Consider the following 461,373-nt stretch of genomic DNA (forward strand, 5'->3'; position numbering starts at 1 on the left):
ATCCGCTGATTAGAATTAAAATTAAAGATACTCTCACATAAACTTTGTATTGTTCCACATAGCTCAGCTATCTTATCAAAATCATCTTTTACAACTTTTGAATCATCAAATAATTTATGAAAATCTGAATCCAAATGTGCATATCTTTTATTTCTAAAAATTTCTAACTTTTTTGTATAAACTTCGTATACTTCTCCTTTTTTATTTTGAAACAAAATAAATTTTATTGACGAATTTTCATTAAAAATATTATTCTTATCTGCTTCATCAAAAGTAGAGTTTAAAAATCGACATCCTGTTTCTTTACCCGAATTTTCTTCTCGATCAAATAATACTCCTAAGCCTATTGCCAAATTCTTAATACAACTTTCACAAATAAAGTACTGTGCATAATTTTTAATATCAAAACTACCTCCATTTATTATAATTCTTAAAAAATGTGAATAAACAAAAAGATTAGCAACTAAATAGAACATATCTATCAAAATACCTAAATCTTTATCATTACTATTAAATAAAATATTTTTGACTTCTGGACTTATTTTCAGAGACTCCAATTCTTTCATCTAAAATAAATACTCCTCTAACTCATATAGCAAAGCTTGTTGCTCTTCTGTTAGATCACGATTCATGCGTAAATCTTGCATTTCTTGATAGATATCTTCCAAAGTTTTGCGAGTTTTACCTTTATGATCAATCAAAAGCTCATCATTATCTAGGCTAACAATCTTATTTAAATACTCTTGAAACTCCATTTGGGCTTTATCAGGTAGTTTTGAAAAGTCTAATCTACCAATTATCCTGACAGCTCTGTCATAATAAGGTTTTGGTAATTGATTAAGCATTTGCGCTTTTTGATAAATTTGTGAAGTATGAAATTTATCACAACCCCTTTCATCAGCGGCACTCATAAAGTCACTTTGATAAATCGCTGCATCTATATCAACATTTTCAATCTCTGGATACTTATATTCCAATACATAATCAACAAAATTAGTAAATATTTCTAGATTGTTTCTTATAAATTCCTTATTTGCTTTTATCAAATCCAGTCTATCTTGAGGTAATCTCCCCACAAAACGGGTTTTAGCAGGTAATATTAGCGGAATATCACCCCATTTCTTATTTACAGTCAGTCGCCAATGTTCTGCTTCTAAACTGCCAAACTCTTCTATAAAATCTTTAAAATCATAACTATCTAAGCGAAGAAATATCTCTTGATTTTTATAGTGTCTATGCTGACCAATATCTAATATGGCTGACATAAAATTATTTTTAAAACCAAAAACTCCACTTACAGCAATTGCTTGTCTATACCCAATACCTCCAACTTCTACACCAATATCTAGTTGAGCTAGAGTATTTTCATCATTTTGCTTATTAAACTTTGCCAATAAAAACTGCCACATTTTAGGATTAGCTATTCTTAATTTTTTGGCTAACTCTACTGTGACAATTACATCTGTAATAGCATCATGAGCTCTACCACCACTATAGAGATTATTTTCTGTATTTAAATTTTCTAACTTCAAAGATATTTTCTGCTGTCCTTCTTCATCAAGAACTTTAGACCACTTAAGAACATCATTACAAAACAAATAATAGCAAGTAACTATTGGAAACAAATCAGCCCTTGAACAACCATTTTTAAATTGATGACTATATGGAGGTAGCATATTTTTATAAAAAGCAAATCTCAAAAACTCATCATCAAAACCAAGGGTATTATAACCTATACTAATGGTCCCTGGTGTATTTATGATTTTATGAATTTTCCTAATTGCCTGATACTCTGACACACCAGTATTTGCTTGAGCAATAGAAATATGATGCGTTATCGTTGCAATTGGAGATGGAGTTGTATCAGGATTTAGCTTCACAAAAAAATTAAACCTTTCAATTTCATTAAAGTCCAAATCTGTACGAATCGCAGCAAATTGTAATACTTGGTCAAAAGAATTATTAATACCAGTAGTTTCCAAGTCATAAAATAAAAAAGTTTGATTTTGAAACATTAAAGAATAAGCTCATATTTAATTAAATTATTAGCTTAGAATTTTAACATACCTTTATAATGATTAATAATTTTGAATATTACAAATAAGCTTGATTTAAAGACTTAATAGAAACTCTAAAGAATAATTTTTATGTTTATAAAGTAAGATTATGCAGGCTGTCTAGTTGCAGCAATTACAACTTCTCGTATATTTATATTTTGTGGTTGGCTAAACATAAACATAGCTGTACGAGCAATATCATCTGCTACTAAAACTCCACCCATAGACTCTTTCCAGTTTTCATAATCTGATTTAATTTGATCAGATGTAGTATGACTTAAAAGCTCAGTTTCTACAGCACCTGGACAAATTGTCATTATTCTAACATTATCATCAGCAACTTCTTCACGTATATTTTCACTCATTGAAGATACTGCAAATTTTGTACCAACATATGCAGCGTGATTAGGGAAAGATTTCTTGCCTGCAATTGAACTGATATTTATAATCGTTCCACTTTTTCTTGCCTTCATATCACCCAATACAGATTGAATACCATTTAATAATGCTAATACATTCACTTCGTACATTTTTTGCCATTCAATAGGATCTTGTGTATCGATTTGACCAAGCAACATTAAACCTGCATTATTAACCAACAACTCAACTGGACCGTATTCAGCTTCAGCTTCTTTTATAGCATTTTTTAGAGCTTGAGCATCTGTCACATCTACTTTACGAATCATTGTATTAGGTAAATTTAACTCTTGTATCTTTTCTATTCTTCTACCTATTAGCAAAAGCGAATGACCTGCTTCAGAAAATCTTTTTGCAATTGCCGCACCAATTCCAGAACTTGCTCCTGTGATTACAACTAATGATTTAGCCATGTTATTTCTCCTATATTTTTTGTTTTAATTTTCACATCGTTTTAATGATTGTAAATTGTATATAAACTCATTAAACTGATAAATACCAACAATCATAAAACATTGTTATTGAATAATGAACAATATTCATTGGCGAGGTATTCACTGTTTCATTCACGTCGCTGAACAGCAAAGCTTCACAAAGGCAGCAGATATATTAGGAATGGCCAAATCAAATCTAAGCCAAAATATTAAGGACTTAGAAAACCATCTTAAAGTTCAACTACTATATAGAAGCACCAGACACGTTCGTCTTACTGAAATAGGACAAGATTATTATAAGAAATGTAAGAAGGCTCTCCAAGACCTTGATATAGCAACACAATTAACTAGCCAAGAACATAATGAAATAAGTGGCAATATAAAAATCAATTGTGTTGGGGGAATTATTGGTGAAGATGTTATTGCTCCTTTAGTTTTGAAATTCCAGCTGCTACATCCTAAAGTTAGTATCCATTTAGATTTTTCTAGCAATAGAATTAGCCTAATAGATAGTGATTATGACTTAGTTATTCGTATGGGTAACCTACCCGACTCAAATTTAATAATCTCTCCACTTCGAACAGTTTTTACTAAATATGTAGCTAGTAAAGATTTTATTAAGAAATATACCAAGATATCTGATCCAAGACAGCTTGAAGATATACCTCTAATTTACGGTAGTATTAAGCAATGGAATTTCAACTCCATAAATGATAAATATACTCTCCATATTCATAACAATGGTTTTCATGCAACTAATGGCAGAGTTATGAAACAAGCTACCCTTTTAGGATTAGGAATTACCAGATTAGTTGATATTTATGTAGATGCTGATATCAAAAATGGTAAATTAGTCGAAATATTACCTGAATATAGAGAAGAAACAAAACTTTCCATTATTTCACTACCAGTAAAACATCAACTTAAAAGAATAAGCTCTTTGATAAATTATCTCAAAACTAATTTCAATAAAGAATACATGAATAAAAGTGAAATAAACTAAACTACTTTTGAGCTAACAATCTATCATATCTGATAGTTATTTTCTTAAAATTACTTTGAATTTGCTCTTTAGTAAAATGCACAAATTCCTTATATAAACTATCATCATGCTTTTTTTGCTGCATAAATAGAGTTCTATATGTCCTTAGATTAATTAATAACTCATCTATAAGTATTAATACTTTCTTATATTCATAATACTTTTTAGTATCAGAAAACTCATATTTAGCATTCGCAAGAGTCTCATTAAGCCTAATACTTTTTTCTATCAATGAAATAATCTTTCTATTTTCTACGCTACGATCAACTTTATTAACAAGATCTTTAAGTTCAGAATAGATTCTATACATATCCCTATCAAAAAGTACTCTATTTTTTCGTCCCCTTGTAAGGAAAGTTATCAAAACTATACTTAATGTTCCTATTGCTACACATGTGACCCTGACAAAAAATAATTCTTTATCCCAACCAATAAATAATCCAAAATACATTACCAGATATACATGTATAAAAAAAACACTAGTCGCATAATTTAAAAACATCGTATACACATATAGTGCTAAAGCAAAGCAACATAATCCTGCCACCAATGTAAAATTATGGGGTATATTTTTTTGAATTAGCAACAATACTACAGATCCTATTGAGGTACCCAATAATGAGAAAATAACAATCGCCTTAGCTCTTGTATAAACTACACTAGTACTTGTACTAGCTGCGACACTTACTACCGCAATGACTACCCAATATATTCTATCTCTAAAGCCATCGTCACCACTTAAACTAAATATTAAATAACAAACTATTAAACCTACTATAGATGCTACAAAAACCCTTATAGCTAATAATGTTGTATCAGAGAGTTTATCTATATACCTATCCTTAAATAAGATCATAGTATGCCTCTCTGATATTTTCCAAACCAATCAACATATCATCTAAAAACAATAAACTACTAAACAAAAGCTTCCTTTTTTGTTTATCATTTTGATATTTATAGATATAGTTCATTTCAAATTTATATTTCAGATGAGATATATCTTCTGACTTTTTTTCAAAAGTCTTAGCAGGCTTTTGTATGTATAACATCAAAATCATTGTATTTTTATAAATTTTCTCTAAGTCTTGTGATAGATTTTTTGCTTCTTCTTCTTCAAACCCTAAACGAACATAGTCAACTGTTAGTTTTTTATAGACTAATAAAAACTTAGATGTTAAACGATTAAAAACCACCAAGTTATGGCTTAAATATCGCCACTGTTCTTGACGGCTTTTTCTCAAGAACATCAAACCATGGTTTTTAAAAGAATTTATATTTTGGTATTTTAAATTACTTACTTCAACAATATTTGATTGAGTAAATCTCCTGTATTTTGCTTTTTCAAATGTATCAATATAGTTACGCACAAAATTTTTCAAAAACTCATTAAATACTTTACTAACATCATTAGCTTTCATTAGCTTGTAGTTTCTAATAATCACCAGATAAACAATCAAACCAATCAAAACAGCTGTAAGAGTAAAATGTAAATGATTATCTTTTTCCAACGGATAACGCACAAAACAGATACAAGTAATAACTACAATCATCATAGGAAATACAGTAAAAGCTTCGCCAAACCTTCTAAACCAAAATGCTATAAAAGCGACAAATACTATTAGCATAAAGTTAGTTTCAAAAAGAGGATGTACATATGGAGATATATTAACTATAACGATAGCTATAATCATATATAGGGCAAAGGCTAAACGTTTGGCTTGGATACTTCCTAATAGAATACTTCCAGCCAAATTAGCCATGAACAAGATAATTATAATAACAAGATTTTTGTCGATATCAAAAAATGCTGTAATAGCTAAAAATGAAAAAAGTATAATTGCAGATTTGATAGCTCCATCCTGAAATACCTTCATAGGATCTTGGTCAACATATTTATGATATATTTCACTGATGCTAAGCACTTATAAATCAACTTCAAGGACACTTAATATACTAAGAATTATATTGCAAAAGTTGCTTAATTAATATCATTAGAGTAGTTATTTTTGCTTCAAAATGTAGTAAAATTTAAGAGCATTTAAATAAAATACACATTTATATCTTTATGATTTATAACAACACTTATGATGTTATTGTTGTTGGTGGCGGTCATGCAGGCGTAGAAGCTGCTGCTGCTTCAGCACGTATAGGCGCAAAAACCTTATTACTCACTCACAATATTGACACAATTGGACAAATGTCTTGTAACCCTGCTATCGGTGGTATCGGTAAGGGTCATTTAGTTAAAGAGATAGATGCCATGGGTGGTATCATGGCAAAAGCCATCGATATGGCTGGTATACAGTTTAGAATTTTAAACTCTCGCAAAGGTCCAGCTGTAAGAGCGACAAGGGCTCAAGCTGATAGAGTTCTATATAAAAAGGCTATTAACTCTCTATTAAATGATCAAGAAAATTTAGATATTTTCCAAGATTCTGTAGATGATTTGGTCGTTGAGAATGATACGGTATGTGGCGCTATAACTAAAACAGGCATCACTTTCAAATCAAAAAAAGTTGTACTCACTGTAGGTACATTCTTAGGTGGTAAGATACATATTGGGCAAGTTTCAAAGGAAGGTGGTCGCGCAGGAGATCAACCATCAAATGCATTAGCTGCTCGCTTAAGAGCATTACCATTTAGAGTTGATAGACTTAAAACAGGTACTCCTCCACGTATAGACTGCCGAAGTGTCGATTTTAGCGTTATGGATGTACAACACGGTGATACTCCAACACCATATTTCTCATTTTTCTCGAAAGGAAAAATTGAGCATCCAAGACAAATACCTTGTCACATAACATACACCAACTCAAAGACTCATGAGATCATTACAAACAATCTTGACAAGTCAGCAATGTATAGTGGATTAATAGAAGGCATTGGTCCTCGTTACTGCCCATCTATTGAAGATAAAGTAGTTAGATTTGCTGAGAAAGATAGACATCAAATCTTTGTTGAACCCGAGGGCTTAAACAGTATTGAGCTATACCCTAATGGACTATCAACTAGCTTACCATTTGAAGTACAGTGTGAGTATATACGCTCAATTAAAGGCTTCGAAAATGCCTTTATTATGAGGCCTGGTTATGCAATCGAATATGACTTCTTTGATCCGAGAGATCTCAAACCTACTCTTGAGACCAAACATATCAAAAACTTATTTTTTGCAGGACAAATCAATGGTACTACAGGCTACGAGGAGGCAGGTGCTCAAGGCTTAGTAGCTGGAATAAATGCCGCCATCAGTATAGATAGTGATAAATCATGGTATCCAACGCGCTCAAATAGCTATATGGGTGTTTTGATAGATGATTTGATAACAAAAGGTACCAAAGAACCTTATCGTATGTTTACATCTCGTGCTGAATATAGACTTATATTGCGTGAAGATAATGCAGATTTAAGGCTATCAGACAAAGCATGCGAACTAGGGCTACTAAACAAGCAAGATCAAGAGTTTTTTATCAATAAAAAAACAGCTATAGATGAAAATATAGCTATAATGAAAAATACTTGGATAGGTCCTCAAACACAAAAAGCTCGTGATCTAGAAAAATTCCTAGACAAAAAAATGACTCGAGAAAGTACGCTTTTTGACTTACTAAAGCGTCCAGAACTAGACTATAAAAAATTACAACAAATTCCTGATACAAATTTAAAACTAGAAGATGAGTCTGTAATTGAACAGATAGAAATCTCTGCTAAATATTCAGGATATATCGAACGTCAAAGCAAAGATATAGCCAAAATATCAACGCTTGAATCAAAAACAATACCAGAAAGCTTTGACTATTCACAAGTGAAAGGACTTTCTAATGAAGTACTTCAAAAATTATCAGAACAAAAGCCAACTACCTTAGGTGAAGCATCTCGAATTCCTGGAGTAACTCCAGCAGCTGTGTCATTATTGACTATATACATGAAAAAAACTGGTTTTATAAAATAGGAAGTATTTATTATGATAAAAGACTTTTTTAAGATAGTGGTTTTAATAACATTAGCATCAGCACTTTTTTCATGTGCTACTAAGCAAAAATATATAGATCAGCAAAAGGCATGGATCGGTAAGAATATATACGCTTATACTCAAGAATTTGGTATGCCTAATAATGTGATTCAAGTCTCACCTGATCCTAATGTTGAGACTTATGTGTATGTGCGTAAGGCAGTTAATCCAAATACTCCTGCTTATGCTGGTAGCCCAATGAACAGCTTAATAATGGCAAATAGAAATCCTCATTTTGTTCAATTTGGAGCTTTAATGTGCACGACTTGGGTTTCATATAACAAAAATACTAAGCTGATTATAAATATAACATTCCGCGGTAACTACTGCGCGATTAACTAGCATCACACAGGAAAATTTAATGAATATTAAACAGACTTCAACACCCCTAGTTACAGGACTAGTATCTGCCTCAATATGCTTTAGTTTTGGTTTTTTTTCAAATGTTTTTAAATACAATGGATTAGAGTTTTTTTATGCCTATATAGCATTTTTAGTACTGCTATGCTATCCAATGAATCTAATTGCAATATATTTTCAAAAGGCCTATCCTGACTTAAATTCACACAATAAATTGGTCTATAAAATCACTGGCAGCTCCAAATTCAGGCCTATTAGCATATTATTAACTGGAACAATGATTATAATTGTTTCTCTTGTGATGTTTAATATGTCAACTTATGTTTTGGATTTTTTTGACAACATACCAGCCATAGATAGATTAAGTAACCAAAGCCTTCAGTTTAGCAATAACTTCCCAATATATACGTCTCTATTTGCTGTATTTATTATAATATTTTTGATGTTCATACTTGCTGATAAACAAAAATTAAACTTAAATGAAACACTAAAAACTACTGCTCACATATCCTTATATTTAGTCACTGTTCTGATGCTAATTGTAATATACACACCACAAGGAATAATTGGGCTAAAGGATTTTCTTTTCAACATAAATTATCAAAAAGTTGAGCAGCTGCGCTCGATGTTTGGACTAGCTCTAGTTTATGCAATACTAAGCAACTTTATCTCCATAGCATTTTATAAAAACATTATAAATATTGGTGACAATGATTTTGGTAAGTTAAAAACCAGTGCCTTTAAAAGTATATTCTACAATATAGTCTTTTCATTTATGATATGTATAACTATATATGCTATATTAGGTGACTATAGAAGTTATCTTCAACCTACAGAGAGTTTACAAATCACAACTATTTTCACAATAGTTAAAACAAACTATCCTATGTATTATCTACTACTTGAAGTAATATTTACAACTCTTAATCTTGTTGTTTTTGTTACATCACTCAAATATATTTTCCAAATTGGTAGCAAATTATATGCTAAATTACTAATCTTATTAGTTCCATTTATTATAACGACATTTTTTATAAAGTCCGGTATTGCTTATATTGATTTCTCAAATATGATTGCTCTACACATAGTAATTATTTTTATATTTCTTTTTGATGTATTTATTATAGGCTGGATTTATGATGCTCAAAAACTTAGTTATGAGATACTCAAAAACACAAATACCAAGCTATCGCCAATGTTCAATATAGGCCTAAGAATACTTATACCATTTATATGCATCATTATAGCTATTGGTTATATATTTCTCCCAATGTCTATCTTATGGCAATTCATAGCAGCTATTGCTTGTACTATAATATATATAGTAAAAGGAAGTATTTTTAGTAAAATATTTAACAAGAGAAAATTCTAAAATGTTTTTTAATAAAAAAAATAATCAAGATGAACTAAAGAAATTGGCTGCTATTGAAGCTGCTAAACACATAACTTCAGAAATAACTCTTGGAGTTGGTACTGGTAGTACTGTAGCATTTCTGATTAAAGAACTCGTAAATTATAAAGATAAAATAAAGTTTGTAGTTTCAAGCTCTGAAGATTCGACAAACAAACTTAAAGCATTAGGTTTTGATGTAGTAGATCTTAACTATGCTGGAGAAATTGATTTATATATTGATGGTGCTGATGAGTGTAATAACCATAAAGAGTTAATTAAAGGTGGTGGTGCTGCTCTTACACGTGAGAAAATATGTGTTGCAGCAGCAAAAAAATTCATTTGTATTATTGATGAATCTAAAAAAGTAAACACTCTAGGAGAGTTTCCTCTTCCTATAGAAGTTATCCCAATGGCTAGAAGCTATGTTGCTAGGGAGATAGTTAAGCTAGGTGGTCAACCTGTATATAGAGAACAAACAATTACTGATAATGGCAATATTATTCTAGATGTATATAACCTGAAAATAGACAACCCTCTAAAACTTGAAACCGAGTTAAATCAAATAACTGGTGTTGTGACTAATGGTATCTTTGCTCTTAAACCTGCTGACACGGTAATTATGGCTAAAAAAGATGGATGTATTGAGACCATATAACCTCATTTGCTATTCATAAAGGACCCAATTCAAATGATCTTCCTAGAAAAACAAAATGATAATGCAGAAACTTTAGCATATATTGGTCATGTTGATAATGTAATTCATGGTATTGTACCAGAAAAGCTAAAATACAGACGTTTTCTTGCTAGCGACTTTGATTATGGCTTTGAGCTAGGATCACCACAAAGCATTTATAATCTTGGTGAATGTATTTTGCTTAATAATATGATTTATTCATCAAGAACAGATGTTAGTAGATCAGAAAGAGACCCTCTAATGTGGGGGCCTGAATTTGTTACAACAGGTATATTTCTTATTCCCAAAAATACTCCTGTTAGCTATATAGCAAAATATTTCTCATTTGATACGGAAAGCACTCTTGCAGATATCTATAAACAAATTTATGCTCAACTTAAATCTCCTTTTGCAATTGTAGGATGTGTTCAATTTTCACAAGTAAATGCAGAAGCTATAACTAAAGCCCCCATAAATAGTGAAAATATCTTTGCTAATAGTCAAAATTATTATGATGAGAAAAAATATGAAGACACAGATGTAAACTTTGCTATTATGGGTGTAGTAAGCAATCCGGACGACAAGAAATTAGAGCAAATCAATCAAGAACTCTCATCTGTTTTATATCATAATCCTTTTGCAAATAAAAATAAGCTTTTAACTCACACACATGGACTGATGCTTAATAAATCAATAATTGATATTGAAAAAGTACATCCACGTAATGCCAAAGAAGTCTTACACATACAAGACCGATCATTAGTTCGTTATATCAAACTTAAAGTTTATAAAATAAAAGGACTTACTAAATACGCTTAGAATTATGAATAAATAAGCTAAGTACTTTTTTTTCGGTAGAAAATAAATTTAAAAATAAAAGGAAATAATGCTAAGATCAACAAGACTATAACTGCTATTATAAATTTGTAATCAAACAAATTATCCTGTCCCTGCTGATAACTCTTGAAATGAACTCCAAACCATACATATATAAATGTTATGGGAATAATGCCAATTAAAGTAGTCAAAAAGAAGATGCCATTTTTAACTTTTAAAATTCCTGCCAAAATATTTGGAACAAAGAAAGGAATTGGTAAAATTCTAGAAATCAACAATATAGACACAGGGTAATTTTCTACCAACAATTTAAATCTTGAAACGATCTTAAATCTTGGATTTGTCTTTACCTCTCCCCAATTATATTTAATAATCAAAAAAGCCAACATCGCTCCCAATGTGGCTGAGAATAAACAAATAAAAAACCCCAACATGAGCCCAAACAAGAGTCCAGCAAGTATTTTTAAAAATGGTTTAATTGGAACAGAAAAGAATACTGTTAAAATATATATACAAGCATAACTTAAAGACGCAAGTACTACATGACCATCTATATAAGAACTAGCATTATAGTATGCTAAATTTATCTTATCTATGTCAAGATATTTATAGCCATTAAAAATTAAAAACAAAAAAATCCCCAGACTTAAAAAAAAGACTAAAAAAAGCCTTTTAACAAGTAAGGGATTTATAAATTTCACAAGATTTTATAAAGAAAAAATTTGATTAGAATACTCAATTAAGCTAAAGCAGCTTTAGCTTTTACAACTACTGCAGCGAATGCATCTTTGTTATATACAGCAAGCTCAGCTAATGCTTTTCTATCTAACTCTACGCCAGCCTTGTTTAAACCGTTGATTAATTGGCTATAGCTAATATCGTGTTGTCTTGCAGCTGCATTGATACGAACAATCCAAAGCGATCTGAATGTTCTTTTCTTAACTTTGCGATCTCTGTAAGCATATTGACCTGCTTTAATTACAGCTTGTTTAGCTACTCTATATACTCTTGAACGAGCACCATAGTAACCTTTAGCTTGTTTTAACACCTTCTTGTGACGTGCGCGTGCTGTTACGCCTCTTTTTACTCTTGACATGTTTTAGTCTCCACTTTAAAAATTGATAAACAAACTTATGCGTAAGGCATTTGTTGAACTAAACTAGCAGTATCAACTTTAGCTACTTGATTCATACCTCTTAAATGACGCTTTCTCTTAGTTGTCATTTTAGTATTGATATGAGCACGATTTGCACAACGGTGCTTGAAACCACCTTTACCAGTCTTTTTAAAGCGCTTAGCAGCACCACTCTTAGTTTTTAACTTAGGCATTTTTAAATACTCCGCATTGTATTAATTGTTATTATTTTGATTTACTACTTTTTCTTTGGTCCTAAAACCATAATCATTTGACGACCTTCCATTTTAGGTTGGTGTTCCACCACACCGTACTCAGCCGCATCACTTGCCATACGCTGAAGCATTTGCATGCCTAGCTCATTATGTGACATTTCTCTGCCTCTGAATCTTAGTGTGACTTTTACTTTATCGCCTTTTTCAAGGAATTTTATCAGGTTGCGTAGTTTTACCTGGTAATCCCCTACATCAGTCACAGGTCTAAGTTTAATCTCTTTGATCTGTGTCTGCTTTTGGTTTTTTTTCGCTTGTGCTTTTTTCTTGCCTTGTTCAAACAAGAATTTACCGTAGTCCATCAGACGACAAACTGGCGGATTAGCATTTGCTACCATTTCAACCAAATCAACATTAGCCTCTTCAGCCAATGCTAAAGCTTCGCTGATAGATACAACACCTATTTGCTGACCATCAACACCAACTAGGCGCACCTCTTTAGCTTTAATTTGCTCATTTATAGGTGCTTTTTTATCCGTTGTTTTAATAACTTTTTTCCTCCACAGAAATTATTATTTTTTAGCTTCAATTTGTTCATTCAAGAAAGCACAAAAATCACCTATAGACATCTGTCCTAGATCTTCACCATTATGTTTTCTTACTGTAACAATCTCTTGCTCCTGCTCACTTTTACCAAGTATAACAAGGTAAGGCACACGCAAAAGAGTATGCTCACGTATTTTAAACCCTATTTTCTCATTTCTCAAGTCTAATTTTGCTCGAATACCATTTTTTTCTAGGGTTTCAAAGACTTTTTGGCAGTACTCATCTTGATGATTACTAATACCCATTACAGCAACTTGCACTGGAGTTAACCATAATGGCATATTTCCTGCATAATGCTCTATTAGCATACCAATAAATCTTTCTAAAGATCCTACAATAGCTCTGTGTAACATTACAGGGACCTGCTTATTACCATTCTTATCAATATACGTAGCTCCTAATCTATCAGGCATAGAAAAATCTAGCTGTATAGTGCCACATTGCCAACTTCTGCCTATAGCATCTTTTAGATGAAACTCAATCTTAGGTCCATAAAAAGCTCCTTCACCTGGTAGTAGCTCATACGCAACATTGTTAGCATCAAGAGCATTTTTAAGCATTTGCTCAGACTTATCCCAAGTCTCATCATTACCTATTCTATTCTCTGGTCTAAGTGCAATTTTGACAGTAAAATCATTAAAGCCAAAATCTTTGTATACCTCAAAACATTGTTTGACCATTAGGATTACTTCTTCTTCCACCTGTTCTGGAGCACAAAATATATGCCCATCATCTTGTGTAAAACTTCTAACCCTCATCAAACCATGTAAAGAACCAGAAGGTTCATTTCTATGCACTATACCAAACTCAGCCATTCTAATCGGTAGATCTCGGTAACTATGTAATTTAGTATTATAAACTTGTACACAAGTTGGACAATTCATCGGACGAATTGCAAAATCTCTATTTTCAGACTTTGTCGCAAACATATTTTCAGCATACTTTGAAGCATGTCCTGACTTTTCCCATAAACTAAAATCTGCTATCAATGGAGTACGAATTTCACCACAACCATATTTCTTGTTAGAAGCTCTCATATAATCTTCTACTTCACGCCAAATTCTCACACCATTATCATGCCAGAATGCAATTCCAGGCGAGTCTTCTTGAAAGTGAAATAGATCTAAAGCTTTGCCAATTTTTCTATGATCACGTTTCTCTGCTTCTTCTAACATATGCAAATATTGATCTAGATCTTCTTTAGTAGCCCAACAAGTACCATATATTCTTGTGAGCATTTCATTGTTAGAATCGCCTCTCCAGTACGCTCCGGCTAACTTCGTTAACTTAAATGCTTTAATAGCTGCTGTGCTTGGTACATGAGGACCACGACATAGATCACTAAAATCACCTTGAGTGTAAATCTTAATTTGTTGATCTGCTGGAATACTCTCAATTATATCAACCTTATAGTTTTCTCCTTGCGCTTTAAAGAATGCTATAGCCTCTTCTTTAGACACAACTTTATAACTTATAGAAATTCCCTTTTTAGCAATTTCTTTCATTCTCTTTTCTATGTTTGCTAAATCTGCTTCACCTATAGTCTCTTTAAATGAAAAATCATAGTAGAATCCATTGTCTATAACAGGCCCTATAGTTACTTCAGTATTTGGATATAGCTCTTTAACAGCGTTAGCTAAAAGATGAGCACATGAATGCCTTAAAATTTCTAGACCTTCTGTATCTTTTGTAGTTATAAGTCTTAACTCACAATCATGGTTTATAACATCTTTTGCATCAGATAATTTATTATCGATATAGGCACCGACTGTTATCTTAGCTAAGCTTGGAGAAATAGATTTTGCTATTTGTAAAGAATTAACACCACTTTCAAATTCTCGTATAGATCCATCAGGAAATTTAATATTTATCATACACACTAAGTCTTATTTATTTAATAAAGTTATCGAAATTTATACAGCGTATATTATATGTTATAGGCCATGTTATGTAAATTATTTATCATTTTAGGCACCATAATATTTAATCTCAAAATATATAAACACATTTTATATAAAAATATTATTAAAATAAAATATTCAATAAGATATAATTATCATCGAACATAAAATTTAATTACAAGTCAATAGATAATTTATAAAATCATAAAACATTAAAAAAATATTAAAACAAAGATGTATTTCCTCTCCATCATTATTAACAATACATAAAACAGCTGTATTTATTAAATTTTTGTAAACTAAAATTAATAATTTTACTATGTTTTGATTTTGTAGAAACAATTGATAGGATTGTAATTACAGGTATTAATTTTAACATCTGTTTTATTAAAAAATATAGATAAGGAGTCTTATCATGAAACTAAATAAAATCACTTTAGCTACTGGATTAATCTTATTAGCTAGTACCCAAGCATATTCACACGGTTATGTTGAAAGCCCTGCTTCTCGTGCCTTATTATGTAAAGAGGGAAAAAATAAAGATTGTGGCTCCAGAGCTCAATATGAACCGCAATCGATAGAACAAGTAGATGAACTATTTAACTTAGGTGCTTTAGATAATAATATTGGGAGTGCTGATGTTGCTGGTTTTGAAGCATTAGATGAACAACAACAAAGTCGTTGGGCAAAAACTGTTGTCCAGCCAGGACAGCCATTAAAAATTAAATGGCAATTTACTGCTAATCATAAAACTAAACATTTTAAATTCTATATAACCAAACCTAACTGGAACCCAGATAAATTACTTACTCGTGACAGTTTTGAAGAACAGCCGTTGAACTGTTATGATCCACAACCCACATGGATAGCACCTAACCAACCACCTCAAGATGGCTTAACGTTTACATGTACATTACCAAATAGATCAGGTTATCAAATCATAATGGCTGAATGGGATGTAGATGATACTAGAATGAGCTTTTATAATCTATTAGATTTAGATTTTATTAATGATAAACCTGCTGGTACTGTTATCCTACCAAATGGTGATATTACTGATCCTAATAATGGCTCAGAGGGATCCGGCATACCAGCATACGATGCTACTAAGTCATATCCAACTACGGGTACCAAAGTAGTATTTGAAAATAAGATATATCAAAATAAATGGTATGTAAATCCAGGTCAGCAACCAGGAGCTGAGCAATGGGGACCTTGGGAGTATATTAAAGATGCAGAACAGCAAGCTGCTCCTACAGATAAATTTCCAGTAGAAGCAACTAAATTTACTATAAACCCGTTGAATATCAAAGAAGGTGATAAGATCACGTTACAATTATTCAAAGATGGTACCATGTATGAATATCCTCTACTAACAGTTCCAAAAGCAATAAGTACAAACGACTTATTCATTGAACTAACTAATAAAATAAATACTCTTAGCTCCTCTGATTTAGATAATCAAATAATTGCTGGAGTTAAAAATAATAATAATGAGGTCGTTCCAAACGGTAACTCTCTTTATATTTATCAAAGCACTGATAAACCATATAGCCAAATTAGTTTTTACTATCAGCAAGCTAGTCAAAATATTAAAAACGAGCTACACCTAATGGACTTTAAAAGTGAACACTCTATCGACTCTGATGGTAAGCTGTATATTAATGCTAAAATAATGTCCCATAGCTCAGCTAATGCCAAAGTATCTGTTGTACTACAAGATGGAAATGGTAATCAAGTTTATAGGAAATCTGATATAGAAATAGCTCCTATGGATACATATGACTTGGCATTACAGCTTGAGAATATCAAAGCTGGAGACTATAAACTTATCATATCTAGTGAAATTACCGGAGCAGAAGCTTGGCAGAAAGATCTAAATATTAAAATATCTAACTCAACACAAGATCCTGATAATCCGCCGGTTGTTGATAAAGATATAAATGTAACAATTAATGCCAATACCCCTTTCTATCAAGTCAACTCAGATGATACTGTAACAGCAAGAGCTTGGTCTAGTAGCTTGGGTGATGTTAACCTAGCAAACAATCAAATAACTATCATACCGTGGAGTAAGACTACTACTGCTAAAGGAAATGATAGTTCAGCGTATGTAAAATGTCCTTTACCTACAAATAACCAGACAAGTGTTACATATTTAGTCAGTGGTGACCTAAATAGTATAAATTGTGTAATAAAATAATTTTCTTTTATAATTTCTTATTTATCTAACTACATTTATTAAATTAATCTAAGTATATTTTAGATTAACCGTATATCTCTTGTAACTATAATCTAATTTGGTAACTTGATTATATTAACCTGATTATCATAGTTCACTAGACCAAAATCAAAGTATCAATCTATTTAAGCTTAAAAAAGCTATTACAACATACTCGATAACTCTTTTAAGATAAATTTAGTTATTTGAATTATCTAAATCATCACGATATATTACATGCATTGTCGCTAACGCGTTATTTGTATTATAGAGTCCTTGATATGCATTCATCTTTGCATCACATTTATTATTGTATTTTTTATTACATATATCTAAATAATAAAGACAAAAATCTAATGATATCTTAGTATGAGTTTCATATTCTATACCTTTTTTGGGATTGTATATTTTACAGTAATTAAGGTATTTATCACTAGCATAACTAGATAATGAAAAGAGAAACAAAAATACGAATAAAAAGTTTTTATTCAACATGACCCCTATAATCTTCCGGTGTTAATAATTCTTTTATTTCTTCTTTTTGGCTTACTTTAATATCAAATAACCACCCTTTTGTATAACATGATTGATTGATCAGTTTTGGATTGTCTATTAGTTCTTTATTTACGCTTACAATTTTTCCAGATAATGGTGCGTAAATATCAGAAGCTGTTTTTACAGACTCAATCACACAAATCTCATCTTCTTTGACATATTCATGATCTAATTTGGGTAAATCAACATAAACGATTTCTCCAAATTCATTCTGAGAATAATCATCTATACCTACTCTTGCTATATCACCTTTAATTTCAACCCATAAATTAGAATCTGTATATAAGTAATTTTGATTTATTTCAGCCATAATTCCTCTTCGACAAAACATGTTTATTTTTAGCTAATAGATGATAATAACATAAAAATCCTTTAAAATTAATTTGTTAAATCAAAAGTTAATACGTAGATATTTATGAACTTAAAAGATAAAAATATAATTATTACTGCTGGTGGTACAGGTGGACATATCTACCCTGCACTTGCAGTTGCTGAAATGCTAAGAGAGAATAATGCTAATGTCACGTGGGTTGGTACTCCTAATAGCATGGAAGCCAACATTGTACCTGAATATTTTAATATGCAATATATTAAATCTTCTGGTGTTAGAGGCAAAGGGCTTAAGAGGAAAGTAGCATTCCCATTTACACTTATATCAAGTACACTAAAAGCGCGTAAGATACTCAAAAAACTAAAAATTGACTTAGTCATAGGCTTTGGTGGTTATGTATCTGGACCTATATGTCTTGCTGCTGTTCAAAAGGATATACCTATAATAATCCATGAGCAAAATGCCAAAATAGGCTTAACAAACAGAATATTAGCCAAACTGGCTACCAAAGTATGCCTAGCATTTGATGTAGAAGATATACAAAAGAGACTTAGTCCTAAGCAATTAGCTAAAACACAGGTTGTAGGAAATCCCATCAGAAAAGATATTATAGCTCTTAATGATAAAACAAAGAATATAACCGAGAATGGTGAATTAAAACTTCTTGTCTTAGGAGGTAGCCAAGGAGCTAAAAGTATAAACAATATTATCCCTGATCTTATTATCGAAGCTAATAAACAAGGGATAAATCTAAAAGTATGGCATCAAACAGGCAAGCTTTCTTTTGAAGAAACTAAAAATAAATATAATCAAGTACCCTCAACACATATCAAAGATATATCAGCGTATATTACTGATATGACAAATGCTTATGAATGGGCTGACATACTAATTTGTCGAGCAGGAGCTCTAACGGTATCAGAATCAGCCATAGCAGGAGTTCCTGCAATATTTATACCATTACCATCAGCTGTAGATGATCATCAATTTTTTAACGCACAAAATATGGTAAAAAATAATGCTGGATTTTGTATTAGACAAGATCAAATGACTTTGCAGAATTTAATAGATATAATTAAGCCTCTTTATGAAGATAGAGACAAACTTAAAGAAATATCACAAAAAGCAAAAAATACATTGATAAAAGACTCTAGTGAACAGATATTAAAAGCTGTAGAACAAATTTTGAACAAAAAATAAGGATTTAGAAATGAACTTTGATATGTCAAAGCTAATGCAACAAGCGCAAAAAATGCAAGAACAAATGAAAAAAGCTCAACAAGAGCGTGAAAATATGGAAGCAATAGGCGAGTCTGGAGCTGGACTTGTCAGCGTAACAATGACTGGCAAATATGATGTCAAAAAAGTTACTATAGATGATTCTCTAATGTCAGAAGATAAAGAAATGCTAGAAGATTTAATCGCTGCAGCTGTAAATAGCGCGGTTAAAAAAGTAGAAGATAGCTCATCCTCTACGGATATTAGTAAAATGGCGAAAGAGGCTGGCATTGACTTACCTAATGGATTTAACTTTCCTTTTAAATAATGAACAATCAAATTTTCTCTCCCAAAATTACTGCTGTAATAGAATCTTTGCGTAAATTACCAACTATTGGTAAAAAATCGTCTCAAAGACTTGCATTATATTTACTTGATAAATCTCCAGAAACTGCTATTACAATTGCTAACTCTCTGTTAGATGCAGCTGAGAATATCAAAAAATGTAAACATTGCCAATCTCTTACTGAAAAAGATGTTTGTGATATCTGTAGTAGCCAAAATAGAGATGAATCTAAATTATGCATAATTGAAAGTATGCTTGATTTGGTCGCTATTGAAGAAGCAGGTTTTTTCAAAGGAAAATACTTCGTACTTAATGGCAGAATATCTCCGCTTGACGGTATAGGACCCAATGAACTAAAACTTGATATTTTAGAGCAAATAATTATAAACAGAGAAATAAGTGAGATTATATTAGCTATCAGTCCTACCGTAGAAGGAGAAACCACCGCTCACTTTATTTCTCAAATGATTGGTAAGGATATAAAAATCTCTAGAATCGGCTTTGGAGTTCCTTTTGGTGGTGAATTAGAATATTTAGATCAACAAACATTAATTCACGCTTTTAATGCTAGAACTAATATCAAATAATTTATTTATTTAATATTCTTTCGATATCAACACAAACATCTATTTTTCTGACTAAGCGAATTAATAAGTATAGCTCTCTTCTATTTCTAACTACTACAACACAAGCAAGTTTTGCATGTTTATTATCTACAAACATCATATCAAAACTTCTGATATTAACCCCCTCTCTTGCAAAGGTAGCTGTTATCTTAGCAATTGCACCTGGAATGTTTTTGAGCATAATAGACAATCTAGCTCTAAAACTAGGATCATCATCAGCATTTGTAAACCAATCAGCATTGATCTGTTTAATTTTTCCATCTTTAATTTTAGAGTACAGCTCATTACAACTTTTTCTATGAACCTCAACGTTCCCTTCTTCATTAACGATGCCAATTATTTCATCATTCGGCAATGGCAAGCAACAGTCTGCTATACGTGAATCATCTCCATAACGGATTTGAATTTTAGCCATTGCCGATTTCTTATACGCACTACGCATATCATTAAAATGCTTAACAATAAAATCAATGAAGTTGTTAGGATCAATTAAACCAAGCCCAGTATCCAAATAGAAACGATTTATGGTATCTATACCTTCATAGTTAAATAAAGCTCCATCAACAATCTCATTCGGAACTTCTTTTAAATCCACACCAAGCAGCCTGAGTTCTCCCTCTACAATATCCTTACCTCTAATATAGTCAATATTTCTATATTGTTGCTTCAAGAAGTCTTTGATAGCGGATTTTGCCCTACTGGTCTCGGCAAACTCTAACCAAGCCGGATTAGGATCTGCAACTGCAGAGGTAATAATTTCGACATTATCACCTTGTTTTAGGCGATAATTAAGTGGTACTGGCTTTCTATTGACTTTAGCAGATATACACTTATTACCAATATCAGTGTGAATAAAATAAGCAAAATCTATACATGTCGAATTAACAGGTAGTTCGACAATATCACCTTGAGGGGTAAATACAAATACATCATTACTAAATATATCTGATTTAACATTTTCTAAAAACTCTACCGAACTAGCAGTATATACGTTTATATCTGATATTTTTTTGAGCCATCTTTGCAGCGCTTTGTCAGTTTTTTCACCAATTTTGTAACTCCAATGAGCCGCAATACCGTATTCTGCTTGGCAATCCATATGATCTGTTTTTATCTGTATTTCTAAAGGAATATTATATGGACCTAAAACTACTGTATGAATAGAGCGATAACCATTTGCCTTTGGTGTTGCAATATAATCTTTGAATCTTTGAGGAATAGGCTTATACAATTCATGAACTTTACCAAGAGCGATATAGCAATCAATACGATTTGGGACAATAACTTTATAAGCATACATATCCATAATCTCATCAAATGAGATGCCTTTCTTACGCATTTTATTATAAATACTATATAAAGTTTTCTTACGTGCTTTGACACCATCGTTAATAACAATACCACCTAACTTATCAGTCAAAGCATCTTTAACCTGCTGAAAGACTTTTTCTTTATTTTTCTCTACTTTCTTAACTTTTTCTTCAAGAATATGATATCGATAAGGATTCATTCCTTCAAACGCAAGAGTCTCTAATTGCTCTTTGAGAGTATTGATACCTAGCCTATGAGCTAAGGGAGCAAAGACATCTAAAGTTTCTTTAGATATCCTACGTTTTTTCTCTGGCTTTAGAGGAGCTAAGGTTCGCATATTATGCAATCTATCGGCTAGCTTAATGAAAATCACTCGTACATCTTTGGTCACAGAAAGTAGCATTTTTCGGAAGTTTTCTGCTTGCTGTTCTATTTTATTTTTATGTCTAATCTGTGTAAGCTTAGTCACACCTTCAACTAGTTCTGCTACCTTATCACCAAAAAGAGTAGCGATATCTTCTGCTGTATGATCAGTGTCCTCAACTACATCATGTAATAAAGCCGCTATAATGGTATCAACATCCATATGAAGCTCTGCTAATATACAAGCTACAGCAACAGGATGTGTGAAGTATGGCTCACCTGAGCTTCTAACTTGAGTCTCATGAGCATCCGCACCAAATATAAATGCTTTAGCTATCTTAAGTCTTTCCTCAGCAGGTAAGTACTTAGAAATCAACTGATTTAAACTATAAAAACAAAACATATTTAATTAATATTTTTTACTAATATTTAATTAAATAATAAATTGAATTAAAGACCAAAGCAATTTATAACTACTTTGATTTGAAAGAAATTAGATATTTTCTTGAAATAAATGCCATAAATACTATCAACGCAATATCTATGATAAGCAATGCTGCTGCTAGAGCTGTATTATACTTCTTCTGAGAGAAAACTGCACCTTGTCCAGGTGGTACAACTGTTATAGGATTATAAGTCATACCATATGTTTTGATAATACTAGAGTTTATATCTCTTACATTTACTACAGGAATATCTTCTTTCAAAAAGTTAACTGCAACAGAATTTACAGTACTATATTCTGGAGGCAGTTTAGAAGTAACACCTGTAGGAAAACTATGTATTTTCAGAACTTGATCATTAGAAGCTACATTAGTTGCTTTTTTATCAGTTTTTGACTTCTTGTCTGATTCTTCAAACTTAACTGTCGGTTGCTTCAAACCAATAGAAGCCATATTACCACCTACATTTATGTAAGCTTTTATACTATCATTACCAGCAGCCTCTTTGTACATCTCTAGACGTTTTGCTACAGAAGTATTTGTAGAATCTTTATATGGAATGTTGATTACTTTGAAGTTATTTCTTTTAATAGCATCGTTTAATTTAAGTATAGCTCCTGGAGTCATTCCATAACCATTATCATGAGATCCACCTAGAGTAATCCCTAAAACATCAAAATCAAATATTCCTTTCTCAACTAAGTTTCTGTATATATCAGGCCATGTAAATCCTGGTCTATTTGCACCAAATTGTGATGCGCCTGCTGAAAATATAATCAAAGGTTTAAGCTTCAGTGTTTTGATAGCTGATAGCATAGCTATATCTAATGCTGGGTAAGATCCAGTCTCTTGTACAGCAACAGTATCACCCTCTTGAAGATTAAGCTGACTTAACCATTGAACAAAAATAGCCGCCATATTTGGATTTACTGAAGATCTTTTTGCATATAAGTCACCAGAATCTGTAGTTATCTCAGTCATCGATAAACCTATTAATCCAGTACAAGATACATCACCCATTGATTTACATAAATAACCTTTTGACATAAAGTATCGTTGTGTTAGATCAAACGCTTTTTCTGTTAACTCTGCCGCTTGTAGCTTTTGAGTATAACCCTTAGTTTCGACAACTAGATTTTTCTCAACTATATATAAAGATATAATCATAAAAGCACTTAAGAACAATATGATATATCTAGATAAAAATTTACGGTGCCAATACATCGTTTTCATATTATATTCCTACTATTTGAGGTCCAATCAAAACTATTAGTAACAAACGTATAATAATAGAGGCGATTAATAAAGATCCTATTGTTTCTATAAGACCTTGTCTATCTATTGATAAAGTTATAAGTCCTGGAATAATATATCCAATGACCTGAATCTGGTTAGAGTAAAAGCTTGTAGTTAAGTATTGTGAAAACAACATGTTACAAACTGTACCTAGTATAAATGATAAAAGAACTGTAATAGCTATCCTTCTTCTACCATAGATAATCATAAATTTTGACATAAACCTAACTATACCAAATATTATGATCGAAATAATAATAGTTACTATAACTCTATCAGGAGCACCCATCTCTAGCGCAAAATAACCGGGCACAACCATACCACCAGTAGATAATCCTAACAGTGATACAAAAACCAAACCAACAATAAGACCAATACCTATCGAGAGCGTTAATGGATCCATACTTTCTCCTATTTATTTAAAAACTATAAACCATGTTTTTGTTTGTGACTCTGATCACAGTAATCAACTAAGCTCATACCAATATCTTTAATATTACCAACACCTACCAGCATATATGTATTAGCCGGTTGAGTGAGATTAATTTTTTCTAGAATCTCTAGTGGCTCCATATCTTCACACACTATTACTTGAGCTGGCTTAATACCCAAAGATTTAGAGTATTTTTTGTAAAAAGACACAAACACATCTGTGCCTGTACCAATAAGAGTTACCAAATCAGGCTTCTCCCAGTTTAATATAGCCTCTGCGATCTGCTTAGATCTATCTTCTCTATCATCTCTACAATTAACAACTAATACTTTTTTATCACAATACTGATATTTGCTGTATAGCTTATCCCATAGCATTTTCGTTGATACAGGATCATTTGCAGCAAAAGCATTAGCAAAATTCATCTCAGAGTTATTAATATCAAAATTATACTCTGTCATAGCACCTGGATCAGGAGTTGCCTCCCACATACCTTTAAGAGCGACATCTCTTGGGATTCCAAGATCATCAGTCACTTTTAGAGCTAGAGCAACATTGATCTTAAATTCAGAATATACAAATTTATTAATTTCATCATCAGAAACCAATTCAGCATCAGCTGCTGTAGCTACAATAAGCTCAGTTTCTCTATCTTTACAAGCATATTCAAAGAAATCAATATGTGTATCTTCTGCTGTGAAATACTTAGATTTTACAGGAACTGTACCTGCCAATGCCTTGGCAACATCTCGCTCTGTTGGTCCCATGACATCTAAATGATCTGGACGAGCATTAGTTAAGACACCATGAGTTGCTTTAATCAATTTTAATTCACATAATGATTGAAGCAGTGGTTGAAGTGCCATACATTCAATTATTATAGCATCTGCTTTCGCGCGTCTTGCTTTGAACATTATTTTAACCTGCTCAGCGATATTGCTAAAACCAATTCTGAAAACAGGTGTTTCTGTTCCATCTACGTCAATATATCTAGCTAATGTACCAGTGGTTTTTGCTACGGTCCTATAACCTCCAGCTCTAACACCAGCAGCAATTAATCTTGCGACACTTGATTTACCTCTAGTACCATTTACATGAATTCTAATAGGAATACTTTTGATACTAGTATTATGTACAATATTTTCTATTATCAAATATAAACACAAAATTATAAACACTATTATGATTAACCAAAAATCCAAAACAGCCACCTCGTGAATAACAAAAATCGCATATAATTATAACACCCATATTATTAAATATATACAGTGACTATATTAAACTTAGTTTTATTTAGACATCTACATATCTTGTCTCAGGCATAAAATATACTATAGGAATCATAATAATAGAAGCTACTACTAAGAGCCATGCTGGTGCTAGTAGACTACCTGTAGATACAACTAATGATGTAGCCACAAATGGTATAGTACCTCCAAAAAAAGAATTACCAATATTATAACTCAATCCATTTCCACTATAGCGATAACGTGTATTAAAAAGTTCTGGAGCAGCAGCACCATAAGCTCCCCATATAGCCATCAAAGGCACACATAGAACAACCATCGCAAGGATAAGTGACGCAATGCCCATTCCCATAATCATAAAACTAGGATATGAAAAAATCAGATAAATAATAATAGAGAACTTTATTAATGGTTTTCTACCTAGGCAATCACTTAAATATCCCCACAAAGGTGCAGAGAAAGAAAAAATCAAACTAAATATAGTCACTATTGCTAAAGAAAAAAACTCTGAATAATTAAGCTCAACAAAGTAACTACTCAAATATGAAAGTACTAAGTAATACATGATATTCGCATATGCCGATAAAGCGATCGCAAAAAACAAAGGTTTTTTTTGTATGCTAAACATTTCTCTTACTGGCTTTACCGATACATCTCCTTGAGCTTCAAGCTGTTCAAAAGAATAACTCTCAGGTATTAGCATCCTCATTACTAAAGCAAGTAAAGCAAGCATAAGACCAATTATATAGCCGATCCTCCACCCCCATAAGTCAAGAACCTCTTGACTAAAAATACCAAATAAGATCATTGCAACTAGTGATGCTAAAAAAACACCCGTACCTGAAGACATAGTAGCAAAACTTGCAATAAACCCTCTTCGATCTGGTTTTGTAGACTCAATCATAAAAACCATGACTCCACCATATGATCCTCCGATAGAGAATCCTTGAAGTAATCTCATCAAAACTAGTATAGCAGGAGCTAACATTCCAATAGTCTGATATGTCGGGAGAATAGCAATTACAAACATTGGCAATATCATCATGACTACAGAGATTATCAGTGCTTTCTTACGACCAAACCGATCACCAAAACTACCCATAATAACACTGCCAATTGGCCCCATGAAAAATCCTGCGGCAAAAACCCCAAAAGTCATTAATATAGCAGTATATTTACTAAAATCTGGAAAAAACACGCTAGCAATAACAGGTGTTAGATATGCGAAAAGCATAAAATCATACCATTCAACAATGGTACTTGCTGAAGCAAAAAAAACGTGCCTTTTTGAAAAACGATTCATTTATTATAAAAATTTATATAGCTGAGAATTATACTTTATATTTAAAAATAAGATATTTCAATCGCAAAGATTGAATTAAAAATAATGATTACACAATAAAAGAATAAATGAAAAATCTAGTGGTGCGGACGGGGAGACTCGAACTCCCACGGTTGCCCGCTGGAACCTAAATCCAGTGCGTCTACCAATTTCGCCACGTCCGCAATATTCTGGGGTGATTGATGGGACTTGAACCCACGACAACCGGAATCACAATCCGGGGCTCTACCAACTGAGCTACAACCACCATTACAAATTGCTATTTCAACAATGTAATGGCACGTCTGGCAGGATTCGAACCTGCTACCCTCGGCTTAGAAGGCCGATGCTCTATCCAGATGAGCTACAGACGCATCAAAAATGGTCGGAGCAGAGGGATTTGAACCCCCGACCCTCTGGTCCCAAACCAGATGCGCTACCAAACTGCGCTATGCTCCGACAATTTCTAAATTAATGGTGGCCTGAGGCGGAATCGAACCACCGACACGAGGATTTTCAATCCTCTGCTCTACCGACTGAGCTATCAGGCCAATGACAGGTATTATACATACACCTATATGCTTAAGTCAACACTTTTATAAGTATTTTATTACATTTTTTCATCATAAAAAGTTTTTATATTTTTACCATCTGCATAAGCATACAATGTCTGTGCTACAGAAGTAGATCCGGAACAAATATTGCCCTGCTTATCAATAGCTATAAGACCTACATAATCACCATGAACATCGCTCTCGGCAATAGATTTATCTACTGCTTGTGATAATGACATTCCATCTTTGACTCTAGTTGCTATTTTTGCTGCTACTGCTTGGTTGATGATATGCTCACCAATACCCGTGCATGATATACCCATAGATTCATTGGCAAAATTACCAGCGACAGTTGGACTATCACCTACCCTACCAGGATATTCAAAGCCTGCTCCTCCAGTTGAAGTAACTGCACAGATTTTACCCTTAGAATCTAGAGCAACAACCCCTATTGTTCCTGTATAGCCTTTTTTTAGTTGTAAGTACTCTTGATATCTTTTTTCAGTCATTGGGTTATATGTTGGTAGACCCATCACATCATGAGCAAATGTAGTAGCTTGATCTCCAGCCAAAACACTATGATGTTGTTGCATCAGTCTATTTGCAACAACTATAGGATTCTTTATATTCTGAATATTTATTACACCTGCAAACTTTTGTTTTTGGCTATCGATTATAGATGCTGACATTCTGATTTGTCCATCTTGTTGAACTCTTGAACCTGTACCAGCATTGAATATCTCATCATCCTCAAGAAGTTTTGCTGTGAAAACTGCTGCCTCGTTTGCATCATCAATATCTTTTAGATAGTTATAAGCTTTTTGAATAATTGGTAATAAATGTTGATGATAGTCGCCAAATGATGTGTTTTTATCCTCTCTAGCTCCACATCCGCCATGAATTATAATCTTTTGCATAACAGCTCCAATTTCAAATTAATATTGTATATATAAATATGATTATATCTAAGATACTCAAAATCTCATACAACAAATACAATTGAAACCGATTAAATAATTAAGATGTAAACAGATGAAATGAGGAAAAATATTAGAACTCTACTAGACAAGTATTAAGATCAAATTTTTGCCCTTCTAAAAGCATATGCATACGAATATCAACTAAACTAATTGGAGCATTATTACGAGCATTATGCAATGATGAATGCTTAAGGTGAGAGAAGTCTATAATAGTTACCATACCTGAACCAACAACCTCTATCACATTTTCAGAATTTAGTAATGCTGATGTATCCTCATCAATACCAACACCGACCATATAAGGGTTGTAGGATAACGCTGCTAAAAGTCTACCAAGTCTATCTCTTTGAGAAAAATGCTGATCTACTAGTAATTTGTTAGTTAAACCCAGCCCAGGAGCAAGATTAACCATATTACATCTAGGCATAAGACCTGCTTGACCACCAGCAATCATAAAGCCTGAGATAAAAGCAGCTCCTGCTGATGTACCTGCAACATTGACACCTTTTGCATTCAATCTACGAATAAGTTGCGCTATAGGAGTACCACCAAGAGTAGTAGAAAGTAAAAGCTGATTACCACCAGTCATAAAGATACCTGTACTTTGAGCAAGTAGATCCTGATAATCTTTGTTAGTAGTCGCATCTAAGCGAGTTTCTATCTTTAGATTATAGACATCTTTGACTCCCATTTTAGAGAAAATATCAACATAGATATCTCCTGTATCTGGTAACTTTGATGCTGTAGGAATAACAGCTATTTTTGCTTCACTTCCACCTGAAAGCTCAACAAATTTTTCTAATACCGTAGGGCTTGCAAATTTATCCTCTCCACCACCGATTGGCATAATATATCCGCGGTGATCTTTTTTCACTGGCTTAGACGGCATCTTGGAAATCTCCTTTATAAATTATATAAAAATTGTGCGTAATAATATTTTGTTAAAATAATACTAATTAATTAAACATATTTCTATAAAAAAGGTTTATTTTTAGCATATAAATTGATATGCAGTTAATATTATTTACCCTTATAGCAATTGATGATATGCTATGGCATAAATATTATTACTTAAATTAGCTATCTTAAGATGAAAAATATCAAAGCTCTGACAATTGGTGGCGCAACTCTTGACACTATCATAGAATATGAAGAAATGTTCACTATGAATATGCAAAAAAAAGATACTACCCAATCTTTTATGCTACTTGAAGAAGGTGCAAAAATTGAAGTAACTGAACAAAAATCATTTTCTGGTGGTGGTGCAACTAATGCTGCTGTTTCTTTCAAAAAACAGGACATTGACGTTAGTTTCTTTGGCAAAATTGGTAAAGATATCGCTGGTGAACAGATAAGCAATGAGCTTAAAGATCTTGGAATTGATATCTCTAATATTCGCTACTCTGATAGATATGGCACAGCAACATCTTACGTAGTACCAACACTAAGTGGGGATAGAACAATTTTTGCATACAGAGGCGCAAACAAAGATATCCTACAAGATGATTTGCCTTCTAAAGCAATTATAGCGAGTGACTTTATTTATATTACATCTTTGAGTAAATCTTCAGCTGCTAGACTACCTGAAATAGTAAAATTAGCGGCGGATAACAATACAAAAGTAGCCATCAATCCAGGTTCTAGCCAACTTAGTGTTGGAGAAAGTTTTATAAAAGATTCAATGTTTGGTATAGATATTCTTGTGTTAAATTTTCAAGAAGCTCAAAAGCTAATGTTATCGTTATTATCATCTAATGATAAAGATATTGTAGAATCTAAAGATAGACTTGAAACCCCTCTTGATGAAGGAAAAAGTGATTTCCTAAACGCTACTTTCAGATTGAAGGATTTCTTTAAAATTTGTTTAGATTTAGGTGTAAGAATAATCGTAGTGACAGATGGTGCTAATGGTGTATATGCAGCTTCTAAAGATAAAATATATCATAGTGAGTCTTTGAGAATTAACAATGTTGTCAATACTCTTGGTGCAGGTGATGCATTTAGCTCAACATTCTGTGCAAATATTTACAAAGGTAAACCTATAGAAGAAGCTATTAAATATGCTCTGATTAATTCTAGTCATGTGATACAGCATTCTGATGCAAAATCTGGTCTACAAACATCTGAAAGTCTTGAAAGAATAAAGTCAAAAATGAACTGTGGGTTGGATAAAAAAATTACTGTTACTTCTTGGTAACTTAATTTTGAAGCTATTGTCTTCACCTACTTCCATTTCACTACGTCATTCCCATGAAGATAGAAATCTCATAAATCATAACCACAAGCTTAAAGATATCCGCCTGCGCGGGGTATAACTATAAATTTTTGTAATTCTCTCGTATGAGCAAATCTCTAAACATACGTCCTATCTAGGAGATCCTGAATTAAATTCAGGATGACGGTATCATTTATTGTTATCTCCTAGCTAAATAATCACCCTCAAAAAATGACTCAACATCTTCAACATAATAATCAATCTCTTGATTATCATAAAAATTAGCCTCTGACTTATGATCATCTGCATGGACTAATACAGTTTGCATACCTAAATGCTTTGCTGGTACTAAATTATGTGAAGAATCTTCAAAGAAAATTGCATTGGTAAAATCAATATCAAACTTGTCTCTACCTACCTCAAAATATTTAGTCTTTGGTTTAGAAATTAAGCCAGTATCTTCTATGGTTAAGATACCATCAAAACTATCATCTAGACCTAACTGTTTTAAAACCCTATAAGTATGAAAATTAGAAGCATTAGTAAAAATATAAGTACGATTATTTTTTCTTAAATCATTAATATGTTTATTTAATTTCTCATTTGGCTTGAAGTGACTGATCTCAATATCATCAATATAATCAAGAAATTCTTTGGGTTCGATATTATGATAACGCATCATGCCAAGCATAGTTGAACCAAACTCATAATATAGCTCATCACGAATTGTATTAGCTTTGTCGGTATCTGAAATATTTAGTTTTAGTTTGATATAATCACTCATTCTCGCCATCTGTGCATCAAATAAGCCGTTATTATATGGATAAAGTGTGTTATCCAAGTCAAATATGTAGGTTTTCATTTCATTCCTTAAAATTTTCTATAATAAATTAAGCTTTTTAAGCTCATCTTGAACAATACTTGCTGTCTTATCCCAATTAAAATCTTTCGCTCTATCTAGAGATTTATTTACTTTCTCAGCATACATTTTTTTATCATCTACAATCTGGTGCATCTGCTTAATTAACTCATTAGCACAATAAGGATCAAAATATAAACCAGCATCTAATGCTATTTCCTGTAAAACTTCTATTTTAGAGGCTAGAACAGGAGTTCCACAAGCCATAGACTCGACTAAAGGTAAACCAAATCCTTCTTCAAAAGAAGGTAGTATGGTTGCTGTTGCTGATTGATAATATTTAGCTAAAACTTCATCAGCAGCATCTAATCCTATAGTTTGTATCTTCGAGAGGCAAATATTATACTTCTGAGCATAGTCTCGCAAGTTATGATCCATCTCTCCTGAGAATACTAAATTATACTCATCATAATAATTAAAATCTTTAAATGCCTTAAATATTATCTTAATATTCTTATGAGTACGTCTATTACCAATATATAAAAAATATTTTTGTTTAACTATAGTCGGGTTGTAATCAAAAGCCAATGAGATTCCATTATAAGCAACTGCAATTTTATTACTGTTGATACCTGACCATGCTAGTATTTGATTTTTTGAAAAGTTTGAAACTGTCATAATTTTGACATTTTCTCTCTTAATAATCGGCTTTAGTATTTTTTCAAAATAAAGTTTTTTTATAAAGCTGCTCTCATATTTAGATGTAACCGGTATAAGATCATGTATTGTTATAAGTAGTGGTTTATCTGTTTTCAAAAATATTGATAATGGAACATTCGCAGCAAAAGTATAATATCCCAAGACATCTTTTTTTCTAACCAAAAAACTTAAATAAAATAAATCTTTTAGTGAAAATGGTTTTATATACTTGGAAGTAGCGATAAAGTTCTGGGGTAAATATCTAATTATTTCAGTACCATATCTACCTATTCCATGCTTTCCCTTCCAACGAGTATCTATTAATAATTTTGGCATAGTTAATTTTTAGTAATTCTTTTTGCATTTAACGTTTTTCTTAGCTTTTTCATAAAAAGATATATTCTCGCGATGAGATTAGGAAAGTAAAAAAATAATACATACTTAATGCTAATTTTTATATTCTTTTTTCTCGCTGCTCTATAATAAATTTTATATAAATAAAGTAACTTGTCTATATTACTATTATCATGGCTATTAGTAGCATAATGACCTAATGCAGGCCTTAGAATTGCTTCAAATATTAGTTTTTCTAACTCAGGGTATTTCGCTAAAAGTCTTTTATGCCTAACTTGATATACTTTTTTGAAGCTTTTTAAATGATTACTATTGAATTCTTTATACATTGTTTCTGAATGACTATCACCTCTAGAAAAATAGAAATATTTCACTAATGAACTCTTAACAACCTTATTTGCTAGATCATAAATTTTAGAGAATATCTCTACATCTTCAAAGACTATATTTTCTTGGAACTTTAGGTTTGATAAAAATTTAGAAGATACTAAACTTGCGCATGCTATTAAAAAAATATTACCTTGTAAGTATCCCTTAACAATATTTATCCCTTGATAAATAGTTTCGACAGGCTCTACACTGTTTGTACTACCATAATAATAATTATTGTCACAACGTACAAAAGATACTAAAGAAATATCTGCATCATACTTTTTTATATTGGTATAAAGAGTTTCTATATAATCTAAAGATACCCAATCATCACTATCCACAAAAGCTACATATTCACCTCTAAAAATTTCTAAACCAATATTCCTAGCTGCTGATGAGCCATGGTTTGCTTTATCAACAACTACAATACGACTATCACTAGCAGCAAAGTTATTACATATTTTTAAAGAATTATCAGTAGAACCATCATTAACCAAGATTATCTCTAAATTTTTGTAAGTTTGGTTAACAATAGAAAACAAGCATCGATACAGATATTTTTCAGTGTTGTATACTGGGACAATTATAGAGATCAAAGACAACATCTAGTACCTTTTTTTAAAATACACTTTAAATACCTTATAAACTTTAGTACTTCCAAACATATTATAACTAAAAACTCTAAAAACCTTATAAAAATAAAAAATATTTGCACAAAAGATATTTTTACCATTTTTTATAGCAACATCTTTACTTTCTCTTAATGTTTTCATATCAGCTATGCTACTTATTCCCTCCACAGAGAAGTAACTAAAAGCTTTATCTATAAAAGCACCATTATTAGTTTGTATAAGGAGCTTATTCAAAAAGTCTAAATCTGCAGCAATTTTAAAACTGGTATCAAATTTAATATTTCTCACAAGATGGCTTTTTACAAATAAGCTCATATGAGACATTGGCATATATTGATACACTTTATCTGCAATTTCACTTTCTGCTGTAACAAGTTCTTTTTTATCATTTTTGAAAAAATAAGTATTTGAGTATATATAATCATTATTATTGCTTTTCAAAGACTTATTATACTCTTCAAAAATATTATTAGCATAATAATCATCTGAATTTAAAAAGCCTATATAGTCACCTTTCGCTAGTTGTATACCTTTATTCATTGCATCATAGATGCCATTATCAGGTTCTGAGATTAATATATCAACTATATCTTTATACTCATTAATGAATGTTAAAGTTTTATCAGTTGAACCACCATCAATAATAATATACTCAATATTTTTATAGGTTTGGTCTTTGATACTTTGTAGAGTTCTTTCTATAGTTTTTTCTGAGTTATAACAAACTGTTATTACTGTAAATTTTATATTTTGGCTATTATTTTCTTTCATAGTAAGTCATAGCTTTCTTTTGCTCATAAGATACTTTCATAAAGTTTTTTTGTCAAATATGCTGTTTTATTCCAATTAAATTTTTCCAATCTATTTTGTCCCTTAACAATCAACTCTTCTCTTACTTTTTTATTTGATAAAACATATTCAACTGTATTTTTTATAGATTCCATACTGTATGGATCAAAATATAAAGCAGCATCTCCAGCAACTTCTGGTAACGAGCTGGTATTACTACATAAAACTGGACAATCACAAGCAAAAGCCTCGAGTATAGGTATACCAAATCCTTCATAGAGAGATGGAAAAATAAACATTAAAGCATTGTTATATAAGTATGCTAGAGAGTTATCATCAATATTATATTGGATAATTTGATTTAAAATGCCAGCTTGAGAAAATTTTTCTAAATCTTTTTTATTGAACGCTAAGCCTCCAGCACAAACTACAAATAGATCCTTATTTTTAGTCAAAATTGGTGCTACTGACTCAATAAAAAAATCAAAATTCTTATAAATTCTCCTTTCACCTACAAATAAAATATATTTTTCAGGTATATACATATTAGAACCTTCAGATATATCTTTATTAAAAGCTAATGAATTGCCGTGATATATAACTTCTATTTTATTTTCGTTGACCCTTAGCAACTCAACTAAATCTCTCTTTGTATTCTCTGAAATTGCTATAATTTTCGTTGCTTTTTCAACAAGCAACTTTTTATTTTGTCTGATTTTATCATTTAGTGAAAACATATCACTAAACTTTTCGTGAATCATATCATGTACAGTTAATACAAATGGTTTGCTCCCAATATACTTAAGAAAATAAGAATCATAATAGGTTGGGTGAAAAACATCAAATTTGTTTTTCTTTAACAAGTTTATAGTTTTTATTTTATTAAAGGTATTATATATTTTCAATTTACCTTTAAACTTTGTATTTGGCAGAAAGTTTATATAATTAACATATTCCTTATCAGATATATAGTAATTATTAGACAGGAATAATGATACATCAAAATTTATATTATTTTGCTGATGAAACTCTCTGATTAATTCATAGAAGTATCTCGATATTCCTCCATATCTCTGTTCTGTAAATATTTGATGATCATATAATACTTTCATTTTTTTTACTCATTTTTAAATGATCTTCCCATATTTTGCTTTTAATACTTCTCTGTAAAATATTATGAAGACCAATTTTAGTTAATTTCAAAAGCTTAGCTGTATACTTTGGTATTTTTTTTTCTGTTAAAAGATGTAAACCACTTAAATTTATATAGTGTAGGTCATACTTTTTAGCGATATATTTAAATGTTTTTTCACTATAAAAAGATATGTGTTGCCCATGATCTAATCCGTAATACCACCATTCATTTGGTTTAGGTATAGTATTTGGTAGTAGCTCTGTAGAAAAAATAATATTTCTTGAAATTGATAACATCTTTTCAATCTCTTCTAATGGAGACATAAAATGCTCAAAGCTCTCAAATAATGTAATAGCTTCATACTCTATACTTTCTTGAAACTCAAATCCTCTTGCAAAAAAATTTTCAGTATATTTATCATCCCAATAAAAATCAAAACCAATATCTCTCATTAATCTAACAAAAACACCATAACCGCCCGCATAATCTAAAAACTTAGAATTTTTATCAAAGTGTAGTGATAATAAAACTGTTAGCTTTTGAGATAAAAGTAAATTCCTTTGCATATATCCTGTATCTGATACATTGATAGATTCACTATAAGCTTCATTTAACCAGTATGGCTCTTCAGTTTGTAAAAAACCGCAGTTTAAGCAATAAAAATAATTAATATTATATCTACTTAAAATATTACTCTTAAAAATCTTTTCACTTTTATGATTACAGATTTTACATATCATACTTAATAATCCTATATATAAAAGTTAAGTACTTTTATTGATAACCAATATTCATTAACTACCATTTTTACTAAAAAAGATTTTTAATAATCTTTTCTTCATTCTTTTATAGAATAATTCTCTCGAAAGTAAATAAAAGTTTTTCACTTGTAATGTGGCAAAAATTGACTCTTTGATTTCTATAGTAAATTCTATACTCTCTTTTTGATTTAAGTCATTATTTTGATAGCTATCTGAATCGCCACAATGTTCACCTGAAGAGTCATGCCCAATATTCTCAACAAATGTCTTTACTGGATTTAAACATAAGCCACTATTTTTAAAAATAGTAGCATACCAAAAAATTGCCCAAGTATTTATTTTGCCTTCTTTGTTTAAAACAACTTGTTCCCAAAAGTTTTCAGCTCCATCTAGATTGAATCTTTTTATATCTTCTTTAGTAAACTCGCCTATGGTTTTATCGACATTTTTTTCATAATGCTGCCATCTATTTGCCCAAGTAGCCCAACCCCAGCAATTCATTACTCTCCATAGAAAAGTATCATCTAAGCTTTCTGTATTAATTGGATAGTTCCAACCACTAATATGCCAAACTTTTTCTTCATTTCGATAAAACTCTAGAGCATCATTCATAAATTTCAAAAAGTATGGACTAGTAACCAAGTCATCTTCAAGAACTATTATCTTGCCATATTGATTAACTATTTTAGTGACTCCATCTATTATAGAGCCTGCAAGTCCCCAATTTTTTTCTCGCTCAATTATGGTAACTTTTTTAAACCCATCTATTGATTTGATATAATCTCTAACTTGTTGGACTTTCTCTATAGCATTTTCATTTTTAGGTGCATCAGAATATATAAATAATTCACTATCTATGGCAAGTTTATTTTTCTGCAAAGCTTCAATTGTTTGATGTGTATGCCATGGACGATTATAAACAAATAATACTATAGGTGCTAGTTTCTGCATTTTTAGACTAATCTTTTTTAAATAAATCTCTTGTGTAAACTTTATGCTCTACATCAAGTAAATTTTTATCATTTCTATTAGTGATAATTAAATCACAAAGACTTTTAAAAGTCTTTAAGCAATCAACTTTAATAAAGTTATTATCAACAGCTTTTAAAATTGGCTCATATACTATCACTTTAACATTAGATTTAACTAACTTATCAATAATATCAAAAACTGCAGACTTTCTAAAATTATCACTGCCTTCTTTCATTACTAACCTATATATACCAACAACATTTGGTTTTCTATCTAATATTTGCTGTGTAATAAAATCTTTACGTGTTTGATTAGACTGTACAATTGCACTAATCAAATTATTAGGAATGTTTAAATAGTTTGCTTTTAGCTGCTTAGTATCTTTAGGTAAACAATAGCCTCCGTAGCCAAAACTAGGATTATTATAATAATCCCCTATTCTAGGATCTAAGCAGACTCCTTTGATAATATCTTGAGTATTTAAGTTATGTGATTCAGCATAGGTATCAAGCTCATTAAAATATGCTACTCGCATAGCCAAATAAGTATTTGCAAAAAGCTTTACAGCCTCTGCCTCTGTTGATTCCATGCACAATATAGGAATATCTTCTTTTAGAGCTCCCTCTTTTAGTAAGTTAGCAAAAGTTTGGGCTTGTCTTGACTTCTCTCCCATTATAATTCTACTAGGATATAAATTATCGTATAAAGCTTTACCTTCCCTCAGAAACTCAGGTGAAAATATAATATTATCGACTTCTAATTCTTGCTTTAAAGTCCTTGTAAAACCTATTGGAATAGTTGATTTAATAACTATTGCTGAGCTTGGTGATATTGCTAAACAGTCTCTAATAACCGATTCTAAAATAGAAGTATCAAAAGTATCTGTAACCTCATTATAATCAGTTGGTACAGATACAACGATATAGTCGGCATTATTGTAAGCTAAAAGTTTATTTGTTGTAGCTATATAGTTTATTTTTTTATCAGCTAAGTATTGCTCTATATACTTATCTTTAATTGGTGATATTTTATTATTAAGTAAGTCAACTTTACTCTCATCAACATCTAAAAAACACACTTCGTTATTTTGTGCCAGTAAAATGCCATTACTTAAACCTACATAGCCTAAGCCAACTATTGTTATTTTCATTTCTTTCTCGCAATCACATAATAACCTTGAGACTCTGCCAACCAATTTTTATCTAAATCATCAAATAGCCAATTATTATATAGGCTTCTATTAGTATGTTTTACACTATTTTTCATAAAAATATCTTTTCACAATATTTATAATAAAATCGACATCTTCGAAGCTCAAATCGAAATACATTGGTAATCTAACTATTTTTTCGCTCTCGGATGTTGTAAATATATCATCCCCAAAAAAACTACCATATTTTCTACCCGCTATAGATGAATGTAATGGAATATAATGAAAAACTCCTAATATAGAATTTTCTTTTAAATATTTTAAAAATAAAGATCTTTCATTTAAATTACTTAACTTTATATAAAACATATGTCCATTATGTTTACAGCCTCTAGGAACAATTGGCAAATCTACGAATCCTTTATCTAGGAGAGGTTTTAATCCATTATAATATCCATCCCACAATGCAAGACGTTGATTATTAATCTTATCGGCTATTAGTAATTGGGTATATAGATAATAAGCTAAAATATCACTTGGTAAATATGATGACCCTATATCAACCCAAGTATATTTATCAACTTCACCTCTAAAAAATTGTGTTCTATTTGTACCTTTTTCTCTAATTATCTCTGCTCTTTCTATAAATTTTTCATTATTAATAATAATTGCTCCACCCTCACCCATGGAGTAATTCTTTGTTTCATGAAAACTATAGCAACCTATATCACCTATAGTGCCTAATGCCTTCCCTTTATAACTAGACATAACACCCTGAGCAGCATCTTCAACAACAAAGAGATTATGTTTTCTAGCAATTGTCATAATACTATCCATATCACATGCAATACCCGCATAATGGACTGGAACAATAACTTTAGTTTTTGATGTAATAGCAGCTTCTATTTTTCTTTCATCTATATTCATAGTATTTGGACGAATATCCACGAATACTATTTTTGCACCTCGTAAAACAAATGCATTTGCTGTCGATACAAAGGTATATGAAGGCATAATTATTTCATCGCCTTCTTTTATATCAAGCAAAATGGCAGCCATCTCTAAAGCATGGGTGCAAGATGTAGTCAATAGAGCTTTTTTGCACTTAAACTTATCTTCAAACCATTTGTGGCATAACTTTGTATATTTATTATCGCCACAAGTTTCTTTTTCTTTGAATGAGTTATCAAATTGATAGGGAATATTAAATCTAATCATGATAGTTTTTAGGTTTTTATATATTGCTTCTCAAGATTTAACAAATCTTTTTTTCTGTTTTTTAATTTTCTTGCTGGAGATCCTACGTATATTGTCCAAGCTTCGGTTGATTTGTTAATTAGGCTCATGGCTCCAACAGAAGTACCTTCATTTAAAATAACGCCTGGCATAATTATAGAGCCAGCTCCAATAATTGTATGTTTTTTTAATATTACCTTAGAAAATAATTCTTTTTTGTAAATTTTAGGAATAGTTGAGTTTGTCATGGTCTCCCCACTGTAATCATCTGATTGTGTGAAAATTTTAACTCCATAAGAAACTGTAGTAAAATCCTCGAAAATAATCCCTTCGACTCCACCGGCAATTAAGCATTGAGGTGTTATGTGAACATTTCTGCCGATTTGTAATTTTCCTGAGATAACACAAAAATCATCTATTCTTGAATTATCGCTGATTTCAATTTGATCATGATTATAGATACTTGCCTTATCACTAATTTTTACATTTTTACCAACATACTTAAAACCTAGCTTGCCTAACTGTTCCTCTGTATAGTATGCCATATTAATCCTTAAATAAATTCCGTAGTTGCTTTATGTAGTCTTTCTTAGAGAAATATGATTTTACTCTTATTTGATTCTCTTTTTTTATTTTATTATTTATAAGGCTAATATTTATTTCATCAACATTATATATTTCAATTCCTAAATCATTGAATAATTGCCATTGAGTCGTATTATTAGTTATATACACTTTTTTTCCCAAACCCAATAATGTAATAATATTTCCCATAGCTTGCTGACGATTATTTCCAAATATCCCTATATCTATTTTTGATAAAAAGCTTAAGTATTTATCAAAAGGCAAAAATTCTATAAGTGCTTCAAACTTTTCTCCAAAAAGCTCTTTTCCTCTGCTTATAACTCGTATAGCATATTGATCATCACCATATGATAATGGACAAAATATTTTTATATTCTCATTTTTATATTTATAAAGCTTTTCTAAAACATCTAAATGATTATTTGTTTCAGTCGCAGAATTCCCTAGTTGTATATTAACTGTGCTTAAGTCATCTTTTCTATCTTCAACATCATATTTTTTATAGAGATTACTAGGATAAACTAGACATTCGTTGTATTTACCTTTTACACCATACCATTTTTTCACAAGTAAATAATCACCATAAATATAAGTCATTAGATTACCAATTTTTCTTATAACCCTTCTTCTTAAAAAACTCTGTTTCTCTGGGAAATAAAAGTCTCCGCCCCACATTGCCCAATAGCATTTTTTATATAACCATGGCTGCATAAAAAGAAGTTGGTCAATCCTAGGAGAAAAAAGCCCATGTAAAATAATTTTATCTGCTTTATTCATTACAGTAATTAAAGATATAACTTGCCTTTTACTATTTAAAAAGACTACCTTTTCTTTATTTTCAAAGCCTTTATCATTACCAAACAAATAAAATTCATGATCTTCAATATTAAAATGCTCTTTTAAAAAAGAGTAAAAAGGAGGCAAAAACTTACCCTCATTGACCCCTATATGCAATATCATTTTTAGTGAATAACTCCATCATCCAAGCTATAAATCTTATCATACCCCTCGATAGTAGAAAGTCTATGAGCTATTGTTATTATTGTTATATCTTTTAACTCTTTTATCACATTTGTTACTTCTTTTTCTGTCTCATTATCAAGAGCTGATGTTGCTTCATCCATAACTAATATTTGTGGATTTTGATACAATGCTCTAGCTATACCTAGTCGTTGGCGTTGACCACCTGAGAGTCTAATACCATTTTCTCCAACAAAAGTATCCAAACTTTTATTTAAATTACTAACAAAATCATCAAGTTGTGCCATTTTTAAACACTCCCAAACTTTAGTTTCATCTATGCTTGCCTTTGGTTCACCAAAAGCAATATTCTCTTTGATAGATGTATCATAGAGTATAATTTGTTGTGGAATATATGCAAATAGTCTTTGTATTGCCCTAGTATTATTAATTTGTTTATCATCTATATAAATACTTCCACTTTGTGGGATATAAAATCCCATTAACAAATCAACTAAGGTACTTTTACCAGAGCCTGAAGGTCCTATAAAAGCGGTTTTTCTACCTTTTCCTATTGTCACAGAAATATTTTTCAAAGCTTGAGTACCATCAGGATAGCTATAGCTAATACTTTCTAGATGGATATTCTTTTCAAACTTTACATCTGAAACAAAACTATCTTCTATGCTATTTGTATAGTTTTGATATTTTTCTAACTCTTCATATATTACCCTCAGAGCTGGAGCAGAATATTTTATACTGGTAACCGCTTGCATAATCCTATTAAGTGCTGGTAACAACTGTGTTGCAGCAACCCCAAATACAGATAATAATATAAAAATTGAATTTGTCGACTCACCAAAGGCTATAAGAGTTAGCAAAGTAATTAATACAAATGTAATAGCTATAGCTTCTATAAAAAATCTTGGAAGGATTTGAAATGTTTGATTAAATTGTAATGACTTATTGAGCATCGCTGCTTTCTCATTGAATTCATTCATAAATATTTTTTCTTTATTATAAAGCTTTATTTCCTTTATTCCTGATAGACCATTCATAGTTGTCTGAGTCATGTTTTTCCAAGCTTCAGCTCTTTGTTTACCATATTTATTTAAAATTCCTTTTATTTTTAACATAAAAATAAACAACGAAACTCCCAAAATAAGCAAAGTAAAAAAACTAAACAAAAAATTTATATATAACAACAAAACTACAATAAATATGCATGAAAACAAATCAGTAACTAATATCCCCAAAGGATTAATTATTCCACCAGATAACTGACTTGTTTCAGCATTTATGTTACGGATAAGTGTTGGTGTACTTATAGTTAAATGAGATTCATAATCCATCGATATATATAGTTTAAATAGCTTCTTTTGAATACTAAGAACTATAGAGTTTAAAAATTTGGTTTGAAACCAAAATAGTGCCACACCAATTATATTCTTTATCCAAAAAGCTAAGATCAATAAAGCTATACTTATAAGCACTATTTGAAAATGGCTAAAACCACTCAGAAAATGTATATTATCAAACTGATTTGGATTAACTAACACACTCACAAAAGGAATAACAGCTCCAACACCTAGTATCGAAGATATCGAACCTAAAAATAATAGAACAAGGTATAAAAAAAATCTTTTTTTCTGAGTAGAGTCTAAAATACCAAAAAAATATTTAAAAAATTGTTTCACTTTACACCACTCTCTATAACTTTATCATAAACCAACTTATAACTGACTACCATTTTTTCTAGACTAAAGATATCATCAAATCTAGCTTTAGCATTAGCTCCATACTCTTGAGCTTTTTGTTCATCTTGCCAAAGCTGATTGAGCTTTTTAGCTAAATCTTGAATATAATCTGGCTTTACTACTAATCCTGTTAGCTTATCAATATTCACAAAGGTCGTGCCTGTACCAATCTCGCAAGTTATCATTGGTTTAGCAAACATGCTTGCCTCTAGTAAGACTAATCCAAAAGCTTCTGTCCTTATATTTGAAGGTAATACTAGAGCATAACTTAGCTTTAATAAAGATAGCTTATCTTTATCATCTAATGCACCTACAAATTTTATATTTTGTAGCTTATTTTGCTTAACTTTTTGCTCCAGCAGATCCCTTTGATTGCCATCACCAACTATAACAAGTGGATAATCTTGCCCTTGCATAGCATCAATCAAAACATCCAAACCCTTATAATACCTTAGACCTCCAATATAGATGAAGAATTTTTTAAAACCAATATTATTTTTCCAATATAAATAGTTTTCATCATCAATACTATAATCTGATTTATTCAAACTCATTGGAATAACTTTTTTAGGTACTTTTATTTCCCTAAGAATCTCACTAGTCTCAAGATAGTTTGGTGATGTTGGTAAAATATATTTTGCACCATTGAGAAACTTTCTCATTAAAGGCTTGTATAACATCATCAACTTTTTTTGCTTAATAATATCTGAGTGGTACGTGACTATATATGTCTTATTTGCTCTACAAATAGTCTGCAACAAGTCAGCATATGGATATGGAAAGTGATAGTGGATAATATCAACTTGTTTAGCTAACTCTTTGAATTTCTTAATTGCCGAGAGTGAAAAAGTTGTTGAAGCTATATTCAAATTTGTTTTAGCAAAATGCAAAGTATAAAAATCTTTGTGTATAGTTCGATTCTCTTTACCCATAGCTAGAATATGTATATCTAAATCATACTTTTTAGCCATAGCGACTGATAGCTCATGTATAAACTTCTCTATACCACCATAAGTATCTGGATAAAATGATTTAAATACATGCAAAATCCTCATTTTCTAAATATCATTCTCTTTGGCGTAATTCTGCCACCTAACAATATCAACACATATATCATCTATAGTTTTTTGTGTCTCAAAGCCTAGCTCTTGTTTTGCCTTTGTAGCATTTGCATACATCTCAGCAATATCTCCAGCTCTTCTATCAACTATTTGATATGGAATCTTTTTGCCCAAAGCTTTCTCATACGCTGTAACAATCTCTAGTACACTACAACCATTACCTGAGCCTAGATTATATGCTCGCCAAGCTGGTTTAACCTTTGAGATATGCTCAAGTGCTAATATATGCCCTATCGCCAAATCAACAACATGGATATAGTCTCTAATACAAGTGCCATCTTGGGTATCATAATCACCACCAAAGATACTAAGCTTAGACAATTTACCTGACCCAACTTGCCCAACAAAAGGCATTAGATTATTTGGGATACCTTGAGGATCTTCGCCAATCATCCCACTGCTATGAGCTCCTACAGGATTGAAATATCTAAGACATGTGATATTAAAGTTATTATCAGCTTTTTGTAGATCTACTAGAATACCTTCTATTATTAGCTTAGTCGCACCATAAGGGTTAGTTGTACTAAGAGGTAGATCCTCTGCAAATGGTGGTACATTAGACATACCATATACAGTCGCTGATGAACTAAATACAAAATCATAAACTTGGTACTCTTGCATTAACTCAAGTAAATTTAGTGTACTTAATAGATTATTATGATAATAAGCCAAAGGCTTCTGCACACTCTCGCCAACAGCTTTGAGACCTGCAAAGTGAATCACCGCATCTATATTATGCTCTTGAAAGATTTTCTCTAACTTATCTTTGTCTAAAAGATCTATCTCATAAAAATCAAAATTTTTGCCTGTGATTGTCTTAACTCTATCAACTACAGATAGTTTGCTATTTGAAAGATTGTCAACGCCAACAACTTGATATCCTCTATCAAGAAGCTCAACAACTGTGTGACTACCTATGTAGCCTGTACCGCCTGTTACTAATATTTTTTTATTCATAATTTTACTCAACTAATTTGCCAATATCTTTTTTATTGAACTATAAATATCTTCTAAAACTTGCTCTTTTTCATATACTAAATTTAAAATAGCTGTACTCTGCACAGGATCATCTTCATAGTTATGTGATAGCTCATTTCTTATGTTTCTAAGATCTTTCCAATCTTGAGCAATCAATATCTCTGCTTTTTCTAAACGATTTAAAATATCTATAAATGAGTATTTGTCTACATTTTCCTCATATTTTGCAAAAGCTATTTTTATTAGCTTCTCCCCAATAGTATCTTGAAGCTTAGAGAATCTATAAATGAATTGATCAATAGCCTGTATATCCTCTTGAGATAAATTTTGATAAGCCTCTAGGCTCAATGGAAACTTACTTTTAAGCTCCTTTTTAGCATAGTTTAGCCTTTGTAAATGCTTTTCACATTCATTAATAATCTTATCTTGTTTGAGTTTATTTATATCCAATTTTATACCTTCTTTTAATGCTTGTTTCTCTATATCTCTAGTTTTATCAATAGATAGAATTACATCAACTTTTTGTTCACCGATTATAGATTTAAGAATATTTATAAATTGTATTTTTTTGGTAACTAAATCTGAAGTATCTTGCGTATCTACATAAAGATCTATATCTCCACCTTTGGCAGTATCATCTATCCTACTACCAAATAAGTATATATCCCCCGAATCAAAACATTGTTTAAAACTTGTGATTATAGACTTTATCTCAAACTCTGTTAATCTCATACAACCGTTACCTATACGTATATTCTATGTAGTTATCATCCACCTGATTTAATACTTTACTATCTATGGTCTCTTTTTTTGATAGAAATATACTAAAAATCTTCATAAAAATAACTCTAACTGTCTCGATAATAATAAGTAAATCAAAAACAAAACTCCATCTTCTAATATATACAAGATCGAGCTTAAGCTTATTTTCCGGCAAAGTTGCATAGCTTGTCAAAACTTGAGCATATCCTGTAATTCCAGCTTTAACTTTGGTTCTATACAAGAACTCAGGAGTCTCTTTTGCAAACTCATCGATTAACTCTTGTCTTTCAGGTCTTGGCCCTACTATTGACATATCACCTTTTAATACATTAAAAAATTGTGGTAATTCATCTAACCATATAGGACGAATTATTCTTCCAATCTTTGTAATTCTATCATCACTATTACTTGCCCATATAGCTCCGGTTTGCGACTCTGCATCTATTCTCATACTACGAAATTTTATCAATTTAAACTTTTTACCATTTCTAGTAACTCTTTCTTGGATAAAAAAAGGAGAGTTTTTATCTTCGATATAAATTGCAAAAGCTGTTATAAACATTATTGGAGCCATTAACACTATAGCAATCGAGCTAAATATAATGTCAAAAATTCTTTTTATAACTTTAGCCTCATAAGATAGACCAAAGTTTTTGATACTCATTGCAAGACTATCACCAAGAGGTACTAGAGTAGCTCCCCATACAGATATTTCATATTTTCGAGGAATAATCACCATCTCAACATTACACTGACTCAAAAGAGATAAATCATTATCATCAAGTAACTTCAAAGCCTTGTCTGAAACAAAAACCTTAGTATAACTTTTGATAATATCAGCTAGCTTCAAGCCCACAACATCTATACTTAAATAGCCATGAATAATTTCATTAGGTAACTTAGAGGATACCGCTTTATTAAAAAGCCAATCCTGCTCATTATTTTGTCCTATCACTAGCACTTTGTTATAGATAGTTCTTCTCATAAGAGATCTAAAGTAAATCCGCAAACATGACAACACTATAATCTGTATAACAAAACCTAAAATAATTACACTACGAGGAAAAGCAAAACCTCTTAGAAAAAATGCTAAAGAAGTAATCACTACTGCTAGTGTAAATGAGCATAATAATACTTTTAGTATATTTCTCGATTTTGAAGTCTTCTCACCATTGGTATATTCTGCAACAAGAAAAATTAACAATGCTGTAATAGCTATAAACGAGGCTAAAAAATTAAAGCTACTAAAATTGGTGATATTATAATCAAAAATATGTAATGGTATAAAATAACTCAGTAAAACAACCATTACTGACAATATCAGCTCTATCGTTTTGAGCATAAATACTGATAAACTAGATTTTCTTGAGTTCATCTCTCATCTTATCAATAGTTTGTTTGTAGCTATCTGAGTTAAAAATAGCTGACCCAGCCACAAAGGCATCAACTCCACAAGCTGCAATCTCTGCAATATTATTAGGGTTAACGCCACCATCTATCTCTAGTAGAATATCTCTACCAGTTGATTTAATCCACTGAGAGACTTCTTTAGCTTTATCTAGCATTGCTGGTATAAATTTTTGTCCACCAAAGCCTGGATTTACAGACATGATAAGCACTCTGTCAATATGACTTTCAACATACTTTAGACAATCTATCCCTGTGGCTGGATTCAAAGCAAGACCAGCATCTATACCAAAAGATTTGATTAGCTGTAAGCTTCTATCGATATGCTCACTAGCTTCTGGATGAAATACTATACTACTAGCACCAGCTTTGGCAAAACTCTCAATCAATGCATCTACAGGCTTAACCATAAGATGAACATCCATACCAGCTGAAATACCATAATCTCTCAAAGCCTTGAGAACCATAGGACCAAATGTAAGATTAGGCACATAGTGATTATCCATCACATCAAAGTGAACGTTATCAGCTCCTGCTTCTAAAACTGCTTGAACATCATCACCTAATCTTGCTAAATCTGCAGATAATATTGATGGATTAATCTGGAATTTTCTCATTGCTATTTATCTAAATATATAAAAATTAAAAATAATTTTAACATAACAATAAAAAATATTTGAGCTAATAAATCTCAAAAACTATAATATCTAATGCTGTAAACGCTTTTTATAATAGATAAGGAAAGAGAATCAAATGGATCATATTCAAAATGCTAAACTAACATTTGAACTTGAAATACAAGCTTTAGAGAAATTAAAAAACTCTATAGGCGATGACTTTAAGAAAGCTTGCGATATTATTTTAAACAACAAACAAGGTAGAGTAATCATAACCGGTATGGGTAAGTCTGGTCAAATTGGTAAGAAAATTGCCGCAACTCTCGCTAGTACTGGAACTCCAGCTTTCTTTGTCCATCCTGGTGAAGCTGGTCATGGTGATTTTGGTATGATTACAGACAAAGATGTTGTAGTTGCTATATCTAACTCAGGTAATTCCAGTGAGATTATGGGAATCATGCCAATGATTAAACACCTTGGCATACCAGTAATCTCTATTACAAGTAACAAAAACTCATTAATGGCAAAAAATAGTGATGTAACACTCAATTTAGGTGTTGATAAAGAGGCTTGTCCTCTTAATCTTGCTCCAACATCTAGTACAACTGCTACACTAGTCTTAGGAGATGCTTTAGCCATCGCTTTACTTAAAGCCAAGAATTTCTCTGCTAGAGATTTTGCATTTTCTCATCCTAGTGGTGCTCTTGGTAGAAAGCTGATATTAAAAGTAGAAAATATTATGCGTAAAGGCAATGAAATACCTAAAGTCAAATCAACAGATAATCTACGCAAAGCAATTCTAGAAATAAGTGACAAAGGAATAGGTAGTACATTAGTTGTTGAAGATAACAAACTCCTAGGTATATTTACTGATGGTGACTTAAGAAGAATGTTTGAAGCCGAGAGCTTCAATTCTCAGAAAACAATCAGTGAAGTTATGAGCAAAAACCCTAAAACTGTATCAAGTGATGAAATGGCTATATCAGCTCTCGAGGAAATGGAAAGATTTGAAATTACCAGTTTAGCTGTGGTTGACGGTAAGAATAACGTTGAGGGTATAATAACCATGCACGACCTAGTTAAGTTAGGGCTTAGATAAACACTAGTTTCTTATAAAAATTTTCTTCAGCCAGTGGTCAGCACTTACATATCTTCCACCACCGTATAAGAATAATGTAAATAACATAATGAAGTATGTAACAGAAAATTCCATACCACCATTAAGCATTACAGGATCACCTAACGCAGTAACATAGTTATATCTATCTGGAAAGTTTTGTGATAACCATACAAATAGATCATTTAGTCTCTGTGTAGATTCTGCAGTTTTGTCTGCAATTGCAGGCCATCCATGAGCCCAGTGAACCGCGGCACCAGCAACACCCATTACAAACATCATTGGAATAGAAACAAGTCTAGTAAACAAACCTAATGCGATACCAACACAACCGATAACTTCTGCAGAAGTTGCTAAAAATGCCATAACTTCTGGCATAGGCATACCTAAACCACCTTGAGAAGCTGGAGCACCAAACCATGCCACAGTTGTACTAAAACCTTCTATTTTTGATCTAGCTCCTACAAACATAGTCGGTACTAAATAAAGTCTTATACCTAACAAAAGTAAAAAGTCGATAGACTGAAACTTTTGGATAATCTTGTAATATATATCATATATTCTATTTATCATAAATTGCTCCTTATGCTGATAAAATAATCATATTTTGGTTATGCCAAGAGACTAAACGATTAATTAAGTACTCTTGTTGCTCATTTTTTATTTGCTTAAAATCTTCTGATTCAAAAATATCTATTCCTTTTTCTAATGCTGAACTTAACACGGCGTACTCAAGTGTAGATATTCTTTGGTATGAAGTTCTATGATTTATATTGCGATAAAGCGCATACATAATATTTTGCTCTGTGCTTATTTCTTCATCCAAATTATTTATATCAAAAGGAAGTAGTATAAAAGTTAGTGTCGGATTTTCTTTCATATTTCGGATATCTTTAAAACTTATATTTCTAGTGATTTCTATATTTTCAACAACTTTAGATTCATCTATTTCTATAGAGAAAAGTAGCCACTCAAACTCTATTAACTTAGATAATTTTTCATTCATTTCTACAGATTTTGAAGATTTCAGTATCTCTGTAGCTATTTGATGAAATGCTGGCTCAGATGATATATTATCCTCAAAAAAAACTTTTAAAATCTTATCTTTTAACTCTTGAGAAGCATGTTTATTAAAGTAAGGAAAAGTATTTTCTAAGACACTTAAGACATTCCCGACGATAAATTCACGATACATCTGTATCTTTTCATTACTAGCATTACCATAACGAATAGCATGAGTAAAGTTTTGCATTTTAGTTTTTATAGATTCTGATATATTCATATTTTTCCCTCTATAACATTTGTTATGCTATTTAACTCATTCACTAGATTATCAAGCTTTGGTACAAAATGATCGCGTTCAAGTAACATTGGGTGCCAACCATGTTGCTCTACAGCAAACTTAGCTAGCTCTTTTACTTCCTGTATTACATCTTTGCCATGAGTATCTAAAATGAAATCATCTTTTTTATAATGTCCTGCTATATGGTAATAATTGACGCTACCTTTATTTATACCTTTTATAAATTCATAAGCATCATAGCTATGGTTATGTCCATTGACATAAACATTATTTATATCAAGAAGCATTTTTGCACCACTTCTCTGCAGAATCTCATTGATAAAATCTAGCTCATTCATATCATTATCATATTGGTAGTAATATGAGATATTTTCTAATGTAAGTGGTCTTTTTATAATCTCTTGAACCTGCTCTATACGATTGCAAATATAAGAAATATTTTCTTTCTCTCTAGGAACTGGTAAAAGATCATATAAGTACCCTTTTTCATCATCAGAAAAACATAAATGATCACTATATATCTCAATACTATAATCATCTAAGAATGCTCTAACTTCATTCAGAAATTTCTTATTAAGTGGCTGAAATCCACCTATTGATAAGCTCAAACCATGAGCTATGATAGGATAAATACTAGCAACCTTGTCAAGGTAGTTTTGCTTAAATCCGCCTAAGCCCATCCAATTTTCAGGAGAAAGCTCAAGAAAATCAATCCCATCAACTTTTTGTGCTGATAATATTGACTGATGTTCAGACCTTAGACCTATACCTTGACATCTACCGTTCATTGTCCACAAACTCCATTAGAGCATTTACCCAACTGTGCTATCTCTTTTTTATCTTGCTTGCCATAACTTTTACAAACCTTTGTACCACAATTACCATCTCTTGCTCTGACAAGTTTTCCATCTTGCTCATCAGCATCAACATCAACCACACCAAATTTTTTAAGTGAACCACATTTACCACTTGCACATTTGCCTTCGCCTTGAGCTATTGGACTACTCTCAGATGAATCTTGAACTTGTGTAACTGGAGCTTTAGCTTCTGCTGCTAAAGCAATACCAAACGACATAGAAGCTGTTAAAGCAATTGTTAAAGGTATTTTTTTCATATTAAATTCTCCTATTTAACTCCATTAACTGGGAAACATGCTAAATCTCGACCTTCATAAACAGGCCCTTTATAATACTTTTTAACTATTTTTGTTGACTCGTCTTTAAGTACCAAACCTTTACCTAAGAAATGACTTAAAACTAATGCTTTTGGATTAACTGCTGCAGCAACTTGTCCAATGACTGACGGCTTAGCATGTAAGAAACTACCTGCCGCATCAGCACTTTCGTCAATTGGCATCGGCATCATTAGAATATCTGCATTTTTTGCAAATTTAATAAACGCATCTCTAAATTTATCATGTTCATTACTACCACCAGCACCAGTTACAACGATAGTACCTTTCTTAGACACAATCTTATATGCCAAAGTTGGAACATCACCTTTAGGAATACCTAAAGCCCAAACAGTAAATTCATCATTTGAAAAAACCTTAGTTGGCTCTAATTTTGTATAATCAATATTTGTTACAGGATCAAGCTTAAAAGGGAAACCATCTGTACCCGTAAGTATTCCATGTAAATATGCAAAAGCACCATGATCTTTTCCAAATACTCTCTGAAGAAAATCCGTCGCACTTGGGAAAAGACCTGAATGTGTAGGACCTGAGAATGGAAGATTCTCTGTTCTTTTGGAGAAATATGCTCCTTTTAATATCGCTGGAATATCTGCTGAATGATCAGCATGGAAATGAGTCATATTGATTGAGTCTAAATCTTCTAATCTAGCTCCTGATTGACCAAATCTAAGATATGTACCACCACCAGCATCAATCAAAACTTTAGATTTACCATCAATCCATATCAACTCACCTGCAGATGCTCTAGCATCATCTGTAATTGGTCCACCAGAACCAAGAAGCTGTAAGGTGAAAGACTTATCTAAACACTGTGGATTTGTTTGTGCAACACCTTGTGATACCCCAAAAGCACATATTGAAGCAACCACAAAGTTAAAAGCTCTTTTTTTCATAAATAACCTTATAAATTTAACTTTGTAAGGTCATTATCAATGATTAAGACAAATAGTTGAAACTAATAATTTTTATAAAATATATCAATTTTTATTATATGAGATGTATGAAATTGAATTAGATAAAATTGGATTAGGCTAATTTAAAAGATTTAAAGAACATTACCCATTAAAACGCTATGATAACCAGCATCAACGTGAATGTTTTCGCCTGTAATACCAGAAGCCATATCAGAACATAAGAATGCAACTGTATTACCAACTTCCATAATATCAACGTTTTTCTTAAGTGGTGATACTGTAGCATTATAGTCCAACATCTTTTTGAAATTAGCAATACCTGACGCTGCCAAAGTTTTGATTGGACCAGCTGAAACACAGTTCACATTGATTCCATCTGGACCTAATGCAAGAGCTGTATATCTCATAGTAGCTTCTAAAGATGCCTTAGCAACACCCATAGTATTATAACTAGGCATAGCTTTTTCAGCACCAATATATGTAAGACCTACGATAGAAGCATTTCTTCCTTTCATCATCGCACGACCTTCTCTAGCTAAGGCAGCAAAAGAGTAAGCACTGATATCATGAGCAATAGCGAAACCTTCACGAGTAACTGTATCTATAAAATCGCCACCTAACTGATCACGAGGAGCAAAAGCGATAGAGTGAATAAGACCATCTAGACCATCCCAAACTTTACCTAGCTCAACAAACAAGTCTTTCATCTCTTGATCAGAAGTTACATCACAAGGTAAAATTGCAGCTGGATTGAACTCTTCACTTAGCTTCTCTACTCTTTCTTTGAATTGACCAACATAAGTAAACGCAAGTTCTGCACCTTCTCTATGAAGAGCTTTTGCAATACCGTAAGCGATTGATTTATTGCTTAACAGACCAGTAACTAGTATCTTCTTTCCTGCTAAAAAACCCATTTAATATCTCCTTTAGTAGATTAAATTAAAACTTTGCTTGAATAATTACAACCAACATAAGCTGTATAGCAATATCCCAAGCTAATAGATATAATTATAATTAATAGTAATATAAAACACTAGCTTAATTTTAAGGTGATTACCTATGCATTGGAAAGAAAAAAAAATAGTCTCTGCACCATCTAGCGAAATGGGTTTTGATAAAGCTAAAGCAAGTTGGGATATTATGAAAATATCATCCGAACTTGTCGAAGGATATGAAAGATTAGATAAGATATCTCCGGCTATTAGTATATTTGGTTCAGCAAGGATTTCCGAAGATGATAAGTACTACAAAGATACTGTTGAACTAGCTAAATCTTTGTCAAATCATGGCTTTGCTGTTATCACAGGTGGTGGCCCTGGTATTATGGAAGCGGGAAACAAAGGCGCTCAACAGGGATCTTGCTCAAGTATAGGCTTGAATATAACACTACCTCACGAGCAAAAACCTAATAGCTATCAAGATGTCTTTTTGATTTACAGATACTTCTTTACGCGTAAAGCAATGTTTATCAAACACTCTATGTCGTATATAGTCATGCCTGGTGGCTTTGGTACTCTAGATGAGCTTTTTGATATTACAACTCTGATACAAACAGGTAAAAAAGTCAAAATGCCAATTATCCTCTATGGTAAAGATTTTTGGGGCGGATTAATGGAATGGATAAAAACCACCTTAGTACAAAAAGGTGTAGTTAGTAAAGAAGAAGTTAATCTTCTAACTCTTGTTGATAGTATTGATGAGGTCTTAGAAGTAGTAGCCGAACATTATATGAATACCTATAGTTCAAAAGCACACTCAAAAATTGTATTTTAAAGGTTTTTTGTACATGGATATAAATACTATTTCAGTAACTTTGATTAATAATTCACTTCCTATTATTACAGCTTTTACAGTCCTAATTCACATTTTTTGTGGCTTAGGAATAGCAAAAGATATTCCTAAAGTCTTAGACAGAAGACTTACTACGATAATTTTACCAAAAAACATTTGGATACTTGTTGGATTAGTCTTTGGTATATGGGGATTGCTTATATACTGGTTATTTCATCATTCAACTATATCAAGAGGTTAAAATAAACCATGAGTAATAATAATTTATGGGAACCAAAATCATATAACTCAATAGGCAAGTTTGTCACAGAATATGGTAATGAAATTGTTGAGCTTCTAAGCCCTCAAAAAGATGAGAAAATTTTAGATATTGGGTGTGGTACGGGTGAACTTACCAATAAAATAAAACTACAAGGAGCTAGCATAGTTGGTATTGATGTATCAAATCAAATGTTAAATCAAGCCAAGAAAAACTATCCAAATATAGAGTTTATAGAAGCAGATGCTCAACAAGATTTGCCATTTAACTCAGAAAATTTTGATGCTGTTTTTTCAAATGCTGCATTACACTGGATGCTAAATCCAACAGCTGTCATAAAAAATGTAAATAAAATTTTGAAGAAAAATGGTAGATTTGTCTTAGAGATGGGCGGTAAAGGAAATATAAAAAATCTATTAGCAAGTTTAGATAAAGCATCTCAAAAATATGCTATCCAAGACTATAGTCTTGAGAATTTTTACCCAAGTATTTCGGAGTATACTTCTCTACTTGAAAATAATGGTTTTTTAGTCAAATATGCCATTCTTTTTGAAAGACCTACGCTATTAGAAGGCTCTAATGGCTTTAGAAACTGGGCTATGACTTTTAGAAAGAATTTATTAGATAAAGTAACTAATACTGCTGAATTCTTAGAATATGCTGAAAAAATTGCTAAACCATATTTGTATAAAAATAATAAGTGGTATGCAGATTATGTCCGATTAAGAGTTATTGCCTATAAGACACAATAGCTAACAGACTTCTTCTCCGCCAAAAACTTCTTTTCTTAGATTCTCAATATCTTTTCTAATAATATCTTCAACTACTTCTTTTGTAAGGGTATGATCTATTCCTTTGATTAGGTTGACACTTCCCCAAGTACTCTCAAAGAATTTATTATCAACAACGTTATCGTTCTCAGCTAAAGTAACCTTTATTGCTTCATGGAATTTCCCAAGCTTGCCATTAAACAATAGTAATAAATATGCTCCCAACATCTTTCTAATCTTGATCTTACCAAGAACTCTCATTGTTTTATGATGGATAAAAAATGGCGTAATCAAATGAAGTCTTTGATACAAGGCTTCATCAATTAAAGATGAAATACCCGCAGACATTGATATTGCATAGATAAGATCATAATTATTAGCACTAACTTTATACTTATTGATAATTCTTTTAAGCTTACGCTTTACAAATACTGGTCGACCTAGGGCCACTGTTGTTATCTTAGCTTTGATACCATCAATATCAATATGCTCAACACTATCACCTTTACTATAGTAGCCCCTAATTACTAGTATATTTAACTTGTCTTTATTCATTAATCGATAAGCTCTATTTGATAACCATCTGGATCTTTTATAAATGCTATAACTTGAGTACCACCTTTTACAGGACCAGCTTCACGAGTTACGATACCACCTTTGGCTTTGACATCCTCACATGCCTTATAGACATCATCTACCTGCATGCATAGGTGACCGAAAGCATTACCATGATCATACTCATGATCACCCCAGTTATATGTTAACTCCAATACAGTATGATCCGAAATATCACCATAACCAAGAAATGCTAAAGTATATTTATACTCTGGATTATCCATCTTCTTTTGAACAGTCATTCCCAATATATTTGTATAAAAGTCTATGGATCTATCCAAATCTTTAACTCGTAACATGACATGAGCAAAACGCATTTTAACTCCTTTAAAAAGTTTATTTGTTATCAAGAAATTATTTTGCTATATTATAGCAGATTTTTAATCCCCTGTTCGTAACTATCCAGGGTTAACAAAACTAAAGGAATATAAATGACAAATTTCAATCTTTTAATACTATTTACTTTTGTAGACTTCTTTGTCCTGTTTCTAGCTTATAAGCTTTTTGGCAAAAAAGGATTACATATATTTATAGTTATTAGTGTGATTGCCGCAAATATCCAAGTTAACAAAGGGGTTGCTTATGATATTGCTGGTTTTCATATTGTTGCAACACTCGGTAATGTAATGTTTGGGGGCATATTTACAGCAAATGACTTGCTTAACGAGAAATATGGTCGACAAGAAGCACGCAAAGCTGTCCTAAAATCGATCTTTTTTGGTCTATCATTCGTGCTTTTGATGTTTATCTCAACGCTATTCACAAGCTTAAATGATGATTTCTATAATGATGTAAATAACTCTTTGAATTTATTTTTCTCAATAAATGGTGGCGCTTTAAAAGCTGTAATTATTGGAAACCTAGTTTATCTTGTATCTCAACTATTTGATGTACTTATATACTCTAAGATAAAAAGCTTTAGCTCTGATATAAAATGGTTATGGCTAAGAAACACTGGCTCAACTTTAATATCTCAAATTCTTGATACTACACTTATAACTTATGGATTTGCATTTGCAGGAATTATACCTACGGAATATGTTTTTGAAGTTATAATTTCAACATTAGTTATTAAATACATAATCGCGCTTATAAATGCACCTCTTTTTTATATTTTAGCGTTTACAAAACCTAAAGCATAAATACTATAATATAAGACTATTGATTCAATCATCATGTCATTCTCGCAAAGGCTGGAATCTTCTTAATATTTAAGAGATCTCCATGCACGAGGATAACTACTGTTTTTTTTATGATACATACTCATTAAATGTCTTAAACAAAGGCTTTATTTAGACATTTTTTACCCTTATTTCACACATTAGTATTTTTATTTACAGAATACAAAAAATTTTCTGCGCCATTTTGCACATACTCTTTAGTATTAGGATCATAATTATTAAGGGTCTAGATAACTTTAGCACTAAATTTTCTTACTAAAGTACACATGATTTTATATAAATCATTATCTTTGTTATTCCACCTAAATTCACACTCTTTTAAATGTAAAACAAACTTATCATCACTTAATCCGTTAAATTTTGCAAGTCTTCTTTTAGAGAAAGACCAAAATGACTCTATACCATTAACATGGTTTTTACCACGAGCAAACTCATTGTGAGAGTGATAAATACGATAGTGATCATAACCGTTTAGAATAAGCCCATCATATGCTTTCCATCCATCAGTATAGATTGTGCTGCTTTCGAGTATTTTGCCTTGTATTATAGGCATTAAGGACTCTTTAGAGCAGTTTGGTACAATAGAAACGTAGACTTTATTATGTTCATCGCGTTTTAAAACACCGAATACTGGTGTTTTACCAACTGCACCACGACCACGTTTACCTCGTACTCGTTTAGCTCCAAAATAAGACTCATCTAGTTCAAACTCTCCAGTAGATGCTAAGAATTTTTCATCAGATAATAGAATTATTTTACGAAATCTATCAAAATAGCGGTTAATTGTTACTCTGCTAACATTAGTTATTTTACTCGTATTTGTCGCTGTTAAATCCAAGCAGAAACACTTCAAAATCTCTCTAATTTTAGCATCTGAAATATGCGAACGTTTTTTATACCTTCCAAACATAGATAAAATATAGCTCCATCAATGATTTTTGACAAGCTAAAGTTATCTAGACCCATTATTAAATATATTTTTAACTTGACCAATTCCTTTACAATAAATCTCAATCCCACTAAGCTCCATGTCTTCAGAAAATCCCTTATAAAAGTGCTGATTTGTTTTAAACTCTAACTGAACACAGTCTTTATAAGTATTGCCATTTATAGTAATGTATGGGATAAATTTTGTATACTCAGATACACCTTTAACACTGTATTCATTATTAGAAGTATCAATAATTTCTGGTTTATTTAACTCTATTTTTTGAGTAAATAAAGGTTTTTGTTGAATAGTCGAATCACTCTCGCACTCAAGAGAATGGAGGATACCATCATCACCAACAATCTTATCATCTACCTCATATACTGCACTATCTTTAACAAGATATGTATATTCTCTAATAAGCTGCTCCTTTCCTTTTGAATCATATGATCTTGACTGATATGTACACTGAGTTTTCTCTTTGTTACAGCTTTTAATAAAAATATTAAAGATTTTAACTATCTTATTAGTATTTTCCTTATCTTTCATTGCATAAACATAAGCTGTTCCAACATCTGTTGAAATTAGATCACTACCATTTAAAGATGTTTGATTTTGATCTGTAGCTAATGCTAGTAGAGGTAAAAAACTTAGAGTAAATATAACTTTCTTATTCATTTATCTTCCTTTGTCTGTTAATTTTAACCCCTACCACTAAACAAACTACAGAAGAATAAAGTCTAAATCAAGCCTAACTTTAATAAACCATAATATACACCATCATTATAGTTTGCTTTAGTTATTAGACTTGCTTTTTCTTTTAATTGAGGGGAAGCATTATCCATAGCAACAGCCACATCAACTCGATCAAACATTTCTAGATCATTATTACCATCACCAAATGCGTATGTCTCATATCCTTCAAGATCTAGATATTCTACAACCTTATTTATACCATCTGCTTTGGTATGTCCTGCTAAATAACAGTCAACATAACCATTTTCATTATGCGGAGCTATCACACACTCGTCTCCAAGCGTATGTTCTAAAGCTACAGTGTCAACATTCCTACCCAAAACTAAAGCATTATAAATTGTTACATTATATAAGTTATGTGTCGTAATGATCTTATCCTTACTTACTATAACGTTATCATAAAAATAATTAAGATCTTCTGATTCAAGGTTGTTCACATATGCAAATTCACCCTCGAAAAGCCAATCATGATTGTGTTTTTCACAAAACTCTAAAACATTATCAATCGCACTTTGTGGAAATAGCTTCTCATAAATAAGTTTATCACCAACACTGACTACAGAACCATTTGCCGTAACATAACCGTCCATAGGCAAATCAAGAACTGCTGAAGGAATGAAACTCGGTGATCTACCTGTAGCTATAAAAGTCTTATAACCTTGCTTTCTTAACTTTTTGATTGCTTGGATATTTTTATCTGAGACAAAAAGCTCTCCTTTATGTTCGTATACTAGAGTGCCATCAATATCAAAAAAAAATGCTTTCTTCATTATCTAACTAACTTAATTTTCATTAATATTGATAATAATAAATTACTAAAAGCTAAAAGGATATAGCTATCGCAAAGATTTTGAACCTAACAGTCATCAGATGATATAGTGATAAATGTGGGACCATTAAATTTGAAAGCTTGGTCCAAAGAATCTTTATAGTTGCTTCTATTAGTCGTAATAGTTTTCGCGCCAAAACCTTTAGCTATACTACTCAAATCTAATCGTGGATTTGTAATATCCATTCCTACATAGTCTTTCTCTGGTGTTTGTGGAACCTGCAAGTGCCATAATTGTTTTAAGATTTTATACTCATCATTGATAGTACAAATAAATATAACAGGAATATTATATCTAGCGGCGGTCCAAATACTATGAATAGAATACAAACTACCACCATCACCAACAAAACATATAGTATGTTTATTAGTATATAAAGAAATACCTACAGATAGTGGCATTGCCATACCTAAAGCACCACCACGAGGTTCATAATAAACCTTTGAAAACTTTAATATATATGTTAATTCTTCAAGATGTGTCTGGTTCGTAGAACCCTCTATGACAATAGCTGTATCACGATAACAATAGTCTAAAATATCAAATAAGATGCTATCTTTATTTGTATTAATTTTCTCCAATTCAAAACTCTTTTTATATTTAGTTTGTTTAGTATCGAAATGATCAGCAATGATCGAAAGGTTATTACCAATTTCCCCTCTAATAACATAATCGAAAGGATAATCATATCTAGTCCTTATATTACCATTACTAAACTGAATTAAAGTATTTTGTTGGGGTATTGTTTGCTTTTCATGATATAGAAAAGACTGGATTTTTTCTCCCAATAAAACAACCGTTTCATATTTAGATAATACATTATTAGCCTCTAACGAAACAGCTGGTAAAATGCCTTTATAATTATCAAAACTCACATCAATAGAAGTTTTGACAGCAAATGGTGCTAAATAGATATCGGCGTCTACTTTATTACTAAGCTGATGAAGATTTGATCTGGTTTTAGCACTCCAAATAACCTCTGCATCAACAACAAAAACAATACTTTTACACTCTTCTAAATGGTTAATAATCTCTGTTAAGTCTGTTGCTTGAGTGTCATTTAGTATTTTAGTCTTTTTAAAATATCCTGTACTACACTCATCCGTATAAATTTCCATAGGTATAGATAAAAAAGTAGGCATTTTAGATTCTAACGACTCCAAATAACATCTTTGTAATGCAATACTTAAATCTGATACGTGTTGAACTTCGTACTGTGTTTTTGTTGCTGTTTTTGCAAGTTCAGTTAAATTTCCTGATAATATAGGCTTATGAATAAGATGACTTCTATTTTGCTGTCCAGCTATTACAAACAGTGGAATCCCTGCAGCATAAGCATTAAACATATTACTCATAGCATTTGCCAAACCTGGATAAGTATGTATATTTAATACCGAAGGTTTCCCACTTTCCAAAGCATATCCAGCAGCAATACCCGTAGCGACAGACTCGTGTAACCCCAAGATATATTTACAATTATCACTTTGAGAAACCACATCTAAAAATGTAGTTTCTGTAGTTCCTGGATTGCCAAAAACATATTCTATAGCAAATACATCAAAAAAAATCTTTTAATATTTGTTTACCACTTCTTAACATGAGTCCTCTCCTTAGCGAATAAAGCTATACTTCTTAAAGAATAGCTATATTCTTAATCACCATCTACTATATTTCTTGAATCGTGACCTATGCTTCTTGTCACATCTCTTGCTGCATGTCCTATTGAGTCACCCATATCCTTGAAGTTTCCTTTTACAGATCCATTATTGCTTGAACTATCTCCACTATCAGAACATGCTCCTAATAGAGCAACTAACATAACACAATAAACCAACTTTAGATATTTCATTTTTAAGACTCCTCTATTATAGCTATCAATTACCATCAACTATATTTCTTGAATCGTGACCTATGCTTCTTGTCACATCTCTTGCTGCATGTCCTATTGAGTCACCCATATTTTCAAAATTTTCTTTAATAGATCCATCACCACTATCATCAACTATATTTTTCGAATCATGGCCTATACTTTTAGTTACATCTTTAGCAGAATCTCCAACAGAATCACCCATATCTTTAAAATTACTTTTAATTGATTCATTACTGCTAGCACTTGAAGTATCTTGCTCATTTGAACATGAACCTAATAAAACAATTGATATTACACACACTATTGTTTTTAAGTACTTCATTTGAAACACTCCTTGTTTTTTAAAAAATAAACATCGCATCACCATAACTAAAAAATCTATATTTTTCAGCTATAGCATGCTCATATGCTTTCATAATCTTTTCTTTATCTGCAAATGCACTAACTAGCATAATTAGAGTAGACTTAGGCAAGTGAAAATTAGTAATCATTGCATCAACGATATTAAACTTTTTACCTGGATATAAGAAAATATCAGTCTCACCTTGATAAGGCTGAATTTCTCCACTTTGACCTGCTGTTTCAAGTGAGCGTACAGAAGTTGTACCAATAGCTATTACTCTACCACCATTAGCTTTAGTTTGACGAATTTTCTCACAAACATCTTCAGATACAGATATAACTTCTGAATGCATCTTATGGTTATTGACATCATCAACTTGAACAGGTTTAAAAGTTCCTGATCCAACATGTAAAGTGATATAAGCTATATCAGTACCCTTAGCTTTTATTTGTTGCATTAGCTCTTCTGAAAAGTGCAAACCAGCTGTTGGAGCAGCAACAGAGCCTAAATCTTTTGCATAAACTGTCTGATATCGTTCAGCATCAAATTCTTCATCATCTCGCTTCATATACGGAGGTAAAGGAATATGCCCAAACTCTTCCATCAATTGATAGATATCTTTATTACCCTGCAGTTCAAGTAGATACATTCCGCCATCTTTTTCTAATACTTTTGCTAAAGTATCTTGGACATATATTTCACTACCAATAGTTGGTGAGCGATTTGCTTTAATATGTGTTTCAAAAATTTTAGGTGTTTTAACTCTTTCTATAAGATATTCAAGCTTTGCGCCTGTAGTTTTTTCACCATATAGTCTAGCTAGCATTACTTTACTATTATTAAAGATAAGCAGATCTTCAGGATTAATAAAATCAATAAAATCAGTAAATTTATGATCTACAATCTCGCCAGTTTGCTTATTTAACTTTAACAACCTACTAGCATCTCTGTTTTCTAAAGGATAGCTGGCAATTAACTCTTCTGGTAACTTATAATCGAAATCGTCCGTTCTCATTTAATAAATTTATTTTAAAAAAATCTTTTGAGCAAAATATTATCATATCTTAGATAATAGATATAACAATTTAGGCCATTATCATCCTAATATGCTATTATCCATATATAACAATTTAAATATACATATTTATGTTATTTTCAGACTTAAACTTAAGCCAAAACATCATAGAAATATTAGAAAATAAAAATATCAAAATACCTACAAACTCACAGATTTTAAGCTTTGAAAAAATCTCAAATGGAGAAAATATCTGGCTAAAATCACCAACTGGTAGCGGTAAAACACTTGCTTATATTTTGCCAATTATGAATAAATTATTAATAGATAAAAAACCTCTTACACAAGTTGTTTTTTTCACACCTACTCATGAGTTAGCCATTCAAATTAGTAATTTTATAAATGAGACATTCTCAAGTATAGGCATTAAATCACTAGCACTAATTGGTAAAGCATCGATAGACAGACAAAAAGAAAAATTAAAGAAAAAACCAAATATTGTAGTTGGCTCTGTTGGCAGGATTCTAGAACTTATCGATCAAAAAAAACTAAAGGCTGCTCATCTACAATACTGTATTATTGATGAGGCAGATCGTATGCTTGAAGATGACAGCTTAAAGCTTTTAAAACAAATTATCTCTAAAACCACAAATCTACAATATATATTAGGCTCTGCTACTATCAAAAACCACGCCTTTGATATTGCGAGTAGTTTTATCGAAAATTTAGAGCTTATTGATAACTCCAAAGAAAAAGAAACTATAGAACATAGCTATATCACAGCTGATGGTAATCGTAAAACCGATACATTACGAAAGTTACTAAACAAAATATCTCCTTCCAAATCTATAGTATTTCTACATAGAAATAATGACGTTGATTTCGTCACAAAAAAAATAGATAAACTAGAATGTGGGGTTGGCTCTATTCATGGTGAACAAAATAAAATTGATAGAGCTAATACCATCAAAAAATTCAAAAGTGGACAAATCAAAGTTTTAGTTGCATCTGATGTTGCAGCTAGAGGACTTGATATTAATGATGTTGATTTTGTAATAAATTATGATATCCCATCCAAAGCAGAAGATTACCAACATCGAGCAGGTAGAACAGGTCGTATGGGTAAGTCCGGCAATAGTATTCTAATTATTAAAGAAACTGAATTCTCTTATATCGAAAAACTACAAAAGAAGTTAGGAATTGATATTAAGAAGTTTTAATATTTGTAAATTCGCCTATTTAAAAATCTAATTTATAATCAAAATCATCTGTTTTTTTATATTTACAACAATATAAAGGTTACTATTAGAAGTGATAACCAAGGGATAAATTTATAAAGATTTACTCTTAACTAATATTTCCTATACATCTGAATATGTTAATATAATTTTCCAAAACTAATTTAATATCTAAAAACTAACTATGAAAAAATTTCTATCCATTACAATTATTATATTTGTAACATTATCAGCCTCTTTTGCTAGTAACTGGCCTAGTGGATATATACCCAAAAATCAAATCATAAATATAGATAGTATTATCGGAGCTCCTCCAAGTACAAATTCATTAGCATTTTCTAGTGACAAAGCGATATCAGAAGCAGTATTTAGCCAAAATAAAAATACTACTGATTATAAAATAGCAATTCATGACGCATCTAATGACCAAGATGTTCATATTGCTGATTTTAGCAAAGCTTTTGGCCAAGAAATCACTAAAGACAAAACTCCCGCAATATACAGTTTATTAAATAGATCAACAACTGATGTATCGAATATAAAGCAATCAGCTAAAGAAAAATACAAGAGAATAAGACCCTTCGTGTTTTTTGATAGAAAACCTTGCGATCCTGATGAGGATCCTAGTAGCTACTCATACCCTTCTGGACACTCCTCTAGAGCCTGGAATTACGCTATGATTCTAGCAGAGCTAAAACCACAAACAGCTAAGCAGCTTTTTGAGTTAGCGGATAGAAAATCCCAAAGTCGAGTTGTTTGCGGAGTACATTGGAAAAGTGATATCCAAGCTGCTAGAACTGTAGCTTTAGCAAATTTTGCAATTTTAAACGGAAACCAAGATTTTCTAAAAGATTTAGAAAAAGCTCGACAAGAAATTAATCAATAAGTTTACAAAGCCTGTTTTACTACTAAACTTTTAACAATACTATATTTATCAACAAACTCAAATCCAGCTCTACGAGCTTTTTTAATATAATCATTCTCACTACCAAACACCTCTTTAAAAGCTTTCATAAGAGCTATCATCTTAGTATTATCAAGCTTTCTTTCGCGTTGGTATTTATCTAACGTTGAGATATGACCAATTAATCTACCTTTGGCAAAAGCTTCACTTACAACTTTACTCAAAGCTATAACATCTTTAAAACCGATATTTACACCCTGACCAGCTAGTGGATGGATTGTATGTGCTGCATCACCAACTAAAACAACATTACTTTTAATGTAACTCTTAGCATGACGCTGAACTAGCTCAAAACTAAATCTTTTTGATAAAAGTTTTACACTCCCAAGAGTATTATTAATTGCTTTTGCTAACTCTAATTCAAACTTCTCATCAGCTAAACTCATTAAGAAATTAGCATAATCAGTTTTTACAGACCAAACGATCGAAGCTTTATTAGGATTTTCTAACGGTAAAAATGCTAAAACTCCTTTACCATAAAACCTTTGATATGCTGTTTGATTATGTTGTTTTTCAAGCTCAAGAGTTGCCACTATCGCAGTATGTTTATATGGTTTAACTTTAGTTTCAAAATTAAAATAATCTCTAACAAAAGAGTTAGCTCCATCTGCGCCGACGATCAAGCTAGTTTCGACAATTTTATCAGCTAAAACAACTAGTTCCGTGTTACCATTCTTTTGGATCTTTTCAATCCTCTGATTCGCATAAATTTCAATACCTGTATTACTAATTTTAGTAATGAGAGCTTGTGTTATAACATCATTTTCTACAATATTACCCAAACTATGCTCAGATATCTCTTCTGCTGAAATAGTAATACTTTCACTAGGAACATCATCCCAAACACACATTTGATAATATGGTGATATACGATTGCTTTTAATGGCATTCCAAACACCCAAATCTTCTAGCAATCTCTTTGAAGTGTGATTAATTGCACTTACTCTTGTTTCTACTCTATCTGAATTGAGATGCTTATAATTCATTTCTCTTGCTTCTATTACAGCGACTTGTAGACCATTTTGATGCAAAGATAGAGCCAAACTAAGCCCAACCATACCTCCACCAACAATCACCACATCTTTTTGGATATTTTTAATGTTCATCTTCAACCACCTTTCTCATTAGTGTTGAACCTCTTGTCAGCTTACCCATCATCACTCGAGATAGAACTTTTTTGGCTAATTTGCTTCTTTGTAACAAGTGTAATCCAACATTTCTACTTGCCACAAATTTAAAATCATTTGAAACAAACCATTTCACAAATCCATGTGTAATATTAATTGTTCTATCATGATCTGGTTTTCTAACTTTGGCAAACTCTTCTAAAACTACTGCTATAGAGCTTTGTGAAAAATCACTTTCAACAAGTAAATCATATAAAAAGCCGATATCTCGAATACTTAAATTCATGCCTTGACCAGATACAGGATGTAAAAAATGCAAAGCATTACCAAAAAATAGTACATTATCTTTATATACTTCATTTGATTGAACAAGATATAAAGGAAAAACATCAGGCTTAGTAGCAACTTCAATCTGACCTAATCTATAACCAAATCTATCTTGAACCAGTTCCTCAAACTCTTTTTTGCCTAGGTTTAACTTTGCTTTTGAGTCTTCTCGATCAACAGTCCAAACACAGCCCATTGTAGTTTTTGACTTAGGAAGCATTGCAAGCACACCATCAGTCATAAACCTCTCAAACGCTGTATTATCATTATCAAGATCTGTTTGGATATCAAAAACGACTGCATCTTGTTTATAATCAGTAGTTTGAGCTCCTACATTTAGCATTTTACGTATACTTGAGCTTGCACCATCACAAGCGATTATTAGTGAAGCCTGTATTATTTTATCTTGTTGTTCTTGCTCAACAACTAGCGAATAATCATCAGCATTCTTTTGCAAACTAACCACATTAGTCTTAAAAGCTTTTTCGATGTTTTCATTTTCAGCAACATTCTGCAATGCAACTGCTAATAGTTCACGCATTGGAGCGATAGCCCCAAGAAATGGCAGATTCTCATCCTTAGCAAAAATCTCAGCTCTACCATATCGTCCTTTATCAGAGACATGAACCTTTTTTATGGTTTGAGTTTTACTAGCAACTTTATCCCACAAACCAAGAGTATTCAGAAATGCTATCGATGAATAAGAGACAGCGATACTACGGTTATCATTTTTGACTTCTAGCTCATCTTTCTCAATATGAATAATTGAACATCCCGTTCTAGCAAGTGCTAAGGAAGTTAATAAGCCAACAATACCTCCACCAACAATCGCTACATCATATTTAGTATTCATATAAATACCTAAACTTTTTCACTATCAATTAATAATACTGCAACTTTTGTATATTCAAGCAATTCAATAAAATCTTGTTCACAGTCATCATTATCTTCAAGAGCTTCGTAGTCCATATAAGATATTTTCATTAAATCGCTTATTGCTTCTTTAGTCTCTCTATCTTTAGAATTCTCGTAGTCTAAACCAAATAAACCTACACCAGATAAAAAACCTCTGATCCAGTAAGTTAATGCTCCAGCTTTATAACTTAAAGGCTCATCATCTTCTGGTAAGAATAAATCAAAACTTAAGCCTTTTTCATCAAACTGCGACTGAGTGTAGTCATAAAGTTTTTTCATAGCTTGCAAAGCCGAAGCCGCTATCAAATCACCTTCTTCGATTGGTTTTGTCATCAAAGAATCTGACCATGCAGTGAATTTAACTTCTGCTCCAAAGCTAAATAATGCACAAAGTAGCCCATGTGCTTCTGAAGCCGTAGTTAAAGCCTGCATTACTTTTAGAGCTTCTGCGACATCTTCAAAATTAGGTTTTTCATTTTTCATAGATAGAATTTTATTTTATATATTATTAAATGATATTTTACTGTATATAGATAATTAGTTATAGGTATTTTTTTAAAGTATTACTCTAATAAGATAGTCACCTTCAACACACTAAAAATAGATAACTTAAATCAGCTAAAGTCAAGCAATATATCTATAAACTTTTTAGTGTAAATTATTCAAAGAGAAGATGTTGTTGTTTATAATACCCATGTATTCAAAAGTTTAGTTGTCTGGGTTATTGGTGATTTAGTTACAATCTTGTACCGATACTACTTAGAATAGGGAGCTTGGTGTTTGAACTAGAGAGCAAGCTTTGATGCCATGCATTCACAAAGAAGCCCAACGTTGGAACTATGGCACCCAAACTTGATACCATAGGGATCAAGAATATTGAACTAAAACGGTAATCTGGACAACTAATTATTTATAGTTTTAGTCATGAACAAAGAGCATATACGCCGAGAACTCTTAAATATTAGGAACAATCTAAATGATAAAGATGAACTATCATCTAAAATCAACTTTAAAGTCATAGATTATATCAAAAACAACTTCTCAGATCCCAAAATAGCTAGTTTTGTTTCTCTTAAAAATGAAGTTAATACATCCTTAATCAATAACCACTTCAGAAATATTTACTTACCTATAATTCACCCTTTTATAAAACATAGTTTATGGTTCGCAAAAGATTCAAAAGAGTATTATTTGAATAAATATAAGATTAAAGAGCCTAGATATTCAGCAACTGACATCATTTCTGCTTGGGAACTTGATATTATTATCGTGCCAATTGTTGGTTTCAATAAAGATAAATTCAGAATGGGCATGGGAGGAGGTTTCTATGACTATACATTAAGCTTCAAAAAAAACTGCAATTCCCCTTTAACTATAGGCATAGCCTTTGATGAACAGCAAAATGATGATATCATCATAGATATATATGATATTAAGCTTGATTTAATTATTACACCTACGAGGATATTATAAAATATGGATAGTACTACTCTAGCTAATGAAATTAAAAACAAAATACTATCTGAACTTGATCCTCAAGCAACAATTGAAATAATAGATGAAACACACAAGCACGCAAAACACAGAGGATTTATAGAAGGTAAATACCACTATTTAGTCAATGTTTCATCTAAAAAGTTAAGTGATATGGCAAAGATTAAAGCACATAAAGAAATATTCAGATGTACACAATCACTTATGCCACAAATCCATGCTTTATCAATAAAAATCAAACCGGAGTAGAGCAATGTTTGATTTTATTATCCATTTTAATGAGTATATAAATTACTTCATAGATATTTTAGGTGTTTGGTTTTATATACTACTGTTTTTTATCATTTTTTGTGAAACTGGAATTGTTCTTGGAATATTTTTTCCCGGTGACTCCTTACTATTTACAATTGGTGTAACTGCTGCTGCAACAAGTATCAACATTCATTTAGCGGTTCTATCAATTTGTTTAGGAGCTATTATCGGAGACTCCTGCAACTATATTACTGGTAAATTTATTGGTGAGAAATTATTTAGTACACATGCTAGAATCCTCAAAAAAGCATATTTAATTAAAACCAAAGAATTTTTGGATAAATACGGTACAAAAGCAATAATTTTTTCACGCTTTATAGCCTTTGTTAGAACGATTACTCCATTTGTTGCTGGAGTTAGCAACATGAACTATGCCAAATTCGTTACATTAGGAGCCATATCAGCTATTATTTGGTCTTTTTCAATTACATATACAGTATATTTCTTTAGTGACAACTATTTTGTTAAACAATATCTGAGCTTAATTATTGCCATTATTGTAGCTGTAGTTGTGATTCAAATGGTTATAAAAGGGATTATAAATAAAATAAAAGTAAAAAGAACTTAACCTTTAGATATTATTTTTTTATAATCTAACGACAAAACATTCAAAATGAATAATTTATGGATACGATTTCAGCATTATTTCATATTATCCTACATCTAGATCAATTTATTAGCACATATATTAATATACTTGGTGATTGGACTTATTTATTACTTTTTTTAGTGATTTTTTGTGAAACTGGGCTTGTGGTAACACCCTTTTTACCTGGCGACTCTTTACTTTTTGCACTAGGACTTACTGGAGCTGCGACTAGCTTAAATGTACATGTATTAGCTCCAATACTTGTAGCTGCAGCTGTATGTGGTGACTCATGCAACTATTTCCTTGGCAGAATGGTCGGTAAACGAATTTTTAAAGATGATGCAAAAATTCTCAAAACAGCTCACCTACTTAAAGCACAAGAATTCTTTAATAAATATGGTGCTGCTGCAATCATATTAGCAAGATTTACACCACTTGTAAGAACATTTATGCCTTTCACAGCCGGCATGGCACGCATGAGATATCCTAAATTTGTATTAATGGGAATTCTTGGTGCTTTTATATGGGTATACTCCATTGTCTACTTAGCATTCTTCTTTAGCAATAATGCTTTTGTTAAAAAATATTTCGGCCTATTCGTAATTTTAATTATTGTTGTATCTTTAATACCACCTACAATATCTTTCATCAAAGCATTTAAGAATAGGCTCTCTAACAAAATATAATTACAAAGACTATTTTTTACCCAAATTCAAATAATCTATTAAAAGTTTACGACTTCTTAGCTGCTTACCTGCTAAAGCATAATCAATATAGGCACGAGTAACTTTAGAAATGGCTTTTAGATCCTCATCAGTCCACAAGCTCACTGATTGATTGATTTTCAAGAGATTTTTCCCAGCAATACTATTTGGAATAGCTGATAGATTTTTTTTAAAACCCGTGGTAAGTATCGAGTAATTTAAACTCTCATCAATAGCCATGCCATCAATATCACAATCGACATAAACTCCCTGCCCAAGACTATCTAGCAACTCAAGCTCAAACATTCTCAACAAATATTTATAATTAATTTCATTTATATTTTTTAGAATAAAACCATATTTCTCAAATAAAAACTCTTCTTCATGAGAGTAACTCAGTAGCAGATATATCAACTCATTCATGTACTGCAATGATAATAGATTGATGTATGTGTTTTGATAAAATGACTCAACAAACTCTACGTTGTAAATTTTAGACAATCCATCTGATTTTTTAGCAAGACTAATTTGCCCTCTTAATTTAACCAAAGGCTGATATAGATTTATCGTTTTCTTATTAACTCTTATTAACCCCGAAATCTTACCAAACTCTCGAGTGAATATACTCACAAGTAGAGAATTTTCTTTATATTTGCACTGGTGCAATATATAAAAATCATACAACTGCTGCATTTATTTTCTCAATAAGTTCGATTATTTGCGAAGCATTTCTATATTTAAACTCAGGCAGTTCAAATTCTTTCACAAGCTCTTGTAGTGATGTTTTCTTGATATCAGCTTTATGTTGTAATTTTTTTTGCAACCATTTTATCATTGCTAGCATATAAGCATCACCATAAACTCTAAATGAGATTTTTTCTTCAGAAATATACACCTCTACAACCGAAAAATTATCAATCACACAATATTTGACTTGCTTCGGCAAGATAACAGGGTCTTCAAAATTAACCTCCGCAAGAAGTTTCTTTACCAAATCATTATACATTTTCTTCTCCTTGTGGAGATATAGCTCTCAAAAGCTTAACTTTTTCTATTAGTCTTTTAGCTGCTAATACAACCTGCTCTCTTGAAGTATGTAGACCAAATGAGATTCTTATCGTAGACTCTGCCTGATCAGCGCTCAAACCAATAGCAACCAATACATGAGATGGTTCAACAGCCTGAGAATTACACGCAGACCCCATAGACATACAAATACCACCAAGCATTGCTAACAAAGTTTCACCTTTTACACCTACAAAAGTAATGCTTAAAATACCAGGATAGCTATTATCAAGTTTTGTATTTATCTTTATATCATCAATTTCTTTAATAATATCCAAAAAAGTATCTCGCAAATCCTTTATGTACTGCAGATTATTCTGTCTATTAGCAAACATCTCTTTTACAGCCTCAGCTAATGCAAATATCTGATAATTCGCTAATGTTCCTGCTCTTATACTAAATTCCTGAGCTCCACCATGTATCTGTTTTTCTAGCTTAACTTTTGGCCTTTTAGATCTCACATATAAAAATCCCACACCTTTTGGAGCATAAATCTTATGTCCAGATACAGATAACAAATCGATATTCATATCATTTATATCAATATCAATCTTGCCATATCCTTGAGCTGCATCAACATGAAAAATTATACCACTCTGCTTAGTTAGCTTACCGATCTCACGAAGATTATTTAGAGTACCTAGCTCATTATTTACAGCCATTAGACTTATAAGAATAGTTTCTTGCTTAATGGCATTTTTGAGTTGTCCTAGATTAATCTGACCAAATCTATCAGCATCTAAATATGTAACTTCAAATCTCTTGGTTTCTAAGAAACTACAAACATCAAGTACTGCTTTATGTTCAACTTTTGATGTAATTATATGCTTACCTTTATTTTGATAAGCATAAGCTGCTCCTTTTATTGCAAGGTTATTTGACTCAGTAGCTCCTGATGTAAAAATAATCTCTCTAGGCAAAACAGACAAACTATCTGCTATAGATACCCTTGCTTGCTCAATTTTATCGCGAACTAATAAAGCCTGCTCATAAGTTGATGATCCAGAATTAAAAAAATCAGAGGCATCACTAATCGATTTTAGCATTGTTTTTTTGACATTTTGACTAAGTGGAGTAGTCGCTGCATAATCTAGATAAATAAGACCCATTAAAAATCAATAATTCTTTTAATTATTAGCTAATATTGATATTATATCAAATAATTGCGTACATAGTACTTTAACAAAATCGCGAACTAAATAGGCGCATGATTAAAGATGGTAAATTTGGTCAGTTTCATATATGAAATAGTCTATAAAAGCGATTTATTAAAAAGACCAAAATAGGTCTGAACTTAACGAGCTAGCTCATTAAACAGCTAGTTATGAACATTATATTATTGAAGGAATTAACTAAAAAATGAAAAAAATACTAATAAATAGTAAAAGTAGTGAAGAAACAAGAATCGCTACTCTAGATAACGGAAAACTTATTGATTTAGATATTGAAAATGTTGATAGAGAGCAGAAAAAAGCTAATATTTATAAGGGCTATATTTCTAGAATTGAACCGAGCTTAAATGCAATATTTGTCAACTATGGTGAAGATAAAAATGGTTTTTTACCATTCAAGGAAGTTTCTGAGTATTATCTAAAAGACGTACCAAATGGTGAAAATATTGCACATCTTCTTTCAGAAGGTCAAGAGTTAATAGTACAGATTGACAAAGAAGAACGTGGTGATAAAGGTGCAGCTTTAACTACATTTATCACACTTGCAGGCTCATACATGGTGTTGCTACCAAACAACCCAGATGGTGGCGGTATTTCACGTCGTGTAGAGGGTGAGGATAGAGAAAAACTTAAGAAATATCTAAAAGATTTAAACATCCCTAAAAATATGAGTGTAATTGCAAGAACTGCTTGTGTAGAGTGTTCTTTTGAAGAGTTAAAACATGACTTTGATACTCTAGTTGAATTATGGGACTCAATATTTAAGGCTTATCATAAAATCAAAAAGCCTGCTCTACTTCATAAAGAGAGTGACATAATCGTCAGAACAGTTAGAGATCATCTAAAAGAAGATGTTAAAGAAATTATTGTAGATTCTAAAGAATGCTATGAAGATGTTAAAAGACAACTTGGCTTACTTAGACAAAGTTTTGATATTAACAAAGTTAAGTTATACAACGAAGAGCTACCTATATTTGCACAGTTTGGTATCGATCAACAAATAGAAAATGCCTATAAGAGAGAAATTAGATTACCTTCTGGTGGTTCTATTGTAATTGACACAACAGAAGCCTTGGTTGCTATTGATGTTAACTCATCTCGTGCCAACAAAGCTGAAGATGTTGAAACTACTGCTTTCAAGACAAACTTAGAAGCTGCTGAAGAAGTTGCTCGTCAACTTAGAATCAGAGATCTTGGTGGTCTAGTTATCGTTGATTTTATTGACATGTCATTCTATCCAAATAGAAAACAAGTCGAAGAAAAATTAATGGAAGCACTGCAGCAAGATAAAGCACGCATTCAAATGTCACGCATATCTAAACTTGGACTTGTTGAAATATCTAGACAACGTTTAAGCTCATCAATCAATGAAAGTGTAATGCAAAAGTGCCCTCGTTGTGATGGACACGGTTTCATAAAAACAACTCAAGCTACTGCACTTACTATTTTACGTAAAATTAGAGCAGAGGCTATCAAAGAAGATACTAATGAGATACGTGTTCAGGTCCCTGTTGATATAGCTGCATATATACTAAATGAGAAAAGAGATAGCATTGTTGAAATTGAAAGAATCTCTGAAGTTAAAGTCATGTTAATTCCTAACTTCAACATGGAGTCTCCTAAGTTTCAAATGCAAAGAATTTGGGGTACTAGCTACAAATCAAACCGTACCAGTTCTGACTTAATAGAAGATGTATACAACGTTGAAATTCCTAAAGCGGGTAAAAAGAAAGTTGCTGCTGTTGAACTAAGTAAACCTATATCTGAAGATCAGAGCGTAAGCCCTAAGGAAGATAATAAACTTGAAAACAAGAATATTGAAACTACTGTTCAAAACAACACAAACAAAACTAGTGAAAAGCAAGAGCCAAAGAAAAAAGGTTTTTTCAGTAAACTACTAGATAAGCTTACAGGTAATACTGAAGTTATTACTGTTGAGAATAAAAAACCTCAAAATAAACAATACAACAACAAAGATAAGGCTCAAAAACCTCAAAAGTCTCAAGATAACAGACCACAAAAAGACATTAATCAGCGTGACGATCGCAAAGCTAATAATAATGATCGCAGTGATAATAAAAATAATAATAAAGGTCAAAAACATCAAGTCCAAAAATCTCAAGACAACAGACAAGAAAGAGACAATAACCAGCGTAACGATCGTAAAAACAATGACAATAGGAATGATCGTAACAAAAATAAATTAAGTAGTGATAAGTTTGATAAAAAATCAAACAATCGTGGTAGTAGCAGAAGCAACAACCTAAATCTTAATAATGCTGAAGAGGTTGTTGATATTACTCAGCTTAAGTATCAAAATCAAACTGCTGAAAAAACTGACAATATCAAGAAAGTAATATCTAAAAATCCTGAAGAGTTTGTCTCTGTTATGGTTAAAGATGTTTTAGAAAACTATAATAGCTTAAAAGATGATGGTGCTACAAAAGTAGCTACTGAAGAAAAAGCAAAGACTAGTAAATATCTAAAATTTGATACTGTTTTAGTCGATAAAGAAATAACTCTTCTTAAAGAAGCTGCTAGACAAGCTGAAAAGGCTAAACAAGCCGAGAAAATCCAAAACACTGAAGTAGAGGATAGCAACAATATTCATGCAGAAATAAAAGAAACTATTGAAATAGTTGATGAAGTAGTTGTAAAAGAAGAGCAATCTAAAAAAGCTAAACTAGAAAAAGATGATAAAACATCTGAGCAAAATAGCGTAAAAAAAGAAAAGCCTAAAACTACTAAAAATAATAAAAAAGAAAAAACAGTTGAAAAAGCTAACAAACAAAATCAACCTGAGCCAGAATACATAAATTATTCTCCAGCTCTTGATTTTGAATCACAATCAATAATCTAAATAGCAAGGCTATATCTAATGTTACACTATCCTCAAATTGATCCAGTTGCTTTACATCTAGGTCCTATAAAAGTCCACTGGTATGGTTTAATGTACTTATTCGGTATTTTTGCTGGCTGGTATTTATTGAGACACAGAGCAAAAGTTAAATCATGGGCACCTATCAAACCTGAACAAGCAGGCGATTTAACATTTTATATTGCTTTAGGTGTTATATTGGGTGGTAGAATTGGCTATATAATCTTTTACAATCTACCCTACTATTTTCATAACCCTCTCCAAATGTTTTTCCTCTGGGATGGCGGTATGTCATTCCATGGAGGGTTTATAGGTGTATTAATAGCATTTGCACTATATGCACGCAAACTTGGAGTTAACTTCTTTGACCTTGGCGAATTTGTAGCTCCAGTTGTACCTATAGGTCTAGGCGCTGGTAGAATTGGTAATTTCATAAACGGCGAGTTATGGGGGAAAGTTACAGATTCTCCAATAGGAATGATTTTTCCTACTGGTGGACCTTTACCTAGATACCCTTCTCAACTATTTGAGTTCTTTTTAGAGGGTGTTGTACTATTTACAGTATTATGGCTAGTTAGTATCAAAAAAAGACCACGTTATTTAATATTAGGATTATTTATGTTCCTATATGGTAGCGCTAGATTTATTTGTGAATTTTTCAGACAGCCAGATCCGCAATATGGTTATATATTCTTTAACTGGATGACTATGGGACAGATATTATCTATTCCTATGATAGTGTTAGGAGCAATAATTCTTATCATAGTTTTCATAAGAACAAGGAAGAATAAATGCGAGAATATCTAAACTTTCTAAAATATATAAAAGACAATGGAACTAATAAAGGCGATAGAACAGGTACTGGTACAACAAGTATTTTTGGATACCAAATGCGCTTTGATTTACAACAAGGTTTCCCATTAGTAACTACAAAAAAAATTCATATCCCAAGTGTTGTTCATGAACTGTTATGGTTTTTAAGTGGTAGCACAAATGTAAAATATCTAAATGATAATAAAGTTAGAATTTGGAACGAATGGGCAACTGAAGAAGGTGAACTTGGACCGATATATGGTAAACAATGGCGTGACTTCAATGGCGAAGGTATAGATCAAATTGCTGAAGTAATTGAAATGCTAAAAACCAATCCAAATTCACGTAGAATTCTTGTCTCAGCATGGAATCCTTGTGTTGTTCCTTCAGAAAAAATCTCTCCTCAAGAGAATGTCGCTAAAGGTAATTCTGCCCTACCACCTTGTCATGCAATGTTCCAGTTTTATGTTGCTGATAATAAGTTATCTTGTATGCTTACACAAAGAAGTGCTGATGCCTTTTTGGGAGTTCCATTTAATATTGCGAGCTACTCTTTACTAACACACATGATTGCTCAGCAATGTGACCTTGATGTTGGTGAATTTATTTGGTCTGGTGGCGATTGTCATATTTATAACAATCATATAGAGCAAGTAAATGAGCAACTTAGTAGAGAGCCTTTAGACTTACTAACGCTTAAAATTTTAAGAAAACCAAGTTCTATATTTGATTACAAATATGAAGACTTTGAATTTCAGAATTATAAACATCATCCAGCTATAAAAGCAAAAATTTCTGTATAAGGATATTATAAAAATGAATCAATTATCTCTTAACAAAAAGAAAATCCCCATTCTACTTTTAGAAGGTATTCATTTAAATGCTCTTGAATCATTTAAAGCTGCTGGATACGAAAATATTGAACTATTGAATACAGCACTAGAAGGTCAAGAGCTTGTAGATAAGCTTAAAGATTTTAAAATCGTTGGCTTACGCTCACGTACACAGCTTACTAAAGAAGTACTAGAACAGTCTTCTCATTTGACTGCCATAGGTTGTTTCTGTATTGGTACAAACCAAGTTGACCTTAAGACTGCTCAAAATCTAGGAATACCTGTATTTAATGCTCCGTTTTCAAATACTCGTAGTGTTGCTGAACTTGTATTAGCTGAAGCAATTTTGTTGATACGTAATGTAATTGATAAAAATGCTAAAACTCATCGTGGTGAATGGCATAAATCTGCTGATAATGCTAATGAAGTGAGAGGTAAAACTCTTGGAATCATTGGCTATGGCCATATTGGTATGCAGCTTGGTATTTTAGCAGAGAGTATAGGCTTAAATGTCATATTTTACGATATAGAAGAAAAGCTTCCATTAGGAAATGCTAGTGCTGTAGAAAGTTTAGAGACTCTACTTAAAAATTCTGATGTTGTTTCATTACATGTACCTCAACTGCCTACAACTGCAAATATGATTTCTACTAAAGAGCTTAGCTTCATGAAAGAAAACTCAGTACTAATTAATGCTTCTAGAGGAAATGTTGTTGATATTGATGCTTTAGTTGAAGTTTTGAAAAATGGTAAACTCAAAGGTGCAGCTATAGACGTTTTCCCTAAAGAGCCATCTGCTAAGGGTGAAATATTTGAAAGCCCACTAAGAGGCTTTGATAATGTTTTCTTAACGCCTCATATTGGTGGTAGCACTATCGAAGCGCAGGAAAATATTGCCAATGAAGTCGCTGCTAAGCTTATTAAATATTCTGATAATGGTTCGACTCTAAATGCCGTAAATTTCCCAGAATTATCACTACCTAGCCATACTGAAACTCATAGAATATTACATATACACCAAAATATACCGGGCACTATGAATGAGCTAAACAAGATATTAGCTGCAAAAAACATTAACGTTGAAGGGCAATATCTTAGAACTCTAGAGAATATTGGTTATGTTGTGATGGATATTAAATCAACTTCTGATGAAGCAAAAGATCTTGTTGATGAATTCAAAAAAATCAAAACTACAATAAAAGCTCGTTTTCTTGTATAGATGTCTCTAGATAAAACCCAAATTATCTCTCAAATTTTAAAATACTCTCCTTCTCACATAATTATCGGTTATAGTGGTGGTGTAGATTCTAGTGTTTTATTAGACATAACAAAAGATTTATACATTCCAACTATTGCTATTTATATTAACCACAACATCCATCCTGATGCACTAAAATGGCAATTACATTGCCAAACAATATGCAATAATGCAAATATTGATTTTATAGCTCACTCTCTAGATCAAGCTCCTAAAGGAGAAAGTTTTGAAGCTTGGGCAAGTAAGCAAAGGATGGATTTCTTTATTGAGATCATGAGTCAGTATTCTAGTCCGATTCTTCTACTAGGTCATCATCTAGATGATCAAGCTGAAACATTCCTAATTCAAGCGATAAGAGGATCAGGATTAGCTGGACTAGCTAGTATGCCATACTATAAACAATTAAATCATGGAGCTGTACTTCGCCCTCTTTTAGATTATACAAAGAAAGATATTCAAGACTATGCAAGCCAGAATAAGATTAATCACATCTATGATGATAGTAATGAGAATATAAAATATCGTCGGAATCTTATTCGTAATCAGATAATGCCAATATTAGAGCAAATTAATCCAAATATTAGCAGAACTCTTTCTCGAAGTGCTAAGATCTGTGCAGAAAGTAGTAACATATTACAAAAGTTACTTAATGAAAAATTACAGAAGATTTCTAAAGATAATGGTCTATTTATCTCTGAATTACTTACCTTAGATAATGATATACAAAAAAGTTTGATTCATCATTGGTTTAAAGAAACAACAAATCAAAGTCTAAAAAGTAAACAAATTGAAGAAATACAGAAAGCTCTTAGCAATATTCACACTGGTTGGCAATTTGATATCAATAAACAATATCAAATATCTGTAGAATATAATCAACTAATAATTAAAATTAATAACCAATTAAATTTAATCTTAAATAATAAAGACATAATTGAATGGCTCAAAGAGAAATTGAATAACAGCTTTAATGCTGAGGAAATTATAGTCCGAAAAAGACAAGCTTCTGATAAATGTAGATATCAAGGCAGAAACAAAGCAAATAAATTAAAAGTACTATTCCAAGAGCTGAAAATACCAGCATCAGAACGCTCTAAAGCAAGAGTTATATTACTAAATGATAAAATAATCGCAGTTTATCCTTTTTTCATATGTGATTAATCTAGCTTCTCTTCTTGGCCAAGAGAGTGTTATAAACCTTCTGAATTCCTTCAGCTTCATTTTGAATTTTATATTTTGATGACACCAAATCATAACCATTTTGAGCTATTTCATATCTTAATTTATCATCAGACATTAAGATATCTAACTTCTCAGCAATTTGTTGACTTGATTTTGGTTCAATTAAATAGGCATTTTGAGCATCAGAAATAATCTCAGGCCAAGCACCAGCTTTAGTAGCAATCACAGCACATTTAGATGCCATTGCCTCAAGAGCTGGCAAGCCAAAGCCTTCTTTATGACTAGCACAAACTACGATATCTAATGCTCTATACCAACTTGGAATCTCTTTGCTATTCTTGATAAACCCTGTAAATATTATCCGTTCTGACAAACCTGCTTGCTGAACCATTTGTTCTAGTTGTTTTTTGAACTCTAAATCTTTAGGTGTTGCTTCACCAATAACTACAGCTGTCCAATCAGGATATTTTATTAGCATAGCTACTACTGCTTCAATAAACTCATAAGTTCCTTTAGACTTTCTGATTCTGCCAAATATTCCTATACCATATTTGCCTGGTAGTTTTCTATTTTGCCACTCTTGAGCCTTATTGCCAGCTGGATAAAAAACTTCAGTATTAACTCCATGCGGTACTATATAGGGTGATCTCTCAAGATATTTTGCAGATATTTCAGATGGACATATAACTGCTTCCATTCTGTTTATATAAAATTTTGTCAGTTTTTTATGATGCCTTTGTGCTACAGAAGTAAAAACTAGTATTATCTTATATCTAAAAACATATTTTAAGATAATCCCCACAAGCATATCAATGTTTCTACGTGCATGCCAAATACGCCATTTATCACGCCAACACTTAAATAAAAAGTCTCTAAATCTAATCGTTTTAATACCGTTTGAATCAATATTAAAACCCATACCTACAATATTTACTAGCTTAGCCTGCTCTGGCATCACAGCTAACATACTAGCATTAATCCCAGAAAATCTACGACCTAATGACAAGGCAATAACTTCAATATCTTTTATATCTTTAGTTTCCACTGATTTAATTATAATAATAGGTTATATCAGACATACTAAAGCAATATATGATTATTTACAAGAGTCACAAAATCCAAGAAATGTAATTATTAATATTTACTGATATCTAATAATTGTAATGTAAGAATTACTGGCTTAAAGTGTTATAATGTTTTCATATATTAGCTAGTTGTTTGAAGTAATAGATGTTCTTTTTAAAAAAAATTTGTAATATTTTTTCTTACAAAAAACCCATCATAAAAGACAATACATTTTTGCTATGGGAACCTTGTACACATAGCCATGCTGAAATAGTTCCTGGATTTGCGAAGTATTTACTTGATTTAGGTTATCATGTTTCTATCCTAATTAATCCTAAAAGATACAAAGAAGGATTATTCTGTAGATTTGATAATGAAAATATCTCGTATAATAAAATGTCTAAAAGGCAAATTCGCAAGTTTTTCAAAAAAAATAGTTTAGCTAATGTACAAGGGGTACTAATCACAACACTTGGCAAATTATATGATGGTAAAGATATAAACCAAGCATATAACTCGTTTAATAAACAAATAGATAGAAATAAACTTTTCTTTGTTGAACATGAAATTGATAGCTACTTTGATAACAATCCTGAAACACGTAAAGATATTATCACACTTAGAACAATGGACTACAAAAATGCGACTACTATAGCTGTTAACCCCCACTATTTTGGACAATTCAAACTAAATAACAAAAACTCTCTAACAACTTTTGTTACTATTGGTGCAATTTCAGAAAAAAGAAAAAGCACTAAACTGCTTGTAAATGCTGTAGAAGAACTAGTAAATACGGGTATTACTAACTTCAAAGTTGTTGTTATTGGTAAAGGAAATATCAAAGATTTACCTACACACCTGCAAAAGTATTTTGATATCAAAGGACGTCTTGATTTCAAAGAAATGTATACTGAAATTGAAAAAGCTGACTTTATCCTATCAGCATATGAAGATAATCCTGACCATATCAAATATATTACTTGTAAGACTAGTGGTACATTTCAACTTGTCTATGGTTTTCTAAAGCCAATTATCATCAGAGAAAGTTTTGCTCCAATAAATGGTTTTAATAATGATAATGCCATACTCTACAAACAAGATAATAATTATCCAGAATCTATGACTAAAGCAATAGAGTTATCTCAGCACAATTATTTGCAAATGCGCGAAAACCTCAAAGAATACTCAGATCAACTATATTGCCAATCGCTGAAAAATTTACAATGCGAAATTAAAAATAGACATTAATTCTTGAATTGCTTTTCGTTCTTAATTATTTTTCTAATAAGAAATAAACTACGAGTTGGTTGTAATAGGATATATTTGATACCTGTCAATCTAGCCTTATTAAATTTGCCCTCAAGATATAGTGAATCAATAATATAGCGCCCTTTTCTCTTGTTAAAGAATTTTGACTTAATTCTATCAATTTTTCCAGAAGCAAAACATTTGCCAGTAAACCAGCATAACGAATAATTACCAGCAAAACTTTTCTTTAGATTTACATGAAGGTCTTTTTTATATGAACGATTATACTCGGGTTTTATAAACATAGAGTTTTGATGTGTATATATCGAGTCTTTAATATATGGAAAGAGTTCAAATCTAAAATTATTTATATTATTAACACCTGAGTATAATGGAGTCTTTTCTTGTTGATTAACTATTAGATTAATTGCTTTGCCCAACAAACCTGGACCTGTGATGCTTAAAGGATCATTACCATAAAAACCATTCTTTGAGTTCTCTACTATCATTTCAATAGCTTTTTTTAGGAATGGATGCTTTGGCTTCGAACAAATAAATGCCTGATAAATATAGCCATCAAACTCATAGTCTGATTTATATTTATCTTTAACTGAAGCAAACTCAATATCATAGCATAAAACATCATCAAGACTAACTAATAATTCTTGCTTAATATCGCTATACACGCCACCATGTATGTATAGCACACAATAGCGCCACAAATCACATTTATAAGCCCCAGGTATTATATTATCATAAGCTTCAAGAACATCTTTTTCAAAGTTCTCTTTGAGAAACTCGCGACACGCTTCATCATCAAAGAAATGAAACTCCCAATCAGGGTTTTTATCAATCCATGTATAAACTGCATTATACATCTCTTGACTTACCTCACTTGTTCTCCAAGTTTTAAAAATCTTTTTGGTAATGTACTGGTATTCTATAGAATTTGATAATTTAGCTCTTGAAGGAATAAAAGCCGGAATTTTTTTAATCGAAATTGACATAAATAAAAGTCCAAATAGGTTTAATGTTTATACGCTAAGTTATTCCAGTATAAAACTTTAACAAATACTATGAAAATATACTAACTCAAAATACGTTTTTTGCAAATATAGCAAAGAGATTTAAACTATTAAGAAGTTATAGTATTAGAATCTTTACTTTCTTCACACTTTCTTTGAGCTAAGAATATTGCCGTTAAGTTAGCAAATAAAATAACCATTATTTGTGTAGTAAAAAAATAATCAAACAAGCAGCCAATAAACATTGCTAATATTAAAACTCTAAAATAAACTCGGTTGCGATAGTCTAACCATCTTGCTTCAACAAAAAATGCCACAAAACATAATAAAAGAGAAACTCCAGCAACTATACCTGCTCTAAAAACATAATTAATAAACTCATCATGAGCCATAATACCGTCATTAACTACACGTGGATCATCTCTCAGTCTTTGATTCTTGTTTATTAAAATCTTAGTACATTGAATAACATCTGTTGTATTAGTAAGATAAGGACATCCCAGTATATAAAGTTTAGGATATTCTCTTAAAACTTTGAATGAAGAACTATAGTATAACAATCTAAGTCCAGTCGATGTCTCATACTGTTTCCTAGCATCTGTATTATCATAATCTTGATTAAAAAATACTTGCGATTCTTCCACAGATGTTTGTAATCTATAATGAAATATACCTGAGAATTTATAGACAATTCCAAAGATAATACTAATTACAACTACACAGCAAGTTAGAATTGTTACAAGTCGCTTTATACATAACTTATCGTTTTTAAAACTAAAATACTTTAAAGCTATAAATGAATAGTATACAAATACTACAAATTCAATGACATAACCAGCCTTACTACGATTTACAAAAAGATCTATAAAAATAACCAATAAACCAGCAGCAAACATTAGAATCTTTATCATAATATTTGGTATTCGGATAGCTTTACCAATAATTACTACAGCCGAAAAAGGAAAAGTTAATGCAACTATTGACTGAATAACACTACCGCCATGTATACCAAAATATATCTGACTAACTACGAAATCTATATGCAATATATATCTAAATAACGCATACAAAGAGAATATAACTACAATTGATAAGTAAAAGTTTAAAAGATAATTAGCATATTTAATATTTCTAGATAAAAAATAACTAGCAGAACATATATATATAAATATAAATATTGGGTTAGAAAATCCTAAAATTGACTTAATATCTATATTATGACTAGCTAAGGATGCATAAATCACGCCAATATTTACCATTATTGCCGACACTAACAGAAACTGTAGCGATCTATTTTGTTTAAGAGTTCTAAAAACCTCTTTATTAAAAAAAGCAAAAAGAATAATTAATATAAAACCTACAGAGATAAAAAATCTAGCAAAAAAGAATATACTTACAAACATTACCAACATAAGTACAAATACTATCTTGGTATATATTTCAGATTTCAAAACTTTTCTCCTAACATAAAATAAAATTCTTATACACTACACCTTATAGTATACCAGCTCTTGTTTTCATTAATAAAATGATTCGATCAATTAAACTAAACTTTTTAAAAGTTGGAATATTTCTTTAAATGACTTATTAGGCTTTTTTTTCTCGACCTCTTTATGATGATTTCTAATTAGCTGGCGCAATTTTTGCACATCCATATCAGGATGCTCTTGTATTAGTTTTTCCAATGTCTCATTAGCCTTTATAGGATCTAAGAGGTTACTTCTAAGATTCTCTAAGCGCTGAATCATAAGATTTGCATCTTTATCTTTATTAACCAGAACGTCATACGCCTTATGAATATCATCTAAATTATCGGTTTTTCGTAATAGCTTACCTATAAACTGTGCTTGTCTTTTTAGAGCTATCTTTTGCAAATTTTTAGCACTAAGAATATTATTTTTAAGATTTTCATCTATTGGTAGCTTACCTAGCTGCTCCTTACTTAGTTCAGTTAAGGATCTGCCAAAATCGGTTATCTCTAATGCATCTTTTTTTACAGTAGTCTTACTCTTTACAGCTTTATATTGCGAGTTTTCTTCTTCACGTTGCAAACGCTCTATTTCATCTAGGTCTATTACTTTGCTCATAGCTATTATTTTAATTTGCTTATATATATATATAATATAAGCTATAATTTTAAACGTTTAATTTATTTTATCCACCTAAAAAATATCAGGAGACTACCAAATATGTTTAGCTTTGAAAAAAATAGCCTAAAAAATACTGATAAAGAAATTTTTGATGCTATAGAACTTGAGGTTAAAAGACAACATGAACATGTTGAGCTTATTGCATCAGAGAACTATGCAAGCCCTGCTGTAATGGAAGCTCAGGGCTCTCAACTCACTAATAAATATGCTGAAGGGTATCATGGCAAAAGATATTATGGTGGCTGCGAATTTGTAGATATAGCAGAAAAACTAGCTATCGAAAGAGCTCAAAAACTATTTGGTGTTGATTATGCAAATGTTCAACCTCATTCAGGATCACAAGCAAATGCTGCTGTATATAATGCTGTACTTAAGCCAGGCGATACAGTGCTTGGCATGGATCTTGGTGCTGGTGGGCATTTAACCCATGGTAGTAAAGTAAATTTCTCGGGTAAAATTTATAATTCTATTCAATATGGTCTAAATGAAAGTGGTGACATTGACTACAAACAAGTAGCTGAACTGGCTAAAGAACATAAGCCAAAAATGATAATTGCTGGATTCTCAGCTTTTTCTGGGATTATTGATTGGAAAAAGTTCAGAGAAATTGCAGATTCAGTAGATGCTGTACTAATGGCCGATATTGCTCACGTTGCAGGACTTGTTGCGGCTGGCTTATACCCAAATCCATTTCCTTATGTTGATGTTGCAACTACAACCACCCACAAAACTCTAAGAGGTCCAAGAGGTGGGTTAATACTTTGTAATGATAATCCAGACCTAGCTAAAAAATTCCAGTCAGCTATTTTTCCAGGTATTCAAGGCGGACCTTTGATGCATGTAATTGCAGCTAAAGCAGTTGCCTTTAAAGAAGCATTAGAACCTAGCTTTATTGACTACCAAAAGCAGGTATTGAGAAATGCTAAGGCTATGGAAAAAGTCCTAAAAGAACGTAACATTAATATTATTTCAGGTGGTACAAATAACCACTTATTGTTACTAGATATAACAAATACAGGATTCTCAGGTAAAGAAGCTGAGGCTGCTCTAGGCAGAGCAAATATTACTGTTAACAAAAACTCTATACCAAATGATCCTCGCTCTCCATTTGTTACAAGTGGCTTAAGAATAGGAAGTCCTGCCATCACAACTAGAGGATTCAAAGAAGCTGAGTGTGAGCAAATCGCAAACTGGTTGGCGGATGTGGTATATAATTGTGGAAATGAGAAAGTTGAAAATGAAACTGCTACAAAAGTTTCAGAACTTTGTGATAGATTTCCTGTTTATAAATAGATATCTTAATTTTATTTTCAGCAATATCAAACTCTAAACTTCAAAACTAAATTTTAATGATTAATTTTAAATTTTACCAAAAGTCTTTTATTTTATTTATTTCTATGTCTTGAAAACGTGCATATTAAAGTATTTTATTAAGTAAAGGTGAATTATTTAAATATTATCTTAATTTTAATATTGACATAAAATTAATATTAAATATAATATCCCCGTATTCAAATACTTTCGTAACATTAATTTAATATTTTATTAATCATGGAGATTATAATGAAAAAAACTATCACTATCGCTCTTTTAGGTTCAATCGCAGCTACTTCTGTTTACGCAGATGATTTAAATGCTAATGTTGTAAACAATTCTATTGTTAACTATTCTAACAAAGTTGAAGCTGCTGCTGATACTGATCCTAACTCTGCAATCTATGCTGTCAAAAGCATGGCTGCTGATGCTGCTGATATACAAGCAAATGGTGAAAAAATAGCTAGAGGTTTAGTTCTAACTAATAATGGTAGAGTTAAAATACCTAACGCTGTTAAACCTAAAGATATGTATATGAAGGATCAAGCATCTGCTGCTCAAGGTCTTGAGAAATATAGAGCTGAAAGAGATGGTATTAATAAAAATATTGAAAAGCTGCAATCTGAAAAGAAATTGGGCTGGAAGATTAAGGTTGCTGCTGAACAGGCTAAACTTAAATCTATCAACACTAAGATAGATATCCTAAAAGGTATCGAAAATGGTGATAAGGCTTATGCTGAAGAGAAGATTGCTCAGTTTAATATTATCAAAGAAATTACTGTAAATGGTCCTACAGCATACTACAATAATATTGCTAAGCCTATTTCTGCTGAGTTAGAAGCTGCATGGAATTCAGCTACTGCTCTTGATTATGCTGGCTATAGAACTAATATGGACATGTTCTGGAATGCAAGAGTTGCTCTTTGGAATGGTCAATACAATATCAACAGTAAAGATGCTGATACTGCAGTAGCGTTTAACGATATTACTAACTATTTAACTATTCAAGCTATTGAGCTTATACAGGGTGGAAGTAATGAAAAAGCTATCGCTACATATGCTAATGTAAATACACTTGCATATACAGTAACTACATTAGGTGATTTAGAGAGTGGAATTCAGCAGAAGATTGCTTCTCCAAGAACAGCTCTATCAATATGTGAAGCTAACTTGCTTGATGTTAGAGCAAATAGTAATATTGCTACAGCTAGAAATGTTATAAAAGATTTGTCTGATGAAAAAGCTGTTGATGCTATCCTTACGCAATTCTTAGATATTATCAACCTTGGTGATATTAAGGTATATGACCTAGATAAGTTAGGTGAAAACTGGGCTGTTAAAGCTGCTGTTAATGCAATATCTAAAGCAATCGGTACAGAGGGTGTTGTTTATGTTAAAGATCATACTTTAATGTTAAGACCTGCTAGTGCTATAGCAGCTCCTGTAGCTAATGCTATTGCTGAAAATGGTATATATAAACAAGTAAGTGATGCTGATAGTATCCTATTTGGTGTAAATGCTTGTAATTTTGCTGCTGCTCAAAATAGTCAAAGTCCTGTTGCTAAAGCTATGGTTGCAGCTACTAAGCAAATTTCTAATCAGTTAGCTAAAGGTCAAACTATTGATGCTGCTTTCCAAGAACAAGTGTACGCAGCTCTTCAAGCTACTATGTTCGAAAACTTAAGCAAAGTTATTGCTAAGTAATCAATTTAATACCCCTCTAATTTATTCTAGTAATGTCTGGCTTTCTTGATAAAGTTTTTGTCTAAAGCCATCTTTATTATTTTCATATTCTTTTGGATTTGACTTTATAGATAAGTTTTATAGTGAACTACTTATCAATAGGTGTGTTCTAAATTAAGCTAATTTAATATTTTCTACACATCCCAGCTTCTTGCCAATATTCACTACCTACACAGTGATGACAATAGAACAAACCATTCGGATCGTATTTATTTTTAATTTTTAGAAGCTTATTATAGTTATCACCCCAAAACACTTGTTGCCAGTTTTTTTGGAAATAATCTGCCTCATTTGCATAAGTACCAGCATCGGGAGCTAATGCCATTATCATTCCCATAGCCTTATAAATATTATCTACTTTTTGTTGTATTTGTGGAGTCATTTTTGGTTTGCCAAGCTGAACTTTGTCTGTACTATAACTCATAATTGCCAAAGCCCCAGCATTATAAACACTAGGGTTCATGGATGTGCTTTTGGTTAGTCTCAGAGCTTGTTCAGAAGCTCCTGCTAAACCTTTGTTAATCTGAATAGATACTGGTGCAAGTTGAGAAATTTTATAAAAAGTTTCTGCTGTTTTATCAATATTTTCAGGATTAAATAATTTCTCAGGTAAATACCAAGATTGATATGTATACCAATATGCAGAAACTTCCCCTGTATTAGAAGCCCACCAAAACTCACCATCTCGAGCATCTAAACTAGTATTTTTGACAACCATATCAGGATAGTTTTTATGCCAATAGTCATAATTCCAAATCTGTGTTGGTGGAATATCTATATATTTAGCTTGATAATGAAGATCAGGTTGACTTTGTACCCACTTTTTAAATGGTTGCCAAATTTCTAAAGCCTTTTTCTGACTTAAACCTTGGGTAACCATTGCTATTGTCATTCTATTATTTGGACGGAACGCAAACTGCTCGCCCCAATTCTCATTATTCAGGTTTGAATAATAAAATGAAAAAAACTCTTTTATCAAAGCTTTATAAGCCTTACTGGAGCTAGCTGTTATCTCGCCACTAATTAGACCAAAGTGACTAGGCAGCTGATGTGTTCTTAACGTTAGATTTGTAACAACTCCATAAGTTCCGCCACCACCACCTTTGATTGCCCAAAATAAATCTTGATTTTGACACTCATTAGCAATAACTGTCTTACCATCAGCGGTAACAACCTCAGCCTGCACTATTCCTCCTGCACCTGTACCATACTCTTTAGACCAGCTACCAAATCCTCCTCCTTGAGGAAAACCACCAGCTGCCCCAACAGTTGTACAGCCTCCTCCTTGGACATATTCATGGTGTTTGTTAGTTACAACATCATAAGCCTCAAGCCATCTTGTACCAGCTCCAACTGTAACGGCTGAATATTCTTTATCCTTTGGACAACTCTGAGGGTTAAAATGCTTATCATATTTAATATCACGCATATTATGAGTCCATATTAACAGAGAATTAGGAGAGCTAGAACGCCCTAAATAGTCATGTCCAGCACCTTTGATAACAATACGAATATTATGTTTTCTAGCAAAATTAATAGCATTTACCACGTCTTGAGTATCCGCAGCTTCAACAGCATAGCTACTTGGCTGAATATGCCATGCTCCATACCACCCTTGAGATTCATTTCTACTAGAATCTGACTGCATATAAAAAGGATTTTTCATATTTTGTAAAACTGATTTACAACTATCATTTTCTAAATTTTTTTCACATGTAGAAAAAATAGAAGTTGGTTTTATAAGCTTGCCTTTGAGCGATTTTGCCAATGCATCCCATTGTTTGGAATCAGGCCAGCATACCTCTGAAGGTAAGCAACGACAACTAGACTTTGAAGTTTCATTTGAAATATTTGAAAGCGTTTGACTATACGTCAAACCAAATATCGAAGTTAAAATACAGCTTGTGATAATTTTTTTGTACATTTTACCAAGAAATTACTCTGTGATAATAAATATACTAAAGTATTAATATTTTAAAAAAAAGTCGTTATGTATTTCAAAAATGATATTTTAAATAGAAATTTCTACAACCATCCAAACCATCTATCAAACCAAGTAGGATTTTCCGTACCATCTGGACGTAAGTTATTTACAAACTTATTTTTAGGATAGTTTTTCTTAAGCACTCGTATATTGTCCTTAGCTTGATCATAAAGACCCAGCTTATTATATGCTCTAATTGTCAACACCAAAGCATCTTGAGTTACTGTACTCTGTGGGTAATTTCTTATGATTTGAGAAGCTCTATCCAAAGCTGCATTATATGCTCCACGTTTATAATAAAATTTTGCAATATCATAATAGTGCTCCGCAATAATATTATTTATATATATCATTCTACGTTTTGCATCAGGAACAAAGCTACCCTTAGGGTCAAGCTTAATAGCTTTTTCAAAGTTAACGTAAGCATCTTGATAGCCAGTTGGATCATGATAGTTCATATCATAAGGAGCATATGTTTGTAAAATACCCCTACCATCTTCAAACCCAACAACACCAATCATATAGTAGACATAGCCCTTATATGAACTATATGGATACATTTTAATAAACTGTTGACCTAATGCTAGAGCCATAGTTGATTCATCATCCATATAGTAAACATAAATCAAATCAACCATACCTTTCTCAGCTAAAGGAGTAAACGGATACTGCGCAACTAATGACTTATAAGACCTAATAGCATCAAAATACTTTTCATTTTGCATTTGCTCATGGGCTTTCGCATAAATAAAACTTGCCGTAAAACCAGTATAAACTTGCGGAAGCTCACTGTCTTTCTTAGGTCCACAAGATGCTAATAACATCAACATAAATGCAGCTGCTATTAAATATAAAAACCTTTTCATTTAATTAACTATCCTTAGAATTTTCTTATATAATTCTATGTAAAATTTATTTTATTTAGTAAAAAATACTTATATTAAGCACACACATGGCAAATAATACACTATCTAACAAGTTTCATCAAAAAATTATGATGCATCCTGATCATGCAGGCAAAAGAATTGACTCAACAATAAATGAATTATTTGAACAGTTTTCTCGTTCTCAAATACAAAAATGGATAAAAGATGGTTTAATTACAGTCAATGGTAAGACTACTAAATCAAAACATATTCTTCTAGGAGATGAGGAAGTTGAAATTAATATAGAGCTTCTGCCTACAAACGAATGGTTAGCTGAAGATATTGATTTAAATATCGTGTTTGAAGATAATGATATTATAGTTATTGACAAACCAATTGATATGGTTGTACACCCTGGTGCTGGGAATATGACAGGTACTATCTCAAATGCTTTACTCCACAAATACCCTAATCAAGACAAGTTACCAAGAGCTGGTATCGTTCATCGCCTAGATAAAGATACATCTGGTTTGATGGTTGCAGCCAAGAGTAGTATTGCCTATCATAATTTGGTACAACAACTCTCTGAAAGAAAGGTATCTCGAAAATATCTTGCAATAGTTGAGGGTGAGATTTATGAAGAAGGTACTATTAATCAACCGATAGGAAGAGATCTTAATAATCGCACAAAAATGACCATCAACCATAAAGGAAAAGAGGCTATTACACATTATAAGCCTGTAGAGGTATATGATGGTTTTACTCTAATTGAGTGTCAGCTAGAAACAGGAAGGACTCATCAAATAAGAGTTCATATGAAGAGTATCAAGCATCCTTTAGTTGGCGATCAAACTTATAACAAGTCATCAACTAAGTTAGATAAAATGGGAATAGAAAATATAAACAGACAGGCTCTGCACGCTTATAAGCTTTCTTTCATACATCCTACTTCTCTGAAGATTGTGCGATTTAAAAGCAAACTTCCTGAAGATATGTTAAATTTAAAACTAGAGCTACAACAAACTATCGAATTCTACGACGACTATGAAGAAGATTATTACGATTATGAATAAAGTTGATAAAAAGTTAAGCTTAAAGTATTTTGTTGGTATTTTTATTGTACTCATATCTGCGGCAATATTATCACCTATTGGTAACTCTAAACATGAAAAAATGATTTATTTCTTGGAATCCCGAGCTCCTTTTATAGTCAAAAAACCTAATTTCTCTGAAATTAAAGACTTTAAAGAAAGAAAAAAAATATTCATTGAATACATGCTTTCAGCTATCCAAAAAGCTAATAATGAAATATGCTTACAAAGAGAGCAAATACATAAATTGCAAAAAGATTTAGCTAAGAACAATGCTCTTAGTAGCAGACAGCTTAATAAACTAGATTTATATTTAAAATATTATAAAATTGATTCTTCACATGACATTACAGATGAAATAAATTATCTTGATGTCAAAGCTGAGAGAATTCCAACGAGCTTTGTGTTAGCTCAAGCCGCTCTTGAAAGTGGTTGGGGAACATCTAGATTCTCAAAAGATTATAACAATTACTTTGGACTACACTGTTTTTATGAAGGTTGTGGTGTAAAGGCTGAATCAGCAAATGTCTATCTTGAAACATTCAATAGTGCAGCTGAAAGCGTTCTTGGCTATTACTATAGACTAAATACAGGCTCAAAATTCAAAGACTTCAGAATAATTCGAGATAAAATAAATAATAATCAACTTCCTGAACAAGATTTACTAAACACCTTAGAAAATTACTCTGCTCTTGATGGAGATGATTATAAAAACAGACTTATTTCAGTTATTGAGCATAACAATTTAACTCAATATGACTCTATTAAATACTGTAAATAGTTAGCTTCTAGTTGGTATTAGTATCATTTTCTAGTATATTTGAATAACAAGATGACGCTATACAGAAAATAAATGGAAGTAATAATTAAACAAGATACTATTTATTTTGAAGGTATATTAACTCTAAAACAAATAGACTCTAAGCTTATTGATAAAAAAATAAGTCGTAGCAAAGACGATATAAAACAAATTGATTTAACTAAAGTCACATTATTAGACACTGCCGGTGCTTATATAATTATCAAAACAGCAAAGAATCTAAGCCTATCAAAAGAAAATATTATTTTTGCTAATGAGAAAGATAAAAATCTTGTAGATATAGTATTCAAAAATTTTCCAACTACGGCTGAGGAAGAGTTATCGAATAAATCAAACGTTGTTTTCAATAGTATCTATACTCTTGGTAAAAACACAAATAACTTATTATCAGAAGCTAAAACAAGTATAAGCTTTCTGGGAGCTATTTTTTTAGGTTACATAACGTTAATTCGTAGACCTTATAAAGCTTTTTTTTCAATTGTTCTAAATATTTGCTACGACTCTACAATCAGAGCATTGAGTATAGTAATACTATTGTCATTAATTATAGGCTTAGTATTGACATACCTTCCTCTTAATTTACTAATGCAGTATGGAACTCAAATATTTGTAGTTGATATGCTTGGAATCTCCTCATTTAGAGAATTTGCTCCGTTGTTCACTGCCATAATCATTGCTGGTAGAAGTGGTTCCGCATTTACCTCTGAAATAGGAATAATGAAAGTCAATGAAGAAATTGATGCTCTACAGACAATAGGTGAAGATCCTATGCAACGTCTTGTTTTACCAAGAATAACGGCACTAGTTATCAGCTTACCTGTACTCACGGTTATAGCTATGATTGCTAATATCGCTGGAGGTATTATTATTGCTGACCTAATCGCAGGAATCACACCATTACAGTTTATAGAAAGACTATTTTCCAATGTAAATGTAAATCACTTCTATATAGGTCTTCTAAAGACTCCTTTTTTTGCATTAGTAATTGCTGGAATAGGTTGTCATCAAGGATTATCTGTTAAAAGAGACTCCCAAAGTGTTGGTAAAGCAACTACTACAAGTGTTGTTTACTCAATATTTTTGATAATACTGGTTGATGCTATCTTCGCAGTAGGTCTAAATGGATCTTAGGAGAAAAAGATGAGTGAAAGCCTAATTCAAGTAAGAGATTTAAGTACAAAATTTGGTAAAGAATGGATTCATAAAGATCTAAACTTAGATATCCACTTCGAAAAAATCAGCTGTATTATCGGCGCTAGTGGTTGTGGTAAAACGACTTTAATGCGAGAAATTTTAATGTTGCAACCAATATACTCTGGCAAGATTTTTTTGTTAGGTCAAGAGATTTCAAAACTAGCAGACAATCCAATTAAGCGTAAAGAGATATCTAGCACAATGAGTATGATGTTTCAACATTGCGCCCTCTTTTCATCTTTAACAAACTTACAAAATGTAATATTTCCACTAAAACAACACACAAATCTTCCTTTAGATGTTTTGACTGATATAGCTATTATCAAACTAAAGATGGTAGGATTAAAAGAAGAAGCGTTTAACAAATATCCTTCAGAAATAAGTGGTGGTATGCTCAAAAGGGTTGCTCTAGCGAGAACTATTGTTCTAGATCCTAAAGTTGTATTTTTAGATGAACCAAATGCTGGATTAGACCCTTACTCTGCTAGAGCTATGGATGACCTTATTTTATATCTAAAAGAAGAGCTTAAAATGTCTGTAGTTATGATTACTCACGATTTAAGCACTATTTGGCATATTGTTGATGATATTATATACATGGATGAAAAAAAAATAATGCTACATGATACTGTCGAATTTGTATCACAACAAACTCAGTATGAAAGTATTAGAAACTTTTTTGATTCACATAATGATAGTAAGTATTAGGAGCTTATAATGAATGAAAATAGTATAAAAAACCTAATTGCAGGACTATTCGTAATTTTTATGGTATTTGTAATGGTATTTATAGGTTTTTTCCTATCAGGAGGATTCAAAAACCAAGACACCACTACATTCGTTACGAATTTTAAGAGCATTTCTGGTCTAAATGTAGGCTCTGATGTCTCATACAAAGGTTTTAATATTGGTAAAGTATCTGATATTTCAATAAATAAGGAAAATCCTAAACTTGTTAGTGTTTATATGAAAATAAATAGTCAAATTCCAATATATAAGCAGACAGTAGCAACTTTACAAAGCGTAGGTATTACAGGTCAATCTAAAGTTGAGCTCTCTTTAGATATTTCAGAAAAAAATACTAGCTTAGACTTAATAGATTTAAGAAAAGGCAAAATACCAGAAATAAAATCAAAACCTTCACAACTTGAAACTATTTTGAATAAAGTAAATGGGATTGCAGGTTCTCTCGAAGAAATTTCTGGTAAATTTAATAAAATGATGTCTCAAGAAAACATTCAAAGGTTTAATGAGTTTACTGATAGCCTAAATATTCTGTTGTACAATTTAAGTAATTCATCAATATACTTTAACAGAACTCTTATGAACTTTAATGATACTATGTTGGAAGGTCAGGAAACATTTAGTCGACTTAACAGGGTAATAAGTATACTTGATTATGATCCATCAACAATTGTTAGAGGCGTAACACATGAGGACGAGGACTAAAATAATGAAAAAATATATAATTTTATTTACTGTAATACTTCTACCTTATCAATTATTTGCTTTTTCTATATTTGGAGATCCTTTAGAGGTACCCACTAAAAAACAGTATGTAATATACAATCAACAGATAGAGGCTAATAAGCTTCCTGATACTAGAGATGCTGATATTAGTACAACTCTACTTATATACAATATCCAAACTCAAGCCTCTAAATCTACACAAATGTTTTATGTTAAAGGTAATCGTTTGTATACTTTCAAAAATAGTGAATGGGCTTTACCAGTATCAAAAATGCTAACTGTTGCTACATTTGAATATATTCTAGATAATAACATTGTTAATAATCTTGCATTCCAAGATATTAATATTAGACAAGAGTTTACATTGTCTGGTACTACTACTTATGGCCCTATACTTGACTTAGATAACAAACAATTCTTTTTTTATATCACTTTTTACTTAAAAAATGAAAAAACCGGATATACAAAAATAAAAACTATAAAGTATCATCACAAATTTGATACTGAAAATATAACCCCTGATGAATATGCTAAAATGACAAATAATGCTTTAGTCCATATATTTTCTCAATTAAAGCCGTGGCTATTAGAAAATCTCCAAAAAGAGAAGCATAAAAACAAACAAATAGAGAAAAGAGAAAAAACTATGCCAACGAGTAGTATTCAATCATTATTGGCTGCTAAGCAATAAAACTAGCAACTAATCCAATTAGTCCTCCAAAAACCCCTCCCCATACAACTAACCATCCTAAATGCTCACGAATTATTCGTTGTATTATTTCTTTTACCATCGTAGGCGTTAGTTCATCTAGTCTACTATCTATAAGACTTTCTATTTTTTCTGATGCTTTTTCAGAAATATTATTAGTATCTATATTTAGATTATCCAAAAGCTCAATAACTTTAGCATCAAGTTTACTAATAAATGGCTTACGTAGCCCTTCTAACCCCTCTTTACCACCCAAAAACATTTCAATCATTGAGCCATACTTACTACTCATTAGCATCTCAACAAAACTATCAAAAATTTTATTATAATCTATTTTTGTAGCTATATTATTTGCAATATATCTCTTTATATCATCATTACTGAGAAACTTATTAAGATTTTCTTGAGAGAAAAACTGCTCCATAATCATCTTTTTTATCGCTTTTTTAAAACTTTCAAATTTATTGGGAATTATTCCGGAGCCATAGAGAAAAGGAATTTTCTCAAAAAGCATATATATCGCTATCCAGTTTGTCAATGCCCCTGATAGCGCGTAAAACCCAATATTTTTAATATGCTGCTCAGCAAAATACCATCCTAATATCGCTAATATTGCAGCAACAAGATTAGTCAAAAAACTTTTATTAAAAATACTCATAAATATACCCTACTTTTTAAATGATTCTGAATTTATAATAAGAAACAGTATTTTATCAAATTTTAATTTTATGAGAACTATTCGAGGTTTTTTTGCAGATATTTCGACACAAACAACAAAGCTATCTATTACTGGTGAATATTATAACTACTTCAAAAATGTACTTAGACTTAAAAAGTCTGATTTTATAGAATTATTTAATAATAATGACGGCTTTCAATATAAAGCACAAATAATTGATATAAACAATAAAAGCATATTGTTAGAAGTAATAGAAAAAAAAGAAATACATAATGAAAATAAATATATTGTAAATATCTATCAAGCAATTATAAAAAATGAAAATTTTGAATTTATTATACAAAAAGCTACAGAACTTGGTGTAAATAATATTTATCCTATCATAACAGAATACACAAACCACAAATTTGACAAAAAAGGATTTGATAAAAAATTAGAACGCTGGAATAAAATAGCTATCGCTGCTGCAGAGCAATGTGGAAGAGTATTTATACCTAAAATTCATAATCCCATTGAAATCAATAGTATACATCTATCAGATAGCTATATGAATATAGCTCTTTGCCCATATTCAAATACACCTGAAAATTTTGAAAATCTTATCAAAACTCATGACAAATTTAATATTTTTATAGGTCCAGAAGGTGGTTTTAGTAATAAAGAAATGGAACTATTTAAAACCAAAGATTTCAATACTATAAATTTAGGCAAAAGAATACTCAAAGCAGAGACTGCTCCTATAAATATCCTTGCAATAATTAACTTTGTCAAATAGTAAATTTACTCAACATATAATTATTGCAAAACGCCTATTGTAATGCTTTAATTAAGTATCTTAATACTGTTAATTTTCAGGAAGAATATTCATGGACAAAAATTATCATACCCTATCTCGTCCTTTTTGGATAGTTTGGGCCATTGAATTCTGGGAAAGATTTGGATTTTATGGCTTCCAAGCAATTATTGCTTTGTATTTCACACAGCAATTACATCTTAGTGAACTAGAAACTATTTATCTAATGGGTTCTTTCTTTGCTTTTACCTATGGCTTTATATGGGTAGGTGGTATTATTGGCGATAAAGTTCTCGGAACCAAGCGTACAATATTAATTGGAGCAATAATTCTTTGTTTATCATATCTAAGTTTTATTTTTGCCAATGAAAAATCTATATATTACATATTTGCTGGTATCATTGTCGGTAATTCACTATTCAAAGCAAATCCTTCTTCTTTAATATCTAAGATGTTTGATAAAGGAGATGGCCGTCTAAATAGTGCAATGACTCTTTACTACCTAGCTATCAACATGGGTGGTCTTTTATGCATGGCTTTAACCCCTGTAATATCTCAAACTTATGGATACGTTGAAGCATTTGTGATTTGTGGCATCGGCTTACTTATTGGCATAGTTGGCTTTGTAATGTTTTACAGACAGCTTGAAAATTTAGGTTCAGAAGCAAGTAAAAAACCTTTAAGTATTACAAAATTATCATACGTAATAGTCGCAAGCATTATTTTAATATTACTTATAGCAAATATACTTCCTAATACTGGACTATGTATTTCAATTACTGCTATTGTAGTTGTATTAGCCACAATTTATTTTTTAGAAATAGCTCTAAAACTTAAGCCTTACGAAAGAAATAGAATGCTAGTCGCTTTGGTACTAATTATTGAAGCAATTTTCTTCTATGCATTGTATTTCCAAATGCCAACAACTCTAACATTTTTTGCACTGCATAATGTCGATTTATCTCTATTTGGATGGCATATTCCTGCAGCGCAATACCAACTTCTAAACCCTCTATGGTTGATGATACTATCTCCTATACTTGCGATTTTGTACAAAAAGAGCAAAATGACACATGCAACTAAATTTAGTATAGGCATTGCTCTTATGTTTGTGTCATATGCAATACTATATTGCACAAAATATTTTGCTACAGATGGGATTATCTCTGGATATTGGCTAATCCTAACTTATGCTAGCTCATCACTAGGGGAGTTATTAATATCTGGATTAGGATTGGCTATGGTTGCAGAATTATGTCCAGCTGCTATATCAGGTTTTGTGATGGGATTCTGGTTCCTTGCGACAATGGTTGCTTCTTATCTAGCATCATATATAGGTTCATTTATAGCACTACCTTTATTTGATGATACTATAACAAGTCAACAAAGTTTAGATACTTACACATCAGTATTTGGTTATGTTGCAATATCTATATTGATAGTCACTATCATAATGTTTATTTTGACACCTATTCTTAACAGATACATAAAAAGAATAGAAGTTATTGATGATCATAGAGCAGATGCCCCTAGTGTAGTAATCAAATCTAAATAACTCTAAATACTCTAAACCTATACTCCTTAATCAATTTAATATCTTAAAATTATTTCAATACGTTGTTTTTTTGCTAGAATAACTATTAGTCATGAGAAATTTTATTTACTATGAGTACATTTTCTAACAAAACTTGGATATCAAACTATCCAGAATATACTCCTGCTGATATTCAAGAAAATCAATATACAATTTTAGATCTCTACGAAAAATCAATTATACAATTTCCATATAGAGATGCAGTTTCGTGCCACGATGTAAATTTAACATTTTGTGAACTTGATGATTTAGCTACAAAAGTAGCGAGTTTCTTACAAAATGATTTGAATATTAAAAAAGGCGATAGAGTAGCCATTATCCTACCTAATTGCTTACAATTTACTGTTTGCTTATTCGCCTGCATTAAGATTGGTGCTATTTTTGTCAATACCAACCCTTTATATACTGCTGATGAACTTGAATCAATCTTTAATAACTGTGATATTAAAGCAGCAATTGTATTAGATATGTTTGCTCATCATATACAAAAAGCCAAAGTAAATATTAACTCGCTAGAAAATGTTATTGTTACAAATATTGCTGATTTATATCCATTTCCAAAGAAACAGATTATCGGCTTTGTAACCAAAAATTTAATAAAAGATAAACCTAAATACAATAAAAATATTTTTATATCCTTTAGCAAAGTTATTAAAGCTGATAAAAAACTATACAAAAAACCTGAAATAGATAAAGAAGATATATTATGTTTACAATACTCAAGTGGTACTACTGGCAAACCCAAAGGAGCTATATTAACGCACAATAATCTTGCCTCAAACATTCAACAAGTATGGGCATGGGTAAGGCATGATATGGACATGTCTGATCAGATCATAATAACAGCCTTACCTCTTTATCATATATTCTCTTTGAGTGCGAACTTATTATGTTTTTTCTTTGCTGGAGCAAAAAACGTTTTGATTCCTAATGCTAGAGACATAAAAGATCTAATAAAAACAATGTCAAAAAATGAATTTACTATTTTTAATGGTCTTAATACTCTTTATATGGCAATGCTAGAGCATCCTGATTTTGAAAAGATAAATAAAACCAGATATCAATACTCTTTAAGTGGTGGTATGCCTATTTCTCGTAAAATATATTTACACTGGTTAGATAGGACAGGTGTAGAACTTAAAGAAGGATACGGTATGACAGAAATGTCGCCTGCTATTGCTTTAAATAAATTTAATGAATCAGAAGATGACTATTTTGGCACTTGTGGCTATCCCATCCCTGGCACAGATCTTAGTATCCGAGATATTGAAACTCAACAGGAAATTAATGAATGTTATAAAGAGGGAGAAATTTGGCTTAAGGGTCCTCAAAGATGCCGTGGTTTCTGGAATGATAAACAAAATAATGAACTATACTTTACTGATGATGGTTGGTTAAAAACAGGTGATATAGGATACATAGATAAAAAAGGACGCCTAACTATATCTGATAGACTAAAAAATATGATTATTGTGTCAGGATTTAATGTTTACCCTCGTGAAGTTGAAATATGTATACTTAAACTAGACTATGTAAAAGAAGTAGCTGTTACAGGAGTTAACTCTAAAGCTTCTGGTGAAAGAGCTATTGCTTTTATTTCCTTAGAAAAAGGATCTAAAGCAACTGAAGATGATATTATTCAGTATTGTAAAGAAAAATTAGTTAGTTACAAAGTTCCAAAATCTTGTATTTTTGTTGAAACTTTACCTAAAAACAATACTGGTAAAATAGATATTAAAAAGTTAAAAAAAGATTTTTTATAAAACTCTCATTAATTCTCGCTAGAAAAATATTGTTTTGGTGTTTTACCAAAAGCTTTGCGAAACATCGCTATAAAATTACTTGGAGAAGCATACCCAAGCGAATCAGAGACTTCAGTAACAGATATATCTTTAGACAACATGTCAAGCCCGCGTGCTAACTGAGCTTGCTGACGCCAACGCGAAAAACTAAGACCTGTTTCAGACAAGAAAATTCTTCTTAGAGTTCTAGCCGACATCGCTCCAAATGAGGCCCATTGCTCGAGACTTGTTGTTATTGATGGATTATCAATAATTGCATTAGCAACTTTTATAACTCTATCAGTTTTTGGCATTGGTAAATGAAGAGCCTCTTCTGGAGCAGAGCTAATTTCATTACATATAATTTTCGCGATATTCTCTTGATCTGATGTTAGCTTTTGTTGTTTATCCCATTCTGTCGCTCTAAGAGCAAGTGCCCTAAGCACCTCGCTCATAGGAATTACTCTCGAACTTTTAGGCATTTCTTCACATAAACTTGGCAATATAAAAATAACCCAACCAGTTACTAATCCACTTATACGAATTTTATGGGATGTATTTGGGGGAATCCATCCAGCCCTGTTAGATGGAAGTACCCATGACCCATCAGGAGTACTCACATGTACAAGTCCCGACTCAATACAAAATATTTTACCTCGAGAATGATAATGCCAGTCAGTTTCTTGATTGCTTATCTTATTTTCGCTATCAGGGGTATTTCCACCTTTTACAGCAATTATTGATGGGCCATCAAGCCACTGACTATAATTTGATATTTCAACATCAACAACATTTTGGCCGTTTTTCAATATTTATTGTCCATATAATGCTACAATACATTGGTATAATTGTGCAATAATTCTACAATTAAATAAACTCTAGAATTAAATTTCTTAATACCATAGCTAAAAACTATAGTATATTAGCTGTGGTTTGATTATAAAATATATAAATTATGCAATCTAATAGTACAACAAAAATTGGCTTTTGGAGTCAAAAAAGAACAATAGTTGCATTAGCAATAAGTTTGCTAGCATTAGCTGAGATTGTTGATTTAACAATCGTAGCAGTTGCTATTCCTCAAATTATGGGTGCTATTGGTGCGAATGTTGAAACTATTGCCGATGTAACTACAGTATATATTGTCACAGCTGCAATTTTCATACTACTATCAGGATTGATTATAGAAAAGTATGGTATCAAAAGGGTTGCTTTAGTCTCATCAGTAATTTTTGGTATATCATCTGTAATGTGTGGTTTATCGACATCTCTAGCAGAAATGATTGTATTTAGAGCTTTTCAAGGTATGGGTGGAGCATTTTTACCATCCGTAGCTCAGACATACATCTCTACAAATTTTAGAAATGAAGAATACAATAAAATGATGACTGTATATAGTATGGTTATCGTCATGGGTCCGATTATTGGGCCTGTACTTGGTGGTGCTATTTGTGAGAATATGTCATGGGAATGGATTTTTTATGTGAATGTCCCTCTTTGTATAGTTGCTTTTGTGATCATTTTCTTTATGATGGACGCAACTAAAATTAAAAAAATCAAAATAGACTATATCAGTTTTGGCTTTATGGCTATTGGTGTTGGATGTCTAGAACTTTTTATTGATAATGGAAATACTAATGGTTGGTTCTCTTCTATAGAAATGATTATACTTTTGAGTATATCTATTGTTTCGCTAGGATTTTTTATCTGGAGAGGTTTAATATATTCTTCTGTAGTAAAGTTTAGAATATTTAAAAATTTCAATTTTATCCTAGCATGTTTTTTATGTTTTATGTTTGTATTATTGTTTTCTGCTGCTATGGCATACTTACCAACAATGCTACAACAAGTATATGGTTATCCTGTTGATTTAGCAGGTTATATTACTGCTCCTAGAGGAGTTGCCGCAATTTTTGGTGCTGTAATAACTCAAAACTTCTTAGTAAAAAAACTAGGTGTTAGAACTACTATCAGCTTAGGAATGCTTACATTTGGAGCTTCTTGTCTAATGCAAGCAAGCTTCTCACCAACAGCAAGTGAATTTGACATAGTCTTAACGACTGCTATTCAGGGACTTGGAATGATGATGTTTTTTGTTCCTTTTATGAGTGTACTTGTCGTTGGAGTAGCTGATGAAGATATGGGAGATATGTCTGGTTCTTTTAACTTTTTCAGGAATTTTGGTAGTTCTGTAGGTACTGCATTTGTGGCGACTTTTATCTCAAGAAATCAACAAACTACATATCAAGAATTATCACAAAATATTTCATATATGAATAATAGCTTTCAAGCTTGGACTAATACATTACCGATCGCAAATAATACAGAAGCCATAGCTATAGCAAAACAACAAGTACTGCATCAAAGCAGTTTATTAAGCTACATTAACTCTTTTTATGTTGTAGGTATTCTTAGCCTCTTATTAGCTATAGTACCATTTTTATTAAAAGAACCTCCTAAAGACGCTGCTGTTCCAGCAATGCATTAATTTTATTATAGGAATAATTTAAGATGTCAGAAGAAAAAACACTTAATACTCAGATACCGGAAGAAAAGCAAGAACAAAATGTGAAAAAAGAGTCTAAATTTTCAACTAAGAAAATAGCTATTGGACTAGGTATAATTACTTTAACAGCACTTAGTATCTATGGATACTATAAATATAATAAAGTTTTTCCGAATACCGATAATGCATATGTAAATGCTGACGTAATTAACATATCACCTAAAGTTGGTGGCTATATTGAAAAGGTTTATGTACAAAACAACCAGTACGTACATAAAGGTGATAAGCTAGTACAAATAGATCCTAAAGACTATCAATTACAAGTTGCAAATGCAAATGCGAAAATTATTCAAGCTAAAGGCCAATTAGCTGTAGCCCAAGAGCAAGTAAGTGTTGCAAAATCTAATCTTACTAAAGCTCAATCATCTCTTGATACAGCTACAAGCATGGCTGATAGATATATAAAACTATACAAAGAAGATGCTGGCTCTCTACAAGATGCTCAAAAATACATAAATCAGAAAATACAAGCAGAAAAAGCTAAAGATGAGGCATATTCATCTCTTAAACAAGCTCTTGTACAAGTTGAAATAGCAAAAGCTCAAGTTGGTGCTGCAAAAGTTGGATACGATAATGCTAGCCTAAATCTAAGTTATACAACTCTTATTGCTCCTGACGATGGTTATGTTTCAAACCTAAAAATATATAAAGGGCAACTAGTTTCTACTGGACAACCATTATTTGGTTTTATTGATAACAAAACGTGGTGGATAGATGCCAACTTTAAAGAAACTGATCTTGATAGAATCAAACCAGGACAATCAGTAAAAATTGAGCTAGATATGTATAGCCATACATATACAGGTACAGTAAATAGTATTAGCTATGCAACTGGTTCGGTATTTTCTCTGCTACCACCTGAAAATGCTACTGGTAACTGGGTTAAAGTTACACAACGCTTTCCAGTGAAAATAGTACTAAAAAATGACCCTAAGTATCCTTTAAGGGTTGGCGCCAGTGCAACAGTAAAAGTAGATACTTTATAGGGTGACTACTATGATTAAAAATAAAATTATTTCATCAGTATTGATTACAACGACATTCTTAATATCTAGTTGTAGCTTTTTCGATCCGAAATATGAAAGACCTGAAGTTAAAGCACCAGCTCTATGGAATAGCCAAGATAATAATGTCGAAATAACAAAAAATTGGAATCTTACAAAAATTGCATGGTGGAGAGAATTTCACGACCCTGTATTAAATAACCTTATAACCACAGCATTAAAAGATAACAATAAGTTACAAGTCTCTATAGGAAATATCCTCCAAGCTAATGCAGAGATAAATAAAGCTAACTATGGCTGGCTACCTACAGCAAGCGTTGGAGGTGGTGGATTTGTAGCTCAAGCTTTTGATATTAATTCAAATTCAAGCATCCCTCAACTTAACAATGTTGGCACCCAAACTGCAGGTGGTTCTTTAGTGGGTATCATTCCTAGTTATACAATAAATATTGCTAGACAATTTAAGCTAGGAGAAATTTCTAGATTAAGTAAAAAGATGCAGGTCAACCTTAAAAATACTACTAGACTATCAATCATAAGTCAGGTTAGTGCTGCATATTTCTCACTAATTACGGCTCAAGAACAATTAAAGTTGCAAACTCAAATGGTCAATCAACTCGAGTTACTTTTCTATTATGCTGAAAATCAGCATAAACTTGGGGCAACATCTCCAATGTTAGAAGAGGTCATAAGACAACAGCTTGAAGCTCAAAAAGGAAAAGTAGCTATGATCAAAAATGATATAGTTCATTTCCAAAATACTCTCAAAATACTCATGGGAAGAAATCCTGGCAAAATAGTAACATCAAGAACACTTAATGATATAAATGCAGATATTAAAGTGCCTGTTAATTTACCATCTCAAGTATTAGAAAATAGACCTGATGTCGGTATAGCAGAATATAAATTACAAACAGCCAATGCAAATATAGGTTTAGCTCGATCTCAATTCTTCCCAAGCATAGATCTAACAGGAACTTTTGGAAATGCAACTCTTGCTCTTGGAGAGCTTGCAACCATGAATGCTTGGGCATGGGCTGCTGAAGCTGTAGCAGCTGTCCCAATATTTAATTTGAGTATTCTTGCAGATAGTGATAAAGCTAAATCACAGTTCTACCAAGCATATTATGACTATATTAGTACTCTACAAAAGGCATTCCAAGATGTTGATGATACTCTATCTGAAAGATCTGCAAATGAAAAAAATTATACGAAACAAACAGTTTCTCTAAAATCAACAGAAAGACAAGAAAGTATATTTTCTAAAAAGTATAATTCCGGTGCTATTAGCAAAGCACAGTATACAGGCATTACTCTTAATGTACTTTATCAACAAATGCAGGTAAATCAAGCAAAGCTAAAATCTTTGATAAGTATTGTCAATCTATATCAAGCTCTAGGTGCTGGCTATAATGTAGATAACTACGTAGACCCTCATTATGATAACCCTGCTTTTGATAAGTAGTCATCTTTTAGTAGCCTAGACAGATTATCTTAGCAATAATTTGTTGTTATGATAAAATCTCTCAAAATTAAAATCTTAGTTAAAGGCAATCTAATATGAAAATAATAAAAAATTTTATTGCAGAAGAGTATTCTAAAAAATTAATAAAATGGTTAAAAAAAATTTGTATAAACTATCCTGCAGAAGGTTTTGTTATTGGTATTAGTGGTGGCATAGATTCAGCAGTAGCGGCATCTTTAGCGGTTAAAACTGGATTACCTACAACAGCACTAATACTACCATCAAAAAATAATCAAGATCAAGATATGAAAGATGGACTAGAGCTCATTAAAAATCTTGATATAGAACATCATATTGTTACAATACAACCTGCTTATGATACATTTATAGAGTCAACTCTTAACTTTACAAACTCACAAAATGACCGCCAACATGTCATCAAAGGTAATGCTCAAGCTCGTCTTAGGATGATGTATCTATATGCCTATGCTCAACAAAATAACAGAATTGTAATAGGCACAGATAATGCCTGCGAATGGTATATGGGTTATTTCACAAAATTTGGCGATGGTGCAGCAGATATACTACCCCTTGTTAATCTAAAGAAATCACAAGTCTTTGAAATGGGCAAGTATCTCAAAGTGCCGCAAAATATTATAGATAAAGCTCCATCTGCTGGTCTATGGCAAGGTCAAACTGATGAAGATGAAATGGGTGTCACATATCAAGAAATTGATAATTTTTTAGATGGTAAAGAAGTCTCAGCCAAAGCTCTTGAGAGAATAAACTTTTGGCATAATCGTAGTCATCACAAAAGATCTATGGCTTTTACTCCAAACTTTTAATAAAACTCTCAAAATTATATTTGACTATAATCAAAAATCTAATATATCATAACTAAAAAGAATCAATCTAAAATCATAATGAAAAAACTATTTATAATATCTCCTTTTTTAATATCGCTTGTTGCTTGTACCCACTTTAGTAGTAATGATAAAATGACAGAGCTCTATATTGACAAAAAAGCTCCAGATATCCAAGATATAAACTTCAATAAATCAGGCACCCTTCCAACGAATATAGAACATCAAAGTTATTACAATGTTATAATCTCAGGTTCTGCAATAGCTAACTGTAGTGTCATTGACTATGGTAGCAAAACAATCGATGAACCAGGAAAAAATCAAATATTTATAGGTGATGCACGCGATTGGGACATTGTTAGAATTGATTGTCGCAAAAATCATGGTAAAGGTAAAGCTGGCGAAAAATATAACCTAGAAATTAAAGTACTTGCAGATGGTACTACATACTATGCTTCAACAGAAATTGTACATGCTTAGTATTTTCAAATAATTTTCTCTAAAATCTTTTAATCAGTCGATTTTAGCTAATTACCTGTAGATGACTAAAACAAGTTAATTTTCATAGTTGGCTGCCACTATAGTAGAAATAGATTTGTTTAGCTAATAGAAATATTTACTCAAAAAATTTCTTGGCATAATCTTTGACATTATCAAACCAAGTTTTACTCTTAGGTGAATGTTTACTTTGATAATCTTCACCTAAACTATCTGCAAACTTTTCTAATAGTTCTTTCTGTTCAGAGTTTAGATTAATAGGAGTTTCAACGACTACTTTACAAAGGAGATCCCCTCTTCTTTGCCCTCTAAGAGACTTCATTCCTCTTTCTCTTAAGCGAAATACTTTACCAGTCTGAGTTTCTGGTACAACTTTGAGCACAACCTCGCCATCAAGAGTTGGAACTTTTATCTCTCCACCTAAGCAAGCCTTAGTAAAACTTATAGGCATTTCACAATATAGGTTCATATCTCTTCTTTCAAAGATTTTATGCTCTCTAACCAGAATTTGGATATATAAGTCACCATTCATAGCTCCATTAGAGCCCGAATCACCCTCGCCTTGTAGCCTAATTCTATCACCATTATCAACACCTTCTGGTATCTTAACTTTGATAGTTTTTTGTTTCTTAATTTTGCCACTACCATAGCAATCATCACAAGGATCAGCAATACTTGAACCTGTACCATTACATACAGGGCAAGTTTGTTCAAAAGCAAAGAAACCTTGCTGTCTTCTAATTGTTCCTTGTCCATGACAGGCATGACATGTAGTTTTAGTTTTTGACTTAGAGCCTGTACCATCACAACTATCACAAGATTCCATTCTTGGTATATTTATCTCTTTTTCAACGCCAAAAAAAGCCTCTTCTAAAGAAATCTCGATAGTATATTCTAGATCACTACCTCTAGATGCTCTAGATCTATTTGATCCACGTGAGGCCCCGCCGCCAAAGAATGTGTCAAAAATATCCTCAAAACCTCCAAAGCCGCCAGCACTCCCAGCGCCGCCTTGCTGATTAACTCCAGCATGACCAAACTGATCATATCTAGATCTTTTACCATCATCACTTAGTATTTCATAAGCTTCTGAGATCTCTTTGAATTTTATTTCTGCTTCTTTATCATCGGGATTGCGATCTGGATGGTATTTCATAGCAAGCTTTCTGTAAGCTCTTTTAATTTCAACACCCGAAGCTGTTTTAGATACATTTAAAATTTCATAATAGCATTTCTGTTGCATTTTACCTAACCTAAAAATTTTGGACAGACTATTATAACAAAAAGGAAAGTGTGGATAAACCACACTTTGTTGACTTATTTAGATTTTATTTATTTTTTATTGTCTTCAACATCTTCAAAATCAGCATCTACCACATCATCATCTTTCTTTGGCTCTTCAGCTTGTGCACCACCTTGAGCGCCAGCAGCTTGAGCTTGTTCAGCATATGCTTTTTGTGCGATTGGTGAGAAAACTTCTTCTAAAGCCTTAGTCTTAGCATCAATAGCATCTTTATCATCACCTTTTACTACTGACTCTAAATCTTTACAAGCTTCCTCTACTTTCTCTTTCTCTTCTGCAGATACTTTATCGCCTAACTCAGCTATAGCCTTTCTAGAACTATGGATTAGGTTATCTGCTGTATTTCTCGCAGATACTAATTCATGGAACTTTTTATCTGATTCAGCATTAGCTTCAGCATCTTGTACCATTTTTTCGATATCATCTTCAGATAACCCACTTGAAGACTTAATCACAATATTTTGCTCTTTACCAGTAGCTTTATCTTTAGCTGATACATTTAAGATACCATTTGCATCTATATCAAAAGTTACTTCAATCTGTGGCATACCACGTGGTGCTGGTGGAATATCTGCTAAGTCAAATCTACCTAAAGATTTGTTTGCAGAAGCCATTTCACGCTCACCTTGAAGTACATGTATAGTTACCGCAGGTTGGTTATCTTCAGCAGTAGAGAATACTTGCGACTTCTTAGTAGGAATAGTCGTATTTCTCTCAATAAGCTTAGTCATAACACCACCCATAGTCTCAATACCTAGAGAAAGTGGAGTTACATCAAGTAAAAGTACATCTTTTACATCGCCAGCTAGTACACCACCTTGAATAGCAGCACCAACTGCAACTGCCTCATCAGGGTTTACATCTTTACGTGGCTCTTTACCAAAGAACTCTTTTACTTTCTCTTGTACTAGAGGCATACGAGTTTGTCCACCAACCAGTAGTACTTCTGTTATATCAGATTTACTTAAACCAGCATCTTCAAGAGCTTTTTTACAAGGCTCTAAAGATCTCATTACAAGATCAGAAACTAAAGACTCGAACTTAGCTCTAGTTACTTTAATATTTAAGTGCTTAGGTCCAGTAGCATCTGCTGTAATGTAAGGTAAGTTAACATCAGTTTGTTGAGCTGAAGATAATTCTACCTTAGCTTTTTCAGCAGCTTCTCTTACTCTTTGTAAAGCAAGCTTATCATTGTGAAGATCTATACCTTGCTCTTTTTTAAACTCATCAATTAAGTAGTTCATTAAGGCAACGTCAAAGTCTTCACCACCCAAGAAAGTATCACCATTTGTTGATAATACTTCAATTTGGTTATCACCATCGACATCAGCAATCTCAATAATTGAAATATCGAATGTACCACCACCTAGGTCATATACCGCTACAGTTTGCTCACCTTTCTTAGAATCTACACCATACGCTAGCGCAGCAGCTGTAGGCTCGTTAATAATTCTTTTTACTTCAAGACCTGCTATTTTACCAGCATCTTTTGTAGCTTGTCTTTGACTATCGTTAAAGTATGCTGGCACTGTAATTACAGCTTCTGTAACTGGTTCACCTAGATAATCTTCTGCTGTTTTCTTCATTTTTCTTAGAACTTCTGCAGAAACTTGTGGTGGAGCCATCTTTTTGCCTTCTTTAGTAGCAACCCAAGCGTCACCATTATCAGCTTTAACTACCGCATAAGGTACTTTCTTCTTAATATCTTCTTGTACAGCCTTATCATCGTATTTACGACCAATCAATCTTTTGATAGCAAAGAATGTATTATCAGGGTTAGTTACAGCTTGTCTTTTAGCTGCCTGACCTACTAATATTTCACCATTATCAGTATATGCCACAACTGAAGGAGTTGTTCTATGTCCTTCAGCATTTTCAATAACTTTAGCAGTCTTACCATCCATAATAGCAAGACAAGAGTTAGTAGTTCCTAAATCTATTCCTATAATTTTTCCCATGAAAATTCTCCTGTATTATTTTAATTTTATTTTTTAAACTTTTTTTCAATCTCGACTTATAGATGGGTATATCTATTAGCTTTTCAAGTATTTTTTTTAATTTTTTACTATAACTACCTTAGCTGCTCTAACTACACGACCATTTAGCATATAACCTTTTTGAAACACATCAAAAATAGTATTATCTTCAAATTCAGGATTAGGTATCATAGCCATCGCCTCATGTAGATTAGGGTCAAACTTCTCACCCTTTGGATCTAGCTCTTCTAGACCATTTTTTTTGAGCGTATCAACAAGCATCTTAGATGTTAATTCTATACCCTCTTTCATAGCTATAGCCTCTTCAAGCTTAACTTCATGCTTTAATGCTTGCTCAATACTATCAATAACTGGCAAAAGCTCTTTAGCAAACTTCTCTATACCAAATTTGCGTGCATTAGAGACATCTCTTTCGGCTCTTTTACGAACATTTTCCATCTCAGCTCTAGCTCTTAGGGCTTCATCCTTAAAAGAGTCACATGTTTCTTCTAACTCTTTTATTGTATCTCTTGTTCTTTCTAATTGCTCTTCTATAGATAATTCTTCTACAGCTTTACTGGTAGACTCTTGATCCATCTCTTGCTCATTGTCTAAAGCCTTATCTTCTATATTATTTTTTTCTTCTTTACCCATAAAACAACCTTTTATTTTGATCCTGTTAGTACTACAATTTGTTAGATGTTTTATACATAGTGATTATTTTTGTATTTTCAAGAAATTATTGGCATTTTTTTATATGAATATTAGAAAAATAAAAAAGAATTTAAAAAAAATAAGCTTTATAGCACTTTTAATTCTTATAAGTAGCTGCACAAATGTAACTGCTCAACGTTATTTATCAAAGAAATATTCAGATAAAGTTGATTACAAAAAAGCTGATTTCAAAGATCTTAATAACTGGGATACGAGTGATCAACTTATATCTTTTGATACATTTAAAAAATCATGTGCAAAAATAGTTGATGAAAATAAACCTGAATATACAAATTGGATAAATATTTGCCATAAAGTGATGGCTGCTAAAATAGAAACAAAAGATCAAGCAAAGGCTTTTTTTGAGCAGAACTTTACTCCTTACCAAATACTATATAAGAATAAAGATACTGGAATATTCACGGGATACTACGAACCCACCATAAAGGGTAGTCTAGTCAAAACTCTACAATATACCGTACCTATTTATAGAACTCCTAATGACTTAATCAAACAACCAAGAGGTGATGATAATTTTTCTTTTGGAAGATACAATGATGGTAAATTTGTTCCTTACTATACGCGTGCAGAAATATCAAATGGTAACCTACTAACAAAAAAAGATGTATTAGTATGGGTTAAATCAAAAGTTGATAGAACATTCTTGCAAATACAAGGCTCAGGAAGGATCGAAACTGATAGTGGTGATATCTTAGTTGGTTATGATAGTCAAAATGGACATGAGTACAAACCTATAGGAAGATACCTACTTGATAATGGCTATATGACCAGAGATGAAATGTCAATGCAAGCAATTAAAGCTTGGTTAAACAAAAATAAAGACAAAATAGATGATGTTCTAAATTATGATCCCTCTTTTGTATTCTTTAGATATGTAGATCGCAAAAATGCAGTTGGCGCTCAAGATGTTGAGCTAACTCCTGGCTATTCTTTAGCAGTTGATGACAGATACTATCTGTATGGAGTTCCTCTTTGGCTAGAAACCGATTACTACGAAGATAATCATCATGACACTAAACCACTTGATAGATTAATGATAGCTCAAGATACAGGAGGAGCCATTCGAGGTCCTATACGAGGTGATGTATTCTGGGGGCATGGTCAACAGGCTGAATTTAACGCTGGCCACATGAATAATCAAGGTAAACTATGGATTTTGTTACCAAATGAATAATTTTAAACATTTTAATACTATAATTATTGGTGCTGGAATTTCTGGCATATCTCTAGCACAAAAGCTATCTCAAGCGAATATAGACCACTGTATATTTGAATCTAATAATATCGGAGGATGTATAGACTCCCAGAAATATAAAGATTTTTGGTTTGAAATGGGTGCTCATACGATATATAACTCTTACAATGAAACTATAGACTATATCCGCAACAACTCTCTCGAGCAAAACATCCAACCAAGAAGAAAAGCCCCATTCCTATTTGTACAACCTAATAACAAAATTCAAAGTATTTTTACTAATATAAATCCTTTTACAGCTGCTTTTAGTTTCTTAAAGAATAGAAATATCTCAAAAGAAGATAAAACTGTTAGCGAATATGCAATAAAGCTATTTGGCAAAAAAAATTACGACCGAACATTAAAGTTTTGTTTTGATGCTGTATTATCTCAAAATAGCCAAAACTTCCCAATGGAATACCTATTTAAAAAATATGATAGAGATACTTCTTTACCCCGAAGTTTTACATTCAAAAATGGCTTATCTGAATTATTTAATAATCAAAAACAAAAAATTATCAAAGAAAAAGTTATCAAGATTTCAAAACAAGATACATGGATAGTTGAAACAGACAGTGCTAATAGTTATCACTGTGATAACTTATGCATTGCAACACCATGGAACGTAACGGAGTCTTTGCTAGAAGATATACTACCAAATATAGCAAAACATCAATATAGACCTGTCATGTCAAACCTAACAAGTATAGGAATTGTTGCAAATAAAAAATCCTTGAAACATATTAAAAATATTGCTGGCTTAATTGGCAAAGAACAGTTCTTTTACTCAGCTGTGTCTCGTGATATTGTTGATAATCCAAGCTATAGAGCTATGGTATTTCATTGTAAAACTAACGATTCTCAAAAAGAGTTAACGCATAAGATCATAAAACTTCTGAATATCACTGACGAAGATATTCTTCACATATATACAAAACAAAACGCATTACCCTGCTATCATCGTAATCACAGCACTTTCCTACAGGATTTAGAAAAAGAGCTTTCTCAAGTATCTAACTTGCATATCACAGGTAATTTTTTTGATAGATTAGCTATAGAGAATTGTATTAGAAGATCAAATAAAGAGGCTAGTAAAATTATTCAAAATAATACCTCTAATAATTTGATTATTTAGAATGAAAATTGTATCATATAAGCTGCTTAAATTTTTAAAGTACGGCGAACTGTGTCAGTTTGCATGATTAAGAATTTTTTGCAAAAACTGAGTAATTGACAACAATAATTTAAAGGAAAAAAGATGAAAACGTTTACTGCAAAACCATCAGATATCAAAAGACAATGGCTTTTGATTGATGCTACAGATAAAACTTTAGGTCGTCTAGCTAGTGAAGTAGCAATGATCCTAAGAGGTAAAAACAAACCAGAATATACTCCTTCTATGGATACTGGTGATTATGTTGTTATCATCAATGCAGAAAAAGTAGCTGTAACTGGTAACAAAAGAAAAGGCAAAATTTACCACCACCACACTGGATATATTGGCGGTATCAAATCAATCTCTTTTGAGAAGCTAATTGCAACTCATCCAGAAAGAGCTATTGAAAAAGCTGTTAAAGGTATGCTTCCTAGATCTCCTCTAGGGCGTGCAATGTACAAAAAGTTAAAAGTTTATGCTGGTGAAAATCACCCACATACAGCTCAACAACCTCAAGCTCACAATATTTAATAAAGGATGGTAAAAATGTCAGAATATAATTATGGTACAGGTCGTCGTAAAAGCTCTGTAGCTCGTGTATTTATGAAAAAAGGTACTGGTCAATTTATTGTTAATGGTCTTCCATTAGAGCAGTATTTATGTCGTGAAACAGACTGCATGGTTGTTAAGCAGCCTTTAGAATTAACTAACAACACTGAAAACTTTGACTTCAAAGTAACAGTAAAAGGTGGTGGTACTACAGGTCAAGCAGGTGCTATCCGTCTAGGTGTTACTAGAGCTCTTATTGAGTTTGATGAAGATTTAAAACCAGCTCTTCGTGAAGCAGGTTTTGTAACTCGTGATTCACGTAAAGTTGAGCGTAAGAAGTTTGGTCTTAGAAAAGCTCGTAGAAGAAGACAGTTCTCTAAACGTTAATATACGTTATATACCTTTCTATTATTCTTTTTATTTTTTTATCACTAGGAGGATAAAATCTTGTTATTATATACAAAAAAGGATGATATCTATAGCGACATAGTTCGCATGATTCTTCTTATCAAAGGAGCTAATGCGAAGATTATAGATGTTTCTAAAGAGGAAAACTCAAAACACCTAGAAGAACTAAATATAATAACACCTAATGGCAATATCCCTACGCTTAGCACTGATGATTTTGCTGTATACAGACTAAGTGTTATTATAGAAGCTATAGAAGATTTGTATCCTTTTCCTCCAATGTTTCCTGTTTTTCCCAAGCAAAGAGCTAATGCAAGAATATTACTAGAATATGTTAATAAAACATTTCTACAAAATATCATAAAATTGCAAGACTCAAATTTGACAGAAGAAGAAGCATCTGAGATAAAAGTGAAAATGCAAAAAGATATTATTAGCACTTATAAAACAATCGTTAGTGAAAGAGAGATAAATGCTGAAAGCAATCCTGATGCACAAAACATTAATGTTTTAACTCTTATTATAACTTTTGTTTTTTATTACTTTATTAAGCTTAAGATTTCAATTCCTACAAAAGATAAAAATATTATCAAAGAAATCAAAGAGCTATTAAGTGAAGCTAATTTTATAAAAACGATTAAAGCACAAGGAGCTTGATATGGCTATGCTTAGAGCATATGTAGTTAAAGCTACATACAACTGGCTAGTTGATCACGGATTTACACCATATATTTTAGTTGATACGGAGTATGAAGGTGTAGTCGTACCTAACAACTATATTGATGAAGATAATAAAATACTACTAGACCTATCTCCTCAAGCTATACAAAACTTAGAGATTGATGATAACCATATTAGCTTCGATGCTACTTTTGATGGTGAACCAATATCCATTAATATTCCTATAGAATCAGTTTTAGAAGTCTTCTCTAAAGAAACTGAACAAGGAATGTATGCTCGTGAATTCGGCTATGGAATTAATATTAATGAAGGCGAAGATGATGAGGCTGTTAATCCTAAGAAATTAGGCGAAACAAATTCAGATAATGTTCTTTCACTAGATTAATTATCTAGAAATTCTTCCTATCTTATCAGAAACTTTATGTAGTCAATTTATCTAAAACAATATAGCCATCTTTAATTATTAGTTTTATGCTCTCATCAGGATTTACCAATAAACCTATATCCTCTAGAGGGTTTCCTTCAAATACAATGATGTCAGCAAAGGCACCTGATTTTATTATGCCTAGTTTATCTACCATATTTAATAACTCTGCATTTTTATAGGTAGCTGAGTATAGAGTTTGGAATGGTGTTTCAACTTGAGATCTAATCTTAAACTCAGTATTTTGATACCTCATTAGACCTCCCAATAGATCTGTACCAAAACCAACATTAATACTATAATCATGCGCAATTTTAATAGCCTCAAGACTATTTGATCGAACTCCACCTAACTTCTCTAAGACATGATCTGGGGTATTAAACTCTTTACCATGAAGATAAAATGCTTCATAAATTGCTAACGTAGGTACAATGAAAGCATTATTTGCAGCAATTATTTTTGCTGCCTTTTCATCAAGGAGATTCGCATGCTCTAAAGATCTTACACCTAATTTAACGCAGCGTATTAAAGCTTCTGGAGTATAAGCATGTGCCATGACATAAGTTCCATTACGTTTAGCTTCATCAACAATTGCTAGTATTTCATCATCAGAAAATTGTAAGTTAGTAATTTTATCTGCTGGGGATGCAATACCTCCAGCTGCCATAATTTTAATCTGGGTAGCACCCTCTCTTAGCTGCTCTCTTGTGGCTTTTAGTACCTCTGGCACACCATCACATATTGTAGAAATATTTGAACCACTGACTTGACAAGAACAAATTTTTGATTCAGTAGTTCCTCTAAAATCTCCATGACCACCTGTAGCACTTAGAGCCTTACCACTATAAAACAATCTTGGTGTTGTTGCTTTTCTTTTTTCAAAAGCCTGAGCTATTCCATAACCAGCTCCGCCAGCATCTCGTAATGTCGTAAATCCTCTCAGCAATGACTCTTCTGCTGCTTGTAGTGACTCTATAGCCATGAAATCACTTGATATATTATCATTTGCTAGATCCACTGATGCTGCTGAAGATAAATGCACATGAGCATCTATAAGCCCAGGCATCAAAAACCTATCTTTTAAATCTATAATTATCTTAGCACTAAAATTAGAAATTTCATTATCAGTTAATGATAAAATCTTACTACCTTCTACATAAACATAATTATAGTGATTAATTTGATTATCTTTACCATTAAAAACATTTGCATTTTTTAATATAATCTTAGCCATTTTATATTACCTTTTACTTGATTAATTAGATTCTTTGTTGGATTTGTCAACATTTGTTAAACTTTCTAGGTTATTAATCATCTCATTTAGTTGCTTAGTAAAGATATTTAAATCTTTATTATCGATATGTCCCAAAGACTTTTGCCAATTTATGTTTATAAAATCTTGAGTCTTAACTGAAAACTCTTTTCCTAGTTCTGTTAATTCAAAACGCACAACTCTTTTATCTTTTGTATCAACATATCGCTTCAGTAACTTTTTAGATAGCAGGCCATTAATCGCTCTAGTAATACTCTGAGGCTCACATCTCATATAGTTAGAAATATCTGACTTTGAAGGTTTGTTTAGTGATAAAGTAGCTAGTAAAACAATAGACTCTGTGTAGGTAAAATTTCTTTGCTCCAAATAGTTCATGAATATTTTATACCATAAGGCATTAATTCTTCTCCATTGTTGACTCAAATTTGTAAATTTATCTAGTAACATAAAAGATATATATTTTTTACTTACAATTATATGAAGCATTGCGTTATATTTCAACTAATGATAATATCTCATCCGTAATTATCTAACTAGTCTTGAAACATGATCACATTAAATCATACACAAATTTTACTTAACAAAGCTATCATGCAACAAAAATCACCTTTTTTTATAAAAGATATTGATGGCAAATATATCTATATAAATCATCAAGCAGCCGCATTAGCAGATTTAACTCCAGAAGATTTTATAGGATTCGATGACTCAGAAATTTTTGGGGCTGAAATTGGGGCTATATATCGAAAAAAAGATCAAGATATAATTGCTGGTAAAGATATTAATCCTATTGATATTTTCACAGATAAAAAAGGCGTTACAAGAGCATATTTTATATTAAGACAACCTATCTATGATAAGGATAAAATTATCGGAGTATCTGGAATTAGAGCTGATATAACTAACTTCATAGAAAAAATTGCAGTCATCAAAATTTAATTTATATGACAAAAAATATTTTCACAGATAAAAATAATTATATTTTTGCTTCGACGATTACAGCTTCTGTATTTTTTTCTAGCTTAAGCGCATCCTACCTTTACAATCATCAAATGCTACCTATGATTTGGGCTTTTGTTTTTGGGATATTTCTACCTTTTTATCGCTTTGGAAATACTAAGCTTGAACAAATCAAAAGCCTAACCACAAATACAATTCTAGTTCTAATAATGATGCTTCTAGCATCTTTTGTCAGTTTGATAAGTTCGCCAATATTGCAAGAACTAGCTCGTGGAATTTTAGTTTTTTGCTGTCTATGTTCACAACGATATTTCAATGGTGGGCGTATTTTAATTATATTCTTGATAGTATATGTACTACTTTTTTTCTATCTTGATCCAATTCTATCTGAGAATACTCTATTACCTTCTCTTAATTACTGTCTAACTGGATTATTAATGGGCCACATATCAACTTCATTATTTACAATAATTATGCCAAGTGTTGATATCAAAACTCCGACTATTAATAATGACTCATTTGTTTTTAAACAAGCTATTATCATTACCATCCTTATAGTCTCTGTTTATATAACTGCTAGATTTATACATATAACTAATCCAGCTTGGATTTGCTATTCTATAGTTATAGTATCTACAGGAAATTATGTAATATCTATAAAAACATCTCTGCATCGATTAATTGGCACTCTTATTGGTGCCGTTATAGGTATTGTATTATCACACTTTATTTTTGATAAATATCCATTAGCAATATACTCCTGTTTTATCTTCATTTTTCTTACATATTTTATGATTAATCATAATTATGGACTTGGTATTGTTTTTGCAACGATTTGGTTAATTGCAGTATTTTATTTTCTCAAATCAGATATGACGGTAATCAGGTTTACTATAGCACGATTTTTCGACACGCTAATTGGCATAGGTCTTGGAATATTTGCTGAATTCATATTACTTAAGAAACCTAGAAACAATAGACTATAATTTTTTTAAATATCCTAACACTACAGGCAAATACCCAATCATAAAACTTAAAGGTATACACACACTTGCCCAATAGAAAACAAAATCATCTTGATTAAAAATCAAATAACAACATAAAGCACTTATCACACCTATTACAGTACTTAGAATAGCTCCTAATAAATTAGTCTTACTACCATAAAACCCATATAGCAAACTAAATGCTAAGGCAGCTATAGGAATATTAAAAAGTAACATTTTATCAAGAACTTGGTCTATAAAAGTATTAGCAAGTATGTAGCTAAAAATTGCAATAATCATTACTGTAATGATATTTTTGTGCTCGCTTTTATTAGCTTGAAAATGTACAGAACACATCGAGGCCATAGTATTCCATAATGCTGCTATAGTTGTCAAAGCTATCATAAACATCATAAGATAAAATATAACTAACATAGGTCTATTGAAGAGATTTCGTACAATATACACAAAAGCTTTATCAGGATTGGTGGAGCTAATCACACCTGCATATTTAGCCGTAGTATAAACAGCTATCAGATAAATCAAACTTACAATAAATGATGTAATCAGGACAGCATAAAAAGCTACTTTCTTAGATTTTGCAGCAAATATTTTTTGTCCATACCATGGTGAAAGTATGTAAGTAAATGTTGTAAGAATTGCTAGAGATATAGAAAAAGAAACTGGTAAGGTTGGTATTTGTATATTATTAATATATCCAAGTGTAGAAGCATCAGCATTATATGCTAAATACCCTAGATATATAAATAGAACTATAGATAATAAAAAGCTCAACTTATCTATTTTCACTATCACTAGTAGTCCATCTCTTATGGTAAATAATAACATTAAACTACATGCCACCCCACTTATTAACCAATGATTATAAGAAGGAAAAATCTCTTGTAGATAAATTGTAGTAGAGTATATAAAGTTAGCTCCAAACCCTGCCATCGCAGTTAATAAACATAATGCTACTACTAATCCAAATACTGGATTATAACGTTGAGAAAAAAATTCAGACACACTAATTGCATCAAAGTTTTTCCACTTTTTAGCGACACTAAAAGAATAAAATAATAATCCAACTAAAAACACAATTCCTAGAGATAGTGCTGAGAATCCATATAAATATCCCAAGCTCGAGAAACCTATCAGAGTTGATATATTTAGCTCTGTCATTACAAGAGTAGCTGTAAGTGCAAAAAGTCCTAAACTCTTTCCTGCTGTGTAGTAGTTTTCAGAGTTATTCATTTATAACAATAGTTGAATTGGTTTATAGCTTTTTCTGTGGATATTTAATACACCATATTTTCTTATATTTTCAAGATGCTCTTTTGTTGGATAACCTTTATGCTTGGCAAAACCATATTGTGGAAATAATCTATCATGCTCAAGACAAATATTATCTCTATGTACTTTTGCTAATATCGAAGCTGCAGATATTTCTTGAATTTTTGAATCACCTTTCACAATAGCTTCTGAATTATAATCCCAGTTTGGTAATTTATTACCATCAATCAGCACTTTATCAAATTGTCCCTTTAAATTATCTGCAACTTGATTCATCGCTTTGAGCGTTGCTTGAAGGATATTTAATTCATCAATTTGCTGAGGTGAAACTTCAACTATTGTATATGCTTTTGCATGAGCAATTATTAGTTCATATAGTGATTGACGTTTTTTTTCTGTTAATTTTTTAGAGTCTGCAAGACCATCAATAGTTTTTTCAGGATCTAGTATTACTCCAGCAGCAACTACAGGTCCTGATAATGGTCCACGCCCTGCTTCATCTATACCAAGGATAATCATTTTAACTTACCCTTATTATCTAATGATGTCAAAAAGCCTCTCAATATATTAACCTCTTGACTCTCTAATTCAGATCTTTGAAAAAGTCTACGTATCTTATCCATTACATGACCAGGTTTATCTTTATCCAAAAATCCAGATTGAAGCATACTATCTTCAAAATGTTGATATAACCCTTGTAGCTCTTTGACAGAAGCTTTTTTATGCAAATGAGTATATTCAGGAACTTCTTTTAAGTCACTAATCTCTACAGTTTGCTTATAAATCTCATAAGCCACTAGTTGTACAGCTTGGGCTAGATTAAGAGATGTATATCCTTCATTTGACGGAATATACGCATGCACATTACTCATCAAAAGCTCTTCATTTAATAGCCCCGTTCTTTCTCTGCCAAATAATATTGCTATTTTTTCATCAGATTTTTGGATTTTATTAAGTATGTTTGTAGCAACTTTAGATATAGGCTCTATAGGCAGAGATACTCTACGCACTCTTGCACTAGTCCCTACTACATAATCTATATCGTCAAGCGCTTCTTGAAGATTAGGCACAATCCTAGCATTTTTCACAACTTCTGTAGCATGACACGATAACGCTATGGCTTCATCATCTATGCCTTTTTTAGGATTGACTAGCCACAAATTTGTTAATCCCATATTCAGCATTGCTCTAGCAGTAGAACCTACATTGCCACTATGAGATGGCTCAACTAGAACTATGCGTATATTATCAAATAAATTATTCATTGTTAGTATTAATAATTAAATTATATAAATCCTCAGAACTTTCAGCTTGTTGGAAATATTGCTGGGTACGATCTTCTTTCAAATATAGTGCTAATTGCTTTAAAAGTTCCATATGAATAGCAGATATTTTATCAGGGAAAAAAACACCAACTGCTATTTTTATATCATCATCTATCGAGTCATCATAATAACTATTTTTTAACGTAACTATTATTAATCTAGTAGTTATAAGATTCTCAACTCGACAATGAGGTATATAAATATTTTTACCTATATATGTATTACCTATTCTTTCTCTTTTATAAATATTCTTTAATACGAGATCCTCATCTATATCTGGGTAATCAGATATCCTATTTGCAAAAAACTCAATTAAGCGTTTTTTTGACTCAATATTGAGATTTAGAACGATATCTTTTTTATTTATTAGAGCTTTTAAATTCATGAACTAGATGGAAAGATTTTAAGTAGAATATTTATTCAGAATGACCAGTAGCGTGGTTATCTCTTAATTTGTTTTTATGCTTCTTAATTTGACGAGCTAATTTATCTTCAAGCATGTCAATAGCTGCATATAAATCTTTATCTTCAGCTTTTGCAATGAATTCGCTACCAGGAACTGTAACTATAGCTTCTGCAACTTGATGATCTTTTTCAACATCTAAAATCACTTTTGTTGAAGTAATATTGTCAAAATAATGCCCTACCTTACCAATCTTCTCATTTACATAATTTTTAATTGCATCAGTAACTTCAACATGTCTACCAGTAATTTGAATATTCATATAAACCTCCGGATTTTGAATACCACGCCCACAGAATTTTGTAGAGCCCTATTTTAATAACCACCTAAGTGATATACTTGTATTCATATTATACAAGCTAAATACTATAAAGCAAAGCAATGAACAATAATGTAAAACAAATTTTAGCCTCTTTCAGTCTTATTGCAATCGCGGTTATATCGTTTATTATTTTTGCACCTTTATTTGTTTTTCTGATTATTTTCTTGATGATTTTTTCATTTTTTGTGCGTAGAAAAATAATCAAAGAAAACCCTGATTTCTTTGGACAATATACTAGCAAAAAGGGTCGAGTAATAGATCAAGAAGAAGATAACGATAATAATTCAAATCACAAATTAAAATAAATATGTACACAAAAGACACTATAGTTGCAGTTGCAACTCCTCAAGGTAATGGTGGTATAGGTATCGTGCGTATATCAGGTAATGACGCTTTATCAATAGCAGAAAAGCTCACAAAAAAACGACTCAAGCCCAGGTATGCAACATTCTGCAATATTTATAATACTAATGAAATTATAGATCATGGTATTGTAATATTCTTTAACTCCCCTAACTCATATACAGGTGAAGATGTCGTTGAAATACAGGCACATGGTAATCCTTTTATACTTAATTTAATAATTAAAGCTACCTTAGAATATGGAGCTAGAATCGCCAATGCAGGAGAATTTACAGAAAGAGCCTTTCTTAACAATAAGCTTGATTTAACCCAAGCTGAAGCTGTAGCAGATATTATTAATGCATCTTCAGAAACAGCCGCAAAATCAGCAGCAAAATCTCTTCAGGGAGATTTTTCTAAAGAGATTAATAATCTTCTAGAAAAACTTATCTATCTACGAATGTACGTAGAAGCATCTATTGATTTTCCAGAAGAAGAAATTAACTTCTTAGAAGATCAAAAAATCCACAATAGCTTACAAGATATATATAAAACAATTCTCGATGTCAAAAATAGCTGTAAACAAGGAGCAATTCTTGTTGAAGGTATAACACTAATACTAGTGGGTAAACCTAATGCTGGCAAATCCAGTCTTTTAAATGCCCTAGCTGGTAAAGAGTCTGCAATTGTAACATCCATAGCAGGGACAACTCGTGATATCGTTAAAGAGCATATCCAAATAAATGGTGTTCCTATGCATATTATCGATACTGCTGGATTACGTAGCAGTGACGATATTATCGAAAACGAAGGTATTAAAAGAGCTATCAAAAAAATTCAAGAGGCAGATCAAATATTATTTGTAACCGATGATTATACAAATAGTCAGGTTAAATTTAGTGATATAAAAGATATAATTCCTGAATTTTACCATCAAATACCCAAAGATATAGATATTACTTATGTCCATAATAAAATAGATCTTCTTAAAGAAGTACCTCTAAATCATGATAATCATATCTACATATCAGCTGAAAGTAATATTGGTATCGATAAGCTAAAAGATCATATACTGGCTAAAGTTGGATATACCACTCAGAATGAGAGTATTTATACAGCTCGTGAAAGACACGTAACCGCAATAGATAATGCATTTGATCATATCAAGCTTGCTAAGGAGCAATTAGAGCTTGGCAATGGTGAACTCTTAGCTGAAGAGTTATTAATAGTGCAAGAACATCTTAACTCTATTACAGGAGAATTTAGTTCCGATGATTTATTAGGAGAAATCTTCTCAAGTTTCTGTATTGGCAAATAAATTTTTTTATCACATATTATTTATTCTTAGCCATAGTAATACCATCTTCAAACTGATCACTAGTAATAGGTTCATCAATATGTTTATTAGTCGTGACTGTTTTAACTCTACTACTCGTTACATTGAGCGAATTACCAGCTATAATCGCATATAGATTAATACTAGTAGCTAGCATAATAAAAGTTATTAATATCTTCTTCATCTAATATTCCTGTAAACATACATCAATAAATTTAACAAACTCTTGTTCTAAATTATTTCTAACTCCTGTTGCTCTTACCAAATAAAAATCAGTTCTACCAAAATAATAATCATCAAGTACTGGTAATACATTTAATTTACTATTAGCAAAAATATCTAAGGTGTTAATAATCTTATTACATTTAGTCGCTATATTAATATCGCATATAGAGTTATTAAGAAACATATTTGGATTAATACTGACCTCTTTTTTGGAATCATCTTTCTCAGAGAAAGCTATCAAAGTAGTCTGAAATTTATCGTTATGCAAAAATCCAACCACATCATGACTTTCAAGATCTTCTAGTAAATTTGGCTGTCCATATGTTTGAATATAATCTTGACTTGCGTAAAGTTTATTTTTAGCTCTTACAAGAGTTTTTATAGTACAACTACTAGTTATAGGCTTTTTTATAGTTATTGCTATATCAATATCATCTTTAACCAAATCTACAATTCCCGCCGTATAACTAAATACTAATTTAACATTAGGATAACGCGCATAAAAAATACCTAGCTTATCAGCAAGTATATTATCTAGAAAAAGTTTTGGTATACCTACCTTTAGAGTACCGCTAATTTCTTTTGACTTATTCACTATCTGTTGGAGTGTCGTATTAGCTTGTTTCTCAATATCTTTAAAACTTCTGTAAAATGACTCTCCATCCTCTGTCATTTCTATTAGACCTCTTGAGTTCCGCTTTATCAGTTTCATATTCACAGACTCTTCTAAGTTTTGAATTCTCCGAGAAACAGTACTTTGCGAAACATTTAAATGCTTTGCTAACTCTGTAAAAGTACCTATATCAATAAGCCTTACAAAAATAAAAATATCATCAAAGTTCATCATTACCCTCATTTATGCATAGCTCTTATGCATTATTTGCTACAGACATATTAATACTACTACAAATATAATAGCTGTGTAAGTTAACAAATTAACTTTAGCTTTTTAAAATAATCAATAGGAGAGTAAAAAATGAAAAAAATATTATCAAACATTCTACTAACTAGTACAGTATTAGCTACTTCAGTGCCTGCTATGGCATGTTCTGAACTTAATCATGACTTTGGTGGAGATCTTGGAGTTTATACAGCAAGAACCATGGATGTTTTCTTTGACCTTAAACCTAATTTAACAGTATATCCAAGAGGTACAAAAGAGACAGGAAATCTAAAAATCAATCCTTTAAATTGGACTGATAAATATGGCTATGTAGTAATTGAAGAAACTGTTCCTGTAAAATTAGCAGGTGAAGGAATTAATGAAAAAGGATTATCTGTAAATTTACTTTATCTTGGTGATACACAACAGCCAAACAGAGATCCTAATAAGCCCGGTGTAAGTGGACTAAACTGGGTTAATTACGTTCTAGGTAATTATGAATCTGTTAAAGAAGTTCTGGATAACTTAGATAAGTATCAAATATATATGCCATCAGTAAAAGTTAATGGCGAAGATAGTTATATACCTGTTCATTACATTATAGAAGATAAAAGTGGAGATAGTGCTCTTATTGAATACATTAATGGCAAGTTGACCGTCCATAGAAATATAAAAGCTATTAGTAACGAACCAAGCTATGATAAGCAAATCAAAATACTCAAACAAGCGAAAGATTTAGGTTTTTATAATATAGATAAATTACCTGGGGGTGCAAATTCTGGCTATAGATTTGTAAGAGCAAACTTTATTAGCGAGAACTTACCAAACACCAAGTCAGCTAATCAAGCAGTAAACTATATGTTTGCAGCCGCTGATTCAGTTTCTGTTCCTTTCATAAAAGGTTACAGAAATGAGAATTTAAACAACCCAAGCCTTGAAGATAAATGGCCTACCCAATGGAAATCAGTAACATCTTTATCTCAGAACACTATCTATGTTTCTGATACATTAGTTGGTAACAGAATTTCTGTTAATCTAAATAAAGTAAACCTAGATAAAGGACAACCTATAAGAAGCATATCTGTTATGGATGAATCTTTAACTGGCGATGTGACAAATAAATTAGAACCTCAAAAGTAAAAAAAAACATTGATGATATATATTTTATTTCTCATCTGAGGTAAACCAACTCTGCCTTAATAATAAATATTTAATGATATTCATATTTTAATTATGCATAGCAGGTATGTAAATTTTGGTAAAGACTTATTGTTACTACCAGATATATACTAGAAATAAATAGAATATATAGTAAAAAACGAGGAATAAATAATGAAAAAAATACTCATATTAGTTTTGATTTTAGTTGGTACTACATCTATTGTTAATGCAAATCCAACAAAATTAAGATCATATTCTATTGGGGTTAAACGCTATCACACACTGTTAACTCAATTAGATAATGTCCAAAAAGCAACTCACTACTATACACATCATAACTAATAAAACAGTTCTACAGCAAACATTTTGTTAAAATTGTCTAATTTAAAACATACCCAAAAATATCATGATATCTCTAATAGGTAAAACTCCTATTATTAAACTAAAAACTAATAATCATCATAACATATACGCTAAATGCGAATGGCTTAACCCTACAGGAAGTATAAAAGATCGAGTTGCAAAATATATATTAGATAATCTAATCAAAAATAAAAAAATAAATCCTAAACAAGCTATTGTTGAAGCAAGTTCTGGCAATATGGGAACTTCTCTAGCTGCTATTGGAAAATTGTATAATCATCCTGTATATATTACATGCCCAGAAAAAACTGGGAAAATCAAAAGAGATATGATCAAAAGTTTTGGAGCAAACCTAACAATTTGTAAAAATATAGCTGATCATACAGATGCTGGTTTTTATGTCAATAAAGCTAAAGAATTAGCAAAAAGTTTGAATGGAATATTAATTAATCAATACGATAACTTACTGAATACAGAGTGTCATTACAAAACCACTGGTCAAGAGATAGTTAATTACTTTTTAACTCATTCTCTAAAAGTTGACTATTTTATAACGGTTGGTGGCTCTGGTGGAACTATCACAGGTTGTGCTAAAAAAATAAAAGAGATATACCCAGAAACTAAAGTTATTATGCCTGATCCTAAAGGCTCTGTTTATTATGATATTTTTTATCATGGTAAACCAATACAACAAAATATCCATAGCTATAAAGTTGAAGGTCCTGGAAATCCAGTATTTTGTAAATCTATGGATTTATCATATATAGATGAAATAATTCAATTTACAGATAACCAAGCTATGCAAGGATGTGACGAGTTAGCAATTGAGCAAGGTATTTACGCTGGACATAGTAGTGGTGCAAATTATTTTATAGCTAAAAAACTAATTGAAAAACTGCCCAAAGATAAAAACTACAATATCTTGATTATGATTTTAGATAGCGGTATGAAATATGATTTCAACTGAATTTAAAAAGATATGAAAATATATTAAATTACTGTTATTATTAATCTGATGTATCAATTTAAAGGAGTATCGGTATGCCAGGTATATTAATAAGTTTTATACTGCTTTTCATTTCGGTTATGTCCGCTTGGTCAAGTAGACGCTGGGGGATTATAACGTTTTGTCTTTTTCTAATCGTAACATCACTAGTATTTCTTCATCATGCAAGTGATCACTTATCAATTTACCTATAGTTAGATAAGGAGTAGTAAATGAAAAAATATTTTAGAGAAGACTTAATAAAACTTCTAAGTGCTATAGAGCTTGCGGGTATAACTGTCACAATTATTTCAGCATTCTATTTTCAATTTGTAATGGGAGAAATACCTTGCCCATTATGCCTTATGCAGAGATTAGGCTTGCTAGCCATAGGCTTTGGATTTCTACTGAATATACGTTATAGTGTAAGACCTAGTCATTATGCACTATCGTTATTAGCTGCTGTGTTGACGTCTTTTATTTCCCTAAGACAAATTGCACTTCATGTTTCTGATCCTGTTGGATTTGGTTCTACAGTCTTTGGCCTACATATGTATACTTGGGTATTTGTAATATGCATGATTGCAATAATATATATTTCTATAGTTATGTCTTATCCTAATCAATATAAAATCAATAAGGATGCTAATGAGATAGCTGATGCAAAAAATAATAAAATTCGTACATTAAGTCATATTGTATTTGTTATTTTTATAATTGCTATTTTTACTAACATCGCTTCAACATTTATTGAATGTGGTATACATGAATGTCCAGATAATCCAACTAAATATATTCTTGCATAAATTAAGTTCCCTAAATAATTTTAATAAACTCTAGCAAAATCCTCGAAATAACATAGCATTCTATCAACAATATTCCTTTGCTAATTAAATAATATATAATTAACAATCATACTTAGCCGATACTTTTGAAAAAGAGTATATAAGGAGCGTAGAATATGAAACAAAAGAAGTTAGTCTATACATTACTAATAGCATATTCCACTTATTCATATGCATCACCTACCATTAATGTAGAAGCATCTGACAAGCAGATACTACAATCGATATCTAAAGAATTAAATAATGTAGAGCTAGAAACACAATCATTAATCAATAAGCAACAAACTAAGGTTGATGATGATTCTTTTGAAATGTATAGTAATAAGGTAGTTAAGCATGGTAATTAGTTAATAGAATTTTTGCATTAAACTAAAAATACTCATAGCTATAATAGATTTTTAATTTGGTAAGTATATAAACACAAAAGCCCCATATTTCTATGAGGCTTTTTGTATTGCTTATCACGATAAGACTTTGATGTAATAAGATGGCGATTACCTACTTTCACCTGGGCATTGCCAGACTATCATCGGCGTATTGTAGTTTCACTTCTGAGTTCGGAATGGGATCAGGTGGTTCCTACAAGCTATTATCGCCAAAACTGTGTTTTGGATAATATATCTTATAAAGATATTTAACAATTCAGCATAGAAATAGACTTAAGTCTCTCGGATCATTAGTACTGGTAAGCTTCATACATTGCTGTACTTCCACACCCAGCCTATCAACGTCGTAGTCTCCAACGTTCCTTACTGATTTTCATCAGAGAGATCTAATCTTGAAGGAGGCTTCCCGCTTAGATGCTTTCAGCGGTTATCCCTTCCGAACGTAGCTACCCGGCAATGCTTCTGGCGAAACAACCGGAACACCAGTGGTTCGTTCACTCCGGTCCTCTCGTACTAGGAGCAACTCTTCTCAAATCTCTAACGCCCACGGCAGATAGGGACCGAACTGTCTCACGACGTTCTGAACCCAGCTCGCGTACCACTTTAAATGGCGAACAGCCATACCCTTGGGACCTGCTTCAGCCCCAGGATGTGATGAGCCGACATCGAGGTGCCAAACTCCTCCGTCGATATGAACTCTTGGGAGGAATCAGCCTGTTATCCCCGGAGTACCTTTTATCCGTTGAGCGATGGCCCTTCCATACGGGACCACCGGATCACTAAGACCTACTTTCGTACCTGCTCGAGCCGTCACTCTCGCAGTCAAGCGCACTTTTGCCTTTATACTCTTGGCACGATTTCCGACCGTACCGAGTGCACCTTCGTACTCCTCCGTTACTCTTTAGGAGGAGACCGCCCCAGTCAAACTACCCACCATACACTGTCCTCGAATCTCTCCTGAGTTAGAACTTCAAATATTCAAGGGTGGTATTTCAAGGACGACTCCACAACTACTGGCGTAGCTGCTTCAAAGTCTCCCACCTATCCTACACATAAATATTCAAAGTCCAGTGCAAAGCTATAGTAAAGGTTCACGGGGTCTTTCCGTCTAACCGCGGGTACACTGCATCTTCACAGCGATTTCAATTTCACTGAGTCTCTGGTGGAGACAGTGTGGCCGTCGTTACGCCATTCGTGCAGGTCGGAACTTACCCGACAAGGAATTTCGCTACCTTAGGACCGTTATAGTTACGGCCGCCGTTTACTGGGGCTTCGATCCAGAGCTTCGCTTGCGCTAACCCCTTCAATTAACCTTCCAGCACCGGGCAGGCGTCACACCCTATACTTCATCTTACGATTTAGCAGAGTGCTGTGTTTTTGATAAACAGTCGCAGCCACCTGGTATTTGCAACCCCCAACAGCTCAGAGAGCAAGTCTCATCACCATCAAGGGCACACCTTCTTCCAAAGTTACGGTGTCATTTTGCCTAGTTCCTTCACCAGAGTTATCTCATAGCCTTAGTATTCTCTACCTACCCACCAGTGTCGGTTTACAGTACGGTCGCTTATACAATATACTTAGAAGCTTTTCCTGGAAGCATGGTATCAATAGCTTCGTCAAACAAGTTTGACTTCGTCTCGTATCTCAGATCAACAAGATGCCGGATTTGCCTAGCATCTCTACCTACATACTTTCACCTGGACAACCATTCGCCAGGCCTACCTAACCTTCTCCGTCCCTCCTTCGTTCATATAAGCGGCACAGGAATATTAACCTGTTTCCCATCGACTTCACTCTTCAGCTACGCCTTAGGGGCCGGCTTACCCTACGTTGATTAACATTGCGTAGGAATCCTTGGGTTTTCGGCCAATAAGAATCTCACTTATTTTACGTTACTCATGTCAGCATTCGCACTTCTGATACCTCCAGCATGCTTCTCAACACACCTTCATCGGCTTACAGAACGCTCCCCTACCAATATACTAAATATATTCCGCAACTTCGGTGCATAGCTTAGCCCCGTTAAATCTTACGTGCAGGCCGACTCGACCAGTGAGCTATTACGCTTTCTTTAAAGGGTGGCTGCTTCTAAGCCAACCTCCTGGCTGTCTGGGCCTTCCCACTTCGTTTCCCACTTAGCTATGACTTGGGGACCTTAGTTGGCGGTCTGGGCTGTTTCCCTTTCCACTGCGGACCTTAGCACCCGCAGTGTGTCTCCCGTGATTGAACTTCATCGTATTCTGAGTTTGCATCGAGTCAGTAAGGTCGTAAAACCCCCATTGTCGAAACAGTGCTTTACCCCAATGAGTTATACACGAGGCACTACCTAAATAGTTTTCGGGGAGAACCAGCTATCTCCGTGCTTGATTAGCCTTTCACTCCGATCCACAGCTCATCCCATACTTTTGCAACAGTATTGGGTTCGGTCCTCCAGTTGGTATTACCCAACCTTCAACCTGGCCATGGATAGATCGCGCCGGTTTCGGGTCTACTCCTAGCGACTTATCGCCCTATTAAAACTCGCTTTCGCTACGGATCCCTTATTCAGTTATCCTCGCCACTAAAAGTAACTCGCTGACCCATTATACAAAAGGTACGCAGTCACATTACTAAATAATGCTCCTACTGCTTGTATGCAAGCGGTTTCAGATTCTATTTCACTCCCTTTATAAGGGTTCTTTTCACCTTTCCCTCACGGTACTAGTTCACTATCGGTCATTCAGGAGTATTTAGCCTTGGAGGATGGTCCCCCCATATTCAGACAAGGTTCCACGTGCCCCGTCCTACTTGTTCGTATGCTTAGTTCCACTGTGATTATTTCGTATACGGGACTATCACCCTCTATCGTCAAGCTTCCCAACTTGTTCTACTATAATTACAGCTAAATCATACCAGGCTCTTCCCACTTCGCTCGCCACTACTATGGGAATCTCAATTGATTTCTCTTCCTAAGGGTACTTAGATGTTTCAGTTCCCCTCGTTCGCTCTACACTCTATATCGAGTGAGTACCTAACTTGTGTTAGGTGGGTTCCCCCATTCGGAAATCTCCGGATCAAAGCTTATTTACCAGCTCCCCGAAGCTTATCGCAGATTAACACGTCCTTCATCGCCTCTGAATGCCAAGGCATCCACCGCTTGCACTTATTTTCTTAAGTCTATTTCTATACTAAATTGTTAAATATCTCTATCTTCGTGTAAATAAATATGGTGGAGCCAAGCGGGATCGAACCGCTGACCCCCTGCGTGCAAAGCAGGTGCTCTCCCAGCTGAGCTATGGCCCCAAAATTACTGGTGGGTCTGAGTAGACTCGAACTACCGACCTCACCCTTATCAGGGGTGCGCTCTAACCAACTGAGCTACAGACCCGTATTCTATTTACACTAAAATATATTATCTACAAACACTATGCCAAATCACTTGAATATGTAATTAGAGCTTATTTCTATTTTTTCGTATTTCCGTTAAGGAGGTGATCCAGCCGCAGGTTCCCCTACGGCTACCTTGTTACGACTTCACCCCAGTCATGAATCACTCCGTGGTAAACGCCCATTCGTTAAGCTATCTACTTCTGGAGCAACCCACTCCCATGGTGTGACGGGCGGTGTGTACAAGACCCGGGAACGTATTCACCGCAGTATTCTGACCTGCGATTACTAGCGATTCCGACTTCATGCAGTCGAGTTGCAGACTGCAATCCGGACTAAGAGTACCTTTCTGAGTTTCGCTCCAGCTCGCACCTTCGCAGCCCTCTGTAATACCCATTGTAGCACGTGTGTAGCCCTGGTCGTAAGGGCCATGATGACTTGACGTCGTCCCCACCTTCCTCCGCCTTGTCAGCGGCAGTCTCAATAGAGTACCCAACTTAATGATGGTAACTATCAATAGGGGTTGCGCTCGTTGCGGGACTTAACCCAACATTTCACAACACGAGCTGACGACAGCCGTGCAGCACCTGTCACTGCGTTCCCGAAGGCACCAATCTATCTCTAGAAAGTTCGCAGGATGTCAAGACCAGGTAAGGTTCTTCGCGTTGCATCGAATTAAACCACATGCTCCACCGCTTGTGCGGGTCCCCGTCAATTCCTTTGAGTTTTAGCCTTGCGGCCGTAGTCCCCAGGCGGAGTACTTAACGCGTTAGCTGCGCCACTAGATCCTTTACACCGAATCCAACAGCTAGTACTCATCGTTTACAGCGTGGACTACCAGGGTATCTAATCCTGTTTGATCCCCACGCTTTCGTCCCTCAGTGTCAGTATTGGTCCAGAATGTTGCCTTCGCCATTGGTGTTCCTTCTGATCTCTACGCATTTCACCGCTACACCAGAAATTCCCCATTCCTCTACCATACTCTAGTTTGCCAGTATCAAATGCAGTTCCAAGGTTGAGCCCTGGGCTTTCACATCTGACTTAACAAACCACCTACAGACCCTTTACGCCCAGTAATTCCGATTAACGCTCGGACCCCCCGTATTACCGCGGCTGCTGGCACGGAGTTAGCCGGTCCTTATTCTTTGGGTAACGTCCTTCCTACAAGCTATTAACTCATAGGCTTTCCTCCCCAACTAAAGTGCTTTACAACCCTAGAGCCTTCTTCACACACATGGCATTGCTGGATCAGGGTTTCCCCCATTGTCCAATATTCCCCACTGCTGCCTCCCGTAGGAGTTTGGGCCGTGTCTCAGTCCCAATGTGGCTGATCATCCTCTCAAATCAGCTATGGATCGTAGCCTTGGTAGGCCCTTACCCCACCAACTAGCTAATCCAACGCAGGCTCATCCATCTGCGGCAGCCTAAGCCACCTTTAATCCACAGATATTATGCGGTATTAACAGTCGTTTCCAACTGGTATCCCCCTCAAATGGGCAGATTCCTACGCGTTACTCACCCGTCCGCCACTCGTCAGCATCCGAAGACCTGTTACCGTTCGACTTGCATGTGTTAAGCATGCCACCAGCGTTCAATCTGAGCCAGGATCAAACTCTTCAGTTTAATTCTCAAATTCTGACTCTAACTACTGATACTCAAATTCTTTAACAAAGTGTTTGTATATAATATATCTCTTAAATATCTTTGAAGCCTTAGCCTCTCACCGTTAACATCACTCGTCAGCCGGTGAAGACATATAATACGCATCCTCCAATCAAAATGCAACACCTTTTTTTAAAAATTTTAAACTTTTTACAACTTTTTTTGCGCAAATATAAAATCACCTATAAAAACCAATCCCTATATAACATTTTTATACACTCTACATCACGTTTTAACGCTTTTGGGACACAATAAAATTTCAGCTGTAAACATATAGCTTACATATAAGTGCTTATGTAAAATGTTTTCAACTACAGATTTTAATTATAGATTTAGGCAATGATAACTATTAGTAATATAACTGACTTAAATATAAACAATATAATTAATCAGTTAGCTTCGAATCTTGCAGATGATAGCATTACACTCTCATCTGCTCAACTTGCCTGTGAAGTTAATAATTATATAATTACCCATAAATTAGAAAATATTGACATTATCAATCTACAACTTAAAACTACTAAGGCAATATATAAGAAAAGTTTGATATCCGTCCTTGATTATAAGAAGTATCAGCAATATTGTAAAATTACTCAACTCAAAAATAACATTGATCAATTCACATTATATTTCTCATCAAGCAATAAAGACTCTCAAAGTCTAGAATTAGCTATTTTAGAATTAAAGAACTCGTACCAATCAGATTTAATTCTTGAATTATCTTATGATTACATCAAAAAAATAGACAACCTTCTAAACATTATTGATAATGCAATACAAAGATCAAGTTCTCTGAAAAAAACCATTTTAAGAGAGTTCAACAAATTAAGAAACAATCTTTCGAAATATATTGCATACAACTCAGTACTACAAAAACAAGAATTAATCATAAATATAAAACCTATCAATCAAAACTTTGAAACCGAAAATATTAACTTTATATCTACAAATAACAAGCAATACTTTAAACAAAACTCTCTTACACTCAAAAACTCACATATCAAAAATCTAGAAGTCCGCGAAAACATCTATGGAGTAAGTGGAGACTTAACTTTTAATTTAGCATATATAAATAATCATAAGGATTTTGATTTTCTATTGATCCCAAATCAACCCATATTGATAGATATTCAAATTAACGATAGTTTCAATTTCTATAAGAAAGACTCTAAGAAAGAACATCACACTAGATCAAGTCGATTTGTTGTCGTGGGATTTAACTCAAACAATGTGGATATCAATGAAGATTTTGAGTATAGCATTTACTCTTACTCTAAAAACATTTCTTCAGGTGTAAAGGAATTTAAAATAAAATTTCACGATCCTTTGAAAGCATTTTGGTCGAAACACAAGCCTTCTTATATCGATATCAATAAAAGTTTAGATGATATTTTTAAAGATAACTTTTTCTTTAATGGTTTATTCTCTCTAGATACAAACAAAAGTGATAGCCTAAAAAACCGTATACCTCAGGTATTCATTTCAACAGTGAATAGAAGTTTTTATGATTTTTTTATTGAGCAACTTGAGCAGAATAAAAGCTACTTAAAATATTTCTGTGACAAGAAAAATGGTAAGGTAACATACTATGTCGTCGATGAAGTAGATAGCTCCTTACAAAATAATATTTCAAACTCTGATGAGAACTTAAAAACTAAATTATCTCCTTATGATATAAGCTGCTTTAAAAAACAATCTCTAATAGCTAATAAACCGAATCTCTATATTAAAGAAAATGACATCTCTCCTGATATAACTATCAATAACAAAAGAAAAGAAGAACGAAAAACTTCTAATGCCTCAGCAAAAGCTTTCTCATCAATATATAAAGATAATTTCCTAGCCGTACAATATCTACAAAATAGTAACAATGAAAATAAAGAAGTTACCTCTTCAGAATTTCAAATATTATTAACCTCAAAAAATACCCTTCCATTTATAGATAGTGAGATTAGTTTATCCAAGCTAGAAAATGATAACAGCTTCATCTTAGGCACAACAAATATAAAAAATCTATTCATATGCGAGAGAAAATTATCATTCACAAGAAGTAAATATGCTACCAAAGAGTTGTATCATAACTTAGATAAGCTACATTATAAAACAGACTCTGAATCAGATGTCTATGAAAAAATAGCCTTTACAAAAATTCTTAATCGAACTCACGATAATTTAGTGACATATAGAATTAAAAGCTATAGCGATATAGCTCCAGAATATCCATCCTACAAAACTTTTTATAATTTTTATATTAATGGCAAAATAACCATCGGAGAAAATGTTAATAACGATTCAAAAAAAGCTTATAAGTTTTTTAAGAACTATAAGCCGGAAGAAAGTTCATTTTCAGAATTTCAAGAAAGTGGAGAAAAAGGAACCTCAATTATACAAAACAGTAAAACTGATATTTTCTATGCGGTAGAGATTATTAAAGAAATACTGCCCGATAAATCTTCTGAAAAACCTATTATATATATACCTATGAAAGTAAACATAAATTCTGCTAACAACCAATTCATGCCTCTTAGAAATGATGATATCATCTTAATTGAAGCTCAATCGCTTACAAACGCTGAAATAGTACAATTGATATCAAATTCAGCAATTTCGACAGAAAAAGCACAACAGCAGCTCTTACAAAGACAGCTTCTAGGAGCTAAGGAAAATTGTGAAATAGCATACACCCAAACAAGTGATGGCGAGACATTCTCACTAACTCAACTTAATGAGGCTTGTGAGAATTCTTTTTTAATAAACAATAAAAAAGGAATCTTTCTTAGATACAAATCAAAAGGAAATTAAAATATGACTTTTATAAAAAATCATCAAATATTAATAATTTCTCTAGCAATAATAGTAATTGTCTTATCAGTCGTGGGTATTTTTCTTATAAGAAAATGGCTAAAAGCATCGAAATCTACCAATAAAAAACCTATTACAAAAATTGTAAAAAGAGCAAAATCTGTTATTAAAACAAATAAAATAAAAAATAACTTGGCTGAACTCTATATATTTTATGGTGACTATTTAGCAGCGAAAGATTATATAACAAAAATAAAACCTCATGCTCAAATTATTGACAGTGATGAATTACCTATAATAGCTATTGATAAAAATAACTCTTCATTACTATTCGCAAACGATGATCTTTCAAGCTTATATAAGTTAAAAAGTAAATTAAACTTACAATTTTATAAACTTAATTTTTGTATTGATATATCAAACCCTCACTTCCATGAAAATAGTGATATAAACGAGGTTTATAAGGAACTATCAAAATTAAGATTAAAAAATTTCATCATATCTTTCTATACATCATCTGAACACTGCCAAAGCTATAATAATGCAATCGGTAAAAAAACAATATTTAAATTAACTTCAAATGAAAGCATAAATCACAAGGTTGATGAGGCAATACTCTTAAAAATTCTTAGTTCTAAAGATGATGTCAATGATAAATATAATAGTACTAAAATACTAAATCAAATAAGAAAATCGTTAAAAAGCATCTATCCTCAATTGAAATCAATTGATAAAGAAATATTCCTTAATGTTGGTCTAAATATACCAGATAATATAATAGCGAAAAGAGACACCATCTTTTTTAGCAGTTCTCCTAAAGGTATTATCATAAATCTAGTATCACTGCTGTTTAGTTTTATATTTATCATTAATATTTTTCAAGAAATTGGACTTAAGGAAAAAGTATCCATAAAAGACTTAAAACCACTTTCTGAGAGCAACTCTCATGAAATAATAAGAGAAACTAGAAAAAAAATTGATGATGCTATATTTCTGGATGCGTTATATCCAAAATCCATAAAATACCGTTATATCTATGAACAGTATGCCGATACAATATTAAAGAATGTAATTTTACCAAAGTATAATGACTCATACGACTTATCAATGGTCACTTCATTCTTAATTTTTTTTGAATACTTGAACAATAAAGATATAAACAAGCAAACTGATGGCATGCTTAAAATAATAAGTAGCTTCACCAACCTCTCTGAAAAACAACTAGAGATTGTGATCACATATGCGAATCGAAACTTAAAAGCTGAAACGATTAGAACAGTTATTAGTAGAGCCAATAAACTATATACAAATCGCTTATTAGTTGTTGGTGAAGATTCAGAGAGTTATTTAAGCACACAAGGTTTCAATGCTGAATACTTAGGGATATCAAATACTAAAAGAGCAAAATTCATCAATGATATATATATAAAGTACCTATATAAGTGTACTATCGACAATTCTATACTAGACTTAAAAAATAATTATATAATACCAATTGAAGTAAATAATATTTTCTCAATGTATCAGGAACAATTTGATACATCATCAAAAAAATTATGTAACTCATCGTATATAAGCTCAGTAACCAAAAGTGTTTCTCTAATATTTAATCAAGAAGAAACTGAAAGAAAATTTGAAAGTTTCAGTGACATGCTGGATCATATTTACTATCTTGTAAAATCCTTAGAGAAAAATGCTAATGATGTTACAGATAATGGCAAAGAACAAACTGGATCAATAACCACTTCTCTAATAAATTATGTTCTAAATAGCGTCGTCAATTCTACATATAATAAAGATGAACTTCCATTAATAAATCCTGTGAGTAAAAAATTATATATGGAGTTTGCACCTAATTTCTATAGTAAGAAGATACTAATATCTCCTATATATTCGAAAGAATATATCAAAGATAACATAAATCCTATAAGTAAAAAGTTTGACAGACTTCTTAATAATCTCAAAAATAACTTTAATATAGAGCCTGACTTTATGATTGCTATCTATAGAAGTTCTATAAACAATTATAATTCAAAATATATAGACTCTTATAATAGAATGATTAATAAACTTAATAATGATTCTGAATTTAGTAAAAATATCTCGAATAAAAACGCTCTAAATCTTTATTTACTAGCGATGTCATCGAAAGACTCTTCTTTCAATAGTTTAATAGAGTTTTATACCACAAATACTGATTTAGTAACTAATGAATCTGATGCGAATCCTGCTAAAAAGATTAATAAACTTCAACAATTCTATGGAAAAATAACTAAATTTGGTAAACAAAACAATACTAAAGATGAAAATGACAAATCACTATGGGCTCCAATTGATAGCTACTTTAATGAAAATGATAAATATCTGGAATCAAAAAGCTATACAGAGTACAAAGAAGTATTTAAGAAATTAAATAATCTAATAAGAGAGCAAGGATATTCAAACACATATAAAGAGATCAAACAAGGCTATAAACCTTTACAAAAAGTGTACTCAGACCTCTCAGAAATAAATAATCCAAATAATAATAACTTGTATAAATTACTGAAAAAACATCTAGATGTTGCTATTGATACTATCAAAACAATTGCTATACAGGACGCTATTACTAAACTTGATAATACGGTTAATGTTGAGTATGAGTTTATAAATAGTCAATTCCCTTTTAATAAGGATAGTAATAATATAGCGACGAATGAAATGATAACCAAAGATTTTGATAGTAATGGTTATATATACTCAGCGTTTGTAGAGCAATTATCTCCATTACTATCTTATAATAAAACCGATGATAAGTGGTACAGTAATGATTTTACTACTTCTGAGCAGGTAGATTATCTAAATAAATACAACAAAGTCTACTTATTGAATAAATTATTATGGGATGAAAAAAGAAATCCTCAACCTATCAAATTTGAGATAACTCCTATACCAAATAAAGATAATGATTATACATTCTTTAGTATCATTCTAGATAAACAAAACTATGTTAACTCTTTGAATATAGCTTACTCAAATAGTATGGAAATTAGTTATAACTGGAACTCGCTTGAATCAACAACTATAACTATAAAATTTGAAGATGGTAGTACAGATCAAATAAGCTATCATGGTAAGTGGTCTATATTAAAAGCAATCAAAGATGCAAACTGTGATCAAAGTAATATATGCACATGGGAAGTTAAGCATAATGGTAAAACATATCCTGTAAGCTTTAAAATCGAATCAAAATTCTTACAAGTATTAGGTTGGCAGAAACAAGGAGATACTGATGTACAATAACTTATTTAAAAAGGTTTCATTGATACTAGTTATAGCTCTAGGGCTTAGTAGTTGTGCAAGTGATGGTCTGTATATCAACAACAATGTACCTAAAACAAAAATAGTCCTAGAGTCAAAGCCTAACAAAAACACTTTCTACTCTGATAATTACCAATCAATTTCTCAAAGAATATATGATGATAATGTAAAAGTGTTAAATCTAAAAATTGGAGACAATGAGTTCCCACTTGATAAAGATAGTAAAGACTATGCTTTGTATTTCATATTGCCTGATAATAAAAGCATTGAAAATTGGAAATACATAATAAGCTCAGACTCTGTAAATGAATTTACTATTAAAAATGATAGTAGTATAGAAAAAGATTAAGGGGACACTGTTATGTCAAAAGCAGACCATATTTTCAACCTAGAAGAACAAGGGTTACTCATAGATATAAAAGATGAGTCAAAAGGCTGTACTACTAAATTAGAATCCTCAGGAAAAATCTCTCACAACGCAACAGACTCAATAGAGTCAACAGCTGAAAAACAAATTACCGAAAGTGTTAAAGATTCAAAAATTTCAATAACGGAAAAAGAAATATTATTAGCTACAAAAAAATCAAGTATCATGCTTAATGATAGCAAAATTGTGATAAAAATAGGCAATTCGACTATTGTGCTTGATGACTCAAGCATTTCTATAGAGTCTGCAACCATTAATGTAAAAAGCACTGCTAATACCAATATTCAAGCATCACAAAACATTGGAATAAAAGGTCTAAACACTAGTATCAAAGCTGATGTGAGCTTAAATACAGAAGGTGTGAATGTGAATATAAAAGGAAGTGCTACAGCAAGCATTAAAGGTTCTGCAGCAACAATGGTTGGATAACACTTATGGATAATTTGGATAATATCGTTAATAAAGGTTTTGAAACTTTATTTAAAAATATTGACTTATACTATGATCAAGAAAGATCCTTTAGAGTAAGTACAATTGAACAATCTATCGACAATATTATCAAATTTCAAGATAAGCATAATTATACAAAGTTTGATTTGTACAATCTTAGATATCTTATTGAAGATATTAGATATTCAACGAATCTTATATTGTCTGATACATCAAAAAGATTTTGTGAGCAGATATTAAAGGTTAGTGATAGTATTTTAGACTGTACTGATACTAAATTTTTTATAAGCCATTTCAAAGATTTAAAAAAATTACTTAATGACTACAAACTGGCAATCAATAAAGATATATTACATCGAATAGAAATTACAAAAGCCAAAGAAATTAACGAATTAGAGTCTATATTTTTGAATACTTTAAAAATTGATTGTTCATGGAATTATGATGATAATCTTATACGACTATACATCAAAACCATACACAATCCTAACTCTGAAAATCTTATAGAAGAATATAAACAATATTTTCATATCCTCAAGAGTTTCCTAAAAGAGTATCAAAGTCTAAATAACTTTTTGCCATTGAAAAAAAATCCTATATTAAGCTTATTAAATTTAGCTTATGTAATCAAAAATGGTCTTTATAAAGCTGATGCTTTTTTGGCTACTGATCTTATACTTTTAAGAGCTTTTTATTCATCAACACAAGATACTAAGAAGTTAAATATTATTAATGATAGAACAAAAATAGACATTATCAATACTTCATTAGTATCTCTACAAGAAAAGCAATCTTCAGAGAATTTAAAGAAAATCATCGACTTTATAGACTTACAAATTTTTAGTATATCCCAATATTTTAATGATTTTTCTTTAGAGGATATTTTTTTTCACAAAAGTACTGCAACAAGTACATCTAAAACAGAATCGTTTGAACAACTCATACTAAATCTAAAAAACATCCCAAATATTATCTTTGATGAAGAAACCTTATACAAGATGATTAATCAAGAAAAAGATATTTACAAAAAACTATTCATAGATAACTATCATAATAATCTTATTGAAAAAATTATAAATGGGTCTCCAGCAAACTTATTAAACAAAATATACAATAAATATTTTCAAGCTTTATTAGAGATAGCCACCTCTATAAACCTTGCCTTATTTGATGAAAATTTAAAATTAATATACCCTTTTGTCGAATTTGAAAAACATCTAAAAAAAATTGCTATAGAAATAGCAAAAAAATCGGATTTCAATCCTGAAAAAATAAATATATCCATAAAAGAAATCCATAAAACATATCCACTACTGAAATCTAATTACTCTTTACTGAAAGATGCCGAACAACAAATAATCAAGGAAAAAAGAGGAATAGAAAAACTTAGTCTTTTTATTGATAAAAAAAACTTTTTAACATATAAACAAATTAAAATATCTATATCTAACAATAAAGGAATAAATATAGATAAACACCTTGTAAAAATAAATAAAAATATTGCTAGTGCCAATTATAAAAGCGCACAAGCAAAAGCCAAGGAGTTAACTATCTTTCTTTTAAATCAAGCATGTTATGAATGTCCTACTCTCATCGGAGTACATGATTTACCTCCTTTTTCGAATGATTACTTATTAGCACTTAAAGAGATTACAGATAGTCCAATTATCGATAAATTAAAAAATAAGCAAGAAGCTTACTGGAGTGTGTAATGCTAGATATTATAAATGACTCACTAAAACGATTAGAAGCTATATCTAACAATGATGCAGATATTAAAGACTCAATCTCGAATCTAGTATCAGAACTTAATAATATAAAAACATTACTAAATCCAACAAAGCTTAATCTGTCAAGTAGTGCCTCCACATTGATACCTTCGATGACTGCGCAAATTAAATGTTCATTTAGTCTTGCACCAGGAATCTATTTAAGTACAAGGATAAAAACACTAGCAGGCAACTTGCCAGCTTCAAATATTACAGATTCCAAACTCGGAGCCAATATACTTCCTTTTGCAGGATGTACCAACCCAGCAAATCCAACAATGAATCCTTTTGTGTTCCCATGGGTTTGTATACCGAACCTTTCTCCTTTTATACCAACAAATCCAACTACTCTACTAGAAAATGCTCCTATAAATACTATGAATAGCAAAGCAATATGCACATTTGCTCCTGGAGGCATTGTTAACTTTATAAATAGTGGACAAATTAATGCAAAAACATCTTAAAAGGTATTAGTTATGAGTGAAGTCAAAAATAGTCTAAGTATAAATGATGCCGCTATTCTGAAGAAAACTTTTGATAAATTAAGTAGCGATATAAAAAATGACTTTGACAAGAGAATTTCTGAATATAGTAATAGTCTTTTATTCAAATATTATAGTAGTTTATATTATTTTCTTCCTAAATCATGTTTATTAGAAATAAAAGACAAAGGTCATAATGGTTACTATATTCGCCCTCAAGAATATTTTTTTATTGAGGATAAGAGAACTAATAAATCTTTAACATACACAACAAGATCTGAAAGCCTTGTTTTGCCTATAAAAAATATAATAACAACCAAGCAAAGTGAAACTTCGGTAAATGTATCCTTAGAGTTTGAAAATAATTTTGAGTACGACTATATCACTATTTGGTTAGATCCTAGAATATGTGAAGAAGATCCATTTTTTGCTACGTATATTTTTAATCAGATATTAGCAAGTAGCGGATCTGTTAAAATTGAATTTTCAAATTACACGTATACAACCAAAGATATAACAATAGAAGCTATTAATCTACAACTTAAACCTACTGAAAAGTTAGTACTAAATATTCACTCCCCTAGCTTGATGTATGGATTTAACATTAGAATCAAAGATCTGTTTAAGTATAAACATAACAATTTGAAAAAAATAGACCTTAATCTTAATATTAGAACAGATGATTTTAGTGAAGAAAAATTACCTTCATTGTTTAGAGTGAACTTAGTACCAATATTTAATAGTTTTGATGATTATTCAAGCTCTACTTTTACTTCTATGAACTTATCAGATAGTAAATTAAAACATCATCAGAAAGATAACGTTAAAGCAATTGAAGTGCTATCGGTATATGAAAATAACAAACTATGCTCCTTCGATGGTTTTATCTTTTCGGGTCAAAATGAATATTACCTCAATAGAAATACTCAATCACTAAATTATAGTATAGTTTTTCCAGAACTTGATAATAAAATACTAGAAACAAAAATCCATACATATACAACATGGACGCAATTAGAGGAAATTTCAGATCTCATTGAAATTAACTCAAATGCAATAATATCTATAAATTCAAGTATCTCGCCAATATCTATAAATAAAGCTATAGAAAACTACAATAGTAATTCCAAAGATATGTTTAATATGGTAGATATGATCATATCTAGGAATATGTACTCAAAAACAACATTTCTAGCTATAGCAAAACTTTTAAAGACTGATGATAATAATATATCATTACTATCAAGCCTATTAGATAAGGTAGAAATAGATTCTGTAGTTAATGAACTAATTCTAACTACAAGCGATAGATATAACGAGAAATATAAACATTTCTTAAATTTTTTTGTAGGTATTATATGTAAATTCATAAACCAAAATACTTTTAGTTTTATTAAAAAAATTGTTTTGAATAACTCTTGATAAAGGATATAAAAATGGCAGATTTTGTAGAAATAGAAATTATTCTAGACATTATAAAAAGTACAAGAGAAATTACTAAAGAAAAACATGTTGATGATGAACAAATTGCATACTATCGTAATAATATTAGAAAAAGTATATTTTTCCTTCAAGAAGAATTATTAGAAAAGTATAGTGAAACAATATGTAAATATATAACATTTCCAATAATTGCATATGTCGATGAAAAATTAATGATTCTGAAATTGGGTTCAGGAAGTGGTATTTCTTGGGGATTATTACAATTAGAATACTACGATAGAAAAGATGGTGGCGAATATGTTTTTGAAATAATTGATAACCTCTTATCAGATAATATTTATCCACAATTATGTTATCAAACAGTATCACTAATTTTAAATAATGACTTCTATGGCAAATATTATGAAAATATTTATAATCATAATTTCCTTGCGTATAAAAAAGAAGTTAATAAACATATAGATAAATCTATAGTTAACTCAGTTAATTTTATTGATACTTCTAACAGTGCATCTCCTCCCAAAAGATATCATAAAATAGCAAAATTTTTATTGAGATTCGGTGTTCCTCTTAGTTTATTTGTTATAAGTTTGTTAATTTTTCTAAGCTGGTAAATTAAAGGTATCATTATGAGTAAACTAATATCAACGCTAAATAATATAGAGCTTGAAACCCAAGATAAAATAAATCTTATCAGTAATATGCAAATTCATGCCAAATATGAAAATGCTGAGTATGATCAATTTATAGAGAAAATAGTCAATAATACCAATGACATAAAAAGCATAGATATATATAGTTTAATTCTTTGTTTAAATTCAGAAATATGCCTAAACTTAGCTCAAATTAATAAAATTCCCGAAATTATTGAGAGTTATTTTTCAGTTTTAGAAAGCAAATTTTCTAATATCAGCCCATCAGATTCTAAACAAAAAAGTGAACTTGCCGAAAAAGGTATACATAAATTTTTAAATATAATAGATTCTAATTTTGCTGAAATTAAGAATTTGGAGATTATATCTTCTAGCATTATAGATAATATTATAGAGCTAACAAATAAAGTATTAACGTTTTTTGATGAAAATAATCTAAGTTATGATTCTGATTTAAAAGCTCAGCTTGCTAGGACATTAAATAAGATTAAAAAATCACTAGCTCTAGAAGAACAAAAAATTCAGGATACGGTACAAGAACCTGTTGAGGAAACTAAAGAAGGGACAACCACAAATACTAAACTACCTAAATCAGCTACAATATCCCATGGTTCAGAGAAATGGCAATCTCTAGTTGAGAAGATAGAAGTACTAAAAAATCTAGTCGATAATGAAAGAATATTTGAAACATCTATTGTTTATGATGATATTCAGAATTTACTAGCTAATTTCGATCCCAAGGAATACTTCCCAGAAGTTTTTTTCCCATTATATAAAAAGATCGCTCCTGTTATCAGTGATATACATAAAAATATAGACTACTACTCGACAAGTATTCAATGGAGTATAGCAAAAAAAATGTATGAAATTGACTACAATCAATTTTTAGATAACCTTGAAAGAATGCCTGAAAACAATTTTCTTAATAGTACATCATCTTCATTAGCTCAGGAGTACTTCTATCAAACGAATTCAGAAGTGAAAAAACAATATCGAGAAAATAACAAAATATTGGAAGATAATGATGCTCATAAGCCTAACATAAGTATAAAATCTCAGAATAGAAAAGATGGCAGTCCTCAAAATATTAGCAAAGAAAAAGATAATATTGAAAATATTAGCAATGATGAATTAGATAAGCTATTTGACTTTTAGAGTACATAAATAATTTATGAATATAGAAAAATTAAATAGAATATGCAATAAACTCTCTCTGAATCATCTTCTTAGAATTTTTTCTGTTTATAATATTCAAACCAAAAACTTGCGGTTCGAGCCTATTTTAATGGATAGCACAGCAGCCGCAACTATCCTTAGAATCTCGAGAAAACAAGAACATATATATATTGATATAAATGTTTTCAAACTCAAACCTTTTGCGGGATTAGAGGTAAGATATCAAGAATACATCCATAACAATAACGATTTAGCTCTTGAAGTATTAGAATATGGAATTAGATCTTTATTGTATAGATATATTATAAGAACTAAGGAATTACATAGATTAACTCAAAGTAATGCTTATACTAAAGCAGCTCCTAAGTTTACTATTGATAATATAATAAATATCTTATACAAGACTCTTAGTGAAGATTACTGCACTATCATAAACTATGAAAAGGAATTAGTTAAAATCAAAAGATCTCCTTCTCTTGTTGGGCAAAAAAATATTGGCAATATATATCTTGGTGGCTATATAACTTCATTTATATATTTAATTAAAGTAAATATAGTTCTTTTGAACAAAAATCATAAAGATGTAAAACAAATAAAAACTAAAATTAAGATAATTAAGAAAAATATCAGAAATAACTCCATAAGAATAAAATTAAACATAACTGTAGAAAATAATAAGCCAAACAACAAATATATTGGCGATACATACCTATAACAGGAACTTCTATTAGGTAAATGCTATAAAGAAATCAAAGTTTTCACTACCTTCGAAAGCTGTAAAAACGGCACTACTATCTGCGAGAATAAAATCCCACTCAGACCCTTTTTGAATTTCATATATCGCATCAATATTATCAATCCGTGTCGTGAAATTCATCATAGAATGCTCAACTTCCACGAGTTTCACTCCCGAAAGAGAAAGAGTTACAACATTTTTGTTCCTACTAATACTTGTTATTCTTAGAAGTTTTTTATTTTCAAACTTCACATTAGCTGGAGCTGTTGTCCTTCTTTTGATCAAGACATAATATCTTGTCGCCACAAAAAACTCTTCAGGGAAGTTTTCACATAAATACTTTCTTCCTTGTAGATCAAATTTAATAAAGTTACTAATTTTTCTATACTCACAAAGAGTCAGTAGCCTATCAGATAGTAAATTTAGTTTCTTCAAAGGTTTATAAAAATCAAATTCAATATTATCAATTTCCTCATGCTTATCTAGGTTAAGCTGAATTAGGCTATAAATATCATGAACAAGATCAAATAACTGCTTAGGAGAACTGTTTAACCTATTAGATTCAGCAAATTTAAGTTCTCTTTCTAATTTATTAATTAAAAATACAAGTAAAATAGCAGCATAAGATCTTGAGGTTGAAAATACAAAGCGGTTAAAAGATTTGAGTTCAGAAACAATTCTGCTAAGTTTTATAAAAGCATCTTGCATTATATAATGATTAAGCGTTAATAAAGGGAAATCATAAATATCTGATACCAATCTTCCCCTATCTAACTTAAATAATGCAATTTGTGTACTGTACTTGACACTATAATCATGTTCTAATGAAAGTGATAATTGATTATAGATATACTTAACACCTTCTTTTTCAACTATTTTTTCCTTAACATTTAAAAATAAGGGAACATCGCCAGCTAGCTCATCAGTCATAACCTGTATAGATAACGGGTAACTTTTATCAAAAAAAATAAAAGTCTTTTCATCTAAATATAGCTTCAGCTCTTTTATGAGAATAAGACCTGTCTGCAAACTTTCTATATCTAAATCAAAACTAATAATTCCTTTATTAAGATTTGCTGGCAAATAATTTGCGGCTCTCGACCGCTCCAAGATAGTCAGATTTGATTGGTCTAAGATATCCTTATCTAATCTCAGACCATCTTCCCAGTATATCCTTTCAAGAAACATTGACGATATTACTCCTATATACTAAGCAGCTGCTATATATCCTATTTTAGCAACTCCTTTATCTGTACTTGCTGCACCACACACAGGTAAACTACCTTGTGAAGTTGTAAGACCATCAATAGTTATTATATGATATCTCATCCCATCTTTAGAAACACCCATAAGCTCTGTAGGCTCTATACTTATACTAAATGCCTTAGCACTTATTGGATACAGCTCTAGGTTAGATAGATCAATCATAATACCCCATGCTTCATCAGTCTTATACTCCTGTTTCTTATTAGAGTTACCTAATTTGATTTTCATATCTGTAGCACTAGCTTGCAATATGCTTGAAACTTTCTCCTCAAGCTTAGTTCTAACACTTGACTTAATTAAGGCACCAAGAGTAATACTTATTGTTGGATTTATTGAACCTGGAGTTATAGATAAACGTATTACACTAGCAGCAGCTGTCGCAGAATCTGCTTTTGTAACATCCTCTCCACCTTCTATAGCAACAATATTTTTATCAAGATTTTCTCCAGCAATCGTCACAGAATCAATAAATAATCTACGATTTGGGTGAGATCCTATACATGCTGTTGGATCAGTTCTCACATGAATAGTCTCTCCACTTGTTACTTGCTGTCTTGTTATCATCTCGCTCATAATCATTCTCCTTGTTTTTAATTATTATTTGCACCGAATAGTTCTGGTTCAAGTCTAGTATCAATAGTCATCGTAGTATCCATACCCTCAAATTGGATATGAGGTATCACATTTATCTTACAAGAATACCAACCTGGCTTTCCTGGTATTGTCTTAACCTCGATAGATACATTTCTAAAAGGATATCTTGCCATCTCTAGAGGTGTTGGCTGATATACTGTAGTAACAAATTCTGATATCCAATCTGAAAGAATATTTTGAATTTGCTCAGCACCGACAACACTACCAATTTTATCCCTTATAACACATTTGATATAATGAGATATTCTAGATATACACATCGTATATGAAAGATTAGCAATCAACATTGAATTAGCAGAATCGAAATTATCTACAAACTCTTCAACTTTCTTAGCTGAGTTCACACTAAAGAAACAAGCGTTGCTTGTACCTTTTTCACTTACAAATGGTATTAAACCTATATTTGCTAATGACAACTCCATATAATCAGCAAATAGTACATTTAATGGCGACTTCGTCTCTAATACACCTTTATTGTCATAAACACACGATACTAAGTTTCTAACATAACCACCACTTTCAACACCTCTTATATACTGGAACCATCTAGTTTTATCATATGATCTCATCATATTTTTAACTAACTGAATAGATGAAGGTCCCCATAAGTAGCTATCATTATCCTCATAATCCACAAACTCGTTAAAGCCTTCCATAAGCTTATATTGAACAGGGTTATTCTCAGGGTTATATGGCTGACGTAACATAAAATCTCCGACAGTCAAACCGATATATGCAGCTACATCTAGGTTTCTAAAGTCATTCCACTCTTTATATCTAGGATGTTCTAACAAGGATTCAAAACTCTTTATGTGAGTTATTTCTGATAGATCTTTAACACCAAAAAATGACTTGTCTATTGATGCTATAAATGGCGCATGGGAATTCTTTGCCACCATGCCCATCCCTGTCAACCAAATTATATCATTTGTAGTGTTTTCAAAATTATACAAGCCAAGTATCGCACCATACGGTTCACCACCATATTGATCAAATTCTGCAACATACACTTTCTTAAAGAAGTCGCTACTAGATATGTCATATAGATTCCTCTCAAAATCATACTGCAATTCTTCTTTCTTAACATCTAATATACTTACTTCTACATTATCGTAGTCATCTTGACAAACTTCCTGAACTTTAAGCCACTCTTGCTCAAGAGCTCTAAACTCATCATTTGATATGATAGCATTAACTTGCAAATCAATTAGCTTATCAATTACTGTAATAACTTTCTGGATATACTTTTGGTTATAATTATTTATGCTTTCATTATTTGCTAGCACAAGCGATAATGCCATAAGGTTTCTAGCATTATAATCTGAAGACAAAGAAAGGACTTTAGATGCATCATCTGAAACATCAAAATCTATATTTTTAAGTACACTATCAACCTCTGCTGAGCCACCAAAATTATTTAAAAGCTCATCTGTAAGACTCAATTTATTTTCTGACATCAAAAAAATCTCCTACTTATCCTCTATTACTTCTTGATTAACCGATTCTTGCGATTCAACAACTTCTGCATCACTGGAATCTTTGATCGTATAGTTCGTCAAAGCAGGAATCTTACTCTTTAACGCTTCTAACTCATTACTATCTGAAAAGATCATATCTATAGTTTTTTTAAGATTACGATTGTTTTCAATATCCTTAGCAAAAGATGCCAATATCTCTTTCATTTCAAGTAGTGCTCTGATTTCTGGAACTTTTTTAGCAACAGCATCGGGTCTAAAATCTTTTACGCTTTGGATTCTATAATTAACTTTTAGATTACTAGGATCTTTTGAAACGAAGTTTGGAGCTTCAAAGTCAAAAGATATATTCATCTCTTCTAAGGCCCTATCAACTCCATTATTTACTCGTCTAACAGCTCTATCAGTAAACTCTTTTTTTGCATCTACCGATCTTCCCTTTGACAAATCACCAACTACCAAAACTCTGTAAGGTAATTCTTTTTTCTTCAGAACACCATCAACATTAGTTTCATAATTTATCATCAACCTTGAATTCGGAATCTTATTTTTTGCCATCTCATCTCCCTATTAGTTCTCAAAAAGCTTTCATATGAAATCTAGCAAAGAGTACAACCAAAACAAACACTTTATACAGCAATTATTTTTTTAATTATTTAAAACCAAAATAGTTATTTAAATATTGGTGTAGCATTTCTTGATTTTATAGATGCCTATATGTTCTTATAAATTAAGACCAGAATCTTCTGGAATAGCTACCAACTTATGATTTACAAGAAATGAGGTTTTATTTATGCCAAAGTATGAACCAATGACATCAAACTTTAACGATGCAAATAGTGTCGATGATATTATCAATAAATATAATTTTGATGACTCCACAGAATATGCTTACGCAAAAACGTCAAAAAAAGATTTTCTCAGAGCTTACTTCCTCAATAGCAGAGCAAGACAAGCTTTTTTTGAAGAAGAAATTGTCATCCGACAAAAGCATTCTTTACAAGATGCTATGGAAAAAGGATACGATGCGGTCAAAAAAGAAGTTTATGAAAAAAACTTAGGCAAGTTAGATGATTTAAGTATTTTTAGTAATTGGCAACTTAAAGCAAATGATAAACGTATACAATCATGGAAGAGTATTACTCTTGATGAAAAATATCAGTTTTTTATTAAGCAGTCGAATGATCAAGAACTTGGTGGAGGGAATCTAGCATACATAAATACCGTTAATCCTTTTATTCTAAAATTCAAACTTAAAGCTGCTGGTAGCATTGGTAAATTAATCGATGCTATAAAAAAACAAATAAACCCCGATAATGAAGATAAATTCCCAAGTGAAGTAGATGCTAACTTTGGTATCGACTTTAATGCATCAATTGCTAAATCAATTAATGGTTACGGAAATCTTTGTTTATGGACTTCTCTACCTATATACGACTCTCAAAATCATCGAACAGATGATGTCATGCCAATCTACCTAAATCTAAGTGGATTTTGCTATTCTTATGAACATACAGTTGGATTTACCTTAGGTGGTAATGCTTCATATAAGCCTGGTAGAGCTCAAGTTGATTCTTTCGATGAAAATGGTAAGCAAATTTTTGATAAGGATGGAAAACCTGTCAAAGAAGATAGTAAAAAAATTGCAGATATCTTAGCATCTAACTGGTCAGGTACAGCAACATTAAATCTAGTTGATCTCAAACATAAAGTTAGTTGTTTAAGAGCATGTTACAGACTTATAACACCTAATGATAAAATGCTAATTCCAGATATTGTCTCTGAAAAGAATACTGCGGTTAAAGATATTGCTTTAGAAGATATCAACCGACTTTTCTTTGATAAAGATATATATCAAGGTTATGCAACAAAAGACTCTACAAATTCATTGGAAAAATTTGGTAATTTAGAAAGCGGTAAAATTATTAAAGGAAAAGTTACAAAGCCTAAACATAATATTATAACTGGTTCACGACAACAAGAAGCAGAATCTGACCCTAGATTTGTGGTTACAACTACGGAGTCTGGACACTATATTAAATTGGGAGAAATCAGTGCAAAAGCTGGTTATAAAGCGAACTCTTTAGAAATACATAATTCAGATGAGCTAAAAAAATATAGAGAAAAAATCAAAGAATATGATGAAATTATAAACCTTGAATTTACTAACCGTGAAGGTACACTGTCAGAGCAACTTAACCCTATTTATGACTCTATAGATACCCTTAAAACAGAAATTGAAGCACGATTATGTGTTTTTGACAGAAAATCATATTCTAAAATACGTACAATAAATATAGCGATTCCGTTCGATAGAAGCTTATTAGTACCTAATAAAAGCCTAGCCAAAAGCACTCAAGATAAACTAAGCTTACATGAAAAAAATATTTCAGGCAAAGGGTTAAAAAATTACTATCATGTTAAAGGTATTAACAATAATTTCACTAATTATAAATCAGTTACTATAGCCGATAATAATGTTGATGATCTTGCTAAATTAAATTTAGGCAGAGAAACATTCTTAGATAAGCTAGCCGGGCAAGCTCAAGATGTAGTTAATCCAAATGCTGCCAACAATTCAGCTATAGACCCTAAAAAAGTCGATAATTTCTTATCAGATACTTTCAACTTCCAAGATGCTACTGACTCAAGAGAAACTGATGCTATAGTTATCCAAAACACTATATTAAACTATACTCAAGACTTTGATATTGAGCTATCCATGGATTCTCAATCTAAAAATTCATGGTTTAGCTCCAAAAAAGCTTCTCTCATAACTGCTCTAGCTTCTTCAACAGATAGTACTAAAGGTGGCCAAATATCTAAGGATTTTGATTTAGATAAAAGAAAATCAAATGAGGAACTAAAAAAGCAAATCATAGACTATATTAATGCTAATGAACCTTCTAAAAGCAAAGATTTTAATCAAGCAAAAGCTCTAGAAGACTTCTTAGCAGCTGAAAACTCTTCTGGAATAAAATCAACAAATAATATTTCGTACATTTCACTATGCAGACTTTTAGAAAAAAAACCTTTAGACAGTGGATATGAAAATACCACTAGCTCAGCGATATATTTTGGCTCATCATTTAATGTTCCTGTCTATCAAAATGTTATAAACTACATTGCTATTTTAGAAGAGCAATACACATATAGTTATAATATAATCGAGAATGTTACTAGAATAGTTGAAAATGGAAGTAATAAAGAAGATATATATTTAGATATTTATTTCGCACTTATGGAAGAGTGTCTTAAGCATTCTGACTATGATTCTGTTGAAGGAGTTAAATATAAACTTGAAGATGGTATTGAAAAAATTATTACTATCACTTTAAATAACGCTCTTAGAGGAATAGTTGCTCTAAGAAAGCAAAAGTGGAGAAGTAATGGAATTCATGTTTTTAGTAGTGCTGACCATGATTTTAAATATTGGATGCAAAACAGACTATATGAACTAGATTATTTACTATGTCAGGAGTTTTCTGCTTATCTAGGAATGATAGCTGATTTTCATAACTCGACTAATCACTCTCAATATTCTCAGATAAAAACTGCTTTCAGATTTATTAGACTAAGAAATATGTTTCTTGTTAAATTCCTTGAGTTGAAAAAGTTATTTATCAAAAAAAGAAGACTAAATGGGGTTGACATATCTGATGAACATCTAAAAATGATCAATAGTATTATTACCTTTTTATGTTCTTTTGATTTCAAAAATCTAAGCAAAGACTTTAATTTTGATGAATACGAATCTCATGTCTTCGAACATTTTTTTAATGGTTGTGTAAATATTGAAGGTTTTATGGAAAGTCTTACTAAAATGCAACAAGCTTGTACTAATAGTGGTGTTCCTTATATTAGTTTTCTCAAATATTTAAATGACAAAACAAATAAAGACATACTTGATAATTTAATTGAAGATATTAGTAAACTTGGTTTTACAACATCTTTAGTCATAGAATCTTGCTGGAAAGCAAATGAACAAACTTTGAAAGATCTTAAAATAGATATCAATAGCAAAAATAAAGAAGATGAAGCAATCCAGCAAAGTATAGGACAGTTATATAAACATATATCAAATAAAGCTAATAATGATAAAGGATTTACTACTGATAATTTTGTTGGCTTTAGAATTCTTAAGCAAGAAGCATCTACAAATACAAATGTAGCCAAATTTACTATAGGACTCAGAGCTGAAGTTTCTTCCGGAACTGTAGAATTAAGAGCTGGTGATACAAAACTTGTAAATGTGAATGTATATAAGATCTTAGAAAAATATGGCGTGGATAATGTTTGTGGAATCCCTGTCAAAGCATTTAAAGAAATTGTCGAATGTCTTACAGAAGCGACTCTTGATCTTGAGGTCGGAATGACAAATAATGAAGAAAGATCGAGCCAAGCTCTAGTAACTATAATTGCTCAAAGTGAAGATCTTAAAAAATACGTACGTCCGACTATTGTCCTATAACCTTTACTTAACTATCTTTTGACTAAAAAAATTAACCTGCCCCAATATCACTCTATCTTTTGCACCTGTTGCCGATGGGAGATTATTATAGCTATGGTTGAGAGTTTCATTTCCTAGCACAGCAAAGGCTATGGCTTCTTTTGCATCACTATTATGCCCAATATCTTCAAATGTTAAGACTTCAGTTTTGACTAATTTTTTAATAGTTTCTATCAGAAACTTATTATACGCTCCTCCTCCAGTGAAAATTATTTGATCAAGCTTAACTTTATCAAATACAAAATCTCGATAAGCCTTAATTATACTCTCTGCTGTAAATATAGTTAGCGTATGAACTATATCTTTAGGATTGCTTTGCTTATATTTATCAAGAATATGATCCGTATACCCAATACCAAAAAGCTCTCTACCTGTTGATTTTGGTGGCTTCTGAGCTAAATATGGATTTTGCAAAAGCTCTTGCAACATATCTACAATAACTATCCCAGAGGCTGCTATTTCGCCATCTTTATCATAATCTCGATTAAACAAAACCTCCATTGCCCTATTTATCATCATGTTACCTGGACCAGTATCAAACGCATATATATCATTGATATTTGCATTTTTAGGGATAATTGTAGTATTGGCTATTCCACCAATATTATGTAGAGCACGTGATTTATTTTTATCACTATAAAGAATATGGTCGACATATGGTACCAATGGTGCTCCATCTCCTCCAGCTGCAATATCTCCAGCTCTAAAATTTGACACAACGGTCGTTCGACATTCATAAGCTATCGTCGCAGCATCACCCAACTGTAATGATGATTTAATAAATCCATCTTCATTTTTTGCTTGGTGATATATAGTCTGCCCATGACTTGCTATGAATGCGATGTCTTCTAATTTCAGGTTATTTATAGCTACTAATTTCTTTACAGCATTAGCATATTCAATTCCAAGCTTAAAATTAAGACTACATAATAACTGAGCATTACTTTTTGTTAAATCTAAAGACTGCTTAATATCATTTAATAAATCTTCTGAGTATGAATATGTTCTAAAACTGACTAATTTAATATCAGTATCCAGTCCATGCCCTTTAATCTTACATAAAGCCACATCAATTCCATCTAGCGATGTTCCAGACATAATTCCAATACAGTATTTATACTCATTCATCCTTGATATCCCAATAGTAAAATCTTAATTTTATTATAACCCACTAGCTAATTCACAGACACTGATTATTTCAATTTTTGAAATCATGTTACATTTTAGAATTGCTCTTTCTTAGACTTGTTTACATATATAACTTTGTTTATCCTAAAGTTAGAAACAATTTTTTGTTAATCATATGAAATACTTTCAACTCAAGCTTTCACTATTTCTCATTTTCTTTATTAGTGCTATTTTACTTAATAGTGTTGGTATCGTAATTCTACAATCGATCTCTCACTATCAAGTCACAGAAGTTCAAGCAAGTATTCTTGAGGCATGCAAAGATCTTACTATAGCAATAGTTTCATTTGCTATTTGTTCATTTATTCCAAGATTTGGTTATAAGAATGCTATGCTTTTAGGACTAGCAATTATTGCTACAGGATGTATTACCATGGCAAGCCTGGATAGTTTCTTTACAGCTAAACTACTATTTGTCTTAATAGGAGTAGCTTTTGCTCTTATTAAAGTATCTGTATACTCAACGGTTGGATTAATTACCAATGACTCAAAAGCACATGCTAGCTTAATGAGTCTATTAGAGGGTGTCTTTCAGGTTGGGGTTGTTTTATGCTTTTTTGTATTTAGCATATTTATTCACTTTGGTAACTGGCTTGGCACATACTGGTTATTAGCTGGCTTATGCTTAGTTGCATTTTTGCTACTTTTATTTACCAAACTTGATGAATCAGCAGTACAAACATCTAAAAATTCTAATTTTCTAGCAGATACTTTAAGTATGCTAAAACTCATAAAACTACCAATTGTGATGTTATTTATAATTAGTGTATTTTTTTATGTATTTATCGAACAAGGTATACAATCTTGGCTTCCAACATTTAACACTAGAGTACTTCACCTTTCTACATCAACCAGTGTCTTTATGGCAAGTATTTTTGCTTTAAGCATAGCTGCTGGTAGAATCACTTTTGGCTTCATAATGAAAAAGATTGACTGGAAAGTAATTATTATCATAGGTCTTATATGCTGTGGAATATTAATAGTATCAACCTTACAAATATCTAAACTAATAGATACTAATCAAACAGATTCTTATTTAGCTGTAGTTATAGCCTTATTGTTTCCTATGATTGGTTTTTTTATGGCTCCAATATATCCAACACTATGTTCAAGTATTCTTAGTAGCCAACCTGAAAACTTACAAAGTGCTATGGCTGGTTTAATAATCATATTTTCTGCTCTAGGTGGTACTATTGGTTCTAGGATAATTAGTGAAATATTTGCACACTTTGGCGGTGTAACTGCATTTTACTGCGTACTTATACCTATAGCACTTTTAGTACTATTAATACCTCCTTATGCTAAACTTCATAGGAATAAATAATTATGTCTAATAATCAAGAACAACTAATACAACTATCAGGTGAACTTTTTGAAGCAGTTCAATTAAAACCCTGTTTCAATGACTCAAAATATTTTGTCGATATGACTCCTAAAAGATCTCCTGAAGATATCTTAAATGATTACAACAAACTCAGGGACTCTAATAATTTTGATCTTAAAACTTTTGTTGAGAATAATTTTTACCCTCCGGTATCAGAAAAAACTTTTGATAACAGTAAAGAATTATCCCTATCATCGTATATTAAGCAAATGTGGCATTTTTTACATCAATCATCAGATAAAAAAGACTCACTAAGTTCTCTTATAGCACTTCCAAAACCTTATATAATCCCTGGTGGAAGGTTTAGAGAGGTTTATTATTGGGACTGCTATTTTACCTGTGAAGGTTTACGAGTTGATGGCGAAATACAGATGATTAAAGATATTGCAGATAACTTTGCATATTTGATAGATACTGTTGGCTTTGTACCAAATGCAAATAGAAAATATTATCTAACTCGTTCGCAACCACCTCTATTTTACTTAATCGTAAATATCTTATATCAAGAGCTAGGTATTTCTGCTATTGAAAAATATTTACCATCTTTAGAAAAAGAATACTCATTTTGGATGAATACTCAAAGAAATGTAAACGGTTTAAATAGATATTGGGATGAGTCTGCCACCCCTAGACCAGAATCATATCGCGAAGATATTGAGCATGCGCAAAATATAGCAAACAAAGCAGACTTCTATCGTAACATCCGTGCTGCTTGTGAATCTGGGTGGGATTTTTCTAGTCGTTGGTTTGCTAATAAAAATGATTTTAGTACTATTCAAACAACAGATATTCTGCCTATTGATTTAAATAGCTATCTATATGGATTAGAGAATCTACTAGGTAAATGGTTCACTGAAATTTCAGACCAAGAAAAAGCGACTAAATATTTAGAGTTAGCTGAAAAAAGAAAAAAACTTATTCAAAATACTTTTTGGGATAATAAAAAAGATTTTTTTTATGATCTAAATACTAAGACAAATAAAATTACTAGCATTACAAGCTTAGCAGGAGTGACACCACTATTTTTAAATATAGCCACTCAAGAACAAGCTATAAAGGTAGCTAAGGTTATAGAAAATCAATTTCTAACAGAGCATGGACTTATTACAACCACTTTAAATACTTCTCAACAATGGGATTCTCCAAATGGCTGGGCGCCATTACATTTTGAAACTGTTATAGGTTTAAGAAATTATGGTTTTGATAAGCTTGCAGAAACTATTGCTAAAAGATTTGTAAATACAGTTAATGAAAAATTTAAAGAAACTGGAAAGATCCGTGAAAAATATGATGTCGTCAATCCTAAAGCAAATGCTGGTGGTGGCGAGTATATAGTACAAGATGGCTTCGGTTGGACAAATGGCGTTGTCACAAACTTTATCAAAATGTATAAGTTATAAATATACAGAATCTTAACAATCTTAAACCATTAAGAATATCAAGCTAAATTAATGTAACTAACTAAAAAAATTCTGGCTGAAAATATAGAAAAAATTACAAAGAAATATTATTTCACGATTGGATCAAGTTCACCACTTTCATAACGTTGGAACATTGTTTCAAGTGAAATTGGCTTAATTTTACTAGCCATACCAGCACTACCAAATGCTTCATATCTAGCTTGACAGATTTCTGACATAGCTACTTTTGCTACGGCATTATATTTACGTGGATCAAATTCAGCAGGATTTTCTGCCATAAATCTTCTAATCGCACCAGTAGCAGCCATACGTAAATCAGTATCAATATTAACTTTACGCACACCATACTTGATTGCTTCAACGATTTCTTCTACTGGCACACCATAAGTCTCACCCATAGCACCACCATAAGTATTGATTACTTCTAACCAATCTTGAGGTACTGAAGATGAGCCATGCATTACTAAGTGAGTATCAGGAATTCTTGCATGAATTTCTTTTACTCTCTTAATAGATAGTACATCACCTGTAGGTGGCTTAGTAAACTTATAAGCTCCATGAGAAGTACCTATAGCAATTGCTAAAGCATCTACTTTTGTTTTCTTAACAAAATCAGCTGCTTCTTCTGGATCTGTAAGCATTTGATCCATAGACAGAGTACCCTCAGCACCAACACCATCTTCTTCTCCTGCCTGCCCAGTTTCTAATGAACCAAGACATCCAAGCTCACCTTCAACTGATACTCCACAAGCGTGAGCCATATCAGAAACAGTTTTTGTAACATTAACATTATACTCATAATCAGAAGGAGTTTTACCATCTGACTTTAAAGAACCATCCATCATTACAGATGAAAAACCTAATTGAATAGATCTTTGACAAACAGATGGAGATGTACCATGATCTTGGTGCATACAAACCGGAATATGAGGATACTCTTCAATCGCTGCAAGGACTAGATGTCTTATAAACGGAGCTCCTGCATACTTTCTTGCACCCGCAGAACCCTGTAGAATAACTGGTGAATTAACTCTATCAGCAGCTTCCATAACAGCTCTTACTTGCTCAAGATTATTTACATTAAACGCTGGCAACCCATAACCATGCTCTGCGGCATGATCCAATAGTTGACGCAATGAAACTAAAGCCATGTTTATCTCCTTATCTTACTTGACCTGCAATTATTACTTTAATTTTATTAGTACTTCCATGTACACCCATACTATCACCACTTGTCAAAACAAGAATATCACCATCCTTGGCTAAGCCTCTACTTTCTAACTCCATAGAAGCTGATCTATTGACATACAACTTAGACATTCTAGTAGAGTCAAAATATAGAGGAACAACTCCTCTAAACAATGTCATTGCTCCTAATGTTGTAGCATTACGTGATAGTGCATAGATGGGTAGCTCAGAATTTACACGTGACATCCAACGCGAAGTATTTCCACCCTCTGTCAATACTATTAAGCCTTTAGCACCAATATCATTGGCAATTTTAACAGCTGCAACTGAAACAGCATGATCAACTCTATCACAATCAGCAATCTTCTGTTTCTTAGTAATATGTGTATATTTGCTTCTCTCTGCAGATTCACAAATTCTTGACATAGCAGAAATAGTTTCAACAGGATACTTACCGACCGCTGTTTCAGCTGATAACATCACAGCATCCGTACCATCAAATACAGCATTTGCCACATCAGATGCTTCAGCACGAGTTGGAGATGAGTTTTCAATCATTGATTCCATCATTTGAGTAGCAGTAATAGAACCTTTCTCATTTCTTCTAGCTGTACTAATAATTAGCTTTTGTACAGTTGGAACATTTTCATCGCCAATTTCAACCGCCAAATCACCACGAGCAACCATCACAAGATCTGAAGCATCTACTATACTTTTCAGATTATCTTCTAATACTGCCTCTGCTCGCTCAATTTTAGCAACCATTGCAGGCTTCCAACCAGCTTCATTAACAAGCTGACGAGCATACTCCATATCTTTGCCATCTCTAACAAATGAAACAGCTAAGAAATCTACTTGAAGCATTGCTGCTACCTTGATATCTTGCTTATCTTTATCCGTTAAAGCAGGCGCAGTTAGACCACCGCCTTTTTTATTGATTCCTTTATTATTAGAAACTTTACCTCCGATAACAACTTTTGTTACCGCTTTGTTACCTTTAACAGAATCAACTTCTAGAACAATTTTCCCATCATCAACTAATAGTATATCGCCCTTCTTAACGTCCTGAATAAGCTCTTTATAGTCAATACCAACTGTATTTTCATCACCATCTTCAATACCAAGATCTGCATCAAGTGTAAATTTTTGACCTTTCTTGATTATCACAGAACCATTTTTGAACTTCGATAGTCTTATTTTTGGACCTTGTAAATCTGCCAAAATACCAACGTAAGTATCTTGCTCTTTTGCTATTTGACGTATTAGATCAACTCTTTTACGATGATCTTCAGCAGATCCATGCGAAAAATTACATCTTACCGCATTAACACCTGCTTTAATCATCTCTGTTAACGCTTCTCTAGATTCACTAGCAGGACCAAGAGTAGCTAAAATTTTCGTTCTTCTCATATAAATAACCTACAGTTATATAGTTGCTTTCTCTTTCAATATTTCTACAGCAGGTAGTTTCTTACCTTCAAGAAACTCTAAAAATGCTCCGCCAGCAGTTGATATATAAGATACTTTATCCTTAATATCAAATTTCTCAATCGCTGCAATAGTATCACCACCGCCAGCAACAGAGAAAGCATCTGATTCAGCTATCGCTAATGATAGAGCTTTTGTACCTTCTGCAAAATTATCAAATTCAAACACTCCTACAGGACCATTCCAAAGAATAGTGTTAGCAGATTTTAAAAGCTCTGCAATATTTCTTTCAGACTTCGGACCTATATCCAAGATCATTTCATCATCAGCAACATCAGCCACATTTTTAACTACTGCAACAGCATTTTCGCTAAACTCTTTTGCAACTCTTACATCTACTGGTACAGGTATGTTTACACCAAGCTCTTTCGCTTTTGCCAAGATATCTTTAGCTTCACCAACAAGATCGTCTTCATATAGTGAATTACCAATATTAAATCCTTCAGCTTTTATGAAAGTGTTTGCAATACCTCCACCAACAATAAGAATCTCAACCTTATCAAGAAGATTGTGTAAAACAGATAACTTTGTTGAAACTTTAGATCCACCAACTATAGCAGCCATTGGTTTCTTAGGAGCCTTCAAAGCTTTTTCTAGTGCTTTGATTTCATTAGCTAAAAGTAGACCTGCACACGCTACAGGCACATACTTAGCTACTCCATAAGTCGATGCTTGAGCTCTATGAGCTGTAGCAAATGCATCCATAACAAACACATCACCAAGACTTGCTATTTTTTTTGATAGCTCATCGTCAGACTTTTTCTCACCTTTATTGAAACGTACATTATCGCACATAACAATTTCACCAGCTTTAGCATCAACACCATTTAGCCAATCTTTAGCAAATCTAACTGGTTTTTTGATGATTTGGGATAATGCTTCAGCAACAGGTTCAAGTGAAAACTGAGAGTCATACTCGCCTTCTGTAGGGCGACCAAGATGTGACATTAAAATCACTGCTCCACCTTGATCTAAAATATACTGAATAGTTGGAATAGCTGCCTCTATTCTGACTTTGCTTGTAACCTTGCCATCTTTGACAGGCACATTAAAGTCAACACGAACTAAGACTTTCTTATTCTTAAGATCAACATCTTTTAATGTTAGAAAACTCATTTATACCACCTATAAATGTTTACAGAGCTCCAAAGTACTCTACAACTCTTACCATTTGATTTGTATATGACATTTCATTGTCATACCAAGATACAACTTTAACTAGAGACTTATCTCCAAGTGAAGTAACTTTAGTTTGAGTTGCATCAAATAATGATCCTTCAGAGATTCCTACGATATCACTAGATACTAACTCTTCTTCTGTATAGCCAAAAGATTCATTAGCAGCAGCTTTCATAGCAGCATTTACATCTTCAGCTGTTACACTCTTAGACACTACAGCAACTAATTCTGTTAATGATCCAGTAGGGACAGGAACACGTTGAGCAGCACCATCTAACTTACCTGCAAGATCAGGAATTACTAAACCAATAGCTTTAGCAGCACCAGTTGAGTTAGGTACAATATTTACAGCTGCAGCTCTTGCACGACGGAAGTCATTTTTAGCATGAGGTGCATCTAAAGTATTTTGGTCACCAGTGTAAGCATGAATAGTTGTCATAAATCCACTTTCAATTGTTGCCAAATCATGAAGACCTTTAGCCATAGGAGCTAAACAGTTAGTTGTACAAGAAGCAGCTGAAATAATTTTCTCATCTGCAGTTAATATATCATGATTAACACCAAAAACTACTGTTGGTAAATCATTACCAGCAGGAGCTGAAATAACTACTTTTTTAGCACCAGCATCAATATGAGCTTGTGACTTTGCTTTTGATACATAAAAACCTGTACATTCTAATACTAGATCTACTTTCAATTCACCCCAAGGCAAATTAGCAGCATCTTTTTCAGCATATATTTTAATTTCTTTACCATCTACAACAATAGCGTCATCTTTTGCAGTTGTAACAGCTGCTTTTGAAAATCTACCTTGAGCAGAATCATATTTTAATAAATGTGCTAACATTTTTGGATTTGTTAAATCATTGATCGCAACAATCTCTATACCAGCCTTGTCAAACATTTGACGAAAAGCTAAACGACCAATTCTACCGAAACCATTAATTGCAACTCTCATTTTAATCTCCTTAAGATATTATCTTTCGAAAGTTTATTACACATATTTAGCAACTATGTTGCTGATATTTTCTACAGTAAAACCAAAATGCTTAAATAAATCCTCAGCTGGCGCGGACTCACCGAAACTATAAATCCCTTTCACTTCACCACCAGCTTTAGGCATATACTTATACCACCCATCAGGCTGAGCCATCTCCACAAAAATTGCTGGGATATCATCTCTTATTACTGATTTTTTATACTCATGAGTTTGAGTATCGAAAACGTCGACACATGGAATAGAAGCAACATTAACTTTTATTCCTTTGTCTTCATATTCTTTTGCTACTTTAATTGCTAGCTCGACTTCTGAGCCTGTAGCTACAATAGTTAATCTAGCATCTTTATTATTTCTGACTAAATACCCACCTTTCACAATATCAGAAACTTGTTCTTTAGTCTGAACCACAGGCTCTAAACCTTGACGCGTTAGTACCATAACACTTGGAGTCTCATTAGACTTAACCGCTTCATTCCAAGCAACCATTGTTTCTATAGTATCTGCTGGTCTCCAAACATTTAAATTTGGTATCAATCTTAAACTAGGTATATGTTCTATAGGTTGATGAGTTGGTCCATCTTCTCCCAAACCGATAGAATCATGAGACATTACATGAACCACGGGTTGTTTCATAAGAGCAGACATTCTAATAGCATTTCTAGAGTAATCACTGAACACCAAGAATGTTCCTCCGTATGGCTTTAAACCACCATATAAACTTAAGCCATTCATGATAGCAGCCATACCAAACTCTCTCACCCCATAAGAAAGATAGTTAGCTCCTTTATCAGTATTGTTCAACCAAATTGATCCACTCCAATTTGTATTGTTTGATCCTGTTAAATCTGCTGAACCACCAAACATTTCTGGCATATTCTTGCACAACACTTCTAAAGCCATCTGAGATGCTTTACGCGTAGCCACTTTTACAGGATTCGCTAGCTGTGAAGCAATATATTGCTCAACTTCCTGCTCAAGATTTGCAGGCAACTGTTTTTTCAACACTCTATCAAATTCTTCAAACTTAGGATTACTCTTATATAAATCCAATTGTTTCTGCCAATTTGCTTCTAAAGCTTGTCCTTTTTCTTTAGCATCCCAGTATTTATATACATCATTAGGAATTTCAAAAGGAGCATAATTCCAATCAAGCTCTTTTGCGGCTGAAGCTCTTTCTTGTTCACTCAAAGGCGAGCCATGTACAGATGCAGTACCAGCCTTTTCTGGAGAGCCAAACCCAATAATCGTTTTACAACAAATCAAAGTTGGCTTACTTTGTTCAGATTGTGCTTTAGCTATAGCTTTTTCAATAGCCTCAAAATTATGACCATCTACATCCTCAATCACATTCCAGCCGTAGGCTTTGAATCTCTCAACTGTATTATCAGTAAACCAACCTTTTGTATCCCCATCTATAGAAATACTATTATCATCCCAAAATGCTATTAGTTTATTTACACCTAAGGTACCAGCTAACGAACACGCTTCATGAGATACACCTTCCATTAGACACCCATCGCCTAAAAATACATAGGTGTGATGGTCTATTACTTTCAAGTCAGATGTATTGTATCTATCTGACAATAGCTTTTCACCTAGTGCCATACCAACAGCATTAGCCACACCTTGACCTAATGGTCCAGTTGTAGTCTCTACACCTGGGGCATAACCATACTCAGGATGACCTGGAGTTTTAGAATGAAGTTGCCTAAAATTTTTAATATCATCAATACTTAAATCATAACCACTAAGATGCAGTAAAGAATATAAAAGCATAGAACCATGACCATTTGAAAGTATAAATCTATCACGATTTATCCAGTTTGGATTTTGAGGATTATGTTTAAGAAACTTGGTCCACAAAACCGTAGCGATATCGGCCATACCCATAGGCATACCTGGATGTCCTGATTTTGCCTTAAGTGTTGCATCGATAGATAAAAATCTTATAGCATTTGAAAATTCTCTAGGGATAGATAAAGACATTATTACTTGATCCTTTTACTGTGTTATCAATTTTAAAAAAATATAACTAGTAAGATGATACAGTACAGACTTTCATAAAACAAGAAATGTATATAGAATAGTATCACAATGAAATATGAAAAATACATATATGAAAGGCAAACACAGCCAAATAAACTATAGCATATACGCAAAACAAAAAAGAGAGTTAGAAAACATACAAATAACTATAGAAAACTTAAACCATATCTCTAAACTCATAGTTGACACGCCATACACATTTAACTGCTCTTTTTCTTTTTTTGAAGAGAAAAATCACGCATGCATTAGATATAATGTTAATGGCGTAATCAAACTAATATGCCAAGACTCTCTTGAGCCATTTGACTACCCTATTACAATTACAAATAGCATAATAATCACTGAGGATGATAGACTAGTTCAAGATAGCTTACACGAGCCTTTTATCTGCGAGAGCGCATTGATAGATTTAAAAGATATTATCAAAGAAGAAATACTTCTAGAACTACCATTAGCACCAAAAAAAGATGCTAGCTCTTGTAAAAAGACAAAAAAACATTCATACTATAGCGAGCAAGAAACTGTTACTGAAGAAAAACCGAATCCTTTCGAGATTCTCAAAAAACTTAAGTAACGACATATTTAGAATTTAAAAATACATAAAAGAGGTTATCTAAAATGGCTGTACAACAAGTTAAAAAAAGCAGATCAAAAAGAGACATGAGAAGATCTCACGATTCTTTAACAGGTCCAACATTATCTACTGACAAATCTACAGGTGAGTTACATTTAAGACATCATGTCTCACCTAACGGATTCTACAAAGGCAAGAAAGTAGTAGATACAAAATCTGAAGACTAATATTTATTCCAGTCATCTTTTAAAATCATCTCACACTATATTTATGCCTTGGTTGGTGAGTATTTACAAATATATCAATTAGCGACATAGGAAGTTTTATTAATTATGGGTTACAAAATATCTATAGATGCAATGGGTGGAGATAATGGTTTAAACACCACTATTCCTGCAGCTCTTGAAGCGGTTAAAAAAGACTCTAACTTACAAATAGTATTAGTTGGAGATCACCACAAAGTAAAAAGAGCCTTAGACAGATATTCAAAAGTCAAAAAAATAAAACTGCCCGTTTTACAGAGAATAGCTATTCATCATGCAAGTGAAACAGTCGGTATGGATGAATCTCCTTCAATAGCAGTAAGAAAAAAGAAAGACTCATCGATGCGTGTAGCTATAAACCTTGTTAAAGATGGGACTGTAGATGCTTGCGTGAGTGCTGGTAATACAGGCGCATTAATGGCAACTTCAAAGTTTGTACTCAAAACCGTAAACGGGGTTGATCGCCCTGCTATAGTATATGCATTGCCTGCATTTAATAGAGATACAAAGCAACTTAGCAAAACATACATGCTTGATCTTGGTGCTAACGTTGTTTGTTCTTCTGAACAGCTTTTCCAATTTGCTATTATGGGATCGATACTCGCAGCTAGCTCAAAAGGCTTAGCTGAGCCAAGAGTCTCTTTACTAAACATTGGTGAAGAAGAGATGAAAGGGCTAGATAATATTAAGAATGCTTCAAAGTTATTACAAGGCTGTGATTTCATTAACTATCAAGGATATATTGAGGGAAAACACATTTTTGATGATACAACAGATGTAATTGTATGCGATGGTTTTGTCGGCAACGTTTCTTTAAAAACAATGGAAGGTAGTCTAAGACTTATAGAATCATTGATTAAAAAATCGATTACAGAAACATCGTTATTAATGAAGATACCCGTAATTATGTCTCTACCACTATTTAAAAAAATGAAAAAAGGAATGAACCTAGATAGCTTCAATGGTGCATCATTACTAGGTTTAACAGGCATAGTTGTTAAAAGCCATGGTAGTGCAAGTGCGAATGCATTTGAAACTGCGATCTATGAAGCTGTAAAAGAAATCAAACACAACATTCCTAAAACTATTCAAGAATCATTAGAAAAAGTTCTTTAATCTTTACCAATCATGATACAATGTTTTTAGACAATAGGCTTTCTTATGACTGCTTATTTATAATAACTTTTGTTACTAATCTAACTAAATAGGTATAACTATATAATGTTTGCACAAATACTTGGTACAGGAAGTTACTTACCTGAAAAAATCTTAACCAATGAAGATATAAGTAAATTTGTTGATACTTCAGATGAATGGATCAAGCAAAGAGTTGGTATAGAAAGACGCCATTGCGCGAATGAAACAGAAACCACGAGCTTTATGGCCACTGAAGCAGCAAAAAAAGCGCTAGATTCTGCCAAAATTAATGCTAACGACATTGACATGATAATAGTTGCTACAAGCACTCCAGATTTTATAATGCCATCAACAGCATCCATGGTACATCAAAATTTACAAATTGATCATTTTAATGTTAGGTGTTTTGACATATCAGCAGCCTGCAGTGGTTTTGTGTATGCTCTTGATATTGCAAAACAATACATTGAAACAGGCATATCAAAAAATATATTAGTAATTGGTGCTGAAAAAATGACTCGAGTTCTTGACTGGAGTGATCGTTCAACATGTGTACTTTTCGGTGATGGTGCCGGAGCTGTAGTTATTTCTACAAGTGACGAGAAAAAGATCTTATCATCTTTACTTTATACAGATGGTTCATGTTTAGATATGCTTAATGTACCTAACAATCTCCCTACATCAAGAGGAGAAGCTATAAACATAGACCCTTATCTAATTATGGAAGGAAACAAAGTTTTCAAATTTGCTGTATCAAGGCTTTCATCTCTTGCAGATGATCTAATCAAAGAAGCAGGAATACATGCTAATCAAATAGACTGGCTAGTTCCACATCAAGCAAACTATAGAATATTAAATTCAACTGCTAAGAAAATAGATATGCCTATGTCAAAAGTAGTTACAACACTTCAAGATCATGGTAATACATCAGCAGCTTCAATACCTTTAGCCCTAGATCATGCAATCAAAACAAACCAAATCAAATCAGGAGACACCATAATCTCAGAAGCATTTGGCGCAGGATTCGTATGGGGCGGATTTATTGCAAAAATTTAGTCATTTTTTTTAAAAGTTATTTCAATATCATAGAGGAGATTTATTATGTCAAAAATTGCTGTAGTTTTCCCAGGTCAAGGATCACAAAAGCTAGGAATGCTTCAAGATTATTATGAAAATTTTGAGACTTTTAGAAATATCCTAGACGAAGCAAAGACACACCTAGGCTACGATTTATGGGATATTATACAAAATGATGAGTCAACCTTAAATAAAACAGAGTTCACTCAGCCAGCACTGCTTGCTACAAGCTATGCTATATATAAAGTTTTAAAAGAACAGAAGCCAGAGCTAAAAATAGAGTACTTCGCTGGGCATAGCCTAGGAGAATATACTGCTCTACTAGCAGCCGAGTGTATCTCATATAAAGATGCTCTACAATTAGTATCAACTCGCGGAAAATTAATGCAAAGTGCTGTCACTGACAAGGAGTGTGCTATGAGCGCAATCTTAGGACTGTCAAATGAAGATGTTATAAGTAGCTGTCAAGAAGCATCTGATGCAGGGATTGTTGAAGCAGCAAACTTTAATTCAACTGGCCAAGTAGTAATATCAGGTGAAAAAGCTGCTGTTGAAAAAGCTAACGAAATAGCAAAAACAAAAGGAGCTAAAAGAGCTCAAATTCTAGCTGTAAGTGTACCCTCGCACTGCTCACTTATGAAAGCCGCAGCTGATAAATTTGAAGTAGCACTTAACAATGTCGAGTTTAAAAAACCTACGACTGCAATAGTACAAAACTTCGATGCGATGTCACATGAGACACCAACAGAAATAAAATCAGCGGTTATTAAACAGCTTTATAAACCTGTGCTTTGGACTCAATCAATAGAAGAGCTAGTTAAGCTTGGAGTTACCGAAGTTATTGAATGTGGACCTAATAAAGTCTTATCGGGATTAGTAAAAAGAATTGATAAATCACTAACTATCAAAGACACTAATAGTGTTGATAGTCTAGAAAATATTTAAGAGGAGATAATATATGTCTTTAAATGATAAGATTGCTCTAGTTACAGGAGCTAGCAGAGGAATTGGTTTTGAAGTTGCTCAAGCAATAGCAAGCAAAGGAGCTATGGTAATAGGTACAGCTACTAGCGAAGGTTCTGCAGAAAAATTTGAAAATGAAATGAAAAACAAAGGATTCAAGGCAAAAGGTCTAGTTTTAAATATCTCTGACATTGAAAGTATTCAAAATTTCTTTGCTCAATTAAAAGCTGAGAACCTAGCTATAGATATTCTAGTTAACAATGCTGGAATAACTCGTGATAATCTAATGATGCGAATGTCAGAAGATGAATGGCAATCAGTTATAAATACTAATTTAAGCTCTATTTTCCGCATGTCAAAAGAATGTGTAAGAGGCATGATGAAAAAAAGATGGGGCAGAATAATCTCTATCGGCTCTGTGGTAGGCTCTGCTGGCAACCCAGGACAAACAAACTATTGTGCTGCTAAAGCTGGGGTTATTGGCTTTTCAAAGTCATTAGCCTATGAAGTTGCAACTCGCAATATTACAGTAAACGTTGTTGCACCAGGCTTTATAGCTACAGACATGACAAACAAACTTACAGATGAACAAAAATCATTCATAGCTACTAAGATACCATCTGGTCAAATGGGTGAACCTAAAGATATTGCAGCTGCAGTTGCTTTCTTAGCTTCTGAAGATGCAAAATACATAACAGGACAAACTATCCATGTAAATGGTGGAATGTATATGGCTTAAATTTTGCAAAGTTATTGCAAAAGTGATTAAAAAATAATATTATTGGATGTGAATAGTAATTTTAATTTTTTCAAAACAAAAATAAGAAGGAAAAAAACATGAGCGCAAATGAAGTATATGCTAAAGTTAACTCTATAATCGTTGAGCAATTAGGTGTTAAAGAAGAAGATCTTAAACCAGAAGCTTCTTTCATCGATGACCTAGGTGCTGACTCTTTAGATACAGTTGAACTTGTAATGGCTCTTGAAGAAGAATTTGATACTGAAATCCCAGACGAAGATGCTGAGAAAATCAGAACTGTTAAAGATGTTTACGATTATATCGATTCTAAAGTAAACTAATCAAAATTAATCTCTAAAGTCAGTACGATTTGTGTTCGTACTTTTTTTCTAAATGAATATAAACAGGTTAATTTAAATTATGAAATCTAATCGTAGAGTAGTTGTTACTGGCCTTGGTATGGTAACACCTTTAGGAAATGATGTCCCTACAACTTGGGCTAATATCTTAGCTGGTAAAAGTGGTGTAGAGACGTTAACAGGATTCGATACGCCTGCTCCAGATATTAGCGAGTTTAAAGTTAGATTTGCAGCAAGGATTAAGAACTTTGATGTAAATACACTTGTAGGCAAAAAAGATGCTAAAAGAGTAGACCCTTTCTGCTACTACGGTATCGCTGCTGCTAACGAAGCTCTAAAGGATGCTGGCATTGATAAAGTATCTGAAGAAGATTCATATAAGTTTGGTGTTTGTGTTAGCTCTGGTATCGGTGGTATCGAAACACTAGAAACTACTAAATCTGTAATAGATACTAAAGGACCTTCTAAGATATCTCCATTCTGTATCCCATCATCTATTGTTAATATGCTATCTGGTATTATTTCAATAAATCATGGTTTACGTGGTCCTAACGTTCCTATAGTTACTGCTTGTACTACTGGTACTCATAATATTGGTATGGCTGCTAGGCTAATCGCTAGCGGTGATGCTGATGCTATGCTTGCTGGTGGTTCAGAAAAAGCTAGTAATGCTATTGGTATGGGTGGATTTGCTGCTGCTAGAGCACTATCAACTCGTAATGACGATCCTCAAGGCGCTTCTCGTCCTTGGGATAGAGATAGAGATGGTTTTGTTCTTGGTGATGGTGCTGGTGTTGTAGTACTTGAAGAATATGAAAAAGCTAAAGCGCGTGGTGCTAAGATATATGCTGAAGTAGTAGGTTTTGGTATGTCAGCTGATGGTTATCATATGACAATGCCATATGCTCCAGGTCAAGAAAGATGTATACAAAATGCTTTAGCTGATGCTGGTCTTGAGAATGATCCTGATGCTATTGACTATATAAATGCTCATGGTACTTCTACTCCTCTAGGTGATGTACAAGAATCTCAAGTAGCAGAAAAAGTAATTGGTCAATATAGAAAAGATCTAGTAATGAGTTCTACAAAGTCAATGACAGGACACTTATTGGGTGCTGCTGGTGCAATTGAATCTATATTCAGTGTACTATCTATAAGAGATCAAATAGCTCCTCCAACAATCAATCTACATAACTTAGATGATGGTTGTAACTTAGATTATGCTGCTAATGCTGCTAAGAAAATGAAAATTGATTATGTACTTAACAACTCTTTTGGATTTGGTGGTACTAATGGATCTGTAATTTTCAAAAAGATTTAATCAAAAGACCTCTAATATTTAAAACTAATTAAATGGCCACAAGTGTGGCTTTTTTTATATATAAGGAATGGTGATCATGCAAATCCACATTATAGATTTAAAATATTTAGTCAATGAAGATAAGGTCGCAGCTGTAAGACCTCTTCATAGAGAGTTTCTGGATATAGGATATGAGAAAGGTATCCTTCTAGCTTCAGGACCTAAATCAGATAAAACTGGTGGAATCATCCTTGCTAAAGGAGATATAGAAGATATTAAAAAGTTTATTGAAAATGATCCTTTCTATACAAACAATATAGCTCAGTACAGCTTTAATACTTTTGATGCTGTCAAGCATATAAAAGAATTAACTAATTAATGAAAGTACCATACATCATTTCTCTCTTCTTACCAAAACCTGTGTTTTTATTAACTTTAAAACCATATTTCTGCAATAATTTTCTAATTTTTGATGCTGATGTAAAAGTTGCAAAACTACTTTGATTTTTTGATAATTTCATCATATTTGCAAAAAAAGATTCATCCCAAATGCTAGTATTTTTTGCTGGTGAAAATCCATCAAGAAACCATGTATCTACTTCACCCAAATCATAATTGCTAATATATCTGGCATCATCAATAATTAATTTTAAAATTACATTATTAAATTTGTATATATTTAGTCCAGGTTTAGGATCATAAACACTCAAAAGTTTTTCATGCCCTGTTATACCATTTAGTGCTATAAATATCTCTTTTAAATCACATGGTGAAATAGGATATTTCTCAAATGAGATATATTCTAATTTAGCATTATTGGGAGCTAAGTTTTCCCAGAGATTCATAGTTAGAACAAAATTTAATCCACTACCAAAACCAGTTTCACAAACTCTAAAGATCTGATAATCAGCTAGCTTCTTAAATCTCTGTTGTAGAAAGTTATGCTCTAAATAATTATATGCGCTTTCATCAATCCCAGATATACTAGAAAAATAAAAATCATCAAACAATTCTGACTTTGGAGTATTATCTTGCCATATTATTTTTGTATACATATATCACTTATATTTAAATAAATTTGTCCGAATAATTAACAAGATTAGTATCTTGCTAAAAATAACTACTTATGCAAAAATAATCATTCTATATCCTCACAATATAAAATCAACATGGAAAGTGGAACAAACAACACATCGTCATTTAAAAATAAACTGCTAATAACTTTTATATGTTACCTTTGTTACTTTTATACAGCTAATGTAGTATTAGTTACCGGGGCTGTCATGAAACCCCTATCTGAATATTTTAATAACAGCAATATTGGTTTTGCATTCACATTTATTAACGTAGCAATGTGGTTTGCTATCTTAATTATTGGTATTTTGATGAATAGATTTTCAATAAAACTACTACTTGTAGCAGCTGTGGCTATTGGTGTTATTTCATCACTTATAACTGCTATTGTACCATCTATGTTTACACTTAAAATACTACTAACTTGCGTGGGTATAACAGGCGGATTATTTATGGCAATAGCAAGCTATATGATTGTACATATTTATAACGATCATAAAATTAGAGCTATGAATGTAATTTTCACAGACTTCTTTTTTAGCTTTGGTGGAGCTTTAATTCCAATATTTGCAGCTTATTTGATTACCCAAAACTTCCAATGGTATACTATTTACTCAATCCTACAAATAACTGCTGTTATTATTCTAGTTTTAGTTATTTTTTCTGATTTCTCTATACTAAATAGACATAAAACAGTAAATGACGTAAATACAAAACTAAGCTTTTCATCTTGGAATTTAAGCTTATATTGTATTGCTTTTGCAGCATTTTTGTTTCTACTAGCTCAATTAATAATGACTAGTTATGCTCAATCATATTTCCAAGAAATATTAGGCTGGGGCACGATTGATGCAAACAAACCACTTTCTTATTTCTGGACTGCCCAATGTGTAGGGTTATTTATAAGTCCACTTATAACAAGATTCGTACCATTAAGATATATTTTGCCTACATTTATGTTAGTTGGATTAATCGCATTATCTGGCATATTATATATCCCTGATATGAGTACAGTAATCAAATCAGCTATTATATTTGGTTTATTTAACTGCTATATATATGCAGGTTTACTAGCTTATGGAACTTTCCAAATGGAGAATGCTCCTCCAACTCTTATTACGACTATTCTTTTATTTGGTACAACAGGTACAGCGCTATCTACAACAACAGGTGCTTTTATAAATAAATATTTCGGACTTACTAACGTAATGCACTCTGTAGTTATTTTTTATATAATATCGTTCATACTTGTAATATCAGCTGTTATATTCTCAAAAGAACAAAAAAACGCATAAGTCTCAAGATATAAATTTTTCTAATAATAGATATAAATACTTTTAGTTATAAAATAGTAGACTGATAGTATATATTTATACAAAACTTATTTTAACTAACGATAGAAAATTATGAAAAAACATTTCACTCAACCGATGATTCTAGGCGTACTGTTAGTAGCAATTCTTGCTGGCATAGCCTATTTTATAGCAAAGATCCCTGCAATTGAGGATCTTGGAATTAGCCCATTAATTATAGGGATTGTGCTAGGTATGGCATTAACTCATACACCAGCAAGTAAAATTATTCATAAATGGAAAGAAGGTATTGTATTTAGTGCAAAGAAAATCCTTAGGTTTGCAATAATCTTTTATGGCTTCAACCTAACTTTCCAATTGATAGCATCTGTTGGTTTAGCTGGGCTTTCAGTATCAATAATTATGCTAGTTTCTACCCTAGTAATAGGTATTGTGCTAGGTACTAAGGTATTTGGCTTAGATAGAGATAGCTCTATTTTAGTAGCTGCTGGTAGTGCTGTATGTGGTGCTGCTGCTGTATTAGCTACCGAAGGCACATTAAAATCAGAACCGTATAAAGCAGCTATGGCTGTAGGTACGGTTGTATTATTCGGGACCGCTGCAATGTTCTTATACCCTATTCTAATGAAAGCTGGGCTTTTAGGTCATATGACTGATGCTCAATATGGTATTTTTGCAGGTGGTTCAATACATGAAGTTGCTCAAGTTGTAGCTGCTGGAAGTGGTGTAAGTGCTCATGCTGAAGAAGTTGCTGTGACAGTCAAAATGATACGTGTGATGATGTTAGCGCCAATGCTAATCGTGATAGGTATATGGATAGCTAAATCTGCAGCAACTGTAGGTGGAGTAAATGGATCAAAGCCTGAAAAAGGATCAATTAAAAAAATCATTCCATGGTTTGCTATTGGTTTTATAATAGTTGCTGGCTTTAACTCTTTAGATTTACTACCAGTAACAACTGTTAGTAGCATAAGAATAGCTGACCAATTTTTATTAGCTATGGCAATGACTGCTTTAGGACTTGAAACTCATGTATCTAAATTTATCCAAGCTGGAATAAAACCTTTAGTGTTAGCGTTAATATTATTCGCATGGTTATTTTTCGGTGGTATAGCAATCACTTATGGTATTACTAGTATAATATAGTCTCTTATTTGACCAAAGCTATCCTATTTTGAAACTAAATAATGTATCATATCTAAAAATAATAATCTGACAATTTTCACAACAAATGAAACCTATTCTTAATGCTGTAACAACTATTGCTAGAAAAGCAGGTAAAATTATTCTACAAGCTCAAAATGATCCTAGTACTATCCAAATTTCTCAAAAATCTGATAATACAACTGTATCAAATGTTGATGTAGCAGTAGAAAATTTCATCATCGACAATATCAAAAAATCTGGATTCAATGACTATTTCATAACTGAAGAAAGTGGTGAATTTGGTAACAAAGATAGTCGCTTTACATGGATTATTGACCCTATCGACGGTACTAATAACTTTGTCCATGGCCTGCCACACTGCTGTATTTCAATTGCAGCAAAAAAAGATAATGATATCGTCTTAGGTGTTATTTATAATCCATTCTTAGATTTAATGTTTTGTGCCTATAAAGGACAAGGCGCTCTACTTAATGGCAAAAAAATTAGAGTTGCTCAGAGTCAAGACTTAGAGAAGACTTTAATTTCAGCGTCTCTTAAATACTCGCGTAGAATATTCAAAGATACTTATGTTGCTGAACTTATCAAACTTCAACAAGTGATTTCTGGCTATAGATATTCTGGAAGTATAGCTATGGACATGGCTTACTTAGCGGCTGGTTATATCGATGGATTATGGGCTTGTGGTAGTGTCAAAATATGGGATTTAGCAGCTGGATATATAATCATGAAAGAAGCTGGGGCTATAGTTACTGATATCCATGGTACTAGTAATCTTGAATCTGGTCTAATCGTAGCAGGCAACAAAAAAGTTCAACCTAAACTTATCAAAATTTTAGCAAAACATATCAAATAATGAATACCCGTGCTGTTGCAGCTAAGTCAATTTTAGATATCATTGATAACAGATACTCCCTGTTAACTATAGAACGCAAGCTTATTGAACATAATTTATCAGATAAAGATAAATCGTTCGTAAAACTATTATGTTATGAATTCTTTAGAAATTATTATTCTTTAGAGAATGTAGCTAGTTTATATTTAGCTGAAAAAACTAAGCTAAAAGCTAAAATATTAGTAATGCTGGGTATCCTACAGATTTTTGAGATCAATCAACCTCATTATGCTAGCATTAATGAAACTGTATCAGCTTGTAAAAATCTAAAGATACTATGGGCAAAGAAACTTATTAATGGCGTACTAAGACAAATAGTTCGTGATTTAGAAGATATTAGACCTAATTATACAGAGCATAAAAACCATGATCTTGCACCATGGCTTAGTAATATGCTTAAAGAACAATACCCTGTTGATTTTCAAAAAATAGCTAAAGCTGTAAACTCAAAAGCAGATATGTTTATTCGCCTGAACGAAGCAAAAGATCCTCAATATGTTATTGATTATTTTGATAAAAACAATATTAGCCATTCAAAAACTGAACTAAAGAGCTGCATCAAATTAGATAAAGCTATTGATGTTAAAAATAATACTCTTTTTCAACAAGGTTATTTTAGTGTTCAAGATATATCCGCTCAGTATATGGGACATATTATTAATGTCCAAAATAATGATATTATTTTAGATGCTTGTGCTGCTCCTGGTGGCAAAACAACTCATATCCTAGAATTAGCTCCACAAGCTAAAATTACAGCTATAGATATTATTGATAAACGCCTAAAATTACTTAAAGAAAATATAACAAGAATAGTCAAAAACAATCATGTAAATGTAATAAAGCATGATCTGACACAACCTCTAGCCGGACAGTATAACAAAATCATCCTAGATGCCCCATGTTCTGCTCTTGGCACACTTAAGAGAAATCCTGATATCAAAGTATTAAGAAAGCCCCAAGATATAAAATCTATACAAACACTCCAAGCTCAAATACTTGATAATCTATGGTGTAATAATCTGCTGACTGATGGCTATCTGCTATATATTACATGCTCAATATTACAACAAGAAAATCAATTACAAATTAAGAATTTCCTATCAAAACATCAAGATGCTGAGATTGTAGAAATTAAAATTCTAGAAAATTATAAAACTGATTATGGTTATCAGATATTACCTACAGAAGAAAAAGGTGATGGATTTTATTACTGCTTGATTAAGAAGATTTCTTCTTAGCTGCAATTCTCTCAGCTGCTTCCTTTGGAGATATGGACAATTTTAATCTGTTTAATTTATATCTATTATCAAAGAAAATATCATCTATTCTATCATCAATAATAAATCCTAATGCTGTATAAAACGCTAGAGAGTGCATATCAGAACAATAGACATAAGCAGTATCTATATCATGATTTTCAAATAAATACTTAACCATTGCTTCACCAAGACCTTTACCAAAAAAGCTTGGTAATACAGGGGAAAACAATAGTTCCTTATCTCTAATGCATGCAAAGCCTACATTTTTATCATCCACAACTTGGACAAAACACTTAGTTTCTGTCGTATCGAAATATTTTTGTTCTAGAATTTCAACTTCTTTATTTATCTCACTCGTTGTTAAAAATTCACAGGTTGTAGATATACACTCTTTCCATATATTTAGCATATCTTTGAAATCTTTAGATGTTGCTTTTCTTATTTTCATAGTAACCCTTTAATAATTTTGTAAGTGATTTAATAAAAAGTATCCACAATTTAATTCTATGATAAAGCACAGAAGTTGTAAACTGTTATTAAATACTACCTAAAAAAGCTCTATGAGTAAACTTTTTATCTAATGACAAATTATTAGGGTGTGAGCCAGACTCACCTTGAGGAACTTTTAGACCATACTCACCATAGAAATCTATCCAGTACTTCGATACTTCAATATCATTAGTTGCAATATAGTTAAGGCTATGCTGAGCAAAATATTGATCCTCACACACACTGTTAAAAGCTACATGAATTAATTCTGAACAATAGAGTTTGCCTTTTATATTCGGTAAAAACAAATCATTATAAGCAAAACCTATAAATTCACTAGCATTATTAACTAATTCTTGTAAAAACTCCTTACTCTCTGGTACACGAGTCACTAGAGTTTTCTTATTTGAATATTTAGATAATTTAGCTTGTATAACTCCTGCAACAGGAATAGCTTCTATAATATTTCCATTGCCTATATATAAGGCACAATGATAGTAACTATAACCACCAAATCCTGTAGATAAACTAGAAATATTTTTCTCAGCGTCATCTACTATGAAAACTACATCACCCATTTTTAAGTTATTAATCTTCATAACAAATTTTGCAAATCTTCTTCAAAAATAACCTCAACACCTAAATCTTGAGCTTTTGTAAGTTTGCTACCAGCATTATCACCACAAATAACCATATCAGTTTTTTTAGAGACACTTGAGGTAACCTTTGCACCCATTGATTTAAGAAGTTGTGTCAATTCTGTACGGTTATAGTTTTCAAAAGTTCCTGTAATAACAATTGTTTTATTTGTAAAACTCTCATTATGCGCTTGCTCAATTTTTTCTGGATTTTGGATGTTAATAGAATTGCCTAATAGTTCATCAACAATTTGTACATTTAGGGAATCTTGCCAAAATGAAACAATATTTTTAGCAATAATTTCACCAATATCATTAATCTCTATTAATTGCTCAAATTTAGCTTCACGGAAACTTTCTAAACTACCAAAATGATTGGCTAAAGCTTCTGATGACACCTCACCAACATCTTTAATCCCTATTGCAAAAATAAATCTTGCTAAACTTGGCTCTTTACTTTTTGTGATAGAATCTAAAACATTTTGCGATGATTTAGCACCCATTCTTTCTAAGCCTGTCAATTGCTCAAAATTGAGTTTGTAAATATCAGCTGGATACTTGATCAAATCTGCAGCAACAAGTTGCTCAATTAGTTTAGCTCCAAGCTTATCAATATCCATTGCTTTACGAGAGACGAAGTGCTTCAAGCGCTCAGTAGTTTGAGCCTGACAATGCCATCCTCCCGTACAACGATATATAGCCTGATCGTTGATATTCTCAATTGCTGAATCACAAACTGGACAATTTGTTGGCATCTCAACCATCTGTGCATCAAGCTTACGGTATTGTGGTAAGCTTTTGACCACTTCTGGAATTACATCCCCTGCTCTACGTACGATAACTCTATCACCGACTCGGATATCTTTGCGTTTAATTTCATTGATATTATGCAAAGTTGCATTTGAAACTATTACACCACCAACTGCAACTGGCTTAAGTCTTGCAACTGGGGTAATTGCTCCTGTTCTGCCAACTTGGAATTCTACATTTAGCACTTCTGACTCAACCTCTTCAGCTGGAAACTTATATGCTATAGCCCACTTAGGTCCTCTAGCAGTGTAGCCAATAGTATCCTGTAATTTAATGTTATTAACCTTAAAAACTAAACCATCAATATCATAAGCTAAATCTGCACGCTGATGACTCATCTTATGGTGATACACTTCAACTTCTGAGAAGTTTTTTGCCAAAAACATATTATCACTGATAGTAAAGCCAAAGCTTTGTAATAGGTTCATAAGCTCAAATTGAGTTTCAGGATGTACAAAGTCTTTAGAAAAGTAGCCAATACCATAGCTATAAAGCTTAAGTGGTCGCTTCGCTACAACTTTTGAGTCAAGCATACGAATACTTCCAGCTGCTGCATTACGCGGATTTGCAAAAGTTTTATTCTCATGAGTTTGCATATACTCATTAAGAGATAGAAAACTTTGCTTATCTAAGATAATCTCACCACGAACTTCTAGTTCTTCTGGAGGATTTAAAGTATTTAGTTTAAGTGGAACATTGCGGATGGTTTTGACATTTTCAGAGACTTTTTCACCCTGAATACCATCACCACGCGTAACAGCATAATCAAACTTACCATTTTTATAAAAGATACTAATAGCCAAGCCATCCATTTTAGGTTCACATTCAAGCTCAATGTCATACTCTATCTTGTCATAAAAATCACGCAATTCCTCTAGACTAAAAACATTTGCCAGAGATGTCATTTTCTTCTTATGCTTGATAGTCTCAAATCCTGCTAAAATTTCTCCACCAACGCGATCTAATACTGAGTTTGATGGCTTAAGCTCCGGATTATCATCAACTAAATCTTGTAATAATCGGAATAACTTATCATAGTCTGAGTCAGTAATAACTGGCTTATCTATAGTATGATACAAATAGCTTTGTTCGCCTAGATACTCTGCAAGATCATCAATATATGATTTTAATTGTGCTTTAGTTAAAGTTTTATAGTCTATAGAGATAAAATCACTCGGAGTCATTACAAGAAAAGTTTATCATAATTTTTTATAGTGATTATTTTATACTAATTTAGTAGCTTTTGCATAAGAGAAAGAGCTATAGATTTGTGAGCTTTCTTATTTATTTAACTTAGGTAAATATAATAATAATGCTATTAAAAGATTGTATGATTTTTTGCAATATGTTATAAATCTGCATTACAAAAATAAGACTGTATACAATTTTGTAACGGTACTTATGATTTGTAAACAATATTGACCTTTTTAAAAAGGCAATAATCACAGTTTTAGTTTAATTAAAAAATGGACTTGATTTATGCAACAGGTACCTAGATATGTCATTGTCGGCAACGGCAATGTAGCGGCACATATGTGCTATTATTTTGAATGCTTAAAACTAGATTTCAGACAATGGTCTCGAAATGAATCGTTAGATCAGCTTGATAAATTATTAGCTAATGCAACTCATGTTTTAGTCTTAATCAAAGACTCTGAGATACAAAGTTTTGTAGATAAATATCTCACAAATAAATCAAAAAGGCTAATAGTGATTCACTTCTCTGGTCTTTTGGATATCGAAAATGCTTATTCAGCACATCCTTTACAAAGCTTCCCCGATAAGAACTTATACTCTTTAGATGAGTACAAATCGATTGCATTTGTAACTTGTGATAGAGATATTGCATTTAGTGAGCTTTTACCTAAGCTACCTAACGCTAATTTTTGTATCAATAAAAGTCAAAAAGCGTACTATCACGCAATGTGTGTTTTAGCTAATAATGTAAGCACATTAATCTGGCAGAAATTCTATACAGAAATGCAGAATCGCTTTGCTATAAATCAAGAGTATCTGACACCATTTTTAGAAACCACTTTTAAAAATATCAAACACAATCATCATGCCCTATCAGGCCCGATAGCTAGAGGGGATAGCCTTACACTACAAAAAGATCTCGATGCTTTAATTGATGATGATTTCTATGATGTTTTTAGAGCCATTGTTAATCAATTTTCAAACGAGGAGAAAAGATGAAATGAAATCAGTTTTAGGCTTCAAAAAAGCTAAAGCGAATCGAGAAAAAATCTCGATGGTAACTTGCTATGACTATACTTTAGCTAAAATCATAAACTCAACGGATATAGATTGTATACTCGTTGGAGATAGTGGAGGTATGGTATTACTTGGTAAAAAAAATACTACCTATACAACTCTAGCTGATATACAGTTCATGACTCAAGCGGTAGCTAATGGTGCTACAGATAAATTCATCATCGCTGATTTGCCATTTATGAGTTATCGCCAATCATTAGAAACAACAATGCAGGCTGTAACAACCTTGATACAGTCAGGAGCTCATGCGGTTAAGCTTGAAGGTAGTTCAGGAAATTTAGATATTATCAAACATATCGTAGATTCTGGTGTTCCAGTTATGGGTCATATTGGTATGACTCCTCAATTTATAAATAGTTTTGGTGGTTTTAAAGTTCAGGGTAAAACTGAAGAAGCTGCTAAGCATTTACTTGAAGAAGCTAAGCTTCTTGAGCAAGCAGGATGTTTTGGGATAGTTCTAGAATGTATACCGACAAATATTGCTAAAAATATTACACAAATTTTAGATATCCCAACAATAGGTATTGGAGCTGGTAGTAATACTGATGGTCAGATTTTGGTTCTCCAAGATATGCTAGGTATGAATACTGACTTTCAACCAAAATTTGTCAAGAAATATATAAGTGCTTCTGAGATATTTTCTGAAGCTATAAATACATATGTAAAAGAGACGAAAGCTAATATTTTTCCAACTAAGGAGTATAGCTATGATTATTGCTAAAAATATTGAGCAATTTAATTTGCTAAGAGAAAGTTTCACTAAAGATCGAAAAATAGGCTTTGTCCCAACAATGGGTGCGTTACATAGTGGTCATATAAGCCTAATCAAAAAAGCTAAGTCAGAAAATGATGTGACTATTGTAAGTATATTTGTAAATCCAACTCAATTTAATAATCCAAATGATTATCAAACATACCCAAACCAACTACAGCAAGATATACAAATATTAGAATCTCTTGATGTCGATATATTATTTAACCCTAGTGAAAAAGATATCTATCCCGATGGTAACCTATTGAGAATACAACCTGAGCTTGAAATTGCGAATATCCTAGAAGGTAAAGCTAGACCTGGACATTTCAGTGGTATGCTAACTGTAGTACTAAAGCTACTACAAATTACTAAGCCTGATAATCTCTATTTAGGCGAAAAAGACTACCAACAAGTTATGCTAATCAAACAACTTGTTAAAGATTTTTTTATCAAAACAAAGGTTATAGTTTGCTCAACACAAAGAGAAGCAACAGGGCTTCCTCTTAGCTCTAGAAATAAAAATCTAACATCTAATGACTTAGAGATTGCTAATAAGGTATACGAAATACTTAGACAAGATAATTTCTCAGACTTAGAAGAACTAACGAATAAAATTAATTCTACTGGTGCAAGAACAGAATACATTCAAAAACTTAATAACAGAATATTTTTGGCACTTTACATTGGTAAAGTACGTTTAATTGACAACTTCCTAAAGGAGACAGGACCATCATGTTAATTTCAGTTTTAAAATCAAAAATCTCATACGCTACTGTAACTGGCAAAGATTTATTTTATGTGGGTAGTATCACTATCGATAGTGAGATAATGAAACAGGCAAATATTATTGAAAATGAGAAAGTACAAGTAGTAAACTTAAACAACGGTGAGCGTCTTGAAACTTATGTAATCAAGGGCGAGCCAAATAGTAAAACTATCGCACTAAACGGCCCTGCTGCTAGAAGATGTGAAATAGGTGATCAGCTGTTTATAATTAGTTATGCGCAAATTGATCCTACTAGAGAAAATATAAAACCTAAGCTTGTTGACCTAAAAACTGGAGAATAATAAATGATAGTATGCATAGATATTGGTAACTCACATATTTTTGGTGGAGTATTTGTAGGAGATCAAATTAAGCATAACTTTCGCTACCCTTCTACTACTCCGTGTACCTCCGATACGCTAGGCATATTTCTGTTATCATTCTTTGAGAGGAAAAAGCTTGATATTGAAGATATTGAAGCAGTTGTACTTTCATCTGTTGTTCCTCATTTAGAGTATTCTGTCAATTCTGCTTGTAAAAAATACTTAGGGATAACACCTCTTGAGTTAAAACCTGGAATAAAAACAGGATTAAAACTTGATATCAAAAATCCTCTAGATTTAGGTGCAGATCGAGTTGCAAACTCAGTTGCAGCTATCTCTAACTTTCCATCTAAGAACATTATCATTGTTGATTTTGGTACTGCAACAACTATATGTGCTATCAAGCAAAATAAATCTTATATAGGCGGTGCAATTCTACCAGGAATCAATCTATCAATGGATAGCCTATCGCAAAAAACTGCAAAACTATCAAATGTGGCTATAGTAAAACCTAGCTCTGCTCTTGGTAAGACAACTATATCTCAAATTCAATCTGGTCTTATATATGGTCAATTAGGAGCTATAAAAGAGATAGTTAGTAGAATCTCTCAAGAAAGTTTCTCAGATAAACCTCCCGTGTTAATCGCAACTGGAGGTTATTCTCACTTATTTGAAAAAGAACAATATTTTGATGTAATTATCTCTGATTTATTACTTCATGGACTTAGAATAATCTGGCAAATGAATAAGTAATTTCTAAGTTATTTAGTGCTCAAGCTAACTAATTCGCTAATATTTGAATTTCTCTTAATATCTTTCTGGACAATATCTCTTAAGCTACTTTGTTCAGAAATAATCGTTAATTTATGTTTCGCTCTGGTAATAGCTGTATACAGGAGCTGTTTACTTAGCGCTTCATTATCTTCTGCTGGAAGAATAATCACAATTTCATCAAACTCTGAACCTTGAGTTTTATGAATTGTCATGGCATAAACACTTTCATATTTTGGTAGCATATTTAAACTAAAAGCCTTAGCATCTTTACCATCAAAATATGCTCGAAGCTTACCAGTATCATCTGGCCAGATAATCCCTACATCTCCGTTAAATAGCCCCAATGAATAACTATTTTGAGTTATCATAATCGGTTTACCCTTATAGTTAGAATCTATGGATTTAGACATAAATTTCTCAATTTTCTGATTTAACTTATCTGTACCAATTTCTAGATTTTTATTAGCTACAAGTATTCTAAATTTATTTAACTCTGTAAGAGCCTCTTTGTAGTCACGGCACTTTTCAAGCTGTGAATATCTCTTTGCATAATCTCTTAAATAAATATCTAAATTTCTTAGACTATGAAAATTAATATTCTCATTTTGGTGACTATCAATATTAATATCACCTTTTAGAATTGAGGCGGCAAAATTATTTATATATTGTTGTGAACGATAGTTTTTGATAAGTAATGTTGTATATGGCGTAATACTACCATCTTTATGATGTGTAAAGTTTGCCAAAAGACTACCAGCCTCAACTGATGGTAACTGATTAGTATCACCTATCAAAATTAGCTTGGTATTATCGGCTACTGCTCTAATCAACTTAATAAAAATATTCATATCAAGCATCGAAGCTTCATCAACAACAATCACATCGTATGGTGCTTTTGACTGCTCGTTATATTTAACATAAGTTGAGTTTGGTCTTAAGCCTAAAAATCTATGTATAGTTTGAGCTTCTAGATTAGATAATCCTAAATAACTATCATTGTCTACCCTTTTACTTAACACACTATTTAAGGATTCCGTCATTCTCTGAGCAGCCTTACCTGTTGGTGCTAAAAGAGCTATTCTTTGCTGATTTTGATTAAGCATTTGTATGGCAAGCAAAAGTTTTGCGACTGTAGTTGTCTTACCTGTACCAGGTCCACCTGAGATAATACTAAAATTATAATTTAGACTTTTGATAACTGCCTGTTTTTGCCAATCTATCTCATCAGCAGGTTCAAATAGCTTATCTACAACTTCTTCAATATAGTTATCTTGTTGAGTATTTTGGATTGTTCTTGATTTTATAAACTTTGCTATTTCAACCTCATAATTCCACAATCTTTTGATATATAAGGAATCATACTCTTTAGCAAAGTGTATAGGTAATTTATCATAATCTAAAGACTCTAAAATACTTACAATTTCATCAAAACTTGGCATTTTAAAGCCTACTTTAGCATCGCTATGAGTGCTTTGCTCTGAAACAAAAATAGTTTTATTTGATATATCTGCTATCTTCAAGCAGCTATGACCATGGCTATATACATGCATAAGCTTTATCAAAATATGAAATAAAACTTCATTACTTTTTTGTTCCAAATCGTTCCCCTTCGCTCCGTGAAGGGGTGGATATAAATCACTTGATAAAGTGATTATAGACGGGGTAGTCTTTTTGACTAAATCAAACACTTCTTTAGCAAAGAAAAAATCTATAGCTCTAATATCTGCTAATTGCTCACAAGCTTGATGGAAAGTTTTATACATGATAGTCATCCCCATTAAATAGATTAGCAATTTTGTTAATAATCTCTAAAGTTGGTCTAGCTCGATAAACCCCATAACCATCTTTCATACCTCTAAGATAGAAATAATATACTCCACCAAAATGCTTTTCATAATTATAATTTTCAATGTTTTGTCGCAGGTACTTATTCAAGGCAACGCTATATATTAGATATTGTAAATCATAAAAGCTACTTTGATTTTTCTCACTCATAGCAGCTTGATTATAATCTTCTAATTTATCACCTAGATAATTTGACTTATAATCTGCCACATAAAATTTGCCATCATATTCAAAAATCAAATCAATAAAACCATGAAGCATACCAAAAATCTTTTGACTAGCAAACTCATCATAATCAATACTTTGATTACGATATTCTGCTAAAATTTTGATAATATTTTTCTTATATAGTTTTTCATTTGTTATAGGAAAATAAAACTCCGCTTCTTTTAAGGTTTTTGTATTTGGAATATCTTTTAGGCAAAAGCTTTTACTGTCATCTGTAGATTCCGTGGTCAAGCCTGACGGAATGACACCTGCTTTCATATTTACTGAAAATGGAATTGGAGCGACTAAACATTCTTCTAGCCATACTTTAAGATTATCAAAATCTTCTGCAGCAACTACTTTATATCTATCCATTTGCTCTTGCAAAAGATTATTATCTATCTTGCCTAGGCTAAAATCCGTATGCTCTAAAACATTATGCAAAATATTACCAATATCTGCTCCTTTGGGAGCTGTAAATCTAAACTCTAATTCCTGCTGAGATTTTTGAGCACTATCATCTTCTGACTCATCGTTTTCTTTTTCTAATGCAGTATTTTGAACTTTTGACTTGGATATTTTTGAGAAAGACAGCATCTCCCAATTATCATTTGCTAACTTGTTAATATCATTTGCTTTGAGGTTTTGTAAAGCATCATGGTCAAATTGGTCATTTGTAATTAAATTCTCACTTTCATAACAATGACTTGTAGCTACATCTATAAGCGAACTTTGATTATCATGTTTTGCTGTTATATTTTGGATTTTCTCTAACCAATCATCATCTTTTTGATAATCTAAGAATCTTGCTAGCGGACTTCTAAATGAAATATCGGATTTTTTATCTTGGTATTTTGCAACTCCAATATAGCATCTATGCTCTGCACGTGTAACAGCCACATAAAATAGGCGCATTAATTCCTCTATAACTTCATTTTCTATTTGTGGTTTTATACTGTCATCTTTACCAATTTTATAGACTGTTTGCCTAAGGTCTTTGTCATAGTACTTAGAGAAATCACTTGCCTCAAATTTCTTTTTACTTACATAACTTGCAAATGGTATAAATACAACTGAGTACTCAAGCCCTTTTGAACCGTGAATTGTAATTATCTTAATCAGATTATCATCACTCTCTAATCTAAGTTCGCCCTCACTTGTAGCTGTACTATTTAGCTGTTGGCGATACCATTTGATTAGCTGATTTGGGTGTTTATATTTATTCTCAGCTACTTTTATCAGCTCGGCTAAATGGAGAATATTTGTGATAACACGTTCTTTTGAATCCGATCTTTGAGTGAAGTTCTGATGTATAATTTGCATAATAAATGCCATAAAACCGTATTTATGCCATTGTTGTCTTAGAGATTTTGCTTTTTCTATCTCTTCATCCCATGCTAAGACATCATTTTCATCAATATAACTAATAAATTTATCAGCTCTACCACCAAGTAAACTAGTTGATAATGCTCTTTTTAACATAGACTTATTTTCAAGATCGTTTATACCCTCCATAAGAGCTAATATCTCCGTAGCTTCTTGGCTATGATAGACATTATCGCGCTGACTTAGGTATACTGAACTTAGTTTCTTAGCTTGTAGGGCTTTTTGAATAACCTTTGCTTGCTTACCATTCTCTACCAAAATTGCGATATCACTTTCTACAACTTTTTTAGAATTTAATAGTCTGACAATCTCATTTGCTGTCCATGCTGATAAATTACTATCAATATCACTTTTGTTATCATCTTCAGCCACTTGATAATAGAAATAATTTATTGGCTTAAGGTTATCATCGAAGTCTTTTGCTTTCTCATTTGCCTTTAGCGATGCTTTGACAAGTTGATAGCCTATACCATCACTAAAGATATTAGCTCCAATTTGACCCTCTTCTTCTGACAAATAGTCTTGTTTATAAAAAAGTCTATTGTAAGCTTTTATCATCTCACTAGTTGAACGCCAGTTAGTATCCATGCTCCACTGATTGTCATTAGAGCAACTATCTTTAGCTTTTAGATATGTAAAGATATCTCCTCCTCTAAAACCATAGATTGCCTGCTTTGGATCGCCTATCATTAATAATAACAAGTTATCTATTCCCCTTTGGGACGAAGGGGAATCAGTCACAGACACCACACCCCGCCTATCGGCACCCCTCTCAAGAGGGGAATGGGGTAACTTATTATTACTCTGAGGGTAAATAGTATCGAGTATCTGATACTGCTCGGCATCGGTATCTTGAAACTCATCGATAAGAGCAACTGGATATTGATGTTGCAAAGTCTTGACTAAATCTGGTGACTTTTTGACACTATGACAAAGTTTAGTAATCAAATCATCAAAGTCTAAAACACCTTTTTGCTCTTTTGCTTTTATAAAATCTTGGCGGATTTGCAGGCAAGCTTGTTTGATAAATTGCGTGGCATTTGCTCTCTTTATTTCTTCCTGTAAGTCTCTTAATTCTTTTACGCCAATAAAAATCGGTTTTATTAGTTTTGCACTTATCTTTCTGCCATCTGTAATTATAGATATATCATCTGGGAATAGTGTTTGATTATCTAATTTCAACCATTCTAAAACTCTATGGTATTCATCAACTCTCTTGCCCTGTGGCTCGCCTTTTCCTAATTTAGATAAAAAGTCATCTACGATATCATGATTATTTAAAAATAATTCCAGCTGTTGCTTTTTAAGTATTTTAAATTCATCTAAGCTTATAGCTTGCTTTGTTAATAGTTCATAACTAGACCTAACAACGTTCCTTAGCTTATCCAAAAACATATCTGGAGTATGTAGCTTATATGCTTGCAAATATTCAAATTTGGTTTTGTTTTTATTGATATGTTTTCTAAAAAAATCCTCTACTACTTTTTGCAAAATATCTGAAGTATCGACCTCCATAGAGACATCCATCTCGATACCACTAGCAAAAGCTTGCTCACTTAGGACTTTTTTACAAAACCCATGAATAGTAAATATAGCTGCTTCATCAACTTCTAATAAGGCTCTTTTGATATGTTTATAGTCTTCATCGGATAAAACTTCTTTACAACTTTTATGATCTGCTAACACATCTCTAATCTTAGCTTCCACTCTACCGATAATCTCTTGGGTAGCATCTTTGGTAAAGGTCATTACAAGGATATCTTTGGGTAATAGCTTTTTTTCAAGTAATAACCTAATATACAAAGTAGTAATATTAAAAGTCTTACCAGTACCAGCACTAGCCTCGATAATATGGCGACCTTGTAAAGTTATTGTGTTTGCATCTAGATTAGTCATATTAACCAATTATAATTTTCAAAAAAGTCTTTGAGATATTTTAGCAAATTACTAATTTAAAAAATTATCTATCTTTGAAACTTTGGGATTTATAGGAGTTATTTGCTCATATATAAGTCAATTTTAATTTATGATGTAACTCAAAATACTATTTCTTGGCTAAATATCCACGTGTTAAAATAAACTTGTCTGGTTCGTTATATTATATGGAGATTATTTATGGCTGATAATTATGTTCGTGGAGGAACTATCTTAGCATCTATTCTAAAAGAAAAAGGTGTTGAAAATGTCTTTACTCTAGCTGGAGGATTCTGTAATGCTGGTCTAGAGGGCATGATGAAATATAATATAAGAACAATTAACTGTCCACACGAGCAGGTAGCTGGTTTTCTTGCCGATGGATATTGTCGTCTAACTCGTAAGCCTACTGTTTGCTTTGTAGGTCCTGAAGGCTTTGCAAATACTGTCGGAGCAATGATTGAGGCTTGGGGTGAAAGAACTCCAATAATATATATAACATCATCTAGTACACTACGAAGAAAAGGTGCTGGAGGATTCAAAGAGATAAATGATGTTGCAATCGCAGAACCTCTAACAAAATATAGCGTGATGGTAACAGATGGTCTAAGAATTAGAGAAGTTGTTGACAGAGCATGGACTATAGCAACTAATGGTTATCCAGGTGCTGTTCATATTAGTATTCCTGTTGATATTATGTTTGCGTCATTCCCAGAAGATGCTGGTAAAGATGAAAGACCAATCAAATGGCATAATAAAACAACTCATAGAGCATGGCCAGATCCTGAAAGATTAGCTAATATTTTAGAGATAATTCAAAATGCAAAAAAACCTGTGTTTGTAGTTGGACACGGTGTATGGTGGTCTCATGCTGAGAAAGCTCTAGAAGAAGTCAGCTCTGAGCTAAATATACCTGTATTTAATATGTCTGAGCACAAAAAAATATTACCACAAAATGCTAAAGCATATATAGGCTTTACAGATGAGCATCAAAATCCAGCCGCTGGTTATGCATTTAGTGAATGTGATGTAATTATTGCTCTAGGCTGTGTATTAGATAACACTTTGGAGTTTGGTAATCCTCCTCTATTTTCTAAATCAAGTCACCTAATCTGTGTAAATGGTTCTGATGAAGAAATCATCTTTAATAAAAATGCAGACTCCTCTTTATTAAGTGATCCTAACGCATTTTTATCTAACTTAATGAAATTAAAAACCGATAACAAGTGGACACTATCTTCACAATGGTTAGATTCTATTCAGCAACATCGTAAAGATTGGGCTAAGAAAGTTTTAGCTGAGTTTGAAAATGAAACAGGTAGAGAAGATGGTACAAATGAAAAAGTACATCCTTTAAGACTTTCTTTAGAAGTTCAAAAAGTCCTAGGAGAGAATGACTGGCTAGTTTATGATGGTGGTAATACTCACTTTTGGGCTGAAATTGGCGTCAATATAGCAGGTGCTTTTGGTCAGAAATTAGCAGGTATACTAAATGTTTCTAGCTATAGTATGCTTGGTGTTGGAGTTCCATTTGCTATAGCCGCTAAAGACACCCACAAAAATGCTCGCGTTGTTGTAATCAGTGGTGATGGTGCATTTATGGCTGGTGGAATGTCGATAGAAGTAGCATTTGAACAAAATATTCCTATAGTTGTTGTTATCGATAATAATATGGGACTAGATTGTATTTCTGAACAGCAAGAGCGCATGTTTCCTAACAAGGCTCATTTTGCAACTGATTTTAGAAATATTCCTTTTGACAAGATGATAGAGGGACTAGGTGGATATGCTGAAACTGTTGAAAAGTATCAAGATATCGTTCCTGCTTTAGAAAGAGCTTTTGCTAGTAATAAACCAGCATGTATAAATGTTTTGACAAAGGGTGTTATAACTCCTGTGATAGAAGATATGACTATGCGTAGAGATGATGCAAGTATTGAATAAGGATTTATTATGAACTTAATATCATGTCATATACTTGACTCTACTTTTGGTAAAAATGCTTCTGAAATAAGAGTAACTCTTAGATCTTTAAATGATAATGAGCAGATCTTTGTAACTAATGCTACTTCTGATGGAAGGATAAAAGAATCCTTTGAAAGCCAAGAGAATCAATTATTTGAACTAAATATAGCTTCTAATGATTTTTTAAAAGAATGCTCTAATATGGATTTTTCAATTATTCCGGATATTCCAATAAAATTTATGACAAAAAAACAAAACTCTCATTATCATTTTTCGGTTGTTTTTTCTCCAAGTAGTTATTCTGTAATCTCGGTTGTAAGTGATATATAAAAATTCGACTGTCTTTTACATATAGATTTTCCAACTATCTATAGTAAGTAAAAATGCTTACATCTAAAATTTTAAGGATCTATCAAACATTTACAATAATAAATCATAACTTTTTTGGATTGTAAAAAGTTAACATATCCCAAAAAATACTGTAGTATTATGCAATTCCTCGAGTAAGGGCTTATTAATCCTCATTATGAGACAATTCATTTTAGAACTATCTGATACTATCAAAGCAAATAAATATATTGTAATAATTACTGCTATATCTGTTTTCGCAAGTTATGCTTACTTTATATTTTCGTGGAACCTCACAATAGATACTGAACTTGCAACATACGATATAGGAAACAGTGATTTCTTATATCCGTTATATATACAATTTATAAAACTAGGTAGGCCAATACTAGGTTTTTTAACCTTCTTTTTAGGTGAACCGACTCCATATTTCAACTCTCTGCTTGCAATTATATTTTTATTTTTCTCATATTTAATCTGGATATTAATCATAACCAAATTAAACTCTGACAAGACACTAATTGTTATTTTTGGACTATTTTATCTAATATCACCCATCTATATTTTTCAATTTAGTTTCTTTAATCAAAGCATGATTGTAGGTTTAGGGTTTGTTTTCTCAGCTCTATCACTTTATTACCTAACCCTAAGTTACAAAAGCTCAAATAGATATAAATCGATTCTTATAAGCATTATATTTCTATATTTAGCGCTAGGTATATATCAGGCTTTTATAATTCTTTTTCTTGAAAGTGCTATTTTTACTCTGATAGTTAGTGGATTAAATACCAATATTAATACTAAGGCGATTCGCAATCATATTTCACTAGTTTTTGTGGTAACACTTATAGCTTTAATTGCATACTTTGTAACAACACATATCATATACTTATTTATCCCAAAATCTAACTATCTAAGCTTAGCTTTTGATGGTTGGTTAAATAATCAATCATTGTGGGACAGTATAGTTATACTAACTAATTATTTATATCAACTACTGACATCACAATTTACCATACTATACGGCTTGTGCTTTATTTTACTAATTAGCTTATTATTTAAAATAAAATTTTATAATTTCTTACTTGTATTAGCAGGCTTAATCATACCGATATTAATGCCGTTACTATTTTTATCTCCAATGCCTCTAAGAACCTTATTCGCAATTCCTTTTAGCATCGCATTAATGGCTGTGGTATGCTACAGAACCTTTCAATACAAAAAGTTGATCCTTATTGTAAGTATTTTTATTTCACTAATTAACTTCAATCAAATATCCAAGTTAACATATAGTGAAAATATGGCTCAAAAATACAATGAAAGAATTGTAACATCAATCTACCAAGATATTTATCATACTTATGGAAACCGTACTTACCATACTGCTATAGTATTTATAGCATCAAAAAATATTGAAAATAACTATTTTATAAAAGAAACTCTTAAACAACCGTTTCATATATCTAACGATTTAGATCTTTTTAGTAATATTTTCCCTGATCAATCATGGCAAGATAGTAATCTCAATCATAGAGCCTACTATTTCATGCACTGGTTAGGTTTATATTATCAACAGCCGACTCATAAGCAAATAGAACAGGCAAAATATTTAGCTACTAATATGCCAATCTACCCAGACAAAAGAGCTATTGAATTAAAGGACAATATTATAATAGTAAAATTAAGTAACTAATCAACTACGAGAAATTCTAATTTAAGCAACTATATTAGATTATATTCTAGGCTGATACCAGAGAATCAGTTATATCCGACTTTGGATATGGTAGCTGCTTAATATTTTTAACAAAAGCTTTGGCATGATCTTTATCTAAAGTATCTAGATTTATAGAAACAGAGTTAAGCGGATTATTATAAATATTTATATAAACAGTATCGTTTGTTAGATCTTTGATACTAGTAAATACTGTATGATCATAATATGTTTTACCATCTATGTTTTCAGCTACTACACCTTTAGGTATATCAGCATTATGCAAGATATGAGCTACTCTATTTAGAGTACTTTCATCTTTGATATTATCATTATTAGAATAGTAGCCTAATACTGCTGTTCTAATAAACCTAGATGGTGGAGAGTAATCACCAGGCATACCCAACAACCCATTGCCTTGACCTAATGCATCCATAATTTTATAAGTATGATTTGGCACTACATCATTCTCATTATAAAGTTTCATGCGAGATACAGTCTTATTTGACAAGTTCAGATAGTTTCTAATATTTACTAAATGCCAATCATAAGTAGGAGCATTTGTCATAACTTTCAGGTCTAATTCTAACTGATAGAAATGAACTTCACCTTTAACATACTCTACGACTATCGCGCTTCCACTTTTATCTGATATCAAAAAGTGAAGTTCTGGAACCACTCCATTTACATCTGTAGACTTATCATTCCAAACTTTGATGTTTTCTAAACCCTTCTTAGCTTCATCAATACTATTATATTGACTTAAAATATAGGTTGCTATTTCTAAAATTGAAGCGTAATTTTTATCATCTTTGTCAACTTGTTGATACTGAGTAAAACCAGGTAGATAATTAGCACTAAGACTAAGCCCTTGATTATTTTGTCCATCAAGTATCGCAAAGTTATCTTTATTTATCGCTAATCCTATTCCTAATACAGAATATTTAGATAAATATGTTTTTGCTGGTAAATTTAGATCTACAGGTGCAGTCAGTGTATGTGAAGTACCGGCTGGAATATATGTTAGACTCCAATCCCAAGTGAATCCCCACTCCATCGTTCTACCTGCGACAACATCTCCATCATTACCTTTGAGTGTTATCGCTGTACATGCCATTGCAGAACTTGCTAACACAGTTGAGAGCAACAGCACTGATTTCAAAAGTTTTTTCATTCTAAATTTCCTATACAAAAGCTAATACTTAACCAAACAATTTAATCACAATTTTATGAAAATTAAAACAGTATATATTCTAGATAATGAGAATCTTAATATTTAGTCAGTTCTTACTTTAAGAAGTCTACTAATAAATATAAAAAATAATGCTATAGCTGTACCACTGAACGTTTCTATCAAACGTAAACCAGTATTTAGAAAAGGTGAATAACTTGGCTGATACAACCCTAATGCAACAATTACCCCAGCATTTGCACTACTCATTTTGATAGCATTCTCAAGATGTAGAGTCGCTGTGATAAGAACACTAATTGCCACAGCTAAAATCATGACATAATAATGATAACCTAAAATAGATGTAAAAATAAATGCTGTGATACCACCTATTACAGAGCCTACAAGAATTTGAAAAGCTGCTGAGTAAGAGTCTCTAATACTTAATTGTAAAATTGTAGAAACTGTAATCAAACACCAGAAACCACCAATTACAGACTGACCTCGGTGCAACAACTCAGATAGATAAAAGCCAAACAAAAAACATATACAAGCAGCTATTGCAATTTCTAAACTTATATAAATATCTTTATATATTTTTTTTATTTCTGTAGTTCTATTTTCCATATAATCCTAGACCTTAAAACTATTGATCTCAAAATAGCTCTTTATTTCATAAAATTAAAGCTGTATAACATAATTCTATATAAATAATTATCTTAGAAGGAAATCTTTTGATATGTCTATGCAACAAAATCAACATCAAACAATATTTATATCTCACGGAGGTGGACCTCTTCCTTTACTAGGTGATAAAAACCATCAAGAACTCGTTAATGCTCTACAAACATTATCTCAAAAATTCAAAAAGCCTGAAGCGATAATTGTTATTAGTGCTCACTGGGAAGAGCCTATAGTAACAATTACAGCTAAACAAAATCCTTCCTTGATATATGATTACTATGGTTTCCCTGAAGAATCTTATAACATAAAATATCCAGCTTTCGGAAATCCTGAATTAGCAAATAAGTTATATAACATTTTTAATGACCTTGAAATACCAAGCAAGCTTGATTTTGATAGAGGTTTCGATCATGGCCTTTTTGTACCTCTTAAAACAATGTATCCAAATGCAGATATACCTTGTATTCAAATATCTTTAAATCAAAACTTAGATCCCTCTCAACATATAAGTATAGGTGAAGCGATTTCACAATTAAATCAACCTAATTTATTAATTATTGGATCAGGTTTTTCATTTCATAATATGAGAGCCTTTTTTAATACTTCTTTAGACAAAAATAATGAAATGAATAAATCTTTTGAAAAATGGTTAATCGATACCTGCTCAAATAGAAATTTGACAGAACAAGAAAGAACCAATAGATTGATTAACTGGGAGGATGCTCCAAATGCAAGATACTGTCATCCACGTGAAGAACATTTAATTCCCTTACATGTTTGCTATGGTGCAAATAAGACTGCTTGCAAAGAATATCAAACATTATCAATTTTGAATAAAGAGTCTAGTATTTATATATGGTAGAACGTAGAACTTATTTATATCTAATTTACAATACTCTCTCTATACTAGCTTAGACTCAATCTCTATTATTAATGATCTCAAAAAAGTCTCTATAAATTTCTTCACCATCAAAATCTTCTATCTTTGGATGCTCATTATAAAATAGCTTAAAATACTCATTTTTATCCAACGATCTAGGATTATTATCATCTGAAATGACTTTATCCCAAGCTTGTTGTTTTTGTTTATCTGACTTTTTATATCTCTTATCATAACTCTCTCCATCAGCAAGCAATGCTTCTGCTAAAAATAAATGTACTAAACTTGGCTTAGATACTATCTTTTCCGCATTTGATAGATATTTCTCTAATAACTCTTTTGCACCTAAATGACTTATAGCAAAAGTATTAGCATCTGCTTGATTTTTGTCTTTATCAAAATAGACATAAGTAGCAGTGATATCTTGTTGCTCTGATAATGCCACTAATAGTGCTGTCAAATATAATTCAAATCGATGCTTAATACCAAAAGTTGAAGTTGTATGTAGCATAACTTGATTATCTTTGATATGACAATTAGCCTCTAGCTCATATCCTAATATCTCTTGATGAAAATATTTAGACTCATAATTTGCTAAATTCGCCTTATCTAATAGCTTTTGAATATTCTCAACTTCTTTATTAATCTCATTTTCAGTAAGTACAGATTCTGGAAGCTTACCACTTAGCGTAGCTGTTTTTATGGTTAATTCTTTATCTTTATTATTCTCAAGAGTATTTAGTAAATCTTGTTTAAATTTATGCTTATCTAAACTATTTATATCAAATGGCTCACTGTCTTCTAGCTCTTCAAAGTCATCCTCTAAATATAGTTCTAAGCCATAATTTGTATAAGCTTTAATTGGGTCTTCAAAGATTTTGACAAGTTTTGAGATACTTAAGCTCTTTGGTAGATTGACACTATTACTTAATAACTTTGAATCATAAAATATCTTAGGCTCCGACTGTAACAACTTCAACCAAGCCTCATCATAACTTCTGTATTCATCAGCATAACATTTAGAACTAAAAGGATGTAATGGATATTCTTTGATATCAGCCTTTCCCCAGCCATAATTCAAACCCAAATAGCTAGTCAACTCTTTGAGTATTAGACTTGGTTGTTGCTCAACATTAGTCTTAACACTTCTACCAATATAGCTAAGATACAAATAATCTCGTGCAGATGTAATAGCCTCTAGAAATAAATATCTATCATCATCTCGCTTAGTTCTATCGCCTTTAACTCTTCCAAGTCTTGCCATCAAATCAAAACTAATCGCAGATTCTTGGCGTGGGAACTTACCATTATTTAAACCCAACATCGCTATCACTCTAAAAGGAACATTACGCATTGGTGTCATTGAGCAGAATGTTACTTTACCATTTAAGAAATGGTTATTAATAATTGGTTCAGATAACTGCGAAATCAGACAATATCTAATTGTATACAAATCAATCTCTTCTGCTAGCAATACATCTTTAGCTGTAGTGACTGTCTTTACGACTATATCTTTGATTTTCTTAGCGATATATTGCTCATCATTAGTTACATCAAAGACATCATCAAACATCTCCAAAAGATAGTCCTGCCATGCTTCTAAGCTTCTTGGTTTAAGTAACTCTTGAGAATATCTCTCAAGTAGCTCTAGCAACTCATACAAGCCACCAAGTTCAGCAATCTCACTACCTTCAATCACAGGTATAGTCATCAATTGATCTAGCTCTTGATAATTGATAGATATTCCCCTTTGGTACGAAGGGGTAGCAGTCGCAGACTGACGGGGTAGTTTTAAATCGACAATATGATTACTATCACTATAACTAAACCCAAACATCAGTCTCTTAAGCCCCCAACTCCATGAGAAGGTTTGACCATTATTACTATGATGAATACATGACTCTTTTAACCAATAGCGAATAGTTTCTAATTGCTCATCGCTAATTTTGAACTTTTGCTGAATTGCTGGAACCGATAAATAGTCTAGTATCTTATTAACTTCAAAGTTACTCTCTGGCAACTGCAAAAGCTCAATAAAGCTAGCAGCTAAAGGCTCTGAATCTAATAATGTCCTATCTGCTATCGAGCATGGTAACTTTTTATCTGTTGGATATCTTGAGAACACACTATCAATATACGGTGAATAATCTTCAATATTTGGACACATTACCAAAATATCTCGAGGCTTAATGCTAGGATCTGCTTTGATCATATCCAAAAGCTTATCATGTAAAACCTGCACTTCTCTAAGTGGACTATGACATGAGTTAATACTAATGCTTAAATCTTTTTGCTTAGCGTGGTTTTGACAATCTAGCTCCAATAGATTTCGCTGTAGGCTTACTAGCTGTGTTTGATTATTATCAGCAAGTTTCTCAAAATCTAACGAATTTTTATCAAACTTTTCAAAAACTTCTAATTCTTGCTTTTCTTGATTCTCTAAAAGCTGATTAAAAAACTCTTTACCTTGTTGACCTAGATTAGCCAAAAGAGGTTGAAGCTCATAGTCATCACTATCTAACCAAGCTGAGATTTTACTCTTATGTAAATCATACCAATACTCGCTACATGGATTAATATACAAAATATTAACATCAATATATTTAGCCAACTCAAATACAAAGCCAAGATTTTTGGGAGATATAGTATTAACCCCAAATATATAGATATCATTTGGTATATTTAGCTTTTCTAAGTTTTGTCGATTAAGCTTTTGGAGTGCTTCTGACTGGACTTTGTATGGTGTTTCAGCGACATCTTCAACAAGCCTGTGCCAAAGTAGCATTTGCCAATCTTCATCACTCTCTGGTTTAGCAGGATTTATATACTCGCCCTGCGCCCATTTTTGCAACCACTCACTTCGATATGATATATATTTTGAAAAAGTCTCGGCTATTTTAACGGATAGTTGATATTTCTTAAGATCACTATTTTGATAATATTCTTGGAGCTTAGGATTATTGATACTATCTAAACTTCTAAAAATTCTCCAAGCTAGAATATCTTTTGTGTATGCTTTTTTATATTCTTGTTTTGCTGTGAGCTCATAGCAGATATCAAGTATATAACCATTTATCATGTCATATTTAAGATTCATCGCAATATTGCGATATTGAGCTAATTGCATACTTAACCAATGTTGCATGCCACGACTACCAACTATTAGCTGTGTCGGTGTGAACAAATCTTTTTTTTCAACATCTAGAAGTTTAGATAAAACTTGAACTAGATATTCAAGCTTATTTGATGGATAGGTGTATAGCGCCATATTTAACTAACAAGAATATTTATATTAGTTATTTTAGCAAATTGAGTAGGCAAAAAATTATTATTTCGGTTTGAAAAACTAAAAAGAATCTGCTCGAGCTTTTTCCCAAGATCTTGCAAAACTAGCTGGCATATTACCATCTATCAAACTATTCTCAGGTATAAAATCATACAAATCAATATATGATTTAATCTCATTTACAGATACGCGCTTTTTGAGATTTTCTGGACCAATATCATTTGTAGAGGTTAACCCCATAGCTCCAACGATTTCTAAGCATGAATTAATTGTAGCCTTATGGAAGTTGTATACACGATACATCTTATCCTCTACTACTAGTGCTTTTGCAAGACGCTCATTTTGGGTTGCTACACCAACTGGACAAGTATTGTTATTACACTGGCGCGACTGAATACAACCTACAGCCATCATCATGGCTCTAGCAGAATTACAAGTATCTGCGCCCATAGCAAATAATCTAACCATATCAAAACCAGTAGCTACTTTACTACTTGCAACAATACGAATCTCATCGCGTAAGCCACAACCAACCAAAGCATTATGTACAAATATCAAGCTGTCCTCTAATGGCATACCTATATGATTAGAAAACTCTAAAGGTGCTGCACCAGTACCACCAGCTGCCCCATCTACAGTTATAAAATCAGGCTTAATACCTGTCTCAAGCATCGCCTTACATATAGCCAAAAATTCTACATGACTACCAATACAAAGCTTAAATCCTATTGGCTTACCATTTGATAAATCTCTTAATTGCTTTATAAAATGACAAAATTCAATTGGTGTTGAAAAAGCACTATGTGCTGGTGGTGATAAGACATCCTTACCCATAGATACTCCTCTGATTTCAGCAATTTCTGGAGTTATCTTAGCAGCGGGCAATACACCTCCATGAGATGGCTTAGCCCCTTGAGATAGCTTAATCTCGATCATCTTAACACTATCTAAATTTGCCTTTTCAGCAAACTTCTCAGCAGAAAAGTTACCATCTTCAGTGCGACAACCAAAATAAGCCGTACCAATCTGAAATACAATATCTCCACCTTGTAAATGATACTTGGTCAAGCCACCCTCACCAGTACAATGACAAAATCCACCCAACTTAGCACCTTTGTTCAGAGCCATAATTGCATTAGCTGATAATGCTCCAAAACTCATCGCTGATATATTCAGATGTGATGCCATATATGGTTGTTTACAATCAGAACCACCAAATTTAACCCGAGTTTCAACTTCATCCAAATGTTTTGGTACTAGCGAGTGCGTTACCCACTCATAACCGACTCTATCAATATCTTTCTCAGTACCAAATGCTACGGTGTCATTTAGACCTTTAGCACGGCGATAGATTGTCGATCTTGTCTCTCTACCAAATGGCTTTTCACTTTCATTATCCGCGATAAAATACTGCTGAATTTCAGGACGAATAAACTCAAGTATAAAACGCATATGCCCAACTATAGGGAAGTTTCTCAAGATTGCGTGTTTCGTTTGGGTAGTATCATATATTGCGACAACTACCAAAATAACTACAAACCCTATACTAACCCATATTGATGCGTGGAGTAATGAAAGAGATAATAGAACTATTATCACAAAAACAGCAAAGCCTATATACCATTTGCGGCGCTCACTTATATGCATAGATTTTGACCTTAAAATTTATTTAAAGAATTAACTCTAAAGCTAATTTAGCATGTATCTCATAAAGTTAAAATCTCTAAGTTTAGATAACACTAGTATTTACATTTAATTATCACAAGTATTTAGCTAATTTCATGATATCATCTGCTTAATAGTCATTTTATTTAGGACAAAACTATGAATAGAGATTTTTTTATAATACTATTTGCACTTTCTAATCTTATTGTAGCATCAGTATTGATTAGATATTCAGAAGTTGGTCCTATCGCAAGTTTTGGTTATAGACTCTTGCTACCTTGTATATTTTTATATTCATTTTTGGCAATCACCAAAGATGAAGAAAAACTATCAAAAAAATCACTCTATATCGCCGCGTTAACAGGATTTTTCTTAGCTTTAGATTTAGCTTTTTATAGTATCTCTCTGATTTATACATCAATAGCAGAAGCTAGTCTTCTAACTAACCTGTGCCCATTTATTACAACTTTCATAGCTATCATATTTCTCAAGGAGAAAGTCTCTCTTAAATACTATTTAGTTTTATTGGTAGCATTTATTGGCTTATTACTTCTTATGAGTCAGGCAGGTCTAAGCTCTCAACACCTTTTAGGTAATTGGCTAGCGATTATATCTGCAGTATTTTATGCTCTTTTCATTATCTTTTCTAAGAAACTTAGAGACTCTTGCTCAACTTTTAGAATGATGTTTATCGCCTCATTAAGTGGTTCAGTTGTATTATTTATATTAGCTTTTATTTTCAATGAACAGATAATTCCAACTACCGCTAGAGGTATTGCGATTTTATTAGCTATAGCTCTATTTGGACATTTACTTGGGAATATACTATATATTAGTCGTATTAAGCATATATCATTAGCTATGAGTTCTTTGGTTTTACTAATTGGTCCAGTATTTGCATTGTTATATGGCTATGTTCTATTTAGAGAAACATTCTCAATACAACAACTTGTGGGAATGTTTATAATTATACTATCTGTTTATTTAGGCAAAAAGGTACTAGAGAAACAAGTAATTAAGTAGACTTTAAGAGAAAGAAAACTCTCTTATAACTATATCTATGTTAGATACTTTTTTGATTGAATCGTGTAAATCTCTTGATGAATCATCAGGTCGAGTTTTAATCACAAAATTTAGATCACGAGACTTTTTGTATAATTTATTGATTATACTCTTATTATAGTTGTTTTCTAGAAGTGTAACTTGATGCCCAACTTTAGTTTCTAGAGCATGCCAACGCTCAACTATATATTTTCTTACTTCTGCTTTATATACTCTATTTACAACATGGTTCAAACTTACGTCTTGTATAGTATTTCTATTATCAGATGTATAGTGTTGCTTGATAACAGACAATAAATCTTTAATTTCCTGATTTTCTACTAGAATACTTTTTCTTATCATTTTTTAACTCCCTTATTTTATAAAAGTGCAGTTTTATCACACTTTTAATGGTAGCTAAATTTTGCTGTAAAGGGAAGTATTATTGCACTATTTTTCAAAAATTTATTGAATTGATAATTTGTCATCAATATACTTACATATAGAATATTCTATCTAGGATTAGAAATGTTTGATTATAAAACCGATCTAAAACCAGCCTTAAAAAGAATAGGCATGAAACAAGTCGAATTAGCCCAAAAACTTGGTAAAAGTGATCGCACTATCAAAGGTTGGGTTGCTGGTACTAATTGTCCCTCCTATGATGGACATATAGAGGTTATGAGGATACTAGGCTTAGAAGACAATTACCATCCTAATGATACATCTATACTAGCTATTGCTAATGTTCCGGTATTGAGTTATGTTCAGGCTGGTGAGTTTACCGAATCTCAAGAAAGTATAGATCCTATCGACCACTTACAAATTCCTCATTCTCTAGTACCCAAAAACGGTTTTTCACTGAGAGTACAGGGTGAAAGTATGCTCTATGATTCTTCAGAATCTCAACTGCTTAGTCCTAAATATGCTAAATATACTCTTTACGAAGGTGAGAATATTTTAGTTGACCCTAGCGAAATTAGTCCTCAAAATTTAGTTGATAAAATTGTAGTTGCTAGAAACTCCGATGGAGCCACAGTTAAACTACTATATAAAGATAATAACCGCTTATATTTGATGCCACTAAACTCAAAATTTCAAAATAATGATGAAATCAAATCACCAACTGATGCGGTAATAATCGGTAGAGTTGTTAATTCTTTTAATGTTAGAAGTTTTTGATAATTAGAAATATTGTCGATCAATTAAGATAATAATATACATCTAAGAACTAAAGACAACAACATTCAGCCAAATAACATTCCTGCCTGTTTTATCGTACGAGATAAAAAAATCTCTAATACTGAAGTCTAGGCTTTCAAATATCTTTCTTAGTGTTTGCTCATCATAATATGCAAAATACCTACCTGAATTATCAATCTCAGAATTATTACCCTGCTTAAAACATACATAAAAACATCCTTTTATACTTAGCATTTTTTTAATACTCTTAAAAACTTCGATTAGATTATCTTTTTCTAAATGCAATAAAGAAGCATTAGCCCAGATCAAATCGTATTTTTGATTAGTTTTATAACTAGTAATATCTGCAACCATATACTCAATGTTTGTATGATTGTTTATTCTTTTAGCTTCATTAATTATATTTCTTGAAAAATCTATAGCTATAACTTTTATACCTTTATTAGCAAAGTACAAAGCATCACGACCCGAGCCACAACCTATATCTAAAGCATTTTTAGCAGGAGCTATATACTTATCCAACCTCTTATATAAATCTGAAAAATCCACATTATTTGTATTTACTACATACTCTAATGCCTTTTCATCATAGTATTTTTTGGTGGTTACACTCATATTAAATCTTCCATTCATTAAAGCCTTGTCTAATAGCAGATTGGCATAATGAGCCTATCATAATTTTATAGCTATTAATAAAACTATCCTTAGCCAAGTTATTCAAAGAAACTATAGTATAATCTTCTATAACTTTAGTTTTGTTATTTGATTTGACCCAGTCATATAACTGATATTGCTGATTCGCTAATTTTTTTAAATATCTATCATCTATTAAAATCCTATCTGATTTTTGACTATTTAGGCTAGATTTAATTGGCGTTAAATTCCAAATCATATTATGAGCAACATAGTTCCATGGTACATAATGATCTAAATCAATACTTTGGTTTAAACTAGTTAGGATTGCACCATCATAGATATCGTAAATATTGAGATTATCTTTTATAAAATCATTCCAAATAGTTCTCTGCTTAGTTAGATTTTCTCTATTTTTATCAGCTACTGGATCAACCTTAAGCATTAGATTAGGAACATCAACATTATACTTAGCAAGATATTTAGCAAATTCTTGGGTTATATATGCTTTTAATAATAAGTAATTCTTTCTTAGATATTCTCTCCAATTAGGATTTAAAATCAAACTTTCATCATAGTGATCTATTTGATAAATTAGTATATCTGAATACTGGCTATTATTAGAGTCAAGAGAATCAATATAGTGTTTTTGCTTTTGACTATCATTACCCTTTATATCAAAGAAATTTGATTGAAATCTATATGGTACATATTTTAGAAAGTCTTTCTTTATAATTTCTCTAGACTCTTCACTATATATTTCTGTAAATTTAATTTTGTAATCTTTTGTTTTTGATTGAGCTTCTAATATATTTTTCTCAAATACGCTATCACTGTTACAACTTAGTCTAACTTTGTACTTAGTAACTAAGTTAGATGCATATATTCCAGAGTATGCCAAAATATCATATAATTTAATGTTATTTGATACAACACTATCATCATTTGCTAGCTCTAATAATGCTAATCCCCATAAGAACTTATAGGACTGTGTGGTTCTCTTAAATAACTGGAGAACTAGTTTACTGTAATCCATATTACATATATAAATTAACGAGATTATATGAAAATAATATCATACATTTAAAGTATATAGGCATTAGATATCATACAACTGTTTTTGTTTTCATATCCGGTAACGAATAGTTTAATAGTTACAAAAACACCCATCTAAACTGACTAAGATTTGTAATAGTGAAGAAATTAAAACTAATGATGGTGCCCGGGGCCGGACTCGAACCGGCACGGAGGTTAAGCTCCGAGGGATTTTAAGTCCCTTGTGTCTACCAATTTCACCACCCGGGCAGTTAGTGGAGGCTGAGGCCGGAATCGAACCGGCGTCCAAGGCTTTGCAGGCCTCTGCATAACCATTTTGCTACTCAGCCACACAAACCTAAGAGTATGGAGCGGGAAACGAGGCTCGAACTCGCGACCCCAACCTTGGCAAGGTTGTGCTCTACCACTGAGCTATTCCCGCTTTATAGGGTGATATATTACCTTATTTTCAAAAGTTGTCAATAGAGATATAGCTTTAATTTTCAAGAAATATTAATTTTTAGTTCTGATTAACATCAAAACTAATCTTGAAGAGATTTTGAATATTATTTATAAGTTTAACATCAGGGCTCTTACTTAAATCAACATTACCATTATTTTTGATAGGATTATTTCTTTTTAGAGTTTTAGCATCATTAGCTAACATATTTAATAGAGCCATCTCATTAACGGGCTTATTTGCCTTAGCATGGATACTTATATTCTTAGGATTCTGCAAAAACATTGCAAAAGATGATAATACCTGCTGTAAGAATTTATCTTGTTGCTGCACTGCAAAAAGCTGTAACAGTGCTCCATATGAGCCTAATATTTGCTGAGGAGTCGTATTCGGATCTTGATTTGCAAGCCTAGCTATTTTTTCAAGTAGACCATAGTTAGCAAATGTAACATTTACATTTTTTAGACATAGCTCATTATTACAATCGTATAAATCTTTTTGATCTTGCGCACCTACACCTAAGTATGGCAATAAGCTTAATTTGTCATTTACCATCGCTTCAGCACTACCTTTTAGACTTGCTAGTCCATCTGCTTGTATATCAAAATTAGTATTATATTTATTATTCTTAAATTGGCGATCTGAATTAATTTTTATATTAATATTATCAGTATCAAGTATTGAAAATACTTGTCTTATCGGTGATTTCTCAGGGAAAAAGTCCTTTTGGAAATTAAGTTGGATTTTTGAGTCAGCAGTATTTGACTTCACATATGCATTATCTAAAGCCTTACTTGTACCATCAATAATTTGATTAATAGTACTATCACTTAAGTCTACGCCATCAATCACGATATTATATTTACCATAATTATTAGCACCTAACTTTCCATCAAAGTTTAATGTTAACTCTCCAGATTTCTTACCTAATTCACCATTAAAATCTAATATTGGATCTTGCTTGTACTCTTTTCCTAAATATTTATCTGTTATTTCTTTTAAAACTTCTGAAAAGTTTGCATCGAAACTAAGATTTTGTATCTTCGAGTTCATACACTCTGTCATCAATGCTGCTAAGAAGTCCATATCAACACTAGTTCCAGACAAGTCTATGCCTTTAAATTTGGCATTTGTTTTTATAAATGTCTTTTTACCTATAGTTGAATTTAATACAAAATCAATCGTACTATTATTATAGTTATAGTTAATATCAAGGTTATATAACGCCTGACCTATACTGTTCATTAAAATAGCAAATATACCTTGGTTATTTGCAAGATCTTTTGGATCTGTATTTGAGCTAACTACATTACTATTAGCAACTGCCGTAGCTAAATTTGCTACACTTAAACCTTCGATTTTAATGTTAAAATTATTTTTAACCGTTTGTCCAGCCTTTAAGCCTGCAAATGTAGCTTTATTAATACTGATATTTGGATTTTTCGGATCATTACTTATTATCATAATATCAGTTGCTACTAGACTACCACTTTTATCCTGAGAAACACTACCTACTGTTATTTTTGTAGGATATGGAAATAGCGAATCTAAATTACTAATAAGCATCTCTTTGTTATCATACTTCTCTTGACTAGTTAACTTAGTAGCTTCAGTTGCTGTTGTTGCATATAAATTTGTTGTTGCAAAAGTAGCTAAACATAATGATGTCAATAATATTTTTTTCTGCAAACGCATTCGATATCCTCTTTTTTTTAAAAGTTTTTAATCTAATTTATAACCTAAAGTAAGCTGAAATCCACTCCAAAACTTACCACATACCTTAGGAATCAAATATAATGTTCATTCATTAGTTTTCAGCAGTCATCATGCTTAATTATATTCAATAAACTGCTATTTTTCTTACAACTAATAACAAAACTCTATATATTTACCCAAGTATTAATTATAATCTTTCTTTAGTATAACATTATGATATTAAACACTTAGCAAAGTTTAATAGATTTATTAAAAAAATTACACTTATGAAAGATCTATCAAGATTAGATATAACTAAAAAAACAACAAAAGAAAATCCCCAAGAACTACAAAAACCTACAGGCTCTAAAAAGAAAAAAATAGTAATTGCAGCCGTAGTATGCCTATTGGTAATAGCTGTAGCATCTAAACTTGTAAATAAACATCTAAAAAAAGTTAAAGCTGAAGAAGAAAAAGCAAAAGCTGAGCTACAAGTGGATCAAAGTAATAATTCAGCAGAAACTCAAGATAATAAAGATGATAGTACCCAAACCGATGCGACAAATAGTGATCAAAAACCAGACTTCTCTGAAAATGGTAGTGGCGGAAAAATGGTATTTACATTCTACAACAGTCTTAAGCATGATAGTGTAGAAGTTGATGTTCAACCTGATGCACAAAGAGCGCAGTATAAATATACATACATATATCAGATAGCTTCATTTAGAAATATGGATGAAGCCTCTTGGTATGTCAAAAAAATGAAAGAAGATGGTCTTAACCCACAGTTCCAGCGCGTAGGTAACTGGATTAGAATGTATATTGGACCTTATGATAGCAAGCGCGCTATGGCTCCGGATATAATCAAACTTCAGAGAATTGGATTAAACGGTGGTTTCCCACGTGAAATTAGTCGTACAAAAATAGAACCTACAGATACTAAAAAAGATTCAAAAAATGAATCGACAAACGATCCGAAAGACTCAACCAACGATAAAAATCCTAAAAATTAAACCACTTTAAAAGTTATTCTTTAACTCTCTAAGCTTAACAAACATTTCTCTACCCAATCGATATTCAGGTAACGCCTGTAATAAAGACTTATCACTTATAGATCTGATAAAAATATTAAGCTTACTCTCCTCTGCTAAATTCACAACCGGCTTATGTTCAGCTGCAAGCTCTGCAACTTGATTTCTATAATAATTAAAAGATTCATCATTAGGCAGTATACTAAGTGCAAAATCAAGATTACTTTGCCAATAGTCATGAGCTGGATATGGTTTTATGTCTCCATCTAAACTAGAAATTTTGACTACTGAATCATACAGCTGATTTACATCAGCCGAAAGCGCATGTACACCACCAACACCAGCATTAAACAATGTATCTCCACAGAAAAGAGCCTTCTCTTTCTCAAACAAGAAACATACATGATCATCTATATGTCCAGGAGTATACATTACCTTACAGCTTGTAAAACCGAAATCTACAAAATCACCATCAGCAACATAAATATTTGGCTTTAAAAGCTCATTATCTGCATAAGCATACACCAAAGCATCAGGATAGATCTCAAGCAATTTCTTAACTCCAGCAATATGATCGCCATGCCTATGTGTAATAAGTATTGCCTCAAGCTTTAAAGTATTTTGTTTGATAAATTCATCAAATATATCTGCTTTAAGAGGATCTATGACAATAGCATAATTCTCATCATATAATAAATATTGATAATTTCTTAAGCTGTTATTCAAAAACCATCTTTTAACTTGCATCTAAATATACCTTTTAGTTATTTTGATAAACTAACTTTGTTGCTGAGATATCTACACCAGCCACATCACCATTTTTTATAAAAAACTTACACAATATATGATGATATCTTTCTAGTTGTGTAATAGTCAGTAATTCCTTAGTATGCCTTTCAATATAATCGTAAGCCATTTTGAAACTATAATTATCTGACTTAACTACAGCGAGTTCTAGTAACATAAGGATACTATTATAATCATGGTTAGTTCTAGTAAGAACTTTTTCAGATAATTTAGCGACCGGTATGCTAAACGCATTGACGTAAATTTTTAGCATTTCTGGCAAGATATTATTTGCAGTTAATTGCTTCTTAGCAAACTTCTCAGCCAACACCATTTCTTCAAAGTCAACAAGCTGCTCTAGATATACTCTACTTATTGTATTAGTTGTTTCTGCTTTATTATATATATCTGATAGTTTATCAACATCTTTTGCTTTTCTTAGTGCCAAGATAATTAATCTTTCACCCAAGTCCTGTTTTAGATAAACATCGTATTTTTCTAAAATTTTGAGAGCAAACACATCATCCTCATCAGCTAAAGCGATACTTGCAGACAAATTTGCAATATTAGGTAAAAATCTATAATCATTTTTCTCTAAAAGTACAGTGACTTTAGCACGTGCTTCTGAGAACTTCTGTACAAGATAAAGCTTATATACCTCAAAAAATTTATACACATTTGTATTATTATTAATCTGTTTAAGAGCTTTATCCAATTCTTTAATATCTTTGCTGTTCGCAATCATACAAATCTTCTTAAAAAGCACATACTCTTTAAGATGTCTTGGAGATATTTTAGAAATATTTGAAATACTTAGCTTACTAGTTAGTCTATTATTTTCCAAAACCATGTCAGCAAGCAAATCTGTAAATCTCTCCTGTTTATCAACCGTAAATAGACCAATAAACCAATTAAATAATAAATATGGAAGTTGAAAACTTAACTTAATTACCCTAAAGCCAAAAACTAATACGAATAATAGTATAAAAACTACAAATACAAAGGCAACTAAGTTTACTTTGATAGCTTTATCAGCCATCACTAACATAATATATCCATGGTTTTTAGTTGCCCATATACCAATCAAAGTAGCTAGAACAACAACTATTATAAGCTTGAAAATTCTTATCATTTATCACTTCCTTGTATACTTATATTAGTTTTAGCCAAGTTCGATTCTTTTACTAAAAGTTTATTTTGCTGCTCAGATAACTGATTAATCACCTTATCTAAACTACTATTTATATCATCAAGATTTTGCGATCTAATATTTTCTATACTGGTCTTCAACTCTTTTGCATTGCTATCTTGCACAAAGTATCGATCGACAATATTGATCAGGTTATCTTTAGCTTGATCAATGCTATCTTGATCATTACTATACATAGCACTCTGTAGCTGTATCAATGAGTTATACAAATTACTTGCAACAGCTTGTTTAGCTTGATTAGTTGCAACAAGAGTCTGATTCTCTGGTATGTTTTGTATTTCAACTACAGAATTTAAAATTTTCATATAATTATTTTGAGAGGATGTGTTAGCCTCCATAGAAGCATTCTCAGGAGTGATATATCTAAGCTTACCAAACTGCTGTTGAATAGAAGCAAACTGCTTAATGACATCACTTCTTGAAAGAGACTTTCTTATCGAATCTTTTACTTTCTGACGCTCACTAACACTTATATTTGCAACCCCACTAGCCTCTATTTTATCAAATGCACTATCAACCAGTTCATTAGCCTTTTGTGCATTACCATCAAAAATTGCCACATCTTTAGCTAATACTAAGTAGTTAATAGCCGACTGAATATTAACTATACTCATCTGCAGATACAAATCCTTAGTTGGAACTGCTACTTGATTACCTAATGTTGTAATCTGAGACTGTGTAGCTTTAAGGCTCTCTGTCAAAAAATCATTTTGAGCACCTAAATCTTTTATTGTCTCTTTTTGTTCAGCCTGTATTGATTTAAGTGATTCAAGTTGGTTTTGTAAGATAGTTAAAGCTTGATCATTAGCACCAAGTTTATTATCACCTCTTTCAAAATCAATAACAGAATAACTAGCCAAACCAAGAGCTACTAAAGATACAACAATGCTTGCTTTAGAAAAGATATTAAATGACGTTTTGTTCTTATCTAAATTTGACTCCTGAGCAACATTATCATTAGTGTTATTGGTTTGCTCTTGCTGAATATTTTTTTCCTGTGACATTCTTAGCCTCAATATGTTCTCGTATTTTTTGATAGATACAGTTATTATCTAATTTCTCAAGCTTCAAAGTATTTTCGAAGCCTTGTTCATTAACAAATTTTAGCATTTTTGGGCTTGTTATGGTAACAATTGCAGCTCTTGGAGCTACTATTTCGCCAAAAATCCTATTCAAAGACTTAAAAATATCGATACTTGTGGTAACAATAACATCAGGATTTATACCATCATCAATAAATTTTAAATACGCTTGGCTAAGCGCAGCAACACTCTCAAAAACTCTCTGATAAGTTTCAAATTTATCGCACTTTGTTAGTTGCGATATTTCTTTGACAAGCAATTCATTTCCAGAAACCCCAGAGATAACTGCAAAACTATCATCAGAAACATCTTCTTCCAAGATTAGCTTCAAAAGCTCTTGTGAACCATGATCATGTGGATATATAGCATCTAAACCATATTTTTTTAGAGTTTTTGCGGTGCTTTGACCTACACTGTAGAGTTTTTTATCATGAAACAATTCAGGATTATATTGAGTAAATAAACTTTCAACAGCATATTTACTAGTAAATATATAACTTGTATAACCCAGTACTGAACTTGCTATTCTAATGTAATCTATATTAATACATGGTAAACTCGTAGCTGTATACCCTTTAGATCTTAGTAATTGTGAAAGCTTATCAGCATCATCCTTAGGGCGACAAACTAATATTTTCATTTACTGGTTTTCTTGTGCAGTTGCATAGATATAATCTAGCATTGACTTTAGACCATTAGCTCTTGTAGAGCTCAAATTATTGCCAAAACCAATTTCCTTAATAAAAGCAGTATCTGAATTAAGTATATCTGCTGGAGTTGCTTCACTATATACTCTTAATAGCATTCCAATCAACCCTGAAACAATCAATGCATCACTAGTAGCTATAAAATGTAACTTACCATCTTTTATACTGCTGTCGAACCAGACTTGGGATTGACAGCCTTTAACCAAATTCTCCTCAGTTTTTTTATTTTGAGGAAACTCTGGTAATTGCTTACCCAACGATATGACATAATCATACTTATCTTCCCAATCTTCAAAGAAAGATAATTCTTCAACTAATTCTTGCTGTCTTTGTATAACTTGATTTTCCATACTAACTATTACTATTTTAAATATATGATGTTTTGAAACTTATGATATGTTATCACACACACAAATTCATATAAACGTGATAAAACATCATATTTTCCTAAAAAAACTAAAAATAATGTTGACAGCATCGCAAAACAGCAATATAATACCTCACAAGTTCCCCGATAGCTCAGTCGGTAGAGCAGTTGACTGTTAATCAATTGGTCGGCGGTTCAAGTCCGTCTCGGGGAGCCAATAAATTCAAGAAAAATTTTCCACTATACTAAAAAGTTTTTTACTTAGGGCTATTTGGTAGTTTGTATTTTTCTCCTCCTTTCTTATCTCTAAATTTATGAATTCTGAATAGCCCTAAGTGTGCTTATCATCATAATATTAATTTTACTTATAATATAATTTAGAAATTTCGATTTCACTTATAGTTAAATTTTGACTATACTCGTTAACATCAGTATTTATAAAGTTTGACAATATGATATTTTTAATCTTTCTAACAACATTTCTTAGCTTAATATTTGCAATAACAAATAAGCATAAGTTGGCTATCACCCTTTTCCTTGTGTCTTTGGGATTATTACTAGTAGTATTTATTCCTCATACAATTCGATACATAAATATTCAACTTTAAGGGGCTAGCTATGAAAGATAATATTTTAGATTTATTCGACTCTATAGCTATTATTGGTATAAGTATTGTATTAGCAATGGCTTTTTATTATCAACTTTATTTCCAAGAGCTACCGTGTGCCTTATGTGTGTTCCAAAGAATGTCACTGAGCTTATTAACTTTTGGATTACTACTAAACTTGTCGCATGGTAATAAATACAAGAACTATTTGTTCGTAACATTAGTAGCTATTTTAAATGCTGCAATGGCGATGACACAAATACTTTTACATATTGTTCCAGGTACTGGAAATTATGGAGATGCAGTATTTTCATTACATATGTATACTTGGAATTTTATTGTAAGTATTATTTTCATAATATATGCAACTATTTGCGGATTCTTTACTCCAAATGAAGACAAAAAGAAAAATTTAAGTTCATTCACAAAGATAGCGATATTTTTGATACTAGCTTTAACACTTGCCAATACAATAAATGTATTTGTTGAATGTGGACCACATCTTTGCCCATCTGATCCAGATAGTTATTGGTTATTAAATCTATAAAAAATAATTGACATAAAATTTATTCAGTATAGAATATACACTCCTAAGCAAAATCATATCCAGCAAGTAACAAAGTTACGCTTTTGGGTTTGATCGAGTCTTAATATATAAAGATTACTCTAGGTGATACTCCTTAGTTTTTTCATATCTCCTTAACTTCCTTCATCTAGAGTCAATTTTTATATTTTATAATTATTTTTTTGCTATAATTTAGCTCATATTTTTATTTTGAAATTTAGATAATCATGAAAGCTACACAAACCCTTATTGCTACTACAAAAGAGCTTCCTAAAGAGGCCGTACTTACTAGCCATCAATACATGCTAAAAGCTGGTTTGATAAAAAAACTTGCTTCAGGAATCTATACATGGATGCCTATAGGATTAAAAGTTCTACAGAAAATCCAGAATATAGTTCGTGAAGAGATGAATAAAGCTGGAGCAAGTGAGTTACTACTGCCAAGCGTACTACCTTCAGAGCTTTTACAAGAAACTCATCGCTGGGATAAATTTGGTCCTGAACTTCTGAAGCTAAAAGATAGGCATGAAAGAGATTTTTGCTATGGCCCAACCCATGAAGAACCTATTGTAGACATGGCTCGTGACACTATCAAGAGTTACAAACAATTACCTCTAAATCTTTATCAAATTCAAACAAAATTTAGGGATGAAATCCGCCCTCGTTTTGGTGTGATGCGTGCCCGTGAATTTATCATGAAAGATGCTTACTCATTCCATGAGAATAGCCAATGTTTACATAACACCTACAATAAGATGCATGAAACTTATTGTAATATCCTTGATAAAATTGGCTTAGTATATCGTCCTGTCCGCGCTGACACTGGAGCAATCGGTGGTGATAATAGTCATGAGTTTCAAGTATTAGCTAATGCTGGTGAAGATATTATATGCTATAGCAATAGCTCTGATTATGCTGCAAATATTGAGTTAGCAACATATGCAAAACCAGATTTAAGCACAAGAGCAATTTCTGAGAATACTATAACAAAAATTCATACTCCAAATATTAAGACTATCGAAAAACTTTGTAGCGAACTTGATTTTGATATCAAAAAAACTATTAAAACTATGGTTATAAAAGATGCTAAAGGTAACTTCCTCGCTTTAGTTATCCGAGGAGATCATGAACTTAACGAGACAAAAATCAATAAGCTCGAACAAATTGTAGCACCATACACTCTTGCAACCAAAGATGAAATTTTCTCTATTTTTAATGCTAATCCAGGTTCATTAGGGATAGTTAACTGTCCTGTACAAATTATAGCTGATTATAGTGCAATGATGATTGAAGATATCTGTTGTGGCGCAAATGAAGATGACTATCATTTTACAAATGTGAATTGGGATAGAGATATCACTAGTTATCAAATTGCCGATATTAGAAACGTAGTTACAGGAGATATATCTCCAGATAATAATGGAACTCTAGAGCTCACAAATGGTATTGAGGTTGGACATATTTTTGAGCTTGAAGATGTTTATTCAAAACCAATGAATGCCAATATAATTGGTCAAGATGGCAAATCTAAACCTATGCTTATGGGTTGCTACGGTTTTGGAGTATCGCGTGTAATGGCTGCTGCAATTGAACAGTCTCATGATGAAAATGGAATCATTTGGCCAGAGGCTATCGCTCCATATCAAGTTGCAATATTGCCAATCAACTATAACAAATCTGAAAGTGTCAAACAAACAGCTGACAAACTCTATCAAGAGTTACTCGCAAAAGGAATAGATGTTATTTTAGATGATAGAGGCGCAAGACCTGGTGTGATGTTTGCAGATGCAGATCTTATCGGCTACTCTCATCATGTGGTTATTGGTGATAGACTTTTAGAGCAAGGTTTGATTGAGTATAAAAATCGTAAAACTCAAGAAAAACAAGAAATCACATTAGAGAAATTGTTCGACATTCTAGCCTAATTCTTTTCCATAAACCTTATCAAAACCATAAAACTTAGCATAAGCATCGTTATTATAAGCATTTTCATCAGATGTGATATCATCTATAAAAGTTATTTGACTAAATTCAGGAATCATCGGTAAGATAGGATCAGAGATCTCATTTTGCTGATAATATGTAACTAAAGTATCTCTATATCTTTCAAACTTATCTATTTCAAAATAAATACTTACAATTAATGCGAGTTGCATTACTAATAATACTAAAAACATACAACTTAAAGAATTTAATCGTAGCCTTAACTTCAGAATAAAACTAGTACTATGATTATAAAATTGCTGCATCATTATTATAAAGAATACTGCATCATAAATTAATAAAACTCTTTGATTCAAATCATAAGACTTAGCCACAGGTGTCAATACAAATATTGAAGACGCAATTGCCACCCCATATACAAAAGAAGCTCTCTTAGTGATATTTTTGTTTGTGAAAATAAGAACTAAGGATATCAATAACATCAACATAGGAATAAGTGTATCGCTAGGTTTTGTTACAATTTGTGTAACTAAGTTTATGAGCTGATTTAATACAGAAATATGCTCTCCTGCCGACATTGTGTTTAGTCTTACATAGTTACCAGGAGCTGCTATCAGAATTATACCTCCGACCGCACAAGCTATAAAAAAATATAATATATTCTTAGCTATTTCAGCTTGAGAAAGCTTTTGATTTAAAAAGTATGCCAAACACAAGATAATTGCGACACTAACAAATATCTCATTATATAAGCCAATAAAAAAACCTGTGAATAAACTAAACCATATGTTCTGCTTATTTTTCACTACTGATATGTAATAAAAGACAGTTAACAGTGTTATACCCCAAAAATACTGTACCGCCGCTGTTTTCCAGACAACATTAGCAATAAATCCTGTTTGATAAAAAAGGAAGATAAAAAAGAAAATATATATTAAAAAGTCTTTCGAAAATAGTTCAACTTTTGTTTTAAATCTTACTATTTTATATGAATATAGCACAAACAGATAAAAACATATCGAGTTAATTATATTGATCATAAATACTGATAAATGGATATATTTCTTACTCAAAAACAGATAAATTAATGCCTGCGCTGATATCCGCCCTGTCCAATGAATATAATTTGATGCAATACCACGAAGATATATGATAAAACCCTTATCAAGAGCATCAGTATAAGCTCTACCAAAATCATCAGCTCTTAAAGGCTGTAAATAGTTTATAACAAAGAAAAAAGCTATTATCAAAACAGCTATTATTACATTTGTACGTGAAATTTTCATCAATACTATAAATAATAAAACGTTATGAAGAAGTCTATATTATTTATCAAACTGAATAAAGCCTAAAACATCACGACTATAATGTGACAATCAGAGTCATCAATATAAAATATTTTCTTGATATAAAAACATCTACTGCTATACATAACTATACTATTTTTTCCTTAATAGCTTTAATAAAGCTTTGTAGTTAAATATAATTAGGTGTATTTTAACAGTCTTACCCTATGGAGATTTTATGACAGAGATATCATCATTACTTAATAAGTCTCTTAATTTCATCCAAAGAAACTTTATAATTCTAGGTGTTGTACTTTTTTTCACAATACTCGGTTATGGATACTTCATAACACACTGGGCTGTTGACTCTGACTCTGTAATGGCAACATTCCGTTCATACAACTCTGATTGGATAGCTCATGGCAGACCCATAGATGCATTATATAATTATTTAAGTCTTGAGCAAGTACTTCCTTTTTTTAATGACTTCATAGCAGTAAGTTTTATTTTTATCTCAGGTATTTTATGGCTTATAGTGATAGAAAATTGTCAAGTAAGACTATCTAAAACTCTATCTATAATATTTGCATGTATTTTTATTATTTGCCCAATGTACTCATTCTTCTTGAGATTCACTCTTCAAAATATATTTACAGAATTTTCAATGTTAGTATGTGTGCTATCTGCCTATCATTTTTCTTCTTTTCTAAATACAAAGAGATTTTTTAACCTTATATCTTCTATTATACTTTGCTCATTAGCTTTGATGAGTTATCAAACTTACGTCTCATACTTTATTACATCAGCTTTACTTATAGTTCTTATTAGAACGATAGCAAACCCTGATGAGAAGTTTAATGTTTTAGAATTAATATATGGCGGTTTTATTCTAATAGTAGCTCTATTCATATATAAAATAGTTTGCATTGCATCTTTTTTTATTACCCCTCAGTCAGATTATACTGAGCAATTTATTGGTTGGGGCAGTCAACCACTCACTTCAATCATTAGTGGCTGGAAAGTATACTTCCATTCATTATTGTCTATGAACTTTAACTTCTTTATTTTATTAACAGTATATTTTACACTACCTTTTCTAGTTATCATTAATATCTTAAAGAAAAGGATATCTGTTGCGTTACTTATTATAATATTTGTGCTATCGCCTTTCGCTCTAGTATTTGCACTAGGTAATGGAGTACCTTTAAGAACCTTACAAGCAGTGCCTTTGATGTTAGCAGGAGTTTGGCTAGTTTTTTATAACTCTTTTAGTAGCAAAGCTATAAAAACCATTATTACTACTGCCATCATTATAATTACACTTTTTAATGCTCAATATATCACTAGACTTTTCTACAGTGACGTAATGAGATTACAGTACGATAAAAACTTCGCAAACCGTATATACAACAACATACTTGATAAAACTGGAGATGCTATAGAAAGTAAACCTTTAGTTATAATCGGCAAGTATTACCATACACCGAAACCCTTTATCGTACATTTTGACTCGATTGGACCATCATTTTTTGATACAGACGCTGAGCAATCTGTGCGTCTACATAATTTTATGAGCTGGCTAGGTAATGACTATATTATGCCAAGCCAAACCGAAGTCAATGAGGCTTATAAAGTCTCTGATCACATGCCAACATATCCAAATACTGGCTACATAAAAGAAACTAAAGATTTAATAGTTTTAAAGTTAGCTGATAGGGTTGTAGTAAATCCTTTACCTATTGATCTTAACATTAAAAATCTTAATCAATTATCTTTATCGAAGATACAAAGTAATATTGAATTTATAAAGCAAGAAAATAATGGATTAAATATAAGCGGTTGGTCGTATATCAAAAACAAAGATGCTGCAAATACTAAAATATATATTCGTATAACAAATGACGATTCATCTAAAATATATCCAGTGAACATTAAACAAAGACCTGATATCTCGAGACTATATAACGATGCTTCAAACATACAAGACAGTGGCTGGAGTATTACCTTTACAAATAATCCTTTACAAAAAGATAGTCGCATTGATTTAATACTAGTCAATGGCTCAGAATATATCGAGACAAACATACCTAAAAAAATCCAACCAATTGCATTAAATTTAACTGAGTATAAAGAACTATCATATACTTCTCAAAGAAGCTATGTTGATACCTTATCTTATAATAACAACATATTGACAATAGCTGGCTGGGGATATATGAAACACAAAGATGCATTAAATACTAAAATATATATTAAATTACACAATGCAGATCATGATTATATATTTAAAGCTAATAGGACAAGCAAAAATAGTATTCAGGAATTATCAAGCGATACACTAAACGTCAAACAAAGTGGTTTCAGTCTTGTCAATAAGTATCCTTTATTAACTGGTAGGTATAGAATATTTTTAATATTAGTTAATCAAGATACTTATGTAATTGCTGACACAGGGCTGTCTATTAACAATGCGTAATCAAGAATGTAATAAAATTAGTATCTCACTTAATAACATTTTGAAATACATCTATACGATTAATTGATATTAAGATACCAATCATTTTATTAATAGAGAAGAAAACTGTATTATATGTAATAGCTAACTGTAAAAACTAAATACCTCATGAGTAATATTCAATATAGAAAGGATATAGATGGTCTTAGAGCATTTGCTGTATTATCAGTAGTTCTATTTCACCTTCAAATAAATTGGATTAAATCAGGGTTTCTTGGTGTAGATATATTTTTCGTAATTTCAGGCTATCTTATTACTTCAATAATTATTAAAAATATACATAGTAATTCATTTTCTATCAAAAGTTTTTATTTAAAAAGGATTAGAAGAATTTTACCAGCACTAATAGTTGTGTTATCCATCTCTACTTTTTTTGCCTGGTTAATATTATTACCTCAAGATTTACTAAATTATTCTGAGTCTTTTATAAGTTCTATTAGCTCTTTAGCAAATATCTATTACTTCATAAAACTTAATTTTGGCTATTTTGGAGCTAGCCCTCAGATTATACCTCTATTACACACATGGTCTCTTGGGATTGAAGAACAGTTTTATCTGATTTATCCATTGTTTTTACTAGCCTTATTTAAGTTAAATTTCACTCAAAAGAAACTATTAATTTTTTCTATTATTTGTTTAATTATTTCTTGTATATTTTTTCTATCTGGTGAACTAAACGTTGATATTATAGACTCTCCCAGATGGTATTATTCTCCAACACATAGAGCTTTTGAATTGCTATTTGGGTGTTGTTTAGCTATTTTTTTATCCACTCAAGGTGAAAGTAAAATAAAGTTAAATAATAAAATAGTACTTGAGGTTTTATCGATAATCTCTGTATTGTTGATGGTTATACCTATCTTCTTTATCGATGTGAGATTTCCTAGTCTATGGACTATTACAACATGTCTCGGAGCTACTATATTTATTTATTGTGGTAATAACCATACTCCAATAGCAAATAAGATATTCTCATTAAAACCTTTTGTAGCTATAGGTCTTATCTCATACTCTTTATATTTGTGGCATTGGCCTATAATAGCCTATATAAATTATCTTAGTATTGAAAAAACTACTCTAGTTTGTGTTGTAATATTTACTATTAGCATATTATTAGCAACATTGACGTATATATTTATTGAAAAACCATTTCGATATAGGATTATTTTTAGTTTTAAAAAAAGTATTTTTATACTATGGATTATACCTTTGGTCATATCGATAAGCTTTTATGCAGCATCTAAGCATCAAGGATTTGGTTTTAATAAGGAAGCAGTAAATTTAAATCTAAATTTTTATAGTAGTCAATCTTTAAATCTAGATCAGTGCAATACTGGTGAAAATTATAATCTAAATAAAATAAATAATAACTGCTTCTTTGGCACAATTAGTAAAGATCATACAGACATTTTAGTTCTAGGGGATTCTCATGCCATGGCATATGAGGGTATGATAAATGTTTGGTTAAAAAATTTAAAACTCAAAGGGTATATTTATACTAAGTCACTGACAGGCGATCCTAAACTCTATAAGTATATGATGTATAGTAATTCATTTGATAAGAATACTGAGTATTACATACATAAGTTAAAACCTAGAGCAATTATTCTAGCTGGATATTGGAATTACGATACATATCTCAAAACTGATGCTTTCAAACAAATTGACAGTTCAGTAGCTAATTTCATAAAGCAAGGCATAGTACCTATTATTATGTACGATGTATATGGAGGTCCAAAGTCAACATGCGGATTTACAAAATTAGATAAAATTCTTGGTAGAGAATGTTATAGCGTTATGGATGATAGAAATAATTTTATTAAAAAGCTAAAACATAAATACGGAGAAAAGCTCATTGTAATAGATCCTAATAAACTTATAGAAAAAAAGGATTCTAGAACCGAGCTTCTTACATCTATCGGTAGTACTCCTTTGTATACCGACAATACTCATCTGAATAACATCGGATCAACTCTATTGGGTAACCTTTATTTGGAGAAGTATGGTAACCCACTATCAATAATTAATACAAAGGCACATTCTTAATGAGCAATATAAAGTATAGAAAAGATATAGATGGATTAAGGGCTTTTGCGGTATTATCCGTAGTTCTATTCCATCTAAATATAAGTTGGATTAAATCTGGTTTTTTGGGAGTAGATATATTTTTTGTAATTTCTGGATATTTAATTACATCTATAATTCTTAGAGATCTACAAAACAATTGTTTTTCTATCAAAAACTTTTACCTAAGAAGAATTAGAAGAATTATACCTGCATTAATAGTTGTCCTAGTTTTTTCTACTTTTTTTGCATGGCTTATATTACTACCACAAGATTTAATAGACTATGCCGAATCACTTGTTAGTGCAATCGCATCCTTTTCTAATATATATTTCTTTGTAAAACTTGATTTTGGTTACTTCGGTCAAAACTCACAAATAATACCATTACTTCACACATGGTCATTAGGTGTAGAAGAACAGTTTTATATGATTTGGCCATTAATCTTAATACTACTATTTAAACTAAGATTTTCAACAAAAGTAAAACTTCTAGCCACTTCAATAATACTGTTAATTATATCTTGCTTAATTTTCCTTTCCGGCGAATTTAATTTATATATTCTAAGCTCTGACAGATGGTATTACTTTCCAACTCATAGAGCCTTTGAACTTTTATTTGGTTGCTGTTTAGCCATATATCTTAATAATTCAGCTACTTTAAATAATAACAAACTGACTCTTAATATCCTCTCTGTAATAGGTGCTCTAATGATGATAGTACCTATATTTTTTATTAATGTGAGTTTCCCAAGTATTTGGACTGTTATTGCATGTATTGGAGCGACTATTTATATATATTCTGGTGCAAATACTAATTTTACACCTATTATAAATAGAATACTTTCTCTAAAACCCTTTGTGGCAATAGGTCTTATCTCATATTCTTTATATTTATGGCATTGGCCTATTATTGCTTATGTTAACTATTTAAGTATCAATAAAACTGTCACTATATGTGTCATAATTTTTACTATTAGTTTAGCCCTTGCTACATTAACGTATTTATTTGTAGAAAAATCCTTTAGGCATAAATATAAGTTTAGTTTTAATAAAAGCTTTATACTACTATGGATAATACCTCTAATTTTGGCTTGCTGCTTTTTCATAGCTTCAACTAATAATAAATTTGGTTTTAATTCCTCAAACCTTATTGATCAAAATAAGCTAACCTATAACTACGGGTTTAATAAAATCGATCAGAGCAATTGTTTCCTTATGATTCAATCTGCTAGCTTTCAATCAAAGCAGCTTCCTAACATTAATGTCTGTTCAATCGGAAGCCCTAAAGCTAAAGATACAAATTTTCTGTTGGTAGGTGACTCTCATGCAAGATCTGAAATACCGATGATAACTACTTGGCTTGATAACATAAACCAAAAAGCTTACGTTGTAACCCAAAAATCTACACCCTTCTTACCAACTTTCAAAAATGTTGTTGAATATGTTTCTGTTACTGATAGAAACAAGGCCATTGCTAATTTGATAAAATCAAAAAAATATAAATATGTTATTCTTGCTGGTGAATGGTCAAATGCCCTCTACTCTAGTTCGGTTAATTCAATACAAGAATCCATCAAGTTAGTAATGGACAATGGTAGTATACCTGTACTTATTTTGGATACTCCAACACTTAATATTGATGTAACTAATCTTTGTCCATTAGAAAAGAATAAACTACCATTTATTTTTGGAGAAAATTCATGTAAGTTGAATATCGAGTTTGTCAAACAACAACAGTTGGTATTTTCTAATCTTGTTGAAAAACTCAAAAAGGAATTTCCAAAATTAGTAATTATTGATCCTAAAAAAGCGATCTGTGATGACAGTTACTGTAATATTGAAATAAATAGTATTCCAATCTATGCCGACTCAAATCATCTTAACTATATAGGCTCAGAACTATTAGGAAAAAAATATTTATCTATGTACGGTAACCCTCTTAAATTCACCACAAAGCATTAATATATCTCTATTATTTAGTATGTTTTTCGCACAAAATTCTACTTAAAATATATATTTATATTATATACTGTAAATACACTAATAATTTATAACAAAGACTATGATCAAAGCTAAACCTTATATAGATACATCTCCTTCTGTTTATGGCAGATTTGCTACATTAGCTGCAGAATATAAAGCTCTTAATTTCACTCAAGGAGCTCCTGCATTTGATACTCCTGAATGGTTGATTGATAGAGCACTGTTTCATATGCAGCACGCAAAAAATCAATACTCCCCAATTCCAGGCACTATTGTATTGCGTGATGCGATCGTCACAAAGACTAAAAAATGCTACAATGCAGAAATAAATATTGAAAATGTAGCTATCACTGCAGGAGCCCAAGAAGGTCTATTTACTCTAATATCTGCTTATATTGGACAAGGTGACGAAGTTATCATGTTTGATCCAGTTTTTGATACTTATGTTGGAGCTACAAAACTTAACCAAGGTAAATGCGTAAGACTAAAACTACTAGCTGATGGTAGAATTGATATCCCAGCTATTGCAAATGCAATCACAGATAGAACAAAACTTATCATCTTAAATTCGCCTCATAACCCTATGGGTACTGTGATATCAGAAGATGAATTTAAAGAAATTGCTAAAATTGTTAAAAATAAAAATCTTCTAGTAATTTCTGATGAGGTATACGAGCACATCTATGCTGGAGAGAGTTTTACAAGCGCTATTGAAATACTTGAGTTAAGAGATAAGCTCATTGTTCTTCAATCTCTAGGAAAAACTTATAATGTTACTGGATGGCGTCAAGGAGTAGTTATAGCTCCAACAGAGGTTATTAGAAATATCTTAGCTGTAAAACAGTTTGCAACTTTTTCAGCGGTACATCCCCTACAACTAGCTTTAGCAGAGGGAATTATTGAACACCCTGAGTATTACATTAATCTCAACAAACTATACAAAAAACAAAATCAACTTTTAAGAGATAACTTAAAAGGCACTAGATTCAAAGTTCTTGAATGGTATGGCTCTCCGTTTCAGATGCTAGACTACAGTGATATTAGCAACGAGTTTGATGAGGATTTCGCCTCTAATTTAATCAAAGAGCATGGCATTGGCTTAGTTCCAATATCATCATTATTTGAAAAACCACAAAATGGGCTACTAAGATTATGTTTTGCTAAAAAAGATGATGAGATAATCAAAGGTGCAAAGATTCTTGCAAAAATTTAGAATAAAATTTATCTATTAACCGTATTTAATATTACCTTCAATAATCTGAACTTCTGCAGATGATCTAATAGAGTTTCCATCTTTTCCATACTTGATAGCTACTTTCGTAAGCTTGTCTGATAATTTAACGATCTCTACACGAATAGTATCTCTAGGATCATTATCATTAACACCTTCTAAGATCGCTTTAACACCAGTATTGTCATTTATTTTCAAATCATACGGACCACCTGTAGTAGTATAAGTTTCACCAGCTTTTATTGATTCTAATGCTGCACTATAAACCTTATCAAAACTATATGGCATATTTACAATGTAATAACCCTCTACATATTTTATACCATTATTATTTTCGATGGTTGAACAACCGATAACAAAAGCAAATATAAATATAGATAATAGAGCATAATTTCTTAGTTTTATAATTTTCATAATTTCCTCATATATGTATCAAAATAAATTAGGATTATTATGTTATTGTGCTATTTATTTGTCAACAAATTATATTTTGTATATAGCATTTTAATTCTTAACGATTATGAAAAATATTGCTAAACTTTCAAAAGAGGCCTAAACACCAAAACAAGGATAGTATATGTCAAAGTTAAAAGTTAGTGTAATTCAATCAGATATTGTTTGGGATGATAAGCAAGCAAACTATAAAGCTATTGAAAATAAAATCACCAATATTGATAAACAGACAGATCTGGTAGTGCTATGTGAAATGTTCAATACTGGTTTTATAATGAATCCTACCAATGAGGCTAGTTCTGAAGAAGATATTATCAACTGGATGCACAATCAAGTAAAAGATAAAAATTATGCTATCGTTGGTAGCGCTGCAACTTTTACAGAAAATAAAATTGCCAATAGGCTTTATTTTGTAACTCCTGACAAGCAAGTTTACACTTACGATAAAAATCATCTATTTATACATGCTGGAGAAGATAAAAAATATACCAATGGAAATAAACGTCAAATCATTAACTATAAAGGATTTAATATACTTTTGACTATATGCTTTGACCTAAGATTCCCTGTATTTAATTGTAATAATAATGAATATGATGTATTACTAAATGTTGCTTGTTGGCCAGAGTCTCGCCGTGAACATTGGAAATCATTACTAAAAGCAAGAGCAATAGAAAATCAAGCTTATGTTATCGCTTGTAATAGAGTTGGTAATGACCCTAACTTTAGCTATTCTGGAGATAGTCTGATCATTGACTATAATGGGGATGTTTTAGCTCATGAGGAATATAAAGAAACTATACTAACAGCAACTTTAGATAAGAACAAACAACAAGAACATCGTAATAAGTTTAATTTTCTTGCATCACAAGATAACTTTACTCTTCACCTCTAATCGACTTAGCTAGATTTTGTAGAACAGCATTAACAAATTTATACCCTTCTTCTGTACCCATACTATAACAAATTTCAACATACTCTTTTATAATAATCTGATATGGGTTCTCTAGACATTCTATAAGCTCTGCTATAGCGACCTGCAATACAGCATAATCCACATAATTTATAGACTCGATACCATTTTTTGAATTATCTTGTATATAGTTATTTATAGTATCTTGGTTTTCTCTAACTGCATCCATTAATCTATAAAAAAGATCCCAGTCAGTATAGTGTCTCTCTGCATTATCTGCATAATATTGAGTTTTTAGTTCAGAAAATGTATGATCTGCAACCTTTTTTTGGTACAAAGCTTGCACAGTATATAAACGAGCATTATTTCTAGCTCTAGCAGTAGTTTTCATAATTATTGTATAGATAATATTTATTAGCGAATTTTATGATTTTGATTATACATTATTAGCAATGATATATATAGATCTCATAAACTATTAATACTTTTAAAATCATAAAGTTTTAGATACCATTATTATGATATCTGTAATAAAATATCCTCGACAAATTACTCCTCATAAACCATAGAGACTATTATGAAATTTAAAACTATATGTCTGATAGGAATAGTATTTATCCTTAACTCTTGTGTAAGTAATACTAACCCACAAGATGTTGGATTTGTAAAAACTCCTTATACTTCTGGTAATGTTTCTTTAACTCTTAAAAAAGGTGTAACAACCAAAGATGAAGTTATAAATGCTTTTGGCTCTCCTAATATAGTTACTCAGAATGCAAGCGGAGAATCTGTCTGGACATATCAGACAAATGCAACTGTAGAGAACAATGCTTCTAGAGATGGTTTCTTAACACTACTGATAACAGGTGAAAATACTCAAGAATCGGGATTCATGCAATCACAAAAAACTATGACTATTATTATCACATTCAAGGGTAATATTGTCTCTAACTATAAATCATTATCAACTAACTTCTAGATGAGGCTTTTATAATATGCGTAAGAAATTTAGTCTTTTAGTTTACTTAGTTATTTTAGCTTTATCTGGATGTATATCATCAGGACCACAACAACCAAATTTAACACCTCTGCAAATTCAACTTATGCAAACAAAAGTTTTTAATGTTGATTTACGAACAGCTTTTGATGCTACAGTTACTGTTATGCAAAATCTAGGTTATATCATTCAAGATGCTAACTTCAATACTGGCATTATTACCGCTAAAAGTACCGAAAATGCTAATGGCTGGGGACAATCTGAATATACTGAAGCTACAGCATTTATACAACCTTATAGGCAATCAACTAAAGACTCTAGTATACGAATTAACTTTGTAGTCTATCAATCAACTCCGGATCCTAATCAAGGAGCTGCTCCAATAAATACATCTTATGCAATCCTTAATCCTCAGGCCTACGAAAATGCTTTTGCAAAAATTCAACAGCAAATTTTTGTACAAACAGGTATTTCTCCAGTGTTAACCCAACCAGTTCAACAAATTTCTTAAATATTCTCTATTAAAACTCAAAACATCATACTGAGTTTATTACTGTAACCATTGATTTTATTAGAATACCAAGAATTAATTTAGGATGAGAGAATGTATTACTTTTCTTTTTAGACTATATTTTTCTTAAATAATTTAGTTTAATACTTCTCAAACTATCATAGATGAATAAATTATGAGTAAATGGTGGCAAGAAATTGATCTAAAAGATATGAGTAAAGAGCAATGGGAATCCATTTGCGATAGATGTGGTCTTTGCTGTTTAAATAAGCTTCAAGATGATGAAACTGATGAAGTATATTATACAAAAGTTAGCTGTAAGCTTTTAGATATTGGAAAATGCCAATGCAGTATGTATGAAAAAAGAAAGCAGATTGTACCTGACTGTATAAATCTAACATATAAACAGCTTAAAAATCATGCCCACAAATGGCTGCCTAATAGTTGTAGTTATAAGCTTTTACTACAAAATAAAGACCTGCCTGACTGGCATCATTTAAACACCGGCTCTACCGATGAAATGCACAAACAAAAAAAATCTGCTAAGCATTTTGCTATTTCTGAATATGAGTTAGATGTTGATGAATATTTAGAAGACTTTATCATAAAAATAGATAACTAATTTTTAGTTTCTGATATATAATTCCTTACTCTTTACTAATTGGGCATTTGTATGTCTGATTTTTTCGAAATTAATCCTTTTTATGAAAAAATAATTAATGATTATCTTAGCAATGGTTTCTGTATTATTGATAATTGGCTAACTAATGATGAAACAACTCAACTACGCAATGAACTTAATCTCCTTTATGATGCTGATTGCTTTAAAAAGTCAGCAATAGGTAATCGCTTAAATGAAAACTTGGAAAGATCGATACGTAATGACTTTATTTTTTGGCTAGATGAAACAAAACATGCCTCAGTCTTTTTTAAAAAGATAAATAGCTTTATTGAATATCTTAATAAAACATGTTTTGCTGGAATCGTAACAAAGGAATTTCACTATGCAGTTTATCCTCAAGGCTCATTCTATAAAAAACATATCGATACCTTTCAGAATGATGATCGCAGAACGATATCTATAGTTTGCTATCTTAATGAGATTTGGAATGAATCTTTTGGCGGAGAGTTAAAACTATATCTTAACAATCAAACATTACAAATATTCCCAACTAATGGGAAAATAGTTCTCTTTGATAGCAAAACTATTGAACACGAAGTATTATCTGTACTCACAGAAAACAAAAGACTCAGTATTACAGGTTGGCTAAAAACTAACTAGTCTTTCTTGATAAGAACAATATCTTAAAATCGCTTTTTGATTTATATTTTTAAATATTAGCCTAGTCAGATATAATGTAATAAATTTAAGAGCATTTAATATAATAATGAATAAGTCACTGAAACAACAAATATTTATAAGTTTTATTATTTTTCTGTACTTTTTATTTATAAATTGTTGTCAACCATTAGCGATGGATGACTTTTGGAGAGCTTTAAATGATACTTTAGTAAATGGTTCATTCTTCCATTTTTTAGCCCAAGATTATACAGGTTGGACAGGTAGAATGTCAGCACAAGCTTTAGTATATACTCTATTTTCAAAAAAATACTTAACTCTATCTTTGCTAACCATAAATATTATAAACTCAATATCTATGAGCTTATTTGTAATATTTATCTTCAAAATTGTGACTAGAAACAAGTATAGCTTAGCATCAAAAGATTTTATTATATATTCATTCTTTTTTGCTTTAATGTTCACTTGGACAGGATTTATAGGTCAAGTAATATGGAAAACTGCTGCTATACAATATCTTTGGGGATATGTCATTCTCACAATTCTCTACTATTATCTAATAATTCAGAATAAAAAATTCTGTTTAATGAGTTTAATTGTTGGTCTTTTCATAGGCTTATACAATGAACAGTTTGTCGGAGTATTGTTAGTATTTTGTTTAGCCTATTTTATTGAGAGAAAAATAAATAACAAAATAATAAATAAAGGAATTCTATTTTTCTTGACTGGTCTTTTGATTGGAGGAGTTATTTTAATAGCCGCTCCAGGAAACTACGTCAGAATGGATCAAATGTCAAGTGATCAAAATATTTCTATTTTTAGTCAACTTCTTTATTTTATTCATATATTTAGATACAACTTATGGCCTCATACAATGATTATTGTATGGTTGTTTATCTTATATTTTATTTTTGTCATTACTAATCAAAAAAACTCAAAAGTTAGCATCATCATATACTCTCTAACATTAATCATATCAATCTTTATAATGGCTCCTCTTGCCACTAGTTACGGCATACAGATTAGATTAATGCTAATATACTATATAATATTTTTTATAGCAGTGATGCAGCAATTTTATGACAATCAGAGCACAACTATAACTCTTATTTATAAATTTTTCAAAAAATCCTATATAGTCTTTCTAATAGGTTTAATAACTATAGTGGGAGTTATGGGAAATGCTTATTACTCACTTTATAAGTTCAATCAACATAGACAAGAGATTATTGCTGAGTCACATAGCAAAAAAATAGAGAATATTACTATACCAACATTCGAACTTCATGGAGAAACGGAACCTTATGGTATAACTTTTGAAGCGATAACATGTGATAGTAGTAATGATAATAACAAAGCTTTCGCAGCATTCTATGGCTTTAAGACAGTCAAAGCTGAAGATTGTTAATTAATAAAATAAATCACTGCTCCAAGCACAACCAACATAATAGCGAATAATGTTTGTAAGATTTTATCATTAAGTCTTTTTTTAAGTTTAGTAGCTATTAACATCGCAATTACACTACCAATTATAAACATACCAGCCACATACCAACTCATATGCTCTTCTTCGTAATGCGATATAAACCCAGATATTGATACAACAAATATTACTAATAAAGAAGTATTTATGGCTCTTTTAATCGGCATAGCTGTTATAAACACCAACGCAGGCACTATCAAAAATCCACCACCAACTCCAAAGAATCCAGTCAGAGTACCAACGATTGCACCGCTTACTAATAATGCGATAATACATTTCGGAGCGATACTCTCACATATTGATTTCTCAGCACCTGACATAACTTTTGCTTTTATCAAACTCCAAATACCTATTGTAATCATAAGTATAGAGAAGCTAACCATTAACACTTTGTCTGATAAGCCTTGAGATATGTAGCTACCAATTGGAGCAAAAATAACTCCTGTAGTAATCATTATAGCAGCTGCTAAATAATTAATATCATGTTGCTTATAGTTAACTACAAGACCAAAAATAGCTGTAAAGCCTACTACAAGTAGAGAAATAGGAACCGCGGTATGGAAATCCAAACCTACACCATAAGTGAGTAATGGAACAGCTAATATAGATCCACCACCACCAGTTAAGCCCAAAGCGATTCCACAAATAAATCCAAATATAATTAAAAACATATTACTCTTCTTCTATACCACATTTTAGGTTAGCTGGAACTGCGATATCTATATAGTTTGGTGGAGGTAATTTTAAATCATCCATGATCTTCGCGTACTCTTCTGGCGAGTTCACTTGTAGTCTTGGATTATTTCTCTTTTCCTCGGCAACACTACTACTAGTAACACCATTATAATCATGACCTGGATAAATAATTGTACTACCTGGTAAAGTCATAAGTTTAGTCATAATACTCTCATATGCAGCATAAGAATCACCATTTTGAAAATCAGTTCTACCCGAACCTCTAATCAGCAAAGTATCTCCAGTGAAAAGCATATTCTCTGTTATAAAACAGTAAGAGTCATCTGTATGGCCTGGTGTATATATTGCCTTAATCTGATAATTACCAAATGTTAGTATATCTCCATCAAATACTTTTTTAGTAGCACATTGAGCTGCACTCTCACCACCAAGTACTATATCACAACCTGTTTCTTTTCTTAAAATACCTGCTGCTGTTACATGATCTGCATGAACATGCGTATCTACAGCATAAATCAATTTAAGATCAAGTTCTCTCAATAGTTTTAAATACTGTTGAACATTAAATCTTACAGGATCTATTATTATAGTTTCCCTAGTTTGCTCACAACCTAAAATATAAGTATAGGTATAAGTATCTCTATCAATTAGTTGTCTAAAAATCATAGTTCCTCCTAGATATATTTATCTGTTCTAGTTAGTTTAAGTTATTGAAATACGACACTCGCCTGTAATACGCTCAATAGTGCCATAATAATTAGAAATCATAGCATAACCACCTGCAATATTATAAACATCATAGCCATGATGTTGTAACATTAGAGTTACATTATATGATCTTTGACCTGACTGACAATGTACATATACCGGCTTAGTTTTATCAAGCTCTGACAATCTATTTCTAATCTCTGACATTGGTATATTTTTAGCACCTGCTAGCATACCCTTAGATGTTTCACCAAATTCTCTAACATCAATAATTTGAGCATTCTCAGCTAAAAGCTTTTCAACATCAGTAAATAGAACCTGTTTAAAATCTCCATTTAAAAGATTATTAGCAACATAACCAGTATGGTTAACTACATCTTTACCTGTTGAGTATGGAGGAGCATAACATAACTCAAGATCTTGAAGATCTTCTACTGTCATACCCGCTTTGATAGCTGTTGCAAACACATCCGCCCTCTTATCAACTATACCTTTACCAATTGTCTGAGCACCTAGAAGTTTACCTGTGTTACTCTCAAATAATATTTTTGTAAATACATTTTGAGCATTAGGCATGATACTTACTCTATCAAATGGTGCTGTATATGCTACCTGATAATCGATATCTAAATTATGAAACTTAATCCAAGCTTCGTTTAAGCCTGTTGCTGCGCCAGTATAGTTAAATATCTGAATGATTGATGAAGCAATATAACCTTTGTTTACAATTTTTCTACCATTTATATGATCTGCAATTAAGCGACCTTGCTTATTAGCTGGTCCTGCTAACGGCAAATTAAAATCTTGACCAGTAAGAGCATTTTTAACCAATATAGCATCACCTGCTGCATAAATATCTTTATCTGATGTTTGATAATTCTCATTAACCAGTATATGACCACTTTTAGCTAGATCAATGCCTACATTTTTTAGAAATGCAGTATCTGGTGCCACACCAATAGCTAAAACCACTAAATCTGACTTAACTTCTTTACCTGATTCAAGCAAAACCTTATCAAATTCAAAACCAACTACTTTCTCAGATAGCATCAAGTTTATATCATGATCTAATAACTCTTTTTCTAGATACTTAACCATTTCATAATCAAATGGACGCATAATTTGGTTAGCCATCTCAACTATAGTTACATTAAAGCCTCTTTCTTTAAGATTTTCTGCAACCTCAATACCAATGAAGCCTGCTCCTATAACTGTCACGTCTTTAACAGATTTTTCACTATCAAAAACAGCTTTATGGATTTTTTTGACATCGACAACATTTCTTAATATGAAGTGATTGATTGTCTCAAGACCTTTAAAAGGAGGAACTATCGGCTTAGCACCTACAGCTAACACTAGCTTATCATAGCTTTCAGTATACTCTTCTCCAGTTATGTGGTTTATAACAGTTACAGTTTTATTTGATTTATCAACACTAACGACTTCCGAATTTGTACGAGCCTCAATATTATATCTTGTATCAAACTTTTCAGGCGTCATTAAGATTAATTTTTCAGCTGGTTCGATATACCCACCTAAATGATAAGGTAAACCACAGTTAGAAAATGATACGTGCGGTCCTTTTTCAAACATTACTATCTCTGCTTTATCATCAAGCCTTCTTAGTCTTGCAGCTGCTGATGCACCTGCAGCAACACCACCAACTATGAGATATTTTTTAGCCATTATAAGCTCCTTTAGAAATATTATATAAAGTGTTATTTTCTTTTATTATATGGTAAAAATTCTAACATTATTGCTAAACCACATGTGCCTGTTAAGCCAGCGAATAAAAGTCCTGCACCAAAGAACCCACTCAAAATCGCAAAATATTGCGATACTGTAAACGAAAGCACTACACCCAACAATACCATAAAACCAACTATTATCTGTACTTGACGCATTATTGGCAGAGGTTCTTTAACATTTTTTTTTGTAGGTTGCTTGTGCTGTTTCCAAGCATTCAAACCACCTTCTAACAAATATACTGCTTTCGCGTTTAGATCTTTTACTTTAGTAGCTGCTTGATTTGTTCTGTTACCAGACTGACAGTGAAGAACCACAATTTCATCAGGCTGAATATCTGCATCATATATTTCATCAACAGAAATATTCTCAGCACAATCAATACACTCTCTATTATGCTCACCAGTTGTTCTGATATCTATTAATTTTACTTTTTCTTTCTTTTGTAATTCTAAAAAATCTTTAACTGAAATATTTTTTACTTTACTCATGCTTGCTCTCCCTTATGTTAAGCTTTCCTAATTTAGTTAATCCTAATATATTGTTTAAATTTTTTACTTTTTTTCTTCGCCGCAGTATATGCCATATAATGCTTCTAATATTTTGATTACTGAAGAATCTTTAATACTATAATAAACATTTTGCGATTCCTTTCTACACTTAACTAATCCTTTATTTCTAAGAACAGATAAGTGCTGAGAAAAAGCTGACTGACTTAGATCAGAATACTCTGCAAGTTCTCCAACAGTCATTTCTTTCCTTAATAACAAACAAAGTATCAACAACCTAGATTCATGAGATATCGCTTTTAACAAAGATGATGCTTTATTAGCGTTATCTTTCATTTGTATTAAATCCATAATTATTATTAACATTTGTAGTTTCTAATTCACAATATTAGCAAAATCTAATTTAGAAATCAATAATATAATTGGATATATAGAAAATAGTTAATTTGATTTTAACAAAAATTCTAAATAATTATTTTGCTAACCTATATTAGTAAACTTTATTACCATAAATATATGTAGCATCAATTAAACGATCATCTCCTAAAGAAATAATTGAAAATAGATAATCTTGAAGATTTTGTACTGTTTCAAGTCTATATTTAAGTAGAGAATTATTATCAGTACTTATCACGATAAAATCAGCTTCTTTACCTTTTTCTAGGCTGCCAATTTTATCGTCTAAGCCTAGAGCTTTTGCACTGCCTAGAGTAGAAGAGAACAAGCGTACCAGAGTTTCAAGTTTGTAGGAATTTAGTAATGCAGCCTTATAAGCATCATCCATTACACGAAGCATACTTAGAGTATTACCTGCTGCCCAGTCAGTAGCTAAAGTTAGCTTGATATCTTTTTCAATAGCCGTTTTATAGTCAAAATGACCACTGCCAAGGAAGTTATTACTAGTTGGACAACTTGCTATAACACCACCTTGATCTTTCATTCTATTCCATTCACTATCTGATAAGTGAATACAATGTCCTAAGATAGTTTTATCCGTAATTAATGAGTAACTTTCATAAACATTTAGATAATCAGTAGCATTTGGATACATTGCTAAAGTATCTTTGATTTCATTTAAATTTTCGCTTAAATGTGTTTGTACATAAACATCTTCATGCGATTGCATGAACTCTTTGCATAAGTTAAGAGTTTCATCATCACAACTAAGAGCAAATCTTGGGGTAAGAGCATAACTAGCACGTCCTCTATTATGCCACTTATTACAAAGCTTCTCGGAGATTTTCATATTGGTTTGAGCATCGGTAATTATTTCTTTATTACCTTGAGTCATAATAGTATTTCCAAGCACTACTCTCATATTATATTTTTGAGCTATTTCAAAAACTATGTCCGTACCGTCATAAGCACTTGGAGCGTATCCACATATAGTTGTAGTTCCATTCTTGAATAATTCTTTAAATAAAAGATCAAACTCTTTATATGCTAAAGAACTACTATTAAAACTAGCTTCACTTGGGAAAATATAATTATCTAACCACTCTAAAAGCTTTTCACCATAAGCGCCTACAGCTTTTGTTTGAGTTGTATGCATATGTGTATCGATAAATCCTGACATAATCAACTTACCAGAATAATCTACCAGCCTATCATTTTCACCCACGTTGATCTTATAAAAATCGTTAACCTCGGTTATCAAACCATTTTCGACAACTACAGCTCCATCTCTCAGAAAGGTATAGTCTTTTGAGTAAGAAAATAAATTGTCAACCTTATAACCTAATAATGACTGAAGCGTTGCATTTTTATTAAATGTAAAGATACTTGCACGATATATTGTTTTCACAATTATTATCCTCTTATTGATTTAGTATTATCTACCTAAAATAGAGAAGACTTGAAGTTAGATCATGAAAAATATAATATCGTTTTACTAAAAAACTTTCCTAAACTCTTCGGCATAATAGACCTTCTGATCTTTTAACTGATCCAGTTTATTCGACAAATCTAGCACCATAAAAACATCTTCTGGCACATCATACTCACATTTTATTTTGTATTCTATGGTCGCTTTAAAGCCAAACTTCGGATAATAACTAGGATGCCCTAAAACAAATATTGCATCAATCTTATTTTTCTTAGCTTCTTTTATCATCATTTCAATAAGCTTAGTGCCTATTCCTTTATGTTGATATTTGGGTGCTACAGACATCGGAGCTAATCCATATATTTTAAGCTCATTAGTTTCTTCAGCTGTCATTTTTGAGAGAATTACTTGACCTATTATGTTGCCTTTATCTGTCTCGGCAACCAAAGATATTAAACTTTGATGATCTGTATGTAATAGTCTAACCAATTTCTCCTCGTCACTGGTATCAAATGCTTCAGATATTAGCTCATATATCTGTTCTTGATCCTTTAAATTTTCATATCTAATTTTTACGTGCATACTACTAATCCTTGATAACAAGATCACGTGTTGAACGAATTTCTAAATTTATAAACTTGCCAACTTTCTTAAATTTACCAAATACGGCAAATTTAGCTCTTTTACCTTTTTCAAAATCAAGATACTTAATCTGACTAGGTACCACAAATATCGAAAATCTAGAATCCTGATCTGCCTTAAAAAACAGTTTTTTACTCTCTCCAATATCAGAAAGTGTAATTCCTGCAATACCATAAATTAGACAATATTTATTATTAAGCGCATGAGTATCAATGAAGTTTAAATCAAGAATATTAATAGTTAAAATATCTTGTCTTGAATACTCTCTAATACGATTTTCCGTAAGTTGCTGCTTCTTTTGTGGCATCAGATTAAGCTCTTCTTCTTTGGAAAGCTCACCATTATTCTCTAGCTTAGTAACAAGATTTATACATTTTTCTAAATTCTTGTTTACTAGAAAATTCAACTTACTCATATCTTTTTTTGAATCACTTAAAACTAATTCTTTGATTTTTTCATCCTGAATTGGTTTGGCAACCCTTGGACAAAGCTCATCATGATGTTGATCTATCATAAAAGCAAAATATGCTTCTTGATCAGCTTTACGTACTATTTTTAGTTTAGCTTTGCCGCAATCTGGACAAAAAATATTATCAAAATGGAATTTACTATTATATTCACTGGCTTTTATGAACCCTCTTTTATATCTAGCTGTTTTCACTTTTTATCCCTAAATCTTTTCAAAAAGAATATCTGATATTGGATGATCGAGATTCTGACCTCGTTTCTCAAATTTTGTCAAAGGTCGCCATTCTGGTCGCGGTGCGAATCCATCATATAGATTTTTGTATTTATTATCATTTTCAAGAAGTTCTAATACTTCCTCTGCATATGGCAACCAATCACTAGCATAATGAAATACCCCACCTACTTTGAGTTTTTTAGCAAATAAGTCAACATTTGATTGATTCACTAATCTACGTTTATTATGCTTTTTCTTATGCCATGGATCTGGAAAATATATCTGCATTCCTGACAAAGAATTATCAGATATCATATTTTCTAATATTTCTACGGCATCATGACTCATCACTAAAAGATTAGAAATATTTTGATGCTCAATTTCATATAGAATATTACCAACTCCAGCTTTATGAACCTCAATCCCTAAATAATTTTTAGTAGGATTTTCTAAAGCCATTTGTACCAATGACCCACCCATTCCAAAACCTATTTCTAATATTACATCATTAGAATTTTTAAAAATTTCAGAAAAATCTAAACTTTTATTTTGATCATATTCAATCATATATTTAGATGCATAATCATCGAGAGCTTGCTGCTGTTTTTTTGTCACTCTGCCAGCTCTTTGGACATAACTTTTTATCTGGCGTAAATTTTCTTTAGAATTATCACTCATTTTTCTAGATTTATTGCAATTTTATTACTACTATTCTATCGCAAGTCAAACAAAAATAAGAGTATAACAGTGCTAATCTTTTTAACTATTCTAGCTTTACAAATCAGTTGCCTCGTATTACCAGGTCCTGACTTCTTTGTAACTATAAGTAATTCTATTAAATTTGGACATAGATCAGGTATTTATACTGCATTTGGTGTTGCAAGCGGGATTCTTTTAAACACATTTATAGTCTACTGGTTTGGTTCTTTTTTACTTCATCAACAACCATTACTATTCAAAGCACTAATACTTCTAGGTGTCATTTATCTTGCCTACATTGCATATAACTTATATAAAAATATTTTTACAAAAAAGCAACTTAACCCTAATGCTAACGAGCATATAAAAAATCTCGATAGCTTTGATAAGCCTGCTAATATTAAGCTATTTTTAAATGGTGCTTTCACAAACCTAGCCAATGCTAAGGTACTAGTTTTTTTCAGCTCAATGCTTAGCCTAGTTGCCCAACTACCAAGTTTTGGTAAAATTGCTATTTGGTTTGCTATAGCACTTAGCACATTTATTTGGTTTGCCATTGTTGCTATCTTTTTTGGTAATAATAAGCTTAGACAAGTATTTTTTAGAAATATCAAAAAAATTGAGTTAGTATCTGCAATCTTTATAACCATTTTTGTAGTAATTATATTAATTGAACTTTTTTAGAATAGAACTTTACTCCAACCCAACTTTTCTCTCAAGGTATCATAATAATTATAATCTTTAGTATGCAAAACAGTGACTTTTTTCTGTGCTTTTTGGATAGTGACTTTCTGATGAGACCTTAGCATAGTATCATGTCTACCATCAATACTCAAAACAGGTTCCGGATCATTGTAATCTGTTATATAAATATCTATAACACTTGTATCTGAGATAACTAGAGGCCTACTATTTAATGAGTGTGAGCATACTGGTACGATAACTATGCTACTTTGATTAGGATTCAAAATAGGTCCTCCAGCTGACATTGCATGTGCTGTTGAACCTGTTGGTGTGGCAACAATTAATCCATCACCTCTTTGATCAAAAGCATATCGACCATCAATATACACCTTCAAACCAAACATCAATCCTCTACTAGAAGTTATAGCAATTTCATTTAATGCAATAGAAGCCTCAAGAGGCGCACGTAAATTATCATCAACACGACATTTCAACATACTCATTTTGGTAACTGAGCTGTCTCCTTTTAATATAGCATCAAGATCCCTTCTTAAGGCATTATTATCTGCAGCAAGAGTTGTCAAGAAACCAAGCTTACCTTTATTTACACCAATAACAGGGATATTACTATACAATGCTAAAACCCTAGAAGCCTTAAGAAAATTACCATCTCCCCCAACAACGACAGCCACATCACATATCAAAGCTATTTCCTTTAAACTTGCTGTTGCAATATTTTCTAAAGTGGTATCAGATGCAGTTTCATCCTCTACCACCACATCTAGATTTTGCTGTTGCAAATAAGCATACAAAACTTCAACTGTTTGACTTACTTCTTTTTTATAATGCTTACCGATAATTGCAACTCTGCTATATTTGTAGGTCATATTCATAGATTTGTACTAATACTGATGTTAATTATACCAAAATACCTACTAGCTTCGAAAATCTTTGACTTAATATTCATGATAATAGATTAACATATAGATAGCCATCAAATATAAGTTGCTCAAATCTGTTAATATATTTAAAATAAAGCATAAGATTAGTAAATTTAGATTGAGTATATGGACAACAAGAATAAACTAACGAGTATAATTATACCTGTAAAAGATGAATCTGAAGGTATTGATCATCTTTTTAATAGATTGATGCCAATTCTAGAGCAACTACCGACCAAGTATGAACTAGTATTCATAAACGATGGTAGTAACGATAATACTTTAGATCTTCTTCTAGAAAAGCAAAAAAGTATTCCAGAAATCGCAGTTGTTGATTTATCACGTAACTTCGGCAAAGAAGCAGCATTATTTGCTGGTTTTGCTAACTGCAAAGGCGATGCAGCCATTTCTATTGATGCTGACTTACAAGATCCACCTGAGCTTATCCTAGAGATGGTTGAGCATTGGCTAAATGGCTATGAGGTTGTAACTGCAGTTAGAGAAAATCGTGATACAGATACTTCAACGAAGAAGCATACAGCAGGACTTTTCTATACTGTAATGAACAAGATCAGTGAAACTAAACTTACTCCTAACGCCGGAGACTATAGACTGTTAAATAGAGCTGCTATTAACGCTTTTCTTGAGCTTAAAGAAAAAGTACGTTTCAATAAAGGTCTTCTTACATGGATAGGCTTCAAAGAGAAAATCGTTTACCATGCAAGGGAAGAAAGAGTAGCTGGACAGACTAAATGGAACTATTGGAAGCTGTTTAAGTTTTCTATAGATGGTATTACAAGTTTTAGCCGTGCACCATTAGAAATATGGTCTTATATTGGTGTTTTTGTTGCCTTTATGAGTTTCTTATATGGTTCATTCTTTATACTAAAATCTCTTGTTTTTGGTATAGATGTTCCTGGTTACCCTTCTCTAATAACTTTTATACTATTCTTTAGTGGATTACAGATGATTGGTATAGGAATGTTAGGAAGCTATATCGGTAGAATATTTATCGAAACAAAACATCGACCTTTATATATAGTGCGTGAAGTGCACAGATCTGAAAAATAATTTCTTTTAAGCTTTTAATCTAATACCCTTATCCAACAAATACCAACAAGCATAATACAGTATAAATGTAAAAGCTACTATCGCTCCAAACGCGTAATATGGATTAACTGTAGAGACTCCCAAAAATCCAAATCTCACGAAATCAACTATATAAAATAATGGATTACATGATGAAATGAAATGCCAAAATCCAGTAAGATTGTTTATATTGTAAAATACTCCACCTAGGTATATTAGTGGCGTTAGAATAAATGTAGGGAATATCGTAGTATCATCAAACTTTTGTGAAAATATCGCATTTATTAATCCACCAAGTGAGAATAATGCTCCACAAAATATAAATCCAGCCAACACTAAAGGTACATCATGAATAACACTAAAGCCACCTAATAGAAATGCTGCAATACTAACAAATATACCAACCAAAAAGCCTCTAAAGATTCCACCAGAGATATATCCAAGCACAATCACATGATTACTAACAGGTGATACTAATAGCTCTTCGATAGCTTTACTAAATCGGATACCAAAGAAAGAGCTAACTACATTACCATATGAGTTTTGAATCACTGCCATTATTATCAAACCTGGTGTAATGTACTGCATATAAGTAATACCATCATCCATCATACCTATACGTGAGCCTACAACCTTACCAAATATCAAAAAATATAAAATTATTGTAATTACAGATGGTAATAATGTCTGTGGCCAAATTCTAAAAACTCTTTTACATTCACGGTTAAAAATCGTGATATATGTTATCCAAAAATCTCTTAAACTCATAAAATCACCTACTTATTTCTAGCTACTTCTATAAATAGCTTTTCTAGTTTTGCTTCTTTTGAACGTACATCTAAAACATCTAAATCATATTTACTTGTTAATTCAGCAAATATCTCATTAAGCACAACACCTTTAGTAACTTCAACCTCGATTGTGTAGTCATCTATTTTTTTGACTTCACCAAGATCTAATTTCAATTCATGCTGACACTTTTCTTTAAGATCAAAAATATAAGTATGTTTATCAGCTGACTTTAAAAAAGTCTTCATATCAGTATTAACACATAATTTACCTTTATGAATTAGTGCGATATGTTTACACATTGACTCAGCTTCTTCTAAATAATGTGTTGTAAGGATAATTGTCAAACCTTCTTTGTGAAACTCTGAAATCATTTCCCACAGTGAGTTTCTAAGCTCAACATCAACACCTGCTGTTGGCTCATCAAGGATAAGAAGTTTAGGTTTATGTATAAGAGCTCGAACAACCATTAATCGTCTTTTCATACCACCAGATAGAAATCTAACTTGAGTATTTCTTTTCTCATAAAGATCTACTTTCTTTAAGAGCTCTTCAGCATAAGGTATAGCTTCTTTTTTAGAGATACCAAAAAAACCTGCCTGTGTAACTAAAATATCCATAGGCTTCTCAAAGATATTTAGATTAATCTCTTGAGCCATTACGCCTAGATGCTTTCTCGCTTGGATGTAATCTTTATCGATATCATATCCAAAAATTTTTATTTGCCCTGAAGTTTTGTTTACAAGTGATGATATCATCCCAAGAGTTGTTGATTTACCTGCACCATTAGGTCCTAAAAGAGCAAAAAAATCGCCTTTTTTAACTTCAAAGCTAATATCATCAACCGCCTTCAAACCACCTTTATAAACCTTGGTAAGATTTTTTATTTCTAACGCGTTTTGATTGTCCATAATAATTAATTATTTAGAAAAATATTTGCATATTATAGCACTTAAGATTTTTTTTTTGGAAACTTATAGAAGCAGCTAGAGATAAAAAAATTATAATTTCCTTAGTTTGACAACCGCGACCTCTTCTGCATAATCAGGCCTGTTACCATCTAAACCTTCTGCTAAAAGATAATAATCATTAACTGGCGCATTAGTACAGTTACCATCCATATCACACTTAGAACTCTCATTTGTCTCATCAGTCATCAATGAAGTAGATGCTGAAGTATACCAAGGATTATTCATCTTAATCACAGCTATTTCTCTGCCCTCATTTATTGAAATCACTGGAAAAGTAGCTTGACCTGAACCGTCACATGATACTACTATCTTTTCCTTATTCGAGATACTTAAAACTTTACAGTTTGGATCTATTGATGAGGCATTACCAAAGTACAATTCATTAGTAAGATCTCCACTTACCTGTACTTCAAAATTTGCAGCCGCACATCCCAAAAATGGTACGAAAAATATAGAAGCAACAAACATTTTCTTAAAAGTATTTTTTTTCATTAACAAACTCCTTTACATTTTATATTAAATTAAAACACTTAAACAATTAAGCATCTCGACTATACATTATAATTTAATATTAATTATTTGATAGGTGTTTTTTGAAGTTCCTGAAATAAATAATAGAGATATTACAAACCTTTAATCTGAAAAATTCTAAAATAGTATCATCAATATACTAAAACCAACAACAACTATAAATATTGGTCGCACTAATTTTGAACCCTTAAGTATAACCATTCTCGACCCAACAATCCCACCAAAGAAACTACCAACAGCCATTAACAATCCAAATGCTATATTTACCTGACCAGATAAAGCAAATACAGCTAGAGAAAATAGATTACTTTTTAGATTAAGAACTTTCGCGTATCCTGATGCTTGTAAAAATGTATAACCAAGAAAATAAACTATAGCAATAATCCAGAAATTACCTGTACCTGGACCAAAAAAACCATCATAAGCACCCAGTATAAAACCAAATATTGTAAAAAAAGTCATCTCTGACATTCTTTTTTTGCCCTCATTAACTCCTAAATTTTTATTCAAAATACTAAAAATAAAAACAACTATCAGAAGAATTGGAACCAAAGTATTCATAAAATCACTATGAATAACCAAAGTTAATATAGTACCTAAACAAGCACCAATAAATCCGGCTATAAGTCCTCTTAGAACTGTTTTGATGTTAATTAAGCCACTTTTATAATATTTCAACACTGCCATAGCAGTACCAATACTAGCCTGAAGCTTGTTTGTACCAAGTACTGTAACAATTGGCAAACCTGTCATACTTAACGCTGGTATACTTATTAAACCACCACCTCCAGCTATAGCATCTATAAAGCTTGCCAAAAAACCCATAGCCACAATAAATATACACAAAAAATAAAAATGCTCTGAAAAAAATTCAACCATTTACAAACTATAACTGTATAAGAAAAACTCATTTAATATTACAATATATTTGATTGTAATACTGCTAAATAAATGCAAATTAGATCAACTTACTCTCACACAATACCTTCTAAGGAGTTAATGTTTATGTTTGATACAGATAATAGAAGTAAAAGAATACTCTTTATGTCACACTGTTTATTAAATCAAAATGCAAAATTAGATCATCTCGCATCTAGACCTGGTGCACTTCCTTTAGTGATGGGAGAAATAATAAATTCTGGAGTTGGAATTGTACAGATGCCTTGTCCAGAATTATTAGGACTAGGGATTGATAGACAGTGTGTTAAAGGTACTACTATTGATGATATTAAAAGTGAAAAGACCAGAGTTTCAAAACTTATGGCAAATCAAAAGCAACTGTGTGTAGATTTAGCCAAACACGTTATACTCCAGTTGAAACAGTATAAAAAATATAATTTTGAAATTGTTGGAATCCTTGGTGTAAATATGTCTCCAACATGTGGAGTTGAAACTACTTGGGCTGACGACCAAGAAGTAGTTGGTAATGGTATTTTTATCAAAACGCTAAAAGAAGAATTAGCTAAGGAAAATATACAAATTAATTTCACTGGTATAATACCTCCTCAAATAGAGGATTCAGTAAAGCGAGTAAAATCTTTTCTCAATAAATAAATTCATCCTACTATATTAATAAATGCAACGCGAGCCAAATAGTCGGATTTTCTGTATATGTAACCCAGTGCTTAGTATTTTTAGGGATAAATAAATGCTCTCCTTCATCTAAAATATAATCATTATTATCTAACCTAAGCTTTGCCATACCCTTAAGTACAACAACCCATTCATCATGACTCTGGATATACGGTTCATCTATAGGCGTAACCTGACCATAAGATATAATCTTTTCTATGTGAATATTATCACTTTTTAGAAGATCTACAAAAATCTCGTTATTAGATGTACTAGGAATTACATCGAATAGATTTATACATTTTTTCATAAATTATACTCTTATAGTTTAAAGACTTCACAAGTGTTTTTATAAGTCTGCTTTGCAACTTCATCGTACGAGAAACCTTTTAGATCCGCCAAAAATTGTGCTACATATTTCACATATTCCGGATAGTTTGGCTTACCTCTTAATGGCACAGGTGTTAAATAAGGCGCATCAGTCTCAATTAATATTCTATCAAGCGGTAATTTCTTAGCAGTTTCTTGAATATCTCTAGCATTTTTGAAAGTTAAGATACCAGAAAATGATATATACATCCCCATATCTAAAGCTTTTTTTGCCATATCATAGTCTTCTGTGAAACAATGTAATATGCCTCCACAACCTTCAACATTTTCAGATTTTAAAATATCCAAGGTATCCTGTTTAGCAGATCTAGTATGTATTATTACAGGCTTTTTAACATCATTAGCTGCTTGCATATGATTTACAAACTTTATCTTCTGTGCCTTTTTCGTCTCCTCGCCATTGTAATAATAATCTAATCCAGTCTCTCCTATAGCGACACATTTTTTATGTTGTGAGCGAGCTATGATATCATCAACACTTGGTTGATATGAATCAAGCTCACTAGGATGAACTCCTACAGAATGATATACATTATCAAAGTTTTCTGTGATCCTCTCAATATCAGCAATTTCATCCCATGCAACAGCTATTGAAACAATTTTTTCAATACCTGCTTCTTTAGCATTATCAATAACCTTCTCAAGGCTTATATCATCTAATTTTAGGTAATTTAAATGACAGTGTGAATCTATTATCATAATCTAGGGATTTGCGTTATTTAACTATTGCTACAATTATAAATTATTGAGAATACAAAAACTATTTATAGAGCAGAACTATTTTTGAAGAGTTTCTTTGACGTTATCCATTTTCAAAATTATCCATACTACTAGGATAATTTGTGCCAATGCTGCTGTCACCACGACATGATAATATGTTTGGGTAAAGACATTTAGGAATCTATCTAACCAATGATGACTAATATCATATCTATAATATAAATCATAAGTTATAGTAAATATAGTTAGGGCAAATGCCGATGAAATCATATTTCCTGAACTTTTGAGTGTATTGACACTATCTAACTTATTTTTATCCGCTACAGTATACATCACTGCATTTGATGATGTCTGATATAAACCTAACACAAATCCATACCCCATAGCAACAGCACAGAATGTAATATAATTATAGTGAATATCAAATAAAATTGAGATTAACATCACTGAAGATACACCGAGCAAGCCTAACACCATACATGTTCTATAACCATAGAAATAAACTATGTGTTTAGCAGTTTTTTTAGAAATAATAGTACCAATCATCAAACATACGGACATAATAGATATGTATATAGTATTCAAATGGCTTAGATGATACAAAACAACAGGCCAAGCAAAAAACACCCAGTAAGTTGTTAGTCTACACAAAAAATTTGAAGCAAAGGCTATCGTAAAATTTTTATTACTAAAGATACTTAAATCAATTATTGGATTTCTGATTTTTTTGTATGTAATCGCATATAAAGATATCGATACAACTACACATATAGCAATATATATCTTAATTGACAAGTCGATCTCTTTTAAGAGAATCTCACTTAGTACAAAAAGTGCTGATATTGAAAAACCTAACAGACAAAGACCAACAAAGTCAATTTTCTGCTTTTGATTACTTGATATTTGTTTGGGGAAATATTTATATATAGCCACAACTGCAAAGCAGGCAAATGGCACTTGCATCACAAATGCCAAACGCCATGACTCTGGTGATATAGATGCAAAAATACCTCCTATAATCTGTCCTGATATAGCCATTATCAAAGTATAATTAGATAATGAAGCTGTTCCCTCAAGCATATTCTCCGAAAGCTTTAAGTAAGCAAGCATTGCTACAGGCGCTGAAAATGCTGCAAATAAGCCCTGAATTGCTCTGAATGCAAAAAGCTGAGTATCAGTCATCGCTAATCCAGATAGCAATGAAAATAATCCAAAACCAGATGCTGCAAACATTAATGTATATCTAAAGCCAATCTTCTCAGCCATCCATGAACTAAGAGGCAGAAACATCCCCATAACAATCATATAAATACTAATACCTGTTTTTAGAAATTCAGGAGTCGTATGAAGGCTTTCTGCTATCTTAGGTAAGATATTATTCATAACAGTTGTATCAATAAGATCCATACCCATAATCGTTATGATCGCTATTAATACAATATTAAAGTTAGGTTTTTTCATACACTAATTCTCTTTTGTATATAAAATTTATGAGATAGAAACATTGTGAAGGTATAAGTCGAGTACTTATAATAAGGTGGTGCCGGAGGCCGGACTCGAACCGGCACTCTGTTGCCAGAACCGGATTTTGAATCCGGCGCGTCTACCAATTTCACCACTCCGGCAAGAGTAGTATTTATATTCTATAGATCTTCAGGCCAATTATCAATCATTGTTCCTAAAGATAAACCAAGTTCAGATAATTTATCTTTGATTTCTGTCAATGACTTCTTACCAAAGTTTGGCGCTTTAAGAAGCTCATTCTCAGTTTTTTGTACAAGTTCACCAATCAATCTAATATTAACAGCTTTTAGACAGTTTGAAGATCTTGCAGTAAGATTTAGTTCTTCAACATGCTTAAGTAAAAGAGGATTTATATCTTTAGTAGGATCTTCTACAAAAATCCCTTTATTTATCTCTTCAACATCAACAATGTTTCTCAGCTGATTTTGTATCTTTGTAGCTGCTATTCTTAGAGCTTCTTCACAGCTGACATTACCATTTGTTTTAATGTTAAGCTCAAGCTTATCTAAATCTGTACGTCTACCTACACGAGCATCTTTGATCTCATAATCACAGAAAGATACCGGAGAAAATGCCGCATCTAAAAGAAATTCTTCATTTTTGAAGTTCTCTTGTGCTTGTCTGTAGCCAATACCCTTTTCTACTTTAGCTTCGATCTTAAGTTTTTTGCCACCATTGTAGCTACAAATAAAGACTTCTTCAGTAATTGCCAAACCTTCGGATAACTTAGCTTCTTCTGAAAAGACTTCTTCTTCTGAACCAGATAGCTCAAAAGTAATTACCCCTGTATCAACACCTTCTGCTAAAGTCACAGGCAGTGATTTGACATTTAAGATAATATCAGCAACAGTCTCATCACACGGAATCACATCTTCCAATGAAGTAACTTTTCCATCATTAATCTTAACACTAGTGACACATGCACCATGTATAGAATAAAGCATAGTCTGCTTAAGTGCGTAACCAAGTGTATAGCCAACACCTCTCTCTAGAGCTTCAAAAGAAAACTTAGTAGCATTTTTCGCATATTCATCAATTTTAATATTAGTAGGATGTAGTAAATTTTCCAATGCCATAGCAGTATAAAACCTAGTTATAATTTTATTAGATATAATTTAATTCCAAAGATTATAACATACAAATATAGAATTTTAATAGCTTAATTATAACTTCTTGATTTTGTTTATACTATCTAACTTCATTTTTATCTTCGACTCAAAACCAGCTGTATTTGGAGTATAAAAAGTTTGACTAATATTTTTTGGCAAATATTGTTGTACTACATAAGCATTTGGATAATTATGTGGATATAAATAATTACTATCTTTATAGTTCTTAAGATGCTGAGGAACTTCAATATTGCCCAAACTTTTAACAATCTGTTGGGCATCTGCTAGCGCCTTATAGCAAGCATTACTTTTGGGTGCTACTGCTAAATATATAGCTGCCTGCGACAAAACTAACCTCCCCTCTGGCATACCTAATTTTTCATAAGCATTCCAAGCATCTATGGCGACTCTCAAAGCTTGAGGATCAGCATTACCGATATCTTCAGAAGCTATACACAACATTCTTCTTGCGATAACTAGAGGATCAGCACCATTATCTAACATTACACTCAACCAAAATATAGCTGCATCAGGATCTGTACCTCTGACAGACTTGTGAAAAGCCGATAGTTGCTCATAGAACTCTTTACCTTCACGGTGAAAATCTCTCGAAGCCTCTCCAACAGCTTGATCAAAAAGATCCTTATCAAGATGAATAGTGTTAGTTCTATCACTAATCAAAAACATCCTCTCAAGCAAGTTTAAAATTTTACGACAATCACCTTCACTATAGTTGTGTATAGCATTGTATAAATCATCATCAATTTCAAAAGAATGTTTTGCTAATAATTCATCCTTGATTATAGCTCTTTGAATAAGCTTACGGGTCTCTGAGATATTCAGCCTTTTCAATCGTAAAATAAATACTCGCGAAACTAGAGCATTATTTAAGTAGTATGTTGGATTTTCAGTAGTTGCTCCAATTAAAATAATTTTGCCAGACTCAACATAAGGTAAAAGTAAATCCTGTTGTGACTTATTAAATCGATGAATTTCATCTAAAAATAGTACAAAACTACATAAGTGTTGATTATCTGCGATTAATTTTTTAACATCTTTAACACCAGAATCAACTGCAGATAACTCAAAAAATTCTAACTGCTTAGAGCTAGCTATTATTTTGGCCAAGGTAGTTTTACCAACACCTGGTTTCCCACATAGTATTAGCGAGCAAATCCCATCACCAGCCAAAATTTTTGTTAATGATCCATTTTTTGATAGTATATGCTCCTGACCTATTACCTCCTCAATACTCTGAGGTCTTAATCGAGCTGCCAATGGAACATACTTCATCTAAATAAATCCTTTTTTGATTTTTAGCTAACGCTCTTAATTATTCTAATCTATAACAATCTTGTACTTACGTTTAACAAGCTCGTATAGCATACCCTCACGCACTGCGCCATTAGACAACTTCATTTCAGAAATTCCAAGACAATCAAAAATAGCATACAAAATTGCTACTCCTCCAGCCAAAACGCTCTCTCTATCCTCTCTCAAGCCCTCAAAGCGAATATGCTCAACCTCTCGCTTATCCATCATCATTGTAATTAGATTGTTTAAGAATTCTTTGGTAACAATACAATCTCCGGTAATCTCTTGACAGATTCCAACCACTGCAATAATAGTTCCTGAAGAACCTAAGACATTGCTCCAGCTTATTTTCTTATATTTACTTAAAATAGGAGAGAGTATTTCTTTTGCCATAGCAGTAGCTGCATAGAAATTAGCAAAATCAAGCTTCTCATTACTAAAGTGATCCTTTTGCACACCTACACAGCCCATATCTAGACTACGAGCAATTAATATCTTATCACCTCTACCAATTACAAGTTCGGTGGAGCCTCCTCCAATATCTATAACTAATGTTTTTTGCTTTGCATCGTGATTATCTCTAGCCCCAACATAGACCAGACGTGCCTCTTCCGGACCAGAAATAATCTTAATTTTCGTCCCTAAAGCTTTATCTAATTTCTTTTTAAAACCTTTTATATTATTTTTTGCCTTTCTTAGAGTATATGTGCCCACTGCTTTTACATGCTCAACTTTATATTTTTGAATTTCTTGAGCAAAAAACTCCAAACACTCAATAGCTCTTTCTTGAGCATCTTTACTAATTGTTAGATTATTATTAAGACCTGCTCTTAGCTGTACTTTTTGCTTTTGTTTTGATAATGTAACAACCTCGCCGTCAGGCTTGATTTCACTTATCAGCATATGAAAACTATTTGAACCTAAATCTACTGTTGCGACTATCTTTGACATACAAAACAAAAGCTTATTTTTATAACTATCCCCATTATAAAAAAATATCTGTAAAATAGCTAAAAAAATTTGTCTAAGAAGTTTTTTTGTTTATAATAACTAACAATTAGTTTAACTTCTTATAAAATTATCAAAATACAGCAGAAGCTTCTGCTTAATTCAGTTTTAGAATCAAAAAACTTAAAGGAAAATCAAAGCATGTCAAAATGTATCGATATATTAGATAGCCAGTTCGAAAGCGAAGTATTAAATAGTGATACTCCAGTATTATTAGATTTTTGGGCTCCTTGGTGTGGTCCTTGCAAGATGCTTTCTCCAATACTAGAGCAAGTTGCTGAGCATTATGGCGACAAAGTTAAAGTATGCAAAATAAATATCGATGACAACGAAGAAACAGCAATGAAATTTGGTGTGCGTGGCGTACCTACTCTTATGGTTTTCAAAGATGGCGAAAACAAAGAAACTAAAGTTGGTGTAGTACAAAAAACTCAATTAATCTCAATCGTAGACAAATATCTATAATTAGTTAGATCAATATTATTTTTTTATAAATAGAGAATCAAATGAACTTAAATGAATTAAAGTATAAATCTGTTAATGAGCTAATGGATATAGCTCAAAGTCTAGATCTTGAATCACTTCGTGCAAGAAAACAAGAACTTATCTTCTCAATTCTTAAATACCATGCCGATAAGGGTGAAGATATATATGGCGAAGGTATCTTAGAGGTTCTACAAGATGGCTATGGCTTCTTGAGATCTTCTGATAGCTCATATTTTGCATCTCCAGATGATATCTATGTTTCACCTGCTTTTATCAGAAAGCTAAATCTAAGAACTGGTGATAGTATTGTTGGTAAGATTCGCCCACCTCGTGATAATGAAAAATACTTTGCAGTAAAGCATATTGACAGTGTTAACTTTGATTCACCAGAATTAGCTAGGAAAAAAATCTTATTTGAAAACTTAACTCCTGAGTATGCTAAAGAAAGGCTAACTATGGAAATAGGAAATGGTTCAAATGAAGATATTACAGCAAGAGTCATCGACTTAGCTGCTCCATTTGGTAAAGGTCAGCGTGGTCTAATTGTTGCGCCTCCAAAAACTGGTAAAACAATTATGATGCAAAATATCGCAACATCAATTGCTAAGAACCATCCAGAATGTAATCTAATTATGCTACTGATCGATGAGCGTCCTGAGGAAGTTACAGAAATGCAGCGTTCAGTGCGTGGTGAAGTAGTAGCATCTACTTTCGATGAGCCTGCAGCTCGTCATGTCCAGTTAGCTGAAATCGTAATCGAAAAAGCAAAAAGACTGGTTGAACACAAACAAGATGTAGTAATTCTACTTGACTCAATCACAAGACTTGCACGTGCTTATAACACTGTATCACCAGCTTCTGGTCGTGTACTATCTGGTGGTGTAGAGGCGAATGCTCTGCAAAAGCCTAAGAGATTCTTTGGTGCTGCACGTAATACTGCTGAAGGTGGTAGCTTGACAATCATTGCAACAGCTCTTGTAGAGACTGGCTCTAAGATGGATGAGGTTATCTTTGAGGAATTCAAAGGCACTGGTAACATGGAACTTCATCTTGATCGTAAGATTGCAGAGCGTCGCGTATTCCCTGCTATTAGTTTTGATAGATCTGGTACGCGTAGAGAAGAGCTTCTTACAACTCCTGAAGAACTACAAAAACTTTGGGTACTACGTAAGATTCTTGGTGGTATGGAAGATGTTCAAGCTATGGAATTCCTAACAGAAAAAATGAAAGGTTCATTAACTAATGAAGAGTTCTTCGAGACTATGAAAAGAGGCGCTATTTAAACCTAGGTCAATTTTTTATCTATCAACCTATTTTATCTTTTTATCATTCATGGAAATCAAATTCCATAAGATTAAATTCAAATAGAAATTTAGTATTATTAGCTAGTATTAGTGAATATTATTAATCAAATCAACACAACACTGATTTAGTTTCTTAGCTGACTCTTCAGTAGTAGCCTCTGTATAGCATCTTAACTCCGGTGCATTACCTGATGGCCTAAGGTGGACAATATCTTGATTAGTCATAGTTACTCTAACACCATCTGTAGTATCGATATTTTCAATGCTATTTTTACCATCAAAATGCTGAGATATAACCTTATCTAAAAGATCTGACTCGCCAGCTAATATTGATTTCAGGATTTCTTGGCTTTTTTCAGTGGCGAAATCATCAATCTTACTACTTGCTGTATATCGAGATGGTAAATCAAATAAAAGCTCTGAAACTGTTTTATTAGCATTAATAGATAGCATCATCACAGCAAGCATAGGTATCACAGCATCTCTTGTAGCTAATGCTTTTAGTACTTTGCCATCTCTTGATATATCACTAGCTAATAGAAATCCACCATTTGCCTCATATCCAACTACAGCATTTTGATTATTAGTAAGTAGCTCATTCATTGCAGCAATTACATACGGTGAGCCTATCTTAGTTCTAATCACATTATTAAAATAACCTATCTTTTCTGCTACAGTATTACTACTTACTGGTGTCGCAATAACATCAGCTTGAAGATATTTAGCTGTCAATACACCTAGAATATCGCCTTTTAACCAGTTACCATACTCATCACTAACCAGAGGCCTATCAGCATCGCCATCTGTTGATACAATACTATCAATTTCATACTCATTAGCCCACTGTTTTGCAAGCTTCACATCTTCTTGACGAATTGCTTCGGTATCTACTGATACAAATCTCTCTGAGAATCCTAGTAAGATAACCTTAGCACCTAGCTTTTCAAGAATTTCTTTTACTATCTTACGCCCTACAGACGAATGCTCATACAATCCAATAGTCTTACCCGACAAGCAATTTTGTGGGAAGAAATCTAAATATCTATCCACATACTGTACATGTGCTTGATTACAGATTTTTGGTAGTTCTACTTTTTGCAAAAACATCGCATCTTCATCAAAAGTATTATCATTAACCGTAATCGCTTGGCTTACAATCATTTCTTCATCCTCTTTGAGAACTTCGCCATAAGGAGTATTAAACTTGATACCATTTCTATCTTCTGGGATATGACTACCTGTAACCATAACTGATGGCATTTGATTAGTTATACCATATAGCATCACAGCTGGAGATGGGATCTCTCCACAGTACACTGGTTCATAGCCACTATCTTTGACTGCCTTAATCACAGCCTTAGTTATCCTAGGGCTACTATCACGCAGATCATGAGCTATAGCAATCTTTGAACCTTTGGTTATTGAGTACTTCTGCTCCAAAAACTGAATAAAAGCCTTAGTATATAGCCAACAAATTTTATCAGTCATTGCTACAACCAATCCTCTAACCCCACTAGTACCGAACTTCACACCACTAGAGTTAATAACATCTTTTATAACTACTTTTTCCACACAAATCTCCCAAAATAGTCTTATAACTTATAAATTTAGTTTTTCTTATAATAGTTTAACAGTCGACCTTTCAGTATTTCTAGTATTTTGGTGACATACTTAGTCGAAATACACAAATAATTTGCCTTGATGCCATTTAACTCTAGAGCTTTAATCGTTTCTTGGTTAATAATTTTTTTACTCTGCAAATTACTAGTACTAACCCCACCTACCAACATATTAATTATACATTTGTTTAAATACATATACGAAAGTCTATTTACAAGCAAAAATCTCACAAAGATTTCATAATCGGCAGCAATCTTAAAATCTAAACGGTAGACTCCATATTTCTGATAAATAGCTTTTTTGACAAAAAGTGTCGGATGCGGTGGCATAATTCCAAATTTCAATCTATTTGGAGTAAAACGCTTAGCTGAGTAATAACGCAGGATTTTATTGTTTTCATTAACAAATTTTAAATCCGCAAAAAGCATATCTTTATCATTCTGCCTAAACGCACTCACAATACTGTCTATAACATCACTATTACTATAGCAATCATCACTATTTAAAATACCAATAATATCCCCAGTTGCTAAAGCGATACCTTTATTCATAGCGTCATAGATACCATCATCTGATTCGCTTACTACTTTTGAGAGCTTAGAGCGATACTTTGCTAATATATCCAAAGTGCCATCATAACTACCACCATCAACTATTATATATTCAATATCCTGATAGCTTTGTGAAATTACTGATTGAATTGTCTTTTCAATAGTCTCTGCAGAATTGTAACAAACTGTAATTATCGATACTTTCAAACTATCAACCTTCTAAAATATTTTTATAAATCTCTAACTGCTTAGCTATTATATAGTCATTTTGATATTGCTTTGCAGTATTTTTTGCATTTTGACTCATCAGCTCATAATTACTATAGTCATAAGAGTTTTGTATAGTTGTTTGTAAGTCATTTTTTGTAGTTATGAAGCCATTTTCTCTATTTTTGATAAAATCTCTACGCGTACCAATATCAAAACCAATAACAGGAACGCCAAAACTCATAGCCTCTATTATCGTCAAACCAAATGTTTCATACAGTAGCGCTGGTTGGATTAGATACTTCGATTGTGAAATCAAAGATAGCGTCTCTTTCCTAGTACATTTCCCTTTAAAAATAATATTTTTAGATGAGTATTTATTAATTATCTCATCACTATCAGGACTATCGCCAACTACAGTCAACACAAACTTATCATCTAAAGATATCCATGTATCTAAAAGCTCAAATATACCCTTAGATTCTTCAAGCCTACCTACATAAATATAGTCTTGTTTAGTCTTTTGAGTATGCTGATCTACAGCCAAAGAGATACTATTTGGTTTGAGGATGATTTTATGGCTTGGAATACCCAGCTCTCTAACCTTTTGCCTTTGAAAATCAGTCAACACAAAATAATAATCAATATTCTTAAACATTCTGAAGAGTCTGTAAAAACTAAATGCTGCTTGTGCAACCAAACTCTGTAATCTTGACTTCCTGTAGCATTTATTTTTGATACCAAAAATAGGTAACTTACTTTTGGTACATAGTTCACATGCACCAAAGCCATCTCTATACAGAATACCAGATATACACCATAGTCTGTAATTGTGAAGTGTATGTACAACTTTAGCACCAGATTTTTTTGCAGCCTTAAAAACACTTGGTGTCAACAAAGGAAAAAAATTATGCACATGGACTATATCAATATTGTTATCTCTAACTATTTTTTTAATATTTCTATAGTGCTTGCGTGAAAACCATATCCCAAATAATAAGCTAAATTTGCTAATATCATCATTAGAAACCTGATATGCCAAAACATTATCTTCGCCATGTAATTCTTGCAAAGACTTTAACTCATTATCATAAACTATATCTTCACCACCAATATTATTTGACTGATAGCGGTTATGAACAATCAAAATTTTCATAAATAAGCCTCAACTTGCTCAATATCCTTTGCATTTAGAGAGAATTTCTCCACACCAGTGATAAGCTCATGATATTTATCTGAGTTAATTGCTTGGATTAATGAAGTTAGTTCATCAATATTTTGTGGGTCTATCCAATAGCCATTTATATTATCTTTGACAATATCCTTAGCTCCACAGTTTTGGCTAATAATCACAGGCAAACCGAAATAAAACGCCTCTTCTACTACTAATCCCCACGGTTCAACCAAACTAGGTAGCACAAAAACATCATGACTAAGAAATTCATTTTTAAGTTTCTTATTCTCAATAGCTGATTTAAACACAATGTTATCATTAGCGATTTTTTGTAAATACTCTCTCTGCTCGCCCTCTCCGATTATGGTCAGGCTATAATCTTTTAGACTATTAAATACCTGAACTAATCTCTCTAAATTTTTAATCGCTGATAACCTCCCAACATAAAGAAACTTTTTGTGATATTCTCTTACTTCTTTATTAAAACTTGGTTTGTTGATAATACCAACACCTTTTGTAATTTTTATATCGCCAGGATACCCAAGTTTTAGTAATAACTCTCGATGAAGAGTACCAGATGCAAAAACTGTAGATATTCGCGATAGAAATATTTTTTTTATTAATGCTTGTATTCCTGTAGCCTTACTTTCATTAATAGTTGACTCAAGAGCTAGATAATTTTTGTTTTTACGATTAGCAAATATAACATACCAAAACTCACGCAACTCCCAACCACTTACTAATATTCTTTTATATTGAATACTTTTTAAGATACTTCTTAATCTTTTGATATTTGCTGAAGAGTTTCGCTGTTGTAAGTTGCCTGAGAATAAAACTTGATACTCAAAAGATACATTATCTAAACCAACAAAATCATCTGCTCTTTTTTCATTTGTATTCGAGGCTAAGAAAACAACAAAGATATTTAGCTTCTTAGCTAACTGATTGTACAAGTTAACCTTATAAAAAGCTGGAATGTGAGTGATTATGACATAATCATACATGATATCTTCTTGCCTCTAATTAAATCTATATCTAACTATATGATATAACAATACTAGCTTTTAGTAACCCCTAAAGTAGCTTCGTAGCTTAACTAACAAAGAAATAATGTAACTCTTGATTACAGGCAGATACGAAAGATTGTAAGATTTATTTATTTGAAACTTTTCTTTGAGAATCTTATTCAAGTTTTGTGATGATATACCATCAAGATCATACTTAGAAATAGTCATATCTAGATATTTAGATTTTTTACCAAGCTTAAAGTACTGCATTGTAAAATCTTGATCTGCACATATCTTGTATTTAAGATTATATTTTATTGCTTTATCTAACCTATAAAAAGTAGATTGATGGCACAACATCATTCCTAGCGCCATATCTCTCAAATTTAGTTCAGGTTTGTATTTTAGAATTTTATGACCAACATCAGTATCACCATATATAACCGATATATCTTGAGAAAATTTGCGCTCAAATATCTCCTGCAAAACATCATTAGAATAAAAACTATCTCCGGCATTCATAAAGTTTAACCATTGCCCTTTAGCCAATGCCATACCCTTATTCATAGCATCGTAAATACCTTGATCTGGCTCGCTGATATTTTATCTTGATATTTTTTGATAACATCAAGCGTACCATCAGTAGAACCACCATCAACTATAATGTACTCAATATTTGAATATGTCTGGTTTAATACGCTTAAAATAGTCTCTTCTAGAAGCTCTTTGGCATTATATACAACTGTTATAACTGTAACCAAAGGATAATTAGCTTTTTGAATTTGAGAATTTGACAAGGATAGCTCCTAAGATATATTAGTGACTTTTCTTACCTAGTTTTTCACTAAGCTTGTAGCCTATATATCTGAATATTCTAACATACTCATTGTGTCTTCTAATCATATTATCTGAAGTATATTTGACATAAAACTTATACATAAATATATGCCAGAGATCAAAAATATTCTTTCTAGGCTTGCCGCCAACAATATCATAAAACTCATTCATATAACCGCTTAGATCATGGCTTTTATTAGTTTCATGATGTCTAAAGCCCGAAACATTACTATTACATATATGTAAATTTGCATGTTTTGCAAACTCATGCCACATAAAAAAGTCGCCAGCTAGTTTATACTCAGCAAACTTTTTCATATCCATTTTATCTTGTAATGCTTTTGTCCAGAAAGTTGACTCTTGTTGTATTGACGGCAAACTCGTACCATGGATACCTTTTAGTATTCTCTTTCTTGATGGTACTAGAGGCAGCATAGAGTTTTCAATAATACCATCCTTGTTGTACCAGGTATTTTTAGCATTTATCCACTGTGCTTTTTCACCGTGTTTTTTCATCTCAGCAGCTATCGCTTTAAAAGCATTTGGTAGATAGAAATCATCTGAATTTATATATGCAACTATATCACCAGTTACTATCGACAACCCCTTTGATAAAGCATCATACATGCCATCATCTTTCTCACATATAAACTTGATATCAAGACTATTACAATAAATATCAAGCTCACCTTTGTTATGTTTATCGACATACTTTTGAATAATATCACAAGTGCTATCTTTTGACTTACCATCTACTAGAATATATTCAATATCAAAGTCTCCTCTTTGAGTGATTACACTCAAGATAGTTTCTTCAATATATTTCTCAGAATTGTATGATACTGTTACTATAGAAAATTTCATTCATTACCTTTTTATACTTTAATCTTTCCAATTTTAATATTATTATCTTTACCCACAACTCCAGCCTCAAATCTAACACCTATTTCAGATGCAATTAGTTCGCTATCAAAACGAGCATCACTAATATCAAAAAACTTCACGTACACAGTATAATGTCCTTGAAATACATCACACTTAAAATTATTAACAATACTATATTTATCCAAATATTTAACATTTTCAATTAGATTATTATCCGAATATGAATCAAAAGTTGAAATAGTTTTACCAGTAACATCTTCAGCAAGAAATTTGACTTTTATTTTCTCAAAATCACGTTTAAAAGTAACATTTAATGACAAAACATAGTCTGATCCTGTTTCCAAGAAGGTCGTAGGAGAACCTTCATGATCATAAATACCTACACAATTTGTCAGTAAATCAACTTTATAATTTGGATCGACAATACTAGTAGTAGAAGTAGATTCCTTCTCTTCAGACTCCTTCTCATCACCTAGAGCTCTAATCTCTTTAAGAGCACTCTCTTGATCAGCACTAAATAATGCCTTTTGATAATAGTGAGCAACTTGCTTAGGATCTCCATCAAGAAGTAAGCCTCTCTCATGAATAAAAACTGCTCGAGTACAGAACTCCAACATCAGAGAGATGTTATGAGAAACAAAAATTACTGTTGTTCCACCTTTAAGCAACTGCTTAATTTTAATAAAACACTTATTCTGAAAAATTGCATCCCCAACAGCTAAAACTTCATCAACTATAAGTATATCTGGTTTAACAGCTGTAGAAATTCCAAAGCCAAGTCTAGCCGCCATACCACTACTATAGCTCTTAACAGGTTGATATATATAATCTCCTATATCAGCGAAATCGGTAATCTGCTTGATAGTTTCATCTCGTTCAGAGCCTTCAATCTTATTAAGATCTAAACTGAACATAATATTTTGCATACCTGTAAGTTCTGGGTTTATATTTCCACCTAGCTCAAGCATTGCATTTATATTGCCTCTGACATTAATCCTCCCAGAGGATGGCGTAACAACCCCTGCTATCATCTTTAACAAAGTTGATTTACCAGCTCCATTTAAACCAAATAGCCCAAGAACCTCTCCTTTTTTTATCTCTAAATTGACATCCTTAAGAGCACAAAAATCTTTATAATACTTTTTCCTAGTAATACTGAAAGCTTCTTTGACACGATCTCTAGCAGAATCATAAATTTTATAGTTCTTCGACACATTTTGTAATTTTATTACAATATCTTTTTTCATTTAAATAACATCTCCAAAATGCGGTGTTAATCTTTTGAAAACTAACGCACCAAAAAATAATATTGACAAAGTCATTACTAAAAATATTATAGTTGATACTGGCTGTTGCCAAAACCAAACTTTCTCAATAAATATATTACGAAAGCCCTGAATAATATACGCCATAGGATTAAAATCTAATATAAATCTAAATCTTTCTGGAACTTTCTCTGGAGACCAAAATACTGGTGTAAACCAAAATCCAAACTGTACAATCAGTCCAACAACTTCAGACACATCTCTAACAAAAATTCTAAGTGCAGATGTTAACCAACCCAAACCTAAAAGTAATACAATAGTACATAACATATAATAAGGCAGCTGCAACCAGTATAAATCAGGAAATCTTCCATATAATACAAATACTACTATTAAAAAACACAATAGTATCAGATGTATAATAATACACGACAATATACTGACAAGAGGAAGAATATTAACACTGAAAGCTACTTTTTTGACCAAAAATTTATTTTTCACTAGAGATTCGCATGCTTTACCAAATGCTTCAGAAAAGAAAAACCATGGTATCATTCCTGTTAAAAGAAAAAGGATAAATGAAGTGTTCTCAGAAGCAGAGGCTCCGGGTCTGATACCGTATGAGAATACTATCCAAATCACAAGTATGAATACAGCGGGTCTTATTACAGCCCAAACTATACCCAAGTAAGAACCTAAATAAGCTTCCTTAAAATCATTATATGATAAAATCATTAATAACTTTCTATTATTTATCAAATGTTTGATAAATCTATAAAATTCTTTTACATACCTCATATTGCTAACAATACCCTTACACCAGTTCTATAACGCATAAAATTATAACAAATCATCACAACAATGAAAAAGCAAATAATACGATATCCATTACTTACAGACAATTTTTTTATTTTATTTCTAGTGGATTACCATATCTTTTTAGATATATATCTCCAATCATATAAGAGCCATAATCATTTAGGTGCGCATTATTAAGTCCATAATAATCCATCTGCATACCATCAAGATAAAGTATTACACCATCAATCTGATTAGAGCAATAGCCATTTTTGCATATAACTTTTTTAGGGTCTATCACTATCAAGTTTTTATACTTTTCTTGTAATGAATTTATATACTTAAGCTCGATACTTTGTGATGCTAGAATATCAGACAAAGGCCTACCACATCCATCTATTCCCAACCATTTATCAACCCTCGTCATTCCACAAGCAGGAGTCATCCCTTTGAGTGAAGGCCAATCCAACAAAATAACAGGCTGAATATTTCTCTTTTCAAGTATACTTACTATTTTGTCCATAAAAAATAAAGCTTTGTTATCTTTTGGAAGCTTGGCATGAACAGTATATGAATTCCACCAACCTACTAGTACAAAATACTTAGGATGTGTCTTATCCAACAATACTTCGATATACTTTTCGACTTTCTTATCTTGAATCATATTATAAACAGCTAGCTGAGTTCCACCAGCTACAAGCGTAGTCATATTCAAATCAGCTGTCCATTTACTTATCATTGGCGCTGCAACTTTTGCATGCGAGTCACCAAATATTACAACATCATAGTGATGTTTAATCAAAGAGCTCAGCTCAGCTGTATTCTTATATCCTTGATCTTGCCAAATACTATCATACTTAAGCTTATGCTTTGATTGCCACTCTGGATATTCATAAACAAAAGATCCATCTTCATGCTGAGAAACAATTTTAAAGTCTCCTATTGCTTTATTAAATCCAAAATTTGGAATATATTTGGTGCTTAATGCAAAAGCAATAGCGACAATCATGGGCAATAACCATAGTAAGCCAAGAGTTTTTAATATAGAAAATTTATATTTAAATCTTAATGGTTTCTCAACAAGATAATATGAACAAATAGATAAAGCAAAACTTAATAACAATATGACAATTTTTACAACTGTAGTTTTCTCTATACTCAAATAGTTGACATACGCAATAATTGGCCAATGCCATAGATATAAAGAATAAGATATGAGCCCTATAGCTACAATGATATTAATTGAGAAAAATTTATTTACCAATGGTAATTCTATAGCAGAAAAGCCAGCATAAATATATAAAGCAGCGCCAATGCAAACTACTAACATCCAACAACTTGGATATTGAACATCTATAAACAATATTGGCACTAGCATAAGTATTAGAGCTATCACGCTCAACATATTCGCAAAAAAACTAGTTTGTATAGGCTTTCTGTTTAAACTATAAACAGAAACTAAACAACCTACTAAAAGCTCAAATGCTCTTGTGGTAGGGAAGTAATAATATGATTGAGCACTTTTATAGAAAAAAAAATACAAAGAAAATGAAAAAAGTAGCAGAGCAACTACTAACATTTTAGATTTTACACCGAAGCTTTCGTTTTGTTTCCATGAGATGCCAAGGTTAAATACAAATATCAACATTACTGGCCAAAAGAAATAAAACTGCTCTTCAATGCCTAGTGACCACGTATGTAATAAAGGGATTATAGATGCATCAGAAGCAAAATAGCCAAACGATAAAGAGTTATAAAAATATATATTAGAGAGCGATGCTAATGCACTTACCATTGTTTTAGCAAACTGTCTTAGCTCTGCTGGTAACAGCACCAACCATGCGAAGAAGCTCGAAAATACTAGAACTGCAATCAATGCTGGTAGAATCCTTCTAGCTCTCCTTAAGTAAAAATTTTTAAGAGAAAAACGTCCTTCTTGAAGATCTCTAATAATTATTGAAGTTATAAGATATCCTGATATTACAAAAAAAATGTCTACACCTAAAAAGCCCGACTTAAAAAAGCTTATATCCAAGTGAAAAAATATTACTGACAATACTGCTAACGCTCTTAAACCATCTATATCTTTTCTATACTTTATATGACTCAATTTATTAATCTCAAAATTGCACTTATAAATAATAATACTACATAAAATAATTGTTTCATTTCATTTTTAAAATAATTATCTATCTTATCTCTTTAGCTTCTCAAAAATATTGTAAAGCCCACTTACTTTAACAAACTTTATAATCAGTGATTTGATACTATTATCATTAACTTGCTTTTCAAGAAACTCAATATACTCACTACATTCTCTAATAGTCTCATTATCTCTTTTTTTAAATCTTGCAAAACTCTCTACAATAACTTCAAAATCTCTTATTGAGAATTCTTTTAATACTTCTGACATAAAATTTGGTGTAGTAGCACCTATACTTTCACTTAATGTATTAGCAAATGAGTAAAGAAATTTATCTCTGTACTCCTCACCAAATATATAGCTAAAATCTACACAACCATGCAAAAACATAATTAGCTGTGCTTGCTCATCCGCGCCACTCCATATACCACCATCATTCATTCTATATACAGACATGATTTTATCTATATATTTTATTGAACCAAATTTTGAAAATACCAACAACATATATACATCATTACGTTTAACAGATGAGTATTTAGCAAGGTATTCATTAATCTGACTTTTATGTGCATCATATCTAAAAACTAAAGATGTTGTATGCAAATAGGCGGAATCAATAAAATCATCGAATTTATAACTATATTTTTTATTACTAGAATTTACAAATAATCTATCAGTCAACTCTCCATTAATTAAAAATCTTGTATTATGACCACAACCCATGAATTCTGGATTCCGCTCCAAAAAATCAACTTGCTGCTGTAATTTGGTAGAATCTGTCCAATAATCATCTCCTTCACACAATGCTATATATTTACCTCTGACGACAGGTAAAATAAAGTCTCTTATAGGTAAAGCTCCTTTTGAGTATTGATTTTGTTTTTGATAGACTAATCTAATAATATTTGGATATTGCTCAAGATAACTATTAAGTATTTCTGTAGTTCTATCAGTCGAGCAATCATCACTTATAATTATTTCAAATGGAAATTCTGTTTGTTGAGATAAAAAACCTTCTAAAGCCTTTTCAATATATTTCTCTTGATTATATGCAGTGCAACAAACACTCAATATTGGTTTATTATCTTGCCAAGATGATAATATTTGACTCTCACTTCTTAATTTAGACATTACTTATAAAACTTAGATAACTATATGCTAGACATTATAATCATAAATACAATAAGATTAAATAACTCGCTAGTATTACTCTATACGCCATTTATATTTTTTATTTTTTCATCAAGTTTGTTTTTTAGATAATCTTCTCCAAACTCTATACTAATATTATTTTCCTGGATATACCTATTAAGCTTACTGAGGTCTAAAATATATTTATCTTGTTTCTGTATGATTGTGATGTGAGCTTTTCTGTTAAGAAGATTCTCAAAAATTTCTACAATCTCCAAAACCTTATATCTATGTGGGTTGGCAAGATCAATAGTAGAGCATAGAGTACCATTTGCTAAATATGAGTCAACAAACTTCCTGACATCCTCTATCTCAATAACATATCTATATGCATCTGAATATACACTCATTATATTATTACTTTTAATAGCATGATAAATATAATTTATTAGAGTATTATGTAATTTTAAATTTCCAAATAGTTGCGGAAGCCTAATGATAAAATATTTATTTGAAAGCTTCTTTATAATGCTTTCCATCTGTATTTTATGAGCATAATATGAGTTTTTAGGATACTCATCAACCGACAATGCACAACTACTAAAATATACAAGCTTTTTATCAGAATTATCTTTGAGTATAGTTTCGAGAAGTTTTTTTTCTCTATTAAACTCTTTTTGATTAGTACAGCTAGAATTAGAGACTCCGCTAGCAAAAATAACGACACCGTCATTGTCTCGGTAATTATGAAATGCTTGAGCTAACTGACCTCCTCCGACTACCACGATGTACCATCCTTATAGACTGTTACATACTTATAGCCATTCTTATTTACAACATCTGGTGTTATTCTCTCTAAAGCATGCATGAAACTGCCATCATATGGAAGAGGTTCTGGCTGTATCACTATATCCTTTTCCAACTCAAAAATATCTTTTATAGCATCAACTCTTGCCCAAAACATATTTCCTAATGGGAACAAAGGAGTCTCATTTACCTCTGGTAGTCCTAACATAGTACCTAACTCATCGATATATGACTTATTATCTCCCATATCCATAAAATGCCTATCCTCAGCAAAAACAAGACCAACTTTCTCATTTTCAAACAAACTTAGAACAGAGTTTGCTATAGGTTGAGAACCTACTAGATTATCTAATAGATACTTTCGCCATCTATCTCCTAAATTATTTGCAACACCTATAGATTTTTTACTATGAAAATGGCCAATAACATCATATTTGCGATTAAATATCTTATTTTTAAGATCAAATATCATTGGCGCAACATCACGACCAATATTTTCAACCTTTATAACTTCTATATTATTAGCACCACTATCTTTAAACATCTCTTTAATGCTCAAAGCATCTTCATCTCCAACAGTTGTAATATACAGGTCATACCCTGTAGGGAGATTTTTAAAATATTGATCAAATTCCTCAGCTAAATCAACATAGTACAAATGTAGGTGTACTGCAAGCTTGCCACTATATTTTGTCTCAAAATCAAATGGCATCTTGTGGCACTCATGTGTAGAATGAACATTATTTTTTATAGCTTCATATAATGGAACTTTATTGTATGAATCATTTTCTAGAGCCCATTTATAGGTTGAAAAGCCAGCACATGGATTTGGAGTCAAACGATATAATCCTTTACGTTGACTTAATATGTAGTGATAAACAGACTGAACATAACAAAACTCATAGTTATCTTCTAACTCAGAAAGCTTAATATATTCACGATCAAAATATTTTGATTTTTCAATATTTGCTAAAATATTCTGATTTTCAGCATTATATTTTTCGCAAATATCTATCTGCTCAATTAAAAAATCAACATATTTACCAAAATCAAGATGTTGCTTGACTATTTCTGAGTTATGAGTATCCACAACCGTAGCTTTTTTAAGGTATTTAGCAATCTCATACCCAAGCTGGTGAGTATCTAAATAATCTACAATTATTGCCTTTGCGTTATGTTTCTCAAGAAACTCTACAGATCCAGATGCTCCTCTAAAACATGCTACAGGAACATTAGCCTCAAGAGCATCAACCACGACATTTGGAAAAGGATCCATCCTAGAAGTTAAACAAAACATATCTGCTATAGATAAAATACTATCTAAATTTTGTTGATGACCCAAAAATACAAAGTCATCTTCTAGCCCCAAACTCTTAACTTCTCTTTTTAATAAAAATGAAAATGAACAATCTGATTCCTTAAGTCCACTCCCAACCCAAACAAACTTACATTTACCATCATAGTATTTCTTTATGTATTTTGAAAGATATATGAACAAATCCACACCTTTCCTAATGTGAACAGAACCTGCCGCAACAATTATTTTGTAGTCGTTCCTATCTTGAACATCTATCTTCTTTAATATCTGCTCGACACTATCTGGACTACCATAGCTACTAGGTATGTATGGAAGTTTACCTTGAGGTTGTATAACAATATTTGACGGCTCATTAAAAATCATAGCAGCCTTGGCTAACTGCTCCATTATTGAAGCTTTGATAATTTCAGCTGGAACTATAACTCTATCAGCCTCAATAATTGTATCTAACATTATCTTCGCCGACTCAACATAACCTGCAAATTCATGAATTAATGATAAAGTTGGTAGCTTTAAGTCACTAGCACTACTTAGAACCGAATAAGTTGTTACTGAATTACCAATAACAGCCTTTATTGGAAAATCTTTGCTAACTTCTTTTAAAATTTTTAATGATGTACTTTTTGTGCTATCACCTAACTCTTCTATCAGTAAAACACAATCCTTTTTAAAAGCATCATGTATTTCAGCTTTGTCCATCACATAATGGATAAGATTAAACTTATCACTTAAAGACATACCTATATTAAGTCCTAAAAGAGGTGCTCCAGTCGCTGATGACTGATGAGAGACTAGTATTATAGTTTCTTTACTTTCATCAAATGCTTTTGATCCTGCTAAAAATCCCTGTCTAATAAGCTCAGACTCACTTCTAGGTCTAAACTTACGATAGACTTTACTGACAACTTCTCTTCTAGCGCTTCCTATTGGAAACATCTTAGACAAAACAGACTTATTCATTTTCAACAATCACCTTAAAAAATATCAGCAGGCTTCACTGTATTATAAGTAAAACCTAATAATTTCTAAATATTCTCTCAAAATCTCAAAAGCGTTTCCAGCACAACTCTTTCTCGTATTGTATTTATGTCTACTATAGCATAATATTACTAGTCAAATAAAAGCAATATATAATAGTATTAACAACGTATTAAATCTAATTTCTTATTAATATAGCTGTCCACAACTATAATAGTTTTACCATCCGCAATATTACATGCTGAAATAGTATCAAAATCATTTTGAGATACCCACTGTGCTGATTTACCATAATCTATATACCCATAACCATCACTAGGTTTGCTATTTGCACCGTATAGCAAAGGAACTCCGTTAATAGCATATATTAGCATTCCCGTCCAGTTCTTATTACCAGGATAAGGATATTTTTTTATATACATTTCTAATTCAGTATCATATATCTCTTTTGGTATATATAATACTGAATTTCTTTTAGTTAAATTATGCTGTTGCATATATTTATATAAATAATTTCTAAAGCCATATAAAGTACTCTTACCATTCAATAATGGCGTATAACTTTGATAATAGTTTGGTAGTCGTATGCTCAATTGAGAATTACTAAAAACTGCTAAATAGCTATGAGAAGCTAGTAACAGTAATGTCACAAGTAAGATGTTATAAGGCATTCTGCTTTTAGAATTATTATATTGGTTAATTAGCATATATATAACAAGCATACTTAATATTGAATTATAACCAATTTCGAAATACATTATATCTGCAGTACTTAACTCTTTATTCGAAGATACTACAAAACCTAAAACCATAAGTGTTATAAAGGCCGGCAAAAAAAAATAAAACCTTTTATTTTTTCTAAACAAAATACTCTGAATAAATATTATAAAAAGTAGTATATAAGATTCACATAATCTAAAAGATGGATGAATAAAGTATGATATATATTGCTCGATAATCTGTAGTAAGCTTAAAACCTCTTGATTTACTTCTCCTCCTGCAACCCCAACTAAAAGTTTCTGGAAAAAATAGAAAAATATTAACCAAATAATACCTGTAACATAAACATATTTATTTCTGTAATGATTGAATAAAAGTAAAAAACCTATAAATGAAGCATACATAAAGCCAGTTGACACTTTCCCTATAGAAATAGTAATAATTAAAATGCTTATTACAACAAATGATTTAAATGTGTATTCATTATTAGAAACTTTTTCAATAGTAAAACCAAAGCTCAATAGAAGCAAAACAGAAGTAAACCACAAGCCTTCGGAACCAACAGCATTTCCCCACATATCATTAAACAAATATATCAGTATCAGAAGAGATAATAACAGAGCTATAATACTATTTTTTCTAAAAATTGAAGTTACAAAAACTAAGATACTAGATAAGTATAAAGATATTTTAAAACAAAAAAATAAACCATAACTATCATAAGGCTGAACTCCTACAAGACAAACAATGATAGCATCTATATAATGGCTCAATACATGATATATAGTAATAGGCGTATTATTCTCAGCAATACTAGGATAACCAAAATTAAGTATACTTTGAATAAGTGACACATGAAATGCTGTATCTCTATGCCAAAGACCCGATTCCGCATTTAATAATGGATAAAAAGGATCATAACTACCTGGCTTCATCCAAAATAACATAATTGATTTTGTAAATACAATTAAAACAAACACAATAAAGATAGAAGTTACAATATCAACATAGCCGACATTCAACCTATCTTTAAAAAAATCTCTCACAAACAATTTAACCATAAATAGGAATAAAATTAAAAAAGCTAATGCAGCAAATAAAACTCTAAGATAGCTAAATTGTTGAAAATTTTGCTCTGCATATATAAAAATCCATAAATAGTAAATTACAAATGATATGGTTGCAATGGAACGAATATCTACTCTCAAATACTTATCAGGTATATTGCTAATTTTATTTAACATTTTTTAGAACTCATATAGTCAAACAAATGTCTACAAATATAGCGAATATCTTTTTTAGTCAAATCATAATACAAAGGTAATCTAACCAATCTTTCACTATCTTTCGTTGTATAAATATCATTACCATTAAATGATGTATACTTTTCACCAAATGGTGATGAATGTAATGGCACATAGTGAAATACAGCCATAATTCCATTATCCTTTAGATACTCTATAAGGTTTGTTCTTTCTTCTAATGATCTTGCCTTTATATAAAACATATGGGCATTATGCTTACATTCGCTTGGTACTTTAGGTAAAGAAATATAACCTTTTTCTTCTAGCTCTTTTAACTCTTTAGCATATTCATCCCATAGAACAATTCGTTTATCATTAATTTCATCAGCCATCTTTAACTGAGAGTATAAATAAGCAGCATTTATATCACTCGGCAAATAAGAACTACCCATATCTACCCAAGTATACTTATCGACTTGCCCTCGTAAAAACTTACTTCTATCTGTACCTTTTTCTCTAATTATCTCCGCTCTCTCTACAAAATCAGGATTATTTATAATAATAGCTCCTCCCTCACCCATAGAATAATTTTTAGTTTCATGAAAACTAAAACAACCAATATCCCCTATAGTTCCCAAGGCTTTACCCTTGTATGTTGACATAACTCCTTGTGCAGCATCTTCTACTACATATAAGCCATACCTATTTGCAATTTCCATAATAGTATCCATATCACATGCCACTCCAGCATAGTGTACAGGGACTATTGCTTTTGTTTTGCGCGTTATAGCAGACTCAATCTTTGCTTCATCAATATTCATCGTATCTGAGCGAATATCTACAAAAACCACCTTAGCCCCTCTCAATACAAAGGCATTTGCAGTAGATACAAAAGTATATGATGGCATAATAACCTCATCACCCTCTTGAATATCTATGAGTATAGCTGCCATCTCTAGAGCATGAGTACATGAGGTTGTTAATAATGCTTTTTTACATTCAAATTTATCTTCGAACCATTGATTACATTTTTTAGTGAAAATACCATCACCAGAGACCTTTTCTGTATTAAAAGACTCTTTTATAGTATTTATAGTATTATCCACTATACAAGGTTTGTTAAATGGTATCATTGAGAATTCCTATGTTATTAAACTACTTTTAAAAAATAAGAGTGTTTCCTTTATAAAAAAATAATAATAAAAGCAAAACTCCTGAAACAAGATGAAGTACAAGTATACAGTAACAAAAAATCTTTTTGAAGCATAGCTTTTGTGCTATCAGAAATCTTGTGCAATAAATAAAAAGTATAAAGTTAGCAGCAATTGCTCCCCAAAAATAATTACCAGCACTATAATTTGGCCACTCTGCTAACACAGCCACCATTAATGTTGCAATCAAAACAGTACCCCAAGCAATATTTACATATATATCTTTTTTTATTTGATTAAAATAAATCACTGTCACCGCTAGAGGAAATGCAAATGAAAGCAAACATGATAGCCATATATGAGTCGAATACAAATTCCAAACCAAAAATGGCGCAAAAATTGTTTTTGATGGGTGTATAAAAGTATCATTGTTTATATATGTATAATAATACTGAAACATTAATAGCAGCGAAGATACTAATATAATAATAATAGCTTTTGTTATGCTACATTTCTTTTCTGATGACTTTATTGATAATAAAATTGTATAAGTGACTAAACATGGAATAAACGCTAGTACAAAATTGGGCTTTGCTAATATACTTACTGCAATAAGGATTAAAATAATAATGAAATTAACATTATTAGTATAAATTTTTCTAATAGAATAATCGAATAACAATAAATAAAATGGCATTGCTAAAATTAAAGTGCTATTATGCCATTGGTTAGGTGATATACCACCTAAGTATATATGAACATATCCTCTTGAGTTACTGTAAAAACTAACTATAGGCATTACAAACATCATTGTAATGCTTATTATTACCAAAAATAAATCTTGATCCTTATGTTTATTACCAAAGGATATAATTTGATATGTTATTAGATATTTCATTATTATAAGAAATGATAGCAACATAATACTAACATATGCCAATGTATTGTAACTGCTTGACATAAAGGAACATAGATATACGAGCACATACCAAAAGCTATAAACAGGGAATGCATTAGTTTTTTCAAACTTTAATATAAGTGAGGTATGATCAGGAATATCACTTACTCCATGAGGATTAGAGGACCATACTTGCAAATAATACGAATCATAAAATATTAATAAACAAATACAGAATAAAAAAAAAGTTGATATTAATAAATATTTATTTTTCACTCTTATCCCCCACAGAGGTATTAAATATAAAAACTCTCATTATATTATATGATACCAAAGCTGATAATCCGATAACAATAATCTGAGCAACATACACATTTATATCAAATGTGCTGACTGCCATATGAAGGGAACAAAGATTAAAGCATAGTAAAAATATATAAAATAATAGATATTTTGTGATTAGCCTCACGCTATATATTCTAGTTTTAAAAACAAATGATTTATTCATGACTAAGCTAACAACGACTCCTAATATAAAAGCTATAGTGCTAGCAACTAGATAATTAGCATCCAATAATATAAATATTACAAAGATCAGATATGCAAATAAGTTATATACAACAGCTATAATACAAAACTTGATAAAAGATGCGTATTTACGAATAAAGTCACAAACCATGTTTACTATCCAGCACATACAGAGGTCTTTTTCTACTTTCATCAAAGTTTCTCCATAGATATTCACCAATAATACCAAGTGTGAGCATCTGAACCCCAGATGTAAATAATATAACTACCATGATAGATGACCAACCAGGGTTTGCTCCAAACAATATTTTCTGTAAGATAATATATATAGCCATTATGACGCATATGATACAATCAACTATACCTATAATAGAAATAGCTCTGATTGGCACATATGAAAATGCCAGTAGTGAATCAACTACGAGTTTTATTTTTTTTGAAAGTGTCCAGCCAGATTTACCAATATCTCTTGAGCGCCGAGTATAGTGAATTTCAGCTCGTTTAAAACCTAACCAAAGCACCTGTGCAAATAATGATGTGTTTTTCTCTTCTATGCTTGTTAGTACTTCTATGACTTGTTTATCCGCCAGAAAACAGTCAAAGCCACCCTTTGGCATATCTTTTATGGCAAACTTTCGCATTAACTTATAATATACTTTTGAAAAAAGTTTTTGCGACCATTTTTCATCTCTTGATTCTCTAATGGCAAGCACTACTTTATTTCCTTGTTTATACTTTTCAACCATTTCTACTAGCAAGCTAGGAGGATCTTGTAAATCTGCCGATATGACAGCAGCACAATCACCAGATATATGTTCTAATCCAGCATATATTGCCACATGTTGACCAAAATTTCTCGAGAGCTTAATAACTTTTACATTATTATCTATTTCTCGCAATTTCATAGCCTCTTGATATGAGTTATCCTTACAGCCATCATCGACAAATATTATTTCATAGTTATCTAAATATGGGATTACTTCTTCTTTTAGCTTTGAATAAGTGATAGGTATATTTTTTTCATTTTGATACAGTGGTATCACTATAGATAGTTTCATACTTAACCTTCACTCTCTAGATACTTAGCTTCTAAATTTAACAAACCTTTACTCCTTTGTTTTATTATCTTTGCTGGAGATCCAGCATAAATACACCAAGGCTTTGTATCTTTTAAAATAAGTGACATAGCACCTACAGAAGTTCCTTCAGCAAGTATTACTCCTGGCATAATAGTAGAGCCTGCCCCGACTATAGTATGTTTTTTTATTATAATGGCTTTTTTATATTCGTTTTTGTACTTCATGGGCACGGTTGAGTTTGTCATCGTGACACCGCTATAGTCATCTGACTGTGTAAAAACCATTACACCATAGGCGATAGTAGTAAAATCCTCAAAAACTATACCCTCAGTGCCTCCAGCAACCAAACACTTAGGGGTAATATGGACATTACGACCTATTTTAATATTGCCTGAGACTACGCAAAAGTCATCTATCCTAGAGTTGTCACCAATCTCTATTTGCTCATGATTATATATACTGGCTTTATCACTGATTTTTACATTCTTACCTAGTGATTTAAAACCAAACGTTGCTAACTGAATTTCTGAATAATATGCCACAATTAGCCTCCACTATAAATAAAACTCAATAGTTTCTTTAAACATTTTCTCAAAGTCTTGAGATGGTTTCCAACCTAGCTGGTTCTGAATCTTACTATTATCTATAGCATATCTCCAGTCATGTCCTTTTCTATCTTCGACAAATGTTATTAGCCTATTATGTGGAGCATGCTCAGGCTTATATTCATCCATTAGCTTACATATAGTATTTATAAGTGTCAGATTATCAACCTCATTAATACCTCCTATATTATAAACTTCTCCTATCACACCCTTTTCAACTACTGTTTGGATAGCATCACAATGATCTACCACATATAGCCAATCACGGATATTTGACCCATCTCCGTATACCGGAATAGGCTTTTGGTTAATACAGCTATTAATCACAACTGGAATTAGCTTCTCAGGATGTTGATATGGGCCATAGTTATTTGAGCAATTCGAAATCGTAACTGGTAATTTATAAGTATGATGATATGCCCTAGCAATGTGATCAGACCCTGCTTTAGATGCAGAATATGGCGAGTTAGGCTCATACGCCTTTGTCTCTGTGAATGCCGGATCATCTTTTGATAATGTACCATACACCTCATCTGTAGATACATGGTGGAACTTACAATTAGTTTCATCTAATCTTAACTCATCCAACCAGTATCTTTTAGCACAATCTAAAAGTGTAAATGTACCTATTACATTTGTCTCCAAAAATACCTTAGGATTAGCAATTGAGTTGTCCACATGAGATTCTGCTGCAAAATGCACTATAGTTTCAATATTATGATTCTTAAGAGTCTCATATACTAACGCTTCATCACAAATATCTCCTTTGATAAAAGTATGATTATGTTCATTTTCTAGATCTTTTAGATTATCTAAACTACCTGCATAAGTAAGTTTGTCATAAGATACTATTTTCACATCATTATATCTTGATAACATCATACGCACATAATTGCTACCTATAAAACCTGCTGCTCCTGTTACTAATATGTTTTTTGCTTTATACATTTTTCATTTCCCATCATTATAAACAAATATCTTTACTAAATAATTCACAATCAATCTAAGAGCCAAGCTTATTCTCACTTCTATGACTTGTTCCCAGTGTATAAATAGTAGTATATTTATAGCCATTTTTCTCGGCAATATAAGGTGTAAGCCTTTCTAATGCATGTAGATAGCTGCCATCCACAGGCAATGGTTCTCTTTGCAAAATACCTTCTTTATTAAGCTCAAAAAAGTCTCTAATTGCTTCTGTTCTTGCCCAAAACATATTTCCTACGGGAAATACTGGAGTTTGCTCTATATTTCCAAGTCCCAATATTTTAGAAAGGCTATCAATATAAGTCTTATTTTTACCAATATCAACAAATGTATTATCATCAGTAAAAATTAAACCCATTTCCTTATCATTAAACAAATTCAAAATCATATTTACATGACTACCTATTAGGTTATCAAGTAAGTATTTTCGCCACTCATCTCCTATAACCTTATCATTTCCTAAAGATTTTTTTGTATGAAAGTGTCCTATAACTTCATAATTGCCACTATATAATTTCTCTCTAAGATTAAATATCATAGGACCAACATCTCTTCCAATATTATATACCACACATATTTCAACATTTGTAGCACCACAATTAGAAAACTTTTGCTTAATATAATCCTCACTGTCTTTAGATACTGTTGTGATATATAAATCATATCCTGTAGGCAGATTTTTAAAATATGAAGCAAACTCATCAGATAAATCAACATAGTATAAATGTAGATGCACCGCAATTTTGCCTCTAAAAATTATAGTTTCATACTTCGCATCACTTGATATTACATGACATGCATGGGTCGCTAATCTACCTTTCCTAAGAGCATCATATATAGGAACAAAATAATCATTTTTATTCTCTATTTGCCATTTTAAATTAGAAAACCCTGGTCTAGGATTTACAGCACCTAAATAGGCAATATTCTTACGATATAACATTACATGTTTATATATCGCCTCATCTTCGGTATTAAATTGATTACCCATATAGTCAAAGTTCATAGCATTTGAATCTTTTATGGCATGCACTATTAGTCTATTTTCACAATTATGTTTATGGAAAAAATTAATTTGCTCATTTAAAAAATTTAAATAATCTTTAGTCTGATTACTGATACTTTTATAATTATCTACAGTATTTAAATCAAAATATAAGATATCCTTTGATAAACATCCTGGTAATTGTTTAACTATCATATTTTTAGGAGCTTCTTCGGTTAAAGTAAACTTCATAAGTTGTTTCAAATAACTATCCTGTATAGTTTTTGATGGAAGCACTATACCATCAGCAAAAAGCATGAGATCAAACAATTCTTTATTTAAACAATCCTTTTTGTATAATGCATGATCTTGAAACATAAATAATGTTGCAACTCCAACATAATTAGCAGACTCCAAAACAGGCAAGACTTCAAGAGAATTATATATAGCTATTTTTATACCATATTGTTTATTAAGGTAATCAATAACAGTACCTATATGAAGCATATCACCTTGGTACTCATCTGCTTCAACTAATAAGAAACATCTATCTAAGTATTCTTTATAGCTCTGAGATTTTTGTGCTACATAATGTATCACATTATACTTTTCACTTAGAAACTCGCTTAGGTTCAAATTCAAAAACGACTCCGCTGTTAGTGATGATTCGTAAGAAGCTATAAATATAGTTTCTTTTATCGCACAAAACTCTTTTTTTCCATGTAAAATACTTCTTTCAATAAGACCTTTTTTAGGAGGTTTAAGTTTTCTGAGGATTCTTGCAAATATACCCAGCTTTTTATTTTTAACAACCATTTAAAACACTATCAATTTTAATTTAAATACACTTCAAATCTCATAATTCCAGATTTGCACAATCTCACAGTAATAATACAAACTTCGTATGGTAATTACAATTTCTTTCAGATTTAGAGGCCTCTATACTATAGAGACTTTTGCGTATCAATACAAAAATATACTAGATAACTTAAATTGTAAAAACTTCTATTTACCAAATATCTTTGCAACCTTGCTAAATGGTGAAGTGATAACTCTTACAAACTTAAATACTTTAGCAGAATAAAACCTCTCAATTTCACTATTTAACATATTAATTCTATTATTTAGATTTTCTAGTTCCTGTGTTTTACTTATAAATTTTTTATTAGCCTGATCTAGGAGAACTAATTCAGACTCATCTATACCCAAAAATCTTAAATCCTTATAAATTGAACTTTTTTTTGCGGTTTCTGAAGATGTATTTTTCAATATAGCATAAATTGTTTCAATTGCGGCTGTAAATACACTAGTGGTACTTAATCCTCCCCATCTAAAAACTGCTACTGTCAAATCTACATATCTAAACTTAGCTCTACTTAGATATATTTTCATGAAAAAATCATAATCAGCTACGATTCTAAAACTCGTATCAAGTTTTAAATCTTTTAATAATTCAGATCTCACTAATGATGACTGAGGACAAAATGGCATTCTATCAAATATCGTATCTACGGGTCTTAAACTATCCTTATACATAAACTCATTAGATTCAGATATATAGTCAGTTCTACCACAAATAACATCTTCACTACCATCTACGATACTCATAACTCTCTCGAGCACATGGTTGTCAGCAAATATATCATCAGCATTCATAAAAGATATCCATTCACCAGATGCTAAATCAATACCTTTATTCATTGCATCATAAATACCACTATCAGGTTCACTTACTATTATGTCTATATCTTGTTCATATTTTTTGACTATATTTAAAGTATTATCTTTCGAGGCACCATCAATAATTATATATTCTATATTTTCTCTATAAGTCTGAGATACAACACTATTAATAGTTCGTTCAATAACATTTTGTCCATTATAAACAACTGTTATTACCGATATTTTTTTCATTTATGGCTCCCAAAAACAACAGATAACATATTATCAATTCTCTTAGCTAGCTTATAGATCATTGTAGTTTTAATTTGATCGACCTCGCCCTGTCTTGCATCAAGGACAGATTTCTGTTTCTCAATAAGATTTTCAAGACTTCTAATACTCTCATGTAAAGGAATCAACTTACCATTCTCATCTTCTCTAAGACGAATATATGGCTTAAAATAACTACTCTTAACTAAATCATCACCAAAGTATTTAGAAATAATAAAAAGCCTTTCAAATCTTTCATTAAAAGATTTCGAATCACTACTTTTTGAAATAGCTAACGGCAAATAAAAAAAAGATACTTCATCTTTAAATAATCTTATAAATAAGTCGTACTCTGCCGCGTATTCGTAGAAAGTATTAAACATATAAGCTTTCAAAATATTTGACTTAAAAATACACGACTCCGAGAGAAATGGTTGTTTTTTAGCAATAGTTTCTACTGATTCAGCAATTTCAGTTCTATATGTGCCTAATACTGTATTAGTTAATCTTAATGAATTTCCATAATATACATCAGCAGCGTTATTTTTAACTATAAAAATAGCCTCTTCAATAACATTCTTAGAGGCGTATACATCTCCCAGCTGTAAAAAACAAACCCATTCTGTAGAAATTATCGAAACACCCGCATTCAATGCCTCATAGTATGAAAAATCTGGCTTTTTCATACTATTAAATTCTAAAGGTAGTAGATCGGTAAATAACTTATCATTTAAATCCAAATCACCACTAGTATCTACTATCAACACGCTGACTTTATCTCTAGCACTTTGCTCACATACACTTTGTAAACTTTTCTTCAGTAAATGATATTTATTTTGATCATAAACCATTACTAAAGATAAGAACCTTTTTTCTGACTCCATTTAATGTCCTAGTTTATAAGTTAGAAACAATTTTAAACCGCATATCATATTATATAGTTAAATAAACTAGAAGTCATATAGTGGACTTCGTAGTGATACAATCTTATTTTTTACAAAATTCATTTATGTAATCTTAATCTATCAATTCTTTAAGCAAGTGAGTAATAGGCTCTGAAGGACAGTCTGTTTTAGGGCTTTGCATAGAATAATTATTCAATACTTCTATATAGTCAGTCTTTATCTCTGTGCTATTAATTATTTCTTGTATAGCTTTTTTACAGTCATTGATATTATGCACAGTCCAAACATTAGAAAACATAGATGCAAATGCATTTTTGCCAAATGCAAGACATGGCTTGTTACAAGAAGATGCCTCCATAAAAACACTTCCCGAATTAGATGTTACAATTTGCGAGCCCTCTATAAGCGCTTTCTGATTGAACTCCGTTCTGATCAAATACACATCATTAATCTCACTAATATATTTGTAGAATCTTTTATTCTTATACTGCGGTAAAGCCTCAACATACTCTTCCATAGTATATGCTTTCTCATTAAATTGAGTAGGATGCTCTTTTACATATATTTTCCAACCTTCCGGCAGTACAGATCTAAGTATTTTAAGATTATATAACTGTAAAGCATTAATACCATCACTCGGAGAGATAGTGCTTTCAGGCTCAAAATGAAGAGGAAACAAAACATATTTGTCTGAACTACAAGGAGTGGTACAAAGTTTGTCATAAAAAGCCTTAAGCCCCTTGAGATAAACTGGGAAAAAATACAATCTTTTATACAACTCGAATTTTACTACTCTGTAAAGTTGATATGATGTCATGACAGAAAACATTTCTTGAAGAGGCTTTCGCTTTTCACTAATTTGTCCAGCGTCCCTATACATACTTATATTTTCAGCATTATTTTCTTTAAAAGAATTTAAAGACTTAAGAATAGTTTTGTATTTAGAGTCAATCAAACAAAATCGCCTCATATTAGTATCAGAAAACCCTAAATCTCGCCTATGTACGACTTTCGAAACACAATCAGAGTCTATAGCAGCTTTCTCAAGCATATAATCAGACAAATAATGGTTTTGCGAGACGTTATATACAATACTTATGTCATTATCTTTGAAAAGATTTGTAAAATAACCATATATATCAAGACCCTGCTCTACCGCTTGTGTAGTAAATTTAAAACCATCTGGATACCTATTATTAGAGGCAAATGCTCCTACACTATCTATATTATTTAAGTTATCAATATCAAAATCATAAAATTCTTTAACAGGTACCGTTGATAAAAACCCCATAGCATTATCTAATCTTGAGATAAAGCTAACAATAAGAGAATCAATTACATAAGCATTTCTGTATACTATAAACTCACAATTAGGAAACTGCTCTTTACACTTATCAAGATTAACAGCATTGTTATGAATCATAATATCTTTATTAAAAATCACATTCTCATAAGTAAGCACTATATATATAGTACCTATTGCCTGATTTTCTCTTAAGCGCTCTATTAATCTTTTAATGTCTATTAATATCCATTTACAGTTTATCAATACATTTATTTTTTTCATTAATACACCTAGTATTTAGTCGCGAATATAACACACAAGAAATCACTCATGGAACTATTTTTTTGCTCTTTTCTTTATACCTTTAACTAAACCATATATACCAGTAAGCTTAAGGATTACTCGCAATACTTTAAACAAAAAGTCTTTAGATTTATAGTATATATATGGAATAACTAAATGTATAAGTCTTGTAAACATAAGACTTATAAATGGTAATATAGTAAATCTGATATAAATAGTTAATTTATTGTTTTTGAGAAACTTGATACTCTTGACGTACATAAATATAGAAAGCCAATATACTACCACAATAATGCCTATAAAAGCAGACTTTATAAAATACATTAATCTAGAATTCAAAATATCAGACTCCATTTACACTAGTTACCAAAGCCACTACTAACCATCAAATCTATCGCCGAACTCATAATCCTTCTCGGCTACTTTGCCTAAAATATCTTTTAAATATTTAGGATGCATACCCATACCTGGCCTAACGCTGCGGATATTGTCTTCGGTAAAGACATCTCCTTTCTTTATATCTTGTGCAACATAAAGACTTCTAGCAAACTGCCTACTTTTTTTCCTTTTTTCTGTTAAAGAGTAGTCAACTCTTCCGAGTAACTTCTCAGCATCTCTTACAGCATTTATCATCTCAGAAAACTCTTTTCTGTCTAGAGAAAACCCCGCATCAGCACCTCCTATAGACTTATCAAGTATAAAATGTTTCTCAATTACCTTAGCTCCCAAAGTAGTAGCAACAACCGGCGCTGTGATGCCTAATGTATGATCTGAAAATCCAGAAACAACACCAAATGTATCAGCTAAACTTGGAATCATTGCCAAATTCGCATCTTCTAGCTTTGCAGGGTACGCACTAGTACACTTAAGCAATATAATATCGTGATTACCAACTTCTCTACAAATACTCACAGCATCTTGAATTTCATCAATAGTCGCAATGCCAGTTGAAATTATGATAGGCTTACCTTTTGAAGCTGTATATCTAATAAGTTCATAGTCTGTTATTTCAAATGACGCGATCTTATATGCACTAGGATTAAATTGTTCTAAAAAATCAACCGCAGTTTTATCAAAAGGTGAAGAAAAAATATCAATCCCAATCTCTCTAGCATAACTAAATAGCTCCTTATGCCATTCCCATGGAGTATAAGCCTCTTGATAAAGATCATGCAAATATCTACCATCCCAAAGAGTTTCACCGGCAATTAAGAAATCTTTTTTCTTGCAATTCAAAGTTATCGTATCAGCGGTATATGTCTGTAGCTTAATTGCATTTGCACCTATTTCTTTAGCTGCTTTAATAGTATCTAGAGCATTTTTTATGCTACCATTATGATTTGCACTTAGCTCTGCTATGATATACACACCATCTTTACTTATGTCAAAATTACCGATTTTCATTTTACAACTCTCTTAAGCTTCTTTATCATAAAAGTTATACACATAACCCAATACAGCTATTCCACTATCTTTGACTGCGCGACATTTTTTATAGTTTATATTAAGTAGACTACAGCACCACCAAATCAAATCATTAAAATCAAAATGATCTCGTATATATACTGTACTAGATATTCTTGGGTTTATTTCAAAAATGAAGTAGTCGTTGTTATACTTCCTACTTTGTATGTTTATACTTCCTTTTAGGTTAGTTTCTTCTGCAATTTTTTTTGCATAACTTTCTAGACGGTCGGACTTGTATATCTCAGCATAACCTGTCATTCCGCCTATCAGTCTTCTTTTAAAAGAAATAACCTCAAAAATATTATCATCTCTATAAACCGCAGTTGTTAACTCTTGATCTATACTTCCAATATATTCTTGGACTATATATTGGCTTAAATCATCTATCCCTTCTCTTAGTTGATCAAGCTGTTCTTGACTTTCAATTTTAAGAATTTTTTTTGTAACTGTTGATCTTGCAGCCTTGACGATAATATCATACCCCTCAAAAATATTATAATCCTTCAAACTCCATGTTTTAGGTACGGGAATATTAATATCAGTCAAAAACTCAGATGTAATCTTCTTGTCCAAAAAGTTCTTAATAATTGTCGTATTATTAATTAATATATTTACTTTTTCTTTATATAATTCTCTGTTTGAATTAAAAAAGTTAATATCATACTCTGATGCCGGTATGATTAAGTCAATATTATTATCAAATATTATTTTGTTAATAATATCAGTATAGCTGTCATCACTTGTTCTAGGAACCTTAGAAAAAAAATCTACTTGGCTTTGACTAAAAATAATATCTTTAATATCTACCGCAAAAATTTCACAATTAAAGACTTTTTGCTTAAGTAGTATATTGATGATATTCATACCAATATCACCCCCAGCAGAGGTTACCAAAATCTTCTTACTCATCTCTCATCAAAACTCTTGTTAAATAATTCTTATCTGGATCGTATCTTCTAATATCATCAAGTAATTTAGATTTATCATAACTAAAATAAACCATCTCTTCTGTGCTATTGTTAAAATCTACTACACAAAAACTTGGCTTTTTGCTATTTCTAGGTTGACCTATTGATCCAGGGTTTATAACTTTCATTTTAGCATACTGCTTTCTCATGTCATAATGCGTATTACCTAAAAATAGGTAGTTAGCACTTACAGTTTCTAAAAAACTTTTTGATTCATTATCTGGATATATATATCCATTAAAATAATCCTTAGGTGAGCCGTGATAGGCCTCAAATAAATCATTCTTCTCAAACTCTTGCATATTCTTCAAAAATTCTAACGTACTATGTGATATGTTTTCACCCAACATAGAATATGATTTACCATACTTTTCATCTAGCAATTTAAAATCTTTAGATGGATACGAATTTAGAAAATATAAATCATGATTTCCTTTTATTGATATCAAATTTTTAAATCCAAGCAACAAATCAACACATTCATTTTGATAATAGTAGTATCCCGCTATATCACCCAAAAATAAATACGCATCTGGATTATGTAATCTCATCAACTTTAGAGCTTCTTCTAAGGCATATATATTGCCATGAATATCCGAAAAAACTATAATTTTCATTTTAAACTGCCAATTTCTTCGACTAAAACATCTCTAATATCTTTCAAATCAAATAGATTTAAATGCTTTGAGTCCAGACAAATACTTCTATCTAACTGATAAACTTCTCTTTTACCATAAGTCAACTTATCAAACTCTTGATTAAGAACATTTGATACAATATCAACTATATCTTTCAAAGAAACACAACCTTTATTTGCTAAGTCTAAAAAGCCTAAAGGCGACTCACAAATTAGTTTAAGTAAAGCCTTAGCCATTTCATTTTTAGAAATAAATGAATTTCTAAATTCATCTATAACAATAGTATTTGACCTTATTGACCCTATCAAAAATTGAAATCTCTGACTGTAATCATCATATGCAATTATAAACGGTGGTCTTATAATAGTGGCCTTATCAAATAAAGAGCTGTTATAGATAGCCTTTTCAGCTAAATATTTATTCTTTGTATAACTATCTCTTATGAGTTCTTCATTAATTATTTCAAAACCTTCATATACATCAGAGTAGTTATATATGAAGAATGTAGAAATCATAATATAATGATTTAAATTTCTAAGCTTAGAACTTATATTTATGATATCATTCGCCTGCCTTTGGTTATAACAAATCATATCTAATATAACATCTGGATCTACTGAGATAATCGCATTCTCTAACTCTTTCCTATCATCTCGCTCTAGAGCTATTGATTTTACACCCTCAACATCAACAGCTCGTCTTGAAATCACATAGACTTCATTTATTGATTTATCTATATTTTTTAAGAACTCAAGACCTACAAATTTGGTACCACCTAAAACTAAAATTCTCATCTAACTCTCCCTGATATTTAATTCTTAATATCTTGCATTAGCTTCAAGACATTTATCTTTAAAAGTCTTTGGTCCATTTTTTCTAATAACAAATAACCTTTTTTTTCTAAATAATCATACATATCAAGTTGATTATCAGCAGTCATTATCGCAGTAAATGGTAACCTCATAAACAATACTTCATTTAGCGTGACACTTGGCGATACAATAGCAAAATCGCTTTCATGCATTAGCTTTGCGACTTCAATAGAATTAATATGTATTGTTATCCAAGACTTATCTAAACAAAACTCTTTTAGTTGCTCCAAATTTCTATTTGTCGTAGTCGTCAAGACATTTACATGTATACCACCAATTTCTCGAATAACCTCAAGGATTGGGATATTTATATTACTATGATCAGCTCCCCCCATTGCCAAAAACACATGAGGAACTTTATTTTTTTGTTTAGGCTTTTCTCGATACTCATAAAACTCTGGTCTTATTAGAGTATATTTCGATCCGCAACGAAGTTCACATCGCTCTGGTACTAATCCTTTATATCTTGTTTTATCAGCACTAACATTATGATTTATCAAAATATCACAATAATGCTTTTGATAAACATCATCAAACACCATAAGCTGAATGTTTGGATATTTATCTTTAAGATCTCTTTCAAAATTATAATTAATATCATAGTTATCAATTATAACTAAATCCGGACTACATATATCAACAACTCTTGATAACTCAGCTAATGTATTATCTTTAACTATTTCAAGGTTATAACCAGCTTCCTTGATCTTGAAGTTAATATTCCCTGATAAATCTCTTGTCGCAAAAGTTACATTTTCAAACTGCGATGCTAGTACAAGATCTCTCATGATATGCCCTGTACCAATACTTGATGAAGAGTCAGCTCTAATTAGAACATTCACCAGAACCTTTCCTTACTAAATAAAATGCTTTGGCTAATGCTAAGTCGTCAAAATCATCAATATCAACCGCACTAAAATAAGAAAGTTCATGAAACGCATAGCCTTTACCATAAAAACTACCAGAGTCATAAAGCTTCTTAACATCTGCTATCCATACTGCTCCAGAAGGACACAAAAGTTCTTCCAAGTCTTGAGATCTTTTTTGTATTTGCTCCGGGAACAAAGGTTTGTATTCATTGCCAGATTTTAGATGAGCCCACCATGGATTAGTATATCCATACGAAAAAGCACTTAACAAAAAGTCATAACCCTCTTTCTCAAACACCTTATACATCTGTAAGATATCATCACTATCTCTAAGTGGACAGTTCGGCATCAAACTTACCACATTATCATATTTATAGCCCAGTGACTCTAGTTGTTTGAGAGTATTTATTATCACATCACTTACCGGAGAAACATCATCAGCATATTCATTTCTTAAAAATGGAACTTCTGCACCATACTTCTTTGCGACATCCGCAATTTCTTGACTATCTGTTGATACAACAACCTTGTCAAAACAGCCACTTTTTAGAGCTGCTTGAATTGTTTTAGATATCATTGGCTCACCCAAAAAATCTACAATATTTTTTTTAGGTATCCGTTTTGATCCACCTCTAGCAGGTATAATCGCAACTGTCTTTGCTACCATATTGACCAGCCTCCATCTACTATCAAGTTATGTCCAGTTAGACTTTTCGACACACTACTTGAGACAAACCATACAGGATCAAAAAGCTCCTCTTTCTTTAACATCTCACCTGCTGGACAAAGCTTAGCATATCTTTTTTTAAATTCATCACTAACTCTACCTTCAACACCACCAAATGACACCGTATTAACTCTTATCCCTCTATCTGCAAATCTTACAGCTAGTTCCTTAGTAAGATGTATTTGAGCTGCTTTTGCTATACTATATTGTATTGGAGAGGAGTTATATCCATCTTCATATAAGTTTCTATTAAAGGCAACTACACCATACATAGATGATATATTAACAATAGACTTTAATGTATCAACGAAACCACAAGATAGTAGGTATGGCAATGTTACAGACATAAATAATTCTTTATGGATGTTGCTTGATGATGAAAATCCATTTTCTTCAACAACTACGCTTTTCAAAGATCTAGCATTGTTAATTAGATGTGTGTATTTACCAACATTTTCTCTAACAAACTCTTCTACATCTGTCTCATGATTAAATTCAACAATTAATGCGCGCAGTTTATCTTTGTGATCAACAAACCTTTCTAAAACCTTGCCAGCACTATCCTCAGAAGTGGATGTAAATGAGACATCATAGCCCTTAGATAAAAATCCTTTTACAAGCTCTTGCCCTATTACTCCAGAACCTCCCGTTATTAATACATGCATTTTACTTCATCCCTTTTTCTATTATTGAAACAACCTTTTGATGATGTTCATACTCATCTACAAAACTAGCAGCTCTCACTCTATAAACGAAGACTTCCAGAGATGACTTGAATGCTCCAAAAGCATCGTCTAATATGATCATTTCATTGCCACTCTCTCCAATAATATCAACTTTTGCAGGTGATGAAAGATCTCCAACTGTTAAGAAGTTAGTAACTAAACCACTATTCCAAACTACCGAAACACCAACAACAGCAGATGTTTTATCTCCAAATTTAGATACGCTATTTATACTATCTGAACTTGCATATCTTTGAACAATTGGATCTATAAGATGTACTGCATACTTATCCCATGATTTTGGAATAATTGAATTTATCAGTCTGATTTTTCCAAGCTTAGCAGTGACTCCCTGAGAAATATTAAACTGGGCTGAATATTTAAATGCCGAGCATGAAAATACCTGCCCCTCATAACGTTGCTTACTATAAAGTCTCTCAAGCTGAGATAATGATAAAGCTATAGGCTTATCAATAAAGACTGGCAATCCTGCATCTAGCACTTTGTAACATATATTTTCTCTCAACTCAGAACAATCATCTCGAGCAATCAACACGGCATCAACCGAACCAATAAGATCTTCAATATTCAGTGAAACATTGTCAATCAATGATACAGTAGCAATCTTTTTACTTAAGTCGTAATCTTCTGTCCATATATGTGTAACTTTAGCACCAAATATACACTCCTCTGGTAGAGACCTCTTCGAAAGATAGTCAGCAATCACAGGAAATCCACAATCATGTATTTTGTGCTTATCATAACCATTAAATATAGCACTCCATGAGTAGGGATGACCATTGCCAGAGCTAAAACCTACTATACCTATTTTGATCATTATCTACTTCCTTACCAATTAGTTGGCATATATATTTTTTCTGAAACATTGCCAAATGTTTCAATAATTTCTAGAATCTGTCTTTCATCCAACGATTTATAATTATTGTATAGATTTATATTATCTTGAGCCTGCTTAATATAATCACAACCAAACAACAAAATTGAGTTTTGTGCTACAAGATCAACGAATGCGAGAGATAGCTCTAACCTTGTCATATTATATTTTTTACATAAAGCATCTAGCTGAGTTATATATTTTTTTGCATCATTTAGTTTACTTGGAACCTTTGCAATATCCATAAGCAATAACCCCTGCAAAAATACACTCCTAATAAATATTAGCTTGTTCTTCTGCTTGGCTCTCTCAAACCAAATCTCTGCAATAGCTCTTTGATCAAAAATATTAAAAGGAAGCTGTATAATATCAACAAGATCACTATTTAGAGCCATGTCAAAATCTTCTTTGGAATATATAGATACTCCAAAATATTTTAAATGGCCATTAGCTTTAGCAAGATTAATCTTTGTTTCTAACAAAGCATAATCTTTGTAAAAAATATCCATATCATGAAGCAATAAACCGAACAAAGACTGTATATTTAATCTTCGCAATGAATTTTGGATACTTTCATCAAAGCTATCTATAAAAACATCTGATTTAATTTTAGACACAATAAAGTTATTACCATGCAGAGCTCTACCTAAAACCTCTTCAGAGGTGCCATACGCTTGGGCGGTATCAAAACAATTAACTCCTTGTGATATAACATAGTCAACGATATCATTGACCTCTGTTTGAGTTGGTTGCCCTTTTTGATTTGCAACTCCATAGTTAAGACCAAATTGAACAGTTCCTAGAGAGAGCTTAGATATTTTATTATCATGAAATGTCACATATCTCATAACAGGATCACAAAGCCTCTTTTACTACTTTGGCAACCCATTGAATCTGCTCCTCTGTCAAATCTGGATACATAGGCAAACTTATTGCCCCATTATAATATGCTTCTGCATTAGGGCAGTATCCTTTCTTGAATCCCATCTTTTGGTAGTAAGGTTGCAAATATACAGGTATATAATGAACATTGACTCCTATATCATTATTACGAAGATATTCAAACACCACTCTTCTTTTGTTAGCTGGAACAACTATCGGATATAGATGCAATCCTGAATAACTTTTGTCAAACTGATGTGGCAAAACGACTCCTGAACAATCCGACAATAGCTCCTCATACATACTTAATACAGCATGTCTCTTTGCAACAAACTCATCAAGCCTAGACATTTGTGATAGACCGAGCGCACACTGCATATCCGTAATACGATAGTTGTAGCCTAAATCTATCATTTGATAATACCAAGAACCCTCCGACTCTTTTGTCATTAGAGATTCATCTCTAGTCATCCCATGAGTTCTCAATAAACCTATCTTTGCTGCTAGCTCACTAGAATTTGTCATCAGCATACCGCCTTCTGCAGTAGTCACGATCTTAACGGGATGAAAACTAAAGATTGCAATATCAGAATATTGACAAGATCCTATTGGCTCATCAAGGTATCTACCACCAATAGCATGAGCTGCATCTTCAACTATCGAAAAACCATATTCCTTTGACAACAAGTGTATCTGTTGCATATCACATGATTGTCCTGCAAAATGTACTGGAGCCACTACTTTTGGTAGTTTACTAATCTTCTTTGCCTCAATTAACTTGTGTTCTAAACATTCAACAGACATATTATAAGTTCTAGGACAAATATCGACAAAATCAACATCTGCACCACACATAACAGCGGCATTAGCCGTAGCTAAAAATGTATTAGGCGATGTCCAAACAATATCTCCCTTACCAATACCTAATGCCAAATATGCCAAGTGCAAAGCACATGTTGCATTTGCTACAGCGAAAGCATACTTAGCTCCGCAATACCTTGCGACAGACTTTTCAAAATTAACAACCGCTGGTCCCTGTGTTAAAAAATCCGACTTTAGAGTATCTACTACAGCCTCAATATCATCTACAGATATATTTTGTCTTCCATAAGGAATAAAATCCATAATTACATCCTCGCCATCATTTCCAAAAATGACTCATGTGTTAACCACTCAGTATTATTTCCAGAATTATACTCAAAGCCCAACTCTACAGGACTACCAACCTCTCCTAAATGATTCTTCATAAAGTCAGCCTTATGGGCAAATTGAATAGTAGGACAAAGCACATAATGATCATCAAATTCCAATGTTAAATGAGAATCATCCGAAGGACACATAATCTCATGAAGTTTCTCTCCAGGTCTTATACCAACAATTTTATGAGGTAAATCTGGAGCCATTGCTTTTGCTAGTTCTGTCATGTACATAGATGGAATTTTAGGTACAAAAATCTCTCCGCCCTGCATTCTTTCAAAATTTTTGAGTACAAATCTAACTCCCTCTTCTAATGTAATTAAAAAACGAGTCATTTTCTCATGTGTAATAGGTAGCTCTGTAGCTCCCTCATCTATTAACTTCTGAAAAAAAGGTATAACCGAACCTCTACTTCCAAGCACATTACCATAGCGAACAACAGCAAATCTTGTCTTTCTTGACCCAACCATGTTATTCGCAGCAACAAACAATTTATCAGATGCTAGCTTTGTAGCACCATATAAATTAATTGGATTAGCTGCTTTATCAGTAGATAATGCTATGACTTTTTCGACATTATTTGATAATGCTGCCTTTATGACATTCTCTGCGCCATGTACGTTAGTCTTGATACACTCCATCGGATTATACTCAGCTGCTGGAACCTGCTTCTGAGCTGCTGCATGGATCACATAATCAACACCGTGCATAGCTTCTTTTAATCTTTCACCATCCCTAACATCTCCAATGAAATATCGCATACAAGGATCATTAAATTCTTGAGACATCTCAAACTGCTTTAGCTCATCTCTACTAAAAATTATTATTTTTTTAGGTTTATATTCAGATAATAATATCTCAGTGTACTTTTTACCAAAACTACCCGTACCGCCAGTTATTAATATACTTTTATTATTGAACATCCTCGACCTAGCAAATGAAATAAGAATAAATATAATTATATATTTTCAAAAATTGAATAGCTATAAAAGAGTATGTCAAAAATCATGATATAGTTTATTCATCTCTCATAAAGCAAAATTTTAGGCAACCACGAGTTAATGATTAATCAGAAAATATTTAAAACTGTTAAGTAATTTCCAAAAATGTAAGGTTCTTACAATATTTCATCATAAGAAAGTTCTTTAATCTCATACTCTCCATTTTTTGAATATATCTTACATTTTTTTACAGGCTTACTATATATATGTAAAGAATATGCTGTTTCTAATCCTCTATTTTGTATACTATGTATCTCAGTGTCTTTTGCTTCATAAATGTAACTACGTTTAACTTCTGACTCAGATAATGCCGCAAATTCATCTCTATTAAAGCCATATAAAACATTTGTTAACCTCCCTTGAATCAAGCTCACATAACATTCTTGAAGATCATGATCATGAATATAGGATCTTGATGCAGGAGGCCATCTCAATAATAAAACCTCTATGAGAGAATCATTATACAGTGATGTCCTAGTATATTTAACAGAATCATTACAACACAAATTCAATAAATCATCATCAATCAAGCTTATTATCTGTTTGATAAGAACTTTTAAATCATACTGGTTACTTTTACAGCGTTCTTTAATCAGTTTTAGTTTATTACTCATCTTAGCTATTCCAAATATCGAAGCTATCATTAATATGCTTGACAAATTTGCCAACACCTACTTGGTACTCATCTTGACCTGATAGATCTTTTTTCAAATTAGGATAAGCTATACCAAAGCCATAGATATTTTCAACTATTTCACCAGTTTCTTTATTATAGTCTCGATTATTATTTCCATTAATTTTAAGCTTTCGTCTTTCAAAACCTATTGAGTAAATAGCTTTATTGACTACTGGTAAATATCTTTTAAGACTATGCTCACTACACTTCACTCTAATTAAATTTGCCAACAAATTCTGTTGTAAAAACTCTCTTGACCATTCAGCAGCTACACCCTTTAAACCAGTATTATCATTTATAATCCCGTCTGGAGTATCAACCGCATACTTTATATCTTCAATATAAAAGTTAACAATCTTTTTGACATTATTTTCAACTAACGACTTAAGAATTAAAATAGCTGAATGTGACGATCCAAAAACTGCCACCGTATCATCTGCCGATATCACTTTAGACAATCTACTTGGATCAAGAGCAATATCCAAACCGATCTCTTGTACATCTTGATATAATGCTTTCTTCGGCTCAGCGCCAATTGCAACTATTGCTTTATTGCTTGTTATCTTTTGACCATTATCTAATGTTATAGTTACATTTTGATTAGTAGATTTCACATCTATAGCCAACTGATTATATATATTTACCTTAGTTATCAATGCTTTTGTTGAATGTTCAAGAGGTTTTACAATATCACTGAGATAACAAGTCTGATCTTCTGGCATTTTAAAAATATCAAAATCACTTTGTCTTTTTTTCAAATCAAAAGACTCATAAGCCAGTAAGAACTCTTTAACCCTCTTTACAGAAGTATTACCTGAAACATTGCGCCATTTTTTCCCTAGATCACCAACACAGAAATCCGAACATATCCAATGAATATTTTTACCACCCACATTCTCATCCAGAAGCTTAGCTATAGCTGTTATGCCGGCTACACCTCCACCTATTACAGCCCACTGTTTTGTCATAACCAATCCTCAACCATAATACCTTTGAACTTTATTCACAAATTTATCTAACTCCCCTTTCAATAAATCATTAACACCAGCAGCTGCCTCTCTACCACCTCCGGTGGCGAATTGTGAGCAAATATCAGCCGCACCAAATGGTTTATTTTTTGGAGCTCTTAGACTTATTAGATAATTACCATTATCTTTTACTGTTGCAATTATGATAGCTTTGTCACGATACTTATTTGCCAAATCATTACCTAGTGTACCACTAACTCGTCTTGCCCAAGGTTGATCAGGGAGTTTAACTAGCTTAAGCTCATCAAAATCTTGGATATCTAAACTATCTAGATTTTCACTGTCATTCTCATAACCCTGTTTCAATTTATAAAAGCATGATTTTGTATCAGCAATCACATCAAATGGAGTCTCATACTTTATTAAATCATAATACAAGTCAGCTGGATGATAATACAAATCATCAATAGTACTACCGTAACCATTATAGTTAATCAGCATCCCTAGCTCTTTTAGATGAGCTTTTTGCTCACTATTTAATTTAAGCAAATCTGCCTCATTGTCTGCCATATGATGTAGATTATCCCCATAAGCTGCCGCGATAGCCCATAGATGATACTTTTTATCTAATTTACTACTCACTATTAGTGCAGTACAAATATCTGCCGCTGTATTTATATGAGATTTTAGTTTTGGATTTGAAATTAGCTTATCAGCCTGATGATGATCAAAATATGCCATCTGACTAACATACCCTAATAGCCTTTCTATATCTTGATAATTCTTATCATATGATATATCTAATACTGTCACATTTGCATTCTCAGCATCTTGATTAGAGACATTTTTACATAGAGAAATATCTCTTTTGACCCCTGTTATTAGTGTATGGCTATTACTAGCTACTGGCAATGCCTTGCGTAGCTGAATAAGTGATAATATCCCATCTGCATCACCATTGAAAATATCTATATACATTACATATACCTTAGATTTTATTATTTGAAACTAGATAGTCAAAAATCTGCCCTGCACAATCTTTTATAGATTTTGCTTGTGTTTTAATATGTATCTCTGGATTCACTGGCTTTTGGTATGGTGATGTTAACCCTGTGAAATCTGCTATTTCACCTGCTCTTGCTTTTTTGTATAAGCCTTTGGGATCCCTATTTTCACACTCTGCTAACTCAGTATCTATAAAAATTTCAATGAAATTATTCTTGCCAATAAGCTCTCTTGCTTGCTCTCTATCAGATATATATGGCGAAATAAAAGCCGTACTAACTATAATCCCAGCATCTACAAAAAGCTTAGCAACCTCAGAAATGCGCCTAATATTCTCAATACGACTGGCCTCATCAAAACCCAGATCTCTATTAAGTCCATGACGAATGTTATCACCATCTAGTATATAAGTATGATAGCCTTTTTGATGTAGTATACGATCAACAGCATTTGCGATAGTTGACTTACCAGAGCCACTTAACCCCGTATACCAAAGCACTAAGGCTTTGTGATTTTTATGCTTAGCTCTTTCATCAGTTGAGACACTAGTATTATGCCAAACGATATTTTTGCTCACTTATATCTCCATTAATATAAAGGATAAATTATAGGTATCATAACACAGCAGGATACTACATATACGATTGAGACAGGTATCCCTGTTACGATAAAGTCCCGCCACTTATAGTTTGCAGCATTCATTACCATCAGATTAGTTTGATAACCATACGGAGTCAAGAAACTTGCAGACGCCGCAAACGCCACCCCAAGCACTACTGGAAACACATTGATACCAACACCTAATGCTAGATTATATGCAACAGGGAACATCAATGCAGCAGCAGCATTATTAGTTATAAACTCTGTCAGTAATATTGTAGTGATAAAAATCCCCACAAATATAACTATGGCAGAATGTCCTGCTAAATATGTGCGCGAAAAATCAGCAATAGTAGCTGCTAAACCAGTATTATCCATACTCGTTGCAATACATAATGAACTAGTCATTATCAACCAAACTTCTGTAGGGAAGCTATTTTTGATCTCATTGATAGATATACTTTTAGTTAATACCAAGATACCTAATAATATAAGCATCCCAGAAAATAATGAATCCCCAGAAAAAACAGAATAAACTATAACAGCAATAAAACCAAATATTACCAAAGCCTCACGCCAGCCTGTAATCACTCTTTTAGGCTCCACCCCTTTTATGACCAGAAAATTTTGGGATATATTAGCTCTACCTCTAAAATCATCGCCTGTAGCCAATAATAAAAAATCTCCAGCTTTGATAATTAGCTTACCAAGCTTACCAGAAATTTTTTCACCATCTCTACGTACAGCAACTACAGCAGCATCAAATTTTGATCTAAACTCAATTTCTTTGAGACTTTTACCAACTATACTCGAATCTTGCTTAACAAGAACTTCTGTTAGCTGAAAAGTATCAAAACCCTCTGTTTGAGCATATAGTTTTAGACCATCAAACTGATTTAATATCGAAACTTTTTGGATATCTCCAGAAAATAATAACTTGTCTCCCTCTGCAAGAATATCATGAGGTTTAACAGGACATATCCTATCACCATTCTTGGTTATAATTTCAGCAAGAAATAAGTCCTCGAGATGTCGTAATCCAGCTTTTTCAATACTTTTGCCAATAAGTGATGATTTAGCAAGCACTTCGGCCTCAACCATATAGCTATTATAGCTATTAATTTGGGGTTCTTTTTTTGGCAGAAATTTACTAGTAAAGTATAATGTTATGCAACCGAATACAGTTACCACAGCTCCTACAATTGTAAAATCAAAGAAACCAAAACCTTTAGATCCAGTCGCAGCTGAGTACATACTACTGACAACTAGATTTGTTGAGGTACCAATCAATGTCAAAGTACCGCCCATAATAGTTGCATATGACATCGGTATCAAAAGTCGCGATGGTAACACTGCTTTTGAGTTATTGATAGCTTTAATAAGAATAGCTACAACTGCGGTATTGTTTAGAACTGATGATGATAGTGCCGAAACACCCAAAACCTTTATTAGAGTTTTTTTCTCTGTCTTGGCAATCAGTAGATTTTGTAACTTTCGTAATACACTTGTTTTTTCAATCACTGATGCAAGTATCATGATGATTACTAATGTAACCAAAGATGCATTGGATGCATTAGCTAACAGCTCTTTTTGGTTAACCCAACCAAAAGTAAAACAAGCAAACATCACTACACCAAAAATCATCAATGTCTTGTGCTGATAGAAACACAATAACACTAGCATAAGAATTATAATAAAAAATAATAAAATTGCGCTCACAAATTAGCCTCTTAAATTTTTGGCGCCCCAATGAGGAAAATGCTTACGAATAAGAGCATTTAATTCTAACTCAAACTCTGAGTGACTATGAGCATGATCTCTAAGCTCTCCATCTGCAAGTGGTTTGATAATCATACCCGCACCAACTGTTGCATTAAATAATCTATCTATAACTATAAATGCACCTGTAGCTCTATTTTTTTGATAATCATCAAAGCACACTGGTTCTGACAATTTCAGCTCAACTGCACCTATCTCATTTAAATCTAATTTACCACAATCAATATCTTTTAGGGTATTTATATCTGTCTTATAATTAAACTTACTTACCGAACCAGTAACTTGCTTAGTCAAAAACTTGATATAGTAATCTTTGTTTTCTAGTAATGGTTGCTCATGCATCCAAACGATATGTGCTTTGATGTTAGATGACACATGCGAGATAGAATCCTTATGAACGATCATATCACCACGACTGATATCAATCTCATCATTTGTTGTCAGTGTAATCGCCTGTCCAGCTTCTGCACACTTTAGGTCTCCATCAAATGTAACTATAGACTTAACTGTGGTAATCTTACCATTAGGCATAACTCTGATAGTGTCTCCCACACTAACCTTACCAGAAGCAACAGTACCCTGAAACCCTCTAAAATTAGAATTAGGGCGACAAACCAATTGCACTGGAAATCTAAATTCATCACTATTAGAATGCTCTACTATCATAGTCTCTAAATAATGCATCAGTGCTGATCCTCTGAACCACGGCATACTTTCACTTTTAGTCACTACATTATCGCCCTTTAGCGCTGATATCGGTACAAATCTAATATCTGGTATCTCAAGACTTCCTGCTAGTTTTATATAATCATCTTGGATTGATTTATAAACTTCTTGTGAGTAACCTACTGCATCCATCTTATTCACAGCTACTATCACATGCTTGATACCTAAAAGTGAACAGATAAAACTATGTCTACGCGTTTGTGTTTGCACTCCATTTCTAGCATCTACTAGGATTATCGCCAAATCACAGTTTGATGCGCCTGTTGCCATATTACGAGTATATTGCTCATGCCCCGGGGTGTCAGCTATAATAAATTTACGCTTATCAGTAGAGAAGTATCTATATGCCACATCTATAGTAATACCTTGCTCTCTCTCAGACTGTAAGCCGTCGACAAGTAATGCTAAGTCAATTTGATCACCTTGTGTACCAACTTTCTTACTATCCTCTGTAATAGCAGCTAGCTGATCCTCAAATATCATCTTACTATCATGCAAGAGCCTTCCAATTAAGGTACTCTTACCATCATCAACACTTCCACATGTGATAAACCTTAGTAACTCTTTTTGCTCATGTTGTTTAAGATACTGTTCAATATTTGTCGCTATTAAACTTGATTGGTGTGACATTTTTGCTCCTTAGAAATAAGTATTAAGTTTTCAGCGTTCAGAACTCAGAATTTTGATCTTAGTTTATGTTGAAGTCCTACAATCATTTTTAAAATCTCTTCAATTTCCATCTTCCAACTTAAACCAACCTCTTTTTCAATGTATGTTATTTCAATACCAATATATATTTGCGTTATTAACTCTGCAGATGATCCTTTAGCTATTTCAAGAAATCTTAGTTGCTCTTTTATAGATTCTTTCTCCATACCTTCAGCAATATTTGATGGTACAGATAAACTGCTACGAGTAATTTGGTCTTTGAATCCAAAATCTTTAGAAGAGTTAAAATGCCTAAAGATCTCTACACTTAATCTAGAGCTTCTTTTCCATACATCTAACTTTTCACATCTCATAATAAAATATCTCTGAATTCTTAACTCTGAAAACTGAGCTCTATTTCTAACCGAAGATTAGAAATACCCCTCAATTTTCTTCTTCTCCATCGAGCCAGCACTGTCTTTATCTATAGCTCGACCTTGGCGCTCAGATGTTTTGGTTAGTAGCATTTCTTGGATAATCTCTGGTAGAGTATCAGCCACTGACTCTACAGCTCCAGTTAGTGGATAACAACCTAGCGTTCTAAATCTGACCTTTTTATTTACAGCCTTTTGTCTTAGTTCAACAGGTGTTCTATCATCATCAACCATCATCAAAATACCATCATGCTCAACCACAGGTCTTTCTTTGGCAAAATATAAACTTGGAATCTTGATATTCTCCATATAAATATATTGCCAAATATCTAACTCAGTCCAGTTTGAAAGTGGAAAGACTCTAATACTCTCACCTTTGTTTACCATACCATTATAGATATTCCACAGTTCTGGTCTTTGATTTTTTGGATCCCAGCGATGATTCTTATCCCTAAATGAAAATACTCGCTCTTTAGCACGCGATTTCTCTTCATCACGGCGAGCACCTCCAAATGCAGCGTCATACTTACCTTTATTTAAAGCTTGCTTAAGTGATTGAGTTTTCATAATATCAGTATGTTTAGCACTACCATGAGAAAATGGCCCTACACCTTGATCAATCCCATCTTGATTGATATGTACCAAAAGCTCAAAATCATACTCTTTTGCCATATTATCTCTAAACTCTATCATCTCTTTAAACTTCCATGTAGTATCAACATGAAGTAAAGGAAATGGAATCTTACCAGGATAAAAAGCCTTACGAGCTAAATGAAGCAATACTGACGAGTCTTTACCTACAGAGTACAGCATCACAGGGTTCTCAAACTGTGCGACTACCTCTCTAAATATCTGTATTGACTCATTTTCAAGTTTTTTTAGATGTGTTTGCATTGATATACTTATATATACTAGTTAACATTAAGTTTATAACATTATTATATCCTCAAGTTGATTAATAGTCACAGATATACCTAAAATATTGTCAAAGAAATTCAGAATTATTTAAAAAACTAACAGATTTAAAACTAAAACCTTAGATAAATCTCATCAAAAATAAATCAACTAACTAGACTAGTAAAGTTACTACTAGTTAAAAACTAGTACAAGGAAGAAGAGACAGAACCTAATCAAAAAAATAGAAATAGCATAAATAAAACAGGTTAAATAATTAACGCTTCGAAAGCTTATCCAAGGAATATTCGTTGATATAACTGTTCAGAGAAAATCAAATAAGTTTACTTGAGATGCAGATAAATATTGCTATTACAACTACCAAGATCTTCAAAATAGATCTACCAACGCCCCTAAAAGCTCAAAGGAGGTTCTTTAAGCATATAGCAAAAGAGTTATAATAGATCGCTTAATACTTATTTCGCAAGGTGTCTAGTGTACGATATATATACTAGATTCATACTTAATATTTTCATCTTCAATTTATTAATAACTAACCATAAATCTGATTTTGACACGTTACCAGATTAAACATTAGTAAATTAACGGTAGCTTATACTAAATTTCTTTTGCCATAAATTAGTCAGTTTTTTATCTTCAAGTTACCTATTTCAATAACCAAGCCCAAATATTTTCGATAATTAGAACTATATAAATCTAAAAGCTCTTACCTAACTCTATTAATAAATATTCTAATAAATTTCATAACCAACCGAAACGGTTTCATTAACCGCCATCCTTTAGAACGATAAATACAACTAAGCTGTGATTTATAAGCTTCAGCTTCCAATTTATAAGCAGTTAGTTCATTTTTTAAACTTAATATCACATCATCTTTCAAACCAAGATTAATATCTAAATTTCTTACCTGTTCATTAAGAGATACAACAATATTACTGTCAACATAACATTCTCGAAGTTCATACATAGAACGATTCAGCTTTATTAGCTTTAATTTTTCAATAACCTTTTCATAAAAACTATTCATCCTACTAGATCTAGATTCACTAACTTTTTCACAAGCCGGAACCCTGTATATAGAGGTTACTTTATCAACAGGTTTAAAATCACTAATACTAGAGTACCTTAACCACAGATCCCAGTCTTCAAGACTGTCAAGTTCAACATCAAATCCACCTAAAGCATCAAATAAACTTCTTTTAAATAAACATGACTGAATAGGTATATGATTAACATATGTAAACTCGATAACATTGAATTTCTTAACAGATTTTGTAATTAGATTTAAGTCAACAGATTTATCATAATATTGATAGACACCTGATAATAATTCATAATTTGTTGGCCACTCGAAGCTACTGGAGTAAACAGCATCAAAACAACCATGTTTACCAATCTCTCCAACCAAAACCTCTATATGATCAGCGAAAAATAAATCATCATCATCCAAAAATACAAAATAGTCACCTGAAGCATTATTCAAAGCAACATTTCCTGTTACACAACGGCCAACTTTGGCACAAGAAAAATATTTAATCCTAGAATCATTATAACTCTCTACTAATGGCTTTAATGAATCACCACCATCTTCGACAATAATTATCTCAAAATTTTGGTACGTTTGATTCAAAACAGAACGAATAGCATCATTAAGAAAATAATCTCTACCCTGATAACTTCTAATCAAGACTGACACTAGCTTACAGGCAGAAACATTATCACATTTGTAAAATGCCCCTTCTCTAACCACCTCATAATCCCAATCATCGATAAACTTAGCAACATTTTTATCTGCATAATTATTTTCACTAAAATATTTTCTATTTTTTTGATAAAGCTTAAAGTTATTTATAAGCTCCTCCCAAGCAATACTTGGATGGTGGAAGCTTGATATTAAATGTTTATAAGCTATTTCACCAATCTCAACATCATTAGCTGTACCATATCTTAATCTTAAATATAAGTTAGAAAGAGTAGAGCCTAAAAACTGAACTTTCTTAAACTTGTTATCTTCATATGTATAATGCCAGCATACGGCATTAGGACAATATTTAATTCTAAAACCATGAGCTCTAAATCTCCACGAAAGTTCGACATCCTCCCCATACATAAATATTTTAGGCTCAAACCCCCCGACAATATCCATTGCAGATTTCCTAATAAGAATACACGCAGCACTCGACCAAGTAGTTTCTAATGTAACAGGATCATAAATTTTAGGATGTTCATAAGGTTTCTGCCTCATTTCCCAAGATACAATATCTTCTTCATCTTGTTTAGCACATTGAACGAGATTTAAAATTGAATCATCCTCATAACTTAAATCCACATTAGAAACTAATACAAACTTAGACTTACAAAATCTAAAATTAGAATTATGCCCATTACCAAAGCCAACATTATTTTGCTCGATTATCTTATAACTTCTTAAACCGATACTCTCTATGATAGATCTCAATAAATCTAGAGTATTGTCACTAGATCCATTATCTGTTATATATAGATTAATCATATCTAATGGATAATTCTGTTTAGAAAGGGACTTAACCCAATCATTTAACCATCTAGCTGAGTTAAAAGTAACTATTGACAAATCTATCTGTATATCCATTTAAGACCTACCCTTTTTAAATTTATATGTTGCAGATTTATTAACCTTGCCTTATCATATTTCTAATGATTGCCATATAAGGGACTAAAGCAATTGTTTTGACATATTGAAGTCACAACCAGTCGCTTAACAATTAAACTGTTAAATTAAAATCACATTATACCGGGATCAATATGAATAACCAATTAAATTTTTTAAGATTTTTTGCAGCATTCTTAGTTTTATTCGGACATGGGTATGTTTTGTATGGATTAACCCCAAACACCGTACTATCTCACACACTAGGACTTGCAATGTTTTTTTCCATTTCTGGGTATCTCATTTCTTATAGTTGGGATCGTGACCCGAGCTTCAAAAGATATTTTGCTCGCAGATCACTTAGAATTTTTCCTGCATTAATCATAATGCTTCTTATAACCACTCTACTACTCGGCCCCATAGTAACAACATTACCCATCTCAGAGTACTTTAGTAGCTCCATTACGTGGTATTATATACTTAATAACAGCTTTTTACATATTCAATACTATCTCCCAGGTGTTTTTGAAAATGCTCACGTAAAGAATGCAATGAATGGATCATTGTGGTCACTACCTGTAGAGTTCTTTTGTTATATACTAGTTGCTGCTATAGGGTTTATATTTAGAAAAAAAGCAAAATATCTTGCTCTTCTTCTCCTAATCATAACAATTATACTCACTCTAGCTTGGGACCACCTTTTCAAATCACAAATAGTCTTCTACTACACAGATGTTCACTCTGCAGTCATAGTGAGCTGTTTTTTTTGGATGGGTGCTACACTACATCACTTTAAATTAAACAAATTATTTTCTTTTGAAGGTTTTGTAATTGGTCTTTTAATCATTATCTTCATGTATCAATTTAATAATAATATATTGAATGAAATATTAAAAATCATAATACTACCATACTTGGTTCTAGCATTTGGATTTTCAAACGCAAATAAATTATCAATTTTTAACAAAGCTGACTACTCATATGGTATTTACATATATGCATTTCCAATACAGCAATCAATAATTTACATATTCCCGAATCTCTCATTTATCATGTATATGATTACATCTGCATTTTGTACATTAGCTATGTCAATTTTTTCTTGGCATTGCATAGAAAAACATATTTTAAAATATAAACCTAAATAAGCTTTTTATCAACATAACATCTAATTTCATCGATAGTTTTAATACATATTTTTTTTTAAAAAAAGTAAATAGTACTTTATAAAGATTCCTAGTTATAGTTTAATATGGTTATAACATTATATTTAACTGTCAGTGAGTTATGAAAAAAATTACTAAAAAAGTTTTGTTACGCATACCTCAACTAAGAAAATTAGTTATTCAGAGAAATTCATTATTAGATGAAAAGTATTCATTACTAAACGAAAAAGATTATTTAGTAAATGAAAGAAACTCTCTGTTAGATGAGAAAAGATTATTACTAAGCGAAAGAGATACTTTACTAACTCAAAAACAAGATCTAATTGATGAAAGAGATCTACTCATACAAAATAACGCTTCTCTTTCAGATGAGGTGAATCAGTACAAGAAATTTGTTCCTCCTGGTCACTTTTACTCTCCGATCCCATCAAATGAAGATATAGATTCATTTGTTAATGACTCTTGCGATTTAATAGATAATATACCTGGTATTGATTTGAATACTGAAAAGCAATTAGAGTTATTAAATAAATTTCATCAATATTATTTAGAGCTACCTTTCTCTGACAATAAGACTAAAAATTTGCGTTATCACTATATCAATCCTGCGTACTCATACTCTGATGCAATTATGCTATACTCAATGATTAGATATTTAAAACCAAATAACTTAATTGAAGTAGGTTCAGGATATTCTTCTTGTGTTACTTTAGACACAAACGAGTTATTTTTTGATAATCAAATTAATTGTACATTTATTGAGCCATATGCAGACCTACTCAAATCCCTAATCAATCCAGATGACGAGTCTGCTAAAATAAAAATTATTGAAAGAAAACTACAGGATGTACCATTAGATACATTCAAAAATCTTAAAGAAAATGATATTTTGTTCATAGACTCGACTCATGTATCCAAGCTCAATAGTGATGTTAATTATTTTATACATGAAATTTTCCCTGCTTTGAACAGTGGCGTGTACATTCATATACATGATGTATTTTATCCTTTCGAATATCCTAAGCACTGGATATCAGAAGGTAGAGCATGGAATGAACAATATATTTTAAGATCATTTCTACAGTATAATGACAAATTTGAAATTGTGCTATTCAATACTTACCTTACTTCATTTTTTAAAAATGAAATTATTAAAAAATTCCCATTACTTTATAAAAATCAAGGCGGTAGTATTTGGCTTCGAAAAAAATAAGAACTATCTTCAAACTCACTGGCATGAGTTACCGCTTGTACCCTATTCATTAAATAATTGTAAAAATCTTATGATTAAAATAATAAAAATATCTTTTTACTAATCGTGTCAGTTTATTTATAATTTTTAGCTAGTAAAATTACCTTTTTTATCTAAATATTTCAATTTATATTTCCAATAGTTTTTTTTTACAAAAGATAAGTTAGTCACAATGGTTTTAATAATTTCCAAGTACAAGAAGTCTATATTTTCTAATATATATTACGCAATATTGTTTTGCCATCCCTCATATTTAAGTAAGTTTTTCATAATAAAAATCTCTAATATTAGTTTATCGACTATTTATTCGTTCTAATTTTACGAACAACTGATCTAGCAATTCTCATTAAAAATCTAAATGGCTTCATAAGCTTCCAGCCTTTTGAGCTGTATATGCGATTTATCTCAGCTTTATAATCATCAACTTCTTTAGTTAAATATGCTACTTGATTATCTAGTTTGTGTATTTGAATATTTTGCTCTTGAATTCGGATATCTTGCTCTTGAATTCGGATATCTTGCTCTTGAATTTGAATATCTTGCTCTTGAATTTGAATATCTTGCTCTTGAATTTGAATATCTTGCTCTTGAATTTGAATATCTTGCTCTTGAATTTGAGTGCTTATTCTCTGTAATGTAGACTTTCTTTCACTGGTTACCGCATTTATACAGTGGTCTATATGTGATAAATAGTAGTTTTTCAATTCTTCTGAACAACCAATACGACTATAATACTTTAGTAGTGATGTAAATAGAGTTAGAGTCATGAGCGATCTTTGCTTATCCCCAACAAGAGAATGTATACCACCTCGATGTTGTCTGTGAACACAAGATTTCACATCTTTTATAAACTTGCCCTTACCATAATGTGATAATAGTGACCATAGAAACATATCACCAATCATAGTAAAATCAAACTCTAGTGGAAACTCCTCGATAACATTTCTAAACACAGTTGTGAGAGTATTTATAGCTGATCCTCTCTGCATCTCATCACCTGTCAAATCATTAGTAGCTCCACCAACATAATCCTCAACAAAATTGCCATCAGCATCAATGGCTCTAACACCTGTATAGCAAATCACATACTCAGGATTAGCCTCAAGAAAATCCACTTGCTTTTGCAACTTATGAGGATCTGTCCAGTAGTCGTCACCTTCACATAAGGCTATGTACTTACTTTCGGCTTTTTCGATCAAGACTTTGCTTGGCCTTATGCCTTTTGAGAAGGTGTTTTCATCTTCATATATCGGCTTAATGATGTTAGGGTATTTTTTCTCATACTCTCTTATAATATCTGCAGTTCGATCTGTTGAGGCATCATCTCTAACAATCACTTCAAAAGCAAAATTAGTTTCTTGCATTAAAAAACTATCAAGTGCCTGGGCTATAAATTTTTCATGATTATATGTGGGTGTGCATATAGTTAATAACGGTTTAGAAGTATCTGTCCATGTAGACATGATTTCTTTTTCAGTCTTGTTTATCATTAACTCTCCTGTATCTCAAATCCATCTAGAAATTCTGCTTAAGCAATATTAATAATGATTTTAGATATAATAAACTATCTCCTCTTTTAATTACACCGTTATCATTTAACTTTTTAATGACTTTAATTTTTATATAGACCTTATCAAATAAAAAATCTTTAGTGTCAATATTCCTTAACCACTTTTTTATGCTTTTATTCTGTATGTTATTATCACAAGTTGACACTAGCTTATTATCTTCTTCAAATATAATTTTAGTACTAATCATTTCAGATGTGAGAAAATCATAAAATTTAGTTGAAAGTAGCTTTATGATTAAACAATTATCAATGGCACTATTCTTCGAATCAATAACATCTAAATTGTATATAATCTCTCTTTTTAAGCTTTCTTTGACAGCATGTTTATATAAATTATCGTTTTTGATTTTTTCTATAATTTGATAGCCAGTTTTTATGTATTCAATCATAATGCAACCATCTTTATTGTTAAATAAAATAGTTGTATGCATCTATTATTTTCTTATTATCACACCTACTTCTAGTGATATTAAATTTTTTTTGCTCCGTATATTCTTTTATTAAAGAATCATATCCATGATGGCTTAGCTTAGTAGAAAGTTCATGATAAATCTTTTCAGGGTTAACACAGAAGTCTTCATAATTAACTATCACTTTTTTATTCTCAGATATGCACTCTAATTGTTCTTCGATTTTTTTATTTATGCAATATATCTGTCCAGCGACTTGCCTATATGGATCTAAGTTCTTAAGCATATCGTATTCTGGTATCTTAAATGAATACCACTCATCTATAGATCCAAGCTGTTTTTTTCTAGCCTTTAAAGCAGATTCAATATTGGTTAGTGGATCTCTTTTAGTATAAATAAATATTGCTCTATCGAACAACCTATCTAAAAAGTCTAAATTATAATTAAGTATCATTGCCTTTAATGCAAAAGGTTTCTGAAAAACATCTATAATCCCTGAGAGCTCTGCTTTTAAAATATCTACATCAACTTTTTTGAAAAGTTCAGCTGTAGGTAGATAGTCAATATCTCCAAAGGGCAAAAACCTTCTCCAAAAATACCAAAACTCATTTGGTGCAAGAGCTCCTTTTGTTTTACCATTTTCACTATTAAAATCAATATTACTATTAAAATCTAGAATTTCATCTCTGTAGTTATAAATTGGATCAGTTAAAAGAAGTTGTATTTTACTAGCAATGATAGGAGCCTCGTAAAATCTTGACATCAGATTTGTAGGATATGCAAGTCCCAAATTTGCTAACCACTGTGTCATTAATGTGCTTCCACTTCTTAATGGACCTATAATGAATATTAATGGTAAATCATTCTCTTTTTTTGCCAGTAAGGATTTTTCCGTAGTCCATAAATCTGAATTTATTTCAGAAAGAAAGTCTTCTAGTGAATTATTTCTTTTAAAAGCGCTTGCTCTTATATGCTCTTCTTTATTTTTATACATTGTTACCTCTATACTAAACTATATTTCTGTAGCATTTTTTTAATGGTTTCTTTGCTATTAAACATCAGTATGTCAATAATAGATAGATAAGGAACAAATTCATTGTTAAACTGCTTGTATTCTATAATTTGTGTATCTATAAAGTTTAGTTTTATATTTTTAATATCAAAGTCGTCTATATTATACAATTTACTTCCACCTATAGCATTTATGTATTGAGTAGAATGAAGTTCTGTACAAATATCTATAACTTTGTCTTGTGCACTTCTAGTATTATCAAAATCTAACTGACTAGAATATATTATATTAGTATTGATATCTAAATATTTACAAATTTCTAAAATTTGATTACCTAGAAAGGTTGATAGTTTATCATCAGGGTTGTTTATCATGCTTTCAAGCATAGGCATTATAGTGTTAAAATAGGGAGCTTTAAAATATGCATTTTGCAATGTTCTAAGCAACTTTTTCCTATTTCTACCAACCCTTACTTCCTTGATTTTTGTATTAGAACTAGCACCTATTGTTTCAAGCGTCAGATATTTTTTTTCACCATTTACTAAAATATTATTTCTGTTTATATATCCTTGTTTGATAAAAGTAACTTCATCATATATAACAAAAGTATCCACAGCACTTATAAGTTGCCAATAACCAATATATGGAAAAAAATATGGTTGCATTATGGCAACTTTCATAAACTATCCTTGATAATTGATATTATTTGCTCCTGCATACTTTCTCCAAGACCATGATAAATTGGCAGACACATTATTCTTTTTGATATATCTCTAGATATTGGCATATACTGTTCTGGCTCTATATAGCTAAGAGTATCAAGAGATGGATAAAAATATCTCCTAGGGAAAATATCCTGATTCTTTAGTGCATGCTGTACTCTTTTAAGTTGTTCTTCTGACTTAAACAGTATTGGAAAGTAACTATAATTCTCCGTAGCATTAAAGTTAAACTCTTGAAACTCAACTAAACCTTGCAAATCTGACTTGTATTTTTCTGCAATAGCTACCCTAGCATTATGAATAATATCTATATCATCTAATACACAAAGACCCATTGCGGCTTCAAACTCATTCATCTTAGCGTTGGTACCTAGATGCGATATCTCTTCAGCATTTTTGATACCGAAATTAATCAGAAATCTTGCTCTCTCAGCAAGTGCGTCATCATTTGTAATAAGCGCTCCTCCTTCAATAGTATGGAAAAGCTTAGTAGCGTGGAAACTCAATGTAGATATATCACCATAGTTTAGAACACTTTGACCTTTATATTTAACACCAAAAGCATGTGCAGCATCGTATACTACTTTTAGATTATATTCTTTAGCAATCTTCTCAATCGTCTCAACATCACAAGGATTACCAAATACTTGAGTAGCAACTATTGCTGTTGTATTTGGCGTTATTTGATCAATTATTTTATTTGGATCAATATTAAATGTTTTTTCATTAATATCAACGAATATTGGCTTGATACCATTAGCCACTAATGAGCTTGTAGTCGCCACAAATGAAAACGGCGTAGTTATCGCAAAATCTCTAATACCTAAAGCTCTATATGCTATCTCTAAAGCAACCGTACCATTAGATACTAAGATTATATTTCTAACACCTAGATATATAGCTAATCGTTGTTCTAATTCTCTAACTAACGGTCCATTATTTGTAATCTGACCACTAGCATATATCTGATCTACATATTGCTTATATTTATCAATATTAGGAAGATATGTTTTGGTTACGTTTATCATGACTTTCTAATACCTACGTTTTATTTTCCCATGGAAATGTATCATCCGCACTACATTCACTCCCAATAAACTCACAAAACTTCTGGTATGAACCTTTCTCGGATAAGTTTATTACAAGTAGGTCATCAGGTCGATCTTTGAAGTAATCTATTATGTATTGATTATGTCGATCGTAATGTCTAATCATAATCTCTTTATTATATGGATCTTTAGCGCTTGTCCCATGACCATCAATAACTCTTGTCATAAATCCTTTGCGCATATATTCAGCAGTTTCAAGATCCTCATAAGTCGGCACTCGACCATCCTTACCAAACAACTTTGCATGAAATTTAGTTATCGAATTATACCATTGTTCTGGACTATCTCTTAAAGTTAAAATAAACTTACTCCCGGGGTAGGCTTTATCAAGATGAACAAAAGTTCCAAAATGGCTAAAAGGTACATCTTGAAAAACTTCAGCTGATTTACAATATTCAACAATTTCATTGAACTTATTATCAAAAAAATATTTATCAAATAGCCATTCTGCTTCCCTCTGATCCCCAACTATAAAACCCAAATCCTCAAAAGCTTTTTTAAGAGATGTTGTTCCTGTTTTATTTCTACCTATACAGAAATATTTTGTTCTATCTTTAACATATAGCGGATTGATCTTAGTATCTATATCTTTCGCTAATGACACTAATTTACTATCAACATCTCTTGTCAATAATGCTATTTGACTCTGGCTATTTTTCAATATATCAAGCCCATGCACTAACTGCTCTTGTGCCTGCTTTAATGAATGCATATAGTTTCTTGATAATTGTAACTCTTGATAAATTTCTTCAAACTTCTGAGCCATTATTTCTTTTTCTTGAATGCGTATTTTTCTCTTAGATATTGCACCATAAAGTAATCTATCAATTAATTTCTTATAGCATAAAGGATTTATCTTTTTCATACTCTACCAATCAAATCTTTTACCTATCAGTTCAAATAGCCTTTCATTATAAGGTTTATAAAACTCTTTTAGAAATTCGAAAGATGCTATATCAATCTCAGAAGAATAATTGCCTTCAAATACCTTAGATAAACCTTCCCCCCTCCAATCATGCTTATCTACACCCAAAAACCATTCAATATAACTTAGTTTATCAATTAAACTACTATTTAACTCTTCATTTTCTATAATCAAGATATTCTTTTTCGGAAAACGCTTTAAATATCTTTTTAAATACTCATAATACTTACCCTGCATTAATACTTGAGCTTCTATTCGAGAGCCCCCTGTATTGATACAATCAAATTCTTCCCTTATATAGTCAGCAAAACTAAAAATTTTTTGACTACTCCTTTTAATTATATTATCACAATCAAAACTATTGAATGATGCTAGCCAATCATCAAAAAACCAGTCAATATTGTTTTGGTATCTTTCTTTATACATATTCCATGCCGAGTATGCTCTATAAATCGGGTTTCTTAACAAGACTATTAATTTAATATTTTTGTTGTATTTATATATCCTCTCACATGCCTCTGCACTAGCAAGATAACTAGGAGAAGCCTCAAAAAAAATCTCTTTTTTACAAGTTCTATTTGGAAAATTAGAATGATAATATTCAAATCCATTAGAATATTGACTTTCCGTACTAAAGAAATGTAACTCCTTAGTTGTTGATGGTATCAGATGAGGATGCTTAGCCAAATAACTAAAAAGTGCTGTAGTCCCTGATTTCTGAGCACCTATAATTAAAAAACCAGGAGTATTAATAGGTAATCGTTTTTTCTTAAAAATCATTAGTCTCAACCATTTTTATACTTACACTTGGAAACAGATCAACTTTTGACCATAATCTAACTTCAGGTCTCATCAATACTTTAAAAACATAAGCATCTGGAACCACATCAAGATACTCAACATCTTGATTAACAATAACTGGCAACGCAATATGGGAACGTAATGAATATAAGTTGTCTTGAAGTGGTAATTTCAATCGATATTCAACAACGAATTTCTGTCCAGCAGTATTTTCTAGCAACTTTTCTCCTGCTTGTGCAATACTACACGCTGCAAGATTTATTTTCTTATCATCTAAAATCTGAAAATTGACAGAAATTGGATTGTTTATTGAGCTTTCCACATATATTTTTATCTTAACTTCTTGATTAAACTCTGCTTCGATAACCGGCTCATCATTCATATCAACCAATTCAACATAGGTTATCCTAGCGCCACCACTACCGTATCTAAATGGTGCCACCTTCTTATCAAAGTCGGCCGATGTTTTAAATATCTCAGATGTTGCTTGATCTAACTTTTGAACATCCCCATTATGACTAGATTCATCTTTATTATCAAATGTTGCTGAAGTTCTAGTAAATTTTCTATACTCTTCATTTAGATTCTCACGCATCTCTCTGACATACATCTCAGCGACATCACTCGCCTTGCCTACAGCATGAACTACTCCATTTTTCAGATAAACGCCTTTATTACACAAGCTTTTAACGCTACCGATATCATGACTTACAAATAGAACTGTAGTCCCCTTCTGTCTAATTCTATCCATAGCTGTCATACATTTAGCCTGAAAATTCATATCCCCAACCGCTAATGCTTCATCTACTATCAATATATCTGGCTCTACATTAATTGCTACCGCAAATGCTAAACGCGCAAACATACCACTAGAATAGCCCTTGACAGGTTGATATATAAACTCCCCAATATCAGCAAATTGCTTGATAGCTTCGACTTTAGGCTCAATCGCCTCTCTAGCCATACCCATAAGCAAACCTTGAAAATATATATTTTCTAAACCCGTATACTCAGGATTAAAACCTGCTCCTAACTCTAATAGTGAGGCTATACGACCATTTATATCTACTGAGCCACTACTTGGAGTGAGAACCCCTGTAATTATCTTCAACAAAGTTGACTTGCCAGCACCATTACCACCTATGATACCTACAGTTTCTCCTTTTTTTATTTCAAAGCTAACATTATTTAATGCATAGAAATCATGATGATATTTTTTCTTAAAAGGATGTACTGCTTCTTTAAACCTGTCTGTATGATTATTATACAGCTTGTAAGTCTTTGTTATACCCTCTATTTTAATTGCTATATCTTTTTTCATTCTACAATACATCCGCAAAATGTGGTTTAAGTTTTCTAAACATTGACATACCTATGATAACAAGAATAATTAATAGAATTATATTATATAGAGTCAATAACGGCTTATCCCAAAACCAAACATGATTGATCATACTATCTCTATATCCCGATACTATATAGTATACTGGATTTAGATTCATTATAAACTGGTACTTAGTTGGCATCATACTCAGTGACCACATAATTGGAGTCAACCAAAAGAAAAACTGAAGAAGTACAGCTACAATCTGACCAACATCCCTAAAAAATATAACTACAGAACTTGTAAACCATGATATCCCTAATGCTAATAGAAAAGCAAACAAAGAATAGTATATTGTCTGCAACCAATATATTGATGGGTAATGCCCATACAATATAAACATTGCAAATAAAAAAACTATAAAAAACATATGGATAAAGAGTGCTGATAGTATAGGTACTATCGGTAATAATGAAACCCTAAAAACTATCTTCTTTACTAAATACTGGTTAGCTAGTACTGCATTAGTACCGCTTGATAATGCTTCTGAGAAAAAAAACCAAGGTATCATTGCGGCTATCAGCCATAAAATAAATGGAAGCCCCTGCACAGGTTGACTTCTAAAGCCAACAGAAAATACAAACCACATAATAAGTATAGTAATCAGTGGTTGAACAAAAGCCCAAACTATACCAAAGAGGTTATTAAGATAACGATCTTTTAAATCGGTCTTTGAGAGCGATAATAAAAGATATCTACTTTTATATATTTCTCGTAAGAATCTTATATACTTCATATTGCTTATACCAAATAAAATTCGATAGTTTCTTTAAACATTTTCTCAAAGTCTTGAGATGGCTTCCAACCTAACTCATTTTGGATCTTGCTATTATCTATAGCATATCTCCAGTCATGTCCTTTTCTATCTTCTACAAATGATATTAGCCTATTATGTGGTGCATTCTCTGGCTTATACTCATCCATTAACTTACATATAGTATTTATAAGTGTCAGATTATCAACCTCATTAATACCTCCTATATTATAAACTTCTCCTATCACACCCTTTTCAACTACTGTTTGTATAGCATCACAATGATCTAACACATACAACCAATCACGAATATTTGAACCATCTCCATATACCGGAATAGGCTTTTGGTTGATACAGCTATTAATTACAACTGGTATCAACTTCTCAGGATGTTGATATGGCCCATAGTTATTTGAGCAATTCGAAATCGTAACTGGCAATTTATAAGTATGATGATATGCCCTAACAATATGATCAGATCCTGCTTTAGATGCTGAATATGGTGAATTCGGCTCATAAGCCTTTTCTTCTGTAAAAGCTGGATCTTCTTTTGATAATGTACCATACACTTCATCTGTAGATACATGATGAAATTTACAATTAGTCTCATCTAGACCTAACTCATCCAACCAATATCTCTTAGCACAGTTTAAAAGATTAAATGTACCTATTACATTTGTCTCTAAGAATACTTTTGGATTAGCAATTGAGTTATCTACATGCGACTCAGCTGCAAAATGTACTATAGTTTCAATATTATGATTCTTAAGAGTTTCATATACCAAAGTCTCATCACATATATCGCCTTTTATAAAAGTATGATTATGCTCATTCTCTAAATTTTTTAAATTATCTAAACTTCCTGCATAGGTAAGTTTATCATAAGATACAATCTTTACATCATCATATCTTGATAACATCATACGTACATAGTTGCTACCTATAAAACCTGCTGCCCCCGTTACTAATATGTTTTTTGCTTTGTACATTTCTATAAATCCTTTTGTAATCTTTTTATACAATCTCGTAATGAATCTTTCCAATATGGTATCTCTATACCAAAATCTGACTTTATCTTGCTCTTATTCAAGACACTATAATGTGGTCGTTTTGCTGGAGTTGGATATGCTACTGTCTCAATAGGATTAACCTGACAACCAATATTTGCAATACTCATGATCTCTTTTGCAAAATCATACCAACTTGTTACACCCTCGTTACTATAATTATAAATTTTGAATTTTGAATTTTGAATTTTTGGAAGTATATCTAAAATAGCTTTTGCTAAGTCTCTAGCATAAGTAGGAGTGCCAACCTGATCATATATCACACCTAAAGAATCTCTTTCTCCACCAAGGCGAAGCATTGTTTTGACAAAATTATTACCATAGTACGAATAAACCCAAGACGTCCTAATAATTATAGAGCCTTTAGGATTTATTCTCTGTATAGCCTCTTCACCTGCTAGCTTAGTAGAGCCATAGATACTTTGAGGATTTGTCTTATCACTCTCAATATATGGCCTAAAACTCTCACCATCAAAGACATAATCTGTAGATACATGTATCAACTTAACACCATGCTCTTTTGCAACCATAGCCATATTAGCAACAGCAAGATGATTTATCTTATCTGCCATGTCAATATCAGCTTCAGCTTTATCTACGGCAGTATATGCTGCACAATTAACAATAGCCCTAATATTATTATCAATAATAAATTGCTTAACTGCTTCGTGATCTATAATATTTAATAACTTACTATCTGCAAATATAAATGTATAACTTTGAATTTCTAATTTTGAATTAGATACCAACTCTTTTAATTCAGAGCCTAACTGACCACTACAACCTGTTATCAATACTTTCATAATTCTTAATTCTTAATTCTTAATGCTTAATGCTTAATGCTTAATGCTTAATGCTTAATGCTTAATGCTTAATGCTTAATGCTTATTAAATATCTTGGACTACAATCCAACAACTCATCAACTACCAATTCAAAATTCAGCATTAGTAATAACTTTTACCAAATTCAAATAAATCAACGGTATCATTCAATTTCGGTTGAACCCTATCTTTTGCTGACAACTTGAGCTTATCAGCAGGTACTTGCCAATTTATAGCGATACTCTCATCATCAAAAGCAATACCTCTATCACACTCAGGAGCATAATAATTGTCAACTTTATATGTAAATACAGTATCATCTTCTAAAACCACAAAACCATGAGCAAACCCTCTAGGAATTAATAGTTGTTTTTTATTCTCAGCACTTAACTCTACTGCCACATATTGACCAAAAGTAGGACTACCCTTACGGATATCTACAGCAACATCTAATACTCTACCTTGGATCACTCTGACAAGCTTAGTCTGCGCATGTGGAGCTAGCTGATAATGTAAGCCTCTAAGCACACCATAAGAGCTCTTCGACTCATTATCTTGACAGAAATTAATATTATAACCTAAGAAATCAAAGAGTTTATCTTCTCGAAAAGTCTCTACAAAATAACCTCTATCATCACCGTGAACAGTAGGCTCACAAATAATGATATCGTTGATATGTGTACGTGTAAATTTCATCGTGGTACTGCTCGCTCTTTTGCTCTTTTTATCAAATACTGACCATATTGATTTTTCTTGAGTGGTTGTGCTAATTTAAGAAGTTGATCTTTTGAGATATATCCCATCTCATAAGCGATCTCTTCGAGACATGCTACCTTTAGCCCTTGCCTATCTTCTATAGTTTGGATAAAGTTACTCGCAGCCAACATACTCTCATGTGTACCAGTATCAAGCCATGCATACCCCCTACCCATAGTCTTAACTTTAAGACGCGCTTCATCAAGATACATTTGATTAAGAGTAGAAATCTCTAACTCTCCCCTCTCTGATGGTTGCACTTGCTTAGCCTTAGCCACCACATCACTAGGATAGAAGTATAAGCCCACAACGGCATAGTTTGATTTTGGCTTCTTCGGTTTCTCTTCGATACTAATTACATTTCCATCTGCATCAAAATCAGCAACACCGTATCTCTCTGGATCATCAACATAGTAACCAAAAATGTTAGCACAGTTTTCTTTCTCTACATTTTGGATACTTTCAGCAAACATTTCTGGTAGACCATGACCATAGAAGATATTATCACCAAGCACAAGACAAGCTGAATCACCTGCCAAAAATTCCTCAGCTAATATAAAAGCTTGAGCAAGTCCATCTGGGCTAGGTTGTATGATATATTCCAGATTGATGCCAAGATCAGTACCATCTCCTAAAAGATTCTTAAAACTAGGCTGATCTTGTTCTGTTGTAATTATAAGTATATCTTTCAGACCAGCCAACATAAGTACAGAAAGTGGATAGTAGATAAGTGGCTTATCATATATTGGTGTAAGCTGTTTACTCACACCTTTTGTAATTGGATACAGTCGTGTACCACTTCCTCCAGCTAATATTATACCTTTCATAAGAACACCTAATAAAACAATCTCAATACTTATATGATAGTATACGAATAGCCAGCCATAATTTCAATCGAAGAACTAAGTATGTTGAAAATATTATGAAAAATAAAAGACTTTGAATATTAAGTTGAGTTTAAGACTTTGAAAGATACCAGTCGTAAATTTTTCTAATACCATCTTTAAGCTCTACCTTGTGTTTCCAACCAAGAGAATGTAGTTTAGATGGATCAGTAAGCTTGACCATAGTACCATCTGGCTTATCAGCATTAAACTTAAGTTCACCTTTGAAGTCAATTACACCCTTGATAAGCTCAGCTAACTCTCTGATAGAGATATCAACTCCCGTACCGATATTGATATGAGTATTTCTTATCTCTTTAGCATCTTTGGAGTAGGTATCCTTGAAGTCTCTATTTTCTAATAAAAACACACATGCATCTGCCATATCTTCAGAGTATAAAAATTCTCTTCTTGGCTTACCAGTACCCCATATCTCAATGGCAGTGTTGAATTTTGAATTTTCAATGCTTAATTGTATACCGTACTTCTCTAATATAGCTAAAATTTCTTCTTGTGAAGAGTTGTGATCCACACCTTCAATAGGACTAGTTTTCATATCAGCTCTAATTGCATCCCAGTCATTGTTTTCAAGACATTTACCTAAATGAGCCTTTCTAATTAGAGCTGGTAAAACATGAGATTTCTCAAGATCGAAGTTATCATTTGGACCATATAAGTTAGTTGGCATCACAGATATAAAATTTGTACCATATTGCAAATTGTAGCTCTCACACATTTTGATACCAGCTATCTTTGCAATAGCATACGGCTCATTAGTATACTCTAATGGACTAGTTAATAAACAATTTTCTGGCATAGGTTGCGGAGCCTCTTTAGGATATATACATGTACTACCCAAAAATAGAAGCTTCTTAACACCATTTACATAACTTTGATGGATAACATTATTTTGAATCTGAATATTATCGTAGATAAATTCTGCTCGATAAGTATTGTTCGCAACAATCCCACCAACTTTAGCTGCCGCTAAAATCACATACTCAGGTTTTTCTACCTTAAAAAAATCCTCAACAGCTTTTTGATTAGTTAAATCAAGCTCTGCATGAGTCCTCATCACAAGATTAGTATAACCCTTAGATTGAAGATTTTTAACAATAGCTGAGCCAACCAAACCTCTGTGACCAGCCACATAAATCTTAGCAGATTTATCTAATGTTGAATTTTGAATTTTGAATTTTGAATTATTTTCCATCTATTTTCCACCCAAGTTCGTGAGAAATTTAAATTTTGTTTTGACAACTTTTTATTATGCTTGTTAATAGCTTTACTATTTCATCAATATCATCGATAATTGACTGAACATGCTTGTCATCTTTGTCCAAATAATCTGTTTTAATAAGAAGGTTTATCCAATACTTGGTTTCTCTTGCTTCTTTGCTAGCTATACACATTTTGGCGATAAAGTCAGCTTTTGATTGACCAGCTTGAGCCTCATTAATATTAGCACCAATTTATGTACCAGAACGAACTAGTTGTATAGATAAAACATACTCTTTCTTATTCTCACATAGATATTTATAAAGTTTAACAACTCTAATAGAGAAGTTAAACGATTTATCAAGTGTAAGATTATCTTTCATGGATTCTACTTAGAATTTAAAATTTAGCATTTAGAATTTATAAAAATTACTCGAAGTAACTATTTATTCTATAGCCACCTTCTTTTAGGTAAACATCTTTCGTCATTAATTTAAGATCGCTTTCCATCATATCATTTACAAGATGCTCAAGGTCATATTCTCTACTCCAACCTAATTTTTGTTCAGCCTTTGTAGGATCACCCAATAATAGATCTACTTCTGTAGGTCTGAAATATCTAGGATCTACACAAACCACTACCTGACCTTCTGATATATGAGATAAATCAACACCCGCTTTTTCAGCTCTAGCTAAATCTACTGAATCAACTACACCGATCTCATCAACACCTTCATTTTCAAATCTTAAATGTATACCTGCATAAGCAAATGATAATTTGACAAAATCTCTAACTGTAGTAGTCTGACCAGTAGCAATCACCCAGTCTTCTGGCTGATCAGCTTGCAGAATCATCCACATCATTCTTACGTAATCTTTGGCATGACCCCAGTCTCTTTTAGCATCTAGATTACCTAGATACAGCTTATCTTGAAGGTTAAGTGCTATCTTAGATGCTGCTCTTGTAATCTTTCTAGTCACAAAAGTCTCACCACGCACTGGAGACTCATGATTAAACAAAATACCATTACAAGCATACATACCATACGCTTCTCTATAGTTAACTGTAATCCAGAATGCATACATTTTAGCTACTGCATAAGGAGATCTTGGGTAAAACGGTGTAGTTTCACTCTGTGGAATCGCTTGAACTTTACCATAAAGCTCAGATGTACTTGCTTGATATATCTTAGTCTTCTTCTCTAACCCAAGAAGTCTAACAGCTTCTAAGATTCTCAAAGTACCAGTACCATCAGCATTAGCAACATATTCTGGTGTCTCAAAAGATACATGCACATGACTCATCGCAGCTAAGTTATAGATCTCATCTGGTTGAGTATCAGCAATAATTCTAGTTAGATTCATAGAATCTGTCATATCACCATAGTGTAGAATCAAATTTCTATTCTCAACATGAGGATCTTGGTATAAGTGGTCGATTCTATCAGTATTAAAAAGTGAACTTCTTCTTTTGATACCATGAACAACATAGCCTTTTTTTAATAAAAACTCAGCCAAATATGAACCATCTTGACCAGTAATACCTGTAATTAATGCTACTTTTTTCATCTGCAATCCTTATATTTACTTTATTAAATTAAACTCTATTAAAATCATCTTCCAATCTTACGATATCATCTTCACCAGTGTATTCACCGACTTGCGCCTCTATCAGTACTACTGGAATCTTACCATTATTTGCTAACCTATGCACTTCACCCATACGAATATACACAGACTCATTAGGTCTAACAATAAATTCTTGATCTCCCTTAGTCACTGTGGCTGTACCTGAGACCACTATCCAATGTTCGCTACGGTGATAATGCTTCTGTAAAGATAACCTCTTACCTGGTTTAACCTCTATCTTCTTGATTTTATAACCAGGAGTATCTTCTAATACTGTATAAGTACCCCAAGGTCTATGTGCTGTTAAGTGGATGTTTTTAAGATCGTCACTTAGAAGCTCAACAACCTCTTTAACTCGTTGAGAGCTACCTTTTTTAGCAATCAATAGAGCATCGCCACTATCGACAACTATCAGATCTTCCACCCCAATAGTAGCAACCTTTTTAGGACCTTTTTCACTATGGATCAGGTTATTTTTACTATCAATACTAATATGGTTGCTATTGATAGTGTTATTGTTGTCATCTTTAGGTAATTGATCAAATAGCGAGTCAAAGCTACCCACATCATTCCATACAATATCAGCAACAACCATCTTTATTTTGTTGGATTTCTCCATCACAGCATAATCTATAGATTTAGCTGGAATACTCATCATATCATCATACTTAATAGCATCTGAATTCTTTAGATCGCTTTTGTCGTATGCTTCAACACACGCTGTATATATTTCTGGAGAATGTTTCTTTAGCTCTTCTAAAAAGACGCCTGCTTTAAACATAAACATTCCAGAATTCCAGTAGTATGAACCATCTGCTAAAAACTTCTCTGCTGTAGCAACATTTGGCTTCTCATGGAAACTATCTACATCAAAATTACCAGCTGACTTGATATAGCCAAATCCAGTATTAGCAAAAGTTGGTGTAATACCAAATGTAACAAGAAAACCTTCTTTAGCTAATTTCTTAGCTTGAACTAATATACTTCTATACTCATCATCAACATTAATAACATGATCTGATGGAGTTACAAATACTATTTCTTGCGGATCTAATTTCATACATGCCAGGGCAATTGCAGGGGCAGTATCTCTACCAACAGGCTCTTCTAGAAATATACTTTTATCTAGAATACCTAGCTCATCCAACTGATCTTTTGCTAAAAATAATTGCCCCTCATTTGAGACAACCATTGTTGAATCACACAAACTAGAATTTCTCTCAACAGTTAACTGAAATAGTGACCTATCACTAAACATCTTCACAAACTGTTTTGGTAGTAGTTTCCTACTAATAGGCCAAAGCCTAGTACCACTACCACCACAAAGTATTAGGTTTATCACTACAACTCCTCTGACATCGCTTTAAACGACAAAACCATACATCCTGAAATTATATTACTTTTAAAAGCATTTTTCCACAAACCAAAATAGTCTAAATATGTTATTTCTTGTATATCATACTACCAAAAACTTTATTCAAAAACCCTATTTTAGTCGCCAGTAATTTAATTAATGGGTTAAAAACAGCTGTTAAATATGTTTTTTTACCCATTTTTTGTCGATACTCTTTGATAAATTCAGATGTACAAAAATACTTAGCATCTTGAGGTAAAAATATACCTACATAATTATTGCTTATAATATCTTTCAGTTGACTAGTAAGGTTATCAATATGTATCACACTTCTCTGATTTGCTATTTTAGGGAAGATAAAAGCATACTTGGCAAGTTTAACAAGCTTAGGATAGTTACCTTTTGAGCCATCACCATACACCATCGGTGGTCTGATTATTGCAACACTAAAATCTTCTGATACTAGAGTTTTTAGTTTAAGCTCCGCTTGAAGCTTACTATCTCCATAAAAATCATCCGGTCGCGGCTGAGTATCTTTTGTAATAATTTTTTGCTGCCCAATTGGCGCACTATCTCCGTATACAATTATACTACTCATAAATACAAACTGTTTGACACCTGAGCTTTTAGCTATCTTGGCTAACTCATAAGTTAATTCAGTATTTACAGCATAGTATTTATCTTTTAAAGAAGGAGCTTTTGAAGTATGTGCAATGCCTGCAACATGCAATATAGTATGATATTGACTTAAATCTAATATTCGCCATGATTCATCTTTTAGCGATATTTTTTCGACTATAAAATCATCTCCGCAATTCTTCTCAAAAGAATTACCAATATAGCTATTTAAACCAGTTATTAGAACTTTTTTCATTATTTCTTATTATTTTTTTTGTTATCTAGTGAACCAGTACCACCTTCAACTACGCCTTTACTAGCAAATACTGAAAAGACTGTCAAAAATATGCATTTAATATCAAACCATGTACTTTTGTATTTGACATAATCACCATCAAGTTTGGCTTTTTGAGCAATCGGCAACTCATCACGACCATTGATTTGTGCCCACCCAGTCAATCCGACAGGCACATCATTGGCACCATACTTATCTCGCTCAGCGATCAAATCGTCTTGATTCCATAATGCAGGTCTTGGTCCAACGATACTCATTTCACCTTTTAGGATATTTATAATCTGAGGTAACTCATCTAGGGAGGTCTTTCTCAAAAAAGCACCAACTTTTGTAATACACTTAGACGGGTCTTGCAATAAGTGCGTCGGCATATCCTTGGGTGTATCTACATACATTGTTCTAAACTTATATATATAAAAGAACTTCTTACCCTTACCATAGCGTTTCTGTTTAAAGAGTATAGGACCTTTTGAGTCTTTTTTTATCATTAATATGACAATCAAAAATACTGGACTTAAAAGAACCAAACCCACAAAAGACAAAATAATATCTAAAAATCTTTTTAGAAACTTATACAACATAGCTATCTACCCATTTAACTTATGATCAAACTCTGGAACAATCGTTTTTAATAATACTAACTGTTTATTTGGCTGCTCTTTAAACAACGTTTGAAGATTACTTTCTAATACATTGATATCATAGAATGTTCTTTTACCAATGAAAATATCTTTGTATTCAGTACTAATATCGTTTTCATCAATAAGTAGCTCTTCATACAGTTTCTCACCTGGACGCAGACCTATTATTTCGATATTGATATCATCTCTACCTGATAGTTTGATAAACTGCTTAGCAAGATCTAATATCTTAACAGGCTGACCCATATCTAACACAAAAACTTCGGAGTTTTTGGCAATAGCTCCAGCTTGTAATACTAACTCACACGCTTCAGGTATAAGCATAAAATATCTTGTAATCTCCGGATGTGTAACAGTAACAGGACCACCGTTTCTGATTTGCTCTTCAAATTTTGGTATAACACTACCACTACTTCCTAGCACATTACCAAACCTAACAGCAGCAAGTTTGGTATTTTTTGGTTCAACATTTTGTAGGTATAACTCACAAACCCTTTTGGTGGCTCCCATAACATTAGTCGGACGCACAGCTTTATCTGTAGATATCAAGATAAATGAGCCAACCCCTGAATCAATAGCTAAATCTATAGCATTTTTTGTGCCTAGAATATTATTTCTGATAGCTCGAGATATATTCTCCTCAACCAAAGGAACATGTTTATATGCCGCTGCATGAAAAACTATATTTGGCGAATACTTGCTAAAAACTTTAGCAAATGATTCTCGATCACATACTGAGCATAGGATACTTTTGATATTATATCCATGACATTCTTCTGTAATCTTATATAGATTAAACTCGCTATGATCAAGTAGAACTATCTGTTTTGCCTCATACTTAATACATTGTCTAACAATCTCAGATCCTATACTACCACCAGCACCTGTGACTAGTATAACCTTATCTTTGATAAATTTTGAGATAGATTTTTGATCAAGGCTTTTAGAATCTCTTGATAGAAGATCATATACTGAAACAGGCTTTAGTTGCGACATAAAACTTTCGTCTTGAAGTACATCCTCAAGAGGAGGCATAATCCTAATCTGATTAAAGTTTGATTCTAGTTTTTTATAAATTTTTTTAACTATATGATTAGCTCTTTTAGGCAGTGCAACAACTAACAAGTCAAACCTTGAAGAACGTAGCTCTTTACGCAACTTCGAGCTTGATAAAACTCTCTTGCCATCAATACTTCTCTTCTGTAACGCCTTATCATCATCAACAAAAAATTTGATACGATAACCTGTCGCTGATAACTCTTGAGCTATTTTTGTTCCAGCTGCACCCGCCCCATAAATGACAGCTGTTTTCGTTTTCTCTATTTGACTTCTATTAGTGAGATACCAATAAAAATATACACTCAAATTGATTAAAAACACATAAGATAAAAACTCAGAGAAAATAAGTGCAAATCTAACCTGACCATAAAAGGCAAAAGCAACGATAAAAAACACAGGAACATTGATAAAAACTTTACGCAAAAAGGTCTTCTGTGTCGACTTACGCCAACTAGCCATATAATCACGCAAAAGTAAAAAAGATGTCAAACATCTCAAAAAAATAAGCGTAAGTAAAAGATATGTATTAACATCTTGCTTAAAAATATAAGAAGTCCAGTTAACAGTCACAATAGTCAGAACTATAATCACTGCAAAATTAAGAACTCTCTTATCGTACAAATATTTCATAAAGCAAAAATAATACCTACAGTTATTTAATTATATCAAAGTATCCTGGCTATATCTCATTTATGTAAGCTAAAATTTTCTTATATGACACCGATTCGCTGGTCTTAACACTTTGTAAATACCAAGACACCCATAATTCCTGAATTAAGTTACTAACTCTTATACCAATCAACTCACTTTTAGCAATATGATTAGCTGTTATTTTTTTAGCCAATTTAGATCTTAGCTCATTAACTTCTATTTGATATCCTCGATCTCTTTGGAGATTTAATTTAGCTTTTTCTAGCCTATTTCCTAAAGCTTGAAGATAATATTTATACCTCTGTAAAAACTCTACTGGTTGAGATATATAATCATCTGTAAAAAGCTCAGTAAACTCATTCCTAACATCTGTAAAAAGTTCGATAAAATTAAGTGGTATTTTTTTAACATTAAGTTTTTTTTCAAGCTGCGACTTAAACTTTGTTATTTCTAAAAGCAATGCTTCAACTTTGGTTTTATTTGAAACAAATTCTTGCATTCCTAAAGTATAGAAGTTTTCAAAATCTGCTTTGGCATATGGCAACTCAATACTATCAAAAAAACTCAAATCTATAGCTTTATCAACCACATTATCTTTTGAATCACTTAGCTTCAATGACATTGATAAGCTTGTTAGGTCATTACTTTTGATATTTTTTGATAACTGATTCTGTAAGCGTAGTTTAATTAACCTTTTCAAAGACTTTTGCATACATAGCTTAGCCTCATCGAATGTTGCCTTATAAGATAGCTTCACACCATCTTTATACTCCTCCAGACAATTATAGACTTTGACCATTATGCCATACTCTTTGATTTGACTAGTCATGGCAATATCTGCAAAATCCCAATCATAATAAACCGTCTCATCAACTTCTTGGCTTGGTTTAGCTACAAGGTTTTTAAGCTTTTGCTTTAATATATTAATATCCTTACCAACAGCTAGTGTTTTACCTTGCTCATCAACAACTTTTACATTCAGCACAAGATGTTTCTCCAACTCCTCATCCTGCCACACTGTCTCATCTACCACAAAACCCACTATTCGCGTAATATGTTTAGCAATAACAGACTTCAAAGGAGAATATCTATCCTTATCAAAATCTATTGATTCAAATATAGCTTGAGCATAAGTTGGAACTGGCACACAATTTTTACGAATATTTTTTGGTAAAGCACGTAACAAAGCGACAATCTTGTCATACAAAAAACCATACACTCCCCACTCTAAAACAGCAGGGTTTATATCATTGATAAAAACTATTGGTACAGTAACTGTTACACCATCCCTCTCATCCAAGGGATCAAAGTGATATTCTAATGGCAAATGCATATCTGCGATAGTTAAGACATCAGGAAACTTCTGTTGCGTAATTTCTTTAGCATCATGCTGCATTAGACTTTCTATATCAAAGATAAAGCCCTTTTGCTGCTCTTTTGTGACCGACTTTAACCATTTGTCAAATGTTGCACCACTACAAACATCATCTGGGATAAAGCTATCATAATGTGCAAACATTACCTCTTCATCAACCAAAATATCTTTTCGGCGTGATTTGTTTTCGAGCTCTTCAACTTGATTTATAAGCTTGAGATTTTGCTGATAGAAATACGCTTTAGAATCAAAATCACCATTTACAAGAGCTTCTCGAATGAATATCTCTCTAGCCTCTTGAGGATTTATCTTAGCGTATTGCACAGATCTTTTTGAAACTATCTCTAAGCCATAAAGAGTTACTCTTTCATTGACTACAACAGCTCTATGCTTTTTGCTCCAAACAGGCTCATCATAATGTTTTTTTATAAGATGCTCTGCTAAGCTCTCTAACCATTCAGGCTCTATTTTTGCAACATTCCGAGCGTATGTCTTGGTAGTTTCAACTATTTCCGATGAAAACAACCATTTTGGCTTTGCCTTAAACTGAGAAGATCCAGGGAATATAAAAAACTTAAGCCCCCTAGCTCCTAAATACTCAGCATTTTCATAATTAAATCCAATGTTACTCAAAAATCCACTGGCTATGGCTTTATGGAGATTTTCATAATTAAGCTTTTCATTTGATGATAATTTCCATTTAAACTGGTGAACAACTTCAACAATTTGTCGATAAATATCATTCCACTCATTAAATCTGACTGGTGAAATAAAATTCTTTTTAAAATATTCTTTTTTTTCTCTATTTGATAAACCTTTTAAATCAGAATTTAGTCTATTTGCCAAATTTAAAATCGCTATAAAATCAGAAGATTTATCTTTATCAATAGCATGTTTTTCATCAGCTTTTTGCTGCAAATTCAGAGGTCTCTCACGCGGGTCCTGTACACTTAAAAAGCTAACAATCGAGACAATCTCTTTAAGAGTATTTTGTCTATGACCTTCTATAACTATTTTTGCCAACTTAGGATCTAATGGCATAATTGCCATTTTGATACCATCATCAGTAATTTTAGGCTTTGAATAATTAAGCTCGGAAATAGCTCGTAATTCAAACAAGAGTTTAAAGCCATCTTTAATAAATCTGGAGTCTGGAGAATCTATAAATGGAAAATCTTGAATATTTCCTAATTTCAAAAACAACATTTGCAAGATAACAGATGCTAAATTAGTACGTAAAATCTCAGGATCGGTATATTCTTTACGATTATTAAAATCTTCCTCACTATACAGACGAACACATACACCTGCCGACAACCTACCACAACGACCTGCTCTTTGATTAGCACTTGCTTGAGAAATTTTCTCTATTGGTAGGCGCTGCACCTTGGTGCGATAGCTATATCTACTTATTCTCGCTAAGCCTGAATCTATCACATATTTTATGCGTGGCACTGTCAGAGATGTTTCAGCAACATTGGTTGCTAAGATAACCCTACGTACAGAACCCTCTGGGTTGAATATTTTATTTTGATCTTTATTTGATAATCTCGAAAACAAAGGCAAAACCTCTGTAAATCTAAGATCTTGTTTGTTTAAATATGCTAATGTTTCATGGATATCTCTTTCTGTAGGCAAAAAGACTAAAATGTCTCCTCTGCCAAGCTCATCAAGAGCATACAATATTCTCTCTTGTAATGAAAACTCTTCAAAATCCTCATCATTTTGATAACGGACTTCAACAGGGTATGTTCTACCACTAATTGTAATATCTTTAGCATTCTGAAAATAATCTATAAACTTCTGATGATCTATAGTTGCTGAGGTAATGATTACTTTTAAATCAGGTCTATATGGTAGTATCTTTTTTATACAACCAAGTAGAAAGTCAATATTTAAACTTCTTTCATGAGCCTCATCAATAATAATAACCTCATATTGAGATAAAAACTTATCATTCTTGATTTCAGATAGTAGCACACCATCTGTCATCACTTTGATTAAAGTATTTTCAGAAGTTTGATCTGAAAAACGTATTTTAAAAGATACTTTTGATTGATCACCAATCTCAGTAGCAACCCTACTAGCAATAGATCTTGCAGCAAGTCTTCTTGGTTGAGTATGTCCAATTAATCCGCGTTTGCCTAGCCCTAAATCAAGACATATCTTAGGTAATTGTGTTGATTTACCAGAACCTGTCTCTCCTGCTACAACTATAACCTGATTATCTTCTATAAGCTTTTTTATATCATCAACTTTTTCAGCAACAGGAAGATCCGGATAAGTTATTTTAGGCAAAATCTTTTGGCTAGTCTGTTCAGCCAAAAGCTGTAAATCAGTCAGTAGCTGCTGTCTTGGTAACTTATTGTTATTAATGGCTGAAATAAACTTGCCACGAAGTTTGGTAGGTATCTGATTAAGATAATCATTAAATGAAGCTTTATTTGTATTCATGCTACTGCATTAGACGCTTTTTTATACCAGTAATTTTTAGAATCTTATTAATTAATCTCAGAAAAATCATCACGACTCTACTTACAAATACAAAAATAGCCAAAAATAGTAAAACTAATATATCTTTAAAAATATTCCAAAAAAGCTCTGACAACGATAATAGCGTTTTAAATTTCATAATTTTATGGTAGAAATTGCATATTCTTAGTAAAGAATTATAGCATGAATAAGAAATAATTGACTTAATAAAGAGTTATAGCTTAGCTAAAATTGAGTTTAGAGTTTTGCTTGGTCTCATTACTTTTGCTAGCTTATCACTATCCATAAAGTAGTAACCACCAAGATCTACTTTTTTACCTTGGGCATCGTTAAGTTCTTTAACAATTTTATCTTCATTAGCTTTTAGCTCAGCATAAATTGGTTCAAATTTAGCTTTGATTTCAGCATTACCAGTTTGCTCAGCCAAAGCTTTGACCCAATAATAAGCCAAATAGAAATGACTTCCTCTCGTATCTAACTCACCTACCTTACGTTTTGGTGATTTATCATTATCCAAGAAATCTTGGTTTGCTTGAGATAATGCCTCTGCTAAGACTTTGATTTTAGGATCTCTAGTTTTGATTGCTAGGTCTTCTAATGAAGCTCCTAACGCCAAAAACTCTCCTAAAGAATCCCATCTTAAGTGGTTTTCTTCAATTAGTTGCTCAACGTGCTTAGGTGCAGAACCACCAGCTCCAGTTTCAAATAATCCACCACCAGCTAAAAGAGGTACGATAGAAAGCATCTTAGCAGAAGTACCAAGCTCTAAAATAGGGAATAAATCTGTCAAGTAATCTCTCAAAACATTACCAGTTACAGAAATCGTATTTTTACCTTCTTTCATTCTCTTTAGAGAATACTTCGTAGCCTCTACTGGAGATAAAATTTGGATATCTAGACCAGTAGTATCATGTAAAGTCAGATACTCATTAACTTTAGCAATTAAGTTTCTATCATGCGCTCTTTTTGAATCTAACCAGAAAATCGCAGGATTTTGAGTAATTCTAGCTCTATTAACAGCTAGTTTAACCCAGTCTTTAACAGCGATATCTTTAGTTTGGCACGCTCTCCAAATATCGCCTTTCTCAACACTATGCTCAAATATCACATTACCTTCTGCATCAATAACTTCAACTTTACCATCTGCTTGAATCTCAAATGTCTTATCATGAGAACCATATTCTTCTGCTTTTTTTGCCATCAAACCAACGTTAGAAACATCGCCCATAGTAGTAACATCAAAAGCACCATTTTCTTTACAGAAATCAATAGTTGCAGCATATACACCTGCATAACATCTATCAGGAATCATAGCCTTCATATCTTGAAGCTTACCATCTTTGTTCCACATTTGACCAGATGAGCGAATAGCTGCAGGCATAGAAGCATCTACAATAACATCACTTGGGACATTTAGGTTTGTAATACCTTTGTCAGAGTTAACCATCGCAATATCAGGTTGCTTAGCAAATACCTTTTCAATATCAGCATTGATTTTATCTTGGACATCTTGAGGTAGTTGCTTAATCTTTTCTACTGCATCACCCCAACCATTGCGAGGATTCACACCAAGCTCTTTAAATTCTTTAGCATACTTTTTGAAAACATCTTCAAAGAAAATCTCTACTGCGTGACCGAATAATATTGGATCAGAAATTTTCATCATTGTAGCTTTTAGATGAAGTGAAAGTAGAGTGCCTTCTTTTTTAGCTTTAGCGATTTCAGTTTTATAGAACTCTCTTAGTGCTTTTACTGAAATCTTAGTAGCATCAATGATTTCTTTTTCTTCTAAAGCAAGATTATCTTTAAGTACTGTTTGAGTACCTTTAGTATCTGTATAAACTATCTTAACCTTAGTTGCTTTTGGCACAATATAAGATTTCTCATTAGCATAAAAATCATTATCTGCCATACTAGCAACATGAGATTTAGAATCTTTTGTCCATGCACCCATAGAGTGTGGATGTTTTTCAGCGTACTTTTTAACTGCATCTGCAACTCTACGATCCGAGTTACCTTCTCTTAATACAGGGTTTACCGCACTACCTAAAACTTTTGCATAACGAGATTTAATATCCTGTTCTTTATCATCTTTTGGCTCAAATGGATAATCAGGAATTTTATAACCTTTTGACTGAAGCTCTTTGATAGCAGATGTAAGCTGAGGGATTGATGCACTAATATTAGGAAGCTTGATAATATTAGCATCGGGAGTTTTTGCTAATTCTCCAAGTATTGCCAAATCATCAGAGCATTTTTGCTCATCTGTAAGATAATCACTGAAGTTAGCTAATATACGTGCTGCTAATGATATATCTTTTGTTTCTAGCTCGATATCTGCAACTTTAGTGAAGCTTTCAACTATTGGTAAAAATGAACCAGTAGCTAAAGCTGGTGCCTCATCTGTGAATGTATAAAATATTTTATGCATAAAAAAAATCTCCTATTGATAGAATTTCACTCTTCAAATACTAACACAAAACTAGTGCGTATTTAATATTTCTTGTATTTTCTCGTCAGACCTTGCCACTACAGCAAAATCATTATGTTCAATAATCGGTCGCTCTAGTAACTTAGGATTGCTAGCCACTATTTCTATGAGCTCATCATCTGTGAATTCACCACCTTTAAAGTTCTCTTTCCAGATAGCTTCTTTTGTACGAATAATATCTATAATAGAAAGCTTCAATTTTGCTAATAACTCTTTGATCTCTTTTACTGACAAAGGATTGTCTAGATATAAATGAGTATCATAATTGATATTATTTTGATCCAAAACTTGCTTTGCTTGACGTGATTTTGAACATTTTGGATTATGATAAATTTTCATAATAATAGTGATTCAATTAACGTAATCATTATTATAAATTACATTGGTGTATAAATCATAAAAATAATCGATTAAGAATGATTATTATATAAATACGCTTAAATAACATATAATATTTAACTATAAATCATATTATTTTATAAGAAATATATCGGAGAGTGAGAATAGTATAAAAATAATAAAAGTAACTAAATTATAAAATATCAGGAGGTCTTTATGATCACTAAGCCATGGACAAAAAACTATCCCGACAAGGTTCCTCTGAATATAGATATCCCTAATATTACTCTAAAAGATATGCTTGAAAAAGCTACTAAAGATTTCAGCAATAAAAATGCTCTTAGCTGTCACGGTGAAAAACTAACTTTTGACGAGATTAACAACTATTCTAACAAATTCGCAGGATTCTTACAGAACAAATGGAAATTACAAAAAGGTGACCATATTGCTATTATGCTACCTAATTTATTGCAGTTTCCAATTGTTATTTTTGCTTTGGTAAAACTTGGTTGTGCTTTTGTAAATATAAACCCTCTCTATACAAGTAGAGAAGTCAAAGGAATCCTACAAGATTCAAAAGCTAAAGGCGTAATTGTATTATCTGGACTTGCGCATAATGTCGAAGCTATAGCTGATGAATGTGAAGATCTAAAATATAAAATGATTACAGATATTGCCGATTTATATCCTACTCCAAAAAAACAAATAATCTCCTTTGTAGTCAAATATATCAAAGGTATGAAAGATAAGTACTCAAAAGATAAGTTTGATACATTTACAGATGCTATAAAAGCTGACTATACTCTAAACTATACAAATATTGAATTAAAGCCAGATGATATAGCTGCACTTCAATACTCTAGTGGTACAACAGGCACACCTAAAGGCACAATACTTCTACATAGGAATATTGTAGCAAATATCTATCAGATAAAGGCATGGACAGAGGGCTTTGATATCGATCTTAGTGAACAAATTGTCTTAACTGCCCTACCGATTTATCATATATTTAGCTTAACTGCTAATTTATTTCTTTTTTACTGTTCTGGAGCCTTTCAAATACTTATACCTAATCCTAAAGATATCAAAAGCTTAGTTGCTGAAATGAGAAAAAGTAATTTCTCAACTATATTTGCTGTAAATACTCTTTATATTGCTCTATTAAACAATAAAAAATTTAGACAAAGTAAGTTCCCTAATTTTAAGCTCTCAATAAGTGGTGGCATGCCGACCTCTGAAGCTGTAGCTAAAGAATGGAAAAAAATCACAGGTGTAAATATTAAAGAAGGTTATGGCCTATCAGAAATGTCGCCTGTTGTAACTGTAAACTCATTACTTGAAGAAGATTTTAGTGGTAGTGTTGGATTTCCATTACCAAATACTGATATCAAAATTTATGATGATAAAGGTAATGAACTACCACAAGGCGAAACAGGAGAAATATGGGTAACTGGTCCACAAAAATCGCCTGGATTCTGGAGTCTTCCAGAGATTAATAGAGAGCACTTCACTGATGATGGTTGGCTTAAGACTGGGGATATGGGCTATCTTGACGAACAAGGTCGTCTAGTAATATCAGGACGCATTAAACACATGATTATCGTCTCAGGCTTTAATGTTTTTCCTAAAGAAGTTGAATTAGTATTAACTGAAAAAGAAGAGATTGAAGATGCTGCAGTTATCAAAGGACACTCTAACGAAACAGGTGAAATGCCAGTTGCTTTTGTTGTACTAAAAAATGACAAAAAACTTACTGAAAAAGAAATTTTTAAATACTGTGAAACTAAATTAGCTCATTATAAATTACCTAGAAAAATAGTTTTCATAGATGAGTTACCTAAAAATACTGTTGGAAAAATAGATGTAAATGCATTACAAAAAGAATATGCTGAAAAATATGAAAATAAATAACTAAACAGCTTTTTGCTTAAGGAGCTAAAGATGTTCAACAAAATTTATAATATTGCAAAAAAGGCTACTCCTAGTATTTCTCAAACTGAACAAACTGCCCTAAATGCTGGTGACAACTGGTTTGAACAAGATATATTTCAAGGGAAACCTGATTTTAATAAGTTACATAGTTTAAAAAAATTTGAGCTAACAGCCGAAGAGAAATCATTTTTAGATAATGAAACAACTGAACTATGCAAGCTAATCGATGATTGGAAGATTAATTATCAAGACAAAGATCTAAGTATTGAAGCTTGGAAATACATGCGTGAAAAAGGCTTTTTAGGTTTAGTTATTAGCAAAGAATACGGTGGTAAAGGCTTTTCCGCAGCAGCTCACTCAGAAGTGGTTATGAAACTAGCAACCAAAAGTGTCACTGCAGCAATCACGGTGATGGTACCTAATTCACTTGGACCTGGTGAGCTTCTAGTTCACTATGGTACAGATGAGCAAAAAGATCACTATCTACCAAGATTAGCCTCTGGTCAAGAGATACCATGTTTTGCTTTAACAGGACCAACAGCTGGATCTGATGCGACTTCATTACCTGATTATGGTGTTGTCTGCCATGAAGAATTTAATGGCAAAAAAACTTTAGGTATCAAACTAAAAAATATCAACAAACGTTATATTACATTAGCTCCTATTGCCACTCTAGTTGGTTTAGCTTTTCAACTACAAGATCCTGATGGCTTACTTGGTGAAACAGGTAATGAAGGTATAACATGCGCCCTACTACCATATAATCACAAAGGTTTAGAAATTGGTAGACGTGGTTTTCCTCTAGGTCAAGCTTTTATGAATGGCTATATCAAAGCTAAAGATGTCTTTATCCCAATCGATTGGATAATCGGCGGACAAAAAATGGCTGGTGAAGGTTGGCGGATGCTAGTTGAGTGCTTATCTATAGGTAGAGCTATTTCATTACCAGCATGTGGCACAGCCAATACATTAATGTCAGCTGTAATGACAGCAGCTTATGCAAGTGTGCGTGAACAGTTCAAAGTTCCTATTGCTCAATTTGAAGGAGTTCAAGAAAAACTAGCTGAAACTGCAGGGCTTGCCTATATTGCCAATGCTACTCGTCAATTCACAGTTTCTGCTGTTGATAGTGGTTTGCGACCATCTGTATCATCTGCAATTGCTAAATATCATCTAACTGAGATGGGACGTACAACTATCAACAATGCTATGGATATCCACGGTGGTCGAGCAATCATTATGGGTCCAAATAACTATCTAGCTATTCCATATATGGCAACACCTATTGGTATAACAGTTGAAGGTGCCAACATTATGACTCGAAATCTGATGATTTTTGGTCAAGGTGCGATGAAATGTCATCCATATATTCGTAACGAGATAGAAAGCTTAATGAATGATGATGAAGAAAGATTTATAACCAATTTTAAAAGTCATTTCAAATATATGGCTCTAAATGGTTCACGTACACTTTGGTATGGTTTAAGTGGTGGTTTCACTGCTCCTAGCTATCCTTCTAAATTTAAGCGTTACTATCGTTATATCTCACATATGAGTACTGCTTATTCTTATGTCAATGATATTTCAATAACAGTTTTAGGTGCTGGTCTAAAACGTAAAGAAAGATTATCCGCTCGTCTAGGAGATATCATGAGTTATCTGTATATGGCTGTAGCTGTATTGAAATACTATAAGGACACAGGCGAACCTCAAAGTGATGATATCTATGTTGATTGGAGTATTCAGCATTGTCTATATCAAGCTCAACAAGCAATGTTAGACTTATTTAGAAATTTCCCAAATAGAATATTTGCTACTAAAATGAAGCTTTTTGTCTTTCCTTATGGTAAAAAATTCAGAAGACCATCTGACAAGCTTGAAGCACAAATTTGTAAATCATTAGTCAGCAATAGCGATACAAGACAATGGATGAAAGATAAGTGCTATATACCAAATGATGATAATGATCCAATTGGTAGAGTTGAGAATGCTTATCTTGCATCACTAACTACACAACCTATTAAGAAAAAAATTATTGATGCTATCAAAACTGCTAAGCTACCAAAAGCAAGCTGGCAAGACTCTATTGAAATAGCTTTAGAGAATAAAATAATCTCTCAACAAGAGGCAGATATTGCTAATGAGATGCTCACAAAGGTTAATAATATAATTCAAACAGATGAGTTTGACGATTATGCTTTAGGACCTAAAAATGCTCACCCAGAATGGCAAAAAAATAGCGAAAAATAATATGTACCAATGTCATTTCGTTTAAATAACGGAATCTAAAAACGATGTATAAACCAACATCGGGAGGAAAATATGACAGAGTTAGAGAAAAAGTTTGAAGAAATGTTGATAGCTGTTCGCGATGCAACTATTGATTTCAAGCCTGATAATAGCCAAAAGCTAAAACTTTATGCTTTTTATAAACAAGTAAAAGAAGGAGATAATAATACTAAAAAACCTTCTGCACTGAAAATGGTTGAACGAGCTAAGTGGATGGCTTGGGATGCGATTAAAGGTATGTCAAAAGAAGATGCTATGCGAGGTTATCTTAAAGTTTTTGGCGAAGAATATCTCCCAGCTGGAGAAAGTAGCAATAGTTCAAGTAGCACTATAGCAAATAAGTTAGAACCTGTAGAAAATAAATCACAGCGTAAAGCTATTGATAAAATTGCAGTTCTTGGTGCTGGAACTATGGGAGCTCAAATTGCCGCTCATTTTGCAAATGCTAGATTCCCTGTTGTATTATTTGATTTAAAATCGCAACAAGATAGTGCTAATGCTATTATTGAAGATTCTCTAGCGAAGCTCACCAAACTTAATCCTGCCCCTTTTGGTTCAAAAGATTCTATCAAATATATTACTCCTGCAAATTATGAGGATAATCTTGAGCTTTTAGCAGATTGTGACTTAATCATAGAAGCTGTAGCCGAACGTATAGATATTAAAGAGAGTCTTTATTCTAAAATCTCTGCTCACATCAAAGAAAATGCAATTCTAGCATCAAACACTTCTGGCTTGAGTATCACAAAACTAGCTGAAGTATTACCAGAGAATCTCAAAGTTAATTTCTGTGGTGTACACTTTTTTAACCCACCGCGCTATATGCCTTTAGTTGAGCTAATTCCTCATGCAGATACTAATTCTGAAATCTTGGATAAACTAGAAACATTCTTAGTTGAAAAACTTGGTAAAAGTATAATTCGCGCAAAAGATACACCAAATTTTATCGCTAATAGATTAGGAGTATTTTCAATGCTAGTCACTTGCTACTATACAGAGCAGATGAATATCCCTTTAGAAATTGTCGATGAACTAACTGGCAAAAAATTAGGGCGAGCAAAAAGTGCTACTTATAGAACTGCTGATTTGGTTGGATTAGATGTGTTATCTCATGTTGTTGAAACTATGAAAGATAATCTCGAAGATGGTTGGCAAAAACTATACAACACACCTAACTGGATTCAAAATCTAATCAACTCAGGTTCACTTGGTCAAAAGACTAAAAAAGGCTTATATATCAAAGAGTCTGACGGTATCAAAGTACTTGATTTAGATACTAAAGAATATCGCCCTTCTGATAAAAAAGCTGATAAAGAAGTTTTAGATATACTAGCTGAGAGAGATTGGAACAAAAAACTGGAAGGTCTGCGTAATAGCGATAATCATCAAGCTCAATTCTTATGGGCAACTTTTAGAGAAATGTTTTTGTATGCTGCTCATCTAGTTGGAGATATATCAAACTTCCCTAAAGATATGGATTTAGCAATTCGTTGGGGATTTGGTTGGAAACAAGGTATTTTCGAGATATGGCAACTTGCTGGTTGGCACAAAGTAGCTAATTGGTTAAAGGATGACATTTCAGCTGGTAAAGCATTATCAACAAATACTCTACCTAACTGGGTTGATACTCTTGATATCGGTGTTTATCAAAATAATAAAGAGTTTAGCTTTAGGGATAAAACTCTAATATCTCGTGATAACCTAGATGTTTATAAGCGTCAACTATTCGCTGATAACATAGTTGAACACACTAGCACTTTAGCGACACAAACACTGTATGAAAACGATGGTGTCAAACTATGGCAAATTAATGACTATAGCAATATAGGAATACTCTCATTTAAGAGCAAAATGTGTGCTATTGGCGATGATGTTTTAGATGGTATTTCTGAGTCTATCAACTATGCCGAAGAAAATCTTGATGGTCTTGTTATATGGCAAGAACAAGATGTATTTTCGGTAGGTGCCAACTTAGAAGAATTTGGTATCAAATTTGCGATGAATGGCGAAGCTGCTATCGAAGAGGTAATCCGTAAAGGTCATAGAATTATCAGCAAAAAATTACGCTATAGCAAAATACCTGTTGTCGCAGCTGTCAAAGGCTTTGCTTTTGGTGGTGGTTGTGAAACTATCTTGCATAGTGATGCTGCTGTTGCTGCGTATGAAAGCTATATTGGTCTTGTTGAAGCCGCTGTAGGAATTATACCTGGTTGGGGTGGCTCAAAAGAAATGGCTGTTAGAGCATCTCAAGCTCAAGATCATTGGAAAGACTTTGAGCGTCGCTATAAGAACCTTGCTCTTGCTCAAGTTGCAAAAAGTGCTTATGAAGCCAAAGAAATGGGTTTTTTGCGTGATGATGACATAATCGTAATGAATACTAAAGATATCCTACTTGTAGCAATTAAAAAAGCTCAACTTATGGCTCTAGCCGGTTATCAACCACCTCTGAAACAAAAAGTCCCTGTATTTGGTGAAACTGGTATCGCTACAATCAAAGCTTTATTAGTAAATATGCGTGATGGTAATCAAATATCTGAACATGATTATAAGATTGCAGTAAATTTAGCAGATACTATGTGTGGTGGTCTGATAGAAAAAGATACTGAAGTTTCGGAAGATTGGCTACTAGAAAGAGAGCTAATAAACTTCAAAGAACTTGCGATATCTGAGAAAACAGAAGCTAGAATGAAATATATGCTAGAAACTGGCAAACCACTAAGAAATTAAGGAGTAATTGACATGAGTGAAAACGTATATATAGTCGCTGCAAAACGCTCTGCTGTTACAAAAGGTAAAAAAGGTGGTTTTGCAAAAAAACGTCCTGATGAATTATTGGCGGATGTACTTAGAAAAACTGTCGCTGAAACTAATATTAATCCTAACGATATAGAAGATATAGTTGTCGGTTGTGCGATGCCTGAAGCTGAACAAGGCTTAAATGTCGCAAGAATATCATCTCTTTTGGCAGGACTACCTAATAGTGTTCCTGCTTTTACAATCAATCGCTATTGTAGCTCTGGATTACAGTCAATTGCTATTGCAGCAAATGAGATTGCTCAAGGTAATATCGATGTTGCTATCGGTGCCGGTGTTGAAAGTATGAGTATGATTCCTTTTGGTGGTAACAAGATGTCTTTTAGTAAAGAAATCTTTGCTAAAGATGAAAATGTTGCCATAGCTTATGGTATGGGTATCACTGCTGAGATGGTTGCTAAAGATTGGAATGTATCACGACAAGATCAGGATGCTTTTGCTCTTGAGAGTCATCAAAAAGCAATCAAAGCTATTGAAAATGGTTATTTCAAAGATGAAATATTACCTATAGATGTTGATCACAACAAACCAGATGAAGCTACTGGTGAGATCATTAATCATAAACAAACTATAACTGAAGATGAAGGTGCTAGAAAAGATACTTCACTAGAAGCATTAGCTAAACTAAAACCTGCTTTTGCTAACGGTGGATCTGTGACTGCTGGTAATAGCTCACAGGTATCAGATGGTGCTGCAGCTGTGATTTTAGTTAGTGAAAAATACCTAAAAGAGCATAATCTAAAACCTTTAGGTAAGTTTCTAGGGTTTGCTGCAGCTGGTGTTGATCCACGCATTATGGGTATTGGCCCAATCAAAGCTATACCAAAAGTGCTCAAGCAAACTGGTTTAGATATCAATAATATTGACTGGATTGAGCTAAATGAAGCCTTTGCAGCTCAGTCACTAGCTGTGATTAATGATTTGAAACTTGATAAGTCCAAAGTTAACCCTTGTGGTGGGGCTATTGCCTTAGGACATCCTCTTGGTGCAACTGGTACTATACTAACTGTCAAAGCGTTACATGGACTACAACGTACTGGTAAAAAATATGCTATGATTACGATGTGTATTGGTACTGGTATGGGTGCAGCTGGTATTATTGAAGCTTGTTAGCAGCTAATAATCCTAAACATTAATATAAGAATAACTAAATATCTAACAGGTTAAACTAAAATGATAAATTTAGATGATTATAAACCAATTGATTTTCCATGGAATTTCACTTGTTTTAGTGACATAGCCAAGAATCCTCTCGGTGTAAAGTTACCTTTGTATCATATTGGCGAACATATGTATACAAAGTTCAAATGTCTACCAAATCATGTCGGTTGGGATAATGTTATTCACGGAGGTGTATTAGCACTGATATGTGATGATATTCTTGGCAAGCATGTCTTAACTGTAAGTAGATCATTCTGTATGACTCGTAACTTAAATATCAAATATCTAAAACCCACCTATAGTAAAGTAGAGCATATATTCCAAACAACTATAATTCGTAAAGGTCGTACTACTGTGTGGATTAAAGTTGATATTTTCAATGAAAAAGCTGATCTATGCGCTTATGCTGATGCAGACTTTGCACTCTTAGAAGAGCATCATGCGAAACAAAAAGATATCGCAAGCTATAAGCTTGATGATTTAGTAGCACATCTTAAATAAGCTCTTTATTTGCCATTTCTGGCAAAAATTTATACACAATAAATATAAATGCAACAATACACGCTCCCATGAAATATAATACAGGAGCATAACCATAATTATGAGTAAGATCTAAGAATCTCGAGATAAACATACTTTCTATTAATGCTTTTGAAACAAGAGCTACAGATATCCCTATACCACGTATATGTACAGGTAAAACTTCTGATAATACCAACCATATACACACTCCAGGACCTACAGCTCCTCCAAATACAACAATAATCAACATCAGAAGACCTAAATTATTATACCCAGCTGTTATACAAAAAATCATTGTAAATATAGACACAAATGAAATTAATAACCCACCAATAATAAGCTTTCTTCGACCAATAACATCAACAAGGAATAAGCCAAATATAGTAGCTATAAGATTAACTAATGTCATTGCTGTACCATAATAAGTAGCATCACAACTACTACAGCTACTGAGCTGACCAAACATAGTAGGACCATAACTTATAAAGACATTGATACCAACAAAACCATTTAAAACCGCCATTAAACTAATCAGTATTACAGATAAGTAGTATTTTTGTTTGATAACAATTTTAATAAACTCAACAAAACCTGTTTTATTTTTTTCGGTTAATGAATGCTGAACTTTGAGAGCTAATTGCTCACTAATAGTTAGTGCCTGTTCATTTCTGCCCTTTAAAATTAACCAAGATGGTGAAAATGGTGCTATTAAGCTAATGATGAAAAGTAAAATTGAAAAAGGGATAGCGCAAGCAAATATCAGTCTCCAACCAAAACTTGCGACAAATAAGCTTGCAAAAAAGTTAGCCAAAAAAATTCCAGAAACTAGTGATAATTGAAATATAGCCATCGCCCTACCTCTAAACTTAGCTACACTAGTTTCAGAAATATAAACAGGAATTACCGTCAACAAGAACCCAATCGACACCCCCTGTAGAAGTCTTGATAGCATCAAAGTTGTATAAGTATTAGATATCATCATCAATATCATTGATATTGTAAATAGAAATGCCCCAAATGCCAAAATATTTTTTCTACTAAAGATATCCATTAATGGTCCTGATATTAGCTTTGATAGCAAAGCTCCAAAAAACACAATACCAGCTATCTCAGATAGTTGCGTAAGATTAAGAGATAGCTCATCTTTAATAACCGGTAATGTTCCTGATATCACTCCAATATCAAAGCCTGAGCATACGCCTGTTAAAACTATCAAAGCTATAACGATTTTTTGGTATTTAGTTACTAACATTAAATCCTCTTTATAAAAAAATAGATACTTAACAACTAAGTAATAAACATATAACTATAAAGATATACTAAATAGAACTAAAGTTTTATAAGAAACTATAGGAAAAGGTAATTTATTTAAGAATTTGTTTTATATGTAATTATTTAATGATTAACTTTTTAGCGCTTTATAGATGATATCTTTGATTTCTAATCTTTGCTTTTTCAACTCTTCTAACTGCATATCTTCAAACATACCTGAACTTTCAAGATTATATATTTTCTTATCCAGATCTTCATATTTCTTCATTTGATTACTGATATGATGATTTTCTTTCATATTATGTAACTGTTCTCTTAATTCAGGAAACTCTTTAACTAATGGATGATGTTCTAACATTGTAGATACTCCTTATTTTTATTGATTAAACAACTAATATACTCCCATGGCAATAAATGCACATACAACAAGCATACTTAAGTTATATATATTTTCTCACATCTGCTAAAGATTGTTCAAATTTAATTTGTCCATTCTCATAATAAGTCTCAAGAATTGAGTCGCTATGGTATTCTCCTATAGCATACTGATCATCTAGAACTATTGTTTGATAATTACCTTTAGCATCTTTAATCAAATCTAGACGTCCTTGTTTAGATTTCTTTGTAGGATCTGTGATAGGCTCTTTTTTAACTCCAATTAAAGAGTCCCCACGTTTGATTGCCGAGCATTTAATAGCAAACTTGAAGCTATCTCTATTTATAGATGACTCATGATTTCCTTGTAGCAATGCTCCACCCATACCAAAAGCTATATTTTCAGCAGAAAATCCATTTTTTTTCATCGCCGATAGTATACTCTTTGCTAAACTAAGACTCACTCCATCACCTTGTATCAATGCTACCTTTTGTAGAACCTTATATCCCTTAGCATTTACATTACTACCATAAGCTTTTTCTAATTCACTAAGAGCATATAAAATATTATCTATAGCATTTCCCGAGTCGGGTCTAATTACCAAGTTTGCTTTTTTAGCTTTGACCTTATCTTTTAAATCAATCCAAGTTTGTATTGCTTGTTTAAAATCCCAACTATCCGAAACACAAGCATATAAAATACTATTATCTCCAAATTGCTCAATCATATTCTCAAAGGCTTGTCGCTCACACTCAGAACCAATACCCCAGCTAGTCATTGTTGAGTGCTCACTTGCAGGAATCGAATAACCCGCCATATTTTCATGATAATATTCTTTACAAACCTGTAGAGCTGCTAAGGTATCCGTTCCTAGAAAATTAGTCAGATGCGCCGCTCCGCCAATTCCAGCTGACTCTTCTGATGAAACACCTCTATAGCCAAAATCATGAAGCATAAATTCTAGCTTATCGAGATTATCTGCTGTTTCTAGAAGATACTCTTTGATTAGTTTTTTGATATTAAAACTGATAGTTGCAACCGTAGTTGGATACCACACTTTTAAAAGTAATGTCTCTAGTAATCCAGGTAACCAAAATAACTCAGGATCAGTACTTTCTATAGTCATCAATACATTATGTAAGGGTACTAGAGTACCTTCTCTAACAGCACGAATCCTAACTGGCAAATAACCATTATATTTTTTTAGGATTTTCTCAAAGCCTTCACGATAAAATACCAAACCATGAGCTTTTAGAATTTCTTCAGCTTCATCTATCATTTCTAGTGTAATTGGCTCAGATAAGTATTTTTTGATGTAATATTGTAAGCCAAAAAATCTAGTATGCGTTCCTAAATCACTATTTACAGTACCACGACTTTCTAAATAAAAATGAATATAATTGGCATCCTTAGGATACTGATAAGGATGTGAGTGTTTATAACTATCAGTCATTAATATCAGGTTGTTTCTATGCATCAGATATATATAAAGAGAAACTTATAAGATAATGTTATCAAAAGTTTTACGGATAAACTATTTTTGAGTTAGATTTTTTATACTGCCTTCAACTAATCTTATTAGTTTTGACATATATTTAAGCGAGATTTCTGTTTTATCAATCAGAGGATTGTATTCTGCCACTTCAAAACATACTAAACTATTAAAATTAATTTTCTCAATAGTTTTGTAAAAAACTTGTGGGTCAATACCATTTTCAACTGGGGTTCCTACAGCATCAAGGTTAGTAGGATCTAAACCATCTAAGTCAAAACTAATCCCCACATTACCCTCTGTAACCTTCTCAAGACGTTCAAACTCTTGTAAAAATAACTCTTCAAAGTTCCTATCAGTTAAATCTGTTTGATAATAAACTTTAACACCTAATTTTTCCAAAAAATCTCTTTCTGGCTTTTCATAAGAGCGAATCCCAAAAAAGACAATATTTTCAGGCTTTAACTTAGGATTATCATTTAGTACCTTTGTTAATTCCTCATGGCCATATCCTAAAAGATGTGCTACAGGCATACCATGTATATTACCAGTCTCAGAAGTGTCTGGTCTATGACTATCCATATGCGCATCAATCCAAATCAAACCAAGCTCTTTTTTCTGACTTTTAAGATAATCATAAACTCCACTCCATGTACCTATTGCACATGAGTGATCTCCTCCAAGAGCTAAAGGAAACTTACCTTCTTTAAGAATCTCAGATACCGTCTGAGCCACCTTAGTAAAATATTTACCCATAGTAGGTACTTCAGCTCTTCCACCAACATAATTGATAATTTGAGCATCTATACGTCTATCTCTTAACTCATTCAACAAAGCGTATGGTGCTCTTCCGCAACCAATTTCTCTGCCAGCATTACCAATAGCTATTCCTACTGCTTCTACTTTTTTCATTTTATCACTCCAATATTATAATACTGAAAATAAATTCTTAGGATCTTTGATTGGTGGCACCATATCCATTTGGCTACCAATATCATATTTCTCAGCTAAATCTAAAGTCAATCGAAGTGCTGAGAAATCTTCGATTGCAAAACCTACTGAATCATAGATCGTAATTTCTTTATCATTTTCACGACCTTTTTTCTTACCAGTTAAAATTTCCCATACTTCAGCATGTAAAACCTGTTCAACTTCTTGTGGTGATAAATTCTGGATTTCTCCCTCAATCATTGATTGTTCTTTGTATTCAACAACTACTTTACCTCTAAAAAGAATATCCATATCAAGCTCAGTCTTACCAGGACAATCCCCACCTAAACCACTTATATGTACACCTTCTTTAACCCAATCATTTTCAATTACAATTGCATGAAGTTTACAAGCCGTACATACAACAATTATATCTCCACCTTCACAAGCATCTTTAGCACTATCACAAGCGATAAATTCAAGATCAACATCTTTCATATTATTAGCATATTTTTTCATTGCTTCTGGATCTGTATCAAAATATCTAACTGTTTGAATAGGTCTAATTAGCTTATGAGCTAAAGTTTGAAATTCACTTTGAGCACCTGTGCCTATTAGCGCCATAGTCTTACTATCTTTGCGCGCTAAGTAGTCTGTTGCTAACACAGTCGCAGCCGCAGTTCTTAAAGCTGTAAGAACAGTCATTTCAGATATAAGTAGTGGATAACCATGTTTAATCTCATTTAACTGCCCTGTAGCTACAACTGTCTGCTTACCATCAAATGGATTTGCAGGATGCCCATTTACACATTTATATGTAAATAATTTATTATCAGCAGTTGGCATAAGTTCTAAAACACCTCCTGGAACATGAGCTGCATATCTTGGTGATTTATCAAACTCTTGCCATCTTATAAAGTCCTGTTTTGTATATTCAACTAGGTCTTTAATGAAATTATCAAAACCGTGCTTTTGCACTATTTTTGCCATATCTTGAACTGATAAGATTCTCATATCTTCTCCAATTTACTATTAAATAGCTTTGCTTTAAAATAATTTAACCTTCTAAATATATTCTCAAGAATAAGATTAATCAATAGAAACTTATGCAATTATTTATTTCTAGACAATCTATATTAGTATAACTGGAAAATAAAAAATCCTTTTGAATCCCTTAATATTATTGATTTCAGAAATCAACTTACAAAAGTAAAACTATAAAATTTCGTTTAATAATATCCTTTGATAACAGCCTTCGCTAGTTAACCATACCAAAGTTATTTTTTGAGGCATAATAGTTACAATCGTCTTTTTATTATTAATTTTGAGCGTATATTCACCTTGATCTAAATTCTTAGAAAATAAATCAACATTTTTTGGTAAAAGATTCCAGCTTCTGAGATCTGCTTGGGTTGTCGCCATGTTATACACCGAAGTTCCGATTGCCGCCAAAGCTCCATAATCACCAGATGATCTAATAGCTGCCACAGAAATAGCTGTTTTTGTAACAAGACGTAAAATCTCTCTAGTTACAATCGCAGGATATTGATCTGATAATGACTTAGCAGCCATTGCAGTTGTATCAACCAGTAATGCTGTTTTACCTTTATCAATAGTTTTATTATCCTTTAAAATCTCTACATCAGCATTAGGTGCTAACTTATAAGAGCCATAGTATGGTAACGAAATTTTTTGAACCCCAGCTTGTTGGAAAAATATCGCAATTGGTATATCAAACTTTTTAATAGGCTCAACCCAGCCACTCTCATATATTACAACAAGTTTACCTTGCCCTTGTGGATAGATATTATGACCAGTGTCAAAAGCGTTCTTGATTTGGTTATAGTCTTCTTTAACATATGGATTATTCGGAACGACTCTTAGAGCATTACTCATTGATAAGTTAGCATTATTTAGATCGGTATCGTATGACTGATATATTAGAGCCTCTAGATAATACCCAAAAGCATTTTCATAAGAGTTTTTTACCTTGTCAGCTATACTTACTAACTGTCTATATTGTTTTGAACCAGATATATTTGATGAAACCTGTCTAGAATCAACATGATTAAACTCTTCATACCTAGTTTTATTTGTCTGAGCTGCTAAATCTTTTGCTTCATAAGTGGCATATTGCGCATATGATAAGTTACGGATACTAACAGCAGCATTTTCTAAATCGTGCTGTTTTAGGTAGTTTAGTGCTTGATAAGCATATAAAAAAGTAATTTCATAATCAGATATATAGTAATATCTCTCTTTATCACTTAAAAGAGTAGCTTGAGTATTTTTAAGTATATTCCTAACTCTTATTTTTGCTTCTGCTTCTGACTTAGCAACATAATCTGCTGCCTTGGTATATTTAACTTGTGATAATTCAGTTTTACCAAGTAACTGATCAAAACGCCCAGTTTCTAAGAAACCAATAGAAGCATTAATACCATCATTATCAAAAGCTTCATCAAACTTTGTTTCGATAGGTTTATATTTACATGTCTCAATAGCATTTTTAGCAGCTCCTACCTTATTAGGATGACTACCACTGAATGTCGCACAACTAGATATAACAAAACACGTAAAAAACAATAAAGAGATTTTTATTTTCATATTATTTGGATAAATATGCGCGTAAACCAGCTTGTATTTTAGATAAGCTACCATCAATTACAATACCTACAGAATACTTAGGCATCACATCTGTAATTCGTACTTTTGCCAAGACTTTACTATCTAAAACAATATGCTGCCCTGTTGCTGGGTCAACACTAGTGCCTCCTTCTTGACGAATTTCATAGGTACTACCTTTAACAACACCATTACCACCTCGGTTAAAATATATCTCTCCATCGTCTACTTTTAATACTTGAAGAGGATATATGGCTCCAACAATCTGTTCAGATATTGTTTGACCGATTTGCTCAGCTACATAGTCCAATATCTGTGAATGATCACCATTATCATAGTTAGCATACTCATTAGCAATATTTGCTGGTACTTGCAATCTAACTACATTCGACCATTTAACCTCCATTGTAGCTAGCTCAATCATACGATAAGCCACACTCGCTGAGACATTCAATGTTGTAAAATCTTCTCCATAATAAGAACTCTTCTTCTTACTAATGTTTAAACCTAAAATATCGCCAGTTAGTATAAAATCAGCACCTATTCTTTGATTTAGTTTATCTTTTTCACTAGAGTCATTAGAGTTTATTATACGTCGAATTTCTTCTTCATAAGCTTTCTCATCTTTAGCATCCCTATTAGAAACCCTAAACTTACGTGTTTGTGTAATCTGAGCTATGATAATTTGATTTAATCGATTTTGAAGTTGCTTTTCACTATAAATACTTTCATTAGTTACTCCTTTCGTATCAAAAGGTAATATCGCTACCGTGAACATTTTAAGATTATTTCGCTCATCTACACCTTTGTACTTAACTGTACTTCCAGAGTTATTACCTAAAGTTTTATTTGATGAGTTATTTAACAAGTTAGCTGAACTACCAGATACAATATTTGTAGAAGAATCTGCAGCAACAGCAACATTACCAACTATAGAAATCAAAAATAGAGAAAAAAAAATTAATATCTTTTGCATCATTCTATCCTAGAACTGGTTTAAATATTTATTATCATCACTTTGTCTAATAATTACTTTACCATTTAAGGAAGTCTCTCCACTTTCTGTACTTTTAGCATTTTGTTTACGATATTCATCATAGTTGAAATTTTTGATCTTATTTGCCGTAGCTACTTGCTTAGGATCCCATTTTAATACAACACCATATACAGTATTCTCTGTACTTGGTAGCTTATAACGCCATCTCTTAACAGTTTTAAGACCAATAATATCTAGGTTTGCTTTTGTTTTGTAATATGTAGATAGTGTCTTTTCAATATCAGTTGCATCTATTCTACGTGTTTGCTGCGTTTTAGTATTTTTAGCAAGAGTGCTAGAGATATCCTCAGACATAGTCAAAGCTTCTTTTGTCGACATTTGTCCAGCTATTAGTGTAACTAAATTTGCTCTTGCCATAATCTCAGCTTGCTTATAACCATAATCACCAGCCGAAACTCCTTGAAGCTTTGGACCTGTGTACGAGCCTTGACCATATGACAAGATATATGGTTTATTATCTTCTCCAAAACCAACACGGATACCATAATCACCCATCATATCTTCACCTGACTTATCCTTATATAAGTCAGAAGGAGATTGCCCTCCATTACCAACAATTACAGGCTCATTTCCATGCTTGATATCTTCAAACATTCCTTTAATTTTATCTGAATAAATAACCACAACACCAATAGCTGCATTACCATTTTTCTCCACCACAAAAGTCTTGATTGGCAGTAAACCTGATAAGTTACCAAATCCTGTAGTTAAGCTTTTAACTGTCATTTGCTGACTTAAAAGAGCTTTTCTCTTCTCATCTGGTGTTGCAAAATCATCTGGATTTAAACCTTGATCTTTTAATTGCTTATCTAGCTTTGCTTCTTCTAATGCTTGTTGCTTAGCATCAATCGCTGCTTGAGTACCCTCTTTTGGCTTATCAGAATCTGTATTAATGTCATTAACATTTGAACCTTGTGTACTATCTATGCTTAGACTCTTATCAACTTTTGTATTAGCTGATATAAACGATATATATTCTGCCTGTGCTTTTATTAGAGCTTTCTCAAATGCTAACTGAGCACTATCGACATAATTTGAATTTGTCTGATTGACAGAAGCTGTACCTATAGCAGAACCAACATAATCATATTTATCTCTAAGATTATTCTGATCGATATAACTCTCCATTACATCACTTAAGATTTCTTCTGCGGATCTCTTATCTTCTGCTGTTGTCGCAACTGCTTTTGAATCTGATGAGATAGCACTATTAAGATTAGATACATCTGAGCCCATATCAACAGATTGCGACTGCTCAGCTGTAGATTTAGTATCTACAGTTGTTTCTGCAGCAACCAAAGGACTTACTAATAATGATGAAACAATTAATGAACTTAATATTTTCTTTTTCATAGTATTTTATCTCCTATGTTTTAAGAAATTTCAGAACTATTCTGAAATAACCATTTTGAAATCTAATTACCAGCCAAATGTTGATTTAGTCTGTGATTTACGAATCTGCTTATCATCTTGCCATACAACAAGACCTGTTTTTAGATCCATCATCTTCAATGTTGCCAAGAAGAATTTAGATCTCTTATCTCCATCAACATTAGTATTATCAATATCTTGAATAGAGCCATAAACCATATACCTAGCACCAATATGCTGACCGATTTTAGTAGCTGTACTTTGATCAACCATACCACTATTAGCTTGATATCCAAGCTGCTCACGTACATTTTTGATTTGAGACATATCAGTAACTTGGAATAATCCAGATTTGATAATCTGTGTCTGTACTGTATTTGATAACATTGTCGTATTGATATGCTCTCTTGTTTCATTACGAATATTACTAAAGAATAATGTTGGTGTATCCATAGCAGTAATTCTCTTAACTGCTCGTGAATTCAGCATATCTTCGGTCATCTTGTTCGTGATAGCTTGCAAATCAGTAGAACTAAAATTAATAGATGTTGTATCTACACCATTTGGATCCTCATAAGCAACAGTTGTTTTACTACATGAGCCCAACAAAATTAAGCTTGCCGTTAAAGTTACAAATAAAAGCTTTTTCTTCATTATTTTTGTGAACAGAATAATTTGTCTATATAGCGATTATAACAAAAATAATTAAGAATGTTATTGATTATAAATAGTAAAGATCATCTAAGAGGTTTAGACATAATATATACACAAACTGAACCTATTTGCTTTATAGTATATTCAGCAAAATTATTCTTTAGATATTTTTCTATAGATTCATAAGTATCGTTTTTATTATCAAATATTCCTTTGGCATTGAATTTATTAGCCACCTTAATCGCAAGTTTTGAGCTATAGTCATTAATAATAGTCGACCCAAAAGCCACTCCATCTTTACTCAACATTTTAGCAATATTTTCAAATACTTTTTCTTTATTACCGTTATCAGGTAAACAGTGAATCAAATAGTTACAAGATATAGATTCATATTTTGAATAAAATTCTTCTGCAACATCTTTTAGTATATCAACTTGATAAGTTGATACTTCTTTATCTTTCAGTACATTCTTCACATACTCTAAACAATTTGGATTTAGATCCATTAATGCTACTTTAGATAATCTATCTTTAACATTTTTTAGATAATATCCTGAGCCTACTCCTATATCTAAATGATTATGCGATACATTATCTTTGTATAACTGCAATAGCTGAGATGTTTTACATTTCCACAAAAAAGTATTATTAAAAAATAAAACAACGAAGTTATAAAGTTTAAGAACTAATTTGGAGTAAACCTTTTGGCCATCGTGTGTACTTTTATTCAATTTTATAACCTCACTCTACCAAAACATATTTGAACGCATTGGCTTGATTGCAAAAACAGCTATCAGTATAACATAAATATACCATGGCACGTCTAATAGAGCTGGTATCAATACAGCCAACATACAAGCAAAGAAAAACATACTAAAGAATAAAAGTACTTGATATGAGGGTTTATTTGTCTTTAGATATTTAAGAGCTTTTTCAATATATGATCCTTCAAATGACAAAAGATGAATAACTATTGGAAAAACTGCAGTCAAAAACATTAGTAAATAAAAAACCCAGCTAACCAAAGCTAATGTTGAATAGCTCGAAATTATTAGTAAGCCAACGAGAAAGTACACTATTTTGACCAACGCAATATCAACTAAAGTGAAACGCTGTAATTTTTCTGATAAGAACTCTTCTTCATACATAATGCACTCCTTAGTTTTTAGTGACAATCACATAGTAATTTTAACTTATTGAGCACACTTTAGAAACAAAAGATATTAAGCAAGATTATTATTTAGAAGCATTATCACTAGTAAAGTTCAAAATCCCGTACTAGATTTTGATAGTATTCAGTTGATCAGCTGGCACCTCCTTCTCCACTGTTTCGACTTTTCCACTACTATCTTCTGTCTTTTTGACAATCTTAGCAGTGTTACCATCTGAGTTAATCGTTATAGAACTAAATTCTTTATACACATCTGGTTTTTTAGTGACTTTTGATGTTTTAGATTGTGTTTGCATTTGAGCTATATTTTGATCTATATTAGCTATCATCTTATTAAAATGCTCATCTAACATTTGCTGTTGTTTTTGAAAATCTGCCATCATTTTTTCTATAGGATCATCACTAGATGCTTGTGTATCATTTTTTGGTGATTTTTGCTTAACCCAACCAACTGTCCCATCTTTTTGATCAACTATTTCAATCCACTCACCTTTTGAGAAAATTGCTTTATATTGATGATTTTGATCATCAATGGTCATAATTTTTTTGGATTTCTCATCTGATTTTGCATACATCTGATAACTCTCAGCATATACTCCCGACACAATTATTAAACCAAATACCGTTGCTAGAATTTTCTTCATTTCAACCTCCAATTTTTTGATGTAGCTATTTTATACACAAACGGTCTAAAATTATAAATAAGTTTTATAGCTGTTTTTTCAAGTTACAGAGCTATAAATCGGCTATAATTATATTATATAAATTAAATATATGTAGACTCCATGACTGATAAACCAAAAGTTTTAGTTGCTGACGATGATAAAAAAATTGCTCAGTTTATAAAAACCAAATTTGAAGAAAATGGTATTGAAACAACATTAGCTCACGATGGCAAAGAAGCACTATTTCTAATCAATACCAATAATTATGATGTGGTTGTTATAGATTGGATGATGCCGTATTTAGACGGAATATCTTTGCTAAAAATTTTACGTAAACAAAATGTAACAACTCCTGTGATCATTCTAAGTGCACTTGACAGCACTGAGAATAAAATTCAAGGTCTTACATCAGGGAGCGACGATTATTTAACTAAGCCGTTTTCGATAGATGAGTTAATAGTTCGTGTTAATATTCTCTACAAAAGAACCAAGCAAATCGCTGAAGCTCAATCTCACAAATTAATATGTGGAGATATCATCCTTGACGAACTTGCTCATGAGGTTCGTCGTAATGATGAATTAATATTATTACAACAAAGAGAATACAAAGTTTTACATCTGCTTCTTAAGCACAAAAATGAAGTAGTCAGTAAAACAATGATACTTAAAGAAGTATGGGACTATGACTTTGATCCTCAAACAAATGTAGTTGAGGTACATATCTCTCGCCTACGCAACAAGCTCACTGAGAATGGTCTACCAGATCCTATAAAAACTATACGAGGCTTTGGATATGTCATCCAAGAATAAATTCAACGATACTATTCAACGTAGGTATATAATTAGCTCAAGCTTTAAAATGGCAGTGCTTTTTACAATACTTTTAGGTTTAAGTATAGTATCTTGGATTTATATAATTTTCTCAGCGCTTGGTAATAGAGTTACTGAGCATATAATCCCTCTAAGCATTGGTATTTTCTGTACAGCAAGCGTTGTTATCATTAGTTATTTGATCAGTGTTTTTGTTGTTAAGAAAATCAATTTTATAGCTAGCTCAGCTGCTTCGATTGTTAACACTCGTGACTTTAGTCAAAGAATCAAATCCGATACAAGCTGGGATGATCTTAGTAATTTGGCAAATATACTCAACATCCTGCTAGCTAATATCGACGAGCTTTTAATAGATATCAAAAGTGTTTCAAATAATATTGCTCACGATCTAAAGACTCCTCTAACTCGTTTAAAAAACAAGCTTGAAAGCCTTGAGCAAACTTGCCCAAATGATGACACAGCTGAGGCATTGGCAGAGTGTAATCAATTACTTGATATCTTTAATAGTATCCTAAGACTTAATCGGCTTGAACATGGTCGTGAAAACTTACTCAAAAAAAATTCAGATGTAAAAAAAATTATCGATGATGCTATTGAACTCTATGAGCCGATGTTTGAACAAAAAAATATCAAATTAGATATCTCTGTTATTTCAAAAAATTTAAATATCGATAAAAATCTTATTTTCCAAAGTATTACAAATATCCTAGACAACAGCTATAAATACTCAAAAAATGATACTGAAATAACGATTTCGACAAAAATTCAGAACTCAAAATATAACATCACATTTACCGATCAAGGGATTGGTGTAAATGAAGAAAATATTGATAAGATTTTTGAAAGATTCTTTCGTGAAGAAAAAAGTCGTAGCCAAATAGGTAATGGCTTAGGACTTTCCCTAGTAAGAAAAATCATCCAACTCCATAATGGCGATATCACTGCTACTAACAACAATCCTCATGGTTTAATTATAGAAATCTCGCTACCATTACATTAGTGACTAGCTTACGTTGTGACAATAATCGAATTTTCATAGAATAATTATTACGTAAATCTAGAGTGGTCATTTCTATTAAATAAAGATGAATTATTAAATTAGCTTAACATTAGACTCTTCATAAAGTATCATCAATTTCATAAGTTATCAACACATGGTCATTTTAAATTGAAAGCATTTAAAATAATTGCTTTATTTTTTACTGTCTTGTCACCAACTGTTAGTTTTGCTAGTAATCCTATGATTTTATCAATAAACAATAAAATAGATATTCCCTTACCAAAAGACATGCAAAGATTAGTTGTTTTAGATGGCGGTGCTTATGCGGCTGTTATGAGTGATAAAAAAGGAGACAATATTTATTATGGAACAATAAGTCTAGATGAGCTTAAAAAATTTGATGCAAAAGACTCTGTATATAATTTCTTAAATGCTTCTTTTAACTCCTCTGTTGATAACCCTACTAACGACTTTGAAAAAATAATGATTAGAGGAAAGTTTATAAAGTCAGATAATCCTAATGTAAAAATATATGGTTATAGAGATAGTAATTATATTTTTAATAATGTCTATTCTAAAGACTTAGATTTTGCCGTATTAATAAATTATGATCCAAAATATAAAGATTATATAAACTTAATAAAACAAGTTAAGATAAGAGGGTAGTATAAGTGTCGGTTGCTACTTTAACAAATAATGAGAAAGATGAGATTAGAAAACTTTTAATAATGATTTTTGGTGATCAATCAAGAAAATGGGAAATAAATAATCAAGTCGCAGAGCTTATAACTAAAGCATTTAATGAAAGTGTTAAATGCAGTAAAAGAATAGATGCTTCGCCTAGACCATTCGGATTTATCCCAAGTGGTGTAAGTGTTGCTAGCCAAGCAGTTTCAATAGCTAATAGAATAATAAATAATAAAGAACAATATAAGATGTGTATAGACTATGTTGCTTTAAATTATAAACGAGTTGTCTATATGGCTGCTAATGGTATTTAAATCTTAATTTTAATATCATCAACTTACTATAACTTACTAGATTAACAATTTTTAACTATGTTTTTAAAAGTTTAAAAATTACCCTTATAATTAACTAAAATTCTTACAATCAATTTAAATATATGGAAAAAGTAGCAGTAATAGGAAGTGGCATATCCGGACTTGCCATCAGTTATCTTCTCAAAGAAAAATACGACATTACTCTTTATGAAAAAAATAATTATTACGGTGGTCATGCTCGTACATTAGAAGTTAATAGCACTCCTGTAGATACTGGTTTTATTGTCTTTAACTACGATACGTATTATCACTTATCGAGATTGTTCAAACATTTAGATGTTCCAGTAGCTGAGAGCAATATGTCTTTTGGTGTATCTATCAAAAACGGTAAGTTTGAGTATGGATCTAGCAGTATCAAAAGTTTATTTGCTCAATGGTCTAATATTTTCAGACCAAGTTACTATAAAATGATAAAAGATATTATAAAATTTAATAAGATCTCAAGACAGCATATTGAAAACAACACTCTTGATGAAAATATAAGCCTTGCTGAATATCTAGAATCTATAAATGTTGGTAACTGCTTCAAAGATTATTATCTACTAGCAATGGGAGCATGTATTTGGAGCACTCCATTAGAGAAGATGTATGACTTCCCTGCCCTTAGTTTTATTCGATTTTTTGATAATCATGGGCTACTTACAACTACCAAACCAGTCCAGTGGTACACAGTCAAGGGCGGTAGCAAAGTATATGTTGACAAAATCATAACTCAACTAAAATCTGCTAATGTTAAATTTGCACCCCAAGCTACCAATGTAACTAGAACCCATAAAACTTTGATAACTGATATCAACAATAACACCATAGAATATGATAAGGTTATTTTTGCATGCCATTCCAATGAAGTTTTCGAACTATTAGGTGATGCTAATAGTGATGAAAAAAAGCTTATATCTGCCATAAAATACCAACCAAACTCAGTAATATTACACACAGATGCTAGCATTATGCCAAAACGCAAAACTGCATGGTCAAGCTGGAATTATCTAAGTGCTGAAACTAAAGACAGGCGCGATGTAATTTCACTTAGCTACTGGATGAATAATCTTCAACCCTTAGATACTGATATAAACTATTTTGTTACAGTTAATCCAGATCAAAAACCTGATCCTCAAAAGATAATTAATGAACATACTTTTGATCATCCTGTTTTTGATAAAAAAGCCATTCAAGCTCAAAAAGACTTTGATAAAATCCAAGGACTTAACAACACATACTATTGTGGAGCTTATCTACGCTATGGTTTCCATGAAGATGGTATACTTAGTGCAGTAAATGTTGCGAATAAATTAGGAATCAAAACTCCATGGTAAAAAACTTTATCTTAAGCTCAAAAGTTTTTCATAAGAGGCATCATCCAAAGCAAAATTCTTTCAGATATAAATCATATTATATTATTTTGGATATGCTTAATCTTAAGCAAAGTAAGACTAGTTTTTTTAGTATCAATAAACCTAATTTATATTCTTTCTATGATAAAGATCATGGTCTAAAAGATGGTTCAAGTAGTCTAAAATGGGCAACTAATTTATTAGACCAGTACAACCTTAAATATGATGAAATCAAATTGATGACTATGCCTAGAGTTCTAGGATACCTATTTAACCCCGTTAGCTTTTGGCTTTGCTATAGTGAAAAAAAACTTATAACTGTGATAGCAGAAGTCAACAACACATTCAAAGAAACTCATAGCTATATTTGCCACGACAATGGCAACGAAATTACAGATAAAACATGGTTCAAAGCAGAAAAAATATTTCATGTATCACCTTTTTATCCAAGACAAGGCTTTTATAAATTCAACTTCGCACTTGATTTTGATAATAATGCAAAAAATCAAATTATCATCAATTACTATGATAATAATCAGCTCCAACTTGGCACAGCAATTAATGGTCAAATCAAACCCTTATCAAGTACAAACTTAGTCAAAGAATTTTTTAGATCTCCACTTCTAACCTTTAAAGTTATTTATCTGATTCACTGGCAAGCTCTAAAAATCGTATTTAAACGTATAAAATATATCCCAAAACCTGAGCAAAAAGATATTCGAGTTAGTGTAGCTAATATTATAAGTCCAAATAGTTAGATTCCCGGCAATATTTTACCCATATCTGGAATATAAAGCTTACTTATAAATTTATTAACAAAATTTAATATTCCAGCAATATTACCTCAATATTTATTTGCTAATATTTACATATAAAATAATTAACCTTTGCCTTTTGAAATGTTTGAAAAAACCGTTAGAAAAAATTTATTAGAATCACTTAACAAATTAGAATGTGGTGAGTTATATTTAACAACTCCAGAAAACGAAACTATTTATACAAAAGGCGAAAAACAAGGTCCAACAGCCGATCTAAAACTAAAAGATTGGCGCACAGTAGTAAACTTACAATTAAAATCAGACATTGGATTTGCTGCTGATTATAGAGATGGTTACTGGGAAACATCAGATCTTAAATCTCTGATTCTACTAGGCTTAGTTAATGAAGAAGCATTTGGTCAATACATGAAGCCAAATTTTCTTTTTAAATTATTACAAAAACTTGGCTATCTTACTAAACGCAATAGCATCAAACAGAGTAAGAAAAACATTTACGATCATTACGACTTGGGTAATGACTTTTATAGTTTGTGGTTAGATAAAACTATGACCTATTCATCTGCGATGTACAAAAATCAAACTGAAACATTAGAACAGGCGCAAATCAATAAATACAAAAACATAATTGATAAATTTGATAAAAAAAATGGCTCAATCATTGAAGTTGGTTGCGGCTGGGGTGGGTTTGCTGAAACAGCCCTAAATAGTGGTGACTACACACTCAAAGGCATCACCCTATCGACAGAACAACACGACTATGCTACGAAGCGACTAGCTGGGAAAAAAGCTGATATAGTTATCGAAGATTACCGTATCCAAACTGGCAAATATGACTATATTGTTTCAATCGAGATGATCGAAGCAGTGGGTAGAGAATATTGGAACACATATTTTTCTAAGCTTAAATCACTGCTTAAAGAAGATGGTAAGATTGTTATTCAAGCCATTGTCATTGATGATGCGCTTTTTGCGGATTATGCTAAAGGTACTGATATGATTAGAACCTTTATTTTTCCCGGTGGCTTCTTACCATCTATGGGACAAATTAATCTGGAACTGGATAAGGTTGGGCTTAAATGTGTAGGTACTGAATCTTTTGCAAAAGATTATGCTAAAACACTTGATGAATGGGACAGGAATTTTGTAAATGTAGAGCCTGAGTTAATAAAACTAGGTTTTGACAAGCGTTTTCAGAGAATGTGGCGTTTCTACTTAAATTCTTGTAGTGCTGCATTTACTCATGGGCGTATTGATGTTGTACAGTTGGAGATTGTCCATGCTTAAAAGACTACTAATAGCTATCATTATTAGTTTTCCTTTGTTCACTTACGCTGAAGAGTTAACTTTACAACAAATAAAATCACATCAAGTCCAACAAGTTGGTAAAATTCATTTCACTAAATGGTTTTTTGATGTTTATGATGCCGAGCTTTACACTCAAAATGGACATTTTAGTTGGGATAAACCTTTTCTACTAAAAATTCATTACCTTAGAAGTATGGATGGGAAAACTATCTCTAAGCATACTGTTAAAGAAATATCATACCAACATCCACAACAAGTTAAGGCAAATTATAAAGAGTATAGAGATACCTTTGATCAGTTAATTCCCGATGTCCAAAACGGTACAAACCTTTACGGTTATATGGATGAAGATGGTAAAGGTTATATCTATTCAGACAATGGCTTGATTGGTGAAATACCAGACAAAGAACTTTCAAAATATTTTTTTGAAATATGGCTTGGCGATAACTCGTCATATCAGAAATTATCGAAACAATTGAGGGGCTTATGAAAAAATTAATATCTAGAATAGGAGTAATTATTATGGCATTAGGATTATTTGGATGCTCAGCTGATATATCAAGCTACAAAGGAGAGGGTCCAAAACTTGACCTGCAACAGTATTTACAAGGCAAAATTGTTGGCACAGGTATTATTCAAGACTATAAAGGCAAAGTAACTAAGCAATTTGACTTCTCTGGAACTGCTAATTGGAATGGCGATGTCGGCACATTTGACGAGCACATGGTTTACTATGACGGCCAAAAAGATCATCGTATTTGGACAATCAAGAAAATTTCTGATAACTACTATGAAGGCACAACAGGCGACGTAATTGGTACTGCTAAAATCTATGTTGAAGGCAACGCTATGAACTGGCAATATCAAATGAATATCCCAGTTGGCGACAAAAAATACAAAATTAGCTTTGATGATTGGATGTACTTAATGAACGATGGTGTACTTATAAACAAAAATACATTCAAAAAATTTGGACTAACAGTTGGTTCATTAACGCTATTTATGCATAAAGAAAAATCTGGAGAATAACTATGCAAAAATTTGCAGGTAAAACTATATGGTTAATTGGCGCAACAGATGGTATTGGTAATGCATTACTTAAGAAACTTGATAATTCAATACAAGCCAATTTTATAATATCAGCTCGTTCACTAGACAAACTACAAAGCATATCTGCAAGTCTAAAAAATACTGCTCATACTGTTGATCTTGATGTGGCAGATTTTGAGAGCTTCAAAAAAGGAAGTGATATAGCTCTTAGCTACAATCCTGATTATATTATATATTTGCCCGCATTCTATGAACCTTCATTAATTGCTGACATTGCAATTTCAAATCTTAATAAAACTATTCAAACTAACCTAACTGCTGTTTTTTACCTAATAAGATTTACACTACCTTATCTCAAAAAAAATCCCAAATGTCAGCTAGCTATTACAGCCAGTGTCGCTGGCTATATCGGTTTACCTAGATCACAACCTTATGCTGCTACTAAGGCTGGTGTTATAAATCTAGTTGAGAGCCTAAAAGCAGAAAATACTGAGCTTGATATCCGTCTAATAAATCCAAGCTTTGTTAAAACTAAACTTACTGACAAGAATAATTTTAAAATGCCAGCTCTACTTCAACCTGAAGAAGCTGCACTTAGCATTATCAAAGGTTTAGAGTCAAATAAATTTGAGGTTCACTTTACAAAAAAATTCACTATAATTCTAAAACTTATTGCAGCTTTACCTTACAAGCTTTACTTTAAAATTGCTAAAAAGATGATTTAGAACTGGAGAAACCATGGAAACTCAATCAAATAAAGTCACTATAATAGCCTTTGCTATTATGCATATTGCTTGCTTAGCAATATTTTTTGTAAATTATAATATTACTGCACTAGTTGTATTTCTTATTACGTTCTCAGCTCGGACATTCGCATTAACAGCTGGTTACCATCGTTACTTTGCACACAAAGCTTTTCAGACTTCTAGAGTATTTCAATTTATTTTAGCATTAGTTGGAACTTGGGCATCCCAAAAAGGGCCGCTTTGGTGGTCAGGTCATCATAGATATCATCATATCCATTCTGATAAAGATACAGATTTACACTCTCCTAAGAATGGGATCTTCCAATCACATGTTGGCTGGGTTTTTGAATCTAGAAGTGATCATGTTGATCCTAAGTTTACTAAAGACTGGGTAGAATATCCTGAGCTAGTATGGTTAGATAAGTATGCTCATGTTTCATTTGCATTATATCTGATAGGTCTCTTTGCTATCGGTAGCGTAATTAATCACTTCTACCCTAACCTACAAACATCAGGTTTAGCATTTGTATTTTGGGGTGGTATTTTAAGCACAGTGTTGTTATATCACACTACGTTTAGTGTTAATTCAATCTGTCATATTTTTGGCAAAAAAGATTATGAAACTTCAGATAATAGTCGCAATAACTGGTTTATAGCATTAGTTACGTTTGGTGAGGGTTGGCATAATAATCACCATAAATTTGCTTACTCTGTTAGAAATAATCTCAAAGCATGGCAGATTGATATTACATATATGATTCTTTGTGTTTTGAAGAAATTCAAAATAGTATGGGGATTTAAAGAACCTAAAAAAACGGCTTAGATAAATATTTCCGAACAAATTTATTCGGTTACTTTTACTTTTGTTTTACTTTTTCTTTTACGTCTTGATTTATTCTTTTTAGCCTTTTTAGCTGGTTTTTTAGCCTTTTTACCAAATGACTTATTTGAGCTACCCTCAACAAAAGGTTTACGCGGATCATATAACTCAAAGTCTATATGAATTCTATCAAGATCTGCTCTTACGACTCTTACAGTTATATCTTGACCTATCTTATAAACCTTATGAGTTCTCTTACCAATTAATATATCTTTTGCTTCATCATAAATATAATAATCCCCTGGAATGGCCGAAACATGTATCAATCCTTCTATATACATATCCTTTAACTCAGCAAATAAACCTAAGCCATTTACATGCTTGATTTGAGCCTCTAGAACATGACCAATATAATCTTGCATGAAATAACATTTCAACCAGTTCTCAACTTGTTTTGATGCACCATCAGCATTTCGCTCTTGATCAGAAGCATTCTCACAAATATTTGCTAATTCAGAAGGTTTATAATCAGCTCCACCATGCTCATATTCACCAATAATTGATTTGATTATTCTGTGTACCACTAAATCCGGATATCTACGAATTGGTGATGTGAAATGTGTATACTCACTATATGCTAACCCAAAGTGTCCATCATTATTTATACTGTACACTGCTTGATTCATACTACGTAAAGTCATCATCTGGATATCATCATAGTCAGGACGATCTTTTATACTATCTAGCATTTCTGCTAAAGCTTTTGGTGTAACTTTGCCATTTTTACCATAAGCAAGATGTATACCATGTTTGGCAAGATACTTCTTGAGAGTTTCCATCCTATCTTCTTTAGGCTCACTATGAACTCTAAATGGCGATGTTTTTTTATGCTTAATGGTGAATTTAGCTGCTGCAACGTTTGCTACAAGCATACATTCTTCTATAAGCCTGTGCGCATCATTACGATGTCTTGGCACTATTGATTCAATATGATTATGATCATTTAATATTATTTGTGTTTCAACTGTATCAAAGTCTATAGCACCTCGCTCTTGCCTAGCTTGATGAAGTACTTTATATAACTCATACAAATCAAAGATATTAGGCACCAATTCAGGAGTTTTTTCAACTATTGTGTTTTGTTTCTTCTCTATAAGCTTTGCGACTTCTGTATAAGTTAAACGCGCCTTTGAGTTTATGACAGCAGAATAGAACTTATATCTAGATAGCTTACCCTCTTTACTAATATTCATCTCACAAACTAAAGAATATCTATCTTCATTAGGCTTCAACGAACACAATCCATTTGATAACTTCTCTGGTAGCATTGGAATAACATACCCAGGGAAATAAACAGAAGTCGAACGACGCTTAGCATCTAAATCTAAACTAGAATCTTTCTCAACGTAGTTTGATACATCTGCAATTGCAACATATAACTTCCAGCTACCACTTTTAGTCTTATACGCATAGACAGCATCATCAAAATCTTTGGCATCTTCACCATCAATAGTTACAAAGTTCTCATTACGTAAATCAACTCTATTACCAACAATTACATCATCAGAAATATCATCTAAATAGCGTAAAGTTTTTTTACTCCACTGCTCAATTAAATCATATTTCTGCGTTGCCATCATCATTGCTTCTTTAACAGGAGATACTGCTTCGACCTCTTGTTTAAATTTAGCAACAGCTACACTATTTATACTAGGATAAACAATAATCTCAGCTTCGATTAAAGAGTTATGTTCTATTTTTTGCTTTGGAGGTAATAGCACTATATCACTTGTCATGCTCTTACTTACCGGCTTAATAAAATCGCAATCAAAGCTCTTGTAGTAATATCCTGTGATAGTTTTTTGTGCTCTTGAAACTATTGTTTGAATCTCTGCATCTATACGACCACGTTTATTAAGTCCTAGTACCTTTGCAGTTACTTCATCACCAACCATTACCATTTTTACCTGATGAGATACAATCCCAACCTTAGTATTTAAAGTATGACTAAATAGCTCTAAGCGAGAATCTCTATCAGCTGTCACTTTAGATGTGATATATATCGGTGCTATTTCAGGCAGACTATAGTATGATCTATCTTTTTCTAACTGGCCATCTCTAACCATTGCACCCAAACGGTTTACAAGACCATCAAAAAGATTTTTTTTAAATATCTCTAAAGCATTTGCTATGTTTTCTATACTAACAGGAATATTAGTATCTCTTATATAATTTAGGATTACTTCTCTACTTGGAATCGGATTCTCGTACTTTTGTGCTTCAAGATCCTTATTAGGATCATTATGTATATTATATTTACTCACTTATGAATATATCCTGGTCAAAAAATTTTTTACTTATTAACTTACCTTTATCAAACTCTGCTATAGCAACAAACTTCTCATCATCGTATATCCTGACCGTTCCATCAAGATGAGATTTGTCAGCAAAAAGTCCTCTTTTGTATAAATCATCTTTTTCTTCTTCTACTAAAGAGTATATTGGTTTATCAATAAATACACTCTCTACACTAGCTATACTAGCAAGTTTTTGTTCAAAACTTAAATCTTTTAAGTTATCTAAATCAAGAGCTGTTTCAATTCTAAAAGGCCCACTTTGAGTTCTTTGCAGAGCGATCAAGTGTCCACCACAACCCAAAGCTTTACCAATATCTATTGCTAAGCTACGAATATATGTTCCCTTTGAACATTTAACTCTTATTTTTAATGAATCTGTATTGAACTCTAGTAGTTCTAATTCATATATATTGATATTACGCGGCTTTACCTCGATAGCCTTGCCTTCTCTTGCTAGCTTATAAAGAGGTTGTCCATTATGTTTAAGAGCTGAATACATTGGAGGTATTTGCACAATATCTCCACGAAATTTTGCTAAAACTGTTTCTAGATACTCCACCGACAGCTCTGGAATATCAGCATTTTTTGCTATTATTTCGCCCTCAGCGTCTCCACTATCTGTTTCAACACCTAATTTAATAGTCGCAATATATTCCTTATCAGAGTCTAAAAGGTATTGTGCTATCTTAGTAGCTCTACCAAAACATATAGGCAAAACCCCTGTTGCCATAGGATCTAACGTTCCTGTATGACCGGCTTTTTGAGCATTAAATAGATATTTTAGCTGCTGTAAAACTTTATTCGAACTAAGACCTTGAGTCTTATTTATGACAACTACACCATTGAGATTTAATCTATTTTTTTTCATGTAAGCCTTGTTGTGATAGTATTTGTATCATCTTCTCAGCAGCTTTCTGCTCTGCTTTTTTTCGTGATGTACCTTTTGCACGCACTTCAATATTTAAATCATTAGATAATGCTTTCACTGTAAACTCTTGTTCATGATCTTTACCATCGATAGTTTCAATACTATACTCAGGAAGACTTAGACCATTTTGCAATAGAATTTCTTGTAATTTAGACTTACTATCCTTGACTTTTACATCATCTAAATTAAGAGTTGATATAACTGGTTTGTACCAATTTACTATAACCTTTTTAACAGTAGCAAAATCACTATCTAAATAAATTGCTCCTATAATAGCCTCAAACACATCTTCTAATATTTTCTCTCGCTTATGTCCACCTTGTTCACTAGCACCTAAGATAATATATTCATCTAATTTAAAATTTAGAGCTAAATTTGCTAAAGTTACTCCTTTAACTAGCTTAGATCTGATTTGTGAAAGCTTACCTTCTGCCAAATCAGGAAACTCCATATACAATACTTCAGCTATTACAAAGCCTAAAATAGAATCTCCTAAGAACTCTAATCTTTCATAGTTTTTCTTTGTTTTACTACGATGAGTCAGTGCTCTGACTAATAGAGTATAATTTTTGAAGCTATAACCAAGAATTTTATATAATCGAGAATATTCGGGAACCATTTACTTAAAAGACCTTACCTATTTCACTCCAGCGAACTTTCTTATCAACTTTATCCCAACTCATCCATACAATCTTGGCTTTACCAACAAGATCTTTCTCTGGAACAAAACCCCAATAACGACTATCTTCGCTATTATCTCTATTATCACCCATTACAAAATAATGTCCCGCGGGGACTTTAAGATCTCCAAAATCAGTACCTTTCACAGATTCAATCCAATCAACTTGATGTTTAACACCGTCAAGATCTTCGGTACAAATTGTATCACCACTCCCATTAGCTAATGACTGATTATAATAATTGACAGCATCCATATCACAATTTGTGTACTCAAGTTTTTTACCATTAATCGTCAGCATTTTATTTTTATAGGAGATAACATCTCCAGGAATCCCAATAACTCTCTTGACAAAATCCACACTCGGATTAACCGGAAAATGAAATACTAAAATGTCGCCTCTTTTAGGTTCACCTGTTTTTATTAGAGTTTCATTAGTAAAGGGTGCTCGAATACCATAGGCAGCCTTATTAACAAATATAAAATCTCCAACAGGTAATGTTGGTGTCATAGAAGCTGTAGGAATAAGGAAGTTTCCTATAAGAAATGTTCTAAGCAAAAAAACTACCAAAAATACACTAAACAAAGATCTAGCTTGATCTGCTATTAAAGGAGCTTTAAGGCCATTATCTTTGTAAAACTGTCGTTTTTGCTTCTTAGATAGACCTTTTAATTCCTCAGCATAAGGTTTTAATCTTGGTCTTTGAAAAAACATCAAATCAATTAAATAGATTAAACCACTTGCAACAGTTAAAAACAAAAGCCAAAAAGTGAAACCTAAACTTAGGATATAATTCAATAGTTCCATGAAATTACTTAACTACTTTATCCTTTTGAACAAAGTAACCAACACCTCTGATTGTTTGTATAAAGTTTGGAATATTGATTTTTTTCCTTAGATTATGCATATGTACTTCTAGAGTATTAGTGTCCATTTCTTTATCAGTAGAATACACTTCTTCCAAAAGCTGTGTTTTTGGTACAACACGACCTGCATTTTGTACTAGAATAGCTAAAAGCGCTAGCTCTTTTTTTGATACTGGAATAATAACACCATCTTTAGTTACTGTCTCAGAACTAGGATTAAAGCTGTAATCGCCAAACTTAATTTCTTCTTTAGTACTTTTGCCAGATCTTGTATCTATTCTGCGAGATATCGCTTTAATTCTTGCCACTAACTCTTTAAGTTCAAAAGGTTTAGTAAGATAATCATCAGCACCTAAGTCTAAGCCTTTAATTCTATCTTCTAAACCATCTCGAGCTGTTAAAAGAATAATTGGTACTTTAATACCTTTATTTCTAACATTTCTAAGAACTTCAAGACCAGTTTTAATTGGCATACCTATATCAAGTACAACTATGTCATATAAACCAGACTCTATAAAAGTTTGTGCTGCTTCTCCATCAGAAACCAAGTTAACAATAAGACCTTCTTTCTGCAATGCTTCTAGCAAGCCTTCGCCTAAATTAAGATCATCTTCAGCCAATAATAGCCTCATAAACTCACCTATACTGTTATAAAACTTATAAAAAAATATTTATCAAACCAAGTATATAGCATAAGATACATAAAATAAATATTTATTTTAAATTATAAAGTACACAAAATATCAACCAAAATAGAGGTCACTAATTAAGAGATTTCCGAACTAAATTCTTGAGCCAACTGCCCTGCTCTAGTGATATTTGCTTGTATAGCATCATCTATAATTCCACCAAGATCAAACTTCTCAAAAGTATACAACGCTTCAAAAGTTATACCTTTTTTAGATGTTACATTTTTTCTTAAAGTAGCCATATCCTCGTCACCTTTCAAAGCCATCTGCACAGCACCAAGACACGTTTGAGCAACAAGCTTTTCAGCTTGTTGCTTATCCAACCCTCTTTTGACAGCAGCATTGACCATATGCTCCATAAATTGAAAATAATATGCTGGACCAGAACTTGCTATAGCTGCAATAACATCAATCTCATCTTCTTTTTCAACTACAGCGACCTCTCCCATTGTCTTCATAATATTAATAACTTCTGACTTATCATCATCACTAATATTTTTATTAAAAAATATTCCAGTAGCACCGTAGCCTAAGCTACTAGGCGTATTAGGAATAGTCCTTGCGAAAGAAATATTCTTAGCAAACATTATCTCATAATCATTAGTTTTGATGCCTGCTGCTACCGTAACTATTGTCTGATCATCTCTAGTATGATCTCTAATATCCCTGATTAGACTAATCATACCTTGTGGCTTTACAGCTAAAATAATAATATCAGCTATAGCGATTGACTCTAGTAAAGAGTCCGAAGACCGTATCCCATATCGACTAACTAAATTTTCTCTTTTATCTTCATTTCTATCAAAAACGATAACATCCTGACCATCATAGCCATGATTAACCATTCCAGCGATCATTGCAGCAGCCATATTACCACCACCAATAAAACATACTTTCATAAATAATATCTCTATATTTTTACTCTATAATTATATAACTATAACATTTGAAATAATTATTGCTAATATATAGACAAATACAAAACTTAAAAAAACATACAAATGAAAGAAATAGTCTTAGCTTCAAGTAATAAAGGAAAAATCAATGAATTTATTGAGATATTTAAGCAAAAAAATATCAAAATCATCCCTCAAACAAAATTCAATATTAGTGATGCTGAAGAAACAGGTCTTAGTTTCATTGAAAATGCTATCATCAAAGCAAGGCACTGCTCAAAAAATACAGGACTACCTGCAATAGCTGATGACTCTGGACTTGAAGTATTTTCATTAGCAGGCGACCCTGGTATTTACTCTGCAAGATACGCAGGCAAGCATGGCGATGATGATGCAAATATACAAAAACTACTTACTAATCTAAAAAATAAAGATAATCGTACTGCACGCTTTGTCTGTGCTTTAGCTTACGTTAGGAATGAAAAAGATCCTACCCCAGTACTAGAATATGGCTTCTTAGATGGTGAAATCACCCATATTCGCTCTGGTGAGTATGGCTTTGGGTACGATCCTGTATTTTTCTTACCTAAATTACAAAAAACCTTAGCAGAATTATCAAATGATGAAAAAAATAAAATTAGTCACAGAGCTATAGCACTTAGCAAAATTATTAATCAATTATAGAGGGCTTGTGTTTTTTTTATCTCTTATGATATAAATTTTTGTCTTATATGCTAAAATAAAACAATTAAACTGATAATCATTACTAGATAAGTAAGCTTTTAGGTAGAAGTGTGGAACATTTAAAAAGAATACTGTACGTTTCTCTTGCACATATATATTCAAGTTTATTTATTATATATGTACCTTTCATATACCTTAAAAAGCTGAAAAGAAGTCTCAAAAATAGTAGCTACAGGCAAAGATGGGGTGAAAGATTTGCTCAGACGAAACTTCGTTTGAAAGATTGCATCTGGATTCATTCTGTATCTGTTGGTGAAACTGTATCAGCAGAACCGTTAGTAAGAGAATTATTAAAAAACTTTCCTAATGAAAATTTTGTCATAACAACCACAACACCTACAGGTAGCGATGTTGTCAAAAATCTCTACAGCAAATATGAAAATGTACATCACATGTATATCCCTTATGACACAATACCATTTGTAAATAGTTTCTTTGTAAAGGTTAACCCTAAAGCTTTTGTAATCATTGAAACTGAGATATGGCCAAATATACTAAATAAATGTTTTGCTGAAAATATTCCTGTAATAATAACAAATGCGCGCTTATCAAGAAGATCAATGAGAAACTACACCAAAATACCTTTTGGTAAAGACTTTCTTTTCAAAAATATTGCTCAAATAAATGCCCAAACAGAAAAAGACGCGAAAAGATTCTGTTCATTAGGCGTTGATAAAGAAAAAATCACAGTAACTGGTAACTTAAAATATAACCTTATAACTCCTGAAAATCTTGAAGATAAGATGCTAAATATTAAGCAAAGTATAAATGGTAGACCGGTATGGATCGCAGGTAGCACTCATCAAGGTGAAGAAGAGATAATACTTGCGGCTCACAGAGAAATATTAATTACTCATCCAAATTGCCTGTTGATAATAGTACCAAGACATAAGGAACGTTTCCAAAAAGTCGAAAAACTCATTATTAATGAAGGATTCTCTTATCAAAAAAGGTCTTCTTGCATTGACGAGATTTATAATCATACTCAGGTATATTTAGGCGATACAATGGGAGAGTTACTTCATTTATACTATATTTCTACTATTACATTTGTTGGTGGTACACTAATAGATAACGGTGGTCACAATCTATTAGAACCTGCGGCTCTCGCAAAACCTATTATAAGTGGCACAAGCCTTTATAACTTTAGTCAGATTTCAAAAGAACTAATACGTAATAGAGCACTGATAAGAGTAAGAAATCATACAGAACTTGCTGAAAATGTAATTAAGCTACTAGATAATAAAGAATACCTAGAGCAAATGTCTGAAGGCTCTCTAAAAACATTTGAAGCCCACAGTGATGTTCTAGAAAAACAATATAATAACATAGTGAAATTCTTATGAGCACTAACACCTCATTAGAAAGCTTTAATATTTTTTCAGAAAAAGCATTTTCAGAGATACAATCTCCCTCTAAAAAGCTCAAAGAAGCAATGAAATACAGTTTTTTTAGTGGTGGAAAAAGGATACGTGCTCAATTTGTGTATGCCCTAGGTGAGGCATTCAACATAGACCTTCAAAATTGCCATAAGATTGCTTTTGCTATAGAGTGCATACACACTTACTCTCTAATACATGATGATCTTCCAGCGATGGATAATGATGTCTTACGAAGAGGCAAACCTACTTGTCATATAAAATTCAATGAAGCTACAGCAATACTAGCAGGAGATGCCTTACAATCGTTGGGATTTGAGATTATCAATACTTTAGACATAAATGATATCTATAAACTGAAAAAGGTTAATAATGTATTTGCAAAGTGCTGTGGCTTAGAAGGTATGGTTGGAGGACAGCAATTAGATATAGATGGTGAAAATCAAAATCTAAAATTACAAGATTTAGAAATACTTCACATAAACAAAACTGCAAAAATGTTTAGAGCGAGTATCGTCCTACCTTATATCGTCTCAAAATATAATAATGATGAGTTCGAAACTATCTTAACAAAAGTTTCTGATTTAATTGGTTTATGCTTCCAGATTAAAGACGATATTTTAGATGTTACAAGATCAACTCAGGAGCTTGGTAAAACTAGCGGTAAAGATATTAATGCAAATAAATCTACTTATGTATCACTAATGGGACTTGATGGTGCAAACAAATACTTATTTGATAAAAAAAATGATATTAGAAAATTACTATCTGAGTTAAACAAAAAGAATCTTTCCACGCAAAATTTAGAAAAACTTATTGATTTAGTTATTAATAGAAACTATTAACTATTTTTGTTACAATTTTGTAATTATTTATTTTATAACAAATTTTAAAACTAACAATACTATGCAAATTATTCAAAAAATTTATGCTTGGTTAGTACACCTATTTACTTCATTAGGAGCTGTATTTGGTATACTCGCTATTATTTTCTCTATAGAAGCTGCCAAAGCTAGTGTAACCAACCAAATAGATCTTCATCACTATTATATTAAACTTTCCATGTTTAGTATAATTATGGCTATCTTTATTGACTCTATTGATGGTAGCCTTGCTAGACTAGTAGATATCAAAAAATTAGCTCCTCTAGATGGTGCATTACTTGATAATATTATAGATTTCACAACATACTCTATTGTTCCCTGTATTTGGATATATGTCTCTGGCATAGTCTCACAAGAATGGTTAATCCCTGTAGTCGTAATGATAACAATTTCATCATCATATCAGTTTTGTCAAACTAACGCTAAAACTGATGATCATTTTTTTGTTGGCTTTCCTAGTTACTGGAATGTAATGGCAATGTATATGTTATGCTTCCAATCGCCCCAATGGATAAATGAAATCGTAATAATTCTACTTTCTATATTTTCATTCATACCAATAAAATATATCTATCTATCAAGAACAGAGCATATAAGTAAAAGTAAATTTATCAAAACATTTACTTTTATATTTACAATGCTTGCATCTATTTCTACATTTTTAGCTGTTTTAATGTACCCAATCAAAACACCAACGCCTTTCATATCGATAATATTAATTTTCTCTATCTTTTACATACTATTTAGTCTTAAGCTCAACATAAAACCTGTAAAAAATTAATCTATTTAGCGAATATTCATCCCATATGGTAATATATTATCTATGGTGAATATTATTTAATTTTTATATGAAAGTTTTAAGCCAAGAGGAGCGTCAAAAGCTCTTTGTCGAGAATATATTTCCATACAAACATAAGATTCCTCGCAAGGTATATGAAAAACAAAAACATCATTTGCAAATAGAATTATTAAAATTTCAAAAATGGGTTAAAGAAAATAACAAAAAAGTTCTAATTATTTTCGAAGGAAGAGATGCTGCTGGAAAAGGTGGTACAATAAAAAGAGTTATGGAGCACTTAAATCCACGTGGCGCTAAAGTGATAGCGTTAGAAAAACCTTCTGAAAGAGAAAGAAACCAATGGTACTTTCAAAGATATATTGAACACCTTCCATCAGGGGGGGATATCATACTTTTTGATAGATCTTGGTACAACAGAGCTGGTGTAGAACGAGTTATGGGCTTCTGTACTGAGAGAGAATATTTCTTATTCCTAGAACAAGCCCCTCAGCTTGAAAAAATGCTAGTTGATAGCGGTACAATAATTATTAAGTTTTGGTTCTCTGTAAGCCAACAAGAACAAAAAGATAGATTTGCAGCTAGAGAGAATCACCCCTTAAAACAGTGGAAGCTTAGCCCTATTGATAAAGCATCTCTAGATAAGTGGGATGATTACACTGAGGCTAAAGAAAGAATGTTTATATATACAGATAAACCTTATGCACCATGGGTAATAGTTAAATCGGATGATAAGAAACGCGCAAGGATAAATGCTATCAGATATATATTAAACAGTATAGATTATGATAACAAAGATCCTGAAGTAGCTATTGCTCCTGATCCTCTTATAGTCGGAACCTCATCGAAAATCTATAAATAATCATAACTTAAGTAAAATATCTGTTGACTAAATATCATATTTGAAATATAATTCTGTCTATAGTTTTGGGCCTATAGCTCAGTTGGTTAGAGCGCCGGACTCATAATCCGTAGGTCGTAGGTTCGAGTCCTACTGGGCCCACCAAATAAATAATTCTAATTTATATACTTCCAATAAAAATTGTTTCAAATACTTGAAATTTAAACATCTTATCACGAATAAACTTAATTCAAAAAATATTTTATAAGATTAGAAACAAGCAAGAAATCAGTTGATTTACAATTAGGGAATAAAATAAAACTTTTAGTCTAGTGATTATAGTATAGCTGCTAAATAATTTTGTTTATCTTTTTTTGTAAGTCGAACCTTATGCTCATTCATCAAAGTACCATTGAAGGACTTTGCTAAAGCCTCAAGTATATCAAGCATAAGCTCATAACATGTTTTAACATCATAGCCTATGTCAGCTAGCTTTCTATAATTCATTACCGCTATTATTCCCCTAATTTCTCCTTCATTAGCAGCTGAGAATTCTTGCCCTTCACTATCAGGTAATATGCTAAAAATTACATCTTTATAATTTATTTTCTGAAAAACATTTTCATCTGTAAATTTAATACCATAGTATTTTAAAAAAGTTGCCAAATCTTTCACTTGTATAGATTGCACACCCTCAAAATAAATAAGTAAAAAACCATCTCTTAACAATGGATATTCACGTTGAACATCTTCAACATACGTCTTACCCGATGGATTTTTTGCTTGACTCACAAGCTCTTGACTATTTGCATATTCAATATTTGCCAAAATATCTTTCTGCCTAACTCTCAAACTTTTACGAAATAAATCTATTATAATTAAGACTACTAAAATTAAAACTAAAGCTAATATCAATGTCATTTATTTAGTACCTGCGGTGTTTTTTATACTCATGTATTATATATTTAAAGATTATAAAAATTAAGATTTTTCTATAATTGAATCCAATACTTCTATGATCTTTTCCTCTGTATCAACAACCATATGCTCATGGATTTTTTTAAACTCTTGAACTATATAACTATTTCTTTGCTTATCATCAAATAACCTTTTCAATTCATAAAAAAGATTATCTACCGTACAATCTTCTTGGATTAGCTCTTTTATTATTTCACTCTTATGCAAAATATTTGGAAAAGCCCAGTAACTATGTCCTCGTATAAGAATTCTACCAATGAATGCAGAAAGTTTAGATAGCTTGTAACCAACAACCATGGGTAATTTAGACAACATAGCCTCCAAAGTTGCCGTACCTGAAGCTAATAAACTTAAATCTGAAGCTTTCAATACATCGTGAGAATTTGTTTCAAGAACCTCAATTCCCAAACTCCTAATTTGTGAGTTATATTGATCAAATATTGGCTTAAGAGATGGTTTGGCTAATGGCATAATAGCCTTGAACTTATATCCGGACTCCTGTAGCTTTTCTATAGCATCTAAAAATAATGGTAACAACCTAGTTACTTCGGTAGTTCTACTTCCTGGCAATACTGACAATATTGGTAGTTCTACATTTTCGAGACCTAAACGCTTTTTATATTTTGACCTATCAATCTCTAAGGATATATTTTTGGCAAGTGGATGACCTACATATATTGCCTCAAAATTGTGTCTATTTTTATAGTACTCAACTTCAAAAGGCAAAATTGCTAGAATTTTATCTGTTGCTTTTCTGATTTTTTTAATACGATACTCTCGCCACACCCATATTTTAGGACTTACATAATGTATAGTCTTAATACCACTTGCTCTTAATTTTTTTTCTACTGTAAGATTAAAATCTGGTGCATCGATACCAATAAATATGTCTGGCTTGTTATGTTTAAAATACTTAATTATTTTTCTACGTATATTTAATATACTAAGACCTTTTGAAAGAATTTCAAGAAAACCTATTAACGATAAAGCATCCATAGGATACAGACTTTTAAAACCCTGAGCCTCCATCTTCGGACCACCAATGCCTTCAATTTCAGCATTTGGATATTTTTTCTTTAGCGCTTCAACAAGAGTTGCACCCAACTGATCCCCTGAAAGTTCTCCAGCTACAATGCCAATTCTCATTATCTCAGTATACCTCTACGTGAAGTACTTATTACATCAACGAATGGTTCTAGCACAGGCTCTTCATGTACCATATCCTTGATAACTTCAAAAGCTTCTTTAATCATTAAGCCTTTGCGGTACAATACCCTATAAACCTCTTTAATTTTCTTCAACTCTTCTGGCGTAAACCCTCTTCGTTTAAGACCTTCTGTGTTAATACCACATGGAGTAGCACCTGCTGTTACTGCTGTAACCATTAAATATGGAGGCACATCCTTACCAACAAGAGCAGCATGAGCTATAAATGCATGCTTACCAACCCTACAAAACTGATGAATGCCAACATTTGAACTCAAAATAGCAAAATCATCAATATGAACATGACCAGCAAGACCCACACCATTAACCAGACTGACATTATTTCCAACCTTACAATCATGACCTATGTGTACATAACACATAATAAGGTTATTATTGCCAACTGTTGTAATGCCTGTCTCTTTTGATGTACCACCATGTATAGTGACACACTCTCTAATAATATTATTATCGCCGATAACAACTTGAGAAAAGTCACCTTTCCTGTAAGTATAATCAATAGGGTCATCACCAATTGATGCATACTGGAAAATTCGGTTATTTTTACCTATTACTGTATTGTCACCAATAGTAACATGGCTCTTAAGCTCTGTACCATCATCTATAACAGCATTTTCTCCAATAACACAGAATGGTCCTATTATAGCACTTTCGGCTATTTTGGCGCTTTCATGTACTACTGCCAAACTATGTATCACAATTAATAATCCTTATATGCTGCCATTAATTCAGCTGAACAAACTATTTGTCCATCAACTTTAGCTACAGACTCAGCTGTACAGATAATATTCTTCTGCTTAACCATACGTGATTCAATAACTAGAACATCACCTGGAACAACTGGTCTTTTTACTCTTACCTTATCAATACCTGCTAGCATAAATGTTCTTCTTCCACCACCAGCTTTGGCAACAACATGAGCAAATAAAGTCTCGGCCATCAACTCACCAAGTATAGCTGTTGCTTGAGCCATAGCCTCAACAATTAGTACGCCAGGCATCACTGGAAACTCTGGAAAATGTCCATTAAAAAAGTCTTCATTAATAGTTACATTTTTATGAGCTACGATCGTTCTATCTTCAATACTCCAATCAACAATCTTGTCTAAAAGAGCAAAAGGATACCTATGAGGTAAAATCTTTCTAATCCCCATTACATCTATATGCTTATTTTTTTCATCAAACTGGCTCATGCAATAATCCTTACTTATTTAATTTATCTTCTAGTTGTTTTACTTTTTTTATCAAACTGTCAATCTTAGATAGCTTAGCTACAAATCGTCCCCATTGAATTCTCGGCTTAGCTTCAAACGCAGCATAATACATCCCAGGCTCAGTAATGGACTTACCTATATTAGATGCTCCACCAATAATTGTGTTATCACAAATATTTATATGACCAGTTATCGCGGACTGCCCTCCTATCAAGCAATTATTTCCTATAGTTGTACTTCCTGCGACCGCCGTCACACCTGCTAAGGCAGTATTACGACCAATAATTACATTATGAGCTATCTGCACTAAATTATCAATACGCGCGCCTTTTTTAATAATAGTATCATCTATAGCCCCTCTATCGACAGTCGTTCCAGAACCGATTTCAACATCATCCTCAATTATAACTCTTCCTAGTTGAGGGATTTTAGTCCAACTACCATCATCATCTCTGGCATTTCCGAACCCATCACAACCAATAACAGCATTTTGATGTATTATACAATTAGCTCCAATTTGAACATCATGAGCAATAGATACATTACTCTTTATAAGGGTGTCGTTACCCACTTTGGTACCTTCATCAATGGTTGCACACGAGCCAATGAATACATTATCACCAATAATAACATTTTCACCTACAACAGCATTTGCACCTATAGTTACATTCTCACCAATAACTGCACTTGAGGCTATTACAGCCTTACTATGTATTTTACCATCCGGCTGAGGAGACTTATCAAAAAGCTCCATAACTTTAGCTAAAGCCATATATGGGTTTGATAGCACTACCGCATTAGTATTGCAAAAGTCTAATGCCTCCTCTGTGATCAAAACCGCAGAAGCTTTAGTTTCGGATAATGCTTTTAAATATTTAGGATTTGTACAAAAAGAAATATCTCCAACACCGGCTTTTTCTAGAGTAGCTATCCTACTTATCTCAATACTTTTGTCACCCTTGACTTCACCATCTAATTTTGAGGCTAAAAAATCTAAAGAATACATATCAAAACTCCCTGAAATAATTAAGAGTTCTTATTCATAATTTCAATTACTTGATTTGATATATCATCAACATTATTTACATAAGCTAGCGCTTGAGTTGTCATAACAATATTATAACCCTTTTGTTTAGCGATTGTAGCAACAGCATTGTCGAATGAAGCTTGGAATTTCTTAGATAACTTATCTTTAGCCGTATACTCTTTTTGTTGAAGAACTTGAGCTTTTTGAGCAAAATTTTGCTGCTCTTGTTGAATTTGCTGTTGCTTCTTCTCTAGTTCAGCTTTTGTCATAGTAGCTGAATTCTCTTGAAGAGCTCTCATTTGTTGCATAATATCATTTTGCTCCTGCTTAAGTTTCGCAGCTTCCGGTTTCAAGTCATTTTCCATTTTCTTTACACTAACCGATCCTAAATCAGAATCATTAAAGATCTCTACAGGATTAACTACAGCTATTTTAGTATCTGCATAAACTCCTGTCACAGTAGTAGCCAAAACACACAATGATAAAACAATTTTCTTCATCTTTAAGAACTCCCTCAAATTTTCTTATACATACTAGTAGATTCTAACATAATATTATAAAACTTGTTAAACCGTTTTGGTATTAGATTTCATTAAATAATTATTTGAGCAGATAGGCTATTTTAGAAATTTTGACCTAATGAGAACTGGAACACCTGAGTAACGTCACCAGGCTGAACATTAAATGGCTGCGCTATAGAAACTGCTAAAGGACCCATTGGTGATGCCCATCTAAATTCAACCCCTACAGAATATTTTAGGTTAGTAAACGAAGGTGTAGTCTCTTGTTTTGGTTGAGGAGCTACAACCCCTTTCAAATCATAAGTAGTGTAAGTGTTACCAATATCGACAAATGCACCTATTCTCATTTTAGAACTATCTTTTATGAATGGTACAGGAAATAACAAGTCATAGTTATTATAGATATTAAGGTTACCACCAATTGAGTTACCTACTTGACCATTTTGTAAATTTATATCACGAGGACCCAAAGAACCTTGCAAGAAGCCTCGGACACTTCCCCAACCACCTCCGTAGAAGTTTTCATAAAAAGGTAAATTATCAGTACCGCCATACCCACCACCATACTGCACACCACCCCTGATAGTTAGAGCTGACATATCAGTATTTGGTATTGCAATATTATATTTACCACCAACCTCAATTTTATAAGCTTCAATATTACTAATAACTGGTATATTAACTGAACCATTAATATCAAATGAACCACCATCGGTTGCAAACATATATCTATTAGAATTATCAAAACTCCAACCAGCAGTCAAAGCAGGCTCATTAAAGTTATTTCTTCCACCTTGTTGCTGTATAAACCATTGCACAATAGATGAGTCAAAGCCTTGTGACTGATTAATAGTATTATTTGCGAATGTTATACCAGCTGAAACATTACTAAATGTCGATATTGGCACACCATACATTAGCCTTGCACCGATTGTATCTAATCGATACGCAGCAACCGCATTCGTTTTTGCAAAGTTTGATCTATTAATATAAGCTGAAATACTCTGACTGATTCCAGAGGTAGTAAAATAAGGATCAATATAGCTTATATCTAACTGTTGGAATGGAATAGATAACTGTGCATTAAGGTTAAAGGTATTACCGGTACCAAAAACGTTAGGCATATTAAGCCTACCACCAATCATAAAACCATATAAATCCGAGAAACCTAAACTTCCGCTAATTGAATTTGCGTTTCTCTCTTTGATATTGTAGTTAACATCTACCAAATCATCAGAGCCTTCTACAGGTACAAGCTCCATATCAGCACCTGCAACATATGGTAACTGATCTAATCTTCTTTGGGATTTATCTATTGCTTCTTTATTATATTGACTCTGTTCATAGTACTGTAACTGCCTACGAAATACGTAATCATTAGTTACATTATTACCAAAAAAGTTAACCCTATTTACATATACTTTTTTACCCGCATCTACAACAAACTTAAAAGATACTATACGTTTTTTCTTATCAATTGTAGGAATAGGGTTAACTGTAGCAAACGCATAACCTTTACTACCTAGTAGTGTTTTTATACCTTCAACAGTATCAACAAGCTTACTTTTAGAAAAAACTTCTCCTTGCTTGATCTTTATCAAAGACTCTAACTCAGACTTAGGCAAGATAAACTTACCTGTTAAAGTCACAGTTCCTACCTTGTACACTTCACCTTCAGCAACATCAAGGGTAATGTATGAGTGCTCACGGTCTTTTGACATTGATGCTTGTTTAGAAGTAACCTTGAAATCCAAATATCCTCTATCAAGATAATAATTAGTTACTCCTTGGACAGATTGATTCATACCTTCTGGAGAATAACTATCAAACGCAGACAAAAAGCCCCATAGATTCCATATAGATGGAACTTGGAAAGCCATATTGCTGCCCAGATCAGAATCATCGAAATTCTTATTCCCAACAAAATTTATAGAGTCTATAGTTGCAGGCTTACCCTCTTTAAAAGTGATGTTAATATCTATTCTATTATTAGGGAGTTTTCTAATGTTTTCGTTAACTTCAGCGCCATATAACCCCATCATAGAATATTGATTTAATAAAGATTGTTTAAGCAAAAACATCGTATTAGGGTTGTATACGTTACCGACATATATGCCAGCATCAGTAAAGACTTTTTCTAAATCTTCTTTTTTGAGTTTTTTATTACCAGTAAAGTTAAAGCCAGCAATAATAGGCCTTTCCTTGACATTAATAAAAAGATTACTACCTTTACGATACAGGTCAACGCTGTTGAAAAAACCAGTACCATAAAGATTGTTAATAATCTGGTTTGTATCTTCCGGAGTAATATAGCTACCTTTTTTATAACCAATTCGGCTTTTAACTACATCACTCTGTAAACCTTCTAATCCTTTTATGGAGACATTGTCTAATATAAAACTGTCATTATCTGCCCAGCTATTTAATGCAATACCCATAAGAAGAGAGGCTAATACAAACTTCTTTCTCAAAAAAAACACTCAATTTACCCCAAAATAGAATCCACATATTCTCGAGTTTTTTTATCTATTTCAAAAACTTCTTCTATACTTGCTGGATTCTCAAAAATTAACTCTTTTGTTACTTTTTTATTTACTTCTATAATATCTAAATACTTAATTTTTTCATTTAAGAATGCTGCCACTAAAACTTCGTTTGCAGCATTAAAAACTATATTCGCTGCATAATTTTTATTACTTAAATTATCAAAAACTATTTTTAAAGCCTCAAATCTTTCAAAACATGCTTCTCTAAAAGTAAGCTCATATTTTGTAAAATCTAATTTATCAACACTAACTGATCCTCTATTTGGATAGTACATTGAATTAGCTATTGGAGTCCTCATATCAGGCACACCCAACTGGGCTATGTAGCTACCATCCACATACTTAACCATAGAGTGAATTACACTTTGCGGATGAATCAGAACGCCTATTTTATCAGCTGAAACAGAAAAAAGCCAATATGCTTCGATAACTTCTAGTGCTTTATTTACCATTGTTGATGAATCAACCGATATTTTTCGCCCCATTTGCCAGTTAGGATGAGCACATGCTTGAGCAGGTGTGACATCTATCAACTCACTCAACTCTTTATCCCTAAAAGGTCCTCCGGATGCTGTCAAAACTATTTCGTCTATTTCTTTTGTATATTTCTTACTAGAGTTATCGATACATTGAAATATAGCGTTATGCTCACTATCTACAGGTATAAGCTGAGCATTATTTTTCTCAACTTCTTCAATTAAAAGATGTCCAGCTGTTACAAGAGACTCTTTATTCGCAAGCAAAATTTTCTTGCCTGCTCTAGCTGCAGCAAAAGTAGGCTTAAGACCTGCTATACCAACTATAGCAGACATTACTATATCCACTTCTGAAGCACTAGAAACTTCTTCTAAGGCATTTTCGCCAACTAAAACAGCAACATCTGATACTAAAGTTTGTAACTGTTGTTTTTTGACCAAATCTGGAACCACAGCAAACTTAGGTGAAAACTCTTTACATAATTTCGCTAATTTTTCTACATTACTAAAAGCTGATAAGGCATAGACCTCAAAGTCATTACTCTCTCTAATTACAGCTAGTGTACTATCTCCAATTGAACCTGTAGCTCCTAATATAGTTATCGTTTTCTTTAGCATATAACTTATTCACTCTGCTCTGTCGCTTCAGAAGACTCTAACTCCTGATCATCATGCGTTTCTTCATCTTCTTGCTTAACTACTTTTAAGCTAATAAGTTTTTCATTATTTCTTAAATTAATAAGTCTAACTCCCTGAGCAGAACGTCCACATTCTCTAACTTGGTCGGATGATGTTCTAACTAATGTTCCATTATCCGTAATCATCACGATGTCTTCATCGTTATCGACAAGAACCGCAACAACAACTTTACCATTTCTTTCAGAGGTTGATATAGCAATTACACCTTGACTAGCTCGTTTAGTTTTACGATATTCTGATACTGCAGTACGCTTACCATAACCATTTTCAGTCGCAGCTAAAACTACTCCTTCATCTGGATTTGTCACAATTACAGAGACTATTTTTTGATTATCGTGTAAACGCATACCTGTAACACCAGCTGCTGAACGCCCCATAGCTCTTACATCTGACTCATCAAAGCGAATAGCTTTACCAGCATCCGAGAACATCATAATCTGCTTATTACCATCAGTAAGAGCTACATATGATAACTCATCGCCATCATTTAAACCTATAGCTATCTTACCTGTAGAACGAGGTCTAGCAAACTCTGATAAATCAACTTTTTTAACCCTGCCAAGCTTAGTTGACATAAACACATACCAGCCTTCCGTAAACTCAGAAATTGGCATTAAAGCGGTTATTCTTTCATTCTTATCAAGTGGTAAAATATTATTAATAGGTCGACCTTTAGAAATTCTACTTGCCACAGGGAAATCGTATACTTTCGACCAATACACTCGACCCAAACTAGAGAAACAAAGCATTGTGTCATGAGTTGAAGCAAGCATTAGTTTAAAGATACTATCTTCTTCTTTAGTCTTAGTTGCAGACTTACCAACACCGCCACGTTTTTGAGCATTATACATGCTAAGTGGCTGAGTTTTGACATAACCATCCATTGATAGAGTCACAACCATATCTTCTTCTGTAATTAGATCCTCTCTTGTAAGATCTAATCTTGACACAATAATCTCAGATTTTCTCTCATCTCCATAATTATCTCTAATCTCAACAAGCTCTTCTTTTACAACACGAATTAGCTCACTTACATCACTTAAGATACCTATTAGATATTTAATTCTTTCAATAAGTTCTTTAAATTCATTAGTAATTTTATCTTGTTCTAACCCTGTTAATCTATGCAATCTTAAAGCAAGTATTGCCTCAGCCTGCTCTTCTGTAAGATTATAAGAACTATCTACTTGAATACCATAATGAGATGCTAAAGTTTCTTTACGGTACATTTTAACATCAACTCCCTCAAGCATACTCTTAACCATAGAGCCATTCCATGATCTTGCAAGCATAGATTCCTTTGCCTCAGCAGGTGAAGGAGATGCTTTAATCAAATCAATCATCTCATCGATATTAGCAAGCGAAAGCAATAAGCCCTCTAATATATGTGCACGCTCCTTTGATTTTCTTAACTCAAAAATTGTTCTACGAGTTACAACTTCTTTTCTGTGTTTAATGAACTGCTCTAGTATTTCTTTGAGATTCAGTAACTTAGGTCTATTATCACTAAGAGCAACCATATTTATACCAAAACTACACTGAAGCTGAGTTTGCGCATAAAGAGTATTTAAAACGACTTCTGGAGACTCATCTCTCTTAAGATCGATTACGACACGAATACCATCTTTATCAGACTCATCTCTAAGCTCAGATATACCTGTTACTTTCTTATCTTTTACAAGCTCTGCGATTTTTTCAACAAGCTTAGCTTTGTTTACTTGATACGGTATTTCTGTAATCACAATCTGAGACTTGCCAGAAGCTTCATCTTCATGGATATCAGCCTTAGCACGCATGATCACACGGCCGCGACCAGTTTTGTAAGCCTCTAAAATACCATCTGTACCATTTATATAAGATCCTGTAGGAAAATCAGGAGCTGGAATATATTGAATTAAGTCTTCTATCGTAAGTTGTGAGTTATCAATAAGGGCCATAGTCCCATTGATAACTTCTGTCATATTATGTGGTGGAATATTTGTCGCCATACCAACAGCAATACCTGAAGAACCATTTATCAAAAGATTTGGAACTCTAGTTGGCAATACATCTGGGACAAGTTCAGTATTGTCATAGTTTGGTGAAAAATCTACAGTTTCTTTGTCAATATCTATCAAAAGCTCATGAGTAAGCTTTTGCATCCTAATCTCTGTATAACGCATCGCAGCTGGAGAGTCACCATCAACAGAACCAAAGTTACCCTGACCATCAACTAGTGTATAACGTAATGAAAATGGCTGTGCCATCCTAACAATAGTATCATACACTGCCGTGTCACCATGAGGATGATATTTACCGATAACATCACCGACGACCCTCGCAGACTTTTTGTATGGTCTATTATAATAATTAGATAACTCATTCATCGCAAAAAGTACTCGACGATGCACAGGCTTCAAACCATCCCTCACATCCGGCAAGGCACGACCAATAATTACACTCATTGCATAATCAAGGTAAGATTGCTTTAGTTCTTTTTCTATATTTATAGATGATGATTCTTTAGTAGGTATAGACATTACTTATCGCTTATAACAAAGATAAAACATATAGCAAATATTTTAACATAACCAATACCAAAAAGCACTCTTTAGAGCCCTACTCAAGATCCAGGTATCTAATAAATCCTAATAAAGAAAAGCTTGCATTAAATAATGCTTATCATTTTTTGATAAGGGCTATTAATATCTAACAAATAGGTGACCCCATTTTTAATATAAAATAGTAGCACAAAATTCTTAATATTAATCTATCCCACTCTTAACGAGGAATCTCATATGAAGAAAAAATTACTACTTAGTGCTTTAACTCTAAGTGCTATAACACCAACCCTAACATTCGCACATGGCGCCCTTTCATACCCTGAAAGTAGACAGATGTATTGCATGAATTCTACATCATGGGATGGGGGAAATGATCCAGTATGTAAAGCAATTGCCGCAGCTGGCGCACAAGCAGTATGGACAGATTGGTCTGGAGTTGCCCAAGGTGACGCAAATGCTCGATTCAAAAACCCTCAAACAGCCAATATTTTAGAAAGTCATGCAGCAGCAGCTTCTAGCTCAGGAGTTTGTAGTGGCGCAAACTCAAAATATAGCATCCTAGATGATGCATCTATTGATTGGCAAGCTCATGCAACGAAAATAAATATCCAAGATCAAAAAGATATGAAATACTCTGTAACAGCACCACATAAAACAGCTTATGATCTTGGATTTGGTAAAGGATATTTAGCTCTATATATTACAGATAATAGCTGGAAACCAGGTCAAGAGGTTACAAAAGCAAACCTTGTTCATCTATGCACATACGAGCCAAGTGCAGATGGTAATTCACCTATGCAAACCGGTATTGATGGAAAAGTAGAGAGTTTCAAATGCGAGATACCAAACACTGTATCTAATGGTCCCCATGTAATATACAGTATCTGGCAAAGAAGTGACTCAGCAGAAGCATTCTACAGCTGTAGCGACATTGACATCATAAATTCTCAACCTGTTGAAATAAATTGGAATAAATATTTAGAGATGCCAATGTATGTTTTAAATATTGGTGACAAAGTATTATTCTCAGCAAACATAGATGGTAAGAGTGTTTCAAAATCTATTGAAATTACAGAAGAAAACAAAAATGACTGGCAATACGATCTTGCTGAAAAAATTAACAGCTCTTCAGACATTGTTCAAGCAGGTAAATTAAATTCAAAAAATAAAATTGAGCCTCAACATAACAATGAAAATATAATCTATATCAATAGCCAAGAAAGTGCCAAAGTAAGCGATATTACTTTCAAACATGAAGAAGGTCAACAACCGGAGCCAGAGCATTACGATTTCGCACCTATAGCGGCAATGAACAAATCTAGTAACGTTATTTACGACATACCATCATTAAAAGTTGGAGATAAGCTTGTATTTAGATTATTTAATAATAAAACGAACCTTTTAACTAATGTTAAATCTGGTAATACAGATATTGATAAAATAGCTTTAAAAATCACAGACAAAAACATTGGGAAATGGCAATTTGCTTTAGCTAGAAAGTTCAATGATAAATCTACTGTTAAAGATAAGGTTGTAATAGGCTATTTAAATGATGATGAAGTATCTCCATCTAACAGTAAGAATGCCAATGCAGTATATGCGATAAAGTCAGCTCTTGACAGTGGTGATAACTATTCTTGGACCATTGATATTAGAAGCAGTGAAGATCCACAACCAGAGCCAGAACCAACACCATCAGATAACTATATTTACCCTGAAGGCATTGGTTCATACGAGTTAGGCACGATAGTAATATCTGATAATAAAGAATTTAAATGTAAAGTTCCTAGCTGGTGTAACAATGAAGCTTACAAACCCTTAGGAATATACTCTAGCGCAGCATGGGAGGATATGAGTGAACAGCCCGAGCCTGGACCAACTCCTGAAGGGACGTGGGATAAAAATAAAGTATATACAGAACAAGACAAACCTGTAACACTTGAAGGCATAACATATAAGGCAAATTATTGGACTCAAGGAGATGATCCGCGCAAAAATAATTGTCAATACGGCTGTCCTTGGACTAAGGTATAACTTCAACACTCTATAATTAAGAAATATTTATATCATGATAAAAAAATACGCATTATTAATAAGTATAGCTATACTCTCCATCACAGCAAGCTATGCTCTACCACAGCACGCTCCAGATGAAGAAGTTTGTGATATGCATGCCTTCACACAGTATAATAAACATCTAGCTTTTCATAACTTTCATGATTTATCGAGTCAAATTTCAAAGTTACCCGCTATTGGTAAATTAAACTCTGAAGATACAATAATACAATTCTGTGATTTTCAATCGACCAATTGCATAAAAAATTATAAAATTTTATCTGAAGTTCACAATAGCAATCAAGATGTTACAATTTATATACTAACCAATAACCAAGATAAAACAATAATATCTGAGACTTTAGCTAAGAATGGATTTGATAAAAATTATATAAGTATGTACCTACAAAATTTGGAAAATATTAACTCCACATATGACAATTTAACAAAAGAGTTGAAAATAGACCATATTCCATCAGTGTACATAATGAAGACCAACGCAACAAAACTCGATCAAATCTATTTCTCAGAACATGAACAAGTACCAGAGTATATAATTGAAAGAGCGCTTAACTATCTATCAACAAACAAGGATAATTAAATATGAAAAAAATTATTTTAAGCATAACTACGATTTTAGCGATTGTATCTTTTGGCTTTAGTAATACAAAAAATCAATGCAATATAGAGTCTTGTGAACTAAGTATAACTCATGCAGAAGTAAAAGAAACCAATAGCAACAATACTGCTATAAAAATGCATATCAAAAATAGCGGTGATAAAACTGTTGATATAATTGCTGCGTATTCACCTGTAGATAGACAAACACAGCTCCATCATTTTGTGACAATTGGTAATAAACGTGTAATGAAACAAATCAAAACTATTGAAATATACCCTCACAATAGTGTCGATCTTTCATATCAAGAACTACATGTTATGCTGATTGGTCTGAAACAAAAAATCACAAAAGGTCAAAAAATACCTGTAATGTTAATTTTAGAAGATGGTAGCACTCTATCAACAACTGCAATAGTTGATTAACTTTTTAGAGTAATTTTCTCTTACAATCTCCAATCTATAATATCAAGATTTTTTGAAGTTAAATATTGATTAGCTTTCACAAAGTGATCACAACCATCAAAGCCCCTATACACAGATAATGGTGATGGGTGTGATGATTCCAAAACTAAATGCTTGGCAGTATCTATAAGATTTTTTTTCTTACGGGCATGAGAGCCCCATAGCATAAACACAACATTTGTTTTATTATCAGATATCTTTTGTATTACAGTGTCTGTAAAAATCTCCCATCCAATATCTTTGTGTGAATTAGCCTTATGGGCTTCTACAGTAAGAGTTGTATTTAGAAGAAACACACCCTGTTTCGCCCAGTCAACAAGACAACCATGACTCGGGATTTCAAATCCTAATATACTACGCGCTAATTCTTTATAAATATTACGCAGTGATGGTGGGATATCAACACCTTGTTGTACCGAGAAAGCAAGACCATGTGCTTGATTGTAGTTATGATAAGGATCTTGCCCCAAAATTACTACCTTTAGATTATCGAGCCGAGTATACTTAAAAGCATTAAATACATTCTCTTTTGTAGGAAAAATAGTTTTACCAACCAATGCCTCATTAGCTAAGAACTCTAATATTTTCTTAAAATAAGGCTTCTGCTTTTCTTCTGCTAAGATATCTGACCAATTCACTTCGTATATTTTATAAATTTTATAATTTATGAAATTATAACAAAATGAAAATACAGTAAGATAAAATTTTTAAGATGAATATTTATTAGAGAGAACTATTTTTTCTTCTTTTGAGGAGGCAAGTCTGTCGCAGTACCTTCAAACACTTCTGTAGCCATCATCAAGCTCTCAGATAAAGTTGGATGAGGATGTACCGTAAGAGCGATATCTTCAGCATCACATCCCATCTCGATTGCTAGGGCAGCTTCAGAAATAAGCTCACCAGCATTAGTACCAACGATAGAAGCACCGATAATCTTATGATTCTCATCAAATAGAATCTTCGTCATACCTTCTGATCTATCGATACTTAGAGATCTACCACTAGCAGCCCATGGGAATACACCCTTCTCATATTTGATACCTTTGGCTTTTGCAGAAGTCTCTGTCTCACCAACCCAAGCAACTTCAGGATCAGTATAAGCAACTGAAGGAATCACTAACGGATCAAAACTATGATTCAGGCCAGAAATAACTTCGGCAGCTGTTCTTCCCTCTGGTACAGCTTTGTGAGCAAGCATAGGCTGACCAACGATATCTCCAATTGCGAAGATATGTGGCACATTTGTACGAAGTTGTTTATCTACAGGAATAAAGCCTCTTTCATCAACTTTAACACCTGCTTTTTCTGCATCAATTATCTTACCATTTGGCTTACGACCGATAGCCATAAGTACTCTATCGAATCTCTCATTCTTAGCAGGATGATCGCCTTCCATAGTTACATAAATACCATCTTCTTTAGCTTCCATAGCTGTTACACCTGTTTTTAAGCGAACATCATAACGGCTATTTACTTTTTGGTACGCTTTGACTAAATCTTTGTCAACACCATTCATAAGCTGATCAGCAAATTCAACAACAGTAATCTTAGTACCTAATTCAGAATATACCTGAGCCATCTCAAGACCAATGATACCACCACCTACTACTAGCATAGTCTCTGGGATTTCCTTCATCTCTAGAGCACCAGTAGAGTCGATGATTCTGTCATCTTTAGGTACAAATGGTAAATTAATTACACTTGATCCTGCTGCAATAATACAATTATCAAAGGCAATCTTAGTAACTTTACCATCAGCAGCTTCTACAGCAAGCTCTTTATCAGAAGTAAATTTACCATAACCTTGTACGATTTTTACTTTTCTCATCTGAGCCATGCCTTTTAGACCGCCAGTAAGCTTACCAATCACTCCGTCTTTATACTTTAAAAGGTTTTCTCTGTTGATCTTAAGACCACCCATCTCGATGATACCTAGAGATTCCAGATGACGCGCTTCATTGATAACTTTAGCAATATGAAGCATAGCCTTAGATGGAATACAACCAACATTCAGACATACACCACCAATTTCAGCATATCTCTCAACTAATACCACTTCTAATCCCAAGTCAGCTGCTCTAAAAGCTGCACTATAGCCCCCAGGACCACTACCTAAAACTACAACTTGTGTTTTAATATCACTCATTTTAAAACTCCGTGTTTACATTATGATTTCACGTAAATCAGATAAAATCTGACAATATCTAGTTAAGAACTTAGCAGCTAATGCACCATCAATTACTCTATGATCTGCTGACATAGACAGAGGTAGCATTGTTCTAGGTTCAAATTCTTTACCATTCCACACTGGCTTAACAGCAGTCTTAGATACACCCATAATCGCTACTTCTGGCATATTAATAATTGGTGTAAATGCTGTAGTCCCAAGCACACCTATACTAGAGATAGTAAATGTAGCCCCAGTCATATCTTTGGCACCTAATTTACCATCACGCGCTTTACCAGCTAATTCCATAATATCTTTTGATATTTCAATAATACCTTTTTTGTCAGCATCCTTGATAACTGGAACCATTAGACCAGCTGGAGTATCAGCAGCAAAGCCAATATTGTAGTATTTCTTCAATATCAAGTTTTCACCATCATTTGATAGCGAACTATTCATTCTCGGGAACTCTTGAAGTGCTACAGCAGCAGCTTTGACCAAGAATGATAATGGCGTAATCTTAACTCCAGTTTTCTCAGAAAATGCTTTTTTAGACTTCCTAAACTCTTCAAGATCAGTAACATCTGCATCATCATAGAAAGTAACATGTGGAATTTTAACCCAGTTTCTATGTAAATTCTTTGCACTAATTTTGTTGATACGAGTCAATGGTTGAGTTTCAATCTCACCAAACTTAGCGAAGTCTACCACTGGATCATCTAGAAGATCTAAACCACTACCACTAGCAGCAACTTTACCAGTCTGAACTTGTGTTACAGCGTGCTTGATGTAGTTATAACAATCTTCTTTTGTTACACGTCCTTTACGCCCTGTAGCTTTGACCTTACTCAAATCAACATTTAAAACTCTAGCTAGCTTTCTAACAGCCGGTGAAGCATGAGCTTTTGAATTATCTACAGCATATTCATTAACATTAGTTTGAGTCGCTAAAGCAGGTACTGCTGGTTGAGACTCTTGCTTAGGAGCTTCTTGCTTTGCTGGCTGACTAGGTGCCGCTACAGGAGCTGTGCCCTTTGTCTTGACCTTAAGAATTAAGCTACCTTGCGAAACTTTATCACCAACCTTTGTGATAATCTCAACAACTTCACCAGCTACTGGAGACGGAACCTCCATACTAGCCTTATCAGTTTCTAACGTAATCAAAGAATCTTCTTCAGCAATCTCATCACCAACAGCCACTGATACTTCGATAACATCAACACTATCATAATCACCAATATCCGGAACTTTGACATCTACAACTTCTTCAGTAGCTGACTGTGCAGGTGCAACTTGCTGTGCTGGCGCTTGTGTAGCTGCTGAAGCACTTGCTCCAGTCTCAACTTTTAATATCAAGCTACCTTGCGAAACCTTATCACCAACTTTTGTGATAATCTCAACAACTTTTCCAGCAACAGGAGATGGTACTTCCATACTAGCTTTATCTGTTTCTAATGTAATCAAAGAATCTTCTTCAGCAATCTCATCACCAACAGCTACAGACACTTCGATAACATCAACACTATCATAGTCACCAATATCTGGAACTTCTACATCAACTATTGCTGTAGCTTGCTGTTGTTGCGCTGGAGCAGCTTCTTGCTTAGGTTCAGCGGCTGTTGCATCACCTGCAACCTCAACTTCCATAATAGCAGTACCTTGTGAAACTTTGTCGCCAACTTTTACAGTCAACTTAACAATCTTACCAGCTATAGGAGATGGAACCTCCATACTAGCCTTGTCTGTTTCTAATGTAATCAAAGAATCTTCTTCAGCGATAACATCACCTTCAGCAACATTAACTTCGATCACATCTACACTATCATAATCCCCGATATCAGGAACTTTAACTATCTCTATAGACATTAATATCTCCTCACCGATTAGCAATATAGCGGAGCTACACGCTCTGGGTCTATATTATATTTCTTAATCGCATCTTTAACTTCGCTAGCCTTGACTTTACCATCTAAATGTAAAGCATATAATGATGCTACAACTACGTGATATCTATCAACCTCAAAGAAACTTCTTAGAGCTTCACGAGTATCAGATCTACCAAAACCATCAGTACCTAAGTTAACATAAGTATGTGGTATAAATTCTCTTAGCTGATCCGTATATAGCTTGATGTAATCAGTAGAAGCAATCACAGGGCCTTGCTCATTCTTCAAGCATTTTTCGATGTAGCTTTCTTTTCTCTCAGCATCTGGATGAAGCATATTTTCTCTTGCTACTTTTTTAGCTTCTCTATGAAGCTCATTAGCAGAAGTCATACTCCAAACATTTGAAGTAATACCATACTCATCTTTTAGCATCTTAGCAGCAGCCTCAACTTCTCTTAGTATAGAACCTGAACCTAATAACTGCACATGCTTGTCAGCTGGCTTGGTATCTTCTAGCTTATACAACCCTTTGATGATACCTTCTTCACAACCAGCTGGCATAGCTCTGTGAGAATAATTCTCATTCATTACAGTGATATAGTAATATACATGCTCACCTTTAACATACATTCTATTCATACCTTCGCCAAGAATTACAGCTAACTCATAAGCATAAGTAGGATCATAAGAAATACAGTTAGGAATTAGACCAGCTTGGATATGGCTATGACCATCTTCGTGCTGTAGACCTTCACCATTTAGAGTTGTGCGACCAGAAGTACCACCGATCACAAAACCTTTTGCCATAGAGTCACCAGCTGCCCATGCAAGATCTCCAAATCTTTGGAAACCGAACATAGAGTAGTAAATCATGAAAGGAATCATCGGCACTTTATGCACACTGTATGAAGTAGCTGCGGCTATCCACGAACAGAATCCACCTTGCTCGTTTATACCCTCTTGTAGGATCTGACCATCTTTAGCTTCTTTATAGAACATTACTTGCTCTTTATCTTCAGGTACATACTGCTGACCTTTAGGGTTATAAATACCCAACTGTCTGAATAGACCTTCCATACCAAAAGTACGTGATTCATCAACTGTGATTGGTACGATATGTTTACCTAATTTCTTATCTTTTGCTAAGTGAGATAGTATTCTTACAAAAGCTGTAGTAGTAGAGAACTCTCTATCACCACTATCTTCTAATAAGTTTTTTGCAAACTCTTGATAAGTTGGAATAGCTAATGGCTCTTTATTCTCCAATCTTGCTGGAATATAACCACCTAAAGCTGCTCTTTTCGCATGAAGATACTTCATCTCAGCAGAATCTTCAGGTAAAGAAACTAATTTATAATTTTCGATATCTTCTTTTGTAGCAGGAACATTAAATCTATTTTTGATATGCTCAAGAGCATCTGTATCAAGTTTTTTGACGTTGTGTGCAATATTTTTAGATTCACCCCACTCACCTAAACCATAACCTTTAACAGTCATAGGTAGGATAAGTGTTGGCTTACCATTTGCTTGCTCAATAGCTTTCTTATATGCAGCATAAATCTTGATAGGATCATGACCACCACGTCGTAACGCTTGAATATCTTCATCTGTCATATCTTTAGCTAATGCTTCAAGATCTTCATCGCCACTAAATACCACTCTACGACACTCTGCACCACCATGAGCTTTGATTGTATGGAATTGACCATCATTTAGTTCACTTAATCTTTGAGCAAGCTTTTTGCCGCCTTTTTGATCTTGTAGTAATCTATCCCAATCACTACTCCATAAAACTTTGATAACATTCCAACCAGCACCAGCAAACACATCTGCTAATTCTTCAACAATATTACCATTACCATTTACAAGGCCATCTAATCTCTGTAAGTTACAGTTAACTACAAATATTAGGTTATCTAAGCCTTCACGCCCTGCTCTAGTAATAGAACCAATTGACTCTGGCTCATCCATCTCACCATCACCACAAAACGCCCATACACGACGATCAGAAGTCTTAGCTAGACCTCTAGCCTCAAGATACTTCATAAATCTAGCTTGATAAATCGCCTGCAAAGGACCTAGACCCATAGATACCGTTGGGAACTGCCAATACGTAGGTTGCAAATATGGATGTGGATATGAAGATACAGCGTTTTCTTTGTCAAAAGCTTGTCTTCTAAAGTTCTCTAGTTGCTGCCTAGTAATTCTACCTTCTAGATACGAACGAGCGTACACGATTGGAGAAAGGTGTCCTTGATAGAAAATCAAATCACCAGCATGATTTTCATTTGGAGCCTTCCAAAAATGGTTAAAACCAACTTCATATAGAGTCATAGCACCAGCACCAGTACCGATATGACCACCGATAGAACCTTCTCTTTTGTTAGCTGATGCTACTATTACTGCTGAATTCCATCTATTTATAGCTTCGATTCTTTGCTCAATTTCCATATCACCAGGATAACTTGGCTGTTCAGAAACATCTATAGAGTTTACATATCTTTTTATTTTTGCTGTTGAGTAAGCACTTTCTATACCAAGTTCAGCACCCTTATTAAGCAACTGTTCAAATAAAAACTTAGCTCTATCAGCACCTTCTCTTTTAATGACATCTTCAAAAGCCTCAAGCCACTCTTGGGTTTCTAAAACATCAATATCTTTAGTGAAATCCGACATCCTTTATCCTCCGAATTAATCGAATATTAACGAAATTAAAACTTAACCACTCGATTATAAGTTAATCTATAAATAACATCAACTATATAACAAATCAGTTGGTGGTTTAATCATAACTAATTCAAGTTATAGCTCAAATATTTTTTGTTTCTTAGTTAAACTAAAATAAATTCATATAAATTTCTTGACCATGGTTAAGCTCTACAGCAAATAATCAATATTGTCCTCATTATCAAATGAATCTAATATGTAGTCAAAATTAACAGAAAAGCCAATTACCTTAAACACTTCAGCAAGCTTATCGTTAAGCAGAAGTTCTTTAATATCATTAGTATATCTCAGTTGATCTTTAGATTTAAGATTCTTAGACACATCATCAAAAACATCTGCAATACCAGCTTTTTTGAGAAAATTTGCTTGTGTCATATAACCATCTAATTGAAATCCAGCTTCAGTTGCAGCCTCCGCAACAGTTGTAAAATCAACATGCGCCGTAATATCTTGCTCACCAATATTGATAAACGGATCATAATTAGTCTTATGCTGATGGTAGCAAGCTAAAGTTCCCATACTCCTTTCTTTTGAGTAGTATAAACTCCTATGATAACCATAGTCGCACAAAAATATCATACCGCTCTCTAAAATATCATACAAAGACTTAATCCATGGACGGATCCAAGTATTTATTTCACTAGCGTACTCATCTTCAAAATTGATATTATCTAGCAATATCCTATTAGCTTCATACTCAAAAAGCTTATCATTTTCGATCATATCAACAAGCTTCCACTTATTATTAACAAAGCCTACACCTTGCTGAATAAGTTGATTATTTTGAGCTCTAAAAATATCTACTGGCATGGCATCTAAGACTTCATTTGCAAAAACTACTGCCTTGAGTTTATACTTTGGAAGCTCTGTCACCCACTCAAACCTATCATAATGCTCAGGAATATTTTTCCTTACATTTTCTTGTTGCCTAGATTTTAGATCATTACTTAATTCAACTATTATATATTTGTCCGGTAAACTACCTAAGCTATTAAGCTCATGCATACAGTCAATAGCAAACTTACCACTACCAGCTCCAAATTCTATAACATTAGAATCTCTACCCAACTCTGAAATCACTAGTGCAAACTGCCTTGCAAAAGTACGTGCAAATAGTGATGTTTGAGAAGTTGCCGTAATAAAATCTCCAGTCGAAGATATTTTTTCTTTAGATCCAGAGTAATAACCAAATTCAGAATAATATAAGGCCATCTGCATAAAATCCCTAAATAACATAGGTTTATTAGTAGTTTTTATCTTTTCAAGAATTACATTTTCAATAGACACAAAATAATAGATGTTTTTAGTAAAAATATAATTATTTTAAGTTTAAAATGGATTTTAATCAAAAAATATATGACTTTCTAAGAAAAAAATATTAAAATCAGTGCTCAAATAATTTTTTACGATGAAGGCGTAGATGAGCGTGATACAAACTTATCCAATTGGTATAACTGGTGGTATAGCTAGTGGCAAATCAACAGCAACAAAAATTCTAAAAGAAAAAATGAATTTAAATGTTGTATGTGCAGATACTATAAGTAGAGAAATTACCAAAAAACCTTCCGTAATCAAAAAAATAGCCGAAAAATTTGGCAATGATGTAGTGATGAATAAGCAAATAAATAGAGCAATGCTCAGAGCAATCATTACTGAATCTAAAGAGGCTAAAAAATGGCTTGAAGATTATTTACACCCCGTTATCAATAGAGAGATAAAAAAACAAGTAAAAGAATCAGACACTGTAATGACTATTGTCGACATTCCATTATTAGGACCATATAATTTCAGACACTACGACTATCTTAGAAAAGTAATAGTTATCAAAGCAGATCTTGAGACTAGAATTAGAAGACTAATGGAACGCGATGGTAAAAATAGACAACAAGCCGTTGCATTTATCAATCTACAAATATCCGATAATGAAAGAGAAAAAATTGCTGATTTTATCATAGATAATACAAATCTAAGCGATAAAGAATTAGAAGACGAATTAATAGCAACAATTAATAACATTACAAACTTGACTAACTAATAATTTTTGCATATAATATGCTTCAACTTTTGCACCCATAGCTCAACTGGATAGAGTACTCGGCTACGAACCGAGCGGTTAGGGGTTCGAATCCCTTTGGGTGTGCCATAGTTTCATGCGGGAATAGCTCAGTGGTAGAGCACAACCTTGCCAAGGTTGGGGTCGCGAGTTCGAGCCTCGTTTCCCGCTCCAAATTCTTTTCACTTTTTGTTTTTTTTAAATTTCTACAGATTTGATAAAAACGTATCTAAATTTTAGATAGTATTCGATGATTAGTTCCATTACATTATTTCAACTAGTTAAGAATATCTAATAATAAGAGACTTTCTTTTGCAAATACGCATAATAGCTATGCAATATTGTATATATAAAACACACTCTCCTCATGATTATAATTCCAATACAAAATCATTTTTTTAACATCGAATAATAAAAAGGAATCACCTTCATGATAAAGAAAACAATTATAACAAGCCTACTTATAGCATCATCAGCTATAGCTTTCGCGAACAGCTCTGTCGCATCAAATACTAGTTCAACAAACTCTAGTGATAGAGTAATGGCTGGATATTTAGATATTACCGCTATGGGCTCTGCTGATAGCGTAGATTTATCTCAAGTTGCTAAAGATGGCTACAATGAGGCTGTTATAGCATTTGCAACTATAGATGCAAATAACAATATATCGTTTAAAAATGACTATGAAGCTCTTGCAGCTAAAAAAATCCAAGAAGCAAAAAATGCTGGATTAAAAGTAATAGTTTCAGTTGGCGGACAAAAGAACGTTAACACTTATAATCCTAATGGCACTGATGCTAAAGGACTTGCTCAAAATATAGTCAATTTCCTGAATAAATATGGTTTAGATGGAATCGATTTTGATATCGAAATAGAACAAACAACAACAAACAATGGCATATATCTGAAAGATGTAATTGCAAATATAAAAGATATTGATAGCTCAAAACTAATAGTAATAGCCCCTCAAATTAATAATGATAAACTAGTCTCAACCGGTAATGATGAATTTTATGCTCCATTATTTAATGCCACCAATAAAGTTTTAAACTTGGTTGATTATATATACGTCCAGAACTACAACACTGCACCTGAACAAAATCCTGATTTTATTCAAGATGCATACACACTTACTAAAGATTATATTGGAGCGAAAACAGCTAAAATAGTTATAGGCTATCCTACTGCTGCTCAAGGTGGTGGAGCTGCTACAGTATACTTCCCTCAGTTTGATGGTAGCAAAACTCCTTCAAACTCTTCAGCTTTACAAACTTATGATGCTATGAAATCAGTATATGATAATCTAGGAAATATTCCTGAAGATACTAAATTTGCTGGTTTTATGGGCTGGTCCTTAAATGTTGATTATGTCCCAAGCATGTATAATAGTAGTGTTGATAAGTACCCAGATCATGGTAAAGGTGACTTTGGTTATTATATGTCTCCTTGTGCGCTAGATAGTAACAAATGTAGCACCATTAGAGAAGAACGACCAATTGACCAAGTAGCCGATGTTTTGATAAATAATAACAGTACAGCTTACGGTTTCGACGGAATAACTTTTACTGATGCTAATGGTAAGTCAGAAACCTCTAGTGGATGGATTGGCACAAAAACATACAATAATAATGCTACAGCACCAATTGAAACAAGTGTAACTGTATCACCTATAATTGGATGGTATACTAAACCTCTAAAATGTCCTACTAAAATGGATACTACGAAAGATAAAGTTGTTGAAATAAATGTTACTCAAAATGCAACTACAGGAACTTTGAATATAGTTTGTGAATTCCATAACTAAATTTTCTCTGATTTTAATTTCTAAAATATCCTAACGCTTTCTCTAGCTACATCAATCATTTCTATCAAATTAAAGTTATCAAGACTCATTCTTATATTAAAATTTTAGACCTAACCATACTATTATTGTGATCTTTGATTTAGTCAATTTTATTTTGCATGCGCCAGTCCAAACAAGCTTCTTATATGGTAAAATTATGAGATTATTATTCTAAGTATTGATTTTAAAATGTCTAAAAAAATAGTTCTTACAGGCATAACTCCTTCTGGCACACCACATCTAGGAAATTATATAGGCGCTATTAAGCCTGCAATAGAAATGTCTCAAAGTAATGAATACAATTGTATGTACTTCATAGCTGATCAACACTCATTAATAAAGCTTTGGGATAAAAAACTACGCCAGCAATATATACATGAAATAGCTTCTTCATGGTTAGCATTAGGACTTGACCCTACAAAAGCTTCTTTTTATCGACAATCAGATATACCTGAAATTATGGAGCTAACGTGGATTATCAGTACAACCACTGCTAAAGGCTTATTGAATCGTGCTCATGCATACAAAGCATTGGTAGACCAAAATATTCAAGAAGAAAATGTTGATCCTGATAAAGGCATAACTATGGGACTGTTTAACTACCCTGTACTTATGGCTGCAGATATTATGATGTTTGATGCAGATTTAGTTCCTGTGGGGAAAGATCAAATCCAACATATAGAAATAGCCCGTGATATTGCAAATAGATTTAACCATATATATAAAAATCAAATACTAAAAGCGCCTCAAGCCCTAACTAGTGAAGACAGCCAAACAATACTTGGTTTAGATGGTCGTAAAATGTCAAAGAGTTATGACAATACTATACCTATATTTTCTACAGAGAAAAAGCTTAGAAAACAAGTTATGAAAATCATCACAAACTCTCAAATACCTGAAGAAAAAAAAGATCCAAAGAACTGTACTGTATTTGCAATATATAAAAGTATTGCTACCAAGACTGAAGTTTCTTCTCTAGAAGAAAAATACTTAGCTGGTGGATTAGGTTGGGGAGATGCCAAGCAAATACTCTTTGAAAAAATAAATGAGTATTTAACAGATGCACGAGAGAAATATGATTACTATATCAATAATTCAAAAGTTGTAGATGATATTCTCAATCAAGGTGCAGAGAAAATGCGTCCTCTTGCTATAAACAAACTTAGAGAAATAAAAGATTTGATAGGAATGTAAAATGATGCAGAGGTTAGATAATATAATTATAGCTAACTATAGCATTCATTCTTTGGCTCTTATATTTTGGGCAAAGAAAAATTTGCATAATAACTTTTGTATACTATCTGTAGATACTGGTTTTGCTGCTGAGAATTGGAATAGCTATTTGGGTAATGTATTCGCGTGGTTAAAAAATGAAGATATCGAGTTTTATCACCTAAAATCAGAAAACTCTTTTCAAGAATTAGTTAAAGCACGTAAGCAATTTCCTTCTCAGAAATTTAGCTGGTGTGCTGGCTTCTTAAAAGGTATCACACTATTAAACAAAATTGATGAAATTGATCCTGATGCTGAAGCTACGATACTTCTGAGTCATCGAAAAGACTTATCAAAAGTTTCACAACTTTTGAAAAACCTGGAAGAAGAGGAAAAATATGACTATAGATCACTAGAGTACCCTTTATTGGATCTAAATCATGATGATATTTTAGAATTAACTAAAAATCTACCTTTTAAAGCGTTTTACCATAGTCTTGAATGTCAACCTTGTATACACTTAACACAACAAGAGTTTGAAAAGATAGCAAAAGCAGATATAAAAAAAGTTTCAGTACTAGAAAATGAAACAAATAGCTTTATGTTTAATAATACACCTTTCAACAAATTAGATAGCCATGCTTTTATTCATGGCAATATTTTAGAAGAATTATCAAAAGCCTGCAGTTGGGAATATAGCTGTGGGCTGTAGGGGAATAATATGAGTGAGTTTTTTTTATTTAGTTTGCTTACTGTTGTAGCTGCATTAATGAGTTACATCAATACAAAATTTCTGAAACTACCGAAGGCAATAGGACTAACTATATTATCAATAACCTTTTCAGCATTATGTGCTTCTTTTCTTAGTCCATCAAACTTTTTAGTAGTTGCTCTATCTAGTTTTGACTTCAAAAAAACAGTCTTAGATGGAATGCTGTCTTTCCTATTGTTCGCAAATGCTCTGCACTTCAATATGATCGATCTAAAAAAAGAGCTTAAAGCCATATTTGGACTTGCTAGTATTGGCTTAATTTTATCAGCACTAACAACAGCAACTCTAATCTACGGATTCTGCTTATTGGTTGGTTTTGATATAAGCTTTGGATACTGTTTGGTATTTGGTGCGCTTATTTCACCTACCGACCCAATAGCTGTCATCAGTACCCTTGCTGGTAATAAATCAATTCCTAAACATCTCAAAACACGTGTTGTTGGTGAATCATTATTTAATGATGCTACTGGTATTGTATTATTTGTAATACTTTCAAATATTGTGTTTTTTGGTAGTGGAGGAGACTTCGGTCAAGGAATAACTGGCTCTGGTGTCAACTATGTTTGGATTATTACTAAGCAGATTGGTATTGAAGCTGGTGGTGGAATATTGCTTGGGTATATATTTGCAAAAGTAGCTTTAATCTTCCTAAAAACAAATGATGATTCTGAGACATCAATTTTTGTAACATTGGCTATAGCTAGTATGGGTTATGTAATTGCTCACAGTCTACACGTATCAGGACCAATTGCCATGGTTGTTGCAGGTCTAGTTATCGGTAACAGTCTTTCTGATCGTAAAAAAACTCATCCAAATCAGGTTGAAAAAATTGATAAATTTTGGATGATTATTGATAATATGTTGAACTCATTTTTATTCATATTGATAGGTCTAGAACTAACTAGCATACCTTTCGATCATGGTGCTTTCTGGGTTGGTGCTGCCGGTATATTTATTGTAACATTTGCTAGATTAATCAGTATCTCAATCCCTATAACAGTTATAGATAAAAAACTATCTAGAGCATCTGCTAGAGACAACCTTCTTGTAGCATGGTCTGGGGTCCGAGGGGGAATATCTTTGGCGTTAGCACTATCACTACCTGATGAAGGTCATGTTATAGTCAGTATAACTTATACAGTCGTAATACTATCAATATTAGCGCAAGGTTCAACATTGAAGATAGTTCTAAATATGATCTATCCTCATAACCCAACCAAACAAGCTGCAAACACATCTACCGAGCTAAAATAAATCAACTATCCTTCTTTTTGGACTCTATGATGCTGCCGATGCAAACCGTTAACTAGCTCTTTACGCTGCTTTTTTGCTATATGGTGAAACTCTTTGATAGTAAGACTACCATCATCTTCAAAGGCAGATTGAATAGTTTCTTGTGAATAGGAAATCTTAATCAAACAAGATATAAAAACAATTAGTATAAGATTTTTTCTCATTATTCAACCGACTAATAATTACTTTGTAAACGTCTATTATTAGCGCCATTTTCAGCATACATACTTTGCCCCATAGTTGATGACATCAAACTATGATATTGATAGTTTCTACCATAAAAATCAAAGTAATTATCTGTAAACTCTTCTGGGAAAGCTGCTTGTAGCGTATCTTGATATGGTTGTGGATAATCTGCATAAACTTCTTGCTGCTGTCTGTTACCACCCCATACAATTTGTTTTGGAATATTATCGGCATTTATTACAGTGATAGCGTCATCTGCCAAGTTCAACTTAGTTGCTCCTTTTGACGGAGTATTAGTAAACTCTGGGACTCCGTTACTATATGATTCATAAACAGCACAATACCCATTTAGACTAATTAATGTAATAGTAAGCAATATAAATAATCTCATCCTAACTCTTTATAAAATTATTATTCTTCTTTAATATTGCCAAAGCTTGCTCATAATCACAATCATTTAATATCATTACAATCGCGACTTTTACAGACTTATTAGCTTTCATATAAAAATCTTGGGCTGTCACATAATCAACCCCTGTTGCCTCACAGATGATATTTTTAGAGCGCTCAACTAATTTTTCATTAGTTGGTTTAACATCAACCATTAAGTTTTGATAAACCTTACCAACCGATACCATAGATAAGGTTGATATTATGTTTAAAATAAGTTTTTGTGTTGTTCCTGCTTTAAGCCTAGTTGACCCAGTTAAAACTTCAGGACCAGGTACTGCCTCGATATTATAATCAGCATAGCTAGATATCTTAGCTTGCTTAGTACAGCTAATCGCGATAGTAGTTGCATCGATAGAGTTTGCATATTCGAGAGCCCCTATAACATAAGGTGTTCTTCCACTAGCTGCGATACCTATTACAACATCTTTATCTGTCAAATTTATTCTTAGCAAATCTGCTTTACCAAAATCAGGATTATCCTCTGCACCCTCTTGGGCTTGGATGAAAGCTTTTTCACCACCTGCGATTAATCCAATAATAGTATTATAATCAACACTAAATGTTGGTGGACATTCAACAGCGTCGAGTATTCCTAATCGACCACTTGTTCCCGCACCTACATATATGATTCTGCCACCTTTTTTCAAGGCCTGTGATGTAACCTCAACTATCTTAGCAATATTTAGACTTTGCTCTTTTAATGCTTCAATCACACCATACTCTTCATCTATCATTAGATTCACAGACTCTTGGACTGACATCGAATCAAGGTTAAAGCTTCTTGGATTTCTTTTCTCTGTATTTATATTTTTTAACATACTCATATTTTAACTTCCTTAACAATTCCTAATGGGTAGAGATATTTACTTTCTAAATAAACTGGAGCGGCAGGTTCTATTTCTTCCTCCTCAGCTTTCTTATTTTTCTTTGCTTGCTCTTTCTTTCTTTCAGCTATTGATTTTGATTTATTTCTAGATTTATTTGACTTATCATTAACTTCAGACTTATCTTCAGGTTCTGCTTCATCACCTAACTCATCTTTTATTTCTTGAGCTTTAAAATCTAATGCTTCCGATTGAATATATATTTTATTAACTGTATTTTTGATAGCATCAAAATCAGCAAGAATCTGAGGAGATTGAGGTCCTAAGTCAACCTCTTGAAGTACATCAAAATCATAATTAAGTTGCATAGCTTTATCTGGAGTAAATACAAATAGATAACCAAACTTAGGTATTACGAGTTGAATACCATTATCATCTTCTTCTGTATCCTTACTCTTACTTTTATCTCCACCAAGTCTTTTAGGTTTGTTTTTATTTTTCTTAGGAAGTCCTACTACAATATTTGGATTATCATTATCTTCAAAATTAAACTCTTTTTCTAAACCATTAGAACCAAAATCTAAGCTAACAAAACTACCAAAGCCTTTCTTATATTCATATCTATGAAGTTTATTTGGTTCATACGTTATGATATACATTGACTCATCAGATTTAGAAACTATAACAGGTTTACCAAAACTCTCACCATCTATATATGTATCTAGACTCTTGCCAACCCTGTGATCCCCATTAAAATTAAAATCACTAATCCCCATAATAGTTTTACTTTCGTTATTTGGATGAAATATTAAGACCATATTAGCTTCTAAATTATTTGCCATATCTGGTACCAAAAGTTTTACATTATCTTCATCCAAATCACCTTTAAAATTAATCTTTTCTGCTAATTTAAGAACATAGCTCTGATTTGTCGTAGAATATTCTGAATAATAAACTTCCAAGATCTGTCTATTACCCTTTTTCTGACTATCTTTTCTTACTAGCATAATTTCTGGTGCGCCATCACTATTATCAAAGTACCAAACTACGCCAAGAATATTATCTTTGACAAATTGAGCTCCTGATGATGAGCGGCCCTTACCATTGCCTGCCATAACTGCATGCCACTTTCCAATTTCATCACCTATTTTTTTATTATCTTTGGCTAAACCTTTAACATCTTCACTAAGTAGATCATCTAAGGCTATACTAGAAGTAAATAGCTTATCAGTGTCATATAATAACAAGTATAGAGTCCATTTTCCTTTTTCGAGATTCCAACCTATCTTAACCTTATAATCAGTTCCCATGCCATCAGGAATTGCTACTCCTATCTTTGCCTTATCTGTGAATATATTTAATTGCTTATTTTGCTTCTCTACAAACCCAATAAAACCTTTTGGTGCATCTTCGATAGTACCATCACTCTTTAAACGATAAATCCTCTCTTGATAATTAGTCATTGCTTCTGGGTTTATCATTGGAACATTTATAGGCGTATAATCACCATCAAAGTTTTGATATGTATTAGCTGCTAATGCGTTGTAAATGATTCTCTCTGTTAAATCTACTTTTGTACCTTGATTGAAAGCTTTATATATAACATCATAACTTTTATATTCCTGTGATTGAAACAGTTCTGCATTTGTCATAGTTGGAAAAAATGATGATATATCATCTTCATTTACAGTTATTTCAAACTTACTTTTGCCAATCTCAAACTCACTAGATTTCGTAAAATTAATATCATCTTTTGCTTTTGAAAGGTACGACTCTCCTAATACTTTATCATTACTATTTTTGATAATACTCTTAGTAGTCAACATACCCATCTTAAATGTATATAAAAGACCTCCGAGCATTACCATAATTACGAATGAGAATATCAAGGCCATCAATAATGCTGAGCCAGTTATTTTTTTGTTTAACTTCTCATTCATATATACACCTAATCTTGACCCAATAGATAAATCTTGCTTGTTGCTTGACCAGCAACTTTAAAAGAAATTTTAAGTGCTGCTGTAGAATCACTTTTTATATTTACAAGCTCTTTTTCTAGCGATCGCCAATTTATCTTCGCATTTCCTTGTTGAATATCTGAATTTATAACATACTCAATTTTTAGATCTGTTACATCACTTATTAACTCGTATATTTGTGAATCATCTGCGTTTTGCTTTACATATTCATAAAGTGAATATACTTCATTGCCATGTTTATCTTTTTTATTAGTAGCTGCGACGAAGAATACTTCTAAGATATATTTTCCAACATAATCACCGGTCTTAAATTTATTTTCTACTCGCCTAGTTGTAGAAACAAAATCGTATGTAACAGCACCAGCTTTAACTAAATCACATTCATACGAATTGCACAGCACTAGATAATCATTCATAGAAAGATCTTTCTCAGGCAAAGTATTCTTTTGAAATTCATTTACTTTAAAAATATTATTTGATGAATTTGACTTTAGAGTAGAATCCAAACTACTTCTTTGAATCATTAAAAAATCGGTTTTAGGCTGCACACAATGAATATTTTCATTAATATTCATATTTCTCAAAGCTTCATCATTTGACATTCGCTCGTTGCATAACTCGGTAGACATACTTAGTCCTTTAGGTAAGCTCTCAAAGTTTTGCGCTGGTGCCTTACCAATTGTAATCACACCCATTTTCCCAAAGATATCTCCAAAGTTATCCCCTGAGTTATCCACAAGTTGTTGATACATATCTCCATACTTAGTTGTAAATCCTGCTTGTCCAATCGCATTATAGAAAATCTGCTTAATTAATAATTGATCAGAGTTTATTCTATGCCTATCGCTGAGTCTTATATATTGTTTTTTCATATCGATATATATACCGATTGCCATACCCATGACTATAGCTGCCACAACCATTGCTACCATTAGCTCTGGCAATGTAAAACCTAATGACTTTTTAACTCTCTTCGCTATCATTAACTTTTACATCTCTCTCAATAATTTTAACCCTATCAGCTACTTGCATTTGATTATCAATAGCGGCTATATTTACAACTCTATATACAATATCAACATTATTAGCAGCATCTTTTTTGGCTTTTTTATCGGCTTTCTCTGCCATTTTTTTGATATCAACAACACTTAATGATTTAAATCTATTCACAGGCTGTTCTTTTTCTTGAGGCTTCGTATCGTTTTCTTTTTCGAGCACAACGGTTTTGATAAACTCTATACCATCATCGGTTTTAGAATCATCTAATACTCCAGTTAGACGATATACACTAACTCTCTCATCAAGAACAGTAGCTATTTCATCCTTTCTATTTTCAAGAGTTATACTTACGAGAATACTATTTAATAATATAAAACCGGATGATAGTACAAATAACAAAATCAATGCAGCAATCATTGATTCTACGATACCAAATCCTGCCTGTGATTTTGTTTTTTTTAGAAACATCGAATTAAATTTAGAATGAAACTGAGAGAATTACGCTTCTTTGAATCTTCCAAAAGACATTAGCTTATCATATCTCTTAGCATTTCTCTCCTCAACTGTCATCTCTGATAATACTTTCAACTCTGCAGCGACAGCCTTTCTGATATTAGCAGCTGTTGTATCATAGTCTCTGTGTGCTCCACCTAAAGGCTCTGGTATAACTGCATCAACTATCTCTAACTCTTTAAGGCGTCCAGATGTTATATTCATCATTTGTGTAACTTCAGACGCTTTTTCAGCTGTCTTGTGTAGAATTGAAGCACACCCTTCTGGAGAAATAGTAGCAAAGTAACTATACTGAAGCATAAGTAATCTATCTCCAACACCTATACCTAATGCGCCACCAGAACAACCTTCACCAATCACAATACAAACTACAGGAACTTTAAGCGCACTCATTTCTAATAAGTTTCTTGCTATTGCTTCACTTTGACCACGCTCTTCAGCTTTGATACCTGGGTACGCGCCAGGAGTATCAATAAAAGTAACGATCGGCATATTGAATTTCTCAGCCAATTTCATCAATCTTAGAGCCTTGCGGTAGCCTTCGGGATGCATCATACCAAAATTATGCTTAATTTTACTCTTAGTATCACGACCTTTTTCTTGTCCTATAACCATAACAGGTTTGTTGTTCAGTTTAGCCAATCCACCAATAACAGCTAAATCATCACCAAATGCTCTATCACCATGTAGCTCTTGAAAATCCGTAAAGACTAATGATAATAAGTCTTTAAAATAAGGTCTATCCGGATGGCGAGATAGTTGAACTACTTGCCAATCTGTAAGTTTAGAGTAAGTAGACTCCATAAGCTCAAGCCTTTTCTTACCAAGCTTTTTGATTTCAGATTCAGTTTTTTCATCCTCATACACATGAGATAATGAGGTAATCTTGTCTTCAATTTCCTTTATCTTTGACTCAAAGTCTAAATAGTTCATTTACTTTCTCCTTTCAAATTCAAATCAATTCATAAAAATAGCTACTTTATATTCTAAAGTATTTTAGCAAAATAAAAAAGCTACAACCAATGATTTTGAAGGTTTGTTATAGTATCCATTTATAATATAATCTCAAACATAAATTTTTAAAATCTAGAATATTAATCACTATGCAAGAAGTTTCAAATCACACACCAATGATACAGCAATATTTGAAAATTAAATCTCAATATCCAGATATATTACTGTTTTATCGAATGGGTGACTTTTACGAGCTTTTTTTTGATGATGCAAAAAATGCTGCAGAACTACTAGATATAACCCTCACTGCTCGAGGAAAATCAAATGGCGATTCAATACCAATGGCTGGTGTGCCATATCACGCTGCAGAAGGCTACATCGCTAAAATTGTCAAAAAAGGATTATCAGTTGCAATATGTGAGCAAATAGGAGATCCAAGTACCTCAAAAGGTCCAGTTGAACGACAAGTTACACGTATAATAACTCCAGCTACAGTTTCTGAAGAGGCTTTTTTAGATAGTAATCAAGATAGCATTCTCGTAAGTATCTATGAAAAAAACAATAAATATAACATCGCATATACTAGCTATACTCAAGGCAAAATTCATCTTATAAATACGGTAACAAATTCATCTGATCTAAAAAATCAGATATTAAAACTATCACCTCAAGAGATAATTACCAACTCTAATAGTCTTGTAGAAAAGAATATTTTCAACAAACCAGTAAAAGTTTTGGAAGAATGGTACTTTAGTAATTTTGAAGCAAAAAAGCATATACTAAATTCTTTTGATAACAGTTTTGCAAATAACATTCTAAATTTATATAAAAAAGAACAACTAACTGTTATCGGATCAATACTTGCTTATTTAACAAATACACTAAAAAGTACGCCTAAGCACATCTCAGATATCCTCCTAGATGAAGATCAAAACATACTAAATATAGATATTAATAGTAGAAATAATTTAGAACTAGATAATAATTCAAAAAGCAGCCTTCTAAACATAATAGATAAATGCAAAACTAGTTTAGGTAGCAGGCTTCTAAGAAGATACTTCAAAAATCCTACTCGGGATCTAAACAGAATTTCTTTGCGTCATAACGTTATAAAATCCTTCAAGCAACACCATTATTTCTTAAAAATTCAGGATATTCTGTCTTATATAAATGATATTGAAAGGATAATTTCTCGCGTTGCTCTAGGAACAGTAAAACCTAAAGATCTAGTCTCTCTTAATAGCTCTCTCGAGCAACTACCTAAACTCAAGAGTCTACTTGAAGAAATAAACACCTCTGAGATTATAAATATAAATAATCACATTCACCAAATTGATGAGCTGACAAAACTACTAAACAAAGCTATTGTAGATAATCCTCCAATGACCATTCGCGATGGTGGCGTCATAAAACATGGTTTCGACCAGGAACTTGATGAGTTAAGAGGGCTAAAAGACAACTCTTACGATTTTTTATTAAAATTTGAAACTCTGCAAAAGCAAAAAACAGGGATTAATACACTAAAAGTTGGTTATAACCGTGTACATGGTTATTACATTGAACTTTCGAAACAATATGCTAATAAAGTCCCAACAGAGTATATCAGACGCCAAACATTAAAAGCTAGTGAGCGCTATATTACTGACGAGCTAAAAGCTTTTGAGGATAAGATTCTCTCAGCGAAAGAAAAAGCTTTAGCTAGAGAAAAGCTTATCTACGATACTCTATTGAATAAAGTTCTAGAATACTACTCTCAAATCCAGCAGACTGCAGCAAGTATCGCAAAAATAGATGTCTTAGCAAACTTTGCAGAAAGAGCTATCAAACTAAACCTAAATCAACCTAAATTTAATAAAACTGGTAAATTAGATATAAAAGAAGCTCGTCATCTAGCAATCGAGCAAAATATTGATGAACCCTTTATACCCAATGATACCCTATTAAGTACAGACACTTATACGTTAGAAATAATTACTGGACCTAACATGGGGGGTAAGTCCACTTATATGCGTCAAGTTGCTCAACTTATCTTTCTAGCATATATAGGCTCATTTGTGCCAGCTAGCTATGCAGATATTGGCGATATAGATACCATATACACTCGGATTGGTGCCTCAGACGACATATCTAGTGGCAGATCAACATTCATGGTTGAAATGACTGAAACAGCTTATATCCTGAATAATGCAACTAAAAAGTCTCTAGTAATCATGGATGAAATTGGTAGAGGCACAAGTACTTTTGATGGCTTATCACTTGCGAAAGCTTGTGCAGAAAAATTTGCAAAAATTGGTGCATTGACCCTTTTTGCCACGCATTACTTTGAGCTTACAGAGTTGGTTAATCAATATCCAAATACAAAGAACATTCATTTTGAAGCTAAAGAATATAAGGACAATATCTATTTCATGCACAAGTCAGTTGCTGGTGCCGCTAAAAAATCTTATGGTATTCAAGTAGCTAAATTAGCTGGTATTTCAAAAGATGTCTTAGAATCAGCAAAGAAAAATCTAACTAATTTAGAAAAAGGTCAAGATAAATTGGATACTATTGATCAGCATCAACAAAATCTCCAACTTGATAAAACTCCACAAAAGAATCATATTAAAGAGCGACTTGAAACAATTGATATCAACTCAATAACACCTATCGAGGCTCTAAATATACTCTTTGAGCTAAAAAAACTCTAATTTAGTTATATAAACTTTTTCAATTTGCTATAATTTTTTAGATATGAATTTGTAAAGTCTTAGGAAAAGCAATGCAAAATAACGAAAATCAACCTTCTTTTTTAATCCAAAAAGTATATACAAAAGATGTTTCATTCGAAACTGTTAACTCTCCTGCTTGTTTTAAAGATCAGTGGGATCCTAGCTCAGATTTTAATATTGATATTAATACAAAAAAAATTAATGATGAAAATTTTGAGCTTGATTTGACAATCACAATAACTACTAAAAACAAACAAGCAAATGCGTACATAGCCGAGGTTACTCAGTCAGGTATATTTACAATTACTGGCATGAGTGAAGAACAAGTAGAATCTGTACTTAATACTTACTGTGCTAATACTCTTTTCCCTTACGCAAAAAGAGTTATTGATTCTTCGATAATTAAAGGAGGCTTTTTACCTCTTAATTTAGCACCAATTAACTTTGATGCTATATATATGCAAAAAAAAGCAAACCAATCTCAACAGCCAGCACACTAAGTTAAGAATAAATATGAATAATCGACAGAATAGCTTCATCAAAATTTTAGGATCAATAATGATCATAGTAGGTACTATGATAGGTGGCGGTATACTAGCACTCCCTATCATAACCGCTAAACTTGGTTTTGTGATAGGCTCTATTCTCATATTCTTAGTCTGGAGTATAATGACCTACACTGCTGTCGTTATCTCAGATATTTCTTGCTCAATGCCTTATGGTAGTAGTTTTAAAACTATAGCAGAGAGATATCTTGGTAAAGGCGGAGGAATAGTAGCAAGTATAGCTTTTTTAATACTCATGTATTTTATTAGTACAGCTTATATCTCAGCAGCTGCTTCATCATTATCCTCATCCTTCCCTAATCTTGATGAAAAAGCATCATCGTTGATCTTTGTAGTCATTTTTGGAAGTATCGTAGTTTTAGGAACAAGATTTGTCGATTATGCTAATAGATTTTTTATAATCCTAAAAATACTCGTATTAGTAATTTTATGTGTTGTATTTAATAGTTATATTGAAGTTCCAAATCTTTTTGTAACTCCAGTTGATTTGGGAGTTTCATTGATTATCGCAATTCCTGTTTTTACAACATCTTTTACATCTCATATTATAGTCCCTGCCTTGTCTGACTATCTTGGCAAAAATGCTAAAGATATGAAACGCATAGTTATTATCGGCAGTATCATACCGCTTATACTATATATTATATGGGTATTTACTATCTTAGGTGTACTACCACTACACGGTCCTGTAAGCTTCATGGATTCGATATTTAATCACATCCCAGTTGATAAAGCCAATATTGGTGACATCCTAAAAACTTTAGGAGATAAAGTAAGAACTCCAACTACAGATGCGGTACTACATATCTTCACTTATGTGGCTATTATGACATCATTTTTAAGTGTTAACTTATCTTTATTTCACTTTAATTTAGACACATATAAGTTATATAAAACAAAGAAGGTTATTGGATACTCAATAGCAACAATTCTGACTTTTGCCATTCCACTAATAATAAACCAAATGGATCCTAATATATTTATTTATGCTATGACATGCGTTGGCCTATCGATTGCTGTCTTGTTGATGATTATGCCTGCTCTTATGGCGTTTAAGATAAATAGTCTTGGCGAGAGCTTTAACTATAAGATATCAACCTACAAAAGCTTATGGCTAATTTCTCTAGTTTCTGGTGTAATAGTAATATTGTGCGTAGTTCTGTAATTTAGATAATGACAAATATAGAACATATTGATAATTTCCTTGATAATTTACTCTACCTAAAAAATTACTCTCAAGAAACTATAAATAATTATCGCAGAGATTTACTCCAGTTAAATAGTTCAATAGTTGATAAAGATATAACAAAACTTGAAAACAATGATATTTTAATGTGGGTCAAAAAGCTTCATGCCCAAGGAAACTCCTCAAAAACATTACAACGCAAACTTAGTTCTTTAAGAAGTTTTTTTAATTTTTTGATAAATAGTGAGTTAATAAAAAATAACCCCACAACTGGTATCAAGGCACCTAAGAGTAGTAAAAAACTACCTAAAGCTGTAAATACAGATGAGCTAGCCTATTTATTAGATATCAAACCAAGCAATAATATCGAAACTCGTGATATAGCATGCTTTGATCTTTTGTATAGCTGTGGAATAAGACTTAGCGAATTATCTTCAATAGAACTAAAAGACATAAATGTAAATCAAAAGAGTATACGTGTCATAGGTAAAGGCAATAAAGAGAGGGTTGTATATTTTGGCAGTAAGACACTAATAAATCTAAATAGGTGGCTAAATATTCGAGATACTTATAGCCCGAAATGTAACTATCTCTTCATCTCACAAAATGGTGAGCATTTAACAAATAGATCTATCCAAAAACGGATTGAAATCTTTGCTGAAAAATATGCAACCAAACACATACATCCACATATGTTGCGTCACTCTTTTGCTACTCATGTTTTAGATTCATCTAAAGATTTGCTTGCTGTAAAAGATTTGCTTGGTCATGCTGATATTTCTAGCACGCAAATTTATACTCATTTAAATTTCCAACAACTTGCAAGTGTTTTTGATAAAGCACATCCTCGAGCGAAAAAAAAATCATGAATGTCTACGACTTAGCAGTAATATCTCATATTGAGAATATTACAGATATTGAGTTTGAATATATTTTATCAAGCCAAGATGATAAATACTTATATGTCGACAATAATATTCTAAAACTACATTACAAAGATAAAGAGCTATTTATAGATTTTAATAGTAGCGAAATTCTAAATAGGATAAACCCTAGTACTAAAAAATGTAGTGTTGTACAAGCTGTTGAAGGTCGCTCAAAAGACAAACTAAATATTTTAGATACAACAGCTGGTCTAGGCAGAGATACATTTACACTGGCAGCTAGAGGACATAGATTGATTTCTCTAGAGAAAGATTGTTATATTTTCGTATTACTCGCAGATGCACTCAATAGAGCAAGACAAACTCCTAACTTAAAAGATATTGCCAATCAAATAGAACTAATTAATATAGATGCTAATGAATATATAAATACTGCCAATATTTCTTTTGACTGTATATATATAGACCCAATGTTTCCGCCACGTAACAAAAGCGCTAAAGTCAAACAGGGCATGCAAGTCTTACACGACATTGCTTTTAATGATGATGAATCTAACTCAAACTTACTCAAAAATATCATCATATCTAAAAAAACTAAAAAAGCTGTTGTAAAGAGACCTATTAATGCTGATTTTCTTTATGGCAAAAAACCAACATCTCAACTTAAAGGTAAAACAAATAGATTTGATGTATATAGTTTATAACTATACTAAATATTTCTTTTAGCATTTGTATACGCTGCTACTATGATGATTCCAGCTATGAACAAAAGTACTGCTGATATCCAATAATATGGAATAAAATCTCTTATATTCTGAGGTGCATTGCTAATAACCATCGCAGAGTTTGCATAATTAACAGCATAGCTAATAAATACTACAGAAAAAAATAGTAGCCCTATAGCTAATCTAAATGCCACAAATATAGCTCCTATTACAACTAGCATATAGCATAGATAATCAAAGCCAAATAATAACTCGTAATCAAGTATATATGGATTGACATATTTATACATCACGCCGACCCATAATAACAAGACAATAAAACTAGCAACTATTGCCAGCAATCTTACTTTTTGAGTTGGTTTGGTATAGTTAGATTGTTTGAGCCAAATATACCCAGCTACTACAGTTGTTACTATCTGTGCTGACAGATAAATAGATGATGTTGTAATCCCATATTTACCATAAATAAAAACCTTTATAATCAGACTAGCTAACACAAACATCCATGCATACTTATTTTTCTTATAAAGTAAAACTGCAAACCCAAGTAAACATGCATTAGCTATACAATCATAAATCACATAATCCAATGTAATCATAATAGAAACCTAAATTTATCCTTAATTGATGTAGTATAAACATATATAATTGTAAATATAAAGTTTTAAGATATCTGTTTTATGATTTATTTGAAGTATATATACAAAATATTATTACTGAGTATTGTCACTAATATTTTATACGCCAACCAAGATGACAATGTATATACATGGAGAGACTCTAGAGGCAATGTAGTATTCTCACAGACAGCTCCAATGTTTGATCAAGAATATGAGAAAATTGGTGTAGTTCATAAAAATCAAATACAACAAAAATCTCCTGTGGAACAACAACTTGCTTCGCTAAAACAAAATAATTTATATTTAAGTACTCATAATACACAACAGGATAATCAGCAACAAAATGGGAGAAATTCAGAAGTAGTCAAAGTAAAAATAATCTCACCAGCTAATGGTGAAAATCGTTTTGTCCATAATGAGAAATTACCAATTATTTTGGAGCCATCTTTGACAGCTGAAGATCATCCAATATTTATAATAAATGGCATACCATACCCTGCTCACTTCGAAAATGGGGTGTGGAAAGTAAATAGACCAAATCCAGGACCGGTAACAATTTCTGTTAGAGGTAGCACTAAGGATCATAAAATTATTACCTCAAGTGACTCAGAATTCTATAGACGTCAGGTTCTTGGTAGATAAATTAATATATCTGGGCTTTTGATTATTATTAATTTTATATATACTTGAAGATAGCTAAAAGTTTGAGAATTTAAATAATGTCCAATTTTCATAAAATCATATTACTTTACGTTATATCATGTTTTACCTTTATATCTCTTGCCCAAGCAGCTAATCCAACTATTTACTCATGGCGATCAGAAAATGGTAATGTTGTATTTTCAGAAGAAAAACCTTCTGATGATACTGATTATAAAATTATCGAAGTTGGTCAACCTACAGTTGTAGATACTAAAGCTAGCCAAGATATGATCTCAAATCAACCTGTTAAAATTAAGCAAAGCGATATTTCTAAGCTGAACAACTCTAGTCTAGCTGAAAAGAACAAAGAAGTGTTAGATGAAAATCAAGGAACTGGAGATCTAAGTGTACAAATAACATCTCCAGCAAATGATGCTAATATTTTCACCAAAGAAGATAAATTAGCTATATCAACGAATCCTGCCATATCTGCTGATGACAAGCCAACTTTTATAGTTAATGGTACAGTTATGCCTGCAACATTTGAAGATGATCAATGGAAAATTGCTAGACCAACACCTGGAGAGAATAAGTTAACTATCGCAGGACAAACTGCTACTGGCAATCAAATCAAGTCGACAAATGAAGTAACTTTTTACATCAAAAATGGTTGGTTACAACAAGCTAAAAATACAGGAAACTATGCTGGAAAGTAGTTAAGTTTGCTTCTACTCTACTCATCCCAATTAACTTCTATAAATTTCTCAGGACTCTTTTCTTTTAAATGACCTAAATTAGGACAACTAGAAGTATGTATAACAACTCCCTTTGTAACACTCATATATCCTTGAATTTCGTCAGGATAAACAGGCTGACAACATTTAGCCATCTCATACTTCATACCATTAAATCCAGATACTAAAACCTTAGGAGTCTTAGTTTTGGCTGTAGTTACTCGATTCTTCTTTTTGACAAGCTTTTCTTCAGCTGAATATGTATCAAGTATATGATTAACAATGCTATTAATTCGAACGGTACCGTTCTCAACAGCAACAAATAAGCTATCACTACTTTTCATATTAAACTTATTGGCAACTTCTACAAAGTCAACCTCTTTAAGATCATAGCCTCTTAATTCCTTGAGGAGTCTATCTTTTCCTAAAACAATATTATCTTCTTTATTTTGCTCGTTAAACCACTTGGTTACCCTAGATCTATTTCTAGCAGAGGTTAAATATCCCAAACTCTCAGAAGCCCAGTCTTTGCTTGGATTTGGTTCTTTCCCAGTTAGAACCTCGACCTTATCTCCTGTTTTTAGTTTAGTTGTTAGAGGTACTATCTTACCATTTAGTTTTACGCCTTTTGTACGGTGACCAACCATAGTATGTACAGAATATGCAAAATCTAGGACTGTAGAGTCCTCAGCTAAGTCTATTAATTCATTAGCAGGAGTGAATACATAAAGTCTCCTATTTAGCTCTTTAGTAATTTGGCTATCATCGTCGTTGATTTCTTTTTCCCATTCAAGAAGAGATCTCAACCATGCCACTCTTGCTTCATATGGTGCATCAAACTTCACACCTTCTTTATAACGCCAATGCGCGGCAAAACCAAGTTCTGATTCCTCATGCATTTTATGCGTTCTAATTTGAACCTCGATATTTTGTTTACCAACCCTAACCACAGTATGTATAGACTTATAACCGTTCGGCTTTGGATTAGCTATATAATCACTAAACTCCTCTGGAATCGGTGAATATAGGTTATTAACTTCAGCTAATACTTTATAACATTCATCTATATTGTTTGTTATAACTCTAACAGCTGTAATATCATAAAGATCATTGATATCTTGATAACCTTTGTTTTTAAACTTTTTGTATATACTATAGATGTGTTTAACTCTACCTTGAACACCAGCATCTAAATTATACTTTCTAAGTATTTGTTTTAACTCTTCAATAACTTGATTAAGAAATTCTTCTCTTTCTTTACGTGTAAAACCTAAACTTTTGGCTATTTTTTTATATTCTTCCTGTTCTAAGAAAAAAAAGGCCCTATCTTCAAGCTCCCATTTAATAGCTCCCAAACCAAGTCTATTTGCCAATGGTGCATAGATATCTAGTGTTTCTCTAGCTATAACTCTTTGGGTGTTAGTATTTAGAGACTTTAAATGACGGATAGTACATAGCTTATCAACTATTTTAATTAAAACGATTCTGACATCTTCTATAATCGTCAAAAGCATTTTTCTAAAAGTATCAATCTGCTCAAGTGAGATATTATCAGAACGGTACATCCTAATAGCTGACATTTTGCGTGTACCTTGCAAAATCTTAACCACTGTCTGATTGGTTGCTTTCTCTACATCTTCATCTGATATATCACCAAAATTATATAGCTCATATAAAATACCTGCAGATACTGATTCTTCATCTGCCTTGATCTTGAAAAGAACATATGCCATCTCGATAGCATATAAAAACGAGCTTATCCCTGTTGGATGACGTACTGATTCAGCACTCTTACTTTTTAGAAGTTCTAACGCTGCTGCTATAATCTCAAACTTATCGCTAGTATAAAAACTTTTAAGCTCGGATATCAAAAGGTCATCTTTTATCTGACCATCACTATCCAAAAGTTTAGAGTCAATAACTTGCATAATTTCCCACTTTTTTATAAAAAAATACAAAGCTAGTCTATAAGCCGGGTTCTGTAATAGACAGTCATTTATCTAGGCCTGTTGTCACCAACAAGCTCAAGCGACCTACCCTGCTACAATGCGAGCAACATTTTCGTAGCGCTATTTGGTCTTGCTTTAGATGGGGTTTACAATGCCATTGAGTGTTACCACCAATGCGGTGTGCTCTTACCACACCTTTTCACCCTTACCTTTTTGTAAAAAAAGGCGGTTTATTTTCTGTTGCACTTTCCGTAGGCTCACGCCTCCCAGACGTTATCTGGCATCTTGCTCTATAAAGCCCGGACTTTCCTCACTTATAAAAAGTGCGACTGTCCGACTAACTTTGTATTATTAGCTTTCTCTCATCTTTGCTAGTTCAATATTATAATTAGATTTTACCGAATTATACTCTTCCTGCAAAGCAGATATCTTAGCATTATACTGCTTTTTTATTTTTATAATTTCAAACTCAAGATCCATTCTATCGTTATTTAATTTTAGTCTACACTTATTATATTCTTCTTGTAGCATTATTCTATCATAACGAACAGCTTGTATTAGATTAAATATCTCGACCAACTCATCTGGGAACTGCTTAAGCTTATCAAGGTTAAACTCCTCAATATTAGAGTTATTATTGTTATTTTCAAATTGATAACTACCACTATCATGTGGTCTTTTTTTAAAATCAAAACTAGGTTTTTTCATAGAAATGTAAAAGATTTAGAAGTTAATGAAATCATATATGTGGTAATCTACCAAAAGCTACTAATAATTGCAATGCAATAATACCCATACCACAGAATAATATCAAAGATAAATATAGCTTACTGAGAATGCTATTATTACCTTGTTTAGTTCTTACAGCCCAAACCATCAGTGCTGGTTGTACAATTAAAAGTACAGATACAAAGATACTCGCATAACCCAAAGCAGCTATAAAACTATTAACAAAATATATTGCAAAAAACAGTGGAGGCAATAGGGTTATAATTAAAGTAATTAATTTCTTTCTAGAATTCAGAGCGTATAAATCCTGATTAAATGAAAATAACGCCAATGCAACTCCAAGAAAAGATGTAATAATTGCAAAGTTTTCAAAAAGCCTAATAAATATCAATGGTGCTCTTTGTCCTAAACTTACATAAGCTTCTGCTAGTGTTTTACCAGAATGACTAAGATCAATAAAGCCATTACCACCATGTAGATTTATAGTACCTAAAGTTGCCATAACCCAAACCAGATAAACAATTAATGGTGCTAATGCCCCAGCAGCTACTGTTCTTTTAAATACAATATCATTTTCAAAATAGTTCCTAATCGCAGGAATCACAATATGAAATCCAAAAGATGTTACAAGTATTGGAATAGAGAACCAAACATACTCAACACCTAGAGCTCTACTCTCTAGTACAGCTGGTCGTATTTGTGGAGCTACAAAAGATATAAACAACACAAAAGCTAAAACTTTTAGACTCAAAAACAGCTCATTAACTCTAAATACAACTCTAATTCCTTTGTAGATAAAAAAGCCAAAGACAAATGTAAATAAAAACTTTGCAAAGCTATCATTACCAAAGTTAAACCAGCTAGTAACATAAGTTTCAAAGAGCTGACCACCCATAAAGATATAAGCTGTAAGGAGTGAGTATAATAATAGTAAATAAAATAATAAATTCATTACTCTACCAGACTTGCCTAGTATATTATGAGCAATCGAATCCATATCTGTACCTAATGGTTGTGAAACATTTGCCTCAACAATTAATAGAGCTGTCGCATACATGATGATCCAAACCAGAAACAATGCCATTAATGCATAGTTAAAGCCTACTGCTGCAACTGCAAATGGAATACCAAGCATACCAGCGCCTATCGCTGTACCAGCTATAATAGCTATAGCGCCAAATTGTTTAACTTTTGAAACCTGTTTCATAGGCACCCTTTTTCGATAAAATTATTTTCAAATAACATTAAATTATACCAATATTGATAATTTAATGTAAATAATCAGTAATTAATAACTTATTATAAGAGTATTTTTGCAAGATTATCTTCTTGATTTTAATAGCAGATAAAGACAAACTTACTGCTAAATTTTAGCATCATATTTAAATTATCATGAGTATACAAAGAAAGGCCGTATTTGCCCTTTTTATAGTCACCATCCTATGGGGAACAACATTCCCATTAGTTAAGATCTCTCTTGAGTATGTATCACCTGGGCTTTTTGTAGCTTTTAGACTTGGATTATCATGCCTATTATTCTTACCTTTAGTTTTAAGAGCTAAGTTTCATAATAAACTATACTTACTAAAAGTGGGGGCTATATTTGGCTCACTTGAAGGTATGAGTTTTTATTTTCAGACTCAGGGACTATACACCGTTTCATCAAGTGTTTCTGCATTTTTGACAGCTTTGAGTGTAATTATGATTCCTTTCATAGGAAGTCTTTTTAAGGTAGATCGATTAACAATTTATGGAATAGTTGCTTCTGGTGTTTCATTATTAGGGATATATGCACTATCTGGCGCAAGCTTTGATAACTTTACTATAGGTTATCTTTGGTCAGTATTATGTGCTCTGATGTATGCTGTATCAGTAGTATATCTTAGCTATGAAACCAGAAAAGATCATCGCAGTGAAGCTTTTAAAGACTTGCGTCTACTAATAATACTGCAAGTAGCTTTTGGTATACCTATGCCTTTGATAACAGATGTATCATCGTTTATGTATCTTCACTTTAACTATATATTAGTAATCGCTATAGTTTTTTGCTCAATTTCAACAATTACTTGCTACTACTTACAGAACACTTATCAAAAACACCTAAGTATGTCTCAAGTTGCTGTTATCTTCTCTTTTGAGCCTATTTTTGCAACAATTTTTGGGAAGCTTATCAATGATGAAAAAATATATTTATCAACGATTATTGGAGGCTCATTAATACTTGTGAGCTATTTTATAATTGAGATAGGAAATAGAAAAAGGCAAGTCTAAGCTCTTGGATCAAAATTCATTTTTTCTTGCATTTGTTTATAGAACTCTTTTTTCTCATCAGTATCAGCAGGTGGTAATTTGACATCATAAACAATATAAAAATCTCCATCCCCAAGACCTTTGCCTTTGATACGCATTTTACGGCCTGACTGACTACCTTCTGGTACTTTCATTTTTTTCTTACCATATGGGGTATCTATTTCTAGTGATGTACCAAGAGCCGCCTCCCAAGGTGCTATATTAATATGCTCATAAATATCATTACCATCAACTTTATAGTTTTTATGATCCACTACTTCAACTTTGATATACAAATCCCCAGCCGGAGCATTTGCTCCAATGCCTGCACTACCTTTACCTTTGACACGTAGTTTTTTGCCATTACCCATAGCTGGTGGTATTTTGACATCTACGCTTTTGTGTTGCATGGTTGGCATACCATTAGCACCTGCTTCTTGATAGCTATACGAAACTGTTCTAGAGCCACCTTTGATAGCATCTTCAACATTCAAACGTAAAGAGATATTTATATCCTCACCCTTTCTAGCTCTTGGTTGACCTCCACCAAAGCCTCTTGCACCAGCTCCGCCACCAAAAAGATCACCAAAAATATCCCCTAAATCCTCGAAGTTAAAGCTTTGAGAACCTCCGCCTTGAGAGAAGCCACCAAAACCACCTCCAGCTCCGCCAAAACCGCCTTGCTGAACTTTATCCCAGTTTTCTCCATACTCATCATATAATTTTCTCTTTTCTTTATCACCCAAGACATCATAGGCTGTTTGAATTTCTTTAAATTTATCCTCAGCCCCTTTTTCTTTGTTAACATCCGGATGATATTTTTTTGCTAATCTTCTATATGCTTTTTTTAACTCAGCTTCTGAAGCATCTCTACTAACTCCTAGTAAAGAATAATAATCTGCCATATTTTAAACTCCCAAATACTTTCAAACATATCCAACAAATAGATAATATGGATACATAGTTAATGTTATAAAATTTCCTGCTATTAGATATAGGGATTAATTAGCGAAAAACAAGTGATATGGTTAAATTATCTAAAAATTATTAAAAGTTTTATATATTACTTATTACTAGCAAGTGTATATATAAATCCAGCCAACAAAGCCCATGGACAATTAAATATAAGATTGGCGTAAAACACATCATTTCCAGCATTTGATGCGAAGAAACCATCGCCGGAATAAGGCATTCTTATCATATAGTTAAAGAGTATAACTATCAAAGCCATAGCAGCACTTCTTATCCAAATATTCTTTGGAAATGGTGAAACAAGAAGTAGTGCCCATACACCACCCCATATCATCATACGGTATAACTCTAGCTTTAGATCTTCATTTAGGCTTAAACTATGAGTTGTAACCAAAATCCAAATAATCTCTATAACCAATCCACTGATTAATCCTGCCATATAGGCAGTAAATACTTTACTCAACAAATCTCTAAAACTATTCATAACAGTTTCTCCAACCCTATTGCTGAATTGTCGCAATACTATAAATAACACCAGCAAGTAATGCCCATAAAGAATTAAAAACAATATTCATAACAAATACTGCTGTGCCAGCATTTATAGCAAAGAAACCTTGACCAGCTAATGGCATTTTAACCAAAAAGTTAAACAATATAACAGCTAAACCAATAACTATGCTTTTGATAAGAGTATTTTTGGATATGGGTAATGCAAATAATATAGCCCAAACACCACCCCACACCATTAAGCGATAAAGCGTATATTTAAATTCATCATTAAGCTCAACTCCATGCTGACGAATAAAAATAAACAAAAAATATAAGACACAGGCACTAATTAATCCCGCCATAAAGCCCACAAAAGTTTTGTTTAAAAAATTTCTCATTATAATTGCTCCTTAATTTTTTCGTAACAGTAAAATTCATAACAACGGTACAGCGTAGTCCATAAAACTAACAATGTATAAATCAAGCCTAGTACAAATACTGTGCTCGGTAATAAAATCATAACTATAAAAAAGATAAATGTTTCGGCTCTTTCAATCAAACCTGGGCTATAGTAAAAGCTTTTAGAAGACTCTTTTTGACTGAATATCCCTACTAGCAAAAAACTACTAATACAAACAATAATAGACATCATCATTAATAAACCAACCCATGCAATATCAAGTTGATTGATAAAAATAACGATAATAATAAAACTCTCTACAAAACGATCACTTAATATATCTAACATAGTTCCAAATGATGATGAGCTATTTTGTAGACGCGCAACTGAGCCATCTAAAATATCTAGATATCCTGATAACAGTAGCAAAAACACACACAAGTATTGATTCATAAAAAATGATACTGCAGCAACTAAACCACAGATTAAAGATAGTATTGTAACCACGTTAGGAACTATTATAGGCGCTACAAGCTTAGCGACATTATCAACAAAGATTTTCTGAAAAGTTGGTCTGATTTTTTGTTCTATCATAACCTTTTACCAAATATTTTCATTAACAGTCTAACTAAGCGTCTAACTTTGTTACTATATAGCTTCGGTGTGAAATAACTTCCAGCAATTCTTTTGTTTAGTTCACTCAAAGTTGGATATGCCACAATATGAGAAGCTATATCTTTTATCTTTAATTTGTTTTTAATTGCTAAAGTCCATTGTACAATTAGCTCACTAGCGCTTTCACCAACAATAGTAGCCCCTAATATATAACCTTTTCGGCTAACAGCCACTTTGACTAAGCCATTAGTTGCTAGACTTGCGACTGCTCTATCATTATTTTGATATGACAATTTCAGAATTTTTGCACCCTGATCTTGAGCCTGTGAGATATCTTGACCGACATGTGCGATTTCAGGGCTAGTATATATAGACCATGGTAAGCTACTATAATCAACTTTTGCTGGTAACTTGAATAAGATATTTTGGATCACTATACCAGCATGATAGCCTGCCACATGAGTGAACTGATACCCTCCAGTGACATCGCCTATAGCATAGATATTTTTATAGTTTGTTCTCAAGCGCTTATCAACATTTATACCTCTAGAAGTATATCTAACACCCACATTATCTAGATTTAACTTAGCTAAATTTGGCTGTCTCCCAGCTGCAACTAATAGATGCGAGCCTTCGTAGTACTTATCGCCACAACAAACATTTATCTGTTGATTTTGCTGTTCAATCTCTGTGATATTTACATTTGTAATTATGTTGATACCTAGACGATCAAACTCCTTAATCACAACTTTGCGACATTCACTATCAAGCATACCTAAGATAGTATCTGAAGCTTCAAAAATTGTAACTTGGCTACCCAACAAAGCATAAGCCTGTGCTAGCTCTACACCTATAGGTCCACCTCCGATAATCATTAAATGCTGCGGCTTTTCTTTAAGCTCAAAAATTGTTTCATTGGTTAGAAAATCAATTGTATCCAAACCTTTAATATTAGGAATACTTGCTCTTGAACCAGTAGCTATAACAATATATTTAGCCTTGATAATTTTATCACCAGCTTTGACTGTATAGCGATCAACTATCTCCGCATATTCTTGGATAACTTTAACCCCTAATTTCTCAAAACGCTCGACTGAGTCATGTGGCTCTATTTTTGCTATAGTAGCTTTGATATGTGCTTGTACCTTGGCGTAATCAATATCTATGCTATCTACATTTATACCAAAGTCTTTAGCCTTATTTAATTTTGTAATAACTCTTGAAGCTTCTATGATTGCCTTAGATGGTACACAACCATAATTAAGACAATCACCTCCCATCTTACCACCTTCACAAAGAACTACGCTTGCACCCATTTGTACTACACCAGCTGCTACAGAAAGTCCACCTGAACCACCACCTATAATACAAATATCTGTTTTAATCATAGCTACTTTCTCTTTTTAATAATTACTGGAATAATTGACAGTATAGCCAAGGCTATTAATGGCAAAATAAATTGAGGCTCTAATATGATGCCTAAGTTAATATCTGCTCCTTGCTGAATTACATAAGCAAAGCTTGTACCAACCCATACATAAACAACACTACCAGGAATTATCCCCAGTAGTGTTGCCCAGAAAAAGTCTCTGAATTTAACACCAAACATCCCAGCAGCGATATTTATAATAAAGAATGGAAATATAGGTATCAATCTAAGTATTAATAAATAGTTAAAGACATCTTTTTCAAAACCTAGTCGCATTTTTTCGATACTGCCTTTAGCCTTGTTTTTTAGCGAATTTCCCAACGCTGTTCTAACAGCAATGAAAACTACACTTGCTCCCAATGTTGCAGCCAATACAACAATAATTGAACCTAATACCAAACCAAATAGTAAACCACCTAACAAAGTCATAATAGTAGCCCCTGGTATAGATAATGCCACAACAACTATATATGCAACCGAAAACACCAATATACAAGTTAAAAAATGCTGATTAGCAAAGTCTAATATTGTTTGATAGTTATTTTTGAGTGCTTCAAGAGATAAATACTGCTGCCCCCCAAAACTAAAGAAAGAGATTATGCCAATGATTAGTACTGCTATTGGAAAAAATTTATAAAATTTACTATTTGCCATTACTTCGCTATTATCTAATATATCTAAATTACATAATATACTTATGCTCAAAGAAACTCATCAAATTTATTTAGCCACAATTAACAAAGAAAATTATAAAACAGTATTTTATACCGAAGAAATTAAAACCCCTATTGGCAATCTGATTGCTATTGCTGATGATAATTACCTATATGCTTGCTTTTTTATTAGTGATTCAAATATCTGCGCTATAGAAAAATTATTAAAAATTTATAATGCGAAAATATCATTCAAAACAAATGAAATAACTAGCAAAGCTAGAAATCAACTTGATAAATACTTTAACAAAGAATTAAAAACATTTTCTATCCCTCTACAACTAACTGGTACTGACTTTCAAAAACAAGTTTGGCATGAGCTGATAAAGATCCCTTATGGAGAAACAATCAGCTATCGTAAAGAAGCTACAAATATTGGTAAACCAACTGCTTTTAGAGCTGTAGCTAATGCTAATGGTAAAAATCTACTACCTATAATTATCCCTTGTCATCGAGTAATCAACTCCAACGGTAAACTTGGTGGCTATACTGGTGGATTAGATAAAAAAGAGTTTTTGTTAAATCTTGAATCAAATAAAAAGTCTTAATTAAAACTACTTCTGAAATTTTAGTAAATTAATTTTCTGACAAGTCTAGACAGTAAGTATTGTACTGCATACGTTTCATAACTGATTCAACAAAGTCAAGTATAACATTTGACTTTTTAGTATTCTAAAACTAAAAAATATTGATAAAATCTACTAAAGCTTTTAAAGCCCAATGCCTTGCTTTCATTACTGTTCGAGCTTCAGTTTTGAAGTGCTGACTGAGTCGGTCAACTCAGCCAGCTGCAAGTGATTAACAACTGTTGTATGTAGTTAAACCCTTACATCAAAACAACTGCTACTACCTTAAGCTCTTAAACAGTTTAAGGAGGTTATAAAAATGCTAAAGTTATTAGTTAAAATAATTTTAAACATCCATATAATAATCGTTATTCTATAAAAAATATTTTCAATTTACCACAATTTTATAGAATTCTTTTTCTATGTAACCAAATCCACATTAGCGGAATTGCTATAATTATAATATCCGCTACAACTAAAATCATTGTATATTGGAAGACATTCTTAACATGTGAGAAGCTTGGTGGAAATAACCCGAGTATAAAGCCTAACATACACATAAATATTGCAACTAAAGACATAGTTACAAGTAGCCAGTTAGAATTTCTCTTACCTACATGAAATACTCGATGAGTATCTGGCTGCGTAAATCTAAGTCTAATCGCCGCGGCAAAAACCATTATCCACATAACTACAGTGAACTGTGATGTAATAGCAATCAATAACGCAAATGCTGCATATACTGATGGCATCACTAAGAATACCGAAGATAAAACGAAAACTATCAAAATCTGAATAACTAACATATTTACTGGCATGCCAAATCTATTTTTACCTGCCATGATTTTTGGGAAAAGCTCCTGTTCTGCTGCTGTCTGCATACCACGAGCAGGCCCTAACACCCATGTACTAAGAGCCGCTAACATACCCAAACTTATCATTACCACAACTACTGGCTTAACATTACCTAAGCCTATTATGTTTAATACTTGTGAGATGCCCTGTATCAGACCATTTAAAACATTAACATCTTGTACAGGAATAATAATAGTTAAACCAACCGTTGTTAAAATAGTTAATGATACTATTATCAAAGTAGCTATAAGTATTGATTTGGGAATATTTTTCTGAGGATTTTCGATATTTGTCATATGGAAAGCTACTGACTGAATACCTGAGTATGAAGATAAAGTCTTAACTAAAAGAGCATAAGTACCTACAGAAAACACTGGTAAAAGATCACTAAAACCATGATATTCCAAATTACTTTGCCCAGTAACTAAGAAATATACTGCACCAGAAATTAACAGTATTCCTGGAATTATCATACCAAATACTGCACCAATAATATTTAGCACAACAACTTTTCGTAATGGTAAGCAGTTAAATAAACTTATAGCGATAAATACAGCAACCATTATTAACCAAAAAGTAACACTTGTTTGAGTATTCTCAGCAAAACCTCTAAAACCAATATATGAAAATGTTGCGATTAATGCTGTCACAGAACTTGGGAAGCCTACCACATTGTTAAACCACTCCAACCACATTGCAAGTACACCGGCTTTTTCACCAAGACCTGCTTTGACCCAGCTAAATACACCGCCATTATTTTGCGTTATCATACTACTAAGCTCAGCACAGATAAGTGATGTTGGTAATAGAAATGTAACTGCAGCAATTAGATAAAAGAAAACACTTTGTAAACCAATTGTTGCCATATAAGCTATCGAACTTAAACTAATTATCGCTGAGATATTTAGCATTGTTAGCGATAGTGTCGAAATTTTTTTGTTAGATATATGCATAATTTAAATAAACCTTATATAAAATACTCTTGAACAGTTGGTCTTAGATTATATTCACTAGCTAAAACCTTACCATAAGCTCCTGCTGAATATATAGCTAATAAGTCACCACGCTTTATTTTAGGAAGCTGATAATATTTTGCAAATACATCACTAGATTCACAGATAGGCCCAACTATATGATAATGTTGCTTTTCATCGACACTTTCATCAATCAAAGCCTCAATCTTGTGTTGCGCTTGATACAATGCTGGTCTAATAAGCTCTGTCATACCTGCATCTATAATCGCAAAATGAGTATCTTGAGTCACTTTATTAAATAATACCTGTGATACAAGCACGCCTGACTGCCCGACCAATGATCTACCAAGCTCAAAATGTAGCTTAACATCATCACAATATTCAAAAAACTCTCTAAATCTAGCAAAATAGTTATCAAAGTCTACTATAGGATTCTGATGTGGATTTTGATAATCAATCCCCAAACCACCACCAAAATTAATATGCTCAATACTAATATTATTTTCTTTCAATAATTTTATATGCTCATTTGTAGTAATAGCTAGTGATTGAAAAACTTGATAATTCAATATCTGTGAACCTACGTGGTAATGTAGTCCTATAATCTTTATATTGCCAAAATTTTGAAAATCATTTTTTAACCAGTTAAGAACATCAATAAAAGCAATACCAAACTTATCATCAAATTGCCCTGTACTTATATAATGATGAGTCTGTGCATCTATATTTGGATTAACTCTCAGACAAATATTTACCTGTTTATTCTTCGAGGATGCTATTTGGCTAATAACCTCTATCTCTTCTAAAGACTCGCTATTAAAAGCAAAAATATCATTATCAATAGCCAATTCAATCTCCCAATCAGCTTTGCCAACTCCTGCAAAAACAATATGCTGAGGATCTACATTCTGCTCAAGCGCCCTTTTAATCTCACCTCCACTTACACAATCAATTCCCATACCATATTTCTTAGCAATATTTACTATCTTTAGATGATGATTTGCCTTAATTGCATAATGAATCTCAGCGTTTTTGAAATTTTTATCTAATGCTTTTTTTGCACTAGCAAATGTATCTTCCAAAAGTGTACTATCGTATATATAACATGGTGTCGTGAGTTTATGCTCTTTTATATAATTAGCTAGTCTAGCTCTATCAAAAACTATATAGTTACTCATTTAATTATCCTTTTTAATATAAAATCGGCAACTGCCAATCATCCTGTACTTGTTTATAAATATCTTGAGTTAATTGCACCAATATAGGATTTTTATTCATATCCAAATAAGATTGAATATCTCTAATATCATCCTCTGCCATAGCAGTACATCCTTCTGTACCTGTCGTCGGAGACTTCCAGATATGCATAAAAATACAAGAGCCTTTTTTGGCTATCGCTGGATTAGTATTGTACAAAATCTCTACACCATATTTATAGATAGCAATCTCTGACATATTTTCAGCTGATAGCCAATCTTTATCATCAATAAGATCACTATTAACTATTTGGTTATAGTATTTTGAATTACTATCATCTACACATTCGATTCCAGTTTTTAGCTGTACATATTCAACTGCTAAGATATTAGCAAATCCAAAAGTTTTACCAATATCGAAAATACCTGCTGGTGATTTACTATCGCCTTCTTTTTTTAAGTCTGCATCTGCTAGACTTTGATATATGCTATCTGCCCAAGCTATGCCATTCTTACCAACTACTACAGTAGTCGCTAATTTCTTAGCCAACCAATTATTTTGATTGTCTTTTTCAAAAAACCAAAGCTTCCCCGTTACACTCTGCCAATTTGATGTGGTTACTACAATTAATTGCTTAGCCTTTGATATTTTTTGTATACTTAGATTTTGACTAACCATTTTGTCCTCCTAAATTCAATCAATAAAATAAATTTAAAGAATAAGAGGTTTTCGCTTAGTGTATGTTTTATGGTTTTTTGGTATTAATGAATAATTTATTTTGAAATAAAAGTTTGAAATATACATACACTATTCTCCTGCTGTTAGAGGTTCCAAATACGACTCATAAAGTTATAACCAAATGACATACTCATGCTCTATTCCTTTTGGTTTAATTTAACGAAAAATATTATTTATCTCATTAGACTAAACAATAATCAATTTTTTGTAAAATATTTTTATATATGAAATTAGATTATTTGATTTTTATTAATAAAATATTATTATAAAATCATGTTAATTAAGCCAAGTTCGTTGTAAACTGATTTGGTAAAATGCAAACTTGTACATGTAGGATATTCTCTTATATGATTCATCATGAAAATTCATGAGGGAGTCGACTTCGTATATGAGAAATATTCTAAATAAATTTTCAAATCACAAAGGAGATGCATAAATGGATGCTCAAAAATATATTGATAGCGTAATCGCTAAAGTAGAAAAAAGAGATGGACATGAAAAAGAGTTCATTCAAGCTGTGAAAGAAGTTTTTTCTACTCTTAAGCCAGCATTAGAAAAAAATCCAAAGTTCATCGAAGAAAATATTCTAGAAAGAATCGTTGAGCCAGAAAGAGGAATTACATTTAGAGTTCCATGGATTGACAGAGATGGCAATGTTCAGGTTAATAGAGGTTACAGATATCAATTTAATGGTTCAATAGGTCCTTACAAAGGTGGTATTAGATTCCATCCTAGCGTATATTCTGGAATCATTAAATTCTTAGGCTTTGAGCAAATATTTAAAAACAGTTTAACTACACTTCCTATGGGTGGTGGTAAAGGTGGTTCTGACTTCGATCCTAAAGGCAAAACTGATGCAGAAATTATGAATTTCTGCCAAAGCTTCATGACTGAATTACAACGCCATATCGGTCCAGATATCGATGTTCCTGCAGGTGATATTGGTGTTGGTGGTAGAGAAATTGGCTACATGTATGGCCAATACAGAAGAATCCGTGGTGCTTTTGAAAACGGTGTATTAACTGGTAAATCTTTAGAATCAGGCGGTAGCTTAATCCGTCCTGAAGCTACAGGTTATGGTGCAGTTTTCTACTTACAAAATATGCTTAAACATGACGGCGAAACTCTTCAAGGTAAAACTGTTGTAGTTTCTGGTTATGGTAACGTATCTTGGGGTGTATGTAAGAAAGTTGCTCAATTAGGTGGTAAAGTTGTTACTATCTCTGGTTCAAAAGGTTTTGTACATGACCCAGCAGGTATCACAACAGAAGAAAAAATTGATTTCTTATTACAAATCCGTGAAGGCAAAGTTTCTATGCAAGATTATGCAGAGAAATTCGGTGCTACTTTCCATGCTGGTCAAAAGCCTTGGGGAGTTAAAGGAGATATCGCTATCCCTTCTGCTACTCAAAACGAGATCGATGTTGAAGATGCTCAAAAGCTTATCGATGCTGGTGTTAAATATGTTGTTGAAGCATCTAACATGCCTACAACTAATGAAGCTATCGAATTCCTAATGGAGAAAGGTGTAATTCTAGCTCCAGGTAAAGCTGCTAACGCTGGTGGTGTTGCTACTTCTGGTTTAGAAATGTGTCAAAACTCTGCTAGAATAGCTTGGACTGCTGAAGAAGTAGAAGCTAAGTTAGAGCAAATTATGGCTAATATCTTTGATGCTTGTAAATTCGCATCTGAGAAATATGGTCTTGGCTACAACTTAGTAGCTGGTGCAAACCTTGCAGGTTTTGAAAAAGTAGCTAATGCTATGATCCAACAAGGTAGATATTAATATCTAAGAATATATTACTTATATACTGCTAGTGACTATTCAATCACTAGCAAAATCTGCTAAAATCATTCTCTCAAAGTTCTTTCTTAGAAAACAAATTGATTAAACAAAATAATTTTACGGCTAATAATTATCAGCATAAAATAAGAATGCTTGTATTGCTTTCATTCCCAATACTAATGGGTATGAGTATAGATTTATTTGCACCATCTTTACCTGCTATTAGTACTTCTCTTAATACAACTGCTTCTATTTCAAAAATGGTGATATCAATATATCTGATAGGATATGCTATAGGCAATCTCCTAATAGGGATCATTACTGATGGTATAGGTCGTAAAGTTCTACTTAGAACATCATGTGTACTATTTGTTATAGTTAGCTTACTACCTACTCTAATACCAAATGAATATGTATTGCTAGGCTCACGATTTTGTCAAGGATTTCTGATGGGATCCATGGGAGTTGTTACTCGAGGTATTTTTTCAGATATTCTGCCACCTGAGAAGCTTCTAAAACTTGGACCAACAATGGGATTTCTATGGGGATTAGGACCTATTGCAGGACCTATAATTGGAGGCTTCTTACAAGATGCTTTTGGTTGGAAATCTGGATTTTACTTCTTCAGTATCATAGTAGCCTTGCTGACAATATTAGTTTTCATCTATATCCCAGAAACACTTAGTAAAAAATCAAAACTAAGTACAGCCAAAATCAAACAAGATATAACCGAAGTGATAACTAATAGAGAGTTTATGACTCTCTGTATAGCAATGGGAATAGCCTATTCACTTATCATTAGTTTCAATACATTAGGCCCTTTTTTAATTCAAGATGTAATGGGATATTCAGCTGCATACTTTGGTAAATTAGCTATATTTTTAGGCTGTGCCTTTCTACCAGCACCAATACTTGGGCGTAAATTATTAGATCACTACTCTGTTGGTAAAATATTTTTTGTAGTTATCCATTTATTCATAATCCTTACTACTATTTTCTTTATAATTAGTCTAATAAACAATAGTATATCTTTGATTATTATTGCTACCATGGCTGTTTACTTCACATGTGGATCAATCTTTCCACTATCGATGGGAAAAGGTATCTCAATGTTTCGCCATATCCCTGGAACTGCAGCAGCAATTATGTATTTTGTGAATATCTCAATAACTAGTTTGACATCATTTTTACAAAGCTACGTTCATGCTCACAGTATTACAAATATTCTAAGCATTTACTTGGTTTTAATGTTTATAATTGTTGGGTTATACTGGTATAAACTAAAGGATCTTTAAAGTCTTATGTCTATCAAAAATTATGATGTAATAATAATCGGTGCCGGTGCGGCTGGGCTTATGTGTGCTATAGAGGCAGCCAAAAGAGCTCGTGATGTACTAGTATTAGACCATGCCAATAAAATAGGCAAAAAGATTCTAATGTCTGGTGGTGGAAGATGTAATTTCACAAATTACAATATCGCAGCCGATAGATACTTAGCTGATAATCAGCACTTTATGAAATCTGCTCTATCAAGATATACTCAATGGGACTTTATTAGTCTAGTTAGTGAGTACAACATTCCTTATCATGAGAAGACTCTAGGCCAACTTTTTTGTGATAACAAAGCTAAAGATATCGTTAATATGCTGTTAGATGAATGCCAGAAATATCAAGCTAAGATACAGTTGCATACAACTATTGATAACATTACAAAAAAAGAAAACATGTTTTATCTAACAACCAGCGCTGGTGAATATATATGTCAGTCACTGGTGATTGCTACTGGCGGGTTATCTATACCTACTATGGGTGCAACTGGATTTGGTTATAAAATCGCCAAAAAATTTGGCTTAAAAATTAATCCTCAAAGAGCTGGACTTGTGCCTTTTATTTTCAACTCAGAAGATCAACAAAAATTTGGACAATTACGTGGTGTATCAACTTATTGTAGAGTTTCAAACAATCGAGCAAGTTTTGATGAGAATATACTTTTTACACATAAAGGATTAAGTGGTCCAGCTATTTTACAAATATCATCTTATTGGCACTCAGGGGAGAGTGTTGAAATCAACCTTTCTCCAAATGCAAATATTACTGATTTTTTAACTTCAAAAAAAGAGCAAGGCTCAAAAGTCACACTAAAAAACACTCTATCAGAATTACTGCCTAAAAATCTTATTAATGCATTTTTTGAGAGCTCTCTACTTGAAAAAAGAATATGTGATTTATCTGCGGAACAGATAAATAAAATTCACCAACAGCTCCATCAATGGATAATATATCCACAGACAACTGAAGGCTATCGTACCGCAGAAATTACATTAGGTGGTGTTAGCTGTGATGAATTATCATCTAAGACTTTAGAAGCTAACAAAGTCAAAGGATTATACTTTATTGGTGAAGTTATTGATGTAACTGGATGGCTAGGTGGATATAATTTTCAGTGGGCTTGGGCTTCTGGTTGGGCCTCGGGACAAGTTGTATAAATTTAATCGCTAAGCTATAATTAACTAAATATTTTTCGGGTCAAATATTTTAATATGAAAATACCTAACGAGAAAGAATTCGCTATAAAAAAAGCTATTCTAAAAGCTATTGAGCAAGGCTATAGTGTTGCTCAGTTAGCAGATGGTTTTGGAGTCTCTAGAAGCCTGATATACAAATATCGTAGAGTACTTAGAGATCAAGGTTTCATCAGAAAAAATGAAAACGATATGTATGTAATTACTGAGAATAAATTTTCAATGAAACCCGAAGCTCCGAAGACTGCTAGTCTTGATTTAAAATATGCTGATTTAAATGACCCTAATACTTATTCTGAACAAAATCATCCTATCGAAACTGTAGATAATGAAACTTTTTCTGATGAAAGCGAGCAGCAAGATAATAGTTTAGCAACTGTAGAGTCGATTCAAGATTCTGTAGAACAAATGCAAAGACTCAATGAAATAAAAAAAGCTAATAAATTACGAGCAAAAAAAGGGTTTCTAAATAAGGTATTTGGAAAAATTAAAAAAATTATTTAATAAGGGAGTTACAATGTCAAAAACTATAGAAAATATTGCAGAATTTGCGCAAAGAAATCATATATCAGAAGAAACTGTGAAAGAATTGGTTACTCATTTTGCTAATGATGCTGAGAAAATCCAAAAATTTATACTAGAAAAAACAGAATGTATTTTTGATGCCAATATTAGAGATTTAGAGCTTAAAGAAGCTCTTAAGAATCTTAAATAACTCTTTTCTTCTAAGATAATTATCTAAGCTGCTTGTTTTTGGTTAGTATTTCCTAAATTCTTCAATGAGTTTTTAGCATTAACAATATTTGGACTATAAATATCCTTTGAATCTTCTAGAGCCTTTCTTACTATGCTTATATCTTGAGCTGGAGACTGTGACTCTTGTAAGTTCGCGTACAATAATGCAATGATACCAGCAACATGAGGTGTAGCCATAGATGTGCCTTGCATATAGCCATACTCATAGTTATTTAATGTAGAGTAAATCTGTGCTGTTTTGCCATAATTATAACTATCTCCACCAGGAGCTCTAACAACTAGACTGTTTACTCTCCATTTTAGAATTCCATCAGGAGCATAGTATGTCGAGTAAGGTGCTAACAAGCCTTTTGGTCCTGTAGATTCAACAACTATCGCATTTATATCTCTACAACCTGATGGTATATCATTAAATAAGTTTTTGCCATCATTACCTGCAGCAATAACTACTGTTACACCCCTTTCATGGGCAGTCTGAATAGCTTCTTTCCATGCTGGGCATAGTGTACCCATATAGTTATCTCTCCACTCATCTTGACTGACTATAGGCTGTCCAGTATATGGATCAATCCTAGACATTCCAAGACTTAAGTTAATAACTTTAACCGGAGCTTTGTTGTTCTCTAGATATTGGCCACTACTATTTTTTGCATATACCTGTGCTCCAGCCGCCCATTTGACAGACTCTAATATAGCGTATGTATCACCACTACCATCATCTCCTAGAGCTCTAATAGGCAAAATCTTAATACCATCTATCGCCCCTGCTACACCTTTAACTTTAGGGCCATTTGCAGCTACTGTTCCGGCTACATGAGTCCCATGAAAACTACCATTATCATAGATATTACTAGATACTCTTAGCTCTCTATTTTTCATAAAGAAATAGTAATGACTATAATCTCTATCTATTTTTTTTGATATATCTTCAGGAGCGGCATATGCTAATCCTGAATCAATTACAGCAACATCAACTCTCTTTGACTTATCTAAAACCAAATCCCATGCACCATATGCATCGATTCCACCAGTGACTTCTTTAGGGCTCTGCATATCCCACTGTTGTCCCCAACTTATTATGTCATTTTGAAAGTCCGCTGTATTAGCTGCTTGTGTGTTGTTTAAATCATAAGCATACATTTTTGAATTTTTTGGGATAGCATATTCAACATTTGGATTACTATCCATAAAACTTTTAGCAGCTGCATAAGCATTACTGTTTGATGCCTTTTGCGCCGCACTACTTGATTGAGTCTTTAAACTTGTAGTAGTTGGCTGTAAAGGCTGACCATCGTTTACTTTTACAATTTTTGTTCTCGAATCAATCTCTTCAAGGACTTGATAATTTTGGGCTTGACTAGTGCCTACAGAATTAGCACTAAATACAGCTCCAGATTTATTTTGATTATCTTTATATTTAACAATTAGCTCAATATCGTTTGCATACGCTGAGGCATACAAAGAAGCTCCTATTAAAAATATTTTTTTAAACATATCTTCTGTCCTTAAGTTTTATATTTCACAAATTGTAAACCATTATTTATTTTAATGGTTCACAATATCATTATATAAAAACAACTCTTTTTAAATATTTTTACAGCAGCTTAAATATTTAAATTTTTTCTTATTTTGACTATTTAGTAGACTTAAAATAAACTAACTCAATGAAGTGAGTTTGATTTTATAAATATGGATAACAAAAAAAATATTCTAATAACAGGTTGCTCGCATGGTGGCATTGGCTACGCTACAGCCATCTATCTTCGAGATAAAGGATATCAAGTTTTTGCCTCTGCTAGAAAGCAAGAAGATGTAGATAAGCTCAAAGCTGAAGGCTTTGATACTTACTTGATAGATGTCACTAATTATCATCAGGTTGATCAGGCCTTAGAGGCTATTTTAGCTAAAACTGGTGGCAAATTAGATGCTGTATTTAATAATGCTGGATTTGGACAAGTTGGCGCATTAGAAGATATCGATACGCAATTTATCAAAAAGCAGTTTGAAACCAATGTATTTGCCGTACACAATCTAACTAACAACGCTATAAAAATCATGCGTAAACAAGGTTATGGGAAAATAATACAGCATAGTTCAATATTAGGGCTTATTGGTATGAGGTTTCGCGGATCATACGTAGCTAGTAAATATGCACTAGAAGGTATGACTGATACTATGCGACTTGAACTTAGGGATACTAATATTTTCATTAGCCTATTAAATACTGGACCTGTAACAAGTAAATTTAGAGAGAATGCTCTAAAGACTATCGATAATGTTGAAGTAGAAAATTCACCTCACAATAAAGAATACTATAGAATAATGCTTGGTAATCACAAACCTATCCCTTTCAACCTACCAGCAATTGAAGTAGCCAAAGTTGTTGAAAAAATTCTTGTAGCAAAAAAACCAAGACCTAGATACTTTATAACAAAAGCAACTTGGATTATGACAACTCTCAAAAGATTTTTGACAACAAAAGCTTTCGACAAGGTTGTAGGAAAGTATTAACCATTATTTTCTAAACTTATACAAAAACCATCCTACAAATATAAAAATCATTGGCCCTAAAATTAGTTCTGATTCATATATTGCAATCTCATATGCATCATTCATATCGCTTGGTGGTTGAAAACTAAATATTATACCTAATGATGTCGATACAAAAACTAGTACTGCAAACAGATATTTTATCTTATGATTCATAAGCTTGATATAAGCGATTACAAGATATAAATAAGGGATAAAATAAAGTACAGTAGCCATAAGGATCAAGATTTGATACATCGCATCAACTGATGGCAACAAGTTTGTAAATACGACTATAAAGGTGACCAACACTCCCATAAATATCAAAGCATTTCTTGGAGAATCGTGCTTGTTAGTTTTATGCAACCAGTCCGGCAAAATTCCTTTAGGAGTACATTTAAAAAACATAATAACAGGTGCTAATAACCAAATACTAACTGCGGCAAATTCAGCAAATGTTAATAAAAATGCCATGAGTTTAGGAAACCATGCCCAATGAAATTGATGACCTATAATCTCAAATGCAGTCATCAAACCAGATGCTTTACCGATATCATCAGGTGATGCTACCAGATTCAGAGCTACGGTACCTAGTATATATAGTCCAAGTAATATAAAAGCAGATAAAATCAAGCCATAATAGAGGTTTTTCTTAGCATCTCTAACAGAGTTGGCAAAAGTAGGAATTATCTCGATACCCGCCATAGCAAACATAATAATAGTCAAAGTAGAAAGATTGTCCCACGAGCTACCATGAGGAGCTATATTAGCCATAGAAAAATCAGTAGCACTATGCCCTACGGCTATATATGCTGCCACCCCTAAAATGATTATCACAATAGCAGGTATAAATGAGCCTAAAATACCTCCAATATCTACTAGATATTTATTTGCCTTTAGACCATAAAAGCTAATTACCGTAATCAACCAAAAAGCTATTAATACCACCACAGTAATATAGTAATGATTCTCGACCAACTCAGGCTTACCGATAAAGTAAGCAAAATTTGTAGCCAAGAATATTAGAACTGCTGGATAGTAAAATATCGTATTAATCCAATAAAGCCATGCAACCATAAAGCCTGATTTTTCACCCAAAGCTCTAGTAGTCCAAGCATACATACCGCCCTCATCAGGATACTTACGTGACAACTGTGTAGCTATAACAACTAATGGCAAGAAAAATACCAAAGCACCAAGTATCCAAAAAAATATTGCTGATGCTCCTAAACCCGCAGCAACAGGTATCCAACGAATACCAAAGTTAGCAGTGACTGCCATTATAGTGACATCTTTTAATCCAAGAACTTTATTATCTGTTGAGATTGAACCCATAAAATATATTACTTGTTAATAATTCATAGAATGATTATATACATCATAATTAAGAATAAATATTCTAGAAGCTTATTTTTTAATGATGAATTTAATTTTTAGATAAAAGATATATAAGAATTTGAAATGTAGTCTTTAGATGATATCCAAAATATATCCAACAAGAGATACTTTTGGATATTAAGACTTTATTACATCATGCCTGGCATACCACCCATGCCACCCATAGGCATAGCAGGAGCATCTTCTTTGATTTCAGCAACCATCGCTTCTGTAGTGATCATAAGACCTGCGATTGATGCAGCATGTTGTAGAGCTGAACGAGTAACTTTAGTAGGATCTAAGATACCCATCTCAACCATATCACCATAAGTATCATTAGCAGCATTATAGCCATAGTTACCTTCTTTAGCTTTTACTTCGTTAACAACTACAGAAGACTCACCGCCAGCATTTGATACGATCTGTCTTAATGGTGCTTCGATTGCTTTTTTAAGTAATGCGATACCATGATTTTGGTCATCATTATCACCAGTTAAGCCATCTAGTGCTTTTTGCGCTCTGATAAGAGCAACACCACCACCAGCAACGATACCTTCTTCTACAGCTGCACGAGTTGCATGAAGAGCATCATCCACACGATCTTTTTTCTCTTTCATCTCAGCTTCTGTAACAGCACCAACTCTAATTACAGCAACACCACCAGATAGCTTAGCTAATCTTTCTTGTAGCTTCTCTTTATCATAATCAGAAGTAGCTTCAGCAACATTTGCTTTTAATTGATTAACTCTATTAACAATAGCATCTTTGTTACCAGCACCATCAATGATAGTAGTGTCATCTTTAGATACTTGTACTCTACTAGCTGTACCTAAATGCTCCATATTAGCTTCTTCTAGCTTCATACCTAGATCTTCAGATATAACTGTAGCACCTGTTAAAATTGCGATATCTTCAAGCATTGCTTTTCTTCTATCACCAAAACCAGGAGCTTTGACAGCACATACCTTCACTACACCACGCATATTGTTAACAACTAAAGTAGCTAAAGCTTCACTCTCAACATCTTCAGCAATAATTAGTAAAGCTTTACCAGACTTAGAAACACCTTCTAATACAGGAAGTAATTCACGGATATTAGAGATTTTCTTATCAACTAGTAATATATATGGGCTCTCTAGATCAGTAGTCATATTCTCTTGGTTTGTCGCAAAATATGGAGATAAATAACCTCTATCAAATTGCATACCTTCAACCACATCAAGCTCATCTTCAAAGCCTTTGCCTTCTTCTACAGTGATTACACCTTCTTTACCAACTTTTGCCATAGCTTCAGCGATAAGCTTACCTACAGTAGAGTCAGAGTTAGCAGAGATTGTACCAACCTGCTCGATAGATTTAGTATCTGAACAAGGCTTAGAAAGTACTTTTAGCTCTTCTACTAATTTAGCAGCAGCCTTATCAATACCTCTTTTTAGATCCATAGGGTTCATACCCGCAGCAACTGCTTTTAGACCTTCTGTAAGTAGCGCTTGAGCTAATACAGTAGCTGTAGTAGTACCATCACCTGCTACATCAGCAGTTTTAGATGCTACTTCTTTAACTATTTGAGCACCCATATTCTCAAACTTATCTTCTAGTTCGATCTCTTTAGCAACAGATACACCATCTTTAGTGATTGTTGGTGCACCATAAGCTTTGTCTAAAACAACATTACGACCTTTAGGACCTAAAGTAACTTTTACAGCATTAGCTAGAGTATTCACACCATCTAGCATTTTTGCACGAGCTTCATCTGAAAATAAAACTTGTTTTGCAGCCATATTTAATTTCTCCTTTGAAATTTGTAAGATTTTTTGATTATCCGATAATACCCATGATGTCATCTTCTCTCATCATCAGAAGAGTCTCATCATTTACTTTTACTTCACTGCCTGAATATTTACCAAATAGTACTTTATCGCCTACTTTGACATCCATTGGCTGAGTAGAACCGTTGTCTAATTTCTTACCATTCCCAACAGCTACAACCTCACCTTGACTTGGCTTTTCTTGAGCACTACCAGTTAAGATAATTCCACCTGCAGATTTTGTTTCTTCTTCTGCACGACGTACTAATACTCTGTCTTGTAATGGACGAATGTTCATAACAATCTTACTCCTTTGTTAATTATTGTTATTTTGTTTCTTTAAAAATGTTTTAAATTTTGTGCAACTTAGAAAATCCACATATTCTAAGTACTTGCAAAACTACATATTGAGCCAAAAAAGTCATTTTCAAGATTTTTTTGTATTTTTTTTGTTAGAATTGCTTCATAAAAATTATTTCTCTATAAGCTGGTCTATTTTGTTAAAGAAAAGTATGAGCTTCACTGCTCGATTAATTCATACCATTGGTTTTGAATTTTTTGGTATATTAATATTTACCCCATTTGCTATGTTTGTTTTGCATAAAGATATGTTTCATATCGCAGGACTAGCCATCATAGTATCTATAATTGCTATGTTATGGAATCTCATTTATAACTATATTTTTGATGCCATCGAGCGTAAAGCAGATATGTGTCGCTCAAAAAGAGGCGTTATTATAAGAGTATTACATGCCATTCTTTTTGAAGCTGGACTTTTGATTGTAACAATTCCGCTTGTTGCTTATATGCTAGATATGGGACTGATAGAAGCTATCATCGTTGATATTGGCTTTGTTATTTTTTATCTTGTATATGCTTTTGTGTATAATTATATCTTTGATAAAATTTACTTTGGTTTTATACATAAGTAGATATAGCACCCATAGCTTAACTGGATAGAGCGTCGCCCTCCGGAGGCGGATGCGGGGGTTCGAGTCCCTCTGGGTGTGCCACAAAAAAATATCTCTTATTCATAGCTAAAACACTGCTCAAATACTACCAAAATATTTAATTGTTACAACCAAGAAAAGATTTATTGAAAAAAGAGCATGTAGAAACTATAATCTACACAATTATTGATAATAATTATCATTTATGGAATTGGTAAATGTCAAAATACAAGACTAAAACACAATATTTAATTAGAGGATATCTCCATAATTGTCCTGTCGCATACAGAAATAGACTTTTATCCTTAGGACTATTACCTGGAAAAATTCTTGAGATTAAGCGCAAAGCTATTTTTGGTGGTCCATGCCAAGTCAGCGTGAGAAATGCTGATATTTCAATACGTATAAAAGAGCTAGATTTATTAGATCTAGAGGAGATCAAATCATGAGATATGCCTTAGTAGGTAATCCAAATTGTGGTAAGACAACAATTTTTAATGTCCTTACAGGACTTAACCAAAAAGTTGGAAACTGGTCTGGTGTTACAGTAGATAAAAAAGTAGGATATTTTAAAGTTGACAATCAACAAGTTGAGATTGTTGATATTCCTGGCATATACAGTCTATCCGCATCAGATAATAGCTCTATAGATGAGCAAATAGCTTTTAACTATGTTATTCAAGAAAAGCCCGATGCTATCATAAATGTGCTAGATGCATCTAATCTTGAAAGAAGCATGTATCTGACTATTCAACTATTAGAGCTAAATGTACCTATGATTTTAGCTATCAACATGGTTGATGTTGCTAACAAAAATGGCGTCATAATTAACTTTGATGGCTTGTCGAAACTCTTAGGGATAAATATTTTTCCTGTGATAGGATCAAAAGGTGTTGGTATAAATGAGCTTAAAAATGCTCTTGTAAAGCCACAATTAACTCCTCACTATGACTTAAGATCTCACTACTCCGAAGATATATTAGCATTAGATAATCAATTACAACAACTACGCCAATCTAATATAGCAAATTTATGGTTAGCAGGAGAGCTCTATGAAGGTAGAACTATTCAATTAGAGCATGACTCTCCAAATATTGATATTGATTCACTTCTTACTGAACATGCTAATCTAATTACAAACTCAGGACACAAGATACCTGAAATTCGTTATAGTATTGTTGATGATATTATTGAAAAAACTGTAAATTATACAACTTCAAAATCTCGTAGAAATGTAACTCAAATATTAGATTCTGTATGTATGAATCGATTTTTAGGTATACCTGTATTTCTTATGATGATGTATCTAATGTTCTTTTTCTCAATTACATTTGGATCTGCTGTTCAACCCTTATTTGATGACTTTACAGCATCAGTATTTATAGATGGTGTAGCATACTACTCAAATGCTATTGGTCTACCTGAACAGTTGACTATGATACTCTCTCAAGGTTTAGGTACTGGTATTAATACTGTTCTTGCTTTTATTCCACAAATAGGATTCTTGTTTATATTTCTATCTTTACTTGAAGACTCTGGATATATGTCAAGAGCTGCTTTTGTTATCGATAGATTTATGCAATCTATAGGACTATCTGGCAAAGCTTTTGTACCCATGATTGTTGGTTTTGGGTGTAATGTTGCTTCAATTATGGCATCTAGAACATTAGAAACTCGAGAAGATCGTTTAATGACTATTATGATGTCGCCATTTATGTCATGTGGAGCTAGACTTGCTATTTTCTCGGTATTCGCAACTGCATTTTTTCCAGAGCACGGAGCATCTGTAATATTTTTATTATATTTACTAGGAATTATCGCTGCAATTTTGACTGGATATGTTATTAAATTTACATTCCTAAAAAATGAAGCAACTCCTTTTGTACTGGATATACCAAAGTATCACTTACCACATTTTAGTACAATTATGCTTTATAGCTGGAATCGTTTAAAATCATTCCTACTTAAAGCTGGTAAAGTTATTGTCCCAATAGCTATTATTATTGGTAGTCTAAATAGTATTAATGTCACTAAGAATGAATCTGCTCTTAGCTATGCAGGTAAGCAAATAACCCCAATATTTGCACCTATGGGAGTTAGTGATGACAACTGGCAAGCTACTGTTGGTTTAATGACAGGTATACTTGCAAAAGAAGTTGTCGTAGGTACTTTAAATACTCTTTATACGCAAGATGATAGTCAAGGTATTCCTGATAGCTACAGCATTACCGATAACTTCAAAAATGCTATTTATACAACTTGGGATAACCTTTTCAACATGGATCTAAACCCAATCACAAGTAATGAGGCAGATGCTAATATGAGTAGCTCTGCTATGGGTAATATGACAAGTAAATTTAGCTCTGGGCTAGCTGCATTTTCATATCTATTATTTGTATTGCTATATATACCATGTATCTCGGTGATTGGTGCCACAGTCAGAGAATCTACTCGAGGTTGGGCAATATTATCTATATTATGGAGTTCGACTATAGCCTACACTTCTGCTGTAGTTGTATATCAACTTGGTAATATATTCAACACCCCAGTCAAATCAATCATATATAGTACAATTGCCATAATTGGATTAGGTATTGTAATTGCTATAATGAGATATCTCTCAACTAGAATCAAGTTTGTAGCAAATTTAACTGGTTGCTCAACTTGCCAAGTTAGAAAATAAAAACACCTACTTTATTCTTAGCATTTATACATAAACTATAAGCAAAAATAAGCAATGAAAGTATCTAATAATCCATAATAGTGCTAAAATTCAGATGTAAATCTAAGTTTAAGGCTTGCATGCTTAATAATAATTTAAAGACGACGGTTGCAATAATTGGTGCTGGTCCATCTGGCTCGGTTGCAGCAGCAATACTAGTCAAAAAAGGTTATGATGTAATCATCATTGAAAGACAAATATTCCCAAGATTTTCAATAGGTGAAAGTCTCTTACCTCAATCAATGCAGTATTTTGAAGAAGCTGGTATGCTTGATGTAATTAAACAACAAGCAATATTTCAGCATAAAAATGGAGCTGCTTTTAATAATAATACAGACTCTATTTCTATAAATTTTAATCAAAAATTCACGGCAGGTTATGGTGATACTTTTCAGGTTAAACGAGGGATTTTCGACAAAGCTTTAGCTGATAAGGCTCAAGGTCTAGGTGCAAAAATACTCTATAATACTGAAGTTACCCATGTAGCTGAAGAAAGAGATAATATCACTCTGACTATCAGAAATCTTGAAACTCAAGAACAATATAAATTAGAAGCTGATTTTGTACTTGATGCTAGTGGTTTTGGAAGAGTGCTACCAAAATTACTTAATCTTGAGAAACCTTCTAACTTTCCAATGCGACAATCATATTTCTGTCATATAGATGATAATATTGTCGATGAAAGTTTTGATCGCAATAAAATTCTTATAAGCGTTCATCCAAAACATCGAGATATTTGGTACTGGCTAATACCTTTTGCTGATGGAACATCATCTATTGGAGTAGTTGCAAAGCCAGAGAACTTCATTGATAACAATACCAATATACAAAATCTAGATAGCTTTATAAAGCAAATGCCATATTTAGCAAACTTAACATCCGCCTCAATACTTAGATCTGATGTTCAAACTATCAAAGGTTACTCATCAAATGTTTCTAAACTTTATGGCGAAAGATTTGCATTGCTTGGTAATGCCGCTGAATTTTTAGACCCTGTATTTTCATCAGGTATAACCATTGCCGTTAAATCAGCATCCTTAGCAGCAAATGCTCTTGATAGACATCTAAGGGGTATAGATGTAGATTGGCAAAAGGAATTTGTTGATGAGTTGTATATAGGTATAAATACTTTTAGAGAATTTGTTAGCGCTTGGTATGAAGGCAGCTTGCAGGATATAATATTTCATAAAAATAGCACCAAAAACATAAAAGAACAAATTGTATCAATCTTAGCGGGATATGCTTGGGATAAAAATAATCCCTTTGTGAGAAATCCTAGACAAGGAATTAAAGCATTATCAAGGTTATGCTGTTAAAAAAAAATACTATTTGATAATAACTCCTTTTAATGCAACTCCAGACATTAAGAGACCCTCACCACAAACATAAGTATCTTTACTTGATGTAGGATTATTTTTCCAGTTGGATTCAATATCCGCAACACCTTTGCCACCTGCAGCTTGTGATTGCTCTTTTAGATCAATTAATGCTGAATAAAAAGCCCAATTACAAGATTTCTCATAATGTTTAAAAGTACCATTAGTTCTTTTGCTAGTATATATTGTTCCTTCAGCTGAATAATCAAATGGCTTAGAATCTTTACCAAAATAAAACTTAAAATCGCCAAGTTTATTTTTGACTTTATCAGGCATTACTTCCATAGCATTCTTGATACTCACATCATGAATATCATCCGAAGCATAAACAGATAAAGGTAAAACAAAACAGCCTGCAGCAACCAATGAAAGTAATATCTTTTTCATATTATGTATCCTATAACTTTTCACAAAATTGTGTTAAATATCATATCAATTTTGTGACTAAAGTATAATCTTTATTCTAAAATTTTTTGAAAATCAAAGATGTATTAACTCCGCCAAAAGCAAAGTTATTAGTCATCACATACTCAGTCTCTATATTTTGTTTATCTACAAGATAGTCTAAGCTAGCACACCTTGGATCTACATTTTGTAAATTCACATTTGGGATAAATACACCTCTATTCATCATCTCTATAGTTAGCCATGCTTCAAGCGAGCCACTAGCACCTAACGTATGACCAAAATAGCCCTTTAATGAACTTATACTAATATCCCTAGCAAAAACTTCACGCGTAGCAATACTCTCAGCTATATCTCCAACCTCTGTCGATGTACCATGAGCATTGACATAACCTATCATATCAGGTGTTATCTGTGCATCTTCTAAAGCAAGTTTAAGAGCAATCTGCATTTTTTCGGCTGTTGGCTGCGTAACATGCTCAGCATCACAATTTGTGCCATAACCTACAACCTCCGCATAAATTTTTGCTCCACGCTGTTGAGCATGCTCTAATGACTCTAATATCAAAGTAGCACTTCCCTCTCCTATGACTAAGCCATCTCTATCTCTATCAAAAGGTTTAGGTGCAAGACTTGGCGTATCATTCATCTGACTTGTCGCGAATAATGTGTCAAATATTGCAACTTGACTTACACAAAGCTCTTCGGCTCCACCAGCAACCATCACATCCTGCATACCATACTTAATAGCTTCATAAGCATATCCTATAGCTTGACTACTTGAGGTACATGCACTAGATGTCGGGATTAATCTACCAGTTAATCCAAAGAATAAAGCTATATTAACTGCACAAGTATGACTCATACCTTTGATATAAGTTGTTGCATTAACATTACCAATTTTTTTGTCAGTAAGAATCATCAAAAGATCAGACAATGGTTGTGGGCTGCCAGAGCATGATCCATAAGCAACGCCTGTTCTACCACTAGTTAATATATCTATCTTATCAAGTAAATCAGCATCTGCTAATGCTTGCGAGGTTGCTACGGTTGCTAACTTTGACACCATACCCATACCACGTATTTTTTTACGAGAATAATTTGGCATTTTAAAATCTGTTACAGGAGCAGCAAGTTTAGTATTAAGACCTTGAATATCATCCCACGGCATTCTCTTAGTTGCGACTTTTCCAGCTAATAGTGATTCAAAAATAGTATCAGCATCACTACCAAGAGCTGTAACGCCTGACATACCAGTAACAACAACTCTATGCATTAAGCAAGTCCTCCATTAATAGAAATCACCTGTCTTGTTATATAAGCTGCAGCATCCGACATCAGATACTCTGCTAAGCTTGCCACCTCTTCTACACTACCTGCTCTTTTCATTGGTATATGTTTGATAATCTCATCATAATGCTCAATATCATCCGTCATTTCTGTATCTATCAAACCTGGTGCTATACAATTTACTGTAATTTTTCTTTTTGCTAACTCTACAGCCAAAGCTTTTGTTGCTCCAATAATACCAGCTTTTGCAGCACTATAATTGACCTGTCCTCGATTACCCACGATACCAGATACAGAAGCCATAGTAATAATCCTGCCACCTTTTCTAAGCTGTATCATTGGCATAATACAAGGCTTTAAAACATTATAAAAACCATCCAGATTAGTATCTATAACTCTTGACCAATCATCTTTTGTCATTGCTGGAAATGCAGTATCTCTACAAAGACCGGCATTATTAATCACTCCATAAAATGCACCATGATTTTCGATATACTCGCCAATAGCTTGTTCTGTCTGCTGATTATTAGAGATATCAAAACTTATAATATCAGCTTGAAAACCCTTATCAAGAATACTATCACGAACGTTTTCAGCACCAACTTTGTCCGTATTATAGTGTATAGTTATATGCCTATTTTCAGCCGCAAGTTTCAGTGCTATAGCCTTACCGATTCCTTTACTCGCACCTGTGACTAATATTCTTTTCATATTTTATATTTCTCTACTAATAACTTTTTTTACATCTTCAAAACTTTGTGGCTGATAGGCATTGATCGTAAGTGATGCAACTTCTTGTTGACCCAACAATACTTTGCAACTAAATACCCCTGTCCCTTTATCAAGAATAATACATTCAGCAAATATATCTAAAACACTACCAGTTTTATATCTTTTAACATCTGTCTTGTAACCTCTCACACTGAGTAAAAATGCTACTGGAGGTTCATTGGTACTAGCGTCAGATGCAGCAAGCTTATTAGCTCTACCATAGGAAGCAGCCGTTTGAGCCATGATTTCAACCGCTACCCAGTGTGGTATACCATCTAATTGCTTATCGAAGAATATATTGCCATTAGTCACAATGGTTCTACAGTGTACTGTATTGTCTTCAAAAGCGATAAACTCATCAACAAGTCTCATAGGTGGTTCATGGGGTATCAAATCGGCAATATTATGCATCTATTTCTTTCCTATAATTACACTTACGTTATTACCGCCAAAAGCAAACGAATTACTCATGAAATTTGGCTTTCGGTATCGAATATCACTAGTTATTATACCAATATCAGAAATAATATCCTTATCTGAATCGTATTGCTTTGGTAGTTTTTTGTTAGGATTATAATTATCTGATAATAATAGCCAACATATCCCTACCTCTGTAGCCGCCGCTGCACCTAGTGTATGACCTGTTAAAGATTTAGTAGAGCTACACGCAACAGGTGCTTTGAATATATCCCTTACTGCATTACTTTCCATATTATCATTTAGTATGGTTGCTGTACCATGCAAATTTAGATAACCGATATCATCAGGAGCTAGATTTGCAGAGCTCAACGCCTGTATCATAGCTAATTTAGCACCTTCACCACTAGGATCTGGTGCTGTAATATGATAACCATCTGATGATTCCCCAACGCCTAAAAGTACTATTTCTGAGCAATCTCTAGACATAATAAAGGCTGCAGCGCCTTCACCTATATTTATACCATCTCTTTGATTATGAAAAGGTAAACACAAGTTCTGAGATATCGCATCTAAGCAATCAAAGCCATTTAATGTTAATTCACAAAGAGTATCGCAACCAACAACAATAACTGCATCACACAAATTCTGTTTTAATAATCTAGCAGCTGAGGCAAATGCTTTACCACTTGATGAACAAGCTGTTGAGATAGTAAAAGCAATATTTTCAAGATTATAATACTCCCTCAAAAATTCACTAAGACCTGCAGTTTCTTCTTGCTTGTAGCTAAATTCTTTGGGGAATTGACCTGATATAAACTTTTTAGTTAAAGCTCGTTCACCATTATCTATACCTGATGTACTAGTACCGCAAACCACAGCCACTCTATCAGCTCCATATTTATCTATTACTCGACTTATATCATGATTTATTTGCATACAGGCATGAAGAGCCATTTGGTTATTACGACAATCAAATTCTTTTAATCGTGGAGGAATTTCTGGGAGAATCTTATCATTTATTTGCCCTACAATTGTCTTGCGACCCGACAATAGATTCTTATCAGTTACCAAGCCAGTTTGATTACTAAGCAATGATTGCAAAACAGCTTGTTTAGAATCACCTAAACAATTGATTATACCCAGCGAATTCAGATAGATTTCATTGCCACTCATATTCTGTATAATTTTGAATAACTTCCTGTAAGTATAAATACAATTAGGATTAGTTTAAATACAATTAAGTGTATGTTAACTGTATTTAATACTTAAAAAGGTTATAGATATACATTTTTTTACTTCAATATGATAGATTCTAGTAAAGAGAATAAAGTAGCATATTGGATGAGATTTTATATAGATTCGGTTTTAGCCATAGCTCAAGGAAAAAACGACATATCAAATTTTAAAGATATATCATACCTTGAAATGATAAAACAGGACATCAACATCGATACTAGCCTCATAGCTGCAGCAATGAGAAGAAGATGTAGTAAATCTAGCAAAATCGCTCTTTCAGTATCCATACCTCAACTACATAAGTATAAAATAGATGCCGTAGTATTTGCATCTCAACATGGTGAACTAGCAAATACATTATCTATATTTAAAGATATTTCTAATCAAGAAATCCTTTCACCAAACGCATTTTCTCAATCTGTGCATAATACACCTTCTGGACTTCTATCAATTCAACAAAAACTAAAAATACCTTTTAACTCAATAGCTGCTGGTACCGAGACTTTTGAAATGGGTTTAATTGACGCTATCACACAGTTACAAGACTATGATAATGTTTTGTTTACTTGTTATGATGATAATGTGCCAGAAATCTTTGATGAACTTAATATCTCAGATAATCTTGCTTATGGAATTAGTTTTGTCATATCAAGAGAACCACTATCACAGTCAAGTATGGGCTTAAAATTAGAGATTAATAACAACAAAACATTATTACAAAAATTTAATCGACTCCCTTCTGCAATTATTTTTGCAAACTGGTATGCTTGTAATGAACTTAATCCATTATTTTTGAAGAGTATATCTATATAGAAGATGTAATTATGTATAAATACTTAAATAGATTTTATCGCAGAATTGCTACAGGAATATGTTTCTTTTTATTTAGCTTTTTTGGAGCAATATTAGGTTATATATACTTCCCTCTAGTCAGAATATTTATAAAAGATAAAAGTGCTCGCACAATACATGCTCAACACACTATAAACATTGGTTTTAAGATTTTTATTGGAATTATTCATCATTTTAGAATTATTCGATTTGAATTTGAAGGTATTGAAAAACTATATCAAGATCAAGGTTGTATTTTCATAGCTAATCATCCTACTTTAATCGACTATGTTGCAATAGTGTCTAGACTCAAGCTTTGCGATAATATTGTCAAACAAAGCTTATGGGAAAACCCATATTACAAGCATGTAATAGAAACAGCTGGATATATCCCGAATATCAATCCTGACCAAACATTCTCACGCTTAAATGAAATATTTGCAGAAGGTAGAAATTTGTTAATGTTCCCAGAAGGTACCAGAACTAGTCCCAACCAGTTACCAAAACTAAAACGAGGTGCCGCGCAACTAGCAATTAGAACAAATGCTCCTATAAGAATGATACATATCTCATGCTCTCCTGTTACTTTGACAAAAAATACCAAATGGTATAACATTGCCGAAACAACGCCGTTGTTTAGAGTAGTTGTTGGAGATAAGGTTAATCCTCAAGATTTTATTGATGAGGCAGATGGGATACCATCTCTAGCTGCTCGTAGGCTAACTAAATTTTTACAGTATAATCTCTCTACTAAATTAGATTTTTTATAAAATAGGTACTTTAAAACATGCAACAAGAAATAAAAGAAATGATCATCGAGGTCTTAAATCTTGAAGATATTACAGCTGATGAAATAGATGCTAATGAAGCACTTTTTGGAGATGGTTTAGGACTAGATTCAATAGACGCTTTAGAGATAGGGGTTGCGTTAAAAAAACGCTATAATATAAGTCTTGAAGTTGCTGATGAAGATGTCAAAAAACACTTTGAATCTGTGGCATCTTTGGCTAAATTTGTAGAAGAAAATAAATCTTAAGGATATACTGATGAGCTTTTCTAAAGAACAAATTTTCGCACAATTACAGGATATTCTTAATAATCTTTTTGAAATAGATAAGGATGATGTCACTCTCGATTCAACACTATACGAAGATCTTGATTTAGATAGTATTGATGCTGTTGATTTAGTAGTACAACTGCAAAACTTCACAGGTCGCAAGTTTAAACCTGAGGAATTTAAATCTGTTCGTACTGTTGGGGATGTTGTTGACACTATAATTGCAGCTCTAGCACAAGACTAAATACACACTTAATGAAATCTCTACTTAAATTCTTTATATTGATAATAATTATACTATATCCATTTATAGTCTATATTGGCCTAAATTCACTCTCGATAAAGTATCTTGGCTTAATTGTCATCTTAATATTTATACTAAGATTACTAATTTTAAAAAAAGATCCTAGCATCACTTGGAAACTTATTACTGTTGTAGGGATACTTCTTGCAGGTATAGCTATCATTGTAGATAATATTACCGTTATGCTACTATACCCTGTCTTTGTAAGTGTTAGCCTCTTCTGTGTTTTTTGTTATTCATTATTCCAAGACAAAAGCCTGATTACAAAACTTGCAATTCGCATGAGCAAAGAGCCTCTACCAGACTATGCAATAAAATACACATGGTATGCAACATTAGCTTGGTGTGTGTTTTTTGCTATAAATGCCAGTATTTCAACATATATTATTATATTAGGTTCGATACAATTTTGGACACTTTATAACGGTTTTATCAGTTATATCCTTATAGGATTAATGATGCTTAGTGAAATTATAATTAGAATTGTTGTTAGGAGATATTTTGAAAAGCACGCTTAAATCAATACTAGAATTTTATGCACAAAATCCTTCTGAAATCATATTTATCAAAGATTCAAATAATATTATCGCAAAAGAGTTTTTAAATGATATAAAAACTTTAGCTAATCATCTTGATATCATTCTAAGTAATAGTTGCAAAGTTGCGTTATCTATTGATGATATGTACTTATTTTGTTGCACATGGATAGCATGTCAGTTTTTAGGTAAAACTACTATAATGATACCAAATGACAAACCTGGCACAATTGCCAAGCTTGCAAAATATTACGACTCTTTAATAACTGATAATGATCTTAATTTATCAGCAAAAATCATCAATGAATATACATTAAAAGATTGTGAAACTATATTTTTCACATCTGGATCTACTGGTGAATATAAAAGCTATAGCAAAACCATAGACAATCTTGAACAAGAGTCTTCCGCGATCAACAGTGTCATACAAAGCTTTAATCTTAAGAATATCGATGTGCTCACAACAGTATCACACCAGCACCTATATGGCTTTAGCTGGGCTATAATATGGCCACTGCTATACCCAAAAATCATCCACACAGAAAGGCTATTTGTACCCGAACTTATCCACAAAAAGCTACTTCAAGATAACAATATTTTGATAACGACTCCTGTAATTATTTCTCACCTTGATGATAGTATCAGTAGTCCTATCACTAACTCTTTGCTCATTTCATCAGCTAGTGCATTAAATACCGATATCGCGATTAAATTTCAAAATAGTTACAACATCCCTATTCTTGAAGCTTATGGCAGTAGTGAAACTGGAGTTATTGCGTATAGACAACAGTTAATTGATAAACTATGGAAGCCTTTTGATAATGTTTGTATTACTACAAAGTCTGATCAACTAGTTGTTAGATCTCCTTTTTTTAAGCAAGAAAAACAACTAATGTCAGATATCGTTGCATTATACAACGATAAATTTGAACTAAAAGGTAGAGTCGATAAGATTGTCAAAATTGCTGGTAATCGTTTATCAATATCACAAATGCAAAATATATTAATTGATTATGACTTAATACAAGATTGTGTATGTATCAAGCGTCAAAGCTATCGTGAATATATAGCAGCAATAATATGTCTAAATCAAGCTGGACAAGACTTATTACAAAATTTTGGTAAACAAAATTTAATTAAACAAATAAAGAGCTATCTATTAAACTATTACTCAAATGTAGTTATACCTAAACAATGGCGCTTTGTAACTGAAATACCGACTAACTCTCAAGGAAAAAGAACTCTAGAACTATTAGTTGAATTATTAGATGACAATTAAATAGGTTAGAGCTTATAAGTTTGATAAGATTTAAGCTTATTAGGGAGACTTTATTTAAAATTTATGGCGAAATAAACTATGAACAAACATCTTAAGATAAATAATATACAAAATATTGATGATTGCTGTGTTTTAGTATCGGCGCAAGTACTCCACGAGTGCGATTTTTTTAAAGGTCACTTTCAAGAGCAGGCCATTTTACCGGGTATTGCTCAAGTTGATTTTGTTATAAATTTGGCAAGCCAGATATTCGGTATTAATAAACTCTCTTTTGGTAATATTCCACAAGTAAAATTCAAAAAAGTTATATTACCTAATGATGATATAGAAATAAAAATCACAAATAACAACAATACAATTACTTTTGAAATTTCTGTCAATAATCAAGTAGCATCTCAGGGTAAAATAAAATATGAGTAGTAGTAGTGATTGTAATTTATGTATTGTAGTACCAATCTATAACCATGGAAAGCAACTACCTAACACCATTAAGAATATCGCTAGATATGACTTACCTATCATACTTATAAATGATGGTAGCCAAGATAACACTAAACAAATCATGAGAGAAGTTGCTGATGAATTTAATAATATTGTTTTGACAGAATCACTTGATAAAAATCAAGGTAAAGGTGTTGCTGTAAGTTATGGTGCCAATTTAGCTTTTAAAATAGGTTATACACATATGCTTCAAATAGATGCTGATGGTCAGCATGATTCGACCGATATCCCTAAATTTATACAAGCAATGCAGCAAAACCCTCATGCACTAATATCTGGTATGCCTATCTATGATGATAGTATTCCCAAAAGTAGACTTCATGGTAGAAAAATTACAAATTTTTGGGTAGCAATAGAAACTCTATCGTTTGATCTCAAAGAATCAATGTGTGGTTTTCGTATATATCCACTAGAGGCTTATACAAAGCTTATGCAGAAAAAAACTTTCTCAGTGAAGATGGATTTCGATATAGATGTAATCGTGAGAATGTACTGGCTAGGTCTTCCTATAGTCTATATAAATACGAAAGTAATTTACCCTCAAGATGGTTACTCCAATTTTAGAATGTTTCGAGATAATGTCAGGATATCTTGGACTCATACAAAATTAGTTACCGGTATGATTATTAGATTACCAATATTATTATGGAGAAAAATCAGGTGAAACATTGGACTAAGATAAAAGAAGCCGGTGGTCTATTTGGACTTAGAACTACTTTTATTTTATTTCGTTTATTAGGTCGTAGACTCACCTACTCAATCATGTCAGTAGTTATGATCTATTATTTTTTATTGTACAAAAATGCACGTAACTATTCTTTTAAATATATTAAACACCTCGATAAAAATATTAAAACTTCAAAATTATGGTTTTATAGTTTTAGACATTTTTTAGCATTTGGTGAAATGGTTATAGATAAAATAGCTGTTTGGAGTAATAAGATCACTATAGATAATGTAGACTTCTCAGTACAAGATCGCAAAACCATGAACCAAGCTATCAAATCACAAAAAGGTGGTGTTATTTTTACGGCTCATCTTGGTAATCTTGATGTTGCAAGATCATTGGCAGACTTTGATAATAGTATGAAGATAAATGCTCTAGTATTTAGCAAGCAAGCTCCTACATTTAACAAACTTTTGACAAAGATTAATCCTAAATACTCGATCAATATGATATGTATACAAGATGTTACTCCAGATCTAGCAATTGAGTTATATGAGCGTGTTGCTAATGGTGAATTTATCGTTATACCTGCAGATAGAACTTCTGTAACTAAACCAGAGAGAAATCTTAGATTATCATTTTTAGATGATATGGCATTTTTCCCGCAAGGTGCATTTATATTAGCAAGCATTCTAAAATGCCCTACATACTTTATGCTATGTCCAAAAAAAGATCGTAATAACTTTGATTTTATTTTCAAAGAGTTTGATCAAAATAGCATTATTTTAAATAGAAAAACAAAACAACAAGATTTAGAAAAGTATGCACAAAAATATACCAAAATGCTTGAATTATATTGTAAAAAGTATCCAAAACAATGGTTTAATTTTTTTGATTTTTGGCATCAAGGAGAATAAGTAAATGCTTAAAGATAGTTTATTCACACATGTTTACAAAATGACTATCCCATTTTTTGATGTTGATATGCTCGAAATTGTTTGGCATGGTAATTATATCAAGTACTTTGAAATGGCTAGATGTAGTATGCTCAAAGAAATTGGCTATGATTATATAGCTATGAAGAAAGATGGTTTCGCTTGGCCTATAGTTGATATAAAAGCCAAATTTATTAAATCTGCAAGATTTGGACAAGATATTGATATTTATTGTGATCTAATAGAGTTCGAGAACCGGTTAAAAATAAACTATACTATTTTAGATAGCTTAACTAAAATAAAGTTATGTCAAGGTTATACTACTCAGCTTGCTGTTGATATTAACAAAAAAGAAACTTGTTTCGTAACACCTCAGCAATGGCAACAAAAAATAAAAGAGATTATTAGAAGATGAAGAGACTATTTACTTTTATTAGCATTTTTTTAACTATTATGGCTCCTTTGTATGCTTCAGACCTTACTAGCAATTTAGACTTCCAAGCAGTTGAAAAGCAATTAACCAAAGATACTAATATCTCGGGTAAATTTATACAAATCAGACAAATTGCAGGTTTAAACTCAAGTTTAAAATCTTCAGGAACATTTAAACTAACTAATGATGGATCTCTGTTATGGCAACAGCAACAACCAATCAAAACCACAATGCAAATGTCTAAAAATAAGCTTACACAAACTATTATGGATAATCCTCCTACGGTTCTAACAAGCGAAGACCAACCTGTAGTGTTCACATTCACAAGTGTTTTTATGTCTGTATTTAAAGGTGATACAAAAACTATATCAGAATTTTTTAATATCAATTTTGATGGTAATACTCAAAACTGGACTATCACCCTCACACCGAAATCTAGCCCTCTTAATAAGGCTATAAAAGAGATAACTCTAAAAGGTAATAGATATATTACAAATATTGACGTTGCTGATACCCAAGACAATATAATCAAAATACAACTTTTTGATATTACAACAAACTAAATATTATGATTAATAAATATTTTATCCGTCTTATTATTTGGGGTGTAATTGTTCTAAGCAGCATAATCCTATTTATAGTTATTATTACAAAAGGACTAAACTTAAATACAAACATTCTAGCATTGTTACCAAACCAAGAAACATCGCCTGAACTTACCTCAGCATCAAATAAGTTTTCTGACCGTATAAGTAATGATGTTGTATTCTTAATAAGTTCTAAAGATCAGACTAAAGCTACAAATGCTGCAGCAAAATTTAGCCATTTACTAGAACAAAGTAATAACTTCACAGCAGTAAATACTGGAATAAATCAAAACCAGCAATTATCTTGGGCAAAATTTTATTTCCCATACAGGCTACAATTACTTAGTGATAAAGACCAACAACTACTAGTTGATAAAAACTATGAAAGATTGTACCAAAATGCTCTAGCAAATATATATAACCCAACAGGAGTGGTTAATCGTAACTTACTTAATAATGATCCTTTCTTTACATATCAAAACTATCTTTTAAACTTACCTAAACCAAGCTCCAACCTTAAGCTTAGAAATGGCTTTCTAGTAGCTGAAAAAAACAATACTTATTATGTTCTTATTAAAGCCGAAATTAAAGGACAAAGCTTTTCATTAACAACTCAAACTGAAATTATCAAAAGCATTAATAATGCTATCAAACAGATTAAATCAAATCATATTAGTGTTCTAAAAACTGGAATGCTCTTTTATGCAAATGCTGGAGCCGAAGATGCTCATCATGAGATAAATACTATTGGTATTGGCTCTATGATAGGCGTCTTGATTTTGATAATTCTAACATTTAGATCAATTATTCCACTTTTTTTTACACTATTTTCAATACTTTGTGGATTTATTGCTGCGTTTGTTGTTACACACTATATATTTGGTAGTGTCTTCTTATTTACGCTAGTTTTCGGTGCAAGTTTGATCGGTATATCTGTCGACTATGCTTTCTTTTACTATTCTGAAAAGCTTTTAGCTGATGCTAATTGGACTCCAAAAACAGGACTAAATCGTATTTTCAAAGGCATAACATTAGGACTTTTAAATGTTATTATAGCTTTTTTAGTTATAGCAATTGCACCTTTTCCTGGACTACATCAACTAGCAGTTTTTGGTATCGTTGGCTTAGCTGTGTCATACCTAACAGTGATATGCTTTTTCCCATATATTATCAATATCAAATCAAAAAGCCATAAGAGTATTCCTCTATTAAGGCTTACGGATAAATATCTAAATCTGTGGAAAAATATTAGTACAAAAAAAATTATTCTGATCTTACTAGCCCTAGTGATAATAATTATTGCAGGAATATATAAAATAAAGCCAAATGATGATATTCATATATTACAATCAACTCCTAAAGAGCTCAAGGATGAAGAACAACAGCTTAAAAACATAATTGGCAGTGATATAGGTCTCAGCTATATTATCGTATTAGCTAAAAATGATAATACCCTTCTGTCAAAAGCTAATCATGTAACAAGCATTATTCGTAGCAACTTTGCTAATATTAAAAATCCACTAATTAGCATAAGTGACTATGTACCAAGCTTAGAGCAGCAGCAACAAAACTATAATCTTATACAAAACTTTATTAATACCAAATATCCACAAGAGTACCTTAAACAAATAGGTTTCTCAGAGGCTCAACAAGTAAAAGTTATAGATGAAATTAAAAACACAAAATTTAAGCCTCTGGAACTATCTGCATGGTTAGATAAACCTGTTTCAGCACAGATGAGATTTTTGTGGTTAGGAGACCAGCCAAATAATTATAAAGCTGTGGCAATAGCACTTTCAAAAGATATTGATATTACTAAACTACAAAATTTATTTAGCTCTATCGAGGATGTTTATATTGTTGATAAGGTAAGTCAGATAAGTGATATTTTTGGTCATTATCGTAATATGATTTCTTACATAATGGCAATTGTATTTGTCTTACTATGGTTAGGATTAACTCTTAGATATTCTTTTAGAAAATCTATAGTCTATATTGTAGTACCATTATTATCATGTCTAATATCTATAGCATTTCTTGGATTACTAAATATTCCTCTGACATTATTTAGCATCCTTGCGATAATACTTGTTTTAGGAATAAGTATGGATTATGTTTTATTCTTAGCTGAGAGTCATAATAGATTCAGTAGTACTATGCTAGCATTGGCACTATCAGCTATTACTACTATACTATCATTTGGGCTTTTGGCGTTAAGTAATACTCCAGCTATTGAATATTTTGGTCTAACTGTATTAATAGGTATTTCGGTAGCATTTTTATTAGCTCCTATAGCAATTAAGGTACAAGGTTATGAAAAGTAAAATTCTTTCAACTATTTTTATATTCATCTTTTTAAGCAGTTGCTCATTGTTGCAAACAAAACAGCAAATCGATGTAAAGGTAGCTATAACACCAGATACAACTGTAACACTACCCCAGCCACAACAACTAGGTATTGATAAAACAATATCGCAAATAGTCTCTGCTACTTATTATGATAAAGATGGCAAACAAAAAAATCTAACAACAAATATGATTATTGAAGCCAACTCAAAACATATCATAATGGTAGCGTTATCAGCTTGGGGAGGTTCTTTATTTAAACTTGATTATAATGGCAAAGATATCCAAAGTAGTAGCCTGCCAATGCCAAACCAAAATATTGGTGTTAAACAAAGCCTCACAGAGTTTATTATAAGCCAAGCCCCTGTCGATATTGTCAAAGAGATGTTTGCTAATACAAGCATTAGCGTATCAGAAAAAACAAATGAAAGGATTTTAACTTCTAAAGACGGCAAAAAAATTCTAACGATAAAATACAGTGATAATAATAAAAAGATAACTATTCACAACTATCACTATAACTATACTATTAACATAACAGATTTAGATCAATAATTTTTTTGATATATCCTATTTTGTAAAGACACTATCAAAGCCATAATATTGTGCAAACTGCTCATTGTTCCAGCCTTGACTTTTAATATATTCTGGATCATCTGAATATTCCATAAGCTCAAAATAAACTACACCCGTGTGTCTCATCAGATGAAAACTTGGTAAAAGTATATTTTTCTCATGTATTTGTTGATAATGCCTTACATCAACCATTCTAAGATGATTGTAATAACCTAATTGAAGATAAGCATAAAAAAACTTAACTACAAAAAATAATAAAGCGACAACAAAAAATAAATATAACTTATCAAATAAATATGAAAAACCTGAACGAAATAAGTATTTGCATATGATATAAAAATATATAAGCATGTATAGCATTTCAACTCGTATTTCTAAACCAAACATAATAAGAAATGTTGTCAGAGAAATCGATACTAAGCATAAAATTGTAAGAACCTTAGTTTTTATATCCTTTTCAAAAGCAAAAACCATAAATATAGAAAGAATAAATGGTAGTGAAAGTTCAAATTTTGAAAAAAACTTTATAGTTATATCAAATAAATTATGAAATATATACCCTAAAAGAGATTGCCCAGCAAGCATACCACTAGTTCTGGCAAAATTTCCGGGTGCTATCATCATCACAATACCCGCAATTATAAATGGTATAACAAAATATAAAGTATTCTTATTTAGTTTATCTTTTTTGACAATTTGATGAATTATATAGTAAAAACAAATGGTAAAAATTACCATGAAAAATGCTTCATTATATAAACCAAGAAAAATACCCAAAATAATACTTAATACTTTTGAGTGCTTGTTCTTTACGAAAAGAAAATAAAAAACCCATACAAGCAAGCTAATGCCCCAAAGATATTGAATGCCTATGGTCTTCCACATTGCATTGCCTAAAAAAGTATTTTCTATGAAGTAACCCATAAATAGACAAGCATATATAATGAATTTTCTAGATAGAATACTAACTTGATCTCTAAATATTAATTTATATAAGTAAACAAACAACACTGTTAGTGCAAGTGCATTTAGCATATCTACAACATAAATCAAAGAAGGGTAACTTTTGTTAAAAAGAATATAAACTGGTAATTGTGCCGAAACTCTACCAGTCCAATAGAAATAGTCACTTCTAATGTGAAACCATACAGTTCCATCATGAAGAGCATTTACATTTGAACGCCAAAGATCATCCATCATCAAAGGTTGACACAGATTTATAATTAAAAAATAAGTGAATATCAAAAGGTAAACAAATACCTGATATTTTATATTTGATTTTGTACTAAGCATTTATAAAGTTTAAACAATTCATACAGTAAAAACATTATATATAATTTATGATCAAAAATACTGACTTTTTCTAAAAAGTGCTGACTTAGCCTTGACACGGCACATGAATCAAAAGTTACCGTTGCTTCCTTCCGGACCTGGCGGGGTTCACAATTTATCATTGCGTGGAAACCAAGTCAGCGTTAGGTATATTACTAGATATATCCTAAAATTACAAGCTAACAAAGCAAATTCCATTATCTAAGATAAATTGGTATTATTATCAAAAATAGTTAAATTCGACAAATATTATGATAATAGTTATATCGCCTGCTAAAAGTCAAAATTTTGAAACCGCAACAGTAAAGTATCAATTTACACAACCAATATTCAAAGATCAAATAACCAAGCTTATAAATACCCTTAAACACTATGAGCTTGATGAGATTGAAAAGCTAATGAAAATTAGTCCTAAACTAGCTGAAGAAGTATTTACTAAACATAATAACTTTAACCCTAAGAGTTATAGCGAGTTAAATTCAAAAGCTGCTATTTTCACATTTAGTGGAGACGTTTACAAAGGTCTTGAGGCAGATACATTAGATAAAGAAACTATCGAATATGCTCAAAATCATCTTTTGATGTTATCTGGACTATACGGACTGATACGCCCTCTTGATTTAATGCAAGCTTACAGATTAGAAATGGGTACAAAAATTAAAATTGATGGAGAAGTTCTATATAAGTATTGGCAAGATAAGGTCACAGCTCAATTAAATGAATACTTCAGCCAGCAACAAAATAAAGTTTTGATAAATCTTGCTTCTAATGAATATTCCCAAGCAATAGATAAAAAGTCTTTAGATGCAAAATGGCTAGATATTGATTTTAAGGAAAATAAAAACGGTACATATAAGACTATAGGGATTCATGCAAAAAAAGCGCGCGGTTTGATGACAAGATACATTCTTGAAAATAGGATAGAAAATATTAGTGATATTAAAAAGTTCAATGTAGCTGACTACAAATTTAACTTAGAACTTTCAAATGAAAATCTTATATGCTTTACGAGATAGTTTATGAAAATAAGAATACTCTCTTTAGGAGAAAAACCACCAAAATGGGTTAGCGAAGGTTATGATGAGTACAAAAAGCGCCTAAGTAAATCAATCCCGCTTGAACTGATTGAATTACCAATAGCTAAACGAACTAAAACTGGTAATCCCAAACTTTGGATGGAACAAGAAGCTAAAACTATCCTTACTAAACTTAGCGATTCTGATCACTTAGTAATTCTTGATGTTAACTCTAAAATAATTTCAACAGAAGAACTATCTGAAAAAATGCAAAACTGGAAATTTAATAATCCAAATGTTGTAATTTTAATTGGTGGTCCAGATGGTATAGATCAAAGTATTAAAAATATTGCTAAAGAAAAAATATCCATATCAAAAATGACTTTCCCTCATCCTCTAGTACGTATCATTATTGCTGAACAGTTGTATAGAGCTTATACGATATTAGAAGGCCACCCTTATCATAAATAACCTCAAAACCTAGCTTTTGTACACCTATCTTTATGATTTAAATCTTTAATAGTCTGAATGTCACAAAAACTATACTGAGAAAATATATTTGCTATATCATTCGCTTGGGTGAAGCCATGCTCTATATACAAATATCCTCCTTGTTTTAGAAAACGACTTGCTTGGGATATGATTATTCTAATATCTGCTAAGCCATTATCTGCCGCAAATAAAGCTCTTGATGGTTCATGCTCTCTAACACTATCATCAATATTGGCATCGTCAATATCTATATATGGTGGATTTGATACTATGATGTCAAACTTAGTCTCATCTAAATTTTCATACCAACTACTTTGCATAAATTTAACATTAGTAATATTATTGGCGTGAGCATTTTTTTTAGCAACATCTAGAGTCTTAGAGTATAAATCAACAGCCACAACTTGACTCTTAGGTAGCTCATCGGCCAAAGCTAAAGCAATCGCGCCAGAGCCCGTACCAAGATCTAATATTTTTAGTTGAGGATTTTTATCTTGTATATCATCTAACACTGCAGCAACTATAACTTCAGTATCTGCTCGGGGTATAAGAGTATCTTTAGTTACAGATAGCTTTTGATTCCAAAAATATTTATAACCAAGAATATAAGCTAATGGCTCGCCCGCTAAAAGACGTAAAATTTTCCCATTTATTTTTGTAAGTATGGCATTATCTAACTGCTTATCAGAATTTAGATAAAGATAAGTCTTATCAACACCCAAAACATCGCAAATAATCATTTGTAGATCATGTTTTATTGATGAGTCACTTTGAGGAAATTTAGCTACAGCTGAAGCTAACATTTGAGATATTGAGATATTACTCATCTGACATAGTTGCTAGAAGATCAGCTTGATGCTCTAAGATTAGTGGCTGGATAATACTATCTAGACTTCCTTCCATAACTTCATCAAGTTTATAAAGAGTTAAGTTAATACGATGGTCAGTAACTCTACCTTGAGGATAGTTATACGTTCGAATTCTCTCAGATCTATCACCACTACCTACTAGATTCTTACGTGTATCAGATTGCTCTTTTTGTTGCTTATCAATCTCTGCTTGTAGAAGTTTTGACTTAAGCATTGACATTGCAGCTGCACGATTTTTATGCTGTGATCTTTGATCTTGGCATTCAACAACCACACCTGTTGGGATATGTGTAATTCTAATCGCCGAGTCAGTTTTATTGACGTGCTGCCCTCCAGCACCTGATGCTCTAAAAGTATCCACTTTAATATCAGCAGGATTAATATCAATTCCCTCAACCTCATCTGCTTCAGGCATAACCGCAACAGTACATGCTGAAGTATGAATTCTACCTTGTGACTCTGTAGCAGGTACTCTTTGTACTCTATGAGCACCTGATTCAAATTTTAATTGTGAATATACACCATCGCCATATATCCTTGAGATAATCTCTTTGTAACCACCATGCTCACCTTCACTAGCTGAAACGACCTCAATTTTCCAGCCTCTTTGCTCAGCGTATTTTGAATACATCTTAAACAAATCACCGGAGAATATTGATGCTTCATCACCACCAGTTCCAGCACGAATCTCTAAGAAAATATTAGCATCATCATTTGGATCACGTGGTAAAAGAAGTATCTGTAATTCATCTTCAAGTCTCTCAATTGACTCATTAGCTGATTTTAATTCTTCTTTTGCCATTTCAACTAGCTCTGCATCTTTCTCATTGAGCATTTCATAGGCGGCCTCTTTATCTTCAAGAGCTTGAGTGTATTCTTTAAATGCCATAACAATAGGCTCAAGATGAGAATATTCTTTTGATAAGTCTCTAAACTTATTCTGATCAGAAATAACATTAGCTTCACCTAATAATGCACTGACTTCTTCATGTCTTTCTATCAAACTTTGCAGTTTTGCTTTAATAGAATCTTTCATTTATTTTTCCACATTTAAACCAAACATTCGTTTCATACATACTAAACAATCACTTCTACCCTGCTTAGAAGCCTCTTTCATACCGACCACAGGATAGTGTAATACTTTCTTTTTAATCTCATAAGCAAATCTTTTAAGCACTTCTTCAGGATCTTTACCATTTCTTATTTTCGCTAAGCTTTTTTCTAATGATAAATCCACTAAGCCATCCGCTTTTTGAAATAGTTCCTTAATAGCACTATTTGA

442 protein-coding genes, 16 tRNA genes, 3 rRNA genes and 3 other RNA genes (2 of these 464 only partly in view) are annotated in these 461,373 nt (G+C 32.2%); 186 read left to right on the top strand and 278 right to left on the bottom strand.

The genetic code is table 11. The features are described 5' to 3' along the window. The 3 genes from IMS64_RS05570 to IMS64_RS05580 form a co-directional block, all read right to left on the bottom strand. Positions 1-566 carry the 5' portion of a hypothetical protein gene (locus tag IMS64_RS05570; RefSeq protein ID WP_211490106.1) on the bottom strand. The gene continues 76 nt to the left of window position 1, outside the view, so the window shows 566 of its 642 coding nt (coding positions 1-566); its start codon is at positions 564-566; the stop codon falls past the left edge of the window. Then, complete coding sequence (locus tag IMS64_RS05575) at positions 567-2,015, bottom strand: exodeoxyribonuclease I (RefSeq protein WP_211490107.1); 1,449 nt, start codon at positions 2,013-2,015, stop codon at positions 567-569. A 149-nt stretch (positions 2,016-2,164) separates the two neighbouring features. Beyond that, entirely contained in the window at positions 2,165-2,887 is a 723-nt protein-coding gene (locus tag IMS64_RS05580) for an SDR family oxidoreductase (protein WP_012279650.1), read from the bottom strand. A 115-nt stretch (positions 2,888-3,002) separates the two neighbouring features. Here IMS64_RS05580 and IMS64_RS05585 point away from each other — a divergent pair, with 115 nt between their 5' ends. After that, complete coding sequence (locus IMS64_RS05585; RefSeq protein ID WP_004287981.1) at positions 3,003-3,911, top strand: LysR family transcriptional regulator; 909 nt, start codon at positions 3,003-3,005, stop codon at positions 3,909-3,911. A gap of 1 nt (position 3,912) precedes the next feature. Here the strand turns inward: IMS64_RS05585 and IMS64_RS05590 are convergent, their stop codons facing one another. Further along, positions 3,913-4,806 (bottom strand): FUSC family protein, encoded by an 894-nt coding sequence (locus tag IMS64_RS05590; protein ID WP_211490108.1) that lies wholly within the window; start codon positions 4,804-4,806, stop codon positions 3,913-3,915. Further along, positions 4,793-5,872, bottom strand: coding sequence for a hypothetical protein (locus IMS64_RS05595; protein ID WP_211490109.1), 1,080 nt, complete (start codon positions 5,870-5,872; stop codon positions 4,793-4,795). Before IMS64_RS05595 ends, IMS64_RS05590 begins: the two co-directional genes overlap by 14 nt. A 143-nt stretch (positions 5,873-6,015) precedes the next feature. On the opposite strand from IMS64_RS05595, the gene mnmG reads away from it, so the two are divergent. From mnmG to IMS64_RS05620, 5 genes are read left to right on the top strand one after another with little or no spacing between them, the layout of a single operon-like run. Continuing rightward, complete coding sequence (mnmG, locus tag IMS64_RS05600; protein ID WP_211490110.1) at positions 6,016-7,899, top strand: tRNA uridine-5-carboxymethylaminomethyl(34) synthesis enzyme MnmG; 1,884 nt, start codon at positions 6,016-6,018, stop codon at positions 7,897-7,899. 12 nt (positions 7,900-7,911) lie between these two features. Beyond that, a complete protein-coding gene (locus IMS64_RS05605; RefSeq protein ID WP_004287985.1) occupies positions 7,912-8,301 on the top strand; it encodes a hypothetical protein in 390 nt (129 codons plus the stop codon). Positions 8,302-8,320: 19 nt separating this feature from the next. Continuing rightward, positions 8,321-9,691, top strand: coding sequence for a hypothetical protein (locus IMS64_RS05610; protein WP_211490111.1), 1,371 nt, complete (start codon positions 8,321-8,323; stop codon positions 9,689-9,691). A 1-nt stretch (position 9,692) separates the two neighbouring features. After that, positions 9,693-10,367 carry a ribose-5-phosphate isomerase RpiA gene (rpiA, locus tag IMS64_RS05615; RefSeq protein ID WP_211490112.1) on the top strand — a complete coding sequence of 225 codons (675 nt, stop codon included), beginning with the start codon at positions 9,693-9,695 and terminating at the stop codon, positions 10,365-10,367. A gap of 33 nt (positions 10,368-10,400) precedes the next feature. Beyond that, on the top strand, positions 10,401-11,204 hold the full coding sequence (locus tag IMS64_RS05620) for a hypothetical protein (protein ID WP_211490113.1): 804 nt from the start codon (positions 10,401-10,403) through the stop codon (positions 11,202-11,204). Between the two features lie 17 nt (positions 11,205-11,221). Here the strand turns inward: IMS64_RS05620 and IMS64_RS05625 are convergent, their stop codons facing one another. Genes IMS64_RS05625 through thrS form a run of 5 tightly spaced genes read right to left on the bottom strand, consistent with a single transcriptional unit; the run spans position 11,222 to position 15,049 of the window. Beyond that, the gene (locus IMS64_RS05625; protein ID WP_200156178.1) at positions 11,222-11,923 is read right to left on the bottom strand and encodes a TVP38/TMEM64 family protein; all 702 of its coding nucleotides are present in this window, start codon (positions 11,921-11,923) and stop codon (positions 11,222-11,224) included. Positions 11,924-11,961: 38 nt separating this feature from the next. Further along, the gene (rplT, locus tag IMS64_RS05630) at positions 11,962-12,318 is read right to left on the bottom strand and encodes a 50S ribosomal protein L20 (protein WP_035736283.1); all 357 of its coding nucleotides are present in this window, start codon (positions 12,316-12,318) and stop codon (positions 11,962-11,964) included. 35 nt (positions 12,319-12,353) lie between these two features. After that, positions 12,354-12,551 carry a 50S ribosomal protein L35 gene (gene rpmI / locus IMS64_RS05635; RefSeq protein WP_003034330.1) on the bottom strand — a complete coding sequence of 66 codons (198 nt, stop codon included), beginning with the start codon at positions 12,549-12,551 and terminating at the stop codon, positions 12,354-12,356. Between the two features lie 44 nt (positions 12,552-12,595). Beyond that, a complete protein-coding gene (gene infC, locus IMS64_RS05640) occupies positions 12,596-13,135 on the bottom strand; it encodes a translation initiation factor IF-3 (protein WP_004287995.1) in 540 nt (179 codons plus the stop codon). 6 nt (positions 13,136-13,141) lie between these two features. Then, positions 13,142-15,049: a threonine--tRNA ligase gene (gene thrS / locus IMS64_RS05645; RefSeq protein ID WP_088821368.1), complete on the bottom strand. Its 1,908-nt coding sequence runs from the start codon at positions 15,047-15,049 to the stop codon at positions 13,142-13,144. 442 nt (positions 15,050-15,491) lie between these two features. Here thrS and IMS64_RS05650 point away from each other — a divergent pair, with 442 nt between their 5' ends. Beyond that, entirely contained in the window at positions 15,492-17,279 is a 1,788-nt protein-coding gene (locus IMS64_RS05650) for a lytic polysaccharide monooxygenase (RefSeq protein ID WP_211490114.1), read from the top strand. A 216-nt stretch (positions 17,280-17,495) separates the two neighbouring features. Here the strand turns inward: IMS64_RS05650 and IMS64_RS05655 are convergent, their stop codons facing one another. Both IMS64_RS05655 and gcvH read right to left on the bottom strand, forming a co-directional pair. Next, positions 17,496-17,792 carry a hypothetical protein gene (locus IMS64_RS05655; RefSeq protein WP_012279664.1) on the bottom strand — a complete coding sequence of 99 codons (297 nt, stop codon included), beginning with the start codon at positions 17,790-17,792 and terminating at the stop codon, positions 17,496-17,498. Further along, positions 17,782-18,162 (bottom strand): glycine cleavage system protein GcvH, encoded by a 381-nt coding sequence (gene gcvH, locus IMS64_RS05660; RefSeq protein WP_004288000.1) that lies wholly within the window; start codon positions 18,160-18,162, stop codon positions 17,782-17,784. The genes IMS64_RS05655 and gcvH overlap by 11 nt, the downstream gene beginning before the upstream one ends. Positions 18,163-18,267: 105 nt before the next feature. Here gcvH and murG point away from each other — a divergent pair, with 105 nt between their 5' ends. The 3 genes from murG to recR are packed head-to-tail and all read left to right on the top strand — an operon-like array spanning position 18,268 to position 20,334. Continuing rightward, complete coding sequence (gene murG / locus IMS64_RS05665; RefSeq protein WP_211490115.1) at positions 18,268-19,383, top strand: undecaprenyldiphospho-muramoylpentapeptide beta-N-acetylglucosaminyltransferase; 1,116 nt, start codon at positions 18,268-18,270, stop codon at positions 19,381-19,383. Between the two features lie 10 nt (positions 19,384-19,393). Then, the gene (locus IMS64_RS05670; protein WP_211490116.1) at positions 19,394-19,729 is read left to right on the top strand and encodes a YbaB/EbfC family nucleoid-associated protein; all 336 of its coding nucleotides are present in this window, start codon (positions 19,394-19,396) and stop codon (positions 19,727-19,729) included. Then, positions 19,729-20,334, top strand: coding sequence for a recombination mediator RecR (gene recR / locus IMS64_RS05675; protein ID WP_211490117.1), 606 nt, complete (start codon positions 19,729-19,731; stop codon positions 20,332-20,334). The genes IMS64_RS05670 and recR overlap by 1 nt, the downstream gene beginning before the upstream one ends. Position 20,335: 1 nt before the next feature. On the opposite strand, the gene IMS64_RS05680 is transcribed toward recR, so the two are convergent. From IMS64_RS05680 to IMS64_RS05735, 12 genes are all read right to left on the bottom strand, one after another. Continuing rightward, on the bottom strand, positions 20,336-22,450 hold the full coding sequence (locus tag IMS64_RS05680) for a RelA/SpoT family protein (RefSeq protein ID WP_211490118.1): 2,115 nt from the start codon (positions 22,448-22,450) through the stop codon (positions 20,336-20,338). A gap of 70 nt (positions 22,451-22,520) precedes the next feature. Next, entirely contained in the window at positions 22,521-23,723 is a 1,203-nt protein-coding gene (gene pgsW, locus IMS64_RS05685) for a poly-gamma-glutamate system protein (protein ID WP_088821373.1), read from the bottom strand. A 1-nt stretch (position 23,724) separates the two neighbouring features. After that, a complete protein-coding gene (gene pgsC / locus IMS64_RS05690) occupies positions 23,725-24,189 on the bottom strand; it encodes a poly-gamma-glutamate biosynthesis protein PgsC (RefSeq protein WP_004287512.1) in 465 nt (154 codons plus the stop codon). Positions 24,190-24,212: 23 nt separating this feature from the next. Further along, positions 24,213-25,430: a poly-gamma-glutamate synthase PgsB gene (gene pgsB / locus IMS64_RS05695; RefSeq protein ID WP_211490119.1), complete on the bottom strand. Its 1,218-nt coding sequence runs from the start codon at positions 25,428-25,430 to the stop codon at positions 24,213-24,215. 82 nt (positions 25,431-25,512) lie between these two features. Next, positions 25,513-26,769 carry an MFS transporter gene (locus IMS64_RS05700; RefSeq protein WP_200162093.1) on the bottom strand — a complete coding sequence of 419 codons (1,257 nt, stop codon included), beginning with the start codon at positions 26,767-26,769 and terminating at the stop codon, positions 25,513-25,515. Between the two features lie 120 nt (positions 26,770-26,889). After that, positions 26,890-26,972, bottom strand: a tRNA-Leu gene (locus IMS64_RS05705). 7 nt (positions 26,973-26,979) lie between these two features. Further along, positions 26,980-27,055, bottom strand: a tRNA-His gene (locus IMS64_RS05710). A gap of 29 nt (positions 27,056-27,084) precedes the next feature. After that, positions 27,085-27,161, bottom strand: a tRNA-Arg gene (locus tag IMS64_RS05715). 8 nt (positions 27,162-27,169) lie between these two features. After that, positions 27,170-27,246 (bottom strand) — tRNA-Pro (locus IMS64_RS05720). Between the two features lie 16 nt (positions 27,247-27,262). Further along, positions 27,263-27,338 (bottom strand) — tRNA-Phe (locus tag IMS64_RS05725). A gap of 59 nt (positions 27,339-27,397) precedes the next feature. After that, positions 27,398-28,258: an isoaspartyl peptidase/L-asparaginase gene (locus IMS64_RS05730; RefSeq protein WP_042523536.1), complete on the bottom strand. Its 861-nt coding sequence runs from the start codon at positions 28,256-28,258 to the stop codon at positions 27,398-27,400. Positions 28,259-28,391: 133 nt separating this feature from the next. Continuing rightward, a complete protein-coding gene (locus IMS64_RS05735; RefSeq protein WP_004287507.1) occupies positions 28,392-29,210 on the bottom strand; it encodes a cyanophycinase in 819 nt (272 codons plus the stop codon). 201 nt (positions 29,211-29,411) lie between these two features. On the opposite strand from IMS64_RS05735, the gene IMS64_RS05740 reads away from it, so the two are divergent. Next, positions 29,412-30,518 (top strand): carbohydrate kinase family protein, encoded by a 1,107-nt coding sequence (locus IMS64_RS05740; RefSeq protein ID WP_012280818.1) that lies wholly within the window; start codon positions 29,412-29,414, stop codon positions 30,516-30,518. A gap of 217 nt (positions 30,519-30,735) precedes the next feature. Here IMS64_RS05740 and IMS64_RS05745 read toward each other — a convergent pair whose 3' ends face one another. From IMS64_RS05745 to rpe, 17 genes are all read right to left on the bottom strand, one after another. Beyond that, positions 30,736-31,398, bottom strand: coding sequence for a pyrimidine 5'-nucleotidase (locus IMS64_RS05745; RefSeq protein WP_211490120.1), 663 nt, complete (start codon positions 31,396-31,398; stop codon positions 30,736-30,738). A gap of 18 nt (positions 31,399-31,416) precedes the next feature. After that, positions 31,417-32,430 carry a glycosyltransferase family 4 protein gene (locus IMS64_RS05750; protein WP_211490121.1) on the bottom strand — a complete coding sequence of 338 codons (1,014 nt, stop codon included), beginning with the start codon at positions 32,428-32,430 and terminating at the stop codon, positions 31,417-31,419. 2 nt (positions 32,431-32,432) lie between these two features. Beyond that, positions 32,433-33,425: a glycosyltransferase family 2 protein gene (locus tag IMS64_RS05755; RefSeq protein WP_211490122.1), complete on the bottom strand. Its 993-nt coding sequence runs from the start codon at positions 33,423-33,425 to the stop codon at positions 32,433-32,435. Then, positions 33,426-34,223, bottom strand: coding sequence for a glycosyltransferase family 2 protein (locus IMS64_RS05760; protein ID WP_211490123.1), 798 nt, complete (start codon positions 34,221-34,223; stop codon positions 33,426-33,428). 23 nt (positions 34,224-34,246) lie between these two features. Next, positions 34,247-35,353 (bottom strand): glycosyltransferase family 4 protein, encoded by a 1,107-nt coding sequence (locus tag IMS64_RS05765; RefSeq protein ID WP_211490124.1) that lies wholly within the window; start codon positions 35,351-35,353, stop codon positions 34,247-34,249. Next, positions 35,337-36,116, bottom strand: coding sequence for a class I SAM-dependent methyltransferase (locus IMS64_RS05770; RefSeq protein WP_211490125.1), 780 nt, complete (start codon positions 36,114-36,116; stop codon positions 35,337-35,339). Before IMS64_RS05770 ends, IMS64_RS05765 begins: the two co-directional genes overlap by 17 nt. 54 nt (positions 36,117-36,170) lie before the next feature. Beyond that, complete coding sequence (locus IMS64_RS05775) at positions 36,171-37,088, bottom strand: glycosyltransferase (RefSeq protein ID WP_211490126.1); 918 nt, start codon at positions 37,086-37,088, stop codon at positions 36,171-36,173. 7 nt (positions 37,089-37,095) lie between these two features. Beyond that, the gene (locus tag IMS64_RS05780) at positions 37,096-38,259 is read right to left on the bottom strand and encodes a nucleotide sugar dehydrogenase (protein WP_211490127.1); all 1,164 of its coding nucleotides are present in this window, start codon (positions 38,257-38,259) and stop codon (positions 37,096-37,098) included. Between the two features lie 105 nt (positions 38,260-38,364). Next, positions 38,365-39,477, bottom strand: a complete 1,113-nt coding sequence (gene rffA, locus IMS64_RS05785) for a dTDP-4-amino-4,6-dideoxygalactose transaminase (protein ID WP_211490128.1) — start codon at positions 39,475-39,477, stop codon at positions 38,365-38,367. Positions 39,478-39,485: 8 nt separating this feature from the next. Beyond that, positions 39,486-40,040 carry an acyltransferase gene (locus IMS64_RS05790; RefSeq protein ID WP_211490129.1) on the bottom strand — a complete coding sequence of 185 codons (555 nt, stop codon included), beginning with the start codon at positions 40,038-40,040 and terminating at the stop codon, positions 39,486-39,488. Position 40,041: 1 nt separating this feature from the next. Continuing rightward, on the bottom strand, positions 40,042-41,040 hold the full coding sequence (locus IMS64_RS05795) for a TDP-N-acetylfucosamine:lipid II N-acetylfucosaminyltransferase family protein (protein WP_211490130.1): 999 nt from the start codon (positions 41,038-41,040) through the stop codon (positions 40,042-40,044). A gap of 2 nt (positions 41,041-41,042) precedes the next feature. Beyond that, on the bottom strand, positions 41,043-42,737 hold the full coding sequence (locus IMS64_RS05800) for an ABC transporter ATP-binding protein (RefSeq protein ID WP_211490131.1): 1,695 nt from the start codon (positions 42,735-42,737) through the stop codon (positions 41,043-41,045). Beyond that, positions 42,734-43,852 carry a glycosyltransferase family 4 protein gene (locus IMS64_RS05805; RefSeq protein ID WP_211490132.1) on the bottom strand — a complete coding sequence of 373 codons (1,119 nt, stop codon included), beginning with the start codon at positions 43,850-43,852 and terminating at the stop codon, positions 42,734-42,736. Before IMS64_RS05805 ends, IMS64_RS05800 begins: the two co-directional genes overlap by 4 nt. A gap of 3 nt (positions 43,853-43,855) precedes the next feature. Beyond that, positions 43,856-44,875, bottom strand: a complete 1,020-nt coding sequence (gene galE / locus IMS64_RS05810) for a UDP-glucose 4-epimerase GalE (RefSeq protein ID WP_211490133.1) — start codon at positions 44,873-44,875, stop codon at positions 43,856-43,858. Between the two features lie 12 nt (positions 44,876-44,887). Continuing rightward, entirely contained in the window at positions 44,888-45,628 is a 741-nt protein-coding gene (locus IMS64_RS05815) for a nucleotidyltransferase domain-containing protein (protein WP_200160060.1), read from the bottom strand. A gap of 7 nt (positions 45,629-45,635) precedes the next feature. Continuing rightward, on the bottom strand, positions 45,636-47,033 hold the full coding sequence (locus IMS64_RS05820) for a sugar transferase (protein WP_211490134.1): 1,398 nt from the start codon (positions 47,031-47,033) through the stop codon (positions 45,636-45,638). Beyond that, positions 47,014-47,682, bottom strand: a complete 669-nt coding sequence (rpe, locus tag IMS64_RS05825; protein WP_012280804.1) for a ribulose-phosphate 3-epimerase — start codon at positions 47,680-47,682, stop codon at positions 47,014-47,016. Before rpe ends, IMS64_RS05820 begins: the two co-directional genes overlap by 20 nt. Before the next feature lie 136 nt (positions 47,683-47,818). On the opposite strand from rpe, the gene IMS64_RS05830 reads away from it, so the two are divergent. After that, positions 47,819-48,781 (top strand): KpsF/GutQ family sugar-phosphate isomerase, encoded by a 963-nt coding sequence (locus tag IMS64_RS05830; RefSeq protein ID WP_004287494.1) that lies wholly within the window; start codon positions 47,819-47,821, stop codon positions 48,779-48,781. Positions 48,782-48,784: 3 nt separating this feature from the next. On the opposite strand, the gene IMS64_RS05835 is transcribed toward IMS64_RS05830, so the two are convergent. The 6 genes from IMS64_RS05835 to IMS64_RS05860 form a co-directional block, all read right to left on the bottom strand. Next, positions 48,785-49,372 (bottom strand): HvfX family Cu-binding RiPP maturation protein, encoded by a 588-nt coding sequence (locus IMS64_RS05835; protein WP_004287493.1) that lies wholly within the window; start codon positions 49,370-49,372, stop codon positions 48,785-48,787. 10 nt (positions 49,373-49,382) lie between these two features. Further along, entirely contained in the window at positions 49,383-50,081 is a 699-nt protein-coding gene (locus tag IMS64_RS05840) for an HvfC/BufC family peptide modification chaperone (RefSeq protein WP_211490135.1), read from the bottom strand. After that, positions 50,078-50,890 (bottom strand): MbnB/TglH/ChrH family RiPP precursor modification enzyme, encoded by an 813-nt coding sequence (locus IMS64_RS05845; RefSeq protein ID WP_211490136.1) that lies wholly within the window; start codon positions 50,888-50,890, stop codon positions 50,078-50,080. The genes IMS64_RS05840 and IMS64_RS05845 overlap by 4 nt, the downstream gene beginning before the upstream one ends. Continuing rightward, positions 50,887-51,216, bottom strand: coding sequence for a hypothetical protein (locus IMS64_RS05850; RefSeq protein ID WP_012280800.1), 330 nt, complete (start codon positions 51,214-51,216; stop codon positions 50,887-50,889). The genes IMS64_RS05845 and IMS64_RS05850 overlap by 4 nt, the downstream gene beginning before the upstream one ends. Positions 51,217-51,227: 11 nt before the next feature. Then, the gene (locus IMS64_RS05855; RefSeq protein ID WP_088821393.1) at positions 51,228-52,190 is read right to left on the bottom strand and encodes an MBL fold metallo-hydrolase; all 963 of its coding nucleotides are present in this window, start codon (positions 52,188-52,190) and stop codon (positions 51,228-51,230) included. A gap of 152 nt (positions 52,191-52,342) precedes the next feature. Continuing rightward, a complete protein-coding gene (locus IMS64_RS05860; RefSeq protein ID WP_004287488.1) occupies positions 52,343-53,125 on the bottom strand; it encodes an enoyl-ACP reductase FabI in 783 nt (260 codons plus the stop codon). Between the two features lie 145 nt (positions 53,126-53,270). Here IMS64_RS05860 and IMS64_RS05865 point away from each other — a divergent pair, with 145 nt between their 5' ends. Genes IMS64_RS05865 through IMS64_RS05875 form a run of 3 tightly spaced genes read left to right on the top strand, consistent with a single transcriptional unit; the run spans position 53,271 to position 55,013 of the window. Further along, a complete protein-coding gene (locus IMS64_RS05865) occupies positions 53,271-53,984 on the top strand; it encodes an LOG family protein (protein WP_088821394.1) in 714 nt (237 codons plus the stop codon). A 13-nt stretch (positions 53,985-53,997) separates the two neighbouring features. Then, positions 53,998-54,243 carry a hypothetical protein gene (locus tag IMS64_RS05870; RefSeq protein WP_012280797.1) on the top strand — a complete coding sequence of 82 codons (246 nt, stop codon included), beginning with the start codon at positions 53,998-54,000 and terminating at the stop codon, positions 54,241-54,243. Positions 54,244-54,251: 8 nt separating this feature from the next. Then, positions 54,252-55,013 carry a class I SAM-dependent methyltransferase gene (locus tag IMS64_RS05875; protein ID WP_200151123.1) on the top strand — a complete coding sequence of 254 codons (762 nt, stop codon included), beginning with the start codon at positions 54,252-54,254 and terminating at the stop codon, positions 55,011-55,013. Here IMS64_RS05875 and IMS64_RS05880 read toward each other — a convergent pair whose 3' ends face one another. Together IMS64_RS05880 and gloA are read right to left on the bottom strand one after the other, a co-directional pair. After that, positions 55,014-55,586 (bottom strand): hypothetical protein, encoded by a 573-nt coding sequence (locus IMS64_RS05880; protein ID WP_211490137.1) that lies wholly within the window; start codon positions 55,584-55,586, stop codon positions 55,014-55,016. Continuing rightward, the gene (gene gloA, locus IMS64_RS05885; RefSeq protein ID WP_042523567.1) at positions 55,586-55,963 is read right to left on the bottom strand and encodes a lactoylglutathione lyase; all 378 of its coding nucleotides are present in this window, start codon (positions 55,961-55,963) and stop codon (positions 55,586-55,588) included. Before gloA ends, IMS64_RS05880 begins: the two co-directional genes overlap by 1 nt. A 114-nt stretch (positions 55,964-56,077) precedes the next feature. On the opposite strand from gloA, the gene IMS64_RS05890 reads away from it, so the two are divergent. Beyond that, a complete protein-coding gene (locus tag IMS64_RS05890) occupies positions 56,078-56,788 on the top strand; it encodes a queuosine precursor transporter (protein ID WP_211490138.1) in 711 nt (236 codons plus the stop codon). Positions 56,789-57,053: 265 nt separating this feature from the next. Here IMS64_RS05890 and IMS64_RS05895 read toward each other — a convergent pair whose 3' ends face one another. From IMS64_RS05895 to queA, 7 genes are all read right to left on the bottom strand, one after another. Then, entirely contained in the window at positions 57,054-57,737 is a 684-nt protein-coding gene (locus IMS64_RS05895) for an IS1595 family transposase (protein ID WP_200404587.1), read from the bottom strand. 42 nt (positions 57,738-57,779) lie between these two features. Then, entirely contained in the window at positions 57,780-58,433 is a 654-nt protein-coding gene (locus tag IMS64_RS05900; RefSeq protein ID WP_244972888.1) for a hypothetical protein, read from the bottom strand. Between the two features lie 62 nt (positions 58,434-58,495). After that, positions 58,496-59,281, bottom strand: a complete 786-nt coding sequence (locus tag IMS64_RS05905; RefSeq protein WP_042517967.1) for a Cof-type HAD-IIB family hydrolase — start codon at positions 59,279-59,281, stop codon at positions 58,496-58,498. An 86-nt stretch (positions 59,282-59,367) separates the two neighbouring features. Then, positions 59,368-60,837 (bottom strand): thiamine pyrophosphate-binding protein, encoded by a 1,470-nt coding sequence (locus IMS64_RS05910; protein WP_211490139.1) that lies wholly within the window; start codon positions 60,835-60,837, stop codon positions 59,368-59,370. 155 nt (positions 60,838-60,992) lie between these two features. Then, positions 60,993-61,190 carry a hypothetical protein gene (locus tag IMS64_RS05915; RefSeq protein WP_012280790.1) on the bottom strand — a complete coding sequence of 66 codons (198 nt, stop codon included), beginning with the start codon at positions 61,188-61,190 and terminating at the stop codon, positions 60,993-60,995. Between the two features lie 25 nt (positions 61,191-61,215). Next, a complete protein-coding gene (locus IMS64_RS05920; RefSeq protein ID WP_211490141.1) occupies positions 61,216-61,533 on the bottom strand; it encodes a hypothetical protein in 318 nt (105 codons plus the stop codon). A 19-nt stretch (positions 61,534-61,552) separates the two neighbouring features. Beyond that, a complete protein-coding gene (gene queA, locus IMS64_RS05925; protein ID WP_211490142.1) occupies positions 61,553-62,569 on the bottom strand; it encodes a tRNA preQ1(34) S-adenosylmethionine ribosyltransferase-isomerase QueA in 1,017 nt (338 codons plus the stop codon). Positions 62,570-62,700: 131 nt separating this feature from the next. Between queA and IMS64_RS05930 the strand changes: the two genes are divergently transcribed. Both IMS64_RS05930 and IMS64_RS05935 read left to right on the top strand, forming a co-directional pair. Then, a complete protein-coding gene (locus IMS64_RS05930) occupies positions 62,701-63,789 on the top strand; it encodes a DEAD/DEAH box helicase (RefSeq protein ID WP_211490143.1) in 1,089 nt (362 codons plus the stop codon). A 202-nt stretch (positions 63,790-63,991) separates the two neighbouring features. Continuing rightward, a complete protein-coding gene (locus IMS64_RS05935) occupies positions 63,992-64,693 on the top strand; it encodes an acid phosphatase (protein ID WP_211490144.1) in 702 nt (233 codons plus the stop codon). 2 nt (positions 64,694-64,695) lie between these two features. Here IMS64_RS05935 and IMS64_RS05940 read toward each other — a convergent pair whose 3' ends face one another. Genes IMS64_RS05940 through IMS64_RS05950 form a run of 3 tightly spaced genes read right to left on the bottom strand, consistent with a single transcriptional unit; the run spans position 64,696 to position 67,623 of the window. Then, positions 64,696-65,877 carry a UbiH/UbiF/VisC/COQ6 family ubiquinone biosynthesis hydroxylase gene (locus tag IMS64_RS05940; RefSeq protein ID WP_211490145.1) on the bottom strand — a complete coding sequence of 394 codons (1,182 nt, stop codon included), beginning with the start codon at positions 65,875-65,877 and terminating at the stop codon, positions 64,696-64,698. Beyond that, positions 65,867-67,078: an FAD-dependent monooxygenase gene (locus IMS64_RS05945; RefSeq protein WP_211490146.1), complete on the bottom strand. Its 1,212-nt coding sequence runs from the start codon at positions 67,076-67,078 to the stop codon at positions 65,867-65,869. The genes IMS64_RS05940 and IMS64_RS05945 overlap by 11 nt, the downstream gene beginning before the upstream one ends. Positions 67,079-67,086: 8 nt before the next feature. Further along, on the bottom strand, positions 67,087-67,623 hold the full coding sequence (locus IMS64_RS05950) for a UPF0149 family protein (protein ID WP_211490147.1): 537 nt from the start codon (positions 67,621-67,623) through the stop codon (positions 67,087-67,089). Positions 67,624-67,850: 227 nt separating this feature from the next. Between IMS64_RS05950 and ssrS the strand changes: the two genes are divergently transcribed. The 5 genes from ssrS to IMS64_RS05975 all read left to right on the top strand — a co-directional run bounded on the left by ssrS (position 67,851) and on the right by IMS64_RS05975 (position 70,221). Continuing rightward, positions 67,851-68,045: non-coding RNA, 6S RNA (gene ssrS, locus IMS64_RS05955), on the top strand. Between the two features lie 19 nt (positions 68,046-68,064). Then, the gene (locus tag IMS64_RS05960; RefSeq protein ID WP_211490148.1) at positions 68,065-68,613 is read left to right on the top strand and encodes a 5-formyltetrahydrofolate cyclo-ligase; all 549 of its coding nucleotides are present in this window, start codon (positions 68,065-68,067) and stop codon (positions 68,611-68,613) included. Positions 68,614-68,616: 3 nt separating this feature from the next. Then, a complete protein-coding gene (locus tag IMS64_RS05965) occupies positions 68,617-68,883 on the top strand; it encodes a BolA family protein (RefSeq protein WP_211490149.1) in 267 nt (88 codons plus the stop codon). Positions 68,884-68,887: 4 nt separating this feature from the next. Continuing rightward, the gene (locus IMS64_RS05970; protein WP_004287466.1) at positions 68,888-69,514 is read left to right on the top strand and encodes a VTT domain-containing protein; all 627 of its coding nucleotides are present in this window, start codon (positions 68,888-68,890) and stop codon (positions 69,512-69,514) included. Between the two features lie 56 nt (positions 69,515-69,570). Then, positions 69,571-70,221, top strand: coding sequence for a VTT domain-containing protein (locus IMS64_RS05975; protein ID WP_004287465.1), 651 nt, complete (start codon positions 69,571-69,573; stop codon positions 70,219-70,221). Positions 70,222-70,230: 9 nt separating this feature from the next. Here the strand turns inward: IMS64_RS05975 and recO are convergent, their stop codons facing one another. From recO to IMS64_RS05990, 3 genes are read right to left on the bottom strand one after another with little or no spacing between them, the layout of a single operon-like run. Next, complete coding sequence (gene recO / locus IMS64_RS05980; protein ID WP_211490150.1) at positions 70,231-70,932, bottom strand: DNA repair protein RecO; 702 nt, start codon at positions 70,930-70,932, stop codon at positions 70,231-70,233. Further along, positions 70,916-71,245 carry a hypothetical protein gene (locus tag IMS64_RS05985; protein ID WP_211490151.1) on the bottom strand — a complete coding sequence of 110 codons (330 nt, stop codon included), beginning with the start codon at positions 71,243-71,245 and terminating at the stop codon, positions 70,916-70,918. Before IMS64_RS05985 ends, recO begins: the two co-directional genes overlap by 17 nt. Next, complete coding sequence (locus IMS64_RS05990) at positions 71,238-72,413, bottom strand: cysteine desulfurase family protein (protein ID WP_211490152.1); 1,176 nt, start codon at positions 72,411-72,413, stop codon at positions 71,238-71,240. The genes IMS64_RS05985 and IMS64_RS05990 overlap by 8 nt, the downstream gene beginning before the upstream one ends. A gap of 250 nt (positions 72,414-72,663) precedes the next feature. Here IMS64_RS05990 and IMS64_RS05995 point away from each other — a divergent pair, with 250 nt between their 5' ends. The 5 genes from IMS64_RS05995 to tilS are packed head-to-tail and all read left to right on the top strand — an operon-like array spanning position 72,664 to position 79,419. Further along, positions 72,664-75,336: an Rne/Rng family ribonuclease gene (locus IMS64_RS05995; RefSeq protein WP_211490153.1), complete on the top strand. Its 2,673-nt coding sequence runs from the start codon at positions 72,664-72,666 to the stop codon at positions 75,334-75,336. A gap of 18 nt (positions 75,337-75,354) precedes the next feature. After that, positions 75,355-76,161, top strand: coding sequence for a prolipoprotein diacylglyceryl transferase (gene lgt / locus IMS64_RS06000; RefSeq protein WP_200166245.1), 807 nt, complete (start codon positions 75,355-75,357; stop codon positions 76,159-76,161). Next, a complete protein-coding gene (locus IMS64_RS06005; protein ID WP_211490154.1) occupies positions 76,146-76,970 on the top strand; it encodes a thymidylate synthase in 825 nt (274 codons plus the stop codon). The genes lgt and IMS64_RS06005 overlap by 16 nt, the downstream gene beginning before the upstream one ends. A 13-nt stretch (positions 76,971-76,983) precedes the next feature. Continuing rightward, the gene (gene serA, locus IMS64_RS06010; RefSeq protein WP_211490155.1) at positions 76,984-78,219 is read left to right on the top strand and encodes a phosphoglycerate dehydrogenase; all 1,236 of its coding nucleotides are present in this window, start codon (positions 76,984-76,986) and stop codon (positions 78,217-78,219) included. Next, positions 78,220-79,419, top strand: coding sequence for a tRNA lysidine(34) synthetase TilS (gene tilS / locus IMS64_RS06015; RefSeq protein ID WP_211490156.1), 1,200 nt, complete (start codon positions 78,220-78,222; stop codon positions 79,417-79,419). It begins immediately after the preceding gene. Position 79,420: 1 nt separating this feature from the next. Here tilS and IMS64_RS06020 read toward each other — a convergent pair whose 3' ends face one another. Further along, on the bottom strand, positions 79,421-80,485 hold the full coding sequence (locus IMS64_RS06020) for a glycosyltransferase family 4 protein (protein ID WP_042517926.1): 1,065 nt from the start codon (positions 80,483-80,485) through the stop codon (positions 79,421-79,423). 185 nt (positions 80,486-80,670) lie between these two features. Between IMS64_RS06020 and IMS64_RS06025 the strand changes: the two genes are divergently transcribed. After that, complete coding sequence (locus tag IMS64_RS06025) at positions 80,671-81,753, top strand: hypothetical protein (protein WP_211490157.1); 1,083 nt, start codon at positions 80,671-80,673, stop codon at positions 81,751-81,753. Here the strand turns inward: IMS64_RS06025 and IMS64_RS06030 are convergent. The 3 genes from IMS64_RS06030 to yjgA form a co-directional block, all read right to left on the bottom strand. Next, entirely contained in the window at positions 81,750-82,760 is a 1,011-nt protein-coding gene (locus IMS64_RS06030) for a glycosyltransferase family 32 protein (protein WP_088821423.1), read from the bottom strand. The genes IMS64_RS06025 and IMS64_RS06030 overlap by 4 nt on opposite strands. A 128-nt stretch (positions 82,761-82,888) precedes the next feature. Then, the gene (locus tag IMS64_RS06035; protein ID WP_211490158.1) at positions 82,889-84,229 is read right to left on the bottom strand and encodes a hypothetical protein; all 1,341 of its coding nucleotides are present in this window, start codon (positions 84,227-84,229) and stop codon (positions 82,889-82,891) included. A gap of 90 nt (positions 84,230-84,319) precedes the next feature. Next, on the bottom strand, positions 84,320-84,865 hold the full coding sequence (gene yjgA, locus IMS64_RS06040) for a ribosome biogenesis factor YjgA (RefSeq protein ID WP_088821424.1): 546 nt from the start codon (positions 84,863-84,865) through the stop codon (positions 84,320-84,322). 102 nt (positions 84,866-84,967) lie between these two features. Here yjgA and glyA point away from each other — a divergent pair, with 102 nt between their 5' ends. Both glyA and IMS64_RS06050 read left to right on the top strand, forming a co-directional pair. Further along, positions 84,968-86,221, top strand: coding sequence for a serine hydroxymethyltransferase (gene glyA, locus IMS64_RS06045; protein WP_211490159.1), 1,254 nt, complete (start codon positions 84,968-84,970; stop codon positions 86,219-86,221). A gap of 270 nt (positions 86,222-86,491) precedes the next feature. Continuing rightward, a complete protein-coding gene (locus tag IMS64_RS06050) occupies positions 86,492-87,946 on the top strand; it encodes a hypothetical protein (protein ID WP_211490160.1) in 1,455 nt (484 codons plus the stop codon). Between the two features lie 163 nt (positions 87,947-88,109). On the opposite strand, the gene IMS64_RS06055 is transcribed toward IMS64_RS06050, so the two are convergent. Together IMS64_RS06055 and IMS64_RS06060 are read right to left on the bottom strand one after the other, a co-directional pair. Then, positions 88,110-89,909 (bottom strand): FAD-dependent oxidoreductase, encoded by a 1,800-nt coding sequence (locus IMS64_RS06055; protein WP_211490161.1) that lies wholly within the window; start codon positions 89,907-89,909, stop codon positions 88,110-88,112. A 101-nt stretch (positions 89,910-90,010) separates the two neighbouring features. After that, entirely contained in the window at positions 90,011-90,835 is an 825-nt protein-coding gene (locus tag IMS64_RS06060) for an outer membrane protein assembly factor BamD (RefSeq protein ID WP_004287444.1), read from the bottom strand. Positions 90,836-90,921: 86 nt separating this feature from the next. On the opposite strand from IMS64_RS06060, the gene IMS64_RS06065 reads away from it, so the two are divergent. From IMS64_RS06065 to IMS64_RS06090, 6 genes are all read left to right on the top strand, one after another. After that, positions 90,922-91,908, top strand: a complete 987-nt coding sequence (locus IMS64_RS06065) for an RluA family pseudouridine synthase (protein WP_211490162.1) — start codon at positions 90,922-90,924, stop codon at positions 91,906-91,908. Continuing rightward, positions 91,880-92,707, top strand: coding sequence for a glucosaminidase domain-containing protein (locus IMS64_RS06070; protein WP_211490163.1), 828 nt, complete (start codon positions 91,880-91,882; stop codon positions 92,705-92,707). Before IMS64_RS06065 ends, IMS64_RS06070 begins: the two co-directional genes overlap by 29 nt. A 72-nt stretch (positions 92,708-92,779) precedes the next feature. Further along, positions 92,780-93,877 (top strand): MlaE family ABC transporter permease, encoded by a 1,098-nt coding sequence (locus IMS64_RS06075; RefSeq protein ID WP_211490164.1) that lies wholly within the window; start codon positions 92,780-92,782, stop codon positions 93,875-93,877. Positions 93,878-93,886: 9 nt separating this feature from the next. Next, complete coding sequence (locus IMS64_RS06080) at positions 93,887-94,648, top strand: ABC transporter ATP-binding protein (RefSeq protein WP_012280763.1); 762 nt, start codon at positions 93,887-93,889, stop codon at positions 94,646-94,648. Positions 94,649-94,657: 9 nt separating this feature from the next. Beyond that, a complete protein-coding gene (locus IMS64_RS06085) occupies positions 94,658-95,389 on the top strand; it encodes an MlaD family protein (RefSeq protein WP_035736426.1) in 732 nt (243 codons plus the stop codon). A gap of 4 nt (positions 95,390-95,393) precedes the next feature. Beyond that, entirely contained in the window at positions 95,394-96,101 is a 708-nt protein-coding gene (locus tag IMS64_RS06090; RefSeq protein ID WP_211490165.1) for a hypothetical protein, read from the top strand. On the opposite strand, the gene IMS64_RS06095 is transcribed toward IMS64_RS06090, so the two are convergent. Next, on the bottom strand, positions 96,091-96,777 hold the full coding sequence (locus IMS64_RS06095; protein ID WP_200160134.1) for a DUF445 domain-containing protein: 687 nt from the start codon (positions 96,775-96,777) through the stop codon (positions 96,091-96,093). The two genes, IMS64_RS06090 and IMS64_RS06095, sit on opposite strands and share 11 nt — an antisense overlap. A gap of 70 nt (positions 96,778-96,847) precedes the next feature. Here IMS64_RS06095 and IMS64_RS06100 point away from each other — a divergent pair, with 70 nt between their 5' ends. From IMS64_RS06100 to IMS64_RS06110, 3 genes are all read left to right on the top strand, one after another. Beyond that, positions 96,848-97,573, top strand: a complete 726-nt coding sequence (locus IMS64_RS06100; protein WP_211490166.1) for a 16S rRNA (uracil(1498)-N(3))-methyltransferase — start codon at positions 96,848-96,850, stop codon at positions 97,571-97,573. Between the two features lie 91 nt (positions 97,574-97,664). Continuing rightward, complete coding sequence (locus tag IMS64_RS06105; RefSeq protein WP_211490167.1) at positions 97,665-99,146, top strand: oligopeptide:H+ symporter; 1,482 nt, start codon at positions 97,665-97,667, stop codon at positions 99,144-99,146. A gap of 110 nt (positions 99,147-99,256) precedes the next feature. Next, positions 99,257-100,948: a long-chain-fatty-acid--CoA ligase gene (locus IMS64_RS06110; protein ID WP_211490168.1), complete on the top strand. Its 1,692-nt coding sequence runs from the start codon at positions 99,257-99,259 to the stop codon at positions 100,946-100,948. An 8-nt stretch (positions 100,949-100,956) separates the two neighbouring features. On the opposite strand, the gene IMS64_RS06115 is transcribed toward IMS64_RS06110, so the two are convergent. Continuing rightward, positions 100,957-101,775, bottom strand: a complete 819-nt coding sequence (locus tag IMS64_RS06115; protein WP_012280756.1) for an AraC family transcriptional regulator — start codon at positions 101,773-101,775, stop codon at positions 100,957-100,959. Positions 101,776-101,921: 146 nt separating this feature from the next. Here IMS64_RS06115 and IMS64_RS06120 point away from each other — a divergent pair, with 146 nt between their 5' ends. The 5 genes from IMS64_RS06120 (at position 101,922) to IMS64_RS06140 (ending at position 107,344) form a co-directional block, all read left to right on the top strand. Beyond that, positions 101,922-103,454, top strand: a complete 1,533-nt coding sequence (locus tag IMS64_RS06120; RefSeq protein ID WP_004287432.1) for an MDR family MFS transporter — start codon at positions 101,922-101,924, stop codon at positions 103,452-103,454. 23 nt (positions 103,455-103,477) lie between these two features. After that, positions 103,478-104,518, top strand: coding sequence for an HlyD family secretion protein (locus tag IMS64_RS06125; protein WP_012280755.1), 1,041 nt, complete (start codon positions 103,478-103,480; stop codon positions 104,516-104,518). Between the two features lie 10 nt (positions 104,519-104,528). Continuing rightward, complete coding sequence (locus IMS64_RS06130) at positions 104,529-106,001, top strand: TolC family protein (RefSeq protein WP_211490169.1); 1,473 nt, start codon at positions 104,529-104,531, stop codon at positions 105,999-106,001. Between the two features lie 95 nt (positions 106,002-106,096). Next, complete coding sequence (nadE, locus tag IMS64_RS06135; protein ID WP_211490170.1) at positions 106,097-106,846, top strand: NAD(+) synthase; 750 nt, start codon at positions 106,097-106,099, stop codon at positions 106,844-106,846. Positions 106,847-106,924: 78 nt separating this feature from the next. Then, complete coding sequence (locus IMS64_RS06140; protein WP_211490171.1) at positions 106,925-107,344, top strand: hypothetical protein; 420 nt, start codon at positions 106,925-106,927, stop codon at positions 107,342-107,344. Between the two features lie 136 nt (positions 107,345-107,480). Here the strand turns inward: IMS64_RS06140 and dnaJ are convergent, their stop codons facing one another. The 3 genes from dnaJ to grpE form a co-directional block, all read right to left on the bottom strand. After that, a complete protein-coding gene (gene dnaJ / locus IMS64_RS06145) occupies positions 107,481-108,605 on the bottom strand; it encodes a molecular chaperone DnaJ (RefSeq protein ID WP_211490172.1) in 1,125 nt (374 codons plus the stop codon). Positions 108,606-108,694: 89 nt separating this feature from the next. Continuing rightward, positions 108,695-110,623 (bottom strand): molecular chaperone DnaK, encoded by a 1,929-nt coding sequence (dnaK, locus tag IMS64_RS06150; RefSeq protein ID WP_004287426.1) that lies wholly within the window; start codon positions 110,621-110,623, stop codon positions 108,695-108,697. A gap of 96 nt (positions 110,624-110,719) precedes the next feature. Beyond that, the gene (gene grpE / locus IMS64_RS06155; protein ID WP_211490173.1) at positions 110,720-111,295 is read right to left on the bottom strand and encodes a nucleotide exchange factor GrpE; all 576 of its coding nucleotides are present in this window, start codon (positions 111,293-111,295) and stop codon (positions 110,720-110,722) included. Between the two features lie 103 nt (positions 111,296-111,398). Between grpE and mltA the strand changes: the two genes are divergently transcribed. The 6 genes from mltA to mglB all read left to right on the top strand — a co-directional run bounded on the left by mltA (position 111,399) and on the right by mglB (position 115,789). After that, entirely contained in the window at positions 111,399-112,550 is a 1,152-nt protein-coding gene (gene mltA, locus IMS64_RS06160) for a murein transglycosylase A (protein ID WP_035722479.1), read from the top strand. After that, entirely contained in the window at positions 112,543-113,745 is a 1,203-nt protein-coding gene (locus tag IMS64_RS06165) for an NAD(P)-binding protein (protein ID WP_211490174.1), read from the top strand. The genes mltA and IMS64_RS06165 overlap by 8 nt, the downstream gene beginning before the upstream one ends. Positions 113,746-113,868: 123 nt before the next feature. Further along, positions 113,869-114,297: a 50S ribosomal protein L13 gene (gene rplM, locus IMS64_RS06170; protein WP_004287422.1), complete on the top strand. Its 429-nt coding sequence runs from the start codon at positions 113,869-113,871 to the stop codon at positions 114,295-114,297. Between the two features lie 15 nt (positions 114,298-114,312). After that, positions 114,313-114,702, top strand: coding sequence for a 30S ribosomal protein S9 (gene rpsI / locus IMS64_RS06175; protein WP_012280747.1), 390 nt, complete (start codon positions 114,313-114,315; stop codon positions 114,700-114,702). 60 nt (positions 114,703-114,762) lie between these two features. After that, positions 114,763-115,380: a transcriptional regulator MglA gene (gene mglA / locus IMS64_RS06180; RefSeq protein WP_004287420.1), complete on the top strand. Its 618-nt coding sequence runs from the start codon at positions 114,763-114,765 to the stop codon at positions 115,378-115,380. A gap of 1 nt (position 115,381) precedes the next feature. Beyond that, complete coding sequence (mglB, locus tag IMS64_RS06185) at positions 115,382-115,789, top strand: transcriptional regulator MglB (protein WP_012280746.1); 408 nt, start codon at positions 115,382-115,384, stop codon at positions 115,787-115,789. Positions 115,790-115,823: 34 nt separating this feature from the next. Here mglB and IMS64_RS06190 read toward each other — a convergent pair whose 3' ends face one another. Together IMS64_RS06190 and IMS64_RS06195 are read right to left on the bottom strand one after the other, a co-directional pair. After that, positions 115,824-117,062: a metal-dependent hydrolase family protein gene (locus IMS64_RS06190; RefSeq protein WP_244972889.1), complete on the bottom strand. Its 1,239-nt coding sequence runs from the start codon at positions 117,060-117,062 to the stop codon at positions 115,824-115,826. 21 nt (positions 117,063-117,083) lie between these two features. Beyond that, positions 117,084-117,548 (bottom strand): MarR family winged helix-turn-helix transcriptional regulator, encoded by a 465-nt coding sequence (locus IMS64_RS06195; protein ID WP_234362540.1) that lies wholly within the window; start codon positions 117,546-117,548, stop codon positions 117,084-117,086. Between the two features lie 99 nt (positions 117,549-117,647). Between IMS64_RS06195 and IMS64_RS06200 the strand changes: the two genes are divergently transcribed. Then, complete coding sequence (locus IMS64_RS06200) at positions 117,648-118,040, top strand: PAS domain-containing protein (RefSeq protein WP_042523644.1); 393 nt, start codon at positions 117,648-117,650, stop codon at positions 118,038-118,040. Between the two features lie 5 nt (positions 118,041-118,045). Continuing rightward, positions 118,046-119,047, top strand: a complete 1,002-nt coding sequence (locus IMS64_RS06205; protein WP_211490175.1) for an FUSC family protein — start codon at positions 118,046-118,048, stop codon at positions 119,045-119,047. On the opposite strand, the gene IMS64_RS06210 is transcribed toward IMS64_RS06205, so the two are convergent. Genes IMS64_RS06210 through hpf form a run of 5 tightly spaced genes read right to left on the bottom strand, consistent with a single transcriptional unit; the run spans position 119,042 to position 122,390 of the window. Next, a complete protein-coding gene (locus IMS64_RS06210) occupies positions 119,042-120,301 on the bottom strand; it encodes a sodium:solute symporter family transporter (protein WP_200160138.1) in 1,260 nt (419 codons plus the stop codon). The genes IMS64_RS06205 and IMS64_RS06210 overlap by 6 nt on opposite strands. Beyond that, entirely contained in the window at positions 120,302-120,859 is a 558-nt protein-coding gene (rnhB, locus tag IMS64_RS06215; RefSeq protein ID WP_211490176.1) for a ribonuclease HII, read from the bottom strand. Then, a complete protein-coding gene (locus IMS64_RS06220) occupies positions 120,856-121,605 on the bottom strand; it encodes an RNA methyltransferase (RefSeq protein WP_088821441.1) in 750 nt (249 codons plus the stop codon). Before IMS64_RS06220 ends, rnhB begins: the two co-directional genes overlap by 4 nt. Continuing rightward, entirely contained in the window at positions 121,598-122,050 is a 453-nt protein-coding gene (locus IMS64_RS06225; protein ID WP_004287411.1) for a PTS sugar transporter subunit IIA, read from the bottom strand. The genes IMS64_RS06220 and IMS64_RS06225 overlap by 8 nt, the downstream gene beginning before the upstream one ends. Before the next feature lie 31 nt (positions 122,051-122,081). Next, positions 122,082-122,390, bottom strand: coding sequence for a ribosome hibernation-promoting factor, HPF/YfiA family (hpf, locus tag IMS64_RS06230; protein ID WP_211490177.1), 309 nt, complete (start codon positions 122,388-122,390; stop codon positions 122,082-122,084). A 119-nt stretch (positions 122,391-122,509) separates the two neighbouring features. On the opposite strand from hpf, the gene IMS64_RS06235 reads away from it, so the two are divergent. Next, the gene (locus IMS64_RS06235) at positions 122,510-122,755 is read left to right on the top strand and encodes a hypothetical protein (RefSeq protein WP_211490178.1); all 246 of its coding nucleotides are present in this window, start codon (positions 122,510-122,512) and stop codon (positions 122,753-122,755) included. 2 nt (positions 122,756-122,757) lie between these two features. Continuing rightward, a complete protein-coding gene (gene mnmE / locus IMS64_RS06240) occupies positions 122,758-124,110 on the top strand; it encodes a tRNA uridine-5-carboxymethylaminomethyl(34) synthesis GTPase MnmE (RefSeq protein WP_211490179.1) in 1,353 nt (450 codons plus the stop codon). A 16-nt stretch (positions 124,111-124,126) separates the two neighbouring features. Here the strand turns inward: mnmE and IMS64_RS06245 are convergent, their stop codons facing one another. Further along, positions 124,127-124,312: a hypothetical protein gene (locus IMS64_RS06245; protein ID WP_211490180.1), complete on the bottom strand. Its 186-nt coding sequence runs from the start codon at positions 124,310-124,312 to the stop codon at positions 124,127-124,129. Beyond that, positions 124,313-125,197 (bottom strand): LysR family transcriptional regulator, encoded by an 885-nt coding sequence (locus tag IMS64_RS06250; RefSeq protein WP_211491098.1) that lies wholly within the window; start codon positions 125,195-125,197, stop codon positions 124,313-124,315. Between the two features lie 132 nt (positions 125,198-125,329). Between IMS64_RS06250 and IMS64_RS06255 the strand changes: the two genes are divergently transcribed. The 6 genes from IMS64_RS06255 (at position 125,330) to IMS64_RS06275 (ending at position 128,937) form a co-directional block, all read left to right on the top strand. Then, positions 125,330-126,376, top strand: coding sequence for a linear amide C-N hydrolase (locus IMS64_RS06255; RefSeq protein ID WP_211490181.1), 1,047 nt, complete (start codon positions 125,330-125,332; stop codon positions 126,374-126,376). A gap of 192 nt (positions 126,377-126,568) precedes the next feature. Continuing rightward, positions 126,569-126,739, top strand: coding sequence for a hypothetical protein (locus IMS64_RS06260; protein WP_211490182.1), 171 nt, complete (start codon positions 126,569-126,571; stop codon positions 126,737-126,739). A 64-nt stretch (positions 126,740-126,803) separates the two neighbouring features. Next, complete coding sequence (locus IMS64_RS06265; RefSeq protein WP_211490183.1) at positions 126,804-127,727, top strand: PLP-dependent cysteine synthase family protein; 924 nt, start codon at positions 126,804-126,806, stop codon at positions 127,725-127,727. A 119-nt stretch (positions 127,728-127,846) separates the two neighbouring features. After that, positions 127,847-127,960, top strand: a complete 114-nt coding sequence (locus tag IMS64_RS09830; RefSeq protein WP_230581583.1) for a DUF5993 family protein — start codon at positions 127,847-127,849, stop codon at positions 127,958-127,960. Between the two features lie 18 nt (positions 127,961-127,978). Further along, positions 127,979-128,551, top strand: coding sequence for a disulfide bond formation protein B (locus IMS64_RS06270; protein ID WP_042523654.1), 573 nt, complete (start codon positions 127,979-127,981; stop codon positions 128,549-128,551). A 155-nt stretch (positions 128,552-128,706) separates the two neighbouring features. Next, entirely contained in the window at positions 128,707-128,937 is a 231-nt protein-coding gene (locus tag IMS64_RS06275) for a hypothetical protein (protein WP_211490184.1), read from the top strand. Positions 128,938-129,075: 138 nt separating this feature from the next. On the opposite strand, the gene rrf is transcribed toward IMS64_RS06275, so the two are convergent. The 5 genes from rrf to IMS64_RS06300 all read right to left on the bottom strand — a co-directional run bounded on the left by rrf (position 129,076) and on the right by IMS64_RS06300 (position 133,965). Further along, positions 129,076-129,190, bottom strand: a 5S ribosomal RNA gene (gene rrf, locus IMS64_RS06280). A 55-nt stretch (positions 129,191-129,245) separates the two neighbouring features. Then, a 23S ribosomal RNA gene (locus IMS64_RS06285) occupies positions 129,246-132,132 on the bottom strand. Between the two features lie 50 nt (positions 132,133-132,182). Then, positions 132,183-132,258 (bottom strand) — tRNA-Ala (locus IMS64_RS06290). An 8-nt stretch (positions 132,259-132,266) separates the two neighbouring features. Then, a tRNA-Ile gene (locus IMS64_RS06295) sits at positions 132,267-132,343 on the bottom strand. A gap of 96 nt (positions 132,344-132,439) precedes the next feature. Beyond that, positions 132,440-133,965, bottom strand: a 16S ribosomal RNA gene (locus IMS64_RS06300). The 16S, 23S and 5S rRNA genes sit together here with 2 tRNA genes alongside, the layout of an rRNA operon. Before the next feature lie 378 nt (positions 133,966-134,343). Between IMS64_RS06300 and IMS64_RS06305 the strand changes: the two genes are divergently transcribed. Genes IMS64_RS06305 through iglJ form a run of 10 tightly spaced genes read left to right on the top strand, consistent with a single transcriptional unit; the run spans position 134,344 to position 147,221 of the window. Next, entirely contained in the window at positions 134,344-136,806 is a 2,463-nt protein-coding gene (locus tag IMS64_RS06305) for a pathogenicity determinant protein PdpA1 (protein WP_211490185.1), read from the top strand. Between the two features lie 3 nt (positions 136,807-136,809). Then, positions 136,810-140,088, top strand: a complete 3,279-nt coding sequence (locus IMS64_RS06310) for a hypothetical protein (RefSeq protein WP_088821447.1) — start codon at positions 136,810-136,812, stop codon at positions 140,086-140,088. Continuing rightward, complete coding sequence (iglE, locus tag IMS64_RS06315) at positions 140,078-140,455, top strand: type VI secretion system lipoprotein IglE (protein WP_042517860.1); 378 nt, start codon at positions 140,078-140,080, stop codon at positions 140,453-140,455. The genes IMS64_RS06310 and iglE overlap by 11 nt, the downstream gene beginning before the upstream one ends. Positions 140,456-140,467: 12 nt before the next feature. Continuing rightward, positions 140,468-140,962: a type VI secretion system tip protein TssI/VgrG gene (gene tssI / locus IMS64_RS06320; RefSeq protein ID WP_004287396.1), complete on the top strand. Its 495-nt coding sequence runs from the start codon at positions 140,468-140,470 to the stop codon at positions 140,960-140,962. A 14-nt stretch (positions 140,963-140,976) separates the two neighbouring features. Then, a complete protein-coding gene (locus IMS64_RS06325) occupies positions 140,977-142,695 on the top strand; it encodes a hypothetical protein (RefSeq protein WP_211491099.1) in 1,719 nt (572 codons plus the stop codon). Then, entirely contained in the window at positions 142,695-143,216 is a 522-nt protein-coding gene (gene iglG, locus IMS64_RS06330; protein WP_211490186.1) for a type VI secretion system PAAR-like protein IglG, read from the top strand. The genes IMS64_RS06325 and iglG overlap by 1 nt, the downstream gene beginning before the upstream one ends. 12 nt (positions 143,217-143,228) lie before the next feature. Then, positions 143,229-144,656 carry a type VI secretion system baseplate subunit TssF/IglH gene (iglH, locus tag IMS64_RS06335; protein ID WP_035736486.1) on the top strand — a complete coding sequence of 476 codons (1,428 nt, stop codon included), beginning with the start codon at positions 143,229-143,231 and terminating at the stop codon, positions 144,654-144,656. Between the two features lie 14 nt (positions 144,657-144,670). After that, a complete protein-coding gene (locus IMS64_RS06340) occupies positions 144,671-145,291 on the top strand; it encodes a DotU family type IV/VI secretion system protein (RefSeq protein WP_211490187.1) in 621 nt (206 codons plus the stop codon). Positions 145,292-145,306: 15 nt separating this feature from the next. Continuing rightward, the gene (locus IMS64_RS06345; protein ID WP_211490188.1) at positions 145,307-146,485 is read left to right on the top strand and encodes a type VI secretion system protein IglI family protein; all 1,179 of its coding nucleotides are present in this window, start codon (positions 145,307-145,309) and stop codon (positions 146,483-146,485) included. Positions 146,486-146,501: 16 nt separating this feature from the next. Next, entirely contained in the window at positions 146,502-147,221 is a 720-nt protein-coding gene (gene iglJ, locus IMS64_RS06350) for a type VI secretion system baseplate protein IglJ (RefSeq protein ID WP_200151530.1), read from the top strand. 12 nt (positions 147,222-147,233) lie between these two features. Here the strand turns inward: iglJ and tssK are convergent, their stop codons facing one another. The 4 genes from tssK to tssB are packed head-to-tail and all read right to left on the bottom strand — an operon-like array spanning position 147,234 to position 151,195. Next, on the bottom strand, positions 147,234-148,430 hold the full coding sequence (gene tssK / locus IMS64_RS06355) for a type VI secretion system baseplate subunit TssK (protein WP_211490189.1): 1,197 nt from the start codon (positions 148,428-148,430) through the stop codon (positions 147,234-147,236). Positions 148,431-148,451: 21 nt separating this feature from the next. Continuing rightward, positions 148,452-149,081: a type VI secretion system tube protein IglC gene (iglC, locus tag IMS64_RS06360; RefSeq protein ID WP_035736493.1), complete on the bottom strand. Its 630-nt coding sequence runs from the start codon at positions 149,079-149,081 to the stop codon at positions 148,452-148,454. Between the two features lie 17 nt (positions 149,082-149,098). Then, the gene (gene tssC / locus IMS64_RS06365) at positions 149,099-150,619 is read right to left on the bottom strand and encodes a type VI secretion system contractile sheath large subunit (RefSeq protein ID WP_035736494.1); all 1,521 of its coding nucleotides are present in this window, start codon (positions 150,617-150,619) and stop codon (positions 149,099-149,101) included. 12 nt (positions 150,620-150,631) lie between these two features. Continuing rightward, the gene (gene tssB / locus IMS64_RS06370) at positions 150,632-151,195 is read right to left on the bottom strand and encodes a type VI secretion system contractile sheath small subunit (protein ID WP_200148427.1); all 564 of its coding nucleotides are present in this window, start codon (positions 151,193-151,195) and stop codon (positions 150,632-150,634) included. Positions 151,196-151,430: 235 nt separating this feature from the next. Between tssB and IMS64_RS06375 the strand changes: the two genes are divergently transcribed. Continuing rightward, positions 151,431-155,108 (top strand): hypothetical protein, encoded by a 3,678-nt coding sequence (locus IMS64_RS06375; RefSeq protein ID WP_200151531.1) that lies wholly within the window; start codon positions 151,431-151,433, stop codon positions 155,106-155,108. A 3-nt stretch (positions 155,109-155,111) separates the two neighbouring features. On the opposite strand, the gene anmK is transcribed toward IMS64_RS06375, so the two are convergent. Next, entirely contained in the window at positions 155,112-156,275 is a 1,164-nt protein-coding gene (anmK, locus tag IMS64_RS06380) for an anhydro-N-acetylmuramic acid kinase AnmK (RefSeq protein WP_211490190.1), read from the bottom strand. Between the two features lie 175 nt (positions 156,276-156,450). Here anmK and IMS64_RS06385 point away from each other — a divergent pair, with 175 nt between their 5' ends. Both IMS64_RS06385 and IMS64_RS06390 read left to right on the top strand, forming a co-directional pair. Then, entirely contained in the window at positions 156,451-157,659 is a 1,209-nt protein-coding gene (locus tag IMS64_RS06385) for an MFS transporter (protein ID WP_211490191.1), read from the top strand. Positions 157,660-157,661: 2 nt separating this feature from the next. Continuing rightward, entirely contained in the window at positions 157,662-159,119 is a 1,458-nt protein-coding gene (locus IMS64_RS06390; RefSeq protein ID WP_211490192.1) for a trehalase family glycosidase, read from the top strand. A 107-nt stretch (positions 159,120-159,226) separates the two neighbouring features. Here IMS64_RS06390 and fba read toward each other — a convergent pair whose 3' ends face one another. From fba to tkt, 5 genes are read right to left on the bottom strand one after another with little or no spacing between them, the layout of a single operon-like run. Then, positions 159,227-160,291: a class II fructose-bisphosphate aldolase gene (gene fba / locus IMS64_RS06395; protein WP_004287381.1), complete on the bottom strand. Its 1,065-nt coding sequence runs from the start codon at positions 160,289-160,291 to the stop codon at positions 159,227-159,229. Positions 160,292-160,301: 10 nt separating this feature from the next. After that, entirely contained in the window at positions 160,302-161,738 is a 1,437-nt protein-coding gene (pyk, locus tag IMS64_RS06400; RefSeq protein ID WP_012280715.1) for a pyruvate kinase, read from the bottom strand. A gap of 15 nt (positions 161,739-161,753) precedes the next feature. Then, positions 161,754-162,932, bottom strand: a complete 1,179-nt coding sequence (locus tag IMS64_RS06405) for a phosphoglycerate kinase (protein WP_035736503.1) — start codon at positions 162,930-162,932, stop codon at positions 161,754-161,756. A gap of 19 nt (positions 162,933-162,951) precedes the next feature. Then, positions 162,952-163,953, bottom strand: a complete 1,002-nt coding sequence (gene gap / locus IMS64_RS06410) for a type I glyceraldehyde-3-phosphate dehydrogenase (RefSeq protein ID WP_012280713.1) — start codon at positions 163,951-163,953, stop codon at positions 162,952-162,954. Between the two features lie 36 nt (positions 163,954-163,989). Beyond that, a complete protein-coding gene (gene tkt, locus IMS64_RS06415) occupies positions 163,990-165,981 on the bottom strand; it encodes a transketolase (RefSeq protein ID WP_211490193.1) in 1,992 nt (663 codons plus the stop codon). Positions 165,982-166,111: 130 nt separating this feature from the next. On the opposite strand from tkt, the gene IMS64_RS06420 reads away from it, so the two are divergent. The 9 genes from IMS64_RS06420 (at position 166,112) to IMS64_RS06460 (ending at position 172,832) form a co-directional block, all read left to right on the top strand. Then, complete coding sequence (locus tag IMS64_RS06420) at positions 166,112-166,615, top strand: YceD family protein (protein WP_211491100.1); 504 nt, start codon at positions 166,112-166,114, stop codon at positions 166,613-166,615. Between the two features lie 44 nt (positions 166,616-166,659). Next, positions 166,660-166,842 (top strand): 50S ribosomal protein L32, encoded by a 183-nt coding sequence (rpmF, locus tag IMS64_RS06425; protein ID WP_004287375.1) that lies wholly within the window; start codon positions 166,660-166,662, stop codon positions 166,840-166,842. A 105-nt stretch (positions 166,843-166,947) separates the two neighbouring features. Then, positions 166,948-167,994, top strand: coding sequence for a phosphate acyltransferase PlsX (plsX, locus tag IMS64_RS06430; protein ID WP_004287374.1), 1,047 nt, complete (start codon positions 166,948-166,950; stop codon positions 167,992-167,994). A 105-nt stretch (positions 167,995-168,099) separates the two neighbouring features. Further along, the gene (locus tag IMS64_RS06435; protein WP_211490194.1) at positions 168,100-169,071 is read left to right on the top strand and encodes a beta-ketoacyl-ACP synthase III; all 972 of its coding nucleotides are present in this window, start codon (positions 168,100-168,102) and stop codon (positions 169,069-169,071) included. 45 nt (positions 169,072-169,116) lie between these two features. Then, a complete protein-coding gene (gene fabD / locus IMS64_RS06440; RefSeq protein ID WP_042517833.1) occupies positions 169,117-170,037 on the top strand; it encodes an ACP S-malonyltransferase in 921 nt (306 codons plus the stop codon). A 13-nt stretch (positions 170,038-170,050) separates the two neighbouring features. Beyond that, the gene (gene fabG / locus IMS64_RS06445; RefSeq protein WP_088821466.1) at positions 170,051-170,794 is read left to right on the top strand and encodes a 3-oxoacyl-ACP reductase FabG; all 744 of its coding nucleotides are present in this window, start codon (positions 170,051-170,053) and stop codon (positions 170,792-170,794) included. Positions 170,795-170,892: 98 nt separating this feature from the next. Next, entirely contained in the window at positions 170,893-171,135 is a 243-nt protein-coding gene (gene acpP, locus IMS64_RS06450; RefSeq protein ID WP_004287370.1) for an acyl carrier protein, read from the top strand. A gap of 79 nt (positions 171,136-171,214) precedes the next feature. Then, positions 171,215-172,474 (top strand): beta-ketoacyl-ACP synthase II, encoded by a 1,260-nt coding sequence (gene fabF / locus IMS64_RS06455; RefSeq protein ID WP_012280707.1) that lies wholly within the window; start codon positions 171,215-171,217, stop codon positions 172,472-172,474. Positions 172,475-172,550: 76 nt separating this feature from the next. After that, entirely contained in the window at positions 172,551-172,832 is a 282-nt protein-coding gene (locus IMS64_RS06460) for a YciI family protein (protein ID WP_211490195.1), read from the top strand. Here the strand turns inward: IMS64_RS06460 and mnmC2 are convergent. Further along, a complete protein-coding gene (mnmC2, locus tag IMS64_RS06465; RefSeq protein WP_211490196.1) occupies positions 172,825-173,508 on the bottom strand; it encodes a tRNA (5-methylaminomethyl-2-thiouridine)(34)-methyltransferase MnmC2 in 684 nt (227 codons plus the stop codon). The two genes, IMS64_RS06460 and mnmC2, sit on opposite strands and share 8 nt — an antisense overlap. Before the next feature lie 114 nt (positions 173,509-173,622). Here mnmC2 and tsgA point away from each other — a divergent pair, with 114 nt between their 5' ends. The 4 genes from tsgA to rsmB all read left to right on the top strand — a co-directional run bounded on the left by tsgA (position 173,623) and on the right by rsmB (position 178,137). Beyond that, on the top strand, positions 173,623-174,822 hold the full coding sequence (gene tsgA / locus IMS64_RS06470; RefSeq protein ID WP_004287366.1) for an MFS transporter TsgA: 1,200 nt from the start codon (positions 173,623-173,625) through the stop codon (positions 174,820-174,822). A 111-nt stretch (positions 174,823-174,933) separates the two neighbouring features. Then, positions 174,934-175,986, top strand: coding sequence for a YeiH family protein (locus IMS64_RS06475; protein WP_004287365.1), 1,053 nt, complete (start codon positions 174,934-174,936; stop codon positions 175,984-175,986). A gap of 85 nt (positions 175,987-176,071) precedes the next feature. Next, complete coding sequence (locus IMS64_RS06480; protein WP_042523686.1) at positions 176,072-176,860, top strand: inositol monophosphatase family protein; 789 nt, start codon at positions 176,072-176,074, stop codon at positions 176,858-176,860. After that, a complete protein-coding gene (gene rsmB, locus IMS64_RS06485) occupies positions 176,860-178,137 on the top strand; it encodes a 16S rRNA (cytosine(967)-C(5))-methyltransferase RsmB (RefSeq protein ID WP_211490197.1) in 1,278 nt (425 codons plus the stop codon). Before IMS64_RS06480 ends, rsmB begins: the two co-directional genes overlap by 1 nt. Here the strand turns inward: rsmB and IMS64_RS06490 are convergent. From IMS64_RS06490 to ligA, 3 genes are all read right to left on the bottom strand, one after another. Then, positions 178,118-178,606, bottom strand: a complete 489-nt coding sequence (locus IMS64_RS06490) for a GNAT family N-acetyltransferase (RefSeq protein WP_088821470.1) — start codon at positions 178,604-178,606, stop codon at positions 178,118-178,120. The two genes, rsmB and IMS64_RS06490, sit on opposite strands and share 20 nt — an antisense overlap. A gap of 88 nt (positions 178,607-178,694) precedes the next feature. Beyond that, entirely contained in the window at positions 178,695-179,246 is a 552-nt protein-coding gene (locus IMS64_RS06495) for a YiiX/YebB-like N1pC/P60 family cysteine hydrolase (RefSeq protein ID WP_211490198.1), read from the bottom strand. After that, positions 179,243-181,279 carry an NAD-dependent DNA ligase LigA gene (gene ligA / locus IMS64_RS06500; RefSeq protein WP_200160042.1) on the bottom strand — a complete coding sequence of 679 codons (2,037 nt, stop codon included), beginning with the start codon at positions 181,277-181,279 and terminating at the stop codon, positions 179,243-179,245. Before ligA ends, IMS64_RS06495 begins: the two co-directional genes overlap by 4 nt. 295 nt (positions 181,280-181,574) lie before the next feature. Here ligA and panG point away from each other — a divergent pair, with 295 nt between their 5' ends. The 5 genes from panG to IMS64_RS06525 are packed head-to-tail and all read left to right on the top strand — an operon-like array spanning position 181,575 to position 184,965. After that, the gene (gene panG / locus IMS64_RS06505) at positions 181,575-182,291 is read left to right on the top strand and encodes a 2-dehydropantoate 2-reductase PanG (RefSeq protein WP_088821472.1); all 717 of its coding nucleotides are present in this window, start codon (positions 181,575-181,577) and stop codon (positions 182,289-182,291) included. A 1-nt stretch (position 182,292) separates the two neighbouring features. Beyond that, a complete protein-coding gene (gene panB, locus IMS64_RS06510) occupies positions 182,293-183,090 on the top strand; it encodes a 3-methyl-2-oxobutanoate hydroxymethyltransferase (protein ID WP_088821473.1) in 798 nt (265 codons plus the stop codon). After that, positions 183,077-183,862, top strand: a complete 786-nt coding sequence (gene panC / locus IMS64_RS06515) for a pantoate--beta-alanine ligase (RefSeq protein WP_211490199.1) — start codon at positions 183,077-183,079, stop codon at positions 183,860-183,862. Before panB ends, panC begins: the two co-directional genes overlap by 14 nt. Continuing rightward, positions 183,856-184,191, top strand: a complete 336-nt coding sequence (panD, locus tag IMS64_RS06520; protein WP_012280696.1) for an aspartate 1-decarboxylase — start codon at positions 183,856-183,858, stop codon at positions 184,189-184,191. The genes panC and panD overlap by 7 nt, the downstream gene beginning before the upstream one ends. 3 nt (positions 184,192-184,194) lie before the next feature. Then, positions 184,195-184,965, top strand: a complete 771-nt coding sequence (locus IMS64_RS06525) for a type III pantothenate kinase (RefSeq protein WP_088821475.1) — start codon at positions 184,195-184,197, stop codon at positions 184,963-184,965. 8 nt (positions 184,966-184,973) lie between these two features. On the opposite strand, the gene recD is transcribed toward IMS64_RS06525, so the two are convergent. Next, the gene (gene recD, locus IMS64_RS06530; protein WP_200160044.1) at positions 184,974-186,749 is read right to left on the bottom strand and encodes an exodeoxyribonuclease V subunit alpha; all 1,776 of its coding nucleotides are present in this window, start codon (positions 186,747-186,749) and stop codon (positions 184,974-184,976) included. Continuing rightward, positions 186,742-190,320 (bottom strand): exodeoxyribonuclease V subunit beta, encoded by a 3,579-nt coding sequence (recB, locus tag IMS64_RS06535; protein WP_211490200.1) that lies wholly within the window; start codon positions 190,318-190,320, stop codon positions 186,742-186,744. The genes recD and recB overlap by 8 nt, the downstream gene beginning before the upstream one ends. 219 nt (positions 190,321-190,539) lie before the next feature. Between recB and IMS64_RS06540 the strand changes: the two genes are divergently transcribed. The 3 genes from IMS64_RS06540 (at position 190,540) to IMS64_RS06550 (ending at position 194,344) form a co-directional block, all read left to right on the top strand. Continuing rightward, positions 190,540-192,282, top strand: coding sequence for a thiamine pyrophosphate-binding protein (locus IMS64_RS06540; RefSeq protein WP_211490201.1), 1,743 nt, complete (start codon positions 190,540-190,542; stop codon positions 192,280-192,282). Positions 192,283-192,291: 9 nt separating this feature from the next. Continuing rightward, positions 192,292-192,633 (top strand): hydroxyisourate hydrolase, encoded by a 342-nt coding sequence (locus IMS64_RS06545; protein ID WP_035736530.1) that lies wholly within the window; start codon positions 192,292-192,294, stop codon positions 192,631-192,633. A gap of 196 nt (positions 192,634-192,829) precedes the next feature. Continuing rightward, positions 192,830-194,344 carry a glucosyltransferase domain-containing protein gene (locus IMS64_RS06550; RefSeq protein ID WP_211490202.1) on the top strand — a complete coding sequence of 505 codons (1,515 nt, stop codon included), beginning with the start codon at positions 192,830-192,832 and terminating at the stop codon, positions 194,342-194,344. Between the two features lie 46 nt (positions 194,345-194,390). Here the strand turns inward: IMS64_RS06550 and IMS64_RS06555 are convergent, their stop codons facing one another. Both IMS64_RS06555 and IMS64_RS06560 read right to left on the bottom strand, forming a co-directional pair. Beyond that, positions 194,391-195,536, bottom strand: coding sequence for a choloylglycine hydrolase family protein (locus IMS64_RS06555; RefSeq protein ID WP_211490203.1), 1,146 nt, complete (start codon positions 195,534-195,536; stop codon positions 194,391-194,393). A gap of 102 nt (positions 195,537-195,638) precedes the next feature. Further along, positions 195,639-196,160, bottom strand: coding sequence for an FUSC family protein (locus IMS64_RS06560; protein ID WP_211490204.1), 522 nt, complete (start codon positions 196,158-196,160; stop codon positions 195,639-195,641). Between the two features lie 112 nt (positions 196,161-196,272). On the opposite strand from IMS64_RS06560, the gene IMS64_RS06565 reads away from it, so the two are divergent. Beyond that, positions 196,273-197,079: a DODA-type extradiol aromatic ring-opening family dioxygenase gene (locus IMS64_RS06565; protein ID WP_244972890.1), complete on the top strand. Its 807-nt coding sequence runs from the start codon at positions 196,273-196,275 to the stop codon at positions 197,077-197,079. Between the two features lie 55 nt (positions 197,080-197,134). Here the strand turns inward: IMS64_RS06565 and recC are convergent, their stop codons facing one another. Continuing rightward, positions 197,135-200,365, bottom strand: coding sequence for an exodeoxyribonuclease V subunit gamma (recC, locus tag IMS64_RS06570; protein WP_211490205.1), 3,231 nt, complete (start codon positions 200,363-200,365; stop codon positions 197,135-197,137). A gap of 78 nt (positions 200,366-200,443) precedes the next feature. Then, a complete protein-coding gene (locus IMS64_RS06575; protein WP_211490206.1) occupies positions 200,444-202,030 on the bottom strand; it encodes an FMN-binding glutamate synthase family protein in 1,587 nt (528 codons plus the stop codon). 177 nt (positions 202,031-202,207) lie between these two features. Here IMS64_RS06575 and IMS64_RS06580 point away from each other — a divergent pair, with 177 nt between their 5' ends. Then, positions 202,208-203,071: a DMT family transporter gene (locus IMS64_RS06580; RefSeq protein WP_004287345.1), complete on the top strand. Its 864-nt coding sequence runs from the start codon at positions 202,208-202,210 to the stop codon at positions 203,069-203,071. Positions 203,072-203,074: 3 nt separating this feature from the next. Here IMS64_RS06580 and IMS64_RS06585 read toward each other — a convergent pair whose 3' ends face one another. After that, the gene (locus IMS64_RS06585) at positions 203,075-203,452 is read right to left on the bottom strand and encodes a hypothetical protein (RefSeq protein WP_004287344.1); all 378 of its coding nucleotides are present in this window, start codon (positions 203,450-203,452) and stop codon (positions 203,075-203,077) included. 165 nt (positions 203,453-203,617) lie between these two features. Here IMS64_RS06585 and IMS64_RS06590 point away from each other — a divergent pair, with 165 nt between their 5' ends. Further along, positions 203,618-204,271 (top strand): LexA family protein, encoded by a 654-nt coding sequence (locus IMS64_RS06590; RefSeq protein WP_211490207.1) that lies wholly within the window; start codon positions 203,618-203,620, stop codon positions 204,269-204,271. 42 nt (positions 204,272-204,313) lie between these two features. Here IMS64_RS06590 and IMS64_RS06595 read toward each other — a convergent pair whose 3' ends face one another. The 6 genes from IMS64_RS06595 to IMS64_RS06620 all read right to left on the bottom strand — a co-directional run bounded on the left by IMS64_RS06595 (position 204,314) and on the right by IMS64_RS06620 (position 208,115). After that, a complete protein-coding gene (locus IMS64_RS06595; protein WP_052470964.1) occupies positions 204,314-204,907 on the bottom strand; it encodes a class I SAM-dependent methyltransferase in 594 nt (197 codons plus the stop codon). Between the two features lies 1 nt (position 204,908). Beyond that, complete coding sequence (locus IMS64_RS06600; protein ID WP_012280683.1) at positions 204,909-205,961, bottom strand: HNH endonuclease domain-containing protein; 1,053 nt, start codon at positions 205,959-205,961, stop codon at positions 204,909-204,911. Between the two features lie 180 nt (positions 205,962-206,141). Next, positions 206,142-206,230, bottom strand: a tRNA-Leu gene (locus IMS64_RS06605). A 6-nt stretch (positions 206,231-206,236) separates the two neighbouring features. Next, positions 206,237-206,310, bottom strand: a tRNA-Cys gene (locus IMS64_RS06610). 17 nt (positions 206,311-206,327) lie between these two features. Next, positions 206,328-206,402 (bottom strand) — tRNA-Gly (locus IMS64_RS06615). Between the two features lie 78 nt (positions 206,403-206,480). Next, positions 206,481-208,115, bottom strand: a complete 1,635-nt coding sequence (locus IMS64_RS06620) for a hypothetical protein (RefSeq protein ID WP_211490208.1) — start codon at positions 208,113-208,115, stop codon at positions 206,481-206,483. Between the two features lie 287 nt (positions 208,116-208,402). Here IMS64_RS06620 and IMS64_RS06625 point away from each other — a divergent pair, with 287 nt between their 5' ends. Next, positions 208,403-209,128, top strand: coding sequence for an SPOR domain-containing protein (locus IMS64_RS06625; RefSeq protein WP_211490209.1), 726 nt, complete (start codon positions 208,403-208,405; stop codon positions 209,126-209,128). A gap of 6 nt (positions 209,129-209,134) precedes the next feature. Here the strand turns inward: IMS64_RS06625 and IMS64_RS06630 are convergent, their stop codons facing one another. The 5 genes from IMS64_RS06630 to IMS64_RS06650 are packed head-to-tail and all read right to left on the bottom strand — an operon-like array spanning position 209,135 to position 213,281. Beyond that, a complete protein-coding gene (locus tag IMS64_RS06630; RefSeq protein WP_211490210.1) occupies positions 209,135-209,893 on the bottom strand; it encodes an MBL fold metallo-hydrolase in 759 nt (252 codons plus the stop codon). Positions 209,894-209,906: 13 nt separating this feature from the next. Then, positions 209,907-211,064 carry a heme biosynthesis protein HemY gene (locus IMS64_RS06635; RefSeq protein ID WP_012280679.1) on the bottom strand — a complete coding sequence of 386 codons (1,158 nt, stop codon included), beginning with the start codon at positions 211,062-211,064 and terminating at the stop codon, positions 209,907-209,909. After that, positions 211,061-212,146 carry a hypothetical protein gene (locus tag IMS64_RS06640; RefSeq protein ID WP_211490211.1) on the bottom strand — a complete coding sequence of 362 codons (1,086 nt, stop codon included), beginning with the start codon at positions 212,144-212,146 and terminating at the stop codon, positions 211,061-211,063. Before IMS64_RS06640 ends, IMS64_RS06635 begins: the two co-directional genes overlap by 4 nt. Continuing rightward, complete coding sequence (locus tag IMS64_RS06645; protein WP_211490212.1) at positions 212,106-212,864, bottom strand: uroporphyrinogen-III synthase; 759 nt, start codon at positions 212,862-212,864, stop codon at positions 212,106-212,108. The genes IMS64_RS06640 and IMS64_RS06645 overlap by 41 nt, the downstream gene beginning before the upstream one ends. Further along, the gene (locus IMS64_RS06650) at positions 212,865-213,281 is read right to left on the bottom strand and encodes a SufE family protein (protein WP_012280676.1); all 417 of its coding nucleotides are present in this window, start codon (positions 213,279-213,281) and stop codon (positions 212,865-212,867) included. Between the two features lie 158 nt (positions 213,282-213,439). On the opposite strand from IMS64_RS06650, the gene IMS64_RS06655 reads away from it, so the two are divergent. The 3 genes from IMS64_RS06655 (at position 213,440) to IMS64_RS06665 (ending at position 216,396) form a co-directional block, all read left to right on the top strand. After that, a tRNA-Asn gene (locus tag IMS64_RS06655) sits at positions 213,440-213,515 on the top strand. A 401-nt stretch (positions 213,516-213,916) separates the two neighbouring features. Further along, positions 213,917-214,453 carry a disulfide bond formation protein B gene (locus IMS64_RS06660; RefSeq protein WP_088821491.1) on the top strand — a complete coding sequence of 179 codons (537 nt, stop codon included), beginning with the start codon at positions 213,917-213,919 and terminating at the stop codon, positions 214,451-214,453. 245 nt (positions 214,454-214,698) lie between these two features. Further along, complete coding sequence (locus tag IMS64_RS06665; RefSeq protein WP_211490213.1) at positions 214,699-216,396, top strand: proline--tRNA ligase; 1,698 nt, start codon at positions 214,699-214,701, stop codon at positions 216,394-216,396. Here IMS64_RS06665 and IMS64_RS06670 read toward each other — a convergent pair. Beyond that, complete coding sequence (locus tag IMS64_RS06670) at positions 216,388-217,701, bottom strand: DUF6056 family protein (protein ID WP_088821493.1); 1,314 nt, start codon at positions 217,699-217,701, stop codon at positions 216,388-216,390. The genes IMS64_RS06665 and IMS64_RS06670 overlap by 9 nt on opposite strands. Before the next feature lie 238 nt (positions 217,702-217,939). Here IMS64_RS06670 and IMS64_RS06675 point away from each other — a divergent pair, with 238 nt between their 5' ends. The 4 genes from IMS64_RS06675 (at position 217,940) to IMS64_RS06690 (ending at position 225,478) form a co-directional block, all read left to right on the top strand. Beyond that, complete coding sequence (locus tag IMS64_RS06675) at positions 217,940-220,177, top strand: glucosyltransferase domain-containing protein (RefSeq protein WP_088821494.1); 2,238 nt, start codon at positions 217,940-217,942, stop codon at positions 220,175-220,177. Between the two features lie 147 nt (positions 220,178-220,324). After that, on the top strand, positions 220,325-222,262 hold the full coding sequence (locus IMS64_RS06680) for an acyltransferase family protein (RefSeq protein ID WP_211490214.1): 1,938 nt from the start codon (positions 220,325-220,327) through the stop codon (positions 222,260-222,262). After that, positions 222,262-224,244, top strand: a complete 1,983-nt coding sequence (locus tag IMS64_RS06685; RefSeq protein WP_211490215.1) for an acyltransferase family protein — start codon at positions 222,262-222,264, stop codon at positions 224,242-224,244. Before IMS64_RS06680 ends, IMS64_RS06685 begins: the two co-directional genes overlap by 1 nt. Positions 224,245-224,344: 100 nt before the next feature. After that, positions 224,345-225,478: an aminotransferase class I/II-fold pyridoxal phosphate-dependent enzyme gene (locus IMS64_RS06690; protein ID WP_211490216.1), complete on the top strand. Its 1,134-nt coding sequence runs from the start codon at positions 224,345-224,347 to the stop codon at positions 225,476-225,478. Between the two features lie 15 nt (positions 225,479-225,493). On the opposite strand, the gene IMS64_RS06695 is transcribed toward IMS64_RS06690, so the two are convergent. Beyond that, positions 225,494-225,910 (bottom strand): DUF3568 family protein, encoded by a 417-nt coding sequence (locus IMS64_RS06695; RefSeq protein ID WP_211490217.1) that lies wholly within the window; start codon positions 225,908-225,910, stop codon positions 225,494-225,496. 163 nt (positions 225,911-226,073) lie between these two features. On the opposite strand from IMS64_RS06695, the gene IMS64_RS06700 reads away from it, so the two are divergent. Next, positions 226,074-226,844, top strand: a complete 771-nt coding sequence (locus IMS64_RS06700) for an amidohydrolase (protein WP_211490218.1) — start codon at positions 226,074-226,076, stop codon at positions 226,842-226,844. Here the strand turns inward: IMS64_RS06700 and nusB are convergent. After that, the gene (gene nusB, locus IMS64_RS06705; RefSeq protein ID WP_004287326.1) at positions 226,828-227,253 is read right to left on the bottom strand and encodes a transcription antitermination factor NusB; all 426 of its coding nucleotides are present in this window, start codon (positions 227,251-227,253) and stop codon (positions 226,828-226,830) included. The two genes, IMS64_RS06700 and nusB, sit on opposite strands and share 17 nt — an antisense overlap. A 186-nt stretch (positions 227,254-227,439) precedes the next feature. Here nusB and IMS64_RS06710 point away from each other — a divergent pair, with 186 nt between their 5' ends. The 5 genes from IMS64_RS06710 (at position 227,440) to IMS64_RS06730 (ending at position 231,078) form a co-directional block, all read left to right on the top strand. Further along, entirely contained in the window at positions 227,440-227,841 is a 402-nt protein-coding gene (locus tag IMS64_RS06710) for a hypothetical protein (protein ID WP_012280667.1), read from the top strand. A gap of 16 nt (positions 227,842-227,857) precedes the next feature. Then, a complete protein-coding gene (locus tag IMS64_RS06715) occupies positions 227,858-228,370 on the top strand; it encodes a hypothetical protein (protein ID WP_012280666.1) in 513 nt (170 codons plus the stop codon). A gap of 175 nt (positions 228,371-228,545) precedes the next feature. After that, complete coding sequence (locus IMS64_RS06720) at positions 228,546-228,992, top strand: YcgN family cysteine cluster protein (RefSeq protein WP_004287323.1); 447 nt, start codon at positions 228,546-228,548, stop codon at positions 228,990-228,992. 51 nt (positions 228,993-229,043) lie between these two features. Then, positions 229,044-229,652 carry a 2OG-Fe(II) oxygenase gene (locus IMS64_RS06725; RefSeq protein WP_035736567.1) on the top strand — a complete coding sequence of 203 codons (609 nt, stop codon included), beginning with the start codon at positions 229,044-229,046 and terminating at the stop codon, positions 229,650-229,652. A gap of 106 nt (positions 229,653-229,758) precedes the next feature. Beyond that, complete coding sequence (locus IMS64_RS06730; RefSeq protein WP_211490219.1) at positions 229,759-231,078, top strand: DUF6056 family protein; 1,320 nt, start codon at positions 229,759-229,761, stop codon at positions 231,076-231,078. On the opposite strand, the gene IMS64_RS06735 is transcribed toward IMS64_RS06730, so the two are convergent. From IMS64_RS06735 to trmB, 9 genes are all read right to left on the bottom strand, one after another. Next, positions 231,075-231,824 (bottom strand): sulfite exporter TauE/SafE family protein, encoded by a 750-nt coding sequence (locus tag IMS64_RS06735; RefSeq protein WP_211490220.1) that lies wholly within the window; start codon positions 231,822-231,824, stop codon positions 231,075-231,077. The two genes, IMS64_RS06730 and IMS64_RS06735, sit on opposite strands and share 4 nt — an antisense overlap. 1 nt (position 231,825) lies before the next feature. Beyond that, the gene (locus IMS64_RS06740; protein WP_012280662.1) at positions 231,826-232,515 is read right to left on the bottom strand and encodes an MBL fold metallo-hydrolase; all 690 of its coding nucleotides are present in this window, start codon (positions 232,513-232,515) and stop codon (positions 231,826-231,828) included. Positions 232,516-232,551: 36 nt separating this feature from the next. Then, entirely contained in the window at positions 232,552-234,243 is a 1,692-nt protein-coding gene (locus IMS64_RS06745; protein WP_211490221.1) for an FAD-dependent oxidoreductase, read from the bottom strand. Between the two features lie 32 nt (positions 234,244-234,275). Next, positions 234,276-234,794 carry a rhodanese-like domain-containing protein gene (locus IMS64_RS06750; protein ID WP_012280660.1) on the bottom strand — a complete coding sequence of 173 codons (519 nt, stop codon included), beginning with the start codon at positions 234,792-234,794 and terminating at the stop codon, positions 234,276-234,278. 63 nt (positions 234,795-234,857) lie between these two features. After that, entirely contained in the window at positions 234,858-235,163 is a 306-nt protein-coding gene (locus tag IMS64_RS06755) for an ArsR/SmtB family transcription factor (protein ID WP_211490222.1), read from the bottom strand. A 139-nt stretch (positions 235,164-235,302) separates the two neighbouring features. Continuing rightward, positions 235,303-236,616: a guanine deaminase gene (guaD, locus tag IMS64_RS06760; protein WP_211490223.1), complete on the bottom strand. Its 1,314-nt coding sequence runs from the start codon at positions 236,614-236,616 to the stop codon at positions 235,303-235,305. 87 nt (positions 236,617-236,703) lie between these two features. After that, on the bottom strand, positions 236,704-237,219 hold the full coding sequence (locus tag IMS64_RS06765; RefSeq protein WP_088821505.1) for a GNAT family N-acetyltransferase: 516 nt from the start codon (positions 237,217-237,219) through the stop codon (positions 236,704-236,706). Between the two features lie 4 nt (positions 237,220-237,223). After that, positions 237,224-237,940 (bottom strand): hypothetical protein, encoded by a 717-nt coding sequence (locus IMS64_RS06770; RefSeq protein ID WP_211490224.1) that lies wholly within the window; start codon positions 237,938-237,940, stop codon positions 237,224-237,226. Positions 237,941-237,949: 9 nt separating this feature from the next. Next, complete coding sequence (gene trmB, locus IMS64_RS06775) at positions 237,950-238,639, bottom strand: tRNA (guanosine(46)-N7)-methyltransferase TrmB (protein ID WP_088821507.1); 690 nt, start codon at positions 238,637-238,639, stop codon at positions 237,950-237,952. 69 nt (positions 238,640-238,708) lie between these two features. On the opposite strand from trmB, the gene IMS64_RS06780 reads away from it, so the two are divergent. Then, positions 238,709-239,344, top strand: a complete 636-nt coding sequence (locus tag IMS64_RS06780) for a LysE family translocator (protein WP_211490225.1) — start codon at positions 238,709-238,711, stop codon at positions 239,342-239,344. Here IMS64_RS06780 and IMS64_RS06785 read toward each other — a convergent pair. Beyond that, positions 239,341-240,231 carry an NAD(+)/NADH kinase gene (locus IMS64_RS06785; protein ID WP_041268183.1) on the bottom strand — a complete coding sequence of 297 codons (891 nt, stop codon included), beginning with the start codon at positions 240,229-240,231 and terminating at the stop codon, positions 239,341-239,343. The genes IMS64_RS06780 and IMS64_RS06785 overlap by 4 nt on opposite strands. Before the next feature lie 180 nt (positions 240,232-240,411). Between IMS64_RS06785 and IMS64_RS06790 the strand changes: the two genes are divergently transcribed. After that, entirely contained in the window at positions 240,412-241,356 is a 945-nt protein-coding gene (locus tag IMS64_RS06790; protein ID WP_012280651.1) for a glycosyltransferase family 2 protein, read from the top strand. A 6-nt stretch (positions 241,357-241,362) separates the two neighbouring features. Here the strand turns inward: IMS64_RS06790 and IMS64_RS06795 are convergent, their stop codons facing one another. The 4 genes from IMS64_RS06795 to IMS64_RS06810 all read right to left on the bottom strand — a co-directional run bounded on the left by IMS64_RS06795 (position 241,363) and on the right by IMS64_RS06810 (position 244,544). Then, complete coding sequence (locus IMS64_RS06795; protein WP_211490226.1) at positions 241,363-242,142, bottom strand: ABC transporter permease; 780 nt, start codon at positions 242,140-242,142, stop codon at positions 241,363-241,365. A gap of 8 nt (positions 242,143-242,150) precedes the next feature. Further along, the gene (locus IMS64_RS06800; protein WP_004287307.1) at positions 242,151-243,074 is read right to left on the bottom strand and encodes an ABC transporter ATP-binding protein; all 924 of its coding nucleotides are present in this window, start codon (positions 243,072-243,074) and stop codon (positions 242,151-242,153) included. 90 nt (positions 243,075-243,164) lie between these two features. Further along, complete coding sequence (locus IMS64_RS06805; protein ID WP_211490227.1) at positions 243,165-243,626, bottom strand: hypothetical protein; 462 nt, start codon at positions 243,624-243,626, stop codon at positions 243,165-243,167. 156 nt (positions 243,627-243,782) lie between these two features. Further along, on the bottom strand, positions 243,783-244,544 hold the full coding sequence (locus IMS64_RS06810; RefSeq protein WP_211490228.1) for a TSUP family transporter: 762 nt from the start codon (positions 244,542-244,544) through the stop codon (positions 243,783-243,785). Between the two features lie 72 nt (positions 244,545-244,616). Here IMS64_RS06810 and IMS64_RS06815 point away from each other — a divergent pair, with 72 nt between their 5' ends. Then, complete coding sequence (locus tag IMS64_RS06815) at positions 244,617-245,219, top strand: CD3072 family TudS-related putative desulfidase (RefSeq protein ID WP_211490229.1); 603 nt, start codon at positions 244,617-244,619, stop codon at positions 245,217-245,219. 10 nt (positions 245,220-245,229) lie between these two features. On the opposite strand, the gene IMS64_RS06820 is transcribed toward IMS64_RS06815, so the two are convergent. From IMS64_RS06820 to IMS64_RS06850, 7 genes are all read right to left on the bottom strand, one after another. Then, positions 245,230-245,547 (bottom strand): cupin domain-containing protein, encoded by a 318-nt coding sequence (locus IMS64_RS06820; protein ID WP_211490230.1) that lies wholly within the window; start codon positions 245,545-245,547, stop codon positions 245,230-245,232. 11 nt (positions 245,548-245,558) lie between these two features. After that, on the bottom strand, positions 245,559-246,326 hold the full coding sequence (locus IMS64_RS06825) for a TatD family hydrolase (protein WP_042523783.1): 768 nt from the start codon (positions 246,324-246,326) through the stop codon (positions 245,559-245,561). Positions 246,327-246,404: 78 nt separating this feature from the next. Next, positions 246,405-247,808 (bottom strand): MFS transporter, encoded by a 1,404-nt coding sequence (locus IMS64_RS06830; RefSeq protein WP_211490231.1) that lies wholly within the window; start codon positions 247,806-247,808, stop codon positions 246,405-246,407. A gap of 77 nt (positions 247,809-247,885) precedes the next feature. Further along, positions 247,886-247,972, bottom strand: a tRNA-Leu gene (locus tag IMS64_RS06835). An 18-nt stretch (positions 247,973-247,990) separates the two neighbouring features. Beyond that, the gene (locus tag IMS64_RS06840) at positions 247,991-248,947 is read right to left on the bottom strand and encodes a DNA-directed RNA polymerase subunit alpha (protein ID WP_004287300.1); all 957 of its coding nucleotides are present in this window, start codon (positions 248,945-248,947) and stop codon (positions 247,991-247,993) included. A gap of 87 nt (positions 248,948-249,034) precedes the next feature. Next, on the bottom strand, positions 249,035-250,273 hold the full coding sequence (locus tag IMS64_RS06845) for an AAA family ATPase (RefSeq protein WP_211490232.1): 1,239 nt from the start codon (positions 250,271-250,273) through the stop codon (positions 249,035-249,037). A 45-nt stretch (positions 250,274-250,318) separates the two neighbouring features. Continuing rightward, positions 250,319-251,245 carry a Ppx/GppA phosphatase family protein gene (locus tag IMS64_RS06850; RefSeq protein WP_211490233.1) on the bottom strand — a complete coding sequence of 309 codons (927 nt, stop codon included), beginning with the start codon at positions 251,243-251,245 and terminating at the stop codon, positions 250,319-250,321. A gap of 198 nt (positions 251,246-251,443) precedes the next feature. Between IMS64_RS06850 and trxA the strand changes: the two genes are divergently transcribed. Further along, positions 251,444-251,767 carry a thioredoxin gene (trxA, locus tag IMS64_RS06855; protein WP_004287297.1) on the top strand — a complete coding sequence of 108 codons (324 nt, stop codon included), beginning with the start codon at positions 251,444-251,446 and terminating at the stop codon, positions 251,765-251,767. 41 nt (positions 251,768-251,808) lie between these two features. Next, the gene (rho, locus tag IMS64_RS06860; RefSeq protein WP_004287296.1) at positions 251,809-253,071 is read left to right on the top strand and encodes a transcription termination factor Rho; all 1,263 of its coding nucleotides are present in this window, start codon (positions 251,809-251,811) and stop codon (positions 253,069-253,071) included. Positions 253,072-253,179: 108 nt separating this feature from the next. Here rho and IMS64_RS06865 read toward each other — a convergent pair whose 3' ends face one another. The 44 genes from IMS64_RS06865 to IMS64_RS07075 all read right to left on the bottom strand — a co-directional run bounded on the left by IMS64_RS06865 (position 253,180) and on the right by IMS64_RS07075 (position 301,038). After that, positions 253,180-254,664, bottom strand: a complete 1,485-nt coding sequence (locus tag IMS64_RS06865; RefSeq protein WP_211490234.1) for a phosphomannomutase — start codon at positions 254,662-254,664, stop codon at positions 253,180-253,182. A gap of 35 nt (positions 254,665-254,699) precedes the next feature. Further along, positions 254,700-255,470 (bottom strand): glycosyltransferase family 2 protein, encoded by a 771-nt coding sequence (locus IMS64_RS06870; RefSeq protein WP_211490235.1) that lies wholly within the window; start codon positions 255,468-255,470, stop codon positions 254,700-254,702. A gap of 4 nt (positions 255,471-255,474) precedes the next feature. Continuing rightward, positions 255,475-256,626 carry a glycosyltransferase family 4 protein gene (locus IMS64_RS06875; RefSeq protein WP_211490236.1) on the bottom strand — a complete coding sequence of 384 codons (1,152 nt, stop codon included), beginning with the start codon at positions 256,624-256,626 and terminating at the stop codon, positions 255,475-255,477. Then, entirely contained in the window at positions 256,623-257,648 is a 1,026-nt protein-coding gene (locus IMS64_RS06880; protein WP_211490237.1) for a glycosyltransferase, read from the bottom strand. Before IMS64_RS06880 ends, IMS64_RS06875 begins: the two co-directional genes overlap by 4 nt. Positions 257,649-257,708: 60 nt before the next feature. Next, positions 257,709-258,218 (bottom strand): glycosyltransferase family protein, encoded by a 510-nt coding sequence (locus IMS64_RS06885; protein ID WP_244972891.1) that lies wholly within the window; start codon positions 258,216-258,218, stop codon positions 257,709-257,711. Continuing rightward, the gene (locus IMS64_RS09835; RefSeq protein ID WP_244972892.1) at positions 258,215-258,448 is read right to left on the bottom strand and encodes a glycosyltransferase; all 234 of its coding nucleotides are present in this window, start codon (positions 258,446-258,448) and stop codon (positions 258,215-258,217) included. The genes IMS64_RS06885 and IMS64_RS09835 overlap by 4 nt, the downstream gene beginning before the upstream one ends. A gap of 19 nt (positions 258,449-258,467) precedes the next feature. Further along, positions 258,468-259,352, bottom strand: a complete 885-nt coding sequence (locus tag IMS64_RS06890) for a glycosyltransferase (protein WP_211490238.1) — start codon at positions 259,350-259,352, stop codon at positions 258,468-258,470. An 11-nt stretch (positions 259,353-259,363) separates the two neighbouring features. Then, entirely contained in the window at positions 259,364-260,620 is a 1,257-nt protein-coding gene (locus tag IMS64_RS06895) for an ABC transporter ATP-binding protein (RefSeq protein WP_211490239.1), read from the bottom strand. After that, positions 260,621-261,373 (bottom strand): ABC transporter permease, encoded by a 753-nt coding sequence (locus IMS64_RS06900; RefSeq protein ID WP_244972893.1) that lies wholly within the window; start codon positions 261,371-261,373, stop codon positions 260,621-260,623. A gap of 172 nt (positions 261,374-261,545) precedes the next feature. Beyond that, entirely contained in the window at positions 261,546-263,546 is a 2,001-nt protein-coding gene (locus tag IMS64_RS06905; protein WP_211490241.1) for an acyltransferase family protein, read from the bottom strand. An 84-nt stretch (positions 263,547-263,630) separates the two neighbouring features. After that, the gene (locus tag IMS64_RS06910; RefSeq protein WP_211490242.1) at positions 263,631-264,713 is read right to left on the bottom strand and encodes a glycosyltransferase family 2 protein; all 1,083 of its coding nucleotides are present in this window, start codon (positions 264,711-264,713) and stop codon (positions 263,631-263,633) included. A gap of 80 nt (positions 264,714-264,793) precedes the next feature. Continuing rightward, a complete protein-coding gene (locus IMS64_RS06915) occupies positions 264,794-265,498 on the bottom strand; it encodes an NAD-dependent epimerase/dehydratase family protein (RefSeq protein ID WP_211490243.1) in 705 nt (234 codons plus the stop codon). Then, positions 265,492-267,798 carry a rhamnan synthesis F family protein gene (locus IMS64_RS06920; RefSeq protein ID WP_211490244.1) on the bottom strand — a complete coding sequence of 769 codons (2,307 nt, stop codon included), beginning with the start codon at positions 267,796-267,798 and terminating at the stop codon, positions 265,492-265,494. The genes IMS64_RS06915 and IMS64_RS06920 overlap by 7 nt, the downstream gene beginning before the upstream one ends. A 179-nt stretch (positions 267,799-267,977) precedes the next feature. Then, positions 267,978-269,780: a hypothetical protein gene (locus IMS64_RS06925; RefSeq protein ID WP_211490245.1), complete on the bottom strand. Its 1,803-nt coding sequence runs from the start codon at positions 269,778-269,780 to the stop codon at positions 267,978-267,980. Then, positions 269,774-270,913 carry a dTDP-4-amino-4,6-dideoxygalactose transaminase gene (gene rffA / locus IMS64_RS06930; RefSeq protein WP_211490246.1) on the bottom strand — a complete coding sequence of 380 codons (1,140 nt, stop codon included), beginning with the start codon at positions 270,911-270,913 and terminating at the stop codon, positions 269,774-269,776. The genes IMS64_RS06925 and rffA (IMS64_RS06930) overlap by 7 nt, the downstream gene beginning before the upstream one ends. A gap of 28 nt (positions 270,914-270,941) precedes the next feature. Further along, positions 270,942-271,853, bottom strand: coding sequence for a hypothetical protein (locus tag IMS64_RS06935; protein ID WP_211490247.1), 912 nt, complete (start codon positions 271,851-271,853; stop codon positions 270,942-270,944). Positions 271,854-272,094: 241 nt separating this feature from the next. Next, positions 272,095-272,550 (bottom strand): GtrA family protein, encoded by a 456-nt coding sequence (locus IMS64_RS06940; protein WP_211490248.1) that lies wholly within the window; start codon positions 272,548-272,550, stop codon positions 272,095-272,097. Beyond that, a complete protein-coding gene (locus tag IMS64_RS06945) occupies positions 272,498-273,415 on the bottom strand; it encodes a glycosyltransferase family 2 protein (protein ID WP_150464499.1) in 918 nt (305 codons plus the stop codon). Before IMS64_RS06945 ends, IMS64_RS06940 begins: the two co-directional genes overlap by 53 nt. 2 nt (positions 273,416-273,417) lie before the next feature. Further along, entirely contained in the window at positions 273,418-273,978 is a 561-nt protein-coding gene (locus IMS64_RS06950; protein WP_211490249.1) for an acyltransferase, read from the bottom strand. A 12-nt stretch (positions 273,979-273,990) separates the two neighbouring features. Further along, positions 273,991-274,989, bottom strand: a complete 999-nt coding sequence (rfbB, locus tag IMS64_RS06955; RefSeq protein ID WP_211490250.1) for a dTDP-glucose 4,6-dehydratase — start codon at positions 274,987-274,989, stop codon at positions 273,991-273,993. A 55-nt stretch (positions 274,990-275,044) separates the two neighbouring features. Further along, a complete protein-coding gene (locus IMS64_RS06960) occupies positions 275,045-276,826 on the bottom strand; it encodes a rhamnan synthesis F family protein (RefSeq protein WP_211490251.1) in 1,782 nt (593 codons plus the stop codon). A 189-nt stretch (positions 276,827-277,015) separates the two neighbouring features. After that, positions 277,016-277,924 carry a glycosyltransferase family 2 protein gene (locus IMS64_RS06965; RefSeq protein ID WP_211490252.1) on the bottom strand — a complete coding sequence of 303 codons (909 nt, stop codon included), beginning with the start codon at positions 277,922-277,924 and terminating at the stop codon, positions 277,016-277,018. After that, positions 277,921-278,826: a glycosyltransferase family protein gene (locus tag IMS64_RS06970; protein ID WP_211490253.1), complete on the bottom strand. Its 906-nt coding sequence runs from the start codon at positions 278,824-278,826 to the stop codon at positions 277,921-277,923. The genes IMS64_RS06965 and IMS64_RS06970 overlap by 4 nt, the downstream gene beginning before the upstream one ends. Positions 278,827-278,959: 133 nt before the next feature. Next, entirely contained in the window at positions 278,960-280,414 is a 1,455-nt protein-coding gene (locus IMS64_RS06975; protein ID WP_211490254.1) for a hypothetical protein, read from the bottom strand. Positions 280,415-280,813: 399 nt separating this feature from the next. Continuing rightward, positions 280,814-281,839, bottom strand: coding sequence for a pseudaminic acid synthase (pseI, locus tag IMS64_RS06980; RefSeq protein ID WP_088821533.1), 1,026 nt, complete (start codon positions 281,837-281,839; stop codon positions 280,814-280,816). 12 nt (positions 281,840-281,851) lie between these two features. Next, the gene (locus IMS64_RS06985) at positions 281,852-282,811 is read right to left on the bottom strand and encodes an ATP-grasp domain-containing protein (protein WP_088821534.1); all 960 of its coding nucleotides are present in this window, start codon (positions 282,809-282,811) and stop codon (positions 281,852-281,854) included. After that, positions 282,804-283,487, bottom strand: a complete 684-nt coding sequence (locus IMS64_RS06990) for a metallophosphoesterase family protein (RefSeq protein WP_211490255.1) — start codon at positions 283,485-283,487, stop codon at positions 282,804-282,806. Before IMS64_RS06990 ends, IMS64_RS06985 begins: the two co-directional genes overlap by 8 nt. After that, entirely contained in the window at positions 283,484-284,302 is an 819-nt protein-coding gene (locus IMS64_RS06995) for a Rossmann-fold NAD(P)-binding domain-containing protein (RefSeq protein WP_211490256.1), read from the bottom strand. Before IMS64_RS06995 ends, IMS64_RS06990 begins: the two co-directional genes overlap by 4 nt. A gap of 17 nt (positions 284,303-284,319) precedes the next feature. Then, positions 284,320-285,222: a UDP-2,4-diacetamido-2,4,6-trideoxy-beta-L-altropyranose hydrolase gene (pseG, locus tag IMS64_RS07000; RefSeq protein WP_211490257.1), complete on the bottom strand. Its 903-nt coding sequence runs from the start codon at positions 285,220-285,222 to the stop codon at positions 284,320-284,322. Next, the gene (locus IMS64_RS07005; protein ID WP_211490258.1) at positions 285,206-285,916 is read right to left on the bottom strand and encodes an acylneuraminate cytidylyltransferase family protein; all 711 of its coding nucleotides are present in this window, start codon (positions 285,914-285,916) and stop codon (positions 285,206-285,208) included. The genes pseG and IMS64_RS07005 overlap by 17 nt, the downstream gene beginning before the upstream one ends. Further along, positions 285,910-286,641 (bottom strand): SDR family oxidoreductase, encoded by a 732-nt coding sequence (locus tag IMS64_RS07010; RefSeq protein ID WP_211490259.1) that lies wholly within the window; start codon positions 286,639-286,641, stop codon positions 285,910-285,912. The genes IMS64_RS07005 and IMS64_RS07010 overlap by 7 nt, the downstream gene beginning before the upstream one ends. 1 nt (position 286,642) lies before the next feature. Further along, a complete protein-coding gene (locus IMS64_RS07015) occupies positions 286,643-287,539 on the bottom strand; it encodes a Gfo/Idh/MocA family oxidoreductase (protein WP_211490260.1) in 897 nt (298 codons plus the stop codon). Positions 287,540-287,550: 11 nt separating this feature from the next. Further along, entirely contained in the window at positions 287,551-288,444 is an 894-nt protein-coding gene (locus IMS64_RS07020; protein WP_211490261.1) for an aldo/keto reductase, read from the bottom strand. 7 nt (positions 288,445-288,451) lie between these two features. Beyond that, positions 288,452-289,603 (bottom strand): UDP-4-amino-4,6-dideoxy-N-acetyl-beta-L-altrosamine transaminase, encoded by a 1,152-nt coding sequence (pseC, locus tag IMS64_RS07025; protein ID WP_211490262.1) that lies wholly within the window; start codon positions 289,601-289,603, stop codon positions 288,452-288,454. Positions 289,604-289,605: 2 nt separating this feature from the next. Further along, positions 289,606-290,598 carry a UDP-N-acetylglucosamine 4,6-dehydratase (inverting) gene (pseB, locus tag IMS64_RS07030; RefSeq protein WP_211490263.1) on the bottom strand — a complete coding sequence of 331 codons (993 nt, stop codon included), beginning with the start codon at positions 290,596-290,598 and terminating at the stop codon, positions 289,606-289,608. Positions 290,599-290,792: 194 nt separating this feature from the next. Then, positions 290,793-291,290, bottom strand: a complete 498-nt coding sequence (locus IMS64_RS07035) for a cysteine dioxygenase (RefSeq protein WP_211490264.1) — start codon at positions 291,288-291,290, stop codon at positions 290,793-290,795. Position 291,291: 1 nt separating this feature from the next. Further along, positions 291,292-292,320, bottom strand: a complete 1,029-nt coding sequence (locus IMS64_RS07040) for an FAD-dependent oxidoreductase (protein ID WP_211490265.1) — start codon at positions 292,318-292,320, stop codon at positions 291,292-291,294. Between the two features lie 9 nt (positions 292,321-292,329). After that, positions 292,330-293,298 (bottom strand): DHH family phosphoesterase, encoded by a 969-nt coding sequence (locus tag IMS64_RS07045; protein WP_211490266.1) that lies wholly within the window; start codon positions 293,296-293,298, stop codon positions 292,330-292,332. 10 nt (positions 293,299-293,308) lie between these two features. Beyond that, entirely contained in the window at positions 293,309-293,902 is a 594-nt protein-coding gene (gene cysC / locus IMS64_RS07050) for an adenylyl-sulfate kinase (protein ID WP_211490267.1), read from the bottom strand. Between the two features lie 11 nt (positions 293,903-293,913). After that, positions 293,914-295,644: an SLC13 family permease gene (locus IMS64_RS07055; protein ID WP_211490268.1), complete on the bottom strand. Its 1,731-nt coding sequence runs from the start codon at positions 295,642-295,644 to the stop codon at positions 293,914-293,916. A gap of 3 nt (positions 295,645-295,647) precedes the next feature. Then, a complete protein-coding gene (gene cysN, locus IMS64_RS07060) occupies positions 295,648-297,060 on the bottom strand; it encodes a sulfate adenylyltransferase subunit CysN (protein ID WP_211490269.1) in 1,413 nt (470 codons plus the stop codon). Positions 297,061-297,104: 44 nt separating this feature from the next. Continuing rightward, entirely contained in the window at positions 297,105-297,452 is a 348-nt protein-coding gene (locus IMS64_RS07065; protein WP_211490270.1) for a four helix bundle protein, read from the bottom strand. A gap of 57 nt (positions 297,453-297,509) precedes the next feature. After that, positions 297,510-298,406 carry a sulfate adenylyltransferase subunit CysD gene (gene cysD / locus IMS64_RS07070; protein WP_211490271.1) on the bottom strand — a complete coding sequence of 299 codons (897 nt, stop codon included), beginning with the start codon at positions 298,404-298,406 and terminating at the stop codon, positions 297,510-297,512. A gap of 727 nt (positions 298,407-299,133) precedes the next feature. Continuing rightward, complete coding sequence (locus IMS64_RS07075) at positions 299,134-301,038, bottom strand: glycosyltransferase family 2 protein (RefSeq protein ID WP_211490272.1); 1,905 nt, start codon at positions 301,036-301,038, stop codon at positions 299,134-299,136. Positions 301,039-301,211: 173 nt separating this feature from the next. Here IMS64_RS07075 and IMS64_RS07080 point away from each other — a divergent pair, with 173 nt between their 5' ends. Beyond that, complete coding sequence (locus tag IMS64_RS07080) at positions 301,212-302,204, top strand: acyltransferase family protein (RefSeq protein ID WP_211490273.1); 993 nt, start codon at positions 301,212-301,214, stop codon at positions 302,202-302,204. 139 nt (positions 302,205-302,343) lie between these two features. Further along, positions 302,344-303,435, top strand: coding sequence for a class I SAM-dependent methyltransferase (locus IMS64_RS07085; protein ID WP_211490274.1), 1,092 nt, complete (start codon positions 302,344-302,346; stop codon positions 303,433-303,435). 338 nt (positions 303,436-303,773) lie between these two features. On the opposite strand, the gene IMS64_RS07090 is transcribed toward IMS64_RS07085, so the two are convergent. The 24 genes from IMS64_RS07090 to IMS64_RS07200 form a co-directional block, all read right to left on the bottom strand. Further along, on the bottom strand, positions 303,774-304,964 hold the full coding sequence (locus IMS64_RS07090; RefSeq protein WP_211490275.1) for a glycosyltransferase family 2 protein: 1,191 nt from the start codon (positions 304,962-304,964) through the stop codon (positions 303,774-303,776). Positions 304,965-304,989: 25 nt separating this feature from the next. Further along, positions 304,990-305,433: a hypothetical protein gene (locus tag IMS64_RS07095; RefSeq protein WP_211490276.1), complete on the bottom strand. Its 444-nt coding sequence runs from the start codon at positions 305,431-305,433 to the stop codon at positions 304,990-304,992. 19 nt (positions 305,434-305,452) lie between these two features. Further along, positions 305,453-306,448: a sulfotransferase gene (locus tag IMS64_RS07100; RefSeq protein WP_211490277.1), complete on the bottom strand. Its 996-nt coding sequence runs from the start codon at positions 306,446-306,448 to the stop codon at positions 305,453-305,455. Between the two features lie 8 nt (positions 306,449-306,456). Continuing rightward, on the bottom strand, positions 306,457-307,146 hold the full coding sequence (locus IMS64_RS07105; protein ID WP_211490278.1) for a WbqC family protein: 690 nt from the start codon (positions 307,144-307,146) through the stop codon (positions 306,457-306,459). After that, complete coding sequence (locus tag IMS64_RS07110; protein WP_211490279.1) at positions 307,143-308,216, bottom strand: DegT/DnrJ/EryC1/StrS family aminotransferase; 1,074 nt, start codon at positions 308,214-308,216, stop codon at positions 307,143-307,145. The genes IMS64_RS07105 and IMS64_RS07110 overlap by 4 nt, the downstream gene beginning before the upstream one ends. A 13-nt stretch (positions 308,217-308,229) precedes the next feature. Next, complete coding sequence (locus IMS64_RS07115) at positions 308,230-309,162, bottom strand: sulfotransferase (RefSeq protein ID WP_211490280.1); 933 nt, start codon at positions 309,160-309,162, stop codon at positions 308,230-308,232. Between the two features lie 3 nt (positions 309,163-309,165). After that, positions 309,166-310,002, bottom strand: a complete 837-nt coding sequence (locus IMS64_RS07120) for a sulfotransferase domain-containing protein (RefSeq protein WP_211490281.1) — start codon at positions 310,000-310,002, stop codon at positions 309,166-309,168. Next, the gene (locus IMS64_RS07125; protein WP_211490282.1) at positions 309,992-311,344 is read right to left on the bottom strand and encodes an ABC transporter ATP-binding protein; all 1,353 of its coding nucleotides are present in this window, start codon (positions 311,342-311,344) and stop codon (positions 309,992-309,994) included. The genes IMS64_RS07120 and IMS64_RS07125 overlap by 11 nt, the downstream gene beginning before the upstream one ends. Position 311,345: 1 nt before the next feature. Next, positions 311,346-312,143: an ABC transporter permease gene (locus IMS64_RS07130; protein WP_211490283.1), complete on the bottom strand. Its 798-nt coding sequence runs from the start codon at positions 312,141-312,143 to the stop codon at positions 311,346-311,348. 5 nt (positions 312,144-312,148) lie between these two features. Further along, positions 312,149-313,150, bottom strand: coding sequence for a dTDP-glucose 4,6-dehydratase (rfbB, locus tag IMS64_RS07135; RefSeq protein WP_211490284.1), 1,002 nt, complete (start codon positions 313,148-313,150; stop codon positions 312,149-312,151). Between the two features lie 2 nt (positions 313,151-313,152). Continuing rightward, entirely contained in the window at positions 313,153-314,031 is an 879-nt protein-coding gene (rfbD, locus tag IMS64_RS07140; RefSeq protein WP_211490285.1) for a dTDP-4-dehydrorhamnose reductase, read from the bottom strand. Positions 314,032-314,173: 142 nt separating this feature from the next. After that, a complete protein-coding gene (gene rfbC, locus IMS64_RS07145) occupies positions 314,174-314,746 on the bottom strand; it encodes a dTDP-4-dehydrorhamnose 3,5-epimerase (protein ID WP_211490286.1) in 573 nt (190 codons plus the stop codon). Continuing rightward, positions 314,743-315,633: a glucose-1-phosphate thymidylyltransferase RfbA gene (gene rfbA / locus IMS64_RS07150; protein ID WP_211490287.1), complete on the bottom strand. Its 891-nt coding sequence runs from the start codon at positions 315,631-315,633 to the stop codon at positions 314,743-314,745. Before rfbA ends, rfbC begins: the two co-directional genes overlap by 4 nt. Positions 315,634-315,763: 130 nt before the next feature. Beyond that, the gene (locus tag IMS64_RS07155) at positions 315,764-316,903 is read right to left on the bottom strand and encodes a GDP-L-fucose synthase family protein (RefSeq protein WP_211490288.1); all 1,140 of its coding nucleotides are present in this window, start codon (positions 316,901-316,903) and stop codon (positions 315,764-315,766) included. Positions 316,904-316,931: 28 nt separating this feature from the next. Further along, positions 316,932-317,102, bottom strand: a complete 171-nt coding sequence (locus IMS64_RS09840) for a four helix bundle protein (RefSeq protein WP_244972894.1) — start codon at positions 317,100-317,102, stop codon at positions 316,932-316,934. A 60-nt stretch (positions 317,103-317,162) separates the two neighbouring features. Beyond that, positions 317,163-317,291 (bottom strand): four helix bundle protein, encoded by a 129-nt coding sequence (locus IMS64_RS09845; RefSeq protein ID WP_244972895.1) that lies wholly within the window; start codon positions 317,289-317,291, stop codon positions 317,163-317,165. 46 nt (positions 317,292-317,337) lie between these two features. Beyond that, positions 317,338-318,477: a GDP-mannose 4,6-dehydratase gene (gene gmd / locus IMS64_RS07165; protein ID WP_211490289.1), complete on the bottom strand. Its 1,140-nt coding sequence runs from the start codon at positions 318,475-318,477 to the stop codon at positions 317,338-317,340. 28 nt (positions 318,478-318,505) lie between these two features. Further along, positions 318,506-319,879, bottom strand: a complete 1,374-nt coding sequence (locus IMS64_RS07170) for a mannose-1-phosphate guanylyltransferase/mannose-6-phosphate isomerase (RefSeq protein WP_211490290.1) — start codon at positions 319,877-319,879, stop codon at positions 318,506-318,508. A 100-nt stretch (positions 319,880-319,979) separates the two neighbouring features. Next, entirely contained in the window at positions 319,980-320,768 is a 789-nt protein-coding gene (locus IMS64_RS07175) for an NAD-dependent epimerase/dehydratase family protein (protein WP_211491102.1), read from the bottom strand. After that, complete coding sequence (locus tag IMS64_RS07180) at positions 320,765-321,385, bottom strand: sugar transferase (protein ID WP_211490291.1); 621 nt, start codon at positions 321,383-321,385, stop codon at positions 320,765-320,767. Before IMS64_RS07180 ends, IMS64_RS07175 begins: the two co-directional genes overlap by 4 nt. 6 nt (positions 321,386-321,391) lie before the next feature. Continuing rightward, positions 321,392-323,134 (bottom strand): polysaccharide biosynthesis protein, encoded by a 1,743-nt coding sequence (locus tag IMS64_RS07185; protein ID WP_211490292.1) that lies wholly within the window; start codon positions 323,132-323,134, stop codon positions 321,392-321,394. Between the two features lie 49 nt (positions 323,135-323,183). Further along, positions 323,184-326,984, bottom strand: coding sequence for an ATP-dependent RNA helicase HrpA (gene hrpA / locus IMS64_RS07190; RefSeq protein ID WP_211490293.1), 3,801 nt, complete (start codon positions 326,982-326,984; stop codon positions 323,184-323,186). Between the two features lie 253 nt (positions 326,985-327,237). Further along, positions 327,238-329,454, bottom strand: coding sequence for an NADP-dependent isocitrate dehydrogenase (locus IMS64_RS07195; protein WP_211490294.1), 2,217 nt, complete (start codon positions 329,452-329,454; stop codon positions 327,238-327,240). Positions 329,455-329,505: 51 nt separating this feature from the next. Next, positions 329,506-329,853, bottom strand: a complete 348-nt coding sequence (locus tag IMS64_RS07200; RefSeq protein ID WP_211490295.1) for an arsenate reductase family protein — start codon at positions 329,851-329,853, stop codon at positions 329,506-329,508. 216 nt (positions 329,854-330,069) lie between these two features. On the opposite strand from IMS64_RS07200, the gene IMS64_RS07205 reads away from it, so the two are divergent. From IMS64_RS07205 to IMS64_RS07225, 5 genes are all read left to right on the top strand, one after another. Next, on the top strand, positions 330,070-331,764 hold the full coding sequence (locus tag IMS64_RS07205) for a long-chain-fatty-acid--CoA ligase (RefSeq protein ID WP_211490296.1): 1,695 nt from the start codon (positions 330,070-330,072) through the stop codon (positions 331,762-331,764). Between the two features lie 30 nt (positions 331,765-331,794). Next, positions 331,795-334,035 carry an acyl-CoA dehydrogenase gene (locus IMS64_RS07210; RefSeq protein ID WP_211490297.1) on the top strand — a complete coding sequence of 747 codons (2,241 nt, stop codon included), beginning with the start codon at positions 331,795-331,797 and terminating at the stop codon, positions 334,033-334,035. Positions 334,036-334,107: 72 nt separating this feature from the next. Continuing rightward, entirely contained in the window at positions 334,108-336,801 is a 2,694-nt protein-coding gene (locus IMS64_RS07215; protein ID WP_211490298.1) for an acyl-CoA-binding protein, read from the top strand. A gap of 12 nt (positions 336,802-336,813) precedes the next feature. Then, positions 336,814-338,001, top strand: coding sequence for an acetyl-CoA C-acyltransferase (locus IMS64_RS07220; protein ID WP_211490299.1), 1,188 nt, complete (start codon positions 336,814-336,816; stop codon positions 337,999-338,001). A gap of 60 nt (positions 338,002-338,061) precedes the next feature. Then, positions 338,062-338,550 carry a PaaI family thioesterase gene (locus IMS64_RS07225; RefSeq protein ID WP_211490300.1) on the top strand — a complete coding sequence of 163 codons (489 nt, stop codon included), beginning with the start codon at positions 338,062-338,064 and terminating at the stop codon, positions 338,548-338,550. Here IMS64_RS07225 and IMS64_RS07230 read toward each other — a convergent pair. The 12 genes from IMS64_RS07230 to IMS64_RS07285 all read right to left on the bottom strand — a co-directional run bounded on the left by IMS64_RS07230 (position 338,543) and on the right by IMS64_RS07285 (position 350,163). Continuing rightward, positions 338,543-339,823, bottom strand: coding sequence for an MFS transporter (locus tag IMS64_RS07230; protein WP_211490301.1), 1,281 nt, complete (start codon positions 339,821-339,823; stop codon positions 338,543-338,545). The genes IMS64_RS07225 and IMS64_RS07230 overlap by 8 nt on opposite strands. A 150-nt stretch (positions 339,824-339,973) precedes the next feature. Then, positions 339,974-340,201: an HP1242/YdcH family protein gene (locus IMS64_RS07235; RefSeq protein WP_004287256.1), complete on the bottom strand. Its 228-nt coding sequence runs from the start codon at positions 340,199-340,201 to the stop codon at positions 339,974-339,976. Between the two features lie 82 nt (positions 340,202-340,283). Continuing rightward, positions 340,284-341,696: a nicotinate phosphoribosyltransferase gene (locus IMS64_RS07240; RefSeq protein ID WP_200160005.1), complete on the bottom strand. Its 1,413-nt coding sequence runs from the start codon at positions 341,694-341,696 to the stop codon at positions 340,284-340,286. Between the two features lie 57 nt (positions 341,697-341,753). Beyond that, the gene (locus IMS64_RS07245; RefSeq protein WP_088821584.1) at positions 341,754-342,623 is read right to left on the bottom strand and encodes an arginase; all 870 of its coding nucleotides are present in this window, start codon (positions 342,621-342,623) and stop codon (positions 341,754-341,756) included. Positions 342,624-342,638: 15 nt separating this feature from the next. After that, positions 342,639-343,655 carry an ornithine cyclodeaminase gene (gene ocd / locus IMS64_RS07250; protein ID WP_211490302.1) on the bottom strand — a complete coding sequence of 339 codons (1,017 nt, stop codon included), beginning with the start codon at positions 343,653-343,655 and terminating at the stop codon, positions 342,639-342,641. Positions 343,656-343,856: 201 nt separating this feature from the next. After that, positions 343,857-345,248 (bottom strand): COG3014 family protein, encoded by a 1,392-nt coding sequence (locus IMS64_RS07255; RefSeq protein ID WP_211490303.1) that lies wholly within the window; start codon positions 345,246-345,248, stop codon positions 343,857-343,859. A 1-nt stretch (position 345,249) separates the two neighbouring features. After that, a complete protein-coding gene (locus tag IMS64_RS07260) occupies positions 345,250-346,242 on the bottom strand; it encodes a CsgG/HfaB family protein (protein WP_211490304.1) in 993 nt (330 codons plus the stop codon). A gap of 9 nt (positions 346,243-346,251) precedes the next feature. Continuing rightward, a complete protein-coding gene (locus IMS64_RS07265) occupies positions 346,252-347,676 on the bottom strand; it encodes a DUF6844 domain-containing protein (RefSeq protein ID WP_211490305.1) in 1,425 nt (474 codons plus the stop codon). 66 nt (positions 347,677-347,742) lie between these two features. Beyond that, a complete protein-coding gene (lpoB, locus tag IMS64_RS07270; protein WP_211490306.1) occupies positions 347,743-348,348 on the bottom strand; it encodes a penicillin-binding protein activator LpoB in 606 nt (201 codons plus the stop codon). An 83-nt stretch (positions 348,349-348,431) separates the two neighbouring features. Further along, positions 348,432-349,079, bottom strand: a complete 648-nt coding sequence (locus IMS64_RS07275; RefSeq protein WP_211490307.1) for a class I SAM-dependent methyltransferase — start codon at positions 349,077-349,079, stop codon at positions 348,432-348,434. A 15-nt stretch (positions 349,080-349,094) separates the two neighbouring features. Next, positions 349,095-349,496 carry a hypothetical protein gene (locus tag IMS64_RS07280; RefSeq protein WP_088821587.1) on the bottom strand — a complete coding sequence of 134 codons (402 nt, stop codon included), beginning with the start codon at positions 349,494-349,496 and terminating at the stop codon, positions 349,095-349,097. Positions 349,497-349,626: 130 nt separating this feature from the next. Further along, entirely contained in the window at positions 349,627-350,163 is a 537-nt protein-coding gene (locus tag IMS64_RS07285) for a hypothetical protein (RefSeq protein WP_211490308.1), read from the bottom strand. A 141-nt stretch (positions 350,164-350,304) separates the two neighbouring features. Between IMS64_RS07285 and bfpR the strand changes: the two genes are divergently transcribed. From bfpR to IMS64_RS07340, 11 genes are all read left to right on the top strand, one after another. Beyond that, positions 350,305-350,994 carry a two-component system response regulator BfpR gene (bfpR, locus tag IMS64_RS07290; protein WP_200149113.1) on the top strand — a complete coding sequence of 230 codons (690 nt, stop codon included), beginning with the start codon at positions 350,305-350,307 and terminating at the stop codon, positions 350,992-350,994. Beyond that, a complete protein-coding gene (locus IMS64_RS07295) occupies positions 350,978-352,015 on the top strand; it encodes a sensor histidine kinase (RefSeq protein ID WP_211490309.1) in 1,038 nt (345 codons plus the stop codon). Before bfpR ends, IMS64_RS07295 begins: the two co-directional genes overlap by 17 nt. A gap of 168 nt (positions 352,016-352,183) precedes the next feature. Beyond that, complete coding sequence (locus IMS64_RS07300; protein ID WP_211490310.1) at positions 352,184-352,681, top strand: hypothetical protein; 498 nt, start codon at positions 352,184-352,186, stop codon at positions 352,679-352,681. A 5-nt stretch (positions 352,682-352,686) separates the two neighbouring features. Then, the gene (locus IMS64_RS07305) at positions 352,687-353,016 is read left to right on the top strand and encodes a hypothetical protein (RefSeq protein ID WP_211490311.1); all 330 of its coding nucleotides are present in this window, start codon (positions 352,687-352,689) and stop codon (positions 353,014-353,016) included. Positions 353,017-353,138: 122 nt separating this feature from the next. Continuing rightward, complete coding sequence (locus tag IMS64_RS07310; protein ID WP_211490312.1) at positions 353,139-354,392, top strand: NAD(P)/FAD-dependent oxidoreductase; 1,254 nt, start codon at positions 353,139-353,141, stop codon at positions 354,390-354,392. Then, complete coding sequence (locus tag IMS64_RS07315; RefSeq protein WP_211490313.1) at positions 354,386-355,168, top strand: DUF1365 domain-containing protein; 783 nt, start codon at positions 354,386-354,388, stop codon at positions 355,166-355,168. The genes IMS64_RS07310 and IMS64_RS07315 overlap by 7 nt, the downstream gene beginning before the upstream one ends. Before the next feature lie 141 nt (positions 355,169-355,309). Further along, a complete protein-coding gene (locus tag IMS64_RS07320; protein WP_004287241.1) occupies positions 355,310-356,473 on the top strand; it encodes an SAM-dependent methyltransferase in 1,164 nt (387 codons plus the stop codon). Next, complete coding sequence (locus IMS64_RS07325; protein WP_088821591.1) at positions 356,466-356,984, top strand: chalcone isomerase family protein; 519 nt, start codon at positions 356,466-356,468, stop codon at positions 356,982-356,984. Before IMS64_RS07320 ends, IMS64_RS07325 begins: the two co-directional genes overlap by 8 nt. Continuing rightward, a complete protein-coding gene (locus IMS64_RS07330; protein ID WP_088821592.1) occupies positions 356,981-357,523 on the top strand; it encodes a DUF3833 domain-containing protein in 543 nt (180 codons plus the stop codon). The genes IMS64_RS07325 and IMS64_RS07330 overlap by 4 nt, the downstream gene beginning before the upstream one ends. 2 nt (positions 357,524-357,525) lie before the next feature. Next, positions 357,526-358,269, top strand: coding sequence for an SDR family NAD(P)-dependent oxidoreductase (locus tag IMS64_RS07335; protein WP_004287238.1), 744 nt, complete (start codon positions 357,526-357,528; stop codon positions 358,267-358,269). Between the two features lie 13 nt (positions 358,270-358,282). Beyond that, positions 358,283-359,113, top strand: a complete 831-nt coding sequence (locus tag IMS64_RS07340; protein ID WP_012280588.1) for an acyl-CoA desaturase — start codon at positions 358,283-358,285, stop codon at positions 359,111-359,113. Between the two features lie 20 nt (positions 359,114-359,133). Here the strand turns inward: IMS64_RS07340 and rnr are convergent, their stop codons facing one another. The 6 genes from rnr to proC all read right to left on the bottom strand — a co-directional run bounded on the left by rnr (position 359,134) and on the right by proC (position 365,529). Beyond that, positions 359,134-361,434, bottom strand: a complete 2,301-nt coding sequence (rnr, locus tag IMS64_RS07345) for a ribonuclease R (protein ID WP_211490314.1) — start codon at positions 361,432-361,434, stop codon at positions 359,134-359,136. Further along, positions 361,427-362,335: a tRNA pseudouridine(55) synthase TruB gene (truB, locus tag IMS64_RS07350; RefSeq protein ID WP_211490315.1), complete on the bottom strand. Its 909-nt coding sequence runs from the start codon at positions 362,333-362,335 to the stop codon at positions 361,427-361,429. Before truB ends, rnr begins: the two co-directional genes overlap by 8 nt. Then, positions 362,322-363,014, bottom strand: coding sequence for a ribonuclease III (gene rnc / locus IMS64_RS07355; RefSeq protein WP_012280585.1), 693 nt, complete (start codon positions 363,012-363,014; stop codon positions 362,322-362,324). The genes truB and rnc overlap by 14 nt, the downstream gene beginning before the upstream one ends. Before the next feature lie 4 nt (positions 363,015-363,018). Further along, complete coding sequence (gene lepB / locus IMS64_RS07360; protein ID WP_211490316.1) at positions 363,019-363,882, bottom strand: signal peptidase I; 864 nt, start codon at positions 363,880-363,882, stop codon at positions 363,019-363,021. Positions 363,883-363,886: 4 nt separating this feature from the next. Further along, entirely contained in the window at positions 363,887-364,573 is a 687-nt protein-coding gene (gene qseB / locus IMS64_RS07365) for a response regulator QseB (RefSeq protein WP_004287232.1), read from the bottom strand. 134 nt (positions 364,574-364,707) lie between these two features. Beyond that, the gene (proC, locus tag IMS64_RS07370; RefSeq protein ID WP_211490317.1) at positions 364,708-365,529 is read right to left on the bottom strand and encodes a pyrroline-5-carboxylate reductase; all 822 of its coding nucleotides are present in this window, start codon (positions 365,527-365,529) and stop codon (positions 364,708-364,710) included. 102 nt (positions 365,530-365,631) lie between these two features. Between proC and rdgB the strand changes: the two genes are divergently transcribed. The 6 genes from rdgB (at position 365,632) to IMS64_RS07400 (ending at position 370,335) form a co-directional block, all read left to right on the top strand. After that, the gene (rdgB, locus tag IMS64_RS07375; RefSeq protein ID WP_042517572.1) at positions 365,632-366,210 is read left to right on the top strand and encodes an RdgB/HAM1 family non-canonical purine NTP pyrophosphatase; all 579 of its coding nucleotides are present in this window, start codon (positions 365,632-365,634) and stop codon (positions 366,208-366,210) included. A gap of 110 nt (positions 366,211-366,320) precedes the next feature. Continuing rightward, positions 366,321-367,616, top strand: coding sequence for a lipid IV(A) 3-deoxy-D-manno-octulosonic acid transferase (gene waaA / locus IMS64_RS07380; protein WP_088821595.1), 1,296 nt, complete (start codon positions 366,321-366,323; stop codon positions 367,614-367,616). Next, on the top strand, positions 367,613-368,494 hold the full coding sequence (locus IMS64_RS07385; RefSeq protein ID WP_088821596.1) for a polyprenyl synthetase family protein: 882 nt from the start codon (positions 367,613-367,615) through the stop codon (positions 368,492-368,494). The genes waaA and IMS64_RS07385 overlap by 4 nt, the downstream gene beginning before the upstream one ends. Positions 368,495-368,555: 61 nt before the next feature. Continuing rightward, positions 368,556-369,314, top strand: a complete 759-nt coding sequence (locus IMS64_RS07390; RefSeq protein ID WP_004287227.1) for a CDP-alcohol phosphatidyltransferase family protein — start codon at positions 368,556-368,558, stop codon at positions 369,312-369,314. Between the two features lie 67 nt (positions 369,315-369,381). Continuing rightward, complete coding sequence (gene ppk2 / locus IMS64_RS07395; RefSeq protein WP_004287226.1) at positions 369,382-370,191, top strand: polyphosphate kinase 2; 810 nt, start codon at positions 369,382-369,384, stop codon at positions 370,189-370,191. 67 nt (positions 370,192-370,258) lie between these two features. After that, positions 370,259-370,335: transfer RNA gene (locus IMS64_RS07400), tRNA-Ile, on the top strand. 171 nt (positions 370,336-370,506) lie between these two features. On the opposite strand, the gene IMS64_RS07405 is transcribed toward IMS64_RS07400, so the two are convergent. The 9 genes from IMS64_RS07405 to gyrA all read right to left on the bottom strand — a co-directional run bounded on the left by IMS64_RS07405 (position 370,507) and on the right by gyrA (position 381,376). Then, positions 370,507-371,091, bottom strand: coding sequence for a cell division protein ZipA C-terminal FtsZ-binding domain-containing protein (locus IMS64_RS07405; protein ID WP_088821597.1), 585 nt, complete (start codon positions 371,089-371,091; stop codon positions 370,507-370,509). Positions 371,092-371,151: 60 nt separating this feature from the next. Further along, on the bottom strand, positions 371,152-372,294 hold the full coding sequence (lpxB, locus tag IMS64_RS07410) for a lipid-A-disaccharide synthase (RefSeq protein WP_211490318.1): 1,143 nt from the start codon (positions 372,292-372,294) through the stop codon (positions 371,152-371,154). Then, positions 372,294-373,073 (bottom strand): acyl-ACP--UDP-N-acetylglucosamine O-acyltransferase, encoded by a 780-nt coding sequence (lpxA, locus tag IMS64_RS07415; protein WP_211490319.1) that lies wholly within the window; start codon positions 373,071-373,073, stop codon positions 372,294-372,296. Before lpxA ends, lpxB begins: the two co-directional genes overlap by 1 nt. A 2-nt stretch (positions 373,074-373,075) precedes the next feature. Next, on the bottom strand, positions 373,076-373,567 hold the full coding sequence (fabZ, locus tag IMS64_RS07420) for a 3-hydroxyacyl-ACP dehydratase FabZ (RefSeq protein ID WP_004287222.1): 492 nt from the start codon (positions 373,565-373,567) through the stop codon (positions 373,076-373,078). A 10-nt stretch (positions 373,568-373,577) separates the two neighbouring features. Next, entirely contained in the window at positions 373,578-374,594 is a 1,017-nt protein-coding gene (gene lpxD / locus IMS64_RS07425) for a UDP-3-O-(3-hydroxymyristoyl)glucosamine N-acyltransferase (RefSeq protein WP_200162956.1), read from the bottom strand. A 20-nt stretch (positions 374,595-374,614) separates the two neighbouring features. Beyond that, positions 374,615-375,115, bottom strand: coding sequence for an OmpH/Skp family outer membrane protein (locus IMS64_RS07430; RefSeq protein ID WP_012280576.1), 501 nt, complete (start codon positions 375,113-375,115; stop codon positions 374,615-374,617). 122 nt (positions 375,116-375,237) lie between these two features. After that, positions 375,238-377,616, bottom strand: coding sequence for an outer membrane protein assembly factor BamA (bamA, locus tag IMS64_RS07435; protein WP_042523887.1), 2,379 nt, complete (start codon positions 377,614-377,616; stop codon positions 375,238-375,240). Positions 377,617-377,621: 5 nt separating this feature from the next. Next, positions 377,622-378,776, bottom strand: coding sequence for a 1-deoxy-D-xylulose-5-phosphate reductoisomerase (gene dxr / locus IMS64_RS07440; RefSeq protein ID WP_200149096.1), 1,155 nt, complete (start codon positions 378,774-378,776; stop codon positions 377,622-377,624). Between the two features lie 5 nt (positions 378,777-378,781). After that, the gene (gyrA, locus tag IMS64_RS07445) at positions 378,782-381,376 is read right to left on the bottom strand and encodes a DNA gyrase subunit A (protein WP_088821601.1); all 2,595 of its coding nucleotides are present in this window, start codon (positions 381,374-381,376) and stop codon (positions 378,782-378,784) included. A gap of 258 nt (positions 381,377-381,634) precedes the next feature. Between gyrA and IMS64_RS07450 the strand changes: the two genes are divergently transcribed. The 3 genes from IMS64_RS07450 to IMS64_RS07460 are packed head-to-tail and all read left to right on the top strand — an operon-like array spanning position 381,635 to position 384,499. Next, positions 381,635-383,434 carry a lytic polysaccharide monooxygenase gene (locus tag IMS64_RS07450; protein WP_080723458.1) on the top strand — a complete coding sequence of 600 codons (1,800 nt, stop codon included), beginning with the start codon at positions 381,635-381,637 and terminating at the stop codon, positions 383,432-383,434. Positions 383,435-383,468: 34 nt separating this feature from the next. Beyond that, positions 383,469-384,056, top strand: a complete 588-nt coding sequence (locus IMS64_RS07455; RefSeq protein WP_211490320.1) for a hypothetical protein — start codon at positions 383,469-383,471, stop codon at positions 384,054-384,056. A 2-nt stretch (positions 384,057-384,058) separates the two neighbouring features. Beyond that, positions 384,059-384,499 (top strand): copper chaperone PCu(A)C, encoded by a 441-nt coding sequence (locus tag IMS64_RS07460; RefSeq protein WP_211490321.1) that lies wholly within the window; start codon positions 384,059-384,061, stop codon positions 384,497-384,499. 20 nt (positions 384,500-384,519) lie between these two features. Here IMS64_RS07460 and ung read toward each other — a convergent pair whose 3' ends face one another. The 5 genes from ung to IMS64_RS07485 form a co-directional block, all read right to left on the bottom strand. After that, the gene (ung, locus tag IMS64_RS07465; protein ID WP_244972896.1) at positions 384,520-385,176 is read right to left on the bottom strand and encodes a uracil-DNA glycosylase; all 657 of its coding nucleotides are present in this window, start codon (positions 385,174-385,176) and stop codon (positions 384,520-384,522) included. Positions 385,177-385,271: 95 nt separating this feature from the next. Further along, positions 385,272-386,684: a dihydrolipoyl dehydrogenase gene (gene lpdA / locus IMS64_RS07470; RefSeq protein ID WP_211490322.1), complete on the bottom strand. Its 1,413-nt coding sequence runs from the start codon at positions 386,682-386,684 to the stop codon at positions 385,272-385,274. 15 nt (positions 386,685-386,699) lie between these two features. Continuing rightward, entirely contained in the window at positions 386,700-388,571 is a 1,872-nt protein-coding gene (aceF, locus tag IMS64_RS07475) for a pyruvate dehydrogenase complex dihydrolipoyllysine-residue acetyltransferase (RefSeq protein WP_042517550.1), read from the bottom strand. A gap of 17 nt (positions 388,572-388,588) precedes the next feature. Continuing rightward, the gene (aceE, locus tag IMS64_RS07480) at positions 388,589-391,267 is read right to left on the bottom strand and encodes a pyruvate dehydrogenase (acetyl-transferring), homodimeric type (RefSeq protein ID WP_211490323.1); all 2,679 of its coding nucleotides are present in this window, start codon (positions 391,265-391,267) and stop codon (positions 388,589-388,591) included. Positions 391,268-391,468: 201 nt separating this feature from the next. Further along, on the bottom strand, positions 391,469-392,605 hold the full coding sequence (locus IMS64_RS07485; protein WP_211490324.1) for a class I SAM-dependent methyltransferase: 1,137 nt from the start codon (positions 392,603-392,605) through the stop codon (positions 391,469-391,471). A 133-nt stretch (positions 392,606-392,738) separates the two neighbouring features. On the opposite strand from IMS64_RS07485, the gene coaE reads away from it, so the two are divergent. From coaE to IMS64_RS07520, 7 genes are all read left to right on the top strand, one after another. Next, positions 392,739-393,353, top strand: a complete 615-nt coding sequence (coaE, locus tag IMS64_RS07490) for a dephospho-CoA kinase (protein WP_004287158.1) — start codon at positions 392,739-392,741, stop codon at positions 393,351-393,353. A 31-nt stretch (positions 393,354-393,384) separates the two neighbouring features. Beyond that, a tRNA-Arg gene (locus IMS64_RS07495) sits at positions 393,385-393,461 on the top strand. A 9-nt stretch (positions 393,462-393,470) separates the two neighbouring features. Next, a tRNA-Gly gene (locus tag IMS64_RS07500) sits at positions 393,471-393,545 on the top strand. Between the two features lie 256 nt (positions 393,546-393,801). Then, entirely contained in the window at positions 393,802-395,175 is a 1,374-nt protein-coding gene (locus tag IMS64_RS07505) for a glycoside hydrolase family 18 protein (protein ID WP_211490325.1), read from the top strand. A 228-nt stretch (positions 395,176-395,403) separates the two neighbouring features. After that, positions 395,404-396,408, top strand: coding sequence for a tryptophan--tRNA ligase (gene trpS / locus IMS64_RS07510; RefSeq protein ID WP_211490326.1), 1,005 nt, complete (start codon positions 395,404-395,406; stop codon positions 396,406-396,408). Between the two features lie 4 nt (positions 396,409-396,412). Next, a complete protein-coding gene (locus tag IMS64_RS07515) occupies positions 396,413-397,138 on the top strand; it encodes a hypothetical protein (RefSeq protein WP_211491104.1) in 726 nt (241 codons plus the stop codon). A 9-nt stretch (positions 397,139-397,147) separates the two neighbouring features. Beyond that, the gene (locus IMS64_RS07520) at positions 397,148-398,452 is read left to right on the top strand and encodes a cation:proton antiporter (protein WP_012280522.1); all 1,305 of its coding nucleotides are present in this window, start codon (positions 397,148-397,150) and stop codon (positions 398,450-398,452) included. 5 nt (positions 398,453-398,457) lie between these two features. On the opposite strand, the gene IMS64_RS07525 is transcribed toward IMS64_RS07520, so the two are convergent. Genes IMS64_RS07525 through IMS64_RS07555 form a run of 7 tightly spaced genes read right to left on the bottom strand, consistent with a single transcriptional unit; the run spans position 398,458 to position 404,378 of the window. Continuing rightward, positions 398,458-398,655 carry a hypothetical protein gene (locus IMS64_RS07525; protein ID WP_211490327.1) on the bottom strand — a complete coding sequence of 66 codons (198 nt, stop codon included), beginning with the start codon at positions 398,653-398,655 and terminating at the stop codon, positions 398,458-398,460. 11 nt (positions 398,656-398,666) lie between these two features. After that, positions 398,667-399,068, bottom strand: a complete 402-nt coding sequence (locus IMS64_RS07530; RefSeq protein ID WP_211490328.1) for a hypothetical protein — start codon at positions 399,066-399,068, stop codon at positions 398,667-398,669. A gap of 1 nt (position 399,069) precedes the next feature. Next, positions 399,070-399,954, bottom strand: coding sequence for an N-acetylmuramic acid 6-phosphate etherase (gene murQ, locus IMS64_RS07535; protein ID WP_211490329.1), 885 nt, complete (start codon positions 399,952-399,954; stop codon positions 399,070-399,072). Beyond that, entirely contained in the window at positions 399,951-401,894 is a 1,944-nt protein-coding gene (locus tag IMS64_RS07540; protein ID WP_211490330.1) for a hypothetical protein, read from the bottom strand. Before IMS64_RS07540 ends, murQ begins: the two co-directional genes overlap by 4 nt. An 8-nt stretch (positions 401,895-401,902) precedes the next feature. After that, entirely contained in the window at positions 401,903-402,916 is a 1,014-nt protein-coding gene (locus IMS64_RS07545; RefSeq protein ID WP_211490331.1) for a PilW family protein, read from the bottom strand. Further along, positions 402,897-403,400: a pilus assembly protein gene (locus IMS64_RS07550; RefSeq protein ID WP_211490332.1), complete on the bottom strand. Its 504-nt coding sequence runs from the start codon at positions 403,398-403,400 to the stop codon at positions 402,897-402,899. Before IMS64_RS07550 ends, IMS64_RS07545 begins: the two co-directional genes overlap by 20 nt. A gap of 30 nt (positions 403,401-403,430) precedes the next feature. After that, positions 403,431-404,378 (bottom strand): acetyl-CoA carboxylase carboxyltransferase subunit alpha, encoded by a 948-nt coding sequence (locus IMS64_RS07555; RefSeq protein ID WP_012280516.1) that lies wholly within the window; start codon positions 404,376-404,378, stop codon positions 403,431-403,433. A 170-nt stretch (positions 404,379-404,548) separates the two neighbouring features. Between IMS64_RS07555 and mutS the strand changes: the two genes are divergently transcribed. From mutS to IMS64_RS07580, 5 genes are all read left to right on the top strand, one after another. Then, positions 404,549-407,089 carry a DNA mismatch repair protein MutS gene (gene mutS, locus IMS64_RS07560; protein ID WP_211490333.1) on the top strand — a complete coding sequence of 847 codons (2,541 nt, stop codon included), beginning with the start codon at positions 404,549-404,551 and terminating at the stop codon, positions 407,087-407,089. Between the two features lie 71 nt (positions 407,090-407,160). Continuing rightward, positions 407,161-407,610, top strand: a complete 450-nt coding sequence (gene secB, locus IMS64_RS07565) for a protein-export chaperone SecB (protein WP_004287145.1) — start codon at positions 407,161-407,163, stop codon at positions 407,608-407,610. 13 nt (positions 407,611-407,623) lie between these two features. Further along, positions 407,624-408,841: an amino acid permease gene (locus tag IMS64_RS07570; RefSeq protein ID WP_088821616.1), complete on the top strand. Its 1,218-nt coding sequence runs from the start codon at positions 407,624-407,626 to the stop codon at positions 408,839-408,841. 8 nt (positions 408,842-408,849) lie between these two features. Further along, the gene (gene xerA, locus IMS64_RS07575) at positions 408,850-409,731 is read left to right on the top strand and encodes a site-specific tyrosine recombinase/integron integrase (RefSeq protein WP_088821617.1); all 882 of its coding nucleotides are present in this window, start codon (positions 408,850-408,852) and stop codon (positions 409,729-409,731) included. Next, positions 409,728-410,450: a class I SAM-dependent methyltransferase gene (locus tag IMS64_RS07580; RefSeq protein WP_035736814.1), complete on the top strand. Its 723-nt coding sequence runs from the start codon at positions 409,728-409,730 to the stop codon at positions 410,448-410,450. The genes xerA and IMS64_RS07580 overlap by 4 nt, the downstream gene beginning before the upstream one ends. A gap of 5 nt (positions 410,451-410,455) precedes the next feature. On the opposite strand, the gene IMS64_RS07585 is transcribed toward IMS64_RS07580, so the two are convergent. After that, entirely contained in the window at positions 410,456-411,070 is a 615-nt protein-coding gene (locus IMS64_RS07585) for a hypothetical protein (protein ID WP_042523957.1), read from the bottom strand. An 81-nt stretch (positions 411,071-411,151) separates the two neighbouring features. Between IMS64_RS07585 and IMS64_RS07590 the strand changes: the two genes are divergently transcribed. Both IMS64_RS07590 and IMS64_RS07595 read left to right on the top strand, forming a co-directional pair. Further along, positions 411,152-411,733, top strand: a complete 582-nt coding sequence (locus tag IMS64_RS07590; RefSeq protein ID WP_211490334.1) for a DUF4124 domain-containing protein — start codon at positions 411,152-411,154, stop codon at positions 411,731-411,733. 77 nt (positions 411,734-411,810) lie between these two features. Further along, on the top strand, positions 411,811-412,449 hold the full coding sequence (locus tag IMS64_RS07595; RefSeq protein ID WP_211490335.1) for a DUF4124 domain-containing protein: 639 nt from the start codon (positions 411,811-411,813) through the stop codon (positions 412,447-412,449). A 17-nt stretch (positions 412,450-412,466) separates the two neighbouring features. Here the strand turns inward: IMS64_RS07595 and IMS64_RS07600 are convergent, their stop codons facing one another. The 4 genes from IMS64_RS07600 to IMS64_RS07615 all read right to left on the bottom strand — a co-directional run bounded on the left by IMS64_RS07600 (position 412,467) and on the right by IMS64_RS07615 (position 416,352). Further along, on the bottom strand, positions 412,467-414,395 hold the full coding sequence (locus IMS64_RS07600; protein WP_211490336.1) for a RelA/SpoT family protein: 1,929 nt from the start codon (positions 414,393-414,395) through the stop codon (positions 412,467-412,469). Positions 414,396-414,419: 24 nt separating this feature from the next. Next, positions 414,420-414,761, bottom strand: an RNA gene (gene rnpB / locus IMS64_RS07605) — RNase P RNA component class A. Positions 414,762-414,767: 6 nt separating this feature from the next. After that, entirely contained in the window at positions 414,768-415,124 is a 357-nt protein-coding gene (locus IMS64_RS07610; RefSeq protein ID WP_004287137.1) for a hypothetical protein, read from the bottom strand. 31 nt (positions 415,125-415,155) lie between these two features. Further along, entirely contained in the window at positions 415,156-416,352 is a 1,197-nt protein-coding gene (locus IMS64_RS07615) for an amino acid permease (protein WP_004287136.1), read from the bottom strand. A gap of 185 nt (positions 416,353-416,537) precedes the next feature. Here IMS64_RS07615 and IMS64_RS07620 point away from each other — a divergent pair, with 185 nt between their 5' ends. Beyond that, complete coding sequence (locus IMS64_RS07620) at positions 416,538-417,416, top strand: DMT family transporter (protein WP_088821621.1); 879 nt, start codon at positions 416,538-416,540, stop codon at positions 417,414-417,416. On the opposite strand, the gene IMS64_RS07625 is transcribed toward IMS64_RS07620, so the two are convergent. From IMS64_RS07625 to IMS64_RS07650, 6 genes are all read right to left on the bottom strand, one after another. Further along, positions 417,413-418,339: a DnaJ C-terminal domain-containing protein gene (locus IMS64_RS07625; protein ID WP_088821622.1), complete on the bottom strand. Its 927-nt coding sequence runs from the start codon at positions 418,337-418,339 to the stop codon at positions 417,413-417,415. The genes IMS64_RS07620 and IMS64_RS07625 overlap by 4 nt on opposite strands. Before the next feature lie 158 nt (positions 418,340-418,497). Then, on the bottom strand, positions 418,498-418,890 hold the full coding sequence (locus IMS64_RS07630) for a membrane lipoprotein (RefSeq protein WP_088821623.1): 393 nt from the start codon (positions 418,888-418,890) through the stop codon (positions 418,498-418,500). 16 nt (positions 418,891-418,906) lie between these two features. Then, positions 418,907-419,293, bottom strand: coding sequence for a membrane lipoprotein (locus IMS64_RS07635; RefSeq protein WP_088821624.1), 387 nt, complete (start codon positions 419,291-419,293; stop codon positions 418,907-418,909). Continuing rightward, positions 419,293-419,889: a CDP-alcohol phosphatidyltransferase family protein gene (locus IMS64_RS07640; protein ID WP_013922482.1), complete on the bottom strand. Its 597-nt coding sequence runs from the start codon at positions 419,887-419,889 to the stop codon at positions 419,293-419,295. Before IMS64_RS07640 ends, IMS64_RS07635 begins: the two co-directional genes overlap by 1 nt. Beyond that, positions 419,886-421,298: a dihydrolipoyl dehydrogenase family protein gene (locus IMS64_RS07645; RefSeq protein WP_211490337.1), complete on the bottom strand. Its 1,413-nt coding sequence runs from the start codon at positions 421,296-421,298 to the stop codon at positions 419,886-419,888. Before IMS64_RS07645 ends, IMS64_RS07640 begins: the two co-directional genes overlap by 4 nt. Positions 421,299-421,300: 2 nt before the next feature. Continuing rightward, positions 421,301-421,993: a TVP38/TMEM64 family protein gene (locus tag IMS64_RS07650; protein WP_211490338.1), complete on the bottom strand. Its 693-nt coding sequence runs from the start codon at positions 421,991-421,993 to the stop codon at positions 421,301-421,303. A 43-nt stretch (positions 421,994-422,036) separates the two neighbouring features. Here IMS64_RS07650 and IMS64_RS07655 point away from each other — a divergent pair, with 43 nt between their 5' ends. Then, positions 422,037-422,600: a methylated-DNA--[protein]-cysteine S-methyltransferase gene (locus IMS64_RS07655; protein ID WP_211490339.1), complete on the top strand. Its 564-nt coding sequence runs from the start codon at positions 422,037-422,039 to the stop codon at positions 422,598-422,600. A 422-nt stretch (positions 422,601-423,022) separates the two neighbouring features. Here IMS64_RS07655 and IMS64_RS07660 read toward each other — a convergent pair whose 3' ends face one another. From IMS64_RS07660 to IMS64_RS07670, 3 genes are read right to left on the bottom strand one after another with little or no spacing between them, the layout of a single operon-like run. Next, the gene (locus IMS64_RS07660; RefSeq protein WP_211490340.1) at positions 423,023-424,426 is read right to left on the bottom strand and encodes an APC family permease; all 1,404 of its coding nucleotides are present in this window, start codon (positions 424,424-424,426) and stop codon (positions 423,023-423,025) included. Between the two features lie 14 nt (positions 424,427-424,440). Further along, positions 424,441-425,625 (bottom strand): diaminopimelate decarboxylase, encoded by a 1,185-nt coding sequence (lysA, locus tag IMS64_RS07665; RefSeq protein ID WP_211490341.1) that lies wholly within the window; start codon positions 425,623-425,625, stop codon positions 424,441-424,443. A gap of 13 nt (positions 425,626-425,638) precedes the next feature. Continuing rightward, positions 425,639-426,322, bottom strand: coding sequence for a L,D-transpeptidase family protein (locus IMS64_RS07670; RefSeq protein WP_211490342.1), 684 nt, complete (start codon positions 426,320-426,322; stop codon positions 425,639-425,641). A gap of 496 nt (positions 426,323-426,818) precedes the next feature. Between IMS64_RS07670 and gdhA the strand changes: the two genes are divergently transcribed. The 5 genes from gdhA to IMS64_RS07695 all read left to right on the top strand — a co-directional run bounded on the left by gdhA (position 426,819) and on the right by IMS64_RS07695 (position 431,405). After that, complete coding sequence (gdhA, locus tag IMS64_RS07675; RefSeq protein WP_004287124.1) at positions 426,819-428,168, top strand: NADP-specific glutamate dehydrogenase; 1,350 nt, start codon at positions 426,819-426,821, stop codon at positions 428,166-428,168. Positions 428,169-428,266: 98 nt separating this feature from the next. Then, entirely contained in the window at positions 428,267-429,463 is a 1,197-nt protein-coding gene (locus IMS64_RS07680) for an MFS transporter (RefSeq protein WP_244972897.1), read from the top strand. 6 nt (positions 429,464-429,469) lie between these two features. After that, positions 429,470-430,654 carry a BaiN/RdsA family NAD(P)/FAD-dependent oxidoreductase gene (locus IMS64_RS07685; RefSeq protein WP_211490343.1) on the top strand — a complete coding sequence of 395 codons (1,185 nt, stop codon included), beginning with the start codon at positions 429,470-429,472 and terminating at the stop codon, positions 430,652-430,654. 54 nt (positions 430,655-430,708) lie between these two features. Further along, positions 430,709-431,194 carry an FTL_1293 family small RNA FtrC-regulated protein gene (locus IMS64_RS07690; protein WP_211490344.1) on the top strand — a complete coding sequence of 162 codons (486 nt, stop codon included), beginning with the start codon at positions 430,709-430,711 and terminating at the stop codon, positions 431,192-431,194. Between the two features lie 13 nt (positions 431,195-431,207). Continuing rightward, positions 431,208-431,405: a hypothetical protein gene (locus IMS64_RS07695; RefSeq protein WP_004287120.1), complete on the top strand. Its 198-nt coding sequence runs from the start codon at positions 431,208-431,210 to the stop codon at positions 431,403-431,405. Between the two features lie 23 nt (positions 431,406-431,428). Here IMS64_RS07695 and IMS64_RS07700 read toward each other — a convergent pair whose 3' ends face one another. Beyond that, positions 431,429-432,940, bottom strand: a complete 1,512-nt coding sequence (locus IMS64_RS07700; RefSeq protein ID WP_211490345.1) for a S8 family serine peptidase — start codon at positions 432,938-432,940, stop codon at positions 431,429-431,431. 195 nt (positions 432,941-433,135) lie between these two features. Between IMS64_RS07700 and IMS64_RS07705 the strand changes: the two genes are divergently transcribed. After that, on the top strand, positions 433,136-433,957 hold the full coding sequence (locus IMS64_RS07705; protein WP_211490346.1) for an SDR family NAD(P)-dependent oxidoreductase: 822 nt from the start codon (positions 433,136-433,138) through the stop codon (positions 433,955-433,957). Between the two features lie 3 nt (positions 433,958-433,960). Here the strand turns inward: IMS64_RS07705 and IMS64_RS07710 are convergent, their stop codons facing one another. The 3 genes from IMS64_RS07710 to IMS64_RS07720 form a co-directional block, all read right to left on the bottom strand. Continuing rightward, positions 433,961-435,310: an APC family permease gene (locus tag IMS64_RS07710; RefSeq protein ID WP_211490347.1), complete on the bottom strand. Its 1,350-nt coding sequence runs from the start codon at positions 435,308-435,310 to the stop codon at positions 433,961-433,963. 191 nt (positions 435,311-435,501) lie between these two features. Further along, entirely contained in the window at positions 435,502-437,133 is a 1,632-nt protein-coding gene (gene groL / locus IMS64_RS07715) for a chaperonin GroEL (RefSeq protein ID WP_004287114.1), read from the bottom strand. Positions 437,134-437,170: 37 nt separating this feature from the next. Continuing rightward, positions 437,171-437,458, bottom strand: coding sequence for a co-chaperone GroES (locus tag IMS64_RS07720; protein WP_004287113.1), 288 nt, complete (start codon positions 437,456-437,458; stop codon positions 437,171-437,173). Between the two features lie 214 nt (positions 437,459-437,672). On the opposite strand from IMS64_RS07720, the gene IMS64_RS07725 reads away from it, so the two are divergent. The 5 genes from IMS64_RS07725 to IMS64_RS07745 all read left to right on the top strand — a co-directional run bounded on the left by IMS64_RS07725 (position 437,673) and on the right by IMS64_RS07745 (position 442,148). Continuing rightward, a complete protein-coding gene (locus tag IMS64_RS07725) occupies positions 437,673-438,092 on the top strand; it encodes a PACE efflux transporter (protein ID WP_012280483.1) in 420 nt (139 codons plus the stop codon). A gap of 5 nt (positions 438,093-438,097) precedes the next feature. After that, a tRNA-Arg gene (locus tag IMS64_RS07730) sits at positions 438,098-438,173 on the top strand. Positions 438,174-438,328: 155 nt separating this feature from the next. Further along, entirely contained in the window at positions 438,329-438,559 is a 231-nt protein-coding gene (locus tag IMS64_RS07735) for a FeoA domain-containing protein (RefSeq protein ID WP_004287111.1), read from the top strand. Beyond that, a complete protein-coding gene (feoB, locus tag IMS64_RS07740; protein WP_211490348.1) occupies positions 438,556-440,793 on the top strand; it encodes a Fe(2+) transporter permease subunit FeoB in 2,238 nt (745 codons plus the stop codon). Before IMS64_RS07735 ends, feoB begins: the two co-directional genes overlap by 4 nt. Before the next feature lie 119 nt (positions 440,794-440,912). Then, on the top strand, positions 440,913-442,148 hold the full coding sequence (locus IMS64_RS07745; RefSeq protein WP_211490349.1) for an NAD(P)/FAD-dependent oxidoreductase: 1,236 nt from the start codon (positions 440,913-440,915) through the stop codon (positions 442,146-442,148). Between the two features lie 9 nt (positions 442,149-442,157). On the opposite strand, the gene IMS64_RS07750 is transcribed toward IMS64_RS07745, so the two are convergent. The 5 genes from IMS64_RS07750 to IMS64_RS07770 all read right to left on the bottom strand — a co-directional run bounded on the left by IMS64_RS07750 (position 442,158) and on the right by IMS64_RS07770 (position 446,267). Further along, positions 442,158-442,595 carry a hypothetical protein gene (locus tag IMS64_RS07750; protein WP_035736865.1) on the bottom strand — a complete coding sequence of 146 codons (438 nt, stop codon included), beginning with the start codon at positions 442,593-442,595 and terminating at the stop codon, positions 442,158-442,160. A 76-nt stretch (positions 442,596-442,671) separates the two neighbouring features. Further along, on the bottom strand, positions 442,672-443,889 hold the full coding sequence (locus tag IMS64_RS07755) for a beta-ketoacyl-ACP synthase (RefSeq protein WP_211490350.1): 1,218 nt from the start codon (positions 443,887-443,889) through the stop codon (positions 442,672-442,674). Beyond that, a complete protein-coding gene (gene fabG, locus IMS64_RS07760; protein ID WP_088821640.1) occupies positions 443,889-444,614 on the bottom strand; it encodes a 3-oxoacyl-ACP reductase FabG in 726 nt (241 codons plus the stop codon). The genes IMS64_RS07755 and fabG (IMS64_RS07760) overlap by 1 nt, the downstream gene beginning before the upstream one ends. Before the next feature lie 3 nt (positions 444,615-444,617). Then, positions 444,618-445,085 carry an ApeP family dehydratase gene (locus tag IMS64_RS07765; protein ID WP_211490351.1) on the bottom strand — a complete coding sequence of 156 codons (468 nt, stop codon included), beginning with the start codon at positions 445,083-445,085 and terminating at the stop codon, positions 444,618-444,620. After that, on the bottom strand, positions 445,086-446,267 hold the full coding sequence (locus tag IMS64_RS07770; protein WP_211490352.1) for a beta-ketoacyl-ACP synthase: 1,182 nt from the start codon (positions 446,265-446,267) through the stop codon (positions 445,086-445,088). 168 nt (positions 446,268-446,435) lie between these two features. Between IMS64_RS07770 and IMS64_RS07775 the strand changes: the two genes are divergently transcribed. The 13 genes from IMS64_RS07775 (at position 446,436) to IMS64_RS07835 (ending at position 456,361) form a co-directional block, all read left to right on the top strand. Then, positions 446,436-447,143: a beta-ketoacyl synthase chain length factor gene (locus tag IMS64_RS07775; RefSeq protein WP_244972898.1), complete on the top strand. Its 708-nt coding sequence runs from the start codon at positions 446,436-446,438 to the stop codon at positions 447,141-447,143. Positions 447,144-447,154: 11 nt separating this feature from the next. Then, entirely contained in the window at positions 447,155-447,931 is a 777-nt protein-coding gene (locus IMS64_RS07780; RefSeq protein ID WP_042517466.1) for a lysophospholipid acyltransferase family protein, read from the top strand. Between the two features lie 17 nt (positions 447,932-447,948). Beyond that, on the top strand, positions 447,949-448,197 hold the full coding sequence (locus IMS64_RS07785; protein ID WP_088821643.1) for a phosphopantetheine-binding protein: 249 nt from the start codon (positions 447,949-447,951) through the stop codon (positions 448,195-448,197). A 10-nt stretch (positions 448,198-448,207) separates the two neighbouring features. Beyond that, a complete protein-coding gene (locus IMS64_RS07790; RefSeq protein WP_012280472.1) occupies positions 448,208-448,462 on the top strand; it encodes an acyl carrier protein in 255 nt (84 codons plus the stop codon). An 11-nt stretch (positions 448,463-448,473) separates the two neighbouring features. Further along, positions 448,474-449,040, top strand: coding sequence for a COG4648 family protein (locus IMS64_RS07795; RefSeq protein ID WP_211490354.1), 567 nt, complete (start codon positions 448,474-448,476; stop codon positions 449,038-449,040). Continuing rightward, on the top strand, positions 449,024-450,337 hold the full coding sequence (locus IMS64_RS07800; protein WP_211490355.1) for an AMP-binding protein: 1,314 nt from the start codon (positions 449,024-449,026) through the stop codon (positions 450,335-450,337). The genes IMS64_RS07795 and IMS64_RS07800 overlap by 17 nt, the downstream gene beginning before the upstream one ends. A gap of 78 nt (positions 450,338-450,415) precedes the next feature. After that, a complete protein-coding gene (locus tag IMS64_RS07805) occupies positions 450,416-450,757 on the top strand; it encodes an ApeI family dehydratase (protein WP_004287097.1) in 342 nt (113 codons plus the stop codon). Further along, the gene (locus IMS64_RS07810) at positions 450,750-451,502 is read left to right on the top strand and encodes a glycosyltransferase family 2 protein (RefSeq protein ID WP_211490356.1); all 753 of its coding nucleotides are present in this window, start codon (positions 450,750-450,752) and stop codon (positions 451,500-451,502) included. Before IMS64_RS07805 ends, IMS64_RS07810 begins: the two co-directional genes overlap by 8 nt. Continuing rightward, entirely contained in the window at positions 451,499-452,422 is a 924-nt protein-coding gene (locus IMS64_RS07815) for a lysophospholipid acyltransferase family protein (RefSeq protein WP_244972899.1), read from the top strand. The genes IMS64_RS07810 and IMS64_RS07815 overlap by 4 nt, the downstream gene beginning before the upstream one ends. Positions 452,423-452,426: 4 nt before the next feature. Then, positions 452,427-452,855, top strand: a complete 429-nt coding sequence (locus tag IMS64_RS07820) for an acyl-CoA thioesterase (protein WP_004287095.1) — start codon at positions 452,427-452,429, stop codon at positions 452,853-452,855. Next, entirely contained in the window at positions 452,852-453,436 is a 585-nt protein-coding gene (locus tag IMS64_RS07825; protein WP_211490357.1) for a LolA family protein, read from the top strand. Before IMS64_RS07820 ends, IMS64_RS07825 begins: the two co-directional genes overlap by 4 nt. Before the next feature lie 5 nt (positions 453,437-453,441). Further along, positions 453,442-455,784, top strand: coding sequence for an MMPL family transporter (locus tag IMS64_RS07830; protein ID WP_211490358.1), 2,343 nt, complete (start codon positions 453,442-453,444; stop codon positions 455,782-455,784). Further along, positions 455,774-456,361 (top strand): DUF3261 domain-containing protein, encoded by a 588-nt coding sequence (locus tag IMS64_RS07835; protein WP_211490359.1) that lies wholly within the window; start codon positions 455,774-455,776, stop codon positions 456,359-456,361. The genes IMS64_RS07830 and IMS64_RS07835 overlap by 11 nt, the downstream gene beginning before the upstream one ends. Before the next feature lie 15 nt (positions 456,362-456,376). Here the strand turns inward: IMS64_RS07835 and IMS64_RS07840 are convergent, their stop codons facing one another. Together IMS64_RS07840 and ffs are read right to left on the bottom strand one after the other, a co-directional pair. Next, positions 456,377-457,675 (bottom strand): DUF6056 family protein, encoded by a 1,299-nt coding sequence (locus IMS64_RS07840; protein ID WP_211490360.1) that lies wholly within the window; start codon positions 457,673-457,675, stop codon positions 456,377-456,379. An 80-nt stretch (positions 457,676-457,755) separates the two neighbouring features. Further along, positions 457,756-457,852, bottom strand: an RNA gene (gene ffs, locus IMS64_RS07845) — signal recognition particle sRNA small type. A gap of 113 nt (positions 457,853-457,965) precedes the next feature. Here ffs and yaaA point away from each other — a divergent pair. Together yaaA and rlmH are read left to right on the top strand one after the other, a co-directional pair. Then, a complete protein-coding gene (gene yaaA / locus IMS64_RS07850; RefSeq protein ID WP_211490361.1) occupies positions 457,966-458,730 on the top strand; it encodes a peroxide stress protein YaaA in 765 nt (254 codons plus the stop codon). Between the two features lie 3 nt (positions 458,731-458,733). Continuing rightward, positions 458,734-459,201 carry a 23S rRNA (pseudouridine(1915)-N(3))-methyltransferase RlmH gene (gene rlmH / locus IMS64_RS07855; protein WP_211490362.1) on the top strand — a complete coding sequence of 156 codons (468 nt, stop codon included), beginning with the start codon at positions 458,734-458,736 and terminating at the stop codon, positions 459,199-459,201. Positions 459,202-459,203: 2 nt separating this feature from the next. Here the strand turns inward: rlmH and prmC are convergent, their stop codons facing one another. The 3 genes in view from prmC to IMS64_RS07870 are tightly spaced (each overlapping or abutting the next) and all read right to left on the bottom strand, a layout consistent with a single transcriptional unit that may run on beyond the window. After that, positions 459,204-460,049 carry a peptide chain release factor N(5)-glutamine methyltransferase gene (gene prmC, locus IMS64_RS07860; protein WP_211490363.1) on the bottom strand — a complete coding sequence of 282 codons (846 nt, stop codon included), beginning with the start codon at positions 460,047-460,049 and terminating at the stop codon, positions 459,204-459,206. Then, positions 460,042-461,127, bottom strand: coding sequence for a peptide chain release factor 1 (prfA, locus tag IMS64_RS07865; RefSeq protein ID WP_012280458.1), 1,086 nt, complete (start codon positions 461,125-461,127; stop codon positions 460,042-460,044). Before prfA ends, prmC begins: the two co-directional genes overlap by 8 nt. Then, a protein-coding gene (locus IMS64_RS07870) for a glutamyl-tRNA reductase (protein WP_042524019.1) crosses the window boundary here: on the bottom strand, positions 461,128-461,373 show its final stretch. The gene runs 999 nt beyond the window's last position; 246 of the gene's 1,245 nt are visible here — the last part of the coding sequence; the start codon falls outside the window, past its right edge; its stop codon occupies positions 461,128-461,130.

The sequence above is a fragment of the Francisella philomiragia genome, from assembly GCF_018135955.1.
GTDB lineage: Bacteria > Pseudomonadota > Gammaproteobacteria > Francisellales > Francisellaceae > Francisella > Francisella philomiragia.

Bases quoted from the DNA above. Each gene is read 5' to 3' on its own strand.
- IMS64_RS05575 (WP_211490107.1), bottom strand. From the start codon at position 2,015: ATGTTTCAAAATCAAACTTTTTTATTTTATGACTTGGAAACTACTGGT.
- IMS64_RS05580 (WP_012279650.1), bottom strand. From the start codon at position 2,887: ATGGCTAAATCATTAGTTGTAATCACAGGAGCAAGTTCTGGAATTGGT.
- IMS64_RS05585 (WP_004287981.1), top strand. From the start codon at position 3,003: ATGAACAATATTCATTGGCGAGGTATTCACTGTTTCATTCACGTCGCT.
- IMS64_RS05590 (WP_211490108.1), bottom strand. From the start codon at position 4,806: ATGATCTTATTTAAGGATAGGTATATAGATAAACTCTCTGATACAACA.
- mnmG (WP_211490110.1), top strand. From the start codon at position 6,016: ATGATTTATAACAACACTTATGATGTTATTGTTGTTGGTGGCGGTCAT.
- IMS64_RS05605 (WP_004287985.1), top strand. From the start codon at position 7,912: ATGATAAAAGACTTTTTTAAGATAGTGGTTTTAATAACATTAGCATCA.
- IMS64_RS05610 (WP_211490111.1), top strand. From the start codon at position 8,321: ATGAATATTAAACAGACTTCAACACCCCTAGTTACAGGACTAGTATCT.
- rpiA (WP_211490112.1), top strand. From the start codon at position 9,693: ATGTTTTTTAATAAAAAAAATAATCAAGATGAACTAAAGAAATTGGCT.
- IMS64_RS05620 (WP_211490113.1), top strand. From the start codon at position 10,401: ATGATCTTCCTAGAAAAACAAAATGATAATGCAGAAACTTTAGCATAT.
- rplT (WP_035736283.1), bottom strand. From the start codon at position 12,318: ATGTCAAGAGTAAAAAGAGGCGTAACAGCACGCGCACGTCACAAGAAG.
- rpmI (WP_003034330.1), bottom strand. From the start codon at position 12,551: ATGCCTAAGTTAAAAACTAAGAGTGGTGCTGCTAAGCGCTTTAAAAAG.
- thrS (WP_088821368.1), bottom strand. From the start codon at position 15,049: ATGATAAATATTAAATTTCCTGATGGATCTATACGAGAATTTGAAAGT.
- IMS64_RS05650 (WP_211490114.1), top strand. From the start codon at position 15,492: ATGAAACTAAATAAAATCACTTTAGCTACTGGATTAATCTTATTAGCT.
- IMS64_RS05655 (WP_012279664.1), bottom strand. From the start codon at position 17,792: ATGTTGAATAAAAACTTTTTATTCGTATTTTTGTTTCTCTTTTCATTA.
- gcvH (WP_004288000.1), bottom strand. From the start codon at position 18,162: ATGGCTGAAATAAATCAAAATTACTTATATACAGATTCTAATTTATGG.
- murG (WP_211490115.1), top strand. From the start codon at position 18,268: ATGAACTTAAAAGATAAAAATATAATTATTACTGCTGGTGGTACAGGT.
- IMS64_RS05670 (WP_211490116.1), top strand. From the start codon at position 19,394: ATGAACTTTGATATGTCAAAGCTAATGCAACAAGCGCAAAAAATGCAA.
- recR (WP_211490117.1), top strand. From the start codon at position 19,729: ATGAACAATCAAATTTTCTCTCCCAAAATTACTGCTGTAATAGAATCT.
- IMS64_RS05680 (WP_211490118.1), bottom strand. From the start codon at position 22,450: ATGTTTTGTTTTTATAGTTTAAATCAGTTGATTTCTAAGTACTTACCT.
- pgsW (WP_088821373.1), bottom strand. From the start codon at position 23,723: ATGAAAACGATGTATTGGCACCGTAAATTTTTATCTAGATATATCATA.
- pgsC (WP_004287512.1), bottom strand. From the start codon at position 24,189: ATGGATCCATTAACGCTCTCGATAGGTATTGGTCTTATTGTTGGTTTG.
- IMS64_RS05700 (WP_200162093.1), bottom strand. From the start codon at position 26,769: ATGAATCGTTTTTCAAAAAGGCACGTTTTTTTTGCTTCAGCAAGTACC.
- IMS64_RS05730 (WP_042523536.1), bottom strand. From the start codon at position 28,258: ATGCAAAAGATTATAATTCATGGCGGATGTGGAGCTAGAGAGGATAAA.
- IMS64_RS05735 (WP_004287507.1), bottom strand. From the start codon at position 29,210: ATGCCGTCTAAGCCAGTGAAAAAAGATCACCGCGGATATATTATGCCA.
- IMS64_RS05740 (WP_012280818.1), top strand. From the start codon at position 29,412: ATGAAAAATATCAAAGCTCTGACAATTGGTGGCGCAACTCTTGACACT.
- IMS64_RS05745 (WP_211490120.1), bottom strand. From the start codon at position 31,398: ATGAAAACCTACATATTTGACTTGGATAACACACTTTATCCATATAAT.
- IMS64_RS05750 (WP_211490121.1), bottom strand. From the start codon at position 32,430: ATGCCAAAATTATTAATAGATACTCGTTGGAAGGGAAAGCATGGAATA.
- IMS64_RS05755 (WP_211490122.1), bottom strand. From the start codon at position 33,425: ATGTTGTCTTTGATCTCTATAATTGTCCCAGTATACAACACTGAAAAA.
- IMS64_RS05760 (WP_211490123.1), bottom strand. From the start codon at position 34,223: ATGAAAGAAAATAATAGCCAAAATATAAAATTTACAGTAATAACAGTT.
- IMS64_RS05765 (WP_211490124.1), bottom strand. From the start codon at position 35,353: ATGAAAGTATTATATGATCATCAAATATTTACAGAACAGAGATATGGA.
- IMS64_RS05770 (WP_211490125.1), bottom strand. From the start codon at position 36,116: ATGATATGTAAAATCTGTAATCATAAAAGTGAAAAGATTTTTAAGAGT.
- IMS64_RS05775 (WP_211490126.1), bottom strand. From the start codon at position 37,088: ATGCAGAAACTAGCACCTATAGTATTATTTGTTTATAATCGTCCATGG.
- IMS64_RS05780 (WP_211490127.1), bottom strand. From the start codon at position 38,259: ATGAAAATAACAATAGTTGGCTTAGGCTATGTAGGTTTAAGTAATGGC.
- rffA (WP_211490128.1), bottom strand. From the start codon at position 39,477: ATGATTAGATTTAATATTCCCTATCAATTTGATAACTCATTCAAAGAA.
- IMS64_RS05790 (WP_211490129.1), bottom strand. From the start codon at position 40,040: ATGGCATACTATACAGAGGAACAGTTAGGCAAGCTAGGTTTTAAGTAT.
- IMS64_RS05795 (WP_211490130.1), bottom strand. From the start codon at position 41,040: ATGATATTGCATATAGGGGTCAATGAGGGTAAGTTTTTGCCTCCTTTT.
- IMS64_RS05805 (WP_211490132.1), bottom strand. From the start codon at position 43,852: ATGAGGATTTTGCATGTATTTAAATCATTTTATCCAGATACTTATGGT.
- galE (WP_211490133.1), bottom strand. From the start codon at position 44,875: ATGAATAAAAAAATATTAGTAACAGGCGGTACAGGCTACATAGGTAGT.
- IMS64_RS05815 (WP_200160060.1), bottom strand. From the start codon at position 45,628: ATGAGATTAACAGAGTTTGAGATAAAGTCTATAATCACAAGTTTTAAA.
- IMS64_RS05820 (WP_211490134.1), bottom strand. From the start codon at position 47,033: ATGAACTCAAGAAAATCTAGTTTATCAGTATTTATGCTCAAAACGATA.
- rpe (WP_012280804.1), bottom strand. From the start codon at position 47,682: ATGAGAAAATTCCAGATTAATCCATCAATATTATCTGCAGATTTAGCA.
- IMS64_RS05830 (WP_004287494.1), top strand. From the start codon at position 47,819: ATGGATCATATTCAAAATGCTAAACTAACATTTGAACTTGAAATACAA.
- IMS64_RS05835 (WP_004287493.1), bottom strand. From the start codon at position 49,372: ATGATAAATAGAATATATGATATATATTACAAGATTATCCAAAAGTTT.
- IMS64_RS05840 (WP_211490135.1), bottom strand. From the start codon at position 50,081: ATGAATATATCAGAATCTATAAAAACTAAAATGCAAAACTTTACTCAT.
- IMS64_RS05845 (WP_211490136.1), bottom strand. From the start codon at position 50,890: ATGAACGGTAGATGTCAAGGTATAGGTCTAAGGTCTGAACATCAGTCA.
- IMS64_RS05850 (WP_012280800.1), bottom strand. From the start codon at position 51,216: ATGAAAAAAATACCTTTAACAATTGCTTTAACAGCTTCTATGTCGTTT.
- IMS64_RS05855 (WP_088821393.1), bottom strand. From the start codon at position 52,190: ATGAAAAAAAGAGCTTTTAACTTTGTGGTTGCTTCAATATGTGCTTTT.
- IMS64_RS05860 (WP_004287488.1), bottom strand. From the start codon at position 53,125: ATGGGTTTTTTAGCAGGAAAGAAGATACTAGTTACTGGTCTGTTAAGC.
- IMS64_RS05865 (WP_088821394.1), top strand. From the start codon at position 53,271: ATGCATTGGAAAGAAAAAAAAATAGTCTCTGCACCATCTAGCGAAATG.
- IMS64_RS05870 (WP_012280797.1), top strand. From the start codon at position 53,998: ATGGATATAAATACTATTTCAGTAACTTTGATTAATAATTCACTTCCT.
- IMS64_RS05875 (WP_200151123.1), top strand. From the start codon at position 54,252: ATGAGTAATAATAATTTATGGGAACCAAAATCATATAACTCAATAGGC.
- IMS64_RS05880 (WP_211490137.1), bottom strand. From the start codon at position 55,586: ATGAATAAAGACAAGTTAAATATACTAGTAATTAGGGGCTACTATAGT.
- gloA (WP_042523567.1), bottom strand. From the start codon at position 55,963: ATGCGTTTTGCTCATGTCATGTTACGAGTTAAAGATTTGGATAGATCC.
- IMS64_RS05890 (WP_211490138.1), top strand. From the start codon at position 56,078: ATGACAAATTTCAATCTTTTAATACTATTTACTTTTGTAGACTTCTTT.
- IMS64_RS05895 (WP_200404587.1), bottom strand. From the start codon at position 57,737: ATGTTTGGAAGGTATAAAAAACGTTCGCATATTTCAGATGCTAAAATT.
- IMS64_RS05900 (WP_244972888.1), bottom strand. From the start codon at position 58,433: ATGAATAAGAAAGTTATATTTACTCTAAGTTTTTTACCTCTACTAGCA.
- IMS64_RS05905 (WP_042517967.1), bottom strand. From the start codon at position 59,281: ATGAAGAAAGCATTTTTTTTTGATATTGATGGCACTCTAGTATACGAA.
- IMS64_RS05915 (WP_012280790.1), bottom strand. From the start codon at position 61,190: ATGAAATATCTAAAGTTGGTTTATTGTGTTATGTTAGTTGCTCTATTA.
- IMS64_RS05920 (WP_211490141.1), bottom strand. From the start codon at position 61,533: ATGAAGTACTTAAAAACAATAGTGTGTGTAATATCAATTGTTTTATTA.
- queA (WP_211490142.1), bottom strand. From the start codon at position 62,569: ATGAGAACGGACGATTTCGATTATAAGTTACCAGAAGAGTTAATTGCC.
- IMS64_RS05930 (WP_211490143.1), top strand. From the start codon at position 62,701: ATGTTATTTTCAGACTTAAACTTAAGCCAAAACATCATAGAAATATTA.
- IMS64_RS05935 (WP_211490144.1), top strand. From the start codon at position 63,992: ATGAAAAAATTTCTATCCATTACAATTATTATATTTGTAACATTATCA.
- IMS64_RS05940 (WP_211490145.1), bottom strand. From the start codon at position 65,877: ATGAACATTAAAAATATCCAAAAAGATGTGGTGATTGTTGGTGGAGGT.
- IMS64_RS05945 (WP_211490146.1), bottom strand. From the start codon at position 67,078: ATGAATACTAAATATGATGTAGCGATTGTTGGTGGAGGTATTGTTGGC.
- IMS64_RS05950 (WP_211490147.1), bottom strand. From the start codon at position 67,623: ATGAAAAATGAAAAACCTAATTTTGAAGATGTCGCAGAAGCTCTAAAA.
- IMS64_RS05960 (WP_211490148.1), top strand. From the start codon at position 68,065: ATGAACAAAGAGCATATACGCCGAGAACTCTTAAATATTAGGAACAAT.
- IMS64_RS05965 (WP_211490149.1), top strand. From the start codon at position 68,617: ATGGATAGTACTACTCTAGCTAATGAAATTAAAAACAAAATACTATCT.
- IMS64_RS05970 (WP_004287466.1), top strand. From the start codon at position 68,888: ATGTTTGATTTTATTATCCATTTTAATGAGTATATAAATTACTTCATA.
- IMS64_RS05975 (WP_004287465.1), top strand. From the start codon at position 69,571: ATGGATACGATTTCAGCATTATTTCATATTATCCTACATCTAGATCAA.
- recO (WP_211490150.1), bottom strand. From the start codon at position 70,932: ATGCAGCAGTTGTATGATTTTTATATATTGCACCAGTGCAAATATAAA.
- IMS64_RS05985 (WP_211490151.1), bottom strand. From the start codon at position 71,245: ATGTATAATGATTTGGTAAAGAAACTTCTTGCGGAGGTTAATTTTGAA.
- IMS64_RS05990 (WP_211490152.1), bottom strand. From the start codon at position 72,413: ATGGGTCTTATTTATCTAGATTATGCAGCGACTACTCCACTTAGTCAA.
- IMS64_RS05995 (WP_211490153.1), top strand. From the start codon at position 72,664: ATGAAAAAAATACTAATAAATAGTAAAAGTAGTGAAGAAACAAGAATC.
- lgt (WP_200166245.1), top strand. From the start codon at position 75,355: ATGTTACACTATCCTCAAATTGATCCAGTTGCTTTACATCTAGGTCCT.
- IMS64_RS06005 (WP_211490154.1), top strand. From the start codon at position 76,146: ATGCGAGAATATCTAAACTTTCTAAAATATATAAAAGACAATGGAACT.
- serA (WP_211490155.1), top strand. From the start codon at position 76,984: ATGAATCAATTATCTCTTAACAAAAAGAAAATCCCCATTCTACTTTTA.
- tilS (WP_211490156.1), top strand. From the start codon at position 78,220: ATGTCTCTAGATAAAACCCAAATTATCTCTCAAATTTTAAAATACTCT.
- IMS64_RS06025 (WP_211490157.1), top strand. From the start codon at position 80,671: ATGTTCTTTTTAAAAAAAATTTGTAATATTTTTTCTTACAAAAAACCC.
- IMS64_RS06030 (WP_088821423.1), bottom strand. From the start codon at position 82,760: ATGTCAATTTCGATTAAAAAAATTCCGGCTTTTATTCCTTCAAGAGCT.
- yjgA (WP_088821424.1), bottom strand. From the start codon at position 84,865: ATGAGCAAAGTAATAGACCTAGATGAAATAGAGCGTTTGCAACGTGAA.
- glyA (WP_211490159.1), top strand. From the start codon at position 84,968: ATGTTTAGCTTTGAAAAAAATAGCCTAAAAAATACTGATAAAGAAATT.
- IMS64_RS06050 (WP_211490160.1), top strand. From the start codon at position 86,492: ATGAAAAAAACTATCACTATCGCTCTTTTAGGTTCAATCGCAGCTACT.
- IMS64_RS06055 (WP_211490161.1), bottom strand. From the start codon at position 89,909: ATGTACAAAAAAATTATCACAAGCTGTATTTTAACTTCGATATTTGGT.
- IMS64_RS06060 (WP_004287444.1), bottom strand. From the start codon at position 90,835: ATGAAAAGGTTTTTATATTTAATAGCAGCTGCATTTATGTTGATGTTA.
- IMS64_RS06065 (WP_211490162.1), top strand. From the start codon at position 90,922: ATGGCAAATAATACACTATCTAACAAGTTTCATCAAAAAATTATGATG.
- IMS64_RS06070 (WP_211490163.1), top strand. From the start codon at position 91,880: ATGAAGAAGATTATTACGATTATGAATAAAGTTGATAAAAAGTTAAGC.
- IMS64_RS06075 (WP_211490164.1), top strand. From the start codon at position 92,780: ATGGAAGTAATAATTAAACAAGATACTATTTATTTTGAAGGTATATTA.
- IMS64_RS06080 (WP_012280763.1), top strand. From the start codon at position 93,887: ATGAGTGAAAGCCTAATTCAAGTAAGAGATTTAAGTACAAAATTTGGT.
- IMS64_RS06085 (WP_035736426.1), top strand. From the start codon at position 94,658: ATGAATGAAAATAGTATAAAAAACCTAATTGCAGGACTATTCGTAATT.
- IMS64_RS06090 (WP_211490165.1), top strand. From the start codon at position 95,394: ATGAAAAAATATATAATTTTATTTACTGTAATACTTCTACCTTATCAA.
- IMS64_RS06095 (WP_200160134.1), bottom strand. From the start codon at position 96,777: ATGAGTATTTTTAATAAAAGTTTTTTGACTAATCTTGTTGCTGCAATA.
- IMS64_RS06100 (WP_211490166.1), top strand. From the start codon at position 96,848: ATGAGAACTATTCGAGGTTTTTTTGCAGATATTTCGACACAAACAACA.
- IMS64_RS06105 (WP_211490167.1), top strand. From the start codon at position 97,665: ATGGACAAAAATTATCATACCCTATCTCGTCCTTTTTGGATAGTTTGG.
- IMS64_RS06110 (WP_211490168.1), top strand. From the start codon at position 99,257: ATGAGTACATTTTCTAACAAAACTTGGATATCAAACTATCCAGAATAT.
- IMS64_RS06120 (WP_004287432.1), top strand. From the start codon at position 101,922: ATGCAATCTAATAGTACAACAAAAATTGGCTTTTGGAGTCAAAAAAGA.
- IMS64_RS06125 (WP_012280755.1), top strand. From the start codon at position 103,478: ATGTCAGAAGAAAAAACACTTAATACTCAGATACCGGAAGAAAAGCAA.
- IMS64_RS06130 (WP_211490169.1), top strand. From the start codon at position 104,529: ATGATTAAAAATAAAATTATTTCATCAGTATTGATTACAACGACATTC.
- nadE (WP_211490170.1), top strand. From the start codon at position 106,097: ATGAAAATAATAAAAAATTTTATTGCAGAAGAGTATTCTAAAAAATTA.
- IMS64_RS06140 (WP_211490171.1), top strand. From the start codon at position 106,925: ATGAAAAAACTATTTATAATATCTCCTTTTTTAATATCGCTTGTTGCT.
- dnaJ (WP_211490172.1), bottom strand. From the start codon at position 108,605: ATGCAACAGAAATGCTATTATGAAATTTTAAATGTATCTAAAACAGCT.
- dnaK (WP_004287426.1), bottom strand. From the start codon at position 110,623: ATGGGAAAAATTATAGGAATAGATTTAGGAACTACTAACTCTTGTCTT.
- grpE (WP_211490173.1), bottom strand. From the start codon at position 111,295: ATGGGTAAAGAAGAAAAAAATAATATAGAAGATAAGGCTTTAGACAAT.
- mltA (WP_035722479.1), top strand. From the start codon at position 111,399: ATGAATATTAGAAAAATAAAAAAGAATTTAAAAAAAATAAGCTTTATA.
- IMS64_RS06165 (WP_211490174.1), top strand. From the start codon at position 112,543: ATGAATAATTTTAAACATTTTAATACTATAATTATTGGTGCTGGAATT.
- rplM (WP_004287422.1), top strand. From the start codon at position 113,869: ATGAAAACGTTTACTGCAAAACCATCAGATATCAAAAGACAATGGCTT.
- rpsI (WP_012280747.1), top strand. From the start codon at position 114,313: ATGTCAGAATATAATTATGGTACAGGTCGTCGTAAAAGCTCTGTAGCT.
- mglB (WP_012280746.1), top strand. From the start codon at position 115,382: ATGGCTATGCTTAGAGCATATGTAGTTAAAGCTACATACAACTGGCTA.
- IMS64_RS06190 (WP_244972889.1), bottom strand. From the start codon at position 117,062: ATGGCTAAGATTATATTAAAAAATGCAAATGTTTTTAATGGTAAAGAT.
- IMS64_RS06195 (WP_234362540.1), bottom strand. From the start codon at position 117,548: ATGTTACTAGATAAATTTACAAATTTGAGTCAACAATGGAGAAGAATT.
- IMS64_RS06200 (WP_042523644.1), top strand. From the start codon at position 117,648: ATGATCACATTAAATCATACACAAATTTTACTTAACAAAGCTATCATG.
- IMS64_RS06205 (WP_211490175.1), top strand. From the start codon at position 118,046: ATGACAAAAAATATTTTCACAGATAAAAATAATTATATTTTTGCTTCG.
- IMS64_RS06210 (WP_200160138.1), bottom strand. From the start codon at position 120,301: ATGAATAACTCTGAAAACTACTACACAGCAGGAAAGAGTTTAGGACTT.
- rnhB (WP_211490176.1), bottom strand. From the start codon at position 120,859: ATGATTATCCTTGGTATAGATGAAGCAGGGCGTGGACCATTATCAGGA.
- IMS64_RS06220 (WP_088821441.1), bottom strand. From the start codon at position 121,605: ATGAATAATTTATTTGATAATATACGCATAGTTCTAGTTGAGCCATCT.
- IMS64_RS06225 (WP_004287411.1), bottom strand. From the start codon at position 122,050: ATGAATTTAAAAGCTCTAATAAATAAAAAAGATATCGTTCTAAATCTC.
- hpf (WP_211490177.1), bottom strand. From the start codon at position 122,390: ATGAATATTCAAATTACTGGTAGACATGTTGAAGTTACTGATGCAATT.
- IMS64_RS06235 (WP_211490178.1), top strand. From the start codon at position 122,510: ATGAACAATAATGTAAAACAAATTTTAGCCTCTTTCAGTCTTATTGCA.
- mnmE (WP_211490179.1), top strand. From the start codon at position 122,758: ATGTACACAAAAGACACTATAGTTGCAGTTGCAACTCCTCAAGGTAAT.
- IMS64_RS06245 (WP_211490180.1), bottom strand. From the start codon at position 124,312: ATGAAGAAGATATTAATAACTTTTATTATGCTAGCTACTAGTATTAAT.
- IMS64_RS06250 (WP_211491098.1), bottom strand. From the start codon at position 125,197: ATGAACTTTGATGATATTTTTATTTTTGTAAGGCTTATTGATATAGGT.
- IMS64_RS06255 (WP_211490181.1), top strand. From the start codon at position 125,330: ATGAAAAAAATATTATCAAACATTCTACTAACTAGTACAGTATTAGCT.
- IMS64_RS06260 (WP_211490182.1), top strand. From the start codon at position 126,569: ATGAAAAAAATACTCATATTAGTTTTGATTTTAGTTGGTACTACATCT.
- IMS64_RS06265 (WP_211490183.1), top strand. From the start codon at position 126,804: ATGATATCTCTAATAGGTAAAACTCCTATTATTAAACTAAAAACTAAT.
- IMS64_RS09830 (WP_230581583.1), top strand. From the start codon at position 127,847: ATGTCCGCTTGGTCAAGTAGACGCTGGGGGATTATAACGTTTTGTCTT.
- IMS64_RS06270 (WP_042523654.1), top strand. From the start codon at position 127,979: ATGAAAAAATATTTTAGAGAAGACTTAATAAAACTTCTAAGTGCTATA.
- IMS64_RS06275 (WP_211490184.1), top strand. From the start codon at position 128,707: ATGAAACAAAAGAAGTTAGTCTATACATTACTAATAGCATATTCCACT.
- IMS64_RS06305 (WP_211490185.1), top strand. From the start codon at position 134,344: ATGATAACTATTAGTAATATAACTGACTTAAATATAAACAATATAATT.
- IMS64_RS06310 (WP_088821447.1), top strand. From the start codon at position 136,810: ATGACTTTTATAAAAAATCATCAAATATTAATAATTTCTCTAGCAATA.
- iglE (WP_042517860.1), top strand. From the start codon at position 140,078: ATGTACAATAACTTATTTAAAAAGGTTTCATTGATACTAGTTATAGCT.
- tssI (WP_004287396.1), top strand. From the start codon at position 140,468: ATGTCAAAAGCAGACCATATTTTCAACCTAGAAGAACAAGGGTTACTC.
- iglG (WP_211490186.1), top strand. From the start codon at position 142,695: ATGCTAGATATTATAAATGACTCACTAAAACGATTAGAAGCTATATCT.
- iglH (WP_035736486.1), top strand. From the start codon at position 143,229: ATGAGTGAAGTCAAAAATAGTCTAAGTATAAATGATGCCGCTATTCTG.
- IMS64_RS06340 (WP_211490187.1), top strand. From the start codon at position 144,671: ATGGCAGATTTTGTAGAAATAGAAATTATTCTAGACATTATAAAAAGT.
- IMS64_RS06345 (WP_211490188.1), top strand. From the start codon at position 145,307: ATGAGTAAACTAATATCAACGCTAAATAATATAGAGCTTGAAACCCAA.
- iglJ (WP_200151530.1), top strand. From the start codon at position 146,502: ATGAATATAGAAAAATTAAATAGAATATGCAATAAACTCTCTCTGAAT.
- tssK (WP_211490189.1), bottom strand. From the start codon at position 148,430: ATGTTTCTTGAAAGGATATACTGGGAAGATGGTCTGAGATTAGATAAG.
- iglC (WP_035736493.1), bottom strand. From the start codon at position 149,081: ATGAGCGAGATGATAACAAGACAGCAAGTAACAAGTGGAGAGACTATT.
- tssC (WP_035736494.1), bottom strand. From the start codon at position 150,619: ATGTCAGAAAATAAATTGAGTCTTACAGATGAGCTTTTAAATAATTTT.
- tssB (WP_200148427.1), bottom strand. From the start codon at position 151,195: ATGGCAAAAAATAAGATTCCGAATTCAAGGTTGATGATAAATTATGAA.
- IMS64_RS06375 (WP_200151531.1), top strand. From the start codon at position 151,431: ATGCCAAAGTATGAACCAATGACATCAAACTTTAACGATGCAAATAGT.
- anmK (WP_211490190.1), bottom strand. From the start codon at position 156,275: ATGAATGAGTATAAATACTGTATTGGAATTATGTCTGGAACATCGCTA.
- IMS64_RS06385 (WP_211490191.1), top strand. From the start codon at position 156,451: ATGAAATACTTTCAACTCAAGCTTTCACTATTTCTCATTTTCTTTATT.
- IMS64_RS06390 (WP_211490192.1), top strand. From the start codon at position 157,662: ATGTCTAATAATCAAGAACAACTAATACAACTATCAGGTGAACTTTTT.
- fba (WP_004287381.1), bottom strand. From the start codon at position 160,291: ATGGCTTTAGTTTCATTGCGTCAACTATTGGATCATGCCGCAGAGCAT.
- pyk (WP_012280715.1), bottom strand. From the start codon at position 161,738: ATGAGAAGAACGAAAATTTTAGCTACTCTTGGTCCTGCTAGTGAATCT.
- IMS64_RS06405 (WP_035736503.1), bottom strand. From the start codon at position 162,932: ATGAGTTTTCTAACATTAAAAGATGTTGATCTTAAGAATAAGAAAGTC.
- gap (WP_012280713.1), bottom strand. From the start codon at position 163,953: ATGAGAGTTGCAATTAATGGTTTCGGTAGAATTGGTCGTTTAGCTTTT.
- tkt (WP_211490193.1), bottom strand. From the start codon at position 165,981: ATGTCTTTATCTATCCCTAGAGAATTTTCAAATGCTATAAGATTTTTA.
- IMS64_RS06420 (WP_211491100.1), top strand. From the start codon at position 166,112: ATGAAAGGCAAACACAGCCAAATAAACTATAGCATATACGCAAAACAA.
- rpmF (WP_004287375.1), top strand. From the start codon at position 166,660: ATGGCTGTACAACAAGTTAAAAAAAGCAGATCAAAAAGAGACATGAGA.
- plsX (WP_004287374.1), top strand. From the start codon at position 166,948: ATGGGTTACAAAATATCTATAGATGCAATGGGTGGAGATAATGGTTTA.
- IMS64_RS06435 (WP_211490194.1), top strand. From the start codon at position 168,100: ATGTTTGCACAAATACTTGGTACAGGAAGTTACTTACCTGAAAAAATC.
- fabD (WP_042517833.1), top strand. From the start codon at position 169,117: ATGTCAAAAATTGCTGTAGTTTTCCCAGGTCAAGGATCACAAAAGCTA.
- fabG (WP_088821466.1), top strand. From the start codon at position 170,051: ATGTCTTTAAATGATAAGATTGCTCTAGTTACAGGAGCTAGCAGAGGA.
- acpP (WP_004287370.1), top strand. From the start codon at position 170,893: ATGAGCGCAAATGAAGTATATGCTAAAGTTAACTCTATAATCGTTGAG.
- fabF (WP_012280707.1), top strand. From the start codon at position 171,215: ATGAAATCTAATCGTAGAGTAGTTGTTACTGGCCTTGGTATGGTAACA.
- IMS64_RS06460 (WP_211490195.1), top strand. From the start codon at position 172,551: ATGCAAATCCACATTATAGATTTAAAATATTTAGTCAATGAAGATAAG.
- mnmC2 (WP_211490196.1), bottom strand. From the start codon at position 173,508: ATGTATACAAAAATAATATGGCAAGATAATACTCCAAAGTCAGAATTG.
- tsgA (WP_004287366.1), top strand. From the start codon at position 173,623: ATGGAAAGTGGAACAAACAACACATCGTCATTTAAAAATAAACTGCTA.
- IMS64_RS06475 (WP_004287365.1), top strand. From the start codon at position 174,934: ATGAAAAAACATTTCACTCAACCGATGATTCTAGGCGTACTGTTAGTA.
- IMS64_RS06480 (WP_042523686.1), top strand. From the start codon at position 176,072: ATGAAACCTATTCTTAATGCTGTAACAACTATTGCTAGAAAAGCAGGT.
- rsmB (WP_211490197.1), top strand. From the start codon at position 176,860: ATGAATACCCGTGCTGTTGCAGCTAAGTCAATTTTAGATATCATTGAT.
- IMS64_RS06490 (WP_088821470.1), bottom strand. From the start codon at position 178,606: ATGAAAATAAGAAAAGCAACATCTAAAGATTTCAAAGATATGCTAAAT.
- IMS64_RS06495 (WP_211490198.1), bottom strand. From the start codon at position 179,246: ATGAAGATTAATAACTTAAAAATGGGTGATGTAGTTTTCATAGTAGAT.
- ligA (WP_200160042.1), bottom strand. From the start codon at position 181,279: ATGACTCCGAGTGATTTTATCTCTATAGACTATAAAACTTTAACTAAA.
- panG (WP_088821472.1), top strand. From the start codon at position 181,575: ATGCAACAGGTACCTAGATATGTCATTGTCGGCAACGGCAATGTAGCG.
- panB (WP_088821473.1), top strand. From the start codon at position 182,293: ATGAAATCAGTTTTAGGCTTCAAAAAAGCTAAAGCGAATCGAGAAAAA.
- panC (WP_211490199.1), top strand. From the start codon at position 183,077: ATGATTATTGCTAAAAATATTGAGCAATTTAATTTGCTAAGAGAAAGT.
- panD (WP_012280696.1), top strand. From the start codon at position 183,856: ATGTTAATTTCAGTTTTAAAATCAAAAATCTCATACGCTACTGTAACT.
- IMS64_RS06525 (WP_088821475.1), top strand. From the start codon at position 184,195: ATGATAGTATGCATAGATATTGGTAACTCACATATTTTTGGTGGAGTA.
- recD (WP_200160044.1), bottom strand. From the start codon at position 186,749: ATGTATAAAACTTTCCATCAAGCTTGTGAGCAATTAGCAGATATTAGA.
- recB (WP_211490200.1), bottom strand. From the start codon at position 190,320: ATGACTAATCTAGATGCAAACACAATAACTTTACAAGGTCGCCATATT.
- IMS64_RS06540 (WP_211490201.1), top strand. From the start codon at position 190,540: ATGGCTGATAATTATGTTCGTGGAGGAACTATCTTAGCATCTATTCTA.
- IMS64_RS06545 (WP_035736530.1), top strand. From the start codon at position 192,292: ATGAACTTAATATCATGTCATATACTTGACTCTACTTTTGGTAAAAAT.
- IMS64_RS06550 (WP_211490202.1), top strand. From the start codon at position 192,830: ATGAGACAATTCATTTTAGAACTATCTGATACTATCAAAGCAAATAAA.
- IMS64_RS06555 (WP_211490203.1), bottom strand. From the start codon at position 195,536: ATGAAAAAACTTTTGAAATCAGTGCTGTTGCTCTCAACTGTGTTAGCA.
- IMS64_RS06560 (WP_211490204.1), bottom strand. From the start codon at position 196,160: ATGGAAAATAGAACTACAGAAATAAAAAAAATATATAAAGATATTTAT.
- IMS64_RS06565 (WP_244972890.1), top strand. From the start codon at position 196,273: ATGTCTATGCAACAAAATCAACATCAAACAATATTTATATCTCACGGA.
- recC (WP_211490205.1), bottom strand. From the start codon at position 200,365: ATGGCGCTATACACCTATCCATCAAATAAGCTTGAATATCTAGTTCAA.
- IMS64_RS06575 (WP_211490206.1), bottom strand. From the start codon at position 202,030: ATGCATATAAGTGAGCGCCGCAAATGGTATATAGGCTTTGCTGTTTTT.
- IMS64_RS06580 (WP_004287345.1), top strand. From the start codon at position 202,208: ATGAATAGAGATTTTTTTATAATACTATTTGCACTTTCTAATCTTATT.
- IMS64_RS06585 (WP_004287344.1), bottom strand. From the start codon at position 203,452: ATGATAAGAAAAAGTATTCTAGTAGAAAATCAGGAAATTAAAGATTTA.
- IMS64_RS06590 (WP_211490207.1), top strand. From the start codon at position 203,618: ATGTTTGATTATAAAACCGATCTAAAACCAGCCTTAAAAAGAATAGGC.
- IMS64_RS06595 (WP_052470964.1), bottom strand. From the start codon at position 204,907: ATGAGTGTAACCACCAAAAAATACTATGATGAAAAGGCATTAGAGTAT.
- IMS64_RS06600 (WP_012280683.1), bottom strand. From the start codon at position 205,961: ATGGATTACAGTAAACTAGTTCTCCAGTTATTTAAGAGAACCACACAG.
- IMS64_RS06620 (WP_211490208.1), bottom strand. From the start codon at position 208,115: ATGCGTTTGCAGAAAAAAATATTATTGACATCATTATGTTTAGCTACT.
- IMS64_RS06625 (WP_211490209.1), top strand. From the start codon at position 208,403: ATGAAAGATCTATCAAGATTAGATATAACTAAAAAAACAACAAAAGAA.
- IMS64_RS06630 (WP_211490210.1), bottom strand. From the start codon at position 209,893: ATGCAAGTTAAAAGATGGTTTTTGAATAACAGCTTAAGAAATTATCAA.
- IMS64_RS06635 (WP_012280679.1), bottom strand. From the start codon at position 211,064: ATGATAAGAATTTTCAAGCTTATAATAGTTGTTGTTCTAGCTACTTTG.
- IMS64_RS06640 (WP_211490211.1), bottom strand. From the start codon at position 212,146: ATGTCACAGGAAAAAAATATTCAGCAAGAGCAAACCAATAACACTAAT.
- IMS64_RS06645 (WP_211490212.1), bottom strand. From the start codon at position 212,864: ATGAAAATATTAGTTTGTCGCCCTAAGGATGATGCTGATAAGCTTTCA.
- IMS64_RS06650 (WP_012280676.1), bottom strand. From the start codon at position 213,281: ATGGAAAATCAAGTTATACAAAGACAGCAAGAATTAGTTGAAGAATTA.
- IMS64_RS06660 (WP_088821491.1), top strand. From the start codon at position 213,917: ATGAAAGATAATATTTTAGATTTATTCGACTCTATAGCTATTATTGGT.
- IMS64_RS06665 (WP_211490213.1), top strand. From the start codon at position 214,699: ATGAAAGCTACACAAACCCTTATTGCTACTACAAAAGAGCTTCCTAAA.
- IMS64_RS06670 (WP_088821493.1), bottom strand. From the start codon at position 217,701: ATGAAAATTTCACGTACAAATGTAATAATAGCTGTTTTGATAATAGCT.
- IMS64_RS06675 (WP_088821494.1), top strand. From the start codon at position 217,940: ATGACAGAGATATCATCATTACTTAATAAGTCTCTTAATTTCATCCAA.
- IMS64_RS06680 (WP_211490214.1), top strand. From the start codon at position 220,325: ATGAGTAATATTCAATATAGAAAGGATATAGATGGTCTTAGAGCATTT.
- IMS64_RS06685 (WP_211490215.1), top strand. From the start codon at position 222,262: ATGAGCAATATAAAGTATAGAAAAGATATAGATGGATTAAGGGCTTTT.
- IMS64_RS06690 (WP_211490216.1), top strand. From the start codon at position 224,345: ATGATCAAAGCTAAACCTTATATAGATACATCTCCTTCTGTTTATGGC.
- IMS64_RS06695 (WP_211490217.1), bottom strand. From the start codon at position 225,910: ATGAAAATTATAAAACTAAGAAATTATGCTCTATTATCTATATTTATA.
- IMS64_RS06700 (WP_211490218.1), top strand. From the start codon at position 226,074: ATGTCAAAGTTAAAAGTTAGTGTAATTCAATCAGATATTGTTTGGGAT.
- nusB (WP_004287326.1), bottom strand. From the start codon at position 227,253: ATGAAAACTACTGCTAGAGCTAGAAATAATGCTCGTTTATATACTGTG.
- IMS64_RS06710 (WP_012280667.1), top strand. From the start codon at position 227,440: ATGAAATTTAAAACTATATGTCTGATAGGAATAGTATTTATCCTTAAC.
- IMS64_RS06715 (WP_012280666.1), top strand. From the start codon at position 227,858: ATGCGTAAGAAATTTAGTCTTTTAGTTTACTTAGTTATTTTAGCTTTA.
- IMS64_RS06720 (WP_004287323.1), top strand. From the start codon at position 228,546: ATGAGTAAATGGTGGCAAGAAATTGATCTAAAAGATATGAGTAAAGAG.
- IMS64_RS06725 (WP_035736567.1), top strand. From the start codon at position 229,044: ATGTCTGATTTTTTCGAAATTAATCCTTTTTATGAAAAAATAATTAAT.
- IMS64_RS06730 (WP_211490219.1), top strand. From the start codon at position 229,759: ATGAATAAGTCACTGAAACAACAAATATTTATAAGTTTTATTATTTTT.
- IMS64_RS06735 (WP_211490220.1), bottom strand. From the start codon at position 231,824: ATGTTTTTAATTATATTTGGATTTATTTGTGGAATCGCTTTGGGCTTA.
- IMS64_RS06740 (WP_012280662.1), bottom strand. From the start codon at position 232,515: ATGATTTTTAGACAACTAATTGATAGAGATACTTATACCTATACTTAT.
- IMS64_RS06745 (WP_211490221.1), bottom strand. From the start codon at position 234,243: ATGGCTAAAAAATATCTCATAGTTGGTGGTGTTGCTGCAGGTGCATCA.
- IMS64_RS06750 (WP_012280660.1), bottom strand. From the start codon at position 234,794: ATGAGTAAAGTAAAAAATATTTCAGTTAAAGATTTTTTAGAATTACAA.
- IMS64_RS06755 (WP_211490222.1), bottom strand. From the start codon at position 235,163: ATGGATTTAATACAAATGAAAGATAACGCTAATAAAGCATCATCTTTG.
- IMS64_RS06765 (WP_088821505.1), bottom strand. From the start codon at position 237,219: ATGCACGTAAAAATTAGATATGAAAATTTAAAGGATCAAGAACAGATA.
- trmB (WP_088821507.1), bottom strand. From the start codon at position 238,639: ATGAGTGATAATTCTAAAGAAAATTTACGCCAGATAAAAAGTTATGTC.
- IMS64_RS06785 (WP_041268183.1), bottom strand. From the start codon at position 240,231: ATGACCTACAAATATAGCAGAGTTGCAATTATCGGTAAGCATTATAAA.
- IMS64_RS06790 (WP_012280651.1), top strand. From the start codon at position 240,412: ATGGACAACAAGAATAAACTAACGAGTATAATTATACCTGTAAAAGAT.
- IMS64_RS06795 (WP_211490226.1), bottom strand. From the start codon at position 242,142: ATGAGTTTAAGAGATTTTTGGATAACATATATCACGATTTTTAACCGT.
- IMS64_RS06800 (WP_004287307.1), bottom strand. From the start codon at position 243,074: ATGGACAATCAAAACGCGTTAGAAATAAAAAATCTTACCAAGGTTTAT.
- IMS64_RS06805 (WP_211490227.1), bottom strand. From the start codon at position 243,626: ATGAAAAAAAATACTTTTAAGAAAATGTTTGTTGCTTCTATATTTTTC.
- IMS64_RS06810 (WP_211490228.1), bottom strand. From the start codon at position 244,544: ATGGTTGAATTTTTTTCAGAGCATTTTTATTTTTTGTGTATATTTATT.
- IMS64_RS06815 (WP_211490229.1), top strand. From the start codon at position 244,617: ATGCAAATTAGATCAACTTACTCTCACACAATACCTTCTAAGGAGTTA.
- IMS64_RS06820 (WP_211490230.1), bottom strand. From the start codon at position 245,547: ATGAAAAAATGTATAAATCTATTCGATGTAATTCCTAGTACATCTAAT.
- IMS64_RS06825 (WP_042523783.1), bottom strand. From the start codon at position 246,326: ATGATAATAGATTCACACTGTCATTTAAATTACCTAAAATTAGATGAT.
- IMS64_RS06830 (WP_211490231.1), bottom strand. From the start codon at position 247,808: ATGAAAAAACCTAACTTTAATATTGTATTAATAGCGATCATAACGATT.
- IMS64_RS06840 (WP_004287300.1), bottom strand. From the start codon at position 248,947: ATGGCATTGGAAAATTTACTACATCCTACTAATATTAAAATTGATGAA.
- IMS64_RS06845 (WP_211490232.1), bottom strand. From the start codon at position 250,273: ATGAAGTATGTTCCATTGGCAGCTCGATTAAGACCTCAGAGTATTGAG.
- IMS64_RS06850 (WP_211490233.1), bottom strand. From the start codon at position 251,245: ATGTCAAAGATAGTCGCAACAGTAGATTTAGGTTCAAATAGTTTTCAT.
- trxA (WP_004287297.1), top strand. From the start codon at position 251,444: ATGTCAAAATGTATCGATATATTAGATAGCCAGTTCGAAAGCGAAGTA.
- rho (WP_004287296.1), top strand. From the start codon at position 251,809: ATGAACTTAAATGAATTAAAGTATAAATCTGTTAATGAGCTAATGGAT.
- IMS64_RS06875 (WP_211490236.1), bottom strand. From the start codon at position 256,626: ATGAAAATTTTGATTGTTCATAACCGCTATCAGTCAAATAATATTGGT.
- IMS64_RS06880 (WP_211490237.1), bottom strand. From the start codon at position 257,648: ATGTATGATTATGTCATAATCACTCACATTCCAGCTTTTTATAAGGTT.
- IMS64_RS06885 (WP_244972891.1), bottom strand. From the start codon at position 258,218: ATGAATAAGGGTATGGCATTGGCTAAAGGGCAATGGTTAAACTTTATG.
- IMS64_RS06890 (WP_211490238.1), bottom strand. From the start codon at position 259,352: ATGAAATTTTCTATAGTAACAGTATCATACAATTCTGAGAAATATATT.
- IMS64_RS06895 (WP_211490239.1), bottom strand. From the start codon at position 260,620: ATGAAAAAAGATATTGTAATAAAATTACAAAATGTGTCGAAGAACTAT.
- IMS64_RS06900 (WP_244972893.1), bottom strand. From the start codon at position 261,373: ATGATTTTATCATATAATGATTTTAAGGAAGCTTATTTAGGTTCTTAC.
- IMS64_RS06910 (WP_211490242.1), bottom strand. From the start codon at position 264,713: ATGTCTAAATTAAGAAGTGAGAGTCAAATATTATCATCTTGGCAAGAT.
- IMS64_RS06920 (WP_211490244.1), bottom strand. From the start codon at position 267,798: ATGAATAAGTCTGTTTTGTCTAAGATGTTTCCAATAGGAAGCGCTAGA.
- IMS64_RS06925 (WP_211490245.1), bottom strand. From the start codon at position 269,780: ATGTTAAATAAAATTAGCAATATACCTGATAAGTATTTGAGAGTAGAT.
- rffA (WP_211490246.1), bottom strand. From the start codon at position 270,913: ATGATACCATTTAACAAACCTTGTATAGTGGATAATACTATAAATACT.
- IMS64_RS06935 (WP_211490247.1), bottom strand. From the start codon at position 271,853: ATGTTGCTATCATTTCTTATAATAATGAAATATCTAATAACATATCAA.
- IMS64_RS06940 (WP_211490248.1), bottom strand. From the start codon at position 272,550: ATGAAAGTAGAAAAAGACCTCTGTATGTGCTGGATAGTAAACATGGTT.
- IMS64_RS06945 (WP_150464499.1), bottom strand. From the start codon at position 273,415: ATGAAACTATCTATAGTGATACCACTGTATCAAAATGAAAAAAATATA.
- rfbB (WP_211490250.1), bottom strand. From the start codon at position 274,989: ATGTATAAAGCAAAAAACATATTAGTAACAGGAGCAGCAGGTTTTATA.
- IMS64_RS06960 (WP_211490251.1), bottom strand. From the start codon at position 276,826: ATGGTTGTTAAAAATAAAAAGCTGGGTATATTTGCAAGAATCCTCAGA.
- IMS64_RS06965 (WP_211490252.1), bottom strand. From the start codon at position 277,924: ATGAAAAAAATATCGGTAATAACAGTTGTTTATAATGGACAAAATGTT.
- IMS64_RS06970 (WP_211490253.1), bottom strand. From the start codon at position 278,826: ATGGAGTCAGAAAAAAGGTTCTTATCTTTAGTAATGGTTTATGATCAA.
- IMS64_RS06975 (WP_211490254.1), bottom strand. From the start codon at position 280,414: ATGAAAAAAATAAATGTATTGATAAACTGTAAATGGATATTAATAGAC.
- pseI (WP_088821533.1), bottom strand. From the start codon at position 281,839: ATGAAAATCGGTAATTTTGACATAAGTAAAGATGGTGTGTATATCATA.
- IMS64_RS06985 (WP_088821534.1), bottom strand. From the start codon at position 282,811: ATGAGTAAGAAGATTTTGGTAACCTCTGCTGGGGGTGATATTGGTATG.
- IMS64_RS06990 (WP_211490255.1), bottom strand. From the start codon at position 283,487: ATGAAAATTATAGTTTTTTCGGATATTCATGGCAATATATATGCCTTA.
- IMS64_RS06995 (WP_211490256.1), bottom strand. From the start codon at position 284,302: ATGAGAATTTTAGTTTTAGGTGGTACCAAATTTGTAGGTCTTGAGTTC.
- IMS64_RS07005 (WP_211490258.1), bottom strand. From the start codon at position 285,916: ATGGTAGCAAAGACAGTTGCGATTATACCTGCTAGAGGTGGATCAAAA.
- IMS64_RS07010 (WP_211490259.1), bottom strand. From the start codon at position 286,641: ATGCATGTATTAATAACGGGAGGTTCTGGAGTAATAGGGCAAGAGCTT.
- IMS64_RS07015 (WP_211490260.1), bottom strand. From the start codon at position 287,539: ATGATCAAAATAGGTATAGTAGGTTTTAGCTCTGGCAATGGTCATCCC.
- IMS64_RS07020 (WP_211490261.1), bottom strand. From the start codon at position 288,444: ATGAGATATGTGACATTTCATGATAATAAAATATCTAAGCTCTCTCTA.
- pseC (WP_211490262.1), bottom strand. From the start codon at position 289,603: ATGGATTTTATTCCTTATGGAAGACAAAATATATCTGTAGATGATATT.
- pseB (WP_211490263.1), bottom strand. From the start codon at position 290,598: ATGTTCAATAATAAAAGTATATTAATAACTGGCGGTACGGGTAGTTTT.
- IMS64_RS07035 (WP_211490264.1), bottom strand. From the start codon at position 291,290: ATGAGTAATAAACTAAAACTGATTAAAGAACGCTGTAAAAGTAACCAG.
- IMS64_RS07040 (WP_211490265.1), bottom strand. From the start codon at position 292,320: ATGACAAAACAGTGGGCTGTAATAGGTGGAGGTGTAGCCGGCATAACA.
- IMS64_RS07045 (WP_211490266.1), bottom strand. From the start codon at position 293,298: ATGTATATAGATATTTTCAATGGTGATGCAGATGGGATATTATCACTT.
- cysN (WP_211490269.1), bottom strand. From the start codon at position 297,060: ATGTCACACCAATCAAGTTTAATAGCGACAAATATTGAACAGTATCTT.
- IMS64_RS07065 (WP_211490270.1), bottom strand. From the start codon at position 297,452: ATGAGATGTGAAAAGTTAGATGTATGGAAAAGAAGCTCTAGATTAAGT.
- cysD (WP_211490271.1), bottom strand. From the start codon at position 298,406: ATGCAAACACATCTAAAAAAACTTGAAAATGAGTCAATACAGATATTT.
- IMS64_RS07075 (WP_211490272.1), bottom strand. From the start codon at position 301,038: ATGGATATACAGATAGATTTGTCAATAGTTACTTTTAACTCAGCTAGA.
- IMS64_RS07080 (WP_211490273.1), top strand. From the start codon at position 301,212: ATGAATAACCAATTAAATTTTTTAAGATTTTTTGCAGCATTCTTAGTT.
- IMS64_RS07085 (WP_211490274.1), top strand. From the start codon at position 302,344: ATGAAAAAAATTACTAAAAAAGTTTTGTTACGCATACCTCAACTAAGA.
- IMS64_RS07090 (WP_211490275.1), bottom strand. From the start codon at position 304,964: ATGATAAACAAGACTGAAAAAGAAATCATGTCTACATGGACAGATACT.
- IMS64_RS07095 (WP_211490276.1), bottom strand. From the start codon at position 305,433: ATGATTGAATACATAAAAACTGGCTATCAAATTATAGAAAAAATCAAA.
- IMS64_RS07100 (WP_211490277.1), bottom strand. From the start codon at position 306,448: ATGTATAAAAATAAAGAAGAGCATATAAGAGCAAGCGCTTTTAAAAGA.
- IMS64_RS07105 (WP_211490278.1), bottom strand. From the start codon at position 307,146: ATGAAAGTTGCCATAATGCAACCATATTTTTTTCCATATATTGGTTAT.
- IMS64_RS07110 (WP_211490279.1), bottom strand. From the start codon at position 308,216: ATGATAAACGTAACCAAAACATATCTTCCTAATATTGATAAATATAAG.
- IMS64_RS07115 (WP_211490280.1), bottom strand. From the start codon at position 309,162: ATGAAAAAGATAAATCCTTTATGCTATAAGAAATTAATTGATAGATTA.
- IMS64_RS07120 (WP_211490281.1), bottom strand. From the start codon at position 310,002: ATGATTTTTAAGAAAAAACGATTACCTATTAATACTCCTGGTTTTTTA.
- IMS64_RS07125 (WP_211490282.1), bottom strand. From the start codon at position 311,344: ATGAAAAAAGATATAGCAATTAAAATAGAGGGTATAACAAAGACTTAC.
- IMS64_RS07130 (WP_211490283.1), bottom strand. From the start codon at position 312,143: ATGAAGTATATAAGATTCTTACGAGAAATATATAAAAGTAGATATCTT.
- rfbB (WP_211490284.1), bottom strand. From the start codon at position 313,150: ATGTACAAAGCAAAAAACATATTAGTAACGGGGGCAGCAGGTTTTATA.
- rfbD (WP_211490285.1), bottom strand. From the start codon at position 314,031: ATGAAAGTATTGATAACAGGTTGTAGTGGTCAGTTAGGCTCTGAATTA.
- rfbC (WP_211490286.1), bottom strand. From the start codon at position 314,746: ATGAAATTTACACGTACACATATCAACGATATCATTATTTGTGAGCCT.
- rfbA (WP_211490287.1), bottom strand. From the start codon at position 315,633: ATGAAAGGTATAATATTAGCTGGAGGAAGTGGTACACGACTGTATCCA.
- IMS64_RS07155 (WP_211490288.1), bottom strand. From the start codon at position 316,903: ATGGAAAATAATTCAAAATTCAAAATTCAAAATTCAACATTAGATAAA.
- IMS64_RS09840 (WP_244972894.1), bottom strand. From the start codon at position 317,102: ATGTGTATAGCTAGCAAAGAAGCAAGAGAAACCAAGTATTGGATAAAC.
- IMS64_RS09845 (WP_244972895.1), bottom strand. From the start codon at position 317,291: ATGAAAGATAATCTTACACTTGATAAATCGTTTAACTTCTCTATTAGA.
- gmd (WP_211490289.1), bottom strand. From the start codon at position 318,477: ATGAAAAAAGTAGCATTAATTACAGGTATTACTGGTCAAGATGGTTCA.
- IMS64_RS07180 (WP_211490291.1), bottom strand. From the start codon at position 321,385: ATGTTGTATAAGTTTCTAAAAAGATTTTTAGATATTATTTTGTCTTTT.
- IMS64_RS07185 (WP_211490292.1), bottom strand. From the start codon at position 323,134: ATGAAATATTTGTACGATAAGAGAGTTCTTAATTTTGCAGTGATTATA.
- hrpA (WP_211490293.1), bottom strand. From the start codon at position 326,984: ATGAATACAAATAAAGCTTCATTTAATGATTATCTTAATCAGATACCT.
- IMS64_RS07195 (WP_211490294.1), bottom strand. From the start codon at position 329,454: ATGCATAAAATATTTTATACATTCACAGATGAGGCACCAGCTTTAGCT.
- IMS64_RS07200 (WP_211490295.1), bottom strand. From the start codon at position 329,853: ATGAAAATTTATCATAATCCAAAATGTTCAAAATCACGTCAAGCAAAG.
- IMS64_RS07205 (WP_211490296.1), top strand. From the start codon at position 330,070: ATGATCACTAAGCCATGGACAAAAAACTATCCCGACAAGGTTCCTCTG.
- IMS64_RS07210 (WP_211490297.1), top strand. From the start codon at position 331,795: ATGTTCAACAAAATTTATAATATTGCAAAAAAGGCTACTCCTAGTATT.
- IMS64_RS07215 (WP_211490298.1), top strand. From the start codon at position 334,108: ATGACAGAGTTAGAGAAAAAGTTTGAAGAAATGTTGATAGCTGTTCGC.
- IMS64_RS07220 (WP_211490299.1), top strand. From the start codon at position 336,814: ATGAGTGAAAACGTATATATAGTCGCTGCAAAACGCTCTGCTGTTACA.
- IMS64_RS07225 (WP_211490300.1), top strand. From the start codon at position 338,062: ATGATAAATTTAGATGATTATAAACCAATTGATTTTCCATGGAATTTC.
- IMS64_RS07230 (WP_211490301.1), bottom strand. From the start codon at position 339,823: ATGTTAGTAACTAAATACCAAAAAATCGTTATAGCTTTGATAGTTTTA.
- IMS64_RS07235 (WP_004287256.1), bottom strand. From the start codon at position 340,201: ATGTTAGAACATCATCCATTAGTTAAAGAGTTTCCTGAATTAAGAGAA.
- IMS64_RS07240 (WP_200160005.1), bottom strand. From the start codon at position 341,696: ATGCATAGAAACAACCTGATATTAATGACTGATAGTTATAAACACTCA.
- IMS64_RS07245 (WP_088821584.1), bottom strand. From the start codon at position 342,623: ATGAAAAAAGTAGAAGCAGTAGGAATAGCTATTGGTAATGCTGGCAGA.
- ocd (WP_211490302.1), bottom strand. From the start codon at position 343,655: ATGAGAATCTTATCAGTTCAAGATATGGCAAAAATAGTGCAAAAGCAC.
- IMS64_RS07255 (WP_211490303.1), bottom strand. From the start codon at position 345,248: ATGAAAATAAAAATCTCTTTATTGTTTTTTACGTGTTTTGTTATATCT.
- IMS64_RS07260 (WP_211490304.1), bottom strand. From the start codon at position 346,242: ATGCAAAAGATATTAATTTTTTTTTCTCTATTTTTGATTTCTATAGTT.
- IMS64_RS07265 (WP_211490305.1), bottom strand. From the start codon at position 347,676: ATGAAAAAGAAAATATTAAGTTCATTAATTGTTTCATCATTATTAGTA.
- lpoB (WP_211490306.1), bottom strand. From the start codon at position 348,348: ATGAAGAAAAAGCTTTTATTTGTAACTTTAACGGCAAGCTTAATTTTG.
- IMS64_RS07280 (WP_088821587.1), bottom strand. From the start codon at position 349,496: ATGTATGAAGAAGAGTTCTTATCAGAAAAATTACAGCGTTTCACTTTA.
- IMS64_RS07285 (WP_211490308.1), bottom strand. From the start codon at position 350,163: ATGAAGAAAATTCTAGCAACGGTATTTGGTTTAATAATTGTGTCGGGA.
- bfpR (WP_200149113.1), top strand. From the start codon at position 350,305: ATGACTGATAAACCAAAAGTTTTAGTTGCTGACGATGATAAAAAAATT.
- IMS64_RS07295 (WP_211490309.1), top strand. From the start codon at position 350,978: ATGTCATCCAAGAATAAATTCAACGATACTATTCAACGTAGGTATATA.
- IMS64_RS07310 (WP_211490312.1), top strand. From the start codon at position 353,139: ATGGAAAAAGTAGCAGTAATAGGAAGTGGCATATCCGGACTTGCCATC.
- IMS64_RS07315 (WP_211490313.1), top strand. From the start codon at position 354,386: ATGGTAAAAAACTTTATCTTAAGCTCAAAAGTTTTTCATAAGAGGCAT.
- IMS64_RS07320 (WP_004287241.1), top strand. From the start codon at position 355,310: ATGTTTGAAAAAACCGTTAGAAAAAATTTATTAGAATCACTTAACAAA.
- IMS64_RS07325 (WP_088821591.1), top strand. From the start codon at position 356,466: ATGCTTAAAAGACTACTAATAGCTATCATTATTAGTTTTCCTTTGTTC.
- IMS64_RS07330 (WP_088821592.1), top strand. From the start codon at position 356,981: ATGAAAAAATTAATATCTAGAATAGGAGTAATTATTATGGCATTAGGA.
- IMS64_RS07335 (WP_004287238.1), top strand. From the start codon at position 357,526: ATGCAAAAATTTGCAGGTAAAACTATATGGTTAATTGGCGCAACAGAT.
- IMS64_RS07340 (WP_012280588.1), top strand. From the start codon at position 358,283: ATGGAAACTCAATCAAATAAAGTCACTATAATAGCCTTTGCTATTATG.
- truB (WP_211490315.1), bottom strand. From the start codon at position 362,335: ATGAAAAAAAATAGATTAAATCTCAATGGTGTAGTTGTCATAAATAAG.
- rnc (WP_012280585.1), bottom strand. From the start codon at position 363,014: ATGGTTCCCGAATATTCTCGATTATATAAAATTCTTGGTTATAGCTTC.
- lepB (WP_211490316.1), bottom strand. From the start codon at position 363,882: ATGGAACTATTGAATTATATCCTAAGTTTAGGTTTCACTTTTTGGCTT.
- qseB (WP_004287232.1), bottom strand. From the start codon at position 364,573: ATGAGGCTATTATTGGCTGAAGATGATCTTAATTTAGGCGAAGGCTTG.
- proC (WP_211490317.1), bottom strand. From the start codon at position 365,529: ATGAAAGTATGTTTTATTGGTGGTGGTAATATGGCTGCTGCAATGATC.
- rdgB (WP_042517572.1), top strand. From the start codon at position 365,632: ATGAAAGAAATAGTCTTAGCTTCAAGTAATAAAGGAAAAATCAATGAA.
- IMS64_RS07385 (WP_088821596.1), top strand. From the start codon at position 367,613: ATGAGCACTAACACCTCATTAGAAAGCTTTAATATTTTTTCAGAAAAA.
- IMS64_RS07390 (WP_004287227.1), top strand. From the start codon at position 368,556: ATGCAAATTATTCAAAAAATTTATGCTTGGTTAGTACACCTATTTACT.
- ppk2 (WP_004287226.1), top strand. From the start codon at position 369,382: ATGAAAGTTTTAAGCCAAGAGGAGCGTCAAAAGCTCTTTGTCGAGAAT.
- IMS64_RS07405 (WP_088821597.1), bottom strand. From the start codon at position 371,091: ATGACATTGATATTAGCTTTAGTTTTAATTTTAGTAGTCTTAATTATA.
- lpxB (WP_211490318.1), bottom strand. From the start codon at position 372,294: ATGAGAATTGGCATTGTAGCTGGAGAACTTTCAGGGGATCAGTTGGGT.
- fabZ (WP_004287222.1), bottom strand. From the start codon at position 373,567: ATGAGCCAGTTTGATGAAAAAAATAAGCATATAGATGTAATGGGGATT.
- lpxD (WP_200162956.1), bottom strand. From the start codon at position 374,594: ATGTATTCTTTAGATTTTTTAGCCTCAAAATTAGATGGTGAAGTCAAG.
- IMS64_RS07430 (WP_012280576.1), bottom strand. From the start codon at position 375,115: ATGAAGAAAATTGTTTTATCATTGTGTGTTTTGGCTACTACTGTGACA.
- dxr (WP_200149096.1), bottom strand. From the start codon at position 378,776: ATGCTAAAGAAAACGATAACTATATTAGGAGCTACAGGTTCAATTGGA.
- gyrA (WP_088821601.1), bottom strand. From the start codon at position 381,376: ATGTCTATACCTACTAAAGAATCATCATCTATAAATATAGAAAAAGAA.
- IMS64_RS07450 (WP_080723458.1), top strand. From the start codon at position 381,635: ATGAAGAAAAAATTACTACTTAGTGCTTTAACTCTAAGTGCTATAACA.
- IMS64_RS07455 (WP_211490320.1), top strand. From the start codon at position 383,469: ATGATAAAAAAATACGCATTATTAATAAGTATAGCTATACTCTCCATC.
- IMS64_RS07460 (WP_211490321.1), top strand. From the start codon at position 384,059: ATGAAAAAAATTATTTTAAGCATAACTACGATTTTAGCGATTGTATCT.
- lpdA (WP_211490322.1), bottom strand. From the start codon at position 386,684: ATGAGTGATATTAAAACACAAGTTGTAGTTTTAGGTAGTGGTCCTGGG.
- aceF (WP_042517550.1), bottom strand. From the start codon at position 388,571: ATGTCTATAGAGATAGTTAAAGTTCCTGATATCGGGGATTATGATAGT.
- aceE (WP_211490323.1), bottom strand. From the start codon at position 391,267: ATGTCGGATTTCACTAAAGATATTGATGTTTTAGAAACCCAAGAGTGG.
- coaE (WP_004287158.1), top strand. From the start codon at position 392,739: ATGAGCGTGATACAAACTTATCCAATTGGTATAACTGGTGGTATAGCT.
- IMS64_RS07505 (WP_211490325.1), top strand. From the start codon at position 393,802: ATGATAAAGAAAACAATTATAACAAGCCTACTTATAGCATCATCAGCT.
- trpS (WP_211490326.1), top strand. From the start codon at position 395,404: ATGTCTAAAAAAATAGTTCTTACAGGCATAACTCCTTCTGGCACACCA.
- IMS64_RS07515 (WP_211491104.1), top strand. From the start codon at position 396,413: ATGCAGAGGTTAGATAATATAATTATAGCTAACTATAGCATTCATTCT.
- IMS64_RS07520 (WP_012280522.1), top strand. From the start codon at position 397,148: ATGAGTGAGTTTTTTTTATTTAGTTTGCTTACTGTTGTAGCTGCATTA.
- IMS64_RS07525 (WP_211490327.1), bottom strand. From the start codon at position 398,655: ATGAGAAAAAATCTTATACTAATTGTTTTTATATCTTGTTTGATTAAG.
- IMS64_RS07530 (WP_211490328.1), bottom strand. From the start codon at position 399,068: ATGAGATTATTTATATTGCTTACTATTACATTAATTAGTCTAAATGGG.
- murQ (WP_211490329.1), bottom strand. From the start codon at position 399,954: ATGAGTATGTTAAAAAATATAAATACAGAGAAAAGAAATCCAAGAAGC.
- IMS64_RS07540 (WP_211490330.1), bottom strand. From the start codon at position 401,894: ATGAATGAGAAGTTAAACAAAAAAATAACTGGCTCAGCATTATTGATG.
- IMS64_RS07545 (WP_211490331.1), bottom strand. From the start codon at position 402,916: ATGATAGCGAAGAGAGTTAAAAAGTCATTAGGTTTTACATTGCCAGAG.
- IMS64_RS07550 (WP_211490332.1), bottom strand. From the start codon at position 403,400: ATGTTTCTAAAAAAAACAAAATCACAGGCAGGATTTGGTATCGTAGAA.
- IMS64_RS07555 (WP_012280516.1), bottom strand. From the start codon at position 404,378: ATGAACTATTTAGACTTTGAGTCAAAGATAAAGGAAATTGAAGACAAG.
- mutS (WP_211490333.1), top strand. From the start codon at position 404,549: ATGCAAGAAGTTTCAAATCACACACCAATGATACAGCAATATTTGAAA.
- secB (WP_004287145.1), top strand. From the start codon at position 407,161: ATGCAAAATAACGAAAATCAACCTTCTTTTTTAATCCAAAAAGTATAT.
- IMS64_RS07570 (WP_088821616.1), top strand. From the start codon at position 407,624: ATGAATAATCGACAGAATAGCTTCATCAAAATTTTAGGATCAATAATG.
- xerA (WP_088821617.1), top strand. From the start codon at position 408,850: ATGACAAATATAGAACATATTGATAATTTCCTTGATAATTTACTCTAC.
- IMS64_RS07580 (WP_035736814.1), top strand. From the start codon at position 409,728: ATGAATGTCTACGACTTAGCAGTAATATCTCATATTGAGAATATTACA.
- IMS64_RS07585 (WP_042523957.1), bottom strand. From the start codon at position 411,070: ATGATTACATTGGATTATGTGATTTATGATTGTATAGCTAATGCATGT.
- IMS64_RS07590 (WP_211490334.1), top strand. From the start codon at position 411,152: ATGATTTATTTGAAGTATATATACAAAATATTATTACTGAGTATTGTC.
- IMS64_RS07595 (WP_211490335.1), top strand. From the start codon at position 411,811: ATGTCCAATTTTCATAAAATCATATTACTTTACGTTATATCATGTTTT.
- IMS64_RS07600 (WP_211490336.1), bottom strand. From the start codon at position 414,395: ATGCAAGTTATTGACTCTAAACTTTTGGATAGTGATGGTCAGATAAAA.
- IMS64_RS07610 (WP_004287137.1), bottom strand. From the start codon at position 415,124: ATGAAAAAACCTAGTTTTGATTTTAAAAAAAGACCACATGATAGTGGT.
- IMS64_RS07615 (WP_004287136.1), bottom strand. From the start codon at position 416,352: ATGAAACAGGTTTCAAAAGTTAAACAATTTGGCGCTATAGCTATTATA.
- IMS64_RS07620 (WP_088821621.1), top strand. From the start codon at position 416,538: ATGAGTATACAAAGAAAGGCCGTATTTGCCCTTTTTATAGTCACCATC.
- IMS64_RS07625 (WP_088821622.1), bottom strand. From the start codon at position 418,339: ATGGCAGATTATTATTCTTTACTAGGAGTTAGTAGAGATGCTTCAGAA.
- IMS64_RS07630 (WP_088821623.1), bottom strand. From the start codon at position 418,890: ATGAATAGTTTTAGAGATTTGTTGAGTAAAGTATTTACTGCCTATATG.
- IMS64_RS07635 (WP_088821624.1), bottom strand. From the start codon at position 419,293: ATGAGAAATTTTTTAAACAAAACTTTTGTGGGCTTTATGGCGGGATTA.
- IMS64_RS07640 (WP_013922482.1), bottom strand. From the start codon at position 419,889: ATGATAGAACAAAAAATCAGACCAACTTTTCAGAAAATCTTTGTTGAT.
- IMS64_RS07645 (WP_211490337.1), bottom strand. From the start codon at position 421,298: ATGATTAAAACAGATATTTGTATTATAGGTGGTGGTTCAGGTGGACTT.
- IMS64_RS07650 (WP_211490338.1), bottom strand. From the start codon at position 421,993: ATGGCAAATAGTAAATTTTATAAATTTTTTCCAATAGCAGTACTAATC.
- IMS64_RS07655 (WP_211490339.1), top strand. From the start codon at position 422,037: ATGCTCAAAGAAACTCATCAAATTTATTTAGCCACAATTAACAAAGAA.
- IMS64_RS07660 (WP_211490340.1), bottom strand. From the start codon at position 424,426: ATGCATATATCTAACAAAAAAATTTCGACACTATCGCTAACAATGCTA.
- lysA (WP_211490341.1), bottom strand. From the start codon at position 425,625: ATGAGTAACTATATAGTTTTTGATAGAGCTAGACTAGCTAATTATATA.
- IMS64_RS07670 (WP_211490342.1), bottom strand. From the start codon at position 426,322: ATGGTTAGTCAAAATCTAAGTATACAAAAAATATCAAAGGCTAAGCAA.
- gdhA (WP_004287124.1), top strand. From the start codon at position 426,819: ATGGATGCTCAAAAATATATTGATAGCGTAATCGCTAAAGTAGAAAAA.
- IMS64_RS07685 (WP_211490343.1), top strand. From the start codon at position 429,470: ATGTCTATCAAAAATTATGATGTAATAATAATCGGTGCCGGTGCGGCT.
- IMS64_RS07690 (WP_211490344.1), top strand. From the start codon at position 430,709: ATGAAAATACCTAACGAGAAAGAATTCGCTATAAAAAAAGCTATTCTA.
- IMS64_RS07695 (WP_004287120.1), top strand. From the start codon at position 431,208: ATGTCAAAAACTATAGAAAATATTGCAGAATTTGCGCAAAGAAATCAT.
- IMS64_RS07700 (WP_211490345.1), bottom strand. From the start codon at position 432,940: ATGTTTAAAAAAATATTTTTAATAGGAGCTTCTTTGTATGCCTCAGCG.
- IMS64_RS07705 (WP_211490346.1), top strand. From the start codon at position 433,136: ATGGATAACAAAAAAAATATTCTAATAACAGGTTGCTCGCATGGTGGC.
- IMS64_RS07710 (WP_211490347.1), bottom strand. From the start codon at position 435,310: ATGGGTTCAATCTCAACAGATAATAAAGTTCTTGGATTAAAAGATGTC.
- groL (WP_004287114.1), bottom strand. From the start codon at position 437,133: ATGGCTGCAAAACAAGTTTTATTTTCAGATGAAGCTCGTGCAAAAATG.
- IMS64_RS07720 (WP_004287113.1), bottom strand. From the start codon at position 437,458: ATGAACATTCGTCCATTACAAGACAGAGTATTAGTACGTCGTGCAGAA.
- IMS64_RS07725 (WP_012280483.1), top strand. From the start codon at position 437,673: ATGAGCTTCACTGCTCGATTAATTCATACCATTGGTTTTGAATTTTTT.
- IMS64_RS07735 (WP_004287111.1), top strand. From the start codon at position 438,329: ATGTCAAAATACAAGACTAAAACACAATATTTAATTAGAGGATATCTC.
- feoB (WP_211490348.1), top strand. From the start codon at position 438,556: ATGAGATATGCCTTAGTAGGTAATCCAAATTGTGGTAAGACAACAATT.
- IMS64_RS07745 (WP_211490349.1), top strand. From the start codon at position 440,913: ATGCTTAATAATAATTTAAAGACGACGGTTGCAATAATTGGTGCTGGT.
- IMS64_RS07750 (WP_035736865.1), bottom strand. From the start codon at position 442,595: ATGAAAAAGATATTACTTTCATTGGTTGCTGCAGGCTGTTTTGTTTTA.
- IMS64_RS07755 (WP_211490350.1), bottom strand. From the start codon at position 443,889: ATGCATAGAGTTGTTGTTACTGGTATGTCAGGCGTTACAGCTCTTGGT.
- fabG (WP_088821640.1), bottom strand. From the start codon at position 444,614: ATGAAAAGAATATTAGTCACAGGTGCGAGTAAAGGAATCGGTAAGGCT.
- IMS64_RS07765 (WP_211490351.1), bottom strand. From the start codon at position 445,085: ATGCATAATATTGCCGATTTGATACCCCATGAACCACCTATGAGACTT.
- IMS64_RS07770 (WP_211490352.1), bottom strand. From the start codon at position 446,267: ATGAGTGGCAATGAAATCTATCTGAATTCGCTGGGTATAATCAATTGT.
- IMS64_RS07775 (WP_244972898.1), top strand. From the start codon at position 446,436: ATGAGATTTTATATAGATTCGGTTTTAGCCATAGCTCAAGGAAAAAAC.
- IMS64_RS07780 (WP_042517466.1), top strand. From the start codon at position 447,155: ATGTATAAATACTTAAATAGATTTTATCGCAGAATTGCTACAGGAATA.
- IMS64_RS07785 (WP_088821643.1), top strand. From the start codon at position 447,949: ATGCAACAAGAAATAAAAGAAATGATCATCGAGGTCTTAAATCTTGAA.
- IMS64_RS07790 (WP_012280472.1), top strand. From the start codon at position 448,208: ATGAGCTTTTCTAAAGAACAAATTTTCGCACAATTACAGGATATTCTT.
- IMS64_RS07795 (WP_211490354.1), top strand. From the start codon at position 448,474: ATGAAATCTCTACTTAAATTCTTTATATTGATAATAATTATACTATAT.
- IMS64_RS07805 (WP_004287097.1), top strand. From the start codon at position 450,416: ATGAACAAACATCTTAAGATAAATAATATACAAAATATTGATGATTGC.
- IMS64_RS07810 (WP_211490356.1), top strand. From the start codon at position 450,750: ATGAGTAGTAGTAGTGATTGTAATTTATGTATTGTAGTACCAATCTAT.
- IMS64_RS07820 (WP_004287095.1), top strand. From the start codon at position 452,427: ATGCTTAAAGATAGTTTATTCACACATGTTTACAAAATGACTATCCCA.
- IMS64_RS07825 (WP_211490357.1), top strand. From the start codon at position 452,852: ATGAAGAGACTATTTACTTTTATTAGCATTTTTTTAACTATTATGGCT.
- IMS64_RS07830 (WP_211490358.1), top strand. From the start codon at position 453,442: ATGATTAATAAATATTTTATCCGTCTTATTATTTGGGGTGTAATTGTT.
- IMS64_RS07835 (WP_211490359.1), top strand. From the start codon at position 455,774: ATGAAAAGTAAAATTCTTTCAACTATTTTTATATTCATCTTTTTAAGC.
- IMS64_RS07840 (WP_211490360.1), bottom strand. From the start codon at position 457,675: ATGCTTAGTACAAAATCAAATATAAAATATCAGGTATTTGTTTACCTT.
- yaaA (WP_211490361.1), top strand. From the start codon at position 457,966: ATGATAATAGTTATATCGCCTGCTAAAAGTCAAAATTTTGAAACCGCA.
- rlmH (WP_211490362.1), top strand. From the start codon at position 458,734: ATGAAAATAAGAATACTCTCTTTAGGAGAAAAACCACCAAAATGGGTT.
- prmC (WP_211490363.1), bottom strand. From the start codon at position 460,049: ATGAGTAATATCTCAATATCTCAAATGTTAGCTTCAGCTGTAGCTAAA.
- prfA (WP_012280458.1), bottom strand. From the start codon at position 461,127: ATGAAAGATTCTATTAAAGCAAAACTGCAAAGTTTGATAGAAAGACAT.